The organism is Mycobacterium saskatchewanense (assembly GCF_010729105.1).
Lineage (GTDB): Bacteria > Actinomycetota > Actinomycetes > Mycobacteriales > Mycobacteriaceae > Mycobacterium > Mycobacterium saskatchewanense.
In genome coordinates this window covers 3362648-3824020 of record NZ_AP022573.1, presented here as the reverse complement: position 1 = coordinate 3824020, position 461373 = coordinate 3362648, and the positions used below count along the sequence as shown (strand labels likewise).

At 68.1% G+C, this 461373-nt stretch carries 417 protein-coding genes, 6 tRNA genes, 10 pseudogenes and 1 riboswitch (1 of these 434 running past the window's edge); of the genes and pseudogenes, 199 read left to right on the top strand and 234 right to left on the bottom strand.

Annotated features, from left to right (window positions below):
- The first annotated feature begins 94 nt into the window (after nucleotides 1-94).
- Nucleotides 95-3664 carry a carboxylic acid reductase gene (gene car / locus G6N56_RS18005; protein WP_085254314.1) on the top strand — a complete coding sequence of 1190 codons (3570 nt, stop codon included), beginning with the start codon at nucleotides 95-97 and terminating at the stop codon, nucleotides 3662-3664.
- Nucleotides 3665-3675: 11 nt separating this feature from the next.
- Here the strand turns inward: car and G6N56_RS18000 are convergent, their stop codons facing one another.
- Nucleotides 3676-4275, bottom strand: a complete 600-nt coding sequence (locus G6N56_RS18000; protein ID WP_085254313.1) for a hypothetical protein — start codon at nucleotides 4273-4275, stop codon at nucleotides 3676-3678.
- A gap of 118 nt (nucleotides 4276-4393) precedes the next feature.
- Between G6N56_RS18000 and G6N56_RS17995 the strand changes: the two genes are divergently transcribed.
- Nucleotides 4394-5338 (top strand): NADP-dependent oxidoreductase, encoded by a 945-nt coding sequence (locus G6N56_RS17995; protein WP_085254312.1) that lies wholly within the window; start codon nucleotides 4394-4396, stop codon nucleotides 5336-5338.
- On the opposite strand, the gene G6N56_RS17990 is transcribed toward G6N56_RS17995, so the two are convergent.
- Nucleotides 5330-7051, bottom strand: coding sequence for an NRAMP family divalent metal transporter (locus G6N56_RS17990; RefSeq protein ID WP_085254311.1), 1722 nt, complete (start codon nucleotides 7049-7051; stop codon nucleotides 5330-5332). The two genes, G6N56_RS17995 and G6N56_RS17990, sit on opposite strands and share 9 nt — an antisense overlap.
- 43 nt (nucleotides 7052-7094) lie before the next feature.
- Nucleotides 7095-7283 (bottom strand): hypothetical protein, encoded by a 189-nt coding sequence (locus G6N56_RS17985; RefSeq protein WP_142280456.1) that lies wholly within the window; start codon nucleotides 7281-7283, stop codon nucleotides 7095-7097.
- 225 nt (nucleotides 7284-7508) lie between these two features.
- A riboswitch (M-box (ykoK) riboswitch) is annotated at nucleotides 7509-7681 on the bottom strand.
- Nucleotides 7682-7753: 72 nt separating this feature from the next.
- Between G6N56_RS17985 and G6N56_RS17980 the strand changes: the two genes are divergently transcribed.
- On the top strand, nucleotides 7754-8413 hold the full coding sequence (locus G6N56_RS17980) for an O-methyltransferase (RefSeq protein WP_085254309.1): 660 nt from the start codon (nucleotides 7754-7756) through the stop codon (nucleotides 8411-8413).
- Here the strand turns inward: G6N56_RS17980 and G6N56_RS17975 are convergent.
- From G6N56_RS17975 to G6N56_RS17945, 7 genes are all read right to left on the bottom strand, one after another.
- Nucleotides 8410-10413 (bottom strand): acyltransferase family protein, encoded by a 2004-nt coding sequence (locus G6N56_RS17975; RefSeq protein ID WP_085254308.1) that lies wholly within the window; start codon nucleotides 10411-10413, stop codon nucleotides 8410-8412. The genes G6N56_RS17980 and G6N56_RS17975 overlap by 4 nt on opposite strands.
- Nucleotides 10414-10639: 226 nt before the next feature.
- Nucleotides 10640-11842: a CaiB/BaiF CoA transferase family protein gene (locus G6N56_RS17970; protein WP_085254307.1), complete on the bottom strand. Its 1203-nt coding sequence runs from the start codon at nucleotides 11840-11842 to the stop codon at nucleotides 10640-10642.
- Nucleotides 11779-12738 (bottom strand): SDR family NAD(P)-dependent oxidoreductase, encoded by a 960-nt coding sequence (locus G6N56_RS17965; protein ID WP_085254428.1) that lies wholly within the window; start codon nucleotides 12736-12738, stop codon nucleotides 11779-11781. The genes G6N56_RS17970 and G6N56_RS17965 overlap by 64 nt, the downstream gene beginning before the upstream one ends.
- A 26-nt stretch (nucleotides 12739-12764) precedes the next feature.
- Nucleotides 12765-14618: a flavin-containing monooxygenase gene (locus G6N56_RS17960; protein WP_085254306.1), complete on the bottom strand. Its 1854-nt coding sequence runs from the start codon at nucleotides 14616-14618 to the stop codon at nucleotides 12765-12767.
- Nucleotides 14615-15787, bottom strand: coding sequence for an LLM class flavin-dependent oxidoreductase (locus G6N56_RS17955; RefSeq protein ID WP_085254305.1), 1173 nt, complete (start codon nucleotides 15785-15787; stop codon nucleotides 14615-14617). The genes G6N56_RS17960 and G6N56_RS17955 overlap by 4 nt, the downstream gene beginning before the upstream one ends.
- Entirely contained in the window at nucleotides 15784-17157 is a 1374-nt protein-coding gene (locus G6N56_RS17950; RefSeq protein ID WP_085254304.1) for an aromatic ring-hydroxylating oxygenase subunit alpha, read from the bottom strand. The genes G6N56_RS17955 and G6N56_RS17950 overlap by 4 nt, the downstream gene beginning before the upstream one ends.
- Complete coding sequence (locus G6N56_RS17945) at nucleotides 17144-18070, bottom strand: SDR family NAD(P)-dependent oxidoreductase (protein ID WP_408632627.1); 927 nt, start codon at nucleotides 18068-18070, stop codon at nucleotides 17144-17146. Before G6N56_RS17945 ends, G6N56_RS17950 begins: the two co-directional genes overlap by 14 nt.
- Before the next feature lie 143 nt (nucleotides 18071-18213).
- Between G6N56_RS17945 and G6N56_RS17940 the strand changes: the two genes are divergently transcribed.
- The 4 genes from G6N56_RS17940 to G6N56_RS17925 are packed head-to-tail and all read left to right on the top strand — an operon-like array spanning nucleotide 18214 to nucleotide 22917.
- Nucleotides 18214-19776 carry an SMP-30/gluconolactonase/LRE family protein gene (locus tag G6N56_RS17940; protein ID WP_085254426.1) on the top strand — a complete coding sequence of 521 codons (1563 nt, stop codon included), beginning with the start codon at nucleotides 18214-18216 and terminating at the stop codon, nucleotides 19774-19776.
- A 5-nt stretch (nucleotides 19777-19781) separates the two neighbouring features.
- Entirely contained in the window at nucleotides 19782-20543 is a 762-nt protein-coding gene (locus G6N56_RS17935) for a GntR family transcriptional regulator (RefSeq protein ID WP_085254425.1), read from the top strand.
- Nucleotides 20544-20552: 9 nt separating this feature from the next.
- The gene (locus G6N56_RS17930; RefSeq protein WP_085254303.1) at nucleotides 20553-22142 is read left to right on the top strand and encodes an AMP-binding protein; all 1590 of its coding nucleotides are present in this window, start codon (nucleotides 20553-20555) and stop codon (nucleotides 22140-22142) included.
- A 1-nt stretch (nucleotide 22143) separates the two neighbouring features.
- Nucleotides 22144-22917 (top strand): SDR family NAD(P)-dependent oxidoreductase, encoded by a 774-nt coding sequence (locus tag G6N56_RS17925; protein WP_085254302.1) that lies wholly within the window; start codon nucleotides 22144-22146, stop codon nucleotides 22915-22917.
- Between the two features lie 10 nt (nucleotides 22918-22927).
- Here the strand turns inward: G6N56_RS17925 and G6N56_RS17920 are convergent, their stop codons facing one another.
- Both G6N56_RS17920 and G6N56_RS17915 read right to left on the bottom strand, forming a co-directional pair.
- A complete protein-coding gene (locus G6N56_RS17920) occupies nucleotides 22928-23389 on the bottom strand; it encodes an SRPBCC family protein (RefSeq protein WP_085254301.1) in 462 nt (153 codons plus the stop codon).
- A complete protein-coding gene (locus G6N56_RS17915; protein WP_085254300.1) occupies nucleotides 23386-24252 on the bottom strand; it encodes a rhomboid family intramembrane serine protease in 867 nt (288 codons plus the stop codon). Before G6N56_RS17915 ends, G6N56_RS17920 begins: the two co-directional genes overlap by 4 nt.
- 53 nt (nucleotides 24253-24305) lie before the next feature.
- Here G6N56_RS17915 and G6N56_RS17910 point away from each other — a divergent pair, with 53 nt between their 5' ends.
- Nucleotides 24306-24683, top strand: a complete 378-nt coding sequence (locus G6N56_RS17910; RefSeq protein ID WP_408632626.1) for a nuclear transport factor 2 family protein — start codon at nucleotides 24306-24308, stop codon at nucleotides 24681-24683.
- A 20-nt stretch (nucleotides 24684-24703) separates the two neighbouring features.
- A complete protein-coding gene (locus G6N56_RS17905; protein WP_085254298.1) occupies nucleotides 24704-24937 on the top strand; it encodes a hypothetical protein in 234 nt (77 codons plus the stop codon).
- 94 nt (nucleotides 24938-25031) lie between these two features.
- Here the strand turns inward: G6N56_RS17905 and G6N56_RS17900 are convergent, their stop codons facing one another.
- Together G6N56_RS17900 and G6N56_RS17895 are read right to left on the bottom strand one after the other, a co-directional pair.
- Nucleotides 25032-25769, bottom strand: a complete 738-nt coding sequence (locus tag G6N56_RS17900) for a DUF899 domain-containing protein (RefSeq protein ID WP_085254424.1) — start codon at nucleotides 25767-25769, stop codon at nucleotides 25032-25034.
- A gap of 32 nt (nucleotides 25770-25801) precedes the next feature.
- Entirely contained in the window at nucleotides 25802-26572 is a 771-nt protein-coding gene (locus tag G6N56_RS17895; protein WP_085254297.1) for an SDR family oxidoreductase, read from the bottom strand.
- 156 nt (nucleotides 26573-26728) lie between these two features.
- Between G6N56_RS17895 and G6N56_RS17890 the strand changes: the two genes are divergently transcribed.
- Nucleotides 26729-27676, top strand: coding sequence for a sigma-70 family RNA polymerase sigma factor (locus tag G6N56_RS17890; protein WP_085254296.1), 948 nt, complete (start codon nucleotides 26729-26731; stop codon nucleotides 27674-27676).
- A 156-nt stretch (nucleotides 27677-27832) separates the two neighbouring features.
- The gene (locus G6N56_RS17885) at nucleotides 27833-32659 is read left to right on the top strand and encodes a cation-translocating P-type ATPase (protein ID WP_085254295.1); all 4827 of its coding nucleotides are present in this window, start codon (nucleotides 27833-27835) and stop codon (nucleotides 32657-32659) included.
- 31 nt (nucleotides 32660-32690) lie between these two features.
- Here G6N56_RS17885 and G6N56_RS17880 read toward each other — a convergent pair whose 3' ends face one another.
- The 3 genes from G6N56_RS17880 to G6N56_RS17870 all read right to left on the bottom strand — a co-directional run bounded on the left by G6N56_RS17880 (nucleotide 32691) and on the right by G6N56_RS17870 (nucleotide 36248).
- Nucleotides 32691-33662, bottom strand: a complete 972-nt coding sequence (locus G6N56_RS17880) for an IS481 family transposase (RefSeq protein WP_085255190.1) — start codon at nucleotides 33660-33662, stop codon at nucleotides 32691-32693.
- Nucleotides 33663-33762: 100 nt separating this feature from the next.
- A complete protein-coding gene (locus G6N56_RS17875; protein ID WP_085257794.1) occupies nucleotides 33763-35361 on the bottom strand; it encodes an AMP-binding protein in 1599 nt (532 codons plus the stop codon).
- The gene (locus G6N56_RS17870) at nucleotides 35358-36248 is read right to left on the bottom strand and encodes an SDR family NAD(P)-dependent oxidoreductase (RefSeq protein ID WP_085257793.1); all 891 of its coding nucleotides are present in this window, start codon (nucleotides 36246-36248) and stop codon (nucleotides 35358-35360) included. Before G6N56_RS17870 ends, G6N56_RS17875 begins: the two co-directional genes overlap by 4 nt.
- Nucleotides 36249-36443: 195 nt before the next feature.
- On the opposite strand from G6N56_RS17870, the gene G6N56_RS17865 reads away from it, so the two are divergent.
- Nucleotides 36444-37178: a cutinase family protein gene (locus tag G6N56_RS17865; RefSeq protein WP_085257792.1), complete on the top strand. Its 735-nt coding sequence runs from the start codon at nucleotides 36444-36446 to the stop codon at nucleotides 37176-37178.
- Here G6N56_RS17865 and G6N56_RS17860 read toward each other — a convergent pair.
- Nucleotides 37175-37873 (bottom strand): helix-turn-helix domain-containing protein, encoded by a 699-nt coding sequence (locus G6N56_RS17860; protein WP_232069091.1) that lies wholly within the window; start codon nucleotides 37871-37873, stop codon nucleotides 37175-37177. The genes G6N56_RS17865 and G6N56_RS17860 overlap by 4 nt on opposite strands.
- Nucleotides 37874-37986: 113 nt before the next feature.
- On the opposite strand from G6N56_RS17860, the gene G6N56_RS17855 reads away from it, so the two are divergent.
- Together G6N56_RS17855 and G6N56_RS17850 are read left to right on the top strand one after the other, a co-directional pair.
- Nucleotides 37987-38415 (top strand): cupin domain-containing protein, encoded by a 429-nt coding sequence (locus G6N56_RS17855; protein WP_158090762.1) that lies wholly within the window; start codon nucleotides 37987-37989, stop codon nucleotides 38413-38415.
- A complete protein-coding gene (locus tag G6N56_RS17850; protein ID WP_085257789.1) occupies nucleotides 38415-38966 on the top strand; it encodes a VOC family protein in 552 nt (183 codons plus the stop codon). Before G6N56_RS17855 ends, G6N56_RS17850 begins: the two co-directional genes overlap by 1 nt.
- Here the strand turns inward: G6N56_RS17850 and G6N56_RS17845 are convergent.
- From G6N56_RS17845 to G6N56_RS17835, 3 genes are all read right to left on the bottom strand, one after another.
- Complete coding sequence (locus tag G6N56_RS17845; RefSeq protein WP_085257799.1) at nucleotides 38956-40320, bottom strand: aldehyde dehydrogenase family protein; 1365 nt, start codon at nucleotides 40318-40320, stop codon at nucleotides 38956-38958. The two genes, G6N56_RS17850 and G6N56_RS17845, sit on opposite strands and share 11 nt — an antisense overlap.
- 35 nt (nucleotides 40321-40355) lie before the next feature.
- Nucleotides 40356-41450, bottom strand: a complete 1095-nt coding sequence (locus tag G6N56_RS17840; protein ID WP_085257788.1) for a phenylacetate--CoA ligase family protein — start codon at nucleotides 41448-41450, stop codon at nucleotides 40356-40358.
- Nucleotides 41451-41707: 257 nt separating this feature from the next.
- Entirely contained in the window at nucleotides 41708-42646 is a 939-nt protein-coding gene (locus G6N56_RS17835) for an oxygenase MpaB family protein (protein ID WP_085257787.1), read from the bottom strand.
- Nucleotides 42647-42745: 99 nt separating this feature from the next.
- On the opposite strand from G6N56_RS17835, the gene G6N56_RS17830 reads away from it, so the two are divergent.
- The 3 genes from G6N56_RS17830 (at nucleotide 42746) to G6N56_RS17820 (ending at nucleotide 45615) form a co-directional block, all read left to right on the top strand.
- Nucleotides 42746-43321, top strand: a complete 576-nt coding sequence (locus G6N56_RS17830) for a TetR/AcrR family transcriptional regulator (protein ID WP_085257786.1) — start codon at nucleotides 42746-42748, stop codon at nucleotides 43319-43321.
- A 60-nt stretch (nucleotides 43322-43381) separates the two neighbouring features.
- On the top strand, nucleotides 43382-44758 hold the full coding sequence (locus G6N56_RS17825) for a bifunctional lipase/adenylate cyclase LipJ (RefSeq protein ID WP_085257785.1): 1377 nt from the start codon (nucleotides 43382-43384) through the stop codon (nucleotides 44756-44758).
- Between the two features lie 119 nt (nucleotides 44759-44877).
- Entirely contained in the window at nucleotides 44878-45615 is a 738-nt protein-coding gene (locus G6N56_RS17820; RefSeq protein ID WP_085257798.1) for a class I SAM-dependent methyltransferase, read from the top strand.
- A gap of 56 nt (nucleotides 45616-45671) precedes the next feature.
- On the opposite strand, the gene G6N56_RS17815 is transcribed toward G6N56_RS17820, so the two are convergent.
- Entirely contained in the window at nucleotides 45672-46127 is a 456-nt protein-coding gene (locus tag G6N56_RS17815) for an SRPBCC family protein (RefSeq protein ID WP_085257784.1), read from the bottom strand.
- A 55-nt stretch (nucleotides 46128-46182) separates the two neighbouring features.
- Nucleotides 46183-46875 carry an SDR family oxidoreductase gene (locus G6N56_RS17810; protein WP_085257797.1) on the bottom strand — a complete coding sequence of 231 codons (693 nt, stop codon included), beginning with the start codon at nucleotides 46873-46875 and terminating at the stop codon, nucleotides 46183-46185.
- A gap of 85 nt (nucleotides 46876-46960) precedes the next feature.
- Between G6N56_RS17810 and G6N56_RS17805 the strand changes: the two genes are divergently transcribed.
- Nucleotides 46961-47563, top strand: coding sequence for a CGNR zinc finger domain-containing protein (locus G6N56_RS17805; RefSeq protein WP_169717546.1), 603 nt, complete (start codon nucleotides 46961-46963; stop codon nucleotides 47561-47563).
- Nucleotides 47564-47573: 10 nt separating this feature from the next.
- Here G6N56_RS17805 and G6N56_RS17800 read toward each other — a convergent pair whose 3' ends face one another.
- The 6 genes from G6N56_RS17800 to G6N56_RS29505 all read right to left on the bottom strand — a co-directional run bounded on the left by G6N56_RS17800 (nucleotide 47574) and on the right by G6N56_RS29505 (nucleotide 52643).
- Entirely contained in the window at nucleotides 47574-48185 is a 612-nt protein-coding gene (locus tag G6N56_RS17800) for a class I SAM-dependent methyltransferase (protein WP_085257783.1), read from the bottom strand.
- Between the two features lie 12 nt (nucleotides 48186-48197).
- Nucleotides 48198-48362 (bottom strand): hypothetical protein, encoded by a 165-nt coding sequence (locus G6N56_RS17795; protein WP_232069090.1) that lies wholly within the window; start codon nucleotides 48360-48362, stop codon nucleotides 48198-48200.
- 142 nt (nucleotides 48363-48504) lie between these two features.
- Nucleotides 48505-49347 (bottom strand): SDR family oxidoreductase, encoded by an 843-nt coding sequence (locus tag G6N56_RS17790; protein ID WP_085257781.1) that lies wholly within the window; start codon nucleotides 49345-49347, stop codon nucleotides 48505-48507.
- Nucleotides 49348-49374: 27 nt separating this feature from the next.
- Nucleotides 49375-50139 carry a DUF2127 domain-containing protein gene (locus G6N56_RS17785; RefSeq protein WP_085257780.1) on the bottom strand — a complete coding sequence of 255 codons (765 nt, stop codon included), beginning with the start codon at nucleotides 50137-50139 and terminating at the stop codon, nucleotides 49375-49377.
- A gap of 55 nt (nucleotides 50140-50194) precedes the next feature.
- Nucleotides 50195-51604, bottom strand: a complete 1410-nt coding sequence (locus G6N56_RS17780) for an MmgE/PrpD family protein (RefSeq protein ID WP_085257779.1) — start codon at nucleotides 51602-51604, stop codon at nucleotides 50195-50197.
- Between the two features lie 91 nt (nucleotides 51605-51695).
- Nucleotides 51696-52643, bottom strand: coding sequence for a LysR family transcriptional regulator (locus G6N56_RS29505; protein ID WP_085257778.1), 948 nt, complete (start codon nucleotides 52641-52643; stop codon nucleotides 51696-51698).
- A 549-nt stretch (nucleotides 52644-53192) separates the two neighbouring features.
- On the opposite strand from G6N56_RS29505, the gene G6N56_RS17770 reads away from it, so the two are divergent.
- Together G6N56_RS17770 and G6N56_RS17765 are read left to right on the top strand one after the other, a co-directional pair.
- Entirely contained in the window at nucleotides 53193-54488 is a 1296-nt protein-coding gene (locus G6N56_RS17770) for a calcium:cation antiporter family protein (RefSeq protein ID WP_085257777.1), read from the top strand.
- A 59-nt stretch (nucleotides 54489-54547) separates the two neighbouring features.
- Nucleotides 54548-55375 (top strand): SDR family oxidoreductase, encoded by an 828-nt coding sequence (locus G6N56_RS17765; protein ID WP_085257776.1) that lies wholly within the window; start codon nucleotides 54548-54550, stop codon nucleotides 55373-55375.
- Nucleotides 55376-55383: 8 nt separating this feature from the next.
- Here the strand turns inward: G6N56_RS17765 and G6N56_RS17760 are convergent, their stop codons facing one another.
- A complete protein-coding gene (locus G6N56_RS17760; protein WP_085257775.1) occupies nucleotides 55384-57159 on the bottom strand; it encodes a SulP family inorganic anion transporter in 1776 nt (591 codons plus the stop codon).
- Nucleotides 57160-57177: 18 nt separating this feature from the next.
- Nucleotides 57178-58245: a sulfate ABC transporter substrate-binding protein gene (locus tag G6N56_RS17755; protein WP_232069089.1), complete on the bottom strand. Its 1068-nt coding sequence runs from the start codon at nucleotides 58243-58245 to the stop codon at nucleotides 57178-57180.
- 166 nt (nucleotides 58246-58411) lie between these two features.
- Here G6N56_RS17755 and G6N56_RS17750 point away from each other — a divergent pair, with 166 nt between their 5' ends.
- Nucleotides 58412-59809 (top strand): DUF2252 domain-containing protein, encoded by a 1398-nt coding sequence (locus G6N56_RS17750; RefSeq protein ID WP_085257773.1) that lies wholly within the window; start codon nucleotides 58412-58414, stop codon nucleotides 59807-59809.
- 133 nt (nucleotides 59810-59942) lie between these two features.
- Here the strand turns inward: G6N56_RS17750 and G6N56_RS17745 are convergent, their stop codons facing one another.
- The 4 genes from G6N56_RS17745 to G6N56_RS17730 all read right to left on the bottom strand — a co-directional run bounded on the left by G6N56_RS17745 (nucleotide 59943) and on the right by G6N56_RS17730 (nucleotide 64181).
- The gene (locus G6N56_RS17745; protein WP_085257772.1) at nucleotides 59943-61607 is read right to left on the bottom strand and encodes a flavin-containing monooxygenase; all 1665 of its coding nucleotides are present in this window, start codon (nucleotides 61605-61607) and stop codon (nucleotides 59943-59945) included.
- Nucleotides 61604-63412, bottom strand: coding sequence for a flavin-containing monooxygenase (locus G6N56_RS17740; RefSeq protein ID WP_085257771.1), 1809 nt, complete (start codon nucleotides 63410-63412; stop codon nucleotides 61604-61606). The genes G6N56_RS17745 and G6N56_RS17740 overlap by 4 nt, the downstream gene beginning before the upstream one ends.
- Nucleotides 63413-63483: 71 nt before the next feature.
- Nucleotides 63484-63630, bottom strand: a complete 147-nt coding sequence (locus tag G6N56_RS17735; protein ID WP_142280792.1) for a hypothetical protein — start codon at nucleotides 63628-63630, stop codon at nucleotides 63484-63486.
- A 77-nt stretch (nucleotides 63631-63707) separates the two neighbouring features.
- The gene (locus G6N56_RS17730) at nucleotides 63708-64181 is read right to left on the bottom strand and encodes an SRPBCC family protein (RefSeq protein ID WP_085257770.1); all 474 of its coding nucleotides are present in this window, start codon (nucleotides 64179-64181) and stop codon (nucleotides 63708-63710) included.
- Nucleotides 64182-64274: 93 nt separating this feature from the next.
- Between G6N56_RS17730 and G6N56_RS17725 the strand changes: the two genes are divergently transcribed.
- From G6N56_RS17725 to G6N56_RS17705, 5 genes are all read left to right on the top strand, one after another.
- A complete protein-coding gene (locus G6N56_RS17725) occupies nucleotides 64275-65096 on the top strand; it encodes a mycofactocin-coupled SDR family oxidoreductase (RefSeq protein WP_085257769.1) in 822 nt (273 codons plus the stop codon).
- 83 nt (nucleotides 65097-65179) lie between these two features.
- Nucleotides 65180-65392, top strand: coding sequence for a heavy-metal-associated domain-containing protein (locus G6N56_RS17720; protein ID WP_085257768.1), 213 nt, complete (start codon nucleotides 65180-65182; stop codon nucleotides 65390-65392).
- Nucleotides 65389-67620, top strand: coding sequence for a heavy metal translocating P-type ATPase (locus G6N56_RS17715; RefSeq protein WP_085257767.1), 2232 nt, complete (start codon nucleotides 65389-65391; stop codon nucleotides 67618-67620). Before G6N56_RS17720 ends, G6N56_RS17715 begins: the two co-directional genes overlap by 4 nt.
- Nucleotides 67621-67732: 112 nt before the next feature.
- Nucleotides 67733-69124 carry an alpha/beta hydrolase-fold protein gene (locus G6N56_RS17710; RefSeq protein WP_085257766.1) on the top strand — a complete coding sequence of 464 codons (1392 nt, stop codon included), beginning with the start codon at nucleotides 67733-67735 and terminating at the stop codon, nucleotides 69122-69124.
- Between the two features lie 139 nt (nucleotides 69125-69263).
- Nucleotides 69264-70220 carry a polysaccharide deacetylase family protein gene (locus tag G6N56_RS17705; RefSeq protein ID WP_085257765.1) on the top strand — a complete coding sequence of 319 codons (957 nt, stop codon included), beginning with the start codon at nucleotides 69264-69266 and terminating at the stop codon, nucleotides 70218-70220.
- 178 nt (nucleotides 70221-70398) lie between these two features.
- Here the strand turns inward: G6N56_RS17705 and G6N56_RS17700 are convergent, their stop codons facing one another.
- Together G6N56_RS17700 and G6N56_RS17695 are read right to left on the bottom strand one after the other, a co-directional pair.
- Nucleotides 70399-70995 (bottom strand): hypothetical protein, encoded by a 597-nt coding sequence (locus tag G6N56_RS17700; protein ID WP_085257764.1) that lies wholly within the window; start codon nucleotides 70993-70995, stop codon nucleotides 70399-70401.
- A gap of 33 nt (nucleotides 70996-71028) precedes the next feature.
- Complete coding sequence (locus tag G6N56_RS17695) at nucleotides 71029-71727, bottom strand: TetR/AcrR family transcriptional regulator (RefSeq protein WP_085257763.1); 699 nt, start codon at nucleotides 71725-71727, stop codon at nucleotides 71029-71031.
- Between the two features lie 96 nt (nucleotides 71728-71823).
- Between G6N56_RS17695 and G6N56_RS17690 the strand changes: the two genes are divergently transcribed.
- Nucleotides 71824-74883, top strand: coding sequence for an MMPL/RND family transporter (locus tag G6N56_RS17690; protein WP_085257762.1), 3060 nt, complete (start codon nucleotides 71824-71826; stop codon nucleotides 74881-74883).
- Here the strand turns inward: G6N56_RS17690 and G6N56_RS17685 are convergent.
- The gene (locus tag G6N56_RS17685; protein WP_085257761.1) at nucleotides 74809-75474 is read right to left on the bottom strand and encodes a hypothetical protein; all 666 of its coding nucleotides are present in this window, start codon (nucleotides 75472-75474) and stop codon (nucleotides 74809-74811) included. The genes G6N56_RS17690 and G6N56_RS17685 overlap by 75 nt on opposite strands.
- A 106-nt stretch (nucleotides 75475-75580) precedes the next feature.
- On the opposite strand from G6N56_RS17685, the gene G6N56_RS29175 reads away from it, so the two are divergent.
- Complete coding sequence (locus G6N56_RS29175) at nucleotides 75581-75820, top strand: hypothetical protein (RefSeq protein WP_232069429.1); 240 nt, start codon at nucleotides 75581-75583, stop codon at nucleotides 75818-75820.
- Entirely contained in the window at nucleotides 75727-76062 is a 336-nt protein-coding gene (locus G6N56_RS17680; protein ID WP_232069355.1) for a nitroreductase family deazaflavin-dependent oxidoreductase, read from the top strand. The genes G6N56_RS29175 and G6N56_RS17680 overlap by 94 nt, the downstream gene beginning before the upstream one ends.
- Before the next feature lie 8 nt (nucleotides 76063-76070).
- On the opposite strand, the gene G6N56_RS17675 is transcribed toward G6N56_RS17680, so the two are convergent.
- From G6N56_RS17675 to G6N56_RS17655, 5 genes are all read right to left on the bottom strand, one after another.
- Complete coding sequence (locus G6N56_RS17675; RefSeq protein WP_085257759.1) at nucleotides 76071-77564, bottom strand: CoA-acylating methylmalonate-semialdehyde dehydrogenase; 1494 nt, start codon at nucleotides 77562-77564, stop codon at nucleotides 76071-76073.
- Between the two features lie 126 nt (nucleotides 77565-77690).
- Nucleotides 77691-79439 carry a sigma-54-dependent Fis family transcriptional regulator gene (locus G6N56_RS17670; protein ID WP_085257758.1) on the bottom strand — a complete coding sequence of 583 codons (1749 nt, stop codon included), beginning with the start codon at nucleotides 79437-79439 and terminating at the stop codon, nucleotides 77691-77693.
- Nucleotides 79440-79516: 77 nt separating this feature from the next.
- Nucleotides 79517-79786, bottom strand: a complete 270-nt coding sequence (locus G6N56_RS17665; RefSeq protein WP_085257757.1) for a hypothetical protein — start codon at nucleotides 79784-79786, stop codon at nucleotides 79517-79519.
- A 99-nt stretch (nucleotides 79787-79885) separates the two neighbouring features.
- Nucleotides 79886-81418: a carboxyl transferase domain-containing protein gene (locus G6N56_RS17660; protein ID WP_085257756.1), complete on the bottom strand. Its 1533-nt coding sequence runs from the start codon at nucleotides 81416-81418 to the stop codon at nucleotides 79886-79888.
- Nucleotides 81415-82614 (bottom strand): CaiB/BaiF CoA transferase family protein, encoded by a 1200-nt coding sequence (locus G6N56_RS17655; RefSeq protein ID WP_085257755.1) that lies wholly within the window; start codon nucleotides 82612-82614, stop codon nucleotides 81415-81417. Before G6N56_RS17655 ends, G6N56_RS17660 begins: the two co-directional genes overlap by 4 nt.
- 183 nt (nucleotides 82615-82797) lie before the next feature.
- Between G6N56_RS17655 and G6N56_RS17650 the strand changes: the two genes are divergently transcribed.
- Nucleotides 82798-83508, top strand: a complete 711-nt coding sequence (locus G6N56_RS17650) for a FadR/GntR family transcriptional regulator (RefSeq protein WP_085257754.1) — start codon at nucleotides 82798-82800, stop codon at nucleotides 83506-83508.
- Here the strand turns inward: G6N56_RS17650 and G6N56_RS17645 are convergent.
- Nucleotides 83505-84608 (bottom strand): carbon-nitrogen hydrolase family protein, encoded by a 1104-nt coding sequence (locus tag G6N56_RS17645; RefSeq protein ID WP_232069088.1) that lies wholly within the window; start codon nucleotides 84606-84608, stop codon nucleotides 83505-83507. The genes G6N56_RS17650 and G6N56_RS17645 overlap by 4 nt on opposite strands.
- Before the next feature lie 362 nt (nucleotides 84609-84970).
- Here G6N56_RS17645 and G6N56_RS17640 point away from each other — a divergent pair, with 362 nt between their 5' ends.
- The 6 genes and pseudogenes from G6N56_RS17640 (at nucleotide 84971) to fadD1 (ending at nucleotide 91726) form a co-directional block, all read left to right on the top strand.
- Complete coding sequence (locus tag G6N56_RS17640; protein ID WP_142280791.1) at nucleotides 84971-85318, top strand: DUF485 domain-containing protein; 348 nt, start codon at nucleotides 84971-84973, stop codon at nucleotides 85316-85318.
- A complete protein-coding gene (locus G6N56_RS17635; protein WP_085257752.1) occupies nucleotides 85318-86952 on the top strand; it encodes a monocarboxylic acid transporter in 1635 nt (544 codons plus the stop codon). Before G6N56_RS17640 ends, G6N56_RS17635 begins: the two co-directional genes overlap by 1 nt.
- A gap of 93 nt (nucleotides 86953-87045) precedes the next feature.
- Nucleotides 87046-87831 (top strand): TrmB family transcriptional regulator, encoded by a 786-nt coding sequence (locus G6N56_RS17630; RefSeq protein ID WP_232069087.1) that lies wholly within the window; start codon nucleotides 87046-87048, stop codon nucleotides 87829-87831.
- Nucleotides 87832-88177: 346 nt separating this feature from the next.
- A pseudogene (locus G6N56_RS17625) lies at nucleotides 88178-89244 on the top strand (IS110 family RNA-guided transposase).
- 14 nt (nucleotides 89245-89258) lie between these two features.
- Nucleotides 89259-90020: an SDR family NAD(P)-dependent oxidoreductase gene (locus G6N56_RS17620; protein ID WP_085256475.1), complete on the top strand. Its 762-nt coding sequence runs from the start codon at nucleotides 89259-89261 to the stop codon at nucleotides 90018-90020.
- A 68-nt stretch (nucleotides 90021-90088) separates the two neighbouring features.
- The gene (gene fadD1, locus G6N56_RS17615; RefSeq protein WP_085256476.1) at nucleotides 90089-91726 is read left to right on the top strand and encodes a fatty-acid--CoA ligase FadD1; all 1638 of its coding nucleotides are present in this window, start codon (nucleotides 90089-90091) and stop codon (nucleotides 91724-91726) included.
- On the opposite strand, the gene G6N56_RS17610 is transcribed toward fadD1, so the two are convergent.
- Genes G6N56_RS17610 through G6N56_RS17585 form a run of 6 tightly spaced genes read right to left on the bottom strand, consistent with a single transcriptional unit; the run spans nucleotide 91671 to nucleotide 97880 of the window.
- On the bottom strand, nucleotides 91671-92318 hold the full coding sequence (locus tag G6N56_RS17610; protein WP_085256477.1) for a PadR family transcriptional regulator: 648 nt from the start codon (nucleotides 92316-92318) through the stop codon (nucleotides 91671-91673). The two genes, fadD1 and G6N56_RS17610, sit on opposite strands and share 56 nt — an antisense overlap.
- Nucleotides 92315-92731, bottom strand: coding sequence for a Zn-ribbon domain-containing OB-fold protein (locus G6N56_RS17605; protein ID WP_085256478.1), 417 nt, complete (start codon nucleotides 92729-92731; stop codon nucleotides 92315-92317). The genes G6N56_RS17610 and G6N56_RS17605 overlap by 4 nt, the downstream gene beginning before the upstream one ends.
- The gene (locus G6N56_RS17600) at nucleotides 92728-93894 is read right to left on the bottom strand and encodes a thiolase family protein (protein ID WP_085256479.1); all 1167 of its coding nucleotides are present in this window, start codon (nucleotides 93892-93894) and stop codon (nucleotides 92728-92730) included. Before G6N56_RS17600 ends, G6N56_RS17605 begins: the two co-directional genes overlap by 4 nt.
- Nucleotides 93884-94213: a hypothetical protein gene (locus G6N56_RS17595; protein ID WP_085256480.1), complete on the bottom strand. Its 330-nt coding sequence runs from the start codon at nucleotides 94211-94213 to the stop codon at nucleotides 93884-93886. The genes G6N56_RS17600 and G6N56_RS17595 overlap by 11 nt, the downstream gene beginning before the upstream one ends.
- A gap of 1 nt (nucleotide 94214) precedes the next feature.
- Nucleotides 94215-96539, bottom strand: a complete 2325-nt coding sequence (locus G6N56_RS17590) for a CaiB/BaiF CoA-transferase family protein (RefSeq protein WP_085256481.1) — start codon at nucleotides 96537-96539, stop codon at nucleotides 94215-94217.
- A 3-nt stretch (nucleotides 96540-96542) separates the two neighbouring features.
- Complete coding sequence (locus tag G6N56_RS17585) at nucleotides 96543-97880, bottom strand: amidohydrolase family protein (protein ID WP_085256482.1); 1338 nt, start codon at nucleotides 97878-97880, stop codon at nucleotides 96543-96545.
- Nucleotides 97881-98213: 333 nt separating this feature from the next.
- On the opposite strand from G6N56_RS17585, the pseudogene G6N56_RS17580 reads away from it, so the two are divergent.
- Together G6N56_RS17580 and G6N56_RS17575 are read left to right on the top strand one after the other, a co-directional pair.
- Nucleotides 98214-99174 (top strand): annotated as a pseudogene (locus tag G6N56_RS17580) (LacI family DNA-binding transcriptional regulator).
- 133 nt (nucleotides 99175-99307) lie between these two features.
- A complete protein-coding gene (locus tag G6N56_RS17575) occupies nucleotides 99308-100762 on the top strand; it encodes an aldehyde dehydrogenase family protein (RefSeq protein ID WP_085256484.1) in 1455 nt (484 codons plus the stop codon).
- 21 nt (nucleotides 100763-100783) lie between these two features.
- Here the strand turns inward: G6N56_RS17575 and G6N56_RS17570 are convergent, their stop codons facing one another.
- The gene (locus G6N56_RS17570; protein ID WP_232069086.1) at nucleotides 100784-101401 is read right to left on the bottom strand and encodes a TetR family transcriptional regulator; all 618 of its coding nucleotides are present in this window, start codon (nucleotides 101399-101401) and stop codon (nucleotides 100784-100786) included.
- 17 nt (nucleotides 101402-101418) lie between these two features.
- Here G6N56_RS17570 and G6N56_RS17565 point away from each other — a divergent pair, with 17 nt between their 5' ends.
- Both G6N56_RS17565 and G6N56_RS17560 read left to right on the top strand, forming a co-directional pair.
- Nucleotides 101419-102522, top strand: a complete 1104-nt coding sequence (locus G6N56_RS17565; protein WP_085256486.1) for a DUF1214 domain-containing protein — start codon at nucleotides 101419-101421, stop codon at nucleotides 102520-102522.
- The gene (locus G6N56_RS17560) at nucleotides 102519-103691 is read left to right on the top strand and encodes a sulfotransferase family protein (RefSeq protein WP_085256487.1); all 1173 of its coding nucleotides are present in this window, start codon (nucleotides 102519-102521) and stop codon (nucleotides 103689-103691) included. The genes G6N56_RS17565 and G6N56_RS17560 overlap by 4 nt, the downstream gene beginning before the upstream one ends.
- A 15-nt stretch (nucleotides 103692-103706) precedes the next feature.
- Here G6N56_RS17560 and G6N56_RS17555 read toward each other — a convergent pair whose 3' ends face one another.
- A complete protein-coding gene (locus G6N56_RS17555; RefSeq protein ID WP_085256488.1) occupies nucleotides 103707-105932 on the bottom strand; it encodes an acyl-CoA dehydrogenase family protein in 2226 nt (741 codons plus the stop codon).
- 178 nt (nucleotides 105933-106110) lie between these two features.
- Here G6N56_RS17555 and G6N56_RS17550 point away from each other — a divergent pair, with 178 nt between their 5' ends.
- Nucleotides 106111-106710, top strand: coding sequence for a TetR/AcrR family transcriptional regulator (locus G6N56_RS17550; protein ID WP_085256489.1), 600 nt, complete (start codon nucleotides 106111-106113; stop codon nucleotides 106708-106710).
- Between the two features lie 57 nt (nucleotides 106711-106767).
- Nucleotides 106768-107847 (top strand): DUF190 domain-containing protein, encoded by a 1080-nt coding sequence (locus G6N56_RS17545; protein WP_085256490.1) that lies wholly within the window; start codon nucleotides 106768-106770, stop codon nucleotides 107845-107847.
- Nucleotides 107848-107862: 15 nt separating this feature from the next.
- Here the strand turns inward: G6N56_RS17545 and G6N56_RS17540 are convergent, their stop codons facing one another.
- Genes G6N56_RS17540 through G6N56_RS17530 form a run of 3 tightly spaced genes read right to left on the bottom strand, consistent with a single transcriptional unit; the run spans nucleotide 107863 to nucleotide 110504 of the window.
- On the bottom strand, nucleotides 107863-108756 hold the full coding sequence (locus tag G6N56_RS17540) for a fructose bisphosphate aldolase (RefSeq protein ID WP_085256491.1): 894 nt from the start codon (nucleotides 108754-108756) through the stop codon (nucleotides 107863-107865).
- Nucleotides 108757-108801: 45 nt separating this feature from the next.
- Nucleotides 108802-109377 (bottom strand): cytochrome b, encoded by a 576-nt coding sequence (locus G6N56_RS17535; protein ID WP_085256492.1) that lies wholly within the window; start codon nucleotides 109375-109377, stop codon nucleotides 108802-108804.
- Nucleotides 109374-110504: a catalase family peroxidase gene (locus tag G6N56_RS17530; protein ID WP_324616575.1), complete on the bottom strand. Its 1131-nt coding sequence runs from the start codon at nucleotides 110502-110504 to the stop codon at nucleotides 109374-109376. The genes G6N56_RS17535 and G6N56_RS17530 overlap by 4 nt, the downstream gene beginning before the upstream one ends.
- A 420-nt stretch (nucleotides 110505-110924) precedes the next feature.
- Here G6N56_RS17530 and G6N56_RS17525 point away from each other — a divergent pair, with 420 nt between their 5' ends.
- The 5 genes from G6N56_RS17525 (at nucleotide 110925) to G6N56_RS17505 (ending at nucleotide 115552) form a co-directional block, all read left to right on the top strand.
- The gene (locus G6N56_RS17525; protein WP_085256493.1) at nucleotides 110925-111302 is read left to right on the top strand and encodes an STAS domain-containing protein; all 378 of its coding nucleotides are present in this window, start codon (nucleotides 110925-110927) and stop codon (nucleotides 111300-111302) included.
- 33 nt (nucleotides 111303-111335) lie between these two features.
- Nucleotides 111336-111815, top strand: a complete 480-nt coding sequence (locus tag G6N56_RS17520; protein ID WP_142280662.1) for an ATP-binding protein — start codon at nucleotides 111336-111338, stop codon at nucleotides 111813-111815.
- 202 nt (nucleotides 111816-112017) lie between these two features.
- On the top strand, nucleotides 112018-113778 hold the full coding sequence (locus G6N56_RS17515) for an N-acyl-D-amino-acid deacylase family protein (protein ID WP_085256495.1): 1761 nt from the start codon (nucleotides 112018-112020) through the stop codon (nucleotides 113776-113778).
- Nucleotides 113779-113793: 15 nt separating this feature from the next.
- Nucleotides 113794-115161, top strand: a complete 1368-nt coding sequence (locus tag G6N56_RS17510; protein WP_085256496.1) for an aromatic ring-hydroxylating oxygenase subunit alpha — start codon at nucleotides 113794-113796, stop codon at nucleotides 115159-115161.
- A gap of 10 nt (nucleotides 115162-115171) precedes the next feature.
- Nucleotides 115172-115552, top strand: a complete 381-nt coding sequence (locus G6N56_RS17505) for a hypothetical protein (protein WP_232069085.1) — start codon at nucleotides 115172-115174, stop codon at nucleotides 115550-115552.
- Between the two features lie 6 nt (nucleotides 115553-115558).
- Here the strand turns inward: G6N56_RS17505 and G6N56_RS17500 are convergent, their stop codons facing one another.
- On the bottom strand, nucleotides 115559-117118 hold the full coding sequence (locus G6N56_RS17500; RefSeq protein WP_085256497.1) for a SulP family inorganic anion transporter: 1560 nt from the start codon (nucleotides 117116-117118) through the stop codon (nucleotides 115559-115561).
- A 246-nt stretch (nucleotides 117119-117364) separates the two neighbouring features.
- Nucleotides 117365-118693: a sensor histidine kinase gene (locus G6N56_RS17495; RefSeq protein WP_085256567.1), complete on the bottom strand. Its 1329-nt coding sequence runs from the start codon at nucleotides 118691-118693 to the stop codon at nucleotides 117365-117367.
- Nucleotides 118694-118970: 277 nt separating this feature from the next.
- Here G6N56_RS17495 and G6N56_RS17490 point away from each other — a divergent pair, with 277 nt between their 5' ends.
- Genes G6N56_RS17490 through G6N56_RS17475 form a run of 4 tightly spaced genes read left to right on the top strand, consistent with a single transcriptional unit; the run spans nucleotide 118971 to nucleotide 123049 of the window.
- Nucleotides 118971-119582 carry a TetR/AcrR family transcriptional regulator gene (locus G6N56_RS17490; protein WP_085256498.1) on the top strand — a complete coding sequence of 204 codons (612 nt, stop codon included), beginning with the start codon at nucleotides 118971-118973 and terminating at the stop codon, nucleotides 119580-119582.
- 13 nt (nucleotides 119583-119595) lie between these two features.
- The gene (locus G6N56_RS17485) at nucleotides 119596-120807 is read left to right on the top strand and encodes an acyl-CoA dehydrogenase family protein (RefSeq protein WP_085256499.1); all 1212 of its coding nucleotides are present in this window, start codon (nucleotides 119596-119598) and stop codon (nucleotides 120805-120807) included.
- Nucleotides 120808-120853: 46 nt separating this feature from the next.
- A complete protein-coding gene (locus G6N56_RS17480) occupies nucleotides 120854-122071 on the top strand; it encodes a GNAT family N-acetyltransferase (protein ID WP_085256500.1) in 1218 nt (405 codons plus the stop codon).
- Nucleotides 122072-122092: 21 nt separating this feature from the next.
- Entirely contained in the window at nucleotides 122093-123049 is a 957-nt protein-coding gene (locus G6N56_RS17475; protein ID WP_085256501.1) for an NAD(P)/FAD-dependent oxidoreductase, read from the top strand.
- 43 nt (nucleotides 123050-123092) lie between these two features.
- On the opposite strand, the pseudogene G6N56_RS17470 reads toward G6N56_RS17475, so the two are convergent.
- Together G6N56_RS17470 and G6N56_RS17465 are read right to left on the bottom strand one after the other, a co-directional pair.
- Nucleotides 123093-123343: pseudogene (locus G6N56_RS17470) on the bottom strand (cytochrome P450); the annotation flags it as partial.
- Between the two features lie 200 nt (nucleotides 123344-123543).
- Nucleotides 123544-124767 carry a DUF5005 domain-containing protein gene (locus G6N56_RS17465; RefSeq protein WP_163645138.1) on the bottom strand — a complete coding sequence of 408 codons (1224 nt, stop codon included), beginning with the start codon at nucleotides 124765-124767 and terminating at the stop codon, nucleotides 123544-123546.
- A gap of 176 nt (nucleotides 124768-124943) precedes the next feature.
- Between G6N56_RS17465 and ctaD the strand changes: the two genes are divergently transcribed.
- Nucleotides 124944-126671 (top strand): aa3-type cytochrome oxidase subunit I, encoded by a 1728-nt coding sequence (gene ctaD / locus G6N56_RS17460; protein ID WP_085256503.1) that lies wholly within the window; start codon nucleotides 124944-124946, stop codon nucleotides 126669-126671.
- A gap of 11 nt (nucleotides 126672-126682) precedes the next feature.
- Here ctaD and G6N56_RS17455 read toward each other — a convergent pair whose 3' ends face one another.
- From G6N56_RS17455 to G6N56_RS17440, 4 genes are all read right to left on the bottom strand, one after another.
- Complete coding sequence (locus G6N56_RS17455) at nucleotides 126683-127351, bottom strand: ABC transporter permease (protein ID WP_085256504.1); 669 nt, start codon at nucleotides 127349-127351, stop codon at nucleotides 126683-126685.
- A 101-nt stretch (nucleotides 127352-127452) separates the two neighbouring features.
- Nucleotides 127453-128424 carry an aliphatic sulfonate ABC transporter substrate-binding protein gene (locus tag G6N56_RS17450; protein ID WP_085256568.1) on the bottom strand — a complete coding sequence of 324 codons (972 nt, stop codon included), beginning with the start codon at nucleotides 128422-128424 and terminating at the stop codon, nucleotides 127453-127455.
- A complete protein-coding gene (locus G6N56_RS17445; RefSeq protein ID WP_142280667.1) occupies nucleotides 128421-129206 on the bottom strand; it encodes an ABC transporter ATP-binding protein in 786 nt (261 codons plus the stop codon). Before G6N56_RS17445 ends, G6N56_RS17450 begins: the two co-directional genes overlap by 4 nt.
- 104 nt (nucleotides 129207-129310) lie before the next feature.
- Entirely contained in the window at nucleotides 129311-129586 is a 276-nt protein-coding gene (locus tag G6N56_RS17440; protein ID WP_085256569.1) for a hypothetical protein, read from the bottom strand.
- Between the two features lie 244 nt (nucleotides 129587-129830).
- On the opposite strand from G6N56_RS17440, the gene G6N56_RS17435 reads away from it, so the two are divergent.
- Both G6N56_RS17435 and G6N56_RS17430 read left to right on the top strand, forming a co-directional pair.
- A complete protein-coding gene (locus G6N56_RS17435; RefSeq protein WP_408632710.1) occupies nucleotides 129831-131138 on the top strand; it encodes an MFS transporter in 1308 nt (435 codons plus the stop codon).
- 236 nt (nucleotides 131139-131374) lie between these two features.
- Nucleotides 131375-132298, top strand: coding sequence for an SNG1 family protein (locus G6N56_RS17430; protein WP_232069083.1), 924 nt, complete (start codon nucleotides 131375-131377; stop codon nucleotides 132296-132298).
- Here G6N56_RS17430 and G6N56_RS17425 read toward each other — a convergent pair.
- The gene (locus tag G6N56_RS17425) at nucleotides 132295-135222 is read right to left on the bottom strand and encodes an aminotransferase class I/II-fold pyridoxal phosphate-dependent enzyme (protein ID WP_085256506.1); all 2928 of its coding nucleotides are present in this window, start codon (nucleotides 135220-135222) and stop codon (nucleotides 132295-132297) included. The genes G6N56_RS17430 and G6N56_RS17425 overlap by 4 nt on opposite strands.
- A 174-nt stretch (nucleotides 135223-135396) precedes the next feature.
- A complete protein-coding gene (locus tag G6N56_RS17420; RefSeq protein ID WP_085256507.1) occupies nucleotides 135397-136287 on the bottom strand; it encodes an SAM-dependent methyltransferase in 891 nt (296 codons plus the stop codon).
- Nucleotides 136288-136407: 120 nt separating this feature from the next.
- On the opposite strand from G6N56_RS17420, the gene G6N56_RS17415 reads away from it, so the two are divergent.
- A complete protein-coding gene (locus G6N56_RS17415) occupies nucleotides 136408-137130 on the top strand; it encodes a CPBP family intramembrane glutamic endopeptidase (RefSeq protein WP_232069082.1) in 723 nt (240 codons plus the stop codon).
- Between the two features lie 14 nt (nucleotides 137131-137144).
- Here G6N56_RS17415 and G6N56_RS17410 read toward each other — a convergent pair whose 3' ends face one another.
- On the bottom strand, nucleotides 137145-138194 hold the full coding sequence (locus G6N56_RS17410; protein WP_232069081.1) for a ketopantoate reductase family protein: 1050 nt from the start codon (nucleotides 138192-138194) through the stop codon (nucleotides 137145-137147).
- 234 nt (nucleotides 138195-138428) lie between these two features.
- Between G6N56_RS17410 and G6N56_RS17405 the strand changes: the two genes are divergently transcribed.
- From G6N56_RS17405 to G6N56_RS17390, 4 genes are all read left to right on the top strand, one after another.
- Complete coding sequence (locus G6N56_RS17405) at nucleotides 138429-139370, top strand: catalase family peroxidase (protein ID WP_085256510.1); 942 nt, start codon at nucleotides 138429-138431, stop codon at nucleotides 139368-139370.
- Nucleotides 139371-139598: 228 nt separating this feature from the next.
- Complete coding sequence (locus G6N56_RS17400) at nucleotides 139599-140669, top strand: LLM class flavin-dependent oxidoreductase (protein ID WP_085256511.1); 1071 nt, start codon at nucleotides 139599-139601, stop codon at nucleotides 140667-140669.
- Nucleotides 140670-140800: 131 nt separating this feature from the next.
- A complete protein-coding gene (locus tag G6N56_RS17395; protein WP_085256512.1) occupies nucleotides 140801-141376 on the top strand; it encodes a hemerythrin domain-containing protein in 576 nt (191 codons plus the stop codon).
- Between the two features lie 61 nt (nucleotides 141377-141437).
- Nucleotides 141438-142325, top strand: coding sequence for an SCO6745 family protein (locus G6N56_RS17390; RefSeq protein ID WP_085256513.1), 888 nt, complete (start codon nucleotides 141438-141440; stop codon nucleotides 142323-142325).
- Between the two features lie 11 nt (nucleotides 142326-142336).
- On the opposite strand, the gene G6N56_RS17385 is transcribed toward G6N56_RS17390, so the two are convergent.
- Complete coding sequence (locus tag G6N56_RS17385; RefSeq protein WP_085256572.1) at nucleotides 142337-143164, bottom strand: alpha/beta hydrolase; 828 nt, start codon at nucleotides 143162-143164, stop codon at nucleotides 142337-142339.
- A gap of 339 nt (nucleotides 143165-143503) precedes the next feature.
- Here G6N56_RS17385 and G6N56_RS17380 point away from each other — a divergent pair, with 339 nt between their 5' ends.
- A complete protein-coding gene (locus G6N56_RS17380; protein WP_085256514.1) occupies nucleotides 143504-144379 on the top strand; it encodes a DMT family transporter in 876 nt (291 codons plus the stop codon).
- 153 nt (nucleotides 144380-144532) lie between these two features.
- Nucleotides 144533-144799, top strand: coding sequence for a YdeI/OmpD-associated family protein (locus tag G6N56_RS17375; RefSeq protein WP_085256515.1), 267 nt, complete (start codon nucleotides 144533-144535; stop codon nucleotides 144797-144799).
- A gap of 172 nt (nucleotides 144800-144971) precedes the next feature.
- Here G6N56_RS17375 and G6N56_RS17370 read toward each other — a convergent pair whose 3' ends face one another.
- From G6N56_RS17370 to G6N56_RS17360, 3 genes are all read right to left on the bottom strand, one after another.
- The gene (locus G6N56_RS17370) at nucleotides 144972-145325 is read right to left on the bottom strand and encodes a VOC family protein (protein WP_085256516.1); all 354 of its coding nucleotides are present in this window, start codon (nucleotides 145323-145325) and stop codon (nucleotides 144972-144974) included.
- 154 nt (nucleotides 145326-145479) lie between these two features.
- The gene (locus tag G6N56_RS17365) at nucleotides 145480-145983 is read right to left on the bottom strand and encodes a hypothetical protein (protein ID WP_180150357.1); all 504 of its coding nucleotides are present in this window, start codon (nucleotides 145981-145983) and stop codon (nucleotides 145480-145482) included.
- 140 nt (nucleotides 145984-146123) lie between these two features.
- The gene (locus G6N56_RS17360; RefSeq protein WP_085256518.1) at nucleotides 146124-147008 is read right to left on the bottom strand and encodes a cyclopropane mycolic acid synthase family methyltransferase; all 885 of its coding nucleotides are present in this window, start codon (nucleotides 147006-147008) and stop codon (nucleotides 146124-146126) included.
- A 256-nt stretch (nucleotides 147009-147264) separates the two neighbouring features.
- Here G6N56_RS17360 and malQ point away from each other — a divergent pair, with 256 nt between their 5' ends.
- From malQ to G6N56_RS17345, 3 genes are all read left to right on the top strand, one after another.
- A complete protein-coding gene (gene malQ / locus G6N56_RS17355) occupies nucleotides 147265-149265 on the top strand; it encodes a 4-alpha-glucanotransferase (protein ID WP_085256519.1) in 2001 nt (666 codons plus the stop codon).
- Between the two features lie 114 nt (nucleotides 149266-149379).
- Nucleotides 149380-150735: a WS/DGAT/MGAT family O-acyltransferase gene (locus G6N56_RS17350; RefSeq protein ID WP_085256520.1), complete on the top strand. Its 1356-nt coding sequence runs from the start codon at nucleotides 149380-149382 to the stop codon at nucleotides 150733-150735.
- A 53-nt stretch (nucleotides 150736-150788) separates the two neighbouring features.
- Nucleotides 150789-151823 carry an epoxyqueuosine reductase gene (locus G6N56_RS17345; protein ID WP_085256521.1) on the top strand — a complete coding sequence of 345 codons (1035 nt, stop codon included), beginning with the start codon at nucleotides 150789-150791 and terminating at the stop codon, nucleotides 151821-151823.
- A gap of 15 nt (nucleotides 151824-151838) precedes the next feature.
- On the opposite strand, the gene G6N56_RS17340 is transcribed toward G6N56_RS17345, so the two are convergent.
- Together G6N56_RS17340 and G6N56_RS17335 are read right to left on the bottom strand one after the other, a co-directional pair.
- Entirely contained in the window at nucleotides 151839-152291 is a 453-nt protein-coding gene (locus G6N56_RS17340) for an ATP-binding protein (RefSeq protein ID WP_085256522.1), read from the bottom strand.
- Nucleotides 152292-152401: 110 nt separating this feature from the next.
- Nucleotides 152402-153220, bottom strand: a complete 819-nt coding sequence (locus G6N56_RS17335) for a formate/nitrite transporter family protein (RefSeq protein WP_085256573.1) — start codon at nucleotides 153218-153220, stop codon at nucleotides 152402-152404.
- A 193-nt stretch (nucleotides 153221-153413) separates the two neighbouring features.
- Here G6N56_RS17335 and G6N56_RS17330 point away from each other — a divergent pair, with 193 nt between their 5' ends.
- Nucleotides 153414-154271 (top strand): LLM class F420-dependent oxidoreductase, encoded by an 858-nt coding sequence (locus G6N56_RS17330; RefSeq protein ID WP_085256523.1) that lies wholly within the window; start codon nucleotides 153414-153416, stop codon nucleotides 154269-154271.
- Between the two features lie 137 nt (nucleotides 154272-154408).
- On the opposite strand, the gene G6N56_RS17325 is transcribed toward G6N56_RS17330, so the two are convergent.
- Both G6N56_RS17325 and G6N56_RS17320 read right to left on the bottom strand, forming a co-directional pair.
- Nucleotides 154409-155266 carry an LLM class flavin-dependent oxidoreductase gene (locus G6N56_RS17325; protein ID WP_085256524.1) on the bottom strand — a complete coding sequence of 286 codons (858 nt, stop codon included), beginning with the start codon at nucleotides 155264-155266 and terminating at the stop codon, nucleotides 154409-154411.
- A gap of 22 nt (nucleotides 155267-155288) precedes the next feature.
- Nucleotides 155289-156032, bottom strand: a complete 744-nt coding sequence (locus G6N56_RS17320) for an SDR family oxidoreductase (protein WP_085256525.1) — start codon at nucleotides 156030-156032, stop codon at nucleotides 155289-155291.
- A gap of 120 nt (nucleotides 156033-156152) precedes the next feature.
- Between G6N56_RS17320 and G6N56_RS17315 the strand changes: the two genes are divergently transcribed.
- A complete protein-coding gene (locus G6N56_RS17315) occupies nucleotides 156153-157145 on the top strand; it encodes an Lrp/AsnC family transcriptional regulator (protein ID WP_232069080.1) in 993 nt (330 codons plus the stop codon).
- A gap of 19 nt (nucleotides 157146-157164) precedes the next feature.
- Here G6N56_RS17315 and G6N56_RS17310 read toward each other — a convergent pair whose 3' ends face one another.
- The gene (locus G6N56_RS17310) at nucleotides 157165-158106 is read right to left on the bottom strand and encodes a 2-hydroxyacid dehydrogenase (protein ID WP_085256526.1); all 942 of its coding nucleotides are present in this window, start codon (nucleotides 158104-158106) and stop codon (nucleotides 157165-157167) included.
- A gap of 100 nt (nucleotides 158107-158206) precedes the next feature.
- Here G6N56_RS17310 and G6N56_RS29170 point away from each other — a divergent pair.
- Nucleotides 158207-158344: pseudogene (locus G6N56_RS29170) on the top strand (YiaA/YiaB family inner membrane protein); the annotation flags it as partial.
- A 148-nt stretch (nucleotides 158345-158492) separates the two neighbouring features.
- Here the strand turns inward: G6N56_RS29170 and G6N56_RS17300 are convergent.
- Complete coding sequence (locus tag G6N56_RS17300; protein WP_085256527.1) at nucleotides 158493-158915, bottom strand: nitroreductase family deazaflavin-dependent oxidoreductase; 423 nt, start codon at nucleotides 158913-158915, stop codon at nucleotides 158493-158495.
- A gap of 84 nt (nucleotides 158916-158999) precedes the next feature.
- Here G6N56_RS17300 and G6N56_RS17295 point away from each other — a divergent pair, with 84 nt between their 5' ends.
- The 3 genes from G6N56_RS17295 to G6N56_RS17285 are packed head-to-tail and all read left to right on the top strand — an operon-like array spanning nucleotide 159000 to nucleotide 161158.
- The gene (locus tag G6N56_RS17295) at nucleotides 159000-159434 is read left to right on the top strand and encodes a MarR family winged helix-turn-helix transcriptional regulator (protein WP_085256528.1); all 435 of its coding nucleotides are present in this window, start codon (nucleotides 159000-159002) and stop codon (nucleotides 159432-159434) included.
- A gap of 19 nt (nucleotides 159435-159453) precedes the next feature.
- Nucleotides 159454-160314, top strand: a complete 861-nt coding sequence (locus tag G6N56_RS17290) for an LLM class F420-dependent oxidoreductase (protein ID WP_085256529.1) — start codon at nucleotides 159454-159456, stop codon at nucleotides 160312-160314.
- A 16-nt stretch (nucleotides 160315-160330) separates the two neighbouring features.
- Nucleotides 160331-161158 (top strand): SDR family NAD(P)-dependent oxidoreductase, encoded by an 828-nt coding sequence (locus G6N56_RS17285; protein WP_085256530.1) that lies wholly within the window; start codon nucleotides 160331-160333, stop codon nucleotides 161156-161158.
- Between the two features lie 22 nt (nucleotides 161159-161180).
- On the opposite strand, the gene G6N56_RS17280 is transcribed toward G6N56_RS17285, so the two are convergent.
- Nucleotides 161181-161519, bottom strand: a complete 339-nt coding sequence (locus G6N56_RS17280; RefSeq protein WP_085256531.1) for a DUF732 domain-containing protein — start codon at nucleotides 161517-161519, stop codon at nucleotides 161181-161183.
- Nucleotides 161520-161638: 119 nt separating this feature from the next.
- Nucleotides 161639-162487, bottom strand: a complete 849-nt coding sequence (locus G6N56_RS17275) for a class I SAM-dependent methyltransferase (RefSeq protein ID WP_232069354.1) — start codon at nucleotides 162485-162487, stop codon at nucleotides 161639-161641.
- A gap of 476 nt (nucleotides 162488-162963) precedes the next feature.
- On the opposite strand from G6N56_RS17275, the gene G6N56_RS28455 reads away from it, so the two are divergent.
- From G6N56_RS28455 to G6N56_RS29500, 3 genes are all read left to right on the top strand, one after another.
- Nucleotides 162964-163131, top strand: a complete 168-nt coding sequence (locus G6N56_RS28455) for a hypothetical protein (RefSeq protein WP_169717530.1) — start codon at nucleotides 162964-162966, stop codon at nucleotides 163129-163131.
- A gap of 358 nt (nucleotides 163132-163489) precedes the next feature.
- On the top strand, nucleotides 163490-163918 hold the full coding sequence (locus tag G6N56_RS17270) for an NHL repeat-containing protein (RefSeq protein ID WP_085256533.1): 429 nt from the start codon (nucleotides 163490-163492) through the stop codon (nucleotides 163916-163918).
- A 236-nt stretch (nucleotides 163919-164154) separates the two neighbouring features.
- A complete protein-coding gene (locus G6N56_RS29500) occupies nucleotides 164155-164286 on the top strand; it encodes a hypothetical protein (RefSeq protein WP_264020402.1) in 132 nt (43 codons plus the stop codon).
- Nucleotides 164287-164293: 7 nt separating this feature from the next.
- Here the strand turns inward: G6N56_RS29500 and G6N56_RS17265 are convergent, their stop codons facing one another.
- Nucleotides 164294-165013, bottom strand: a complete 720-nt coding sequence (locus G6N56_RS17265; RefSeq protein WP_085256534.1) for an NUDIX hydrolase — start codon at nucleotides 165011-165013, stop codon at nucleotides 164294-164296.
- A 161-nt stretch (nucleotides 165014-165174) separates the two neighbouring features.
- On the opposite strand from G6N56_RS17265, the gene G6N56_RS17260 reads away from it, so the two are divergent.
- Nucleotides 165175-165477: a hypothetical protein gene (locus G6N56_RS17260; RefSeq protein WP_408632625.1), complete on the top strand. Its 303-nt coding sequence runs from the start codon at nucleotides 165175-165177 to the stop codon at nucleotides 165475-165477.
- A gap of 2 nt (nucleotides 165478-165479) precedes the next feature.
- On the opposite strand, the gene G6N56_RS17255 is transcribed toward G6N56_RS17260, so the two are convergent.
- On the bottom strand, nucleotides 165480-166331 hold the full coding sequence (locus tag G6N56_RS17255) for a LysR family transcriptional regulator (RefSeq protein ID WP_085256535.1): 852 nt from the start codon (nucleotides 166329-166331) through the stop codon (nucleotides 165480-165482).
- Between the two features lie 155 nt (nucleotides 166332-166486).
- On the opposite strand from G6N56_RS17255, the gene G6N56_RS17250 reads away from it, so the two are divergent.
- The 3 genes from G6N56_RS17250 to G6N56_RS17240 all read left to right on the top strand — a co-directional run bounded on the left by G6N56_RS17250 (nucleotide 166487) and on the right by G6N56_RS17240 (nucleotide 169174).
- A complete protein-coding gene (locus G6N56_RS17250) occupies nucleotides 166487-167485 on the top strand; it encodes a DMT family transporter (RefSeq protein ID WP_180150355.1) in 999 nt (332 codons plus the stop codon).
- 19 nt (nucleotides 167486-167504) lie between these two features.
- The gene (locus G6N56_RS17245) at nucleotides 167505-168194 is read left to right on the top strand and encodes a class I SAM-dependent methyltransferase (RefSeq protein ID WP_085256537.1); all 690 of its coding nucleotides are present in this window, start codon (nucleotides 167505-167507) and stop codon (nucleotides 168192-168194) included.
- 404 nt (nucleotides 168195-168598) lie between these two features.
- Nucleotides 168599-169174 (top strand): hypothetical protein, encoded by a 576-nt coding sequence (locus tag G6N56_RS17240; protein ID WP_142280664.1) that lies wholly within the window; start codon nucleotides 168599-168601, stop codon nucleotides 169172-169174.
- On the opposite strand, the gene G6N56_RS17235 is transcribed toward G6N56_RS17240, so the two are convergent.
- The 5 genes from G6N56_RS17235 to G6N56_RS17215 form a co-directional block, all read right to left on the bottom strand.
- On the bottom strand, nucleotides 169144-170460 hold the full coding sequence (locus G6N56_RS17235) for a bifunctional 3,4-dihydroxy-2-butanone-4-phosphate synthase/GTP cyclohydrolase II (RefSeq protein WP_085256539.1): 1317 nt from the start codon (nucleotides 170458-170460) through the stop codon (nucleotides 169144-169146). The two genes, G6N56_RS17240 and G6N56_RS17235, sit on opposite strands and share 31 nt — an antisense overlap.
- A gap of 51 nt (nucleotides 170461-170511) precedes the next feature.
- Nucleotides 170512-171273 (bottom strand): SDR family NAD(P)-dependent oxidoreductase, encoded by a 762-nt coding sequence (locus tag G6N56_RS17230; RefSeq protein WP_085256540.1) that lies wholly within the window; start codon nucleotides 171271-171273, stop codon nucleotides 170512-170514.
- A 17-nt stretch (nucleotides 171274-171290) separates the two neighbouring features.
- Nucleotides 171291-172424 (bottom strand): LLM class flavin-dependent oxidoreductase, encoded by a 1134-nt coding sequence (locus tag G6N56_RS17225; RefSeq protein WP_085256541.1) that lies wholly within the window; start codon nucleotides 172422-172424, stop codon nucleotides 171291-171293.
- Between the two features lie 54 nt (nucleotides 172425-172478).
- On the bottom strand, nucleotides 172479-173297 hold the full coding sequence (locus G6N56_RS17220) for an IclR family transcriptional regulator (protein ID WP_085256542.1): 819 nt from the start codon (nucleotides 173295-173297) through the stop codon (nucleotides 172479-172481).
- Nucleotides 173298-173429: 132 nt separating this feature from the next.
- Nucleotides 173430-174071: a TetR/AcrR family transcriptional regulator gene (locus G6N56_RS17215; protein ID WP_085256543.1), complete on the bottom strand. Its 642-nt coding sequence runs from the start codon at nucleotides 174069-174071 to the stop codon at nucleotides 173430-173432.
- Between the two features lie 93 nt (nucleotides 174072-174164).
- Here G6N56_RS17215 and G6N56_RS17210 point away from each other — a divergent pair, with 93 nt between their 5' ends.
- Complete coding sequence (locus G6N56_RS17210; RefSeq protein ID WP_085256544.1) at nucleotides 174165-175100, top strand: NAD-dependent epimerase/dehydratase family protein; 936 nt, start codon at nucleotides 174165-174167, stop codon at nucleotides 175098-175100.
- A 113-nt stretch (nucleotides 175101-175213) separates the two neighbouring features.
- On the opposite strand, the gene G6N56_RS17205 is transcribed toward G6N56_RS17210, so the two are convergent.
- The 3 genes from G6N56_RS17205 to G6N56_RS17195 form a co-directional block, all read right to left on the bottom strand.
- Nucleotides 175214-175732, bottom strand: a complete 519-nt coding sequence (locus G6N56_RS17205; RefSeq protein WP_085256545.1) for a GvpU-like protein — start codon at nucleotides 175730-175732, stop codon at nucleotides 175214-175216.
- Between the two features lie 558 nt (nucleotides 175733-176290).
- Nucleotides 176291-176902: a carboxymuconolactone decarboxylase family protein gene (locus tag G6N56_RS17200; protein WP_085256546.1), complete on the bottom strand. Its 612-nt coding sequence runs from the start codon at nucleotides 176900-176902 to the stop codon at nucleotides 176291-176293.
- A gap of 108 nt (nucleotides 176903-177010) precedes the next feature.
- Entirely contained in the window at nucleotides 177011-177523 is a 513-nt protein-coding gene (locus G6N56_RS17195) for a hypothetical protein (protein WP_085256547.1), read from the bottom strand.
- 92 nt (nucleotides 177524-177615) lie between these two features.
- Between G6N56_RS17195 and G6N56_RS17190 the strand changes: the two genes are divergently transcribed.
- Nucleotides 177616-178233 (top strand): TetR/AcrR family transcriptional regulator, encoded by a 618-nt coding sequence (locus G6N56_RS17190; protein WP_085256548.1) that lies wholly within the window; start codon nucleotides 177616-177618, stop codon nucleotides 178231-178233.
- A 290-nt stretch (nucleotides 178234-178523) separates the two neighbouring features.
- On the opposite strand, the gene G6N56_RS17185 is transcribed toward G6N56_RS17190, so the two are convergent.
- Entirely contained in the window at nucleotides 178524-179126 is a 603-nt protein-coding gene (locus G6N56_RS17185) for a TetR/AcrR family transcriptional regulator (RefSeq protein WP_085256549.1), read from the bottom strand.
- 112 nt (nucleotides 179127-179238) lie between these two features.
- Here G6N56_RS17185 and G6N56_RS17180 point away from each other — a divergent pair, with 112 nt between their 5' ends.
- A complete protein-coding gene (locus tag G6N56_RS17180; protein WP_085256550.1) occupies nucleotides 179239-179991 on the top strand; it encodes an SDR family NAD(P)-dependent oxidoreductase in 753 nt (250 codons plus the stop codon).
- A gap of 132 nt (nucleotides 179992-180123) precedes the next feature.
- Here G6N56_RS17180 and G6N56_RS17175 read toward each other — a convergent pair whose 3' ends face one another.
- Together G6N56_RS17175 and msrA are read right to left on the bottom strand one after the other, a co-directional pair.
- Nucleotides 180124-181872, bottom strand: a complete 1749-nt coding sequence (locus tag G6N56_RS17175; protein ID WP_085256551.1) for a cytochrome c biogenesis protein CcdA — start codon at nucleotides 181870-181872, stop codon at nucleotides 180124-180126.
- A gap of 135 nt (nucleotides 181873-182007) precedes the next feature.
- Entirely contained in the window at nucleotides 182008-182559 is a 552-nt protein-coding gene (gene msrA, locus G6N56_RS17170) for a peptide-methionine (S)-S-oxide reductase MsrA (RefSeq protein WP_264020405.1), read from the bottom strand.
- A gap of 484 nt (nucleotides 182560-183043) precedes the next feature.
- On the opposite strand from msrA, the gene msrB reads away from it, so the two are divergent.
- From msrB to G6N56_RS17145, 5 genes are all read left to right on the top strand, one after another.
- Nucleotides 183044-183454 carry a peptide-methionine (R)-S-oxide reductase MsrB gene (gene msrB / locus G6N56_RS17165; protein ID WP_408632709.1) on the top strand — a complete coding sequence of 137 codons (411 nt, stop codon included), beginning with the start codon at nucleotides 183044-183046 and terminating at the stop codon, nucleotides 183452-183454.
- A 396-nt stretch (nucleotides 183455-183850) separates the two neighbouring features.
- On the top strand, nucleotides 183851-184306 hold the full coding sequence (locus G6N56_RS17160; protein ID WP_085256553.1) for a DM13 domain-containing protein: 456 nt from the start codon (nucleotides 183851-183853) through the stop codon (nucleotides 184304-184306).
- Nucleotides 184303-184812: a DoxX family membrane protein gene (locus tag G6N56_RS17155; RefSeq protein ID WP_085256554.1), complete on the top strand. Its 510-nt coding sequence runs from the start codon at nucleotides 184303-184305 to the stop codon at nucleotides 184810-184812. The genes G6N56_RS17160 and G6N56_RS17155 overlap by 4 nt, the downstream gene beginning before the upstream one ends.
- Before the next feature lie 303 nt (nucleotides 184813-185115).
- Nucleotides 185116-185811, top strand: a complete 696-nt coding sequence (locus tag G6N56_RS17150) for a response regulator transcription factor (protein WP_085256555.1) — start codon at nucleotides 185116-185118, stop codon at nucleotides 185809-185811.
- Nucleotides 185798-186826 carry a sensor histidine kinase gene (locus G6N56_RS17145; RefSeq protein WP_085256556.1) on the top strand — a complete coding sequence of 343 codons (1029 nt, stop codon included), beginning with the start codon at nucleotides 185798-185800 and terminating at the stop codon, nucleotides 186824-186826. The genes G6N56_RS17150 and G6N56_RS17145 overlap by 14 nt, the downstream gene beginning before the upstream one ends.
- Nucleotides 186827-187073: 247 nt before the next feature.
- Here G6N56_RS17145 and G6N56_RS29825 read toward each other — a convergent pair.
- The 3 genes and pseudogenes from G6N56_RS29825 to G6N56_RS17135 form a co-directional block, all read right to left on the bottom strand.
- Nucleotides 187074-187255 (bottom strand): annotated as a pseudogene (locus tag G6N56_RS29825) (site-specific integrase); the annotation flags it as partial.
- Between the two features lie 130 nt (nucleotides 187256-187385).
- Complete coding sequence (locus G6N56_RS29820; protein WP_408632708.1) at nucleotides 187386-187535, bottom strand: FAD-binding protein; 150 nt, start codon at nucleotides 187533-187535, stop codon at nucleotides 187386-187388.
- Between the two features lie 326 nt (nucleotides 187536-187861).
- Nucleotides 187862-188335, bottom strand: coding sequence for a DoxX family protein (locus G6N56_RS17135; protein WP_085256558.1), 474 nt, complete (start codon nucleotides 188333-188335; stop codon nucleotides 187862-187864).
- A 288-nt stretch (nucleotides 188336-188623) separates the two neighbouring features.
- Here G6N56_RS17135 and G6N56_RS17130 point away from each other — a divergent pair, with 288 nt between their 5' ends.
- The 3 genes from G6N56_RS17130 to G6N56_RS17120 all read left to right on the top strand — a co-directional run bounded on the left by G6N56_RS17130 (nucleotide 188624) and on the right by G6N56_RS17120 (nucleotide 192751).
- A complete protein-coding gene (locus tag G6N56_RS17130) occupies nucleotides 188624-189073 on the top strand; it encodes a winged helix-turn-helix transcriptional regulator (RefSeq protein ID WP_085256559.1) in 450 nt (149 codons plus the stop codon).
- 580 nt (nucleotides 189074-189653) lie between these two features.
- Nucleotides 189654-190916: a condensation domain-containing protein gene (locus G6N56_RS17125; protein WP_163645137.1), complete on the top strand. Its 1263-nt coding sequence runs from the start codon at nucleotides 189654-189656 to the stop codon at nucleotides 190914-190916.
- 1133 nt (nucleotides 190917-192049) lie between these two features.
- Complete coding sequence (locus G6N56_RS17120) at nucleotides 192050-192751, top strand: alpha/beta fold hydrolase (RefSeq protein WP_158090729.1); 702 nt, start codon at nucleotides 192050-192052, stop codon at nucleotides 192749-192751.
- 87 nt (nucleotides 192752-192838) lie between these two features.
- Here G6N56_RS17120 and dnaB read toward each other — a convergent pair whose 3' ends face one another.
- From dnaB to G6N56_RS17015, 21 genes are all read right to left on the bottom strand, one after another.
- On the bottom strand, nucleotides 192839-194215 hold the full coding sequence (dnaB, locus tag G6N56_RS17115; protein ID WP_085256562.1) for a replicative DNA helicase: 1377 nt from the start codon (nucleotides 194213-194215) through the stop codon (nucleotides 192839-192841).
- A 533-nt stretch (nucleotides 194216-194748) separates the two neighbouring features.
- Nucleotides 194749-195207: a 50S ribosomal protein L9 gene (rplI, locus tag G6N56_RS17110; protein WP_085256563.1), complete on the bottom strand. Its 459-nt coding sequence runs from the start codon at nucleotides 195205-195207 to the stop codon at nucleotides 194749-194751.
- Between the two features lie 24 nt (nucleotides 195208-195231).
- The gene (rpsR, locus tag G6N56_RS17105; RefSeq protein ID WP_085256564.1) at nucleotides 195232-195489 is read right to left on the bottom strand and encodes a 30S ribosomal protein S18; all 258 of its coding nucleotides are present in this window, start codon (nucleotides 195487-195489) and stop codon (nucleotides 195232-195234) included.
- Nucleotides 195490-195533: 44 nt separating this feature from the next.
- Nucleotides 195534-196058 (bottom strand): single-stranded DNA-binding protein, encoded by a 525-nt coding sequence (locus G6N56_RS17100; protein WP_163645136.1) that lies wholly within the window; start codon nucleotides 196056-196058, stop codon nucleotides 195534-195536.
- A gap of 71 nt (nucleotides 196059-196129) precedes the next feature.
- Entirely contained in the window at nucleotides 196130-196420 is a 291-nt protein-coding gene (gene rpsF, locus G6N56_RS17095) for a 30S ribosomal protein S6 (protein ID WP_068070741.1), read from the bottom strand.
- 112 nt (nucleotides 196421-196532) lie between these two features.
- Nucleotides 196533-197171, bottom strand: coding sequence for a DJ-1/PfpI family protein (locus G6N56_RS17090; protein ID WP_085257473.1), 639 nt, complete (start codon nucleotides 197169-197171; stop codon nucleotides 196533-196535).
- Between the two features lie 41 nt (nucleotides 197172-197212).
- Nucleotides 197213-197743 carry an HD domain-containing protein gene (locus G6N56_RS17085; RefSeq protein ID WP_085257472.1) on the bottom strand — a complete coding sequence of 177 codons (531 nt, stop codon included), beginning with the start codon at nucleotides 197741-197743 and terminating at the stop codon, nucleotides 197213-197215.
- 36 nt (nucleotides 197744-197779) lie between these two features.
- On the bottom strand, nucleotides 197780-198601 hold the full coding sequence (locus G6N56_RS17080; protein WP_085257471.1) for an inositol monophosphatase family protein: 822 nt from the start codon (nucleotides 198599-198601) through the stop codon (nucleotides 197780-197782).
- Entirely contained in the window at nucleotides 198598-199791 is a 1194-nt protein-coding gene (locus G6N56_RS17075) for an alpha-D-ribose 1-methylphosphonate 5-triphosphate diphosphatase (protein ID WP_142280759.1), read from the bottom strand. The genes G6N56_RS17080 and G6N56_RS17075 overlap by 4 nt, the downstream gene beginning before the upstream one ends.
- A 2-nt stretch (nucleotides 199792-199793) precedes the next feature.
- The gene (locus G6N56_RS17070; RefSeq protein WP_085257485.1) at nucleotides 199794-200528 is read right to left on the bottom strand and encodes an ATP-binding cassette domain-containing protein; all 735 of its coding nucleotides are present in this window, start codon (nucleotides 200526-200528) and stop codon (nucleotides 199794-199796) included.
- A gap of 5 nt (nucleotides 200529-200533) precedes the next feature.
- The gene (locus tag G6N56_RS17065; RefSeq protein WP_142280758.1) at nucleotides 200534-202363 is read right to left on the bottom strand and encodes an alpha-D-ribose 1-methylphosphonate 5-phosphate C-P-lyase PhnJ; all 1830 of its coding nucleotides are present in this window, start codon (nucleotides 202361-202363) and stop codon (nucleotides 200534-200536) included.
- Nucleotides 202360-203469: a carbon-phosphorus lyase complex subunit PhnI gene (locus G6N56_RS17060; protein ID WP_085257469.1), complete on the bottom strand. Its 1110-nt coding sequence runs from the start codon at nucleotides 203467-203469 to the stop codon at nucleotides 202360-202362. The genes G6N56_RS17065 and G6N56_RS17060 overlap by 4 nt, the downstream gene beginning before the upstream one ends.
- On the bottom strand, nucleotides 203469-204050 hold the full coding sequence (phnH, locus tag G6N56_RS17055) for a phosphonate C-P lyase system protein PhnH (RefSeq protein ID WP_085257468.1): 582 nt from the start codon (nucleotides 204048-204050) through the stop codon (nucleotides 203469-203471). The genes G6N56_RS17060 and phnH overlap by 1 nt, the downstream gene beginning before the upstream one ends.
- Nucleotides 204047-204478: a phosphonate C-P lyase system protein PhnG gene (locus tag G6N56_RS17050; protein WP_085257467.1), complete on the bottom strand. Its 432-nt coding sequence runs from the start codon at nucleotides 204476-204478 to the stop codon at nucleotides 204047-204049. The genes phnH and G6N56_RS17050 overlap by 4 nt, the downstream gene beginning before the upstream one ends.
- The gene (locus tag G6N56_RS17045; protein WP_085257483.1) at nucleotides 204471-205238 is read right to left on the bottom strand and encodes a GntR family transcriptional regulator; all 768 of its coding nucleotides are present in this window, start codon (nucleotides 205236-205238) and stop codon (nucleotides 204471-204473) included. The genes G6N56_RS17050 and G6N56_RS17045 overlap by 8 nt, the downstream gene beginning before the upstream one ends.
- Before the next feature lie 99 nt (nucleotides 205239-205337).
- Nucleotides 205338-206969 (bottom strand): phosphonate ABC transporter, permease protein PhnE, encoded by a 1632-nt coding sequence (gene phnE, locus G6N56_RS17040; protein WP_085257466.1) that lies wholly within the window; start codon nucleotides 206967-206969, stop codon nucleotides 205338-205340.
- The gene (gene phnC, locus G6N56_RS17035; protein WP_085257482.1) at nucleotides 206966-207754 is read right to left on the bottom strand and encodes a phosphonate ABC transporter ATP-binding protein; all 789 of its coding nucleotides are present in this window, start codon (nucleotides 207752-207754) and stop codon (nucleotides 206966-206968) included. Before phnC ends, phnE begins: the two co-directional genes overlap by 4 nt.
- A complete protein-coding gene (locus tag G6N56_RS17030; protein ID WP_142280757.1) occupies nucleotides 207751-208713 on the bottom strand; it encodes a phosphate/phosphite/phosphonate ABC transporter substrate-binding protein in 963 nt (320 codons plus the stop codon). The genes phnC and G6N56_RS17030 overlap by 4 nt, the downstream gene beginning before the upstream one ends.
- 203 nt (nucleotides 208714-208916) lie before the next feature.
- The gene (locus tag G6N56_RS17025; RefSeq protein WP_085257479.1) at nucleotides 208917-210584 is read right to left on the bottom strand and encodes a glycosyltransferase family 87 protein; all 1668 of its coding nucleotides are present in this window, start codon (nucleotides 210582-210584) and stop codon (nucleotides 208917-208919) included.
- A 23-nt stretch (nucleotides 210585-210607) separates the two neighbouring features.
- Nucleotides 210608-213055, bottom strand: coding sequence for a transglycosylase domain-containing protein (locus G6N56_RS17020; protein WP_232069078.1), 2448 nt, complete (start codon nucleotides 213053-213055; stop codon nucleotides 210608-210610).
- Nucleotides 213056-213152: 97 nt separating this feature from the next.
- A complete protein-coding gene (locus G6N56_RS17015; RefSeq protein ID WP_085257480.1) occupies nucleotides 213153-213575 on the bottom strand; it encodes a DUF5318 domain-containing protein in 423 nt (140 codons plus the stop codon).
- A gap of 108 nt (nucleotides 213576-213683) precedes the next feature.
- Here G6N56_RS17015 and G6N56_RS17010 point away from each other — a divergent pair, with 108 nt between their 5' ends.
- The 10 genes from G6N56_RS17010 to G6N56_RS16965 all read left to right on the top strand — a co-directional run bounded on the left by G6N56_RS17010 (nucleotide 213684) and on the right by G6N56_RS16965 (nucleotide 222996).
- Nucleotides 213684-214562, top strand: coding sequence for a DUF1707 SHOCT-like domain-containing protein (locus tag G6N56_RS17010; protein WP_085257464.1), 879 nt, complete (start codon nucleotides 213684-213686; stop codon nucleotides 214560-214562).
- A 135-nt stretch (nucleotides 214563-214697) separates the two neighbouring features.
- A complete protein-coding gene (locus G6N56_RS17005) occupies nucleotides 214698-215234 on the top strand; it encodes a PadR family transcriptional regulator (RefSeq protein ID WP_085257463.1) in 537 nt (178 codons plus the stop codon).
- 75 nt (nucleotides 215235-215309) lie between these two features.
- Nucleotides 215310-216416 carry an inositol-3-phosphate synthase gene (locus tag G6N56_RS17000; RefSeq protein ID WP_085257462.1) on the top strand — a complete coding sequence of 369 codons (1107 nt, stop codon included), beginning with the start codon at nucleotides 215310-215312 and terminating at the stop codon, nucleotides 216414-216416.
- A gap of 125 nt (nucleotides 216417-216541) precedes the next feature.
- On the top strand, nucleotides 216542-217456 hold the full coding sequence (locus tag G6N56_RS16995) for an alpha/beta fold hydrolase (RefSeq protein ID WP_085257461.1): 915 nt from the start codon (nucleotides 216542-216544) through the stop codon (nucleotides 217454-217456).
- Nucleotides 217457-217471: 15 nt separating this feature from the next.
- Entirely contained in the window at nucleotides 217472-218266 is a 795-nt protein-coding gene (locus G6N56_RS16990; protein ID WP_085257460.1) for an LLM class F420-dependent oxidoreductase, read from the top strand.
- A 120-nt stretch (nucleotides 218267-218386) separates the two neighbouring features.
- Nucleotides 218387-219127, top strand: coding sequence for a GntR family transcriptional regulator (locus G6N56_RS16985; RefSeq protein WP_085257459.1), 741 nt, complete (start codon nucleotides 218387-218389; stop codon nucleotides 219125-219127).
- Between the two features lie 48 nt (nucleotides 219128-219175).
- Nucleotides 219176-220972: an ABC transporter substrate-binding protein/permease gene (locus tag G6N56_RS16980; protein ID WP_085257458.1), complete on the top strand. Its 1797-nt coding sequence runs from the start codon at nucleotides 219176-219178 to the stop codon at nucleotides 220970-220972.
- On the top strand, nucleotides 220969-221718 hold the full coding sequence (locus G6N56_RS16975) for an amino acid ABC transporter ATP-binding protein (protein ID WP_085257457.1): 750 nt from the start codon (nucleotides 220969-220971) through the stop codon (nucleotides 221716-221718). The genes G6N56_RS16980 and G6N56_RS16975 overlap by 4 nt, the downstream gene beginning before the upstream one ends.
- Nucleotides 221719-221780: 62 nt before the next feature.
- Nucleotides 221781-222287, top strand: a complete 507-nt coding sequence (locus G6N56_RS16970) for a MarR family winged helix-turn-helix transcriptional regulator (protein WP_085257456.1) — start codon at nucleotides 221781-221783, stop codon at nucleotides 222285-222287.
- A 37-nt stretch (nucleotides 222288-222324) separates the two neighbouring features.
- Complete coding sequence (locus G6N56_RS16965; protein ID WP_085257455.1) at nucleotides 222325-222996, top strand: SDR family oxidoreductase; 672 nt, start codon at nucleotides 222325-222327, stop codon at nucleotides 222994-222996.
- A gap of 21 nt (nucleotides 222997-223017) precedes the next feature.
- Here the strand turns inward: G6N56_RS16965 and leuS are convergent, their stop codons facing one another.
- A complete protein-coding gene (gene leuS, locus G6N56_RS16960; protein WP_085257454.1) occupies nucleotides 223018-225915 on the bottom strand; it encodes a leucine--tRNA ligase in 2898 nt (965 codons plus the stop codon).
- Nucleotides 225916-226101: 186 nt separating this feature from the next.
- Between leuS and G6N56_RS16955 the strand changes: the two genes are divergently transcribed.
- Both G6N56_RS16955 and G6N56_RS16950 read left to right on the top strand, forming a co-directional pair.
- On the top strand, nucleotides 226102-227190 hold the full coding sequence (locus G6N56_RS16955; RefSeq protein ID WP_085257453.1) for an LpqN/LpqT family lipoprotein: 1089 nt from the start codon (nucleotides 226102-226104) through the stop codon (nucleotides 227188-227190).
- A 68-nt stretch (nucleotides 227191-227258) separates the two neighbouring features.
- On the top strand, nucleotides 227259-227591 hold the full coding sequence (locus G6N56_RS16950) for a hypothetical protein (RefSeq protein ID WP_085257452.1): 333 nt from the start codon (nucleotides 227259-227261) through the stop codon (nucleotides 227589-227591).
- A 3-nt stretch (nucleotides 227592-227594) separates the two neighbouring features.
- On the opposite strand, the gene G6N56_RS16945 is transcribed toward G6N56_RS16950, so the two are convergent.
- The gene (locus G6N56_RS16945; protein ID WP_142280756.1) at nucleotides 227595-228248 is read right to left on the bottom strand and encodes a YqgE/AlgH family protein; all 654 of its coding nucleotides are present in this window, start codon (nucleotides 228246-228248) and stop codon (nucleotides 227595-227597) included.
- A gap of 103 nt (nucleotides 228249-228351) precedes the next feature.
- On the opposite strand from G6N56_RS16945, the gene G6N56_RS16940 reads away from it, so the two are divergent.
- Together G6N56_RS16940 and G6N56_RS16935 are read left to right on the top strand one after the other, a co-directional pair.
- Entirely contained in the window at nucleotides 228352-229635 is a 1284-nt protein-coding gene (locus G6N56_RS16940) for an MFS transporter (RefSeq protein ID WP_085257451.1), read from the top strand.
- Between the two features lie 36 nt (nucleotides 229636-229671).
- Nucleotides 229672-230445, top strand: a complete 774-nt coding sequence (locus G6N56_RS16935; protein WP_085257450.1) for a TIGR03084 family metal-binding protein — start codon at nucleotides 229672-229674, stop codon at nucleotides 230443-230445.
- Between the two features lie 192 nt (nucleotides 230446-230637).
- Here G6N56_RS16935 and G6N56_RS16930 read toward each other — a convergent pair whose 3' ends face one another.
- Together G6N56_RS16930 and G6N56_RS16925 are read right to left on the bottom strand one after the other, a co-directional pair.
- On the bottom strand, nucleotides 230638-230967 hold the full coding sequence (locus G6N56_RS16930; RefSeq protein ID WP_408632707.1) for a DUF2710 family protein: 330 nt from the start codon (nucleotides 230965-230967) through the stop codon (nucleotides 230638-230640).
- A 53-nt stretch (nucleotides 230968-231020) separates the two neighbouring features.
- On the bottom strand, nucleotides 231021-232256 hold the full coding sequence (locus G6N56_RS16925) for a DUF5631 domain-containing protein (RefSeq protein ID WP_408632624.1): 1236 nt from the start codon (nucleotides 232254-232256) through the stop codon (nucleotides 231021-231023).
- Nucleotides 232257-232478: 222 nt separating this feature from the next.
- On the opposite strand from G6N56_RS16925, the gene G6N56_RS28450 reads away from it, so the two are divergent.
- Entirely contained in the window at nucleotides 232479-232622 is a 144-nt protein-coding gene (locus G6N56_RS28450) for a hypothetical protein (RefSeq protein ID WP_169717544.1), read from the top strand.
- 110 nt (nucleotides 232623-232732) lie between these two features.
- Here the strand turns inward: G6N56_RS28450 and G6N56_RS16920 are convergent, their stop codons facing one another.
- The 6 genes from G6N56_RS16920 to G6N56_RS16895 form a co-directional block, all read right to left on the bottom strand.
- Nucleotides 232733-233038, bottom strand: a complete 306-nt coding sequence (locus tag G6N56_RS16920; RefSeq protein WP_085257447.1) for a DUF2694 family protein — start codon at nucleotides 233036-233038, stop codon at nucleotides 232733-232735.
- Nucleotides 233035-233352 carry an ESX-1 secretion-associated protein gene (locus G6N56_RS16915; protein WP_085257446.1) on the bottom strand — a complete coding sequence of 106 codons (318 nt, stop codon included), beginning with the start codon at nucleotides 233350-233352 and terminating at the stop codon, nucleotides 233035-233037. The genes G6N56_RS16920 and G6N56_RS16915 overlap by 4 nt, the downstream gene beginning before the upstream one ends.
- A gap of 43 nt (nucleotides 233353-233395) precedes the next feature.
- The gene (locus tag G6N56_RS16910) at nucleotides 233396-234772 is read right to left on the bottom strand and encodes a DUF4226 domain-containing protein (RefSeq protein ID WP_085257445.1); all 1377 of its coding nucleotides are present in this window, start codon (nucleotides 234770-234772) and stop codon (nucleotides 233396-233398) included.
- 116 nt (nucleotides 234773-234888) lie between these two features.
- A complete protein-coding gene (locus G6N56_RS16905) occupies nucleotides 234889-235251 on the bottom strand; it encodes a DUF4226 domain-containing protein (protein WP_085257444.1) in 363 nt (120 codons plus the stop codon).
- Nucleotides 235248-235997, bottom strand: coding sequence for a C40 family peptidase (locus G6N56_RS16900; protein WP_085257477.1), 750 nt, complete (start codon nucleotides 235995-235997; stop codon nucleotides 235248-235250). Before G6N56_RS16900 ends, G6N56_RS16905 begins: the two co-directional genes overlap by 4 nt.
- Before the next feature lie 56 nt (nucleotides 235998-236053).
- Nucleotides 236054-236842 (bottom strand): helix-turn-helix domain-containing protein, encoded by a 789-nt coding sequence (locus tag G6N56_RS16895; RefSeq protein ID WP_085257443.1) that lies wholly within the window; start codon nucleotides 236840-236842, stop codon nucleotides 236054-236056.
- A 143-nt stretch (nucleotides 236843-236985) separates the two neighbouring features.
- Between G6N56_RS16895 and G6N56_RS16890 the strand changes: the two genes are divergently transcribed.
- The 5 genes from G6N56_RS16890 (at nucleotide 236986) to glnT (ending at nucleotide 241878) form a co-directional block, all read left to right on the top strand.
- Nucleotides 236986-237402, top strand: coding sequence for a WhiB family transcriptional regulator (locus tag G6N56_RS16890; protein WP_085257442.1), 417 nt, complete (start codon nucleotides 236986-236988; stop codon nucleotides 237400-237402).
- 65 nt (nucleotides 237403-237467) lie between these two features.
- The gene (locus G6N56_RS16885; RefSeq protein ID WP_085257441.1) at nucleotides 237468-238850 is read left to right on the top strand and encodes an acyl-CoA dehydrogenase family protein; all 1383 of its coding nucleotides are present in this window, start codon (nucleotides 237468-237470) and stop codon (nucleotides 238848-238850) included.
- Nucleotides 238851-238901: 51 nt separating this feature from the next.
- A complete protein-coding gene (locus G6N56_RS16880) occupies nucleotides 238902-239885 on the top strand; it encodes a pirin family protein (protein WP_085257440.1) in 984 nt (327 codons plus the stop codon).
- Nucleotides 239872-240201 (top strand): GNAT family N-acetyltransferase, encoded by a 330-nt coding sequence (locus tag G6N56_RS16875; protein WP_085257439.1) that lies wholly within the window; start codon nucleotides 239872-239874, stop codon nucleotides 240199-240201. The genes G6N56_RS16880 and G6N56_RS16875 overlap by 14 nt, the downstream gene beginning before the upstream one ends.
- Before the next feature lie 285 nt (nucleotides 240202-240486).
- Complete coding sequence (gene glnT, locus G6N56_RS16870) at nucleotides 240487-241878, top strand: type III glutamate--ammonia ligase (protein WP_324616586.1); 1392 nt, start codon at nucleotides 240487-240489, stop codon at nucleotides 241876-241878.
- A 28-nt stretch (nucleotides 241879-241906) separates the two neighbouring features.
- Here the strand turns inward: glnT and G6N56_RS16865 are convergent, their stop codons facing one another.
- Complete coding sequence (locus tag G6N56_RS16865) at nucleotides 241907-242641, bottom strand: TetR/AcrR family transcriptional regulator (RefSeq protein WP_158090753.1); 735 nt, start codon at nucleotides 242639-242641, stop codon at nucleotides 241907-241909.
- A 92-nt stretch (nucleotides 242642-242733) separates the two neighbouring features.
- Between G6N56_RS16865 and G6N56_RS16860 the strand changes: the two genes are divergently transcribed.
- Nucleotides 242734-243711, top strand: a complete 978-nt coding sequence (locus tag G6N56_RS16860; protein WP_158090752.1) for an alpha/beta fold hydrolase — start codon at nucleotides 242734-242736, stop codon at nucleotides 243709-243711.
- Nucleotides 243712-243772: 61 nt separating this feature from the next.
- Here G6N56_RS16860 and G6N56_RS16855 read toward each other — a convergent pair whose 3' ends face one another.
- The 3 genes from G6N56_RS16855 to G6N56_RS16845 all read right to left on the bottom strand — a co-directional run bounded on the left by G6N56_RS16855 (nucleotide 243773) and on the right by G6N56_RS16845 (nucleotide 247118).
- On the bottom strand, nucleotides 243773-245377 hold the full coding sequence (locus tag G6N56_RS16855) for an amino acid permease (protein ID WP_197746631.1): 1605 nt from the start codon (nucleotides 245375-245377) through the stop codon (nucleotides 243773-243775).
- Nucleotides 245378-245848: 471 nt separating this feature from the next.
- Nucleotides 245849-246703, bottom strand: a complete 855-nt coding sequence (locus G6N56_RS16850) for a hypothetical protein (protein WP_142280755.1) — start codon at nucleotides 246701-246703, stop codon at nucleotides 245849-245851.
- Between the two features lie 332 nt (nucleotides 246704-247035).
- Nucleotides 247036-247118: transfer RNA gene (locus tag G6N56_RS16845), tRNA-Leu, on the bottom strand.
- A 240-nt stretch (nucleotides 247119-247358) separates the two neighbouring features.
- Between G6N56_RS16845 and G6N56_RS16840 the strand changes: the two genes are divergently transcribed.
- The 7 genes from G6N56_RS16840 (at nucleotide 247359) to pknB (ending at nucleotide 257214) form a co-directional block, all read left to right on the top strand.
- Nucleotides 247359-248993, top strand: a complete 1635-nt coding sequence (locus G6N56_RS16840; RefSeq protein WP_163645134.1) for an FHA domain-containing protein — start codon at nucleotides 247359-247361, stop codon at nucleotides 248991-248993.
- Between the two features lie 123 nt (nucleotides 248994-249116).
- Nucleotides 249117-249584: an FHA domain-containing protein FhaB/FipA gene (locus G6N56_RS16835; protein WP_085257434.1), complete on the top strand. Its 468-nt coding sequence runs from the start codon at nucleotides 249117-249119 to the stop codon at nucleotides 249582-249584.
- Nucleotides 249581-251107, top strand: a complete 1527-nt coding sequence (locus G6N56_RS16830; protein ID WP_163645133.1) for a PP2C family protein-serine/threonine phosphatase — start codon at nucleotides 249581-249583, stop codon at nucleotides 251105-251107. Before G6N56_RS16835 ends, G6N56_RS16830 begins: the two co-directional genes overlap by 4 nt.
- On the top strand, nucleotides 251104-252513 hold the full coding sequence (locus G6N56_RS16825; protein ID WP_085254183.1) for an FtsW/RodA/SpoVE family cell cycle protein: 1410 nt from the start codon (nucleotides 251104-251106) through the stop codon (nucleotides 252511-252513). Before G6N56_RS16830 ends, G6N56_RS16825 begins: the two co-directional genes overlap by 4 nt.
- Nucleotides 252510-253988, top strand: coding sequence for a D,D-transpeptidase PbpA (gene pbpA / locus G6N56_RS16820; RefSeq protein ID WP_085254182.1), 1479 nt, complete (start codon nucleotides 252510-252512; stop codon nucleotides 253986-253988). The genes G6N56_RS16825 and pbpA overlap by 4 nt, the downstream gene beginning before the upstream one ends.
- Nucleotides 253985-255340, top strand: a complete 1356-nt coding sequence (locus G6N56_RS16815; RefSeq protein WP_232069077.1) for a serine/threonine-protein kinase — start codon at nucleotides 253985-253987, stop codon at nucleotides 255338-255340. Before pbpA ends, G6N56_RS16815 begins: the two co-directional genes overlap by 4 nt.
- On the top strand, nucleotides 255337-257214 hold the full coding sequence (pknB, locus tag G6N56_RS16810) for a Stk1 family PASTA domain-containing Ser/Thr kinase (protein WP_085254190.1): 1878 nt from the start codon (nucleotides 255337-255339) through the stop codon (nucleotides 257212-257214). The genes G6N56_RS16815 and pknB overlap by 4 nt, the downstream gene beginning before the upstream one ends.
- Here the strand turns inward: pknB and G6N56_RS16805 are convergent.
- Both G6N56_RS16805 and G6N56_RS16800 read right to left on the bottom strand, forming a co-directional pair.
- Nucleotides 257192-257878: an aminodeoxychorismate/anthranilate synthase component II gene (locus tag G6N56_RS16805; RefSeq protein ID WP_085254181.1), complete on the bottom strand. Its 687-nt coding sequence runs from the start codon at nucleotides 257876-257878 to the stop codon at nucleotides 257192-257194. The genes pknB and G6N56_RS16805 overlap by 23 nt on opposite strands.
- Nucleotides 257879-257917: 39 nt before the next feature.
- Nucleotides 257918-258670: a DUF881 domain-containing protein gene (locus G6N56_RS16800; RefSeq protein WP_085254180.1), complete on the bottom strand. Its 753-nt coding sequence runs from the start codon at nucleotides 258668-258670 to the stop codon at nucleotides 257918-257920.
- 140 nt (nucleotides 258671-258810) lie between these two features.
- Here G6N56_RS16800 and crgA point away from each other — a divergent pair, with 140 nt between their 5' ends.
- Both crgA and G6N56_RS16790 read left to right on the top strand, forming a co-directional pair.
- Nucleotides 258811-259092, top strand: a complete 282-nt coding sequence (crgA, locus tag G6N56_RS16795) for a cell division protein CrgA (RefSeq protein ID WP_085254179.1) — start codon at nucleotides 258811-258813, stop codon at nucleotides 259090-259092.
- A 155-nt stretch (nucleotides 259093-259247) separates the two neighbouring features.
- Nucleotides 259248-259673, top strand: a complete 426-nt coding sequence (locus G6N56_RS16790) for a PH domain-containing protein (protein WP_085254178.1) — start codon at nucleotides 259248-259250, stop codon at nucleotides 259671-259673.
- A 7-nt stretch (nucleotides 259674-259680) separates the two neighbouring features.
- Here the strand turns inward: G6N56_RS16790 and G6N56_RS16785 are convergent, their stop codons facing one another.
- Entirely contained in the window at nucleotides 259681-260229 is a 549-nt protein-coding gene (locus tag G6N56_RS16785; protein ID WP_085254177.1) for a peptidylprolyl isomerase, read from the bottom strand.
- Nucleotides 260230-260365: 136 nt separating this feature from the next.
- Between G6N56_RS16785 and cwsA the strand changes: the two genes are divergently transcribed.
- Nucleotides 260366-260800, top strand: coding sequence for a cell wall synthesis protein CwsA (gene cwsA / locus G6N56_RS16780; protein ID WP_085254176.1), 435 nt, complete (start codon nucleotides 260366-260368; stop codon nucleotides 260798-260800).
- A 331-nt stretch (nucleotides 260801-261131) separates the two neighbouring features.
- Here cwsA and G6N56_RS16765 read toward each other — a convergent pair.
- The 9 genes from G6N56_RS16765 to dnaA all read right to left on the bottom strand — a co-directional run bounded on the left by G6N56_RS16765 (nucleotide 261132) and on the right by dnaA (nucleotide 272265).
- Nucleotides 261132-261204, bottom strand: a tRNA-Ala gene (locus tag G6N56_RS16765).
- Nucleotides 261205-261352: 148 nt separating this feature from the next.
- A tRNA-Ile gene (locus G6N56_RS16760) sits at nucleotides 261353-261426 on the bottom strand.
- A 76-nt stretch (nucleotides 261427-261502) separates the two neighbouring features.
- Nucleotides 261503-262402: a DUF3566 domain-containing protein gene (locus G6N56_RS16755; protein WP_085254175.1), complete on the bottom strand. Its 900-nt coding sequence runs from the start codon at nucleotides 262400-262402 to the stop codon at nucleotides 261503-261505.
- Nucleotides 262403-262532: 130 nt separating this feature from the next.
- On the bottom strand, nucleotides 262533-265052 hold the full coding sequence (gene gyrA / locus G6N56_RS16750) for a DNA gyrase subunit A (protein WP_085254174.1): 2520 nt from the start codon (nucleotides 265050-265052) through the stop codon (nucleotides 262533-262535).
- Between the two features lie 39 nt (nucleotides 265053-265091).
- Nucleotides 265092-267104 (bottom strand): DNA topoisomerase (ATP-hydrolyzing) subunit B, encoded by a 2013-nt coding sequence (gene gyrB / locus G6N56_RS16745; protein WP_085254189.1) that lies wholly within the window; start codon nucleotides 267102-267104, stop codon nucleotides 265092-265094.
- Between the two features lie 247 nt (nucleotides 267105-267351).
- A complete protein-coding gene (locus G6N56_RS16740) occupies nucleotides 267352-267879 on the bottom strand; it encodes a DUF721 family protein (RefSeq protein WP_085254188.1) in 528 nt (175 codons plus the stop codon).
- 14 nt (nucleotides 267880-267893) lie between these two features.
- Nucleotides 267894-269051: a DNA replication/repair protein RecF gene (gene recF / locus G6N56_RS16735; RefSeq protein WP_085254173.1), complete on the bottom strand. Its 1158-nt coding sequence runs from the start codon at nucleotides 269049-269051 to the stop codon at nucleotides 267894-267896.
- Between the two features lies 1 nt (nucleotide 269052).
- Entirely contained in the window at nucleotides 269053-270252 is a 1200-nt protein-coding gene (gene dnaN, locus G6N56_RS16730; protein ID WP_085254172.1) for a DNA polymerase III subunit beta, read from the bottom strand.
- A gap of 486 nt (nucleotides 270253-270738) precedes the next feature.
- Nucleotides 270739-272265 (bottom strand): chromosomal replication initiator protein DnaA, encoded by a 1527-nt coding sequence (gene dnaA, locus G6N56_RS16725; RefSeq protein ID WP_085254187.1) that lies wholly within the window; start codon nucleotides 272263-272265, stop codon nucleotides 270739-270741.
- A gap of 620 nt (nucleotides 272266-272885) precedes the next feature.
- Here dnaA and rpmH point away from each other — a divergent pair.
- From rpmH to G6N56_RS16680, 9 genes and pseudogenes are all read left to right on the top strand, one after another.
- Nucleotides 272886-273029, top strand: a complete 144-nt coding sequence (rpmH, locus tag G6N56_RS16720) for a 50S ribosomal protein L34 (RefSeq protein ID WP_085254171.1) — start codon at nucleotides 272886-272888, stop codon at nucleotides 273027-273029.
- 20 nt (nucleotides 273030-273049) lie between these two features.
- The gene (rnpA, locus tag G6N56_RS16715; protein WP_085254170.1) at nucleotides 273050-273418 is read left to right on the top strand and encodes a ribonuclease P protein component; all 369 of its coding nucleotides are present in this window, start codon (nucleotides 273050-273052) and stop codon (nucleotides 273416-273418) included.
- A 14-nt stretch (nucleotides 273419-273432) separates the two neighbouring features.
- Nucleotides 273433-273750, top strand: coding sequence for a membrane protein insertion efficiency factor YidD (gene yidD / locus G6N56_RS16710; protein ID WP_142280446.1), 318 nt, complete (start codon nucleotides 273433-273435; stop codon nucleotides 273748-273750).
- A complete protein-coding gene (gene yidC / locus G6N56_RS16705; RefSeq protein WP_085254168.1) occupies nucleotides 273734-274843 on the top strand; it encodes a membrane protein insertase YidC in 1110 nt (369 codons plus the stop codon). Before yidD ends, yidC begins: the two co-directional genes overlap by 17 nt.
- 74 nt (nucleotides 274844-274917) lie before the next feature.
- Complete coding sequence (locus G6N56_RS16700; RefSeq protein WP_085254167.1) at nucleotides 274918-275496, top strand: Jag family protein; 579 nt, start codon at nucleotides 274918-274920, stop codon at nucleotides 275494-275496.
- Between the two features lie 50 nt (nucleotides 275497-275546).
- Entirely contained in the window at nucleotides 275547-276269 is a 723-nt protein-coding gene (gene rsmG / locus G6N56_RS16695; RefSeq protein WP_085254166.1) for a 16S rRNA (guanine(527)-N(7))-methyltransferase RsmG, read from the top strand.
- A pseudogene (locus G6N56_RS16690) lies at nucleotides 276266-277254 on the top strand (ParA family protein). The gene rsmG and the pseudogene G6N56_RS16690 overlap by 4 nt, the downstream one beginning before the upstream one ends.
- The gene (locus G6N56_RS16685) at nucleotides 277251-278234 is read left to right on the top strand and encodes a ParB/RepB/Spo0J family partition protein (RefSeq protein ID WP_085254164.1); all 984 of its coding nucleotides are present in this window, start codon (nucleotides 277251-277253) and stop codon (nucleotides 278232-278234) included. The pseudogene G6N56_RS16690 and the gene G6N56_RS16685 overlap by 4 nt, the downstream one beginning before the upstream one ends.
- A 267-nt stretch (nucleotides 278235-278501) precedes the next feature.
- The gene (locus G6N56_RS16680; RefSeq protein WP_232069076.1) at nucleotides 278502-279302 is read left to right on the top strand and encodes an acetyltransferase; all 801 of its coding nucleotides are present in this window, start codon (nucleotides 278502-278504) and stop codon (nucleotides 279300-279302) included.
- Here G6N56_RS16680 and G6N56_RS16675 read toward each other — a convergent pair.
- The 8 genes from G6N56_RS16675 to G6N56_RS16640 form a co-directional block, all read right to left on the bottom strand.
- Complete coding sequence (locus G6N56_RS16675) at nucleotides 279249-280469, bottom strand: N-acetylmuramoyl-L-alanine amidase (protein ID WP_085254162.1); 1221 nt, start codon at nucleotides 280467-280469, stop codon at nucleotides 279249-279251. The two genes, G6N56_RS16680 and G6N56_RS16675, sit on opposite strands and share 54 nt — an antisense overlap.
- 133 nt (nucleotides 280470-280602) lie before the next feature.
- Nucleotides 280603-280956: a thioredoxin gene (gene trxA / locus G6N56_RS16670; protein WP_085254161.1), complete on the bottom strand. Its 354-nt coding sequence runs from the start codon at nucleotides 280954-280956 to the stop codon at nucleotides 280603-280605.
- Nucleotides 280953-281963: a thioredoxin-disulfide reductase gene (gene trxB / locus G6N56_RS16665; RefSeq protein ID WP_085254160.1), complete on the bottom strand. Its 1011-nt coding sequence runs from the start codon at nucleotides 281961-281963 to the stop codon at nucleotides 280953-280955. Before trxB ends, trxA begins: the two co-directional genes overlap by 4 nt.
- Nucleotides 281964-282044: 81 nt before the next feature.
- A complete protein-coding gene (locus tag G6N56_RS16660; RefSeq protein WP_085254159.1) occupies nucleotides 282045-282809 on the bottom strand; it encodes an RsmA family anti-sigma factor in 765 nt (254 codons plus the stop codon).
- Between the two features lie 45 nt (nucleotides 282810-282854).
- On the bottom strand, nucleotides 282855-283427 hold the full coding sequence (sigM, locus tag G6N56_RS16655; protein ID WP_085254158.1) for an RNA polymerase sigma factor SigM: 573 nt from the start codon (nucleotides 283425-283427) through the stop codon (nucleotides 282855-282857).
- Between the two features lie 64 nt (nucleotides 283428-283491).
- Nucleotides 283492-287166, bottom strand: coding sequence for a murein biosynthesis integral membrane protein MurJ (murJ, locus tag G6N56_RS16650; RefSeq protein WP_085254157.1), 3675 nt, complete (start codon nucleotides 287164-287166; stop codon nucleotides 283492-283494).
- Entirely contained in the window at nucleotides 287163-289577 is a 2415-nt protein-coding gene (locus tag G6N56_RS16645) for a hypothetical protein (protein WP_085254156.1), read from the bottom strand. The genes murJ and G6N56_RS16645 overlap by 4 nt, the downstream gene beginning before the upstream one ends.
- The gene (locus G6N56_RS16640) at nucleotides 289574-290305 is read right to left on the bottom strand and encodes an NUDIX hydrolase (protein WP_085254155.1); all 732 of its coding nucleotides are present in this window, start codon (nucleotides 290303-290305) and stop codon (nucleotides 289574-289576) included. The genes G6N56_RS16645 and G6N56_RS16640 overlap by 4 nt, the downstream gene beginning before the upstream one ends.
- A 140-nt stretch (nucleotides 290306-290445) precedes the next feature.
- On the opposite strand from G6N56_RS16640, the gene G6N56_RS16635 reads away from it, so the two are divergent.
- The gene (locus G6N56_RS16635) at nucleotides 290446-291897 is read left to right on the top strand and encodes a CCA tRNA nucleotidyltransferase (protein WP_085254154.1); all 1452 of its coding nucleotides are present in this window, start codon (nucleotides 290446-290448) and stop codon (nucleotides 291895-291897) included.
- 19 nt (nucleotides 291898-291916) lie between these two features.
- Nucleotides 291917-292423: a pullulanase gene (locus G6N56_RS16630; RefSeq protein ID WP_085254153.1), complete on the top strand. Its 507-nt coding sequence runs from the start codon at nucleotides 291917-291919 to the stop codon at nucleotides 292421-292423.
- Between the two features lie 8 nt (nucleotides 292424-292431).
- Here the strand turns inward: G6N56_RS16630 and G6N56_RS16625 are convergent, their stop codons facing one another.
- Nucleotides 292432-294294, bottom strand: coding sequence for a putative alpha/beta hydrolase (locus G6N56_RS16625; RefSeq protein WP_163645132.1), 1863 nt, complete (start codon nucleotides 294292-294294; stop codon nucleotides 292432-292434).
- A gap of 3 nt (nucleotides 294295-294297) precedes the next feature.
- Between G6N56_RS16625 and eccA (G6N56_RS16620) the strand changes: the two are divergent.
- The 8 genes and pseudogenes from eccA (G6N56_RS16620) to G6N56_RS16585 all read left to right on the top strand — a co-directional run.
- Nucleotides 294298-295596 (top strand): annotated as a pseudogene (eccA, locus tag G6N56_RS16620) (type VII secretion AAA-ATPase EccA); the annotation flags it as partial.
- A 148-nt stretch (nucleotides 295597-295744) separates the two neighbouring features.
- On the top strand, nucleotides 295745-297091 hold the full coding sequence (gene mycP / locus G6N56_RS16615; protein WP_085254185.1) for a type VII secretion-associated serine protease mycosin: 1347 nt from the start codon (nucleotides 295745-295747) through the stop codon (nucleotides 297089-297091).
- Between the two features lie 8 nt (nucleotides 297092-297099).
- Nucleotides 297100-298482, top strand: a pseudogene (eccE, locus tag G6N56_RS16610) (type VII secretion protein EccE); the annotation flags it as partial.
- A gap of 136 nt (nucleotides 298483-298618) precedes the next feature.
- A complete protein-coding gene (locus G6N56_RS16605) occupies nucleotides 298619-298969 on the top strand; it encodes a YbaB/EbfC family nucleoid-associated protein (protein WP_085254151.1) in 351 nt (116 codons plus the stop codon).
- Nucleotides 298970-299022: 53 nt separating this feature from the next.
- Entirely contained in the window at nucleotides 299023-299820 is a 798-nt protein-coding gene (locus G6N56_RS16600) for a sulfotransferase family protein (RefSeq protein ID WP_211287375.1), read from the top strand.
- Entirely contained in the window at nucleotides 299814-300809 is a 996-nt protein-coding gene (locus G6N56_RS16595; RefSeq protein WP_085254149.1) for a glycosyltransferase family 9 protein, read from the top strand. Before G6N56_RS16600 ends, G6N56_RS16595 begins: the two co-directional genes overlap by 7 nt.
- On the top strand, nucleotides 300802-301863 hold the full coding sequence (locus G6N56_RS16590; protein ID WP_085254148.1) for a glycosyltransferase family 9 protein: 1062 nt from the start codon (nucleotides 300802-300804) through the stop codon (nucleotides 301861-301863). The genes G6N56_RS16595 and G6N56_RS16590 overlap by 8 nt, the downstream gene beginning before the upstream one ends.
- Nucleotides 301860-302900, top strand: a complete 1041-nt coding sequence (locus G6N56_RS16585; protein ID WP_158090675.1) for a DUF4254 domain-containing protein — start codon at nucleotides 301860-301862, stop codon at nucleotides 302898-302900. The genes G6N56_RS16590 and G6N56_RS16585 overlap by 4 nt, the downstream gene beginning before the upstream one ends.
- Before the next feature lie 9 nt (nucleotides 302901-302909).
- On the opposite strand, the gene G6N56_RS16580 is transcribed toward G6N56_RS16585, so the two are convergent.
- Nucleotides 302910-303686 carry a glycosyltransferase gene (locus tag G6N56_RS16580; RefSeq protein WP_085254146.1) on the bottom strand — a complete coding sequence of 259 codons (777 nt, stop codon included), beginning with the start codon at nucleotides 303684-303686 and terminating at the stop codon, nucleotides 302910-302912.
- 66 nt (nucleotides 303687-303752) lie between these two features.
- Between G6N56_RS16580 and G6N56_RS16575 the strand changes: the two genes are divergently transcribed.
- From G6N56_RS16575 to G6N56_RS29495, 3 genes are all read left to right on the top strand, one after another.
- Complete coding sequence (locus tag G6N56_RS16575; protein ID WP_085254145.1) at nucleotides 303753-304463, top strand: FkbM family methyltransferase; 711 nt, start codon at nucleotides 303753-303755, stop codon at nucleotides 304461-304463.
- Between the two features lie 294 nt (nucleotides 304464-304757).
- Complete coding sequence (espB, locus tag G6N56_RS16570) at nucleotides 304758-306281, top strand: EspB family ESX-1 secretion system-associated protein (protein WP_085254144.1); 1524 nt, start codon at nucleotides 304758-304760, stop codon at nucleotides 306279-306281.
- Nucleotides 306282-306418: 137 nt separating this feature from the next.
- The gene (locus G6N56_RS29495; RefSeq protein ID WP_085254143.1) at nucleotides 306419-308656 is read left to right on the top strand and encodes an EspK C-terminal domain-containing protein; all 2238 of its coding nucleotides are present in this window, start codon (nucleotides 306419-306421) and stop codon (nucleotides 308654-308656) included.
- Nucleotides 308657-308697: 41 nt separating this feature from the next.
- Here the strand turns inward: G6N56_RS29495 and G6N56_RS16560 are convergent, their stop codons facing one another.
- From G6N56_RS16560 to G6N56_RS16490, 15 genes are all read right to left on the bottom strand, one after another.
- Nucleotides 308698-309423, bottom strand: coding sequence for a hypothetical protein (locus tag G6N56_RS16560; protein WP_085254142.1), 726 nt, complete (start codon nucleotides 309421-309423; stop codon nucleotides 308698-308700).
- Nucleotides 309424-309511: 88 nt separating this feature from the next.
- Nucleotides 309512-311059, bottom strand: coding sequence for a type VII secretion integral membrane protein EccD (gene eccD / locus G6N56_RS16555; RefSeq protein ID WP_085254141.1), 1548 nt, complete (start codon nucleotides 311057-311059; stop codon nucleotides 309512-309514).
- Nucleotides 311056-312573: a MinD/ParA family ATP-binding protein gene (locus tag G6N56_RS16550; protein ID WP_085254140.1), complete on the bottom strand. Its 1518-nt coding sequence runs from the start codon at nucleotides 312571-312573 to the stop codon at nucleotides 311056-311058. Before G6N56_RS16550 ends, eccD begins: the two co-directional genes overlap by 4 nt.
- Nucleotides 312574-312673: 100 nt before the next feature.
- The gene (locus tag G6N56_RS16545; protein ID WP_085254139.1) at nucleotides 312674-312961 is read right to left on the bottom strand and encodes a WXG100 family type VII secretion target; all 288 of its coding nucleotides are present in this window, start codon (nucleotides 312959-312961) and stop codon (nucleotides 312674-312676) included.
- A gap of 40 nt (nucleotides 312962-313001) precedes the next feature.
- Nucleotides 313002-313304, bottom strand: coding sequence for a WXG100 family type VII secretion target (locus G6N56_RS16540; RefSeq protein WP_085254138.1), 303 nt, complete (start codon nucleotides 313302-313304; stop codon nucleotides 313002-313004).
- A gap of 88 nt (nucleotides 313305-313392) precedes the next feature.
- Nucleotides 313393-314616: a PPE family protein gene (locus G6N56_RS16535; RefSeq protein WP_085254137.1), complete on the bottom strand. Its 1224-nt coding sequence runs from the start codon at nucleotides 314614-314616 to the stop codon at nucleotides 313393-313395.
- A gap of 269 nt (nucleotides 314617-314885) precedes the next feature.
- Complete coding sequence (eccCb, locus tag G6N56_RS16530) at nucleotides 314886-316640, bottom strand: type VII secretion protein EccCb (RefSeq protein ID WP_085254136.1); 1755 nt, start codon at nucleotides 316638-316640, stop codon at nucleotides 314886-314888.
- Nucleotides 316637-318883 carry a type VII secretion protein EccCa gene (gene eccCa, locus G6N56_RS16525; protein WP_085254135.1) on the bottom strand — a complete coding sequence of 749 codons (2247 nt, stop codon included), beginning with the start codon at nucleotides 318881-318883 and terminating at the stop codon, nucleotides 316637-316639. Before eccCa ends, eccCb begins: the two co-directional genes overlap by 4 nt.
- Nucleotides 318883-320331 carry a type VII secretion protein EccB gene (gene eccB, locus G6N56_RS16520; protein WP_085254134.1) on the bottom strand — a complete coding sequence of 483 codons (1449 nt, stop codon included), beginning with the start codon at nucleotides 320329-320331 and terminating at the stop codon, nucleotides 318883-318885. The genes eccCa and eccB overlap by 1 nt, the downstream gene beginning before the upstream one ends.
- Nucleotides 320332-320334: 3 nt before the next feature.
- On the bottom strand, nucleotides 320335-322056 hold the full coding sequence (eccA, locus tag G6N56_RS16515; RefSeq protein ID WP_085254133.1) for a type VII secretion AAA-ATPase EccA: 1722 nt from the start codon (nucleotides 322054-322056) through the stop codon (nucleotides 320335-320337).
- 51 nt (nucleotides 322057-322107) lie between these two features.
- On the bottom strand, nucleotides 322108-322722 hold the full coding sequence (locus G6N56_RS16510) for a hypothetical protein (protein ID WP_085254184.1): 615 nt from the start codon (nucleotides 322720-322722) through the stop codon (nucleotides 322108-322110).
- A gap of 34 nt (nucleotides 322723-322756) precedes the next feature.
- Entirely contained in the window at nucleotides 322757-323608 is an 852-nt protein-coding gene (locus G6N56_RS16505) for an ESX secretion-associated protein EspG (protein ID WP_085254132.1), read from the bottom strand.
- Nucleotides 323609-323610: 2 nt separating this feature from the next.
- Nucleotides 323611-323928 (bottom strand): ESX-1 secretion-associated protein, encoded by a 318-nt coding sequence (locus tag G6N56_RS16500; protein WP_085254131.1) that lies wholly within the window; start codon nucleotides 323926-323928, stop codon nucleotides 323611-323613.
- 74 nt (nucleotides 323929-324002) lie between these two features.
- Nucleotides 324003-325370, bottom strand: coding sequence for an EspA/EspE family type VII secretion system effector (locus G6N56_RS16495; protein ID WP_085254130.1), 1368 nt, complete (start codon nucleotides 325368-325370; stop codon nucleotides 324003-324005).
- A 354-nt stretch (nucleotides 325371-325724) separates the two neighbouring features.
- On the bottom strand, nucleotides 325725-326459 hold the full coding sequence (locus G6N56_RS16490; protein ID WP_085254129.1) for a transcriptional regulator: 735 nt from the start codon (nucleotides 326457-326459) through the stop codon (nucleotides 325725-325727).
- 500 nt (nucleotides 326460-326959) lie between these two features.
- On the opposite strand from G6N56_RS16490, the gene G6N56_RS16485 reads away from it, so the two are divergent.
- The 3 genes and pseudogenes from G6N56_RS16485 to G6N56_RS28445 all read left to right on the top strand — a co-directional run.
- Nucleotides 326960-327250 carry a WhiB family transcriptional regulator gene (locus G6N56_RS16485; RefSeq protein ID WP_085254128.1) on the top strand — a complete coding sequence of 97 codons (291 nt, stop codon included), beginning with the start codon at nucleotides 326960-326962 and terminating at the stop codon, nucleotides 327248-327250.
- A gap of 147 nt (nucleotides 327251-327397) precedes the next feature.
- Nucleotides 327398-327679 carry a WhiB family transcriptional regulator gene (locus G6N56_RS16480; protein ID WP_085254127.1) on the top strand — a complete coding sequence of 94 codons (282 nt, stop codon included), beginning with the start codon at nucleotides 327398-327400 and terminating at the stop codon, nucleotides 327677-327679.
- A gap of 26 nt (nucleotides 327680-327705) precedes the next feature.
- Nucleotides 327706-327855, top strand: a pseudogene (locus tag G6N56_RS28445) (RNA polymerase sigma factor SigI); the annotation flags it as partial.
- Here G6N56_RS28445 and G6N56_RS16475 read toward each other — a convergent pair.
- Nucleotides 327838-329058, bottom strand: a complete 1221-nt coding sequence (locus G6N56_RS16475) for a MinD/ParA family ATP-binding protein (RefSeq protein ID WP_180150353.1) — start codon at nucleotides 329056-329058, stop codon at nucleotides 327838-327840. The pseudogene G6N56_RS28445 and the gene G6N56_RS16475 overlap by 18 nt on opposite strands.
- Nucleotides 329059-329698: 640 nt before the next feature.
- Here G6N56_RS16475 and gltB point away from each other — a divergent pair.
- Nucleotides 329699-334276, top strand: coding sequence for a glutamate synthase large subunit (gene gltB / locus G6N56_RS16465; RefSeq protein ID WP_085257433.1), 4578 nt, complete (start codon nucleotides 329699-329701; stop codon nucleotides 334274-334276).
- The gene (locus tag G6N56_RS16460; RefSeq protein ID WP_085257432.1) at nucleotides 334269-335735 is read left to right on the top strand and encodes a glutamate synthase subunit beta; all 1467 of its coding nucleotides are present in this window, start codon (nucleotides 334269-334271) and stop codon (nucleotides 335733-335735) included. Before gltB ends, G6N56_RS16460 begins: the two co-directional genes overlap by 8 nt.
- A 416-nt stretch (nucleotides 335736-336151) precedes the next feature.
- On the opposite strand, the gene G6N56_RS16455 is transcribed toward G6N56_RS16460, so the two are convergent.
- Entirely contained in the window at nucleotides 336152-338002 is a 1851-nt protein-coding gene (locus G6N56_RS16455; protein WP_085257431.1) for a sigma-54-dependent Fis family transcriptional regulator, read from the bottom strand.
- A 205-nt stretch (nucleotides 338003-338207) separates the two neighbouring features.
- Here G6N56_RS16455 and G6N56_RS16450 point away from each other — a divergent pair, with 205 nt between their 5' ends.
- The 8 genes from G6N56_RS16450 to G6N56_RS16415 all read left to right on the top strand — a co-directional run bounded on the left by G6N56_RS16450 (nucleotide 338208) and on the right by G6N56_RS16415 (nucleotide 348527).
- The gene (locus G6N56_RS16450; protein WP_085257430.1) at nucleotides 338208-340121 is read left to right on the top strand and encodes a hydantoinase/oxoprolinase family protein; all 1914 of its coding nucleotides are present in this window, start codon (nucleotides 338208-338210) and stop codon (nucleotides 340119-340121) included.
- A gap of 40 nt (nucleotides 340122-340161) precedes the next feature.
- Complete coding sequence (locus tag G6N56_RS16445; RefSeq protein WP_085257429.1) at nucleotides 340162-340590, top strand: acetone carboxylase subunit gamma; 429 nt, start codon at nucleotides 340162-340164, stop codon at nucleotides 340588-340590.
- A gap of 27 nt (nucleotides 340591-340617) precedes the next feature.
- Nucleotides 340618-342747 carry a hydantoinase/oxoprolinase family protein gene (locus G6N56_RS16440; RefSeq protein WP_085257428.1) on the top strand — a complete coding sequence of 710 codons (2130 nt, stop codon included), beginning with the start codon at nucleotides 340618-340620 and terminating at the stop codon, nucleotides 342745-342747.
- Nucleotides 342748-342785: 38 nt separating this feature from the next.
- Nucleotides 342786-345098, top strand: a complete 2313-nt coding sequence (locus G6N56_RS16435) for a hydantoinase B/oxoprolinase family protein (RefSeq protein ID WP_085257427.1) — start codon at nucleotides 342786-342788, stop codon at nucleotides 345096-345098.
- Nucleotides 345099-345191: 93 nt separating this feature from the next.
- Nucleotides 345192-345926: a hypothetical protein gene (locus G6N56_RS16430; protein ID WP_232069075.1), complete on the top strand. Its 735-nt coding sequence runs from the start codon at nucleotides 345192-345194 to the stop codon at nucleotides 345924-345926.
- Between the two features lie 8 nt (nucleotides 345927-345934).
- A complete protein-coding gene (locus G6N56_RS16425; protein ID WP_085257425.1) occupies nucleotides 345935-346594 on the top strand; it encodes a CoA-transferase in 660 nt (219 codons plus the stop codon).
- A 3-nt stretch (nucleotides 346595-346597) separates the two neighbouring features.
- Nucleotides 346598-346894, top strand: coding sequence for a PE family protein (locus G6N56_RS16420; protein ID WP_085257424.1), 297 nt, complete (start codon nucleotides 346598-346600; stop codon nucleotides 346892-346894).
- 241 nt (nucleotides 346895-347135) lie between these two features.
- Entirely contained in the window at nucleotides 347136-348527 is a 1392-nt protein-coding gene (locus G6N56_RS16415) for a PPE family protein (RefSeq protein WP_232069074.1), read from the top strand.
- Nucleotides 348528-348593: 66 nt separating this feature from the next.
- Here the strand turns inward: G6N56_RS16415 and G6N56_RS16410 are convergent, their stop codons facing one another.
- Complete coding sequence (locus G6N56_RS16410) at nucleotides 348594-349451, bottom strand: LLM class F420-dependent oxidoreductase (protein WP_085258450.1); 858 nt, start codon at nucleotides 349449-349451, stop codon at nucleotides 348594-348596.
- Between the two features lie 52 nt (nucleotides 349452-349503).
- Between G6N56_RS16410 and G6N56_RS16405 the strand changes: the two genes are divergently transcribed.
- A complete protein-coding gene (locus tag G6N56_RS16405; protein ID WP_085258455.1) occupies nucleotides 349504-349740 on the top strand; it encodes a hypothetical protein in 237 nt (78 codons plus the stop codon).
- A gap of 23 nt (nucleotides 349741-349763) precedes the next feature.
- A complete protein-coding gene (locus tag G6N56_RS16400; RefSeq protein ID WP_085258449.1) occupies nucleotides 349764-350771 on the top strand; it encodes a PHP domain-containing protein in 1008 nt (335 codons plus the stop codon).
- Nucleotides 350772-351341: 570 nt separating this feature from the next.
- Here G6N56_RS16400 and dinB read toward each other — a convergent pair.
- Together dinB and G6N56_RS16385 are read right to left on the bottom strand one after the other, a co-directional pair.
- Entirely contained in the window at nucleotides 351342-352541 is a 1200-nt protein-coding gene (gene dinB / locus G6N56_RS16390; RefSeq protein WP_085258448.1) for a DNA polymerase IV, read from the bottom strand.
- A gap of 24 nt (nucleotides 352542-352565) precedes the next feature.
- Nucleotides 352566-353207, bottom strand: coding sequence for a TetR/AcrR family transcriptional regulator (locus G6N56_RS16385; protein WP_085258447.1), 642 nt, complete (start codon nucleotides 353205-353207; stop codon nucleotides 352566-352568).
- A gap of 76 nt (nucleotides 353208-353283) precedes the next feature.
- Between G6N56_RS16385 and G6N56_RS16380 the strand changes: the two genes are divergently transcribed.
- A complete protein-coding gene (locus tag G6N56_RS16380) occupies nucleotides 353284-354753 on the top strand; it encodes a flavin-containing monooxygenase (RefSeq protein ID WP_085258446.1) in 1470 nt (489 codons plus the stop codon).
- Here G6N56_RS16380 and rraA read toward each other — a convergent pair.
- The 11 genes from rraA to G6N56_RS28440 form a co-directional block, all read right to left on the bottom strand.
- On the bottom strand, nucleotides 354750-355229 hold the full coding sequence (gene rraA, locus G6N56_RS16375) for a ribonuclease E activity regulator RraA (RefSeq protein ID WP_085258445.1): 480 nt from the start codon (nucleotides 355227-355229) through the stop codon (nucleotides 354750-354752). The two genes, G6N56_RS16380 and rraA, sit on opposite strands and share 4 nt — an antisense overlap.
- Before the next feature lies 1 nt (nucleotide 355230).
- Nucleotides 355231-355692, bottom strand: a complete 462-nt coding sequence (locus tag G6N56_RS29490) for an Rv3852 family protein (RefSeq protein WP_085258444.1) — start codon at nucleotides 355690-355692, stop codon at nucleotides 355231-355233.
- 90 nt (nucleotides 355693-355782) lie between these two features.
- Entirely contained in the window at nucleotides 355783-356283 is a 501-nt protein-coding gene (locus tag G6N56_RS16365; protein WP_085258443.1) for a copper resistance CopC family protein, read from the bottom strand.
- On the bottom strand, nucleotides 356280-356894 hold the full coding sequence (locus G6N56_RS16360; RefSeq protein ID WP_085258454.1) for a YcnI family copper-binding membrane protein: 615 nt from the start codon (nucleotides 356892-356894) through the stop codon (nucleotides 356280-356282). Before G6N56_RS16360 ends, G6N56_RS16365 begins: the two co-directional genes overlap by 4 nt.
- A 47-nt stretch (nucleotides 356895-356941) precedes the next feature.
- A complete protein-coding gene (locus G6N56_RS16355; RefSeq protein WP_085258442.1) occupies nucleotides 356942-357598 on the bottom strand; it encodes a DUF6474 family protein in 657 nt (218 codons plus the stop codon).
- Between the two features lie 134 nt (nucleotides 357599-357732).
- Nucleotides 357733-358131: a transcriptional regulator gene (locus G6N56_RS16350; protein ID WP_085258453.1), complete on the bottom strand. Its 399-nt coding sequence runs from the start codon at nucleotides 358129-358131 to the stop codon at nucleotides 357733-357735.
- A gap of 464 nt (nucleotides 358132-358595) precedes the next feature.
- The gene (locus tag G6N56_RS29815) at nucleotides 358596-359045 is read right to left on the bottom strand and encodes a TMEM165/GDT1 family protein (RefSeq protein WP_408632623.1); all 450 of its coding nucleotides are present in this window, start codon (nucleotides 359043-359045) and stop codon (nucleotides 358596-358598) included.
- Complete coding sequence (locus tag G6N56_RS29810; RefSeq protein WP_408632622.1) at nucleotides 359015-359245, bottom strand: TMEM165/GDT1 family protein; 231 nt, start codon at nucleotides 359243-359245, stop codon at nucleotides 359015-359017. The genes G6N56_RS29815 and G6N56_RS29810 overlap by 31 nt, the downstream gene beginning before the upstream one ends.
- A 178-nt stretch (nucleotides 359246-359423) precedes the next feature.
- Nucleotides 359424-359957: a peptidase gene (locus G6N56_RS16340; RefSeq protein WP_085258441.1), complete on the bottom strand. Its 534-nt coding sequence runs from the start codon at nucleotides 359955-359957 to the stop codon at nucleotides 359424-359426.
- 163 nt (nucleotides 359958-360120) lie between these two features.
- Entirely contained in the window at nucleotides 360121-360744 is a 624-nt protein-coding gene (locus tag G6N56_RS16335) for a superoxide dismutase (protein WP_085258440.1), read from the bottom strand.
- Nucleotides 360745-360921: 177 nt separating this feature from the next.
- Nucleotides 360922-361077 (bottom strand): hypothetical protein, encoded by a 156-nt coding sequence (locus tag G6N56_RS28440; protein WP_169717559.1) that lies wholly within the window; start codon nucleotides 361075-361077, stop codon nucleotides 360922-360924.
- 499 nt (nucleotides 361078-361576) lie between these two features.
- Between G6N56_RS28440 and G6N56_RS16330 the strand changes: the two genes are divergently transcribed.
- Complete coding sequence (locus G6N56_RS16330; RefSeq protein WP_085258439.1) at nucleotides 361577-362653, top strand: DUF4328 domain-containing protein; 1077 nt, start codon at nucleotides 361577-361579, stop codon at nucleotides 362651-362653.
- A 5-nt stretch (nucleotides 362654-362658) separates the two neighbouring features.
- Nucleotides 362659-363483, top strand: a complete 825-nt coding sequence (locus tag G6N56_RS16325) for a glycerophosphodiester phosphodiesterase (RefSeq protein ID WP_085258438.1) — start codon at nucleotides 362659-362661, stop codon at nucleotides 363481-363483.
- A 6-nt stretch (nucleotides 363484-363489) separates the two neighbouring features.
- Here G6N56_RS16325 and G6N56_RS16320 read toward each other — a convergent pair whose 3' ends face one another.
- Nucleotides 363490-364692, bottom strand: coding sequence for an LCP family protein (locus G6N56_RS16320; RefSeq protein WP_163645129.1), 1203 nt, complete (start codon nucleotides 364690-364692; stop codon nucleotides 363490-363492).
- A 21-nt stretch (nucleotides 364693-364713) separates the two neighbouring features.
- On the bottom strand, nucleotides 364714-365490 hold the full coding sequence (locus tag G6N56_RS16315; RefSeq protein WP_085258400.1) for a DUF2470 domain-containing protein: 777 nt from the start codon (nucleotides 365488-365490) through the stop codon (nucleotides 364714-364716).
- A gap of 91 nt (nucleotides 365491-365581) precedes the next feature.
- Between G6N56_RS16315 and pheA the strand changes: the two genes are divergently transcribed.
- Together pheA and G6N56_RS16305 are read left to right on the top strand one after the other, a co-directional pair.
- Entirely contained in the window at nucleotides 365582-366526 is a 945-nt protein-coding gene (pheA, locus tag G6N56_RS16310; protein ID WP_085258399.1) for a prephenate dehydratase, read from the top strand.
- Entirely contained in the window at nucleotides 366523-367218 is a 696-nt protein-coding gene (locus tag G6N56_RS16305) for a histidine phosphatase family protein (protein WP_085258398.1), read from the top strand. Before pheA ends, G6N56_RS16305 begins: the two co-directional genes overlap by 4 nt.
- Before the next feature lie 7 nt (nucleotides 367219-367225).
- On the opposite strand, the gene G6N56_RS16300 is transcribed toward G6N56_RS16305, so the two are convergent.
- From G6N56_RS16300 to G6N56_RS16290, 3 genes are read right to left on the bottom strand one after another with little or no spacing between them, the layout of a single operon-like run.
- Entirely contained in the window at nucleotides 367226-367420 is a 195-nt protein-coding gene (locus tag G6N56_RS16300; RefSeq protein ID WP_085258397.1) for a hypothetical protein, read from the bottom strand.
- Between the two features lie 47 nt (nucleotides 367421-367467).
- A complete protein-coding gene (locus G6N56_RS16295) occupies nucleotides 367468-367818 on the bottom strand; it encodes a metallopeptidase family protein (protein WP_085258396.1) in 351 nt (116 codons plus the stop codon).
- A gap of 3 nt (nucleotides 367819-367821) precedes the next feature.
- The gene (locus G6N56_RS16290; protein ID WP_085258395.1) at nucleotides 367822-369180 is read right to left on the bottom strand and encodes a septum formation family protein; all 1359 of its coding nucleotides are present in this window, start codon (nucleotides 369178-369180) and stop codon (nucleotides 367822-367824) included.
- Between the two features lie 112 nt (nucleotides 369181-369292).
- Between G6N56_RS16290 and serS the strand changes: the two genes are divergently transcribed.
- A complete protein-coding gene (serS, locus tag G6N56_RS16285) occupies nucleotides 369293-370552 on the top strand; it encodes a serine--tRNA ligase (protein WP_085258394.1) in 1260 nt (419 codons plus the stop codon).
- 50 nt (nucleotides 370553-370602) lie between these two features.
- Here the strand turns inward: serS and G6N56_RS16280 are convergent, their stop codons facing one another.
- The gene (locus G6N56_RS16280; RefSeq protein ID WP_085258393.1) at nucleotides 370603-371349 is read right to left on the bottom strand and encodes an AraC family transcriptional regulator; all 747 of its coding nucleotides are present in this window, start codon (nucleotides 371347-371349) and stop codon (nucleotides 370603-370605) included.
- Nucleotides 371350-371404: 55 nt separating this feature from the next.
- Between G6N56_RS16280 and G6N56_RS16275 the strand changes: the two genes are divergently transcribed.
- On the top strand, nucleotides 371405-371992 hold the full coding sequence (locus G6N56_RS16275; RefSeq protein ID WP_085258422.1) for a class I SAM-dependent methyltransferase: 588 nt from the start codon (nucleotides 371405-371407) through the stop codon (nucleotides 371990-371992).
- Here the strand turns inward: G6N56_RS16275 and G6N56_RS16270 are convergent.
- Nucleotides 371989-372474, bottom strand: a complete 486-nt coding sequence (locus G6N56_RS16270; RefSeq protein ID WP_085258392.1) for a DUF2834 domain-containing protein — start codon at nucleotides 372472-372474, stop codon at nucleotides 371989-371991. The genes G6N56_RS16275 and G6N56_RS16270 overlap by 4 nt on opposite strands.
- Before the next feature lie 71 nt (nucleotides 372475-372545).
- Here G6N56_RS16270 and G6N56_RS16265 point away from each other — a divergent pair, with 71 nt between their 5' ends.
- Entirely contained in the window at nucleotides 372546-373160 is a 615-nt protein-coding gene (locus tag G6N56_RS16265) for a TetR/AcrR family transcriptional regulator (protein ID WP_085258391.1), read from the top strand.
- A gap of 61 nt (nucleotides 373161-373221) precedes the next feature.
- Entirely contained in the window at nucleotides 373222-374778 is a 1557-nt protein-coding gene (locus G6N56_RS16260) for a phytoene desaturase family protein (RefSeq protein ID WP_085258390.1), read from the top strand.
- Nucleotides 374779-374802: 24 nt separating this feature from the next.
- Here the strand turns inward: G6N56_RS16260 and G6N56_RS16255 are convergent, their stop codons facing one another.
- Nucleotides 374803-375147 carry a hypothetical protein gene (locus G6N56_RS16255; RefSeq protein ID WP_085258389.1) on the bottom strand — a complete coding sequence of 115 codons (345 nt, stop codon included), beginning with the start codon at nucleotides 375145-375147 and terminating at the stop codon, nucleotides 374803-374805.
- Nucleotides 375144-376694 (bottom strand): MBL fold metallo-hydrolase, encoded by a 1551-nt coding sequence (locus tag G6N56_RS16250; protein WP_085258388.1) that lies wholly within the window; start codon nucleotides 376692-376694, stop codon nucleotides 375144-375146. Before G6N56_RS16250 ends, G6N56_RS16255 begins: the two co-directional genes overlap by 4 nt.
- A gap of 139 nt (nucleotides 376695-376833) precedes the next feature.
- Here G6N56_RS16250 and G6N56_RS16245 point away from each other — a divergent pair, with 139 nt between their 5' ends.
- The 7 genes from G6N56_RS16245 to G6N56_RS16215 all read left to right on the top strand — a co-directional run bounded on the left by G6N56_RS16245 (nucleotide 376834) and on the right by G6N56_RS16215 (nucleotide 382470).
- A complete protein-coding gene (locus G6N56_RS16245) occupies nucleotides 376834-377592 on the top strand; it encodes a lysophospholipid acyltransferase family protein (protein ID WP_085258387.1) in 759 nt (252 codons plus the stop codon).
- Between the two features lie 6 nt (nucleotides 377593-377598).
- Nucleotides 377599-378354 (top strand): lysophospholipid acyltransferase family protein, encoded by a 756-nt coding sequence (locus G6N56_RS16240; protein ID WP_085258386.1) that lies wholly within the window; start codon nucleotides 377599-377601, stop codon nucleotides 378352-378354.
- Nucleotides 378355-378371: 17 nt separating this feature from the next.
- Nucleotides 378372-379157, top strand: a complete 786-nt coding sequence (locus G6N56_RS16235; RefSeq protein ID WP_085258385.1) for a lysophospholipid acyltransferase family protein — start codon at nucleotides 378372-378374, stop codon at nucleotides 379155-379157.
- 31 nt (nucleotides 379158-379188) lie between these two features.
- On the top strand, nucleotides 379189-380004 hold the full coding sequence (locus tag G6N56_RS16230; protein WP_085258384.1) for a Cof-type HAD-IIB family hydrolase: 816 nt from the start codon (nucleotides 379189-379191) through the stop codon (nucleotides 380002-380004).
- 111 nt (nucleotides 380005-380115) lie between these two features.
- The gene (locus G6N56_RS16225) at nucleotides 380116-380790 is read left to right on the top strand and encodes a hypothetical protein (RefSeq protein WP_232069073.1); all 675 of its coding nucleotides are present in this window, start codon (nucleotides 380116-380118) and stop codon (nucleotides 380788-380790) included.
- The gene (locus G6N56_RS16220; RefSeq protein ID WP_085258383.1) at nucleotides 380787-381953 is read left to right on the top strand and encodes a glutathionylspermidine synthase family protein; all 1167 of its coding nucleotides are present in this window, start codon (nucleotides 380787-380789) and stop codon (nucleotides 381951-381953) included. The genes G6N56_RS16225 and G6N56_RS16220 overlap by 4 nt, the downstream gene beginning before the upstream one ends.
- 46 nt (nucleotides 381954-381999) lie before the next feature.
- Nucleotides 382000-382470 (top strand): DUF350 domain-containing protein, encoded by a 471-nt coding sequence (locus G6N56_RS16215; protein ID WP_085258382.1) that lies wholly within the window; start codon nucleotides 382000-382002, stop codon nucleotides 382468-382470.
- A gap of 105 nt (nucleotides 382471-382575) precedes the next feature.
- Here G6N56_RS16215 and G6N56_RS16210 read toward each other — a convergent pair whose 3' ends face one another.
- From G6N56_RS16210 to G6N56_RS16190, 4 genes are all read right to left on the bottom strand, one after another.
- Nucleotides 382576-384123: a PE family protein gene (locus G6N56_RS16210; RefSeq protein WP_085258420.1), complete on the bottom strand. Its 1548-nt coding sequence runs from the start codon at nucleotides 384121-384123 to the stop codon at nucleotides 382576-382578.
- Between the two features lie 93 nt (nucleotides 384124-384216).
- Nucleotides 384217-386142 carry a spermine/spermidine synthase domain-containing protein gene (locus G6N56_RS29140; protein ID WP_085258381.1) on the bottom strand — a complete coding sequence of 642 codons (1926 nt, stop codon included), beginning with the start codon at nucleotides 386140-386142 and terminating at the stop codon, nucleotides 384217-384219.
- 45 nt (nucleotides 386143-386187) lie between these two features.
- Complete coding sequence (locus tag G6N56_RS16195; protein WP_180150569.1) at nucleotides 386188-387834, bottom strand: LGFP repeat-containing protein; 1647 nt, start codon at nucleotides 387832-387834, stop codon at nucleotides 386188-386190.
- A gap of 161 nt (nucleotides 387835-387995) precedes the next feature.
- On the bottom strand, nucleotides 387996-389090 hold the full coding sequence (locus tag G6N56_RS16190; RefSeq protein ID WP_180150348.1) for a PirG: 1095 nt from the start codon (nucleotides 389088-389090) through the stop codon (nucleotides 387996-387998).
- A 267-nt stretch (nucleotides 389091-389357) separates the two neighbouring features.
- Between G6N56_RS16190 and glf the strand changes: the two genes are divergently transcribed.
- From glf to G6N56_RS16135, 11 genes and pseudogenes are all read left to right on the top strand, one after another.
- Nucleotides 389358-390554 (top strand): UDP-galactopyranose mutase, encoded by a 1197-nt coding sequence (gene glf, locus G6N56_RS16185; RefSeq protein ID WP_085258378.1) that lies wholly within the window; start codon nucleotides 389358-389360, stop codon nucleotides 390552-390554.
- The gene (locus G6N56_RS16180) at nucleotides 390551-392446 is read left to right on the top strand and encodes a glycosyltransferase (protein WP_085258377.1); all 1896 of its coding nucleotides are present in this window, start codon (nucleotides 390551-390553) and stop codon (nucleotides 392444-392446) included. The genes glf and G6N56_RS16180 overlap by 4 nt, the downstream gene beginning before the upstream one ends.
- Nucleotides 392439-392972 carry a phosphatase PAP2 family protein gene (locus tag G6N56_RS16175; protein WP_085258376.1) on the top strand — a complete coding sequence of 178 codons (534 nt, stop codon included), beginning with the start codon at nucleotides 392439-392441 and terminating at the stop codon, nucleotides 392970-392972. The genes G6N56_RS16180 and G6N56_RS16175 overlap by 8 nt, the downstream gene beginning before the upstream one ends.
- A 15-nt stretch (nucleotides 392973-392987) precedes the next feature.
- Nucleotides 392988-393896, top strand: a complete 909-nt coding sequence (locus G6N56_RS16170) for a decaprenyl-phosphate phosphoribosyltransferase (RefSeq protein WP_085258419.1) — start codon at nucleotides 392988-392990, stop codon at nucleotides 393894-393896.
- On the top strand, nucleotides 393883-395853 hold the full coding sequence (gene aftB / locus G6N56_RS16165; RefSeq protein ID WP_085258375.1) for a terminal beta-(1->2)-arabinofuranosyltransferase: 1971 nt from the start codon (nucleotides 393883-393885) through the stop codon (nucleotides 395851-395853). The genes G6N56_RS16170 and aftB overlap by 14 nt, the downstream gene beginning before the upstream one ends.
- Nucleotides 395854-396235: 382 nt before the next feature.
- Nucleotides 396236-397273 carry a diacylglycerol acyltransferase/mycolyltransferase Ag85A gene (gene ag85A, locus G6N56_RS16160; protein WP_085258374.1) on the top strand — a complete coding sequence of 346 codons (1038 nt, stop codon included), beginning with the start codon at nucleotides 396236-396238 and terminating at the stop codon, nucleotides 397271-397273.
- A 156-nt stretch (nucleotides 397274-397429) separates the two neighbouring features.
- Nucleotides 397430-398338 (top strand): esterase family protein, encoded by a 909-nt coding sequence (locus tag G6N56_RS16155; protein WP_085258373.1) that lies wholly within the window; start codon nucleotides 397430-397432, stop codon nucleotides 398336-398338.
- Between the two features lie 255 nt (nucleotides 398339-398593).
- Nucleotides 398594-399604, top strand: a complete 1011-nt coding sequence (culp6, locus tag G6N56_RS16150; RefSeq protein ID WP_085258372.1) for a carboxylesterase Culp6 — start codon at nucleotides 398594-398596, stop codon at nucleotides 399602-399604.
- Nucleotides 399605-399872: 268 nt separating this feature from the next.
- Nucleotides 399873-401768 (top strand): long-chain-fatty-acid--AMP ligase FadD32, encoded by a 1896-nt coding sequence (gene fadD32 / locus G6N56_RS16145; protein WP_085258371.1) that lies wholly within the window; start codon nucleotides 399873-399875, stop codon nucleotides 401766-401768.
- A 94-nt stretch (nucleotides 401769-401862) separates the two neighbouring features.
- Nucleotides 401863-407183 (top strand): annotated as a pseudogene (gene pks13 / locus G6N56_RS16140) (polyketide synthase Pks13).
- Nucleotides 407184-407194: 11 nt separating this feature from the next.
- On the top strand, nucleotides 407195-408769 hold the full coding sequence (locus tag G6N56_RS16135; RefSeq protein WP_142280850.1) for an acyl-CoA carboxylase subunit beta: 1575 nt from the start codon (nucleotides 407195-407197) through the stop codon (nucleotides 408767-408769).
- A 53-nt stretch (nucleotides 408770-408822) separates the two neighbouring features.
- Here the strand turns inward: G6N56_RS16135 and G6N56_RS16130 are convergent, their stop codons facing one another.
- Nucleotides 408823-409692, bottom strand: a complete 870-nt coding sequence (locus G6N56_RS16130; RefSeq protein WP_085258368.1) for a helix-turn-helix transcriptional regulator — start codon at nucleotides 409690-409692, stop codon at nucleotides 408823-408825.
- Nucleotides 409693-409805: 113 nt separating this feature from the next.
- Here G6N56_RS16130 and G6N56_RS16125 point away from each other — a divergent pair, with 113 nt between their 5' ends.
- On the top strand, nucleotides 409806-410753 hold the full coding sequence (locus tag G6N56_RS16125; RefSeq protein WP_085258367.1) for an SDR family NAD(P)-dependent oxidoreductase: 948 nt from the start codon (nucleotides 409806-409808) through the stop codon (nucleotides 410751-410753).
- Between the two features lie 8 nt (nucleotides 410754-410761).
- On the opposite strand, the gene G6N56_RS16120 is transcribed toward G6N56_RS16125, so the two are convergent.
- From G6N56_RS16120 to G6N56_RS16040, 17 genes are all read right to left on the bottom strand, one after another.
- Nucleotides 410762-411628, bottom strand: coding sequence for a cyclopropane mycolic acid synthase family methyltransferase (locus G6N56_RS16120; RefSeq protein WP_085258366.1), 867 nt, complete (start codon nucleotides 411626-411628; stop codon nucleotides 410762-410764).
- A gap of 118 nt (nucleotides 411629-411746) precedes the next feature.
- Entirely contained in the window at nucleotides 411747-413519 is a 1773-nt protein-coding gene (locus G6N56_RS16115; RefSeq protein WP_085258365.1) for an acyl-CoA dehydrogenase family protein, read from the bottom strand.
- 26 nt (nucleotides 413520-413545) lie between these two features.
- Nucleotides 413546-414313 (bottom strand): Crp/Fnr family transcriptional regulator, encoded by a 768-nt coding sequence (locus G6N56_RS16110; protein ID WP_085258364.1) that lies wholly within the window; start codon nucleotides 414311-414313, stop codon nucleotides 413546-413548.
- Nucleotides 414314-414332: 19 nt separating this feature from the next.
- On the bottom strand, nucleotides 414333-414812 hold the full coding sequence (locus tag G6N56_RS29485; protein WP_085258363.1) for an FHA domain-containing protein: 480 nt from the start codon (nucleotides 414810-414812) through the stop codon (nucleotides 414333-414335).
- A 10-nt stretch (nucleotides 414813-414822) separates the two neighbouring features.
- A complete protein-coding gene (locus tag G6N56_RS16100) occupies nucleotides 414823-415290 on the bottom strand; it encodes a hypothetical protein (RefSeq protein WP_085258362.1) in 468 nt (155 codons plus the stop codon).
- Nucleotides 415291-415478: 188 nt separating this feature from the next.
- Nucleotides 415479-415997: a hypothetical protein gene (locus G6N56_RS16095; protein ID WP_085258361.1), complete on the bottom strand. Its 519-nt coding sequence runs from the start codon at nucleotides 415995-415997 to the stop codon at nucleotides 415479-415481.
- A gap of 172 nt (nucleotides 415998-416169) precedes the next feature.
- The gene (locus G6N56_RS16090; RefSeq protein WP_085258360.1) at nucleotides 416170-419430 is read right to left on the bottom strand and encodes an arabinosyltransferase domain-containing protein; all 3261 of its coding nucleotides are present in this window, start codon (nucleotides 419428-419430) and stop codon (nucleotides 416170-416172) included.
- The gene (locus G6N56_RS16085) at nucleotides 419427-422750 is read right to left on the bottom strand and encodes an arabinosyltransferase domain-containing protein (protein WP_085258359.1); all 3324 of its coding nucleotides are present in this window, start codon (nucleotides 422748-422750) and stop codon (nucleotides 419427-419429) included. Before G6N56_RS16085 ends, G6N56_RS16090 begins: the two co-directional genes overlap by 4 nt.
- A 92-nt stretch (nucleotides 422751-422842) precedes the next feature.
- Nucleotides 422843-426121 carry an arabinosyltransferase domain-containing protein gene (locus G6N56_RS16080; protein ID WP_085258358.1) on the bottom strand — a complete coding sequence of 1093 codons (3279 nt, stop codon included), beginning with the start codon at nucleotides 426119-426121 and terminating at the stop codon, nucleotides 422843-422845.
- A 6-nt stretch (nucleotides 426122-426127) separates the two neighbouring features.
- Nucleotides 426128-428002 (bottom strand): galactan 5-O-arabinofuranosyltransferase, encoded by a 1875-nt coding sequence (locus tag G6N56_RS16075; protein ID WP_085258357.1) that lies wholly within the window; start codon nucleotides 428000-428002, stop codon nucleotides 426128-426130.
- Nucleotides 428003-428004: 2 nt separating this feature from the next.
- On the bottom strand, nucleotides 428005-428769 hold the full coding sequence (locus tag G6N56_RS16070; RefSeq protein ID WP_085258356.1) for a decaprenylphospho-beta-D-erythro-pentofuranosid-2-ulose 2-reductase: 765 nt from the start codon (nucleotides 428767-428769) through the stop codon (nucleotides 428005-428007).
- A gap of 11 nt (nucleotides 428770-428780) precedes the next feature.
- A complete protein-coding gene (locus G6N56_RS16065; RefSeq protein WP_085258355.1) occupies nucleotides 428781-430163 on the bottom strand; it encodes a decaprenylphosphoryl-beta-D-ribose oxidase in 1383 nt (460 codons plus the stop codon).
- Between the two features lie 32 nt (nucleotides 430164-430195).
- Nucleotides 430196-430636: a GtrA family protein gene (locus G6N56_RS16060; protein WP_085258354.1), complete on the bottom strand. Its 441-nt coding sequence runs from the start codon at nucleotides 430634-430636 to the stop codon at nucleotides 430196-430198.
- A 41-nt stretch (nucleotides 430637-430677) separates the two neighbouring features.
- On the bottom strand, nucleotides 430678-431154 hold the full coding sequence (locus tag G6N56_RS16055) for a GreA/GreB family elongation factor (protein ID WP_085258353.1): 477 nt from the start codon (nucleotides 431152-431154) through the stop codon (nucleotides 430678-430680).
- A 72-nt stretch (nucleotides 431155-431226) separates the two neighbouring features.
- Nucleotides 431227-432147: a ribonuclease Z gene (locus G6N56_RS16050; RefSeq protein ID WP_085258352.1), complete on the bottom strand. Its 921-nt coding sequence runs from the start codon at nucleotides 432145-432147 to the stop codon at nucleotides 431227-431229.
- Between the two features lie 2 nt (nucleotides 432148-432149).
- Nucleotides 432150-433289 (bottom strand): SPFH domain-containing protein, encoded by a 1140-nt coding sequence (locus G6N56_RS16045; protein WP_085258351.1) that lies wholly within the window; start codon nucleotides 433287-433289, stop codon nucleotides 432150-432152.
- A gap of 55 nt (nucleotides 433290-433344) precedes the next feature.
- Nucleotides 433345-433569 (bottom strand): NfeD C-terminal domain-containing protein, encoded by a 225-nt coding sequence (locus tag G6N56_RS16040; protein WP_085258350.1) that lies wholly within the window; start codon nucleotides 433567-433569, stop codon nucleotides 433345-433347.
- Nucleotides 433570-433679: 110 nt separating this feature from the next.
- Here G6N56_RS16040 and G6N56_RS16035 point away from each other — a divergent pair, with 110 nt between their 5' ends.
- Complete coding sequence (locus tag G6N56_RS16035; RefSeq protein WP_142280843.1) at nucleotides 433680-434051, top strand: hypothetical protein; 372 nt, start codon at nucleotides 433680-433682, stop codon at nucleotides 434049-434051.
- A gap of 43 nt (nucleotides 434052-434094) precedes the next feature.
- Here the strand turns inward: G6N56_RS16035 and wzm are convergent, their stop codons facing one another.
- The 5 genes from wzm to G6N56_RS16010 all read right to left on the bottom strand — a co-directional run bounded on the left by wzm (nucleotide 434095) and on the right by G6N56_RS16010 (nucleotide 439216).
- Nucleotides 434095-434925 carry a galactan export ABC transporter permease subunit Wzm/RfbD gene (gene wzm / locus G6N56_RS16030; RefSeq protein WP_085258348.1) on the bottom strand — a complete coding sequence of 277 codons (831 nt, stop codon included), beginning with the start codon at nucleotides 434923-434925 and terminating at the stop codon, nucleotides 434095-434097.
- Complete coding sequence (glfT1, locus tag G6N56_RS16025; protein WP_085258347.1) at nucleotides 434922-435848, bottom strand: galactofuranosyltransferase GlfT1; 927 nt, start codon at nucleotides 435846-435848, stop codon at nucleotides 434922-434924. Before glfT1 ends, wzm begins: the two co-directional genes overlap by 4 nt.
- Nucleotides 435841-436680, bottom strand: a complete 840-nt coding sequence (gene wzt, locus G6N56_RS16020) for a galactan export ABC transporter ATP-binding subunit Wzt/RfbE (RefSeq protein WP_085258346.1) — start codon at nucleotides 436678-436680, stop codon at nucleotides 435841-435843. The genes glfT1 and wzt overlap by 8 nt, the downstream gene beginning before the upstream one ends.
- 20 nt (nucleotides 436681-436700) lie before the next feature.
- The gene (locus G6N56_RS16015; protein ID WP_408632706.1) at nucleotides 436701-437153 is read right to left on the bottom strand and encodes a bacterial proteasome activator family protein; all 453 of its coding nucleotides are present in this window, start codon (nucleotides 437151-437153) and stop codon (nucleotides 436701-436703) included.
- Nucleotides 437154-437245: 92 nt separating this feature from the next.
- Nucleotides 437246-439216 (bottom strand): DUF6541 family protein, encoded by a 1971-nt coding sequence (locus tag G6N56_RS16010; protein WP_085258345.1) that lies wholly within the window; start codon nucleotides 439214-439216, stop codon nucleotides 437246-437248.
- Between the two features lie 119 nt (nucleotides 439217-439335).
- Here G6N56_RS16010 and G6N56_RS16005 point away from each other — a divergent pair, with 119 nt between their 5' ends.
- Complete coding sequence (locus G6N56_RS16005) at nucleotides 439336-440532, top strand: cysteine desulfurase-like protein (RefSeq protein WP_085258344.1); 1197 nt, start codon at nucleotides 439336-439338, stop codon at nucleotides 440530-440532.
- A gap of 104 nt (nucleotides 440533-440636) precedes the next feature.
- Here G6N56_RS16005 and G6N56_RS16000 read toward each other — a convergent pair whose 3' ends face one another.
- Nucleotides 440637-441605 carry an NAD(P)H-quinone oxidoreductase gene (locus G6N56_RS16000; protein ID WP_085258343.1) on the bottom strand — a complete coding sequence of 323 codons (969 nt, stop codon included), beginning with the start codon at nucleotides 441603-441605 and terminating at the stop codon, nucleotides 440637-440639.
- 35 nt (nucleotides 441606-441640) lie between these two features.
- Between G6N56_RS16000 and G6N56_RS15995 the strand changes: the two genes are divergently transcribed.
- Nucleotides 441641-441727, top strand: a tRNA-Ser gene (locus G6N56_RS15995).
- A gap of 5 nt (nucleotides 441728-441732) precedes the next feature.
- Here the strand turns inward: G6N56_RS15995 and G6N56_RS15990 are convergent.
- From G6N56_RS15990 to G6N56_RS15975, 4 genes are all read right to left on the bottom strand, one after another.
- Entirely contained in the window at nucleotides 441733-442851 is a 1119-nt protein-coding gene (locus tag G6N56_RS15990; protein ID WP_085258342.1) for an Rv2629 family ribosome hibernation factor, read from the bottom strand.
- Between the two features lie 90 nt (nucleotides 442852-442941).
- Nucleotides 442942-443133 (bottom strand): hypothetical protein, encoded by a 192-nt coding sequence (locus G6N56_RS15985; protein ID WP_085258341.1) that lies wholly within the window; start codon nucleotides 443131-443133, stop codon nucleotides 442942-442944.
- A gap of 28 nt (nucleotides 443134-443161) precedes the next feature.
- Nucleotides 443162-444397 (bottom strand): lipase LipE, encoded by a 1236-nt coding sequence (lipE, locus tag G6N56_RS15980; protein ID WP_085258340.1) that lies wholly within the window; start codon nucleotides 444395-444397, stop codon nucleotides 443162-443164.
- A gap of 29 nt (nucleotides 444398-444426) precedes the next feature.
- Nucleotides 444427-445251 (bottom strand): crotonase/enoyl-CoA hydratase family protein, encoded by an 825-nt coding sequence (locus G6N56_RS15975; RefSeq protein ID WP_085258339.1) that lies wholly within the window; start codon nucleotides 445249-445251, stop codon nucleotides 444427-444429.
- Between the two features lie 23 nt (nucleotides 445252-445274).
- On the opposite strand from G6N56_RS15975, the gene G6N56_RS15970 reads away from it, so the two are divergent.
- The gene (locus tag G6N56_RS15970) at nucleotides 445275-445859 is read left to right on the top strand and encodes a TIGR03086 family metal-binding protein (protein ID WP_180150344.1); all 585 of its coding nucleotides are present in this window, start codon (nucleotides 445275-445277) and stop codon (nucleotides 445857-445859) included.
- An 86-nt stretch (nucleotides 445860-445945) separates the two neighbouring features.
- Here G6N56_RS15970 and G6N56_RS15965 read toward each other — a convergent pair whose 3' ends face one another.
- Complete coding sequence (locus tag G6N56_RS15965) at nucleotides 445946-446407, bottom strand: DUF4334 domain-containing protein (RefSeq protein ID WP_085258337.1); 462 nt, start codon at nucleotides 446405-446407, stop codon at nucleotides 445946-445948.
- Nucleotides 446404-447474: an aromatic amino acid aminotransferase gene (locus G6N56_RS15960; protein WP_085258336.1), complete on the bottom strand. Its 1071-nt coding sequence runs from the start codon at nucleotides 447472-447474 to the stop codon at nucleotides 446404-446406. Before G6N56_RS15960 ends, G6N56_RS15965 begins: the two co-directional genes overlap by 4 nt.
- Nucleotides 447475-447561: 87 nt before the next feature.
- On the opposite strand from G6N56_RS15960, the gene G6N56_RS15955 reads away from it, so the two are divergent.
- The 3 genes from G6N56_RS15955 (at nucleotide 447562) to G6N56_RS15945 (ending at nucleotide 448713) form a co-directional block, all read left to right on the top strand.
- Nucleotides 447562-447650, top strand: a tRNA-Ser gene (locus G6N56_RS15955).
- A 34-nt stretch (nucleotides 447651-447684) separates the two neighbouring features.
- Nucleotides 447685-447757 (top strand) — tRNA-Arg (locus G6N56_RS15950).
- Between the two features lie 494 nt (nucleotides 447758-448251).
- Entirely contained in the window at nucleotides 448252-448713 is a 462-nt protein-coding gene (locus G6N56_RS15945) for a nitroreductase family deazaflavin-dependent oxidoreductase (RefSeq protein WP_085258335.1), read from the top strand.
- 159 nt (nucleotides 448714-448872) lie between these two features.
- On the opposite strand, the gene G6N56_RS28435 is transcribed toward G6N56_RS15945, so the two are convergent.
- The gene (locus G6N56_RS28435; protein WP_169717557.1) at nucleotides 448873-449034 is read right to left on the bottom strand and encodes a hypothetical protein; all 162 of its coding nucleotides are present in this window, start codon (nucleotides 449032-449034) and stop codon (nucleotides 448873-448875) included.
- Between the two features lie 74 nt (nucleotides 449035-449108).
- The gene (locus G6N56_RS15940) at nucleotides 449109-449447 is read right to left on the bottom strand and encodes a DUF732 domain-containing protein (protein WP_085258334.1); all 339 of its coding nucleotides are present in this window, start codon (nucleotides 449445-449447) and stop codon (nucleotides 449109-449111) included.
- A gap of 148 nt (nucleotides 449448-449595) precedes the next feature.
- Here G6N56_RS15940 and G6N56_RS28430 point away from each other — a divergent pair, with 148 nt between their 5' ends.
- Entirely contained in the window at nucleotides 449596-449739 is a 144-nt protein-coding gene (locus G6N56_RS28430) for a hypothetical protein (protein WP_169717556.1), read from the top strand.
- A gap of 41 nt (nucleotides 449740-449780) precedes the next feature.
- On the opposite strand, the gene G6N56_RS15935 is transcribed toward G6N56_RS28430, so the two are convergent.
- The 4 genes from G6N56_RS15935 to G6N56_RS15920 are packed head-to-tail and all read right to left on the bottom strand — an operon-like array spanning nucleotide 449781 to nucleotide 452507.
- Entirely contained in the window at nucleotides 449781-450323 is a 543-nt protein-coding gene (locus tag G6N56_RS15935) for a GNAT family N-acetyltransferase (protein WP_180150342.1), read from the bottom strand.
- Nucleotides 450308-450928: an Rv1289 family protein gene (locus G6N56_RS15930; RefSeq protein WP_085258333.1), complete on the bottom strand. Its 621-nt coding sequence runs from the start codon at nucleotides 450926-450928 to the stop codon at nucleotides 450308-450310. The genes G6N56_RS15935 and G6N56_RS15930 overlap by 16 nt, the downstream gene beginning before the upstream one ends.
- Nucleotides 450929-450957: 29 nt before the next feature.
- Nucleotides 450958-451455 (bottom strand): hypothetical protein, encoded by a 498-nt coding sequence (locus G6N56_RS15925; RefSeq protein WP_085258332.1) that lies wholly within the window; start codon nucleotides 451453-451455, stop codon nucleotides 450958-450960.
- A gap of 53 nt (nucleotides 451456-451508) precedes the next feature.
- Nucleotides 451509-452507 (bottom strand): phosphotransferase family protein, encoded by a 999-nt coding sequence (locus G6N56_RS15920; protein ID WP_085258416.1) that lies wholly within the window; start codon nucleotides 452505-452507, stop codon nucleotides 451509-451511.
- A gap of 268 nt (nucleotides 452508-452775) precedes the next feature.
- Here G6N56_RS15920 and G6N56_RS15915 point away from each other — a divergent pair, with 268 nt between their 5' ends.
- Nucleotides 452776-453720, top strand: coding sequence for a class I SAM-dependent methyltransferase (locus G6N56_RS15915; RefSeq protein WP_085258331.1), 945 nt, complete (start codon nucleotides 452776-452778; stop codon nucleotides 453718-453720).
- On the opposite strand, the gene G6N56_RS15910 is transcribed toward G6N56_RS15915, so the two are convergent.
- Nucleotides 453717-454664, bottom strand: a complete 948-nt coding sequence (locus G6N56_RS15910) for a zinc-binding dehydrogenase (RefSeq protein ID WP_085258330.1) — start codon at nucleotides 454662-454664, stop codon at nucleotides 453717-453719. The two genes, G6N56_RS15915 and G6N56_RS15910, sit on opposite strands and share 4 nt — an antisense overlap.
- Before the next feature lie 76 nt (nucleotides 454665-454740).
- Between G6N56_RS15910 and G6N56_RS15905 the strand changes: the two genes are divergently transcribed.
- The 5 genes from G6N56_RS15905 to G6N56_RS15890 all read left to right on the top strand — a co-directional run bounded on the left by G6N56_RS15905 (nucleotide 454741) and on the right by G6N56_RS15890 (nucleotide 458482).
- Entirely contained in the window at nucleotides 454741-455151 is a 411-nt protein-coding gene (locus G6N56_RS15905) for a MarR family winged helix-turn-helix transcriptional regulator (protein ID WP_142280840.1), read from the top strand.
- A 547-nt stretch (nucleotides 455152-455698) separates the two neighbouring features.
- Nucleotides 455699-455941, top strand: coding sequence for a hypothetical protein (locus G6N56_RS15900; protein ID WP_085258328.1), 243 nt, complete (start codon nucleotides 455699-455701; stop codon nucleotides 455939-455941).
- A 25-nt stretch (nucleotides 455942-455966) separates the two neighbouring features.
- Nucleotides 455967-456122, top strand: coding sequence for a hypothetical protein (locus G6N56_RS28425; RefSeq protein WP_169717555.1), 156 nt, complete (start codon nucleotides 455967-455969; stop codon nucleotides 456120-456122).
- A 151-nt stretch (nucleotides 456123-456273) separates the two neighbouring features.
- The gene (locus G6N56_RS15895; RefSeq protein WP_085258327.1) at nucleotides 456274-456978 is read left to right on the top strand and encodes a response regulator transcription factor; all 705 of its coding nucleotides are present in this window, start codon (nucleotides 456274-456276) and stop codon (nucleotides 456976-456978) included.
- Entirely contained in the window at nucleotides 456956-458482 is a 1527-nt protein-coding gene (locus tag G6N56_RS15890; RefSeq protein ID WP_085258326.1) for a sensor histidine kinase, read from the top strand. Before G6N56_RS15895 ends, G6N56_RS15890 begins: the two co-directional genes overlap by 23 nt.
- Here G6N56_RS15890 and G6N56_RS15885 read toward each other — a convergent pair.
- The gene (locus G6N56_RS15885; RefSeq protein WP_085258325.1) at nucleotides 458479-458964 is read right to left on the bottom strand and encodes a lipoprotein LpqH; all 486 of its coding nucleotides are present in this window, start codon (nucleotides 458962-458964) and stop codon (nucleotides 458479-458481) included. The two genes, G6N56_RS15890 and G6N56_RS15885, sit on opposite strands and share 4 nt — an antisense overlap.
- A 167-nt stretch (nucleotides 458965-459131) precedes the next feature.
- Between G6N56_RS15885 and G6N56_RS15880 the strand changes: the two genes are divergently transcribed.
- Complete coding sequence (locus G6N56_RS15880; RefSeq protein ID WP_085258324.1) at nucleotides 459132-461006, top strand: alkyl/aryl-sulfatase; 1875 nt, start codon at nucleotides 459132-459134, stop codon at nucleotides 461004-461006.
- 86 nt (nucleotides 461007-461092) lie between these two features.
- On the opposite strand, the gene G6N56_RS15875 is transcribed toward G6N56_RS15880, so the two are convergent.
- Nucleotides 461093-461373, bottom strand: partial view of an NADPH:quinone oxidoreductase family protein gene (locus G6N56_RS15875; protein ID WP_085258323.1) — the final stretch only. It continues 691 nt past the right edge of the window; 281 of the gene's 972 nt are visible here — the last part of the coding sequence; its start codon lies off the right edge, out of view — the gene reads right to left on this strand; its stop codon occupies nucleotides 461093-461095.

Genomic DNA, 461373 nt, shown 5'->3' with positions numbered 1-461373 from the left:
CCGCTGCTGTGACGGCACTCACAGGGGTTGAACGGAAGATGCCCCAGAGGCAGTGAGTTCTCGGTATACGAGCAATCGGAACGAGAGGCTGCCCATGATCGATGATGCGAAGCTCCAGGACGGCGCCCCGTCAGGTCTCGGCGGCAGGCAGCGCGAACGGTTGACCCGGTTGTATGCCGACGACCCGCAATTCCGGGGCGCCAGGCCCGACACCACCCTGCAGGCCGCGGCGCGCCGCCCGGGGCTCCGGCTGCCGCAGATCCTGGAGACGCTCGTCCGGGGCTACGCGGACCGCCCGGCCGTCGGCTGGCGGGCGCGCTCGGTGACCACCGATCCCGAGACCGGCCGCACCACGACGCGACTGCTGCCGCGTTTCGACACGCTCACCTACCGCGAGCTCTGGGACAACGTGCGCGCGATCGCGACCGCGTGGCGCCGGGACGCCCCGAACCCGGTGGCGCCCGGAGACTTCGTCGCCACCTTGGGCTTCGCCAGCCCCGAGTACCTGACCGTCGACCTGGTGTGCGCGTACCTCGGCCTGGTGGCGGTGCCACTGCAGCACAACGCTTCGGCCTCGCGGCTGCGGCCGATCGTCGAGGAGGCCGAGCCGCGCGTTCTCGCCACGGGCGCCGGATATCTGGACCTCGCCGTCGAGGCGGCGCTGGCCAGCACCTCGCTGCGTCGACTCGTCGTATTCGACTACCAGCCCGAGGTGGACGAGCAGCGCGAGAACCTCGATCGCGCACGGGCGAAGCTGGCCGCCGCGAAAGTGACGCTGACGATCGAGACGTTCGACGAGCTCGTCGAACGTGGGCGCGGGTTGCCGCCGGAGCCGGTCTACCTCGGCGGCACCGATGAGCGGTTGGCGATGATCATGTACACCTCGGGGAGCACCGGATTGCCCAAGGGCGCCATGTACACCGAGCGCATGGTCGGCAAGGTCTGGACAAACCAGTTGATGCCGGATCTCGCCGAAACGCCGGTGTTCAACGTCAACTTCATGCCGCTGAACCACCTCGGCGGCCGGATTCCGCTGTCGACGGCGTTCCAGGCCGGCGGCACCAGCTATTTCGTGCCGGAGAGCGACCTGTCCACCTTGTTCGAGGACTGGACGCTGGTGCGGCCCACGGAGATGGGCCTGGTTCCGCGGGTGGCCGAGATGTTGTATCAGCGCTACCAGAGCGGGATGGACCGGCGGGTCGGCGACGGCGCCGATAGCGCTTCCGCGGAGGCCGAGGCCATGGCCGAGCTGCGCGAAGACGTGCTGGGGGGACGCATCATCACCGCCTTCTGCGGCACCGCGCCGCTCGCCGCGGAGATGAAGGGCTTCGTCGAGGCGTGCCTGGACGTGCACGTGCTCGACGGGTACGGGCTGACCGAGGTCGGCATGGTGTCCAAGGACGGCCGCATCGTCAGTCCGCCGGTGCTCGACTACAAGCTCGTCGACGTCCCCGAGCTGGGCTACTTCCACACCGACAAGCCGCATCCCCGCGGTGAGCTACTGATCAAGTCGCTCACCGCCACGCCCGGCTACTTCAAGCGGCCCGACGTGACCGCCAACGCGTTCGACGAGGACGGTTACTACCGGACCGGTGACGTGATGGCGGAGCTCGAGCCCGGCCGGCTCGCGTATGTCGACCGGCGCAACAACGTGCTGAAGCTGTCCCAGGGCGAGTTCGTCGCCGTGGCCCGGCTGGAGGCCATCTTCGCCAGCGCCGGGCTCGTCCGGCAGATCTTCGTGTACGGCAACAGCGAACGCCCCTACCTGCTGGCGGTCGTCGTCCCCACCACCGACGCGCTCGAGAAATTTGCTGACGACGAAGACGGGTTACGAGCGGCCCTGAGCGAATCGCTGCGCCAGGCAGCCAGACTCGCCGAACTGCAGTCCTATGAGGTGCCCGTCGACTTCCTGATCGAGTACCAGCCGTTCAGCGAGGACAGCGGGCTGCTGTCCGGGGTGGGCAAGCTGCTGCGGCCAAAGCTCAAGGAGCACTACGGGGAACGGCTCGAGCAGTTGTACGCGGAGCTGGCCGCCACTCGAGCGACGGAGTTGCGCGCGTTGCGCGAAGGGGCCGCGGACCGGCCCGTCGTCGACACGCTGGCCCGCGCGGCCGAGGCGCTGCTCGGGCTGGCCGGCGGCCCTCCGGAACCCGACGCGCGGTTCATCGAGCTGGGCGGTGACTCGCTGTCGGCGCTGACCTTCTCCAACCTGCTGCGCGACGTCTTCGACGTCGACGTACCGGTGGGGCAGATCATCGGCCCGGCGACCGACCTCCGTCAACTCGCGAATTTCATTGCATCCGAACGCGAAACGGGATCGCAGCGCCCCACATTCGCGACGGTGCACGGGCGCGAGGCGACCGAGGTCCGCGCGGCGGACCTGAAGCTGGCGGCGTTCATCGACGCCAAGACGCTCGCCGAGGCCCCGACGCTACCCAGCGCCGCCGGCACGCCGCACACCGTGCTGCTGACCGGGGCCAACGGTTACCTCGGGCGCTTCCTCTGCCTGGAGTGGCTGGAGCGACTGTCCGAAACCGGGGGACGGCTCATCTGCATCGTGCGGGGCGTGGACGACGAGGCGGCCGCCAGGCGCCTGGGCGACGTCTTCGACAGCGGTGACCCGGAACTGGTCAGGCGTTTCCGCGACCTGGCGGCCAACCACCTCGAGGTCATCGCCGGCGACATCGGCGAACCGCAAATGGGTGTGAGTCAAGAGGTTTGGGACCGGCTGGTCCGGGACGTCGACCACATCGTGCACCCGGCGGCGCTCGTCAACCACGTTTTGCCCTACGACCAGTTGTTCGGGCCCAACGTCGTGGGCACCGCCGAGGTGATCCGCCTGGCGATCACCGGCCGGATCAAGCCGGTCACGTATTTGTCGACGGTGGCCGTGGCCATGTCGGTCGATCCGGGCCGGTTCACCGAGGACGGCGACATCCGCACCATCAGTCCGGCGCGGCCCCTCGACGCGAGCTACGCCAACGGATACGCGAACAGCAAATGGGCCGGCGAGGTGCTGCTCCGCGAGGCGCACCACCTGTGCGGTCTGCCGGTGGCCGTTTTTCGGTCGGACATGATCCTGGCCCACAGCCGCTACGCCGGGCAGTTGAACGTGCCGGATGCGTTCACACGCTTGATCATCAGCCTCCTGGCGACCGGCATCGCCCCGTCGTCGTTCTATCGGGCCGGCGACGACGGCACCCGGGCGATCGCCCACTACGACGGGCTGCCCGCAGACTTCGTAGCCGAGGCGGTCACCACGCTCGGCGAGCAAATGGCAAATGCCACCGAGGATTCCGGAGGCTTCCGGTCGTTCGACGTGATGAACCCGCACGACGACGGCGTCTCCCTTGACGTGTTCGTGGATTGGTTGATCGGCGCCGGCCACGACATCCGGCGCATCGACGACTACGACGAGTGGCTCAGCCGGTTCGAGACGGCGCTTCGGGCGCTGCCGGACAGGCAGCGTCAGCACTCGGCGCTGCCGTTGCTGGACGCCTACCGGGAGCCGGAGCGGCCGCTGCGGGGGGCGCCGGCGCCGACCGACGTGTTCCGCAGAGCCGTGCAGACGGCGAAAATCGGTGCGGACGAAGACATTCCACATCTGTCGGCGGCCTTGCTCGACAAGTACGTCGCGGATTTACGGGTGCTGGGCCTCGTCTGAGCCCGCCGGGCCTAGCCGGGGAGGTTGCTCTTGATCGCGGCGTCCTGCTTGCGCCCGATGTCCGTGGCGACGGCGGGATCGATCGGGTCGTTGGGCGTGCTGTCGAATTCCAGGTTCACGAGCGCCTTGCCCTCGGTGAACAACAGCACGGCGATCGCCTGCGAATTGTCCGGCGAGGTACCGGAGATCATGGTGCCGTTGGACCCGACGTCGACCGGCTGCCAGGTTCCGCCGACCTTGCTCCCGTAGTTGGTCTTGGTGTTGTCGACCCCGGCCGCCGCCGCCGCGGGGTCGGCGACGATCAGTATCGTGTCGCCGATCCGGCGGCTGTTATCGGCACTCGCGAACAACTGCGCGACCCCGGCGGCGTTGTTCGGATTCAGCACAGGCGGTTGCGGCGCGGTGAAGTCCCCGCCGACGTCGCTCGCCTTGATCAGCAGGGAGCTGTAGTCCATCGGCTGACCGGGCGAGGGGCTGGTGATACTTCCGGACGCGGCCGAGGTGGTGGAGGGGGACGACGACGGCGCAGACGCCTTGTTGCCCCCGCAACCGGCGACCGTGGCGCCGGCCACGAGCGCGGCGACGGCCGCGACAGAGATCCGAGCAACCATGGGAATTCCTTCCGGTCCGTGCCTCTAGAACATACGCGCACACGCCGACCTTGGGGTATGGGCGGGCGGCCTATGCTGGCGTGGGGCAGGGAAGTCATGCGGGGCGAGGAGATTCCAGATGGCGGCTGGGGAGGCACGCGCCGTGCGGTTCGACCGCTACGGTGGGCCCGAGGTCTTGTATGTGACGAGCATCGACATGCCCGTCCCGGACCCCGGCGAGGTGGTGGTCGAGGTCCGCGCCGCCGGGATCAACCCGGGCGAGGCGGGCATCCGCTCCGGAGCGATGCACGAGATGTTTCCCGCCACTTTCCCGTCGGGCGAGGGCAGCGATCTCGCCGGTGTCGTGACCGCGGTCGGGCCCGGAGTCACCGAGTTCGACGTCGGCGACGAAGTGCTGGGTTTCAGCCTGCGCCGGTCGAGTCACGCCACCCACACCGCCGTGCCCGTGGGCCAGCTGATCCGCAAACCGCCCGGATTGAGCTGGGAAAAAGCGGGATCGCTCTACGTAGCGGGTGTGACGGCCTACGCGGCCGTACGTGCGGTGGCACCCCGGCCGGGTGAGACGGTCGCCGTGTCGGCGGCGGCCGGCGGGGTGGGCAGCCTCGTCGTCCAGCTCCTGGTTCTGAAGGAGGTCGTGGTGCTCGGCATCGCCGGGGAGGGCAACGCCCAGTGGCTGCGCGACCATGGCGTCATCCCGGTCTCCTATGGCGACGGGCTGGCCGACCGGCTGCGTGAGGCGGCACCAGACGGTGTCGACGCCTTCATCGACCTGTTCGGCCCGGACTACCTCGACCTGGCGGTGGACCTCGGTGTGCCGCCGGAGCGGATCGAGACCATCATCTCGTTCGAGAAGGCCGCGGAGGTCGGCGCCAAGACCGAGGGCAGCATGGACGCATCGACGCCCGAGGTGCTCAGCGAGATCGCCGGCCTTGTCGCAAGCGGCGCGGTCGATCTCGACATCGCCGACACCTTCCCGCTCGAGCGGGTGGCCGACGCCTTCGAGGTGCTCGAGCGACGCCACACCCACGGCAAGATCGTTCTGCTGCCTACGAATTCACAGTGAACTGGCGGGCCCCACGACGGCCGCCTGCACGATCTTGACGACGACCAGCGCCACGGCCACCACCAGGTAGCCGCGCAGGGTGAACAGGCCCGCCCGGCGGATCGGCGACATGGCCGGACGCGCCAACCCGGCCAGGTCGGGGGTCTGCCACGACATGCGGTCCTGCCGACGCACGGCTCGGCGCTCGGCCCGCGTGAGCGACGGGGTGTCGTCCAGCTCGTCGACATCGTGCGGGTCCAGCCCACCCCCGAGGGACCCGACGGTGAGCTCCGCGGCGCGCCTTGCCTTCTGGCGATTGCCGGTGATGATTGCGGCGGCCCCACCGGCGATGCCGGTCGCCGCGCCGGCAGCGAGGCCGGCCTCGATCGTGCCGGTGGACAGGGTCGGGAAGAAGGTGGTCGCCGTCAACGCCAGCGACAGCAGCACGAGCGACCACAAGATCGCCCAGGCGACGATGTTCTGCCGCACCGTGTTCGACCACGGCCCCAGCACCGCCCGGTCGTTACAGAGCAGCACCAAGAACACGGTGGCCGACGGCAGCAGGACTCCGGCGAGCGCCTGCACGCCCTGGGTCACCAGCCCGAGGATGTGGTCGGGGCTGAAGGCCACCGCTGCCGACACCGCAAGCAGCGCCGCGTAACCGCCGTAGAACAGCGGTGCCTCGCTGATCTTCCAATGCAGAGAGTGTCGCCTGCCCATCGCGTCGCCGATGGCGTAGGTGGTGGCCAGGCCGATGGCGTTGGCGCCGATCAGCGATGCGTCCAGCAGGATGACGGCGAACAGCATGCCGACCGTGCTGCCGAGGTGTTTGGTCAGCGCGGACGCGACCGCACCGGCGTCGGTGAAGTGCCCGACGTCGGCGGTGCCGGCCAACCCGAAGGCCGTCACCGCCATCAGGGCCGTCGCCCCGACCACCACCACCACGATGCCGATGATCAAATCCGCACGGGCGTAGGGGATCCAGCGGGCCGTGATGCGCTTGTCGACCACGTTGGACTGCTGGAAGAACAGCTGCCAGGGCGCGACGGTGGTGCCGACGATCGCCACGACCAATAGCAGCACCGTGGAGTCGAGGCCTCCCGAGAAATGCGGGAGCAGCCCGGCGGCGGTGCGGTTGAGGGTGGGATGGACCAGCAGCACCATCGGGATGATCAACACGTTCACCGCGATCAGCAGGAACATGAGCGCCTCCCAGCGCCGGAACGACCCCCCGGCCACCACAGCGAACAGCAGCACGGCGGCGGCCGGTATCGCGATGACCTTCGGACATCCGAGGAAATCCAACGCCATTGAGACGCCGATGAATTCGGTGACGATGGTCAGGGCGTTGAGGATCAGTAGATCGCCGACGCTGAACGCACCCCAGAATCTCCCGAAGCGGGCGAAGATCAACCGCGCGTGCCCGACGCGGGCGACCGCGCCGAGCCTGAGCACCATCTCCTGGTTCACGTACAGCACCGGGATGAGCATCGTCAGCGTCCACAGCAGGCTCATCCCGTAGTTCTGCCCGGCCTGTGCGTAGGTTGCGACGCCGCCGGCGTCGTTGTCGCCCACCATCACGATCAATCCCGGCCCGGAGATGACCATCAGGGTCCGCAGGCGCCGCCACCGGCCCGTGTACGCGCCGGCGCCGTCGCGCTGGATTCGACCGAACGCGCCGACGATGTCGGCATCCGCGCTGCGGAGGTCGCCGCCGGTGGACAGGGAGGTCATCGGATGTTTCGCTCTCGCAGGCCAGTTCGAGGGATGAGACCGATCAGCGGTGGTCGCCCGGGCCGGCCGACGGATGGCCGCCCAGCGAGGCCGTCACCACCGCGATGGGCATCCGCGAGACATACAGGTTGGCACGCTCCTCGGGGGTCAGCCGGCAGCGCGCGCTGAACGCGCCGGCGATTCCACGCCACAGCGATGCGCCAGAAAAGCGGTGTGCAGTAGTGAAAGCCATGATCTTCTCCTGTCGTGCAGGGCCGATCGGCTCGCGTGCTCGAATCGTCAAGCCACGGAGGGCATGCCGGAACCGGATCGGGTCGAAATGGAATTGGGATACGGACTATCGCTCGGACTGGTCTCGCTCATCTCGCCCTCACCTCCTCACGGCCGGGACACACGCGGGTGTCGTCACATTTCACCTGAACGGAAGAGGCACGAATGGACGGTGGCGAACCGACCGACCGCACCCCTCTCGTCGGAGCTTCGGCACTGCACGGCGTATCTGGATTACTCCGGAAGCCACTTGGGCTCAACCCTTGGGTCCGGGAAGAGCTGTCCTGACCCGGGGCGTCTCTCGACGTTCGGGGTCAGTGGCCTGTGTCCATGCAGACGCCTCACCTACCGAGGTGCTTGCCCCACCATCTTGCACCGCGGATCCGAACCGGTCAAACGAGCGTGTCGCCGGGAGCGCCTACCCTCGGAAGCATGGCGAACACTCTGCAGGATCCCAAGGTTGCGACGGTACTCGACCGGATGTACGGCGAAGCGAAGAGCCAGATGTCATTATTGCGCGAGCGGCGCGGCGATTTCGATCGCCCGATGAACGCGCAGGAGCGCGCCGAGGCGATGAGTGAGTTCTACATCCCGGTGACCCCCGATGCGGGCCGGCTGCTGTATTCGTTGGTGCGGGCGACCCGTCCGGCGACCGTCGTCGAATTCGGGATGTCCTTCGGCATTTCCGCGATCCATCTGGCGGCGGGTGTCCGCGACAACGGCGCCGGGCGGGTGGTAACCACCGAACTCAGCGCCACCAAGATCGCCGCCGCGAAGCAAACGTTCGCCGAGACCGGACTGGACGACGCGATCACCATCTTGGAGGGGGACGCTCTTTCCACGCTGGCCGACCTGGACGGTTCCGTCGACTTCGTGCTGCTCGACGGTTGGAAAGACCTGTACCTGCCGGTGATCGAGTTGCTCGAACCGCGGTTCTCCGCGGGGGTACTGATCGTCGCGGACAACACCAGTGCGGCCGACACCCAGCCGTACCTGGACCGGGTGCGCAACCCAGCGAACGGCTACGTCAGTTTCAACTTCCTCGTCCGCGACAGCGACAGCATGGAAATCAGCTGCCGCACGGGCGATTAACGCAGGGACTCCTCGAGCCACGGCGTCAGCCACTTCACGCCTTCGGGGGTGAGGTGGACGCCGTCGCTGCGCACCTTGATGCCGTCCACCTTCGGGGTGTAAACCCCGTCGGGGCAGAGCTTTTTGTTCAGATCCAGGATCTGCACGCCCGGGTGATGGCTGATGGTCTTGCGCAGCATGGTGTTCCACAGATTGACCCGGTCGGGCTGGTCCTCCGGATAGAGGCGGCCGTCCGGCTTCTCTCCGCCCCGGCTGTACGGCACGGTGGCGACCACCACGCGGACTCCCGGGGAACTGACGATGTTCAGGGCCCGCTCGAGTTCCCCGTTGAGGTACGCGTCGAAGGTCGGGTCGCCGATGTGGGTCCATTGCCCCTCGTTGACGCGATCGACGGTTTCCCAGCGGCCGATGATCAGCAGCGCCACGTCCGGCTGGTCCCGGCTGACCTGGGTCGACCACCTGATGGGCCAGCCGTCGCATTCGGGTCGCTGTTCCAGCGTCTGGCCGATGTACCGATACGGCGTGCCCCGCACCAGGCTGCAGCCGATCACGGTGTGGTCGAGGAACGCGAACCCGGGCGTGGGAGGCAGGTAGTGCATCCAGGTCCACCCGATCGAATCACCGAACACCGACACGGTGAACGGGCGGTTGGGGTCTCGGGGACCCACGGGCTGGCTCCCGCCCGGCGGGGCCGGCGAGACCGCCGCGACGGCCGAGACGCCCGGCGGCAAACCCGCCTCGCTCAGACCGGGCCCCGTGCCGACCGGGACGACCAGCAAGGTGATCGCGGCGGCGCTGCCCACCGTGGCCGCCGCCAGCGGCAGCAGCGGCACCCGCGCCGGCCGCCAGCGGCGGACGGGCTGTTCGATGAGCCACCACGATGCCGCGGCCACCGCCACGGTGGCCCCACACCGGGCCGCGAACAGCGGGAGACCGGCCCAACCTGTGCGTTCGCCGTTGAGCGCGAGAAAGATTGGCCAGTGCCACAGGTACACGCCGTAGGAGATGGTTCCCAGCCAGACCAGGGGCGGTGAGGCCAGCATGCGGGCGACGGCCCCACGCTGCTCCAGTGCCACGGGCGCCACCACCAGGACGGCCGCGACGGCAACACCCAACAGCAGCCCGTGGCGGAACTCTGCCGCGCCGCCCGTCGCGAAGTGCGTCGCCGCCGCCAGGCCGGCCACACCGAGCGCCGGCAGCGCGCGGGCGACCCGCCGTCCCCACCTGGTGCCGATCAGGCACCATCCGCGGTTCAGCGAAGGCCAATCCCTGACCAGCAACGCCGCCGCGGCGGCCCCGATGAGCAGCGCCTGCGCTCGGGTGTCGGTGCCGAAGTAGACGCGATCGCGGGTCGCGTCCGACGTGAGCAGGACCGCCACCGCCGCGGAGGCCAGCGCCCCTGCCGTGGCGATGAGGAAGGTGGCAAACCGCACCGCGCCCACGGTCGCGCGGGTGCGGCGGCGCCTCGCGCGGAAGGCCAGGAGGAGGGTGACCGCGACCAGCAGGACCGGCCAGACGATGTAGTACTGCTCCTCAACCCCGAGCGACCAGGTGTGTTGCAGGGGTGACGGCGGGGCGCCCTGGGTGAAGTAATCGGTCTTCTGGGCGACGAAGCGCCAGTTGGCCACCCAGAGGAACGCCGCGATCGCGTCGTCGCGCAGACCGGTGAGCGCCCGGTCCGGAAGGAGCTGGCGGGTCGCGGCGACGGTGAGCACCATGAGCACCAGGGCCGGCAGCAGGCGGCGCGCCCGCCGAACCCAGAAGCCCTTCAGGTCGATACGGCCGGTGCGGCCCAGTTCGTCCAGCAGCAGCGACGTGATCAGGAACCCGCTGAGGACGAAGAAGACGTCCACACCGATGAACCCGCCGGTGACGCCGGCGATGCCGCCGTGCCCCACCAGCACCAGCGCCACCGCGATCGCGCGCAACCCGTCCAACGCGGGGATGCCGCTGCGCCGTTCGGGCTGGTCCCAGATCGCCAGCCGGCCGATCCGGCGCACCGGGGCGACCCACCGGGACCGCCCAGCAGAAAGCGCCGGTGCGGGATGTGTCCCGCCCGGCTCAGCGCTTGTGGCTAATGCGCCCTGACCAACCTGTCGCCCGGCGCCAAAGTCGATGCCGATACGTCGCTGCCCCTCCTCGTGATCGTCGCAAGCCTAATTGCGGCGCAGCGGGATTCGGAGCAGACACGCGCGGGGCCGCGCGGGCTTTGCGGTCGACGGGGCGTTACGCCGAGCCGGCCGGTTTGGCGTCGGCCTCCACGCGTACGGGAGCCAGCCCGAGCTCTTCCAGGACCGCCGCGGTGTCGGCGCCCAGTTCCGGGGCGGGGCCGGCCACCCGCCCCGGCGTCCGGGAGAACCAGGTGGGCACGCCGGGGAAACGCACGGGGCCGTGCGGGGTGTCGACGGTCTCGAAGAAGCCGACCGCGTTGAGGTGGTCGTCATCGAACAGTGTTGCCGGACTCGACAGCGGCGATGCCGGAATCTGGAGGTCACGGAACAGTTCGAGCCATTCGCCGGTCGTTCGCTGCGCCAGCGTGTCGGCCAGCAACGCGTACACGGTGTCGATCTGCCGCGCGCGACGCTCGAGCGTCGCGTACAGCTCGCTGGCCCAGGGCGGCCGCACGGCGTCGACGAAGGCGTTCCAGTGCTTGTCGTTGTAGATGAGCGCGGCGATGTAGCCGTCGCTGGTGCGGTACGGCCGCCGGTTAGGGGCGACCGTGCGCGGGTACACCGCGGGGCCCAGCGGGGGATCGAACATGGCGCCGTTGGCGTGTTCGACCAGCATGAACGACGCCATGGTTTCGAACATGCCGACCTCCACCTCCTGGCCCTCGCCGGTGCGTTCCCGATGGAACAGCGCCATCATCGTGGCGTACAGCGCGGTGAGGCCCGTGACCTTGTCGGCCAGGATGGTGCCCACGTAATTGGGCTCCCCGGTCAATTGCTGCTGAACGAAGGGCAATCCACACGCCGCCTGGATCGTGTCGTCGTACGCGGGCAGGTCGCCGTTGGGCCCGCGCCGGCTGTACCCGTAGCAGTTCGTGTACACGATGCCGGGGTTGATCGCGGCCACCTCGTCATAGCCGAACCCGAGCCGGGCGACCGCCTTGGAGCGCATCGAGTGGATGAACACGTCGGCCTGCTCGATCAGCGCCCGCAGGACGGATTTGCCCGAGTCGGAGCGCAAGTCGAGGGTGATGGCGCGCTTGCCGCGGTTGACGTTGACGAAGACGCCGCCCATGCCGCGGACGGGCCCCACCGAGATGTAGCGGGTGTCGTCGCCCCGGGGCGGTTCGACCTTGACCACATCGGCGCCCATGTCCGCCATGATCTGCGTGCAGTAGGGCCCCATCACCATCGCGGTCAGGTCGACGACGCGCACCCCCGCCAACGGCCCCGGGGGCGCGGAGTCGGAGCGGTCAGCCATGGCGCGCGCCCTTCCATCCGTGCGGCCGTTTCGAAGCTGTAGCGTACGTGGTCGCCGTGGCCGTCGGGGACGACGGGAAACACCAACGGGGCGGCGAGATACCGGATCGCGTCGATCTGCTCGGCCACGTCCTCCATCGACCACGATGGGCGATGCACGCCCGGGGTCTCGGCGATCAGGGCCCTGGCCACCCGACCGGCGATGGCGATCAGCATCTCGCCGTTGACCGGGCAGCTCTCATGCGCGAGCAGACCGACCACGGGCGCCACCAGCTCGGGGCCCATCGGGGGATAAGCCGAAATATCCAGCCCGTCGGCCATTCTCGTCACGGCGGCCGGGACGATCACGTTGGATTTGACGCCCTCGGCGGCGCCCTCGAGAGCGACGGCGTTGGACAGGCCGACCAGCCCGGCCTTGGCGGCGGCGTAGCCGGCGACGCCGTGATTGCCGTAGAGGCCGCCGATCGAGGAGGTCAGCACGATGCGGCCGTAGCCCGCGGCGCACATCACCGGGAACGCCGGCCGCACGACGTGAAAGGCGCCGCGCAGGTGGACGTCGAGGACGGCGTCGAAGTCGGCGTAGCTCATCTCCTTCAGGGAGGCCCTCCGGACGATGCCCGCGTTGTGGATCAGGGTGTCGACCCTGCCGTAGTTGTCCAGCGCGGCTTGGATGATCGCCCGGCCGCCCTCCGGGGTGGTGACCGACTCGACGGACGCCACCGCGTCGCCGCCGGCCGCCCGGATCTCGCTCACCACCTGGTGCGCCGGGCCGGCATCCGTGCCGGCGCCGGTCAACGCGCCGCCGGTGTCGTTGATCACGACCTTGGCGCCGCGGGAGGCCAGCAGCAGTGCGTAGGCGCGGCCCAGTCCCCGGCCGGCGCCGGTGACCACGGCCACCCGGTCGTCGAACCTCAGTTCGGCGGTCACGTGCCCAGCACCAGGCCGTCCAGGTCACCCTTGGCGCGCCACCCGGCCAGGAGATCGGCGAAGGCGTAGAAGCCCGGTCCGTACGGCTCGCCCAGGTGGGAGCGGATCCCCTCTCCCTCCGCGGCGCCGGCACCGCCGCCCTCGTTGTTGTAATAGCCTGGCGTGCACTCGGAGTCGAACGCGCTGGAGTCGATCGCGGCTTCCCGGATCGTCGCGCACCACTGGTCCTGCGCCTCCTGTGACGGCTCGACGGTCGCCGCGCCGCGGGCCAGCGCCTCGGCGATGATGTAGGCGATGTGTTCGCCCTGCAGCTCGTAGTTCGCGGCAATGTTGGCCGAGATGCCGACCTGGGTGAAGCCGGTGAAGAACTGGTTCGGGAACCCGCGGCTGGTCATCCCGTGCAGCGTCTTGTACCCGTCGTGCCAGTGGTCGAACAGGGACAGGCCGCCTCGTCCCTCGATCGCCTCGATGGAGTAGCGGCGGCTGATCTGGGTGGTGATCTCGAACCCGCTGGCATAGATGATGCAGTCGACCTCGTACTCGATGCCGTTGGCGACCAGCCCCTTCGAGGTCGCCCGCTCGACGCCCTTCGTGGACGACACGTCGACCAACGTCACGTTGGGGCGGTTGAAGGTCTGCAGGTAGTCGTCGTTGCTGCATGGTCTCTTGCACAGGAACCGGTAGTAGGGCTTGAGGGATTCGGCGGTGTCCCGGTCCGTCACGATGCTTGCGACCCGGCGCCGCAGGCGCTCCATGACCTTGTAGTCCTCCTCCTCCCGGATGGCCAGGAACTGCTCCGGTGTCAGGGACGCCGGATCGTCCAGGGCCATGACGCGGGCCGCGGTGTTGCGGCCCAGCTCGGTCCAGAAGTCGCAGACGTAGTCGGGCTGGCCGGGCGCCATCCCCTCGAAGGTCCAGGCGTGGAAGTTGCGCTGCCGCTCTTTCTGCCAGCCGGGCCGCAGCGATTTCACCCAGTCGGGGTCGGTGGGCACGTTGTTGCGCGCGTCCACCGACGACGGTGTCCGCTGAAAGACGTAGAGGTGCTTGGCGTGTTGCCCGAGGAACGGGACGATCTGAATGGCGGTGGCCCCCGTGCCCACGACCGCGACGCGCTTGTCGGCGAGCTTGTCGAGCCCGCCCGCGCTGTCGCCGCCGGTGTAGCCGTAGTCCCATCGCGACGAATGAAAGCTGTGCCCGGTGAACTCTTTTATGCCCGGGATCCCCGGCAGCTTCGGCCGGTGAAAGGGCCCCGACGCCAACACCACGAATCGGGCGCGGATGTCGTCGCCGCGATCGGTGCCGACCCGCCAGCGCTTGATCTCCTCGTCCCAGCGCAGCTCGCGCACCTGGGTGGAGAAGATGGCGGAATCGTAGAGCCCGTAGTGCTTTCCGATGCGCCGGCAATGCTCGTAGATTTCGGCGCCGTCGGCGAACTTCTTCGACGGCATGAAGTTCAGCTCCTCGAGCAACGGTATGTAGCAATAGGATTCGTTGTCGCACTGGATGCCCGGGTAGCGGTTCCAGTACCACACGCCGCCGAAGTCCCCACCCAGTTCGATGACCCGGACGTCGTCGACCCCGGCCTTCTTCAGGTGCGCGCCGCACAGGAGGCCACCGAATCCGCCGCCGAGCACGGCGACGTCGATGTCCTCCGAGATCGGGTCGCGCACCAGCGGCGGCGAATACGGGTCGGTCTCGTAGTATCCGGCGAAGTCGTCGACCAGTTCGACGTACTGCTTGGAACCCTCCGGGCGCAGCCGCTTCTCGCGTTCGTGGCGGTACTTCTCGCGGAGCGCCTCCAGATCGATCTCGACCGGCGTCTGCGACGGGGGGCAATCCGGGTTCGTCATGCCAAGGCGTTCTCCGGGAGCGCCGCCGGGTGCAGGGGCGCGTCCATCTTCTGCACGGCCGGCAGCACCTCCTTGGCGAACAGCTCGGTGCTGGCCATGGCCCTGGCGTAGGGCATGGTGCCGAACTGCGGGACAATCGTCAGCTCGCAGAACGAGCACGCCTCCTGGGCCGCCTTGATCCGGGTGAAAATCTCCTCCGGCGTGCCGATCAGCAGGTTCGACGCGTGGTAGCCCGGCGTCTTCGACGGGCCTTTGGCGTCACCCGTGACCGACGACGCGAGAACGGCCGTGGCCGTCGCCTCCCGGGCGGCGTAGGCCTCGTAGCCCTTGACGCCCTTGAAGTTCGAGGCGTCGGCGAACCCGTAGTGCACGGTGACATCCCGGTTGGCCGTCCAGATCCACTCCTCGGACTCGGCGGGATCGTCCGGCGTGCAATACATGAACATGACGTTCTTCGGTTGGCAGGGGGCCAGCCCCTCCTCCTTGCGGAAGGTGTTGACCTTCTGCACCTCTCGCCCCGCATCCTCGATGGGCTTGTTGCCGACGAACAATGGCACCATGCCGCGCCGTGCGAGGATCTCCAGCGACTCGGCGGTCGACGACGAGCTGTAGATACGGGAGAAGAGGTCGGGGCTGAGCGGTTCGGGGCGCAGCGACATCTCGGGGACGGTGAAGATCTCCCCCTGGTAGGAGAACCGCTCGCCGGAGAAGGCGAGCTGCAGGATGTCGAGGGTTTCGTTGAACCGCTGCCGGCTTTCCTCGCGGGGCACGCCGACGGCATCGAACTCACCCTTCGACACCCCGCGCCCGATGCCGATGGTCGTATACCGGCCGTTGGAGATGATGTCCAAGTACGCGATCTGGTGTGCCAGCCGGACCGGATGCCACCACGGCGCGACCACGACGAATGTGCCGAGACCGACCCGTTCGGTGCGCCCGGCGAAATAGCTGAGCGCCTGAATGGGATTGGGGGTCATGCCATACGGTGTCCCGCAGTGCTCGGGCATCCAGATGCCGTCGAAGCCGAGCGGTTCGGCCAGGTCGGCGATCGCAAGGGTGGCCTGCACGCACTCCCAGTCTGGGGTCGCGGGCGGGTGGCCGAAGTCGCCCGCCAGCACGCGCTCCCAGTCGTGCGAATTGTGTGCTCCGAAACCGAGATTGACTTTCATCGTTCGAACACTCTTTCCTGTCGTGAGCTGATCTCGCGCGGCGCACCGGTGCCCATGTATTCGGCGAGGCTTCGGTGCAGGTTGGCGGTGCTGCGTTCCATGTAGGGGTTGGGCCGCGGACCCGGGAATCCGAGCGATTTCATGCCTTGCTGAACGGCGGCCATGTTGGAGAAGTCCTGCGGCAGGACGCTTTTCCAGCTCGGGTCGTCGGGGGGCGCGTAAACCCATTCCGTCTGCGGCTCCGCACCCTGGGGATACAGCTCGTAGCAGGAGGCTTCGAAGATGCACCTGTTCGGGTCGTAGCCGTACGGCCGCGCGCTGTAGCACAGCGCGGTGGTCAGGCCCTGCCCGATCTGGAAGTTCGGGAAGATCTGCCACGCGGTGCCGCTTTTGGCCAGGTGGTCGGGGTCGATCGTCGGCCAGACCACTCCCCGCGCGGCGTCGTCCCGTCGCGCCGACGTCAACCAGTGCTCGAGCACCTGGCTGGCCGGCGCGTCATCGGGCAGCTCGTCGACCAGGCGGCGCGCGGCTTCCACCAGTGTCTTGGTGGTGGTGGCGTTGGTCTCCTCCAGCGTGTAGGCCTGCATCTCGGCCGTCGAGACCCTTGGGTCCGCGCCGGTGCCCAGGCGGATCTTCGACTTGGTCTCCGCCAGGTCTTTGGGTGCGTCGTAACCGATGTTGCTGTGCTTGCCGTGCGCCATGGCCCAGCCGCGGAAGTTGCCGAACTTGTTGAACTGCGGGTGCGTGGTCGCGACGTGATAGGTCTCGTTGAAGGCCTCCATGGCGACCTTCCAGTTGCATTCGAAGTGCAGCCATTTCCGCCATTTGCAGCGCATGTCCTGCAGGCGGAAGGGATCGAGCATGGTGGCGGCGGGTTCGAGGTAGGCACGCAGGGGTTCGCAGGCGGGATCCATGTTGACCCAGACCCAGCCGCCCCAGGTGTCGACGTTGACCGCCGCCAGGTGGGTGTTCTCCGGCGTCAGGGCACCCTGCCAGTCGGCGCGTTCCGGGATGTGGACGCAGGCGCCGTCCTGGTCGTAGGTCCAGCCGTGATATCCGCACACGAACGATTTCCGGTGTCCGCAAGCCAGTTTCGCGCCCTCGGGGGCGTCCACCAGCCGGCGCCCGCGGTGCATGCACACGTTGTGGTGCGCCGCGAGGGCGTCCGGGCCGGTTCGCACGACCAGGACGGAATCGTCGAGGATGTCGTAGGTGAGGTAGCTGCCCACCTTGGGCAGGTCCTCGACGCGACCCACCTGCTGCCACACCCTTCGCCACAGCTTGTCGCGCTCGGCGCGGGCGTACGCCTCGGAGACGTAGGCGTCGACGTCGATGGTTACCGGCGCCGCCAGTTCGTCAGCCATGTCCATGCGGGTCCTCGCTTTCCCAGCGCGTGATGGCCGCGCGGAACGTGTCGTCCTTGAGGAACAGGGAGGTGTTGTCGGCGCCCAGGTGGCCCCATCTGAGGTCCAGGCCGCCGTCCACCAGCAACGTCTGGCCCGTGATGTAGCTCGACAGGTCGGACAGCAGGAACAGGATGGCCCCGGCCACCTCCTCGGGGCGTCCCCGCCGTCCCATCGCGATGGCGCGGCGGTCCCGTTCGGGATCCTCGTCGACGTAGGTGCCCGACGCCGGCGTCGCGGTCACACCGGGCGCGACCGCGTTGACCCGGATGGCGGACCCGCCGACGCCATCGGCGAGTTCGAGCGCCATGGTCCGCGTCGCCGCCACGATGGCGGCCTTGGCCGTGCCGTACGCGATGTGGTACGGAGCGGTGTTCATCCCGCTGATCGACGAGATCGACACGATGGAGCCGGGGCGGCCATGCCGTTTCAGTTCCGCGGCCACCGCCTGGCTCATGAAGAACATCGTCTCGAGGTTGCGCGTGAACAGTTCCCGCCAGTCGCGGCGCGTGACCCGGGTCGACGGCATCCACGTCGCCGGGTCCGCTCCCCCGGCGACGTTGACCAACCCGTGCAGTGCGCCGTCGGTGCGGCGCACCGCGTCGAGCGTGGCGCGCACGCCCTCGTCGGTGGACGCGTCGGCGGACACGGGCACCACCGACAGGCCCTCGGCCAGCAGGGGGCCGGTGTGCCGGTCGAGGTTGTCCCGGCCCCGGCTCACCGCCACCACCGTGGCGCCGGCCCGGGCGACCGCGCGCGTGACGGCCGTACCGATTCCGCCGCCCCCGGCCCCGGACACCACCACGACGCGCCCGTCGAGGGACAGGTCCGTGGCGATCCGCTGACTAGACAATTGTCCGGACAAGATAATGGCGTGCACTCATCAGAGAACATGATTCTCTCGCGTGGCGGCGGCCGTCAAGGGCCGCGCCGCGTGCTTTCTGTCTATTGTCTGGACTATTGGCGGTTGCTATCGTGCGAGCGGTGACGGCCCCCTCGTTGCATTCCAGCCGCTACCCGGCCATGCAGCCGCCCGCGGCCGCTGAGGGTTGGAGCCTGACGCGGCTCACCGCACCGAGCCGGCTGTTCGGGGCGAACGGTCTGCGCACCGGCCCGGACGGCCGCGTCTATATCGCCCAGGTGACGGGCAGCCAGATCAGCGCGCTGGATGTCGCGACCGGCCGGCTCGACACGATCTGCGGCAAGGGCGGCGACATCGTCGCACCCGACGACGTGGCGTTCGACCCGGACGGCAATCTCTACGCCACCGAGGTCATGGACGGCCGCGTGAGCGTGCGCGACGTCACCGGCCGCACCCGGGTGCTGCGCGACGACGTCCCGTCGGCCAACGGCATCACCTTTCACCGGGGCCGGCTGTTCATCGGGGAGTGCCGCGACGGCGGGCGGCTGCTCGAACTCGACCCGGGCGGCGGCGAGCCGCGGGTGCTGCTGGAACACGCGCCGTCACCGAACGCCATGGAGGTGGGCCCCGACGGACTGCTGTACTTCCCGTTGATGGGCGCCAACGAGATCTGGCGCGTCGATCTCGATGGCGGCGAGCCCGAGCGGGTCGCGGGGGACCTCGGCGTCCCCGACGCGGTGAAGTTCGATTCGGCCGGTTGCATCGTGTCGACCCAGGTGCACAGCGGGCAGGTGCTGCGCATCGACCCGCGCAGCGGCGAGCGCACCGTGTTGGCCACCCTGAGCCCCGGGCTGGACAACCTGACCTTCGTGGGCGACCGGCTGTTCGTCTCCAATTTCACCGGCGAGATCACCGAAGTGCTGTGCGGGGGCGAGGTGCGGACCGCCCTGCCGGGGGGCTTGAACTGGCCGCTGGACCTCGCGGTGGGGGCGGACGGCCGGCTGTACGTCGCGGACGGGACCTACTTCTACGTCATGGAACCCGGTCGCGAACTGCGCACGGCCGGCATGCTGTTCAGTCCGGGATATCCCGGCTTCCTGCGCGGGGTGGCGAGCCTGGGTCCCGGCGAGTTCGTGGTCACCACCTCCAACGGCCAGGTCGCCCGGTACCGGCCCGGAACCGGCGAAAGCGAGGTCCTGGCAGACGGTTTCGACCAGCTCTATGGGGTGGCGGTCACACCGGGCGGCGGGGTCGTGGCCACCGAACTGGGTGCGGGACGGGTGTTGTCCATCCGGTCGGGCCATACCGCGGTCCTCGCGTCCGGACTGCACGATCCCGTCGGCGTGGCGATCGCCCCCGACGGGGCATGCCTGGTCGTCGAGGCCGGCGGTGGCCGAGTGGTCAAGTTGGACGGCACCGGCACCGTTCTGGACGGCTTGCACCGGCCGCAGGGTATCGCCACACTCGGCGGGGAGTTGTACGTCGTCGACGCCGGCGCCCGGGAAGTCATCGCCCTCGATCTGAGCACCGGGTGCCGGCGCACCATCGCCTCGGACCTCCCCGTGGGCGCGCCGCCCGGCGTGACCCCCAAGCCCCTGCTCGGCATGGCGCCGTTCTCCGGCCCGCAGGGACCGTTCGCCGGCATCGCCGCCGGGCCCGATGGCACGCTCTACGTCTCGGCCGACGCCGACGGCAGCGTGCTGGCACTGCGCCGGGAAACGTGACGACCATGTCCGAACCCAGGGTCACCCACCCGCCGGCAGACCACCGCTACCTTCAGGTCGCGCGCGCCCTGCGCAAGGAAATCGTGGACGGCGTGTATCCGGTGGGGTCGCAGTTGCCGACCGAGCACGAGCTGTGCGAGCGGTTCGCGGTGAGCCGCTACACGATCCGGGAGGCGCTGCGGCGGCTGCGCGAGGACAACCTGGTGTCGTCGCGGCCACGCACCGGAACACTCGTCGTGCCCCGGCCCGCCGCGGATTCCTATGTCCAGCACGTCATGTCGATCAACGACCTGCTGGAGTTCGCCACCGATACCCGGCTGGCGATCGAATCCGTCACCATGGTCTCGATCGACGAGGAGCTGGCCGGCCGCACGGGACTGACGCCCCGCGAGCAGTGGCTGACCGTCCGCGGTTCCCGGCGCGCACCGGGCAGCCAGCCCCCCGAGGCCGCCCTGTGCCGGACCGAGTACTTCATCAACCGCGCGTTCGCCGGGGTCGGCAGGCTGTTGCAGCGCCACGAGGGACCCATCTTCCCGTTGATCGAGGACCTCTTCGGCGTGAGCATCGTTGAAGTCCGTCAGCAGATCGCCGCGGTGCCGATCCCCCTGCCGCTGGCGGACGGCCTGGGCGTCTTGCCCGAGTCCCCGGGATTGGAAGTGCAACGCACCTACACGACGTCGGACGGGCAGGTCGCCCAGGTCACCATCAACACCCACCCCGCGTCCCGCTTCCGTCACTCGATGACGATGCGGCGGGTTCGTGGCTAAGCTGCCGCAATGCGCAGGCTGATCGGCGGGCGGGAGGTTCGCTGGGACGACCGACGGGCCGCCGAGGCCTACGCGCGCGGATGGTGGGTGCGCGGCACGCTGGCCGACTCGCTGCGCGAGGCCGCACAGTCCACCCCCGACCGCGTGGCCCTGGTGGACGGCGACCGGCGGGTGGACTGCCGAGCCCTGTGGCAGCAGGCGACGACGCTGGCCCACGCGCTGCAGGCCCGGTTTCCGCCCGGCGGCGTGGTGTCGTTCATGCTGCCCAACTGGCACGAGGCCGCGGTGATCTACCTGGGCGCGACGCTGGCCGGAATGGTCGCCAACCCAATCCTCCCGTCGATGCGCGACCGCGAGCTCCGCTTCATTCTCGCCGACGCCGACGCCCGCATCGTCTTCGTGCCAGCGCATTTCGGCAACCACGACTACGGCGCGATGCTGCAACGGGTCACCGCGCAACTGGATTCCCCGCCCGAGGTCGTGGTGGTGCGCGGCGACGCCGCCGAAGGCCACACCGCGTTGGCGTCTCTGCTCTCGGAACGGGCGACTCCCGCGCCGCTGCCCGCCCTCGATCCTGACGCCGTGCGCATGGTCCTCTACACCTCGGGAACGACGGGACGCCCGAAAGGCGTTCTGCACAGCCATAATTCGATTCACGCGTTGATCCGTCAGATCCGGGACCACTGGCTCGTCGAGCCGGGCGACGCGTTCCTGGTCGCGTCGCCGATCGCGCACATCGGCGGCTCCATCTACGCGTTCGAGTGCCCGCTGCTGCTGGGCACCACCGCCGTGCTGATGGACCGGTGGAACGGCGACGAGGCGGTACAACTCATGCGGGCGCAGCGGTGCACGCACATGGCCGGCGCGACCCCCTTCCTCGAACAGCTGCTGGCCGCCGCCCAACGCGCCGGGACGCGGCTGCCCGACCTGAAGTTCTTCGTCTGCGGCGGTGCGTCGGTGGCCCCGTCGCTGATCCGCAGGGCCGCAGCCTATTTCGAGTCGGCGGTCGTCACCCGCGTGTACGGCTCCACCGAAGTCCCCGTCACCACGGTCGGGTCGCCGGGGCGCCCCGACCACGCCGCCGACACCGACGGGCGTGTCGGGCTGGCCGACGTCAAGCTCGTGGCCGGCGAGGTCCGCGCCCGGGGGCCGCAGATGCTCGTCGGCTACCAGCGCACAGCCGACGAGAGCGAATCTTTCGACGCGCAAGGCTACTTCCGCACCGGGGACTTGGCGCGCTGGGTCGACGACGACTACCTCGTGGTCACCGGCCGCGCCAAGGACATCATCATCCGCAACGGTGAGAACATCTCCCCCAAGGAGGTCGAGGACGTGCTCGGCAGTCACCCGGACATCGCCGAGGTCGCGGTCGTCGGGGTGCCCGACGACCGCACGGGCGAGCGCGCCTGCGCCGTGGTGGTGCCGAGGGCGCTGCCCGGACCGGACGTCGCGAGCCTGCGCAGCTTCCTGGCCGATTCCGGCGTTGCCCGGTTCAAAGCGCCGGAGCAGGTGGTCATTTGGGACGTGCTGCCCAAGAATGACGCGGGGAAGATCTTGAAGCACCAGATCAAGGCGGCGCTGATGGAGGCGGACCGGTGAGATGCAGGTAGCGATCGTAACCGGGGCAAGCGGCGGGATCGGTTCCGGCTGCGTGGCGAAGCTCGCCGGGATGGGGATGGCGGTGCTGGCGACGGGACGCGACGAGGCAAAGCTCGCCGAATTGGCCCGCCGCATCGGGGATTCCGACCGGGCGGCCACGCTCGCGGTCGACCTCACCGACGACGACGCGCCCCGGCGCATCGTGGACCTCGCGGTCACCCGCTGGGACCACGTCGACTTCCTGGTCAACATCGCCGGGGTCGGCAGCCCCAAGCCGGTCCACGAGACCGACGACGAATCCCTGGACCATTTCCTGGGCCTGATGCTGCGGGCGCCGTTCCGACTGATCCGCGAGACGCTGCCGCACCTGCGGCCGGGTTCGGCGATCATCAACGTCACCTCCACATTCGCTGTCGTCGGCGGCATGCGCGGTGGCGCGTATTCGGCGGCCAAGGGCGGCCTCACGGCGCTCACGACCCACATCGCCTGCCAGTACGGGTCGCAGGGGATTCGCTGCAATGCGGTGGCCCCCGGGGTGATTCAGACGCCGATGACCGCACACCGACTGGAGGACGAGCGGTTCCGCAGGACCAACACCGAGATGACCCCGCACCAGCGGCTGGGCACGGTCGAGGACGTCGCGAGCACCGTCGCGTTCCTGTGCTCGCCGGGCGGGGCGTTCATCAACGGCCAGACGATCGTCGTCGACGGGGGCTGGAGCGCGACCAAGTACCTCTCGGAGCGGGCCCTTTCGTCGGAGTGGAAGCCCGGCTGACCGAATCGGCTCAGCCGTCCTCGAAGTGGCGCCGGATGCCCGCCAGCATCGCGGCGTGTGCCTTGACCGCTTCGCGTGCCGTCACCGCGAGCAGGGGCCGCGGCGCCGAGATCCGGATGCGCTCGGTGACGCGGGTCCCGCCGGCGACCGGATCGAAACTGACCGTTCCGCGCAGGCGCACGCCCGGGGACTGGTCGGCCTCGGTGCGCACGTCACCGCGATCGGGCACGTGCAACCGGGCGTGGTAGGTCATCCGCATGGTCAACGGCCCCAATGGAATCCGGTCCGTCACTCGGTAGCTCTGGGAGTAGCCGTCCGCGGTGTCGTCGCGGGACAGCGCCTCGACGGAGACGATCAGCGGGTGGACCAACCCGAGGTTGTCCAGGTCCACATAGAATTCGCGCACCCGGTCGGGCGGGGCGGGCACCTCCTCACTCACCACGAGCTCGGCCCGGGCGACCCACCAGCTCACAGGGAGAACTCCGCGGCCAGCTGGGCCGTGCGCCACCAGATCAGCACGGCGAACAGCGCCAGGGCGGCGATCGTCGCCACCGCCTGCACCGCGCTCCGGCGCTCCCTCGGCGGGTAGACGTAGGCCGCGCCGACCAGGCTGCCCGTCACCAGGCCGCCCACGTGCCCCTGCCAGCTGATCTGCTGAGAGCTGATCGCCGGGGCGACGAACGTGAAGACCAGGTTGATCACGATGACCGCCACCACCCAGCGGACGTCGAGGGTGAGCCGCTTCCCCACCACGAAGGTGGCACCGAAGAGGCCGAAGATCGCGCCCGAGGCGCCCGCCGTCGCCGTGTCGAGCGGCGACAGCAGGTAGACCAGCACCGAACCGCCCAGCCCGCTCAACGCGTAGAGCGCGCCGAATCGCAGCCGCCCGAGCCACATCTCGAGCGGCGGCCCCACCACGTACAGCGCCCACATGTTGAACAGCAGATGCGTCGCCCCGTAATGCAGGAACGCGGAGGTCACCAGCCGGTAGTACTGGCCGTCGGCGACGCCGGGCGGCCACAAGGTGAGGTCTCTTTCCAGGTTGCCCGAGGCCATCTGGACGACGAACGCCAGCACGTTGATCGCGATCAGCGCGTAGGTGAGCACCGGCGCGGCCGACCACTGCCGCCCGCCGAAATGCGTCCGCGGCTGGCGGACGGTCCGGCCCCCGGCCGCGACGCACTCCACACACTGGTAGCCCACGGCGGCGTCGCGCATGCAATCCGCGCAGATGTACCGTCCGCACCGGTTACAGCGGACGTAGGTCTGGCGCCCCGGATGCCGGTAGCAGGTCGGCGCCTCGGCCGGCGACTGCGGTGCGCTGGCTTGGCTCATCGGCTCATTCTTGCGTGTTCCCCCGTCCACGGCGTTGCCTTAGCGTGTTTGTGGTGACCGGCGTGGTCGAGCGCTACCTCGAATGCCTGGCCGCCCACGACTGGGACGGCCTGGCGGCGACGATCGCCGACGACGGCCTGACGCGGGAGGGGCCCTTCTGTGACGTCGTCGAGGGCAAGGCGCATTACGTCGCTTATCTGCGCAAGGTGCTGACCAACCTCGACGGCCACCGGCTGCGGCTGCAGCGCGTCTCGCACGTGAACGACCGCCTGTCGTTCGTCGAGCTGACCGAGGCTTTCGAGATCGACGGCGCGCCCGCCCAGTGGCCGGAATGCATCCTGTTCGAGCGGAACGACGCCGGGTTGATCTGTCGAATCAGCGTGTTTTTCAAGCAGGCCGCTACGCCCGGAACGTATTCCGCGCCCCGGTGAATTGACCTACTGTGGCTCGGGTGGAGTCACACGGAAGCTCAGAATTGGTGCCCGTCGAAAACCTGCATTCGGGTGATCCGATCACCGATGTGAACGGCGGCGGCCAGCGCTACATCGTTCTCGAGACGAAGACCGTCGGCGACGGTTGCGTGGTCCTAGAACTCGAGACCCGGGTGGACCATCAGTTGCAGGTCATCGAGAAATCGTTCCCGGTCGGCTACCAGGTCGGCAGGGCGGATCACCACGTCCTCTAAACGAGCGCGTCCTCTAAACGAGCGCGTCCTCTAGGCGAGCGCGTCCTCTAAACGAGCGCGTCCTGTAAACAAGCCGAACTCGGTACGGCCCGCCTCACTTCGCGCGCGGCGGACGTGGATCGTTGGGGTTGCCGGGGAGGGGATCACCGAACCACCGGGAGGGGGAGCGCTCGCCGTAGGTGTCGTGCCATTCCCACCATTCATACGGCGCCGTTTGCGGGTAACCCTCGGGTGAGTCCTCCCAATTCTCCTGCCGCCCAAGGGCGGTGATGTCCAGGAAGCTCCAGGTGGTGCCCAGCGCCTCGTCCCCGCGGTTGTTGACGAAATAGGTGCGGAACACCCGGTCACCGTCGCGGATGAACGCGTTTGTGCCGTGCCATTCGTCGACGCCGAAGTCGGAATCGAAGCCGTCGGTGATGGTGTACCAGGGCATCCGCCAACCCATCCGCGCCTTGAGGCGCCGAACGTCCCGCTGCGGGGCCCGCGAGGCGAACACCAGCGTGGTGTCGCGCGCGTTCAGGTGGGCCAGGTGGCCGACGTGGTCGGCCATCATCGAACAGCCGCGGCAGCCGTGCTCGGGCCACCCGTGCACGCCCGGCTCGAAGAAGGCCCGGTAGACGATCAGTTGCCGTCGTCCCTGGAACAAGTCCAGCAGACCGGCCCGGCCCTCCGGACCGTCGAACTCGTAGCTCCCGGCCACCTCGAGCCACGGCATCCGGCGGCGCTCGGCCGCCAGCGCGTCGCGGGCCCGGGTCAGCTCCTTCTCCTTGGCGAGCAGTCGTTCGCGCGCGGCGTCCCAGTCGCGGGCCGAGACGATCGGGGGTGTCTTCATCATCATGTTGCGCACCTCTGCACTCGGGGCACTCAGGCGAGCGGGGACAGGCCCGCGGCGGTCAGGAGATAGGCGTCGGAGTCGCCGGCGTCGCCCCCGGCGATCTCGAGCACCGACCGGGCGGCCTGCTCGGCGCTGAGCGTGGGGCCGGAAGACCGCACGAACGTGCCGACGTCGACGCCCTGGCGTTCGGCGTAGGCGGCGACGGCCTTCGCGCCGAGGTCGGTGGCCGGCGTCAGCCGCGGCAGGACGGACACGAACCGAATGCCGAGTCCGGCCCGCTGCGATTCGATGGCGGCATAGCCGGTGATGAACCGGACCGCCGCCTTGGCGCCGGCGTAGCCGCCGCTGAGCGGCGAACCGTTGAGCGCGGCGCCGCTGGACAGCACGATCACCGTGCTTCCCGGGGACAGCGGGCGTCGCAGCGCGGCCCGGATCCAGTGGAACGCCTGCGCGACGTCCACGTTCCAGTTCTCGCTGAAGCTCTCCCACGTCTGATCCTGCAGCGGGCTCATCCGGGGCGCGGCCCCGGCGCACAGCACCAGCGTGCGTGGCCGGTGTTCGGCGATGAGCCGGTCGGCGGCCGCGGGGTCGGCGGCGTCGGCGACGACCGCGGTGAAGCCCGCGCCGATCTCGTCGTGCACGGCCTCCAGGCCCGATCGGGTGCGGGCGACCCCGACCACCCGGGAGCCGGCCGCCGACAAGGCGGTGGCGACGGCGCGGCCGAATCCGCGGCTCGCCCCCGTCACGATCGCGGTGGTGCCGACGAGCCCGTCGGCGCGGGTGTGCACTGCCTGGTTCATGGTCGTTCTCGCTTCCTGCCGTTTGCGCGCCGGCAGTGGCCGGCCTTCGGTTATTGAGATTCGGCGCGGCGGCCGAATTCATCGCTCGCCGACCGATGAATTCGAGCGGCCGGTTGTCTCTGTATTCGAGTAGCGTCCGAGCGATAGGAGAGGACCGTGCCGGCTCAAGAGGACTTCACCGGGCAGGCGGCGCCGTTTCGTGCCGAGCTGATCGCGCACTGCTACCGCATGCTCGGCTCCGTGCACGACGCCGAGGATCTGGTCCAGGAGACCTACCTGCGCGGGTGGCGCGCTTACCCGGCGTTCGAGGAGAGAGCGGCGCTGCGCACCTGGCTGTACCGGATCGCGACCACCGCCTGCCTGCGGGCGCTGGAGAGCCGCGCCCGCCGCGTGCTGCCGGCCGGGCTGGGTGAGGGCTCGGTCGACCCGAACGCGAGCCTCGACGGGCACCCCGGAAGCTTCGAGTGGCTGGAGCCGATCCCCGACACCCTGACGCCGGAGCACGCGGTCACCGCGAGGCAGAGCGTGCGCCTGGCGGTGATGACCGCCCTGCAGGAACTGCCGGCGCGTCAGCGGGCGGTGCTGATCCTGCGCGATGTGGTGCAGTTCAGCGCGGCCGAGGTCGCCGAGCTCCTGGAAACCACACCGGCCGCGGTCAACAGCTCCCTGCAGCGGGCGCGGGCCCGCCTCGCCGAGGTGTCACCCAGCGAGGACGGCCTCGCCGAGCCCGACGACGCCGCACAGCGCGAGCTGCTCGACCGGTATTGCGCGGCATTCGAGAACGCGGACGTGGCGGCGCTGACCGAGCTGCTGCAGTCCGACGTCAAACTCGAAATGCCGCCCGTGCCCGTGTGGTTCGCCGGACGCGACGCGGTGCTGCGATTCCTTGCCGCGCGGGCTCTGACGAATGCGGGCGATCTCGCCATGCTGCCGACCGCGGCCAACGGGCAACCCGCCGCCGCCGAATACCGGCGCGCCGCCGACGGTGTGCTGCGCGCGCATTCCATCCACGTGCTGACCAGGGGCGCGACCGGGATCGCGACGCTCACCGTGTTCCTGGACGCCGGCCTGTTCAGCGCGTTTAGCCTGCCGCCCACCCGGTAAACTCTCCGGCAGGCAGCGACGACGCCTTGCCGCCGGGAATTGCAGGCCCGCCACGGTCATCGGGGTCGTCACACGGCCCGTCTGCTTGTTCATGTGGACAGTTCTCCAGCGCGCCAGGATTATTGGCCGCGGTAGGCGTATTCGAAGGGTGACCGAGTGAGAATTCCGGGCGTGACCGGCGTCGTTGCGGGCGTGACCGGCGGGGCCGCGCTGCTGGTGCGGGCCGGGCTGTCGACCGCTGCCGGGGCCGCGGGCGCGCTGCAGGAGTTGGCCAGCCCGGTGGTGGAACTCGCCGGCCCGGTGGTGCAGTCGGTGGCTCAGACGACCGGCCGGGCGATCGGCGCGGGCGACGCCGCCGGCGGCGTGCCCGGTGGCGTCACCCCACCCGTGCGGTGGCAGAGCGGACGCCGGGTACACCTCGACCTCGATCCCCTGCTGCCGTTCCCCGGTTGGCACGAGCATGCACCCGCGGTGGAGGAACCGGTCCGCCGCATCCCGGGAGTCGCCGCAGCCCACGTCGAGGGCGCGCTCGGCCGCCTCGTCATCGAACTCGAAAGCGACACCGGCAACGCCGCCGTCCTCGACGAGGTGCGGGAGACCGTGTGCCAGGTCGCCGCGGACCTCACCCTGGTGGCCCCGAGGTCGGCCACCCGGACCGCACCGTTCGCCGACCCGGGCAACCCGCTGGCGATCCTGGTGCCGGCCACGGCGGCGGCCATGGACGTCATGGCCCTCGGGGCGTCGGTGACCGGTTGGGTGGGCCGGCTGCCGGTCGCGCCGCGCAGCGCCCGCGCCGCCGCGGCGCTGCTCAACCACCAACCGCGGATCGTCGCGGTACTGGAATCCCGGCTGGGCCGCGTCGGCACCGACATCGCGCTGAGCGCTTCGGCGGCGGTGGCCAACGGGCTCACGCAGGCGATCGGAACGCCCCTCATCGACCTGGCGCAACGCAGCCTGCAGGTCTCCGAGGCGGCGGCTCACCGGCAACGATGGCGCGCGCGGGAGCCGGAACTGGCCTCGCCGCAGCGGCCGCAGGCTCCGGTGGTGCCGGTGATCTCCTTCGCGGGCCCCAAATCGCAAGCACCGCGCCACAACTCGGCGGCCGCGTCCGCGGGCGAGGCGTCGCATGTGGTGGTCGGCGGCGCCATCGACGCCGCCATCGACACGGCGAAGGGCTCGATGGCGGGCCCCATCGAGGAGTACGCCGACCAGGCCGCCAACGCGTCGCTGGTTGCCGCGGCGGGCGCGCTACTGGCCGGCGGCGGCACCGAGGACGCGGCCGGGGCGCTGTTGGCCGGTGTGCCGCGCGCGGCGCACGTGGGCCGGCAGACCTTCGCCGCCGTGCTGGGCCGTGGCCTCGCCAACTCCGGGCAACTGATCCTCGACCCGGGTGCCCTGCGCCGACTGGACCGGGTGAAGGTGATCGTCATCGACGGGGCGGCGCTGCGCGGCGACAACCGGGCCGTCCTGCAGGCGCGGGGCGACGTTCCCGGCTGGGACGAGGACCGGGTCTACGAGGTCGCCGACGCCCTCCTGCACGGCGAGGAGGCCCCGGAGCCCGACCCCGACGAGCTACCGGCCACCGGCGCGCGACTGCGCTGGATACGCGCCCAGGGCCCGTCGGCGGCGCCCGCCCAGGGGCTCGAACACGCCGATCTCGTCGTCGACGGCGAACGCGTCGGCAGCGTCGACGTGGGCTGGGAGGTCGACCCGTTCGCGATCCCGCTGCTGCAGACCGCGCACCGCACCGGGGCCAGGGTGGTGCTGCGCCACGTCGCCGGCACAGAGGACCTGACTGCCAGCGTCGGCGTGAGCCACCCGGCGGGCACGCCGTTGTTGACGTTGGTGCGCGACCTGAGGACCGACCGCGGGCCCGTGCTGCTGATCACCGCGGTGCACCGGGACTTCGCGTCGACCGACACGCTGGCGGCCCTGGCGATCGCCGACGTCGGCGTCGCCCTGGACGACCCGCAGGCCGCGACGCCGTGGGCCGCGGACATCATCACCGGCACCGACCTGGCCGCCGCGGTGCGGATCATCTCGGCGCTTCCGGTGGCCCGCGAGGCCACGGAATCGGCGGTGCGCCTCGCCAAGGGCGGCAGCACCCTGGCCGGGCTGCTGCTGGTCACCGGCGATCCGCGCACCGCCAACCCGTTCGCCGTGCAGCGCTGGCTCAACCCCGTCAATGCGGCCGCCGCCGCGGCGTTGCTGCAGGGCAGTTTCGCGGCCACCCGTGTGCTGCGGCTGCCGGACCCTACGCCGCAGCCGCTGACCGCGTGGCACGCCCTGGACCCCGAGATCGTCTACTCGCGGCTGGCCAGCCGCACCCGGCCCCTGGCCGTGGAACCCGGCACCGCGCCGTGGCGCCAGCTTCTCGACGACGTGTCGTACAGCCCGCTCGTCGCGCCGCTGCGCGGGCCGGCGAGCCGCGTGGTGCGGCTGCTGGCCGCGACGCGGGCCGAGCTCGCCGACCCGCTCACGCCCATCCTGGCGGTGGGAGCGGCGGCGTCGGCGATCACCGGGAGCACGGTGGACGCGCTGCTGGTCGGGGGCGTCATGACCGCGAACGCGCTGGCGGGCGGGGCGCAACGGTTGCGGGCCGAGGCGGCCATCGCCGAGCTGTTCGCCGAGCAGGACCAGCACGCCCGCCGGGTCGTCCTCCCCACGGTCGCGACGGCGCGCCGCCGGCTCGAAGCCGCGCGCACCACCGAACGCACGGTCACGGTGAACGCGAAATCGCTGCGCCCCGGCGACATCATCGACCTGGCCGCGCCCGAGGTGGTGCCGGCCGACGCCCGCCTGCTGGTGGCCGAGGACCTCGAGGTGGACGAATCCCTGCTGACCGGCGAGTCCTTGCCGGTGGACAAGCAGGTGGATCCCGTGGCCGTCGGGGATTCCGACCGCGCCAGCATGCTGTTCGAGGGCAGCACGATCATCGCCGGCCACGCCCGCGCGATCGTGGTGGCCACGGGCGCCGGGACGGCCGCCCGCCGGGCGATGTCGGCGATCGCCGACGTGGAGTCGGCGGCGGGCGTCCAGGGCCGGCTGCGGGAGCTGACCGGCAAGGTGCTGCCCCTGACGCTCGCCGGCGGCGCAACGGTGACGGGCCTGGCCCTGGCGCACCGGGCGTCACTGCGGCAAGCGGTCTCCGACGGCGTCGCCATCGCGGTGGCCGCCGTCCCCGAGGGCCTGCCGCTGGTGGCCACCCTCGCCCAGCTCGCCGCGGCCCAGCGCCTGTCGCGGCGGGGCGCGCTCGTCCGCACGCCGCGCGCCGTCGAGGCCCTCGGCCGAGTCGAGACCGTGTGCTTCGACAAGACGGGCACCCTCACCGAGAACCGGTTGCGCGTGGTGTCCAGCGTGCCGCACGGGACCGGCCCCGAGGAACCGTTCCCGGACTTGAACGACCCGCGCGCTGCCGCCGTACTGATCGCCGCCGCCCGCAGCAGCACCCAGCCGCACAACGGCGGAGGACACGCGCACGCGACCGACGAGGCGATCCTCACCGGAGCCAATTCCCTTGACGGGCACGGTCTTTCGGACTGGACGGTGCTCGCCGAGGTGCCGTTCGAGTCCAGCCGGGGCTACTCCGCCGCGGTCGGCGCCGTCACCGGTGACGGCGGCCCGCTGCTGGTGCTCAAAGGCGCCCCGGAGGAGATCCTGCCGCGCTGCCGGTTCGCCGACGACGACGTCGACCCCCACGGCGCGGGGGAGTCGCTGGTGCTGCGCCTCGCCGAGCGCGGCCTGCGCGTACTGGCGGTGGCGCAACGCCACTGGGACGGCCCGACCGGCGAAGACGACACCGACGCCGACGCCGTCGACGCCGCCGCGCACGACCTCGAGCTGATCGGCTACGTCGGCCTGGCGGACACCGCGCGCGCTTCGGCGCGGCCGCTGATCGAGACGCTGGTGGAGGCCGATCGCCGGGTGGTGCTGATCACCGGCGATCACCCGGTCACCGCGCGCGCCATCGCGAGCCAGCTCGGCCTGCCGTCGAACGCGCGGGAGATCAGCGGCGCCGAGCTCTCCGCCCTCGGCGAGGAAGACCGCGCCAGGGTCGCCGCCGAGGTCCAGGTGTTCGCCCGCGTCAGCCCGGAGCAGAAGGTCCAGATCGTCGCGGCGCTGCAGGCCAGTGGGCAGGCGGTCGCGATGGTCGGTGACGGCGCGAACGACGCCGCCGCGATCCGGATGGCCGACGTCGGCATCGGGGTGAGCGGCCGCGGCTCGTCGGCCGCGCGGGGCGCCGCCGACATCGTCCTGACCGACAACGATCTGGGCGTGCTGCTCGACGCGCTGGTCGAAGGCCGCGGGATGTGGGGCGGCGTCCGGGACGCGGTGAGCATCCTGGTCGGCGGCAACGTCGGCGAGGTGCTCTTCACGATCATCGGCACGGCCCTGGGCACCGGGCGGGCCCCGGTGGGAACCCGTCAGCTGCTGCTGGTGAACCTGCTCACCGACATGTTCCCCGCCCTCGCGGTCGCCGTCACGCCGCAATACGCGCGGCCGGAGGAATCCGAGGACGGGGTCGACCGCGACGCCGAGGAGCTCCAGCGCGCCTTCCAGCTGGCGACGCTGTCCGGGCCGTCGCCCTCGCTCGACGCGCCGCTGATGCGCCAGATCGTCACCCGGGGCGCCGTCACGGCCGCCGGGGCGACGGCGGCCTGGGCCATCGGCCGCTGGACGCCGGGCACCGAACGCCGCACCTCCACCATGGGTTTGACAGCGCTGGTGACGACGCAGCTCGCGCAGACCCTGCTCACCCGCCGGCACAGCCCGCTGGTCCTCGGCACCGCGCTGGGCAGCGCCGGCGTCCTGGTAGCCATCGTCCAGACTCCCGGCGTCAGCCACTTCTTCGGCTGCACTCCGCTGGGGCCGGTCGCCTGGAGCGGGGTCATCGGCGCGACCGCCGGCGCCACCGCGATCTCGGTGCTCGCCCCCAACTGGCTGAACAAGCGGGTGGCCGCCCTGGAACCCAAACAGGACTGACGGTTAGCTGTCGTGACCTGACACGTTGTTGTCAGGCAGCGAGTCGGCTGATCGGTGGTTGTCCGCCGAGGGCGGAGTGGCCTCGTCGAGTGTTGTAGTGGCGAAGGAATTGGTCAAGGCCGCGTCTGCGCAGGGTGTTGTTGGTCCAGGGGCGGGCGTAGGCCCATTCGTTGAGCAGGGTGCGGTTGAAACGTTCTGCTTTGCCGTTGGTCCAGGGACAGCCGGGTTGGGTGAATCGGCGTTTGAGTTGCCAGGCCGAACAAACCCAGCCCCAGTCGGTGCCGCGTCGGTAGACCAATGCGTTGTCGGTCAGTAGCCGACGCACGCGCACGCCGTGGGCGGTGAACCAGGCCAGTGCCCGGTGGAGAAACCCAGCGCACGTCGGGTCCTTCTCATCGGGGAGCACTTCGCTGTAGGCCAGCCGGGTGTAGTCATCGATGGCAGTGTGGACGTAGTCGTAGCCGATCTTGGTCTTCTTGTGCCGGTGGGCTACTGAGACCGCGGCGTGGCGGCCGTGCAGCCGCCACCCACCACCGGGGGGGATGCGGCCGAGCTTTTTGACGTCGACATGAACCATGGCCCCCGGCGTGGGGTGTTCGTAGCGGTTGGGGCTGCGTCGAGAGCAGCGCACCGCCTCGCCGGTGATCGGGTCGATCGCACTCAGATGCGGCATCTGGTGGCGCGCCAGGATCCGCCCAACCGTCGAAGGAGTCAGACCGAGTTCGGCGGCCAGCACCACAGCGCCGCGCTTACGGCGTCGGCGGGCGGCGAGCACCTTCTGCTCGACCTGATAGCTCGTGCGGTTGGGCATCCGGATCGGCCGTGACGAACGGTCGGCCAACGCAGGATTGCCGCCCTGGGCATATCGGCGCAGCCACTTGTACACCGTTGCCCGCGAAATCCCCAGTTGCTCAGCCACACGCGCGGCCGGCCACCCAGCGGCGACACGCTCAACGATCAACCGACGAGCGAACACATTGGTACGGGCGTTAGCGTGAGACACAAGGACCTCCTACGGGTGAATGCCAGACACATCCACTCCGTCAGGAGGTCCTCCCACTTTCAAGCAGGCACGCCGTTAACAACCTCCCGGGTCACGACAGTTAGCCCGACAGCTCCCGGCGCAGCACCTTGCCCGCGGGATTGCGCGGAATGCTGCCGACGATGTTGACGTCTCGCGGCTGCTCGAAGCGAGACACTCTGTCCTTCAGGTACTCGCGCAGCGCCTGCGCGTCGACGCGGCTGCCGCGCCGTGGCACCACGAACGCCGCCAGGCGGTGACCGAACCGCTCGTCGGGGACGCCGATGACGGCGCTGTCGGCGACGTCGGGGTGTTCGGCGAGGGCATTCTCCACCGCGCGGGGGTAGACGTTCTCCCCGCCGGAGATGATCATGTCGTCCTCCCGGCCGACGATGAACAACCGGCCCGCGTTGTCGAGGTAGCCCATGTCGCCGGTGCTGGTCATTCCGTCGATCACGGCCTTGGGCTTTTCAGTGCCCTTTTCCGCGCCCGGGCCGCCCGTGTAACCCTCGCTCGCCAGGTCGCCGCCGACGAAGATGCGCCCGGTGACGCGGGGGCCGACGCGACGGCCGTTCTTGTCGTAGATGCGCACCGGGCAGCCGGCGACGGGCTTGCCGACGGTTTCCGGGGCGTCCCGCAGGTCGGCGGGAGTCGCCAGCGCCCCGATGCCGACCTCTGTGGAGCCGTAGCCGTTGTAGAGCACGTCGCCGTAGGCGTCCATGAATCGCTGCCCGAGGGTCGGGTCGAGGCGGTCCCCGCTGGACAGCACCACCCTCAGGTAGGGCACCGGGTTGCGCGCCCGCACCCGCTCCGGCAGGTCAAGGATCCGCGCGAGCACGATCGGCACCGCGGTGAACGCATCGGCGCGGTGCAGCGACGCCTGGGCGAGCGCCGTCTCGGCGTCGAAATGGGCCTGGGTGAGCACGGTGCCGCCCAGCGCCACCGTCAGCATCAGCATGCCCAGCCCGAGCCCGTGGAACATCGGCATCGCCACCGAGACCCGCGGGCCGGTTCGCAACCGGGTTCGGTCCAGGATGGTCACCCAGACGCCCACCGCCGACCGTAGCCGGGGCGTGCGGGGGACCCCCTTGGGCCGTCCGGTGGTGCCCGAGGTGAGCAGGATGATCCGGCCCGGCGCCGCGACCCGTGGTCGGGGCTGGCCCCCGCGCACGGTCACCGCCTCCGGGTCGATCAGCGTGACCGGACCGACGGTTGTCCCGGCGGCCGCCACCCGCTCGGCGAACTCGTGGTCGGCGACCATCGCGGCGATCCCGTGCGCGTCCAGCGCGGCGGCGAGCGCGTCGCTGCGGAAGTCGGTGTTGATCAGGACGACGTCGGCGCCGACCAGCGCCACGGCGAAGACGGCCGCGAGGAAGCCGCGGCCGTTGCGGCACATGACGCCGACCGCCCGGCCCGGTCCGACGCCCTCCCTGGACAGCTCGCACGCCAGGGCTTCGGTCTCTCGCTGCAGCTCGCGGTAGGTGAGGACGCCGTCGTCGTCGGCGATGGCGGCCCGGTTCGGCCACCGCGCCGCCGTGATTGCCAGCAGCGTGTAGGGGTTCGTGCCGCCGCGGCGCGCCTCACGCAGGAGCCTGAGTCCCGCCAACGGTGACGGCGGGCTCGCCAGGCCGGAACGCAGCAGCGCCCGGGCCGCGGTACCGATCACGCCGTCGGACGTCATCGGACGCCCCCTCGGTCAACGGATTCGGCGAAGAACCGCCGGTACCACAGCCGTGCCGCCCGATCGGCGGGTCCCGCGAGCAGCGCCGAAGCCAACTCGGCCGGCCACACCCACGGCGGTTCGTTGGTGCGGGGCCGCTCGATGACGGCCTTCGCGATCGCGTCGGCGGCCCCGTCGGGCGACAGGCACGGAAGGCGGGTCAGGACGGGCGTGGGTTCGATCATCCGGGTCCGGACCAGCGCGAAGTACACCGTGGTGACGTCCACGCCGTCGGCGTGCAGCTCCGGCGCCACGCTGCGCAGCCAGCGGTCGAAAGCCCCCTTGGACGCCTGGTAGGCGCCCCATTGCGGGCCCGGCACGACGCGCACGCCGACGCTCGACACGTTGACGATGTGCCCGCTGCCCCTCTCCCGCATCGCCGGCAGCAGCCCGAGCAGCAGCCAGATCGGCCCCAGGTAGTTGATGTCGATGGTCCGCCGGAAGTCGTGCGGCCGGTCGTACTGCCGGTGCAGCGAGCGGCGCAACGACTTCCCGGCGTTGCTCACGACGACGTCGACCGCCCCGTGGGCGTCGGCGATCCGCCGGGTCAGTGTCCCAATTGCGGCCTCGTCGGCGAGGTCGGTCGGGTAGGCGAGGGCGTGGCCCCCGCCCGCGTTGATCGACGCGGCAAGGTCCTCGAGCCGTTCGGCCGACCGGGCGACGGCGAGCACCGTGGCACCGCAACCGGCCATGCGGCGCGCGGTCGCCTCGCCGATTCCGTAGGAAGCCCCGGTGACCAGCACGGTCTTGCCCGAGACGGCGGCTCGCAAGCGGTCCGAGTCTGACACCCGCCCCGGGTTGGCCACCAGGTCGGCCACCTGGTCGAGCAACTGTGCCACTGCGTTCACGTGTTCGCCACATTCACTCCTGTCGGGGTGCGGCCGTGGCTTGACCGCTTAGCCCGAATCCCAATTCACTTAGCAGACCACACTCGACCCGCTGCCCGCGCTCCGGCCCCGCCGGCTCCGACCGGCCCGCGAACCCTTAGCAAAGTGCCAGAGATTCCGTGTTTAGGCCCCAGGACGGCTGGGCACCAATGCGGCATGATCGCACGTCACCCTCTCCGTTCACTGTTCCCCGCCGCGGTCGCGGCGGCGAGCCTCGCCGGCTCCGTCGTCGCGTTCACCGTCCCCGCCGCCGCCCAGCCCTGCCCCGACGTACAGGTGGTGTTCGCGCGCGGCACCGGTGAGCCCCCCGGCGTAGGCCCGACGGGACAGGCCTTCGTTGACGGGCTGCGCTCGCAATTGGGAGCCAAGTCGTTCGACGTCTACCCGGTCAACTACCCCGCCAGCAACGAATGGGCCACCGGCCTCGACGGCATCCGCGACGCGGGCGCCCACGTCGTCAATATGGCCCACGACTGCCCCAACACCAAGATGGTGCTCGGCGGCTACTCGCAGGGCGCCGCGGTGATGGGCTTCGTCACCTCCGCCGCCGTGCCCGACGGCGTCGACCCCGCGACCGTGCCCAAGCCGCTGGACCCCGATACCGCCAGCCACGTCTCCTCGGTCGTGCTCTTCGGGACGCCCAATGTCCGGGCGATGAACTTCCTCGGCGAGCCGCCCGTCGTCATCGGCCCGATGTTCCAGCCCAAGACCATCAAGGTCTGCGCCACCGAGGACCCGGTCTGCTCCGACGGCCTCAACTTCGCCGCCCACGACACCTACGTCACCGACACCCAGTTCATCGACAAGGGCGTGCAGTTCGCGGCCAGCCACCTCGGCGCGGGCGGTGCCAGGACGGTGGGCGCGCCCACCGGCGGCGGCTTCGGCGGCTAGATCGCCGAGTGCTGTCCGTCGTGCACCACGACGGACAGCACTCGCACGGTCCCGGTGGTGCTGTTGCGGTAGTGGTGCGGCGCCGCGGGGTCGAAGGCCAGCGAATCGCCCTCCTTCAGCCGCAGGGTGTCGAAGCCGATCACTGCCTCGAGCTCGCCCTGCAGCACGTAGAGGTATTCGCGGCCGTCGTGGCGGACGGCCCGCCCCGTTTCCGAGGATTGGCCGCCGGGCGCGTAGACGACCTCCATGAAGTCGACCCGGCCGTCGTGGGCCGGCGTGAGGCGCTCCCATCGCACGCCCGTCGAGAGCTCGATGACGCTGCGCTCGGCGGCCCGCTGGACGATCCCGGCGCCGTCGCTCCCGCTGGCGCGGCCCCACGGACGCGCGGCGGCGGACGGCCGCGGCCGGTCCGCCCGTTTGACGTCCTCGGTCCCGAACAAGAAGTCCAGCGACACCCCGAGCTCGTTGGCGAGCGCGTACACGACACGGGCCGACGGGGCGGTCACTCCGCGCTCCACCTGGGACACCAGACTCGCCGAGCATCCCGCTCGGCGTCCCAGCTCTCGCACCGACAAGCCTCGTTCCGTGCGGATCTGGCGGAGCCGCTCGCCCAGACCGTCGGACGCTCTCCCGCCGGCTCGGCCCGCCGAATCGTCCACCGTCCACCTGCCGTGTAGTAACGCGTACGTCTGCATCCGGCATTGTACCGCCGCAGCTCGTCGAGCTGCGACGACTCGAGCCTTGCTCATCCGTTATGCTGCACGTAGCGTGCAGTATTATGCACACTACGTATTTAGGAGGGGTGACGATGGCGGACACGCAGTTGCTCACGTTCGATAACGTTCCCCGGGAGGTCTTCACCCGGTGGGACATCACCGACCATCAGGTCAACCAACACCTGCTCAGCGGCGCGCTCACCGGGACCCCGGCGATCGTCGGCGATCTACTGACCTTCCCGCCCGGGTTCATCCATCACATGCACCGTCACCCGCACGCCGACATGATCGTCGTTCCGCTCGCGGGCAGCGTCCAGTTCACCGGCGACTTCACCCACACACTGGACATGGAACCCGGCCAGCTCCTGGTCGTCCCGCGCGGCAACTGGCACGAGTTCCGCAACGTCGGCGACAAGCCCAGCCGGGTGCTGCACTTCTTCAGCGGGGTCGGCGCCATAGCGGACATCGGCTACGAGCCGCACCCCGAGCAGTTTTCGGCCACCCGCTCGGAGGACCTCTGATGCCGATCGGTTCGCCCGCCCTTGCCATCAACCACGTCGGCGTGACCGTGCCCGACATCCACGCCGCGATCGACTGGTACGGCGAGGTTTTCGGCTTCCGCTGCATCATGGGTCCGCGCGTGCTGGAAGCCGCCGGCCACGGCGAGACGGCGTCGCTCTTCGGCGCCCGGTTCCGCCGCGCGTGGCAGGCGCATCTGCTCAGCGGGAACTCGGTGGGCATCGAGCTGTTCCAGTTCGTCGACCCCCCGACCGGCGGGCCGCGGCCGGCCGCGGAGCGGGAGCCGTGGTTCGAACGCGGCCTGTGGCATCTGTGCATCACCCATCCCGACGTCGCGGCGATGGTGGACCGCGTCGTCGAGCACGGCGGCTCGGTGCTGGCTCCCACCTACGAGTTCGTGCCGGGCCGTCCGTGGACGCTGGCCTACACCACCGACCCGTGGGGCACCGTGCTCGAGTTGATGAGCCACAGCTACGCGGAAGCTTTCGCCAACTGGCCACAGCCGGGGCAGGTGACACCGCCCGACCTGGTGCCCCGGCCCCTCAGTCCCTGATGCAGCCCTTGCTGCGCATCAGGACGTCGGCAAGGAATCCGTCGTGCGGGATCTGGGGCGCCGCGTGGAAGGTCGGATGCCGGCCGGCGTACACATTGCCGACCGTGGGCTCGGCGAGCAGGTCGTCGATCAGCGACTCGTCACCGGTGATCGCGGTGACGACCAGCGAATGCCGCAGCGGCCCCACGCCGGCGTCGCGCGACCACGGCGCTACCCACACGCAGGGGAACGGCAGCTCGACGTCGAGCTTTCCGGGGTCGGGCTCGCTCATCAGGTGCACGGCGGGGCGCAACGCGGCGCTGCCGTCTCCGAGGTCGGCGACCACCTGATCGGCGCCGAGCAGCGGGGTGGTGCCGGCGGCCTTGGCCTCCAGGTGGCGCGCCAGGGCCCGCGCCCTGTCGACGGGCTGGGTGGGCAGCGTCGCCGCCTCGTCCTCGATCGGAAGCGGTTCGATCTTCGCCAGTCGCTCGGCGATGGCCCGAGCCAACGGCGCGGGATCGCCCTCGCAAAGCACGGCGGTGGCGTTCACGCACGCCACCCCGCCGAGGTTGGCGACGGAGTCGACGATGAGGTCGAGGAAGTCGCGCCAATCCCGGTCGGCGGTGATGCAGATCTTGCTGCGTCCCGGCCCGTTGACGACCACGGCCGGATCGCCGGAGTACTTGTCCGCCACGTCCTGGCCGCCGTACACCACGGCGACATCGGCCGACCGAATGAGCTCGCCGGCGGCGGCGTGCATGGTGGGCAGGTACGTCGCGTCCTCGGCGCGAAACCCCGCCTGCCGCAACGCGTTCACCAGCCGGTGGGCGGTCAGGGGCTCGCGCCGCGACGGCCGCACCGCGGCGCGGTAGCCCAGCGCGAGCGCCTGCGGCCACAGGCCGTGCACGCCGGGCCCGTTGCCGGCCGCGTGCACCGCGAACACCTCGCCGCGCCGGACCCACACCGCACCGCCACCGCGGGTCCGCTCCTCGCGCCAGTCGAAAGCCGCGCCCACCGGCCTCGCCGCGCGCACGGCGGGGAAGGCGGCGCCGACGGCGTCAGCGACGCCGCGCGCCCCCGCGCGGGTCACCCCGACGGGCAGTCCCGAGATCCGGCTGGCCAGAACGACATACGTCTCGAAGTCCAGTCCGGCGACGACCCCGGTGGCGAAGATGTGGGCCGCGGCGGACAGCCCCGCCTCCCGCCGCTCGGCCGACAGCGGCGTCACCTTGCGTTGCGCGGCCAGGGTGCGCGAAACAAACAGGGGAGGAACCAGACTGAGCTCGGCAACCGGGTCCCCGGAGGTGCTCAGGACCACCTCGCGGTTGCGGGTCCGGTACTCGCCCGACGGGCCGAGGGCGTCGACCTGCAGCAGATCGGCCGTGGCGCCGGCCGGCCCCTGCGCCACGCTCAGTACACCCCTTCGATGACGGCCTCGCCCTCGAAGGTGTCCACCGGCCCCACCTCGCTGACCGAATCGCTGAGATCGCCGGCGGGACCGGGCATCCGGATCGCCAGATCGCGCTCCAGGTTGTTGGGGATGAACATGCCCTTGCTGATGTGGTTCATCACCAGCTGGCCCCGCCGCCCGTAGGGCACCCGTTCGCCCGTGTCGGGATCGACCACCCAGAACAGCACGTACGGCGCCCGCGGGTGGAAGACGAACGACCCGCCGTCGGCGACTTCGGTCACCGCCTGCGAGAGCACCATCGTGCTGCCGAAGGCCATGGTGATCGTGGTCGCCGGGAAGATGTCGCGGAGCAGGTCCAGGGTGTCCGGATCGACATGCGCGCCGCTGAGCAACATGTAGCGGACCTTCTCGTTCACCAGGTCCACCACGTCGTCGTTGCGGGCGATGGCCTCCAGCAGCGGAGGGGTGGTGTGCAGGTTCGCCACGTGCTGCGTCCGCAGGACGAACACCGCTTGTTCGACGACGTGGTCGACATAGGCGGCCGCCTCGGCCGACGCGTTGCGGGCGACCAGCTTTTTCACCCAGCGCGGGTCCAGGTCGATCGCGTGGAACGTCGCGCCCAGTCGCTCGGCGACCCGGCGCGAGAAGTAGCCGACTCCGTGCGGGCCGCTCGGCATCAGGCACAGGAAGGCCCGGCCCGGAACGAAGCCGCCGGCGGCGAAGTCCTCGGTCTGCCACTCGATCACCTGCGCGATCCAGTCGGGCATCTGGACGGTCCGCTTGGGAGCGCCGGTCGTGCCGCCGGATTCGAAGATCTGCGGCACCGGCGGCGGTGTCCCGTAGCCCCGCGGGATGAGCTGTTCGGTCGGCACGCTGCGCAGTTCGTTGACAAGGTTGGGGAACAAGCGCAGGTCGGCGAAGGTGTTCACATCGGCCAGCGGATCGAAGTCGAGAGTCCGTGCCGCCCGCAGCCAGAACGGCGAGCCGGTGTCCGCGCCGAAGTGCCAGGCGATCGCCGCACGCAGAAACGCCTCGGGGTCGTCGACGGGCACCGACCTCGGGACATCCAGCAACGAAAAGTCGGCATCGGCCACGCCGTCGATCCTGTCCCATCTTCGACCGGACCGCCACGTCCCCGCCCGTCGCCGGCGCGCCGTGCCGCCTTACTTCACAACGTGTTTCGACGCCGTCCACGCGCCGTTCAACGCGCCGCCAGCTCGTGGCGCGCCTAGGCGCCCGTCGAGTGTGCGCCCAAGGAGTCGAGTGTGATCTGGGGGTAGAGATTTCGCAGATCGGGAGCCCACGACGCGCACAGGACGCCCCGGATGCACACCCGAGGCCCGAGGGCGCCTCAGGCGGCCGGGCGGTTGTGCAGCCGTCGCGGGTCGACGCCCGTCCGGTCCCACGCCGCGGCCGCCCAGGGCAGGTAGATCGCCCGCACGGGCAGCCGGTTGATGAGCGGGTTCAGCGCCCGCACGGCGGCGGCAAAGCGCTGGAAGCGCCTCTCCTTCTTGGCGTCCCACTCCAGTCGGCAGACTTCGCGCATCTGCGGCGGCAGGGTCCCCACCAGGACGAGCCGGGTGTAGGCGTTCAGCGGCGCGGACAACACCTTCCACAGGGGCCTGGGAATCCAGCGCGGGCCGGGAATTCCCTTGCGGATGTAGCCGGTGCCGTAGAGGACGGTCTGGTGCGGGACGAATCGGTCGAGCATCTGGTCCCAGTACGCGACGAATTCGTCGTAGGTCTGCGGCTGGGCCCGGTCGCTGACGCCGTAGAGGCCGTACCAGACCTTGCCCTCGTCGAAGATCTGCTCTTTCTCCGCGCGGGACAACCTGCGGATGAACGTGTCGGTGTTGTAGATGACCTGGTCGACGAACGTCGCGTGCGCCCAGTAGAACAGCTCGGGATTGAGGGCGTGGTACCTGGAGCCGTCGCTGATGGTGCCCTTGATGGGCTTGTGGAAGTCGCGCACCCGGCGGCCCCACCCGTGCGGGTCTTCGGAGTAGACCGTCTTCATCAGGGGCGGGGCGGTGCGCTTGGCGCGACCCAGCGTGTCGCTGAAGATCACCGAGTGGTCGAGCACCCCCTGGGCGAGCTGCTCGATGCAGTTTTCCACGCCGGCGGTGCGCTGGAACCCGAAGAACTGGGTGCGGTTGTCCCCGTAGAACTTCCAGATCAGCGACTCCGGCCCGAGCCGGGGGCCGGTCGCATCGGCCGGTCCCTCCACGGGCATCGGCACCGCTTCCCGAACGCCGGTGTCGAAATCGTGGCGCGCCGATCGCGCTGTCATAGGTGGCCCCCATACCCGCCGGTGGTGCAGAGAAACGAAAACGTATCTTTGTGTCACCATAACAGCGGTGCGCCGAGCTTGCCGAGGGGGTCGCTATTCATGCAGGACCACAGCCCTGAGGGTGGTCTCGACGAAAAGATCCTTGACACGGCGCGGTCCGTGTTCGAGACCTATGGCGTGCGCCGCGCGAACATCGAGGACGTCGCCGCGCGGGCCGGGGTGAGCCGCAGCACCGTCTACCGGCGCTTCCCGACCAAGGACGACCTGTTCGAAAAGGTGGTGCGCCGGGAGGCCGAGCTGTTCTTCACCGCGCTCGACCAGGCGACGACCGGCTGCACCCCCCAACAAGCGGTGGTCGAGGCGTTCACCCTCGGGGTGCGCCTGGTGCAGGATTCCCCGCTGTACTCGCGAATCGTCGAGAGCGAACCCGAACTGTTCGGCCTCTTCTCTAGATCGCACGTCTTCCCGATCCGCCAGTTCGCGGACGGCATCGCCCACACCCTGCGGCGCTGCGGTGCCGGCAACCCCGAGGCCGAGCTGGCCGACATCGCCGACATCCTGCTGCGGGTTGCCTTGGGCATCATCGTGTTTCCCACCGACCGTCTGGACACGTCGGATCCGGCGGCCGTCCGCGCGTACGCCGACCGTTATCTGGTGCCGATCATCGGCCGCTAGCACACGGCCGTCGCAATCGGGACTGTCCCAAATGTCAGGGCCCTGCACTAGCCTGAAGTCATGGCTGGGCCTCCTGGGGTTCCGCGGACCCGGTACGCCAGCTGCAGCGAGGTCGACATCGCCTACCAGGTGTTCGGCGACGGTCCGACCGACCTGCTGGTGCTGCCGGGGCCCCTGATTCCCATCGACTGCGTCGATTCCGAGCCGTCGATGTACCGCTTCCACCGGCGCCTGGCGTCCTTCAGCCGGGTGATCCGGTTCGACCAGCGCGGCATCGGCCTGTCGTCGCGGGTGGGCTCCGTCGACGCGATGGGGCCGAAGTCGTGGGCGCAGGACGCGATCGCGGTCATGGACGCCGTCGGGACGGAGCGGGCGACGATCTTCGCCCCCGGTTTCACGTCGCTGGCCGGCATCGTCTTGGCCGCCGACTTCCCCGACCGCGTCTGCAACCTGGTGGTCTTCAACGGCGCGGCGCGGACCCTGCGCGGCCCCGACTACCCGATCGGCGCCGAGATCGCGCCGAGCGATCCCTACACGACGATCGCGATCGAGCCCGACGCCGTCGAGCAGGGCTTCGACATCCTCGGCATCATCGCTCCCTCCGTGGCCACCGACATGGCCTTCCGCGCGTGGTGGGACCACGCCGGAAACCGCGCGGCGTCGCCGAGCATGGCTCGCGCCTTCATCAGGAAGATCCGGGAGGGCGACGTCCGCGAGGCCCTCGGCCGGATCGGCCAGCCGACGCTGATCCTGCACCGCGACAATCCCGCGTTCAGCCCGGTCGCGCACGCTCGCTACATGGCCGATCGCATCGCCGGAGCGCGCCTCGTCGAGTTGCCGGGCGAGGACTCGTTGTACTGGGTCGGCGATACCGGTCCCATGCTCGACGAGATCGAGGAGCTGGTCACCGGCGTGCGGGGCGGCTCGGATTCCGAGCGGCTGCTGACCACCATCGTGTTCACCGACATCGTCGGCTCGACGGAGCGCGCCGCCCGGCTCGGGGACCACCGGTGGCGCGACCTGCTCGACAACCACGACACGATCGTGCGCCACGAGTTGCAGCGATTCTCCGGGCGCGAGGTCAACACGGCCGGGGACGGATTCGTCGCGACCTTCAGGAGCCCCAGCGCGGCCATCGCCTGCGCCGATGCCCTCGTCGACGCGGTGCGTGTGCTGGGCATCGAGGTGCGGGTCGGCATCCACGCGGGCGAGGTCGAGGTGCGGGGCTCGGACGTGGCCGGCATGGCGGTGCACATCGGTGCCCGGGTGGCGGCGCTCGCCGGTCCCAGCGAGGTCCTCGTCTCCTCGACGGTGCGCGAGATCGTCACCGGGTCGCGGCACCGCTTCGCGGACTGCGGCGAGAGCGTGCTCAAGGGCGTGCCGGGCCATTGGCGCCTGTGCGCCCTGGTGCGGGAGAACGCCGCCGTCAGGCGGTAACCAAACCCACATTGCCGAGGCCTCCACGTCGCCGGCGGCCCGGCGTAGGCTCCCATCCGGGGAAATCCCCCCCATCGACTTCTGGCTCATGGCTTGGTCTTTGACCTCAAGGAGTGCGCATGACCGACGTGCACGTCTCGCTGCCCCCCGCGCTGCGGCGAGCGCTGGACCTGCTGGCCGACCCGCCGGCGGACCCCGACGTCAGCAAGGGATATCTCGATCTGCTCGGCTCCGGCGACGATGCCGTGCCGAAGAACACCGGACCGATCCAGGCGGCGTGGGCGTCGCCCGTCGGCTCGATGCTCTACGACAACGCCCAGGCCCTGTCGCGCCGGTTGATCAGCGCGTGGCGGCTGCCGATCGACTGGTTGCGCATCCCGCCCGGCGGCGTCGCCCTCGACGTGGGCTCCGGGCCGGGCAACATCACCGCGTCGCTGGCGCGCGCCGCGGGCCCGGACGGGCTGGCGCTGGGTATCGACATCTCCGAGCCGATGCTCGAGCGTGCGGTCCGTAACGAGGCCGGCCCTCAGGTCGGGTTCATCCGGGCCGACGCACAGCGGCTCCCCCTGCGCGACGACACCGTCGACGCGGTGGCCTCCACCGCGGTGCTGCAACTGATCCCGCACCCGGCCGCGGCCCTGGCCGAGATGGCGCGCGTGCTGCGCCCCGGGGGCAGGCTGGCCATCATGGTCCCGACGGCGGGAAGCCTGGCCCGGTTCTGGCAGAAGCTGCCCAACGCCGGGGCGCACGTGTTCGGCGACGACGAGATCGGCGACATCCTGGAGGACAACGGATTCACCAGCGTGCGGGTCAAGAACTTCGGCACGTTCCAGTGGGTGCGCGGCACCAAAGCCTGAGCCTCAGGCGCCGTGCCGGCCGCCGGCCGGTGGCGGCAGGCCCACCCGGGTTCGTCTCATTGATCGGTCGTCTGCGCGAGCGTGGCGAGCCGATCCATCGACTCGCGCAGCATCTCCGGCGTCATCGAGCGCGCCGTCTCCAGCCGGGCGGGGTCGGTCAGCGCCGTCCAGTCGTAGGTGTGGGTGACGCTCGTGAGACCGCTGTTGATCGGGTTCAGTTCCCAGCGCCACAGGTGACCGGGCGGCAGCCTCTTGGGTTCGGCTGGGCGCCAGGCGATCACGCTGCCCTCGATGAACTCCACGACGTGGTTCTCGCGGACGGCGCCGTTGGTCAGCTTCGTCTTGAAGACGTCGCCGACCCGGCGCACCCGCTGCCCCGGCTCGGCCGAGGCGAGGTTGTTGTTACCGTCCCAGCTCGGCTGGCGCGAAGGGTCGGCGATCAATTCGAAGATCCGCTCCGCGCCCGCCGAGATGACCCGGGTCGCGCTTACGATGCGGTCTGGTTCAGCCATACTGCTATCCAAACACGCCCCGGGTCAACGCGTTGACGGCGTCCGCCCGTCGGGCTCACCCGGCCCGCAGCGCCTCGATCGGTCCAGACAGCGCCGACTTCACGTAGCGGGTGTCGTCATCGGCAAGCACCTCGGCGTCTCCGCGCTCGATGCCGTCGACGATCGCCAGAGCGACGTCGCGCGGCTGGTTCTTGGGCACGTCGAAGCCGTCGGTCATATCGGTTTCGGTGTAGCTCAGGTGCACCCCGGTGACCAGCGTGCCCTGTTTTTCCAGCTCGAGGCGCAGGGAATTCGTCGCCGACCACAGGGCCGCCTTCGAGTCGCCGTAGCCGCCGGAGCCGGGCAGCCAGGACAGGATGGACAGGATGTCAACCAGCGCCCCGCCGCCGTTCTCGGCCAGGATCGGCGCGAACGCCTTGGCGACCCGGAGCGCCCCGAAGTAATTCGTCTCGAAGACCGCCCGGGCCTCCTCGATGTCACTGCTCAACAGCTGCCGGGCGGCGAGAACGCCGGCGTTGTTGACGACGATCTCCGCATCACCGGCCGTAGCCGCCAGCGCCGCAACGGAATCGGGCTTGGTGACGTCCAGTTCGACGCTCACCACGCGCGGGTCCTCGCTCGGCTTCGGCGCCCGGGCGGTGGCGTACACCTTGGCCGCACCGCGATCCAGGAACTCCTGCACGACGGCCTTGCCCAGACCGCGCTGTCCCCCGGTGACCACCACCGTCGCCCCTTTGACATTAACCATGATCCACACTCCTTGACGTAGGTAAACTGTGTTTGGATCTGTCACGCTAATTGTCTGCGGTGACATAGTCAAGTAGCATTTGCATATGTCATATGCATGGTCTGCATCACACCGGTACGGGATCGCTCCGGCGCCCGGCGGCCTGGGACTGGTTCAGGATTTCCTGAACACCGCGGGCGCGGAGGGCTACGGACCGGACCTGCTGGGGGACACCGGGCTCGCCGGGGACTGGGCTGCCGGCGCGGTAGCGGCCTGGTCGCAATCGCGCGGTGTCGAGGCGCGGCCCCCGACGCTCGACGAAGCGGACCTGGCCCGGCTGCGCTCGCTGCGGACGACGATCGGCGCGATCATCGCCGGGCGGCCGCCGTCGGACGCCGAAACGCGTGGGGTCGCCGCGTCGTTCGTGCTGGCCGGCACCGAAGTGCGCCTGCAACCCGGCGGCCGCGACTGGCGGTGGCTGGCCTCCGCGCTCTGGGGCGAGATCCTGCTGAGCCAGCAGGCGGGAACCTGGCGCCGGCTCAAACAATGCCGCAACCACCGCTGCGGGGTGACGTTCTACGACCGCTCGAAGAACAACAGCGGGGTCTGGCACGACGTCAAGACCTGCGGCAACGTCGCGAATCTGCGCGCCTCGCGCGCCCGCCGGCGCGGGCGCGGGCGCGGCGCCGAGTCCAGCGGAACAGAATGAGCCTGTCGGATCAGGCCTTTCGCCAATGCAGGCGGTATCGGTAGTAGAGGCCTCGCCGGATCCGAGCCCCGGGCAAGACATCGGCCGCCACCCGCCGAATCTCGGCGAGGCTTTCCGGCGGCTCGGCGACGGCCACGCCGATGTCGCGGGTCTCGCCATGCAACCACGAACCCGCGCGCGCGGCCGGCGTGCAAAGGACCGCCCACGTCCAGTCGGTGACGCTCTTGTTGGCCGACAGGCCGACGACCGCCAGCTCACCTCCCGGCGCGAGCAGGCGGCGTGCCTTGAGCAGCGTTTCGCGCAGCGGTAAGTGGTGCAAGCTGGCCACGAAGGCGATCAGGTCGTAGGACCGCTGGTCGGCGGCGAAACTTTCGAAGCCCGTCAGCTCCACCGTGGCGTTGCCTACGGCCCTCAACCGCGCCCGCGCGCGGCCGACGGCGCTCGCGTCGGCATCCACGCCGACCACGCCGCGCGACACCGCGGCCACCCGCTGGACCAGCAGCCCTTCTCCGCATCCCACGTCGAGGACCCAGCCGCGCCGGCGCGCCGCGATGCCGACCAGCCAAGGGTGGTAGGCGGCGTTGTGATTCCAGTAGTCGGCGCGATTCAGGTGGTCACGCACGGGCGAAACGCGTCAGCAGCGCTCGGCACCCCGGGGCATGAGGCGGATGCGCGGTCCGGCGTGGTGCTGCCTATTCTTGAGCACGGCGTTGAGCGCGTCGCGGCCGCGCGCCTTGATCGGGGAGACGACATCGAGGTGGCTGGCGCTTCGGCCGATCAGGGCCTGCAGTGTTGGCACTATCGATCCTTCGTCCGTTCGGCGGGTGTGCCGACTCATTGCATTGCACGGTAGTCCCTTTACAGGATCTCCGCGCCCGGGTGAATGGCGCGGAAAGCCGGGTTGTGGTGTCACCCACAAGAGCGGCGATACGCGGCCGCCGTCACACACCGCGGAACCTACGCAGGTAACCGGGCAGCCGGCGCGCCGGGACCGGTTTCGGCCAGTCGTCGGCCCGGAAATAGGCGTCGGTACCACCGTCGACGAACACGACGCTCCCGCACAGGAAATCGGCGGCCTCCGACAGCATGAAGCACATCCATGAGGCCAGCTGCCCCGCCTCACCGAAGCCGCCGACCGGCACCGGAAACGATCGAACCGCCTTGGCCTGCCGGGGATTCGACAACTGCTCTTGCAGGAGCGGCGTCATGACGGCGCCGGGCGCTAGGGCGTTCAGCCGCACCCCCGCCCCGGCCCATTCGGACAGCACCGCATGCCGGCGGACCCATCGGCTGACCGCGATCTTCGATGCGGCATACATCATCGTCGGTGCGGCCGGACCGAGCAGCCGTACCGATCGCACCGCCTTGTCGGCGTCGTCCGCCAGCAATGCCCGCACGGTTCGCCGCGGCACCGCCGGCACAGTCGTCGCCGAATTGCTCGCAATGACGACGACCTTCGCCTTGTCGGCCGCCGCCAGCGCCGGCCGCCAGGCCACCAGCGGTTCGACCACCCCGAGGTAGTTGACCTGGGCGATCATGCGCGGACGGTCCCGGCCCGGGCTCGGGCCCAGGCCGGCGGCCAGCACGGCACCGTCGAGCTTGCCTCCGCAGGCCGCCAAGACGCCCTCGGCGGCACGCCGACGCCCGTCGGGGGTCGACAGGTCGGCGCTGACGTCGGCGCCTTCGATGTCGACGCCGATCACGGTGTGCCCACCGTCCCGGAGCCGCAGCGCGGTCTCCCGGCCCATCCCCGAGCCCGATCCGGTGATCGCGTAGATGCCCATTGGAATCTCCGTTCGAGCCGAGCGAGATCACGCCCGGGCGGCGGCCCGTTCCACGTCGAGCAACTGTTCGCCGCGCCGCTCCGCGTCGTAGGCCTTGCGCCCACCGCGCAGGCCGAACAGGCGCTTCGACACCAACAGGTAGACCACGGCGGCGACGTTGATGGTGAAGGTCACCAATCGGGTCATCGTGATGCCCTTGGCCAGGTCGTGCAGCTCCAGCGGCAGGAAAACCGACGTGGCCACCACGGCGAAATACTCGCCCCACCGCTTCAGCAGCCACAGCCCGACGGCCTCCACCACCTCGATGAGCGCGTAGGCGGCCAGCATCGCGGTCAGCAACGCCAAGGTGGAGGGGCGTGCGGCGAGCGCCTTCTCCAGCTCGTGCACGATCGTCATCTGATCGACCCTGAATCCGGCCGCGCGGAACACCGGCAGGTCACGGTCGAGGGTGGCCTGGATGGCCCCGCGGGCGCCCCGGAACTTCCACACCGCGTACGCCGCCAAGGCGATCGCCACCGCCCGGAAGAGGCGCTCCACCGCGAGGGCGCGAAGGATGATGGCCTGCCGTAAAGCCTTGCCGCGCAAGATCATCGGCGCGTCGTCGGCCTGGCCGCGCCCCTCGGGTTCCCCGAGGGTGAACTCTCCGCAGCGCAGGCAGCGCCACACCTCACCCAGTCCGGTGTTGCCGCTCAGCCTGTCGGCGAGGGCCGTGTCGTCGGGCGCATAGGTGACGTGTCCCTGTATCCCGCAGGTGACCAGCTCCCACCGGTTGATGCCGCGATCGTTGCGCATGGCCACCGATCATCCAGCGCGGGCGGCGAGCCACGCAAGGGGGCGCGCGCGACGGTCAGAACCGCGGCCTACTGCGCCGAACACGCGGAGTGGGGCTCACCGCCCCCAGCAGGCCGGCCAGGTCCGCAACGGTGATGTCCTCCAGCCGATCGACCGCGGCGACGATGTCGGCCCGCAACGCCTCGCCACAGAAGGGCTCGGCGAGCCAGGCGAACTTGTCGACGACCCGCTCCCAGGACAGGGGCCGCGTCGGGGATCCCTCGTAATCGGCTTGCTCCCTGCTGAATTCGCGCCCGTCGCGGGTCACCACGCGTACGCGCGCGGCGGTGCGCCGGGGATAGTCGGAGGTCAGGTCGGCGCCCGGCTTCACGTCCACCCGGGCCAGCAGGTCCTGCACGTCGTCGCGCCGAACCCGTTCGTTTTCCAGCTGTTCGGGCCCGACTCCCCCATCCAGAAGCGCCACGGCGCTCAGATACTTGAGGTTGTAGTCGGCCTGCTCCTTGGTCAGCGGCCGGCTCTTGTCCCCGTAGGCGCCGCCGCCGGCGAAGTCATACGCGCCCTGGAACACCTCGAGGTCGACCCGCGCGACGTCGTGGCCGCGCAGAGCGTGGTCGCCGCGAATTGCGAGCACGGCGTCGATGACGACCTGGCCGTGGATGAGCGCGCAGTACTTCTTCAGGTACGTTTCCTCGACGCAGGCGAGCGCGCGGTCGTCGGTGCGCAGATCGATCGGCTGCTCGAACAGCTGCGTCAGGCCGTGCGGTCCTTCGAACAGCGCCTTGGGCCCGGTGACGCCGCGGCGGGCCAGCATCGTGGTGTACACCGCGCGCATGCCCGTGATGGCCGGCGAGATGCCCTTCCAGTGCGCGACGGGCTCGGCGTGCACCGCCGCCAGCGACACGTTGTCGGCGGCGGCCGCCGCAATGGCGTTGGCCGTCTGTTCGGCGTCCAACCCGAGCAGCTTCGCCGCGCCCGCGGCGACCGACATCGACAGCTGCAGAGCATGATTGAGGCCACGCGCCATGACGGGAACCTGAGCGCTGAACCGACACTGAACCTCGTAGGCGATCGCGAGCGCGAGGAGGAAGTCGCCCCCGCCGGCGCCGGTGTGCTCGGCCACGGCCAGCACCGGCCCGAAGTTGTCGGCGGGGTGGCACAGCCCTCCGGAAGTCAGGTAGGTGTCGAGCAGGTCGGGGTAGCGCACCAGCACCGCATTGAAGAAAGCGGCCTGGTCCACCGACGCCCGGCCGCCGCCGACCAGCGTCGCCGTGGGAACGCCGCTGAACTCGTCGGTCTGTTGCCGGATGGTCGGAATCAGTTCGCCGTCCAGCGAGCCGGCGGCGCACGCGATGCTGTCGAGCACGTTGCGTTTGAGCAGCGCCCTGGCCCGGCCGGCCAGGTCCGCGGGCTCCGCGCCGACGACGAAGTCGGCCAGCTCCTCTACAAGGTACTTGTGTGCCACCATTTTTCGCCTCCCACGCCGTGCTACATCCACCGAAGCGCACCTACGGGCCGCCGTCCAGGACCAATCCCTTACGTGTGCTTCGGCGGGATTCCTACCGCAGGTCGCTGAGGGCGCGCAGGTGTGGGTCGTCGGGCGGGACCCACCACCGCTCGGCCGGCGCTGTCAGCCAATCGCGGCCACGTGCGGCCGCCAGCAGGGACTCCACCACACCGCGAACACCGGGCCGGTCGTCGTCCTTGCGGTGCAGCAGCGACCACGTCCACAGGGGTACCGGCGCGGCGACGGGTCGCCGGCCCAGACTCGGGGGAAGTGCCGCGGTGTGCCGCTTGGGTGACGCCAGCACCGGGGCGCCGATCCTGCGGACATGAGCGTAGAACGCGACCCCGGTGACGCCACCGTCGTCGATCCTCACGATGCGGGCGCCGGTGTGCGCGGCGAAGTCCCCGGCGAATCGATTCCACGACGACCATGCCGACTCGTCGGCGTCGACGAGCACCTTGATACCTTGGGCGGCAACGGGTTCCGAGGAACTCTGCCCGGGTAGGACGGCGTGCAACGGCTCGAGACGGAGCGGATGCGCGGTCAGCTCCCGCGCGCCGATATGTTCGGCGGTGACCCACGCCAGCGCGACGTCGAGCGTGCCTTCCGCGACGCGGTCGGCCTGCGTGTGCGACGGCAACACCCATTCGTCGAGGCGCAACGCCACGGACGGGCCGACGATGCCGGTGATGTCTTCGGGTAACCAGCTGACGTAGCCCAGGCGCACCGGCGAGCTCGACGCGGCGGCCCGTTGTAGTCGGCGCTTGGCATCGTCGGCCATCGACAAGATCCGGCGGGCGTCGGCGAGCAGGGAGCGTCCCGCTTCGTTGAGGCGGACGCTGCGCCGGTCGCGCACGAACAGGTCGGTGCCCAGTTCGCGCTCCAGCGCGAGGATCTGCTGCGACAGCGCCGGCCCCGAGATATGCACCCGCTGGGCGGCGCGGCCGAAGTGCAGTTCCTCGGCGACGGCCACGAAATAGCGCAGCTGCCGCAGTTCCATACCGCGAGCGTAAGCGCCTCTCACCAGCGGTCGGAAGCGCGACTTACCGCCCACGATACGGCTTCGGCCTCGCCGGGAGCTCGAGCACGGCGAGCACCCGGGCCGGCGGCGCTGACGTCGATCCGCGGGCGCTTGGCTCCTCCGCGGCGACACTTCTCGACCTGAAGCGAACATTCGAGGATTCATATCGACAACTCGAGAAAATGAACGTCGACAACTCGAGAAAATGAACGGTGCGGGTCCCGGCGACCGCCGCCCGGCGTGGACCGGGGTCGCGTGCGGCCAGACGGCGCCGCAGGGTTTGCGATCGCGCCGACGTCGCGACCAATGCCGGAATCCGGGGGCCCGGACCGTCGACGGCGGAAGGTTTGCCCAACTTTAGAATCAGGGCAGCCTAACTTCGGCATTAGCAGCGCCCTGGCCAGCAAAGAAAGGACTCCGACACGCCGGTGCGGCGCCAGCGGCGTGCGTTGCTGGGATGGGCGGTCGCGGGGTAGCTTGGGTAGGCAGATCGATCCGGCGAGCGGCACCTCTCCCCCAAACCGAAGGATGACGATGATCACCGACAGGCCCGCTGCCGCCGCCTCGACCAAGACACACGCCGGCACGCGCACCCTGACCCGGTCGGCGCTGATCACGGCGGTCTTCATCGTGCCGGCCGTCGTGGTCCGGCTCCTCGGGTTGCGTCCGGACCCGGTCGCCGCCCTGCTGGTGTTCGGTGCCGCCGTCGTCGCGGCCAGCTTCCTGCTGGCGTGGGCCGCAGAGGCCGCGCAAATCGATGTCTCCGGCGGGGTCGCCATTGCGGTCCTTGCGCTGGTCGCCGTCCTCCCGGAGTACGCGGTCGACCTCTACTACGCGTACGTGTCCGGCCACAACGCCGACTACACGCAATACGCCGCGGCCAACATGACCGGATCCAACCGGTTGCTGATGGGCCTGGGCTGGCCGGTGGTCGTGCTGGTCGGTGTGGTGGCGGCGCGCAGGTCCGGGGCGGGCAAGGCCGCCGGGTTGGCGCTGCAGCCAGCCAATCGCGTCGAACTGGGGTTTCTGCTCATCGCTGGCCTGGTCGCGTTCATCATCCCGGCAAGCGGGCAGATCCACCTGGGGCTGGGGCTCGCGCTGCTGGCCTGGTTCGGGTTCTACCTCTACAAGGTCAGCCACGGCGATGTCGAAGAGCCCGACCTCATCGGTACCGCCGCCGCGCTGGGCGAACTCCCCGACGTGGGGCGGCGCGTCGCGGTCGTCGGCCTGTTCCTCACGTCCGGCGCGGTGATCCTGCTGTGCGCCAAGCCGTTCGCCGACAACCTGGTCGCGGCGGGCACCGAACTGGGCATCGATCGGTTCCTGCTGGTCCAGTGGCTCGCCCCGCTGGCCTCCGAGGCCCCGGAATTCATCATCGCGATCATCTTCGCCGCGCGGGGCAAGGGCACCGCGGCCATCGCCACGCTGATCTCCTCGAAGGTCAACCAGTGGACGCTGTTGGTCGGATCGCTGCCGGTGGCCCACCTGCTCGGCGGTGGCGGCCCCACCCTGGCACTCGACTCCCGCCAGGTCGAGGAGGTGCTGCTCACGGCCACCCAAACCCTGATGGGGGTGGCGCTGATCCTGGCGCTGCGTTTTCCCCGAAGCGCGGCGTGGGCACTGCTGGTGCTGTTCGTCGTCCAATTCCCGATCGTCTCGACGAACGGGCGGCTCCTGCTCTGCGGTGTCTACACGGCGGTGGCGCTCGCCGGGTTGATTGTCAACCACCGGCACCTGGCCGCGACCCTCCGCGCGCCGTTCCAGGGTAGGGCCGTCCGGCACAGCGGTCATCCGCACCACGAGGAATCCGTTCTGCCGACTTAGGCGCCGGCGACCGGCTAACATCCCGAGTCGACCCAGACCGAAACGGATGTGGAGCGCCAGTGGCTCGAGAGGTGTTGACCGTTCTCGGCGTGGGCGGCATGGGTCAGGCGATCGCCCACCGCCTCGGTCCCGGCAAAACGGTGCTATTGGCCGATAAGGACGAGGCGGCGCTGACCGCGGTCGCCGGGGCGCTGACAAGCGCCGGTTACCACGTCGAAAGCCGCGCCGTCGACGTCTCGTCGCCGGATTCCGTCCGCGCGCTCGCCCACCATGCCGCCTCGCTCGGCGCCGTCACCCAGGTGGTGCACACGGCGGGGCTGTCCCCGGCGCAGGCCTCCGCCGCCGCGATCCTGGCCGTCGACCTCCTGGGTACCGCCCTCGTGCTGGAAGAATTCGGCCAGGTCGTCGCTCCGGGCGGCGCGGGTGTCGTCGTCGCCAGCATGGCGGGTCACATGTTCCCGGCGCTCTCCGCCGAACAGGAACGCGTCTTGGCCCACACCCCCGGCCGCGACCTCCTCGGGCTCGATTTCGTCAGCCCCCACAAGATCACCGAACCCGGCATCGCCTACGGCATCGCGAAGCAGGCCAACCACGTTCGAGTGCGCGCCGCGAGCGCGCAGTGGGGAGCCCGCGGCGCGCGGGTCAACTCGATCAGCCCGGGCGTCATCTCCACACCGATGGGTCAGCAGGAGCTCGCCTCCCCGGTCGGCGACGGCATGCGGGCGATGATCGCGGCCTCCGCGACCGGCCGCCTGGGGACCCCCGGCGACATCGCGGCGGCGACCGCGTTCCTGCTCGGACCGGAGGCCTCCTTCATCACGGGCACCGACCTGCTCGTCGACGGCGGTGTCATCGCGGCGATCAAGGCGGGCAGCCCCGCAGTCTGACCGCGGCGTCAGACGAGGTAATAGAGGTCCGGGTGCGGGGCCAATTCCGGCGCGGACGTGAACGGCTCCTTCAGCCGCAGCTGGGCCAGCGCATTGTGGGCGTGGCGGACCGCTTTGAGGGTCGCGGAGAACTCCTCGTCTTCCTCGGGGAAGACATGCCCCTCGGGAAACCACTTGCCGAAGCCAACGTTCGTCAAGACGCCGAGCGTGTCGGGTCGCACTCCGGCGAGCAGCACCGTCACCCCGCGGGCCGTCTCGTCCCGGAGGAAGTGCTCTATGCGTTCGATGCACACCACGTCGGGGTGGCGTACCCGCTTCAGCCGCAACACCACATACTTGATCTGATCCGCCTGGATCCGCTTCCTGATCTCCAGCAGGTAGCGATCCAATTCCGGTGCGGCCCCGAAGAACAGCTCGCCCTCCAGGTCGTAGATGACGATCGACGCGTCGGCGGGGTCGCCGGCGATGCGTTCGCGCACAACGCGTTCGGGTGTGACGATGAGCTCCCTGGCCTTCAGCTTCGCCGCTCGCGGCACGAACAGCAGGATCGACAGGATCACGCCGAGCAGGACTGATTTGTCGAGATCGACCGCGACGCCGGTGAAGGCGGTGACGACCACCAGGCCGGCGTCATAGCGGGATGCCTTGACCGTGTAGATCAGGCGCTTGACATCGACCAGCCGCGCAGCCGTTACAAGCAGCAGCCCGGCCAGCGCCGCCTGCGGAACGTAACGCAGCAACGGTGCGAACAACAGCAACGCCGCGGCCACCGTGGCGGCCGAAACGATCCCGGAGAAGCGTGTGCGCGCGCCGGACTGGAAGTTGATCGCCGACCGCGACAACGAACCCGAGCCCGGCAGGCTTTGGAAGAAGCCCCCGGCGAGGTTGGCCAGGCCCTCGGCCATGATCTGCCGGTTGTAGTCGATCTTCTGTTGGGTCTGGTACGCAATCGCTTTGGCGATCGACAGGGCCTCGATGATGCCGACGAAGGCGATGGCCAGCGCACCGGTGGACAGGTGCGGCAACCAGCTGGTGTGAACGTCGGGCACGTGTGGGGTCGGCAGGCTCCGCGGGATCTTGGCGGCCACCGACACCGCGGTACGGCCGTTCGCGCCGGCCACCGACCACCCCGCGAGATAGGCGATGAGCCCGGTGATGATGAGGACGGCGAGCATGTCGACCTGCGGCCAGCCGAAGCGTTGCACCAGCCTCCGCAGGACCACGGCCAGTGCCACCGCCGCGACGCTGAGTATCAGCGCCCGGTAGTTGATGTGGTCGCCGCGGGTCAGGGTCAGCCACACGCGGTGGAGCACCTGCATGTGGCCGTTGCCCTTGTCGCGCACACCGAGCGCGTTGCCCAGTTGACCCACGGCCAGCAGGAAAGCGGCCGCGGCCATGAAGCCGATGATGACGGACTCGGAGATGTAGCGGGTGAGGTTGCCGAGCCTGAAGAGGCTGATCACGATCTGGAGGCCGCCGACCAGAACAGCCAGCAGGAACAGCCCCTCGAACAGTTCGGTGGTGTTCTCCGAATCGATGAAGGCCAGCGCCGTGAAGACCAGTAGCGATATCGCGCTCGTCGGGCCGTTGATCAGATGCGAGGAGGACCCGAAGATCGAGGCGACGATCGTCACGACGATCGCGGAGTACACGCCGAACCTGGGATCCACCCCGGCGATCAGCGCATAAGCCATCGCCTGAGGAAACGAGATGGCGGCGACGGTCAGACCGGCAACGAGGTCGTGCCGGCCTTTCACCAAGTCGTAGTTCACACCAAAGCTCAACGTGTACGGCTCTTTCCGTTATGTTCCTGCCGGCGCTGACAACGATTCGAGGATTCCGTTGGTACCGAAGAACTGCTCGCGCGCATCGCTCCAGTCCTTGGCGATCGCGCCGATCGGGAAGAGCGTGAGCGGAGGCAGCCGGTCGGCGTGGGCGGCGAGGATCTGCGGTTTGACTGGGCGGTAGCCGTATCGCGCCACCTGCTCCTGCGCCGCGTCACTGAACAAGAAGTCGAGATATGCCTTGGCGCACGCCGCCTTCTTGGCGTCGGTCACGTTCGCGTCGACCCAGGCGACCGCGGGCTCGGCGAGGATGCTCACCGGCGGGTAGATCAGCTCCAACTCGTCCTTGTTCGCTGCTACCTCGCGTAGCGCTTCGTTCTCCCAAGTCAGCTGCACGTCACCGAGCCTGGCCAGCGCGAAGCTGTCTGCCGCACCGCGCGCACCGGCGGCGGACACCGTCACATGCTGCAGAAGCGCCTTGAGGTAACTGGTCGCCTGGGCCCGGCTGCCGCCGCGCGTGGTCACGCTGCCCCAGGCGGCCAGGACGCTCAACTGGCCGTTGCCCGAGCTGCGGGGATCGGGGGTCACTACGGACACGTCGGCCTTGACCAGGTCGGGCCAGTCATGGATGCCCTTGGGGTTGCCCCGACGGACGACGAAGGCGATGGTCGACGTGTAGGGCACGGAATTGTTCGGCAGCCGGTGCTGCCAGTCGGCGGCGACCAGCCCTCGCCGGCTCAACGCCTGGACGTCGCCGATCGTCGCCAGAGAGACGACGCCGGCTTTCTGGCTGCCGTCCAGGACGCTACGCAACTGCCGGCCGGAACCACCGTGAGATTCCTTGATGTCCAACGTGATCCCGGTGCGGTCGCGATACTGCGGGATGAAAGCTTTGTCGATCGCGGCGTATAACTCACGGGTCGGGTCGTAAGAGACGTTGAGGAGTTGGCTGGTCTCCGCCGATGGCAGGTTCTTGATCACGACCGCTGTCGCGGCGACGACGATGGCGATGATGCCGAGGATGTCGAGCCAGGGCAGGCGGCGTGACAGCAGCCTCACCACGCGAACCCCATCTCCGGCCGTCACTCACCGATCCGCCGGACCGTCGTCCGGCATTCGAACATTTTTAAGAATGTTAACGACCCGGTCACCTGCCGACAGCCGTGAGAATCAGCCTGAAGATAAGTGCGGACCGCGCCCGGCCCCAGCGGAATGGACCCGCGGCGGCGTCTCGACTGCGTATGCTGATCGGATGCCGCAACGGGTGTTGCGTGAGCGCCTCATCGATCTCGAGGAGCCCGATGAGGATGTGGCGCGCGGTCGGGCGCTGCGAAAAGCCGTGCCCCGGCGCGCACTCGCCCAACTCACTTCCGCCGGGCGAACGGCCACCGACATCCTCACCGCCCAGAACCAGGGCAGGTTGCGTGAACTCGTCCCGCTGCGTTTCGCCCGGATGCTCGCCGACCCGTTCTCGTTCTACCGCGGGTCGGCCGCGGTCATGGCCGCCGACCTGGCCGCGAGCCCGTCGAGCGGGATCGAAGTCATGTGCTGCGGGGACGCCCACATCTCGAATTTCGGCATGTACGCCGCGCCCCATCGCTCAATCGTCTTCGACCTCAACGACTTCGACGAGGCCGCCGTTGCGCCCGCGGAATGGGACGTCAAGCGCCTGATCACCAGCGCCATCGTCGGTGGCCGCCACGCCGGATATCCGGCCGGCGCTATCCGACGCACCGTTGAACACGCGTTGGTCGGCTACCAGACCGGTCTTCAGGCCATGCTCGAGTCGGACGTTCTGGACCGGTACTACTTACGCGTGGAGCCGGAGCGCTACACGGGCAAGGTATCCAAAGGCATGCTCGGAGTGATCCAGCGAACGACATCCCGGGCCCGCACCCGGACGTCGGCGCGGGTCTTCAAACAGATCACCGACGCCGGCCCGCAGGGGACGCCGCGCCTGCGGGAAGCGCCCCCGCTTCTGCAGCACGTCGACGAGGACGTGGAAGGGCCGCTGCTGGAGTCGATCGAGGAGTACCTGGCCGCGGTACCCGCCGATGTCGCCCTGCTGTTGTCGCATTTCCGCGTCACCGATGTCGCGCTTCGGGTGGTCGGCGTGGGCAGCGTCGGCACCCGCTGTTACCTCGTCATCCTGGTGGGTCCCCACGGCACACCGCTGATCCTGCAGATCAAAGAGGCGACCGGGTCGGTGCTCGTCGAATACGGGGGCTGGCGCCAACCGGACTCGTTGAACGCCGCCGTCGAGGCGAAGGGCCAAGGCGTACGCGTCGTCGACGGTCAGCGGATCCTGCAGGCGGTGTCGGATGTGTTCCTCGGCACGACGCGCAAGGACGGTCGCGACTACTACGTCCGTCAGTTCCACGACATGAAGGGCACCGTGGACACCGAGGGCATGTCGCCCAAGACGTTTCGCGAATACGTCGCGGCGTGTGCCGTGCTGCTGGCGAGGGCGCACTCCCAGAGTGCGAATGCGTCGATCCTGCGGGGATACGTCGGCACCAACGACACCGTGCACGCCGCGGTCGCCGAGTGGTCGTATGCCTACGCCGACAAGTCGCTCGACGATTTCCACCAACTGCGCGCGGCGGCCGCGGCCGGTGAGATCGAGGTGGCCGGTGACCCGGGCCGGTAGGGACACCGAGTCGATGAGCAGCCGCGCGGCGATCCACTACCAATGCGGCGCCCTTGCGCATAGTGCCGATGGACACACCCGGCAGGGAAAGCTGGCCCCGCCGCGACTGGCCACGCGCTGCGCGGCCGGCCGACTACTCCTCGACGAAATGGTCACCGAACGCGACGGGCTCGACGACATCAACGGCGCCTAAGCCGATCTGGCCGGCGGCCAATTGATTCGCGGCGTCACCGATTTCGGCATCGGCCAGTGGCGGCCCGCACTCCGACGACGAACCCGTGCGGTGCAGCCAGTCCCGCGGCCGCAACCGCCAGGTTTGGCGGGCGTACTCCAGCTCGGTGTAAGGCCACTGGGTGACGATGCGCCCGCTCGGCGATCGGAAGTAGCTGTCGCACTTGGTCCATATGGTGCGTTCCAGGTCCGCGGAAAGCCGTTCGTTGAACCGCTTTTCGGCCGCGGGGCGCACCTCGACGTAGCCCCCTCGACGCGCCACCCGGCTCACCGCACTGGCCACCAGGCGCGCGCCCGCCTCGAGGATGTAGACGATCGAGTTGCCACCCTGGTTGGTGTTGGGGCCGTAGAGCATGAAAAAGTTCGGGAAGCCGCTGACGGCGACGCCCAGATACGCGCTCGGGTCGTCGCCCCAGCGCTCGTGCAGGCTTTCGCCCCGTCGTCCGATCATCTCGATGCCCGCGAGATAGCGGTTGGTCTGGAATCCGGTGGCGCACACGATGACATCGGCGTCCACCAATTCGCCGCTGGCAGTGGCGATCGACGTCTCGGTCACCCGTGCGATCGGGTCGGTTACCAGATTGACGTGGTCCTTCTGAAGCGCCAGGTAGTAGTTGTCGCCGAGTAGCACCCGCTTGCAACGGAATGGATAGTCGGGAGTCAGGGCGGCGCGAAGCCGATCGTCGGCGACGACGCGCTCGAGAAACGAGGTGGCGACCTGCGCGCGATTTGCCACCTGTGGGTCTTCGACGGCATTCCCGGCGAAGTCGTGGAACTGCTTCCAGATTCGCCACCGTTCTTTACGAGCCGCCCAGGGATTGCGGCGAAACCTCGACAGCTCCTGCGGAGTGAACGGACGATCGTCCTTGGGCACCATCCACGGCGGCGTTCGCTGGAATACTGTTAGGCCCGAGGCGATTCGGGCGAGTTCCGGCACCACCTGCACCGCGCTGGCGCCGGTACCGATCACCGCGACGTTCCTGCCGGCCAAGTCCACGCCCGGATCCCACGCCGACGTGTGCATCAGGTGGCCGCGGTAACCGGACAAGCCCTCGATGTCAGGCAGCTTGGGGGCGCCGAACAGCCCGACGGCGCTGACCACGACATCGGCGCGCACCGTGGTGACGGTGTCGCTGTTCGCCTGCTGCAGCTGCAGTTCCCACTGCCGGCCGCGCTCGTCCCATTGCGCGCGCCGCACGTAGGTCTGCAAGGTCAGGTGGCGGCCCAGGTCGAAGTCGTCGACCACCGATTCCAGATAGGCCAGGATCTCGGGCTGCCGAGCGTAGGTGCGGCTCCAGCCCCGGTTCAGCGCGAACGAGAACGAGTACAAGTGGCTCTGCACGTCGCACGCGGCGCCGGGGTAGGTGTTGCGCCGCCAGGTTCCGCCCACGCCGTCGGCGCTCTCGATGATCACCAGGTCGTTGATTCCTCTGCGGCGCAGCGCCACTGCCGCGGCGATACCGCCGAAGCCCGCCCCGATGATCGCCACTTTGGGGGATTGCCGGCGCCGCGTCGCTGCCCGCACCCGGCCGACGCCGTAGAGCCGGCGGGCTTGCCGACTGGTCACGACCCGGCCTCGCCGCCGCGGATCAGGTAGCCATCCAGGCTTCCGTCGGCCCGCCACGCCCGCAACAGGTCGGCGTACTCGGTGGGCGCACCGAAGAAGAAGCTGCCCTGCCGGGTTTTGGCGTCGGCCTTACCTTCGCGGTTGTAGTAGCCCGGCGTACAGGTCTTGGCGCGCTCGGCGGTCGCGGCCGACCGGGCGACAACCGTGTCGACCCAGGCGGCCTCGGCGCCGGCGGACGCCTCGACCTCGGCGACGCCGTGCTCGAGGGCCCACGCGATGATCCACGCCGCGTGGGTCGCCTGCACGTCGAGCAGGTAAGGGAAATTCACCGTGAGCCCGGCCTGGGCGATGCTTTCGATGAAGCAGTTGGGGAAGCCCGTCGCGCACAAGCCCTGGAAGGTGCGGACCCCGTGGCGCCACCGCTCGGTCAGGGTGATCCCGTCGCGGCCGACGAGCTCGAACCCGGTACGCCGGCAGTAGTCGGTGCCCACCTCGAAACCCGTTGCGAAGATGAGGCAGTCGAGGTCGTAGGCGACTCCGTCGACCACGACGCCGGACCCGGTGACGCGTTCGACGCCGAGCCCGCGCGTATCGACCAGCGTGACGTTGTCGCGGTTGAACGCCTGCAGGTATTCGTCGTGGAAGCAGGGCCGCTTGCAGAAGTAGCCGTACCAGGGTTTGAGCGCCTCCGCGGTGGCGGGATCGGCGACGACCTCCTCGACCCGCGCACGGATCTCCTCCATCTTGGCGAAGTCCGCGATCTCGATGTCGCGGCCCCGTTGCTCGGGACCGGCGCCGTCGGCGACGCCCTGGCCGCCGTGCCGCATGACCGGAAGCTTGCGGGTGATGCTGGTCCAAGCGTCCGCGACGAGGTCCTCCTCGGCGTGGCCGCCCGCGGTCAGGATCTGGAAGTTCTCGATCCGCCGGCGCTGCCAGCCCGGCTGCAGGGTGTCGACCCACCGCGGGTCGGTGGGTCGGTTGGCGCGGACGTCCACCGACGACGGCGTGCGTTGGAAGACGTAGAGCTGCCGTGCGGCGGCCGCGAGGTGCGGCACGCACTGGATCGCCGTGGCCCCGGTGCCGATGATCCCGACGCGCTTGCCGGCCAGCTTCTCCAGCTGCTCGCCGGTGTAGGCGTAGTCCCACCGGCTGGTGTGGAACGCGTGGCCGCGGAACGAGCCGAGGCCGTCGATGCCGGGCAGCTTGGGCTTGGCCTGATACCCGTTGGCCATCGACACGAACCTGGCCCGCATCTCGTCACCCCGGTTGGTGCGGATCACCCAGCGGTAACTGCCTGGTTCCCAACGGATCTCGCGCACGTCGGTCTGCAGGCAGGCGTCGCGGTACAGGTCGTAGTGCCGCGCGATGCGGCGGCAGTGTTCGAAGATCTCCGCGCCCTTGGCGTATTTCTCGGACGGCATGTAGCCGAGTTCCTCGAGCAGCGGGAAGTACACGTAGGATTCGACGTCGCAGGCGATGCCCGGATACCTGTTCCAATACCAGGTCCCGCCCACGTCGGCCGCCCGGTCGATCAACCGCACGCTCTCCACGCCGAGCTGGCGAAGCCGCGCTCCGGTCAACAGGCCGCCGAAGCCCGCGCCGACGATCGCCACGTCGACCTCGCCATGAAGGGGCGCACGGGTGAACATGCCGTCGGCCCAGGGGTCCTCGGCGAACCGGGCGAACGGGCCCGCCGTTTCGACGTACTGCGCGATGCCGTCGGGACGCAACCGGCGCGCCCGTTCGACGGCGTACTTTCGGCGCAGCGCGTCGACGTCGAACGTCACGCCAACGGTTTCCGTCAAGGTCTCGACTCCGCTCTGGTGACCCCGACTCTATAGCCTGCAGCACTCCCTTCCGAAAAAGTCCGCTTTGCTCAACCCCCGGTCCGCGAAGCCAGGCCGGCCGCGAGCGACTCGCCCAGACTCCACAAGGCGACCCCGATCAGGACAAGATCCTTGAGCAGGAACTGGCCGGGCAGCGCCGACAGCGCCGGCAGGCCGGCGGCGTGAGTTTTTATCACCCCCGGTGTGGTGAAATCGAGCCACGGCTTCCGCCGCGCTCACGTTCAATGTGCCGGTGTCACTGCTCCACAACGACTTATCGCGCGGTGTAGCGACCGCGCAGCCGGGCCAGCGTGGCCTCGATGCCGGCCGCGTTCGCACGCTTGGCACCGATCCGCTCGTAGTACCTCAGCGTGTTCTTGATCGCCCCGGCGTCGCGGTAGTCGAAGGTCTCGGTCACCCGCGTCAGCGCCGGAGAGAGCGGCTCGAACTCCCACCGCCAGCGGTGACCCACCGGATGGCGCCACTCGACCACGCGGTCGGGTTCCAGAGCGGTCACGGTGCTGGTGATGCGGTAGGGCAGCCCGAACATCTTCATCTTCGTCGAGAACTTCGATCCCACAACAAGTTTGGCGGGGGCCTTGATGTTGCCGCGCACGGTTCCAGAACCGTCGAGCTCGGGATGGCGCCGGGGGTCGGCGACCAACGCGTACAACTCGGCCGCCGGCGCGGCGACTTCCACCGACCGGCTCACCCGTCGGGGTCCGGCGTCGACGACGGTCACGGTCATGGAGCCTCCTGCGGTTGCCCGGCGCTGCCAGGGCGACGCTACGCTTCGCCCTGTCCTCGCACCGCAGGACGTCCAGGAAGGACCCACGAAACGATGAGCCAGTTGATTCCGGGACGGGTGGCTTTGATCACCGGTGCCGCGCGCGGACAGGGCCGCGCGCACGCGGTACGCCTCAGCAGCGAAGGCGCCGACATCATCGCGCTCGACATCGCCGGCCCCCTGCCTGCAACGGTCCCCTACGAGTCGGCGACGCCCGACGACCTCGCCGAGACGGCGCGGCTGGTGAGCGGCAACGGCGGCCGGATCGTCACCGCGGCAGTCGACATCCGCGACCTCGATGCGCTTCGCGCCGCGGTCGACGACGCGGTGGCCGAGCTCGGTCGACTCGACGTGGTGGTCGCCAACGCCGGGATCTGCAGCCCCGCCGCGTGGGACCGGATCACCCCGGAGGCCTTCCGCGACACCATCGACACCAACGTGACCGGGACCTGGAACACCGTGATGGCCTGCGCGCCGCACGTGATCGAGGCCGGCCGGGGCGGCTCGATCATCCTCATCGGCTCGGCCGCCGGCGTCAGGATGGAGCCGTTCATGGTCCACTACACCGCGAGCAAGCACGCCATCACCGGAATGGCGCGCGCCTTCGCCGCCGAGCTCGGGCGCCACAAAATCCGTGTGAACAGCCTGCACCCGGGGGCGGTCGCCACCCCGATGGGCGGCGGGCAGATGCGCGAGGCGATCCGGTCGGCCGGCGACACCTACCCCGAACTCCGTGGCCGCAACAAGCCGCTGCTGCCCGAGGGCATCGCCCAGCCCGAGGACATCGCCGACGCCGTCGCCTGGCTGGCGAGCGACCAGTCCAGGTTCGTGACGGGAACCCAGGTGTCGGTCGACATGGGCATCTCGTACTGCTGACCACGCGGGGGGCGGGAATACGGCCGGAGGAGCTACAGTTGAGTCTGCAGATACCCCCGCCGGGTATGCACGAAGGGAGTGGCATGGTGACGACCGAGTACCGGGTCAGCGGCATGAGCTGCGGGCACTGCGAAGCCGCCGTGCGCAGCGAAGTGACCCGGATCCCCGGGGTGGACGGCGTCGACGTCGACGCGCAAACGGGCCGGCTGGTGGTCACCGGTTCGGCCGCGATCGACGACGCGGCGGTGCTGAGCGCCGTCGACGAAGCCGGCTACGAGGCGGTCCGGGTCGCATGACGACGGCCGCGGTGGCCCGCATCGAGCTGACGATCTCGGGCATGACCTGCGCCTCCTGCGCGGCCAGGATCGAGAAGAAGCTGAACGGGCTGGACAGCGTCGCCGCGACCGTCAATTACGCCACCGAGAAAGCCACCGCGACCGCGCCGTCCGATTACGACCCACAAACGCTGATCGCCGAGGTCGAGAAGGCGGGTTACACCGCGACCCTGGTCCCGAGCCGCGCGCCGGGTGGCGAGGACCCCGGGCTGGGGGCGCTGCGCGCCCGCCTGACCGTCGCCGCGGTCCTGGCCGTCCCGGTCATCGCCCTGGCGATGATCCCCGCGTGGCAGTTCCGCTACTGGCAGTGGGTCTCGCTGGCCCTGGCCACCCCGGTCGTCCTGTGGGCCGGGCGCGCCTTCCACGCCGCCGCCTGGACCAACCTCACCCACCGCACCGCCACCATGGACACTCTGGTCTCGATCGGGACGTTGTCGGCCTTCCTCTGGTCGCTGTACGCCCTGTTCTGGGGGCCGGCCGGCGAGCCGGGCATGCGCCACGGTTTCGAGCTGACCGTCCGGCGCGGGGACGGCGCCGGCGACATCTACTTCGAGGTGGCCGCCGGTGTCACGTTGTTCCTCCTGGCCGGCCGGTACTTCGAGAAGCGCTCCAAGCGCCGGGCGGGTGCCGCCCTGCGCGCGCTGCTCGAACTCGGCGCCAAGGACGTCGCCGTGCTGCGCGGCGGCACCGAGACCCGCATCCCGGTGGAGCGGCTGGCGGTGGGCGACGAGTTCGTGGTGCGCCCCGGCGAGAAGATCGCCACCGACGGGATCGTCGCGTCAGGCTCGTCAGCCGTGGACGCCTGCATGCTCACCGGCGAATCTGTCCCCGTCGAGGTCGGCGCCGGCGACGGCGTGGCCGGCGGCACGGTCAACGTCGGCGGGCACCTGATCGTGCGGGCCACCCGGGTCGGCGACGACACCCAGCTGGCGCAGATGGCCGCGCTCATCGAGGCCGCCCAGTCGGGCAAGGCCGAGGTGCAGCGGCTGGCGGACCGCGTAGCCGGGGTCTTCGTTCCCGTCGTTCTGGCGGTCGCGCTGGCCACGCTCGCCGGCTGGCTGCTGGCGGGATTCCCGATCACCGCGGCCCTCGCCGCGGCCGTCGCGGTCGTCATTATCGCTTGCCCGTGCGCGCTGGGACTGGCGACGCCGACCGCTCTGCTGGTCGGCACCGGCCGCGCGGCGCAGCTGGGCGTTTTACTCAAAGGTCCCGAAGTCCTCGAGTCGACCCGGGAGGTCGACACGATCGTGCTCGACAAGACCGGCACCGTGACCACCGGCCGGATGTCGCTCGTAGGCGTCGTCCCCGGGCCCGAGACGGATGCCGAGACGCTGCTGCGGTATGCCGGCTCTTTGGAAGACGCCTCCGAACATCCCCTCGCCCGGGCGATCGCCGCGGCCGCTGAGGCGCGCCTCGGCGCCCTACCGGCGCCCACGGCCTTCGCCAACCTGGCGGGCAGCGGCGTTCGGGGTGTCGTGGACGGTCACGACGTGGTGGTCGGACGCCCGGCCCTGGTCGCCGACCGCACCCGGCCGCTCGACACATCGTTGGCAGCCGCCGCCACGGCCGAGGAGCGCGAGGGCAGAACCGTCGTGGCCGTGGGCTGGGATGGCCACCCGCACGGGCTGCTGGTGCTCGCGGACACCGTCAAGCACACCAGCGCCGAGGCCGTCCGGCAGTTCAAGCTCCTGGGGCTGACGCCGGTGCTGCTCACCGGCGACAACCGGGTAGTCGCCCGCCGGATCGCGGCCGAGGTCGGGATCGCGCACGTCATCGCTGACACCCTGCCGGCGGGGAAGGTCGCCGCCGTCGAGCGTCTGCAGGCCGAGGGCAAGGTCGTCGCCATGGTCGGCGACGGCGTCAACGACGCCGCCGCCCTGGCCACCGCCGACCTCGGGTTGGCCATGGGCACCGGGACGGACGTGGCGATCGAGGCGGCCGACCTCATCGTCATGGGCGGGGACCTGCGCGCCGCGGCCGACGCGATTCGGCTGGCCCGGCGGACGCTGCGGACCATCAAGGCGAATCTCTTCTGGGCGTTCGGCTACAACGTGGCCGCCATCCCGTTGGCCGCACTCGGCCTGCTCAACCCGATGCTGGCCGGCGCCGCGATGGCTCTGTCGAGCGTTTTCGTCGTCGCCAACAGCCTGCGCCTGCGCTCTTTCGCGAGCGTCATCCGCGATTCCTGACCGGCCGGCCGGATCGCGCTACACGCCCGAATGGCGGGCCTGATGGTGGGGGCCGGTATGGGATAGTGGGTCCGTTCTCACCGTCCCCGGGGCCGATCGAAGGTCATGACCGTTGCAACAGTTCTTCGGACAGTTGTCCTTGCTGCACGGCTGGTTGCCGCCGACGATGCAGGCGGTGGCGCTGCTGGTCGTGATTGCGGCGGTTGAGTGGCGCAAGCGCCGCTGGCACCGGTGGGTATTGCCGGGGGCGCTGGTGACCGCCGCGGCGCTGACCGGCCTCTCCTACTGGTACCTCGGGTCGCTCGGCGTGGCCGGGGACCCGGCGCCGACGGGGTTGTGGCTCTGGATCGCCATGACCGGCCTCGCCGCCGCCGTACTGCTGCTGGGTTGGCCCGGCACGCGATGGTGGCGACGCGGGTTCGCGGCCGTCGCCGTACCGCTGTGTGCGCTGTGCGCTGGCCTGGCGCTGAACGCCTGGGTCGGCTATTTCCCCACCGCCCTCGCCGCGTGGAATCAGCTGACGTCGGTGCCCCTGCCCGACCAGATCGACCGGCTGCGGGTGACGGAGATGCAGCTGGCCGGCACTCGGCCGGCCAAGGGCGTGGTGGTCCCGGTGGACGTCGACTCCACCGCGTCCCACTTCCCGCACCGCCAGGAACTGGTCTATCTGCCGCCGGCATGGTTCAACAGCAATCCGCCGCCGCGGCTGCCGACGGTCATGATGATCAGCTCCGCCTTCAACACCCCGGCCGACTGGCTGGGCCCGGGGGGCGCCTTCACCGCAATCGACGGCTTCGCCGCCGCCCACCACGGCTTCTCGCCGGTGCTGGTGTTCGTCGACCCGACCGGGTCGTTCGACAACGACACGGAATGCGTCAACGGCAGCCGCGGTAACGCCGCCGACCACCTGGCCAAAGACGTGGTGCCGTTCATGGTCTCGAACTTCGGCGTGAGCGCCAACCGCGAGAACTGGGGCGTCGCCGGATGGTCGATGGGCGGCACCTGCGCCGTCGACCTGGCGGTCATGCACCCCGAGTTGTTCCGGGCATTCGTGGACATTGCCGGTGATCGCAGCCCCAACGTCGGCCCCAAGGATCAGTCCATCGCCCGACTGTTCGGCGGCAACGCCGCCGCATGGTCGGATTTCGACCCCATCACCGTGATGAACCGGCATGGGCGCTACACGGGGCTGTCGGGGTGGTTCGACGTCCCGGGGTCGGCCGGGCCCCGCAACGTCGCCGAGGAGGCCAACCCGAGCGCCGGGCCTCCGAACACCGATCCGGGCGCCAACCCCGAGGGTCAGGACGCTGCAGCAAACGCGCTGTGCGCGACCGCAACGGCGAACGGAATCGATTGCGCGGTGGTCTCCCAGCCGGGCAGGCACGACTGGCCGTTCGCCGCGCAGGCCTTCGCCTCGTCACTGCCGTGGCTGGCCTCGACGCTGGGCACGCCCAGTACAGAGCCGGTGCCGTTGCCGCAGCGCAGCGACGGGCAACCGCACTGACCGCGATTCGCCCCCCAGGGACCCCGAGCGGCCCTGGAAAAAGAAGTGGAAAATGAAGCCATTTCGATGCCGAATTCACAGCTGACCCTCCCGTAACGTAGCCGACATATTGTCGGCGGCGGTGGTACGGTTCGCTGCTGTGGCAAATGACTTCGGCTACCCGCTTCCCCCCGGCTCGGGGTCGCGCACGCCGACGTCGCATCGCAAAAGCGCCGCGCGCAACCGCACCCGCGCCTCCAGAGCTTCCGCTGCGGGGGCGTCCGATCGGGGCCGCGCCGCGACGGAGCTCAACCGGCGTCGTTTCCTCGGGGGCCTGGCGGCGGCCACCGTCGCCGCGGTGGGCGCCGCCCGGCTGGTGGTCGACCCGCAACCCCGGACGTTCGCCCAGACGCCGCCGCCGGACGTGGTGACCTCTGGACCGACCGCCCCGGCGGCCCTCCTGCAGCCCCCGCCCCCCAGCGCGCGCATCCCGCTGCCCGGCGGCGGCGCGCTGACGAAGATTCCCGGTGACGGCGACCTGCTGGCACTGACCGTCGACGACGGCGTCAACAGCGAGGTCGTGCGCGCCTACACGCAGTTCGCCAAGGACACCGGGATCCGGCTGACGTTCTTCGTCAACGGCGTCTACGACTCCTGGACCGAGAACCTCGAGACGCTGCGCCCGCTCGTCGACAGCGGGCAGATCCAACTGGGGAACCACACCTGGTCGCACCCGGACCTGACAACGCTGCCGAAGGGGCAGATCGCCGAACAGCTCAAGCGCAACGACGACTTCCTCAAGAAGACCTACGGCATCGGCGCGAAGCCCTACTGGCGGCCGCCCTACGCCAAGCGCAACGCCAGCGTCGACGCCGTCGCTGCCGACTTCGGCTACACCGTCCCGGTCCTGTGGTCTGGCTCGCTCTCGGATTCCACGCTGATCACCGAGGACTACATCCTCCAGATGGCCGACCAGTACTTCACCCCACAATCGATCGTCATCGGCCACCTCAACCACTTGCCCGTCACTCACGTTTATCCCCAGCTGGTCGACATCATCCGCTCGCGCAACCTGCGCAGCGTCACGCTCAACGACGTCTTCCTCAAGACGCCGTAGGCGAGGGCGAATCACGAAGCGCGGCATCGAGGTTCGGTGACCGGAAGGGGGACCGGCCCTCTCCCGCATCGACGGCCGGGGCCACCGCCGGCCGGGGCGCCGGCGCTCGAGCGTCGACTTGTTGACGCGATTTTGCGGATTTTCCGAACACAACTCGACGTTCGGCGGTGACGCTTGGTCAGCGACTCGCCGCGGCACCCTCTGCCGCGGCCTTGATGGAGTTGAGCGTCGCGCGCATGATGTGCGCGACGAATGGCCGGACCAGCCACCAGTAGCGCATGAAACGCCGACGTGCGGCGGGATCGGTTGTGGTGGTCCGGCATTGGTAGCTCAGCAACGTGTGGCCCGCCCCGTACGGCGCGACCGAGAAGTTGGCGGCGAGCTTGCCCCACCCCGGATCGGCGAACCCGCCGAAGTCGGCCGGCGCCACGTCGCGCCATTCGATCACCGGCCGCCAGAACTTACCCACCGCGCCGAAGGCGATCTCGCGGTCGGGTCGCTCCCCCAACCCCAGCCAACCGGGCAGCGCGATCTCCCCCGACACCACAAGCTTCGGCGGCGGCGGGCCGGCCTTGCCCGAGAGCCGCTCGGGTAATCCCCGAATCCACATCGACGCCGTGAGCAGCGGTGTGCGGACCGTCAGCAGGTCCAACGCCTTGGCCGCCCGGAAGGTGGCCGGCGGGTCGGCGGCGACCACGACGTGCTCGGCGATCATCGCGTCGAACCGCGGAATCGCCGACTCGATCAACATGTGTTCTGCACGGACGTCCGCCATGAGTCGATCGTCGCCGCCGGCCCCGGGGCAGGCCTAGGGCCGCTCGTCCTCCGGCCGATGGACCATCGGCACCGCACGCCCAGCGCCCTCGTCGACACTCGGTGACGCGAGCTCGCGCTCGAGCGCGCCGGTGATCTCGGTGGTGGTCACGACGAGGGCGGTCATGAACTCGACGATGCGGGATCGGCTGACGTCGATGTCGTGCCGGTACCACTGGGTGGTCAGTTCGAGCAGACCGCCGACGACCGTCAGCGCCGTCAGCATCACGTTGTCGTCGGTCCCCGCGGCGTCGCCCACCAGTGCGCGAACCTGCCCGATCGTGACCTGGGTGAGGACGTCGACCACCTCGCGCCGACGGTCGGCCAGCGCCTCGGCCGTTTGCAGCTCGATCAGGAGGCGCGATCGCCGCGGGTCCTCGTCGATGAAGGCGAATACGAATTCGATGACGGCGCGGATGCGGGGCTGCAGGGCGGGTGGCGACTCTGCGACGGTCGTCATGATCCCTGTCAGGGCCCGGTTGAACTGGTCTTCGAATACCGCGACCAGCAGCTCTTGACAGTCGCGGAAGCTTTCGTAGAAGTAGCGATCGTTGAGTTGTGCCCTCGCGCTGACGGCCCGCACGCGCAGACCGCCGACGCCTTGCTCGGCGATGGCGTCGAGGGCCGCCCGCATCAGCTGTCGGCGGCGCTGCTCACGCCGTTGATCAGCGGTGAGACCGCGATGCACCGCCATACGAATGTGGACTCCTGCCGTTCGGCAGCCGGGCTTGCGCCGCCGGCTCACTTTGGTGAAGTATTTCACCAATCATTTTGGTGAAGCTTTTCACCAATGATCGTAGGGGGACGATTGCTCAATCGCACCGGGGAATACAGCGCGCGTCTTGCCGCCTTGGGCGCGTTCACCACCCGACACAAAACGCTGCTGATCGGCGCGTGGATCGGCATGGCCGCGGTCTTCATAGTCGCCGTCCCGCCGCTCGAGACCGTCGTGCGTCAGCAGTCGGTACAGCTGCTACCGAACGACGCGCCGTCGTTTCAAGCGCTCGACCGCATGACGACGGCATTCGGCGAGCGGGGCGCGAAGACCTCGATCGTGGTGGCGATGGAGGACCCCGCGGGTCTGACCCCCTCGGTGCTACAACGCTACGACCGGCTCGTGGCGGCACTGCGCTCCGACAAATCACACGTTCTGCTGGTGCAGGACCTGCTCGGCGACCCGACCACCAGAACCCGCGCGGTCAGCAAAGACGGGAAAGCGTGGTTCCTGCCGGTCGGTATCGCCGGCACGCTCGGCGACCCCAGGTCGGCCGACTCGGTCGACGCCGTGCGCGCGAGCGCAGCCTCTGCGTTCGCTGGATCGCGGACGGTCTCGCACGTCACCGGTCCGGCCGCGACCTTCCGCGATCAATGGGCTTCCGGAGAGGGCGAGCTGCTTGTCATCTCGGTGGCCACCGCCGCCCTGATCGCGCTCATCCTGTTGCTCGTCTACCGCTCCGTGGCCACCGCCCTGCTGCCGCTGGTGGTGATCGGCGCGAGTGTGGCCGTCGGCCGGGGCGTGCTGTCGGCGTTGGGTGAAATCGGGTTGCCGGTTTCGCAATTCACCATCGCGTTCATGACGGCCGTCCTCCTGGGCGCCGGTACCGACTACAGCGTCTTCCTGATCAGCCGCTACCACGAGCATCGACGAAGCGGCACCGCCCCGGAACCGGCCATCGTCCAAGCCTGCGGCAGCGTCGGTCGCGTCATCTTGGCCTCGGCGGCCACCGTCGCATTAGCGTTGGCCTCCATGGTGTTTGCGCGCCTGAGCGCCTTTCAGGGCGTTGGTCCCGCCTGCGCCGTCGCGGTGCTGATCGGATTCCTGGCCACCGTCACGCTGCTCCCGCCCCTGCTGGCATTGGCGGCCAAACGCGGCATCGGAGATCCCCGCCCAGACCTGTCCCGCGGCTACTGGAATCGGATTGCCGTGTTGGTCGTGCGACGGCCGGTGCCGTTGCTGGTGGCAAGCCTGGTGATCTTGCTCGCGCTGGGCGGCGTCGTGGCCACCATGACGATCAGCTACGACGACCGCACCGGGCAACCGGCCGGCACCGGAAGCAACCAGGGATATCGGCTGCTGGATCGCCATTTCCCCAAAGACACCGTCATCAACGAGTTCCTCTTGATTCAATCCGACACCGACATGCGCACGGCGAAAGGCCTCGCCGACCTCGATGCCCTGGCCGCGCGGGTCGCGCAGCTCCCCGGGGTCACCCGGGTCTCCGGGGTGACCCGCCCCACCGGGGAGCGGCTGGATGAGGCTCGATTGTCCTGGCAGAACGGGCAACTGGGCGACAAGATGGGCAAGGCCGTCGCCGACGGGCAAGCCCACCGGGACGATCTCACGAAACTCACGAACGGGGCCGACCAGCTCGCCGACGGCCTGGGCCGGCTCGACACCACCCTGCGTCGCGCGCTCACCCCACTGACCGAACTCCTGAGCCGAGCCGAAAGAGGAGGCCCCAAGCTCCAGACCGCCCGTCCCCTGCTGCAACAGCTCACCGCCACCGCACCCGCCGTGGATCAAGCCGCACGCACCGGTTCGGGTCTACGGCCCCTTGCCCAACAGGCCGCCACCGCCATCGCGGCCATCGATCCCCTCGCAGAGGGTCTCAACACTTCACCGTGGTGCGCCACCACACCGCAGTGCGCCCAACTCCGCGACGAGACGCAGGTGCTGGTCACCCTGCGCAACGGCGGATTCTTCGACCGGGTCGCGGAGCTCAGCGATCAGTTCGGCGACAACACCACCCTGGCCGGCACGCTGGCCGACATCCAAGGCGCCGCCGCCGCCATGCAGCAGTCCCTCGGCGTGGCCGGCGACCCCGCTGACATCGTCGGCAACGTCCGCCGACTGCAAGACGGCGTGAGCCGACTCGCCTCGGGCGCCCAGGCGTTGGCCACCGGCGTGCACACCCTTGCCGACAACAACATCCAGCTGCTCGGCGGCATGAGCCAGATAGCCGCCCAGCTGCAGAGCTCCGCCCGCGCGGGATCGGACACCGCCTCGGGTTTCTACCTGCCGCCGGACGCCTTTGAGAATCACCAATTCAGTGAGATGGCAAGCCAATTCATGTCACGGGACGGTCGCACCGCGCGGTTCGCCGTCGCGTCCTCGTACGATCCCTACTCCGCCGACGCGATGGCGCTGGACCAAACCATCATCGACACCGCCGACGCCGCCCGGCCCAACACCTCGTTGGCCGGGGCCACCGTCTCTATCGCCGGGTTCACCGCACTCAACTCCGACCTCCAACGCCTGCTGGCGGCGGACTTCGGTCGCCTGGCCACCACCACCCTGCTCATCGTGGGCGTCGTCCTGATCCTGTTGCTGCGGGCCGTGGTTGCCCCGCTCTACCTACTGGGCACCGTCGCGCTGAATTATTTCGCCGCCCTGGGCCTCGGAGTGCTGGTATTCCAGCACATGTTCGGTCACGCGATCGCGTGGCCCGTCCCCCTGTTGGCGTTCATCCTCCTGATCGCGGTGGGTGCCGACTACAACATGCTGGTCATCTCCCGCCTACGCGAGGAGTCCGCGCAGAGCGCGCGCGTCGGCGTCCTGCGCACGGTGGCCAAAACCGGCTCCGTGATCACCTCGGCGGGCTTGATCTTCGCCGCGAGCATGTTCGGCCTGATGTTCGGTTCCCTCGACATGATGGTCCAGGCCGGGTTCGTGATCGGCTGCGGGCTGCTGCTCGACACCTTCGTCGTCCGGACGTTGACCGTCCCCGCGATCGCCACGCTGATAGGCGAAAACAGTTGGTGGCCACACCGGAAACTAGAGTTCCGGCGACGTGGCTTCGGCGCGCTCCTTGATGCCCAGCATCATCCGGCGAACCATGGCAGCGTGTAGCGGCTCACCCACCGCATAGTCGATGACCGCGCCGAGCGCCCGAAGCAGTCCGGAGCGTCGTGGTGCCAGCGGCCGCAACCATCCGGAGTCCCGGCCACGCACCAACAGGCGAGTGCTGTTGTCGCCCAACGGCACCAACACGAACGCCCAGGTCCCGATGACGAGCGCGCGGTTGGGCCGCAGCACCGTCACCGGGCTTCCGATCCTGACCGAGCCGAACGATGCGGTGTCGATCTGGTCGCCGACGTCGATCGCCTGCAGCTCGGGATGGATGCGGCTCGCGGAGTGGCGACCCTCGGCGTAGTGCACCGTGCCGGGGAACACGTAGCGCTCGACCCAGTCGTAGCTGTAGAACCCCGCCCGGCGATCGCCGATCTGCACCAGCCACGGCCAAACCACGGCGGGCAGGGCCCCGATGGTCACCGCCCTCGTGTGGTGGCTCATGACCTCCTGAACGATCTCGTCGCCCGGCAGCGCCATCCGCCGTTCCGCATCGGTGGCGCCCCAGTCCAACAGGGCTGGGCGGATCAGCGTGTCGTAGCCGATCAGGGCGAGGAGTGCACCAGCCCGCAGCCGGCACAGCCATCTCATCGTTTCATTGTGCCGGGCGAACGGTGGGATCGGCGCGGGCCTTGGTCCCCGACGTAGGGGTCCTTCGGCCGCCGCGGCCGGCGTCGATGGGCGATACGCTCCGCAGATGTACGCACCCCGCACTTTGTTTCACGCGGCCCGCGGGCTCGTCCTGATGGTGGGATCCGTGGCGTTGACTTGGTTGCTGGCCAGTTATGCGGTTGCAAAGATCGTGCAGCACAACAAGAAGCTGCGCCCCACCCTACTCAAGCCATACAACAAGATCATTCGGCCGATCGCGGGAGGCGCCACTCGCCGTATGCGCTTCTCGAACACGTCGGCCGCCATTCCGGCCGGACCTATGTGACCCCGGTCGGGGCCTTTCCGTTCGAGGACGGGTTCGTGATCGGGCTGTCGTACGGCGCCGACGTCGACTGGTGCCGAAACATCATGGCATCCGGTCGGGCGGCGGTGACCTGGCGCGGACAAACGTTCCGCCTCGAGCGGCCCGAGATCATTCCCATGAGCCCGACCGTGTTGCGAGCGATCCCACCATATTTCCGGCTGCCGGCACGAGAGCTGAAGCAGGTGGTCTGGCTGCACCGGTGACGCGAAGTTCAGGCGTTCTGCGGGAATCCGAGGTTGATCCCGCCATGACTAGGGTCCAGCCAGCGGGTGGTGACCGCCTTGGTGCGGGTGAAGAAGTGCACTCCCTCGACGCCGTGGGCGTGGGTGTCGCCGAACAGGGACGCCTTCCAACCGCCGAAGCTGTAGTAGGCCATCGGGACCGGAATGGCGACATTGATGCCCACCATGCCCACCTCGACCTCTTTCTGGAATCGGCGGGCGGCGCCACCGTCATTGGTGAAGAGAGCGGTGCCGTTGCCGTAGGGGTTGGCGTTTACGAGCCGCAGCGCGTCGTCGTAGGACTCCACGCGCACCACCGCCAGCACGGGACCGAAAATCTCGTCGGTGTAGACGCTCATGTCGGTGGTGACGTGGTCGATCAGCGTCGGCCCCAACCAGAATCCGCCGTCTGCGCCGTCGACACTGACGTTGCGGCCGTCCACGACGATCTTGGCCCCGTCGGTCTCGCCGTCATCGATGTAGGAGATCACCTTGTCGCGATGTTCCCGGGTGACGAGTGGCCCCATGTCCGAATCCCGGGTTCCGTCACCCGTTCTGATCGTGGCGGCCCGCTCGGCGATCTTGGCGACGAACTCGTCGGCGATCGGGCCGACCGCCACTGCGACGCTGATGGCCATGCAGCGCTCACCAGCCGAGCCGAACCCGGCGTTGATCATGGCGTCCGCGGCGACGTCGAGGTCGGCGTCGGGCAGGACCACGGCATGGTTCTTGGCGCCGCCGAGGGCCTGCACGCGTTTGCCGGCCGCGCATCCGGTTGCGTAGACGTGCCGCGCGATCGGGGTGGACCCGACGAACGACACCGCTTTGATACCCGGGTTGACCAGCAGCTCGTCGACGGCCGTCTTGTCACCCTGGAGCACGTTGAAAACCCCTGGGGGCAGACCCGCTTCGGCCCAGAGGCGGGCCAGCCACAGCGACGCGGAGGGGTCCTTCTCGCTGGGTTTGAGCACCACCGTGTTGCCCGTTGCGATCGCGATCGGAAAGAACCACATCGGGACCATCGCGGGAAAGTTGAACGGGCTGATGACGGCGACTGGGCCGAGCGGTTGCAGCGACGAGTGCGCGTCGACGTTGGTCGAGGCGTTCTCGGTGAATCCGCCCTTGAGAAGATGCGGTACGCCGCAGGCGAATTCGACGACCTCCTGCCCTCGACCGATCTCGCCCAGCGCATCGGAGAGCACCTTGCCGTGCTCGCCGGTGATGATCGCCGCCAGCTCATCTTTCCGCGCATTGAGCAGTTCACGGAAGTTGAACAGGATCGCGGTGCGCTTGGCCAGCGACGTGTCACGCCATCCGGGATAGGCAGCGGCGGCGGCATCGATCACCGCCCGGGCGTCGTCGATGCCGGCCAGGGCGACCCGGCCGGTCGTTTCGCCGGTGGCCGGGTTGGTGACCGGCGCGGTTGCGGTACTGCTGCCGGCGAATTCCGCATTGTTGACCCAATGGGGAATGGTGGTGCTCATCGGCGTCCTTCCGGTTTGCCTGGGCGACATGGCGACTAACCATCACGCTAGGAGCGGAAGGACCCGTTGGGAAATGCCTGGCGTGCACCGTCTATGCGTTTGCGGCATGGGTGAAGGCCGCCGGCGTCAGATGATGCCGTACTCGTTGATTTTGCGGTAGATCGTCGCACGGGACATGCCGAGGGCCTCGGCGGCGCCCGCCTTGTTGCCGCCGTTTTCGAGCAGGCCGCGCACGATCGCGTCGCGTTCCAGGGCCTCGATCCGGGAGAGCGTGTGCTTGGACACCGACCAGCATTCGGGCGGGAGTTGACGCGCCACGATCACGCCCGAGCGCTGTGTGGCGACCGTGCGGGCCAACACCTCCCGCAGTTGCCCGACGTTGCCGGGCCACGGCAACTTCCGCAATTGGGACATCGCCTCGGGATGCAGCCGCACGGGCGCGCCGCGCGTCAGCTCGTGCAGTAGGAAGGGCACCAACTCGTCGAGGTCCTCGATCCGGTGCCGCAACGCCGGCACGGCGACGGTGCGCGGGAAGACCGCCAACAGCGCCTCGAGGGCCGGTGAGGGGGACCCGGGTCCGATCGTCGCCGCCAGCCAGCCCCGCCCGGTGCGGGAGCGCAGCAGGTCGGCGATCGGCTCGAGCGCCGTACCGTCGGTGCGGTCCAGATCGGCGATCACCGTGGCGAAGTCCGGACCCACGGTTGCCGCTTCGAGTTCGGTGAGCACTTGCGCGGCATCCATGGTGCGGCAGGAAAGCACACGAACGGTGCGTTCAGGTCGCAGGTGCTGGGCGACCGCACGGGCCAGCGCGGACCGGCCCGATCCCGGTTCTCCGTTGAGCACCAGCCATTCCCGCTCGCGGCAGCTTCGGTCGACCTGCTGCGCGGCGTGACGCCAGGAGCTGCTGGTCCCGGCGAGGTGCGGGATGTGCACGGGCGGAGGCGAATCGGCCTCGGCGACGTCGATGTGCACCTGATAGACGAAGTTGGCGCGGCCGCCCCGCCCCGGTGACCGATGCACCGCCCGCACGCGCGCGGCGGCACCACTGGGCAGCTCCACGGTCAGCACGGCGCCGACGACCGCCGAGCCGCGGAACTCCGACGCCCGTTCCGACAACGCCGTTCGATCGTTGACTTCCAGGGTTCGACGCAGCTGGCGGTTCATCAGGACGACGTCCCCACCGACGGCCAGCACACCATGGGGATACCGCCGACAGTGCTGCAGGTACGCCTCGAGCAAAGCCGTTTCGCTCTCGCGCGCCAACAGCCTCATCCGGTCCTCGATCTGCTTGGCGGCGCTCTTGGCGAGCGCGTACAACAGCGGGGCGGATTGGTCGGTGAAGCCGGTGAGGTCGACGACACCGGCGATCCGGCGCGTCGAAGGGTCACGGATGGGGGCGGCGGCACAGGTCAACCGCCCGAGGGGCGCCATGTAGTGCTCGCCGCCCTCGATGTAGGTGGGCTGCGCGAGTTCCAGGGTGGTCCCGATCCCGTTGGTGCCGGCGAACTTCTCGGCGAAGCTGTATCCGGGCACCAAACGCACCGCGTCCAGCGCCTCGACGAGCGCCGAGTCACCACCCAGCCGCTCCAAGACGACGCCCTCCGCCGTCGTCAAGATGACGCAAACCGGCTGTCCGCTGACATCGTCGGCGATGCGGCGCAGGATCGGGGCCGCCGCCGTCATCAGCTCGGAGTCGGTCCTGGATTGCCGGACGAACGGCAGCTCCACGCGGTCCGGGTGCACCCGCAACGACCTGGATCGGCGCCATGAATGCAGGACGTCTTCCCGAACGCCCCACTCCTGCAGCGACCCGGTGCGCAGGAATTGTCTGCGCGCGCGCAGCACCTGCGCGACCGGGTCTGGCTCTGGCTCCACCCTGGTGGCAACGGGCTTGCGGTCCCCTGAGATTCCCGATCGCTCCTGGATGTGACGGAGCTAATGGTGTGCCGGGCTTACGCCGCGGGCAGACCGGCGGGTGCCGGCAGTCCCGGCACCGCGGCCACGTGCCCCTGGCGGATTCCCGCGGCGATCTGCTGCTGCAGCGTCGGGCCGTCGGCGGGAGCCGCCCGCTGGCAGGTGCAGCTGAAACCGCCGAACGGGTTGGGTCCGTTGTCAACCGAATTCGGCTGCGCCGCGGCCGGTGCCGCCGCCGCCAGACCGAGACCGACCGCCGCCGCGGCGCCGGCCAGAACTTTCGCGATACGGTGGTGTTGGGTTGTCATTTCCCGCTCATCTCCTGGGGTTGTTGGTTACCCCTCCATGAGACCGCCGGCGGCGCCGGGTGAGCGTCTCAATCTGAGATTCGCGGCGCGGGCCTCGGGTCAGCTCGCGAATTGCGGCTGCGCGGGGCCACGTCCGACCGCCGACTGGGTGCGCCCGATGCGGTCGAACCGCTCGACACGCGCCGAAATCCCGCTTTTGCCATCGGCTTCCAGCATGAGACGCGCCAACTCCTCACGCACGGCCGCGCCGATCCGCTTGCTGAACTGGATGGGCTCGTCGGCGGCGTCGTTGCACTCGGGGACGATGCGGTCGACGATGCCGTGCGCCAGCAGATCGGCGGAACGCACCCCCTGCATCTCGGCCATCTCGGCCGCGTGGCAGGTGTCGTGGTAGACGATGGCGCTGGCGCCCTCCGGGGGGAGCGGCGACAACCAACTATGCTGCGCGGCCAGCATCCGGTCCGCGGGCAGGAGCGCGAGCGCCCCGCCGCCGCTGCCCTCGCCCAGCAGCACGGAAACCGTGGGCACGTCCAGCGATATCATGTCGGCGATGCACCGCGCGATTTCGCCGGACAGACCACCCTCTTCGGCCTCGCGGGACAGCGCCGCGCCGGCCGTGTCGATCACCGCGACCAGAGGCAGCCCGAGGTCGGCGGCCAGCCGCATCCCGCGACGGGCCTCCCGCAGCGCCCCCGGGCCCAGGGGATCCTGCCGCGTCTGGCTGCTGCGGTCATGGGCCACCAGCACGCACGCCGTGTCCGCCAGCTGCGTGAGCGCCAAGAGCAGGCCCGGGTAGGTCTCGCCCTGGCCGGTGCCGTTGAGCGGCAGCAACTCGGTTGCGTTGTGGCGCAGCAGTTCCCGAACACCCGGCCGGTCGGCCCGGCGCGATGCCGTGATGGACCGCCAGGCCGGCACATCGATGGCGGGGGCCTGTCGGGGTGCCGCGGGGATCCGGTCTGGCGGCGGAGTGCCGATGATGCGCAGCGCGCGGTCGACCACCCCGGGGAGTTCGTCCAGCGGGGTGACCGCATCGATGAGCCCGCAGCCGTACAGGTTCTCGGCGGTCTGCACTCCCGCGGGAAAAGGCTTGCCGAACAGCGCTTCGTAGACCCGGGGCCCCAGGAAGCCGATGCGGGCGCCCGGCTCGGCGATCGTCACATGCCCCAGTGAGCCCCACGAGGCGAAGACGCCGCCCATCGTGGGGTTGCGCAAGTACACCAGGTAGGGCAGCCGAGCGGCCTTGTGCTCGACCACGGCGGCGGTGATCTTCACCATCTGGACGAACGCCGTGGTGCCCTCCTGCATGCGAGTGCCCCCGGAGGCGGGCAACGCGATGAGGGGCAGCCGCTCCGACGTAGCGCGGCGGATCGCGATGGCCAGCCGGTCGCCGGCCGCCACGCCGATCGAACCGCCGAGAAACCCGAAGTCACCCACCAGGATTGCCACTCGCCGGCCGCGCACGGTGGCGGCGCCCGTGAGCACCGCTTCGTCCAGGCCGGTGCGTTCTTGCGCCCGGCGCAATTCCGCACCGTAGGCGGAGTCGCCGGTGACGTCCGCCGGGGTGTCCCAGGACCGCCACGAGCCGGCATCGACCAGCCTCGCGACGGCCTCGCGGGCGCCGGTTCGCGTCATTTGGATTCCCCGTCGTTGAGCCAGGAGACGACGGCTTCGGTGTCTGCGCCCAGCAGTGGCGGCGACTGATGCTGGACGGGGGCCGCCTCGCGACCGTCGAAGTCGAAGAAGCGCAGCGGGGGCCCGGGCAGCGTGATGCTGCCCAGGGTGGGGTGCTCGACGTCGACGAGCAGGCCCTGCGAGCGCGTCTGTTCCCACTCGTAGACCTGGTCGATGCTGCGGATCCGACCGGCCGGGATCCCGATGCGTTTCAGCTCGTCCAGCAGTCTCTCGGTGTCCCAGCCGGCGAACGCGGCCTCCACGGCCTGGTTGACGGCCTTGTGGTTCTCGACGCGTTCGGGGTTGCTGGCCATCCCCGGAGCCTCGGGATCGAGGTGGAAACCGGCGCAGAACTTCCGCCACAGGCCTTCGCTGCCCACCGCAATCTGCACCGCGCCGTCCGCGGTGGGAAACAGCCCATAGGGGCAGACCGAGGGGTGGTGGTTGCCCTGCGCACGACCCACCTGTTTCGCGACGGTCCATTTCGTTCCCTGGAACCCGTGGACGCCCACGACAGCGGCCAGCAGCGACGTCCGCACCACCCGGCCCCTGCCGGTCGCCGCGCGGTTGAGCAGGGCCGACACCACGCCGAAGGCGCCGTACATGCCGGCCAGCAGGTCGGCGATCGGCACGCCGACCTTTTGGATGTCGTCGGGGCCGGACCCGGTCAGCGACATCAAACCCGCCTCGCCCTGGGCAATTTGGTCATACCCCGCGCGGCCCCCATCAGGGCCGTCATGACCAAATCCCGTGATCGACAGCATGACCAGTCCCGGGTTGAGCTCGGCGAGCCGTTCGGTGGAAAACCCCAACCGGTCGAGCACGCCGGTGCGGAAGTTCTCGATCAGGACGTCGGCGCGGCGCACCAGCGCCTCGAGCACGCGCACGCCCTCGTCGGATTTGAGGTCCAGCGCGACCGACCTCTTGTTGCGGTTGGCCGAGAGGAAGTAGGTCGACTCCAGTTGACCGCCGTCGGTCTCGATGAACGGCGGCCCCCAGCCACGGGTGTCGTCCCCCGCCCCGGGTGCTTCGACCTTGATCACGTCGGCACCCAGGTCCGCGAGCATCATGGCGGCGTGCGGCCCCGCCAGCGCGCGGCTCAGGTCGACCACGAGGACCCCCGCGAGGGCCCGGTCCGATTCGGTTACGCGGGTCATGTCCCACCACTTCCGTCGTTGGCGTGTCGTCGAGGCTGGCGTCCGCTGGCCTAGTGGATCAGTGGACTAGCCACTCTACCCACGGCGCGACGGCCGGCGTCAAGTCCGCGCCGGTCTCACCCGCGTCGCGCTCGATGATTGCGGAGTGGGGTACCGTTTGCTGCGAGGAGAGTGAGTGACCCAGTGGCCCAGCAACTTCGTCCGGTAAGCCGTCCCCGCCTCTATGAGGTGATCGTCGAACAGATCTGCGCGTACATCGACGACGCTGGACTGGCTCCGGGGGACCGCCTCCCCGCCGAACGGGAACTCGCCGCGAAACTCGGCGTCAGCCGCGCCTCGGTGAGCCAGGCCTTGGTGGCCCTCGAGGTGCAGGGCGTGCTGGCGGTTCGCCACGGCGACGGGGCCGTCCTGGTCGGGCGGCCGAGCGAGGAACGGGCCGTCGCGGCCCTGCGGGAGCACGCGGATCGCTTGCCCGACATCATCGAGGCCCGGCAGGCGCTCGAGGTGAAGATCGCCGCGCTGGCCGCGGCGCGACGCACCGACGACGAGCTGGCGGCGATCGAATCGGCCTTGGCGACAATGGAATCCGAAATCGCCGACGGTGACCGCGGCGTCGCGGGCGACGAGCAATTCCACGAGGCCCTGACCGTGGCGGCGCACTCGGCGCTGCTCGCGAAGTTGATGCGCGAGATGGCGGGGCTCATCCGGGAGAGCCGCATCGAGTCGCTGTCGCAGCGCGGACGTCCACGGGCATCGCTTGAGGGTCACCGACGTATCGCCGAGGCCGTCCGACGGCAGGACCCCGACGCTGCCGCGGCCGCGATGGACGACCACCTCAAGCTGGTCTCCGATGTCGACCTGCTCCGGGTCGACGAGAATTCGTCGGATCGCTAAGACGATCCGACGGACGCGTCGTCCGAGCGCAGTTCTACCATGGTACTCGCGCGCTCGTCGGTCAGCGGCCGAGCGCCGGTGTGGGCGGCGGCGCCGTTGACCGCAGAGTGTTCGGCCGACTCGTGGGGCGCGCGAAGTATCGCGGGTCGGCGCGTGTCGACCGACAGCTGGAAGATGTCCGCGCGGTTGTACGTGCCGACGATGTCATGGGCCTGCTTGGCCACGACCTCACGCTGCAGGTCGATTTCCGCGTGCAGGATCCCCTCGGGGGCGGTCAGCGGGCCGGCGACGAGCCGGCCATCGGGACCGACCACCATCGACGCCGGCGGTGCCGCGGTCAGTGCCCGCTCGATTCGGTTGTCGCCCTGGGCAATCTCGCGCATGGCCACCTCGTCCAGGGTGGTGGCCGCGACGACGACGAACACCTTGCCCTCGAATGCGTGTGCCGCACTGCGGAGTCGGATGCTCTCGGCCAGGTCGTATTCGAAGTTCTCCGTGCGCCCGTCGAACGGCCACGCGGGCGGGTAGGTCGCGAGGTGCATGCGCTCGCCCTGCGCGAGCAGGGTGAATCTCGCGAGCGTGTTGGTGTTTTCGCCACAGATGAGGGCACCGAGCTGCCACCCGTCGAGTTCCGCCGGCCGCAGATCGTAGGCGTCGCCGTGGGACCATGTCAGGCGCTCGTACCAGGTGGCCACCAGCTTGCGGCGGTGGTTCACCAAGCGGCCGTTCCGGTCGAACACCAGGTTCGAATTCCACAGCTGCCCAAGGCTGTTCGGGTTGCGCTCGTTGATCCCCACGGAAAGCACCACGCCGTTCTGCCGGGCGATGCGGCTGAGCCGGTCGGTGTGCGGTCCGGGCACCACGATCGACGCGGCGACCAAGCGTTCGTGCAGCGGATGCTGGTCGATCGGAGGCAGCACGGCGTTCCAGGCGGGGAACCCGGCGAGGAAGGCCTCCCCGAAAACCACCAGCTGGGCGCCGTCGCGAGCGGCGGTACGAACCAGCTCCTCGACCTTGTCGAGGGAGGCCTGCAGGTCGAGGAAGACCGGCGCCGCCTGAACTGCGGCAACGGACACCCTGGGCAGCGGGGCGAGGGACACGTGAGACTCCTTGGATACGGGGCGGCGCTCAGAATGTCTGAATCTGTCGACATTCATTTCGGGGTATGACTGAACTCAGATCCCACCATAGACCCAGTTGAAGAGCTGTCAACTCCCGACGAGGCCCCGCTTCATTGTCGCGATTGTCTAATTTTCTCGACAATTTACAGACCGCTTGCGCTTCGCACCGCAGGTCGCGGGCTAATTGTCGAGGCTGCTCGACACCACGCGGCCTCCTCGACCCAGTTGCATGGCTGGCGGTATGTCCTGGAGGACTTTATAGTGGTCCGCATCACTGGATAGGCCACTCATCCACACGGTCGAGAATCTTCGACACCGGCCGCTGCACCCGGAGGTAGGACGTGCCACAACCCCTGATCGACGCCCGCACCGGGACGTCAGACCTCCAGACCTTCCAGGAGGTGCAGGACAGCCCGGAGTTCCGGGATCTGCGCCGGCGGTTACGCCGGTTCACGTTCCCGATGACGGCCTTCTTCCTCGCCTGGTACCTGGCCTTCATGCTGCTTGCCATGTACGCGCGCGGCTTCATGGCGATCAAGGTCTGCGGCAACATCAACCTCGGTGTGGTACTCGGGTTCGGCCAGTTCGCCACCACCTTCGCGATTACCGCGCTCTACGTCAGATTCGCCAACCGCTCGCTCGATCCGCGTGCCGCGGCCATTCGGGCAAAGCTCGAAGGGGCGCTCTGATGACCGTCAACCTCGCGGCGGCCTCCCATGTCGGCGATCCGGTGGTCAACATCGCGGTGTTCGCGTTCTTCGTCATCGTCACCTTGGCTTTGGTGATCCGCGCGGGCCGGAGCACCACGAACGCTGCCGACTTCTACACCGGCGGGGGTGAGTTCTCCGGTGCGCAAAACGGTTTCGCGATCGCCGGCGACTACCTGTCGGCGGCGTCGTTCCTCGGCGTGTCAGGTGCCATCACCGTGTACGGCTACGACGGCTTCCTCTACTCGATCGGCTTTTTCGTCTCGTGGTTGCTGGCGCTGTTGCTCGTCGCCGAACTCTTGCGCAACACGGGGCGCTTCACCATGGCAGATGTCCTCAGTTATCGGCTGCGGCAGCGGCCCGTCCGCACGGCGGCCGCGTTGTCCACGCTCACCGTCTCGCTGTTCTATCTGCTCGCCCAGATGGCAGGCGCCGGCGGGCTTGTCGCCCTGCTGCTCAACATCAACAGCCGTGTCGGCCAGTCCGCCGTGGTGGCCGTGGTGGGCGCATTGATGATCGCTTACGTGCTCATCGGGGGCATGAAGGGCACGACCTACGTTCAGATGGTCAAGGCGGCGCTCCTGGTGTCGGGGGCCGCCATCATGTTCTTCCTCGTGGTGCTCGCGGTGCGGGGTAACTTCTCCCAACTGCTCGCCCACGCGCAGGCGAAGGCGGACGCGTCCATTACCAAGGGAATCGCCGGACGTAACCTGTTGGAACCCGGCGCCAAATACGGCGTCACACCGACCACCAAACGCGATTTCATCTCGCTGGGCGTCGCGCTGGTGCTGGGCACCGCCGGCCTGCCGCACGTGCTGATGCGCTTCTACACGGTTCCGACGGCACGAGAGGCGCGTCGCTCGGTCACCTGGGCGATCGGCTTGGTCGGCGTCTTCTATCTGTTCTCGTTGGCCATCGGTTACGGTGCGGCGTGGCTGGTCGGCCCGGACACCGTGCTGTCGACCGCCGGCAAGGAGAACTCCGCTGCACCGCTGCTCGCATACCGGTTGGGCGGCAGCATTTTCCTCGGCGTGATCGCCGCCGTCGCATTCGCAACCATCCTGGCCGTGGTCTCTGGCCTGGTGATCACGGCCGCGACCTCGCTCGCCCACGACGTCTACGCCGGTGTGATCAAGCGCGGCAATGCCACGGAAGAACAGCAGGTCCGCGTCTCACGGGCGCTCGTTGCCGTGATTGGCGTCATGGCCATCGTTTTGGGGATCCTCGCCATGGGACAGAACGTGGCGTTTCTGGTGGCGCTGGCATTCGCGATCGCCGGCTCGGCCAACCTGCCGACCTTGCTGTACTCGTTGTTCTGGAAGCGATTCAACACCGTCGGCGCCCTGTTCAGCATCTACGGCGGCTTGGCGTCTTGCCTTGTGCTCATCGTCTTTTCGCCCGCCGTCTCCGGGAACCCGGCGGCGATGTTTCCCCATGCCGACTTCGCCTGGTTCCCGTTGGCCAATCCGGGCATCGTCTCGATCCCCCTTGGGTTCGCCCTCGGGGTCGTCGGAACGCAGCTGGGCCGCCGCCGGCGGGAGGACCCCGCCAAGCAGGCCGAGATGGAAGTCCGGTCCCTCACCGGCGTCGGTGTGCAGAAGCCGGTCAGCCACTGAGACAGGCGCACCGGATATGCTCCACAGATCTTGACTTTCCATGGGGCCCGCGGCCGGTCAGACGCGGTAACGTCGCGGCCGCGACGGAGGTGAGTGGGACGCGCGATGTGGGCTGAGCTCGTCGAAGCCGGTCTCGAACCCAAGGAGGCTCGGTTCTATCTCGCGGCACTCAGTATGGATTCGGCCACCGTCGCCCAGGTCGCCGAGGCGTCGCAGATCAGCCGGACAAACGCGTACGACATCGCCAAGCGGCTGGCTCAGCGGGGCCTCCTCTCGCTGATCGAGGGGGGTAGCCACCGGGGAGGGCGGGCCGGTGGTCGCCCCACGACAATCGTGCGAGCGGCGGATCCGCAACACCTGCTGGACGAGTGGAGTCAGCGGCGGCGGATGCTCGAATCGCTGATCCCTCAGCTGCGGGCTATGTACGCCAAGGGCGGCACGGCTCCGCGTGTGCGGTACCTGGAGGGGGTCAGCGGGATCAGGACGGCGTTGTTCGAGACGCTGGATTGGCCGTCGCCCCTTCGGGGCGTCCTGTCGATGCGCGACCTGCTGACCGTGCCGGGCGTCGAGGCGATGGACGAGTACGTCGCCGGACGGCGGGAACGCAAACTCTGGCTACACGTCCTGCGGTCGCCGGAGAAGGACTTGCCGGGCGGTTGGCCATCGAGTGATGAGGACTACCGGCGCACCCGCTACGTGCCCGCCGAATATGTCTTCACGATGACGATGATCATCGGCGACGCGGCAGTCGCGATGATCTCGTCGAAGCGGGAGAGTTTTGCGCTCGTGGTGGAAAGCGTCGAGTTCGTCGAGATGCAGCGAAACCTGTTCGAGGTCCTGTGGGGGGTGGCCGCAAAAGAGCCCCGCGGGGGCGGCTGAGTCGATCGCGCTCCGAAGAGGGACTTAGCCAGTGGTCACGAAATCGTCGGCGGGCTGCCCGCGCCGAACGTCGAGTTGTTGGGCCAATTTCGGCCATCTTCGCGCAACAACTCGACGTTCGGCGGCTAGCGTTGCGTCAGTGTCAGGGTGAGGTGCCGCTGATCGCGGTGGTGGGATCCTGATCATCTGGTGCTTGGCTCGTAGCGTCGGTGCCGCCTTCGGGTTGGCGTGCATGCGTTTTGTCGGCACCAGGTGTGAAGGACCGGCCGGCGTGACTTGATAGGAGCGTGGCACCGCCCCCACTGAGGTTTGTCCGCCGACCGGCCCAACCGTCACCTCTCAGTGAATGGAGGCAACCACCATGGTTGTTGTTGGAGCCGATGTACACAAGCGCACGCATACCTTTGTCGCCGTCGACGAGGTGGGCCGCAAGGTTGGTGAGAAGACCGTTACGGCGGTCACCGCTGGGCATGCCGAGGCGGTGATGTGGGCCCGCGAACATTTCGGCGACGACGTCGTCTGGGCCATCGAGGACTGCCGGCACTTGTCGGCGCGTCTGGAACGCGACCTGTTCGGATTTGGTCAGAACGTGGTGCGGGTTCCCCCGAAGATGATGGCTCAGGTGCGGGCTTCGGCGCGCACGCGCGGCAAGTCCGATCCCATCGATGCGTTGGCGGTCGCGCGGGCATTTCTGCGCGAGCCAGATCTGCCGTCGCCTCTCACGACGAGGTGTCACGTGAGTTGAAGTTGTTGGTCGATCGCCGCGAAGTCCTTGTCGCACAACGGACTGCGATGATCAACCGGCTGCGCTGGCGTATTCACGAGCTCGATCCCGAGCGCGCCCCGGTGGCTCGGTCATTGGACCTGGCCAAACACCGGGTCATCCTCGGTGACTGGCTGAACACCCTCGACGGTCTGCTCGCCGAGTTGGCCAGCGACGAGTTGGCCGACATCACTCGACTCACCGAACAGATCAACGCCTTGGCTAAACGCATCGGTGAGCATGTGCGTGCCGTCGCCCCGGTGCTGCTGGCGATGCCCGGATGCGGGGAGCTGACCGCGGCCAAGCTTGTCGGCGAGACCGCTGGCGTCACCCGATTCAAGAGTGAGGCAGCTTTCGCCCGCCATAGCGGTGTGGCGCCGGTGCCGGTGTGGTCGGGCAACACCCACGGCCGGGTCCGGATGACGCGTTCGGGCAACCGCCAGCTCAACGCTGCGCTGCACCGCATCGCCGTCACCCAGATTCGCCTCGACGGCCTAGGCCAGACCTACTACCGGCACCGCCTCGCTCAAGGCGACTCCGCCCCCGAAGCTCTTCGTTGCCTCAAGCGCCGCCTCGCCCGCGTCGTCTTTCGCCACCTTCACACCGACCACAACAACCGCCAAAAGCCTTGCCAACTGGCAGCGGCTTGACATAGGAGAAACTCATGGACAAGGCGCTGCACGGCCGACGCATCCTGGTCACCGGCGGGGCGACCGGGATCGGCGCCGCCGCCGTCGAAGCCCTCGCCTCGGCGGGGGCCGAGGTCGCCGCGACGTATCACCAGACTCCGCCGCCGGACGACCTTGCCGCCGCGTGGCTGCGGTGCGACGTGCGCGACGCCGACGCAGTCGCCGCGATGGTGCGACGGGCCGCCGACCAGCTCGGCGGCCTCGACGTGCTGGTGAACGCCGCCGGGCTGTGGCAGGCGGGGATACCCGGCTACATCGGCGTCGACGAGATCTCCTTCCTGTTGGACACCAACGTCAAGGCGACGATCCTCACCAATCAGGCCGCGTATGCCGTGATGAAGGAGCAGGACCCCAAGGGGGGCCGCATCATCAACTTCGGCTCGTCGGAAGCCGTTATGGGCAGCCCGGTCTCGGCTGTGTACGCGGCGACGAAGGGTGCCGTGCAGGCGTGGACGCGATCGGCCGCGAAGGCTTGGGCGGCCGACAAGGTCACCGTCAACGCCCTGGCGCCGGCGGTGCAGACCCCCGGGGCCGACCGCCTGCGGGACTTCCTCGGGCCCGAGGCGAGCGGGCTCATCGACCAGCAGATGAAAATGATGATCCCGCTGGGCGGCGCGCTGGGCGACCCAGCGCGCGATCTCGGCCCGGTGCTGGTGTTCCTCGCCGGTCCCGGCTCGGGCTTCATCACCGGCCAACTGCTGGCGGTCGACGGCGGCCTGATCATGGTCGGTGGATAGGGACTGGCTACCATGAGACGCACCGTCTCGTCTCGCCGGTGCGACGGGCGCTGTGAAGGTGGATCGGAATGACTGACGACACGATTCAGGCGCTGCTGCGCAAGCGTCTGCACGACCCCGCGATCGCCGTGAGACACCTTGACCTGCAATGGTCTTGGCAGCACTATCTGGCGCACGCGGCGGCCCGGGCCGCGGCCCTGATCGACGCCGCGGATCCGCACGGACCACTGCACATCGGCACCCTGCTGGGCAACACGCCCGAGATGCTGGCACAGATGGCGGCCGCCGGCCTGGGTGGCTACGTGCTGTGCGGGCTCAACACCACCCGGCGAGGCGAGGCGCTGGCCGCCGACGTCCGGCGGGCCGACTGCCAGTTCGTGGTGACCGACGCCGAACACCGGCCCCTGCTGGACGGCCTGGACCTCGGTGACACGCGGATCCTGGACGTCTCGGCGCCGGACTGGGACGAGTTCCTGCGCGGCGCCGGGGAACTCGTGCCCCACCGCGAGGTCTCCGCGATGGACGCGTTCATGATGATCTTCACCTCGGGGACGAGCGGAAACCCCAAGGCGGTCCAGGTCTCGCACCTGATGGCCACGTTCGCCGGCCTCAACCTGGTCGAGCGGTTCGCGCTCACCCCGCAGGACACCTGCTACGTGTCGATGCCCCTGTTCCACTCCAATGCCGTCGTCGCGGGATGGGCGCCCGCGGTCTGCTCGGGGGCCGCGATCGTGCCGGCGAGGTTTTCGGCGACGCAGTTCCTCGACGAGGTGCGCCGCTACGGCGCGACGTACATGAACTATGTCGGCAAGCCGCTCGCCTACATACTGGCCACGGCCGAGCGCGACGACGACGCCGACAATCCGCTGCGGGTGGCCTTCGGAAACGAGGCCAACGACAAGGACATCGAGGAATTCGGGCGCCGCTTCGGCGTCCAGGTGGAAGACGGCTTCGGATCGACGGAGAACGCCGTCATCGTGATACGCGAGCCGGGAACCCCCAGGGGCTCCATCGGCAGGGGCATCGACGGGGTGGCGGTGTACAACAGCGACACCGTCACCGAGTGCGCGGTCGCCCAATTCGACGCCGACGGGGCACTGGTCAACGCCGACGACGCCGTGGGCGAGCTGGTCAACACGGCAGGCTCGGGCTTCTTCACCGGTTATTACAACGATCCGGAGGCCAACGCCGAACGCATGCGCCACGGCATGTACTGGTCCGGGGACCTCGCCTATAAAGACGCCGACGGCTGGATCTACCTGGCCGGCCGCACCGCCGACTGGATGCGGGTGGACGGCGAGAACCTCGCCGCCGCCCCGATCGAACGAATCCTGCTGCGCCACAGCGCGATAAACCGCGTCGCGGTGTACGCCGTGCCGGACGAACGTGTCGGTGACCAGGTGATGGCGGCGATCGTGCTCAACGAGGGCCGGGCGCTGGACCCGGATGGATTCGAGGCGTTCCTCGCAGCGCAGCCCGACCTGTCCCCCAAGGCGCGCCCACGCTACGTCCGCGTCGCCGCCGATCTGCCCAGCACGGCCACCCACAAGGTCCTCAAGCGCCAGCTGATCGCCGAGGCGACCGCGGTGCGAGAGGGGGAGACGCTCTGGGAGCGCGAGCCTCGCGGCACCGCGTACCACGAGCGTGGGACTAGTCCCGGGGTGCCCGACGGCGAATCTGCCCCTTCGACCGTCGCACCCGTTTGACGGGATCCCGCGTTGTGCCCGCGGCGATCTCGTCGCGCAACTGGGTGATGTTGGAGATCTCGGCATACAGACCGCGGATGGCGTAGTCGAGGACGGCGAAGGAGAATCGCTGCTTCGGGTCACCGGTGATGCCGAGTTCGCGGGAGCGCTGCCGCGACCACAGCGCCTCGTCCAGCCGGACCCGGGTCGCCTCGAGATGACGATCCAGCGTCTCGATCACGCGGTCGGGGTCCTCTCCCCGGGCCAGCCAGGTCTTGAGAATCACGGGGTGCTTGATGACGACCTGGTCCTCGCCCGGGAAGTGCTGCACCCACCGGCGCAGGGCGTCGAGCCCGGCATCGGTGGTCTCGTACAGCGTGATGGCGCGCCTGCCGGATGAAGCGCCCATCTCGTTGACCATCCCGCGCGCCAACAACCGGTTCAATTCTCTGCGAACGTGACTCACCGACGGTGACCAATAAAAATGCCCCACCGACAACTCGGCGCGCGTCTTGATCTCCCCGGCGGTGAGCCGCTCGTCGTTGGCCGCCAGCACCCCCAGGACGAGATAGGCGGTTGCCGGCAGACCATCGGCGCTGGCCCGCGGGCTCACGACGACGGCGTGAAGTACGGCAGCGTCATCCCGGGAGCCACGGGATGGAACTGCACCCTGACGCGCATGCCGATCTTCAAGCCGGCGGGTTCCACGCCGACGATGTTGGTCAGCATCTGGTAGCCCTCGTCGAGCGTGACGATCGCCGGCGCGTAGGGAGGTTCGAACTCCACGGTCACCGGCCGACGCACCACCGTCCAGCTGTACACCGTCCCCCGCCCGTCGCTTCGTGCCCAGCGCAGCTGTGCCGAAAGGCATTGGCGGCAATGCTCACTCGGTGGAAAGCTCGCCACACCGCAGACCTCGCAGCGTTGGTAGCGCAACTCTTCCGAACGGCATCCCTCCCAAAAGGGCGAGCTGAGCGCGCTGCCGGTGTGCGGGACGGGCCCACGCTGCGGCCGCAGGACGCTCACCGCGGCTCGTCTCCCAAGATGAGCACGGTGGTGAACAAAGCTCCCGCTCCCCCGTTGCTGCACAGCGCGATATGCGCGTTGGCCACCTGCAGGTCACCGGCCTGACCCCGCAGCTGCTGAACGGCTCGGATGGCCCGCTGCATCATCTGCGGGTTGGAGCCCGCATGGCTGAACGACATGGTTCCTCCATCGGTGGTGATCGGATGGCTGCCGTCGACGGCAATGCGGCCGTCGGCGACGAAGGGTCCCCCCTCACCCTCGCCGCAGAAGCCGAATGCCTCGAGCTGACGAATGATTTCGAACGAGAACGGGTCGTAGAGCTCGAGCACGTCGACCTCGTCACGGCGCAGCCCCGCGTGGGCGAAGGCACGCTCGGCGGCCCGCCTGCCCACGACGCCGTTGCTGTACCCGTCGCGCCTCCCGGCGAGGTCCCACGCTGGCGGGTGCTGATAGGAGGGGCCGTGAAAGTCCGCGCCGCTACCCAGCACATAGATCGGCCGGCTCGCGACGTCCATCTTGTGGATGTTGGCCACGACCAACGCGCACCCTCCTTCCGAGGTCGTGGCACAGTCCAGCAGATGAAACGGGTCGGCGATGGGCCGCGACGCGGTGATGTCGGCCGTGGTGAACGGCCCGCGCTGGTAATACACGGCTTCGGGATTCCGCGACCCGTTGTTGCGGATCGTCGTCGCCACCATCGAAAGTTGTTCCCGCGTGGTGCCGTAGACGTGCATGTGGCGGCGGGCGATCAGGGCGAACTCGGCGGCCGTGAACATTCCCCACGGCGCGACGAATTCGTTCTCGGGCCGGGTCCACGGCGCGGTCGCCTCGTGGTCACGGTATTCGCCGGCCTGCGCGGCGACCAGCACCACCACGTCGGCCATGCCGTGCTCGATGGCGGTGGCCGCCTCGGTGACCATGCCCACCCCGAACCCCAGCCCCTGCCAGGCGGGGCCAAGGCGCAGATCGTAGATCAGTGCGGTGGACAGGGCGCCGGCGCTGATTCCGTCGACGTCGTCGAGGCTCAGGCCGGCGTCGGCCAGCGCGCCACGAATCGCTTCGAGCGCCAGGCTTCGCGACGTTTCGCCATCCAGGCGGCGACCCTGCCGGGTGTTGTGCACCCCCACGATCGCGGCCGTCGGCTTTTTCGACTCAGTTCTCATCCGCGACAACTCCCAGGTAGGTGCCCACGACCTCGTAGTCTTGCCCGCCACGCCTGATGCGCCCGATACTCTTGGATCGACCCTCGGCACGGGAGGTTCCGGCCGGTACCACGTCGATCCGTACGTCGACGGGGCGTGCGGTCTGCGGGTCGGTGATCTCGACGACCATCGCCACCGCGCGTTCGGTCTCGTCCCACTCGACGCCGGTGATGAGGTGCCGGGCGGTCAGCTCCATCACCACGGAGTCCCGCCGCACCAAAAAACGTACCGGTGTGCACAATTCGCCCGTCCGCGGTGGTACGCACAGGGTGACGGCCATGTCACAATCCCGCCGGCCGCGAGCCGATGATCCCCCGCTCGCGCAACACCTCGAGGTCCCGCTCGTCGCGCTCCAGGAGACCGGTCAGCACCTCGGCGGTGTGCTGCCCGTAGAGCGGCGATACCCGGCGAATCCAGCGACGCGGCCGGCCCGCGAACGCGAACGGCATGCCGGTGCACAAGAACGATCCGGCGGCGGGATGATCGACCCTCTCCCAGAAGCCCCGGGCGAGCAGTTGCGGGTCGCTCAACAGGGCCGAGGCCGGTGAAACCCGTGCCGCCGCCACCCCGGCGGCGCGCAACGCCGCGACCGCTTCGGCCGGCGGGCGCCCCGTGGTCCAATGCGAGATCAGTTTGTCGAGTTCGTCGGCGCGATCACGCCATTCGTCCGCCCGGAGCGGGGGTTGACCGATCAAGCCCGCCAACGACGTTCGGGCGGGGTCGTCCAGCGCGGCCAGGGCGACCCACTCGTCGTCGCCGCGGCAGGGGTAAATGCCCTGCGGAATTGCGCCCGGACCCCGGTTCCCGGCCCGGCACAACTCGATTCCGTTGCCGGAGTACTCGAGCACCATCTCGGCGGCCACATTGAGGGCCGACTCCACCATGGTCGACTCGACGTGCAACCCCGAGCCGTCCCGGTCGCGGACCACCAGCGCGGCGATCGCGGCGAAGGCGGCGTGCAACCCGGCGATCGGGTCGCACACGCCGCGCGGGATCACCGGCGGCCCGTCCGCGTGACCCGTCATCCACGCCATCCCCGTCGCCTGTTCCATCGTCTGCGCGAAGCCGACGCGGTCGCGCCACGGCCCGTCCAGACCGAAGGCCGGCATGCGAACCATGACGGCGCGGGGGTTGACGGCGTGCACGGTCTCCCACTCCAAGCCGAAGTTCTCCATCACCCGCGGCGAGAAATTCTCGATCACGAGATCGCTTGCGGCGATGAGGTCCAGGGCGATCGACCGTCCGGCGTCGGTGCCCAGTTCCGTGCTGATGCCGCGCTTGTTGTTGTTGCTGCACAGGAACACCGGGCCCCATTCCCACCAGTGGTCCCAGGTAGGCGGGCGGCCGCCCGCAAACCGCAACCCGTCCGGCCGGCGGACGCCCTCGATCTTGATCACGTCGGCGCCCAGCGCGCCGAGCAGCTGGGTGGCGACGGGCCCGGCCCAGAAGGCGGTGAAGTCGGTTATCCGGATGTCCGCCAAGGGAAGCTCGTCCGCATCCCCACCGACTCGCACCGGGCGGGCCGCCCAGTGCACGCGCCCATTGTCGGCGCCGAGGCGCGGGGCCGCCCCCGGCGGCCGCGTCAGCATCGCGTCGCCGCGATACGGCACCCGCGGGTGGAGCGACCCACAGGCGGACTCGACGAAGACACCCCGCCGCACGAAATGATCGACCTCGGGCAGGGTCGCGGGTGAACCGATGGGAGCCACCGGGATTCGGAACGCCACCGCGAGGTCGACGATCTCCCGGGTGGTCCGGGTCCGGGTCCATGCGGTGACCATGGCGAGGAACTCGTCGCGCCGGGAGACGCGCCCGTCGAACGAGGCCAGCTCGGCGTCGTCGACCAGATCGGCACGGTCGATCATCACCAGGAAGTCCTGGAATTGTTGCGCCGTGATGGTGCAGAAGCCGACCAGGCCGTCAGCGGTGGGAACGATCGACGGCAGTTCGAGGCTCCGCTGCTGCAGGCGGGAATCCGCGCCGAGCACGCTGGCCGACATGGCCGACAGCCCACCCATCGCGATCGCCATCGCCTCGTAGGTGGAGACGTCGATGATCTCGCCGCGCCCGCTCCGGATGGCGTGCCGGGCGGCGGCGGCCGCGACCGCGGCCGCGAACACGCCCGCCAGCCACTCGCCGAGGCGGCCGCCGGCCTGCACGGGCTCATCCCCCGGCCAACCGCGGCCGGCGATCGATCCGCACAGGGCCTGCAGAATAAACTCGTTGGCGACCACCCCCTCGTCCACGTAGGGGCCCGTTGTCCCGAACGGTGTCACCGCCACCACCACCGCCGAAGGGCCGGTGCGCGCCCTCAGGCCGTCGAGCGTCCAACCGTCGGTCAGGTCGGTCAGCACGATGTCGGCGCCGGCCAGCAGCACCGCGGCCTGCGCCCCGCCGGCGACCGACCTCTTGCCCGCGGCCAGGTAGCCGAACAGGGTCCCCGGCGGGCCGCCCGCCGACCACGAGCGCATCGAATCCCCTTGCAAGGATTCGATTTTCACGACGTCCGCGCCCGCGTCGGCGAACATCTTGCCGCAGTAGGACACCGCGATACCGTTGGACAGCTCCAGCACGCGCCAACCCTCGAAGGGGGCTCGGGCCGGCACCGGTCAGTTGCCCAGCGTCGTTGCGCGTCCCGCAACACCGCCGGCCTCGGCCGTTGCCTGGGCCTGAAGCGCGAATTGCGTCATCCGGGCCCACGCGTCGCGGTCGCGCTGGCTGGCACGGTGGCCCACATGCGTGACGACGTCGACGTCGGTGGCCCGGCCGCGCAGGTAGCCCGCCCGGGCCTGGTCCTTCGGGACGTGGCGGAACGGGTCGAAAGAGTAGGCGGTGATGGCGTTTTCGTGGGTGATTTTGTTGATGACCGAGTCGTCCAGGTGGCCCATGGTCTCCATGACGTCCTCGGGGGCGAACGGCCAACTGCTGTCCGAATGCGGGAAGTCGGATTCCCAGCACAACATGTCCTCGTCGAACCAATCCATGTTCTGAACGCCGACCTTGTCACTGATGAAGCACGTGTAGAAGTGGCGCCGGAACACGTCGGTGGGCCCGCTGTAGCCCGGCGGGAAACGCGCCAGCGTCCACCCCGAGTGCCGGTTATAGACGTGCTCGGCCCGCCAGAGGAAGTAGGGTATCCACCCGACGTCGCCCTCGGTAAGCGAAAACTTGATGTCGGGGAAGTCCGCGTAGAACTGTGCCCAGATCAGCTCGGTGAAGGTGAACATGCTCATCATCGACGACGCCGTCATCATGACGCTGGGGGGAGCGTCCGTCGACACCATCGGGGAGCGCGACGCCGAGCCGACATGGGTACACAGCACGGTGTTGCTCTCGCAGACGGCCTCGAAAAGCGGATACCAGTACTCGGTGTGGATGCTCGGCATCTGTAGCGCCTCGGGGTTCTCCGAGAACGTCACGGCGTGGCACCCCTTTCCGGCGAGCCGCTTGACCTCCTTGGCGGCCTCTTCGACGTCGAACAACGGCAGGATGCCGCACGGGATGAACCGGCCCGGATAGGCCGCGCACCACTCGTCGACGTGCCAGTCGTTGTAGGCCTTGATCATCACCAGGTTGATGTCGCGATCCGGGCCCTGGTTGAGGACCTGGCCGGAAAAGCCCGTGAAGTTCGGGAAGTTCAGGCCAGCCAGCTGGCCGCCGGCGTCCATGTCGCGGATCCGCTCGTCGACGTTGAAGCAGCCCGGCCGCATCTCGTCGTACCGTGACGCATCGACGTTGTACATCTCGCGGGGCTTGCCGGCGACGGCGTTGAGTCCCATGTTGCGGCCGCGGATCTCGCCGTAATACCACTGCTGGATGCCGTCGGGCTCGATGACGACCCTCGGGGCCAGGTGCTTGTACCTGGCGGGCACGTGCGCGTCGAACATGTCGGCAGGCTCGGCGATGTGGTCGTCCACGCTGATCAGGATCAGATCGTCTCTGTGCACCCGCCGGCCTTCCCACGTTGACGACTAGTAGACAATGGCGTGCGTCACAGTGTCAATGGGCGGCGCCGGCGCAATGCGGAACGCCCGATTCCTCGGAATCGCTGTCTTCCAACGCCGGAAGGCCCTAGCTGCGCCCGACGGACCGTCTGCGCCCAGCCGGCGACCACTCGGATTGCCGTCAAAGCGGCGCGGCAGTCAATTACTATTAGTCCGAAGTCGCCGCCGCTCATGCTTCGCGCAAGGTGCCGGGATGGCGCGTTGCCGACGTTCGGGGCATGCCACCATGAACCATGGCCAGGCTGGAAGGCGACGCGGGTGAGCTCGAGTAAGGCAATGCGGCCGACGACCGCCGATGTGGCCCGCCTCGCCGGCGTGTCGACCGCGACGGTCAGCTACGTACTGAATGACGTCCAGGGGCGCAGGATTTCCGCGGAAACCCGTGAGGCGGTGTACCGGGCCGCGAAGCTCACCGGTTATCGGCCGAACCTTGCCGCCCGAAATCTGGCGCGGGGCACGGGCGGTGTGGTTCTTTACGTCATCCCACGGGTGGCGGTGGGGGAAATGCCGATGCTGGCCGGGAGTCGGATGACGACGGAGCTGGCGCGCCAAGGCCTGCTCGCGGTGCAGCTCTTCGAGACCGAGGAAGACCAGCATGTCATCGACGCGGTCGAGGGTCTGGACCCGGTGGCGGTCACGAGCCTATTCCCGTTGAGCAAGACGGTGCTGGACGCGATAGAGGCCGCCGCCATTCCGCATATCGACATCGGGGCGCTTTCCTCGCTCGGTGACCCGCACCTATCGGTCGGCGAGCTCCGAGTCCAGCACCTGGTCGCGCGGGGGCATCGGCGAATCGCGTTCGCCTACACCGGGATTCCCCGGTGGCGACCGCTCGGCGACTATTGGCTCGAAGGCGTAGCCGGTGCGGCGCGGGCCCGTGGTCTGTCGCCCGTTCGCGTCGCCGACCTCACCCAGGCCAACGCGGCGGCGGTGGTGACCGAGTGGGTGCACGACGGTGTCACCGCGGTGTGCGCCCAGAGCGACGAGATTGCTTGTGTGGTCCTCTACGGCATCCGCGAGGCGGGATTGCAATGCCCGGGCGACCTCGCCGTGATCGGGGTCGACGCCACCCCGATGGGGGTGCTGAGCTCTCCCCCGCTGACCACGGTGGAGTTCAATCCGGCCGCGGTCGCCGACGCGGCCATCAGCGCCGTCCTCACAGAATTGGGTTATCCCGCCCCACCCCCCGCCCGAACCAACGGACATCGCCCGCCTCGTCGTGCGCGCGTCGACGTAGGCGAACCGGTCGGCCGCAGCGGCCCGCGCCGACGCTGGACATCCCTTGGTTAAGCGCGTAACTTCCCGCTGGTGCGGCTTTGCTCACGCATCGAAGCCGCGTTCAAGTCGCAAAGACGCGCGAAGGGGAAGCCATGACGGTGCAGGCTGTGCTCGACGAGATCCGCGACCGACCCGGCACAGGAGAGACGATCGCGGTCGTCGATCCCGCCACCGAAGAACAGGTCACCGAGTTCAGGGACTGCGGCCCCGAGGCCGTCGACGAGGCCGTCGCGCGGGCCAGGGCGTCCTTCGAGTCGGGCATCTGGCGCGACCAGCCCCCCAGCGAGCGGGCCAAGATCCTGTGGCGCGTGGGCGAGCTGATCGACCAGAACGCCGAGCTGCTCGCCGAGCTGGAATCACTCAACGCCGGCATGACCCCGCTGCAGGCCCAGGGCACCGTGACCGTCGGCTCGGAGTTCTTTCGTTACTACGCGGGCTGGTGCACGAAGATCGAGGGCATCGCGGCCGACATCCACACCGGGGGACTCACCGGCATCGACTCGCACCAGCACGCGTACACGCTCAAGGAGCCCTATGGCGTGGTCGGGCTGATCTTCCCTTGGAACGGGCCGGTTTTCAATTTCTGCTGCAAGCTCGCCCCGGCGCTCGCCGCGGGATGCAGCAGCGTCGTCAAACCCGCCGAGGAGACTCCGCTGTCGGCATTGGTGCTCGACAACATCCTGCACGAGGCGGGCGTGCCCGAAGGGGTGGCCAACCTCCTGCTGGGCTACGGGCACACTGCGGGGGCGGCGATCACCGCGCACCCCGACGTCGAAAAGGTCGCCTTCACGGGATCGACCGAAGTCGGCCGGGCCATCGTGCACGCGGCGGGCGAGAGCAACCTGAAGAAGGTCACGCTGGAACTCGGCGGAAAGTCGCCGGTGGTCGTCTTCGACGACGCCGACCTGTCGAAGGCCGTCCCGATGGCGGCGTTCGGTACGTTCATCCACTCTGGTCAGGCATGCGTCTGCGGATCCCGGATCTTCGTCCAGCGCGGCGTCTACGAACAGTTCGTAGAGCAACTGGCGAACGTCGCGAACGGGCTGCCGCAGGGCGGACCCAAGGACGAGGGCAGCCTGATCGGCCCGCTGATCAGCCGAAAACAGCTGCATCGGGTGCTGGGCTACCTGGACCAGGGCAGGGCCGACGGTGTCGAGGTGGTCACCGGTGGGCACCGGCTCGACCGCAAGGGTTACTTCGTGCACCCGACCGTGCTCACCAACGTCGCCCCGACGAGCCGGCTGTTCCAGGAGGAGATCTTCGGACCGGTGGTCGCGGTCGTACCGTTCGACGACGAGGACGAGGCGGTTGCGCTGGCCAATGACAGCACCTACGGGCTGGCCGCCACCGCCTGGACCTCGGACCTCGGCCGCGCACACCGGATCGCCAAGCGGCTCAAGGCCGGAACCGTGGGACTGAACTGTCAGATGCAGTTTGACCACTCCATGCCCTTCGGCGGCTACAAGCAGTCCGGCTGGGGTTATGAGTCCGGCAGGGCGGGCCTGGAGACCTACCTGCAGACGAAGATCGTCTGGGCGCAGATGTAACCCGCCCCCGCGAGAATGCGCCTACGCGATCGCGATCGCGGCCAGACCCTGATGCACCCGGTCGGATAGCGATCCCCCATGGCTCAGCCAGTCGTCGAGGGCGATGCGCACCGCGGCCATCGCCAACGCACCGATCAACCGCGGCCTGGGATCCTGGGGGGCCAACATGGGTATCCGCGGCGCGATGAGCTCCGCGATCGCCGACTCGTACCGGACATACATGCGCAACGTCCACGCATCCAGCGTCTCGGATGACCGGGTAAGCGTGGCTAATTCACGCACCTGGTCCTCGATTTCGGTGAATCCGACAGCGAGCTCGCTGAAGGCCCCGACCACGGCCTCGGTGGCGGTCAGGGCCGCCGGCTGCGCGGCCAGCGCGTTGGTGATGCGATTCAGCCAATGGGCGTTCATGCCCTCGGCCACCGCATCTTCCTTTGAGTTGAAGTAACGGAAGAAAGTCGCCCGCCCGATGGCCGCCGAGTCCGCGATCCGGTCCACCGTCGCACCCGCCAGACCGACGGTGCCGACCAGCTGCGCTGCCGCCCGCGCGATGCGCTGACGCGTCGCCGTGCGCCTCCGTTCGACGAGCGGCATTCGTTCACGACTTCCCGGGAGGTCGGTTGCCAATCGGTGAGACATAGTCTAATTATAAGACTATGTCTCACATCGTGGTGCCGGCGGCGTCTCACCAGGTCGCCCCGCTGTCTCGTGCCGCGTGGCAGTTCTTCCAGCAGATGCTCGCCGACGTCACCGCGATTGTGCTCGAGGACGCCGAATCCGAGCGCGAACTCGTCGAGGGCCTGCGGGTCATCGCGCGGGTCTCCTCGCTCTGCTCGCAGCTGTCGGTGGAGGCCGACCCGGACCGGCCGTCGTTCTTCGACATGTGTTCGGACACAAGGATGATCGGCGGGCCGAACCCCGACGGCAATTACTACCTGGCGATGATCCGCGGCGACCGGCGCTACCGGATCACCGGTGTCCTCGGTACCACCGCGTACCTCGGATTCCAGGTGCTCGCCGGCACGGGCCTGACCCCGCGGCGGATGGCCAACTACGTCAGCGACACGGACCTCACACCGACCGACGGCCGGTTCGCGTTGGTGCTCTCGGCCGACGAGCCCGCGAATCTCGCCGGTGCGCAGTGGGTCAAGATCCCCGAAGACGCATCGTCGGTCGTCGTCCGGGAATACATCGGCGACCCGGCAACCGAGGAATTGGCCACACTGCGCATCGAAGCCCTGGACCCCCGGCCACCGTCGGCGCTGTCCGACGACGAACTCGCCGAACAGTTCACCGCCATGGCGTGGACCCTGATGAAACTCGTTACGCTGCACCGCACGATCAAGCCGGAGCTGCTCGACCGCCCCAACACCCTGATGACGGCGGCGGCCGCCGACCTGGGTGCCGCCGACACCACCCCCGACAACCTCTACATGATGGGGACGTTCCGGCTCGATCCCGGTGAAGCGCTCGTGCTCGACATCGAGCCGCCCGACACCCGCTACTGGAACGTCACGCTGGAGAGCATCTGGCACGAGTGCCTCGAGCCGCGCCGCCGGAACAGCTCGGTGACCAACCGTGCGCTACGCCCCGAAGGTGACGGCCGGGTCCGCATCGCAATCTCCGAGCGGGACTACGGGTTTGGCCACTGGCTCGATACCGGCGGCCGCCGGCGTGGCTTCGTGGTGGTGCGCTGGCTGGACAACCCGGCGGCGCCCGCCGTCGCGGTTGCGGTCCGCCGACGCGAGGAGCGCGCGTGACGCTGCGGGAGCGATTCGACCCGGACCGGCTCGTCGCCGCCGCCTGCACCGAGGCGGGCAGCGACGACTTCGGCGAGGACGGCTGGCAGGCCGGGCTGCGCCGCCTCACCGACGGACTCGTCAGTGAGGCCCGCCTGTCGGACATCGGCGTGGAGATCGCCTGCCTCGACATCATGCGCGCGCTGAAGAACCGCCTCGACGTGATCGCCTGGCGCACAGCTCATCCTGAGATCGCGCAGCGACCCATCGAGGCGCCGATCGTGATCGTGGGCCAGCCGCGCACCGGGACCACGATCCTCTACGACCTGCTCGCGCAGGATCCCGACCTGCGGGCCCCGCTGACGTGGGAGGTGGACGCGCCGTGCCCGGCCCCGCAGCCCGAGACCTACCGGACCGATCCGCGGATTGCGCAAACGCAGGCCAGCATCGAGATGTCCGAGCAGATCATTCCGGGCTTCTTGGCCTTTCACCCGATGGGCGCTCTGGTCGGACAGGAGTGCGTCCGCATCACCGCCAGCGAGTTCACCAGCATGATCTTCTCCGTGCAGTATCGCCTGCCCGGCTACTACCGCTGGCTGCTCTATGAAGCCGACCATGCCGGGGCCTACCGCTTCCACCGAATCTTCCTGCAACACCTGCAATCCGGTGTGCCCGGCCAGTGGTTGCTGAAATCACCGGCACACCTGTGGCGCCTCGACGACCTCCTGGCGGCGTACCCCGACGCACTGATCGTGCAGACGCACCGCGATCCGCTCAATGTCATCTCGTCGATCGCCGCGCTGACCCACCATCTGCGGCGCATGGGCAGCGACGTATCCACCATCGCCGAGTGCGCCGCCCAGAACTACGAGGAGATCGTCGTCGGCCTCGACCGCGAGATGGCGCTGCGTGACAGCGGTGCCGTCCCGGACGGACGGATCATCGACGTGCTGTACCGCGATTTCGCCAACGATCCGTGGACGACGATCGGGGACGTCTATCGGAAGCTCGGTCGCGAGCTGCGACCCGAGACGGCGCGGAAGATGCGGGATTTCCTGGCCGCCCACCCCGGCGACGGTGGGCGCGGGCGCTACACATGGTCGGACACCGGGCTGGACGCCGGCGAAGTGCGAGAGCGGGTGAGCGCCTACCAGGACCGCTACGGGGTGCCGACCGAGCAGTTGCGGTAGCCCGACTGCCCCGACCTACTTCCGGGGCAGGCCCAGGATCAGCTGCGCGATGATGTTCAGCTGGATTTCCCTGGTGCCGCCGCCGATCAGCTCGGCGGGCAGATGCAGGTACGGCCGCACGACCGCGGGGTCGGAGTCGGCAACCATCGCCAGCCTCCCGGTCAACTGGAGTGTGGCCTGAAACGTGCGTCGCAACAGCACATTCATCGCGACCTTGGCGATGCTCGACGCGGGCCCGGAGGCCTGCCCATCGAGCAGCCGGATGGTTTCTCGCACGCCGAGCGCCTTAATCGCGTTGGTGTAGGCGTCGAGCTCGCCGAGCGCGCGCTGCGCGTCGTCGCGGTCGGGTCCCGGCTCTGCCGCGAGCCGGCGGAGGGCGGCGGCCCGGTCGAACTTGACGTAACCGCTGATCGCCGAACGCTCCTCGGCCATGGTGGCGATCGCGAGGTCCCAGCCGCCGGTCGGGTCACCGAGCAGCATCTCGTCCGCAACGAAGACGTCGTCGAGGAAGACTTCGTTGAAGTGGGCCTCGCCGGTCGCCATCCTGATCGGCTGGACCTCTATCCCGGGAGCGCGCATGTCGACGACAAAGTAGCCGATGCCTCGGTGCTTCGGGGCTTCCGGGTCGGTGCGGGCCAGCAGCGCCCCGTAATCCGCCCGGTGCGCCGCCGACGTCCAGATCTTGTGGCCGTTGATCTGCCAGCCGCCCTCGACCTTGATGGCCCGGGTCGCCAGGGCGGCCAGATCCGAACCCGCGCCCGGTTCGCTGAACAGCTGGCACCACGCGATCTCGCCGCGCTGTGTGGGCGGAATCAATCTCTCCTGCAGCTCTTTTGGCGCGGCGCGCAGCACCGAGGGCAGGATCCACTCGGCGATGCCGAGCGAGGGCCGGACGAGTGTGGGTCGCTTGGCGAACTCCTCGTCGATGATGAGCTGCCGCAGCGGGCCCGCCCCGACTCCCCACGGCGGCGACCAGTGCGGGGCGATGAGACCCGCCTCGGCGATGGCCGTCCGCTGGGGTCCCGTGGCGAATTCTTCGTAGTCGCCCTGCTTCCCGGGCCCGTCATTGCGAAGCGCCAGAGCCGAATCCAACGTCTCGGCGACCGTCGACCTGAATTCCGATTCGGCGTCGCCCAGGTTGACCGCCATGTCGCGCTGCCGGGTGCAGGTCAGCCGGCCCAGGCGCCTGGCCCAGCGACTGGCCGGCCCGATCGAGGCCGCCAGACTGATCGCCCGCCGCCAGTACAGGTGCAGGTCGTGCTCCCAGGTGAAGCCGATCGCGCCGAACATCGTCAGGGCGTCCAGCACGAGATCGGGTATGGGCGCGATCGCCATCAGCGCCGCCCCTGCCGCGGCGATCTGATGCTGGTCGATAGGCTCGTCGACGGCGCGGATCGCGTCCCAGGCCGCGGCGGTCGCCAACTCGCTGCTCACCAACAACATCGCGGCGTTGTGCTGCAGCGCCTGGAAGGTGCCGATCGCCTTGCCGAACTGCTCGCGGATGCGTAGGTGTGCTGTGACCGCTTCGACACACCACTGCGCGATGCCGGCCATCGTGCCGGCGATGAGCGCCACCCCGACGCACTGCGCGCGGTCCGGGTCGATGCCCGTGAGCACGTCGCTGTCGGGCGCGCGGTAGTGGGTCAGCCGGAGGATGCCCACGTCGGTGACCAGATCGGTACCGTCGACGGATTCCACTGTGGCAGCGGGGTTTCCGGTGTCGATGAGCACCCACGCGACCTCGTTGTCCTCGGTCCGCGCGCCGAGCAGGATCGTGCGCGCCGAGAAGACGCCGGCGGTGACGTCGGAGACGCCGGTGAGCAGCCGGCGACCGCCCTCGGCGCGCACCCGGAAGTCACCACCGTCGGGGAGGACGAGGGCCGCCGGTGCGCCGGAGGCGAGGTCGCGCATCAGCGATTCGACGGCCGGGCTCGCCTCGGCCAGCAGCGCGACCCCTCCGGTGGCGACCGTCGGCAGCAACGGGCCGGGTAGCAGTGCCTTGCCCGCCGCCTCCAGCACGCACGCGGCGTCGCTCAGCCGACCACCCTGCCCGCCGACGCCCCCCGGCAGGTGGACGGCGTGAAACCCGTTGGCAGTGAACGCTTCCCACCAGTCGGGCAACTTTCCGGCCGCCAACGCGTCGAACGTCTCGCGCGTCGCGGCGATCGGGGCGTGCCGGCCGGCGAACTGCCCAACGGCGGCGGCGAGCTCCTGCTGTTCGGGGGTCAGGCCGAGCGTCATGACGTGATCTTCGAGCCGGGCCGCGAGGGAGCTAGCTTTGGCCGCACGGACTGATACCCTCCCTTTACAAGACGGACCGTCTCGTCTTGTCGGAGATTACGGCGCTGACCGGGAGAAGTAAAGCGCGCCGGCACACCTGGTGGGTGGGCAAGAACCTGAGGGGAACGAGGATCACCGAATGCCGACCGATCTCTCTCAGGCGGGTCTGCAGACCGGCGCCCCGAGGCGCCGCAGCGAGAAGTCGCGCACGGCGATCGTCACCGCCACCCGCGAATTGCTGCTGGAGCGCGGCTTCGACGGCCTGACCATCGAGGCCGTCGCGGCGCGGGCCGGAGTCGGCAAGCAAACCATCTATCGCTGGTGGCCCAGCCGCCCCGCGCTCGTCGCAGACGTCATGCTCGAGGACGCCGACAAGATCCTCGGGTCGGTCAACCATTCCGACGACCTGGCCGCGGACCTGGTGCGGTGGGTGGGCAAGCTGGTCGTCCGCCTCACCACCGCACGCGGCTCGGCCATGCTGCGGATCCTGACCGTCGCCTGCATGGAGCACGCGGACACGGCGGTCAAACTGCGCGCCGGCTTCAGCGCGCCGCTGCACGACTGCGTGCGGGCCCGTCTGCTGGCGGAGGGAATCGATGACACGGCCGCGGACTCGGCGGCGGATGCCATCGTCGGCGGCGCGGTGTATCCCATTCTTTCTGGCGCGCAAGGCTATTCGCGGCGCCGAGCCGAACTCACGACGCGCATGATCGTCGACGCGCTCGGTAGCTGGCGGTGACGGCCGGCGCGGCCCGGCAAGTAGGATCTCAGCGGCACTGCACTGTGAGGAGCGGCCGTGGACGACGACTGTCTGAAGCTGACCACCTACCTGGCCGAGCGGCGGCGCACCGGCGACGGCTTCGTCTCCGACGTGCTGCTCGGCCTCTACAGCGAACACCAGCTGGCCACCAGCGTGGTACTCCGCGGCATCGGCGGTTTCGGGACGGGACGGCACTTCAGAACCGATCAATCCCTGAGCCTGTCCGAAGACCCTCCGGTGGCGATCGTCGCGGTGGACACCCGACCGAAGATCGAGGCGCTGCTCGACCCGGTACTCGCGATCAAGCAACGAGGGCTGCTCACCCTGGAACGCGCCCGGCTGCTGCGCGACGGCATCGGGCCGCTGGAGCTTGCCGAAGAACTGCACGAAGCCGTCAAGCTGACGATCTATGTGGGGCGCCGGGAACGCGTTTACGGTGTTCCCGCCCACGTCGCGATCTGCGACCTGATGTACCGGCGCCAACTCGCCGGCGCATCGGTCTTCCTGGGCGTCGACGGCACCCTGCACGGACGGCGTGAACGCGCCCACTTCTTCGGGCGCAACGGCGACGTGCCGGTGATGATCATCGCCGTCGGATCCGGTGAGCGGATCGGGCGCGTCCTGCCCGAACTCGGCGGGCTGCTCAGGCGGCCGATGATCACCCTGGAACGGGTCCGGGTTTGCAAGCGCGACGGCGAACTGCTGGAGCGCCCGCACGCTCTACCCGGGGTCGACGAGCGTGGCTTGCCGCTGTGGCAGAAGTTGATGATCTACACCTCGGAATCCGCCCGGCACGGCGGTGTTCCCATCCACCGGGCGCTGGTCGAGCGCCTCTGGCGGCGCGACGCGATCGACGGCGCGACGGTGCTGCGCGGCATCTGGGGCTTCCACGGCGACCGCCAACCGCACGGTGACAAGCTGCTGTCGCTGGGCCGGCGCGTGCCCGTGGTGACGATCGTCATCGACACCCCGGCGAACATCGCCGAATCCTTCGACATAGTCGACGAAGTCACGAGCGGCGAGGGGTTGGTGACCAGCGAGATGGTCCCGGCGCTGGTGTCCGACGAGGGCGAAGCCGGGCATGGGCGCCCGCGCATCGCGCGGCACCGCTACTAGGCGACCCCGCCGGCCTCAGCCGGCGACGGAGGCGTCGTAGATGGACTGGATCGCCTTGTCGAGCGTGGCGTTGAACTCCTCGTCGGACTGGTCGACCGACAGGCCCTCGGTCAGCGCGCGGCTGAAGCTCGCGATCACCCCGGTGTTCTTGGCCAGCAGTGCGTTGGCCTCGTCCCTCGAGTAACCGCCGGACAGCGCGAGCACCCGCATCACCTTCGGGTGGTCGACCAGGGCGCGGTAGTGGTTGGCCTCGGTGGGCAGCGTCAGCTTGAGCATCACGCGCTGCCCGTCGGGCACGTTTTCGAGATGCTTGGTGATCTCGTCGCGCAACATGTCCTCGGCCCGCGCCTTGTCCGGGATCGAGATGGTCACCTCGGGCTCGATGATGGGCACCAGCCCGTGCGACAGCACCTGGGCCGCCACCTCGAACTGCTGCGCGACCACCGCGGCGATCCCGTCGGCGTTCGCGCCGCCGATCACCGAGCGCTCCTTGGTGCCGAACACGCCCTTGCCCACGGCGCGGTCCAGCAGGTCGTCGAGTCCCGGCATCGGCTTCATCAGCTGCACGTCGTCGGACACCTCGGCCAGGCCCTTGTCGATCTTGAGGATCGGCACCACGCCCTTGGTCTCCCACAGGTAGGTGGTCGACGGCCGGCCCTCGATCTCACGGTCCATGGTTTGCTCGAACAGGATCGCCGCCAGGACCCGGTCACCGGTGAACGCGGGCGAGGTGATGATCCTCGAACGCATCTGGTGGATGAGGTCGAACATCTCCTTTTCGCCCGAGTACGCGTCGTCCTGGATGCCGTACAAGCGCAGCGCCTTGGGCGTCGAGCCGCCGCTTTGGTCCAGCGCGGCGACGAACCCCTTGCCGGACGTCATCCGGTCGGCTTGCTTCTCGTTCGGCATGGCTCTCCACTCCCTCGTGGTCCCCTCGAGCTTGAATCGTGCCGATCATATTCCGTCTGTCGGCGCCTCCGATTTGGTGGGCCAGAGCGCCATACGATCGAGCAGTCGGTCGCGAAGCCCCACCGTATGGAAGACCACCGCGCAGACGTGGGCGGTGAATGCCAGGAACAGAAGGAGAGCGAGCACGCCGTGCACCTCCCGGAGCACGGCGTACACGTCGAGATTGTGGGGCGTGATGCCCGGTAGCCGGAGTGTGCCGACCATCGTGATCGGGAACCGCGCCGCCGAGAGCATCGCCCACCCGACGAGGGGCTGGGCGAGCAGCAAGGCGTAGAGCAGGTACTCCGACCAGGTGGCAATGCGGCGTTCTGCCGTGCTCATCGTGGCCAGGAACGGGGGGAGGCGGTGGGTCAGCCGGTTGGCCAGGCGCACCACAGCGAAGACGAGGATGAGGATCCCCAGCGGCCGGTGGACAGCCAGTAGCAGCGGATATAAGGCCAGCGAGGCGATCATGGCCAGGCCGATGAGGAGCTGTCCGATCACCATCGGCGCCATCAGCCAGTGCAATATCCGGGACGGAAGGGCGAACCGGGTCGGCGCCGTCGCGGGTTTCGCGGTCACTTGAGCACCTCGCTGACCTGAACCTCGCTGGGCGACTTGGGCTCCTCGGCGCGACGGGTGAACGAGCGGGCGTACACGGCCGACCTGGCCGTCAGCAGCGGATCGTCGGAGGCGGCGATGCCGTCGGGCAGCACCAGCGGGTCGAAGTTGATGTCGCGCGCGTTGCCGCCCTGCTCGGTCTGCACCGCGCTGATCGTGATGGCGCCCGCGTCGACGGACCGGCGCGACGGCGGCCAGGGCTTGGTGGCGTCGTCGGTCGGGTCGCCCGGCTCACCGACGGTCAGCAGGAGCCGCCATGTCAACGGACCCTGCGCAACCGCGCGGATGAGGTCGTCGAACAGGTAGTCCTTGCCGGACGGTGGCGCCTCGGGGTGAGGGGTGCCCTGGGGCCGTTGCTGTGGGACGACCGACCACCGCACGGGAACTCGGGCACCGGCGCTGTTGGTGAACCAGAAGGCGTTCAGCCCATGGAACGCGCTGTCGGCGAACCCTGCGGCGGGCGGCGCCTGCTTGATGAGCTTCATCGCCGCGACGGTCTCGGGATGGCGGTCGAGGAATGCCGCCATCCGCTGCGGGTCCGGCTTGCCCGTGGAGGGCACCGGCTTGGATGCGAGCAACCTGTCGTAGAACCCCTGGGGGGTGCTGTCGGTGAAGACCGGGAGATTGATCATCGCCGTCCGCCATTGCTGCCCCTTCGCCTGGAACAACAGCCCCAGGCCGCGGACGGTGTCCGGCTTGTCCGGCTGGTCGGGCAGGCCGCCGCCCAGCGAGAACCGACCCACCAGCGGGATGGTGCCCGGCTGGAAGACGGCGGCGCGGCAGAGGGCGGCGCCCGCCCCCGTGCTGGCGAAGGTTCCGGTGGCGCTCAATCCCTTGGCGTGATTGCGCCGGAAGCCGTCGTGGCGCCCATAGACCTTCTCGAAGCGGTCGGCGAAGTGCGCCGGCGTCAGCGTGTCGGGCCGCAGCCAGCCGCCGGCGTAGGCGAAGGCACCCACATCGACCGCGGCGAAACCGGCCACCGCGGTCATTCCCAGCAGGGCGCGCCGCCGGGTGAGCGCGGCGAAAAGCGGCTGCCGGGGCTTACTCGGTTCGGCTTCGTGCTCGTCGGGCTGATCACTCGGCTCCATGCCGGCCGTCCTCTCCGCGGTCCTGCGGGCACCTTCCCGCTGGGATCAATGACTCATAGGCTGACGCGATGCGCAACTCTGCGGTCACACCGCACACGCTCCGATCACGTCGCGAAGCGCCATTTCGTTCGACGACACATACCGAGTGTGAAATCCGCGACCCGAGACGCGGACCCGGAGCGGCTTTGCCCCGACGGTTCCGAATGCGTCGTCAGGCGCACCAGCGCAGCGTCGCCAGCGTGTCGACCCACGTGCCCTACAATCGGTTGCACGCGTGCGGCTGCGCAGCACTGAGCGGAATCAGGGGCGTTTCGTTCCACAGGAAAGTGGATTCCGCGGGGGTTGAATCAACAGCCCCTGATCAGCGGGGTAGCTTCTGATAGCGAGCGGTGTCCCACGGGGGACGAATGTGAGAACAGCATGGTCGAGCAATTCGGGGATTCGGTTGGCCCGACGCCTTTCCAGGTGGGGAAACAACAAATAGACGAAGCGGTGGTGCTCACCGTTTCGGGTGAAGTGGACATGCTCAGCGCGCCGCAGCTGTCCGAGGCGATCCAGACCGCGCTGGCGGCCCGCCCGGCGGCATTGATCGTCGACCTGTCGAAGGTCGACTTCCTCGCCTCGGCCGGGATGACGGTGCTGGTCACCGCGCAGGCCGAGGTCGTGCCGCCCACCCGGTTCGCGGTGGTGGCGCACGGGGCCGCCACCAGCAGACCCATCAAACTCATGGGTATCGACAGCGTGCTCGCCCTCTACAGCACGCTCGACGAAGCGATGGGCGATCTCGCCGATCGGTGAGCGTCGAGAGTGGTGGGTACGCAGCTGGGTCCGATGGGACGTTCCGATAGTCAGCCGCACAATGTGCCTGACGCCGACGACCGATCACGCTTCGTGCGAACGCGCATTTCCGCCGATGCGCAGAGCGCCGCTCAGGCCCGAGCCGGGTTCGCCAACTGGCTCGCCAGCCGTTTCTCACTCGGTCCCGAACGGTTCAACGACGTACTGCTGGCGGTGAACGAAGCCATCGCCAATGCCGCGGAGTTCGCCTACGTCGACGCCGTCCAGCGCGGGACGCTGGACGTCAAGGCGGCCTACGACGCCAGTTCCGACACGCTCGCCGTGGCCGTCGACGATCACGGCCGCTGGCGTACCAAGGTTCCGCAACCGGCGGGCAGCCAGCAAGAGTTCCGGGGCCGGGGCATTCCGTTGATGGAGGCGCTGGCCGACGAACTGACCATCGACCGCACCCCGCACGGAACCCACGTCACCCTCATCTGGACAGGCCTGGTCCGCCGAGGCCGGGACGCCTGACGGGCGGAACGTCGCGCCGGCGTTGCCGATTGGGCCGAGTCACTGAAGCCATTGACTCGGCCAAGCGCCGGGAATATCGTCTGCAGTTACGCTACTTTGCGTAGCGTAATAGTCGTCCGGCACCGATTCGCCGTCCTTCTCGTGTCGGCAAGCGCCCGGTGGACCTGGTCAACGAGGAACTGGTCAACGAGGAAGAGGTCCCATGTACGACCTGAAGATCACCGGTGGCACCGTCGTCGACGGCACGGGCGCCGAGCGCTATCTCGCCGACGTCGGCATCAAGGACGGCAAGATCGTCGACGTCGTCCGCCGCGGGGCCGGTGACCCCGCGATGGCCGGGGAGGCCGCCGAGTCCATCGATGCCACCGGCCGCGTCGTAGCCCCCGGCTTCGTCGACATCCACACCCACTACGACGGCCAGGTGAGCTGGGACAGTCTGCTCGAACCGTCGAGTGGTCATGGCGTCACGACGATCGTGACCGGCAACTGTGGCGTCGGCTTTGCCCCGGTTCGACCCGGCACCGAGCAGTGGCTGATCGAGCTGATGGAGGGCGTCGAGGACATCCCCGGCACGGCGCTCACCGAGGGCATCACGTGGGGCTGGGAGACCTACCCCGAGTACCTCGACGCGATCGGCAAGCACAAGTTCGCGGTGGATGTCGGCAGCCAGGTCGCCCACGGCGCCATCCGCGCCTACGCGATGGGTGAGCGCGGGGCCCGCAACGAGCCGGCCACCCCCGACGACATCGAGGCGATGGGCCGGCTGGTCCGGGAGGCGATCGAGGCCGGGGCGCTCGGGTTTTCGACGTCACGGACCATGGGCCACCGCGCCATGGACGGCGAGCCCGTGCCCGGCACGTTCGCGGCCGAGGACGAGCTGTTCGGCCTCGGCCGGGCGATGGCCGCCGGCGGTCAGGCGGTCTTCGAGCTGGCCCCGCAGGGATCCGCGGGCGAGGACATCGTCGCCCCCAAGAAGGAACTGGACTGGATGCGGCGGCTGAGCGCCGAGATCGACCGGCCGGTGTCCTTCGCCCTGATCCAGGTCGACGCGGACCCGAAGTTGTGGCGCGAGATGCTGGACCTGTCCGCGGACGCGCACGCGGCGGGGGCGCGACTGTACCCACAGGTCGCGGCGCGCCCGTTCGGCATGATGATCGGATTCCAGGGCCACCACGGCTTCAGCCACCGGCCCACCTACCGCCGGCTGAAGGCGGAATGCGGCCGAGAGGAGCTCGCGCAACGCCTGGCCGACCCCGCGGTCAAGGCGGCGATCCTGTCCGAGGACGACCTGCCCGCGGACCCAACCCTGTTGTTCGACGGCATGTTCGCCCTGGTGCAGCACTCCCTGCACCGGCTCTACGCCCTCGGCGATCCGCCCGATTACGAGCCCAGCCCCGACCGCACGGTCGCGGCCATCGCCAAGGCCCGCGGCGAGAACCCGCTGTCGACCCTCTACGACCTGATGCTCGAGTCGAACGCGACCTCGATGCTGATGCTGCCGCTGTTCAACTACGCGGACGGCAACTGCGACGCGATCCGGGAGATGCTGCTGCACCCCGCCGGCGTGCTCGGGCTTTCCGACGGCGGCGCCCACTGCGGGATGATTTGCGACGCTTCGTATCCCACGTTCCTGCTGACGCACTGGGCGCGGGACCGGCGCCGGGGCGAGAAGCTGTCGCTGGAGTACGTCATCCGCAAGCAGTCCCGCGACACGGCGCACCTGTTCGGCCTCACCGACCGCGGCACGATCGAGCCGGGCAAGAAGGCCGACCTCAACGTCATCGACGTGGACGCCCTGACGTTGCATCCCGCGGCGATGGCCTTCGACCTGCCGGCCGGTGGCAACCGCATCCTGCAGGGGGCAAGCGGTTACAAGGCGACGGTCGTCAGCGGGACCGTCACCCGGCGCGACGACGTCGACACCGGGGCGCGCCCGGGCCGGCTGGTGCGCGGGGCGCGTTAAGGTTCGGGCCGCACCGTGGCCGCCGGCAACCCGGCCCGCATCCGCGACGAGGATGCGATCGGCACCCCGCCGGAGAGCCCGGCCCTGGTGCCGGCCGAACGCTACTACTCCCCGGCGTTTGCCGCGCTCGAGATCGAACGGATGTGGCCGCGGGTGTGGCAACTCGCGTGCATGGTGGACCACGTCGCCGAACCGGGGGACTACTTCGAATACCGTTGCGGCCCTTACGGTGTTCTGATCGTCCACGGTGACGACGGCGTGTTGCGCGCCTTTCAGAACGCCTGCCGCCATCGGGGCAACTCGCTGTGTGTGGGTTCGGGCACGGGGTTGCGCGAGATCAAATGCGGCTATCACGGGTGGACCTGGGACCTGGCCGGCACGCTGGTCCGGGTGCCTGGCCGGAAGGGGTTCGGCGCGTTGCGGCTGGCCGACTTCCCGCTGGTGCCCGCCCGGGTGGACACCTGGGAGGGGCTCGTCTTCGTCAATCTGGACATCGCGGCGATGCCGCTGGCCGAATACCTGGAGGCGGTGCCGGACGACATCGCCTGGTGCAACCTGGCAGACTTCCGCTGCTGCGCGACGCTGACCGTCGAGGTCGACGCCAACTGGAAGACGATCGCCGACGGCTTCAGCGAGACCTACCACATCCAGACGCTGCATCCCGAGTTGCTGCGCTGCGTCGACGACGTGCACGCGCCGCAGCGGATCTGGGGTCACACCGGCAAGTCGGACCAGCCCTACGGGGTGCCGAGCCCGCGCTTCGCCGGCGCGCTCACCGACGAGGAGGTCTGGGACGCCTACGTCGAGACCCAGGGTGCGCTGATGGGGGCGGCCGAGGGCACGCCGTTCCCCGCCGACGAGCGCCGCCCGGGCCAGACGGTCGCCGACCTGATCGCCGCGCGCACGCGGGCATTCGCGGCGGCGCGCGGCGTGAGCCTCGACTGGGCAGACACCGACCGGATGACCCGGCTGCACCAGTACAACGTGTTCCCAAACATGACGTTGCTGACCAATGCCGACCACTTGACGATCATGTGCTCGCGGCCGGGTCCGGACCCGGACCATGGTGAGCTGGTCATGTTCGTGATGACGCGGATGCCCCCGGGGGCGCCCCGAAATGATCTTGACAAGCCGACCGACGTCCGCACCACCGCCGGCGAAGCCGAACCGGGCCTGGTGCTGACCCAGGACATCCGCATCCTCGCGGGCCTGCAACGCGGCATGCACCAGCCCGGCTTCACGCACCTGGTGCTCTCCGGCGAGGAGCGGCGCGTGATCAACACGCACCGCAACCTCGAGCGCTACCTGGACCTGCCCGAATCCCAGCGGATGACCGGAGATAATCTCGCCGGGGACTCCCGAAATCAGGTTGAAGCGAATTAGAATCCCGATTGTGACGACCCCGTCAAACCCCTGGGGCGACCAACGATGGCAGCTCTCGCATCAACTTCGGATGCGATATCCGGCCCTGGGCCCGCGCCGCGCGCGGCGGCTGTGCCACTGCTTCGAGCGGGTGGGCGTGCGGACCGCGCCCGAGCGGCTGCGGGCGATGCTGGCGGGGGCACCGGTCGCCGACACCGAACTGACGGACGTCAATTTCGCGCTGATCGCGATGCAGCTGAATCGCGACGCCCGGCGCGCGCGGTACAAGCGCCTCAAGCGGCGCGGCACCCGCTCGTTGATGTTCGCCGGCCTCGTCCTGGTGGTGCTGAACTTCCTGTTCTGCATCGCCTACGTCCTGCTGAACCTTGCCCAGCAGGCCACCCCCATGTGACGGGACTCAGCGCCGCTTCGTAGCCGGTACCGCCTCCACCAACGACAGCGGGGGCCGATCGGCCCCGGATCCGGCCTCGTCGCCGAAGGACTCCGGCACGATGCGCACCGTCCCGCCGGTGGCCAGGTACTGGCGCTGCCAATCGCCGATGGCCTGACGGGCCGCGTGGTCGAGATAGGTGACCAGCAACTCGACGGTGACGTTGCAACGCTCCGGGACGGACGCGAGGACACGGGTCAGGCGCGGCAGGGCGAGGAACGTGCACGCACCCTCGACGGTGACGCGCCATTGGTCCCCAATCGGTTTCGCCTCCACCTTGGCCCGGACCACCCGCCACCCCGTCAGGGCGATCGCGAGCGCGAGCCCGATCATCACGCCGTGCAACAAATTGAGGAAGACGACGCCGACAGCGGTCACGACATAGACCGCGATGTCGCCGTTGCGCAATGCCGTCTCGATATGGGCGGGCTTCAACAACTGCATCCCGACCACGATCAGCAATCCCGCCAGGGCGGCGGTGGGAATCTGCTCGACAAGTCCCACGAACGGAATGGTGAAGAGCAGTATCCACACCCCGTGCATGATCGTCGAGGCGCGGGTCCTGGCGCCCGCGTTGACGTTCGCCGCGCTGCGCACGATGACGCCGCTGATCGGGAGACCACCCAACGCGCCCGACGCCATGTTCGCCACGCCCTGCCCGACCAGCTCGCGATCGAAGTCGGTGCGCGCCCCGCTGTGCATCCGGTCGATCGACACCGCGGTCAGCAGACTCTGCACGCTGGTGATCAGCGCCACCGTGAGGACTCCCATCGCTGCGGCGCCCCAGCCGCCCCTGGGCAGCGTCGGCAGCTGGAGGGCGTCGATCACCGATCCCTCGAGTTCGATCCGCGACACGTCGAACCGGAACATCACCGACGCCACCGTCACGGCCACGATCGCCACGAGCGGACCCGGAACGCGGGCGACGGGGGCGGGAACCCAACGCCAGGCGATCAGGATCGCGATCACGGCCACACCCAGCACGACCCCGTGGCGGTGTGCGCCGATGATCTGGCCCGGCAACCCGATGACGTTGTCCCACGCCGAGCTTTTCGACTTCCCGCCCAACACCACGTGCGTCTGCTGCAGCGCAATGGTGAGGCCGATGCCGGCCAGCATGGCATGTACCACGACAGGCGAGATCGCAAGCGCAGCGCGGGCAACGCGGCTGAGCCCCAACAGAACTTGCACCGCGCCCGCGATCGTGGTGATCAAACAGGTGATGCCCCAACCGAACTTGGTCACCAGATCGGCGACCACGACGGTCAGACCGGCCGCGGGTCCGCTGACCTGAAGCGGTGACCCCCCGATGCAGCCCGCCACGATGCCGCCGACGATCGCGGCGATCAGGCCGGCCAGCACGGGCGCGTCCGAGGCGATCGCGATCCCCAGCGACAGCGGCAGCGCGACGAGAAACACCACCAATGACGGGGGCAGGTCGTGCCGAATGATGGCGCGCACGTTGTCGATTCGGTACTTCGGCGCGCCTGCCGCGGTCCGACCAACCGATTCGCCGATGCGCCGCATCGCCCCTCCCTCGTGTTTGACGGGGGACGTCGCAAGGTCACGCCCCGTGGTGCGCCCGTGCCCCACAGCCCGTTGACGAAGTTCGTGGCGGGCAGCACCTGGCTCCTGCGCTCGAAGGTAGGCGGGCCGTCGATCGCGGGTCAACTCGTGGAGCCGACACCATATCGAATCCAAATGTTTCCATTGAGTTGCGATTCGCGCGGAGTTTCGGGTGACAGTTAGTTGCCCGCGACACAGGTCATTTCGCTAGGCCGGGCCGCGCCCGTCGCCGGCCAGGCGCAGCAGAAGTCGGGTACCGCCCAGTGGGCTGGTATGCAAAGACGCTGTGCCCCCGTGTAATTCGGCTTGCTGAGCCACCAGCGCAAGGCCCAACCCGGAGCCCGAACGCGAAGCGGTGGACCCGCGGGAGAACCTCGCGAACACAGCGGCGCGTTCCGCTTCCGGCACCCCGGAGCCGTCGTCGTCGATCGCGATTTCCACACCCTCGCTGGAACTGGCTACGCAAAGCCGGATTTCGGTGGCGCTGCCATGCTTGACGGCGTTGGCGATCGCGTTGTCGATGACCAGCCGCAGGCCCGTGGGCAGGCCCACCATCAGCACCGTCGGCGAGGGCACCAGCGACACCCGCACCCCCGGATAGATGCGCAGCGCGTCATGCGCGGCGCGGTCCAATAATTCGGTGATGTCGAACGGGACGAAGTCATCGACCGTCGTCAGCTCGCCCTGCGCCAGCCGCTCGAGCGCCGTCAGCGTCGCCTCGATGCGGCTCTGGGTGCGGATCACGTCGCCGATGACCTCGTGGCGCTGCTCGGGCGCCAACTCCAGGGTGGAAAGCACCTCGAGGTTGGTCCGCATCGCGGTCAGCGGGGTGCGCAGCTCGTGAGATGCGACGGCGGCGAAGTCGCGCGCCGATTCGAGCGCCGCCCGGGTGCGCTGCTGCTCATTGCCGATGCGCGCCAGCATCCCCTCCACGGCCTCGGCGATCTCGACGGCCTCCCGCACCCCGCGGACCTGAACCTCGTCAGGACTGGACTGGGCATTGATGGCGCGAGCCTGCTGCGCCAGCAGCAGGAACGGGTTCACCATGATCAGCGAGATCACCCAGCCGACGATGACCGTGCCGCCGATGACGCTGCCGCAGATCAACAACACCCGCAGGTGTAACTCGTTGATCCGGTGCTGGGCCTCGGCCAGGGGCGCGGCCAGCGCGATCGACGCGGCGCCCGCGGTGAAGGTACGGACGCGGTATTGCACCCCGTTGATCGTGGTGTTCGCGTAGCCGTTGGGGAGCTTCGGCAGGACGATGTTGCCGGGCACCGACACCGTCACGTCCCCGATGCGGGCGGTGCGGACCAGATTCCCGTCGGGCATCGGCCGGTCGGCGTTGGTGCGCTGCGGGTTGTTGATCAGCGTGTTGATATCGCCGAGGCTGGTGACCGAGTCGAGACGGCGGTCGAGCTGGCTGTATTGGTCGTTCGTCACGCCGACCCACACCCAGGTGCCCAGCAGGACCACGAGCGTCATCACCGAGAGCGCGCCGACGATGACGATGGTGCGCAGTGACAGCACCCGCATCGGCAGCTGCACATGCCGGAAGGGGCGAATGTTGGACTCCATTTACCGCACTCGAATGTCGGACCGACGAACAAGATCATAGCTGGTGGCACGGTATGCCCTGGTTATCCGCGATCCAGGGGATTTGGCGCGGTGGGACGGATCGGGTCTGCGACCGGGCGGCAACGTTGGCTCGGGCTGAGTACGCAGGCAGAAATCCCGCCAAGCAAGGGCGCCAGTGCCCCGGCGCGCGCGCCACAATTTGCCGTCCGAGCCGGTGAGTGAGTACTCTCTCACCGTGCTCACCTCGGGGCGAGATCGGCTGCTCGCCGAAGCGCTGAAGCTCTTCGCCGACAAGGGCTACGCGGCGACGTCAGTCGCGGACATCCAGCGGGCGTCCGGCCTGGCCCCCGGATCGGGGGCGCTCTACAAGCACTTCGGCTCCAAGCGGGAACTGCTGGAGGCCGCGGTCGCGCACCGGATCGACAGCATCGTGGCGGCCCGGGAGGAGTACGACGCCGGCGCGCCGGGCAGCGTGGAGCAAGCGGTGCGCACCGCGGGCCGGCTGATCTGGAGCAACTTCAAGCAGAGCGAGGATCTGCTCAGGGTCATGCTGCGTGAGCCGGACGAGCTGGGCGATCTCGACGAGAAGACGTGGCAGGTCATCACCGACAACGCCTATCAACGGTTCGCCGACGAACTGGCCGCGTCCAATCGTTCGGGCCGCACGCAGATCCCCGACCCGGCGGCCGCCGCGGCCGTCGCGATCGGCTCGCTGTCGTACGCGGCGACGCTCCAGGCACTTACCGGCCGCCTGCCCGGCAACATCGGCGAAGACCGCTACTTCGAGGCATGGGTCAGCCAGACGGTCAGCGTCCTCATGCAACACCAGACTTCAAACGCCAAGTGATTCAGGAGAAAACGTGACTTTCTCAATGCAACTCAGCGACGACGTGGTCGAGGTGCGCGACTGGGTGCACCAGTTCGCGGCCGAGGTCATCCGTCCCGCCGCGGCCGAATGGGACGAACGAGAAGAGACCCCGTGGCCGGTGATCCAGGAGGCCGCGAAAGTGGGGCTCTACTCGCCCGACTTCTTCGCGCAGCAAGCGGCCGAGCCGACGGGGCTGGGCATGTTGACCGCGTTCGAGGAGATGTTCTGGGGGGACGCCGGCATCGCGCTGTCGATCATGGGCACCGGGTTGGCAGCGGCGGCCCTGGCCGGCAACGGAACCCCCGAGCAGCTGGGCCGCTGGCTGCCCGAGATGTTCGGCACGCCGGGCGATCCCAAGCTTGGCGCGTTTTGTTCGTCGGAGCCCGACGCGGGTTCTGACGTCGGCGGCATCCGCACCCGCGCCCGTTACGACGAGGCGTCGAAGGAATGGGCGATCGACGGCACGAAGACCTGGGCGACCAACGGCGGCATCGCCAACGTACACATCGTCGTGGCATCCGTGTATCCCGAACTCGGCACGCGTGGCCAGGCGAGCTTCGTCATCCCTCCGGAGACACCGGGATTCAGCCAGGGGCAGAAGTTCAAGAAGCACGGCATCCGGGCCTCCCACACCGCGGAAGTGGTGCTCGACAACGTCCGCCTCCCCGAGGACGCGATCCTCGGCGGGCGGGAGAAATTCGAGGCGCGGATCGCCCGGGTCAAGTCCGGCGCCTCCGCGGGCGGACAGGCCGCGATGAAGACGTTCGAACGCACCCGGCCCACCGTCGGCGCGATGGCCGTCGGCGTGGCCCGGGCCGCCTACGAGTACGCCCTCGAATACGCCTGCCAGCGCGAGCAATTCGGCCGCAAGATCGGCGAGTTCCAGGCCGTCGCGTTCAAGCTGGCGGACATGAAGAGCCGCATCGACGCTGCCCGGCTGCTGGTCTGGCGGGCCGGCTGGATGGCGCGCAACAACGTGAACTTCGAGGCGGCGGAGGGCTCGATGGCCAAGCTCGTGGCGAGCGAGACCGCTGTCTACGTCACGGACGAGGCCATCCAGATCCTGGGCGGCAACGGCTACACCCGGGACTACCCCGTGGAGCGGATGCACCGCGACGCGAAGATCTTCACGATCTTCGAGGGAACCAGCGAAATCCAGCGGCTGGTGATCTCCCGGGCGCTGACGGGGCTGCCCATCCGCTGAGGGTGGCGCACGCGAGCCCGACGACCGCACCGGACATGATGGGGGCATGACCTCCGAGATCCGGGTGCTGGGCGGCGACGACGAATTGCTCGCCGCGGCTAACGTGTTTCGCGCCGCCATGATCGGTTTCCCGCCGTTGTCGAACCTGCCGCCCGGCGGGATCACCGCGCTGTTCGAAACCGGCCGGACCGTCGGGGCGTTCGAGGGCGAACGGCTCGTCGGCACCGCGGATGCCGTGACGAGCGGGTTGACGCTGCCCGGCGGGGCGATCGTGGGCCACGCGGCGGTCACGCGCATCGGAGTGTTGCCGACGTTCGCCCGCAGGGGGATCGCCACCCAGCTGATCTGTCACCAGTTGCGCGACATCGCGGCGCGCGGTGAGGCGGTGGCGACGCTGCGGGCATCGGAGGCGACGATCTACGGCCGCTTCGGTTACGGCGTGGCGAGCTCGACGCAAACGGTGGAGGTCCAGACGGCGCGTGCAGCGCTTCGGCCCGGTGTCGGCGAGGGCGGTCCGGTGCGCCTGCTCGACCCGGCGCAAGCGTGGGATGTGCTGCCGCGCATCTACGCCGACAACCGTCCGTCGCGCCCAGCAACGATCGACCGCCCGCCGGCCTGGTGGAATGGCTCCCGCATGCGCGCGGAATCCTCCTCCGGCCCAGCGTATGTCGTGGTGCACGGCGATGCCGGTTCCGAGTCGGGATTTGCCCGCTATCGGCCGGTCGACACCGACGCTTGGTTTGTCAGCGAGCAGCGCGCCATCGTGGTCGAGGACTTCTTCGCCCCGACCACGGCGGCGTACCTGGGCCTGCTGCGCTTCCTGCTCGGGCTGGACCTCGTTGACCGCGTGACCTTTTGGATGCTGCCGCTCGATGACCCCCTGCCGTGGTTGCTCGCCGACCGGCGGGCGGTGCGGGTGACGGCGGTCCATGACGAGACGTGGCTTCGCGTCATCGACGCACAGCAGGCCCTGGCCGCGCGCCAGTACACCGGTGACGGCGAAGTCACCGTCGCGGTGAACGATCCGCTCCTCCCGGCGAATTCGGCAACCTTCGCCATCACGCCGGACGGTGCCCGAATTACCGACCGGCGCCCGCAAATCGCGGTCGGCCCAGAAGGTCTGGCCGCCGTGCTGCTGGGCGGGACGACGTGGCGCGGCCTCCACCTCGCCGGGCTGACCCAGACAGAGGATCCCTCGGCGCTTGTCGCGGCCGATCGCCTGTTCTCGGTCCCCGACGCGCCGTACGCCGGGTTCTACTTCTAGCCCACCGGGTATGAGCACTCCGTGATTGTGGTGATCGGGGCCGGGGTCTGTGGGCTCGCGGCGGCCTATGAGTTGTCGCGGCGCGGCGAGCGCGTCGTCGTGCTCGAGCGCGGCGAGCCGTTTTCCGAGCAGTCCGTTGGCCTGGCGCGCATCTTCCGCGTCGCCCACCGGCGGCCGGCGTTGTGTCGGCTCGCGCTACGCGCACGGGCCGGCTGGCGGCGCTGGGAGGCCGAGCTCGGCGTGGGCCGGTTGCTGGGTCCGGAGGGGTTCGTCAGCGTCACCGCCCCCGCCGACATGGAGGACATCGCGACCGCAATGCGTGACGCCGGCGCGGCCTTCACCTGGCTGGACCGCGCCGGGATCGCGGCGCACATCCCGTTCGTCGCCGCCCCCTGGGAGGCCGGCATCTTCGATCCGCTCGGCGGCAGCTTGCGGATCCGCCGCGCGCTGAGCGCCCTGGCCCGGCGGGCGGTCATCGAGCGGGGCGAGGCCGTGTCGGTCGCCGACGACGGGTCGACGTTGCTGGCCGACGGCACGGTCCTGGCCGCCGACCGCGTGCTGATCTGCGCAGGTGTCCGGACGCCGGCGCTGTTCGGCCCGCTAGACATCGAGTTCGGCCCGCACACCCGCTTCACCTACGAGGGCGCCGATGCGGTCGGCGCCGCGTGCCTGTCGGCGCCCGAGGGCTACGGGTTGCCCCTCGGCGGCACCGGGCGCTGGGCCTTCGGACAGGACGTGCCGGACGCCGAGACGGTGCGCGCGCTGTTTCCGTCCCTGTTCCCGGTGGATCGGGTGGACTGCGTCACCGTCCGTGCCCCGTGGCTCGATTCCGGAGGCGACGGCTGGACGGTCGCGCGTCGGGGACGCGTCGTCGCGTTCGTCGGCAGCAACCTGATGAAATTCGGGCCGCTGCTCGGCGAGTTGCTCGCTCGCGCAGTCGTCAGCGAAGAGCTGCCGGGCGAGCTGATCCTGGCCTGAGGCCGCCCTACCTCAGCGTGTAACGAATCGGCAGGTGCTTGACTCCGCCGACGAACGTCGTGGCGATCGCCGAGGCCAGGTCGTCGGTCGGCCGCCCCCGGCGCGACGCGGTGAGCGCGGCGAAATGACTGAGGAAATCCAGCAGCACCGCGAGCATGTCCTCGGCCGAGCCGCCGCCGCTGGACTTCCGTGTCGTCGCCACCGAGCATCCTGGGTGCGCTTGAGCATCCGCGGAAAATTCGGCTCAGGCAGTCCCAGCAGCAACAGGATCACGTACAGCGGATAGTCGACCGACGACACCGGGGCGTGGGCCCGCAGGTGAGTGAGCGCTTGATGCCGCCCCTTCTCATCGGTGTAGGCCACCGGGCCGGCCACAACCTTGCGGCCTCGTCGATGATCCTGGTGCCCATCCGGTCTCCTGCGGCTCGATCGGCGACTTCCGCTCGACGTTCCATTCCGGGGATTCGCCGATGAAGGGGCCGAAAGTCACCGATTCACCTCGGACTGGGAGCGGGCGGCGACGCGCAGGCGCGCCTCGCCGCGCCTGCGTCGCGTTCGGCGGAAGCCCCGTCGTCGCGATTCCACCGCAAAGTCACCACGACGAACCGGGGCCGATAGATGCTCACCCGGCGGTAGACGTCACCGCCCGGAGAGGTGTCGAGGCTGTTGACGTCGTAGGAGATCACCAGGTCGGTGGACGTCGAGTATTCGGGGTGGACGTGGGCGTTGTAGGTGTAGACATCCGCGTCGCGATACAGTCCAGCACTACCGCTCTCGGGCGTCCGATACAGCGCGATCGCCGGCCCGAACGGCCCGGCAGGCGACGGGCCGAAACGGCCGACCAGCCGATCGCTGAACAACTCGCCGCCCAGCATCGTCGTGAGCAGGTACACGCCGTCGCGCAGCCGGTGGACCGACAGCTCGGCCGAGACGTGGTCGGCGACCCGCACCGAGTCGGATTCCGCCGCCGACCACGCCTGGCCGGTCCAGTACGAAAATGGCCGGCGCAGATCGCCTCCCGCCACGCGTGCCACGTGCAGGTACTTGTGGGTCGCGGCGGACTCGACGCCGTAGACATAAGTCCAGCCGCCGTCGGGTTGCACCCACTGGCCCCACTGGATTCCGCGTGACCGCGGAAGTTCGGAGACGGCCGGCGGCGCCCGCAGTTCGTGGTTGTCGAATCGAGCCAGCGACGAGCCCACGAAGGCGAAGTCCAGTGGCCCCGGCCCCGTGCTCCTCCATTCGGTGAGCGGAACCTGCAGCGCGTCACCGGAAAACGTCGCCGCGCCCAGCCAGAACCAGTGCGCGGGATCGGCAGGTGCGATCAGTGCCGCCGGCCGCTCGGGCGTCCCGCCGGTCACGGTGGACCAGCGCCCCGTCGCATCGCGGACGACGAACGAGTTATGGACGAATGCCGCGTCGGCCGGGCGGCTGGGCGGCGTGATGGGGCCGAGGAAGGTGTCCGAGAAGGCGAACAACTCCCGGTCGTCGGGCAGGGGCGCCGACCAGGTGGAATCCCCGCCCGTCCACCCGGTCCCGCCATTCGCGTAGTCGGTGAGTGCGGTTTCCAGGCAACCAAGCGGCGCGGCTCCGACCACCACCGGTGCAGCCGGCCACGCGGCATGAGGCGACGGCATCACCAAGCCGAGCGCGGCCGACGTCACCACCAGGGCGACGAGGAGCCTGCTGACCCGCCACACCACCACACGATAAGCCACGCCGGTCGGCATGCGGGTGCATCGATAGGTAAGGCTTTGCTGTCCCAGTGCCGCGCGGCGGCCCGGATCAACGGTTATTAGGGACGTTTGGCCCTAGGTCGGGGCGGTGCGGGCTCGGAATACTTGGGCCGCTTGGCCGTTGCCGACCCGGTAGCCGGGTCCTTGGGAGGTAGTTCATGACCGCGGAAGCCCCGCCAGCCGTTGCTCTACAGGCCCGCCGGCCGTTCCCGGCCCGACTGGGCCCCAAGGGCAGCCTCATCTATAAGGTCATCACCACCACCGACCACAAGATGATCGGCATCATGTACATGGTCGCGTGCTTCACGTTCTTCTTCATCGGCGGCCTGATGGCGCTGCTGCTGCGCCTCGAGCTGGCGGCACCCGGACTGCAGTTCCTGTCCAACGAGCAGTACAACCAACTGTTCACCATGCACGGCACGGCCATGCTGCTGTTCTATGCCACCCCGATCGTGTTCGGGTTCGCCAACCTGGTGCTGCCCCTGCAGATCGGCGCGCCGGACGTGGCGTTCCCGCGGCTGAACGCGTTGTCGTTCTGGCTGTTCGTCTTCGGCGCGCTGATCGCGCTGGGCGGCTTCATCGTTCCCGGCGGCGCGGCCGATTTCGGGTGGACGGCCTACACGCCGCTGTCGGACGCGGCCCACAGCCCCGGCGCCGGGGGCGACTTGTGGATCCTCGGCGTGGGCGTCGGTGGCCTGGGCACCATCCTGGGCGCGGTCAACATGATCACCACCGTGGTGTGCCTGCGCGCGCCCGGCATGACGATGTTCCGGATGCCCATCTTCACTTGGAACATCCTGGTCACCAGCGTCCTTGTGCTGATTGTCTTTCCGCTGCTCACCGCCGCCCTGTTCGGGCTGGCGGCCGACCGCCGCCTCGGCGCGCACATCTACGACCCCGCCAACGGCGGGGTGATCCTGTTCCAGCATTTGTTCTGGTTCTTCGGTCACCCCGAGGTGTACGTCATCGCGTTGCCCTTCTTCGGCATCGTGTCCGAGATCATCCCGGTGTTCTCCCGCAAGCCGATCTTCGGCTACTCCACCCTGGTGTACGCGACGCTGTCCATCGCCGCTCTCTCGGTGGCGGTATGGGCCCACCACATGTACGCGACCGGCGCCGTGCTGCTGCCGTTCTTCTCGTTCATGACGTTCCTCATCGCCGTCCCGACCGGCATCAAGTTCTTCAACTGGATCGGCACGATGTGGAAGGGGCAGTTGACCTTTCAGGCGCCGATGCTGTTTTCGCTCGGGTTCATGATCACCTTCGTGCTCGGCGGCCTGACGGGCGTGCTGCTGGCCAGCCCGCCGCTCGACTTCCACATCACCGACACCTATTTCGTGGTGGCGCACTTCCACTACACGCTGTTCGGCACCATCGTGTTCGCCACCTACGCGGGCATTTACTTCTGGTTCCCGAAGATGACGGGACGCCTGCTCGACGAACGACTGGGCAAGCTGCACTTCTGGCTGACCTTCATCGGCTTCCACACCACGTTCCTCGTGCAGCACTGGCTGGGCAATTCGGGGATGCCGCGCCGCTACGCCGACTACCTGCCCACCGACGGCTTCCAGACCCTGAACTTCGTGTCCACGGTCGGGGCATTCATCCTGGGTGCCTCGGTACTGCCGTTCGTCTGGAACGTGTTCAAGAGCTGGCGCTACGGCGAACCGGTGTTGGTGGACGACCCATGGGGCCACGGCAACTCGCTGGAGTGGGCGACCAGCTGCCCGCCGCCGCGGCACAACTTCACCGAGCTGCCCCGGATCCGTTCGGAGCGGCCGGCTTTCGAGCTGCACTATCCGCACATGGTGGAAAGGATGCGTTCGGAAGCTCACGTGGGCCGGCGCCACAGCACGACGGACGATGCGGTCCCGATCTCACAATAGCGGGGCGACCGCTAGAGCCGTCGCCGCATCATCCGCCGCTCGACGACACCCAGGGCGGCATCGCTGAGCTTCCCCAACGCGGCGAGCAGCACGATCGCCAGTAGCATCACATCGGTGCGGCCGGTGTTCTGGCTGTCGATCAGCAGAAATCCCAACCCTTTTGACGATGCGATCAACTCGGCCGCGACGAGGAAAAGCCACGCGTTCGCCAGGCCCAACCTGAGCCCGTTCACCAGCTGCGGAGCGGCGGCGGGCAGCATCACCGTCGCCAACAACGAGGTGCCGTGCCGGCCGTAGGCCCGGCCAACCTCCAGCAGCTGGGTGTCGACGTGCGCCAGCGCCGACGCCGTCGTCGTGTAGATCGGAAAGAACGCGCCGATCGCCACCAGCACCACTTTCGGTGTCTCGTCGATGCCGAACCACAACAGCAACAACGGAACCCACGCCAGTGAGGGCACGGTGCGGATGGCCGCCACGGTCGGTGCCAGCAGCCTGCGCGCGACGATCGACAGCCCGACCAGCGAACCGAGGGCGAGCGCCGCGAGCGCGCCTACCAGGTAGCCGGCCAACACCCGGGACAGGCTCGCCTCGAGGTGTGTCCACAGCTGTCCGTGCCGGAGCAGCTCGACCAGGGCGGAGACCACGTCTCGCGGGGGCGGCAACTGGCTGGCGGAGAACATCCCCCTCGCGGTGACGAACTGCCAGATCGCCAGCAGCAGTAGTGGTATGGCCAGCGCCGCGAGCGCGCGCCGCGCCCCTGCCAGCGGCGCGCCCAGAGCCGTCAGTGAGCCTGCTGGGCGTACTTCGGTTCGATGATGGTCCCAAGCGCCCCGCGACCGGCGTCGTCGGATTTGATGTCGGCGTCCGACACGGCGATCGGCAGGATGTTGGTCAGGACCGCGCGTTGCGGATCGCCCGGTGCCGGGTCGATGTCCAGCGCGGTTCGCCGCAACTCCTCCTGGGCCACGCTCGGTGTCACCTTCGCCTGCGAGGCCAGCAATGCCGCCAGCTCGTCCGGGTGCGCCTTCGCCCACTTCCGGGCCTCCTCATAGCTATTGACCACCGTCTGAACGGCGTCCGGATGGGCGGTGCTGAAGTCCTCGCGGACGTTGAGCACGCCGTAGGAATTGAAATCCGGGTTGCGGTACAGCAACCGGGAGCCCGCTTGCTGGACGGTCTGGGCCATGAACGGGTCGAGCCCCGACCACGCATCGACGTCGCCGCGCTCCAGGGCAGTTTTCCCGTCGGCGTGCTGCAGGTTGACGATCTCGACGTCCGCGGTCGAAAGTCCCGCCGTGGCAAGCGATTGGAGGAGGAAGAAGTACGGGTCGGTGCCTTTGGTGACCGCGATCTTCTTGCCCCGCAAGTCGGCCACCGAGTTGACGGTCGAATTCTTGCCGACAACGAGGGCGGTCCATTCCGGCTTGCTGTACACGTCGACGATCTTGATCGGTGTGCCGTTGGCCCGCGCGACCAAAGCCGCAGAGCCGGCGGTGGATCCGAAGTCCAGCCCGTTGGAGCGCAGGCCCTCGTTGGCCTTGTTGCTGCCCGCAGACAGGACCCAGGTGACGTTGTATCCGCGAGTCTCCAGCAGGTGCTGGTCGCGCACCACCAGGCTCAGCGGGTTGTAGTAGGCGTAGTCCACCCGTAGGTCCTTGGCCGCGGTGTTTCCGGGGCCCGAACCGCAGCCGGCGACGGCAGCTACAGCAACCGTGGCAGCGCCTAAAAAAGCCGCGATCTTAGGGGATTTCAGCACGTTCTCGACTCCTCTTCGAGGGTGGCCCGCGGGTCGGCGCCACCGCGCTGTGGCACACCGAGTTCGCCCAACAGTCGCGCGCGCAGGGCGCCGACGCGCGGATCGCCGCGGTCGCGGGGTTTGGGGATCTCGACGTCGAACGTCGCGGCGATGCCGGCGGCGCCCGAGGCTTCGGCGCGCAATACCAGCACGCGGTCCGCGAGGACGATCGCCTCGTCCACGTCGTGGGTCACCAGGACCGTCGTCGTACCGGCTTCCTCCTGCACGGCGCGGAGCAGATCCTGCATTTTGAGCCGCGTCAACGCGTCGAGGGCCGCGAGCGGTTCGTCGAGCAGCAGGACGCGGGGCCGCCGGGCGAGCGCGCGGGCAAGGCCCGCTCGCTGCGCCATGCCGCCGGACACGTGTCGTGGATAGTGCTCACCGAAATCTCGCAGCCCGACGACGTCGAGCCAATGCCGCACGGCCGCAGCGCCCGCCGCCCGGTCCGTCCCCCGTGGCAGCCCGAACGCGACGTTGGCCGCCAGAGATCGCCACGGGAGCAGGCGGGGCTCCTGGAAGACCATGGCACAGCGCGCGTCGACCCCGCGGACGGGCCGGCCGTCGATGTCGACGCGCCCGTTGGAAGGGTGGTCAAGGCCGGCGAGCAGCCGCAGGAGCGTTGATTTTCCGCTGCCCGAGGGACCGAGGAGCGCGACCACCTCGCCCGGCTCGATTTCCAAGTCGACCTTGCGGAGCACGGCATGGCTCCCGAACGAGCGGTCGATCCCGGAAAGGGACACGCGTGCCGGTGCCGGGTCGGTCGACATCACCCGGGAAGATTAGGTATGGGTGGGCGGCGCCACCAGGTTTGAAGTGGCGGTGATTCAAACCCTCGCGGGGGCCGTCAGCCGTGCGGGGCCTCGGAAATCTTGCTGTCCGGTTTGCCGACCGTCTGGCAATAGGTGGTCGCGGACAATCGGGTCGCCGAGATCTCGATGTTGGTCGGGTCGGTGCCGCTCTTGTCCTTGAGCATCTTGCTCACTTCGTCGTTCTGCTTCTTCTCGTCCTGCGTGGTGAAGTCTTTGCACTTTGTGTCGCCGCCGGTGTTGATGACCTGCGAGGGCGAGCACGCGCTCAACGCAATGGCGGCGAACGCAGCGGCCAGTGAAGTCTTCTTCATCGTTTGCCTTTCCTGCAGCGGGTCGTGGCTACGAAGTACACAAAATCACGGGCTCGCCAAACGCCGAGCCGGGACCCACCGGTGCGGCGTGTGTTTGCGGCCCACCGACGGCACCTTTGCTGGGCCCCGGCGCGGGTGTGATCCGCGACATTCGGCCGCACAAAACCGCTGCCAGGGGGAATACCTCGCTGGGCGTCCCGGTGTTCTATGGGTCGGCCGCGACAAACGAAGGGGGACGCCGGTGGTGAGGTCGGACGAGGCGACCGGCCAGGGGCGTCGATCGCCGTCATCGCCGGACGGGGAGGACCGGGCGGGCCGGCGGCGGGCAACGGGCGCGACGAACAGCCTCTTCGTCAGTGTGCTCGTCCTCCTGTTCGCGATGGGCTGGGCGGCCAACCACTTCGTGGCGCTGATGCCGTTGATCAGCGATCGCGAACACCTGAGCACCGCCGCGCTCGATGTCACCTTCGGCGTATACGCGCTGGGCTTGCTTCCCGGGTTGCTCATCGGCGGCCGGGCGTCGGACGCGCTCGGGCGCCGGTCCGTCGCGCTGGCGGGTTCGACGAGCGCGCTCATCGGGACGACGGCGATGCTGTTCTCCCAGCAGCCCGAGGTTCTGCTGGCGGGACGCCTGATCGTCGGGTTCGGCGTCGGCTTGGCGATGAGCTCCGGCACGGCGTGGGCCTCCGACCTGAAGGGGCCGCCCGGTGCGGCCACCGCGGGCGCAGTGCTGATTGCCGGCTTCGCCGTCGGTCCGTTCGCGGGCGGGGTAGTCGGCGGCGCGGGACAGCCGGGTGTCCGCGTGTCATTCGCGATCGCCGCCGGCATTCTCGTCGTCGCCATGACGGTCATGGTGGTGGCGGTGCGGCGCGGGGGAGGGTCCGTCGCGAGGTCCACGAGATCCGCGGGCTCAATCTCCGCGCGGCAGGGGACGGCGTGGGCGCTGGGTTGGGCGATGCCGCTGGCACCGTGGGTGTTCGCCTCGGCGACACTTGGTTTCGTCACGATCCCCACCCGGATACACACGGCGCTGGCCGCCCCGATGGCCGCGGGCGTCGCGACGTTCGTCGTCAATGGCGTCAGCGGGGTCATACAGGTCGTTGCCCGGATAAGCGGCTGGGGCCCCCAGGCCGGCACCGCCGGTGCGGTGCTGGCCGCAATCGGCTACGTGGGGGCGGTGGTGGCCCCGCCGACCATGTCGCCGGCCGTCGGGCTGCCGCTGCTGCTGATCTTGGGTTGTGCCTCCGGCCTGTGTCTGCGGGAGGGCCTGATCGACTTGCAGATCGCGGCCCCGCAACGGCTGCGCGGTGCCCTGGTCGGACTGTTCTACGTGGTCACCTATGTCGGCTTCGGTCTGCCGCTACTCCTGACGCTGTTGGGGTCGAGGACGGTGTCGGCGGCGATCCTGCTGACGATGGCGGCGCTCGCGTTGGCGGCGGCGGCCAGTCGGGCCATGCGGCTCAGGCGAGACAGCCACCGCCCGGCGGCGGCGCCCCCCGGTGGCGCGGATGTTGCCGATGTTTCGGGGGCGGGCGCCCGGGTACCCAAGTAATCCGTCGGCGGCCGTTGAGGCGGACCGCCCTCGCCCAAAGCCCCCGAACCAACCCGGAACACCCAAAACGCCTGAGCGCCATGACCAGACCCGCTTCTGTCGACGCCCCGGCGCCGGACGTCCGAGACGACGGCGACCCCGAGGCTCCCTCCTGTACCGGGTCCCCCACCGGGTGCCCGCCGCGTCGGTGGTCGATCCGACGAATTCCACTCGAGATTCGCAAAGCCGCCGCGGTCATGGGCATTGCACTCGTCATGACATCGACGTTTGTCGCCGCGTACACGGTAGCGTTGGGCAGGCCCGCCCCACGCGAACTGCCCATCGGCGTCGTCGGGCCCGCCTCCGTCACCGCCCCGATCATCGCCGGGATGCAACAGGGCCGGCACGAATTCGATGTGCGCACTTACCCGTCGAGGCGATCGGCTATCGCGGCCGTCGACCACCAGACGATCACGGCGATCATCGACGGCACAACCGCACCGCCACAGCTGTTGTTGTCGAGCGCGAGCGGCTCGTCGGCCGCGCGCGTCCTCACGCAGCTGGACGAGCCGGCGCCCGGGCGGTACCTGCTCCCCATCACCGACCTTCATCCGCTGCCCCCCTCAGACCCGGCCGGCCTGGCCACGTTCTACGTGATCATCGCCGCCACGATTCTGGGATTCGTGACGATGTTCCAGTTGCGGGCCAACGTCAAGACGCTGACCCTGCGCCGCTGGCTGGCCTGCATCGCTGCCCTGGCCGTCGTCGGCGGAGCTTCGCTGGCCTTCGTGTCGGGACCTCTTCTGGGAGCGCTACATGCGCCGTTCCTCGAACTGTGGCTGCTGGTCTCGCTGCAGATTGCGGTTGCGGCGCTGTTCAACTCGACGATGCTGGTCTTGATCCACCGATGGGCGATCATCCCGACCTGGGGCGTATTCATTCTGCTCGGGAACACCTCGTCCGGAGGAGCCGTCTCCGTCTCGCTTCTCCCCCAACCGTTTGCGCTCCTCAACCACGCGCTACCGAGCGGTGCCAGCGTCTCGGCCGTCCACGCGGCGGCCTACTTTCCCCACGAGCAACGGTTGTTGCCCTTCGGCATTCTGCTCGCCTGGTTTGTGGTCACGCTGACCGCGTTGGTGGCGTGCTCGCACGCTCTGCATCGCTCGCCGGCGGACGGCTAGGGGCGTTGCGTCGACGCGGGATCGACCGCGTCGCCAGGGAACTGCTGGCCGAGCAGCTCATCCTGACCGACCTCGGGTACGTTCCCGTCGCCGTTGGACCCGTCGCGCCTGACGGGCTTCTTCCTCGGCGTTTTCGGAGGAGTGGGCGCCCCCGCCGGTTCCGCGGAACGATGTCCATTGCGGGCCGATCCGACCGACTCGCTCACCATCTCGATGGCCTTTTCGGTGTAGACCCGGTAGCCGAATTCCGGTAGATAGCCGTGTATTTCGGGGGTGTCGAGATCACGCATGAACTGCAATATCTCGCGACTGAACACCTGGCCGGGCACCAGCACCGGGAATCCCGGGGGATAGGGCGTCACATACGTCGCAGACACGACGTCGACCCCGGCGTCCAGCCGCTGCTCGATCAGCTCACCGCTGAGATATTCGCAATTGGTGTCGTCGTAGGACAGGTAGAACCCTCGGCGGACGTCGCCTTCCGGTGTGGGCTCGCTTCCGCTGTGATCCAGGAAGGCGGGGTGGAAGCCGCTGAAATCCGGCAGCGGCAGCGACATTTCGGTGAGCCGGTACACCGCCCTCTCGAAGTGCTCGCGTTCGCCGAGGCTCATCTCGGAGATGTTCTGGTCGAGCTCGCGCGCGATGTTGACGAGCACCTCCACCAGGAAGGCGACCGAGCTGCGGGTGGTGCCGATGTTGGTCATGAACAGCACGCTGTTGCGCGACGTCTTGTTGATCTGGATCCCGTAGCGGTCCATCAGCTGCGTGCGCTTGAACGTGTCCCCGTCGTAGCCGGTGGGGCCGATGTACAGCGTGATCCGCGACGGGTCGAGCACGAATTCGTCCTGGTCCCAGGCCGCCATCATGTTGCGCAACCCGGAACGCAGCGGCTGCTCGATGGCCGAGGGCCGGAATCCCTCCGGGATCAGGTCCGACGTGCGAAGGCAGCGCATGTACCTGCTGAGCAACGGGTGATTGTCGATCGCGTCGCGCAGCTGCATCGCGTTCTCGATCTGCCGCTGCACCAGTTCGACGCCCTCCAGCGCCACCTGCCTGCGGCCCAGGTCCAGGGAGGCGAGGATCTGGTAGTTGGGCGACGTCGAGGTGTGCGCCATGTAGGCCTCGTGGAACGGCTCGGCCACCTTCTGGTCGAAGTCCTGGTCGAAGACGTGGATCATCGAACCCTGCCGCAGCGCCGTCAACGTTTTGTGCGTCGACTGAGTGGCATATACCCGTACCCGGGCCCGCGCCGGGTCCGGAATCAGACGGCGCTCCAAAAGTGCTTCTTCACTGGGTGTCTCGGGGGCGGTTGCCAGGAACTCCTCGTAGCGAGCCCTGTAGCCGGGATCCTGCAGTCGCTCGCGCAACGCCCGCGCCGACGCCATCGCCGTGCGCGTGCGATACACCGGGTGGAACCGGGCAAAGGCGAACCACGCCTCGTCCCAGAGGAACACCAGGTCGGGCTTGATGGCGAGGCATTCCTCCATAACGCGCTCGACGTCGTAGACGATGCCGTCGAAGGTGCAGTTCGTGAGCGACATCATCTTGACCCGGTCGAGCTTGCCGGCGCGCTTGAGCGCCAACAACTTCGACTTGATCTCCCGAAGCGGGACCGCCCCGTACATCGAGTACTCGTTGAGCGGATACGCCTCCAGGTACACGACGTTCGCGCCGGCGAGCATCATCCCGTAGTGATGCGATTGGTGGCAGTTGCGGTCGAGCAACACGATGTCACCCGGCGCCACCAACGCCTGGGTGACGATCTTGTTGGCGGTCGACGTCCCGTTGGTGACGAAGTAGGTGTGCCGCGAGCCGTACGCCTGCGCCGCGAGCTGTTGCGATTCGCGCAGGGGCCCGGTCGGCTCGAGCAGCGAGTCGAGGCCGCCGCACGTCGCCGACGTCTCGGCCATGAACACGTCCAGGCCGTAGAAGCCCACCATGTCCTTGATCCAGTGTGAGTTGACGATCGACTTGCCCTGCGAAATCGGCAGGGCGTGGAAGACGCCCGTGGGTCGGTGGCTGTATTGCTTGAGCGCGCTGAAGAACGGGGTACGGTAGCGCGCCGCCACCCCCTGCAGGATCGACAGGTGCAGCTCGAGCATTCCTTCCCGGGCGTGGAACACCCTGCGGAAGTACTGGCCCAGGCGTCCGGCGATGTCCTCGACATCGATCTCCGTCATGAGGTACAGGTCCAGTTCGGGGCGCAGCTCCCCCAGCGAGACGGCGAGAATCTGCGCCCGCTCTTCCGGCGATTGGTGATCGGCCAGTTCGGTTGTCACCGCGGTGTCGATGAACTCCGAAAGGGTGGACAGGTCCCGGGTCGATTGATGGGAAAAGCGCCGCCGAATCACCACGGCCTGCAAGTTGACGTTCAGCCGCGCCGCGATCAGGGCCTCGTCCCCGCTGGACACCACCACCAGCTCGTAGACGAATTCGTCGTCGGGGCGCCGCCATTTCCGGACCTCGTTGCGCAGCGCTCGTTCCTGGGCCTCGGTCATCTTCTCGACGACGAGCACTTCGAAGTAGGGGCGGTCGGCCGACGTCGCCACTTGATGTTCGAGCTGGCGCGGATCGGCCGGGAACATGTCCAGTTCGTCGGCACCGGCGTTGTCGACGTCCCCCGATCGATACGACTCCGTCGTGAGCGCGCGGTTGATCCGGCCGACCGCCTGCGAGAACTTCTCGTAGCTACCGGCCGTGAAAAGCCGTTGCACGAGCCCAAATTGGGGAGAGCCGGGGTACGCCCAGTAGGGCTCGACCGTGCCCAGACGATCCAGCAACTCGCGGCAGACGGCCAGGTAGCGCTCTTTGAGCGCTCCGGCGGTGGTGGGGCGCGTCAGCCGATCGGCGGCTTCCTCCAACCTGCACCACGAGTCATTGCGGACCTGCCAGAGACTGTTGTAGGCGCGCAGATGTTCTGTCATGGCCAGACCCCTTCCGGGTCGCGCGACTCCGTGTGCCGCAGCGTCGGTGCTCAAGGCTTGCAGACCCAGCCCGCCCACCGGTTACCAAACGTCAAACACTGCGCGTCCTTCGAGTGACACCCCGGACAGACGACGGTGACGGAACTCGACTGCAGGCGACTCGGCTGCCGTGACTCAGCCGGTGCGGGTGGCGCTGAAGAACTTGGTACTCATCAGCCGCTCGAAGACGGCCGGCAGCGCCTGGAATGGCCGGCCGTACTCATTGGCGGCCTTGGCGACCAGGTCGACACCCGTCACTTCCCAGCCACGTTGGGCCAGCCATGCTTTCGTGTCCGCGCGCGGATCGTCGTACCACAGATCGGCGACCGCGGGCTGCGTCGCGAGCTCGGAGATCGCCGACGTGCTGTCGGCAAACTCGCGGATCTCCCCGGTGTCCGGGCCCAGCTCCGCGACACACCGGCTGCCAGCGGCTGACAACTGGTGGAGCCTCTCGAACAGCGCGTCCTGGGCCGCGCCGGGCAGGTACGGCAGCAGGCCCTCGAGCGCCCATGCCGTCGATCGATCGGGCCGGAAGCCGGCCTCGATCAGTGCGCCTGCCCAGTCCCCCCGCAGGTCGATCGCGACGGTGACGCGCCGGGCCGACGGGACCGCGTCCTGCCGGTCAAGAACCCGCTGCTTGAACTCCAGCACTCGCGGCTGATCGACCTCGAAGACAGTCAAGTCCTCCGGCCAAGCCAATCGGTAAGCGCGGCAGTCCAACCCGGCCGCCAGAATGACGGCCTGCCGAACACCGGCCTCGGTGGCGCGGGCGAAGAAATCGTCGAAGAACCGCGTTCGCACCCCGACCCACCGTGCGTTGAAGCCCGCCGCGCTGCTCGTGTCCAAGTTCGCCACCGCGGCCGACAGATTCGGCTCACCGGCGGCGGCGACGAAGCTCGCAGCGTAGTCATCGTTCGCCAAGGGCGGTTCGAGCGCGGCATCGAGCGCCCGCGCCGCGCAGACAGCGAGCGCCGTGAAGCCGACACTTGTCACAATGTCCCAGCTGTCGCCGGCGGTCCTTGGCATTACGGCCTCCGATCTTCAGGCGACGATATATTCGTTCGCACAACTAACGAGATGGTACGCCGTTCACCCGGCATTCTCGCGGACAATGCCACCCGGCCGGGCTGCGGTAGCGTCGACGCCGTGGAAGGGGAGCCGTCCCAGCAGGCCGTCGCGCCCCCGCCGCGTTGGGGCCTGGGCGCCTTCGTTCTGGTCGCGCTGACTTACCTCGCCGTGTCGGCCGTGCTGGCCGGAGGTTTGGCCAGCGGCGTCGGTCCCGTGTCCGCCGGCAGCCTCGCGGTCGCAGTGGTGGTCCCCACTGCCGCCGCCGCCGGACTTGCCGTGCTCGTCACGATCCTGCGGGGCAACGGCCCGCGGGCGGACCTGCGACTGCACTGGTCGTGGCGCGAGATCCGGATGGGCTTGATGTTCGGTTTCGGCGGGATGTTGGTCACCATTCCCGCATCAATGGTGTACCGGGCGGTGGTCGGGCCTGGCGCGAACTCGACGGTGGGCAGAATCTTCGGGGGCCTGCGGGCCGGGTGGCCCTGGGCCGTGGCCGTGTTGCTGATCGTGGTGATCATCGGGCCGCTCTGCGAAGAGATCGTCTTCCGCGGCCTGCTCTGGGGAGCGGTGGAGCGGCGCTGGGGGCGTTGGGCCGCCCTGGTGGTCAGCACCCTGGTATTCGCGCTCGCCCACCTCGAGTTCACTCGAGCGCCACTGCTGGTGGTGGTGGCCATTCCGATCGCGCTGGCGCGGTGGTACTCCGGCGGACTGCTGGCCAGCATCGTCGCGCACCAGGTGACCAATCTCCTACCGGGCATCGTGTTGATGCTGGGCCTGCTAGGCGCCGTCCCCACCTCCTGAGCTGCGCCGAACGATCAGTCCGCTCGACCGACGCCGACAAGTTGCTCCAGTCCGGACGCCGAATAGCCGCCCGGGCCAACGCCGTTGCGAGCCGCTTCCCGCGCCGCTTGGGCTATGGCCGCGTTGAGCGGCGCGCCGACGCCGTGCCGGTGGGCAAGCCGCACGATCTCCCCGTTGAGGAAATCTGTCTCCACGTTGCCGGTGCCGCGGCTCAAGGATTGCCAGGTCGAGTTGCTCTGTCCCGCATCCCAGCCCGGCACCGGGCGGATGGTCGGGCCGTCGGCGCGCGCCGCCGTGGACGTGTCGAAGGAAACGAATTCGATTCCGGCATGGCGCAACACGGATTCGCCCTCCCGGCGCAGCGCGGCCACCACCTCGTGGGAGTCAGCCGGGTCGGCGGACAACGCTCCCACCGCGTTCCCCAGGTTGCTGAGCAGCTTGTTGTACTTCCACGGGGCGACGTCGGCGGGGAGGCGGACCACGAGGCCCGCCGCGCCCCAGGTCTCGGCGAGCCCGGCCAGCAGGTGAGCGTCGGCCTCGGTGGCCAGCGACGCCGGCCAGCGCGCGATGTGGAGCTGGCCGGCCACCGGCCACGACCGCACGATCACCTCACCGGGCTCGAGGTGCACGGCCGGCAGCCAGACGCAAACGCCGAAGACCCGGCGAAAATAGCGCAGCGCCTTCTCTTCGGCGGCAACGCCATTGAGGGCGGTCAATGCCGGCAACACCGCGCCCGCGGTCCCGACCGCGCCATCCCGCCCATGAACCGGCTGATCCACCCATTCCTGCAGGGCGGCGTCGAGTTGCTGGGTCTTGGTGGCGAAGACCAACACGTCGCGTTCCGTCAACCGCACCTCCCCGGGACCGGACGCCGCGGTGACCGCCGTCTGGAAGGTGCCGTCGGGTGTCCTCAGCTTCATGCCCGCGGAGGCCAGCACCTCGGCGTGCCGACCGCGCGCCACCAGCACCACCGGCGCACCCGCCCGGGCCAGCACCGCACCGACCGTGCCCCCGATGGCACCGGCTCCGATGATCACGTACCGGTGATCGTCTCGTGGGGCCACTTCCCACCCGCTTCCCAATGCTGTGTGCCCGAACGCTATGCGCGAGGATACGTCTTCGGATCGGAATGCGCAGATGCAGCCGTGACTGCCTCGTCCCAGCAAACCCGCACTGCCGCTTCTGGATTCGAGATCAGAGCCTCCGGCTGGGCTGCGGCGCCGTGGCGCACCGCTCGCGCCCCTCTGGTCGCAGAATTAGAGTAACTACGAAGTCGCCGCGTCGGATAGGAGAACACCATGCCACTGCCGACGGATGAGAAGCTGATCGAGCTGAGCGAAAACATCCTGTCAACGTTCTCCAAGATCTTCGGCGAGCATCCCGGCATCCGGCCGGCCCACGGCAAGGGCATCCTGCTGAACGGCACCTTCACCCCGTCCGCGGCCGCGGCTGACCTGTCGCAGGCTCCACATCTCCAGCAAGACCCCACGCCCGTCGTCGTGCGTTTCTCGGATTCGACCGGGCTGCCGAACATTCCGGACACCGATCCGAACGCACTTCCCAAGGGCCTCGCCGTCCGATTCATACTGGGCGACCGGGTGCACACCGACATCATCGGCCATTCCACCGACGGCTTCCCGACGCGCACCGGCGAGGAATTCCTCGAGCTGCTGGAAGCGCAGGCCACCAGTGACCCGGCCAACCTTGCGGGCTCACCGCTGGAGGCCTTCCTCGGTTCGCACCCGGCGGCGCTGCGGTTCGTGCAGCAGGCCAAGCCCTTTCCGGCCAGCTTCGCACGGGAATCCTTCTTCGGCGTCTCCGCGCTGAAGTTCACCAATGCGGCCGGCCAGAGCAGGTTTGGGCGGTATCGCATCAGCCCCGAGGCGGGGAACGAGTATATCGACGAGTCCCAGGTGCAATCGAAGGACGACGACTATCTGTTCACCGAGCTCGCCGAACGTCTCGCGGCCGGACCGATCCGCTTCACGCTGGCCGTGCAGCTCGCCCAGGGTTCGGATGTGGTCGATGACGCCACCGTCCATTGGCCGCCGGATCGCGAGGTCCGCGAGTTGGGCACGCTGGAGCTGACCGGCCCGGTCGCCGACGACGCCGCCCAGCAGAAACACATCATCTTCGACCCGATCCCGCGGGTGGCGGGAATCGAGCCCTCCGACGATCCGCTGCTGGAGTTGCGTGCCGCCGTTTACCTGATCAGCGGCCGAAGGCGCCGAGCGGCGTAGCGGGAGGAATGTAGTCGTCGTTGCATGCGCGGTACCAGGGAATGAATTTGGCGCCAGCCGGTTCCGCTGAGTCAGGACAGCCGATTCCAGGAGGCCCGGCTTGACGACCACCGACGCGCCTGTTGTTGCGCGCCATTTCGCCGCCGTACGGCGCGGCGACACGTTCGCGGCAGCACCCGAAGGGCCCCCGGTCGGGCATCGGTCGCGTTACCCCGGCGGGGGCACCGGATGAAGTTCCTGCTGATCACGCTGATCACCCATAATCCGGATCCCGTCTCGGGCGAGCGGAAGAGCCCCGCCGCCCGGCTGCGCGAGGTACTCGACAAGGCGATCCTCGCAGAGGAATTGGGCTTCGACGGCTTTGCGGTCGGCGAGCGGCACGAGGATCCCTTCATCTCGTCCTCCCCGCCGGTGGTCTTGAGCAACATCGCGGCCCGCACGTCGAAAATCGGGCTGTTCACCGGGGTGACGACGTTGAGCCTGCTCGATCCCGTCCGCGCATTCGAGGACTATTCGACGCTGGACAACCTGTCCGGCGGGCGGCTCGAGCTGATCATCGGCAAGGGCAACGGCGCGGCGCAGGCCGAGTTGTTCCACGTGACCACCGCGGATCAATGGGACCGCAATCGTGAAGGCTACGAACTGTTCCGGCTACTTTGGGAGAACGACAGCGTGACATGGTCGGGGCGGTTCCGCCCGCCGCTCGCGAACGCCAAGGCCCTTCCCCGTCCGTTGCAGAGCCGGATTCGAATCTGGCACGGCAGCGCGACGAGTACCGACTCGGTGGACCTCGCCGCTCGCCATGGCGACCCCATCTTCTCCGCCAATGTCAGCAATCCCATCGAGCCCTACGCCGAGCTGGTTCGCCACTACCGGCAACGGTGGGAGTTCTACGGCCACCGGCCGCAGGACGCGCTGGTCGGCGCCGGGACCGCCGGGTTCTACGTCGCTCCGACCTCACAGGAAGCGGTGGCCACCTACCGGCCGATGTTCGAGGCGCGGGTGGCGGCACAGCGTCGCGCCGGCATTCCCACGGCGTTCGAGTCGATAGAAGATTTCGTCGAGCGAAGCTCGGCGCTCGTGGGCAGTCCCGCCCAGGTCATCGACAAGGTGGGTCGCTATCACGAGCAGCTCGGCCACGAGGTGATCCACCTCAGTGCGGACGCCGACGGTCTGACCGCCGAGCAGCAGCGTGCCTGCCTCGAACGGTTTCAGTCCCTCGTCGCGCCCGTTCTTCGTGAGCTCATCCCCAGTCGACCGCTGAGGTCGCAATCGGCAGCCCAAGAGTCCGCCCGATAGCCGGTGCGTCGGTCGGACACATGGACCGGTGGCGCCGGTTTGCACGTTGCCCCCCGGCGCATTTGATCTATTACTCGGCATAGCACACGATGGCCGTAGCGCGTCGCGATCGAAGCAGGGGTAGGAGTCGTATGGCTGATATCACCGACTTGATCGTCGCCGACCATAACTGGTTCCGCGAGCAGTTCGCCAAGCTGGACCACCTCCAAGCGCAGACACCGGTCAGCCGCTCCGCGCTCGAGCGGGTGTGGCGTCCCCTCGCCGACAAGCTCGACGTGCACGCCTACATCGAAGAGAAGATCTTCTACCCGCAGCTGCTGACGCGCGGCACCGACGACCCCGAGGGCGAGACGCTCGACGCCATCGGCGACCACAACGACATCCGTGACGGGGTCCGTGACGCCAACGCGGCCGTGGCCGGCACCGACGACTGGTGGGCGGCGGTCGGCCGCACCCGGGTGGCCAACGACGACCACATGAGCGAGGAGGAGCGCGAAGGGCTGTCGGACTTTCGACGCCACGCCCCCATCGGCCTTCGCGAAGCGCTCGGCCGGCAATACGACGAATTCATGACGCGACATCCCACCACCGAGGGCCTGCCGATCGTCGACCGGGACCCCAAGCGCTACGTCGAAGAGGTGGAGAACCCTCCGCGACCCGAACGCACCGATTTCTCGCTCGGCATCGGCAGCCTCAAAGGGCAGTGAGCAGCGCCCGCATCGGAACCTTCGCATGGCATCTACAACGCGGGGTGGTTAACTGCGATTCGTGCAGAGAGAACCCGAGTTGGCGCGGCGCTTCTACGACCGATTCGAGCCCGTACACGGTGTGACGTACTTCGCCCCAGAGGCGCGGGCGGCGTTGGACGCCCTGGGCTACCGGGGCTTTTGGATGGGGTACTTCGCGGCACGGTCGGCGCCTTTGGGCGTGGTCCCGACCCAGGTCGTCACCGCAATCTTCTACAACTTCGCCCCCGAACGCGTCGCCAAGGCGCTGCCGACGGCCTGGGAGATCGCCGGTCCCGACGCCGCCCTGCGCGCACGGCGGGAATCCGCGGTTGCGGCGTTACGCCGCTACGGGCTCGATGCGGACGAAAACATCCGTGTGGCAGCGGAATTGGCGGGCAAGGCGGTGCGGCAGGCTCCGTTGGGCGGCCGGCCGTTGTTCGCCGCAAACACGGCGCTGCCATGGCCCGACGATCCCCTGGCCGCGCTCTGGCACGCCGCGACGCTGTTGCGCGAGCACCGCGGCGACGGGCACGTGGCGGTGTTGACGGCGGCGGGCATCACGGGCCGCGAATCCAACGTCTTACACGCCGCCGCCGGCGGGGTGCCGCGCGACTACATCGCCCGCACCCGTGACTACGACGACGCGACATGGGGGCATCAAGAGCAAAGGCTGGCCGACCGGGGGTTACTCGAGGCCGACGGGTCGTTGACCGGTGCCGGCCGGGAACTCAAGGCCCGGATCGAATCGAGCACCGACGCGCTGGGCCTGTCGGCGCTCGAGGCGCTCAGCGACGACGAGGTGGAAACGTTATTCCGCGCCCTAACCCCGATCGCGCGCGCCGTCGTTGCGGGCGGCGACATTCCCGCGCTGACCCCGATGGCGTTGCGTCGTGACGACCTGGACGACGACAGCGCGCACTTGAAGTAACGCAGGCCCACTCAGCGTGGTCGCGCGGTGGCCCGCACGACGTGCTGTGCGATGTGAGCGTACGTTTGGCGCGTCACCTCGACGGCGTCGCTCATGATGTTGTAGCCGTGGTCGACGCCGCGCACCTCGTGGTACTCGGCCAGCGCGCCTACGGCGTCGAGTTTCTCGGCGTATCTGCGGGCTTCGTCGCGTAGCCGGTCCTTCTCGGCGGTCACCACGAGGGCCGGGGCGATGCCGGCGATGTTGTCCGCATTGGGACCCCATGCCGGCGAGGCCAGCCGGTCACGCCGTTGCACCGGGTCGGGAATGTAGGCGGTGTCGAACACCTCCCCCATCCATGGCTTCATCACCGCGTGGGCGCCCGCCGTCGACGGTTTGTCGCGGGTGGGAGTCACCAAGTCGAGCGGTGCGTAGTGCAGTACTTGCAGCGCGATGGCCGGACCGTCGTTCTCCAGAGCCAGCCGGGCGGCGGCCGCGCTGAGGTTGCCACCGGCGCTCTGACCGCCGACGCACAGTCGGGTGCCATCCCACTCCCGGTCGCGCGAGGCGGCCCAGCGCACGACGTCGTATATCTGCTGCACCGCGGTCGGGAAGCGGCGGCCGGGCGCCAGCGCGTAGTCCGGGTTCACCACCGCAACGCCGGCATTCGCGGCGAGGTAACGGCACCATGGGTCATCCTGCTCGGGATGCCCGATGACGAACCCGCCGCCGTGCACGTTGACGTAGACGGGTGGGGACGGGGCGGAACCCGTGGGGTGGTAGATGGTCGCGGTCACGGCGCCGTGCCGCGTGGGAACAGTGGTCGTCGATGTGCGGCCACCGATGGCGGGGAAGCGCACGGCAGGCTTGGCGGTCGGTCTGACCGTCGCCGCGAACACCCGGGCCAGGGTGTCGGCGACGAGGGTCGTCGAAAGCAGTGACATCAGCGCCTCAGGTTGCGGGAGTTGTCTAGGGGTTGCCGTGCTGCGGACGGTTGACACGGACAGGCGGGTTCATCCATCCTCCGTGATGCCGAACTCAGGCTATCCCGGCAAGGCCGGCCGCATACATGTCGCTTTCCCGGACGAGACCCACCGCGGCGATCCGAGCCGCGCCGCCCGCGTCCCGGCTAGAACAGCAGGGCGGACCGCATACCGGAATTGATGCGTTACCCGTCCCGACGGCAGGAGAACGCACCGATGACGAAAGTGGATATCGCCGCGCTGCTCGCGTTGGGATCTGCGCTGTGCGTGGCGGCCGGCGATGTGCTCCAGCAGCGAGCAACCCACCGCATCACGGACAAGTCGGTGGGAAACCTGCAGCTGTTCGTGACGCTGTTGCGGAACCGACGATGGCGGTGGGGCGCCCTACTGCTCGTCGTCAGCATCGGATTGCAGGCGGCCGCACTGGAGCAGGGCTCGGTGCTGCTGGTACAGGCCCTGCTGGTCCTTTCGCTGCTGTTCGCCCTGCCGATCAGCGCGAAGCTGTCTCACCGCAGCGTGACTGGGCGGGAATGGGTTTGGGCCGTCTTGTTGACCGCCGCGGTGACCGTGATCGTTACCGTCGGCAACCCGCAGGCGGGTCGTTCGCGGGCCTCGCTGCACACCTGGGGCGCTGTGGCCATGGTGCTCGGGCCGCTGTTGCTGGGATGTCTGGTGTGTGCCCGGGTCTGGGGTGGTGCCCTGGCCGCGGCATTGCTGGCCTTCGTATCCGGTTCGCTTTGGGGGGTGTTCGCGGTCCTCACCAAGGGGGTGGTTCATGTGCTGGTTGATGGTGACTGGGTGGTCCTCCGGTCCCCCGAGTTGTACGCCTGGCTGCTGACCGCGCTGGCGGGATTCGCCTGGGAGCAGTCAGCCTTCCGGGCCGGCTCCCTGACCGCATCGATGCCCACGTTGGAGGTTTCCCAACCCGTCGTCGCGGCCGTGCTGGGTGTCGTCGTCCTCGGTGAGACGCTGAACACCGGTCGCGCCGGGATGGTGGTGCTGGTGGCGGCGGCGCTGGTGATGACGGCCGCCACCATCGAACTCGCGCGCGGTGATGCCGTGGCGACCAGCAGCAGGGTCGAGGGGGCTTGAGGGCGTCGTGAGCAAACGCGCGTGGTGCGTCCGCTACCCGCTCCGCGGAGACGGTGCGGTCACCGACATCCAGGCGTCACCCTTCTGGCCTCCGGAGCCACTCTGGTTAGCCGCGTCGAGCCGGCGGCTGCAAACGGCGGCTAGCCTGGGCCCATGAACGGCCAGCGGGTACCTGGTGGTGTGGTGCACGAACTCCCGGCGGATCTGCGCAGATCGCTGATCGCCAACGCAACGGCACTCGCCGCCTGGAAGGACATCACCCCCCTCGCGCGCAACGAATTCATCTGCTGGGTCGAGGACGCCAAGCAGGAGACGACCCGTCAGCGCCGCATTCGCCGGACCCAGGAAGAGCTGGAAGACGGCAAACGCCGGCCGTGCTGCTGGCCGGGTTGTAAGCACCGCGAGCGCACGGGCAGGTGACAACCACCCCGCCAACTGCGTCGCTGCGGTGACCGACTGCTGTGTGGCGCAGGGCAACTCACGCGATGCAAGCTCGATTGCCGAGCATCGGACGACCGAAGTCACGCCAAGTGGGGGAGTTCCTGCGGGTTGGGGTATCGCGCGGATTCGCCGACGCTACCTCACCGGGATGTCACCTCGACAACGGCTGATAGAAGACCAAGCCGTTGCCTTTGTTGTCGTAGACGACGGCGCGGCGTTCGTGTGCGTCGTCGTACGGGCCCTTTACGATTCCGCCGCCGCTGGCCTCAACCGCCTTGGCCGCGGCGTCGACGTCCGCGGTCTTGATGCCGACCACGACCTGCCCGGGTATGGGATGGTCGACCGCGGTCGCCAGGGCGAGGGTGACGGGACCGCCGTCGAGCGCTGCGAAGTGGGTCCCGTCGCGGAATTTCACCGGCATTCCGAGGGTTTCGCCATAGAACCGGATCGACTCGTCCAGGTCGTCGGTCGACAGAATGATCATCTTCACTTCGTGCCCGCTCATCGGTGCCTCCTGCGGCTAGACGGCTTCCTGCCTAAGCCGGGACTGTACTTTGTCCGCAAGGCGAAGAAGTCCCTGGCTCAGGAAACCGCCGGCACCGACCGCGACCTGGGCCGGCTGCTCGAGCGGAAGCTGTTGTCGGACAGCCTGATCGACTCTATGTACTGCCTTGCCGGTTACTCGCCGGTTGGGTGGTCACGAAGTCCATCGGGGGGCCGTCCCCGTGCCACGCGTCGCGGTCGGCAACCGCCGTCGCCAGCGCCGTGCCGCCCTGGATCGTCCCGACGATGTCGACCTGGTCGTTGATCGCGAAACGCGACGCGGCGGTGGCCGGCAGACTCCCGCCCTTGATGACCACCGTGGTGTTCGGGGTGACGACGTAGGTCTGGGTGTAGCCGTTCGAGCTGCGTGCGGTCACCGAATTCGCCGACACGGCAACGACGGTCCCCTCCTGATGCACCGGTTGGGAAGTGGCCGGCGTCCCCTGCTCGGCGACGACCACCGGCTTTTCCGGCTCGACGCCGACCAGCACAGCCACCACGGCCGCCCCACACACCACGGCGGCGGAGGCGAGTTCGCAGATGCTTGCGATACCAGACATCGTGCGCCGCGACGGTCGACTTTGCTCCGGCGGTGCGGTCATGCGGTGCTTGGCGCCCACGGTCAATCCCTCCTGCGGTTTCGCGCCGACAGGCGTCGGCGCCTCCCGAATCAGGTCGTTGCTCGTGGGTTACCCGAGGCGCTGCGGCGGTAAACCGCGCCGGGGCGCGGTTCGCACAGTGACCGGTCGCCGTGTCGGCGTCAGGCCTTGGTGAGGGTGAACTGCGCGACGTCGGTGTAGCCCTCGCGGAACAGGTCGGCGCACCCGGTCAGGTACTTCATGTACCGGTCGTAGACCTCCTGGGACTGGATGGCGATGGCCTCGTCGCGGCGCGACTCGAGCGCCGCCGCCCAGGTGTCGAGGGTGCGCGCGTAGTGCAACCGCAGCGGCTGAACCAGCTTGACCGCGAAGCCGGCGCGCTGCGCGTGTTCCTCGACGACCTTGGCCGCCGGAAGGTCTCCCCCCGGGAAGATCTCGTCCATGATGAACTTCATGAACCGGATCTTGGTCATGGTGATGGGCAACCCCCGCGCGGCGAACTCCTCGTCGCTGGGCTTGATGATGCTGTGCAGCAACATCGTCCCGTCGCCGGGGAGCGCCTCGTGGGCCATCTTGAAGAAGTCGGCGTAACGATCGCGCCCGAAGTGCTCGAAGGCGCCGATCGACACGATGCGATCCACCTTCTCGTCGAACTGCTCCCAGCCCTGCAGCAGTACGCGTTTGCTCCGCGACGACGGATGCTGGTCGAGCCGGTGCTGCACGTGCGCCTGCTGATTACGACTGAGGGTCAGGCCGACGACGTTGACGTCGTAGCGCTCCAGCGCACGAACGATCGTGGTGCCCCACCCGCAGCCGATGTCGAGCAGCGTCATGCCCGGCTGCAGCCCGAGCTTGCCCAGCGACAGGTCGACTTTGGCGAGTTGTGCCTCCTCGAGCGTCATGTCCTCGCGCTCGAAGTAGGCGCAGCTGTACGTGCGCGTCGGGTCCAGGAAAAGGGCGAAGAACTCGTCGGACAGGTCGTAGTGCGCTTGCACGTCCTCGAAATGCGGCTCCAGGCTGACGGCATCGCTGGGTTTTTCGGGCAAGGCACAACCTTCGACGTAGATTTCTTTTCGGGTTTGACGGCGTGCGATCGATGATCGGGTTGCCGGGGCCCCAGTGTATCGGGCGCGTTAACGGTGGCGCCGTCTGCAGTGACTCCCCCAGCCGTTCGGCGCACCGGCGGGTCGCAGGCCGGTGTGGGAAGACACCGGTCGGGTATACCAGCGGGGTGTCCCCGCATCGGCGTCGCGTCTACGCATCCCTCCTCCCCTCCAGAGTCGTCCGACCGCGGGCGCGGTGATGGCAGACCCGAAACCGATACCGGACGACCTGCGCCGGCTGGCGTCCGCGCATGGGGTGGCGACCTCCTACCGAAACGAGCGACGAGAGCCGGTCCAGGTCGACGCCGACGTGGTCGTCCGCGTGCTCGCGATGCTCGACGTCGATGCCCGCACCGAAGCCGACCGGCGCCGCGAGTTGGCCAAGGTGGACGAGCGGGACCACGCTGGCGTCCTGCCGTCCACTGTCGCCGTCCGCGTCGACGGACGCCGCCACCCAATGCCCGGGGCCTCATATTTGGTGGCCGAGGACGGCACCCGGATCGAGGCGCGCGACGAGCTGCCCGCCGACCTGCAGCCCGGCTGGTATCGCTTGCACACGGCCGACGGCCAGGAGGCCACCCTGGTCGCGGCGCCCCCGCGGGTGCCGGCCGCGCCGGCTACCTGGGGCTGGATGTTGCAGTTGTACGCGCTGCGCTCGGCGCGCTCGTGGGGCATCGGCGACTTAGGCGACCTGCGCGAGTTCATGGAGTGGACCGCGGCCGAGCACGGGGCCGGCGCGGTGCTGCTCAACCCCCTCAGCGCCCCCGGGCCGACGCACCCCGTGCAGCCGTCGCCGTACACACCGTCCAGCCGGCGCTTCGCCAATCCGCTGGCGCTGCGCATCGAGGACCTGGACAGCTATCTTCGGGCCGACCCCGAAACCCGCGCGGAGGTGAACGCGCTGCGAGTCTCGGCGAGCACCGAGCGGATCGACCACGACCTCGTGTGGGCGGCCAAGCGATCGGCGCTGGAGTTGCTGTGGCGCGCCGAGGGGAGGCCTTCCCCGCTGGCCGGGCAACCGACCGGTTCGGCCGGATTGCGCGACTGGGCCACGTACTGCGCGCTGGCCGAGCGGCACGGCGGCCGGTGGAGCCGGTGGCCCGAGGACTTGCGGGATGTCGCCGGACCGGCCGTGGCGGCCGCACGCCGGGAGCTGGAGCCCCGGGTGGCGTTCCACGCCTGGGTGCAGCAACGGTGCGCCGAGCAGTTGATCGCGGTGCGGGGCGCCGCCCAGAGCGCCGGAATGGCCCTGGGCGTACTGCATGACCTGCCGGTCGGGGTCGATGCCGAAGGCGCCGACGCATGGGCGCTGGCCGACGTGCTTGCCACCGGCGTCAGCGTCGGGGCACCCCCCGACAACTTCACGCCCCGGGGCCAGGATTGGGGGCTGCCGCCCTGGCGGCCGGACCGTCTCGCCGCCACCGGGTACGCCGCCCTGCGTGACACGCTGCGCGCCGTCGTGACTTTTGCCGACGGTCTGCGGATCGACCATGTCGCCGGCCTGTGGCGGCTGTGGTGGATACCTCCAGGCGACGGCCCGGACCGCGGCACCTATGTGCACTACGACGCCGACGCCATGCTGGCCGTCCTCGCCCTCGAGGCGCACCGGGCGGGCGCCACCGTCATCGGCGAGGACCTCGGCACCGTCGAGCCGGAGGTCACCGAGGCGCTGGCCGACAACGGGATGCTGGGGTGCGCGGTGTCGTGGTTCACCCGCGACGAGTCCGCGCCCGGCGAGCCCTTGCTGGAGCCGGCCGAGTGGCCGTCGCGGGCGGCGGCCAGCCTGTCCACCCACGACCTGCCGACCGCCGCAGGTTTCCTGCGCGGTGAGCACGTGCGGGTGCGGGCGGACCTCGGACTGCTCAACGACGTGGCCGCCGAGGAGGCCGGCGCCGCGAAGGAGCGGGCCGAGTGGCTGGCGTTGCTGCGTTCCCAAGGACTGCTCCCCGAGGATCCGGCCGAGCCCGAGGAGTCGGACATCATCGCCGCCATGCACCGGCTGCTGGCCGCGACACCGAGCCGCCTGAAACTGATCTCGCCCTACGACGTGATCGCCGAGCCGCGACAGCCGAACCTGCCGGGAACGATCGACGAATACCCCAACTGGCGGATCCCGCTGCCGGAGACCCTGGAGGAACTGCGCGCCGACCCCCGCGTCGCCGAGATCACCGCCGCTTTCCGGGCGGTCGCCCCGCGCTAGGCGCCGGTTCGCCGATTCCGCCCGTTCTGGTGTGGTGGACGCCTCGTTTGGTTACAGGGAGAGAGAGCCTCGTGCCAGCTGGATGGCACGGCCGACGGGATAGGGGCGACAACCATGGAACCGATATCGCCGACCGACGCGCTGTTCCTCATGGGCGAGTCCCGCGAACACCCCATGCATGTGGGGTCGCTGCAGCTGTTCCAGCCGCCCGAGGACGCCGGACCACATTTCGTCCGCGAGTCCTACCAGGCCATGCTCGAGTGCACCGACGTGCAACCGACCTTCCGCAAACACCCCGCCTTCTTCGGCGGCCTCACCAACGTCGCGTGGTCCTTCGACAGTGATGTAGAACTCGACTACCACCTCCGCCGGTCCGCGCTGCCCGAGCCCGGACGGGTCCGCGACCTGCTGGAGCTGGCGTCCAGGCTGCACGGCAGCCTTCTCGACCGGCACCGTCCGTTGTGGGAGGCGCACCTCGTCGAGGGCCTGCAGGACGGCCGGTACGCGGTCTACACCAAGTTCCATCACTCCCTCATGGACGGCGTGTCGGCGCTGCGGCTGATGCAGCGGGCGTTCACCTCCGATCCCACCGACGACGAGGTCCGGGTCCCGTGGAGCCTAGGCCCGCGTCAGCGCAGGCAGCGGAAGTCGCCGTCGCTGCTCGGGCGGGCGGCCCGCGCCGCCGAGTCGGCCTTCGCGTTGGCCCCGTCCACGCTGAAGCTGGCGCGAGCGGCGCTGCTCGAACAGCAACTCACCCTGCCGTTCCAGGCGCCGCGCAGCATGTTCAACGTCAGGATCGGAGGGGCTCGCCGCGTGGCGGCGCAATCGTGGTCGCTGGAACGCATCCAGGCGGTGAAGTCGGCCGCAGGTGTCACCGTCAACGACGTCGTCCTCGCCATGTCCGCGGGTGCACTGCGCGCCTACCTGCAGGAACAGGGTGCGCTGCCGGCGGCCCCGCTGACGGCGATGGTGCCGGTCAATCTGCGCAAGGACGACGACGACAGCGGCGGCAACATGGTCGGGACGTTTCTGTGCAACCTGGCGACCGACCTCGACGACCCGGCCGAGCGGCTCGAAGTCATCAACACGTCGATCCGCAATACCAAAGAGGTGTTCTGGCAATTGCCGCCGGTGCAGCAGCTGGCCTTGTCCGCCCTCAACATCGGCGGGCTGTTCTTCGGGCTCATTCCCGGGTACTTGTCCGCGGCCTCGCCGCCGTTCAACGTCGTCATCTCGAACGTCTCGGCGGGCCGTTCCGAGCCGCTGTACTGGCGCGGCGCACGGCTCGACGGCAATTACCCGCTGTCGATTCCGCTCGACGGGCAGGCAATGAACATCACCGTCACGAACAACGATCGGCACCTGGACTTCGGTCTCGTCGGCTGTCGCCGCAGCGTGCCGCACCTGCAACGGCTGCTGGGCCACCTAGAGACGTCGCTCAAAGAGCTGGAGCGCGCGGTCGGCGTGTGAGACCGGGGGTGGTCGGCCGTCCGCCATACTGAGTATTGTGTACTATACCCAGCATGGCGGACAGACTTCCAGGCCGATTGGCGGAGCACCCCACCGTGCGACGGGTGCGGTCGCACCCGAAACAGCGGCCGCCCAGCACGATCGACGCCGACTGGCTGCGCGAAGTGTGCCTCGCGGCCGGCGCCGACGACGTCGCGTTCGCCGCCGTTGACAATCCGGACCTGGCCTCCGAAGCAGAGCACGTCGAGGCTGCGTTACCCGGGACGAAGAGCTACATCTCCCTGGTGGTTCGGATGAACCGCGACAACGTGCGCTCGACGGCGCGCAGCGTCGCAAACCAGGAATTCCACCGCAGCGGGGAGGTGCTCAACGAGGCGGCCCATCGCATCGTGCGCGGGCTGCAGGACGCGGGTTACCGGGCGCTGAACCCGTCGGCGACATTTCCGATGGAGATGGACCGATTTCCCGGGCGGATCTGGGTGGTGGCGCACAAACCGGTCGCCGTCGCCGCGGGCCTCGGCGTAATGGGCATCCACCGCAACGTGATCCACCCGAAATTCGGCAATTTCATCTTGCTCGGCACCATCCTGGTCGACGCGCCGGTAAGCGGGTACGGGAAGCCCCTGGATTACAGCCCGTGCCTGGAGTGCAAGCTGTGCGTCGCGGCGTGTCCGGTCGGGGCGATCGGCAAGGACGGCGAATTCGACTTCGTCGCCTGCTCGGTGCACAACTACCGGGAGTTCATGGGCGGGTTCACCGACTGGGTGCAGACCATCGCCGACAGCACCGACGCCGCCGACTTCCGGTCGCGCGTCAGCGATGCGGAGAACGCGTCGATGTGGCAGAGCCTGTCGTTCAAGCCGAATTACAAGGCGGCATATTGCCTGGCGGTCTGCCCGGCCGGCGAGGAGGTCATCGAGCCTTACCTCGATGACCGCAAGAGCTTCATGGACATGGTGCTGAGACCTCTGCAGCAGAAGCGCGAAACGCTCTACGTATTACCGAATTCGGCAGCAGAGGAGCACGCCCGGCGGCGGTATCCGCACAAACAGGTCAAGGTTGTCGACAGCGGAATCCGCGGTCGGTGAGAGCGTGCGTCTGAGTTATCGACTGTCGACCAGATCGGCGTCGGTCGCGTAATCGAGGCACACGATGGTCCCGTCGGGCCCGGCGTCGATCGTGCAGTGGTCGGCCAGCGCGTGCATCAGAAGGATGCCGCGTGAGGCGTGGGGGTCGTTCGGCTTGCGCGGCGGGCGGCGATACCAGGTTCCGCAGTCGCTGACGCACACGCGAATCGACTGGGCCGCCGGGTCGTAGCGGGCGTCGAGTTTCATGGTGCCGACGCCGGACTGGGCGCGGTAGGCGTGCTCGACGCAGTTGGCCAACGCTTCGCCGACACCCAGCACGATGTCGCTATGGACGGCGTCGGGCATCCGCGCCACCTGCTCCAGCCATCGCTGCAGCGCTCGCCGCAACTTCGCCGCGGTAACGGCGTCGGCGGCGCCGGCGAGCATCAACCGCGCGGGGGTGGCGTCCGCTGGCGGTAGTGAACTCATAGAAGCGGCATACCCAGTCCTGCTCGGGAAGATAACGTCATCCTCGTCTCGCTTCGGACACAGACCGATCGACGGCCCGAAAGTCCCTGATTTTGTGTGGGATTGGGTTCTCACGAGGACTCGGCGTCGGCACGTTCTTCTTGCAACCGGTCCTTGCTGCGCAGGAGCCGCAGCAGGGTGACGAAGCCGAGACCGCCCACCACGTTGCCTAGGACCGTGTAGCCGAACCAGCCCAACCAGTCGAGGTAGCCGAACGGCGCCCTGCCCCCGACCAGCGCGCCGAAAATCAGCAGCGAATCCAGGATCGAGTGGAACAGCCGCAGCCCCGCCAGCAGGAAGGCTCCGGCGACGGCCGCGGCCATCTTCGCGGGCACGGAATCTGTGCCGTGTTGCATCCGGGTCATCAGCGTGATCACCATGCCGCCCAGCACGGCGAGTGCCAGCGTCCGCGCCGAGAACGGCGCGGTGGCGAAGTGGGCCGCCGACTGCACGGTCTCCGCATGCAACTCGGGAAATCCCGTCATGATCAGCCACATGATGACCCAACCGCCGACGAGGTTGGCGAACATCGTGCCGCCCCACAGCTTGATCAACTGCATCAGGCTGGCCCGCTTGGCGGCTACGGTGACGACGGGAATCAGGAACCCCTCGGTGAACAACTCGCTGCGGCCGAGCAGCAGGGCCAGGAAGCCTATCGAGAACGCCAATCCGGCCAGCAGGGGCTGATGGGAGGCGCTGAGCACCGACAGGTAAGCGAGAACCCCCAGCGCGACTTCCGTGCCACCGAAGAAGCCGGTGACCAGCACCCCACGCCAGGTGCGGTGCATGCGCTGGGTGCCCTCACTCAACATCCTGGTGAAGGCGTCCTCCAACTCGTCCTCGATCGGGCTGTCGTACTGCCCGAGCTGGCGTTGGATCAGTTCGCTCATGGTGGGTTCCTCACGCGGCATTGATACCCGTTAAGCGGCTGGCCACGCTGCCGATGTGCGCCGGCCCACCTGGGCGTAGCCGGTTGAATACCCAGCGTGGCCGATAGGATTCCCGCGTTTGTGGTCGATCCCACATCAACAGGAGCATTCGCGACGGTGGAAGCATTCGCGACGGCACGCGGTTGCACCGGCTATGCGCATCGGCGTCGTCTTCCCGCAGACCGAACTCGGCGGAGACCCGGCCGTCCTCCGCGCCTACGGACAGCGGGTCGAGGAACTGGGCTTCACCCACATCCTCGCCTATGACCACGTCGTGGGCGCAGACCCCCGCGTGCACCAGGGGTGGCACGGTCCCTACGACATCGACTCGACGTTTCACGAGCCGTTCGTCATGTTCGGCTACCTGGCCGCCGCCACCACCGTGGAACTGGTCACCGGCGTCATCATCCTGCCGCAGCGCCAGTCCGTCCTGGTGGCCAAGCAGGCCGCCGAGGTCGATCTGCTCACCGGTGGCCGGTTCCGGCTTGGAATCGGCCTGGGCTGGAATGCCGTCGAGTACGAGGCGCTCGGCGAGGACTTCTCCAACCGCGGCAGGCGATCCGAGGAGCAGGTCGAACTCATGCGCAGGCTGTGGACGGAGCGGTCGGTCACCTTCGACGGGCGCTACCACACGGTGACCGGTGCGGGACTCGCGCCGCCGCCCACCCAGCGGCCGATCCCGGTGTGGTTCGGTGCGGCGTCCGACCGCGCCCTCGAACGCGCGGGCCGGCTCGGTGACGGCTGGTTTCCGATGATGGGCCCCGGGCCGGGGCTCGACCACGCGCGCGAGCGGGTGCGCTCGGCGGCCGTTGCCGCGGGCCGGGACGCCGACGCGCTCGGGATGGAGGGTCGCGTCAACTGGACCGGCGACTTCGAGAAGGCCGGCGCCGACGTCGCGGCGTGGGACGCTGCCGGGGCCACCCACCTGTCGGTGAACACCATGAACGCCGGGCTGACGACCGTCGATGACCACCTCGCCGCATTGGAGCGCTTCACCGGCGTCGTCGACTAGGCCGCGCCTGCTCAGTTGCCCCCGAGACCGCCGAGGTGGTCGCGATCAGCGGCAACAACACGACCCCCACCGCGATATCGCAGGACCCAAGCGACCAGCCCCGAGAGACGCCGGACACCCTGAGGACCCGGGCACCCCTAGAGCACGGCGTCGGCCAACCGGTCGATCTGATCGATCCCCGCGACCGCGGGGTGAAACAGGAGGCGGTCGAACCCGAGATCACGGTAGGCGCGGACCGTGCCCCGGGCATCGCCGGCAGAGCTGATCATGTCCTCGACGTTCAGCGCGGCGTAGTCGGGTTTGAATCCGTAATAACGGGCCAGGTGATCGCGGCCGGACTGCACGACTCCGTCGTCGCCCAGCGCGAAGTTGACCGAGGCGTGAATCCACGGGTCCCCTCCGCGACCGGCGGCCCGCCAGCCCGCGCGGACGCGATCGGCGAACTCGGACTGACCGGCGTAGTCGCGCAGCGCGCCGGCCGACCACCCGTCGCCGACCGTCGTCGCACGGCGAACGCTGGCCCGCGACCTGCCACCGAAAAGCAGCGGCACGCGCACCGGTGCGGGGCACAGCGCGGTGCCGCTCGCGATTGCGACGCCGTTCCACGCGCGGCGCAGGAGCGCGACCTGCTCGTCCAGGACCGCGCCTCGCTTGCCGAAATCGACGCCGGCGGCCGAGTAATCGTCTTGCCGCGACCCGACGCCGATGCCGACGATCAGCCTGTCGCCCCCGGCATCGGCCAGACTCGCCAGCTGCTTAGCCAGGACGACGGCCGGATATAGCGGCGCCAGAAGAACATTCGTGACAAGCGTAAGCGCACTGGTCGCCCCAGCGGCCAGCGCCAGCGCCACGAGGGCGTCGATGCTCGGATAGATCAGGCGGTCGATGACGGTCACCGATTCGAAGCCGCGTTCTTCGGCGCGGCGCGCCCATTGCGTGATCAGGGGCCCGGGCACACCCGCGACATGGTTGGGCAGGCCGATTCCGATTCTCATGAGAGCTCCTTGGGTTGCCTGCTCATCGTGCTCGATTGACCGCCGCGAACAGTTCGGCGTAGGCGCCGTCGCGCTCCGCATAACGCACAGCGCGGGCGGCGCCGACGACGACCTGCCCGGCGTCGGGCCCCGCCGTCAGTTGCGCCATCGTCTCCGCGACGAAGTCGTCGAGGTCCATCGCGTAACCGTCGTCCGCCGGCCCGGTCATGTCGGTCTCCACTCGGGGCGGTGCCATTTCGATCACCTGAACAGGGCTGTCGCGCAACAGGAATCGCAACGATTCGGTGTAGGAATGCAAGCCCGCTTTGCTGGCACAGTAGCTCGGTGCCTGCGCCAGCGGGACGAACGCGAGCGCCGACGTGACATTGATGACCGCCCCGCGCGATTGGCGCACCAGCGCCGGCAACAGCAGTGACGTCAGCGTCATGGGCCCGACCAGATTGGTCGCGACGATCGAGGCGATCAGCGCGGGCTCCGGGACCGCCGGGTCCTCGAGGGCCATGGTCCCGGCGTTGTTGACGACGACGTTGAGGTCGGGTAGTTCGCGCGTCACGCGGGCTGCGAGCTGGTGGACCGAGGCGCCGTCGGCAAGGTCCAGGCGCAGGGACCGCATGCCGGGATGGGCGTCGGTGACGGCGCGCAGGGCGGAGACGCGACGGCCCGCGATGACGACGCGGTTGCCGGCGCGGTGCAGTGCGGCGGCCAGGCCGCGGCCAATGCCGCTGCCGCCTCCCGTGATCAGGATGGTGTTTCCGTGCATCTGCATGAGTGGCTCCCTCGGACGCTCGTCGGATCCAGGGTCAACCGCGTGAGCGGTTTTCACCACTCCCTGCAGGAATATCGGCGATAATCAACATGTAGTCGCTCAACGCCGTAGCTTTTATTGGTGATTGAGCCGCTGGACGGTCAGATTCTGCACGCGCTGCAGCTTTCCCCTCGCGCATCGTTTCGGCGGATCGCCGATGTGCTCGGCGTGCCCGAGCAGTCCGTCGCGCGCCGCTACCGCAAGCTGCACCGCGACGGAGTGGTGCGGGCCGTCGGCGTGACCGACCCGCGGTTACCGGGCGACGCCCAGTGGATCGTCCGGGTGCACGCCAAGTCCGACGACTTGCCGCGCCTCGCCGAGGCATTGGTGCGACGCCCAGAGGTCACCCACGCGAACGTGTTGTCGGGGTGGACCGAGCTGGTGTGCGTCGTGCGCGCACCACTGGAGGAGAGCAGCGGCGGACTGCTGCAGCGCCTGCCCCGCACCTCCTCGGTGTTGGCGATGGACGTCGACCTGATCCTGCACGTGTACGGCGGACCGACGGGCACGTCGTGGACCGGCCACGGTCATACCCTCGATAAGGATCAGGCGGCGCAGTTGCAAGACGACTGGGCCGATGCACCGGCGGTGCGACCCGCACTGCCGACGGAAGCCGATCGGCAGCTGCTCGACGCGCTCACCGAGGACGGCCGGATGCCGCACGCGCGCCTCGCCGACCGGACCGGATGGTCACCAGCCCGCGTGACGCGGCGCATCTCCGCGCTGGAAGCCTCCGCGACGTTGACCTACGACCTCGAAGTGCTCCCGGAGCGCCTCGGTTTCCACGTCACCGCGATGGTGTGGATGCGGACTGCGCCGCGCCATCTGGCGCAGGTCGCCGAACGGATCGCCGGGCACGATGAGGTGGCGTCGGTCATTGCTGTGAGCGGACCCAACAACCTGGTAGCCGTCGTCATCTGCCGCGACGTCGAACACCTCTACCGTTATGTCGCCGACCGGCTGGCCACCATCGCCGCCATCTCCAGCTACGACATCCGCGTCCGCACCAAGCGGCTCAAGCAGGCCGCATCGGTGATCGCGCATGGACGACTGATGGGCGCTCGACTTACTTGAATCAGTGGGCCTTTCGGCGTCAACGACGCCGTTCCGCGGGCTGCAGCACGGGTGTTACCAGTTCACCTGTCGCGAGGTAACTGTCGAGGTTGCGAATCGCCAGCAGCGCCATCGCCCGCCTGGTCCGCGCGGTCGCGCTGCCGATGTGCGGGAACAGCACCACGTTATCCAAGCTGAGCAGCTCAGCAGGCACACGTGGCTCGTCGACGAACACGTCCAGCCCCGCCCCGGCAAGTCCCCCACCCGCAACCAGCTCCACCAGCGCGTCCTGGTCGACCACACTCCCGCGGGCAATGTTGATCAGGTAACCGTCGGGGCCCAGCGCCTCAAGAACGGGACGGTCGACGAGATTGCGGGTGGTGCCGTCGCCCGTTGTGGCAACAACCAGGACGTCGACCGACTCGGCCAATTCGATCACCGACTCGGCGTAGCGATACGGCGACCCGTCAACCCGGTGGCGGTTGTGATACGCGATGGCGCAGTCGAATCCAAGCAGTCGGGTCGCGATGGCCGAACCGATCCGGCCCAGGCCCAAGATGCCCACCTGCAGGCCGCTGACGTCCCGGCCGTAGGGAAAGCGCCCGTCGCGCGCCCACCGGCCCTCCCGCACGTACCGGTCGGCGGCACCGAAGCGGCGGAGTGTCATCAGGATCAATCCCAGCGCCGTGTCGGCCACGGTGTCCGACAGCACGTCCGGGGTGTTGCTCACGCCGACACCGCGGCGCTTCGCCTCCGCCAGGTCGATAGCGTCCACCCCCGCGCCGTAGTTGACGATCGCCTCCAGATTCGGCATTTCCGCCATGGCGGCGGCATCGATGCCGGGGTGGCCCGACGTCACCACGACACGGACGTCGGCCCCCTCCCGAATCTTCGGGATGTCGTAGCGGTCGGCGAGTTCGGCTTCGAACGTGGGCTCGAAGTCGCCGACCCGGAACACACCGCTGGGCTGCGTCACCGTCATTCGAAGCTCATCTCCCCCGTCGACAGCGGAACGGCAGCTCTTCGAATTTGAGTAGTCCTACCCCGATGGACACGAGGCGCGGAGCCGCATGCCGGTTCGCATGACAGTTCCGGACAACACGTCGAAGAACACCACCGCCTTCTTCATACAGGCCGCCGCCGCGTTCGGCATCAGCCTGGTCACCGCGCTCGGCGGCATCATCTGTTTACCGCTCGACGCCTGGCAGCGAATGTTCCTGGCATCACGGTGATATTCCTGGGGGCCGGGTTTGCCTTCCCGTGCAATCGAGTGGTTGCAGTCGAAGGCATCGGCGAAGGCATCGTGGCCACACGCGAGCGTTTCTACCCGTTACCGCTAGGTAGCACTACTCAATTCGCGGCGAGGCATCACTCCAGGAGGAAAACCGGAATCTGCCGGCCGGCCTTCGCCTCATACTCCGCGTAGGGCGGGAAGGCCTCGACGGCCAGCCGCCACCACTGCTCGCGCTCGGCGCCCTCCAGCTCCCGCGCAGTGCGGTCGAACACCTTGTCCCCGTCTTGCACCGTCACCGTCGGATTGGCTTTGACATTGAAGTACCAGGCGGGGTGCTCGGGGGCACCGCCCTTCGAGCCGACCATGACGTAACGCCCGTCCTTCTCGACGCGCATCAACGGCACGTACCGCTGTTTGCCGGTCTTCGCCCCGGTGACGGTGAACAGCACGACGGGTCGATCCATGATCTCGACTCCGTCAGTGGTGCCTTGCTCGAGGATCCGCTGGGTCTGCTCGCGCACCCACTCCGTGGGGCTCAGCTCGGTCTGATTAGCCATACCGGAAATGAACGCCGGAGCCGGCCCGAACCATTCCCGAGACGTCAAATAGACAGTTTAACCTGTACAGTCTAGACTGTTTATATGGCCGAGGTCAGTGGCTCGTCGCTCCAGGCGGCGCGCGACTTGCGCGTGGTTTTCAGCAGGCTGCGTCGCCGCCTGCGGGCGGTCGCCACGGCCGACGATCTGACGCCCCCGCAGACGGCGGTGCTGATGCGACTGGCCAAGGACGGGCCGGCCTCCACCAGCGAGCTGGCCGGGGCCGAGCGCGTCCGCCCGCAATCCATGGCCGCCACGGTGGCCGGGCTCGACCGGCACGGCCTGATTGAACGCACGCCCGATCCCCATGACGGCCGCCGCCAACTCATCACGCTGACCGCCCAGGGCCGGCGCCGCGCCGAGAGCGACCGCAGGGTCCGTGAGGAGTGGCTGGTGCGGGCGATGCAGGACCGCTACACCGAGCGTGAACGTCAAGTGATCAACGAGGCCCTGGCACTACTCGGCCGACTCGACGAGTGACGAAAGGTGACGATTGCAAATGAAATTCGGAGTTCATTACATCGACTTCCTGCCTGGCGCGCCGGAGCGGCTGGCCCCGACGCTGGCCGCCACCGCGAAGGCGGCCGAGGACGCGGGCGTGGAGATGTTCACGTTGGCGGACCACTTCTTCCAGATGGAGGGCATCGGCCGGGCCGAAGACCCCTTCCTGGAGGGCTACACCTCGCTGGGATATCTGGCCGGGCTGACGGAACGCATCACGCTCACAATGCTGGTCACCGGCGTCACCTACCGGCATCCCGGCGTACTGGCCAAGACGATGACCACCCTGGACGTGCTGGCCGGGGGGCGGACGATGCTCGGCCTGGGCGCCGCCTGGTACGACCGTGAACACCACGCCCTGGGCATCCCCTACCCACCGCTGCGTGAGCGCTTCGAGATGCTCGAGGAGACCCTGCAGATCTGCCTGCAGATGTGGAGCCCGGACGACGGTCCTTACGAGGGCAAGCACTACCGCCTCGCCGAGACCATCTGCCAGCCGCAGCCGTTGCGCCGGCCGCCGATCCTCCTCGGGGGCGCCGGTGAGAAGAAGACCCTCCGCATGGTGGCCCGGTACGCCGACGTCTGGAACAGCACGACGCCGATCGAGGAACTACCCCACAAGCTCGATGTCCTGCGGCGCCACTGCGACGAGGCCGGCCGCGACTTCGACGAGATCATGCTGACGGCCGGTCATTTCGCCGACCCCTTTGACAACGTCGACGACTACCGGCGTCAGGTGGATCGCTACGCCGGACTCGGCATCGACCTGCTCAACGTGGGGCCGTTTCCCGGCACACCCGACCCCGAGGGATGGGTCAGGCGCTTCGGCGACGAAGTGCTTCCGCGCGTGACGGCGTAGCGGCGAGAGGGCTACCGTGACCGGACTGATCGGGGATCTGCGCGGCCGGACCGCTTTGATCACCGGCTCCACCAAGGGCGTCGGCGCCGCAATCGCGCGCCGGTTCGCCTGCGCCGGCGCCCGCGTGGTCATCAGCGGGCGCAATAGCGACCGCGGTGTCGGCGTGGAACACGTCATCCGCGCGAGCGGTGGCGAAGCCCTCTTCGTGGCAATCGATTTGAACGACGAGCGGCAAGTTGCCGAGGGTGTCCAGACGGCCGTCGAACACTACGGCGGTCTCGACATCCTGGTGAACAACGCCGCTCCCACCGATATGGTGCTGGGCGGGGACGACTCCGTCGGGGAGCTGGGTACCGAGCAGCTGATGGCCATTCTCACGCCGGGTCTGCTCGGTCAATTCTGGTCCTGCGCTTACGCTTTGCCGCATCTCGTCGCCAACCGATCGAGTGCCATCGTGAACATCTCCGCGGCGGCTTCGAAGATCGGTGTCCCGAAGGCCACCGGCTACAGCCTGAGCAAGGGGGCGATCAACGCCCTGAGCCGACAGATCGCCGTCGACTACGGCGACCGGGGCCTGCGGTCCAACACCATCATCATCGGACACGTGCTCACCGACGACGCCGCGGCGCTGCTGAAGGCACACCCCGACATGTCGGCCGCCTTCGACGCCATGACCGTCACCCGGCCCGGCTACCCCGATGACGTCGCCGCGGCGGCGCAATTCCTGGCCTCCGACGACGCCGGATACATCACGGGGGTGGAACTGCCGGTCGACGGCGGGATGCTGATCGTCCACAACGTTCCCGCCGTCAGTCAGGCGACGAAGCCCGGCGGCCCACGCTAAGCGGGCCCCACGCGGGACGCGGTCACTTCTTCGGCGGCGGGCTGGCGCTGTGGTGGGTCGGGCAGTACTCGGCGGTGGCAGCGCCCACGAACAACTGCGCCTGTGACTGGTTCAGCCGGTGTGCCCCCGTCAGCTGATCGACCTCGTCGCGCTGGCTGTAGCCCGCATCGAGATCCTGGCACATGACCCGCGCCATCTTGACGGCCTGGGAATCGTTGCCCACGTGGACGCCATGCGAGTCCAGGTAATTGTTGAAATCCGCGTCGGTGGTGTCGGCGCTCGCGACGGCCACGGGCACCAAGACGGCCGCCAGTAGCGCGCCGATGCCGCATGCACACATCCTCTTGATCATTTCGCCCATCACTTTCGTAGGATAACACTGCGTATATGCAACTGTTTCCACATGTAATGGATTGCTAATCTTGCTGTCCGTTGAACTTCCCGCTAACTTCCGTCAGCGCTCCGGCGCCACGAGGACGCTCAGCCGAGTTCGGCGCTCAGGTAGCTGATGGCCCCGCGAAACGCGGCGAGGACTTCGTTGTCCGGCAGCGTGAACCCATACTGGGCGTAGAGGTCTTCGGTGGCATGAACGTTGACTTGCCAGCCTGCGGAACGCAGGTGGTCTCCGGCCTGGCGGCGGGGACCGGTCCACACCAGGTCGGCGACGTCGAAATCGAGTCCGTGTTTGCGCCAGGCACTGCGGAAGGCCCGCGCCCGGTCGTCGGTGAAGACGTCCATGCTCGTGATGTTTTCGGTGGCCAGCCGGCTGCCGGCCGCGCTGAGCGAAGTGATGTTGTCCAGCAACCGGTCCTGGGCTTCCGGCGGCAGGTAGGGCAGCAAGCCTTCGGCGATCCACGCCGTCGGTGTGGAGGCGTCAAAGAAGTTGTCATGCAAGGCACTAGGCCAGTCATCCCGCAGGTCGACGGCGACGGCACGGCGCTCCGCGGTGGGCTCGGCACCGAGTTGGGCCAGGGTCGCGGTCTTGAACGCGATCACCTCGGGTTGGTCCACCTCGAACACCACAGTCCCTGCCGGCCAAGGCAAGCGGTACGCCCGCGCGTCCAGCCCGGCGGCCAAAATGACCGCCTGACGAATCCCGCCAGCGGTCGCGGCGATCAGGAAGTCGTCGAAGAACCTTGTGCGCACCGTCATCTGCTCGCACCGCTGCTGCAATGTCAGCGGCGTGTCGTCGTCATCGACCGGGATCTCCCCGTCCAGCATCCGGATGAAGAAGGGGTGCCCAACCGCTCGGACCAACGGCTCCGCGAACCGGTCATTGAGCAGTGCATCAGGGCCACGGGACGCCAGCGCCCGCGCCGACGCGACCATCGTCGCGGTCGCTCCCACGCTGGAGGCCAAGTCCCAACTGTCGCCGTCGGACCGCGCCGAACCGCCCCCCGAAACACCCTCAGTCACCGGGCCTCCCATCTGAAAACGGCCCCGCGCAGCGCCAGATCGGCTCGCCGGCCCCGGGGCGGTTTGAAACGCGTGTGATTTGGAGATCCTATCGACCCCCCACATCCCGGCGCGCGGCGCGGCGATCCCGCGCCATGAGCACTCGGCGGCAGCGGGCGGAACAACCCGCCACGGCCGGTCGTTGGGTGGGTGGACGGTGCCGTGCATTCCCCCGGGTACCACACCAGAACAGTCGCTGCGAGCGACGACTTGCCGAGAGGCGCGAAACGCGGCACCGTCCCCCATCGTCTAATTGCCGGCTTCCACTTGCCGGCGCGGCCCTCGCTGGTTTCGACGGAGCCGAATCGGGTGATCCTCCCAGTTGAGGACTTACCGAGGGGAGCTCACTGGTGGACCAGCAGAACAACATCGACCCGGCGCCCACGCCCGAGGACGCGAGCAAGGCGACCGACGAGCAGCGGCAGCTGCAGGAGCAGCTGGAGCACCAGGACGAAGATCCGGACGGCCCGGGCCTGCACCAGTCCCGGCGCGACGTCGCCGACGAGAGCCGCCGCTGAATTCGTCACCCGGCGGCGCTCAGCCGGCCCGCCGGCCGCCGCAACGTCGCCCTGAAATCGTGCTTTCCGGGCAGGTCGATGATCGCGCAGGCAAGGCCGCCCATACCCCGCGTAGCGACTCCGCGGCCGATTGAACGACGGCGGAACCGTGGGCCGTCCCGCGACAGTCCGCCACGTGCCACCAGCGGGTCGCACGATCGACGCGCGCGTACCGGGCTGATTTGCGGTCCCCATGGTGACTGCTCGACCATCGTCGATGCAGCTAAGTACCGCTTCGGGGGCCAGGGCCAAACCAGGCATGTTGACTTGGGCGGGGCGACCAAGGCGTCGTGGCAGGATGTTCCAATGGTGTCGTTGTGTGGCGCGCGCCGCGGGTTTCATGACCGGCACCAGCCTGAAAGTGAAATACGGGGTGCGGAAACTCGCCCGGGACGAGACACGGCCGACCGACCTGCCGTTCACCGACCGCTATCTGCCCCCCGCCGTGGCGGTCGACAAAGCCGGCAACCTGTATGTCGGTGATGCCCTCAGGGCCAGCGGCAAAGAGCGGGTACGCAAGCTGGCGTCCGACGCCGACGCACCGACCCAGCCGTCGTTTCCCGGCCTGCTGGAGGCCAGCCGCTTCGCGGTCGACTCGAACGGAGATCTGCTCGTCGCCGACTCCTGGCAGAAGACCGCCGGATCTTCAAACTGCCGGCGGGCTCCACCCAGGGGACGAAACTACCTGTGCCGCAGCGTGCGTCCGCCCTGGCGATCGACTCCGCCGACAATCTTTACGTCGCGGTGAGCGCCGCAACGGACAACAGCGACCGCGTGGTCAAGCCGGGCCAGGTGCTGAAGCTCACCCCGGACGGTTAGCGGTCGCGGCGGCGCACGCAAGGCGTGACCTCACCGACTTCCCGGAGGGATTCGACTCGTCACGAAACGGGTACATCGCCGTCAATGGGTACATCGGCGTCACAGTCGAGCGAGGGGACGCGAAGCATGGCAGTGGAGCGGGGGCGTACACGGTGCCCGCGGTGCATGGCATGGGCCGACTACCGGTTCCTGGACCGCGGCGACAACACGCTCGAGTACGAGGTGCGGTGCGGGGCCTGTGGCCACGTGCATTCCGAGGTGAACGTCCTGTCACCGGCCACCAGCGCTGCCGCCTAGCGTTCCGCTACTTCCAGGCGAACACAGGCTGTTCGAGCTCGTTGACGGGATCGTGGCGGCCCTCCAGCCCCAACCACCTCAACTGCAGCAACACCGCGCCAGTGGGGGCGTGAATCAGATCGTTTCCCAACGGAATCTGCACCACCGGCCGCGGGCTTTCCGGGATGGCGATGAAGCGCGGCGAGTCGTCGCGCTGCAGTTGGTGCAGCCCCACGCGGTAGACCGCCACCACCTCGTCGGGCGCGGGACGGGGCTCGAGCCGACCGCCGCCCCAGATCACCACCGGGGTGATGACGTATCCGGAGCGCGTCGCGTAGTCATCGAGCAATCCGAGCACGGCCGATTCGGCGAGTCTGATGCCGACCTCTTCGTCCAATTCCCGCAGCGCGGCGTCGACGGCGTCCTCGCCGGGATCGAGACGCCCCCCGGGCAGCGCCCACTGCGCCGAGTGTGAACTGAGGCGAGACGCCCTGCGGCACAACAGGAACGCGGCACCGCCCGACACGTCGACCATGCGGCCGTCGAGGCCCGCGGCCGGCCTCGGCCGCCCCGCGTTCCACTCGTCCACCGGCGCGGGATCCACCCGATCCTCGCCGACCTCGGAGTCCACCAGCACCACCGCGACGGCCGCGTGCCGCCTGCTCGGGTCGGTCACAGCGCGGCGGCCGTGTCCCGCCAGATGACCACGGATCCGCGCGCGCAAGCCGTCGTCGTACGGGATCGTCACCGCTCGACTATATGCACGCGGCCGGCGACGGCGGTTCGGTGCGCTTCCGGCGGGTAGCCGACTTAGGGGTGCCCGGCAGCGGGATGATGGGAAGGCATCCGCCCAGAAAGGAGGTGCGGACGGTGGGCGCAGACGGCCGGGCGGCGGCTCGATTCGCACTCATGACGGCCATGCTCGGCCTGGCATTTCTGATCGTCGCTGCGCTCTCGGTCAAGGCCTGTGACGGCCCGGCACCAACCGACTCGGCCGCATGCGGTGCGCCGGTGCGCATAGCTCTTGGCCTCGGCGCGCCGGTGATCCTGTTCATGTCAGGCGTGTGGGCGTTCGTGCGGACCTACCGGCTCTGGCGCGACCGAGAACCATGGTGGGCCTGGCAGGGAGCGGGTTGGTTCCTGCTTCTGCTCATGGTGCTGACACTGACCACGGGCCTTCCGCCGATTGCCGGACCCGCCCTCGGCGGCTGAGGTCAGTTCTCGGCGGCCAGCACGTCGCGCACCGCCGCGTCGAAGGTGCTCAATACGTCCGCGTCGATGCCGGCACGGCCACGCACCAGGATCGACGCGCAGTTCGCTGCCGGCAGTCCCTCGGCCACGCACAGGCCGTCGGGAAGCCTCCCGATCATCGGCAGCAGCGCGACCCCGAGCCCCGACCGCACCGCGGCGTAAAGGCCCGACAGATCGCCACATTCGACGGCGACCTCGTAGGGGACGCCCTGCTTCTCGAGGATGGAGAAGGCCGGCTCGCGCAGGGTGCACGGCTCGGAGAAGGTCACCAACGGCAGCGGGTCGCCGATCCGGCGGGTGAGGGTGCGCGCCGCAACCCATTTCAGCTGCACGACCCCCGACGCGTTGGCCCGGTCCAGGCCGGACCCGTCGACCATGATCGCCAAATCCACCAGACCCCGGTCGATCGAGTCCGCCAGTGACACGTTGCGGTCAAGCCGGAAGCGCACCCGCCGGTCCGGCAGCCGGTCGCGCAGCACGCCCGTCAGGCCCGCCAGCATTACGTCCGCACCGTGCTCGGTGGCGCCGATCGTCAGCAGCCTGTGCTCCGTCGCACCCAAATCCTCGAGGGCCGTGTCGTGCGCGGCCAAGATCGTGCGGGCGTGCCGGAGGACCCGATGGCCGACTTCGGTGAACACGACCCCGCGACCCGAACGCTCGACCACCGGCTGACCGACCACCGCTTCGACCCGGCGCAGGTGTTGACTGACCGCCGACTGTGTCAGGTGCAGCGCGGCGGCCGCCCGGTGAAATCCACCACAGTCGGCCACGGCGACGAGGCTGCGCAGCGGCGCGATGTCAAGAACCTGACCCATCCCGCTACCATAATCCGATCAGCTGCTGCGATCAATCACCTGCGGATAGCCGCCGCTAAACGCTTGTTCCCGGCATTATCGATTAGGATCTGCGATCGGTGTCGATCGCCAATAATCGTTGGACAGCATCGGTGGCCGGCCGCCAACATGGGGACATGAGCCTCCGTCCTATGCCGTTGAGCACCGCCTCGGCGGTGACGCTCTTGTATGGGGTCGGCTATCCCATCGGGGCGCTCGCCGTGGCCGCGATGACACCGATGGCCGCCCTGGTGCTGCGGTTCGGTCTGGCCGGGACGATCTTGATCGCGTGGACCATCGCCGCCAAAGCGCCGTGGCCGCGCGGCGGGCAGTTCGGTCACGTCATCGTCGCCGGCCTGCTGATCCAGGCCGTGCAATTCTGCGCCCTCTACGAGGCGATCCGGCTGGGCGCGCCCGCCGTGCTCTGCGCGGTCGTCGTCGCGATGAACCCGGTGGCCACGGCGATCCTCGCGGCGGTGTTCCTTCGCGAACCCCTCGGCCCCCTCAGGGTGGCCGCGCTGATCCTGGGCGTCATCGCGGTGCTCGCCGCGTGCGCCCGGCGGCTCATGAGCACTCACGGCTTCGATCCGGTGATCGCGTTGCTTGTCGTTGGGCTGCTGGGCCTTTCGCTTGGCGGCGTCTATCAGCAGCGGTACTGCGCGGGTGTCGACTTCCGCGCGATGAGCGCGCTGCAGAACGCGGTCGCACTGATCCCGGCGGCTGCACTTGCCGCCCTGACACCCTTTGCGGTGCACGATCGCGCCAAGGCCGTGATCGCGATCAGTGCCATGGTGCTGTTCAACGCCACGCTGGCGGTCAGCCTCTATGTTCGGGCCATCAACCACCACGGGGCGGCGGCGGTCGCCATGCTGTTCGCGGTGATCCCGGCGGCCGCCGCCCTGCTGTCGTGGCTGATGCTCGGCCAGCGTCCCGACGTGGGTATCGCCGTCGGTCTGGTTGCCGGCGGGCTGGCCTGCTGGTTGAACAGCAGGGCGTCGAGCGGTGGGTCCCCGAGGAATCGCACGCCAACCTCGGCCTCCGCTGTGGACTCGCCGGGCATGGCGACGTGTTCGGTTCGAATGGCTGAGCGCGGCCGCCCCGCGACCGATATCAACACGGTTGACCTATATCAGTGAAGTTGATATACCGGATGGTATGACTCAGCCGACCCAAGAAATGTTCGAATCCGCCTACCGGGGTGAGGCCCCCGAGTTGGGCCAGGGCCACCGGCCGCCGTGGAGCATCGGCGAACCGCAGCCCGAGATCGCCGCCCTGATCGACGCGGGCAAGTTCCACGGGGACGTCCTCGACGCCGGTTGCGGCGAGGCAGCAGTATCGCTGTACCTGGCCGAACGCGGCTTCACCACGGTGGGCCTCGACCAGTCGCCCACCGCCATCGCGATGGCGCGTGCGGAAGCCGCCAAGCGCGGGTTGACCAACGCGACCTTCGACGTCGCCGATATCAGCGCCTTCACGGGTTACGACGGCCGCTTCGGGACCATCGTCGACAGCACGTTGTTCCACTCCATGCCGGTCGAGCTACGCGACGGCTACCAGCGGTCGATCGTTCGCGCCGCGGCGCCGGGGGCGTCGTACTTCGTGCTGGTCTTCGACCGCGCCAGCCTGCCTGCCGACGGCCCGGTCAACGCGGTCACCGCGGACGAGTTGCGCGACGTTGTTTCCAAGTATTGGGTGATCGACGAGATCCGCCCGGCGCGTATCCACGGCAATTTGCCGCAGCACCTTCTGGGCGGCTTCGAGGCCTTCGCCGGCGCCGACATTCGCGACGAGTCCAACGGCTGCAAGTCGGTGGGGGCGTGGTTGCTGTCCGCGCATCTCGGCTGAGGGCCGCACAGACAAGTCCCGGGCGTTGGGCCAGGACGGTTTCGATTCGCGCGGACGAACCTCGCTCGCCGTGATCTCGGCGACTGGTGCCCGAACGATCAGCTGAGGCCGTGCGGCGGCAGTGCACGCTCGGCGCTCAGCGGGTGCCGAGGTCGTTGACTGTGCGTTCCGGGCGTCGATCGTGCAACGCGGGCGGGGATTCCGACCGGATACCGTCCCCGGCGCACAGACGACGCCCCTGTTACACACCGTGGGCGTTCGGGCTTTTTCGTCGCCTACAGAGATGCACAGATCACTTCTCGAGGACCAAGCGAGCTTGCTCACAACGGAGCGGCAAGGGTGGTTTGCGGGACCCGAAATGTGGAATTGTCACAAAGGAAAATTAAGGCACGCCAGCGGCCCGGGTGGCCGCGAACGCCGCCTGTTTGCATCCGCGGAACGCACTGAGCGATAACCCGCGCAGCGACTATACGATTGGCTCCCCGATGCGACGAACCGCCGCGCTGCTTATTGCCAGCGCCGAGATCATAGGTACTGCAACCATTTTGGCTACAGCAGGCATGACAGCGGCAACTCCCGCCGATGCCGGCACCGCGGTACCGCTGAAGCGACTGCTTCGGGCGTGCGACTTCACCCCATTCATCAATATGCAGTCGAAGGGACAGGGCACCGCCCGAACCGACATCTCCGCCGCGTCGTACACGGTCACGGCCCAAGTGCAATTGGTCGCGGCCGAGCCCGGCACTCATTACAACGTGAGGCTGATCGAGGCACCCCGGCCTTCGGCGTCGTGCGCAGCCGGCGACGCCGGCGTTGCCGCAGGCGGGATGGACACGGATGCCAGCGGTTCGGCCACGGTCACGCTTCAGGAGGGGATCTCCCCGAACGCCACGGGCGCCTGGGTGTTCATCGATCGCCCGGCCGATCACTCGCAGACACCGGCGGAGTACTACACCTCGGAGATCATCGCCCCGATCTGACCCTGTTGACCCGCGGCTGAGCCGGGCCCGGCAATCGTTGGTACACCCCTGCCTGGCGCGCAGGAGACGGTGATGTCGTGTTGCATGCGTTCCCTTTTCGTGCGCAGGTATCGCACGTTATGTGGGGTCTCGGCCACGGGCAGAGCCACTCGGGCCGTGATGTGCAGCCCATAGCCGTCGATGCCACCGTACTTGGCCGGATTGTTGGTGATGAGGCGCAGGCGCGAGATGCCGAGGTCGGTGAGTATCTGGGCCCCGACGCCATAGCTGCGGGAGTCGACCGGAAGCCCCTGGGCGAGATTGGCGTCCACGGTGTCGAGGCCCTCCTCTTGCAGCGCGTACGCGCGCATTTTGTGCCCCAGCCCGATGCCTCGGCCTTCGTGTCCGCGTAAGTAGATGAGCGCTCCGACGCCTTCGGCGGCGATCGCTTGGAGGGCGTGTTCGAGTTGTGCGCCGCAATCGCAGCGCAGCGAGCCGACGATGTCACCGGTCAGGCATTCCGAGTGGACCCGCACCAGGGCCCCTTCCGCTGACCGCCCGGCCTCGACGACGTCGCCCATCACCAGGGCGAGATGCTCCGTGCCGTCGAGAACGTTCCGATAGGCCATCGCACGAAAATCGCCGAACTCCGTCGGCATCCGCGAGCCGCCGACCAACTCGACGAGTCGTTCGGTTCCCCGACGGTGGCGAATCAGATCGGCGATCGCCACGACCGGGAGGCAATGTGCGGCAGCGAAATCGCGGAGCGAGTCGCCCCGACGCATCGACCCGTCGTCGTCGACCAGTTCGCCGATCACCCCCACGCCGGACAGCCCGGCCATCCTCGTCAGGTCGACCGCGGCCTCGGTATGACCCGCACGGACGAGGACACCGCCGGTTCGCGCACGCAACGGGAAGATGTGGCCGGGCCGCCTCAGGTCGGTGGCCGAGGTCGACGGGTCGGCCAGAGCACGAACCGTCCGGGCGCGATCCTCGGCTGAGACCCCGGTTCCGGTCGACTTGTGATCCACAGTGACGGTGAATGCGGTGCCATGCGGGTCGCGGTTGTCCTCGACCATCGGGGGCAGTCGCAACGCATCGGCGCGCTCGCCGGTCATCGGTGCGCAGACGATGCCGGTGGTGTGCCGAACAAAAAAGGCCATCTGCCGGGCGCGGAGCATCTCCGCGCCGCAGACGAGGTCACCCTCGTTTTCGCGATCGACGTCATCGACCACCACGACCATCCGCCCCAGCGCGAGGGCAGCCACAGCCTCCTGTACCGACTGCGGGGCGGTTTGCCAGCTCATGGGCTTCCTTCCCTGACTGCCAAGAGTATTTGTTCTCGCCGTCGGTTCCTGTCACATCACGGTCGCCCCGCCGTCGACGAACATCGCGCTCCCCGTGACGAAGGAGGCTTCATCGCTGGCGAGGAACAGCGCGGCCGCCGCAACTTCCTCTGGACGGCCCAGGCGCCCTACCAGGTGCTGAGCCTTCATCCCTTCGAGGACGGCGTCCTGCTGCTCGTCGGGTAGCGAAGCGACGAAGCTTCGCGGCATCGCCGTATCGATCAGGCCGGGAACGAGGGCGTTGACTCGAATGCCGGGAGCGAGATCGACGGCCGCGACTCGCGACAACATGACCACCCCCGCTTTGGCGGCCCCATAGATCGACATGTTCGGTATCGCAACGGCTCCCCCGGCGGACGACGTGTTCACGATCGCGCCGCCCGGATTGGTCATTCTGGGAGCGAACGCCCGGATCATGAGGAACACGGACTTGGAGTTGATGTTGTGGATTCGATCCCAGTCCTCGACCGACGACTGCAGGATGCCTCTTCCGAGGATGGCGCCCGCGTTGTTGTACACGATGTCGACACTGCGACGGCCCGCGACAGTCGCCGCAAGGTCGTTGACCTGGTCCTCCGACGAGACGTCCACGGTACGGAATTCGAAATCGTGACCTTCACCGGTTAATTCGCTCTCGAGTTGTGCACCGGCGTCACCGCGGATGTCGACCCCGACGACCGATGCCCCCTCGGCACAGAACAGCCGGCAGGCCGCGCGGCCCACCCCGCCGGTGGCGCCGGTGATCACCGCGTATTTGTTGGCGAGCCGTCCCATGGCGTTACTCGTGTCTCTCAGGCGCGCAGGCCGGCTTGGCGAAGCAGCGGCATGACGGTGTCATCGAAGTGCCTGAGTTCCTCCGCATAATCGAGGAATCCCAGTGTCATTCCGGAGATTCCCGCCCTTTCGATCTCGATGAAGCGCTCCGCGACTTGTTCCGGCGTGCCCACGAACGGCGCGCCGCCGTACCCGGTGATGAAGCGATCCACCGCCGCCTTGGCGATCAGGTGGTCGAAGGAGCCACTCTGCAAGCCCAGGGTCTGCATCAAGTTCTGCGCGGCCTCCCTGTCGCCGCTGTCGAGAATGGACTGCAGCGCCTGCTTGGCCTCTCTTTCGGAGTCGCGGCATATGACGTAGGCGCCGGAGAAGACCAACGGTTCCCGGCCGTACTTCTGGTACGCGTTGTTCTTGAAGCCGCTGATCGTGGCCGCCGCGCTCTCCGGGTCATCGACGGCGATGAAGCTGACATCGGCGTTGCGCGCGGCGAAGTCGCTGCCGGCCGGCGACGCACCGGCGTTCATGATCACCGGGTGCGGCTTCTGCACGGGTTTGGGCCAGGATTGCGCCTCGTTGACGGTGTAGAACTCGCCCGCATAGGAGAACGGCTCGTCCTCGGCCCAAAGCCTTTTCACGACCTGGAGCCACTCGTCCCCGACTTTGTACCGCTGGTCGTGCTCACGCAGCGTGGAGCCGAACATCTCCATTTCCGGTTTGAACCAGCCCATGACGAGGTTCAGGCCGAAGCGTCCGTTGGAGATGTGATCGATGGTCGCCGCTTGTTTGGCGGCAACGATCGGATGGATGACGGGCACGTGCGAGGTGGCGAAGACCACGATCCGTTCGGTGGCCTGCGCGAGACCGGCCGCCCAGGTGTAGGTCTCGAAGCTCGCCCCATTGAAGTTGGTCTTCCCGCCGAAACCACGCCAGCGGCCCAACGGAATTAGCATGTCGAAGCCCATGGCGTCGCACTGCTGCGCGAGCCCAACGGTGTGCTGCCAACTCAACTCGAAGGACGTTGGCGCCGCACTGAGGCTCACGCCCGAGCTGACGTTGGTGGCGAACGTGCCCAGTTTGAGTTTGTGCCTTCCGTCGTAGAGGGCAAGGTGTGATCTCGCTTCGGCGACTTCGGCGACGAGCGTTTCAGGCATGGCAAATCTCCCTCGTTTCTTGGGTGGAAAGCATTCTGCGGCTTGGCGCTTCGCCTACTCGAGGTTGCTGCCGGATCGTTCATGGCGGCTGTCGAGGTGACCGACGTACCCGAGCCGCTGAGATATGGAGATTCCGGCGGTCGCGATCACCGGGCCGAACTCGGCGGCGGCCGCCGCCGTGAGCCGGAAGGAAGGGCCCCCGGCCGCGATCGTCGCGGTGATGTCACCGGCGGAATCGAAAATCGGTGCCGCGATGGAACTCAGCCCCGGCTCACGTTCTTCAGCGGTGTACGAAAAGCCCGCTCGGCGAACGACTTCCAGGTCACGTAGCAGAGCGTCGGCATCTGTGGTGGTCGCGTCGGTGTACCGTGTCAGCCCAGCGCTCAGGGCTGCGTCCAGGGCCTCCTGCTCGAATGCCATGAACGTCTTTCCGGCTGCCCCGGCGTGCAGCGGCATGACCTGTCCGACGTAGCCGTTGTAAATGATCGACCGTTCCGATAGCGCTACCGCGACACCGACGCGGACGGACCCTTGCCGCACATAGATCCCGGTGGTCTCCCCGGTCAGATCGCGGATGTGCCCGATGACGGGACCGGCGGCGACAATCAACTCTGACGCGGCTTCGGCGGGTGCGGCCCACACCAGCACCCGCAGCCCTAGGCGGTACTCGTTCCCGTCGCGGTCAAGCAAGCGCTGCGCCACAAGGTTTTTGACGATACGAGCGACCGTCGTGGTCGGTAGACCGGTCAGGTCTCGAATGTCGCCCACCTGTAGTCGTGGCCGCTGCCTGGTGAAACAGTCGAGGACTAGGCAGACCCGTTCGATCACCCGCACAGAGCCTTCGTCCGGCACCGGTACCTCCACTGGAACCATCTAGTGGTTATTAGACCCCATCTGGTGGTTTGTGACGGTAGTCACCGCTATGGCCGCGTGTCAAGGGTCGGAGTTGGCGACCGGTGCTCCCGCGACGCGACTCGGTCCTGCCGACCGCGGGGGCTCCAGCTCCTATCGCCAGTCCGTCGACTCCGAATGAATCTGTGCGACAAGATGATTCATCTCTCCGGCGATCAACAGTGCCGGATCGATGTCGAGGTGGGTGAACTGGCCGACCAATTCAAGGCTGACGACCCCGTGGATGCGGGTCCACGCGACGGTCGCGAGCAGCAGAGCTCGGGCGGGGAGTTCTGGGGCTTGAGCCGCGCGAAGCAGGTCGGCGGAAATGGTGGCGAGGACATTGAGCGTGCGGGTAGCCGCGGCGAGCGTGTCCATTGGTGCCTCATAGCCGGGTACCGGCGTACCGAACAGCAGCAGGTAGCGCTGCGGCGCGTCTCTGGCCCAGGCGCGTACGGCGGCAGCCACCGCCTGCAGTCGCTCGGCGGGCGGGCGTGCCGCCATGCGCGCCGCCGTTCGTTCGGCGGTTTGGGCGAGATCGGCATATCCATCGCGAATCAGCGCGGTCAGCAGGGCGTCGCGGTTGGCGAAATACCGGTAGAGCGCCGGCCCGGTCAGTCCCATCTGTTTGGCGATCCCGCTCATCGAGATCCCCGCGGTTCCGGCCTCGGCAAGCTGGCGCATCGCGAGCTGTTTGATCTCGTCGATCGCCTCACGGCGGTAACGCTCTCGTCGGCTGCCCGGCGGCTGTGGCATCGGCCTCTCTTCACGCGGTGTGACAACACTGTAGTGGTGTAATGGTCTATAGCTATAGTTACGGGTATTAACTTATCAAGGGAGTGGGGCGTGATGGGCGGTACAGCAGTGGTGTTTGGTGCGGGCAGCGGTCTCGGCGCGGAGATCGCCCGCCAGTACGCAGCACAGGGCCGCCCGGTACGGGGCGTGACCCGCACCGGGACGGGCATCCCCGAAGGGGTGGACGATCACCGCGCGGACCTGCTGGACCGTTCCGAGGCGATCGCCTCCTGCCGGGACGCTGCCGTTATTCAGCTGGCCGCCAACGTGCCTTACCCCGACTGGATCGAGGCATTCCCCACCATGGTCGACAACGCCATCGCCGCCGCCGAACACGCTGGCGCCAAGCTGGTGTTCACCGACAACCTCTACGCCTACGGGCCCGTCAACGGTCTTATCGACGAGGAGACACCGGAACGCCCCGTCGGCCCGAAGGAAAAACTGCGTGCCCGCTTGGGGCGCACCTTGCTCGACGCCCACTCCAGCGGGCGGGTCCGGGTGACGATCGGCCGGGTCAGTGACTACTACGGCCCCGACGCGCGAATGTCTTTGCCCGACGAACTCATCATCGGACCGCTCTCGCGAGGCAGGAATCCGATCTGGTTTGCGCCGCTGGACCTTCCGCACACGTTCGCCTACTCCGTCGACACCGCCAGAGCCTTGGTCTTGCTTGGCGACGACGACCGCGCCGACGGCCGGGTCTGGCACACGCCGGCCGATGTGACCTTGCCGGTATCTCAGTTCATGACGCTCGCCGGTCAGGTCGCGGGCCGGGTCCGCCGCCCCATCCGACTGCCTGCCGCGACGACCCGCCTCATGGCGCTCTTCGATCGACGACTGCGCGGCTATGGCGAACTAGACCATCAGCGGACAAGACCGTGGATCGTTGACCACTCCGCCTTCGACCGCACCTTCGGGCCGTTGCCGGTGACCGAGCACGGCGAGGCCATCGGCCGAACCATCCAGTGGTTTCGCGGGCACTCACACTGAGGGCTGAATGAAGCCAGCGCGGTCCGCCGCCGGTGTGTTCCGATGGCAACCATTGCGGGCAGCGAGCCAGCGGAGCTGCGTCGAACACCAGGAGGCACGTGTCGGCGCAAGTCCTACAGGTCTATCTGGTGGTCCAACCGAGGTATCGGACCGAAATTGCCGAACGACCACCCATCGACCTCGGTCAGGCGGCCGCGCCACAGTGACCGGATAAAAGAGCCCTGGCCGTTCACGACGGTCTGTGCGTGGCGAAAGTGTATGTGCCGAGGCGGGTCTGGCAGCTCTTCGTCTGGCTGAGTCGCGATGGCCTTCTCCACCTTCTGCAGAGCCGGGCGATAGAAATCCGCAAGGGTCGTGGCACCCTCCCCGTTCGACCGATTCGGATCGCTGAACTCACTCACGAGCAGCCGGTAAAACTGGGCCGCAGAGATGAGCATCCCCGACACGATGCAACCCTTGACGTGCAGCGTCAAGCCGACCTCCGCGGTGTCCACGGCGTTGATGAACTGCACTAAGCGCACCAGCTCAGGATCGAACGGCAATGTGGCTTCACGCCCCGCGGTTTCCGCCTGCGCTGCTGACGGGTCTTCGTCGATGCGGGTGGTGCGGGCGTGGCGGCCGCGTTCGGTCATATGTTGATTTAAGCGTGAACTCCCGCCGCTCGGCCGCTATTGGACGGCAGCAAAGTTCCATGTCGGCCTGTGCCCCAGCCAACCGAAGGCGCGAGCGCGTTCAGAGACCGCTCAGAAATGGTGCTACGGCGACGGCGGTCCAGCCGATTCCGTCCCGCTCGGCCGACGCGGGGCGCATGGTGCTGCCGCTGACGCGAACCGACCGGCAGTTCGTGAAGCACAGCCTCGTGCCGGGCCCGCCGTTTCGCCAAGGGCCTCGCCCAGCAGCTGCCCGCCGCGGAACTGCTCTGGCCGGGCTGACCGACTTGTGGCCTCACCACGTGAGTGTGACGCCCGCGTGATGCACACGCTGCACGACCCCGGCAGGGTCACGCTGCGTTCAGCTGCGCATCCGAGCACAGCCAGCACATTCTTCCGGGGGAAGGGAATTACGACGAACACGGCTGAGCAACTGAATGGCCCGACGGAGACGCGGACGCCCTCCGAAGACATCCCGGCGCACCACCGGATTCCGCCCCGTGCTGTACCGTGCGCCGAGTTCGATGCCGTGTGTCCTGCTTAGCTATTCGGTTCTCCGTTGCGGGCTGCGCGGGAAACCCACGGGGTCGGTTCGCCCGCCGCGACGTCGTAGGCATTGAGCATGCAGGCGATCGCCAGGTAAACGATCGTGACGAACACCATTGTGTCGAGGGCATCTTGACCGAGGGCGGTGACCACCGCCTCGTAGATCGGGCCGGGCAGCACGCCGCCACGGAGCAGCGCGGAGGCTACCTCGGCGGCCAACGACTCCTCGACGCTGAGGCCGGCCGGGCGACCACCGGCGCTGAGGATCGCGACCTGGCCGGCGGTAAGCCCGGCCTCGGCACCAACTGCCGAGTGGGCGTACAACTCGTAGGCCGCATTGAGGCGCCCGCCGACCGTTAGGATGACCACCTGTCGGGCGCGATGTGACAGCCCGCGCATTTCCCCCACCTCTGAGGTGAACTGGCCGAAGCCGAACGCGATCGCGGGGAAGTTCATCAGCACCGACCAAGGACCCATAAACGCCCCGTCGACGGTTTTGACCTGAAACCCCGCCAGCGCGGCTGATTTGACGATCTTCTCTGATGTCTCGTAGACGCGGCGCTGCTCGGCGGTGAGCTCGTCGGGCCGATAGACTGGCAAACGCATGTTTCTCCTGAGGGTGTCCGGCCCGTTATCGTGCTAAGGGACAACGTATTTGGGTGGTTGGGTTCGATCTTCGCCAGACCTGTACCCCTTCAAACAGGGGATGGTCTGCTAGCCGACTTGGCGGTTCACCGTTGGGGCGTTGTGCGCGGCTAGCTTGCGGTCTATGTCGGCGGCGAACAGCAGCGTCTCTTCCTGCACATGCCTGCGCAGAAGGTACGGGATGAATATCGAGGCGGCTAGAACGCGAAGCGCCGCAGGCATGTTCGCCTCGACGGTGCAGCTGAATGTGGTGGTATCAGCGGTCTTACGTGTAGCTGTCATGGTCCAGCGCACCATGATGGGCACGGGGACAAGGCGAAAGACGTAGGCGCGGCTGCGCGGAGAGAACATCTCCATCCGTGTCGGCCCCGCGCTGGCTTCGTGGTAGTGCTGGAGCATCAGTGTGCCGCCGACGCTTTCGACGTTGATCATGCCGCGTACGCCGTTCTCGACGAAGGTTCCCGCGCCTTTGTGTCCCCGAGAGCACGCCTGGTACTCCTCGTCGGACAACGAGTACAGCCAAGTTGCGAGGTCGACGTTCTCGATGGGTGCATTGATGGTGGCTTCTGCGGTGTATTTCATGGTGGCCTCTCGTCATGCCGGTCTTAACTTTACGTGCGTTTACTTACTGCGTTAGTTCTACTCCGTAAGTAAACGGTTGTAAAGTGTGGTCTATGGCACCATCGCAGCGCCGTAGCCGCAATCCACGAGGCGAAGGCGAGCGCCTGCGTCGGGAGATCATCGACGCGGCTGCCGCTGTGATCGGGGAGCAGGGACCCGGGGGGCTGAGTTTGCGGGGAATCGCGCGCAAAGCTGGCGTGACCGCTCCGGCGATCTACGCCCATTTCGAGGACCTCGACAGCGTGCGGCGCGCACTGATCGACAGCACCTTCGCCGACTTCACCGAGTACCTGCGCAGCAAGGGGGATGGACAGCGCAATCCCGTCGATCGACTTCGGGCATTGTGCCGCGCCTACGCCGATTACGGGGTGGCGCACCCTCAGCAGTACGCGGTAATGTTCGGCCCCCTGGTCAAGCCGGCCACCGACGAGGTTGCCGAGTCGATCATCGAGATGCCCGGTGGTGAGGCGTTCGCCCTCCTGCTCAACGCAATTCGTGCCTGCATCGATGCTGGGGCCTCGCGCTCGAGGCACCCCTACGACGACGCGATTGCAGTGTGGGTCGCACTTCATGGCTACGTCGGCCTACATACCGGCATTCCGGATATCCCCTGGCCGCCCGCCGACGCGCTCCTCGACACACTTGTCGAACGCCTCGCTCAGCTGAGTTAATCGGCTCGGGAACAAGAGTATTCGCCAAACCGGCTGAGCCAGAGCATCCTCGCCGCACCGAGAAGCCGAGCTCGCCGGGGACACCGCTCAAAGGTCACTCCCGCCTGCCGTCGGGGACGAGGTCGGTGGGCCACCGCCGCAGCCGCTATTCCCGCTGCTGCGGCCACGGTGAGTCCCCGTACTAGGGCCAGCCCGACGACCGTGCGGTACTGCGCCCGACGACTGCAGGGCAACCGTTTCTCCGGCGCCCCGACGCCCGACCGACCCAATGCCCCGGGGGGCAATCCAGGTCAGCAAGCCAACCCGGTGAAGACGGCGTCAAGTAGCTCGTCAATGTAGGCGTCGGAAAGGTCGACGTTCTCGTACGGAACGAGCATGCGATGGTAGATAGGACCGTACAGCAGATCCAGGACAAGATCGGGATCGAGCCCTGCCCTCAGTTCTTTGGTTTCAATCCCCCGGCGCACGATCGATCGGGCCATCTTCCGCCTCGGCTCCACCCAGCGCGTCGTCACGGCGTTGCGCAACTCGCTGTCGACCTGCGCCCGCCCTATCAAGATCCGCAGGGTATGGCCGTGCGGGCTGCGATAAAGGCCGGCCAGGAATTTCATTGATACAGCGAAGCTTTCACGGGCGGTAGCGCATTCGACAATCGGCGCGGCCTGGTCGACTTTGGCGAGAAAGGCATCCATCACGACCGTGGAGATGTTGGTCCAGCGCCGGTAGATAGTCGTCTTGGCGACACCGGTGCGCTCGGCAAGGCGTTCCACAGTCAGCGCGTCGAATCCGATCTCGTTGCCGAGCTCGAGGGCGGCGCGCAGAATCTTGGCTGTCGTTTCCTGACCCCGCTTGGGCGCGCCGGCGTCGGCGCCGTTGGAATCTGCCGGGTTCACCAGGCGCTCCGTTCTGCCAATTCATCCAGCCGGTACGTTGTTGATTCGCTACGCTACGCTACGTAGCGTCTTTCCCGATCGCGCCACACCACGATGGAACGGAGAAGCACTCATGAGCATCGACCGTCTCAACGAAAACCTGCGCGGCAAGGTCGCGATCGTGACCGGAGCGGCCAGCGGTATCGGTCTGGCGATCACCCAACTGTTGGTCGAGTACGGCGTATCTGTGATCGCCGAGGACATCAACCCCGAGATTGAAGGCCAGTTCGCGAACATCGACACGCTAGCGCCTCTCGTCGGCGATGTCGGCCGCGAGGAAACGGCGAAAGAAGCGGTCGAGTTGGCGGGCAGGCGATTCGGAAAGCTCGACATTCTGATCAACAATGCCGGCACCATCATCAACAAGCCGGTCGTCGAAACCACCCTCGACGATTGGAACCGTATCCTCACAACCAATGTCACCGGCGCTTTTCTTCACACCCGTGAAGCGTTGCGAGTGATGATTCCTCAAAAGAGCGGCGCCGTGGTCAATATCGGTTCCTACGCCTGTTTCCAAACATTCAAGACGATCTCTGCCTACGCCGCATCCAAAGGCGCACTCGCACAGCTGACCCGTACCGCCGCCCTGGAGGCTATCGATCACGGCGTCCGGGTCAACGCACTCGGCGTCGGCGACGTGATCACTAACATCCTAGGCGACCCGGACAATTTAATTGAACACGGCAAGGGCGCACCCATTCAACGCGCCGCGGACCCCACCGAAATCGCGCACATCGCGGCTTTCCTCGCATCTGATCTCGCGAGTTACGCCGTAGGCGCCGTCTGGATGGCCGACGGAGGAATGAGTGTTGCCGTACCAAATTAAGTCGTCACCCGGGTCACTGAGTGGTGTGACAAAACTGGTCGAAGACATAAATACGCATCCGAAGTCAGAGCGTCTCTAAAATGTGAGTGACTGACCTCGATCCCTCGCCGGGAGTGGCGGCCCGTCTGGTCGTCAGCCGTAGGTGAAGGAGTAGGCCTGCAATCCCTTGGACAGCCCTACCTCAAGACGCCCGTTCCCCACGGCGTCGTCGGCAACGATTTGGTGCATGTTGGCGGGTTCAGTGACGGAGATTCGTTTAACCTCACCATCTTTGGTCACAGTGATCGTGCCGATGCCGCCGACGACCAGGTAGACGTTGCGGGCGTGGTAGTTCAGCGCGATCGTATCGTCATCGTCTTCAGCGGTCGCGGCCTGAGGGTCCAGAGTCCACCGGCCGCGAAGGGCGAACGCATCGGCCGGGAGTTGGGCAGGATAATCGAACGTGGCGGTGCCCTCCTTGTAGGCTCCCCGCCCGGCGTAGTTGACCCCGGTTCGGGTGCCAAGGTAGGTCTCCGGGGTCAGGCTTGACGTCGGTGTTGTGTCAGGCGCATCGACAGCTGGCGGCAGGCCGACATTCTCGTCCGTCTGCGAAAGCAGCTGCCGGATCAGGTGTTCGGTGACGTCGTAGTCGCCTTCCCCAAACTTGATATGACGGACTGTGCCGTTGGCATCGATGAGGTAGTGGGCCGGCCAATACTGGTTGCGGTAGTTGGTCCAAGTCGCATAGTCATTGTCCAACGCGACGGGATAAGTGATCCCGAGCGCGGCGGCGGCAGTCGCAACGTTGCCTTTGTCGTGCTCGAAGGCGTACTCCGGCGTGTGGACGGCGATGACGTCGAATCCCTTGCCGTGGTAGGCGTTGTACCAACCGACGACGTGGGGGATGCTGCGCTGGCAGTTGATACACGAGTAGGCCCAGAAGTCGATCAGGACCACTTTCCCGTGCAGCGACTTCAAGTCGACCGGCGCTTCGCCCGGCGTGTTGAGCCAGTGGGCGATCCCTTTGATGTCCGGTGCGGTGCCGCAGCTTTCGAGTTTGATCGCGCCATCCGTACAGTTAAGCAACGCGGCGTTCTGGCCATTGACCACGCCGCCCAGGTTGAGCTGGCGACGGACCTCCTCCCCGCCGCCCAGTTTCTGCTGAAAGGACGTGGTGTAGTCGGGAATTGCCCGTTGCACAGCCGCGGGTAGATTGAACACCAGCGTCACGGCTAACAGGATGGTGACGATTCCCGCGGCGATTCGGATCTCGCGTTGACGGCGCCGGAACGCGCGCACTCGCTCGGCCACTCGCCGTCCGGCGAGTGCGAAGATCAGCAGCGGCACCACCGCACCCACGGCGAAAGATGCTGTCAACGCGATGGTGGGCAAACCGACTGAGCCGGTTGCGCCTGCTAGGACGATGGCGGCCAGCACTGGCCCCGCGCACGGCACATACAGCACGCCGAGCGCGAGCCCCAACCCGAAACCGCTGCTGCCCCAGCCGAACTGCTTCTGCGGTAGCCAGGAGAACGGCTTCTCCAGCAGCGCCTCAACAGATGGGAAGATCAATCCCGACCCAATCGCGGCGAGGGCGACTAATCCCAACCACCGGATAGCGTCCGGTGGCAGGTGCAGCAGTGACAGCAACGCCGAGCCAGCCAAGGTGACTGCGCTGAAACTGACCACCAGACCCACGATCACGAGATATGGCCGTAACGACTCGGCGCTTGAGAGTTTGGCCGGCGCCGACCCGCCTGTCCTCGCGGCGGCGGGTATTGTCGCTGCGGCCCGGGCGCTCTGCGCGCCCGACATGAGGATCACCGGCAGCACCGGCAAGATGCACGGCGAGACGCCCGTGATTAGCCCGCCGACAAGGCCGATAGCGATAAGTGTCAACATCTCGGTCGGTGAAGCCCTCTCCGGCTAAGTCGATCCGAACAACGTCGACTGACTGCGTCGCTGACTTGTTGCCGATCGGATATCACTGTGCCTCCGGGTGCTGCCGTCGCGGCGTTGCGGTGACCGGTGCCCACCTCAGCTGCTACCCGCGCCGACGAGGACCGGTTGTTCGCGATACAGATCGGGGTATTGACGCATGAGGTTGTCGAGCTTGGGCATGTCGTTGATGGCGATGTAGCTGTTGGTCGGATTGGAGTTCAAAAAGTCCTGATGATGCGCCTCGGCGGGAACGAAAGCGGTGGCGTTCTCGACACGGGTGACGATCGGTGCACCGAAGACGCTGGCTCGGTTGAGCTGAGCGATGTAGGACTGGGCGACCCTTTGCTGCGTGTCATTCTGCGGGAAGACGGCCGACCGGTATTGGGTCCCGACGTCGGGACCCTGCCTGTCGAGTTGGGTCGGGTCGTGCACGACGGAGAAGTAGATCCGCAGCAGTTGCCCGTAAGTGATTTGAGTGGGGTCGTAGGTGATCTCGACCGACTCCGCATGCCCGGTCGTGCCGGTACTCACTAGGTCGTAGTGTGCGGTCTGTTCGGTGCCACCCGCGTACCCCGACACCGCCCGTCGGACTCCTTTGACGTGTTCAAAGACCCCCTGCACACCCCAAAAGCACCCAGCTGCCAGCACCGCAGTCTCGGGGGCGCTCGAAGTCGCCAAGGGCTCATCCACCGCGGGCCCGGGAATGTTCACCGCGGGCGCCGCGCTGCCCAGACCTGAGAAGCGGCCCGTGCAGGCAATGATTTCGAGGCTAACCGCGCACAGGACCGCGGCCAGCCAAATCGGGCTAATCCTTAGCGATCTGCGCACGATGCTCCCCGCTCAGTCTCGATGCCAGCTCTATCGCCTTCAGGTTAACCGCGAACGGCGGTGCCAATTCTTACGAAACAATGGCGCCGAATCCCACCTCCACATCTGGAGCTTCTTACGGAACCATGACGAAGTGGCGGTTGACGATGACCCCGCCGCGCGCGCTGCGTTACGGTGATTGGACTGGATCTCCCTGTCAGTCAAAGGTGTTGGTGAGATGGATGCGACGAGACGGCGGTTTCTCACCGCCGCCAGTGTGGCGGTACTGTCGATGGTCACGGCCGGTGCCTGCGCCACACACGCGATGTCCTCGCCGCCCGACACGAGGTTTGCTGTCACCCACACCGACGCCGAGTGGCGAAAGCTTCTGCCCGCGGCCCAATACAGCGTGCTACGCGAGGCAGGCACCGAAGCTCCGTACAGTAGTCCACTCAACGACGAACACCGTCATGGCGTGTTCAGTTGTGCTGGCTGCGCGCTGGATCTCTACTCGTCGGATACCAAGTTCGACAGCGGCACCGGCTGGCCGAGCTTCTGGAAGGCCCTGGACAACGCCGTGTTAGAGCGTCCCGACAACAGCCTGGTCATGACACGTACCGAAGTTCTCTGCAGCCGGTGTGGAAGCCATCTCGGTCACGTGTTCGACGATGGTCCGCAGCCGACCGGCCTGCGGTACTGCATGAACGGCGTCGCCATGACCTTCGCCTTGCTGTGATCGCACACGCATGATCGTCGACAACTGAGTGGCAGCGCCGGATAGCTAACAGCACTTCTAGCGAGCGCGTCTCGTCAGATGCCACACGCGGAGGTGCTCGACCAAGACGTTCTGCGCAGCTGTGCTGCAGAACGCACACAGGACCTTCGCAAAGTGCCCCAACGCATCCCATGCGGCCCGATCGGCTGGAGCCGCTGGCTCTGATGGATCAGCGGGAAGCAGCTTGCGGAAATTGCCGAGCGCCGAATTTGAAGGATCCGCCGGGAATCACCCGGCGAAATTATGACGTAGTAGTGACGAAGCCGTCGAGCGTCGCCAATTTCGCCAATTGCTTTGTAGCGTATGCACTGTCAACCACAGAACGCGCGATCCGGCGCGATGCGAAAGGTAAGCCATATGCGATCCACGACGCTAAAGGGCGCAACCCTGCTCACGATTTCCTTGGCCCTCGCGGCCTGCGGCGCTTCGAACGAGGCACATCCCGGGCCCGCAATGTCGCAGTCAACGACGGCCCCGGCGATGTCACAATTGGCGACTTCAGGTGCCGCGAGTGCGCGAACGGGGACCTTCGGGGGTCTCAATGACAAGCACGTCGCGGGAACCGCAAGTGTCACACCTACCCAAATCGTCCTGTCGGGCTTCTCTTCCGACGCAGGGCCGGACCTGCACATCTACCTCACCAACGGCACAGACGAGAACGCCGTGGCTGCGGGCAAGTCGCTTGGCGGTGTCGCGTTTGACAAAGCGTCTCAGACGTTTTCGACCGACGGGGTAGATCCGTCAAAGTACACCACCGTCGTGATCCACTGCGACAAGGCAAAGGCCGTCTTCGGCGCCGCCACCCTGACATGAAACCTCACGTCAAGCCCACCGCCCTCGCCGCGTCGATCACTTTCGGCGCAGCGAGGATGGCTCTGGGCATCCTGTGGCTGCATGAAGGCATTTTCAAGTACACCGCACATTTCGGGCGCGCGGACATTTTACTAGTCGCGGACAGCGCGAAGTCCAACAGCCGGGTACCCGAGTACTTCGGCGCGTTCGCCAAACACCTACTCGGCAGCTGGCCCGGCCTGTTCGGAATCCTGATTCCGCTACTGGAAACTGCACTGGGCGTCGCACTGCTCATCGGGGCACTCACCCTCCCTGCGGCCCTGGCATCGCTACTGACGCTCATGACCTACTGGAGCTCTGACCAGCTCATCGCCCAATATCCCATCATGGGTATTCTGTCGGCGGTCGTGATCACTTGGTCGGGCTGGGCCGCGCGTCTCTCGGCGACATCGCTCGTTGTGTCACCTCTGAACCGAAAACAGATTGCTGCACAACTGATCTCGGGACCACTTCGACGCTGGCTATAGCGAGCCGGCCCCTAGCATCGCGCCACGCGCTCCCCACAGGGGCGAACCCGGAAAGTGCGCTGCGGTCGGGCGCTACCAAGTCAGGCAGGGCCGGTACCTCACACCTGATGCAGGCAACCGCGTGGACGCCATCCTGACGGCGGCACCGACGGCACGACCCGAGCACCAGGTGATCAAAATCCAACCACCGCAACAGGGGGGGACACCTCACCCTGACACCGAGCCGGGCGACCACCAGGTCAATCGTGACAAGTTCATGCCATCGCAGCTGGTAATCGCGCCTCGGGTCTAGTGTCAGGTGGTGTGAGCCGGATCTTGATTGCCGACGACGACCCCATCGTCCGGGATGTGCTGCGAAGGTACCTGGAACGCGACGGGCACGACGTGTCGATCGCGCACGACGGCAACGAGGCACTTCAGCTGCTGGGAACCGAACACCTCGACCTCGCCGTCCTCGACGTGATGATGCCGGGCCCGGATGGAATGACGTTGTGCCGCAGTATGCGTCGCGGGAACAGCTACGCGGTGCCGGTGATCCTGCTGACAGCGCTGGGCGAAGAGGACGACCGCATCGCCGGATTGGAGGCCGGAGCCGACGACTATGTGACGAAGCCGTTCAGTCCGCGGGAACTGGTACTTCGGGTCCGATCGGTATTGCGCCGCGCCCCGTCGACGGCCGATGAGCTGCCGCCGGAACTGAGCGCCGGATCGCTGCGCGTCTTGACGGCGGCCCGCGCGGTGACCGTCGATGAGCGACCCGTCAGCCTGACCAGCCGGGAGTTCGACCTGCTGACCTTCCTGCTGACCCACACCGACACCGTGTACTCCCGCCAAGAACTGTTGAAACTGGTGTGGAGGTGGGATTTCGGTGATCTGTCGACCGTCACCGTGCACATCAAACGGCTGCGCTCCAAACTGGGCGACGCCCACCGGGTGCAGACCGTCTGGGGCCGGGGCTACCTCTGGCAGGAAGGGCAGACGTCACATGCCGACGACTGACCTGTGGGAGATCGCCGGTTGGGCGCTGGCCTGCTCAATCCCTGTGGTGTTGTTTGGCGCGCTGACTATCCGCCTCGCTCGGTCGTGGTCGCTAGCAGTGAGCATGGTGGCACTGGTGTTGATTCCTACCCTGGCCACGTTCACCGGGGTTCTCGGCGCCAGCGGCTTCATGATCACCGAAACGTTCGAGCGCACCGCGGTGGTGCTGGTCGTCGTGTCGGTCGTGACCATACCCGCCGCGGTGCTGCTGGCGCGTTACCAAGCCCGTAGAACGGTGTGGGAACGGGAGATCCGGGACTCCGAACGGACAGCCGAGCAGTCCCGGCGTCGTCTGGTGGCGTTCGTCAGCCACGATCTGCGCACCCCGCTGGCCGGCATCCGCGCGGGGGCCGAGGCGATCGCCGACGGCGTGGTGAACGACGACGAAGCCCTCGAACAGGCCAAACATATTGAACAGGAGTCAATCCGGCTAGCGGAGATGGTGGACGACCTGTTCGAGATGTCGAAGATCAACGCCGGCGCGGTGCAACCAGCACACGACACCGTGGCGCTGGACGAAGTGGTCGACGATGTGGTGGCCGCTCATCGGATCGTCGCCGAACGAGCCGGGGTAGCACTGCACGTCAAACTGCCCGATGAACCCGTGCAAGTGATCGGCAGCCACCGAGCCCTCGTGCGGGTGTTGTCGAATCTGGTGGCCAACGCGATCGCCCACACCCCGCACGGCGGACGAGTCCAGCTGGCACTCGGCCACGACGAGCAGGGGGCGTGGGCGCGAGTCGATGATACCGGCGTCGGCATCACCGAAGCCGATCTGCCCAGGGTGTTCGACGTCGCCTACCGCGGCTCCAACGGCCGTGTCCCGCGGGCTGATTCATCTCTGCCCAGTGGGTCCGGCTTGGGGCTCGCTATCGCGGCGGGACTAGTGCAGGCATACCGCGGCACGCTGTCGGCATCCAACCTGGACACCGGTGCGCGCTTTGAAGTCCGTTTGCCACTAGCCGACGACTCCTGAAGGCGGCTCCTGAAGATTACTCTGCTCCGGACTTCACAACGACGGATCCACAACACGAGTGCTGGTTACGTCGTGGCACCACGAGATGCCCGCTGCCGACGAGCGGTTGACACCCGAACCCCGTCCTTGACGGCGGTGTCCAACACCCGGCGTAACGTGCTGACCCGGTAGTCGCTGGACACACAGGTATACAGCGACGTCCTGCTGGCATGGTCGTCACCCATCCAATCCCGAACGAACTTGGCACCCGCAGATGGCGCAGCTCGTTGAACCGCAGCCCGTAGGAGCGGGCGAGCTTAAACATCGCCGCGTCCCCGTGGTCGGCAGCCAGCCCTTCCGCGCCGACGCCGCGATCAGCGACACCTGGTCGTCATCAGCACGGTCGAAGAAATCCTGCAGCTCTCGTTTGGTGAATGCCCGCTTGGTCGGGGACTACTCGGTGTCTGCACGTCAATTCCAGCTGTGTGGTGAGAGCAGCCATGTAGCCGGACACGACGAATGGTTCATGGAATGTGTCGTCAACGTCGTACACGCCGTCCCAGCCAATGCGACTGCTGGATCAGCACCTAACATGGACCGTGAAACTGTCGCGGTGCACGTCCAGCTGCTTCAGATCGCTCAAGTCGACGACTACCCCCTCATCGCGTACGGACCGTCCTGCCGCATCGTGTCCGTCACCGAGGATTGAAAGTTCTACGCCGTGCTCCACTGCGGCGCATACGGTTAACGAGACCTCGTATGGGGAGGCAGGGCGAACAAGTATTGTCGGTTCGGCGGTCACAGCGCCGTTCGAAACTCGTCGACGCGCTGCCGCAGCCGCCAGCGCGACCACCCGTTCCTCGGATAGCCAATGGCGCAACTCCGCGGCCAACGCCACGATCGGCGATGCGCCAGTCACAAAACACCTCTTCTGTCCCGCCGTATGTGCCCTCGCGCACTCGGCCCAATTTGCATCCTCGATGGCGCATTCCACCGTCGAGTGCGTTCGGATCGATAGTCCCCGCCAAATCAGGCGTTGCCGGCCCGCCCTGTCAGTCACGGATTCTGTGTACGGTCGTCCCCGCTTGGATAAGTGCTACGTCGCAGCGAGCGGCGCTTAGCGTCGAGGCCATACGCGCCACCGCCGGTGAACACCATGAGAAAGAAAGCAAAGCAGTACAGCACCGCCCGTTCGCCGTTGTTGCCTTGTGGCCACAAACCGTGAGGTTGGTGTTGCCAGAAGTATGCGACAGCCATCGTGCCGGAGGCAATGAAAGCGGCTGCGCGAGTGAACAACCCGATCATAACGAGGAAGCCAGTGATGATCTCGATCACTCCGGACCACCAGTCAGGCCACATCCCGACCGCTGCGGCCGGGCCCCTTCCAGTCATTCCAGTGCCGATCGGCCAAGCGAAGAGAGTAACTGTGCCGTGGATGGAGAACAAGAAGCCGATCACGCCGCGATAAAGGCTGAGGATCTTTGGCGTGTACGAATCGTGAAGGAGCATTGCGACGGTGCGCGACGTCATGAGCTGTCTCCTGGTTGAGTGGGGGCGATGCATCGTACTTGCATGGGGCGACCGGTCCAACGCCAATTCCGCGGTCCGCTAAGTCCTGTCAGAGAAGCTCTGTGCCGATCCGTTGCAGATCGCGCGACGTTCACGGGGTCGCGTGACTCGCCAGTACCCCGGCGAGACAGGGTCGATGGAGAACTGGTTAGTGGTCGCAACCAAGACTCTAGACCTCTGACTTTAACGTTGCAATCCAGTTGGTTATGATTAGCGCGGTAAGAGCGGCAATCGAGAGTGGGTGGAGTCATGGCGGCAGCCGTCCTCGGTGACGAGGTGGTCTGTTCAGTTGAGCGAGCAGTTCACGTGCTCGGTGCACGGTGGACGCCGCTGATTCTGCGTGAGCTCTACTACGGATGCACACGGTTTGACGAGATACGGCAGCGCTTGGGTATTGCCACCAACCTCCTAACGACTCGTCTTGGCGACCTCGTCGAAAGTGGAGTGATTGAACGGCTGCCGTATAAGGATGGGCACGCGCGAACGCGACACGAATATCACTTAACCGCCGCGGGCCGAGAGACGCTCCTTATCCTTGGCGCCTTGCAACAGTGGGGCGATCGGCACCAGCCTCGCACCAAGGGACCGTCGGTGCTGCGGCGACATCGCGACGGAGGCGGTCAGCTGCACGTGGCGTTTGTCGATGACGACGGTCGCGAAGTCGCGCTGCAAGATGTTGAGATGGTCCCGGCGACGTGACTGTCGGAACTCCCGGCATTGGCGTCTATCGTGAAAGGTGTTGCCCTCGTCATAGATTGAACGTCTTAGAACCAAACGCGGAATCGGTGTCAATTTGGACGTAGGCTACGCATTGCCGACCACGCATAACGGGTCTCGGGTGGGAGAGCTCTTATTGACGACTTTTGAGCGATCGTTAGCTGCATCTGTACTTTGCCCCAGTATTACTCGAAACGTGCTGAAGGACAGATCTATCGCGGTTTTTGACCATGCCCAATGATGGTCGTCGAGGGTTGTGCGTACACGGAAACCGCCTTGAACGTGTGACACGCCTGCTGGCGTATGGCGATTCATTGGGGTGCACGAGATTCGGTGCCTCAAGGACGAGCGGCATTCATGGGCTCGGCAACGGAGCCGAACTGCCTTTGAGGCTTGGCAAGCGTTTTTATGGCCACAGGGCGATGATTCGCGGGCGGACTAGGATAGGGACAACTTTCGCGGTGTACAAGTACTACTGCACGGATCATTTAGGGTCACCATCCACGGTTAGCCTCGAGAATTCGGAATGAATTTCGGTGCCCAACAAAGAGTTTGGAGACTGGTGACGAAAGGCAACCAAATGCACGAACAGGCAGCGACTTTGGTACGGCCCCTCGGCGCGACAGAACGACTCTTCTATCGCTACAGCCAGCGCAATCGATCGCATCACCTGATCATTGCTGAGTTCAATGAGGTTCTCACCGCAAACCGGTTGGAGCCGGCACTGCACGCCGTTCAACGACGTCACCCGTTGCTGTCAGCCCACGTCGAGGATCGGCCGAACACGCGTCTGACTTTTTGTCGCGCGGCGACTATTTCCCCCATTGACCTGACCATCCGCCGCAATTCAAATGCCCCTTGGCAGGCGTCCGCGGCAAAGGAACTCAACCAGCTGTTCGACCGCTCACGCGCTCCGTTGATGCGTGCGTCGTTGTTGCAGGGGCTGGCGGGCTGTGCGCTGCTCCTGGTCTTCGACCATACGATTGCCGACGGAATCTCGTCAGTGATGGTCCTCCGTGACTTGGTCGCCGCGCTCAACGGCGAAACCCTGTCACAGTTGCCTACGCCGCACCCCCAGGAGCTCCAGATCGCTAAGGCTCTGAGAGAGATCGCCCCCTTTGAGCCCTCCGAGCTGCCAGACGACCCCAGGATGGGGGCGCCTGTTTCGATCCGCCCCTTCGACGGCCGGCTCCGAAATCTGCACGCCCTGGCATTGTCGGACGGCGATACCGCGAAGTTGGTTGAGCGGTGCCGGGCTGAACGCACCACGGTACATGCAGCGATCGTGACCGCGACGAGCCGTATCCGGGCTGCCAAACGCGGGGAAGACTTTGTCCGGGTACAGACTCCAATCAGTCTGCGACCCGCGATTGGAATAGGCGGCGACTGCGCGGTCTGCTTGCAGTTTGCCTGTACGGGTTCGACTCCCCTGGGGGGAGAACCATTCTGGGACCAGGCACGCGCGACGGCGGCCCACCTTGCCACTGCCAGGTCAGCGCGCGGAATCCTGACAACATCTCTTGCTACCCAACAAGCACTTACCGTCGACGCCGAGGTTGTCGATGCTGAACAGATTGTGCGCCACGCAGGCCCGTCCGAAATGACAGTTACCAACCTGGGCGTGCAGAACCTCGAGAGCGTCGGCCCTCTGCGGCCCACGGCTGTGTGGGGCCCGGTGGCCCAAAGCCAAGTGGATGACGAGTATGTCACCGGGGTGATCACCTATGCGGGCAGGCTGAGGATGGTGGTCAGTGGACACAACGTGCCGGACACGTTCCTGCCGGATGTTTGCGGCGATCTGGTGTCTGCCGTCGAGGACGCCTAGTACCTGGGCGCAGTTTGATCAGTTTCAGACCAGTTAGGTAAGTGCCATAGCGTGTGAGCACTTGCTCTCGACGGAGTCGACTTCTCTGCGGTCCAGGCACTGAACTCGGTCTGCGCCTTGAAAACTCGCTGTCGCCGCATGTCGGGAGTTATGTCCGTGCTGCGATTCACTTGCCCTGGCAGCTGATAGGAGATCTTGGAACACCATGCTGGATGGGGCAGGCACTGCGCCACCCCGGCCTCGAAATGCCCGAGAATAGCCTTCTCCGAAGCGAATCGGATATCGGTTGCCAAGGCGAACTCGCCACCAGCGCCACGAGCACGACCCCGCAGGACGCAGATCGTCGCGACGGGAAGCTTGCTCAACCGCACCAGATTGTCGAGACAGGGATGCAGCCCGGTCGGGCCCGGCTGCGTCGCGCCACGCGCATCTTGTCTGCCGGCAGATCCCAATGGGCCATAAAGAATCCCGGGTTGTCGCTGCGGAAGGCGATGACTCGCAGCCGAACGTCATCGCTAGCGCGATCGAGGAGCTCGCCGAGCTGGCGAATCGTATCAACATCCATGAGGTTGACAGGCCCGTTACTGAACGTAACTCGCCAGTACGCCGGCGAGACAGTGTCGATGGAGAACTAGTTAGTAGTCACGCCTCAGACTGCAAGTCGCTGGCTTTAATTATGCAATCCAGCATGCTAGAGTGGGAGTTGTGGTACCGCCGCAGAGCGAGAGTGGGTGGAACACGGCGCCTGTCGTCCTTGGCGACGAGGTGGTCTGTTCGGTAGAGCGAGCAATCCATGTGCTCAGTGCACGGTGGACGCCGCTGATCCTGCGCGAGCTGTACTACCGCCGCACACGTTTCGAGGACGTGCGGCAACATCTAGGTCTGCGCTCCCTGAGCTCCTTCGGGAGAGAGGTTCGGCGCAGAAGGGCCTTGGAGGATTTGCCCCGTCAACATCCCAGCAACCATGACCGCCCCGTCACGTCGCCTAACCGAACTGTCAGCCGGTTCGTACAGCAGACTCCAAGTTGTCGTGACGGCAACATATTTCGGCCACAGAAGCCGACCGGCACAACTTCGTCGCGGTTGCCGAGTCCCACAGAGTAGGCATTAGCGAGAACAAGGAGACCACTGGCTTGGCTAGTTTCGTGCTCGTACACGGCGCCTGGCACGGTGCTTGGTGTTGGGAAAAGGTAATGCCTCACCTGCACCGTCGCGGCCATCAAGCTGTCGCAGTAGATCTGCCGGGCTCCGATCCAACGGCCAGCTTTGATGATTACGCCAATGCGGTACTTGCGGCTGCAGAAGGTTTCGATGATCCTATCCTGGTTGGCCACTCCATGGGAGGACAGACAATCCCTCTGGTGGCTGCTCACCGTCGGGTTAGCAGACTGGTCTATCTTTGCGCGACGTTGCCAGACGTCGGCAGGAGCCTTTTCGACCAAATGGAATCTGAACCCGGCATGATTAACCCCGAATATCTCAAGGGTGTAGGTGAACCCGACACTCAGAATTGCATCTCGTGGATCGATGAGAAGATCGCCCTCAAAGTGTTGTTCAGCGATTGCGAAGGGACTACCGCGGTCGAAGCGTTCCAGCAACTAAGTCCCGGAGCCCTCTTTCCCGCAACTCAGCCATTTTCGCTACCCGCACTTCCGAGTGTGCCCTCGACGTATGTGATGTGCGTCGATGACAACATGGTCAGCCCCGCCTGGTCACGACGAGTCGTAGGGACGCGGCTCCATGCCGATCTCATCGAAATGCCCGGAGGGCACGAACCTTTTCTATCCAGACCGGCCCATCTCGCCGAGGTCCTGCACGGCCTAGCCGTGGGCTAGCGAAAAGCCCGCCGATTGCCGCGATCGAGATACCAGCGCGCCGGTCCTCGCTGTGAGCCGACGGGATGAACCTACAGGAACACAAGCTCACCGCGCCATGTTGGTGAACCGCGACAGGTGCAGCTGGTGTGCGACGGTGACCGTCTTGGTCGGGCCGTTACGGTGTTTAGCGAGAATGAAATCCGCCTCTCCCCCGCGGGGATCGTCCCGCTCGAAGGCATCCGGCCGGTTCAGCAGGATGACCATATCGGCGTCCTGCTCCAGCGATCCCGACTCACGCAGATCCGACAGCATCGGCTTCTTGTCGGTGCGCTGCTCCGGACCGCGGTTCAGCTGGCTGATCGCGACCACCGGCACCTCGAGTTCCTTCGCCAGAAGCTTGAGATGCCTGGAGAATTCGGACACCTCCACCTGGCGCGACTCGTGCTTCTTGCCCGAGGTCATCAGCTGCAGGTAGTCGACCACGACGAGCTTGAGGTTGGCCTTCTGCCGCAGCCTGCGCGCCTTGGCGCGGATCTCCATCATGGTCAGGTTCGGCGAGTCATCGATATACAGAGGCGCCTCGCTGATTTCGCTCATTCGCCGCGCCAGTCGCGTCCAGTCGTCGTCGGTCATCCGGCCCGATCGCATGTCGGCGAGCTTGATCTTCGCCTCCGCCGACAGCAGCCGCATCACGATCTCGGACTTGCTCATCTCCAGCGAGAAGATGACGCTGGCCATTCGGTGCTTGATCGAGCACGACCGCATGAAATCCAGGCCAAGGGTCGATTTGCCCACACCCGGCCGCGCCGCCACGATGATCATCTGCCCGGGGTGCAGGCCGTTGGTCACCTCGTCGAGTTCGGTGAATCCCGTTGGCACGCCGCGTGAAATACCTCCATTGGAGGCGATGGCATCGATTTCGTCCATCGTCGGCTGCAGCAGGTCCTCGAGCGGGACGAAGTCCTCGGACGTCCTGCGGTCGGCGACGTCGTAGATCTCGGCCTGCGCGCGGTCGACGATCTCGGCCACGTCGGCGCCCTCGGCGCCCGCGTAGCCGTACTGCACCACGCGCGTCCCGGCCTCCACCAGCCGGCGCAAAAGCGCCTTCTCCGCGACGATGCCCGCGTAGTAGCCCGCGTTAGCAGCGGTCGGCACCGTCGATATCAGCGTGTGCAAATACGGGGCGCCGCCGATCCGGCGCAGCATCCCACGGCGGTCCAGTTCGGCGGCCACCGTCACCGCGTCAGCGGGTTCACCGCGCCCGTAGAGGTCGAGGATCGCGTCGTAGATGTTCTGGTGCGCAGGACGATAGAAGTCGCCGGGCCGCAGCCGTTCCAGAACATCGGCGATGGCGTCCTTGCTCAGCAGCATCCCGCCAAGCACCGACTGCTCCGCCGCAAGGTCTTGCGGTGGCTGCCGGCCGTAGTCCTCACTCGGCGACGACGACTCCATGCCCGGCGCCAGGTCATCGACGACCGCCACGGACCTCCTCCTCCCCTGACATACGCACCCGAACGTACATTCGATAACCGCAATCCAGAGCGTAGGTCAAGGCGCCGACACGTCCGCCCGATAGCACCCGCGCGCCTCGCGCCGGGACGACGTTAAACGTTGCTGGCACATCGCCGAAAGGGGCATTGTTCATGAAGCTGTGCATGGTGTGTGCATATCCGTCGGCACCTGTGTTGAGCGGGGTGTGGAGAACCTGTGGATCAAATCGGGGCGGTTGGATATCCCTGCAGATTAGCGCCATACAGCGCGGCCCTTTTGGTGTGGACAAGAATCTCTACGGCGTGTCGCCGCAGGTTACTGCGTCGGGCGTGTTGGCTTTCGGCTACGTTTTCCCAGCGTTACGTCAGGGTAAAGGGGCTGGCCGGGAACCCGACCGGAAAGTGTTCGCTAGCGCAGCCGTTCGCGACCGCCTGCCGACCGGTCGCTGGGAGCGCGCACTGCGCAAACGAGATCCGGCGGCGGCCAACCAAGGCCACCGCCGGATTCAAGCTAACGCGCGCGGATTAGCTGGCCGCGACGACGTCCAGAGCCACCTCGAGATTGACCTCGGGATGCAGCCGCACCGACACCTGGTGGGTGCCGACGGACTTGATGTGCGCCTTGGGCAGGCGGACGATCCGCCGGTCGAGGTTCGGGCCGCCGGCCTTCTTGATGGCCGCGACGACGTCACCGGCGGTCACCGAACCGAACAGCTTGCCCGAGTCGGCCGCGGTCTTCACGGGCAGCGACACCGGGCCGAGCGCCTCGATCTGCGCCTTGATCTCGTTGGCGTGCTCGAGGTCGCGGACCGTCTTCGTTTCCCGCGCCCGGCGAATGTCCTCGGCCTGCTTCTGCGCCCCACGTGAGGCGACGATCGCCAGGCCCCGCGGGAGCAGGAAGTTGCGGCCGTAACCGTCCTTGACCTCTACCGCGTCCCCGACGGTGCCGAGGTGGTCGACGTCAGCCGTCAATATGAGCTTCATGATTGCGTACTTTCGGTTGGGCGGTTATCGCGCCGAGGACGTGAACGGCAGCAGTGCGACCTCGCGGGCGTTCTTCACCGCGGTCGCGATGTCACGTTGGTGCTGAACACAATTCCCGGTCACACGACGCGCCCGGATCTTGCCGCGCTCGCTGATGTAGGTGCGCAGGAGCGTGGTGTCCTTGTAGTCGATCGACTGTCCCTTTTTTGCGCAGAACACACACTTGCGCGCCTTGACCGGCTTCTCCGGCGCTGGACGCCGCTTGCCTGATGACTTGGCCATTTCTGTCTTTCTTTCGTTTTCCTACTGGTCGTTAAGTTCGTGGGTCAGAACGGTGGTTCGTCGTCGCCGCCGCCGAACGAGCCCGATGCGGGAGCGCTGCCCCATGGATCGTCGCCCGAGCCGCCGCTAGCCTGCGGTGCCGCCTGGCGCGATCCCCCGCCGCCTCCGCCGCCAAAGCCGCCGCCGCCCCCGCCCCCGCCGCTGCGGCTGGCCTTGTTGACCTTGGCGGTCGCGTATCGAAGCGACGGGCCGATCTCATCCACCTCGACCTCGACGACGGTGCGCTTCTCGCCTTCGCGGGTCTCGAAGGACCGCTGCTTGAGGCGCCCGGTGACGATCACCCGCGAGCCGCGGGTGAGGCTCTCGGCGACGTTCTCCGCCGCCTCGCGCCAGATGTTGCACCGCAGGAACAGCGCCTCGCCGTCCTTCCACTCCCCGCTCTGGCGGTCGTAGATACGCGGCGTCGACGCCACCGTGAAGTTGGCGACGGCAGCACCCGACGGAGTGAACCGCAGCTCGGGGTCCGCGGTCAGATTTCCGACAACGGTGATCGTGGTGTCACCAGCCACAGTTTCCTCCTCGTTCCGCCCTGGTCATGAGTGTCTCGCTGAGCGTACGCAGCGGCGCCGACGGCGGACAGTCAGTGCTTGTCGGTGCGCATCACCTTGGTGCGCAGGACCGATTCGTTGAGGCTGAGCTGGCGGTCGAGCTCGGACACCGTCGCGGGCTCGGCCTTCAGGTCGATGACGACGTAGATGCCCTCGGCGTGCTTGGCGATCTCGTAGGCCAATCGGCGCCGGCCCCAGATGTCGACCTTGTCGACGCTTCCGCCGTCTTTGCGGACGACGTTGAGGAACGTCTCCAAGGACGGGGCAACGGTGCGTTCGTCGAGCGTGGGGTCAAGAATGACCATGATTTCGTATGGACGCATGGAAACCTCACCACCTCCTCTGGTCTCAAGCGGCCACGGACTGTCCGCGGCAGGAGGGTCGCCTGCGTCGGCAACCGCCCCAGGGTACCGGATGTTCAGCCCGGCCAAGAAATCACTGCCGCGCGCGCAGATACTCTTCGGCCCGGGCCACCGTCTCCGGACCGGCCTTGTCCAGGGCGCCCGAGTCGAAGGGCGGTTGAGGGTCGTATTCGATGATCAATTGCGCGGCCTCGGCGGCCTGCCGGTCGACCAGCAGCTCCACCAGCCGCAGGGCCATGTCGATGCCACTGGACACGCCCGCGGCGGTGAGAATGCGCTGCGGCAGGTGCTCGACGACCCGGTCGGGCACATAGCGGGCGCCCAACCGGTTGAGCAGGTCACCGGCCCGCCAGTGCGTCGTCGCCGTCAGGCCGTCCAGCACACCCGCGGCGGCGAGCAGCAGCGAGCCGGTGCACACGGATGTGGTCAACGTCGTGCTCGCATGTACCGATCGCAGCCAGTCCACGATCGTCTCGTCGCGGATCAGTTGGCGGGTCCCGATGCCGCCGGGACAGACCACCACATCGGGGGTGCGAACCTCGTCGAACCGCGCGTCACACGCCAGGCCAAGCATCCCGTTCTCGGTGCGCACCTCGCCCCGTCGGTGCCCGACGAACACCACGTCGATCGACGGAATGCGTTGCAGCACCTCGTAGGGACCCACCGCGTCGAGCGCGGTGCACCTCGGGAACAACGGGATCGCGACCTGCATCGTGCAATCATGCCCGGTCAGGCGGTCAGGCGGTCAGGCGGTCAGGCGGTCAGGCGGTCGTAGGCGTCGAGCACCTCGGCAACGCTGAGCACCGGTCCGTACGGATCCTTGGCGTCATCGTCCCAACGCCGCACCATGACAGCGTCATCGGCGCCGGGGTAGGCGCGAAAATCGGCGACCTCCGCCGCGCTCATTGAACCGCCCTGGCGTTTGAGTGAAGCGACGGAGGCCGGGCTGAGGTGGGCGCGGTAGCCGGGGTCCGTGGCCACCAGGTACCTCTTGGCGGGCACGTGCTGGGCGATGATCCAGGCGGCCCGCTCCCCGAGGTGTGCGCGCGCGAACTCCGCACCGGACAACTCGTGCGGCAACTCCGGCCATCGGGTGTGCACGGGTTCGGCCCGCCCGATGTCGTGCAAGGTGGCAGCCAGCAACAGCTCGTCATCGGCGCCGCCTTGCTTGGCGTACCAACCGGTCTGCAGGGCGTGGATGCGCTGGTCCACGGCTTCCCCGCCGTAGGGCAGACCGGCCAGCCCGTCGATGAGCGCGGCCAACGCTTCCCGGGTCAACGTCACGACGCCGCCCCTCCCGTCCTTATGCCCTGAGTGGCTTTATTGGTTGCCGCGCACGGTGGCGGCGAGTTCTTCGGCGAGCTCGGGTGTCGCGGCCACCACACCCGACCAGCGACGGCTCAGGTCGGGGTCGATTTCCAGCGGTCTGCCCCAGACATCCAACACCGCGCCTCCCGCCGCGGGCACCATCACCATCGCGGCGGCGAGGTCCATGATGCGATGGGTGTCCGAACCGGCGTCGGCGAAGGCGTCGGTGGATCCTTCGGCCACCAGCGCCGCCTCCAGGCAGCTGGTCGACAAGATTCGTACCCGGGCAGCCCGTTTGGTGACGCGCCACCAGGCGGCGTCATCCCCGCCGTGAGGGCGGAGCAGGCTTACCGCCGCACCGTCGAGGTCGGTGCGGCCGCTGCTGCGGTAGAGGGCCGGACGCCCCGCCACGGCGTGCCAGCACCGTCCGGTATCGAACCAGCAGGTCAACGCCTCGGTGGCGGTGCCATCGACCGCGATGACCCCGGCGAACGCCGAAAGCGGCACCCCGGCCGCGGCGTTGGCGGTGCCGTCGACGGGGTCGACCACCAAAGTCACCGACGAACCGTTGTCGACGGCCCCGATCTCCTCGCTGAGAAGATTGATGCGGTGGCGATTCGCCACGTCGGCCACCGCCATGTCGACCAGGATGTCCAGCCGCATCGTGGGGGTCCCGTCGGCGCCGATCTGCACCTTCTCGGCCAACGCCGCGCGGTCATGGCGAGCGCGGGCGGACCGGAACGCATCGGCCGCGGCGCGGGCCGCGTCGGCCAGCACGGGATTGACTCCGTCCGGCAACTGCGGTTCCGGTACCGGCCACCGGATGTGGCTCATCGGCCGCTGACCAGAACCGTACGGACCACCGGCCAGCGGCCGCTCGCGTCGATCAGCGCCAGGTCGGCGCGCAGGCCGGGCTGCAGCCGGCCGCGATCGGGCAGCCCCGCGACGGCCGCGGGACCCGAGGTCACCAACGCCACAGCGGCGTCCAGCCCGACCCGGCTGTCCTCGACGAGCCGGAACACCGCGGCCAGCAGGCTCGACGGCAGGTAGTCGGAGGCGATCGAGGTCACCAGTCCCCGCTCGATCAACTCCCGGCCGGACGCGTTGCCGTTGTGCGAGCCGCCGCGCAGCACGTTCGGCGCACCCATCACGACCGGCAGACCCCGGTCGCGTGCGGCCTCCGCGGCCGCGGCGGTGGTCGGGAATTCGGCGACGGCGCCCCCGCGCGCCACCAACTCATCGATCTCGGCCGCGGAGGTCGGGTCGTGGCCGAGCAGCCGGATCCGCGCGGCGTGCGCCTCCCTGGCGAGCCAACCCATCGCCTCGTCGCGGACGGCCAGCTTCCGGCCGCGTTCGATGATGAGGTTGTCGACCTGCAGGGTTGCCTCGTCGGCGGTCAAGCCGCGCGCGCCTCTGATGTATCGCTCGTAATAGGCGCGTTCGGTGTATTGCCCCTGCCCCGGGGTGTGGTCCTCGTGGGAGACGAGCGGCACCCCCGATTTGTCGGCGAGCCGTTCTTTAAGCGCCGCAAGGCCTTCCGCGCTGCGGACGTCGAGCCGGTACAGGATGCGGTGATCCAGCAGCCCGTCCCCGCGCCCTTCGATGGTGTCGCAGAACAGCACCGCGTCTTCGACCGTGCGCGGCACGCCACGGCCCATACCCTGCTCGAAACCGGCGCCGTGGAAGACCGTCGTCACACCGGCCGCGCGAAGCTTGCCCTCGAACGACAGCATCGCGAATTCCATGGGCAACTCCGCGCCGGGACGCGGCAGCCGCTCCTTTTCCAGCCCGTCGCTGTGCGTGTCCACCAGACCCGGAATGCACAGCAGGCCTTCTCCGTCCACGTCCGCCGACAGCGCGGGGCGGTGCGGTTCGACCGCCGCGATGATGCCGCCGCGCACCGCCACCATCGCGTCGTCGATCACGCGGTCCGGCAGCACGGCGCGGACATGCCCCAGCACGTAGTCCGCCGGCGGCGCCGCCAGGGGCCAGTGCTGCACTGTCCGTTCGAATACTTCGGTCATCGTCATGCCACTCCTGCGGTTTCGGCCGGCGGGCCGTCGTGAACGATGTGGCCGTCCCGCATGAGCACCACCCGGGAGGCCAGTCGCCGCATCGCATCCTGATCGTGGAAGACCGCGAGGACGGCGACCCCCTGAGCGGTCAGGGTCGCGATAAGTTCCAGAGCCGCTTCGCGGTTGGCCGGGTCGAGCGCTGACACCGGTTCGTCGAGCAGCAGTAGCCGCGGCGGACGCACCGTCCCCGCCGCCAGGTTCACCCGCTGCCGCTCGCCGCCGGAGAGCACCGAGCAGTCCACATCCCACAGCACCTCGTCAAGGTTCAGCCGTTGCAGGGCGACCGCGGCCGCGTCCCGGGCGTCGGCGCGCTCGACACCGCGCCGCCGAGCGGTGGCCGAAACGAACTCGAGCGGACTGGTGCGCGGCGGCGCGGTCAGAAACTGTGCGACATAGCCGAATTCGCGGCCCCGGACTCTGGCCATCGCCCGATCGGACAGCGCGGTCAGCTCGATCTGTTCGTCCGCCGCGGTGCGCAGCTCCACCGAGCCCGAATCCGGCAGGTAGTTGCGATTGATGCAGCGCAGCAACGACGACTTACCGGCTCCGCTCGGCCCGGCGAGCGCAACATGCTCGCCGGCCCGCACGTCGATGTCGACGTCACGCAGCGACTGTACGACGCGACCGTCGATGGTGTGCAGCGTGAACGACTTGCGCAGCGCGCGCACGGACAGTACCGGTGGCACAGCGATCACCTCCTGGCCGCGGCGACTAGCCGCTGGGTGTAGGGCTGGTGTGGATCACAGAACAGCTGGTCGGTCAGGCCTCGTTCGATCACCCGGCCCAGGTGCATGACCAGGGTGCGGTCGGTCAGCGCCTCGATTACCGAGAAATCGTGGCTGACCACAACGGCGGCGATGTCGCTCTCGGACAGCAACCCTCGCATCAGATCGAGCACGCCGGCTGCCACCGACGCGTCCAGACCGGTGGTCGGCTCGTCTAACAACAACACGGGCGGCTCGGTCGCCAGCGCTTTGGCGATCTGCACGCGCTGGCGCATCCCGCCGGAGAAAGTGCCCACCGGGTCGTCCATCCGGGACAACGGAACCTCAACGCGTTCAAGCAGTTCGGCGGCGCGATTGCGGATGTCGTGGTATCCGCGCCAACCCGCCGCGGTGAGCCGCTCGGCGATGTTGCCGCCGGCGCTGATCCGCAGGTCGAGACCGTCCGCGGGATTCTGGTGCACCACGGCCATTCCGTCCACCCTCAGCCGGCGACGCTCGGCGTCGGGCATCGTCAGCAGATCGGTCGCCCCGTCGTCCACGGTCGCCAGGTACACAGCACCCGCGGTCGCGCGTTCGTCGCCGATGACGCACGACAGCACGGTCGACTTGCCGGAGCCCGATTCCCCGATCACCCCCAGGGCCTCACCGGGCGCGACGTCAAAGGACACGTCCCAGGCCGCGACCACGGCGCCCGTGTTCGGGCTGATCGCCGTTCCGAATTCGGGACCGGTGCCCTCGGCCGCGTACACCCCGCCCGGTCCGTGCACCTTGCCGATCGAGTCCACCCGCAGCATCCACTCGGGACTGTCGACGGGGTTCTCACGCCGTCGGGTCGAGCCGAACGGCTGACCCTTCCGCGCGGTGGCACCGGCGCCGGCGCGGCGCCGGGGGTCGGGTAGCAGGTGCAGCGGCGCTCGACGTCGATGGGCCACACGGTCGGCGTCCCCGGCGCGAACGCGGGCGCACCACTCGGTGTCACTGCACACGAAACCGCCTGTGGGACCTGCCTCGACGAGGAAGGCGTCGTCGCTGCCGCACAGTCGGCAGACCGCGCCGTCGGCGTACTCCACCTCGAACGGCACATCGTCGAAGGTCAGCGGGACGACGTCGGTGTGGGGTGGCACCGCGAAGATGCGTTTTTCGCGGCCGGCCCCGAACAGGTTGATGTGCTCGCAGTGATGCAGCCGCGGGACGTCCCAGCGAGGAATCGGTGTCGTCGCCATGACGTAGCGCCCGGCAACCAGCACCGGGTAACCCGTGGTGCGGGTGATCATGCCGTTGCGGACGATGTCCTCGTACAGGCCCACCCACATTGCCGCGTAATCGTTTTCGGCATGCATGCGGGCGCACTCGGCCACCGACTTCTGCACCTTGCGCAGTGGCTCGGGCACCGGCACCTGATATACCAGGAGGTCACCGGCGGACAGAGCCTCCTCCGGGATGCGGTGGCGCGTCTGCACCACGCTCGCTTGCCGGGTGTCCGCCGACTGCGAACAACCGGTGGCGGCCGCGATCATCCGCCGCAGGTTGGTGGCGTTGACGCCGCCGTCGTCGCCCTGGTCGATGACTTTGACGGTGTCGTTCGCGCTGATGACCGCTAAGGTCACCTGCAAACCGCCCGAACCCCACCCGCGCGCCACGGGCATCTCCCGTGACCCGAATGGCACCTGGTAACCCGGCACACAGATGGCTGTCAATGCGGCACGGCGGATTTCGCGCTTGCCGCTTTCGTCGAGAATTGCCGACGGTGTCTCGTCTGCGGTGAGCTCGGCGAGCAGTTCGGCCGTGGTGGTCATTCGCAGTCCCTTCCGGCCGGTTCGGAAACTCGCACGGCGCGGGCCGCCCCGGCGGCCTGCAACGCCTGCTTACGCTCCACCATGGAACGGAATGTCACGTAGTGCGGGAGCTTGAGGTGCTCCAAGAAACCACCCGAGTCGAGCCCGTCGGTAGTGAGCAGCAGCAGCTGCTCCAGCGGGCCGGATCGGCCGAACCGGCGGTTGGCGATGTCGAGGTTCGCCATCGCGATTGCCTTGCGTTCGTTGTGGCCGAAGCACATTCCGTACCCGACGTCGAACCGGCTACGGTCTTCGTCGGCGCCGTCGAGATCCTCGATGGCTTCGGCCTCGGTGACCCGGAACTCGCCGATCGTGACCGGTTCGCCGCTGTGCGGGTGCCTGACCTGCAGCGGCAACCGACCGTGGCGCACCTCACCGAGGGTGACCTCGTGGATGTCACCGTCGGGTCCGAGGATCGAGCGGTACCACAACCCGACCAGCGCGCCGGTCTCCGCGCGCGCCATCGCCGCAAGCGTCGCCGAGCGAGGCGCCGGCGGCTGCGGTGGAGTTCTGGTGATATCAAACGGTTCCGGGTCGTCGCCGGTGCGATGATCGAGAACCAGGCCGGCCTCGCGCAGCAGGTCGAGGAATCGGCGCGGGGCGCGCTGTTCGGCGGTGCGCGGCCCCACCGGTCCGTCGCCTGGGTCGGCCGGCGGCGGCGGCGGGCCCGCTGGCCTGTCCAACAGCCGCCTGGTGTAGTCGGTGGTACGGCCCAGGAGCTGCGGGCCGTCCGGCGCCCGGAAGGCCGGCACGATCCGGCGCATGATCGTGATGCGGTCCGGATCGATCGGCTCGCTGACGGCCAGTCGCGGCAACGTGGAACGATGCGCGCGCAACAAGTGCGCGGCCTCCAACGGGTCACCTTCGGACTGACGCAGCGCGGCCGCCGCGGCGGACTCGTCGAACAAACCCGCCTCTCCCATCACCCGGTCGACGGCCAGCCGGAACCGCGCGACGATCTGCTCGGTGCTCGCCCACGGCACCGGGGCGAAATCGCGCGCTCGGCATACCAATTCCTCCGCGGCAAGGATGGCCTCCAGCCCGCCCCGGGCTCCGGAATAGCCCATCAGTGCTCCTCGGTGATCGTGGTGGTTCGCGGCAGCCCGACGACGCGACCGTCGTCGGTGACCAGCAGGATGTCGATGCCGGCCGGGTAGGCGCCGACGACCTCGGCGCGCGCGGCGACGAAGCCGGCCGCCGCGCCCCGCGGCGTGACGGTGGCCGTGCCACGGACGCCCGGTCCCGATACCGTCCACCGGCGGGGCCCACCGTGCACGTCGGCAACACCCAGCACCACCAAGGCAGCATCCTCGGGCGCCTCGGCCGAACCGCGGCTGAAGCCGCGCAACTCGTCGGCGGTGACCGGCCTCACCGCAGCCACCAAGCGTGCCATCTCAGCCGGCCAGATCGGCGCCGACGTGGCCGTGGCGACGGTGTCCGCCCACCGGCCCCCCGGGTTCTCCAGCACGCAGACCCCGATTGTCGGGTCGGCGAGCGCGACGACCGGAACGACGGCGGGCGCCAAGCTCTCCATCGTTTGCCGGGGCAGCGCCATCGGTGTGCCGGGCCGGGCCAGCGCTTCGAGCACCACGCGAAAGGCTTGCTGCGCTGCCACGGAGTCCAGCGCGGTCACGCCGGGCGCCGTCATGTCAGCTCCTCGAAAGTGACGATGGTAGGGGCGAGTTCGGCCCACTCGCGGTCCTCCCGCTCGGTGCGCCGGGCCACAACCGAGCGGCACAGCGCGTCGACGTCCGCGGCGTGGGGCCTGCCCGCCTCCGCCTCTGCGTCCAGCACCGCGGCGGCCAGCACTGCTGCCCGGTCGTCACCGAGGCGCATCGCCCAGCCCCGCTGGCCGGCCAGCTGCACCTCCGCGCGGCAGGCCAGCACGTCTCCGAGCAGGAATCGCTCGGCGGCCACCGGCTCGCGTACCTGGGCCGAGACGAACCCGACCTCAGGCTTCACCAGCACCCGCACGTCGGTACCGTCGGCCAGGCAGGCGTCGGCCAGTGCCCGTAATTCATCGGCCTCGGCCAGGGCGAGGAGGCCGCAGCGCTCAGCGCGGCCGAATTCATTCACCGCGTCGTCCTTCCCCTGAAGTCCCTATGACCGTCAGGTCCTCGAGTTCGACGACGACCCGGACGGCGTCCGCTCGTGTCCAGGCGCTGCTGCTCAGCAGGACCCGACCGCTCCGCGCATCGCGGCTGACGCTGTCGATGCGCCACACCGGCACGCTGGCCTCGATGCCCAAGTCCCGCAGGACTTCTGGCGGCGGAATGTCCACACAGGCGCGACACCACGCCCGGACCGGGCGCACCCCGCCCAGCTCGCGCAACGCCACGTCCACCGACTCGACGCTGCGCAGCGCGACGTCGAGGTCCGGCGCGGCGGCGACGGGGATCAGTTCCTGGGTCAACGAGGCGAGCAGGTCGTTGATGAAGAAGTGCCGCAGGATCCGATACACGGGCGTGCCCACCGGCCAGCCAAGCTGTTCGGCCTCCTCGGCGCCCAGCGCCACCCGTTGCACGCCCTTGGTCTGCGCCCGCGGCGTGGCACCGCTGGCGACCACCGTGGCGTGCCACGAAGGCGGCCGGGACCGCGAGATCACGTAGTCGATGCGCCGATTGACGAATGTGCCGGCGCCCTGGATCCGGCGGACCAGCATCCGCCGCTCCAGCTCCTGCAAGGCCGAGCGAGCGGCGGCCCGCCCGACCCCGAAGCGGCTGGCGAGCTCCGGCTCGCTGGCCACGCGGGTGCCGGGTTCACAGCCCACCAGCTCGCCGGCGAGCTGGTCGGCGATCTCGAGATATCTCGGGGGCGAAGCAGCGGTCGATCTCACCCCACCACGATTCGTCGCCGGGTTGTCCACACAAGTTCGCCGCGGCCAATACGGGCGTCCACGAAGGTGAACATCTGGAACAGTTGTCGCGAACCTGGCTCAGCTCAGCTGGTGACGCAGCCACAACGCCAGCGCTTCCACGACCAGAACGGTCGCAAACACCATGATCAATATCGTTGTGACCAAGCCGAATTCGAGGATCTGTGCGCCACTGAGCAGGTCGAAACCGATACCGCCGGCGCCCACAACGCCCAGCAGGGTGGCCGATCGAATGTTCACGTCCAGCTGGTAGAGCAGGTGCCCGACGAAGCTCGGCGCGGCTTGCGGCAGCGTGCCGGTGAAGAACACCTGCCAGCGGCCGGCGCCGGTCGCCCGGATGGCCTGCTCGGGGCCCGGGTCGATCTCCTCGAGCGAATCCGCGATCAGTTTGCCGAGCAACCCGATCGCGCCCACGCTGAGCGCCAACGTGCCCGCTACCGCACCCAGGCCCGTGATCACCACGAAGACCACCGCCAACACCAGCTCCGGGATCCCCCGGATCAGCACGACGAACATTCGGAATGCTTTGCCGACAAGGGGATTGGGCGCCACATTATGCGCCGCCAGGCACCCGACGGGCAGTGCCAGCACGGCGCCGATCACGGTGGCACCCAGCGCGATCTTCACCGTCAGCCACAAATCACCCAGCAGCTGTCCGAACATGCCCGCGGTGTCGGGCGGCCAGAACAGGCCGGCGTTGCGGCCGACGCCCCGCAGCGAACTCACAAAGTGGACCGGGTCGAGATCTGCCCCCCACGCCGACATCAGCACGACAAGCGCGGTCAGTGCGGCGTACCCGGTACGGCACAACCGTCGACGCGTCCATGGCGGGCTGATCCGGTCGCCGGTCCGCAGCGGCGCGCCGGCCTTCTCGCCGGTGTCGCGCAGCAACGCCCGCCGGATTGTCCCGGACAGCAGCTCCACCAGGATGCACAACACGAGAACGACTGCAGCCAACGCCATTCCGCGCCGGTAGTCCAGCTGCTTGAATGCGGTGGCGATCGCAAATCCCAGGCCGTTGACTCCGACGAAACCCAGCAGTACCGAGATCCGCAGATTGATGTCCAGGCGGTGCAATGCGGTCGCCACGAAGGCCGGCAGCACCTGGGGCAGAACACCGGAGATTAATTGCTGGCCCCAGCCCGCGCCGGTGGCGCGAATCGCCGAACGGGGCCCCTCGTCGATCTGTTCGATCGCGTCCGCGTAGAGCTTGCCGACCATACCCACCGAGTGCAGGCCCATCGCCAGCACGCCGGTCATCGCGCCGAGCCCGAAGATGCGCATGAAGACAATGGCCATCACCACGTCGGGGATGGCGCGGACCACGACGATCACCGTGCGGGCACCGTATCGGGCGCCGGGTGCGGGGGCGGTGTTGGCGGCGGCGAGGATTGCCAGAGGCGCACTGATGACCACCGACAGCACCGTTGCCGACACGACGATGGCCAGTGTCTGTGCGGCGAGTTCCAGCAGTTCGGCGGCGGGCGGAAAGTCCAGCGGCAGCATGCGCCCGGCGAAGTCCACCGCGTTGCGGCCACTGTCGACGAAGGTCGCGATGTTGATTCGCAGGTCGACGATCGCCCGGCAGCCCAGCGCGGTCAGGGCTGCGACAACCAGCCAGGCGGCCGTGTTGCCGATCCGCGGAGCGGCCAGCGTGCCGGCCGTGTCTGCAGTCGCGATGGAGGCGCTCACGCAGAAATGCCCGCGGCCAGCACCGGCCCGGCATCCACCTTCGTGTACAGCGACATCACGTCGTCGTGGTCGAGGCCCGCCACCGCGACGTCGAGCACCAGCCGGCCGGCGCGCAGCCCGACCACCCGGTCACCCCAATCCAGTGCCAGCCCAACCTGATGCAGGCTGCACAGGACGGTGAGGCGCTGCTCGGAGCTGATGTCGCGGATCAGCTGCATCACCTGCGCCGCCGATTCGGGGTCCAGCGAAGCCACCGGCTCGTCGGCGAGGAGGATATGCGGGTGCTGCATCAACGCCCTTGCCACGGCGACACGCTGCTGCTGGCCGCCCGACAAGGTGTCGGCGCGCTGAAAGGCGCATTCCGCCAGGCCAACCCGGTCCAGCTGGGTCAGGGCCTCACGCCGAACGTCCCTGGGATAGCTGGGCAATCCGAGCCGGGGCCAGCGCAGTCGGCCGAGGGCGCCGGTGCAGACGTTCTCCAGCACAGTGAGCCGGCCGACCAGATGAAACTGCTGGAAGACGAATCCGACCCGGCGCCGCAGGCGGCGCATTTCGGCACCGCCCGCCCGCCCCACATCCGTCCCCAACACCGTGACCGTGCCGGACGTGGGCCGCTGCAGGCCGTCGACATGGCGCAGCAGGGTGGACTTGCCTGAGCCGGACGGACCCAGTAGCACCGTGATCTCGCCGGTCGCGACAGTCAACGAGACGCCGTCAAGCGCCCGCAGCCCGGAACCGAATTGCTTGGTGACTTCGTGGAAGCGAACCGCCACGTCCGTCTTCACGGCTGCCCCGCACACTGCTTGGCGCGGGTGGTGCGGCACACGGTGCGAACACTGTCGTAGAACGAGTTGTCCACCTTCGCATAACCCCAACCGTTGACCTCTCCGACGTGTGTACACGCCGGCGTGCAGATGCCGCTCAAGTTCAGGTAGTCGAGGTTGGCCATCGCGAACGCGTTGGCGAGCTTGGTCTTGAGGTCGGGGGCGAGGTCGTCGCTGACCCCGATCGGCGACCCGGGGATCAGATCCGACTTCCACACCACGTTCAGCTGACCCGGCTTGAGCTGGCCCTTCCCGGGCAGCGTCGTATCGATCATGCTCTCCTGAGCGAAGCCGGCGTCGCACTGACCGTTGAGAACGGACAGCGCCGACGCGTCGTGGCCACCGGCGATCACCTGCGTGACGTCTCTGTTCGGATCGATACCCGCATTGATCAACGCTGCCGATGGGTACAAGAAGCCGGACGTCGAGTCCGGATCGACGAAACAGACCTTCTTCCCCCTGAAGTCGGCGATGCTGTTGATCCCAGATCCCGGGCGGGTGATGCCATAGGAGTGATAGCCGGGTGGGGCGCCCTTCACCGTGGTTTCGGCGGCGACCGGGGTGACTTTGACTCCGCTGTTCTGCGCGGTGACAAGCGAGAACGGGCCGTATTGCGCGATGTCCACCTTGTCGGTGCGCTCCGCCTCGATGACCGACGAGTAGCTGGTGGCGCTCTGGAACCGAACCTTCTTACCGGTTTGCCGCTGCAGCAACGTGACGAGCGGCTGGTAGGCCTGCTGCAAGCTCTGCGCGTTTTCCGACGGGACCGCGGCGAACACCAGCTCGTCCGGGTTGCGGCCGCCGAAGCCGCCGCCGTTCGAGCGGCTGGCATCCGCACTTTGTCCACACGCGGCCAGGGCCACCGCGGCCAGCACCGCGACCCCGGCGAAGCCGGACGAACATCGGGGGGCACGGATCATTGAGACGCTCCTTCTGGCCCGGGTCGGATACGCCGGACGTCCCGATGGTTCTGTCCTCCGGTGCAGCACAAGGGAAGGGCCGGTTACCGAACGACGAATTTCGGTTGTGAATCGCCGCCACACGATCGCATGAGCGTCAGCCCGTGACGGCGGTCTCACAGCCGCGGCGAAGCGTTCCGCGGTCCCCGATTCGGAAAGCCGCGTTATGCCGAGCCGACGTGCTGAGTGGCCCGCCTGGAGTCGGACCGCGGTTGCTGCTCGCCCGCAGCGTCGACCTCCGGCGCACGGGCAGTGGCCGGGCGCAGCCAGCCCGGCAGCCAGTTCAGGGGGGCGTCGGGCGCCCGATCGAACGGGCCGCCGGTCGGATCGTCCACCCGGCCGGCCCAGCGCACCAGGTCCTCCTCGGGGCGATAGATCTGCCGTACCACCAGCGCGCACAGCGCGACCACCGCGATGTCACGCAGCAACACGGTCGTGGTGAAGAATTGGTCGGGCAGGGAGCGGTTCGGATTCCCGTAGAGGTAATACATCCGCGGCACCCACACCAGGGCGTCAATGGTCATCCACGCCAAGAGCACTCGGCGATGCGGCAGGGCCAGCACCGCCAGCGGCACCAGCCACAACGAGAACTGCGGGCTCCACACCTTGTTGGTCAGCAGGAAGGCCGCCACCACGAGGAACAACAGCTGCGCCACCCGCGGCCGTTGCGGAGCAGTGAGCGCGACGTAGGTGATTGCCGCGCAACACACCAGGAACAACACGGCCACCACCGCGTTCAGCACCACGGGCGGCTGCCAGAAACCCAGCTTCGGGTCGAAGCCGCGCCAGCCCGTGAACGACTTCACGACGTTGTACACCGAATCCATGTCATCGCCGCGTCGCGTGTTGAGCCGGAAGAACTCGGACCACCCCCGCGGAAAGAGCAGCAGCACCGGCAGATTCACCGCCAACCAGGTCACCGCGGCCGCCCCGGCGGTGCGGGCAAGCGCGCCGAGGCGGCGGGTGCGAATGCCGAGCACCAACATCGGACCCAAGAACAGCAAGGGATACAGCTTGGCGGCGGCGCCCAGCCCGATCAGGACACCGGCCAACACCGGCCTACGCCGCGCCCACGCCAGCAGGCCGGCCATCGCGAAACCCGTTGCCAGCGCGTCGAAGTTGGTGAAGATCTGAAAAATCACCAGCGGCGACGCGGCCACCAACGCCGCATCCCATACCCGGCGCCCCGCCAGCCCCGCCGTGGCCCAGACGGTGGCCAGCCAGGCCAGCGCCAGCCCGAACGCCGCGACATCGAAGAACATCACGACCTCGGCGACCACCGGCACCGGAGCCAGCTTGCTCAGCGCGGTGTAGCTCTTGGCCACCGCCATCGATACGTACTGATAGACGCCCGTGAGCACCGGATACTCCATATAGCGCACCGCAGGCTTGCCGTTGTATTGCGTCTGCGGGGCACCGCTTCCGTCGGTCTCTATCCAGCTGGATTTGTACGGAAACTTGCCCTGGCTCAACAGCTCCGCGCCGTAGAGCGGCACCGTGTCCGAATAGCACAGCTCGTAATAGGCGCGCTGGTTGTCCCAATTAGCGACCCGCTGATCACCGGTCCCGGTGCCGGTGCTCTGCAGGCATGCGGCCTTGGTCGACCAGCCCAGAGCCAAGAACACCAGCGCCATCACGAACATCGCACGCACCGGCGTCATGAGCCGGCCACGCCCGATCAGCGCGTGCCGGCCCACCGGTCCGCCGATGACCTCCGCGAGCGCGGACCCCAGAACGTCGGTGCGGCTGGGACAATCGCGATTGCCGACGCTGCGCAGGTCCGCGGCCAGCGGCTGCGGCGAAATGGTGGCGCTGCGGGGTTCGGTGCCTATGGCGCTTTGCGGTTGGGCGCCCGTCACGGCGGCGGCTGGCCCGGCGGCGGGGCTTGCGGACCGCCCGGCGGGACGCCGCCACCAGGCGGACCGCCCGGCCCACCGGGTGGCGGCGGCCCGGCGGGAATCGTCGTGGGGGGACCCACCGGAATCGTGATGCCGGGGGCGATCTCGACCGTTGGCTGAATGACCGTCTCCGATGGCGGCGGAGGCGGCGGCGCCGCCGGCACGCCCGCGTAGCCACCGATCTCGGTCGGCTTGGGGAAAGACTCGTTGGAGGTGCCCTTCAGCGCGCCGTCCATCGTCGCCTTCCAGATGTCCGACGGCAGCCCGGAACCGTAAACCGGCGCGCCCGAGGCGGTTACCAGCGGCTTGTCGCCCTTGACCGTGCCGACCCACACCGCCGTCGACAACGACGGCGTGTAGCCCACCATCCAGGCGTCCTTGTCGGAGGTGGTGTCCCCAAACTGCGTGATGCCCGTCTTGGCCGCCGACGGCCGGCCGCCGGCCAGGCTGTGTCCGCGCGAATAGCTCGCGATGGGCTCCATGGCCGCGGTGACGTTGTCGGCGACGGCCTTGTCGATGCGCTGCTCGCCCGCGTTGTCCCTACTGCCGGCGTCGAACAGGACCTGTCCCTCGGAGTTGACCACCTTCTGCACGAAATGCGGCCGGTGATAGACCCCGGAGTCCGCCAGCGTGGCGTAGGCCGACGCCATGTCGATCGGCCGGGTCTCGTACTGACCCAGCACCACACCGTTGTTGGGTGGGCCGCCCTTGCCGTCCTCGGACAGCGTGTGCTCGACGCCGGGGAAGCTGGTGGCGATGCCGGCCTGGTGCGCCGCGTCCGCGACCGCCTGCGCGCCGCCCTTGAGCTTGAGCATCAGCCGGTAGTACGAGGTGTTCAACGATTGCTTGAGCGCCTGGGCGATGTTGCACGTCCCGCAACTCTCACCGTCGACGTTGGTGATCTTGATGCCGTCGACCGTCAGCGGCGAGCTGTCGACCTGATACCCCAGGCCGATCCCTTGCTCGAGGGCGGCCACCAGCGCGAACACCTTGAACGACGAGCCCGTCTGCAGCCCGGCCTGCGCGAAGTCGAAACCGTTGGCGTCCGAGCCGCCGTAGTAGGCGCGAATGTCACCGTTGTGCGGGTCGATCGAGACCACGGCGGCGCGCATGTCCGGGTCCTGCCCGTCGAGGTACTTCGACACCGCCTTCTCCGCGGCCTGCTGCGCTTTCGGGTCGATCGTCGTGGTGACCTGCAGGCCTTGGGTGTTCAACGTCTGCTCATCGATGTTGAACAGCTCCATGAGTTCTTTGGTCACCTGGCGTTCAATCAGCCCGTTGGGACCGCTGGTCTGGTTCTGCTCGCGTGCCACGTCGGGCGGCACCGTCGCCGGAAACACCTGGGCGGCGCGATCACTCGGTGACAACGCTTTGGTTTCCACCATGCCGTCGAGGACCCAGTTCCAGCGGGCCGCGGCGCCCTTGGGATCAACCGCGGGGTCCAGCGAGGACGGCCGACGGATCAGGGCCGCCAGCAGCGCTCCCTCGGACACGGTGAGCTGGTCGACCGGTTTGTCGAAATAGGCCTTGGCGGCGGCGGAGATCCCGTAGGCGCCCCGACCGAAATAGATGATGTTCAGGTAGGCCTGCAGCACATCGTCTTTCGACCACTCCCCCGACATCTTGGTGGCGATCACGAGTTCCTTGGCCTTGCGCACGAGGCCGCTTACCCCGTGCTGCGCGGAACCGACGAGCGCGTTCTTCACGTACTGCTGGGTGATCGTCGAACCGCCCTGCAGGTCTCCGCCGCCGAAGAGGTCGTTGTTCACCGCGCGGGCAAAGCCGGTGAACGAGAAGCCCGGGTTGGTGTAGAAGTTACGGTCCTCGGCGGCGATCACCGCCTGGCGGACGTGCACCGGCACCTGGCTGAGATTTACGTCGACCCGATTGCCCTCGGGAGGGATGATTTTGGCGATCTCGGAGCCGTCACTGGCCAGGATCGTGGACACCTGGTTGGTCCGGATGTTGCCCGGCTTGGGCACGTCGACGATGAAGTACGCCATCCCGAAGGTGACGAGTGGGAGCAGCACCAGCATCGCGGCGGTCAGGTAGGCCGCTCGGCGCACCCACAGCCAGTTGATCTGCTGCGTCCAATTCCAGTCGGGGCCGCGGCCGGCAACTCGGTGTCCCGGCTGGGCCGGCCGCCGGGGCCCCGGTGGCGGTTGGTCACCGGAGAACAGGTGGTCGCGCCGTGGCGAGGTCGTCGCCCGCCCGTCCAGCGCGGCCTTGACCTCCTCGATCGCGTCCCGTTGCACCGGGCCCGTCGAAGTTCCCCCCAGCGCGGCTCGGACGTCGTCGATGGGGTCGGACCGCCGCGGCGACCGATCGTCGACGACGGGCGGCAGGACCGTGGTCAACCGGTCGTCCGGGGGTACCCCACGCCGATGGCCGCGTACCGGCGGCACGCTCCGACCGGCTGTGCCCTCAAAAGCCTCGTGCTTGCCCACCCGCTCAGTCGCTGACGTATGCGGGTCACCCGGCGACTGGTCGTGGCGCCCTTCGCTACTCAATGGCCGTGCGGGCGCCGTTGCGCGCCGTTCGCCGTCGCGTGCCCTTCGGGGGACGCACCGCGCCGAGGACATACGACTTGACCAAGTGGTTCCAGCTGCAGGTCCGGCAAACCTCCACGACGTGGACGGCAAACTCATCGAAACGGGTGGCCAGTAAAACCAACTCTTCTGCGGTCCGCGCCGAGCCCGAAACCGGGCCCAGGTGCTCGCCGAAGACCCACGAAACCAGCGTGAGTTGTTCCTTGCGGCAGATCGGGCACATCACCTTGCTCGTCTTGCCGTGGAACTTCGCCGCGCGCAGCAGGTACGGGTTCGCGTCACACACCTCGGACACACCGGTGCGGCCCGAATAAACCTCGGCCAGCAGGGAACGGCGCCGAAGCGCGTAGTCCACCACCTGTCGCTGCAGTCGCACGATGACCAGAGTACGTCGCCATCCGCGGCGCTGATACGCAACCAAGGCTGTCACCGGCCGCGCCGCCAGCGACTGTGCTGAACGCCGGCTGACTTCTACGATCATCGCGTGGCGAAAGTGCTCGGGACACCGCTCACCGGTGAGGCGACATCGTCGACCCGCGCCAAAGACAGCGACCGGCAAGAGACCTGCAAGGTCCTCGACGACGCCCTCAACGACGGCGAGCTGTCGATGGCAGAGCATCAACAGCGTGTCAGCACGGCCACCAGCGCCGTCACCCTCGGCGACCTGCGGGCCTTGGTGTCGGACCTGCAATCCGGGAGTGCCGTGCTGCAGCCGCCACCCGTCACGCGGGCGCGGCGGCTCGCCACCCCCAACGGTTGGGCGCTCCTGGCGATCGCCTTCGTGGCGTCCGTGCTGCTGGGCATGGGGATCGGCTGGGGGCTGTACGGCAACACCAAGTCGCCGCTGGACTTCACGACCGATCCCGGCGCCAAACCCGACGGGGTGGGACCGGTGGTGCTGACCCCGCCCACGGAGTTGCACTCGGTGGGCGGGCTCACTGGCCTGATGGAGCAAACACGCAAGAGATTCGGCGACACCGTCGGTTACCGGCTGGTGGTCTATCCGACGTACGCCGTGCTCGACCGCCCCGACCCCTCCGACGACCGGCGCGTGCTGGCCTACGACTACCGGGGCGGGTGGGGCGACCCCACCAGCTCCGCGAAGAGCTCCGCGGACGGGCCGGTGCCCGTCGACCTGAGCAAGTTCGACATCACCGCGACGGTCGGGATCATGCGCGGCTCCCCCGAGACGCTGCACATGAAGCCGTCCGACGTGAAGACCACCTACCTCGTCATCGAACCGGCGACGGACCCGACCGCACCGGGCTCGCTGTCTCTGTCGGTGTACGTCTCCAGCGACTACGGCGGTGGATTCATCGTCTTCGCAGGTGACGGCACGATCAAGCGCGTCAACCTGCCCTGATCTCGGGTTGAATCGCAGGCAAAGCGGTGACTAATGTCGCACCAACGCGCGGTAGTGTTGTGGCGAATATATCGAAACGATACGATTGCGCGAGGCGTCGGACCGTCGTAACAGCCATGAAGAGGAGGTGAGTCGATGCTCGAGCTCGCCATCCTGGGACTCCTCATCGAGTCGCCGATGCATGGCTACGAGCTGCGTAAGCGGCTGACCGGCCTGCTGGGGGCGTTCCGGGCGTTCTCGTACGGTTCGCTGTACCCGGCCCTGCGCCGGATGCAGGCGGACGGTCTGATCGCCGAGAACGCGGCCCCCGCCGGCACGCCGGTCCGTCGGGCACGTCGGGTCTACCAGCTCACCGACGAGGGTCGGAGACGCTTCACCGAGTTGGTGGCCGACACCGGTCCGCACAACTACACCGACGACGGCTTCGGGGTGCACCTCGCGTTCTTCAACCGGACTCCGGCGGAGGCGCGGATGCGGATCCTGGAAGGTCGCCGCCGTCAGGTCGAGGAGCGCCGTGAGGGCCTGCGCGAGGCGGTGGCGCGGGCCAGCAGTTCTTTCGACCGCTACACCCGACAGCTGCATCAGCTCGGGCTCGAGTCCAGTGAGCGTGAAGTCAAGTGGCTCAACGAACTCATCGCCGCGGAGCGGGCCATGCCCGGCCTCTCCGAATAGGCACCAAACACCAGCACAGAACGATCGACAGCCCGAAACCGGGGACCAGAGGTTATGGAGTTAGGAGAACGCCCTATGAGTGAGCAGCAGCCGCCGAAGGCGGAAGAGGCGCAGACGGAGGTTCGAGTCGCCATCGTCGGCGTCGGGAACTGCGCGTCATCGCTGGTTCAGGGCGTGCAGTATTACCAGGACGCGGACCCGAACAGCACCGTGCCCGGGCTGATGCACGTGAAGTTCGGCCAGTACCACGTGCGCGACGTGAAGTTCGTGGCCGCCTTCGACGTGGACGCCAAGAAGGTCGGCTTCGACCTTTCGGAGGCGATCTTTGCGTCGGAGAACAACACCATCAAGATCGCCGACGTGCCGCCGACCGACGTGGTGGTGCAGCGCGGCCCGACCCTCGATGGCATCGGCAAGTACTACGCCGACACGATCGAGGTGTCCGACGCCGAGGCCGTCGACGTGGTCAAGGTGCTCAAGGATGCCAAGGTCGACGTGTTGGTGTCCTATCTTCCTGTCGGTTCAGAAGAGGCCGACAAGTTCTACGCCCAGTGCGCCATCGACGCCGGCGTCGCGTTCGTCAACGCGCTGCCCGTGTTCATCGCGTCGGACCCGGTGTGGGCCAAGAAGTTCGCCGACGCGGGCGTGCCGATCGTCGGTGACGACATCAAGAGCCAGGTCGGCGCGACGATCACCCACCGGGTGATGGCCAAGCTGTTCGAGGACCGCGGCGTGCAGCTCGACCGCACCATGCAGCTCAACGTGGGTGGCAACATGGACTTCCTCAACATGCTCGAGCGCGAGCGGCTGGAGTCCAAGAAGATCTCCAAGACCCAAGCCGTCACGAGCAACTTGCAGCGTGAGTTCAAAACCAAGGACGTCCACATCGGTCCGTCCGATCACGTGGGCTGGCTCGATGACCGCAAGTGGGCGTACGTGCGCCTGGAGGGCCGCGCCTTCGGCGACGTGCCGCTCAACCTGGAATACAAGCTCGAGGTGTGGGACTCGCCGAACTCGGCGGGCGTCATCATCGACGCGGTCCGCGCGGCCAAGATCGCCAAGGACCGCGGCATCGGCGGCCCGGTGATCCCGGCGTCGGCCTACCTGATGAAGAGCCCGCCGCAGCAGCTGCCCGACGACGTCGCGCGCGCTCAGCTGGAAGAGTTCATCATCGAGGGGTAGTTCCGCCTTCACCGAATGTGCGGTGGGGTCGCCGGGTGCGATCTCACCGCACATTTGTGTCTGCGCGTCTCGAAACCGGACGGGCCTCTTCCCCGGGCCGGGACCAGTTCGTAGGGTCAGAGCTCGTGACCGAGATATCCGAAGACGAACTGACCGGATTATCCGAGTTCTCGCTGCTGGCCGAGAACGCCGAACAGGCCGGGTTTACGGGGCCGCTGCCGAACGTGGAGCGGGTCGAGGCCGGCGCGGGCGAGGGCCGCATCAGCGCGCTGCGCTGGGGCGTCACTCCCCCGCGGATCGTCTTCCTGCACGGCGGCGGCCAGAACGCCCACACCTGGGACACCGTGATCGTCGGCCTCGGCGAGCCCGCCCTGGCCATCGACCTGCCCGGGCATGGCCATTCGGCGTGGCGCGAGGACGGCGACTATTCGCCCAGGCTCAACGCCGAGGCGGTGTTGCCCGCGCTGCGCGAACACGCGCCCGGCGCCGAGCTCGTGGTCGGCATGTCGCTGGGCGGGCTGACCGCCATCAGCCTGGGAGCGGCGGCGCCCGAACTGGTGAACGAACTCGTCCTCATCGACGTCACGCCTTCGGCACTGCAACGGCACTCGGAGATGACCAAGGAACAGCAGGGCACCGTCGCGTTGATGCACGGCGAGCGTGAATTCGAAAGCTTCCAGGCGATGCTGGACCTGACCGTCGCCGCAGCGCCCCACCGCGAGGTCAAGGCGCTGCGTCGCGGGGTGTTTCACAACTCGCGCCGGCTGGACAACGGCAGCTGGACCTGGCGCTACGACGCCATCCGCACCTTCCCCGACTTCACCGGCCTCTGGGCCGACGTCGACGCGCTGTCGGCACCCGTCACCCTGGTGCGCGGTGGCAAGTCCGGGTTCGTCACCGACGAGGATGCTGCCGAACTCAGCAGGCGCGCAAGGCATTTCCGGCGAGCCCAAATTGTCGATGGCGCGGGGCACTCCGTGCAGAGCGACCAGCCGAGGGCGCTGATCGGCCTGCTGCGCGAGGTGCTTGACGCGCGCTGAGCTTACGGTGGTCGTATGAACTCAGACCTTCCCGCCCGGCCCGTCCGCATCGGAGTGCAGCTGCAGCCCCAGCACGCACCCGAGTACCGGCAGATCCGAGATGCTGTCCGCCGCTGCGAGGACATCGGCGTGGACATCGCCTTCAACTGGGACCACTTCTTCCCGCTCTACGGCGATCCCGACGGGGCCCACTTCGAGTGCTGGACGTTGCTCGCGGCCTGGGCCGAACAGACGTCGCGCATCGAGATCGGCGCCCTGGTGACCTGCAACTCCTATCGCAACCCCGAACTGCTCGCCGACATGGCCCGCACCGTCGACCACATCTCGGGCGGCCGGCTCGTGCTGGGCATCGGGTCGGGCTGGAAGCAGAAGGACTACGACGAGTACGGCTACGACTTCGGGACCGCCGGTAGCCGCCTCGATGACCTCGCGGCCGCGCTGCCCCGGATCGAGTCTCGACTGGCCAAGCTCAATCCCCCGCCGACCCGCGACATCCCGGTACTGATCGGTGGCGGCGGGGAACGCAAGACGCTGCGGCTGGTCGCCGAGCACGCCGACATCTGGCACAGCTTCGCGTCAGCCGACGAGTACCCGGCCAAGGCGGAGGTCCTGCAACGGCACTGCTCCGACGTCGGCCGCGACCCGGCCGCCATCGAACACTCTGCCGCGGTACAGGACGGCGGCGGGCTGGTCCCCAACGCTCAGGCCCTCGTCGACGTCGGCGTCACCCTGCTGACCGTCGCGTGCGACGGCCCCGGCTACGACCTGACCGCCGCGGAAACGCTGTGCAAGTGGCGCGATAGCCGGTAGGCCGGCGGGCCGCGTTCACCGCGGCTTCATCGGCCAAACACCTTTAAGCGCGCGCCAAGTCATGATTAACTTCTCAGCGCCAGCTGGCCCAAGCTGGTGGGAAGAGACTTGAGAACACAGATGCCGAAGAAATACGGGGTCAAAGAGAAGGACCTGGTAGTTTCGCACATCCTCAATCTGGTGCTGACCGGGAAGCTGCGGAGCGGCGACCGCGTCGACCGCAACGAGATCGCGGTTGGTCTGGGAGTCAGCCGCGTCCCGATCCAGGAGGCACTGGTCCAGCTCGAGCACGACGGCATCGTGTCCACGCGCTACCACCGTGGCGCGTTCGTCGAGCGCTTCGACGAGGCCACCGTCCTCGAGCATCACGAGCTGGACGGCATGCTCAACGGCATCGCGTCGGCGCGCGCCGCGACCGGCCCGACCCCTCGGATCCTGGGCCAGCTCGATGCGCTCATGCGGACGCTGCGAGGCGCGAAGGATGCCCGGACCTTCTCCGAGGCCGCCGCTGAATACCGGCGCACACTCAACGAGGAGTATGCGGGACCGCGGCTGCACGCCTTGATCCGCGCCTCGCAGAACCTGATCCCCCGGGTGTTCTGGATGACCTATCAGGGCAGCCGCCACGACATACTGCCGTTCTACGAGGACGAGACGGCCGCGATCCACCGGCATGATCCGGATGCCGCGCGGAGCGCATGCGTCGGACGCTCCTACTTGATGGCCCAGACCATGCTCGCCGAGCTGTTTCGGCGCCGGGTGTTCACCGCGCCCGACGACGTGAGCCGCGTCGCTGCCGACCCGCTGGAGGCGCTCACCGAGGCCGAGGTGGTGCGCGCCGAGCCGTCACTGGCGCTGTAGCAGGCTCTCGCCGGGCCAAGCCGCCGGTCGGTCGATACGGTGGCACCAATGGACTTTCGCGCGGGCCGGCGCCCCGAGCGCCGCGGCAGACTACTGGGACTGGTCGCGACCATCCTCATGGTGGGCGGCATGTTGGCCGCACCGGTGGCCGCCGACATGAACCAGTGCGCGCCGGGCGGGTTGGACAGCGCGGTTGTCCTGCCCAAGGATCTGACCGAAGGTGGTGCGGCGGGCGGCGAGGACGAGCACACCACCGCGACCGTCGAGCCACTCAGTGCGGTCAACGTCGACACGCTCGGCCTCGGCACACGCGGTGTCTTGACCGTTGGGACGCTGTCGGATGCCCCGCCCGACATCTGCATCAATCCCACCGGCGAATTCAGCGGCTTCGACAACCAGCTGCTGCGGGCCATCGCCAGCAAGCTTGGCCTCCAAGTCCGCTTCGTGAGCACGGACTTCTCCGCGTTGCTCGCCCAGGTGGCGTCCCGGCGCTTCGACGTGGGCTCGGCGTCGGTGAAGGCGACCGACAAGCGCCGCCGCACCGTCGCGTTCACCAACGGCTACGACTTCGGCTTCTACTCGCTCGTGGTGCCGCCCGGCTCAGCGATCCACAAGTTCAGCGACCTGGCCGCCGGCCAGCGGATCGGCGTGGTGCAGGGAACCGTCGAGGAGTCCTACGTCGTCGATACCCTGCACCTGCAGCCCGTGAAGTACCCGGGCTTCGCGACCTTGTACGCCAACCTCAAGACCCGCCAGATCGATGCCTGGGTGGCGCCCGGAACCCTCGCCTCCACCGTGATCCGCCCGGGCGACCCCGCGACGGTCGTCGCCAATACCTTCAGCAAGGGCACTTTCGTTGCCTACGCGGTCGCTCCCGACAACCAACCCCTGGTCGATGCGCTGAACTCGGGGCTCGACGCCGTCATCGCCGACGGAACATGGGCCAACTTGTATTCGGAATGGGTGCCACGGACACTGCCGCCCGGATGGAAACCCGGCTCCAAGGCCGTCCCGGCGCCGAACCTGCCGGACTTCGCCGCGATCGTCGCGAGCCAGCACCGAAAGCCGGCCGGCCCGCCGGCGCCGAAGTCCACGCTGGCGCAGTTGCGGGACTCCTTCTTCGACTGGAACATGTATCGACAGGCGATCCCCATCCTGTTGACCACCGGGCTGCCCAACACGTTGATCTTGACGAACTGCGCCATCGTCATCGGCTTGGTGCTGGGGATGATCCTTGCCATCGCCGGGATTTCGCACTCGCGGTGGGTGCGCTGGCCGGCGCGGATCTACACCGACATCTTCCGCGGTCTGCCCGAGGTGGTGATCATCTTGATCATCGGGATGGGCGTGGGGCCGCTGGTGGGTGGGCTGACCAACAAGAACCCCTACCCGCTCGGGATAGCCGCCCTCGGATTGATGGCGGCGGCCTACATCGGTGAGATCCTGCGTGCCGGGATACAAAGCGTGGACCCCGGGCAGCTGGAAGCCGCTCGCGCGCTCGGCTTCAGTTATCCTGCCGCGATGCGGCTCGTCGTGGTGCCGCAGGGAATTCGGCGGGTCCTTCCGGCACTGGTCAACCAGTTCATCGGGCTGTTGAAGGCGTCCGCGTTGGTCTACTTCCTCGGATTGATCGCCGACCAGCGGGAGCTGTTTCAGGTGGGCCGCGACCTCAACGCGCAGACCGGCAGCCTGTCGCCGTTGGTCGCCGCCGGCCTGTTCTATCTGATATTGACTATCCCGTTAACGCATTTCGTGAACTACATCGACGCCCGACTTCGCCGCGGCCCCGGCACCACTGAGCCCACCGACATGCTGGCCCACACCTTCGGTCAGGAGATCACGTGACGGCTGGCCCCGCCGGGCGCGCTCCAGTTTCGCTGGCTGCCACCGACATTCACCAAACTCTGGGCGGTAACAAGGTCCTGCGCGGGGTCGACCTCGAGGTGCCTGCGGGCACCACCGTCGCAATCATCGGGCCGTCGGGTTCCGGTAAGTCGACGCTCCTGCGCACCCTGAATCGACTCAATGAGCCGGACAGCGGCGACATCCTGCTGGACGGCCGATCGGTGTTGCGTGACAATCCCGCCGAGCTTCGCCAGCGCATCGGCATGGTCTTCCAGAATTTCAACCTCTTTCCGCACCTCAGCGTGCTCAAGAACGTGGCCATGGCGCCGCGGAAGCTGCGGCGGCTGCCAGCTGACGAAGCGCGCGAGCTCGCGCTCGCTCAACTGGACCGAGTTGGCCTGAAACACAAGGCCGGTGCCCGACCCGGCACGCTGTCCGGCGGCCAACAGCAACGGGTCGCGATCGCGCGCGCGCTCGCAATGTCGCCGCAGGTGATGTTCTTCGACGAGGCGACCTCGGCGCTAGATCCGGAGATGGTCAAGGGAGTTCTGCAACTGATCGCAGACCTCGGCGGCGGCGGTATGACAATGCTCGTCGTCACGCACGAAATGGGTTTCGCCCGGTCGGCGTCGGACACAGTCGTCTTCATGGACCACGGCAAGGTCGTGGAATCCGGGCCCCCGGAGCAGATATTCGACAGTCCGCAGACCGAACGCCTGCAGCGGTTTCTGTCGCGGGTGCTTTGACCGCAGCGAGTCTCCCGATAGCCGTCTTGTCCGCGGTACATATCCGGTTAGACTGCCCGGTTATGGCGGACAGCGAATCGGCCTCGGGCGACGTCACCGAGCTTGCGGAAGGCTTGCACCGCGCGCTGTCCAAGTTGGCTTCGATTCTGCGTCGGGGGGATCCCACCGGGGCCGCGGCCGGAGATCTGACCCTGGCTCAGCTGTCGATTCTGGTCACCCTGCTCGATCAAGGCCCCATCCGGATGACGGACCTCGCGGCGCACGAACGGGTGCGCACACCCACCACCACCGTGGCCATTCGCCGGCTGGAGAAGATCGGCCTCGTGAAGCGATCGCGGGACCCGTCCGACCTGCGCGCGGTGCTGGTCGACATCACGCAGCGGGGCCGTGCCGTACACGGCGAATCACTGGCGAGCCGCCGCGCCGCCTTGGCGGCCATGCTCAGTCAACTCCCCGTATCCGACGTGGAGACCCTGAAAGAAGCGCTGGCGCCGCTGGAGCGGCTCGCCTCGCGTGAGCCGACGCCCGGGCCCGCGGGCGATCCGCCGGTCTGTGACGAAAGCGCCTAGTACGCAATTGGATTCGCATCACACGTAGACTTCGAGCATGCCCACTGCACTCATCACTGGCGCTGGCGGCGGCATCGGTTCGGCTATCGCCACTGCGCTCGCCACTACACACACCCTGCTGCTGGCCGGTCGGCCCTCGGAGCGGCTAGACGCCGTCGCCGCGGGGCTTGGCGCCACCACCTTCCCCCTGGACTTGACCGACAGCGACGACATCGAGGCGGCCTGCGAGATCGTCGACGAGCTCGACGTGTTGGTCCACAACGCGGGCGTATCCATCCCAGGCCATGTCGCCGAATCGAGCGTGGAAGAGTGGCGCGCCACGTTCGCCGTCAATGTTTTTGGCGCCGTTGAACTTACGCTGACACTGTTGCCGGCGTTACGCCGGGCTCGCGGCCACGTCGTGTTCATCAACTCGGGTGCGGGCCGAAAGGTTTCGCCCGGCATGGCCTCGTATGCCGCCAGTAAGTTCGCGCTGCGCGCCTTCGCCGATTCCCTGCGCGAAGACGAACCAGCCCTGCGGGTGACCACGGTCTATCCGGGCCGCACCGACAGCGCCATGCAACGTGAACTGGTCGCGTTCGAAGGCGGCCAGTACGACCCCACCAAAATCCTGCGGCCGGAGACCGTGGCCGGCGCCGTCGCCTACGCGGTGAGCATGCCGCGCGACGGGCATGTCCACGAGGTGGTGTTGCGGCCCGGCCAGCGCTAGTGGCGATCGCAAGCGCGGCTCTCAGACCACGAGGTTGACCAGCCGACCGGGAACCACGATCACCTTGCGCGGCGTCGCTCCGGCCAGGAATCCCTGGACCTTCTCGTCGGCGAGCGCCGTGGCCTTCAGCGTCTCCTGGTCGGCGTCGGCGGCGACCACCACGCGGCTGCGCACCTTGCCGTTGACCTGCACCGGATACTCGACGGTGTCGTCGACAAGGTATGCGGGATCGGCGACCGGGAACGGGCCGTGCGCCAATGACCTGGCGTGGCCCAGCCGCAACCACAGTTCTTCCGCCAGATGCGGGGCCAGCGGCGCCAGCATCAACACCAACGGCTCGACCGCCGCGCGCGGCACCGACTCGCGGTGCTCCTTGGTGAGGAAGTTGGTGTACTCGATCAGCTTGGCGGTCGCGGTGTTGTTCCGCAGCGCCACATAGTCTTCGGTGACGCCCGCGATGGTGCGGTGCAGCACCCGCAGGGTGGCCGCGCCCAGCTCGTGCCCGTCGACCACCCTGATGTCGCCGGTCTGCTCATCGACGACCAGTCGCCACACCCGCTGCAGGAAGCGATGCGCGCCCACGACGTCCTTGGTGGCCCACGGCCGGGACGCTTCGAGCGGGCCCATCGACATCTCGTACACGCGCAGCGTGTCCGCGCCGTATTCGTCGCAGATCTCGTCCGGTGATATCGAATTCTTCAGGCTCTTACCGATTTTCCCGAACTCCTGAAACACCTCGATCTCGCCGTCGGCCGCAGGATAGAAGAATCGATCGCCGCGTTCGACAACTTGGTTGGCGGGCACGTAGGAGCCTCGGGCGTCGGTGTAGGCGAAGGCCTGTATGTAACCCTGGTTGATCAGCCTGCGGTAAGGCTCGCGAGAACTGACGTGGCCGAGGTCGTAGAGGACCTTGTGCCAGAACCGCGCATACAGCAGATGCAGAACGGCGTGCTCGGCCCCACCGACATACAGGTCGACTCCACCGGGATCGCGGGGCCCGTGCTCGGCCGGCCGCGGACCCATCCAGTACTCTTCGTTTTCCTTGGCGCAGAACCGTTCCGAGTTGTGCGGATCGGTATACCGCAGCTCGTACCAGGAGCTGCCCGCCCATTGCGGCATCACGTTCGTGTCGCGGGCGTAGGGCTTCAACCCGTCGCCCAGATCCAGCTCCACGTGCACCCAGTCGGTGGCCTTGGCCAGCGGTGGCGACGGCTCGCTGTCGGCGTCGTCGGGATCGAACAGAACCGGCGAGTAGTCCGGCACGTCGGGCAGTTCGACGGGCAGGGCGGTCTCATCGAGCGCGTGCGCGCGCCCGTCTTCTCCGTAAACGACTGGAAACGGCTCGCCCCAGTATCGCTGGCGGGCGAAAAGCCAGTCGCGCAGCTTGAACTCGATGCGCGCCCGGCCGCGGCCCTCGGCCTCCAGGCGCTTGGTGATGGCGTCTTTGGCCGAAGCCACGTCCATTCCGTCGAGATACCCGGAGTTGACAAGCACACCGTCGCCGGTGTGTGCCGATTCCGAAACATCGCCACCCGCAATCACTTCCACGATCGGCAGGCCGAACTCGCGGGCGAAGTCCCAGTCGCGCTGGTCATGGCCGGGAACCGCCATGATCGCCCCGGTGCCATAGCCGGCCAACACGTAATCCGCGATGAAGATCGGCACCCGTTCGCCGTTGGCCGGATTGATCGCGTAGCTGCCCAAGAAGACGCCCGTCTTGTCCTTGCTCTCCTGTCGTTCCAGGTCCGACTTCGCGGCGATCGCACGGCGGTAGGCCGCGACCGCCTCCGCCGGCGTGGCCCCGCCGTACGTCCAGCGCGGGTCGGTGCCATCCGGCCACGCCTCGGCCACCAAGCCGTCGACCAGCTCATGCTCGGGCGCCAGCACCAGGTACGTCGCGCCGAACAGCGTGTCGGGCCGCGTGGTGAACACCTCGATGTCCACGTCGGAGCCGTTCCCGGTCGCCACGAACAGCGCCTGCACGCCCGTGGAACGGCCGATCCAGTTGCGCTGCATGGTTTTCACCTGGTCGGGCCAGTCCAGCACGTCCAAGTCGTCGAGCAGGCGGTCCGCGTATGCCGTTATCCGCATCATCCACTGCCGCAGACGTTTCCGGAACACCGGGAAGTTGCCGCGGTCGCTGCGCCCATCGGAGGTGACCTCTTCGTTGGCCAGCACCGTTCCCAGTCCGGGGCACCAGTTGACCATCGAGTCCGCCCGGTAGACCAGGCGGAAGCTGTCGACCACGTCGGCCCGCTCCCCCGCCGACAGCGCGGCCCAGTCGCGGCCGTCATCGAGGCGGCGTGCGCCCGAATCGAATTCGACCACCAGGTCGGCGATCGGACGCGCCTTCTTGGCGGCGGTGTCGAACCAGGCGTTGTAGATCTGCAGGAAAATCCACTGCGTCCACTTGTAGAAGTCGACGTCGGTGGTGGAGAAGCTGCGCCTGCTGTCGTGCCCAAGGCCCAGGCGTCCCAGCTGCCGCCGGAAATTGACCACGTTGGCCTCGGTCCTGGTGCGCGGGTGCGTGCCGGTCTGGACCGCGTATTGCTCGGCGGGCAGCCCGAAGGCGTCGAACCCCAACGCGTGCAGCACGTTGTGACCCGTCATGCGGAAATAGCGGGCGTAGACGTCGGTGGCGATGTAGCCCAGCGGGTGGCCGACATGCAATCCGTCGCCCGACGGGTAGGGGAACATGTCCTGCACGAACAGCTTGTCCGCCGGCACCGGGGTCCCGTCGCTCGGTGCCAGGTCGCCGACCGGGTTCGGCACGTTGAACGTCCCGAGTTTCGCCCAGTTCTCCTGCCAGGCGCTTTCGATACGGCCAGCCAGGGACGCCGTGTAGCGATACCTCGGCGCGTCGGCATCCGTCGGGGCACCGGAGTCGCTCGCGGGCACGGTGGTCGGGGAGTCGGTCACCCGAACAGGGTATAAGGGCCGACACGACGGGGCCGCCGGCCACAGGTTGATATCGGTTCCGTCGCGCACGGATCAGAGGTTCATCCCAGCTCGATTTCGAGCCTGTTCACCGCCTCTGACCACTGGTTACAGTCGGCGTCTAACCATGGGTGCTGGTACCCCCGGCCACTGGAAGGACCGACGCAGATGATTCAGACGACCCGTGCTTTACGGGTATTCGCAGGAGGTCTCGCCGCCGGTGCAATCGGTGTCACGGTCTTCGCCGGCGCGACCGCATCGGCTGACCCCGTGTTCCCGGCACCCCCGGTGCCCGGAGTCCCCGCCCCGATGCCGGCCCCGCAGAACATCGCCGCCGCACCCGGGCAAGGGCCCAACAGGTTCCTCGCCGCCCCCCCGGCGGCCAACCCGTTCGCCCCGCCGGTTCTCGCGACGGCCCCCGGCGCGACCGGAACCACCGCGGCGCCGCCCGCAGCTCCCCCGGCGCCACCGGCCGTCACCCCGGCGGTCTCCGGCACGCTCCGTGAATACCTGCAGTCGAAGGGAGTCAAGCTCGAGCCGCAGAAACCCCAGGGATTCAACGCGCTCGACATCACGTTGCCGGTGCCGCCCCGCTGGACGCAGGTGCCCGATCCCAACGTCCCGGACGCGTTCGCGGTGATTGCCGACCGGCAGGGCAGCAGCATCTACAGCTCGAACGCCCAGGTCGTCGTGTACAAGCTGGTGGGCAACTTCGATCCCAAAGAAGCCATCGCCCACGGCTTCGTCGACAGCCAGAAGCTGCCGGCGTGGCAGACCACCAACGCGTCGATGGCCGATTTCGGTGGCTTCCCGTCGTCGGTGATCGAAGGCACGTACCGCGACGGTGACATGACGCTCAACACCTCGCGCCGCCACGTCATCGCTTCGTCCGGGCGCGACAAGTACCTGGTGTCGATGTCGGTGACGACCGACCGTGCGGTGGCCGTCGCGGACGCACCGGCCACGGACGCGATCGTCAACGGCTTCCGGGTCACCGCGCCCGGTGCTGGCTCTCCCGCGCCCCTTGTCACCGCTCCGGCGCCCGCCCGGACTCCCGCGGCGACCGCGGCCGGGCTCCCCGCGCAGGCGCCGGCCACGACGCCGACGGCGCCGTTGCCTGCGGCGAGCCCCGCGGGGCTGCCCGCGGCGGCCGCACCGGTGCCCGTTCAGCCGGCGGCACCGCAGCCTGCGCCCAGCCTCTTGGCGATGGTGCCCGGGCTGCCGCCGCTGCCGAACTTTTCGTTTCTCCAGCACTGAGCCGGCGCCGCGCGAAACCGCCCGGAGCCAGCCGAGCGGAGCGAAGAGCGGGCTCGTATTGTGGGCGCATGCTGATTGCGGGCGTGCTGTGCGTGTTTGCGGCGGTGGCCTCCGCCGGGTTCGGGACTTGGTCGCTCTCACATAACCGGACGCAGCTGGCGCTGCGCGCGATGGCGCCTGCGCAATTCGCCGCCGCGGTGATGTTGGCCGCCGGCGGGGTGGTGGCGCTGGCGGCATCGCCGAAGACCGCTCTGGTGGTGCTGATCGTCTGTGTCGCCGGCTCGTTGGGCACCTTGGCCGCCGGTTCGTATCAGACTGCGCGCTTCGCGGTTCGCGGGGAGGCGGCGGCGCCACCCAGTTGTGGTGGCCGATGCGCCGCCTGCACTCAGGCCTGCAGCTGATAGCTAGTTTCGGCTGACGTCGATCGGATGGGTCGCCAGCATCGAAAGCGGCAACGGCTGGCGGCGCAGCACCTGGCTCCATAGGTCGGACCGTGGGCCGACCAGCACATCAGAAGGCAACGCGGACAAGACAATCCAGTCATCGCGTTCAATCTCGCCCTCCAACTGGCCGATGGTCCAGCCGGAGTATCCCGCGAAGATCCGCACCCCCTCGACCAGCGGCGCGACGGCATCGGGGTCGGCGTCCAGATCGACCATGACCACCCGCCCGGCCACATGCCGCAGCCCCGGTGCGTCCTGGGGATCTGCGCCGACGCGCAACGTCGCCAGACACAGGGCCGCGTCGCGCTTCACCGGCCCCCCGATGAACATCGTCTTCGGCTTGGCCGTCAACTTGGCCCACTGCGGCAGCACGTTGTACACGGCGGTCTCGCTGGATCGGTTCAGCACGACGCCCAGCGTGCCGCCGTCGTTGTGCTCGACGATGTAGATGACGCTGCGCCGGAACGTCGGCTCGAGCAAGTCGGTATTGGCAAGCAGCAGCGTTCCCGCACGCACCCGTTGCGCGGCGGGTGCGACATAGTCCTCTGGATCCTCCGGCGGCGGCACCTCACCATCATCGCACCTCCACGGCGTCGCCCCGGGGCAATCGAGCATGGCCCGCCAATATTTGTACTGTGGATGGGCGGCGTCGACCTCGGCCGCGGGCCCAGCGCGCCTACCCCCAATCCTGGAAGTCGGTTCTGTGATTCAACCCCGGATGAACTCGGGCGCACCCGTTGACCTTTGGCGGTCCGTGCGCGGTTTGCCGGATTTGTGGCGACTGCTTCAGGTGCGCATGGCGAGTCAGTTCGGCGACGGCCTATTCCAGGCGGGGCTGGCCGGCGCGCTGCTCTTCAACCCCGACCGCGCCGCGGACGCCATGTCCATCGCGCGGGCGTTCACGGTGCTGTTCCTGCCGTACTCGCTTCTGGGGCCGTTCGCCGGTGCGCTCATGGACCGCTGGGACCGTCGACTGGTGCTCGTGGGGGCCAACGTGGGTCGGCTCGTCCTCATCGCCGTCATCGGCACCATCCTGGCGCTGCGCGCCGGCGACATGCCCCTGCTGTTTGCGGCCCTGATCGCCAACGGCTTGGCTCGATTCGTCGCGTCGGGGCTGTCGGCGTCACTGCCGCACGTGGTGCCCCGCGAACAGGTGGTGACGATGAACTCGGTCGCCACGGCGTCGGGCGCAGTCGGTGCCTTCTTGGGGGCCAATTTCATGCTCGTGCCTCGCTTCATCGTCGGCGCCGGCGACGGGGGAGCCTCGGTGGTCATCTTCATCACCGCGCTTCCGGTGTCGATCGCATTGCTCCTGTCGTGGCGGTTCCGCCCTCGCGCGCTGGGACCCGACGACACCAAGCGCGCCATCCATGGACCGGTCATCTACGCGGTGATCACCGGCTGGCTGCACGGCGCAAGGACGGTGGCGCAACGACCGACGGTCGCGGCCACCCTATCCGGCCTGGCCGCGCACCGGATGGTGGTCGGCATCAACTCGCTGCTGATGCTACTGCTGGTGCACCACATGGCGGCCGCCGCGACGGGGGGTTTCGGTATCGCACTGTTGTTCTTCGCAGTCTCGGGGCTGGGGGCGTTCCTGGCCAACGTGCTGACGCCATTGGCGGTGCGCCGATGGGGGCGCTACGCGGCGGCCAACGGCGCGTTGGCCGCATCCGCGGTCATCCAGCTTCCCGCCGCCACGTTGCTCATTCCGATCATGGTGGTATCCAGCTTCCTGCTGGGCGTCTCCGGTCAAATGATCAAGCTGTGCGCCGACTCGGCGATGCAGATGGACGTCGACGACGCCCTGCGCGGGCACGTGTTCGCGGTCCAGGATGCGCTGTTCTGGGTTGCCTTCATCGTCGCGATCACGGTCGCCGCGACCTTGATTCCCGAGGACGGGCGCGCGCCCGTCTTCGTCCTCTTCGGTTCGGTGCTTTACCTCGTCGGGCTCGCCATGCACAGCGTCATCAGCCGTCGCCAGCCGGCAGACACTGGCTAAGGTACGTTCCGTGGCTCTCGATCATTGGAGGCAGTGATGGCCGGTCCCGGGTCCATCGTGGCCGATTTACATGCCGAAGGCGACGAACTCGACGCGCTCGTCGCGCCGCTTCCTGTGCACCGATGGGCCGATCCGACGCCCGCCCCCGGCTGGACCATCGCCCACCAGATCGGCCACCTGTTGTGGACCGACCGGCTCGCCTTGACCGCGGTCACAGACGAGGCGGGGTTCGGTGAAGCGCTAAAGGCCGCCGCCGCCGATCCGGCTGGGTTCGTCGACGCGGGAGCGGAGGACTTGGCGGCGCTGCCGCCGGCCGAATTGCTCGCCGAGTGGAGGGTCGCCCGCGGCCGGCTGCACGAGGCGTTGCTGACGGTTCCGGACGGTCGCAAACTGCCGTGGTTCGGGCCGCCGATGAGCGCAGCGTCGATGGCGACCGCGCGTTTGATGGAGACCTGGGCGCATGGGCTCGACGTCGCCGACGCGTTGGGGGTCAAACGACCCGCCACCCAGCGCCTGCGTTCGATCGCGCATCTAGGGGTGCGGACCCGCGATTACGCCTTCTTCGTCAACGATCTGACGCCGCCGGCCGAGGCGTTTCGGATTGAACTGCGCGGCCCCGGCGGCGATGTGTGGACCTGGGGCCCGCCGGACGCCGCCCAGCGGGTCACCGGGCCTGCCGAAGATTTCTGCTACCTGGTCACGCAGCGGCGACCGTTGAGTGCGCTCGACCTCGCGGCGGACGGTCCCGACGCTCAGCGTTGGCTGGAGGTCGCGCAGGCCTTCGCGGGGCCTCCCGGCGCCGGTCGATGAGCGCGCACACGCGCGAAGAGAGCCGGCGCCCATCCAACCCGGCGCCGGTCGATGAGCGCGCACACGCGCGAAGAGAGCCGGCGCCCATCCAACCCGGCGCCGGTCGATGAGCGCGCACACGCGCGAAGAGAGCCGGCGCCCATCCAACCCGGCGCCGGTCGATGAGCGCGCACACGCGCGAAGAGAGCGAGCTCAGCGCAGGGGACCGCCGTACATCGCCTTGTGCTCGGCCTCAGCTTCCTCACGCAGAGCGGTGATCGCGAGGTTCAACCGATCCGCCAACTCCCCGTGGGCGTATGCGGTCATCACGCCGGGGTGCAGGACCAGCTCCAGCAGTCGACCGTCGGCGTTCGCAACGGCATACACGTCGCCGAGGTCGACGCTGTAGGTCACGGCTTCGGCCTGCGCGACGAGGGCCTCCCACCTGTCGGCGGCGTCGCTCAATTCCCGCAGGACAGATTCGACGAGATCTTTGTCGCTGAGATGCTCGCGACCGCCGGACCCCGACACGACGACAAGTATCGTCGGCCCGTTCGACCAGCGTCAATTCATGGTTCGGCGTGCCGTTTCGGCGCTCAGGGCGACGGGGACGCCTCGAGAGTCTGAAACCACCGGAGGTGATAGTTCGCCGACGTGATGTCTCCTACCACGAAGGCTTCGGTGGCCGCCAACAGCAGACAGTCGAGCAACAGCGCGGGATCAACGTCGGGAAACTGGACCAGCAACTGGTAGCGGGCGGTGTCAAGATGCACCCGCAAGACGTCCACTTCTTGGTCGGCGATCCGGGTGCCCGCAGCGGCGGTGCTCGCCATCGCGTGCACGATGCGCGGCAACCCCTCGCGCCGACGGGTGGCCGTGTTGAGGGCGCCGCCGAGGTCGTCGATTTCGGGCAACTCCCGCGGCTCAAGCGACGCCTTCAAGGCCGCCAGACCCGCCGAGCGGCGTAGCGAATCGCCGGGGGCATACCTGACGACTCGTGTGGTGTCACCGATCATCTCGGTCGCCTTCCCGCTGCGTCTGCCGGGTTCCAACAGACCCACACCCGCCGGAAGCGAGATCCCTGGCGGTACCCACCCGTGCGCGAGATCGGTGACCACCACGGTCGTACCGTCGGCGCGCTCACCCGCGGCCCAGTTCAGCCGTGGCTCCTGTCGCACCACGAATTCGAGGAGCAGGTTGAGCCGGTCGATGTCGAATTCCCGGCCGCGTCCGGGTTCCGGCATCGGGGGGATCGCGGTGGCCCTCTCACCCGTGTCCGCGCGCTCTTCCTCCGCTGCCGCCGGCTCGACGGCACGGTGGCGACCGCTATCCGTGACGTCGCGACGCGGTTCGGCCGCAGCGGCCGCCGGCGGTAAATCGGTCACGGCGGGTATCCCCTGGGTGTCGTCGATCGGCGCGTCGGTCATGGCGGCGACGTGGTCGTCGGTGACCGGGGCGGGCTCGGTCCTGCGGCGTCCGGGTTCCGCGGCGCGCCAACGCCGCTCGGGTGCGGCCTCGGCAGGCGCGGTGGCGGCGGATTCCGCGGCGCTGGTGGCGGGTATGACTTGCGTCGCTTCGGGATCGCGCTCGGCATGCTCGGGCTCCACGGGGCCGGGCTGGGCCCTGATGGCTTCGAGCTGGCGAATCGTGGACTCGACTCGCCGCACCGCTCGCGCGCGGCCCTCCTCGATGACCCGCGCCTCTTCCGCCTTCCTCGCCGGATCCGCCAGTCCCGACCGCTTGATGACTTTCAGCTCGTCGTTGGCGCTTCTGGCGATCCGCTCCAGGTCATCCTTCAAATAAGCTGCGATGGAGGCGGTTTCGGGATCCACCGTCGACAATCCGGCGGGCCAGAGGCCGCCCGTCACCCACGGGGTGCAATCGATCGGAGAGCTGAAGGCCGGAATCGACAATGATTCGCGGGTAGCTCTCCGGAGGCGCTGGCGCGCCGTTATCCGACCGAAGATCGCCACCGGCTAAGCCTACCGGCACTACCGGGGGGTCTTTCCAGTCAGTGAATTGTGCAGCTGCGACACCATGGGTAGGTTATGGCCATGGCTGATTCTGCGCTGCAGCAGCAACTCGATGAAGTGCGTGCGTTATTGGCCCGCGCGCGAGAGTTGTTCGGGCCCAACCCCATAGCGCCGCCCACCGACATCGTCCCCGATCCCGGTGCGGCCAAGATTTGGCTCCATTGATGCGGCACTATCGATAGCTCCAACCACCGAAATTGCCGGGCGGGTCGCGCTTTGCCGCCGCCGATCACGACCACCCACGCAATTTCGGCGGCAAATCAGCAAACACGCCGCTAGTCGGGCCGGCGGCGCAATTTGTGGGCCAGCAACTTCTCGATCGCCGCATCGAGGTCCCCGGGAGTCGGAACCGCCGCGGACGGGGTATGCCCGGCGGCGACGATTTCGTCGCGCACCTCCAGCAAAGCTTTGAGGCAGGACACGTCGGCGGTCAACACGATGCCTCGCGCCAACGTCTCGGCGTCGGTTTCCATCGCCTCTTCGGTCAGCGCGATGCTGTGCATGTACCCGCCGCGGCAGGAGCGGACAAGGATGTGCCCACTCGGGTGGACCGTGTCGAAAGCGGGATTGGCGTCGGTCATCGACCGCCGTCGACGATGCCCCGAAAGTGACGTGCGGCGTCCTGCTCGTGCTGCTCCCAGATGGCCGCCGAGGTGACGAGTTTGTCGGCCATGTCCGCGTGGTCGTCGGCCTGCTGCTCGTAGCACTCCCGCCGGAGCTCCAGCAGTTCACGCCCTGCGTCGCGCAGCTCGCCGAAGATCGGCCCGAGCGAATCCAGGCTCTCCTGGATTGCGGCGTGCGAGGACGGGACGGTGCGCAGGTAATCCGAGGTCTCTCGGTGATGCGCAGCGGCGTCACGCAGTTGCGCGGGCACCACGCGAATCGAGTCTGCCATCTGCTGTCTCCTGTCATGTGCCGCCGGATGGACCGGGGATTTCCTATTGTGCGGTGGTCGGCGCGGACGCCGGCCGGGTGGGTGCCGGTGTGTCGGGGTTGGCCGGCGCGGCCCCGGTTGCGGTCACCACCGGCGGATGCTCCCAGCCTAGGAAGCTCGGCCCGTTCACGGTGGCGATGTGCTGAATTTGGCCGTCCAAGAGCGCTTTACCCGGGCTGAGAGCGAGCGCGTGCCGGTCGGTGAAGATCCCGATGTCTCCCGGCGCCAGCCGCTGCGGATCGATCGGGTCGGTAACGGTCGTGCCGGGCGGTGGAATGGTTATTCCCTGCTGGCGGAACGCATCTGCTATCGGTACGCCGCCAACGGCTGCCTTGATCGCCGCGGCCAGCTGCGGGTTGGCCACCGTCACGGTCTCCCCGTCGGGGAGGCTAATCGCGGTGGGGGCCGCTGGAGGGTCCCCGGCTTGCTTATCCATCGCCTCGGGGTCGTCGGACTCGTCACTCGGATCCCGATCGCCGGGCTCCGGCACGGCGTCGTCGTCCGACTTCCGCCGGATCGGATCGGTTCTGGTGCCGTCCGGCAGGGCGGGAAGCGGCAATCCCAAACCGGGGCCGCCGGCCGTGCCCAGTCCCGGCAGCGGTCCGGCACCGAAACCCGCCGGCATTGTGGGGGTGGGCGCGGGCGCGCCCGGGGCCGGTGCGTCCCGAGTCCCCGGATCGGGATCGCCGGACACCAACGGGTCGAGCAATGGATCCCCTCCGGGGTCGAGGTCGTCCGGCGCCGACGGTTCGGCGGGGGCGGACGAAGCCCGCTGCTCCCCGGCTTCGGGCTTGTCTCGCGACGCGTCGTAGAGCGACGTCCAGGCGGCCATCAGCGCTGACTTCGACGTATCGTCAAGGCTCGCGTTGAGGACGACGGCGCGAATGTCTCTGAGCTTGCCTATGAGAAAGCGTTGGAAGTCGCGCGCTCCGGCGGGTGTGTCCAGGTCGGATCGCGTCTGTACCGCGTCCTCCGTTTCCCGCTGCAGCTTGGTGAGCTCCTCTCGCCCTTCCACGCTTTTGAGGTGGGCGTTGAGAATTGCCGTGATCACCTGCATGTCGAGCTGAGATGTCACCGAATTCTGTTGTGCCAGAGCCGCTTCAGCGCGCCAAATCGCTTCCGCCGCATCGCCCCGAGCGCCATCCGGGACAGGTTGAGGGGGAAGCCCGCCAGGTGGGCCACCCGTCGCCGGCGCGCCGAACAGCTCCGGATGTTGAGCGCGGATCTTGCTTAAAATCGCCGCGAGTCGCTCGGAGCCCGTGGCAGGGTTGACGACAGCCGTCACCTCATCTGGCGTGAGACCCGCCTGCCACGCATTCGCATCACCGGTGCGGTCGCGGATGGACGCGACCGCGGCGAGTAGCTCGTCGTGCACCGACATCGGCTAGGCAGAACGCGCTGCAACCGGCTGTGGGACGGATGGCGAACCCTCCATGTCGGGCGACAGTACCCAGCCCGGTTCGGGCCGACAATTCACCGCGGACGCCCTGTGGACGGCTAACCTCCGTACTGGGCCCGGAGGCTTTCCAACGCAGCCTTTTTCGCCCGACCCAAGTCGCGGGCGTCGGTCACGACCGCCGCAATCTCGTGCTGCTTGGCGAGTAAGAACCGCTGAAACTCCCTCGCACCCAACGGCGTATCGATGGATAGGTCCGCCTGGTGCAGAACTGCGCGGTCGATGTCCTCGGCAATCGCGTCGAGCCGCCGCAGGGCATCGCGCGTCGCGGCGTGGGCGCTGGCCAATACCTCGACCAGCGCGCGATCTGCGTCGCCGGCCGTCCCGTGTTGCTCGGCGAGCTGAGCCTGCCGCTCCTGGAGGGCCTGCATCGAGGGCCCCGCCTGCCCCGCGTCGCCCGTCATATCGGACGCCGAATCGCAACCGCGGCGCCCATCCGGCTGACTCGCACGGTGGCGCCCGGGTAAGGCGCTTCCACCACCAGATTGTTTCCTATCGCCAGCTGGACGTGCCCGGAGTGGGGGAAAATGAGGTCACCGGGCCGCACCTGTGAACGAGGAATCGGGACTCCGTCGTTCAGCTGTTGGTATGTGGTGCGATCCAAGTGCACACCGGCCTGCGCGTAGGACCACTGCACCAACCCCGAGCAGTCGAACCGGTCGGGCCCCGTCGCACCCCAGACGTAGGGGCGGCCCAACCGCGACAACGCGGCGCGCACGGCGATCGCCGCGCGCCCGCTCAACACGGGCAGCCCGCGGCGGTGTAGTCGGTAACGCAGCGCCCGCAGCGCCGCTGCGCGCCGACGGGCCTGCGACCGCGCCGCAAGTACGTGCGCGCGTTGGGTGTGCAGCCGGGCCGCGCGGCGGCGCATCGCTTCTCGCCCTGCGAGCGGCGACAACGGGGGAGTGTTGGCATCCGCGCGGGCCTCGTCGAGCACCGTCTTGGTGAGCGCGGCGGCTCGCGTGCGGTCCCGGTGGGCACCGGCGATGACGTCGGCGGCCGCATCGTCCGTCTGCGCCGCCGACAGGAGGCGTTGCCGGCCGACTTCGACGCGGGTCCGATAGGCCGGTGGCGCGTCGGGATTGAGGTCGGTGACCCGGCCCAACAGACTCCCGTAGTGTTCGGTCCCCGCGACCAGCGCGGGCGGCATGGCCGTGCCGGCGAAAAGCTGATGAGCCCGGGTCAATGCCTCGATCTCGGTCGCCACTACCGCGCCCCCTCGTCGTCGGTCTCGTCCGCGGAGGCTGCACCCGCCGACCCGACCGCCTCGGCGAATGCGCGCACGCGGAGGAGTGCGCCCGGAGGGATGACCCCGGTGTTGCGGATCTCCCAAACCTCGTCGACGCTGACGCCGACGAGGGCCGCGATGATCGTCTCGGGAAGAGACGACTCCGCGCAGGCCCGGTCGAAACGCGCACTCAAGCTGGCGGGCATCCTCTTGAGCAGGGTCTGGCGCGTCGCCTCGAGCTCCCGCAAGTGCTCCATCAACCGCCCCGCGGCCTCGCCGCCCGCACCGACGGCCACCCGCCATGAGCTGGCCGCGAGCATCTCCGCCTTCACGCACTGCGTGATCACAGACAGAATATACGTCTCATATTCGTTTGATGTTGTCGCGGGTAACCGATCGATGACGGATTTGAGGGCATCGAGCTGCGCTTCGGCGTAGCCCTCCAATACTTCGGTGTCACTGTGACGATCGACGACGACGGGTCCGGCGCGCCTTTCCGGCAGGGCGGCGGGCGACTGCGCGGCGAGCAACCGCGCCAACTCAGCCTCCGGATCGGCGGCGACGAGCAGGCGTGAATAGGTGCCCGGGGGGAGTCCCAGGCCATTCTCGACCTTTTGAACTGTGCTTTTGTGGGGCTTCCGGGCGCCCCGCTCCAGAAAGCTCAGTCCCATGATGCTGACCCCGGTCGCGGCGGCGAGTTCCGCCAGCGACCAGTCACGTGACTCGCGGAGGGCGCGGATGGCCGCGCCGGCGGATTCACGGCTCACCGCACGCTCCGGCCATAGGCCGGATATTACACAGCTCGACAAGCCATTAGTTGTTTATACGTTTTCGTCTCGTTTCTCTTGCGATCGCTACTCGTATCTGTATACGCTTTTGCCTACGTTCTACGCCTGACGAGGAGACCGACATGGGACATCCCTGCGCGACCAACCCGGAACTTTGGTTCGGCTACCCCGACGATGACGACGCCGACGGTGCGGCCAAGGCCCGCGCTTACGAGCGTTCGGCCACCGAGGCTCGCATCCAGTGCCTGCGCCGCTGCCCGCTGGCCCAACAGCGTCGCTGCGCCGAGCACGCCATCGCCCACCGCGAGGAGTACGGCGTCTGGGCAGGCGTCAAGCTGCCCGGCGGGCAGTACCGCAAGCGGGAGCAGCTCGCTCAAGCCCACGAAATCCTGCGACGGATCGCAACCGGCGAGATCAACTCCCGGCAGCTGCCCGAGAACGCGGCCCTGCTGGCGCGGCACGAACACGACGCCCTGCCCGCGCCCGCCGTGGTGTTGCACCTTCCGGCCGCGCAGGTCGGGCCCCGCTCCGCGGCCTAGTTTGCTGGCTACGCCGACGGGGTAGTCGGGCTCGGCAAGCACTGTGTCGACCCGAAGGCGCGCCGATGACGTTCGACCTGACCCCGACGGTGGCGCAACACGACCTGGCCCGCCGCACGCACGAGTTCGCCGAATCCGTGATACGCCCCGTCGCCCTCGAGTACGACCAGCGACAGGAATTCCCCTGGCCCGTACTCGAGGAGGCGGCGCAGCGCGGCTTCTACAGCCCGCTCTTCTACCGGGACTTGATCGGTGACCCGACCGGGGTCTCGCTGCCGATGTTCATGGAGGAACTGTTCTGGGGTTGCGCCGGGATCGGGCTGGCCATCGTCATGCCGGCGCTGGCCCTGTCCGCCATCGGTCAGGCGGCGTCGCCCGAGCAGATGCTGCAGTGGGCGCCCGAATGTTTCGGCACTCCGGGGAATCTCAAGCTCGCGGCGCTGGCGATCTCGGAACCCGAGGGCGGCAGCGACGTGCGCAATTTGCACACGCACGCCCGTCGCGACGGTGACGACTGGATCATCGACGGTCACAAGATGTGGATCGGCAATGGCGGGATCGCCAACGTGCACGTCGTCAACGCGGTGGTCGATGAGGAACTCGGGCATCGCGGTCAGGCGCTATTCGTCGTCCCGGGCGGGACGCCCGGGCTGAAGCTCGTGCGAAAACTCGACAAGCTTGGTTGCCGGGCGTCACATACCGCCGAGCTGCTGTTCGAGGGCGTGCGGGTTCCGGGGGCGAATCTTCTTGGCGGACAGGAGAAGCTCGAACACAAGCTCGCTAAGGCGCGTGAAGTGGTCGCGGGCGGGAAGCGTTCCGGCTCCGCGACACTGGGCACCTTCGAGCAGACCCGCCCGATGGTGGCCGCGCAGGCGATCGGCATCGCCCGCGCCGCGCTCGAGTACGCGACGGCGTATGCGACCGAGCGGGAGGCGTTCGGCGGGCCGATCATCAACAACCAGGGCATCGCCTTCCCGTTGGCGGAGCTGGCCACGCAGATCGATGCGGCGCGGCTGCTCACCTGGCGTGCCTCGTGGATGGCGGCCAATAATGTGCCCTTCGAGCGTGGCGAAGGCTCGATGTCGAAGATGGCCGCGAGCGAAGTGGCCGTCAGGGCGACCGAGCGGGCCATCCAGACGATGGGCGGCTGGGGTTACATCACCGATCACCCGGTCGAGAAGTGGTACCGAGACGCCAAGTTGTACACGATCTTCGAGGGCACCAGCGAGATTCAGCGGATGGTCATCGCCAACGCGCTCGGGGCCGCCGTGGACACCCCACCGTTGCACGTGGTGCTCGAGCCGTCCGGGGGACCCTTCAACAGGATGTTCGGTCGAGGAACGCCGCTGCGGTCCCGCGCCGCCGACGCCGCGCTGTCGGCCAAGGACCGAGTTCCCGAACCGGTCATGCGGCTCGCGATGAAGGTGCTGCAGCCCCCGCGCAAGTAACGAGCCCGGGTACGGTCAAGGAACCGGCACGCCCCTGACGAAGGGTGGACGATGAGCAACCTGGACGCCGCGCCGGTCGAAATCGCCTGCCATCGATCTCCGATGGTGGCCACCGAGGTGCTGCATCCGCGCGAGGTGCCGTTGGGTGGGCCCCGAGCCATGCGGGTGCGGCGGACGCTTCCGCAGCGGCAGCGTTCGTTGATCGGCGCGTGGTGTTTCATCGACCACTATGGGCCGGCGACGTCGCGCATGGACGTCCCGCCCCATCCCCATACCGGATTACAAACGGCGAGTTGGTTGTTTGGTGGGGAGGTGGAGCACAACGACAGCGCCGGCGTGCGGGCCGCGATACGCCCCGGCGAGCTGAACCTCATGACCGCGGGTGCCGGAATCTCCCACTCCGAGGTGTCCTCCGCATCGCCAGCGATGTTGCACGGCGTGCAGTTATGGATCGCGTTGCCCGATTCCGACCGCGATACAGGCCGCGCCTTCGCGCACTATGCGCCCCCGACGACGCCGCTTCCGGACGCAACGGCGCGTGTCTTTCTCGGCGAGCTCGCCGGCAGCCGTTCGCCCGTCGCCACGTTCACGCCATTGATGGGCGCGCAGCTCGACCTCGGCCCCGGGGCGGAGCTGGACATCGAAGTCGACCCGGCGTTCGAACACGGCGTGCTGTGCGACTCCGGCCCTGTCCACGTCGGCGAGTCCGCTCTGGCGGTCGCCGACCTGGCCTACCAAAGACCCGGGCGTTCCTCGCTGCATCTACGCAACGCGGGGGATGCGCCCGGGCGGGTGCTGCTGCTCGGCGGCGCGCCTTTCACCGAAGAGCTGGTGATGTGGTGGAACTTCGTGGGACGAAGCCACGACGACATCGTCGGCTACCGCCAATCGTGGGAGGACGGCGATGACCGCTTCGGCACCGTCCACGGCTACGGGGGTTCGCTCACCCGGCTGCCCGCCCCGCCGCTGCCGACCACTCGGCTGCGGCCCCGACCGACATCACAAAGAGAGGAAGCCGCAGATGGCCACCGATAAAACCGGCGCAGAGACGACCGTCACCCTCGAGGAGGGCCGGTACACCATTGCCGTGGAAGGCAAGCAGGTGGGACTCGCCGAGTTCGCCGACCGCGACAACCAGCGCGTCTTCTTCCACACCGAAATCGATCCGGCGTACGGCGGACGCGGCCTGGCGACCATCCTGGTCGAGGAGGCGCTCAACGAGGCGCGCGACGAGGGTAAGCGCATCGTTCCTGTGTGCTCGATGATCGGCACGGTGCTCAAGAAGCACCCCGAATTCGACGACATCACCGACTCGGTCACGCCGGATGTTCTGCAATGGGTGCGGTCCTAGCCCGTCAATGCGGCCGCCGGGGCCTAACTGCCGCTCTCGCGGATCGGGTTCAGGAGCGCATCTAACCGCCGCTTCGTTGTTTGGCTGCGGGATTTCAACGCGGGCGCCAGCGATACCAGATGGTGTCTTCTCCAGCCCGAGCTCCTCGGGTGAGGAGCCATCCCCATTTGCCGTCCGTGCCGCGTTACGCGGCGTTAACCCGCTCTAACCCACCCCGAAACAGGTCTACGGCAGAGTTTCTATGTCGTATTGAAATACGCCAGCCCCCGCCGCCCAAGGAGCATCGTGACCGCCATAGATCTCGTCGCCGAAAACGCCGACAGAGCCCATCGGGAAGTTGATGCCGCCGTGCTGATTCCGGAGCTACACAGCCGGGGGGTGCGATACGCGGTCATCAGCTATGTCGACGTACACGGCAAATCGAAGTCGAAGGTGGTGCCGGTGCACCACCTTCACGACGCGGCCGACGGCAGCGAGCTGTTCACCGGGGCCGCGCTCGACGGTGTCCCGCAGGCGGTCGACGACGAGGAGGTCGCCGCTATCCCGGACCTGACGCGCTACTTCATCCTGCCGACCCGTCCCGAGCTGGCATGGTTCCCCAGCACCCTGCACTACAAGGGCGATGTGTTCGAGGCGTGCAGCCGCGGGATCCTTCAGCGCATGACCGCGAGGGGCGCGGAGCTCGGTTACACCTTCAACCTGGGTGTCGAGACCGAGTTCTTCTTGTTGCGCCGCGGCGAGCGCGGTGAACTGCTGCCCTTGTCGATCGCCGACAACCTCGACAAGCCCTGCTACGACACCCGTTCGCTGTTAAGGAATTTCGGGATCATCGATGAGATCGTCCGGGCGATGGATGAGGCAGGATTCGGCGTCTACTCCTTCGATCACGAGGACGGCAACGGCCAGTTCGAGACCGACTTCGGTTATGCCGATGCGGTCACCACCGCCGACCGCATCACCTATTTCCGGCTCATGGTGACCGAACTCGCGCACAAGTACGACGTGATCGCCACCTTCATGCCCAAGCCGATCCCCTCGCAGACCGGCAGCGCCGGGCACATGAACATGTCGCTCGCGGACGCCGGCGGCCGAAATCTCTTCGCCAGCGATGACGACCCCAAGGGCCTCGGCCTCAGTGAGCTCGGCTACCGGTTCATCGCCGGTGTTCTCAAGCACGCCCCGGCGATTTGCGCCGTCGTCGCGCCCACGGTCAACAGCTACAAACGCCTGCAGCGACGCTCGTCGAACTCCGGCTTCACCTGGGCGCCGATCCTGGCCTGTTACGGCGGGAACAACCGCACCAACATGCTGAGGATCCCGCTCGCCGGCGGACGCGTGGAATGCCGTGCCGCGGACTCGTCGAACAACACTTACCTGGCGGCGGCGCTGATGCTCGCCGCGGGCCTGGAGGGCATTCAGGGGGCAGCCGACCCGGGCGCACCGAACCTCGACAACGCGTATCTCCTCGGTGACGAGGTACTCGCTGCACGCGGCATCTCGCCGCTGCCCGACAGCCTCGGCTCGGCCCTGGACGGATTCGAGGCCGACCCCTTGGCACTGGACGTCTTCGGGCCCGCGATGCACAAGGCGTTCCTCGAGGTGAAGCGTGCCGAGTGGGATGCTTACAACGCCCATGTGAGCGATTGGGAACTTGAGCGCTACCTCGAGTTCTTCTGACCGCGACCGTCCTTCAGTCGAGCCGGGGTTACCCTTCGGGCGCCACATCCAGGGCGATGGCCGAGGCGGCCGCTCGCACCTGCGCCAGCGCGCCGCGGTCCACCAAAAGCGATGCGAGCGTCGTCGTCGCGCTCTGGTGCGCCACCTTCTCGTCGTCGAGGTCAGCAATGGGCAGCGGAAGCCCGCGGTCGGCGGCCGAGCCTTGGCGATAGCGGTGCAGCTTCTGCAGACCCTCGTTGAGGCTCAGCGCCGCCGCGCCGGCGATCCTGGGGTCCTCGACGCTGAACTGCCCCGACTCCACGCCCTGCTCGATGAACTCCACGATGCCGTCGAACAGCGCGTGGTAGTCCGTCCAGAATTCGCTGAACTCCTCCGGCCGCTGATACGCCACGTTCTCGACTTGGTGGTAGTCCAGCGGGGCGAGGTTACAGATGTGCTTGGTGTCCTCGTACAACAGCCGATACAGCTTCTCCGCCGGCGTCGCGTCGCAGTCGCGAAGAAGCGTCACCACCGTGGCGGAGAACCGATTGATCGAGGCAGTTGCATAGAGCAACTCTTCTTTGTTCCGGAAGTAGTAGTAAACCGACGGCTGACGCAACCCAGCGGCTTCGGCCACGCTCGTCATCGTGGTGTTGACGAAACCCTTCTCGGCAAAGAGGCGGGTCGCCGCCCTGATGATCTCCTCGCGAGGACTCGCCGGCCGGCTGCCATCGGCGCGAGGTCGTCCGATGGCTGCATCGGCAGCGTGGCCGCGCTGTCGCACGTGGTACTCCTCAGGGGCACGGGGGTTGCCGGAACGCCTCCAATCTATCGGTCAGCGAAACGCGGCGGACCGGAGAATCCGAAGGCCGCGCCGTGCCCACTCTGAACATTCCCCGGGTTCCGGTCGGCCTCGGCGGCCGGTCGGCCGACGTCGAGCTCGTCTACGAGACGCATGGCAGCCTGCACGACGACGGCGCCAACTGCATCCTGCTTCCGACGTACTACACCGGGACGCACGACAGCTACCGCCCGTGGATCGGCCCTGGCCTGCCGTTCGACCCGGACCGCTGGTTCGTCGTCGTCCCGAACCTGATCGGCAATGGGCTGTCCCGCATCCGCGACAGCGAGACCGGTCGGGCCTGGGACCCCGTCGCGGATCCGCCGGTGCGCGTGGTCGACAACGTCGCAGTCCAACGAATCCTGCTCGGGCACCTAGGCATACGGAAGCTCGCGTTGGTCGCCGGGTGGTCGATGGGTGGTCTGCAGGCCTATCAGTGGGCGGTCTCCTACCCGGACCTCGTCGAGGCATTCCTGCCCATCTGCGCGAGCGCGCAATGCTGGCCACTCAATTTCGTCTTCTTGGAGGGGCTTGTTCCCCATCTCATCCGGGCGCTGCGGCGGCCGGCGGACGCGTCGTCTGCCCTGGCCGACTTCGGCCGCGCCTATGCCGCGTGGGCCTTCTCGGCGGCCTACTACGGCGACGAACTGTGGCGCGCGGACTCGTTCCACGGGCTCGATGACATATTGGACCGATGGGCCGAAGACCACATCGCCTGGAACCCCGCTGACCTGCTGACAATGCTGCGTACCTGGCAGTCCGCCAACCCAAGGCAGCCCGGCCTGACCATTCAGGACAGCCTGGCCGCCATCACAGCGCGCGCCGTGGTGATGCCCTGCACCACCGACATGTACTTCACCCTCGCCGAGAACGAGAAAGAGGTCTCCTGGATGCCCCGGGCGGAACTACGACCGATTTCCTCGGCCTACGGTCACATCGCCGGGCGGCCAGGGCATTTGCCCAAGGTCACCGTGCACATCCGGCAGGCGGCGCACGACCTGCTCACCCCCTGACACGCCCGCGGGAGCGCCAAGGGGGAGCAGGCCGCTTCCGGCGGGACCGCGCCCGGCCGGATCAGGCGGTCGCCGCCTCCATGCCCGCGGTCTCTGGTAGATAAGGCATGGCCTGCTTCGCCCCCTCACGCTGCTCGTTGCGCCTATGGATGAGAAAGCCCGCCACCAGCGTGAGTCCGATGAACAGAACGGCGCTCCACTTCAGCCACCATGTGTGGCCCGTCGTGTCATACACGGCCGAGCGCGGCCAGAGCAGGTTGACGGCCATGACGACCTGATAGACCACCGCGAGGCCATTGACGACGATGCCCCACCGGCCGAGGGCGAACAGCGGATTGCCGTGCTCGTCCACCCCATCCAGGACCAGGTCGTCGCGGCGGTGGCGGATCCGTTCGATCAGCAGCGGCACCGTAACGCCAAGGTAGGCCAGGTACAGCATGCCGATACACAGGCTCGCCAGCGCCGTGAAGATTGCGCTCTGCTTGATATTTATCAGCAGCACGATCGCCGCGCCGATGCCGACCACGAACGTCGAAACGAACGGAGCCCCATTGGTTTTCGACACCTTGGACAAGAATCCCGGGAAAGGGAGGGATCGTTCGCGGGCCATCGAATAGATCATGCGGCTACCCGCCGTCTGAATCGCCAATGTGCAGGCGAAGACCGCGATGGCCACGTCAGCCAAGACGATCCTGCCCGCGGTCGGGCCGAAGACGTCACTCAGCACGGCCGGCAGGCCGATGCTGGACAGGGTGCCGTCAGTCAGGCTCGGCGCGGCCAGGATCCCGCCGAGCAGCAACAGCATGCCGAGCACTCCCGAGACGATCAGCGAGCGGGTGATCGTGCGCGGCGTCGTTCGCCGAGGCGCGTGCGTCTCCTCGGAAAGCTCTCCCGCGGAATCGAATCCGACCATGACGTAGGCCGCCATCAGCGCCGAGGCCGCCCACGCAAACACCTGGTTGGAGTGCGCCGGCGTGGTCGCGCCCGTGGCGTGCATGACAGTTCCCAGTCCCCGCTTGACGTGGGTGAACAGCATGACCAGCACGACCGCCACGCCGATCAACTCCAGCACGACGCCGGCGGTGTTGATGGCCGACATCAGACGCACGCTGAGGGCGTTGATCACGGTGGTGATTCCCAGCAGGATGATGCCCAGGACGACGGCGTTGGCGGCTCCCGTCGGGGAGGTCGGGGAGCTGTCCGCATCCGGGCCGCCCATGAACTGGAAGCCGGTCCAGATCTGGGGAAGGATCGCCTGCAAGGCGATGGCGGCCGCCGCGGTGGTCAGGATCTCGGCCACGACCATGACCCAGCCGGTGAACCATCCGAACGTCGGGCCGGCCAGCCGACTCGACCACTGATAAATCGCCCCGGAGATCGGGAAGCGGGCGGCCAGGGTGGCGAAGTTATACGCGACCAGCAGTTGGCCTATGAACACCACCGGCCAGGTCCAGAAGAACGCCGCCCCGCCGAAGCCAAAGCCGATGAAGAAGAACTGGTCGACCGTGGTCAGGATGGACACGAACGAGAAACCGGCCGCGAAGGACGCGAAAGTCCCCACGCCACGGTGCAATTCCAGGCGGTAATGCCCGAGATGCATCCCGTGTGACGCCGGTGAATCGCGGCGCGCGTCCGGCGCGATGGAAGGTCCCGCATCGGCAGACATCTTCAATGCTCCTTTGACTCACACGGCACCATCGGTGCATCGAAGCGCCGCATATCAATAGATCATCGAAAGTCTCGACTGAAGGAATTTCTATAGGGTATTGACGGCGTTACGCCGGCGTAACGGCCTACGCGCGACGTCCTGACCGTCGCGGAGGCTTCCGACAAGGGTCGCGCTGCAGGTCGGCCACGACGGTCGGGCTGGCCCGAGGCGAACAGGTCGACGATGGCGGCATGATCGCGGTCGAGTACAACAAGGGCTCGTATTTCGATAGGGCGATCCGACGGCTTCCGAAGACGACGACGCCCGGATGGGCAATACGTAGCCGAGGTCGCCGCTGCACACCAACGCACCAAACTTGCTGTGACGACATCACCGATTCGGTCACGTCTGACATCGTCCGGTGGGTGCAGTCCTAACTCGCCGATGCCGCCGCGAAATGCGTTCGATGAGTTGTTAGTTGGACAGCGCTCACCGCACGAGGAACACAACAAGCAGCAGGCTGATCAACAGCCAATTATTCACCGCGTGCGCAGCGGCGGACGTTGCCACCGCGCGGCACATCACCTCGTCGACGCGGTCGCGACTAGCTGATATGTGGCCCTGCAGATTGTCGGACCATTCGTTGCGCCGTCTCTCGTTCTCCGCTCGCACGCGTCCTCGTTCTGTGCGGTGGGCTGCCCAGGCATCGGGGTCGTCCCCCACGTTGGCGGGAAGCGCAGGGTAGGGCAGGCGCTCGTAGCGCGGGATCTCTTCCGCTGCTTGCAGTTCGGGGCCCAGGCGACGAATGGCGCGCAAGTAGACCGTCAGGAAGTACAGCCCGCTGACTGTCAGCGCCAAGCAAGCCGCGATCGGAATACCTGACCAAAAGTGAACCAGCCCGAAAGCCACTTGTCTCCGCAATCTCCGGCGGACGCCTTGCCGCTCAGCTCTGGCGCGGAACATCACCTCTTCGGCATGCGCCAACCACGGAACTATTACGGCCACCAGGATGGGCAGGGCAATCGCGACCAGTCTCCATATCAAGCCGGTCTGGCCAGTCTGCCCGAGATTGACATTGCCGCCGTTCCCGAGCAGATGCCACCAGCCCCACCGAAGCCACGGAAATGCGTTGAGTAGCGAGAAATAAACAGCGACCACAACCGAAAGCTGACCTATTGCCGCGGGGATCATCCACCAGCGCATCGCCATGACTGTTCGTCGATATTCTTCGCGCAGGCGACCATGACGGATGACACCCGTCAGCGTCCATACCAGACTGGCTGCAACCACCCCCAAAACGACGGCCGTCAGGATGGTCGCCAACTTTCCGTGGAGCGTCGTCACACTCACATCGTGGCAATTTTGGCCGGCCTCGCCCAGTCAGTCCGCTGATGCACCATGCCGTACATAAGGGGCGGGATTCAGTCCTGCACCAGATCGATCTGCGGCACGTCACCTGAGTGATGAGCTTCGCGACACGCCCCTGCAACTCCTTTGCGATCCGGGCCCGACCCCGGTGGATCAGATGCGCTTCAACGATCATGGGGATCTGCGCGACAAAGTCCCCGATTCCGTAAAAGTCTCACCCGGCGCCGGGTGTCCCCGCCAAACACAAAGGTCACGATCCATTTCTGGCTCGTGACCTTTGCGCCTGGAGTTCGTAGAACTCCTCAAAGTGGGCGAAGGGGGACTTGAACCCCCACGTCCCGAAGGACACTGGCACCTGAAGCCAGCGCGTCTGCCATTCCGCCACTCGCCCGGGGAAACGACCGAAGGACCATATCACTGTAATGGTTCCGCGCCCCAATCGCTCCAAGGGGGCCAGGGCCGGCCGGACGAGGCCCCGCAACCGTGTGAGCTGGGCAGATTCGATTCTCAGAATTCCCGAGGTGCCGCTGGCTCGCGGTGTCCCGATACCATACTCAGGTGATACGACACGCCGTCCACCGTTTGCCTTACGCGGGCGAGACGGCGCGTACGTGCGGGCGAGCACGCACAGATGAGTAGCCAGCGGGGGATCGCCGCGCGTATCGAGCGCAGGCTCGAGGCGACCGTCGACAACGCGTTTGCCCGAGTGTTCGGCGGCTCGGTCGTCCCGCAAGAGATCGAAGCCCTGTTGCGCCGGGAAGCCGAGACGGGCGTCCGCTCCCTGGGGAATCGCCTTTTGGCCCCCAACGAATACATCATTACCCTCGGTATGCACGACTTCGAGAAGGTGGGCGCCGACCCGGATCTCACGTCGGGCACTTTCGCTAGGTACTTGGTTCACTACATCCGGGAACAGGGGTGGCAAACGTATGGTGAGGTGGTTGTCCGGTTCGAGCAGTCGTCGAACCTGCATACCGGCCAGTACCGCGCGCGTGGTGCTGTCAACCCCGATGTCCAGCCCCGCCCGTCGGCTGACGATTCCGTCCGGCCACAATCAATTCATGCGTTCGGCGCAGAACGAGGAGTAGCAATGACCGATAATCCGAGCTACCGCGGGGGCCCGGGGGCGGGACGGCCCGGCGACGAGTACTACGACGACCGCTACGGGCGCCCCCAGGACGACGCGCGCGGCGGCCAGGAGGCACCTGGCGGACCCGACCCGCGGGGTGGATATCCGCCCGAGCAGGGCGGCTACCCGCCGCAGCAGGGCTACCCGCCGCCTCGCCACCCCGAGCAGGGTGGTTACCCGGCCCCGGGCGGCGGCTACCCCGAAGGTGGTTACGCGGAGCACCAGGGCGGCTACCCGGGCCAGGGCGGCTACCAGGATCAGCGCGGCTACCAGGAGCCGGGCGCCTATCCCGAGCAGCGCGGCTACCAAGAGGAGCCCGGCGGCTACCCGGGTCAGGGCGGCGGTTACCAAGAGCAGCGCGGCTACCAGGAGCAGCAGGCCCCCGGCGGCTACCCGCCGCCGTCGTACGAGCAGCGTCCGCCGGGGCCGGCCGGCTACGGCGGTCAAGGCGGGCAGGGCTATGACCAGGGCTACCGCCCGGGCGGCGGCTACGGCCCGCCCGCGGCCGCTCAGCCCGCCCCGCAGGGCTACGGCGGATACGGCGACTACGGCCGCGGTCCCGCCCGCCCGGACGAGGCCGGCTACGCACCGCCGGAACAGCGCCCGGCGTACCCCGAGCAAGGCGGCGCGTACGAGCAGGGCTACCAGCAGGGCGGCGAATACGGCCGTCAGGAGTACGGCCAGGGCGACTACACCCAGTACGCCGAACCTGTCCCGGGCGGCTACGGCGCCCCGGGCGGCGGGTACCCCGAGCCGCCCAACCGCGACTACGAATACGGCCAGCCCGCGGATTACGGCCAGCCGGCGGGTGGTTACGGCGGTTACGGCCAGGGCGGGTACGGGTCCGCCGGAACGACCGTCACCCTGCAGCTCGACGACGGTAGCGGCCGCACATACCAGCTGCGCGAAGGCTCCAATATCGTCGGCCGCGGGCAGGACGCCCAGTTCCGGTTGCCCGACACCGGGGTGTCACGGCGTCACCTGGAGATCCGCTGGGACGGGCAGGTCGCGTTGCTCACCGACCTGAACTCGACGAACGGCACCACCGTCAACAACGCTCCGATCCAGGAGTGGCAGCTGGCCGACGGCGACGTGATCCGCTTGGGCCATTCGGAGATCATCGTCCGCATTCACTAAACCCACGGGCTCTTCGCTGCCGTGCTTCGCCCCGTGTCCACCGGCGTCAAAGTATCGTGACGTTGCTGATGTGCTCGGTGTCACGGGCGCCAGAGTGCAATGCCAGGACGGAAAGGACGCCGGATGCAGGGACTAGTGCTGCAGCTGACGCGTGCCGGATTTTTAATGTTGCTATGGGTTTTCATCTGGTCGGTGCTGCGGATCTTGCGGACGGACATCTATGCGCCCACCGGGGCAGTCATGGTGCGCCGCGGCCTGACATTGCGCAGCACGCTGCTGCCCTCGCGCCAACGCCGGCACGCGGCCCGCTATCTCGTGGTGACCGAGGGATCGTTGGCCGGCGCGCGCATCACGCTGAGCGGGCAGCCGGTGCTGATCGGGCGGGCTGACGACTCGACCCTGGTGCTGACCGACGACTACGCCTCGACGCGCCACGCCCGACTGTCTCAGCGCGGGTTGGAATGGTACGTCGAGGATCTAGGATCGACCAACGGCACTTACCTCGACAGGGCGAAGGTGACCACGGCGGTACGGGTTCCGATAGGCACGCCGATTCGGATCGGCAAAACGGCGATCGAGCTGCGCCCGTGACCCTGGTCTTGCGATATGCCGCTCGCAGCGACCGCGGGCTGGTGCGCTCCAACAACGAAGACTCTGTGTATGCCGGCGCCCGCCTCCTCGCACTGGCCGACGGCATGGGCGGCCACGCCGCCGGCGAGGTGGCCTCCCAATTGGTGATCGCCGCGCTGGCGCACCTCGACGACGACGAGCCCGGTGGCGACCTGCTCGCGAAGCTCGACTCCGCGGTGCGGTCCGGCAACGCAGCCATCGCCGCGCAGGTGGAGGCGGAGCCCGAACTCGAGGGCATGGGCACCACGCTGACGGCGATCCTGTTTGCGGGGGACCGGATTGGGTTGGTGCACATCGGCGACTCCCGCGGCTATCTGCTGCGCGACGGCGAGCTGACCCAGATCACCAAGGACGACACCTTCGTCCAAACACTGGTCGACGAAGGACGGATCACCCGGGAAGAGGCACACAGCCACCCCCAGCGGTCGCTGATCATGCGCGCGCTGACCGGTCACGAGGTCGAGCCGACCCTGACCATGCGGGAGGCCCGAGCGGGTGACCGCTACCTGCTCTGCTCGGACGGCCTGTCCGACCCGGTGAGCGACGAGACCATCCTCGAGGCCCTCCAGATCCCGGACGTCGCGGAGGCGGCCTACCGCCTCATCGAATTGGCGCTGCGCGGGGGCGGACCGGACAACGTGACCGTCGTGGTCGCCGACGTCGTCGACTACGACTACGGCCAGACCCAACCGATCCTGGCCGGAGCCGTGTCGGGCGAGGACGATCAGCTGACGCTGCCCAACACGTCGGCCGGGCGCGCGTCGGCGATCCGGCCCCGCGAAGAGGTCGCCAAACGCGTTCCGCCACAAGCCGAAACGCCGAGTCACCCGCGGTGGTCGCGGCGGCAGATGGCGATCGTGGTCACGCTCGTGGTCCTGCTGGTGCTGGCGGGAGTGGCCATTGGCCGGGCGATCGTGCGCAGCAACTATTACGTCGCCGAATACAACGGCATGGTCTCGATCCTGCGCGGCATCCAGGGCTCGCTGCTCGGGATGTCCTTGCACGATCCTTATCTGGTGGGCTGCCTCAACCCCGGCAACCAGCTGTCGACCATCAGCTACAAGGACACCGGGGCGCCCCTCAATTGCCGTCTGATGCGACTGGAGGACCTCCGACCCGCGGCGCGGGCCCAGGTACAGGCCGGGCTGCCCACCGGAAGCCTCGAGGACGCGATCAGGCAGCTGCATGAGCTCGCGGGCAGCAGCCTGCTGCCGCCCTGCCCGCCGCCTCGCGCGACATCGCCGCCCAGCCCGCCCACCCCGGTCACCACCGGCGAGAAACCCGAGCCGAGCGTCACCACACCATCGTCCTCCGCAAATCCTCCTGCAGGCCCTCCCACCGCTCCCTCTCCCAGCGGAACCCCCTCCACCGCCAATGTGCCTGGCGCCCCGGGATCCCCCACCTCGACGACGACCTCCCCCTCGGTGCCCGGGCTGGCGCCCGCTGTGCCCCAGCCGGGCGTCGACTGCCGAGCGGTGGCATGACCACGCAGGTTCAGCCGCCGGTAGCGGTCACGCCACCCCTGCCGACTCGGCGCAATGCCGAACTGCTATTGCTGTGCTTCGCCGCTCTGATCACCGTCGCAGCGCTGCTGATCGTGGAGGCCAACCAGGAACGTGACCTGCGCTGGAATCTGCCCAGCTACGGCCTGCTCTTCCTGGCCGCGTTCGCGGGCGCGCACCTGGTCATCCGGCGCTTCGCCCCTTACACCGACCCGCTGCTGCTGCCAATTGTGGCTCTGCTCAACGGACTTGGGTTGGTGATGATCCACCGGCTCGACCTCGTCACGAACCGCCTGAGCGGCCACCATCACCCCAGTGCGACGCAGCAGATGCTGTGGACCCTGGTCGGGGTCGCGGCATTCGCGCTCGTGGTCACGCTTCTCAAAGACCACCGACAACTGGCGCGCTACGGCTACATCTGCGGCGTCACCGGGCTGGTGCTACTGGCGATTCCCGCCCTGCTGCCGGCCTCGATCTCCGAGCAGAACGGCGCCAAAATCTGGATCCGGTTGCCGGGCTTCTCAATTCAGCCGGCGGAATTCTCGAAGATCCTGCTCCTGATCTTCTTCTCGGCGGTTCTGATCGCCAAGCGCCGGCTGTTTACCAGCGCCGGCAAACACGTGATGGGCATGACGCTGCCGCGCCCGCGAGACCTCGCGCCCCTGCTGGCGGCGTGGGCGATTTCGGTGGGCGTCATGGCTTTTGAGAAGGACCTCGGGACCTCGCTGCTCCTGTACGCGTCGTTCCTGGTCGTGGTCTACCTCGCCACACAGCGTTTCAGCTGGGTTGTCCTCGGTTTGGTGTTGTTCGCCGCGGGAAGCGTTGTCGCCTACTTCATTTTCGAGCACGTCCGGATCCGCGTGCAGACGTGGTGGGACCCGTTCGCGGATCCCGACGGCACCGGCTACCAGATGGTGCAGTCGCTGTTCAGCTTCGCCACGGGCGGCATCTTCGGGACCGGGCTCGGCAACGGCCAACCGGACACTGTGCCGGCCGCGTCGACCGACTTCATCATCGCCGCGTTCGGTGAGGAGCTCGGACTGGTTGGGCTGGCCAGCATCCTGATGCTCTACACGATCGTCATCGTGCGCGGCATGCGCACGGCGATCGCGACGCGCGACAGCTTCGGCAAGCTGCTGGCCGCGGGGTTGGCTTCGACGCTGGCCATCCAGCTCTTCATCGTGGTCGGCGGGGTGACGCAGCTGATCCCGCTGACCGGCTTGACCACGCCGTGGATGTCCTATGGCGGATCGTCTTTGTTGGCCAACTACGTGCTGCTGGCCATCCTGGTGCGCATCTCGCACAGCGCCCGACGACCGTTACGCACCCGGGCGCGCGAAACGTCGCCGATCGCGGCAGCCAAGACCGAGGTGATCGAGCGGGTATGAACGCCTCCCTCCGCCGAATCTCGGTGACCGTGATGGCGTTGATCGTGCTGCTACTGCTAAACGCCACGATGACGCAGGTGTTCGCAGCCGACGGGCTGCGCGCCGACCCGCGCAACCAACGGGTGCTGCTCGACGAGTATTCGCGTCAGCGCGGCCAGATCATCGCGGGCGGTCAGCTGCTGGCCTACTCGGTCGCGACCGACAACCGCTTCCGGTTCCTGCGGGTCTATCCCAACCCCGCCGTGTACGCCCCTGTCACCGGCTTCTATTCCCTGCGCTACTCCAGTTCCGGTCTCGAGCGGGCCGAGGACCCACTGCTGAACGGCTCCGACGAGCGGCTGTTCGGGCGCAGATTGGCCGACTTCTTCACCGGCCGCGACCCGCGTGGCGGCAATGTCGACACCACAATCAAGCCGCGTGTGCAGCAGGCCGCCTGGGACGCCATGCAGCAGGGTTGCGGCGGACCGCCCTGCAAGGGCGCCGTCGTCGCCCTCGAGCCGTCCACCGGCAAGATCCTCGCGATGATCTCCTCGCCGTCCTATGACCCCAACCTGCTCTCCTCACACGACCCCGAGGTGCAGGCGCAGGCGTGGCAGCGGCTTCGCGACGACCCGGACAATCCGATGACCAACCGCGCCATCTCGGAGACCTATCCGCCGGGGTCGACGTTCAAGGTGATCACCACCGCGGCGGCCCTGCAGGCCGGCGCCACCGACACCGAGCAGCTGACCGCCGCCGCGTCGATCCCGCTGCCCAACAGCACCGCCACGCTCGAGAACTACGGCGGCACGACATGCGGCAACGACCTGACCGTGTCGCTCAAGCAAGCGTTCGCCCTGTCGTGCAACACCGCCTTCGTCCAGCTCGGACTGCTCACCGGGTCCGACGCGTTGCGCAACATGGCGCACTCGTTCGGCCTCGACAGCACGCCCAGCGTGATTCCGCTCCAGGTCGCCGAATCGACCGTCGGCATCATCCCCGACGCCGCCGCCCTCGGGATGTCGAGCATCGGCCAGAAGGACGTCGCCCTCACCCCGCTGCAGAACGCCCAGATCGCCGCGACTATCGCCAACGGCGGGGTGATGATGCAGCCCTACCTCGTGGACAGCCTCAAGGGCCCAGACCTGGCAAATATCAGCACGACCGCCCCGTATCAGCAGCGCCGCGCGGTGTCGCCGCAGGTCGCCGCTAAGCTAACAGAGCTGATGGTCGGCGCCGAGAAGGTCGCGCAGCAGAAAGGGGCCATTCCCGGCGTGCAGATCGCATCCAAGACCGGTACCGCAGAGCATGGCACCGATCCGCGTAACACTCCGCCGCACGCGTGGTACATCGCGTTCGCGCCCGCCAGCGCGCCGAAGGTTGCGGTGGCCGTGCTGGTGGAAAACGGGGGAGACCGCCTGTCCGCGACGGGCGGGGCGCTCGCCGCGCCGATCGGACGGGCCGTGATCGAGGCCGCGCTACAGGGAGGACCATGAGCCCGCGAGTTGGTGTGACGCTGTCTGGCAGGTATCGCCTGCAGCGCCTGATCGCCACCGGTGGCATGGGTCAAGTGTGGGAGGCCGTGGACAGCCGGCTGGGCCGGCGCGTCGCGGTCAAGGTGCTCAAGCAAGAGTTCTCGCAGGACCCCGAATTCATCGAGCGGTTCCGCGCCGAGGCGCGCACGACCGCGATGCTCAACCACCCGGGGATCGCCCAAGTCCACGACTACGGCGAGAGTCAGCTGGACGGCGAGGGACGCACCGCCTACCTCGTGATGGAGCTGGTCAACGGCGAGCCGCTGAACTCGGTGCTCAAGCGCACCGGGCGGTTGTCCCTGCGGCACGCCCTGGACATGCTCGAGCAGACCGGACGCGCGCTGCAGATCGCGCACACCGCCGGCCTCGTGCACCGCGACGTCAAGCCGGGCAACATCTTGATCACCCCCACCGGCCAGGTCAAGATCACTGACTTCGGCATCGCCAAGGCCGTCGACGCCGCCCCGGTGACCCAGACGGGCATGGTGATGGGCACCGCACAATACATCGCGCCCGAACAGGCGCTGGGTCACGAGGCCACCCCGGCCAGCGATGTCTATTCGCTGGGAGTCGTTGGGTACGAAGTGGTTTCGGGCCGGCGGCCGTTCACCGGCGACGGCGCCCTGACGGTGGCGATGAAGCACATCAAGGAGCCGCCCCCGCCGTTGCCGGCGGAGCTGCCGCCGAACGTGCGCGAACTCATCGAGATCACGCTGGTGAAGAACCCCGCCATGCGGTACCGCAGCGGCGGCCCCTTCGCCGACGCGGTGGCCGCCGTGCGCGCCGGCCGCCGCCCGCCGCGGCCCAGCCAGTCACCGCCCCCGGGCCGGGCGTCGCCCGCGGCCATCCCGTCCAGCCCGACGACCAGGGCGGCCGCCGTCCCCGGCACGCGTAGCGCGGCGCCGCGCCGGTCTCGGCCATCCACCGGGGGGCACCGCCCACCCCCCGCCCGACGCACCTTCTCGTCGGGCCAGCGGGCGCTGCTGTGGGCCGCCGGGGTGCTGGGAGCGCTGGCGATCATCATCGCCGTCCTCATCGTCATCAACTCGCGTGCCGACCAGCAACCGCAGCCCCCGACGGTCACCGACACGGGCGGCCCGCCGGCCTCGGCGCCACCCCCGACGAGCCGGACGCCAGCCGGTTCGGCGCCCGGCCTGCGGCTGAATTGGACGGATCGACCGGCGATAAGGAATTCTGGAATCCCACGCGGGCCTTCCCAACTCGGCCCGAAAAACAGCTGGACCGTCGATCCGGTATGGGCCGTCCACGGGACGACCCGCACGTCGCCGGCCCGACACGAGACACCGCGATGACCACCCCTCAGCACCTGTCCGACCGTTACGAACTGGGCGAAATCCTCGGCTTCGGGGGTATGTCCGAGGTTCATCTGGCCCGCGACGTCCGCTTGCACCGGGACGTCGCGGTCAAGGTGCTGCGCGCGGACCTGGCCCGCGACCCGAGCTTCTACCTGCGCTTCCGGCGCGAGGCGCAAAACGCCGCCGCGCTGAATCACCCGTCCATCGTGGCGGTATACGACACCGGCGAGGCGGAAACCCCCGCCGGGCCGCTGCCCTACATCGTGATGGAGTACGTCGACGGCGTCACCCTGCGCGACATCGTGCACACCGAGGGCCCGATGCCGCCCCGGCGGGCCATCGAGATCATCGCCGACGCTTGCCAGGCATTGAACTTCAGCCACCAGAACGGCATCATCCACCGCGACGTCAAGCCGGCCAACATCATGATCAGCAGCACCAATGCGGTCAAGGTGATGGACTTCGGCATCGCTCGGGCGATCGCCGACAGTGGGAACAGCGTCACCCAGACCGCGGCCGTGATCGGCACCGCCCAGTACCTGTCGCCCGAGCAGGCCCGCGGTGATTCCGTCGACGCCCGCTCCGACGTCTACTCGCTGGGCTGCGTGCTCTACGAAATCCTCACGGGCGAACCGCCCTTCACCGGGGATTCGCCGGTGGCCGTCGCCTATCAGCATGTCCGCGAAGACCCGGTGCCACCGTCCAAGCGGCATCCCGGCATTTCCGCGGACCTCGATGCCGTCGTCCTCAAGGCGCTGGCCAAGAATCCGGACAACCGCTACCAAACGGCGGCGGAGATGCGTGCCGACCTCGTGCGGGTGCACAACGGCGAGGCGCCCGAGGCACCGAAGGTGCTGACCGACGCCGAGCGGACCTCGCTGCTTGCCTCCGGGCCGGGGCATGTCGGCCCGCGCACCGACCCGTTGCCCCGCCAGGTCCTGAGCAGCACCGACCAGGATCGGGCCGGGGGTTCGGTCGGACGCTGGGTCGGTGTTGTCGCCGTGCTGGCGGTGCTGACGATCGTGGTCGTCATCGGGTTCAACACGTTCGGCGGCAGCACCCGGGACCTTCAGGTGCCAGACATGCGGGGTCAGGTCTCCGCCGACGCAATCGCCGCCCTGCAGAACCGGGGCTTCAAGACCCGCACGCTGCAGAAGCCCGACTCCACGATCCCTCCGGACCACGTCATCAGCACCGACCCCGCCGCCAATTCGTCGGTGAGCGCGGGCGACGAGATCACCATCAACGTCTCTACCGGACCCGAGCAGCGCGAGGTGCCCGACGTGTCGTCACTGAGTTACAGCGACGCGGTCAACAAGCTCAAGGCGGCCGGATTCAGCAAGTTCAAACAGGCGACCTCGCCGTCAACCCCGGAGTCGCTGGGCAAGGTGATCGGCACCAACCCGCCCGCCAACCAGACCTCGGCGATCACCAACGTGATCACCGTGATCGTCGGCTCCGGGCCGGAGACCAAGCAGGTCCCGGATGTGGCGGGGCAGACCGTCGACGTCGCGCAGAAGAACCTTGGCGTCTACGGCTTCAGCAAGTTCAGTCAGACGTCGGTGGACAGCACCCGGCCCGCCGGCGAGGTGATCGGCACCAACCCGCCCAAGGGGCAGACGGTTCCGGTGGACTCCGTCATCGAGATCCAGGTTTCCAAGGGCAACCAGTTCGTCATGCCCGACCTGACCGGTTCGTTCTGGACCGACGCCGAGCCGCGGTTGCGGGCGCTGGGCTGGACGGGCGTGCTGGACAAGGGCCCCGACGTCGACGCCGGCGGCTCCCAGTCCCACCGCGTGGTGTATCAGAACCCGCCGGCCGGGACCGGATGTAACCGGGACGGCATCATCACGCTGAAGTTCGGTCAGTAGCCGCGGGGTCGGCGGGGTAGTACGGCCGCACCGCGGCGCGGACCTCGTTCTCGAGGCGGCGGATCAGCGTGTCGTCGCGGGCCCACCCGCAGTACGTGAGCCAGTTGGCCAGCATCCGGTGTCCGCCCTCGGTCAGGATCGACTCGGGATGGAACTGGACGCCGTGGATCGGCAGCTCGCAATGGCGCACGCCCATGATGACGCCGCTTCGGGTCCGGGCGGTGACCTCCAGCGCCGGCGGCAGCGACTCCGGGAGGATCGTCAGGGAGTGGTAGCGGGTCGCCGTGAACGGATCCGAAAGCCCTTGCAGCACACCACTATTGGTGTGGAATACGCTGCTGGTCTTGCCGTGTAAGAGCTCGGGCGCGCGGTCGACGGTGGCGCCGAATGCGACGCCGATCGCCTGGTGTCCCAGACACACCCCGAGCAGCGGGGTGCGCTCCGCCGCGCACGCCCGGACCAGGCCGATCGAGGCGCCCGCGCGTTCGGGGGTGCCCGGGCCCGGGCTCAACAGGACGCCGTCGGCTTCCGCGGCCACGGCGCGCTCATCGGCGAGTCGGGGGTCGTCGTTGCGCCAGACGTCGGCCTCGACGCCAAGCTGGCCGAGGTATTGCACCAGGTTGAAGACGAAGCTGTCGTAGTTGTCGACGACCAGAATCCGCATCGTGCCAGGGTACCGCCCGAGCGGGTCGGGTGATCGCGGTCAGTACCCGACCGGCCCCGACGGCTCCGCGTAGTGCGTCCGGACGGGTTCGGTGTGACCGGCGATCTGCAGGTCGGGCTTGACCTCTTCGCGGTAGCCGAGCCCGAACCGGACGACATACTGCTTGTAGAGGACCACCAGGGGGGCGGCGGCCAGGGCGGCCTGCATGGCCGCGGCGTTGCCGATGGCGGTGATCGTGTACGGCGGGCTGTAGGTACGGCCGTTCAGCAGCAGCGTGTTGCCGACGCAGCGAGGTACCGAAGTGGCGATGATCCGCTGGTCCTGCATCTGGATCGCCTCGGCCCCAGCGCTCCACAGCGCGTTCAGGACGGCCTGGATATCTTGCTGATGCACTACCAGGTCGTCGGGAGATGCGTCGCGCGGGAAACGCCCGTTGGCGTCGCGCTGGGCGTCCTCGAGGGTGACCGCGAGACCCGGCCCGTGTACCGGGTCCATACCCGCCTCGCCGGCGAGTTCGGCGGACCGCCGCAGCATCGCCGCCAGTGCGGTGTCCGTCGAGCGGCCGTGCATGGAGTCGATCTTGTTGGCCAGCTCGTTGCGCTGGGCATTGAGCCGGTTCACCGACGACTGCGCCTCACGAACCAGGTCGACGAGCCGGGGGGCGTCGCTGCGGCGGATCTCCGCCCCGCCGGACACGCCGTGCGTGGCGGCGAGCAGCAACCCCGCGAGAACGCAGACCAAGGGGACACCGAAGCGCCATGGTGAGCGGCGGGTGCGGGCCGTATCACTCATCGGCTCTCCATTTCCTGGTCAGGGCGCCAGGTGGGTTAGTCTCGTAGCCAGGTTATTGCGTGCAGCTGTAGTCGTAATCGTTGCACCCCGTCCCGCTGAGCGTGTTGTCGAGGCTTTTCCGAGATATCTCCGAGGTAATCATGCCCAAGTCCAAGGTCCGTAAGAAGAACGATTTCACCGCCGCCACCGTCAGCCGGACGCCGGTGAAAGTGAAGGTCGGGCCGTCGAGCGTGTGGTTCGTCGCGCTGTTCGTCGGCCTGATGTTGATCGGCCTGGTCTGGCTGATGGTCTTTCAATTGGCAGCCGTCGGCACTCAGGCCCCAACGGCCCTGAATTGGATGGCTCAACTCGGACCATGGAACTACGCCATCGCGTTCGCTTTCATGATCACGGGTCTGTTGCTCACGATGCGCTGGCACTGACCGCGGCGCGCGGGGTGATGAATACATTTCGGCGCCGAGCTGTCATTGGCCCAGCAACGTCCCGAGACCGCAATCACACGCGTGTTATTTATCCCCACTGTTGATAGCGCTTGTGGATAACCGCATCGGCAGTGGTGGGAAGGGGTAGGCGGCCCGTGCAGCAAACACAGTGGCAGCCGCGAGCCACGGGAATCGCTGGTTGTGGGGTTGCAGGCCTGGCGATGGCTATCGCCTCTGTGACCGTGGTCACAGACCCCCCGGGGCGCATCCTGGCTGGGATTGCCGCGGTGGGTCTGCTCCTGTTTGCGGGCGGAACGTGGCGCGCGCGCCCGAAGCTGGCAATTACCCCGGATGGCCTCGCGCTGCGCGGGTGGTTCCGGACGCAGGTATTGCGGCGCTCCGACATCAAGATCATCCGCATCACCGAGTTCCGCCGATACGCGCGCAAAGTCCGCCTCCTCGAGTTGGAGACGGTCGGCGGGGGACTGGTGCTGTTCTCCCGCTGGGACCTCGGGACGGACCCGTTGGAGGTGCTCGACGCGCTGACGGCCGCCGGCTACGCGGGACGCAAACGCGCCTGAAGGACGCTCAGGAGATCGTGATCGACTCGATGACGACGGGTTCGGTGGGACGGTCGTTACCGTCGGTCGCCGTCGTCGAAATCGCGTCGACCACCTTCTGCGACTCGGGGTCGGTGACTTCACCGAAGATCGTGTGGCGCCGGTTCAGGTGCGGCGTCTTGCCGACCGTGATGAAGAACTGCGAGCCGTTGGTGCCCGGGCCCGCGTTCGCCATCGCCAGCAGGTACGGCTTGTCGAACTGCAACTCGGGGTGGAATTCGTCGGCGAACTTGTAGCCCGGGCCGCCCCGGCCGGTGCCGGTGGGGTCGCCGCCCTGGATCATGAAGCCCTCGATCACCCGGTGGAAGACCGCCCCGTCGTAGAACGGCCCCGAGGAGCCGCCCGACGCGTTCTGGGTCGAGTACTCCTTCGTGCCCTGAGCCAGGCCAACGAAGTTGGCGACGGTCTTGGGCGCGTGGTTTCCGAACAGGGCGACTTTGATGTCGCCGCGGTTGGTGTGCAGTGTGGCGGTGGCGGTCTGGTTCGGGCTGTTGGTCACGACACGCAAGTCTGCCATCACTCGCGGAGGCCCCCGCATCGGGTGTCGGGCCGGCCGCCTCAGCTACCAAACGCGGTGGGCGCACAAGGGACCTCTACGCTTCCCATGCATGGCATTCTGATCGGCACCTGACGCGGGCACAGAAAGGCGGCGCATGAGCGCGAAGACCGAATCCCGGTTGACCCCCCGACAGCGATTGGTCCGGGGCCTGGCCTACTCGGCGGTGGGACCCGTGGACGTCACTCGGGGGATGGTGGGCCTGGGCGTCCAATCCGCGCAGTCGACCGCGTCGGAACTTCGCCGTCGCTACCAGGAGGGGCGCCTGGCGCGGGAGATCGCCGCCGCACAAGAAGCGCTCGCGCAAGAACTTTCCGCCGCACAAGAGGTCGTCGCCGGCCTGCCCCAGGCGTTGCAGGACGCCCGCCGCTCGCGGCGCCGCAGCAAGCGGCCGTGGATGATCGCAGGGGCCGCCGTGGTCGTGCTGGGTGGCGGTGCGGTTGCCTTCAGCATCGTCCGGCGTTCGATGCGGCCGGAGCGCGAGGAGCAGTCCCCGCGGCCGCCCAGCGTCGAGGTGCAGCCGCGGCCGTGAGGGCGGCTCACTCCGCGTGGCTGACGATGTTGAGGACATTGCCGTCTGGTGCCCGCACGAAGAAGCGGCGCACGCCCCATTGCGCCTCTGCATAGGGGGGTGGGGGCGGCCCGCAGCCCGTCGTCGAGGCTCACGATGAATGTGAGCTTGGCCGAAGGCATGCCGCGGTGCACGCCGCCGGGATCCGCCAGCGCGCGGTATCCGACCATCGACGCCACGCCCAGCCCGCCCCGTCGGGCGCGTCGACGAATTCCCAGACGCGTGTCGGCTCAGCGTCGACCACCATTTCACGCTAGCCGCGCGGTGTAGGGATACGGAGAATTCTGACGTGTGGAGCCTAGGGGAATCGAACCCCTGACACCCGCCTTGCAAAGGCGGTGCTCTACCAACTGAGCTAAGGCCCCTCATCCTGAGCAGGCGGTTGACCGGGAGGGTCGTCCACCGCCACATGCCACACCTCGACCCCGCGTCGCGACAGCACCACCACCGCCATCCCGACCACGGCCAGTGGCACTGCAAGCCTCACGCAACGTCTTGACGGGCACATGGTTGTGGGCCTAGGAGGACTCGAACCTCCGACCTCTTCGTTATCAGCGAAGCGCTCTAACCGCCTGAGCTATAGGCCCGTACGCGCATACGGCCGAGCGACGAGATTACCGCAACCGGCGCCCCATCCCCAAAACCGCTGTAGATCAACCCAGCCTAATCCCGGTCCGCCAGCGTCACCTCGATGCCGCCGATGAGGTCGGTGGTCAGGTTGTAGACGAACGCGGCGATCGTCGCCATGGCGGTCAGCAGCACGATGTTGACCAAACCGATCAGGACCGCGCCACCGAAGATGGTCCCACTGGAAACCAGTTCGCCGCTGCTGCCGCTCGTGTTGTTCAAGAGGTCACCGACGTTGCTGTTCAACTTCGCCCACACCCCCATGCCGCCGAGCACCAGGTAGAGGAACGCCACCGCGATCATCCAGACGAAGAACAGCGCCACGGACAGCAGGAGCGACACCTTCAGGGTGCTCCACGGGTCTATCCGGCGGATCTGCATGCTCGCCCGCACCGGCCCGCGGCCCCGCCGTGCCACGTTGACGCGGCTTTCCCGGGGTTCGCGTGCCTCGGATGCCGCCGAGCGGGCCGATCCCGACGTGGCCGATGCTTCCTGGCTGCGATCTGGAGCGGTCTTGCGCTGCGGCGAACGCGGGATGGGCCCGGACAAGTCCGGCAACTCGCTGGCGTAGGCCTCGGCCGGCGGGCCGTCGCCCCGCGCCGGCGGCGCGTTGAAGTCAGGCTGCGGACCCTTGCCGGGCGCCGGGGCGCCCGACCCCGATGCCGAGCCCCCAGAGATGAAGCGGTTCAGCCGGGCATCGGCGCCCGCGGGCGGGCCCGGGGGCCGCACATCGGACTGCGGGTCACCCGGGCGATGCGGGGGGTGGGAGCCCCGCCCGGCACCACGCTGCCACTGGGGCGGGTCGCCGGCGTCCTGCGTCCGGCCCGCCTGGGCGGGCGTCGCCCGGTGCGCACCCGCGCGATCGACCGGACCGTCGCCGTTCCCATGCAGGCTGTCGCCCGTCTTGGGGGCGGCCGGCTCGTTCGGTGAGGTCACCCCGACTCCTTACATCTCCTGCACAGGCCTGCCGAAAGCCACCCGGCCACGGCGGTCGCACGTCTGATCCGGCTGAGTCTAGTTGCACAGCCTCTCGGGCGGCCCACCGCTTGCCCGCATCGTTACCGGGCTAGGTGGTCGAATCCCCGGCCTGGTCGGTTTCGCCGACGACCTCTTCCGCGTTCTCCTCGGCGTTGCGAGCGATGGCCAGCAGTGTGGCGCCCTCACCCAGGTTCATCAACCGAACGCCCTTGGTCTGCCTGCCCGCCTTGCGCACCTGGCGCGCCGCCGTGCGGATGACGCCGCCGCCGGAAGTGATGGCGTACAGCTCGCTGTCGTCGTCGACGATCAACGCTCCGACCAGCCTGCCGCGCCGACGGTCATACATGACCGTCAGTACGCCCTTGCCGCCGCGGCCCTGCACCGGATACTCCTCGATAGCGGTCCGCTTGGCGTACCCGCCGGACGTCGCGACCAGCAGGTAGGTGCCTTCGCGGACGACGTTCAGGGACAGGAGCTGATCGTCGGCGTTGAAGCGCATACCCTGCACGCCCGAGGTGGCGCGGCCCATCGGCCGCAGCGCCTCGTCGGTCGCCGAGAACCGGATGGACTGTCCGTTGGCCGAAACCAGCAGCAGGTCGTCCTCGGCCGAGCACAGCACCGCGCCGACGAGCTCGTCGTTGTCGCGCAGGTTGATCGCGACGATCCCCCCGGAGCGGTTGGAGTCGAAGTCGGTCAGCCGCGACTTTTTGACCAGCCCGTTCTTTGTGGCCAGCACCAGATACGGCGCGTCTTCGTACCCGCGGATCTGGATGACCTGGGCGATGCGCTCCTCGGGCTGGAAGGCGAGCAGGTTGGCGACGTGCTGGCCGCGCGCCGTCCGCGAGGCCTCGGGCAGCTCGTATGCCTTGGCCCGGTAGACCCGCCCCTGCGTGGTGAAGAACAGGATCCAGTCGTGGGTCGAGGACACGAAGAAGTGCGCGACGATGTCGTCCTGCTTGAGTCCGGCGCCCTGCACGCCCTTGCCGCCGCGCTTTTGGCTGCGATAGAGGTCGGTCTTGGTGCGCTTGGCGTATCCGGTCTCGGTGATGGTGACGACGACGTCCTCGCGGGCGATCAGGTCCTCGTCGTTGACCTCGCCATCGGCCGCGATGATCCGGGTACGACGGTCGTCGCCGTGCTTGTCGACGATCTCGCGGAGCTCGTCGCGCACGATGGCGCGCTGCCGCTCCGGCTTGGCGAGGATGTCTTCGAGGTCGGCGATCTCGGCCTCGATCTTGGCCAGGTCGTCGATGATGCGCTGTCGTTCCAGGGCCGCCAGGCGGCGCAGCTGCATGTCGAGGATGGCCTGCGCCTGGATCTCGTCGATGTCGAGCAACTCGATCAGGCCCGCGCGGGCGATGTCGACGGTCTCCGAGGCGCGAATGAGCGCGATGACCTCGTCCAGCGCGTCGAGCGCTTTGACCAGACCGCGCAAGATGTGTGCTCGTTCGTTCGCCTTGCGCAGCCGATAGGTGGTGCGGCGAACGATCACGTCGAGTTGATGTTCGACGTAGTACCGGATCATCTGGTCTAGCCGAAGCGTGCGCGGCACCCCGTCGACGATCGACAGCATGTTCGCGCCGAAGCTGGTCTGCAGCTGAGTGTGCTTGTAGAGGTTGTTCAACACCACCTTGGCCACCGCGTCGCGCTTGATCTCCACGACGATCCGCAGGCCCACCCGGTCGCTGCTCTGGTCCTCGATGTTGGAGATCCCGGCCAGCCGGCCGTCGCGGACCTGTTCGGCGATCGAGGTGATGAAGTTGTCGTGGTTGACCTGATACGGCAGCTCCGTGATCACCAGTGAGGTGCGGCCGCGCGAATCTTCTTCCACCTCAACGACTCCGCGCATCCGGATCGAGCCACGTCCCGTGGTGTACGCGTCGTGGATGCCCTGCGACCCGACGATCAGGCCGTGGGTCGGGAAGTCGGGGCCCTTGACCCGCTCGCAGACCGCAGTGAGGGTGGCCTCCTCGTCGGCCTCGTGATTGTCCAGGCACCAGTACACCGCCTCGGCCAACTCACGCAGATTATGTGGCGGGATGTTGGTGGCCATCCCCACCGCGATGCCGCCGGAGCCGTTGGCCAGCAGGTTGGGAAACCGGCTGGGCAGCACTGTCGGCTCTTGCACCCGGCCGTCGTAGTTGGGAATGAAATCGACTGTCTCTTCGTCGATTTCACGCAGCATCTCCATGGCGAGCGGGGTGAGCCGCGCCTCGGTGTACCGCATCGCGGCCGGCGGGTCGTTACCCGGCGACCCGAAGTTCCCCTGGCCGTCGACCAGCGGGTAGCGCAGCGACCAAGGCTGGGCCATGCGCACCAAGGTGTCGTAGATCGAGGCGTCACCGTGCGGGTGGTAGTTACCCATCGTCTCCGCGACCGACCGTGCCGACTTGGCGTGGCTGCGGTCCGGGCGGAAACCCGAGTCGTACATGGCATACAGCACACGGCGGTGCACCGGCTTGAGGCCGTCGCGCACCTCCGGCAGCGCGCGGCCCACAATGACGCTCATCGCGTAATCGATGTAGCTGCGCTGCATCTCCTGCTGGATGTCGACCGGTTCGATACGGTCGCCGGCTTCGTCGCCCGGGGGCAGCGTGGTGTCAGTCATGTATTCCTCGTTTGCGTCGAGCTACGCGTGTCTGATTGATCAGACGTCCAGGAAGCGAACGTCCTTGGCGTTGCGGGTGATGAAGCTGCGCCGCGCGTCGACATCTTCACCCATCAGAATGGAGAACAGTTCGTCGGCGGCCGCCGCGTCGTCCAGCGTGACCTGGCGCAGCACCCGCACCGACGGGTCCATCGTGGTCTCCCACAATTCTTTTGCGTCCATCTCACCCAGACCTTTGTAGCGCTGGATGCCGTCTTCCTTGTTGATCTTCTTGCCGGCCTTGAGCCCGGCCTCCAGGAGGCCGTCGCGCTCGCGGTCGGAATAGGCGAATTCCGGGTCGGTGCGCTGCCACTTGAGCTTGTACAGTGGCGGCTGCGCGAGGAAGACGTGCCCGTTCTCGATCAGCGGCCGCATGAACCGGAACAACAGCGTCAGCAGCAGGGTCGAGATGTGCTGGCCGTCGACGTCCGCGTCGGCCATCAACACGATCTTGTGGTAGCGCAGCTTGGTGAGGTCGAACTCGTCGTGAATCCCCGTGCCCAGCGCGGTGATGATCGCCTGGACTTCGGTGTTCTTCAGCACCCGGTCGATGCGGGCCTTCTCCACGTTGATGATCTTGCCGCGCAACGGGAGGATGGCCTGGAACATCGAGTCGCGGCCACTCTTCGCCGAGCCGCCGGCCGAATCTCCTTCCACCACATAGAGTTCCGACTTACGAGGGTCGGTCGAACGGCAATCGGCAAGCTTGCCGGGCAGCCCGCCGAGGTCGGTTGCGCTCTTGCGCCGCACCAACTCACGCGCCTTGCGCGCCGCGATCCGCGCCTGCGCCGACGAAACCGCTTTGTTGACAACGACCTTCGCATCCGCGGGGTTGGCTTCGAACCAGTGCGTCAGCTGTTCGTTGCAGACCTTCTGGACGAATGACTTGACCTCGGTGTTTCCGAGCTTGGTCTTGGTTTGGCCCTCGAACTGGGGTTGCGAAACCTTGACGGAGATGACCGCGGCCAGGCCCTCCCGGATGTCGTCGCCGGTGAGGTTGGGATCTTTGTCCTTCAACAACTTCTTGTCTTTGGCGTACTTGTTCACCACGGTCGTCAGGGCGCTACGGAAGCCCTCCTCGTGGGTGCCGCCCTCGTGGGTGTTGATGGTGTTGGCGAAGGTATGGACCGACTCGGAATATCCACCGTTCCACTGCATCGCAACCTCGACCTCATGGCCGTCGCCCTTACCCTCGAAGCCGATGATGCTCTGCTGAATCGGGCTCTTGGTGCGGTTGATGTGCTTGACAAAGTCGACCAGGCCACCGGGGTAGTGGAACGTGCGGTGCTTTACCTTGTGCGCCCCAACCGTTTCCGCAGCCTTCTCCTCTGCGGACTTCGGAGCTTCCGCGGTGTCGCTGACCACCTCGTCGACGACTTCCTCTTTGGTGACGCGCTCGTCGGTCAGCTCGATGGTCAACCCCTTATTGAGGAATGCCATTTCCTGCAGCCGGCGGGCCACCGTCTCGAAGTCGTAGTCGGTGGTCTCGAAGATCTCCGGATCGGCCCAGAAGCGGATGGTGGTGCCCGTCTTCCTCGTCTTCTCGCCCTGTTTGAGGACGCCGGGCACCGAGTTGGTGTACACCTGCGACCACTCGTACCCGTCTCGTCTGATGTCGGCTTCGAGACGCGAGGACAGGGCATTGACGACGGAGACACCCACACCGTGCAGCCCGCCGGACACCTGATAGGCGCCCTGTTCGAACTTGCCGCCCGCGTGCAGCACGGTCATCACGACATCGACGGTCGGCACACCGGTGGAGTGCATCTCGACCGGAATGCCGCGGCCATCGTCGGCGACCTCGACGCCGCCGTCATCGAGCAGCCGGACCGTCACTTTGGTGGCGAACCCGGCCATCGCCTCGTCGACGGCGTTATCGACCACCTCCCAGACCAAATGGTGCAAACCTCGCTCGCCGGTAGAGCCGATGTACATACCGGGGCGTTTGCGGACCGCTTCCAGCCCTTCGAGGACCTTGATTGAATCAGCACCGTACTGGTTTTTGGCAGCCACGTTCGGAAAGCTCTCCTCGGGGTTACGTGCAAGCGGTTCGGTCACCGCATCGATCGCACCTCACCACTCTACCGTGATCGAGGCTTGGCACCGATTTTCTGGGCGTGTTTCTGCCTGGCTAACCGCGCCGTGCGCACGATTTCTTCATTTAGGCCGTGTCCTGACGCTAGTCGGACCCGTCTGTCACCTTCTAGCGGCTCTGAGCGGCCTGTTGATGAACGCCGCCCCGGGGATGGCCGACGTGCGATCAGCCGTAGGTGTCGCGCGGGCCGCGCCCGGCGATGTGGCGTGGACCTTTCCGCCACGAGGGCGCCGTCGGCCCGGTTATTTTCAGCGAGGTCACCACGCCGTTGCCCACCGCCGCGGCGATCTTGGCCAAGAGTTGCGCCTGGATCATCCGCAGCTGCGTTGCCCAGGCCGTCGACTCCGCCGTCACACTGAGCACGCCCTCGCTGAGTCCGGTCGGCGTGGCATGGTCGGCGATTTGATGGCCCACGACCGTGGCCCACTGTCCGAGCACCGTCCCCTCCGCGACGCGGGCCGACCAGCCGCGCTTCTTGGCCATATCCCGCGTCAATCGGCCCAGAGGTTGGGGGTCGCGGACGTCGGGCCCGGGACCGGACCAGGTCCTCCGCCGCCCCGCGACCCGGCGCGGGACCGGTGCCGCCGTCCGGCCGCGCCCGGCATCCTTACCTTGCGCGCGGGCGGCCGCGCGTGCCTCCTCGAGCGTGCGCCGCACCAAGTCGATGCCCTTCAGATCGCTCGGCAGGGCCATTTCTTCGCCGTCGGTCACGAGCGCACCACCGAAAGCCTGCCCGACTCGTCGTCGCTCAGGTCGATGTGCACCCGCCGCGCCGACCAGCCCTCGGGAATGTCTTCTTCGACCGCCGCGGTCACCAGCACCTGCTCCGCCGATTCCGCCACGGCGGCCAGCGCCCGCCGCCGCGCGGCGTCGAGCTCGGCGAACACGTCGTCGAGTAACAACACCGGTTCGCTCCCTTCCTCGCGCAACAACTCGTACGCCGCCAGGCGCAGCGCCACCGCGAACGACCACGATTCGCCATGGCTGGCAAACCCTTTCGCGGGCTGGTCGCCGAGGCGCAGTTCCAGGTCGTCACGATGCGGACCCACCAGACACATGCCGCGCTCCAATTCCGCGGCGCGACGCGCGGCCAGCGCCGCCAATAGAGAGGCCTCCAGAAGTTCCCGATCCGGACCTTGCGGATCTTCAGGCCCACCCGCGCCGAGGCTGGTCCGGTAGGCGATGGATGCCGGGCGGGATCCGGGAGCCAGCAATTGGTAAGCCTTTTCGACCTCGGGCCCGAGTAGATTCACCAGATCCATGCGCGCAGCCATCAGCTCGGCGCCATGCTCGGCCAGCCGGCTGTCCCACACGTCCAACGTGTCGAGGGCGCCGGGATCCGCTCGGTGTCGCACCCCCGAGATCGATTTCAACAGCGCGGTGCGCTGGCGCAGCACCTTGTCGTAATCGGCCCGCACCCCGGCGACCGACGGCCGGCGCACCGTCGCCAAGTCGTCAAGGTACCGCCGGCGATCGGCCGGGTCCCCTCGCACCAGTGCCAAATCCTCCGGAGCGAACAACACGGCGCGCAGCACCCCGACCACCTCGCGCGTACTGCGCACCGGTGATCGGTTCAACCTCGCCTTGTTAGCTCGGCCCGCCGCGATCTCCAGATCGACCGCACATTCACGGCCCTCGTTGACCACGATCGTCGAAATGATTGCCCTGTCGGCACCGGCCCGGATGAGTGGCGCGTCGGTTCCCACTCGGTGGGAAGACAGCGTCGTCGAATACCACAGCGCCTCAATGAGATTCGTCTTACCAAAGCCGTTCGGACCAACGAACACCGTCCGGCCCGGCTCCAATTCGAGGTCGGCGTGCGCCCAGGACCGAAAATCGCGCAGTCCCAAATGCCGGAGGTACACCCTAGCCAGGCAACCGGACGGGCATGAGCAGGTAGACATAGTCCGTCGGCGACGCCATGAACGGACCGCTGCCAGCGGGCTGCGCGTCACCGTCGGACGCCGGGCGCAGCAACGCCGGCTTGCCGGGTGTGGTGAAACCGAACGACACCCTCTCGGAGTGCACCGAGGCGAGGCCGTCGGTCAGATATGTCGGGTTGAACGCGATCGTCAACGGCTCACCCACGAAATCGACGGGAAGGTCTTCCTCTGCCCGACCCACATCGTCGGCACCGGCGGCCAGCCTCAACGTGCCGTCGGCGAATTCCATCCGAACCTGGGCACCGCGGTCGGCCACCAGCGCCACCAGCTTGATCGCCTCGGTCAGTTCCGCGACGTTAATCGTGGCGACGGCGGTGTGCTCGGCGGGCAGCAACTGCCGAAACTTCGGAAACTCCGCATCCAACAACCGGGTGGTACTGCGCTTGCCATTGCCGCTGATGCCCAGCAGGCCCTCCTTGCCCACGCCGCCACCGGCGCCCAACGACAGCCTGACTTCCGATCCGTCCGTACCGGCCCGCGCGGCCTCGGCCAGCGTCTTGGCCGGTACCAACACCGCGGCCTCGATGTCCGGCGACGACGCCGACCAGGTCAGTTCGCGAACCGCGAGGCGGAACCGGTCGGTCGCCGCCAAAACAACGGTGTCGCCAGAAATCTCGACCCGGATGCCCGTCAGCATGGGCAGCGTGTCGTCCCGGCCGGCCGCGACAGCGACCTGACTGATCGCCTCGGCGAACAGGTCCGCCGGCAGGGTGCCGGTCTCTTCCGGCAGGGAAGGCAGCGTCGGGTAATCCTCAACCGCCATCGTCGGCAGCGAAAATCGGGCATTCCCACAGGTCAGGGCGACCCGGTTGCCGTCGACGTAAAAGTCGACGGGCTTGTTCGGCAGCGCCCGGGTGATATCGGACAGCAGCCGACCGGAAACCAAAACGCTTCCCGGAGAAGCTATTTCGGCCGCGACCTGTGCCTCGGCGGAAACCTCGTAGTCGAACCCGGAGATCGTCAGGCCCGCATCCGAGCCGGACAGCAAGACTCCGGAGAGCACGGGAACCGCCGGCCTTGTCGGCAGGTTTCGCGCCACCCACGACACCGCGTCGGCGAAGGACTCCCGCACCAACCGAAACTTCAAGTCGGTGAGGCCAGCTGTTGTCGTCGCCGCGTTCATAGCGTCCCTTCACCTACCCAAAGCGTTCACCGATTCGGTGACCAGTCCCCCGCACCGATACGGGGAGTCGAAGAACAACCGTAGAGCTTCTGAGCTCATCTTGAAAGCTAATCGAGAAGGCCGACAAGCCGGGCCGGCGAAGGCTCGATGGGGTGGTGTGCACGAAGGTTCCCGAGTGGTTCCCCAGGACCGTTCTTCGAAGAGAAACCCATGGAGATATCTCAGTAACAGTAATAAGGACTGTGCATGCTGGGGACAGCACGGCCCCGGCGCAGCTAGGGGCGTCGGTGCGCTGTGGATGACAACGTGGACAAGTGTGTGTCGCGCGGTCGGCGGCTGGGGATGTGCGGGGGCGGTGTGCGCAGCGGGAGTTTGTTGCACTGTTGTTTGTTTGCGTTGTGCACAGCGCTGCGCACAGCGTCCGGCTGTGACTGGTGTGACAGAGGTGCGGGAAGTTTTTCGAAAGAAGTTGGCAGCAGCCGAGAATCAGCGCTTGGAACGCTGACGAATGCGAGTGGTGAGTTCTTTGACGTGGTCGAACACCTCGCGCCGTTCGGCCATCTCGGAGAGGATCTTGCGCTGCGCGTACATCACCGTGGTGTGGTCGCGACCGAATGCCTGGCCGATCTTGGGCAGCGACAGATCGGTGAGCTCGCGACACAGATACATCGCGATCTGGCGCGACTGAGCCAGTGCCCGGGTCTTGCCGGGGCCGCGTAATTCCTCCACCGTGGTGTCGAAGTACTCGGCGGTCGCGGCCATGATGGTCGCCGAACTGATCTGCATCGTGCTGGCGTCGGCGATGAGGTCGCGCAGCACGATCTCGGCGAGTGCCTTGTCGATCGGCGTCTTGTTGAGCGAGGCGAACGCGGTGACCCGGATGAGGGCACCCTCGAGTTCACGGATGTTGCGTTCGATGCTGCTGGCGATCAGCTCGAGCACGTCGTCGGGCACCGCAAGGCGCTCCATTTGTGCCTTCTTGCGCAGGATGGCGATGCGGGTTTCGAGCTCCGGTGGCTGTACGTCGGTGATCAGGCCCCACTCGAACCGCGTTCTGAGCCGGTCTTCGAGGGTGGCGAGCTGTTTGGGCGGCCGGTCGGAGGAGATGACGATCTGCTTGTTGGCGTTGTGCAGGGTGTTGAAGGTATGGAAGAACTCCTCCTGGATACCTTCCTTGCCCTCGATGAACTGGATGTCATCGACCAGCAGTACGTCGACGTCGCGGTAGCTGCGCTTGAATGCGACCTTCCGGTCGTCGCGAAGCGAGTTGATGAAGTCGTTGGTGAATTCCTCGGTCGACACGTACTTGACTCGCATGCCGGGAAACAGTCGTTGTGCGTAGTTGCCGGCGGCGTGCAGCAGGTGGGTTTTGCCCAGTCCGGACTCACCCCAGATGAACAGGGGATTGTAGGCGCGGGCGGGGGCTTCGGCAATCGCCAGGGCCGCGGCGTGTGCGAATCGGTTGGAGGCGCCGATCACGAACGTGTCGAAGGTGTATCGGCGGTTGAGGCTGGCCTCGCTGGTGACGACGGGATCGGAATTTCGCGCGCGTTCGCTGAAGTAGTGGGGCCAACGGTGTTCGGACCCAGGCGCTTCTCCGTTGTCCTCAACGTCGTCGTGTTCGATCGCAAGCTCGTCGGGCGAGGCTTCCGGTTGGGTGAAAGCCTCCGCGGGCGGGAAGGACCCGTCGTCGGCGTCCTCGGTCGGTGGCGCGATTCGGACGCCGAGCTGGATCTGCTGGCCGAGCCGGCGACTCAGGGCGTCCGTGATGGGTGCGCGCAGATGGCGTTCGATCTCGTTCTGCACGAAGCTGCTCGGCACCGACAGCAATGCGAATCCCTCAACGATGGTCAGCGGCTGAACAAGATTCAGCCAGGCGCGCTGCTGTGGTGTGAGCGGGGTGATGAGGGTGGTGCGGTTTGGCGAGGCACCGTCCGCGGTGGCGTCGCCGTTGAGTTCTGATACGACGGCGTTCCACACAGTCGTGAAACTTGAACCGGGGTCATCGGTCAACGACGCATCTCCCTGGTTCTCGCACATCCCGGGTCGTTATACGAACAAGTATCAGACGACGCTAGGCCGACGAAGCAACTGTCCACATAGTTATGCACAGGTGTGGACAAGATGATCGTAAGCGAGCCGCAACCTATCGGCGACGGCACGCGATCTCCGTGCTGAAGAAAACCCGTAGAGGTCGTCTACGCAGCTAGTTGACCCGCCATCCTTGCTTCGTTGTCGAGCGCCGTTCCAGTCTAAAACGACCTTGGCAGAAGCTAACAGTTTTCCGTGCGGCTGCCAACCGTTCCGTTGCATTCCAATCGAGTTGTTTAAGGTGACTTGGGCCCGGTGCGGCTCGTGGGGAAGCGGGGCGCCCGGACGCCGACGTTACCTCCGGATGCGGCGAGGGCATCGAGCGGGTTCGTTGGCGCAGGCCAGGTTTGACCCAGCCAACGCACGTCAGTACCCTCAAATAGTCGCCCGAACGTCGGCGATACGGCAGCGACCCGGGGTGACGTGCCCGGGGACCGCGCCGGCCAGCGAGCGGGAACCACCCCCGACCGACCTGCAGAGTACATGTCTGAGCGGCCGGGTGGCTGGGACTACTTGAAGCGAGACAGAACGAGGAGAACGTCGTGGCCAAGGGCAAGCGGACCTTCCAGCCGAACAACCGGCGCCGAGCCCGCGTGCACGGTTTCCGCCTGCGGATGCGCACCCGCGCCGGGCGTGCAATCGTGTCGACGCGGCGCCGCAAGGGCCGCCGTTCTCTGACTGCCTGATCGCACTACCGGGTTCTGCCGTGCTTCGCGCACGCAACCGCATGAGGCGGTCAACCGAGTTTGACGCGACGGTGAGGCACGGGTTGCGCGCGGCGCAGCCCGATCTGATCGTCCATTTCCGGCGAGGGGACGGCGACGAGATCGTTGATACCGGCGCGCCCCACGTCGGCCTGATCATTGCCAAGCCGGTGGGGACCGCGGTGGAACGCCATCGGGTCGCCCGTCGCTTGCGGCATGTCGCCCGTCCGATGCTGGACGAACTCCAGGAATCCGATCGGGTGGTAATCCGGGCTCTGCCCAGCAGCCGCAATGTGTCGTCGGCACGGTTGGAGCAACAGCTGCGCCGGGCGTTGCGCCGCGCTCTCCGGTCGGCGGGAACGGATCTGTGACCGCACTGGTGCGGGTGCGCGCGGCAGGCCGTACGGCGGGCACGGCGACGGTTCGGGTCGTGGTCTATCTCATCCAGCTGTACCGCCACATGGTGTCGCCGTTGCGTCCGGCGACATGCCGCTTCATTCCGACGTGCAGTCAGTACGCCGTCGATGCGTTGACCGAATACGGCCTGTTCCGAGGATGCCGCCTGGCCGCGGTGCGCCTCGCGAAGTGCGGACCATGGCACCGGGGAGGGTGGGACCCGATACCGGAGCGCCACAACTGTGATCACGCGAGCGGAGCCCGGGCCTTGCCGGGGGTCCGAGGGGAGAGTGGGTCTTTTGTTTGATTTCTTCAGCCTTGACTTCGTCTACTACCCGGTGTCATGGATCATGTGGGCTTGGTACAAGCTCTTCGCGGCCGTGCTGGGACCGTCGAACTTCTTCGCGTGGGCGCTCGCGGTGATGTTCCTTGTGTTCACCTTGCGCGCGCTGCTGTACAAGCCGTTCGTCCGCCAAATCCGGACCACGCGCCAGATGCAGGAGCTGCAACCGCAAATCAAGGCGCTGCAGAAGAAGTACGGCAAGGACCGCCAGCGGATGGCACTCGAGATGCAGAAGCTCCAGCGCGAACACGGGTTCAATCCGATCCTGGGCTGTCTGCCGATGCTCGCGCAGATCCCGGTATTCCTCGGCCTCTATCACGTGTTGCGTTCGTTCAACCGCACGACGGGGGGCTTCGGTCAGCCACATCTGTCCGTGGCCCAGAACCGGGCCACCGGCAACTACGTCTTCACGCCGGCCGATGTGGGGCACTTCCTGGACGCCAACTTGTTCGGCGCCCCGATCGGTGCGTCGATGACGCAACACTCCGGACTGGACGCATTCACTGTTTACAGTCTCCCGGCGGTGATCGCGGTCGGAGCGCCCGTGATGATCCTGGCCGGTATCGCAACGTACTTCAACAGCCGCGCTTCGGTGGCTCGGCAGAGTCCGGAGGCGGCGGCCAACCCGCAGACGGCGATGATGAACAAGCTGGCGCTGTATGTCTTCCCGCTCGGTGTCGTCGTCGGCGGCCCGTTCCTGCCGCTCGCGATCATCTTGTATTGGTTCTCGAACAACATCTGGACGTTTGGGCAACAGCACTACGTGTTCGGGATGATCGAGAAAGAGGAAGAAGCGAAGAAGCAAGAGGTGATCGCGCGCCGCGCGGCCAACGCGCCGGCGCCGGGCGCCAAGCCGAAGCGCGCGCCGAAGACCGCGGCGGCGAGCGGCAACGGAGCGTCGGCCGACGATGGTGATGAGGATGCGGCGGGTGCGGGGGAAGCGTCCGACGGCGAAACCGTCGAGACGGAGAAGACCGCCGGACCCGAGAGCCCGAGCGGTACTGCGGCCAACCGGACGCCGCGGCCGGGGGCGCGACCAAAACGGCGTAAACGCTGACGACGCCGAAATTCTTTGGGCCGCCGGCAAAGGCGACCCCCGTTGGGCAAAGACCCGTGGAGGGAGAAAAAGACATGACAGACGCTGATACCACCGAACGCGACTACGACGCGGACCTCGACTCCCGAGAGTCGGCCGAGCAGGGCGGGGTTGAGAACGGCGAGAGGGACACCGAAGGGTTCGAGGACGCGGAAGAGCGCTTGGTCGCCGAGGGGGAGATCGCCGGCGACTACCTCGAAGAGTTGTTGGACCTGTTGGATTTCGACGGCGACATCGACCTGGACGTTGAGGGTAACCGGGCGGTCGTGAGCATCGACGGCAGCGACGACTTGAACAAGTTGGTGGGTCGGGGCGGCGAGGTGCTGGACGCCCTGCAAGAACTGACCCGGTTGGCCGTGCACCAGAAGACCGGTGTGCGCAGCCGGTTGATGCTAGACATTGCGAGCTGGCGTCGTCGTCGCCGGGAGGAGTTGGCGGCGCTGGGCGACAAGGTGGCGCGCCGCGTGCTGCAGACGGGCGAGCGGGAAGAGCTTAGGCCGATGACGCCGTTCGAGCGAAAGATCGTTCACGACGCGGTGGCCGCGGTGCCGGGGGTGCATAGCGAAAGCGAGGGCGTCGAACCGTCGCGTCGAGTCGTTGTGCTGCACGACTAGCGGGCCCGAGTTACAGGCGTGTAGTTCACGCTTGATGCGGGCGGGCGAGGATGTTTCACGTGAAACATGGTGAGTCGGATGGGCGGGCGGAGCCAAACGTCGTCGGGCCCGCCCCTGCCGCCGCCGCCGTGTTCGGTCCGCGCCTGGCCATCGCCGAACGCTACGCGGCGGTGCTCGCGGGCCCGGGTGTCGAGTGGGGGTTACTGGGACCGCGCGAGGTTCCGCGGCTTTGGGAGCGCCATTTACTGAACTGCGCTGCGATCGGACTGCTCCTCGAGCCGGGGGAGCGGATCGTCGACATCGGCAGCGGGGCCGGGTTGCCCGGGATCCCGCTGGCGATAGCGCGCCCCGATCTGGACGTTGCGCTCCTCGAACCACTGCTGCGGCGAAGCGAATTTCTCAAGCAGGTCGTCGCGGAACTAGGGTTAGCCGTCGAGGTGGTGCGCGGGCGGGCCGAGGAGCCGTGGGTCCGCGAGCGGCTGGGCGAGAGGGATGCGGCGGTGTCGCGAGCGGTGGCCGCGTTGGACAAGCTGACGAGGTGGAGCATGCCGTTGGTACGGCCGGGCGGACGGATGATCGCGCTCAAGGGTGAGCGCGCCACGGAGGAACTGGAACAGCATCGGCGTGTGATGGCGGCGGCGGGCGCCGTCGATGCCAGGGTGGTCACATGTGGCGCGGAATATTTGCAGGCCCCCGCAACCGTAGTTATGGCCCGGCGCGGGCAACCGGCACGCAGGGTAACCGGACGGACAGCAGAGGGCAGGAAGCGATGAGCGCGCCAGAAGATCGATCGGCGGGGCCAGCCCCGGCAGCAACCGTCGCGCCCGACGAGGCGGCGGGGCCGACGGCGAACGACGTTTCACGTGAAACATCGCCGGAGTTCGACACCCCGATCGGGGCCGCAGCCGAACGGGCGATGCGCGTCCTGCACACGACCTACGAACCGCTCCGTCGGCCGGGGCGCCGCCGGGTCTTCACGATCGCGAACCAGAAGGGCGGCGTCGGCAAGACCACCACCGCGGTGAACCTCGCCGCGGCGCTCGCTGTGCAGGGACTCAAGACCCTCGTCATCGACCTCGACCCGCAGGGCAACGCAAGTACCGCGCTCGGCATCGCCGACCGGCAGTCGGGCACCCCATCGTCGTACGAAGTGCTCCTCGGCGAGGTATCCCTGAAAGATGCGATCAGGCCCAGCCCGCACAGTCCGCGACTGTTCTGTGTCCCGGCAACCATCGACCTCGCCGGCGCAGAGATCGAACTGGTCAGCATGGTGGCTCGGGAGAACCGGTTACGCACCGCCCTCACCGAACTCGATGACCTCGACTTCGATTACGTCTTCATCGACTGCCCGCCGTCACTTGGGTTGCTGACGATCAACGCCCTCGTTGCCGCCCCCGAGGTGCTGATCCCGATTCAGTGCGAGTACTACGCCCTCGAGGGTGTCTCGCAGCTGATGCGCAATATCGAAATGGTCAAGGCACACCTCAATCCTCAACTGGAAGTGAGTACCGTCGTCCTCACCATGTACGACGGGCGGACTAAGCTCGCCGACCAGGTGGCCGAGGAAGTGCGTCGTTACTTCGGGACCAAGGTGCTGCGAACGGTGATCCCGCGCAGCGTCAAGGTGTCGGAGGCGCCGGGCTACAGCATGACCATCATCGACTACGACCCCGGCTCCCGTGGGGCGATGAGCTACCTGGATGCGAGCCGCGAACTTGCCGAGCGCGATCACCACCATTCCTGAAGGGACGACCATGACGCAGCCGTTACGCAAGAAGGGCGGCCTCGGCCGGGGCCTCGCTTCGCTCATCCCGACGGGCCCGGCGGAGAGCGACTCCGGTCCGGCGACGCTGGGTCCGCGGATGGGGGATGCCGCAGCCGACGTGCTGATCGGGGGACCGGCGCCACAGGCGGCGGACGTCGGGGCGGTATACCGGGAGATCGCGCCGTCCGACATCGAACGCAACCCGCGCCAGCCCAGGCAGGTGTTCGACGAGGAGGCGCTGTCGGAGCTGGTCCACTCCATTCGCGAGTTCGGCCTGTTGCAGCCGATCGTGGTGCGGGCGGTGCCAGCTCGGCCGGGCGGGGCGCGCTATCAAATCGTGATGGGGGAGCGGCGTTGGCGGGCGGCCCAGAAGGCCGGCCTGACCACCATTCCCGCGATCGTCCGCGAAACGGGTGACGACAACCTGTTGCGCGACGCCTTGCTGGAGAACATTCACCGGGTGCAACTGAACCCCTTGGAAGAGGCGGCGGCATACCAGCAACTGCTGGACGAATTCGACGTCACCCATGACGAACTAGCTTCGCGCATCGGCCGGTCCAGGCCGCTGATCACTAACATGATCCGCTTGCTCAAGCTCCCAATCCCTGTGCAGCGGCGGGTGGCCGCTGGCGTGTTGTCCGCCGGTCACGCACGAGCGCTGTTGTCGCTGGACGCGGGTCCGGAAGCGCAGGAGGAACTGGCGAGCCGGATCGTGGCGGAGGGCCTGTCGGTGCGGGCCACGGAGGAGGCCGTCACCTTAGCCAACCGCGGTGGCTCGGCGAGCCCGGCGCCGCAGCGGCGCAAGCCGATTCAGATGCCGGGCCTGCAGGACGTCGCCGAGCGGCTGTCCAACGCCTACGACACGCGGGTTACCGTCAGCCTCGGCAAGCGCAAGGGCAGGATCGTGGTCGAGTTCGGTTCCGTCGACGATCTCCAGCGGATCGTCGAGATGATGACCGCGTCCGGCGCGTGAACCACCACTCGATGTAATTACGTCACTGTGACACCCGCCGCGTTCCGGGGTGCCGGCAATTGAGCAATGACAGCCGCCCGCCCGTGGAAATGCATGCGGGGCAACCGGTTTCAGAGAATCGGCCGATTGCGGGCCCGACGGGCACCGGCTGCGATGGGTTGGCCCAAGTCACCCCGCCAAAGCTGGCCCCATTCGGATCAACTCTCCTATCCTAGAGGGGTTGCTGGTTGCAATCGGCTGCAGTACCGCACGGAGGCCAGGAGGCTAGTGTCCGCTCGAATCATGCCGCTGCGGCTCGAGGATTTCGAGCAGCTTCCCAAGCACGCCCGCCGGTGCGTCTTCTGGGAGGTTGATCCGGCGACGCTCGGAAACCAGGACCACCTTGCCGACCCGGAATTCGAAAAGGAAGCCTGGTTGTCGATGGTGATGCTGGAGTGGGGTTCGTGCGGGCAGATCGCAACCGCGCTTCCCGACGAGCGCACCCAGGCCGAACCGCCCTGCCTCGGGTACGTCCTGTACGCGCCGCCGCGGGCGGTGCCGCGCGCGCAACGGTTTCCCACCGCGCCGGTTTCGGCGGATGCGGTTCTGCTGACGTCGATGGGCATCGAGCCCGGGCAAGCCGCCGATGATCTGCCGCACGGTCTTATCGCCCGGGTGATCGATGAATTGGTCCGCCGAGGTGTGCGAGCGCTCGAGGCCTTCGGCCGTACTCCGGCGGCATCGGAACTACTCGACCCCCGCGCGGCCGATCCCGACGTGCGGCCCGTGTTGGAAGCGCTCAACGACTGCTCGGTGGACCACTGCGTGATCGACGCGGAGTTCCTGAAGGACGCGGGCTTCGTCGTGGTGGCGCCGCACGCGTATTTCCCGCGGCTGCGGCTGGAGCTGGACAAGGGCCTCGGCTGGAAGGCGGAGGTCGAGGCCGCCCTGGAGCGGTTGTTGGAAAATGCTCAGCTGCAGCAGCCGGTGGGCGCGGGGTCCACGACCGCCACGGTGAAGACCACGCGGAACGGTCTAGGAACCGCCGAGCCGGCCGGACCGCTCCACGGACAGTTCGTGGGCCAGTAGCTCTGCGAAGGTGAAAGTCCCTGTGGGCCGGTCGTTTTTGCCCAACAGGTACAGGCGCTTGACCGCGGCCAGGATGCCTTCGGCGATCGCGTCACGGGTCTGCGTCGAGAGCAGCATGGCTCGATCGCGCGGATTGGTGATGTAGCCGACATCCACCTGAACCGTTGGCATTCGGGTCAGCCGCAGCAGGTCCCACGTGCGGCCATGGGTCCGGCAGTCACTCAATCCGGTGCGGGCCACCACTTCTCGCTGGATGAAGTCGGCCAGGTTGCGTCCGATGGTGGACACCGACCCATGGGAGTTGCCGAAGTGAAACGACGCAACGCCGTTCGCCGCTGGGCTCGTTTGGCTTTCGCAGCGGAGGCTGATCATGAGGTCGGCGCCGACGTTGTTCGCGGTCGCGGCGCGTTCGGCGTCCGAGGGGCTCCAGTTGGCCGGCCGGGACAGGAACGTCTCCATGCCGATGGCGGTCATCCGGCCCTCGAGGCGGCTTGCCAAGTCCCACAACACATCCGCTTCACTGATGGGGCCGTTCGGGCCCTGCGAGATCAGACCGTGGTCGGTGCCGCCGCGACCCGGATCGATGATGATGCGCTTACCCGACAGCTTGGGGCCAGAACGGCGGACCAGCTCCTCCTCGCGGATCGCGTGGGGAGAGCCGCCGGTGACCCGCGAACTCAGAAAATACAAGGAGCGCAACGTTTCCGGACCGCAGATGCCGTCGGCGGCAAGCCCATACTCCCGCTGGTAAGACATCAGGGCGTTGTGGGTCTGCAAACCGAAGTAGCCGTCGACCAAACCGGTATAGAAACCGAGATCCTGCAGCCGCGCCTGCAGGGTGGCGACGTCGTCACCGTAGAGCGGGGCTCCGAATTGGTGATACAGCGTGCGCGCGCCGAGCCGATAGGAGGCCTCCTTGAGGGCGCGGTAGGTTGCTTCGCCGACGATGCCGTCGACCAGCAGCCCCCGATGCTGTTGGAAGGCCCGCACCGCCTGGTCGAGATCGGCGTCGAACAGTTCGGCGGCTACGTGCTGCCCGGTCGCCAGGTCCTGGTCGGGGCCTTCCAGCATTCCCAGCGTGGCGAGCGTTGCCCGGATTTCGGTCACAGCAGCGCCGCGGTCACCACAGCGCAGCGCGTCGCCGTGTTCACGGCGCGGACTCGACATACCAAGGGCCTCCGAGACAAACTGACCAACCGGCATTCTGGCGCCAGCTAATCGTCATTGTCGCAGACGCTTCTCAATTTCGGGAAAACCCCAGGCCAACCGCGGGGCGTGGTGCGTCGACGCGAAGGGGGTTTCAGGTGAGGTTCGGAACCGCGTCGGAAAGCTCGCGCAGCAGCGCCGCCTTGCCCTTCGCGCCGACGATTCGCTTCACGGGCTGGCCGTCTTTGAAGAGGATCATCGTGGGGATCGACACCACCTGAAAGTCGCGCGCCGTCTCGGGGTTTGCGTCGACGTCGAGCTTGGCGACCGTAAGCTGCCCCGCTCGCTCGCTGGCAATCTCCTCCAGCACGGGCGCGACCATTTTGCACGGGCCACACCACGTAGCCCAAAAGTCAACCAGCACAGGCGTGTTGCTCGACAGCACCTCGGTAGAGAATGATGCGTCGGAGACTTCTATTGTCGCGCCGGACTTTTCGCCGTCCGTCATTGTGGTGCTCCAATCAATGTGTCGGTACTGCCGGGAAATTCGGTTGCATCACCCTGCGCGGCCGCGCTGGACGCCGCGTGTTCAGCCAGCCAGCGCTCCGCATCGATGGCCGCGGCACAGCCGCTGCCCGCGGCAGTGATGGCCTGCCGATAGGTGCGGTCGACCAGATCGCCGGCGGCGAAAACACCGTCCAGCGAAGTGCTGGTGGTGCGGCCCCGCACCAGGACATAGCCCTCCGGGTCGACGTCGAGGACGTCACGCACCAGCGCCGAACGGGGCTCGTGACCGATGGCGACGAACACACCGGTCACGGCGATGGTGGTCTCCTCACCAGTGGCGGTGTGGCGCAACCGCAATCCGGTCACGGTCTCCTGCCCCTCGACAGACATGACGGCCTGGTTGGTGAGGAACGTGATCTTGTCGTTGGCGCGGGCACGGTCGAGCATGATCTTCGACGCCCGGAATTCGTCGCGGCGGTGCACCAGCGTCACGCTGCGGGCAAACCGCGTCAGGAACAGCGCTTCCTCCATTGCCGAGTCGCCGCCACCCACCACGGCGATGTCCTGGTCGCGGAAGAAGAACCCGTCGCAGGTGGCACAAGAACTCACACCTCGTCCCAGCAACTCCTGCTCACCCGGGACCCCGAGGTAGCGGGCCGCGGCACCCATCGCCAGGATGATCGCCCGGGCGCGGTGGATTTCCCCGTCGGCGGTCACCACGGACTTGACCGCGCCGTCGAGCGAAACGGACTCGATGTCCTCCATGCGCAGATCGGCGCCGAAGCGCAGCGCCTGCTCGCGCATCTGATCCATCAGCTCCGGACCGGTGATGCCGTCGCGGAAGCCGGGGAAGTTCTCCACCTCGGTGGTGGTCATCAGCGCGCCGCCGAACGCCGTGCCCTCGAAGACGAGCGGCGCCAGCTGGGCGCGGGCGGTGTACAGGGCCGCGGTGTATCCGGCGGGACCCGAACCGATGATGATCACGTCGTGGACAGTGTCGCCAGTCATACGAGCCTTTCAGAAGAATGATCTTCGGATTCCTGTAAACGCCAGCGTAGGCCCGGGTGTTCCCACGCGCGTCGCACCACCCTAGGACCGCGGCACCTGGGTGTTGGCCAGCAGCCCGGTATCGGCCGCGCTGCAGTTCGACGCCACCGCGAAGACCGACAGGCTGTCGGGCGTGTCGCCCGGCAGGACGAGCAGCTCACCGGGACGGGCGTTGATCTCGATCGGCCGGGCGCCCAGGACCTGGGTCGACGCCGGATAGCCCAGGCCGCTGAGGCAGGACGCGCGGTGGGCCGCGTCGGTGAGCGGGCCGTACTCCGGGGTGCGGCCGAGCAGGGCCAGGATCTCGCTTTGCGAGAGCGGAATCACCATCGGCGGCGAAACGGTGATGTGCTCGGCCGTCGTGGGGGTGCTCGGCGCGGACGCCGGCTCGTCGAGCAGCGCCGCGGTCCCGAACCCGACCGCGGCCAGCACTGCGCACAGACCGGCTGCTGCCGCGGCGACTCGGGCGGGTCGGATGCGCGGGCGGACGGAATGGGTGGCGGTTGCGCGCCCGGTCCCTGGGTTAGCCGCCACGGCGGCCGCGAGTTTGTCGGCGACCGCCTGTGGAAAGTCTGGCCCCGCCGCTGGATCCCTGCCGGCATCGGCGACATCGCGGCGCACCTGGTCCAGGGCCCGCAGCACGGTCTTGGCGTGCGGGTCGGCGCGTACCCGTCGGCGGACCCGGGCGGCGGACTCGTCGTCGAGCAGTCCGGCCTGCAGGTCGGCGAGCAGTTCGACCGTCAGCGGCGGCTCTGCCCCGGCGTCGCCGGGGTCCGGGTCGTCATCGCCAGCGTCGTTTGCACCCATCCGCCCCAGTGTCCGATATGCGCCGGTGGGTTGGCGAGGGCGGTGTCAGGTCAGGTCGGCGGGATCGCCGGCATCGAGATAGCCGAGGAGTTCGGCGAGCCGGACCCGGGCGCGGGCGCAGCGGCTCTTCACGGTGCCCTCAGCGACGCCCAACAGCGCGGCGGTGTCGGCGACCGAGTAGCCCTGCATGTCGACGGCGACCACCGCGGCGCGTTGCTCGACGGGCAGGCGCATCAGCGCGCGGTGCACGAGGATCGCGGTGTCCACTTGGGCCGTCCGGTCGGCGACCGGGTGGACGTCTTCGAGCGGTGCCGTCGGGTGGGTTCGCGCGCGCCGGAGCCGGTCGAGGCAGGCGTTGACCACGATGCGGTGCAGCCAGCTGGCGACGGCGGCGTCGTGCCGGAAGGAGCCGGCGCCGCGGTGCGCCGACAGCATCGCATCCTGCAGGGCGTCTTCGGCGTCCTCGGGGGAGCGGGTGGTCAGCCTGGCCAGCCGGTGCAGCTGCCGTTGGTGGCGGTTGAACAACTCGCCGAAGGCGTAGCGATCGCCCGCGACATGCGCTGCCAGCAGCTCGGCGTCGCTGCGTTCGCGCTGAAAGACGTGTCGCCCGAGACCCACGGCCGGACAGTAACCAATGGGGTGTTGCGCGGCACTTCACCGCCGTACACACCTGTGAGCTTTGTCAGGATGCGGCCTGGACCGTGATTTCCGAGATTGCGGCCTTGCTCTTGCCGTCGGTGGTGCCCAGCGTGGCGATCCACACCAGCAGGTTGGAGGTGGGGGCCGCGGACTTGACCGCAATGGTGTTGTGGCCCGGTTTGAGCGTCGTTGCCGGCGCCAGGACGGTGGTGTCCTCCAGTCGCGACGGCGTCGGGCTGGAGGACGAGCGGATCTCGACTTTGGTGCCGGTGCTCGAGATGTCGATGTTGACCGCCCCGACCACGGTGGGGCTGGGCAGTTGCAGCATCAGGCCCTCGCCGGTCTTGAAGCTGGGGAACGGGACCGGGTCGGTGTAGGTGTCGCTTTCCCAGGAAGTGGTCGGATTGCCGTCGATCGCCTGGCCCGCCTGGCCCGGGTTGTCGGCCTCGCCGTCGGGCGAGAAGACCGTCGCCTTCGTCGGCTTGACAGTGCTGCCCGCGGGGGCCGAACTGACGGCCGACGACGCCGTTGAGGAAGAGGGGCCGTTGAGCCCGAGCTCGTCCTTGTTGAGGCCGCCGCCGAGGTTGCCGAAGATCTTGCTCACCACCGACGCGAGCACCACCAGGGCCACCACGATCACCACCAAACCGGCGCCCAGGCCGATCAGCAGGTTGCGGCGGCGCCGCGCGTAGGCCGCACTGTCGCGGGCGGTCGTTGTCCGCGGCGACGGCGGCGGCGCCGAATCGTCGATCGGGCCGAGCACCTCGGTGCGGTCGGCCACCGCGGTCGCCTGCTGCAGCAGGTTCAAAAGCGTTGACGCACTGCGTATTCCGCCGTCTTCCTGGACCGCGCGGACGGCGACGGCGGAAATCTGGAACGGGATGTCGCGGTCGACGGCCATGGGTTCGACAGGGTTGCCGGTGGCATCCCGCTCGGCCGGCGCCAGCCCGCTACGCACCCCGGACTCGGGCAGCGGCCACCGGTTGACCAGCAGGGCATAGAGGGCGGCGCCGATCCCGCGGATGTCGTCCTGCGGGTTGGCGTCGGGCATGGTAGCCGGGTAGGCGAGGACCACGTCGCCTTCGATGCTGACGCGGACGCGGTTGGGGTGGTCGATGGACAGGGCCACTCCCGCGCGGTGGGCCGCTTCGGCGGCGGCGGCCAGCGACTGCATCGCACGGACGGCGCCCACGGGCGACGGGGACGTATCGGCCACCTCCTGCAGCGATCCGCCCCGGATCCACTCGGACACCACCAGGCCGCCGTGCGCGGTGTGGACGACGTCGAGCACGCGCGCGATGCCGGGCTTGTCGATCCGGCTCAGCCGCAGAGTGCGGGCGAGGATGTCTTGGAGCACCTCCTTGGGCAGCGCGCCGTCGGGGTCGACAAAGGTCAGCGCCACCTGTCGGTCCAGTGCGGTATCCAGCGCCTGCCAGAACTGCAGGGGAGGAGCGCCGCCGTGGAAGACCAGGAGGCGGTACCGGCCGCCGGCGATCCGGGCGCCGGGTACCAGGTGCATGTCGTCCGCGGGGGCCGCCGGTTCGGGGCCGCGCTCACGGGGCGCGTCGAACGCGATGGGGCCGCGGGCCGCATCGGCCGAAAGGCGGCCGTTCAGCGGGTCGGACGGGCGGGATGCGGGCTGCTCGGTCTCGCGTTCGGCCGGGATGTCGGGCTGGAAATCGTCGGCAACCGGTCGCCGCCGTTGGGGGCCGGACACCGAGCCGGATCCGACGCCGGATCCAGCGCCGGACGCGGCGCTTTCCACTGGGTGGTCGGTCACCTCCGGTCCTTTCGTTATTGGGGCGCTGGCTGCCCGCTCCGGAGGCCCGCCCGGAGATCCATGCCGGATCGGCTGCTGGACCGCATTGACCCCCGGCGGGGACGAATTCCTCTGCTCAGGGTACGTGACCGGGCGGGGGGCGGACGATCGATCCGGCACAGCGCCCGCTTGGCCGTGCGTGGGCGTTGCGGCGGGCCCGCGGATGCGGCGCCTGGCGGCGTCCAAAGCTGCCTGTGCCTCGGGGACCCGCGCGCGCAACATCACCGCGGCCGTGATCGGCAACATGATCGCGGCCAGGATGATGAGCCGTAGCAAAGAGCCGGCGCCGCCCCCGTGCGCGGTGAGCTGGCCCAACCGCAGCAGGTGGTCGGCGACGTGGGCGACCAGGCCGGCGGCCATGGAGGCGGCGATCGTCACCAGGATCGTGCGCACCTCGCCGAGGGCGAGCAGGTGGCCGCCGGCGGGCAGCAGGGTACGGCGCAGCAGGTGATAGCCGACGACCGCGCCGGCCAGGAAGCCGACCCCGTTGGCCGAGCCGAGGAGTCCGGCCACCAGCTTGTGGTCACCGGTCAGGTGTGGCGAAAGCACCGAGCCGGCGATCTTGACCGCGGTGATGACCAGGATGATGACAATCGGAGTCCAGGGCTGCTCGCGCGCGTAGAACACCCGCAGCTGCAGCAGCACCAGCCCGTACGGGATCAACGTGAACGCCGACAGCGCGATCGCGGCGCCCAGGTAGCCGGCGTCGACGTCGCCGAAGTGACCGTAGGCGAACAGCGCGCTGCCGATCGCCGGCCCGCCGACCGTCATAAAAGCCACGATCGGGATGAGCGTGATCAGGGTCAGGCGGGTCGCGAGCGACAGGTCGGCCAGCACCGCCTTGGTGTCGTCGGCGGCGGCGTTGCGGCTCAGCCGCGGCATGACGACCGTGAGCACGGTGACCCCGATGATGCCGAACGGCAGCATGAGGACCAGCCAGGTGTAGTTGTAGATGGCGGGCCCGGAAGCCGCCGCCGTGCTGGCGATCTGGTTTCCGATCACCAGACCGAGTTGGCTGATCAGCACGTAGAGCACCATGGCGGCGGCCATCGCACCGAAGCGCTTGAGGCGGTCGTCGATCCCCCACAAGGGGCGCAGGCTGACGTGCTGACGCTGCAGGGCCGCCAGCAGCAGCGCGGTCTGCGCGAACACCCCCAACGTGGTGCCGATCCCGAGGACCAGCAGCTTGGTGTTGCCCATCCGGACGGGATCGACCGACAGCTCGCCGGGCACGGCGAGGTAGACGCCCAGGGTGATCAGCGCGACGACGTTGTTGACCACGGGCGCCCACGCCGTCGGCCCGAACACGTTGCGGGTGTTGAGGATCGCCATGAACACCGACGTCAGGCCGTAGGCCAGCACCTGCGGCAGCAGCAGGTAGGCGAAGGCGGTGGTCAGCGCCTCGTTGACCTGGGGATGGCGGCCCAGCATCAGCCGTACCAGCAGCGGCGCGGCCAGCACCGAGAGCGCCGTCGCGAGCAGCAGCAGCGTCGTCGTCAAAGTGACCAGGCGCCGCACGAATGCCGCGCCCCCGTCGGGGTCGCTCTGCTCGGCGCGGGCCAGCACCGGCACGAAGATCGCGGTGAACGTCGCCTCCAGCACGAGCGCCGCGACCAGGTTCGGCAGCTGGTTGGCTACCGAGAAGGCGCTGGATAGCGCCGCGCCCAGGATCGCGGCGAGCACCACGATCCGCGCGAAGCCGGTGAGCCGGCTGACCAGCGTCGCGAACGCCATCGCCCATGACCGCGAGACCAGGGCCGCGTCGGACAGCTCGGGCCGCCGGCGGTCGATCCCGGCCGGGACGGGAGGCAGCGGACCGGTCGGGGGTGATTTCGGATCACGCCGTGGCTGCGGCAGGCGCCGTTGCGGCGGGTGCGCCTGCGGGTACGCGGGGTTCATACTCGATGCTCGTGATCGACCCGGTGGTCGAGCGCGTCGTGCGCCTCACCGTGTCTCCGGACGGGCCGGGCATCATGCGGGTCCGGGCGGTCGAGGTCGGCGCGATCGGGCTGGCCGCGGAAACGGTGCCACAGTCGCCGCCCGGCCAGTAGCACCAGCACCGCCGCGGCCGACAGCGTGATGGCGAACAGCACCTTGCCGTAGGCGTTCGAGTGCACCGACAGGCGCACAGGGTCACCCAGCCGCATGCCGTCCGGGGTCCGCAGCGTCACGTCGATCGCGACGCGCTGGGTGAAATTCACCTCGATCGGCACCCGCAGCGGAAGGTAGCCCGGTGGCAGCTCGATGACGCCGAGGTCGGTGACGGTCATGCCCGGCGGGGCGTCGACTTGTAGGCGCACGCGGATCGGGACGGCGAGCCCGTTGTGCAGCGCCAGCGGCAGGGGGCTGTGCTCGGTGGCCAGGGTGTAGGAGCCGCCCGGGTTGACGATCGTGACCGCCCCGAACAGGTCGTTGATCGTGGCGCCGACCACCGCCAGCCGTTGCTGCGCCAGCCCGTTGCGGGTGTCGGGGGGTTCCGACTGGCTCAGCGCGCGCAGCATGTCCTCGCGCAGCGGGGCGGTGTACTGGGCCCCGGTCAAGCCGGTGCGTTCGTCGGTGTTGAGCGCCGAGGTCAGGCCCCACAGGCGGCCGACCTGTCCGGCGACGGCTGCGGTGACCTCGTCGCTGAAGCTGCCGCGCGACGACGGGGAGGCCCCGGCGGGTTCCTGAGGCTCGGTGCGGGAGGCGGCCTCGGCGATCACGGCGGGCAGCGGGCGGGGCACCGCCAGCCCCGAGTGGATGGTGGTGGCCAGCGCGGTCAGGATGACCTGCGCGTCCTCGACCCGCAGCGTCCAGGTCGCGGGCGGGACCAGCAGTTGGGTGCGGGGCGCGTCGTCGCGCTGCAGCGGATGCCAGAACATGGAGCCGAGCGCGTCCTGGCGCCGCGCGGTCGCCGAATCGTGGGTGAGCCGGACGGTCAGCGACGAGTCCAGGTAGGTGGGGACGACCGGATTGGTTCCGACGCCGGCGAGCGCGGCACCGACGGCCGGATCGAACGGCGCGACCACCACCTGCGGGGACAGCCGCCGGGGCGCGGTGTCGACGCTCTCGGAGGCGTCGCTGTTGAAGTCCTGGGCGGCGGACAGTTCGGCCGCGGCGACAGCGACGGTGCTGTCGTCGGCGCTGAGCAGGTTGATCGCGCGGTTGGTCAACGGCCCGTCGGGCAGCAGCGTGGCGCCGCGAGTGGAAGTGATCCCGAGGATGCGGTCGACGATGGTGCCGACGTTGCTGGTGGCGGTCGCGCTGAGCCCTGGGTCGTTGACCCGCTGCAGAGCGTCCAGGTCCGCCTGCGCGTAGGGCAGGGGCGCGACGCACGTCCGGTGGGCGAGCGCCCGGAGCCGGTTCAACCATTCGGTCGCCGCGGCCTGGCCCGTCCCCGGGTGTGTCGGGGTCCCCGGTTGCTGGGCGGGCCCCTCGGGCGAGTTCGACACCACGTACCCGGCGGTCATGGCGTTCACCGTCACCAGCAGGTCGGGGTCGACGGCGAGGCACAGCGCGCGGCCGACGGCGCCGTCGGGGTCCGCGTCGTGCCCGGTGGCAACCTCGGCCGCGGACAGCAGGGTGTCCAGTCGGCCGCCGGTGGCCAGCGAGGTGGCAAGGTCGTCGTCGACGAGCCGGACCGGGATCGCGCCGCCGGGCACCCCGGGGGCCAGCCGGGGGCGGTCGGCGAGCGGCCACAGCATGGTGATCCACACGGGTTTCGAGGTGTCGGGGGCGACGGCGGAATCCAACTCGTCGGCCTTGTCGGGCGGGACACCGACCACCGGCAGCAGGAACCGCGCGTTGTCGAGCCGGGCGGGGGCCCCGTAATCCGGAGTGCCGTTCACGTTGACCAGCACCGGATAGATTGCGGGCTTGTCGACGTCCAGCGACGGCTTGGCCAGCGAGCGCAGCGGCGCGGTCAGGGTGAAGCCCGCTTCCTGGCCGCGCTGGAGCTCGGGGGACACGGTCAGGAAGTCGGCGGCGGCCTGGTACTGGTCGGTGCTGCCGTCCAGGGAGGTGCGCAAGCCGGCTGAGCCGGTGACGGCGCCGGCGTGCTCGAGGCGCACCATCACGTCGCGAACGGGCCGGTCGCCGACGTTGGTCACCATGCCGCTGACGGTGACCAGGGGCGGGCTCGTGGTAGTCACGACGTCAGGGGTGACCTGGTCGATGCGGACACGGACGAACGGGGTCGCGCCGGGCTCGCCCGCGGTCGCGCGCGGGACGACGGCGCCGAAGGGTGCCGTGAGCATCACAAGAACGGCGACGATGCAGACCACTGCGGCGAGGCGCGCGAAGCCGGCCCAGCAGAGTTGCGGCGCGGTCACGACCCGGGCCCGTGACCGTTCTTCCGGCCCGCGGGCCAGCCGGAACGGCGGGTCCGCGAGTGCGTTTGCGGGCGCCGCCGCGGCGTGGAAGCGGGCAGCGGCGGGAGCGCGGCGGGGCCATCGTTCTGCAGCTTGTCGATGAGCTCGTCGGCCACCTGGGCCAGGCGGCGTTCGTCGGCGTACGCCAGCCGCGACGGTAACTCGGTCATCGGGACCCACGCCACCTCGGCGACCTCGAGGTCTTCGTCGCACAGCTCTCCACCGGAGAAGCGCATCAGGTAGTGGTGCACCGTCTTGTGCACCCGCCGCCCGTCGGTGACGAACCAGTAGTCGATACGGCCCAGCGCGGCGAGCACGCTGCCGCGGATCCCGGTTTCCTCGGCGACCTCTCTGATGGCGGTCTGTTCGGCGGTCTCGCCCATTTCGATGTGGCCCTTGGGCAGCGACCACAGCATCCGCCCGCGGCGATCGATGCGCCCGATCAGGGCGGCCACCTGCTCGTGGCGTGGCCTGTCGAGGCCGTCAATGACCAGCCCGCCGGCGGAGGTCTCGTGCACGGTGCGCAGACGCTCGGGCTCGCGCCGCGACGACCGCGGTCGATCGGGTTTGGCGGCGGGGGATTCGGCACTCGGCTGGCCGTTTACGTGATTGTCGGACGCACCCGCCGCGCCCCGCCCCCGGCGCCGACCCCGGCGCCGGCGCGGTTTAGCTTGTTCGCCGTCCGACACCCAAGCGATAGTAGCTGGCACGGGCCCGTCTTCAGGAGACGCACGCCGCTCGCCGGTGTCGCTGCCATATAGAGGTATACCGCCGGCCGTACTTCCCGCCCGCCGTCGTCCGCGAACCCCACCCACTAGGCTGATCGAACGTGCCCGACGCCCCTGAAGCCGAAGTAGAGCTGCTGGCCGCCGCCGCGGTCGCCCTGAACCAGCGCGCCCCCATGCTGCGCGAGCTCGGATCGGCTTTCGGCGCCGCGGGGCACCAGTTGTATCTCGTCGGCGGCTCGGTGCGTGACGCCCTGCTGGGCAGGCTGAGTCCCGACCTCGACTTCACCACCGACGCCCGCCCCGAGCAGGTCCAAGACCTGGTCCGGCAATGGGCGGATGCCGTGTGGGACACCGGAATCGAATTCGGCACGGTCGGCGTCGGCAAGGATGGGCACCGCCTCGAGATCACGACGTTCCGCGCGGACGCCTACGACCAGGTGTCGCGCCACCCCGAGGTGAGGTTCGGTGAGCGTCTCGAGGACGACCTGGTGCGGCGCGACTTCACGGCAAACGCGATGGCCGTGCGCATCACACCGGACGGGCCCGGTGATTTCCTGGACCCGCTGGGCGGTTTGGCGGCGCTGCGCGAGGGTGTGCTGGACACCCCGGCGGCCCCGGGGGTGTCCTTCGGGGATGACCCATTGCGGATGCTGCGGGCCGCGCGGTTCGTGTCGCAGCTGGGCTTCGCCGTCGCGCCGCGGGTGCTCGAGGCCATTGAAGAGATGGCCCCGCAGCTGGCGCGGATCAGCGCCGAGCGGGTGGCTGCGGAGCTGGACAAGTTGCTGTTGGGCGGAGATCCGGTGGCCGGCATCGACCTGATGGTGCAGACCGGGATGGGCGAGGTGGTGCTGCCGGAGGTCGGCGGCATGCAGATGGCGATCGACGAACACCACCAGCACAAGGACGTCTACCAGCACTCGCTGACCGTGCTGCGCCAGGCGATCGCGCTGGAAGACGAGGGGCCCGATCTGGTGCTGCGGTGGGCCGCATTGCTGCACGACATCGGTAAGCCGGCCACCAGACGGCACGAACCCAACGGCGGGGTGAGCTTCCACCACCACGAGGTGGTCGGGGCCAAGATGGTGCGAAAACGGATGCGCGCGCTGAAATATTCGAAGCAGATGGTCGACGACGTGTCGCAGCTGGTGTATCTGCATCTGCGGTTTCACGGCTACGGCGACGGCAAATGGACCGACTCGGCGGTTCGCCGCTACGTCGCCGATGCCGGGCCGCTGCTGCCCAAGCTGCACAAGCTGGTCCGCGCGGACTGCACCACCCGCAACAAGCGCCGGGCCGCGCGGCTGCAGGCCAGCTACGACCGGCTGGAGGCGCGGATCGCCGAGCTGGCCGCCCAGGAGGACCTGGCGCGGGTGCGTCCCGATCTGGACGGCAACCAGATCATGGAACTGCTCGGCATCCCGGCCGGGCCGCAGGTCGGTGAAGCCTGGCGGTTTCTGAAAGAGCTGCGGCTGGACCGCGGGCCGTTGACCAACGAAGAGGCGACGGAGGAGCTGCTGGCCTGGTGGCGGTCGCGGGGGAACCCGGGGGAGTAGTCGGCGCGTCTGATGGGTCGTGGATTACTGCATGGCGGGTGACGACGGGGCGGCAATCTGGCACGGCCAACCGGATCTCGACCTGGACGGGGACGGGCGCTTCGACGCGGTCGCGCTGGATTTCGACGGGGACGGCCTGCGCGACGACGCGATGGCCGATCTCGACGGCGATGGGGTGGTCGATCACGCCTTGCTGGACCTCGACAACGACGGCACGCCCGAGGCGTCCTTTCTCGACGACGGAACGGGAACCTGGGCGGTGGCCGTCGATCGGAGCGGGCAGGTGCGGTGGGTCGGGCTCGACGGCGTCGAGCACACCGGCGGTCCGCTGGTGGACTTCGACGGGCAGGGCCATGCCGATGACCGGCTTGTGGACAGCGACGCCGACGGGGTGGCCGACCGGGTGCTGTGCGCCGGTGCGGACGGCGTGACCGGGTACGTCGACACCGACGGGGATGGGCACTGGAATGTGAAGTTGACCGACGCTGACGGTGACGGGCTGGCCGACGGGGCGAGCGCGCTGTAGCCGATTCATTAGTCCTGCGGGCCACGGTGGCGGTGCCCGGTGGTGGCGGGTCGGAACGCTTCCGGGTCCACCCAGTCGCCCATGCCGTACTCACCGCGGTGGTGCGCGGTCATCCCGTCGTGCCGAAGGCCATCGCCGTGGCCGGACACGACGTCGGCGATGCTGAACAAGGCCTCCGACCCGTCGTCGAAGTAGTGCAGATGGTCATCGATGGGATTGATTGAGCCGACGGGGATTTCGGCCTTGAAGCGGGTGGAACCGTAGCCGTCGGCGGCGGGGTCGCTTCCCAGCCCGCCGAGGAACGGGCCGAGGAGACCGGGACCGGTCACGCGGGCGGGGGACCAGGTGACCGGATCCGCCGAGGCGGTGCCGACATAGACGTGCCCACCGGTGGGCAGGTGGAAGTCGGCCGCCGAATGTGCAAGGTCGGTGCCGGGGGAGCCGGCGAGGACCACGTCGTCGGCCCGCATCCCGTATGCCGCCGCGGCGTCGGCGACAGTGGTAGAGCCGTAGGAGTGGCCGATGACGGTCATGTGCGTGGGCGCGCCGACGTGCGTGGTCCTGAGACCGTTGACGTCGGCGGCCAACGCCTGTCCGCCGGCGCGCGCCATGTTCGGGTGCCAGAGGCCCGGGTCGTACCAGACGTCGGGGGCGTCGTAGCCGACCCACACGACGACCGCGGTCTTCTTATTCCATTCGGCCCGTTCGGATTCGGCGTAGAGGCGCCGGCCGTCCGGCTCGCTCAGCGTTCCATCGCGCACGTTGGATCCCAGGCCCGGCACCAGGAAGGCGGTGTTGGCCGCGGTATCGGGGTTTCCCAGGGCGATGGCCGCGCCGCCCTCCCCGCCGAACGCGTCGGGTTGATACTTCAACAGGAAGACGTCCGGATGATTGCCCGGCTCGTCGGCGGCTGCTGTCAATCCTTGTCGCGTACGCCAGGCGTTCGTGTAACGGGTGAGTTCCGTTGGTGTGATGCCGTAGTCGGTCGGATTCGTCGCGACTGCGTTGACGGTGACGCCCTGTTTGGTGGCGGTGTCCTCGACGCGGTGAAGGTCGGCGTTCATAGCGGCGGTGTTGGCCCGGCCGCGGATGCCGACTGGAATGCCGTTGAGGTTGCCGAGCTCTCGTGGGTGGTCGGCGATCGCCCGGTCTTGTTGTTCTTGGTTGAGGGATTTCCACCACCGGTTGACACCCTCAGGGCCGGTGTCGGGTGATGGGATGCCGAGTGTGTCTCCTCTGACCGCCCCTTCGGCATCTTGAATGGCTGTCGGGTTGTAGCCCTCAGTACGGAGGGTGGTCAGTGAATGGTCCAGGGACCGTTCGTATTCAGCTCGAATCTTGTGCAGCACATGCAGTGCGGATTGTGTGTTTTCTATGGCACCGCCTTCAAGTGCGGAGATGAGGGCGTCGAGCGCCGAGTGGTCAGCGTCGGTGAGGGTGCGGTCGTCCTCCATGCTGAGCGCCCGTCCCAGTTGCTGGTCGATGCTCTCCAGCTGGCCTTCCAACGTGTTGATCGATGTCGTGCTGTCGCGTTGAGCGATAGCGAGGGCTGCAGCGACGTTCTCCAGGTCGACGCCGATCTTCGGTATCTGATCGGATTGCCTACCGAGATCCATTGCCACTCGGTGTACTTCGGCCGAGGCATTGATCGGGTGATCACCCGGCGCGCCGTTCCACGCCGCTTCGAATCGCCGCCGTGCTTGGTCGAAGGCGGCGCTGGCGTCTTGGGTGCAACGGCCGCCGGCGTAGAAAGCCTGGGCGAGGTCGGCGATCACGCCGGGCCGCCCCGTCTGCAGGCTGGCATCGATGGACCACGGGTCACCGCCCGCCTCCGCGATCAGCAGCTCGACGCTTATGTGGTGGAGTTCCATTGCGCCGCTGCCCATCTCGGGCAGGACCGGGTGGCGCTGGACTGGCTGGACCGCGTCGACGTGATCGGGCAGAACCCGTCGTCGGGCCGGTTCGACGCGCGTGTGCTGACCGCCGCGATCGGCCCGGCCGACATTCCGCTGCTCGTCGCCGACCTCGCCTACGTGCGCGGAATGGTCCACCGCCAGCTGCGCGAGGAGGAGAAGGCTCAGGTCTGGCTGTCGAAGGCGACCATCAACGGGGTGCTGACCGAGGCGGCCAAGGAGGCACTGGCCGATCCGAACCTGCAGCTGGTCGTGACCGATGAGCAGACGATCTCGAGCCGCACCGACCGGTGGGATGCCTCGACGGCGAAGAGTCGCGAGCAACTCGAGGACGACGACGCGACGGAACGGCGCGCGGAGCTGCTGGCCGAGGGACGTGCGCTGCTGGCCAGGCAGGTCGGCCTGGCGGCGGTCAAGCAGGCGGTGTCCGCGCTCGAGGACCAGCTCGAAGTGCGGATGATGCGGCTCGAGCACGGTCTGCCGGTGGAGGGGCAGACGAACCACATGCTGTTGGTGGGTCCCCCCGGCACGGGCAAGACCACCACCGCGGAGGCGCTCGGCAAGATCTACGCCGGCATGGGAATCGTGCGGCACTCGGAGATCCGGGAGGTCCGCCGGTCGGACTTCTGTGGGCACTACATCGGCGAATCCGGCCCCAAGACGAACAAGCTCATCGAAAGCTCGCTCGGCCGAATCATTTTCATGGACGAGTTGTATTCGCTGATCGAACGTCACCAGGACGGCACGCCGGACATGATCGGCATGGAGGCCGTCAACCAGCTCCTGGTGGCGCTGGAGGCGCACCGGTTCGACTTCTGCTTCATCGGGGCCGGCTATGAGGATCAAGTGGACCAATTCCTCACCGTAAACCCGGGTTTGGCCGGCCGGTTCAACCGCAAGCTGCGGTTCGAGTCGTACTCGCCGGCCGAGATCGTCGAGATCGGGCAGCGCTACGCGACACCGCGCGCCAGCATGCTCGACGGCGCGGCGCGCGAGGCGTTCCTCGATGCGGCGACCACCATCCGTAACTACACCACTCCCGGAGGGTGGCACGGCATCGACGCCGTGCAGAACGGCCGGTTCGCCCGCAACGTGATCGAGCGGGCCGAAGGGCTCCGCGACACCCGGGTGGTCGCCAAGAAACGCGGGGGCCAGCCGGTCACCATCGAGGACTTGCAGATCATCACGGCGGCCGACATCCAGACCGCGGTCCGCAGTGTCTGCTCGGACAACCGCGACATGGCCGCCATCGTCTGGTAGCAAGGGTCGAGGGTTACGCGCGGTTGTCTGCTTCGTGAATAGACGAAGTCGTAAGCCTTGCACCAGGAATCGCGGCATCGGCCAAGCCTGCAAAAGCTTAAGATGCCCCCGGGCCTGGAATGCGGCTAGATGAATGGAGTGTCCGGCGGTGCACCGAATCTTCGCGATTGCGGTGACGCTCACGTTGGCATTGCTGGCCGCACCACCCGCTTCGGCGATCGCCCCGCCCACGATCGACCCGGCCGCGGTGCCTCCCGATGTGACTGGGCCCGACCAGCCCCTTGAACAGCGCCGCGTCTGCAAAGCGCCGTTGGCTCTGCCGGGGAACAACTTCCGCGATCCGCCCTGGGCCAACGTCTACCTGGGCGTCGGCGAGGCGCACAGATTCGCCACCGGTCTCGGTATCACGGTGGCCGTCATCGACACGGGTGTGGATCCCTCACCACGGGTCCCGGCCGAGCCGGGCGGCGACTTCGTCGTGAAGGACGGTGACGGGCTGTCCGACTGCGACGCCCACGGCACCCTCACCGCCTCCATCATCGCCGGCCGGCCCGCGCTCACGGACGGATTCGTCGGCGTCGCTCCGGACGCACGTCTGATCTCGGTGCGTCAGACGTCGGAAGCGTTCGAGCCCAAGGACAATCAGGCCAATCCGAACGACCCCAACGCCACCCCGGCGGCAGGGTCGGTACGCAGCCTGGCCCGCGCCGTGGTGCACGCCGCCAACTTGGGCGCCGGTGTCATCAACATCAGCGAGGCGGCTTGCTTCAAGGTCAGGAAGCAGGTCGACGAGTCCGCCCTGGGTGCCGCGCTCGACTACGCGGTCAACGTCAAGGGCGCGGTGGTCATCGCCGCCGCGGGCAACACCGGCGGCGACTGCACGCAAAACCCACCACCCGACCCCGCGATGCCCGCCGACCCGCGCGGTTGGCTGCAGGTGCAAACCGTCGTCACACCGGCGTGGTACGCGCCGCTGGTCCTCGCCGTCGGGGGCGTCGGACAGAACGGGGCGCCGAGCCAGTTCTCGATGCACGGACCGTGGGTGGGCGTTGCCGCGCCGGGCGAAGACATCGTCGCGCTCGGCCCCGAGGGCGAGCCGGTCGACGCGCTGGTCGGCAAGGAGGGCCCGGTCCCGATCGCCGGAACCTCCTTCGCCGCGGCGTACGTCTCAGGTCTGGCGGCGCTGCTGCGGCAGCGATTCCCCGCTCTCGCGCCGGCCCAGATCGTCAATAGGATCACCGCCACCGCGCGCCACCCCGGCGCTGGCGTCGACGACGCAGTAGGGGCGGGGATCGTCAACGCGGTGGCGGCGCTCACCTGGGACGTTCCGGCCGGCCCGGCGACCAGCCCCTTGAATGTGAACCGGATTCAACCACCCCTGCCGGCACCGCGCCCCGATCACGGGCCCATCAAGGCCGTGGCCGTGGGGATCGCGGGCTTCTCGGTGGCACTGGCACTGGCCGCCTTGACCGGCCAGGCATTGCGACGGCGCTGAAGGAATCGATGAGATCAATACGGCTGCGGTTTTCCAGCGGGCACGCCTTGGTGCTCGGGGCGCTCGCGCCGCTCTGCATGCTGCTTTTCTGGCGCACCCGTTACGAGTGGGCGGGGCCCGTCCTGGTGGCGCTGGGTGTGATCGTCGCACTGGTCACCTTTCGCGGTCGCCGGGTGACCGGGTGGATGGCGGCCGCAGGCGCGTGGCTCGTGCGGCGCCGACGGCCTCTGGATGCCCCGTCCGAGCCCGTGATCGGCGCCACCGTGCAGCCGGGCGATCACGTCGCGGTGCGCTGGCAAGGCAAGTCTCTGGTCGCGGTCATCGAACTCATTCCTCGGCCGTTCACGCCGACGGTCATCGTGGACGGGAAGGCGAATACCGATGACGTGGTGGACACTCGGCTGCTGGAGCGGCTGTTGTCGGTGAACTGCCCGGACCTCGAGGCCGACATCGTCTCGGCCGGCTATCGCGTGGGCAGCGTCGCCGCGCCGGCGGTGACGGGCCTGTACGAGCAGGTGATCGAGCGCGACCCGGCTCCGTCGCACCGCCGGACCTGGATCGTGGTGCGCGCGGACCCCCGGCGCGCCGCGAGGTCCGCTCAGCGGCGCGATGCCGGGGTGCCCGGCCTGGCCCGCTATGTGGTCGCATCGACGACGCGTATCGCCGACCAGCTGGCCGGCCATGGCGTCGACGCGGTGTGCGCGCGCAGTTTCGACGACTTCGACCAGGCCACCGAAATCGGCTTCGAACGCGAAAAGTGGTCAACGATCAAGGGGCCGAGGGGCTTCACCACCGCATACACCGCGCCCGGTGGGCCGGACGTGTGGTGGTCGGCGCCCGCGGACCACACCATCACCAGGGTCCGGGTCGCGGCGGGGATGGCGCCGCGGTCCACCGTGTTGCTGACCACGCAGGACAAGCCGCGCAAACGACGAGGGTTCACCCGAGTGTCGGGCGGCCAGCGCGCCGCGTTGCACGGCGAGAATGTGGTCCCCGACCGCCACTGGCAGCTGCCGGTCGGATCGGCGGGTGTACTGGTGGGCGAGACGGCGAGCCACTACCCGGTCTACCTGCCTTTCGATGACGTCGACGCGAGCATCACGCTGGGTGGCGCGCGAACGTTCGTGCAATTCGCGGTGCGGGCGGCGGCCGCGGGCGGCAGGGTCACCCTGGGGCCGCAGTTCCTGGAATTCGCCGAGCTGATCGGCGCACAGACCGGGCCGAAGGCCAAGGTTGCCTGGCCGGGCTCGACGACCTATCTCGGGGACCATCCCGGCGTCGACCGGGTGACGCTGCGGCACAACATGATCAGCACACCGCGGCATGCCAGGCTGCCGATCCGGCCGATCACGCCGCCGGAGGAGAGCCGCTACGAGCAGGCGCTGCCCAAGGCCGGCGCACCGCGTCCCGAGGCCCGGGGACCCGCACCGGCCGCCGTGGCGGGGAATCTCGTGCGCGCGCACCCCGCCGAGTCCCCTTAGACTCGAGACAGCCCGGCGCTTATTTCCCGCGACCTGAAGGATCTTGATGAGCAGCAAGGAAACGCACCCGGAAGCGGCTGCGACGTTGGCGGAGTTCGAGCGGTTCACCAAGGCCCTCGAGGACCAGATAAACCGAACCAACAGCGAATCCTTCACGGCGACAGACGAAACCGAGACCGTCGAAGTGACCATCAACGGGCACCGGTGCCTCAGCGACCTGCAGATCGAAGACGGCCTGCTGCGCCTCGGCGCCGCGACCGTGGAAGAGCGGATCAACGAGGCGTTGCTCAGGGCGCAGGCCGACGCCACGGAAGCCATCCAGGCCCAGCAGGCGCAGCTCCTCGCGTCGCTGACCGAAATCACCGGATCGCTCCAGCGATCGGTTGGTCTGGCCTGAGCGAGGCCGTCGGCGCGCGGCGCTGCCGGCAGCAGGGCGGATACGGTCGGGCCGTGCAGCTTTTCGTCACAGGATCGCCGAGATCGGGGATGACGATCGTCACCCAATATCTCAATCGCCACCACGACATCGAGGTGTTCGACGAGATCGATCTGATCCAGGTGGTCCGTTCCGGCGGGCGGGTGATGAGCACGTTGCAGCCCTTCCTCATCGAGCGCGGGGTCTACGAGTCCTACCATCGCCGTGCTGTGGAAACGGCCGACCCGGCCCTCGCCCTGCGGGCGACGATGAGCGAGCTCGCCCGTCCCTGCACCGTCTGGGGCGAGAAGAACCCGAGGTACGCGACTCAGCTGGGCGCACTGCGGCACAGCTTTCCCGGCGCCGCGGTGCTGTTCGTCCTGCGCGATCCGCGCGAGGTCGTGAACTCCTGTCTGGCACACCGGGGCTCGCTCGCGCGCACCCCGCTGGACTTCTGGATCAAGGACACTGTGGCCGAAGCGCTGGCGCTGGTGGAGCGGCACCTGGAGCCGCTCGAGGCCGTGGTGCCCGACGTCGCCGTCCTGCGCTACGAGGCGTTCGTGGCCCGGCCGGAGGCGACGCTCGACGCCGCCCTGGGCCGCTGGGGCCTGAGCTTTTCAGCCGGCCCCGGCCCGGTCGACCCGGTGGTGCCGGAGACGGCCGCCGACCACCAGTTCTTCCGGGACGGTGCGCCCCTGCCGTGGAAACTCGGCAATCTTTCGCCCCTGTGCCTGGCACCGCGCGTCCGGGACCGGATCGACGCCGACGATCCGGTGTGGGCCCGGGTGGATGCTCTCGCCCGGCGCTTCGGCTACGGCAGCGCATCGTGCTGAGCGATCGGCTGCGGGCCCAGCACCCCGCGGTATGTTTCGTGTCCAACATCGGGGACGCCGTGCTGACGTTGCCCGCGGTGCGGGCACTGGGCGAAATGTTCACCGCCCCAATCACGCTGATCTGCTCGAAGGTCGCCTTCGACCTCTGTTTCCGCGAGGTGAGCGGTCGCTTCGTCGATACCACGGGATTGCCGTTGACGGGACCGCACCCGCGGCCCGGCTCGGGGCCACATCGGCCCGCCGATTACGACACCCTGGCGACGGAAATCGGCGCCGTCGATGTGTTCATCGATACCCTGCCGTGGAGCGCATTGTCGAGCACGGTGGTCCGCCCCCTCGTGCACCGCCTCGCACCGACGACGAGTATCGGCTTCCCGACCGACTACCGCTACGACGTCGTGGTCGCCCAGATGGACTGCCACTGGGCCGACTTGATGTTCAAGCTGCCGCTGGCATTCGATCCGTCGGTCCGGATCGAAGACTATGCCCAGCCGGTGCCCATCCCGGCCCTCGTGCGGGAGCAGGCGCGGGCGATCCGCGCGGCCGTCACCCCCGGGTCCAAGGTGCTCGTAGTGCACGCCGACACCGACTGGACCGAGAAACGTTGGCCGGCAACCCGGTTCATCGCCTTGCTGGACAGGTTCCTGGCGAGCCATCCCGACTATGTGGTGTGGGTCGTCGGGATGGGACACGAGGAGCTCAACGCCGGCCGCGAGGGTGACCGCGTATTCCCCTACCTGGGGCTACCGCTCGACCTCGCCATGAGCCTCGTCGCCCACGCTGACCTCTTCGTGGGGATCGACTCCTGCATGCTCCATGCCGCCGACCTGGCGCGGGTTCCCGGCGTCGGGCTGTTCGGGCCGACGCGCGCTGCGACGTGGGGTTTCAGGTTCGCGCCGCACCGGCACGTCGACATGAGCACCATGGCCGACATCAGCGTGGAACAGGTGCTCAGCGCAATGGAGGAGCTCGTCGAACTGCATGCCTAGTCACGCGGGTCTGAGCGGGATCACGGTGCTGCGGCACGGGCATTCGGAATGCGTTGAGTCCGGCGCGTTGCACAGTCTGCTGCAGGCCGACAGGCCGGCGGTGTATTTCTCCACGCTGATCGGGGATTCGGTCCTGGCGCTGCCGACCCTGCGAGCGCTCGCCGAGCTGTTCACCGCCCCGCTCACGCTGATCTGCCCCAGGGTGGCCTTCGACCTATGCTTCCGCGAGGTGAGTTCGCGCCTCATCGACGTCACGGGAGCGCCTCCGGGGGGCGCGGCACTGGGACCACCCTCGAACCGGCGGCTCGATTACGACACGTTGGCGGCGGAGATCGGCCCCATCGACGTGTTCATCAACGTCGTGCCGTGGGAGGTGCCGTCGAACGTGTTCGGCGGCGGTCTACGGCAGCGCCTGGCGCCCGCGACGAGCATCGGCTTCCCAACCGGTGACGCCTACGACATCGTCGTCCCGAGGGATCTGCCCCATGCGGCCGACCTGACCTTCAAGCTGGCGCGACTGTTCGAGCCGTCGGCACGGATCGAGACCTACGCCCAGCCCGTGCCCGTCCCGGCGGCTGCGGAGGGAGAGGCCCGCGCGGTCCGCGCCGCCGTGCCCGCGGGGACCAAGGTTCTCGTCGTGCACGCCGATACGAATTGGATCAAGAAGCGGTGGCCGGTCACCAGGTTCATCGACCTGTTGGACAGGTTTCTGGCCCGGCATCACGACTACGTGGCCTGGGTCGTCGGAATGGGACAGGAGGAGCTGAACGTGGGGCGGGAGCGCGATCGGGTGTTCCCGTACCTGGGCGTGCCGCTCGACCTCGCGATGGGAATGGTCGCCCGCGCAGACCTTTTCGTGGGGATCGACTCCTGCATGCTCCACGCCGCCGACCTGGCGCGAGTGCCCGGCGTCGGATTGTTCGGTCCGACGGCGCCGGCGACGTGGGGTTTCAGATTCGCGCCGCACCAGCATGTCGCCAGGAGCGCCATGGCCGATATCACGGTGGACGAGGTGTTGAGTGCCGTGGAATGTCTCGCCGAATCGACCATATGAACAACGACTCCCACCGGCGCAACCTCGGCAGCCACTCGCATCTCGAGCCAGGCGTGCGACTGGTTGCACGGCGCTTCGAAATGCTCGGGTTCCGCACGTACCGCGGCTGCGAGGGGCATCCGGCCGCCGGCGCTTCGGGGCTAGAGCTGCGGCACGTCGGCATCGTGCCCAGCGACGACAGCGAACGCGTGATGCCTGCTGCCTCGCTGCAACGCCTTGCGGCCGCCGCGAATTCGGCCGCGGTCGGGCGTTCGCGCGTGCAGGTCGAGGTTCGCGAGGGTGACCGGTGCTTCGATTCTTCCTCGCCGCGGGCCATCGATATCGTCTTCGCTCCGCGATCCGACCTGGCCCCGCGCGATTACTTCGAGCATTTGGCCAGCACGTATGCCGAGTTTTGTGACCGGTTGGAGCCAGACTGCGGGCGGCGACCCGCGAGGCGACCGCTCCGGAACGGCGTGGCGGCCGACGTATCTGGAGAATCGGCAGGCGGTGAGCTGTTGTGGGCTATCCGCCACTTCTACGACACCGCACTGTCATGGCACTGTAAGGAACCCGTCACCTCCCCGGCGAGCGACGGCATCGCGGCGAAGGCTCTGGACCTGCACGCGCTGAACTTCGGGCTGTGGCATCACGAGGACGCCGTTCGCCGCCCCGGCGTCGCCGACGGCGAGGTGGCTCGTAGAAAACGTCGCATCGACCACCTCAACGCCGAACGCAATGCGGCCGTCGAGGACATCGACAGCACGGTGCTCGAACGCGTGACCTCAAACGCCGGTGCGCCGCTGCATACCGAGACACCCGGCACCATCGTCGATCGGCTCTCGATACTCACCCTTCGGCTCCTGCACACGAACCGCGCGCAGGATCCCGGCGCACACCTCGCGGTGCTGGGGGAGCAGTACGACGACCTCTACCGGGGACTCCAGCGCATGCTCACCGACCTGGAGGCCGGTGGTGTCCGGATCAAGGTGTATCGGCAATTCAAGGCCGTCGGGCAGCGCGGTCACTGTGCGCTGTTCGAGACCCGCGACACCTGACCCCCGCCATCAATACGCCGCTGACTCCCACCATTGCCCCCAGTCGAGGTAAGGGTCGCGGTGCTCTTCGTACTGGAGATGCAGCGCCAGCGACGGAATCGGTGTGAACAGCGAAATCTGCTCCCGCCAAATCCTGTTGATGGTCGTCGCCTCGAAAATGTGGTGCTCTACGCCGTAGGGCGTGCTCGAGTAACGCGCGAGGCGCTCGAAAAGCTCCCAGTTCCGACGCAGGGTTGCCAGCTCTACCCAGCACGTGTTGGTGGTGTGCGTATTCGTCCGCCAATGCCTTCCGGCGCCGCAGAGCACGCGGCACGGTTCTCGGCTGAAAATTGGGCTCCAATAATTCTTCGGATCATCGTACGGATGGAGGGCCACTTCCCGGCCGCCGAGCCTCGCCTTGAACAAGGCGTGCGTCGCGAGCATTTCCGGTATCGCCGCCGGGGCGTGCAGGTAGTCGTCCTCGACGAAATAAATCAGGTCGCGAGCGTCGTCGCACGCCCTGGAAAACGAGGCCAGGCAGGACGCGTTGTAGCCGCGGTCGCGGAGGGCGGCGAATTCGACCGGGTGCCTGCACCCCGCGAGGATCTCGCCGAGCATCGCAACGACTTCGGGCGACGAGTGATCGTCGAAGACTCGCAAGATGACGTCGCCATCCGCCTGGTTGATCGACGTGACGAGTGACTGCGCACAACGCAGCGTGATCTCGCTTTTGGGCGCGCCGACGTATCGATGCGCGCCGTGCACGCTGATGTCGGAATGGGTCTGAAGATGAATGGCGAGCCGCATGGTCCTGGCCAGCTTAACGACCTTCCGGCGGCCCGCACACGCACCGCCACGTGTTAGCGTTCTGCGGTGTATTGGATCGCGAATGGTCCGAACATCGAAGTGCGGCGCTACTTTACGGAATCGGACTGGAAGCGTCGCCTTGCCAACGAATTGAAATCCCGTCGGGTGGATGTCGTGTTGGATGTCGGTGCCAACTCGGGTCAATACGCCGCGAGCCTCCGTGAGGCCGGCTTCCACGGCCGTATCGTCTCTTTCGAACCGGTGTCGGCGCCATTTGCCCTCTTGGAGCGCTCGGTGGTCGAAGACGCGCTCTGGGAATGCCGGCGGTGTGCCGTGGGCGAACATGACGGAACAATCGCGATGAACGTCGCAGGCAACGCCGGCATAAGCAGTTCGGCATTGCCGATGCTGAGGACCCACCAGGACGCCTACCCACAGGGCAACTACGTCGGAACCGAAGACGTGCCGATCCGTCAACTCGATTCGGTGACTCCGGAGATCCTCCGGCCCGGCGACGTGGCTTTCCTCAAGGTCGACGTGCAGGGATTTGAAAAGCAGGTGATCGCCGGCGGGGGAGCCACGCTGAGACGGTGCGTGGGGATGCAACTCGAGCTGTCCCTTGTCCCGCTGTACGACGGCGGCATGCTCATCCAAGAGGCGCTCGACCTCGCGTACTCCCTCGGCTTCGCCTTGAGCGCGTACGCGCCGTTCTTCCTCGACATCCGCGACGGCCGGGTGTTGCAGGCCGACGGCGTCTTCTTTCGCTCCGACGATTGACCACCTGGTGTTTGCAAACCGTTCGCCCCGCGGACTCCCGCCCGGGGCGGGGAAAGGCAGCCGAAAACTGCTGCGCGTCGGTGCCGTTCGGGGGATTAGGATGGCATTTGGTAGTGGCTGCGGCGCCACGGCACCGCCCGGATGACCGGCAAGACGAGAGGGGTGGTCGGTGGCCTGCGTCGTTCTTGCTGCTCCCGGGCAACCTCCCCGTCGCCAATCGCCCACTCCGAGACTCTTTCGCACAGAGCACGACTGACTGACGCTGATGGTCTCAGCACAAGGAGATCGGCCGATATGACGCAGACACTGAACGTCGAGTACCAGGAACTTATGGCGCGCGCCGACGAAATAGAGCAACCGCTTCCGGTCATCCCACCGATCAACCCGCCGGCGCCATGCCTCCTGTCGTTCGTCAAAGATGCCGCCACCCAGCTCGCGCTCAATGCGGACTCCCTGCGGCTCTATCTCAAAGCCTGCGAACGCGAATGGAAGACGTTGGCGCAGTCCCTGCGGAATGCGGCGAAGGCCTATGAGGAGGTCGACGAGGGTTCCGCGGGGGCCATCAACAGCGAAATGTCCGGATCGGGCGGGGCGCCGTCGTCGGTGGGCAATGACGAGATGTCGGCCCTATGCGACCCGGACGAAGACTTCGGTGGTTACCTTCCGCCGCCACCCCCTCCGCCGCCGCCGTTCCAATACCCCTACTACGAGGTCAGGCAGGCGGCGAAGGACATCGAAGCCGGTGACCACGGCACAGCGTTTCGCGCATTCGCAAGGGACTGGGACGCTTTCCAGCGGACGTTTCAGCGCGAGACCTACCGGTTCCGCCCTTTCACCAGCTGGGAGGGGGAGGCGAGAACCGCCGTTGAGACCAACTTCGACCAGCAGCGGACGTGGATATATGCGATGGCCGCACTGTGCAGCCAGGTTGCCAGCCAGGCCAACACGGTCGTGGACGCACACAAGAAGGCCACCGGAACGACCGGATACCAGGAGCAGCACGCGGTGGAGGGTGCGCATCCCACGACCTACGAAGTGTCGCAATGCGATTACTGGTACAAGTGGTATTCGACGAATAGCCAGTATCAGTGGTACGTCCAGCAGGCCATCGAATGGTACGAACGACTGCAGGCCCAGTCGGAGGAAGTGCTGGCCCGTTACGTCTCCAACGCCCAGTTGCCGCTGAGACCGGTCACCCCGCAGCGGGTTCCACCGGCCACGCGGATCGACGCCCCCAAGCCCATCGAGCCGAACGACCCCTCGAATCCCGACAATCCGTACGACCCCGACAACCCGTACGACCCCGACAACCCGTTCGACCCGAACAACCCCTTCCCCGGCGGGGACACTCCCTCGGCCACTACACCGACCGTCCCGACCGTCCCTAACGCTGGCGTGCCGCCGACTCCGCCGGCGCCGGACAGCGCGAAGCTGGACCAGGCGCTGAAGGACTTGAAGCGGTCCGGCGCGCTGCCGACGGGGGCGGGGGTCAAGCCAGCGTCGGTCGGGGGTGGCGGCGGGGTGCCGTCGATGCCGCTACAGCCGTCGGCAGACACGGAAGCGGCCTCGCGACCCGCCGGAGCCGGGCCAGGTGCCGCGGCGGCGGGCGCCGGCCGCGGGCTCCCGGGGGCGGGCGGCGCGATGGGTGGTGGCATGGGGGGCATGGCGCCGATGGCCCCCGGCGGCAAGGGCCAAGAGGGTGCCGGCAAGGGCAAGCGGGTGCAGTCGGAGGACGAGGCGCTCTACACCGAGGAGCGGGAGTGGACCGAAGGCGTGATCGGCAATCGTCCGCGCAAGACCGCCGGTCCCGACAAGTAGCGGTGTGCGAAAAGTTCGCGCCCGCTGACCCTTTCGGCACCGAGATGCGTCGTGACCGCTGATTTTGCCGCGATTGGGCCGCCTCAGGGTCGATTATCCTTATCAACCATGACGTCCGACCGGGAGCTGGCGTAGCGATGGGCATGGTCAGGCCGACGGGTGGATACACCGAGCAGATGCTCGAGCCGGGCGGGTGGCCGGAGATCGACGAAGACGCCTTCTACGATCGGGCCCAGGAATACCTCCAGGTTCTGCGCCAGGTCACCGAGGTGTTGGAGACATGCAAGCACGAGCGTGCCGAGTTGTTCGACGGCGGTGCGTGGTCGGGCAGTGCTGCCGGGGCTGCCAACGGCGAACTCGAAACCAACATCGGCGAATTGGTGACGCTGCAAAACGGCCTGGCCACCGTGATCACCTGGCAGAGGCATATCGCCATGTCGATCGTTCAGGCCAAGTCGGACATCACCGACAATGTGGAGGCCGCGCAGCGGCGGATCGACGTTCTGGAGAACGATGCCGACCTCGAACCCGCCCAGCGGACGACAGCGATCAACACAGTTGTCCTTGCGGCGCACGGCGCCAATGTGGGCGTGATCGACGTTGCGGCCGAACGGATCTTGGCGAGCAAGACCTGGCGACCGCCGGGTAATGCCGTAGAGGACCTGCTCGACCAGAAGACACCTCCTCCCGTCGCGATTCCGGACACGAAGTCTCCGGCCGCACCGCCCCCGGCGAACGGGGAACGCCCGGGGCACGGCACCACCGAACCAGCGCCGGCGACACCAACACCACCACCGCCCGTTCGTCCCGGCGCGCCCCCGCTGTCACCCCCCGGCAGCCCGACGCCCGGTGTCGCCCCGCCGCCGCCCTCTCCCGCAATGCCTCTCCCGCCGGGTCAGGCGCCGGGATCACCCTCGCCCGCGCCGATTCCCGGCGGGCCGGGTGGGGCCGGCCCCGGGACGCCGAGCGCCCCCGGGGAGCCGCCCAGCGGACCCGCGGTTCCCGCGGCTCCCCCGGCCACCCCGGCCCCGCTCGGTCCGGCTGTTCCGGCGGCCCCGTTGAGTCCCGCGGCGTCGGGAGTTCCGGCCGGTGCGGGTGGGGTCGGCAAGGGTATGGCTCCGGCGTCGGTGGCGGCACCGTCGCCCAGTTCGCATTCGGACGACACGTCGTCGCCCGGCGCTCCCGGCGGAGCCCCGGGCATGCCGGCCGCGCCGATGGCAGCGGGTGCATCGGGCGGTGCTTCCGGTGGTTCCGCCGCGGGAGCACGCGCCTTGGCCGGCGAGAAGCCTGCGAGCGCACAGCCATCCACCCGGCCCGCGGCGGCCAACCGGGCGGCGGGAAAGGCCGCGCCCGCCGCCCGGCGGAAGGCGGCCGACCAGACCGAACCGCCAGCGGATGTCGTTGCCGCGGCACCGATTCCCGTTTCAGCGGCGCGCGCCGAGCGTGACGCCATCGCAGAGGCCGCCACCGCTGACGCGGCGCGCCGGCAGGGGGATGACCCACTCCGGCTGGCGCGGCGCGTCGCGGCCGCGCTCAACGCGCCCGGTGGCGGAGGCGGTGGAGATCTGGGGTTCTTCTGGGTGACCGCGGTGACCGCAGACGGCGCGATCGTGGTGGCCAACAGCTACGGGCTGGCCTACATACCGGCCGGCGTGCAATTGCCGGAGCAGGTCCACATGGCCAGCGCCGACGAGACGATCCCGGCGACCGAACGCGCGCGCTGGGCCACCTACCCCGTGATGGCCGTGCAGGGCTGGGCGACCCATCACGACACCACGCTCAGGGCGGTGATCGGCACCGAACACCAGCTGGCCAACTCCGATCCGGGCGCGCCCAAAGTTCTGCTGAAGCCCGACGACATCCCGGCCAACGGCGACATGGCGGGTCGGCCGCGGCTGCAGGTGGTGGACCCGGACGCGGCGGAACGGCTGGCAGCAACCACCGACTTGCGGCTGATCGACTTGCTCCCGCCGGCAGCTGCCGATCCGCGTGCGGCGGCCGGCCCCCGGCCCACGTCCGAGGTGACCGATTCGGAGGCGGTGGCCGATCTGGCCGACTCCCTGGCCAGGGGAACCGTCGACGCGCAGCAACTTCTCGCCGCGATGCCGGCGACTCCGGTTGAGGCCGGTCCGCCGGCCGATGAGCGCCCGATGTTGTGGTTCGACGTGATGAAGCCCCTGGCGAGCAAATCCACCGGCCGCCAGGCCGCGCATCTGCGGGCATTCCTTGCGTATGCCACGCATGTCCAAGAGGTCGTCCTCAAAGAGGCGCACGGCGCGGTCGACCTGGCGGAGCAGCGCTCCGCGGTGGCCGACTGGTTGTACTGGAAGCACGTCGGCGCGCTGCTGCAAGCCGGCCTGGCCGACGGCCCGTGAACAGCGCCACCTTCGAGGTGCGGCCGAAAACCGGTTGGGCGTCAGAGATTGAGCTGTGTGGACGCCGGGGTCGGCCGCTCCGCGAGCGGTGCCGGGGGAACATTGCCCGATGCCTGATAACCCGGTGCGGCGCCTTCGGGCACCGCGTCCTGGGGCTGTTCGTCGTCGCCGTCGGCCTTCTCGTTCTCGTCGACCAATTGCCCGGGCGTGCCCTGCGACGCGAGCCCGGCGGGCGAGCCACCACCCGGCATGCTTCCCATCGGGCCCTGCACGCTTTGCATGACGCTCTGCGCAAAGGTCCCTAGCGTGCCCATCGTCTGACCGTATTGAGCGGCCGACGGATTGACTTGCGGCGCAGTCGGTCCGGGCGTCTGACCGTCTGCCGGCCGATCCGGCGTTGTCTCGTCGGCCGGCTGCTCGGCCGCAGCACCCGACATCCGGGCCGCTCCGCGACCATCGGCGGCCTTCCGCGGGGCGGCGAAAAACTGCACCCGGTCCAGTTGCTCGCCCAGCCTCTGATCGGTGGCCGCGTACATGCCGGCCGCCGCGGTGATGCTCGATCCCGTCCGCGTCAGCGCGCCCCGGACGGCGGGCAACCCCTCGATCACCGGCCCCTCGATCACCGGCAGCGTGTCTTTGATCGCGCCTGACACGGCGTCGGTTCCGGTGATAGCAAACTGCGCCGGCAGGGCCGGAAAAACCAGGCCCCGCAACGTCGCCCCGGCGATTTCCAGGCGCGAAGGGTCGACGACCAATGGTTCAGTCATCGCGGGAACCTCGAAACACGTTGTGCACCAGTTAAACGTAACCCACTCCATGAGGTGCCGGACGCGGCAGTTTCCCGGACACCTGGGCTCAGAATTGGATGTTGCGGACGGTGTCGTAGACGCCGGTGATCCACAACAGCATGGGAAGGATTGCGGCGACCAGGGTGCCGTCCAGCAATTCCAGCATTCGCTTCGCCACCGGCGAGACGCGACGAAGCCCGACCGTCGCACCCACCACCGCCAGCGCCACAAGAAGCGCCGCCACGAGGACGGCCAGGAACAGCCAGGCGCTGCGCGGATACCACAGGCACAACCTGACGGTCACGCCGATCGGAATCGCGAGTGCCGCCGCCAGCAGCGCCCATGCGCACCAACGCTCCGCGTAGAGGCGTGACCTGAATCCGCACGCGGCCGTGACCAGACCGGCCACCACCAGGCTGTGCACGAAGAAATGGCCGCGCGTCACCACCGCAATGACACCGGACGCAAGTATCAGCGCGCCCGACATCACGAAGCCGATGAGCAACTGCTTGGCAAGCTCGCTGCGTTCGGTGAGCCGCACCGCGGACTCGGGTACTGAAGCGATGATGGCCTGCCAGGTCCGCGTCTTAATGCCCTCGTCGGCGACCTCTTGGCCCGCAACGGCATCCAGCAGCTCCTCGTGCTCCACGGTTTCGCCGGGGGCGGGGATCGGGGGCAGGGCGATCCGCGCCACGGCGACCGTCAGCTTGGCGGCGCTGGTCACGGTCACCAGGCCGAAGACGATCGCGCCCCCCGGCACCCAGTGTTGCCAGCCGAAGCCGTAGCCGAGGGCACCCGCTGTCACCGCGATCGCCGTGACCGCGGTGAACGAGGCGGGTTCGGCGCGACGACGCGGGCCGCCCCGCGTCAGCAGCATCAGGAACAGGACGGCCGCGCCGCCGGCGGCAAGCTGGGGCGCCCCCAACGGCGCCGCCCCGCGCGGCGGCGGAACCGCCAACGCGGCGGCGGCGGCAACCAGGGGGAACGCCGCTACCCACAGACTCTCGGCGAAGTCCGCCCGGCGGTAGAACCTCTTGGCGGCCCAACTGCCCACCACCATGACAAGACCGCTGACGCCCAGGGCCGATGGCCACCACGGCTGTCGTCCCGTGTTCCACCACGTGAACACCGAGAGAGCGGTCACCACGGCGGCGACGAAAGGAAGCGCCACGGCGATGAAACGATTGAGCGCCGACCGGTCGAACTCGGGCGATTCGTCCAGCACCGCAATCGCATCGATGACGTCCTCGACGAGCGGCCGGTAACGCTCCGTGCGACTCACCGGTACCAGTGTCAGCAGGGAACCGTCGACGACGACCGCATCATCGAGCGATTGATCGGGATGCAGCGGCGGGGCGCCCGGGCGCGCGAACGTCCAGGCCCCCTGGGCGGCAAAGTCGAAGCCCGCCAAGACGTCGGCAGGTGTGCCTTCGAGAACCTCGGCCAGCACCGCGACTGCATCGTCGACGTAGCTTTCTATTGGAGCGGCCGACGGCAGCACCACATCGGTCAGCCGTCGACCGGTCAGGATCGTCACCCGGGTGGTCGCGGGCTTGGCGGGCGTTGTCGCCGCGGCGGCCGGGGCGGCCGCCGCGCTGGCGGTGGGTGCGCTCAACGACCTTCACCCCTGTCGAAGTCGTCGGAAAGTGCTGCGGCAAGCTCGGTAATCCTACGTCGGTAGACAGGGCTGAGCCGGTCGAGCTCGATTTGAGTTCCGGTGGCGATGTGCTTATCCCAGGGCAATACGACAACGCGACCGGGCGGCACATACCGTCCGAAGTGGCGCAGCACGTCGGCGATGGCGACATTGGGTTCACCCGGAACGACATGGTTGATCACCACGCACCCGCGGCGCGCCAGATCCTGAAACCCGTTGTTGCGCAACCAATCGATCGCGACCTCTGCCTGGTGGACGGCGTCGATCGACGCGCTGGCCACGACCACGAGGCCCGAGAGCGTCGACAGCACGCCGCGGGTCGCCGGATCGAAGAAGCCGGCCCCGCAGTCGGCCAGCACGATGTTGTAGAACCGCGCCACGGCGTCGGCCGCCGACTGCCAGTCGGCCTCGCTCAGGCCGCGCCGCGCGGTTCTGTAGTCCTCGGTGGCGAGCACTTCGAGGTTGACCGCATTGGCGCTGGTGTACGTGCGGATGTCGTTGCAGTGCGTCAGCTCGTCGTCCGCCAGCAGGTGCGCGATGGTTGCGGGGGTCTGACGGCCCACCCGATCGGCTAGGTTCCCCGAGCCCGCGTCGGCATCAAGCGCCAGGATTCGGTCGCGCCGTATCTGTGCCAGCACCGACCCCAGCGCAACGGTCATGGTGGTCTTGCCGACGCCCCCTTTGAGCCCCAGCACCCCGATCGCATGCGAGCCCCGCGGATTGCGGCGAATCCGGTCGGTCAGGCCCAACTCGTATTTCTCGTCGCGGGACAACCCCGGGTTGAGGCCCGTGAGCCTGTGCGCCCAGCGTCGCCAGCCGCGCCGCGAAAGCGCTGTGGCGGCGGTCTTCTGGACTGGCCTGGTGCCCGTGACGCGGACGAGGGTAGCGGCGGCGGTCGCGCCCGGGTGGGTGGGCGCGGCTGCGGGGATGGCGACACGCCGCGCTGCGCCATTGCCGGCCGCCGCTGGCGCGGGCGCGCGCACCGGCCGGCCATTCCGTTGGGGGAGCGGCGGTTTGGGCGGGCCGGTTTTCGCGGTTTCGCGGCCGTTTTGGCTACCGGCCCGCTGGCCGTGTTTCGAACCCGTGCCGCGGCCCGGTTGGTCGCGGTCCGCGGGGGGCTGGTCCTCGCGGCGTGCGTGACGCGCGTGCTGTGTGGGCGCCGGTTCCGGTGGCCGAGGCTGGGTTTGGTCAGCGGGCATCGGGGGACGGGCCGTCGGCTGTTCGGTCGGGGCCGGGCGCGACTGCGCGGGCAAGTCGATCGGGGCCGGGGGTCGCGGCGGCGAGGGTGTGGGTGGCTGGTGCCAGTCGACCGGCATCGGCGGCGGGACATGGCCGTTGGCTCGGGGTGGGCCGGTCGGCACGGGCGGCATTTCGGCCGGCGCATCGATGTCGAAATCCGCTTGCGCCGTTGCCTCGTCGGCAAGACTTATCCCTTCGGGGACCTCGAATAGCCGGTCATAATCGGCCGCCATGGAAACCTTTCACAAGCTCGCGCGAAGAAGCACGAGAAGAACCGAATTCTTCCGCGAGGTCGAAGAGGCCCGTTCTCGTGCTTCGCCGCTCTGCATCGTCTTACGTGAACATGCCGGTGACGCCGGATTCGGTTTGGGCCATGGCCTGGCTGGCCTCGGTGATCCGCTGCGAAAGCGACTGCAGTGCGGCATTCAGTTCAGCGGAGGTGTCGTCCCAGTTCCGCTGGACCTGCTGGTAGGCCTCCGAGCCGCTACCGCCCCACGCCTCCGCGAGCTTGGCAAGTGAACTCTTGCCCTCGTCGAGAAGGCCGTGGGTGGTCTGCACGGCGCCCTGAATCGCGCTCGCGCCGCCCTCGATGCCGGCGAAATTCCATGACTGTTCTGACATGTCGGTAGTCCGTTCGTTGGTAGGAGTGAGGTCGGTCGGGTCAGAAGTTCATCTGCGAGGACAGCGAACTGGCCTGTTCGTCGTCGGCCGAGGAGTACTGGATGCCGGCGCCGTGGATGTTCTGCGAGATCTCGCTGAGCGCTTTGATTTGGGCCTGGCCCGCCTCGTGGAAGCGCGTCAGCGCCTGCTGTGCCGCCGTGCCGGCCTGGCCGCGCCAGTGGCCGGCGAGCTCGCCGCCGGTCGACTCAACGCCCGCGATGACCCGCTGGAGCTCGCCGGAGATCCGGTCGAAGTTGGCGGCCTCCGCGCTGAGAGTTGCGGCATCGGTTTTCATCTCTGCCATGCTGGACCACTTTCTGTGTGTCTCGTCCTCGCCAAGTAATGGCAAGTCTTCCGGCCCAGGCGGCCGGGAAGTCGGTTGTCGCGGGTGCTCACCAGTCGTCCTGGTCGTCCAGCTCGTCGTGATCGCCGTCGTCGGGGTGCGGGGCGAGCAACGCGGGCGCGGCCAGGCCGTGCCTGGAGACCGCGGCGGACTGTGCGCCGGCGCCCATCAGTCCCATCGGGGCGGAGCCGCCGACCGCCGACGAGCCGGCACCGGAGCCCGAGGACGCCGCCGCCGCAACGGGTTTGTCGATCAACTGGCTCATCATCGGCGTGCGGGCCGACGATCCGCCCGCCCCGGGCAGCGCTTCCGAGTGCATGAGCCCCATGCCCACGCTGGGTCCCGATCCCCCCGCCAACGGGTGGGTCGACAGCGGGCTGGCGCCGAGCAGGCCCAGCTGCGGGCCGTCTTTGTCGGCAGCGGCCCCCAGGCCGTCACCCGGTAGGCCGTTGCCCGGTCCGCCCATGCCGCCGGTCTGACTGGCCAGGGACGTTATCTGCTGCAACGGTTGCATCAACTGCTGCATGGGCGCGCCGAACTGCCCCATCTGCGCCACCAATTGCGAGATCTCCTGTCCGGACAGCGCCGGTGTGAGCGGCACCGCGGCCGCGGGGTCGGCGACGGGGAGGTCCCCGAGACCTTCTGCGGCATCCGAAAGCGCTCGCAACGCAGCGGGGGCGGCGTCGGACACCAGGCTGGAGAACGAGCCCAGCGCCTCGGTCGCGACGGCTTGGCCCCCCATGCCCGGCTGCACGATCGGCTTCATCGGCTCGACGGGCTCAAAAACCGTGTTGGTCATGGTTTCCGCCGCGTAGACGTCCATCACCGTCGCGGCCTGCGTCCACATGCGGACGAAGTAGTCCATTTCGTTGAAACCGATTGGGACCAGATTGATACCGAGAAAATTGGTGGCCGTCAACACCGCGTGGGTGATGTGGTTCGTCGCGATCTCCGGCAGAGAAGGCGTCATTGCCAGCGCCTTGGTGTACGCCGCGGCCTGCGCCGAGGCCTTCAGCCCGCGCTGTCGCGCCTGCTGCGCAGCGCTTTGCAGCCAGGCCACCATCGGAGTGGCGGCGGCGATCGCGCGCTCGCTGCCCATCCCGGACCACGAGGCTTTCAGTGCGACCAGGGCCGCGGACAATTCGATGGCCTGGGCCTCCAGGGCCGCCCCCAGGGCTTCCCATCCCGCAGCCGCCTGCAGCATCGGCCCCGGACCCGCTCCGGCCATCAGGCGTGCGGTGTTGAGTTCCGGTGGCATCGCGTGCCACAACATGATTGCCAGTCCCCTTGGGTCCGAGTGCGTTTGGCTAGCGTTTGGCGGCGGGAGTCATGCCCAAGTCTCCGGCGGTAGACCGGCGATCATAGGAGCAAGTGCCGTTTGTTGCATTTGCGTTCCTCTTCTGTACATGCGCGCGCAACAAAGATTCCATTGGCCCAAAACACCTTTACTACCAACGCAGTTCATGACTCGGTAACGCAGGCGATTTGAGGTCCAGCCGCTTTGCTGACGCTGAAATAATCCTAATCGCCGCCGCGTGGTGGTCAGTGCACTTCTTCTGGCGGATCGATGTAGGCCGCCTGGATGACTTCTTTGCCCTCCGGCGACACGAGAAATGCCTGCCCGGGGGGGCGCGGCTTCACCTGGATATCCCGCGACGGGAAATCCTGCTTGTCGCCGGAAAGGAACAGGGTGGGGGAGCCCGCGCCGTATGCCGCGCCCACGAATTTGTCCATGGTCGCCTTGTATGCCGAGCTCATCTGGCAGGTCACGATGATGTGCAACCCGATGTCAGAGGCGGCCGGCAACAAGGGCGCCAGCGGCGCCATCGGAGGGATGCCTCCGGCGGCCGCCACGATCATGTGCCAATCGTCGACCAGAAGTACGACATCGAATCCGCTCCACCACGATCGGGACCGAAGCTGCGCGGTCGTCAGGTCCGCGGGCGGGAGCCGCTTCTTCAGGTTGGTAGCAAGTGCTTTGATGGCCTCGTCGAGCGTCGTGCTGTTGCGGTTGATCGCCCCCGCGTCGAGCAGATGACTGTCGGGCACCGCGTCGAGCAGACCCGAGCGGTAATCGGCGAGCATGAAACGCACTTGCCGAGGACTGTTGCGGGCGCAGATCGCTCGCGCGATCGCATGGGCGGTGCGCGTCTTGCCCGACTTGGCCGCACCGAAGATCAACAGGTGCGGCGTCGTGAACATCTGCGTGTACGCCACCGACAGGTCTGTTTCCCGCACGCCGATCGGAATGGTCCAGCGAGCGCGGTAGTCGGCGTCGGGGCCCGGCGGGTGCGGGTCGAGTTCGTGTAAGTAGATGCGTTCCGGCAGGACGCGGACCCGCGGCGCCTGATCGGTGTGCCGGGCCGCGACGTCGTTCGTCGCGGCGGTGATCGCCTCGACGAGGTTGTCCGCACTGTGCACGCCGTCGAATCGCGGCACGCCGATCATCAGGTGGTGCCTCTCGAACGACATCGCCCGCCCGGGCCGGTTCGCCGGTATCTCCCTTGTGGCGCGGTCGATCTGGGTGTCGTTGACGTCGCCGAGCCGGAACTCGATCTTGGTCCCGAGATAGTCGCGGACGCGCGACTTCAGTTCCGTCCAGCGCGGCGTGGTGATGACGGTATGGATACCAAACGAGAGGCCCTGAGCGGCCAGGTCCTGGACCTTCGATTCGAGGTCGGGGAACTCGCTGACGAACGCCGGCCACCCGTCGATGATCAGGAAGACGTCCCCGAACGGATCGGCCGCGACGGGTTGGGCCGGGTCTTCGCGCAGCTGGCGATACATCGCGATCGACCCGACCCGGTGCTCCTTGAAGGTGACTTCCCGTTGACGCAGAACGGCTTGCACTTCGGCGACCACCCGCATGACACGGTCCGGCTCCGATCGGGTGGCCACCCCGCCGACGTGAGGCAGGTTTTCGAGATACATCAGGCCGCCGCCGCCGAGATCGATGCAGTAGAACTGGACTTGCCTCGGGGAGTGGGTGGCCGCCGCCGAGAGCACCATGGTTTGCAGCAGGGTGGACTTGCCCGTCTGCGGCGCGCCGCCGATGCCGATGTTCCCGCCGGCACCCGACACGTCGACCCCCCAGACCCCTTGGAGATGCCGACGCGGCTCGTCCATGATGCCGAGCGCAAATCGCAGCGGTTGCCGCTCGTCGCGGGCGACGAGTTCGTTGACCGGAGTCGGGTCTTTCAGTGGGGGCAACCACATCTTGTAGGCCCGCGACTCAGGGGTGCTGAGCTGGTCCAGCACCACCTCGCTCAGCGCTCGCACTTTAGGTTCGACTGTCATGGCACCATCACCTCGTCCACGATCGGAGCCGCCGTGAATTGGTGGATGCGCATCCGCTTCGGGCCGCCGCTGTGCGGGCCGGCCCCGTTACCGTCGCCATTGGTTTCGGTCCGCGCCGGCGGAATGTAGGGAGCACCGGTGTACAGGGTGCTGAACTTGACCGGGTCTTCCATGCCGACCCGAAGGAACCCGACACCGCTTTCCTTGTTGGTGATGTATTGCGCCTCCGGCGTTCCGATCACCGACTTGGACTCGTGCGAGCTGGTGGTGCGCAGAGCGATGCGGTAGGTAAGGTTGGGCTCGAGCTTGTCGATGCGGGCCCCGCCCGTTTGCAGCGACTGGGTGGCCAGCAGCAGATGCACGCGCAGTGACCGGCCAACACGGCAGATCCGGTCGAAAAGCGCGATGAAATCCGGGTGACTCTGCAGCAGCTCCGCGAACTCGTCAACGACAACGAAAAGCGTTGGTAACGGGGCTAGATCGGCGCCGCGTTCGCGGTACTTCTCGTATTCGGCGACGCCGGAAAGCGCTCCGGTGGCGCCGACCGTGACGCCGGCCTGCCGCAGCAGCGTCTGCCGTCGGTCGAGTTCACCGGTCAACACCTCGCCCATCCTGCTGACCAGTTCGGCCTCCTCCGCCATGTTGGTGATCACGGCGGCGGTGTGCGGAAGCTTCTCCATCCCGAGGAACGTCGACCCACCCTTGAAGTCGGTCAGCAGCAGGTTCACCTGGTCCGGGTGGTGCATCGCGACCAGCGAGAGGATAAGGGTGCGAAGGAATTCGGACTTACCGGATCCGGTGGTTCCGATCAGCATGCCGTGTGGCCCGCCGCCGAATTCGGCGCCTTCCTTGATGTCGAGGTACATGATGTTGCCAGTCTTCAGTTCATGGCCGAACGGGATTCTCAGGCGATCACGGTCTTTGTCGGCGTACATCCGCCAGCGCGCCGGCGTCACCTCCTCCACGCTCTGGGCACCGACCAACTGGTGCCATTCGGTCGCCACCTTCTTCTGAGTCCCGGCGCCCTTCTTGTCGATCACGGTCCCGGTGATGGACCACCCTGCCAATTTTCGGGCGATGCGGTGGGCCTGCTGGGCGGACACCCGGTCGGTGGTTGCCGTGACCTGACGGAACGATTGCCCGGGCAGGCGGTCATCGGCGGTCCCGTCGTCGGCGACCCTGATGCGATAGTTCGAGCCGCGATGGTTGCCCAGCGTCAACACCGTGACGCCGGCCCTGCCGTCGCGGGGGAATCCCGCCTTGCCGCCGGTGAGGTCGACGACCACCACGTAGGGGCCGCCCGGAAGCGAATCGGGTGTGTGCGGACCGCGGGCGGCCAGATCCGACAGCTGGTCTGGACGGGAGTAGATCATGCGGGCCGGCCCGGCGCCGTCGGTTTCGGTCGGATGCGCCACGTGTGGCAGCCACTTCAGCCAGGACCACTCCGGGTCGTCAGGGTCCTCGGTGAGCACTCGGATCTGCAGCAGGTCGGGCGGGTGGAAAACCGCCAAGTGGCAGATCATCGCGGCCAGCAGCCCGGCCGATCCGACCGGGTCGCCGCCCACGGCGATCGTCGGAAAGGTACGCAGCTGCAGCAGTTTCGGGCAATCGTGGATGAGCCCGTGAGTGCGCAGGAACTTGACGACCCACATGTTGGCCACGGGCTCGAGGTAGGGCTGGGGCGCCGCACCGGGACCCGCCAGCTCACCGCCGGCGGACGGCTTCATGAGCCGATCCACGGCCGGCTGGTCACCGATTCCGATGCGGGTGGCTGCGTAGAAGTCGGCGCTGGCCGGACGCGACCACTGCCGGGGCGTGCCGATCAGCGACAGCAGGTCGTCGGGGTGGGGGGCGTGGTATCCGAAGAAGGCGACCTGCGCGGTGGCCGAAGACGTCACCCGGGGACGAAGTCCGGCCAGATACCGCAGGTATTCCTTACGGTCGGCGTTGATCTCAGGGACCTTCTTGCCGCCGCCCCCTCCGCCGCCCGCCATCATGCCCATCGACATCATGATCATCATCAGCGGCATCATCAGCATGTACGGCGAGAGCTGCCTGGTCCCGCTGACCACCATGATCGCGATCATGCCGAGCATGCAGGCACCCATCACGTACGGCAGGGCCTTCTGCACGCCGGACGGGGGGATGTCCACGCCAAGGTCCTCGGGCGGGGTGACCGCGATTTCGCCCGGAGTCAGGCGGGGGCCGCGTGTGACGCTCGGGGTGAACTTCTTCGTCGCCATCAGGGCGCTCCGGGGGCGGCGGCGGGTACTTTGCGGGGGCTCGGGTCGGCGGGCAGCGTGTCGTGCTCCAGCAGGGCCGCATCTTTGGACAGCACCGGGCCGTCGACCAGGAGGCGAACGATCTCCCACGGCGCGGGCTTCGGTGAGCTCAGGCCCAGGGAGGTGGCCGTCTGCTGGTCGGGCAGGCCGTAGCGCACCCCCTGCGGATCGACGTAATACAGCGATTCCCCATACCGAGGATCCGGGGATTGCAGCTGCACGTACTTTCCGCCATCGACGTAAACCGTTGCGGCTCCCTGGATCTGCTTGATGCCTTGACTCATCGCTGACGGCGGCAGTGGGAGGTGCCGACCGGTCAGCACCGTTGTCTTCGGACTTTGTTCGCCGGTCTTGCGTTCCCACGTCCAGCACAGCGCGGGATCCTGCGGCCGAGACACGATCTTGACGGGCTGGTCGGGCAACGGCGAGTTGTACACCACTTCAGGAATCCTGACGACCTCGCTGGACACCAGCGCTGGGGGCGCGACGAGGCCGTAGGACTGGATCGCGCGCAGCGCCGCGGCGGTGTTGGCATTGACGGGCGCGACGCCGTCGGGCAGGACCACGAAGTAGCGCGGACCCGAGTCCCCGTGGATCTGCAGTATCGACCCGATCACCAACTGTTCGGGAAGCCCGAGCGTGTTGGGTGACCCCGCGCTGGGGATCGGAGGCAGCTGCCAGGACCCGGCGTCGGGTAGTGCATTGAACATCGCCGTGGAAAGCGGACTCGGCTTGGCGGTTCCGCGTATTCCGACGGCGAAGGTCATGGGCCGGTCGCTGAGATCCGTCGCGTGGCGCCCGTGGGCGTCGACGATCCAATCCTTGCCCTGGAAGGACGCCAGCAGCGCTTCGTTGGGGAGGATCGGGTCTATGGCGGGGGTCTCGATCTGCAGCGGCCTCGCCAAAATCGCCGTCTGCACGGTGGGATTGACGCTGTCGGCGTTGCTGACGGTGTCGCAGAGCGTCCAGACCGACGAGGAGTCCGCCGACACGGGCGTGGCGTACGGGGCGCCGGGAATGCCGATCGACTGGCCTCTGGGCAACCGGTTCAGCTCCGCGGGTTTCACACCCGTCGGATCGGCCGGGTTGCCCAGCACTAGGCGTGCCGAGGTCAGGTTGTAGACGGGATGCAATTGACCCGACACCATCAGATAGAGCTGGTCGGTCGAGCGGTCGACGAACAAGTTGCCGCTGCCGAGCTTGCCCTGCGGTTTGAAGTAGGCCATTGCCACGGCGCCCACCGAGATCAGTACCGAGACGACGATGCCGAGCGCGACCGAGCGGCTGTAGAACTGCATCGGGTCGTCGAACATGCGGGTGTCGCGGCGCACGATGGCGTGCTCCAGGCGCCGCAGCAGGAAACGCCAGCCGCTGACCTGAACCTTCGTGGTAAGCCGGAAACTTGCCATGGCTCACTCGGTGATGTCGAGGCGGCCGTGGACCGCGGCGATCGCGTCGGCCATGTCGCCGCCGTTGATCTCGCTCAGGCGGTCGGCATCAAGTTCCTCGAAGTCGGGTGCTCGCGTCAGCCGGATGTCGCGGTATTGTTCCCCGGCTTCCACCAGCTGGCGGGCGTAGCGACCGTTGCCGGCGATGTCCAGCGCGGGTTTGCCGCGCACATTCCGCTGGCTCAGCAGCTTCGCCGCCTCCAGCAGGATATCGGCCGCCTCCGTGCTCAGCGACGAATCATTGGACTTGGCAATCACTTTCGCGATCTCGAGAATTTCCTCAGGCGAGTATGACTCGAACTCGATGCGGGTGGCGAACCGGGACCTCAGGCCTTCGTTGGTTTCCAGCAGCCGATCGATGTCCGCACTGTAGCCGGCGATGATCACCACCAGCCGGTCGCGGTCGTTCTCCATTCGCGCCAGCAGGGTGTCGAGCGCCTCTTGCCCGAAGGGGTCGGTTCGCCCGTCGCGTTCCTGCACGAGCGCGTACGCCTCGTCGATGAACAGGACCCCGCCGAGGGCGCGATCGATGGTCTTGGTGGTCTTGACCGCCGATTGCCCCTCGTATTCGGCGACGAAGTCCTTGCGCGACGTCTCGATGAGCTTCGGCTCGCTGATAACGCCCAGTCCGGCAAGGATGTTGGCAACCACCCTGGCTATCGTCGTCTTGCCGGTCCCGGGCGGCCCGGTGAAAATCATGTGCTTGCTCGGTTGGGCGACTTTCATGCCGCGGGCGGCGCGCACCCGTGCCATCTGCGTCGCGGCGCGGTATCGCTCCACTTGGTCCTTGACCCGGGTGAGCCCGATCTGCCGCTCCAGCTCGGCTTCCGCCTCGGCGAGCAGCTTCTCCCGCCCGGAGGTGTCGGCGACGACGGTGGACGCATCCCAGGGATCGGTGCGGGCGGCGATCTGCTCCGCGCTGGTCGTCTGCAGCCGATAAGACGAGTCCTTCAGGGCGGCGGCTACTTTGGGCTCCGGGTGGGTGGTCTGCAGCCATTCCAGCAGCGCCACCGCCGCCTCTTCGTTCCCCTGGCCGCGACGCGTCATCGCCAGATACCAGGCGATGGCCCGAGCGCACGCTTCGCCCGCCGGCGAGGCGTTGGCCTCGGTGAGTCGGCGTTCGGCTTCGGTGAACAGCCCCAGGTTGGCCGCCGCCACGCCGTGGGCGACGCCAGCCGCGGCGGCCAGGAACGCGTCGGGCCACCGCGCGGCGCCCCTGATCTCGTCGATCACTTCGGTCCACCGCTGGGACTCGCCGTAGATCACCGCCTTGACCCAGGACACCAGGTGCTCGGCTCCGGTGGTCGGACAGTCCTCCAGCGCCTCCATGGCGTCCGCGTAATTGCCGTACGCGGCTTCGTTCACGGCGAATCCCATGGTGATCGCCAGCGGTGAGTTGACCGGATACGTGATGTCGCCATACATCCCGCCGATGGACACCCGGGCGCCGACGGCGTTCATCGAGACTTGCGCGGACCCCGCCAGCCGGCCGAAGTGCGTGCGCGAGTACCAGGCGCGAAACTGTGTCACCCGATCGGTGTCACCACAGCGGATGCGTCCGATCCATGCGTCGCAGGCCGATTCGTCGTAGTCCGTGATCTCGGTGAAGATGTCCAGGGCGCGCGGCTGCGAGATGGGCAGCATGCCGACCGCGCTTTCGAACAGGGCGGCAAGGTGATCAGTCACGTCGGTATTTCCAGGCTCGAAGCAAAGCGCGAGATCGCGCCGGGGACGGCGTCATTCATTGTCGGCCGCGTATCGGGCGGCGAACACCTCTGCCTGAGCCGCGTCGGCCTGTTCTGGGGTCGGCATGTGCATGTCGTGCTCCATGAAGCTACGGAGGAAGTCGCCGGCGTCCAACCCACTCTCGCTCAGTTCTGCAACGCCTTCCACCTGTGACGCGCTCTCCAACACGAACTTGTGCTGGCCGGCCAGTCCTTGCTGCCGAGCCAGGTCCGCAAGGACGAGTATCTCGTCGGCAAGCTCGGACTCGGTCATGCTGGTTGCCTTCGCAGACAGGTCCACCCTCTGGGTCCTACCGTCCATGAGAGCCGAAACCGACACCGTATCCAGGGGATTGGTCACCGTGAACAGCTGAAGCCCATCTTCTTCGCTCTCGTCCTCCTCGCTCACCTCGGCGACCGAGGCGATGGCGTCCAGCTCGCTGTCGGTGCTTCCGGCGTCGGAGGGCGCGAAGTCGTCGAACGCGTCGGCGGCTGACGCCTCGTCGTCGCCTTCGGCCACGGAGAAATCCAGGGCTTGCGAATCGGCGATGGCGTCATCGTCGGGGGACGACTCGTGGGAAGAGAAATCGAGGGCAGCGAGATCGTCGTGGTCGTCGTACTGCGGCATGAGTCCTTCTTTCTGAATTGTGTAGCGGCAGAGGTCAGCCCGTATGGTGTGAGGCGCCGGCGGCATCGGCGTGGTCGAACCAGGTGCCCGCTGGGAGAAACTCCAGCAGGCCGTCCAGCGCGCGCTGCAGGTTTTCCGGGGTGCCGGACAGGAAGCTCCCGTAGAGTTCGCCGCCGACGCGCCGGGGCAGCGACACCAGCCTGCCTCGCGCGGACTCGAGGACGCCCGCGGCCACGTCGGTGTGCGTGGACGTGCCGCCGGGGTGGCGCTGACCGGCAGTGATCTCCACCCAGCCGCTGGGGTTACCGATGATCTCGGCGTAGGCGCGGGCCGAGGCCGGAGCGAGGCCGTAGCCGGCCAACTGTGCAGCGGTGGTGCACCCGGCCAGCTCGGCCGCGATACCTGTCAGCGGTTCGACGCAGGCCGGCTCGGCGGTGCCCAGAACGGTGGTCACCATGCCCGCGAGGCCGACCTGCGGGGCCACCAGCTGCAGCACCAGCAGGTCGCCGTCTCGGGCCGCGACGACGTGCCGTTCTTCCTTGCGGCACACTGCAAATCGCACCATCGTGCCGCCGAGATCGCGCCGCCACCACCTGCCCTCCAGGCACCGATCGGGTCTGCTGAGGATGTCGGCCATCGCCGCCACCGTGGGGTGGGGCTCGCCGTGACTGCTCAGTACCCCTTGCGCGGTCAGATCACGCCGGACCTGCTCCCACACGAGGTTGCGCAGGTCCTCTTGCGGGATGTTCGGCCGGATCCCGAGCACCGTCGGGAATTCGGCCAGGTGCAGGGAATCGGCGATCGCCAGCATGCCGTCGATGGTCACCTCCACACCGACAACGTCGTCGACAAGGCCGGTGTGACCGGCGGCGAGGGGACCGGACATGATTATTTGTCAAGTACTTGCTTATTGATGTTCACGCCCAAGTCGACGTCAACGCCCTCATACGCCAGCTTGGCGGCGCGCAGTTTTTCGGCGAGTGAGTGAGCGGCCGCCGAAATCTTTCCGCACGCGGCGCTGCGTACGACCTCGGCGTCTGAAACCGCTCCATTGGAAACGCCACTGATAACGCCCTGATATAGCCATACATTGGTGCCCAGACCGGAGGTTGCACCGGCCGCTTCGCTGGCCTTACTTGATGCCGCGTCCTGCTTCTTTGCGTATTTTTCCAAATTCTCCGGTACGACCACGAGATTTTTAGGCATTGGTCAGTCTCCTTGGCGGGGAATTTCGCTTGTCGCGGGGCACGGGACTCTCGGATTTCGATGAGCGAGTGGCATCAGAGAACACGCTCGGTCCTGTCGTGCTCCTGTTCGTCGCCGGCGTGAACATCGGCAACTGTGATGGGTGCACGCTCGCCGTGCGCCGTGCCCGCGGCCGCTCCGCCTTCGTCGGCGGCCGCGTCTTCTTCCTTGGCGTCGGCCTCCTCGACGGGCGCCGCCGGCGGCTGGCCCGCCCCCTGTCCCATCTGGGCGAACTGCTGCACCGATTGCATCGTCTGACTGACCGACTGGTTGACCTGGTTCATGGGCTGCGAGAGGCCCTGGGCCCAGGCGGCCGACGTCTGTGCCATGCGGGCCATCTGGGCGGCGCTGGGCACCGTGATCGACGCGGCCGGTGCCGCCGGTGCCGCCGGTGCTTCCGGGGTCTGCGGCGCCTCCGGGGTCTGCGGCGGCGCCGCCGCCACCGCGGCGGGGGTTCCGGACTCGCTGAGCACGTTCACGAGTTCGCGCTGCGTCCGGGGAACGCCGGCGCCGGCGGCGTTGGCCAGCGAGCTGATGGTCGGCGTCGCGGTGAACTCCGACAGGCCATCGGAGATGGCCGTGAAGCTGCCGACGGTGGTCGTCTCGGCCGTCTTGCCCTGCATCGCCTTCAGTGTTCCTTCGATGCTGCCGAAGTCCCCGGACATGTCATTGACGATGCTCGTGCCCAGCGTGTCGTATTTGGTGATCGTTACTTGCAGCTGGTTGGAAACGCTCATCGAATTGGAAAGCGTCAGCATTTCCATGGCGAAGACCGCCGCTCCCACCGCGAACGCTGCAACGATCTGAAAGGCCAGCGAGAGTTCGGCGCCGATGATCGGGACCGCGTACAGCGCCAAGGCCGGAATGTAGGCAGCGATCAGCGCCAGCGTCGAATATGAAATGCACATATTCGCCTTTTTCACGGAGTCGGCCTGGTTTATCACGTAGCCTTGCAATTCTTTGTCCAGGGCTTCCATGGACTGCACGAAATTCTGCAACTTGGTGACCATATTGACGTAGGCGTCCGCTGAGTCACCGCTCCAGTCTCGACTGTCCGGAAGCGCTGCCTCCAAGGACTGCTGGACATTTTCCAGTTGTTCTTTGGCCACATTGATGCAGCTCGCTCGCTCGTCCCCGAATCCATTGAGTAATGCCACCAGGTTGATAGCGAGCATCATCGCGTCGATAATGTAGGTCGGGGTCGGCAGGCCCGCTTTTTTAGCGGCGGCCTCTGTCGCCTTCTTGAAAGCCTCGCTTGCCTGCCTCTTGAATAAGGCTTCCGCAACTTTTCCGCCGAGCGCGAGTCCGTTCACCAATGAACCGGCCCAGTCGCCCTTGAGGCCATAGGTCACCGAGTCTTTGCCTCGCTGAACTCCGGTTACGGCGGCGGTGATCCAAGCCATGCCCGTGCTTCCCTTCGCAGTCGCGGGTCCGTGCACCGATCCTGGGTACGGTAGGTCGAGCGTAACAGCGCGCCGATGCCCGCGATGCACGAATTTTCGCGCATGCCAGGGGTTTCGGGAGGCGCGACGCATGAACGCGGCCGTGAAGATGGCCGTGCGATTGCTGTTCGGTGAACGATTCGGGTCGGCCGGCCCGGGGACTCGATCGATGCGGCCGAGCGGTGCGTCGCGCGCAACGGCGGTGCCCGCGGTTCGGAGTCAGCTCGCGCGCCGGAAAGCGCGCCGGAATGACGGGGGAGCGCGCATCACTAATGGGGGACCCGCGAATTTGGACCAAAAAAGCGTTGAAATCTTTTAGCCGATATGGCTGATCAATTTCTCGATCGCGTCCGCCGCATCGGCAGGCAACGGTTCCTCGGATTCCGCGCGCAGGATCACTTCCTCGGGCAGTCCGGCCGCCTGCGCCGTCTCCGAAGTGGAGAGGTTCGCGCGCCGCCGCGTCGCGTACAGCCGCTGCGCGAGGGTGGCGCCCGCGGCGTTCGCGCTGAAAGTCATCAATTCGTCGTACTGACGGCGCACCGTGCTCAGCGCCCGGATGAGGTCGGGCGTCATCCCACTGATGCGGGTCGCTCGGACCGCAATCGCCTCCAGCTGGCGTAGGTCGATGAGGATGGGCGTTGCCCTGGCGGTGAACTCGGGATCGTCGACCGGTGGCAACGCCGCGATGGCCAGGCTGCAGCCGTCCACGGCCGCCACGACCGCCTGGGCGATCAACGATCCCGGCGCCTCGGCGTCCGGGCCGGTCTCGGGAACGTCATCGGGGGGCGGGACCGGCGCGGTCGCGCCGGGCGGAATCGGGTCGCCGCGACGGACCCGCTCGATGGTCCCGGCCGGCCACCGCAGGACCTCCTCGAGTTTGGCCCGGGTCCGCTTGCGAGGCCAGCTGCGGCCTTTTTCGAACGCGATCAGCGCCCCGGCGTTGATGATCCCGTCGGACGCGAGACTGCGCTGACTGATGTCGAGTTCGCGGCGGCGGGCGGCCGCGGCGGCTCCCGCGCGAACCAGCCCCGGATCGGAGTCGCTTGGCATCCTCGATGAGTTCCTCGGTCGACGGCAGCGGGGCGGGCCTTCCGCCGCGACGATTCTAACCGTCGCATCCACCGAGCCATAGCGGTTATCGCTACGTTTGGTGAGTCGCACGGCGAATCCGGTCACCCCCAACCGCCAGATCGCTACGGATGTAGCCGGAAGGCGACGCTCGGCGGACGAACGGCCACGAGCCGCCTTTGAATTTGCTGTCGACACACCCGGGCGTGCCCGCGGAGCGGGGTGGCGCCGTGGGCGGGCGATCGCATGGCCTGCTGCCCCCAAGAACGACGCCCGTTTGCGAACGCGGCACCGCACGGCCAGCTCCCGTTCATCTGGGCGATAAGCAGGGAAGATTCTGCGGCGCCCCGCGGCCGGGGAGCGCCCGGATAGGACGCGGCCGCGCATCGGGTGTGCCATCCTTGGCTATGGCGCCGCAGCGCTCTGCGGCGCCTCGGGGGGCATCCATCGGAAGAGCGATGCTTGCTGGAGGAACGTGGGCAATGACAGCCACGGTTGAGTACTGGTTTTCGCAAGGTGCCTGCACCCGAGACCCCGATCGCTGGACCACTGATCCCGATGACGCCGCAAAGGCGCTATGCCGGGCATGCCCGCGCCGGTGGCCGTGCGCCCGGGATGCGTGCGAGCTGCCGGGCGCGGAAGGCTTGTGGGCGGGCGTGTTGATTCCGGAAGGCGGACGAGCCCGGGCCTTCGCATTACGACAGCTGAAGTCGCTGGCCGAACGCAACGGGTACCCGGTGCGCTACCAGAATGTGCCACCCCGATCGGCGTGATTCTGCCTGCCGTCGGCGAGCGACCGAGGCGTCGCATCGCCATTCCGTTGCAGACAACCAATAAACCGTTGCAATGCGACAGTTACTCCTCTACGCTTCGGGATGAGTGGACCGCGCAAATGCAACGCTTCCGGAGGAGTGAGATTCATGACGGCACCTGCCCTGCACAACATCCCGCTCGGCGTGTGCACGCGGGACCCCGACCGGTGGACGACCACCCCTGACGCCGAGTCGAAGGCGCTGTGCCGGGCGTGCCCGAGGCGCTGGCAGTGCGCCCGCGATGCGGTCGAGTCGCCGGGTGCCGAGGGACTGTGGGCGGGCGTCGTGATCCCGGAGGGCGGCCGACCGCGGACCTTCGCCCTGCGCCAGCTGCGGTCCCTCGCCGAGCGCAACGGATATCCGGTGCGCCAGTCCGCGAAGTCGGCTTAAGTCACAAGTACTCGCGTCCCAAGTGGGTGGCGTTCGTATTGCACGACGTGTTCGCCGTCCTGTTTGACGCCACTGCCGAGACCGTGGGGCGCCCTAGCGACACCTGCCGCCAGCTGGTGCGGCGCGCGCGGGAATTCCGTGGCCGTGAATCCGCCGGATCAGTCCGAGTTGTCGGGGGTGGGCCGGTCGCGGGTGCGCTCCGGTCGCGCCGCGAAATATCCCGCGACGGTGGCCGTCACCTGGAGAAACCGGTGTCGCGTGGCCCGGGCCATCTCCTGCTTCACGTCGATCACGCCGCCGGGCCGCAGATGCGGATCGAACGGCACTTCGACCACCGGCTGGCCATGGTCGACGAATTCGCGGGCCAGCAACGCCCGGGTGCGCTTGTCGGCGTGCCCATCGGAGTCGTTGAGGACGACGATGGTGTTCTGCAGCAGCGTGGACAGCGCCTGATCGGCTAGCCACTCCATCGTCCTCGCTGCGGCCGACGCACCGTCGGCCCAGGGCGAGGACACCACGATCAGCGCGTCCAGGTCGCGCAGGGCCTCCTGGGTGACCGGCGCGTCCATCGTCGAGCCGCAGTCGATGACCGAGATCGTGAAATGGCGGTCCAGCCGTAGCGCGGCCTCGCGGTAGATCGCGGAATCGAGCACCCGGCGTGGTCCCGACGGCGGTTCACCGCCGAGCACGTAGAGACCGGCGGAATTGCGGCCCAGGCGCCCGACCACGTCACCGAACGACCTCAAGTTCTTGTCCGCGGTCAGCTCGAAGAACGAGGCGGTGGACGCGGGATCGATTCTGCTGCTCAACCGGCCGAAGGCGGTGTCGGCATCGATGGCCACCACGTGGTCTTGCCTGCGCAGCTCCGCGAACAGCGAGCCGACGCTGGCGGCCACCGACGTCTTGCCCACGCCGCCCTTGCCCAGCACGCCGACTTTGTAGTTGCCGCGCAGGGGCGTGCGGATGGCCGCCTCGTACTGGGCTTCTTGCCGTTGTGCCGGCGAGGGGCCCAGCTTGACGAGCCCAAAGGTGAGGACCCGCACTAGGCGGCGCCAACCGCGGTCCGCCGGTTCCGCGGCGGACGCGGGGACCGGCGCGACCGGGCCGTCTGCGGGCGGGGGCGGAGGTGCTGCGGCCCGCGGCGGAGGGGCGTGCGGTGCAGGGGGCCCCGGAGGCGGCGCCGCGGGGTGGCGGGCCTGGGCGGGCGGTGCCGCGGGTCGGGGCGGCGGCAGGGGCCGCGGTGGGGCGGCCGCAGGTGGGGCGGCCGCGGACGGGGGAGGCCCGTAAGCACCCCGGGGCGGGGCGGTGGGGCGCGGCGCTGGCGGTGCCGGTGGGGCGGGCTGTACGCGGTTCCGCAGGAAGTCGTCGCGCTCGTTCATGGGCTCCTCGGCTGCCGGGCGATTGGTCGTCGCGTGCGGTGGCCCGACCGCAAAGACCCGCCACGTGACGAGCCCCACGGTCCAACCGCCGACGCCTGATGCGGACCAGTATCGGTCCAGTATCGAGTACACGCCGCCGCAGGGCCTCCGCCGCCGCCGCGCAAACTTCTGGCTGCCAAAAGCGCCGCCGGCGCGACACCCGCTGAGCACGTGATGGGGCGGCCCGGAAACGTGAGTGTCACCTCCCGCCGCAGCTGCAGCAAACTCGCGTGGGCGGCGGCGGGGCGTCCGGGCCGGGGGTGCTGCACCGTTGGCGAACAGGTTATCAGCGGCTGAACAGCAGGTCGACGGCGTTGCGGCGGCCGGGGCGCCACGAATTTACGGCGGTGCCAACTGGCAGCTAGACTTGAGGAAGTTGGCATGTCAGGCGGGTAGTGTCATATCGTTTTACGACTTGTCGAGACAGATTCCAGGCCACCGTTCAGCGCTGCACGGACCAAGCTCGAACCGGATCTTCTCCGCCTGGGGGACAGCCTACAGACAAGACCGAAGGGGCCTTAGCCCGCAACCTCAGGGTGCGGCCCCGCCGGAGCCGCTCATAACGGCAGCCGAGAACTTCTGGTGAAGGGTCAGGTGGCAAATGACGCCCAAGCGCGCCGGGTTGTACAACCCCGCGTTCGAGCACGACGCGTGTGGTGTGGCCATGGTCGTCGACATGCACGGCCGCCGCAGCCGCGACATCGTCGACAAGGCGATCACCGCGCTGCTCAACCTGGAACACCGGGGCGCCCAGGGCGCCGAGCCGCGCAGCGGTGACGGCGCCGGCATCCTGATCCAGGTCCCGGACGCGTTCCTTCGCGAGGTCGTGGATTTCGAGCTGCCCGCCCCGGGTGACTACGCCACCGGGATCGCGTTCCTGCCGCAGTCGGCCAAGGATGCCGCGGCCGCCTGCGCGTCGGTCGAGAAGATCGTCGAATCCGAGGGCCTGCAGGTGCTCGGCTGGCGCAACGTGCCCATCGATGACTCGTCGCTGGGCGCGCTGTCCCGGGATGTGATGCCAACGTTCCGGCAGGTCTTCCTGGCGGGTGCTTCCGGCATGACGCTGGAGCGCCGCTGCTATGTGATCCGCAAGCGTGCCGAGCATGAACTCGGGACCAAGGGCCCGGGCCAGGACGGCCCGGGCCGCGAAACCGTCTATTTCCCAAGCCTTTCCGGGCGGACGCTGGTCTACAAGGGCATGCTGACGACCCCGCAGCTCAAGGCGTTCTACCTTGACCTGCAAGACGATCGGATGACGAGCGCACTGGGTATCGTGCATTCGCGGTTCTCCACCAACACCTTTCCTTCCTGGCCGCTGGCCCACCCCTTCCGCAGGGTGGCCCACAACGGGGAGATCAACACCGTCACCGGCAACGAGAACTGGATGCGGGCCCGCGAGGCGTTGATCAAGACCGACGTCTTCGGTGCCGACGTGGAGAAGTTGTTCCCGATCTGTACGCCTGGAGCCTCGGACACCGCGCGCTTCGACGAGGCTCTCGAACTGCTGCACCTGGGTGGGCGCAGCCTGGCGCACGCGGTGCTCATGATGATCCCCGAGGCGTGGGAGCGCAACGAGGCGATGGACCCGGCTCGACGGGCGTTCTACGAATACCACGCTTCGTTGATGGAGCCCTGGGACGGACCGGCGTCGATCACGTTCACCGACGGCACCATCGTCGGCGCCGTGCTCGACCGGAATGGCCTGCGGCCCTCACGGATCTGGGTCACCGAGGATGGCCTGGTGGTGATGGCCTCCGAGGCCGGTGTGCTCGACCTCGACCCGACCAAGGTGGTCCGCCGGATGCGGCTGCAGCCGGGCCGGATGTTCCTGGTGGACACCGAGCAGGGCCGCATCGTCGCCGACGAGGAGATCAAAGCCGAGCTGGCCGCCGAGCATCCCTACCAGGAGTGGCTCGACAAGGGCCTTGTCCCGCTGGACAAGTTGCCCCAGGGCGACTACGTGCGGATGCCGCACGAGCGAGTCGTCAAGCGGCAGTTGGCATTCGGCTACACCTATGAGGAACTCAACCTGTTGGTGGCGCCGATGGTGCGCACCGGCGCCGAACCGATCGGCTCGATGGGCACCGACACCCCGGTCGCGGTGCTCTCGCAGCGCCCGCGGATGCTCTACGACTACTTCCAGCAGCTGTTCGCCCAGGTGACCAACCCGCCCCTGGACGCCATCCGGGAGGAGGTGGTGACCAGCCTGCAGGGCACCACCGGCGGGGAATGCGACCTGCTCAACCCGAACGAGGCTTCCTGCCGTCAGATCCTTCTGCAGCAGCCGATCCTGCGTAACCACGAGCTCGCGAAGCTGGTCAACCTGAATCCGGACGACAAGGTCAATGGGCGCGCACATGGCATGCGCTCCAAGGTGATTCGCTGCCTGTATCCGGTCGCCGAGGGCGGTGCCGGATTGGCCGCCGCGCTGGAGGACGTGCGCGCGCAGGCGTCGGCCGCGATCGCCGAGGGTGCGCGGGTCATCATCCTGTCCGACCGCGAGTCCAACGAACAGATGGCTCCCATCCCGTCGTTGCTCGCCGTGGCCGGAGTGCACCACCACCTGGTGCGTGACCGCACGCGCACCCAGGTGGGCCTGGTCGTCGAGACCGGCGATGCCCGCGAGGTGCACCACATGGCGGCGCTGGTCGGCTTCGGAGCCGCAGCGATCAACCCCTACCTCGTGTTCGAGTCGATCGAGGACATGCTGGACCGCGGCTTCTTCGACGGCCTGGACCGCAACACGGCCCTGAACAACTACGTCAAGGCCGCGGGCAAGGGCGTGTTGAAGGTGATGTCGAAGATGGGCATCTCTACGCTGGCCTCCTACACCGGCGCCCAGCTGTTCCAGGCGGTCGGCATCTCAGACGACGTGCTCGACGAGTACTTCACAGGGCTGAGCTGCCCGATCGGCGGCATCACGCTCGAGGACATCGCCACCGACGTCGCCGCCCGCCATCGGCTGGCCTACCTGGATCGCCGCGACGAGCGCGCGCACCGCGAGCTTGAGGTGGGCGGGGATTACCAGTGGCGCCGCGAGGGCGAGTACCACCTGTTCAACCCCGAGACGGTGTTCAAGCTTCAGCACGCCACGCGCACCGGTCAGTACAAGATCTTCAAGGACTACACCCGCATGGTCGACGACCAGAGCGAGCAAATGGCTTCGCTGCGCGGCCTGCTCAAGTTCCGTGGCGGTGTGCGCCCGCCCGTCCCGATCGAGGAGGTCGAGCCCGCGAGCGAGATCGTCAAACGCTTCTCCACCGGGGCGATGAGCTACGGCTCGATCTCCGCCGAGGCGCACGAGACGCTCGCGATCGCGATGAACCGGTTGGGCGCCCGATCCAATAGCGGTGAGGGCGGCGAGGACGTCAAGCGTTTCGAGCGCGATCCCAACGGGGACTGGCGCCGCAGCGCGATCAAGCAGGTGGCCTCGGCCCGGTTCGGAGTGACCTCGCACTACCTCACGAACTGCACCGACATCCAGATCAAGATGGCGCAGGGCGCCAAGCCCGGTGAGGGTGGCCAACTTCCGGGCCACAAGGTGTACCCGTGGGTCGCCACTGTGCGGCACTCGACGCCGGGTGTCGGTCTCATCTCGCCGCCGCCGCACCACGACATCTACTCGATCGAGGACCTGGCGCAGCTGATCCATGACCTGAAGAATGCCAACCCGGCCGCGCGGGTGCACGTGAAGCTGGTCTCGGAGAACGGAGTCGGCACGGTCGCGGCGGGGGTCTCCAAGGCGCACGCCGACGTGGTGTTGATCTCGGGCCACGACGGCGGCACCGGCGCCACCCCGCTGACCTCCCAGAAGCATGCCGGGGCTCCGTGGGAGCTGGGTCTGGCCGAGACGCAGCAGACGTTGCTGCTCAACGGGTTACGCGATCGGATCGTGGTCCAGGTGGATGGCCAGCTCAAGACGGGCCGCGACGTGATGATCGCCGCGCTGCTGGGCGCCGAGGAGTTCGGCTTCGCCACCGCACCGCTGGTGGTGGCCGGCTGCATCATGATGCGGGTGTGCCACCTGGACACCTGCCCCGTCGGGGTGGCCACGCAGAACCCGCTGCTGCGGGAGCGGTTCACCGGCAAGCCGGAATTCATCGAGAACTTCTTCATGTTCATCGCCGAAGAGGTTCGAGAATACATGGCGCAGTTGGGCTTCCGCACCCTCAACGAGGCCGTCGGCCAGGTCCGGGCGCTCGACACCACGCTGGCGCGGGCGCATTGGAAGGCGCACAAGCTGGACCTGACCCCGGTGCTGCACGAGCCCGAGTCGGCGTTCATGAACCAGGATCTGTACTGCAGTTCGCGCCAGGACCACGGCCTGGACAAGGCTCTCGATCAGCAGCTGATCGTGATGAGTCGCGAGGCGCTGGATTCCGGTAAGCCGGTGCGGTTCTCGACCACGATCAGCAACGTCAACCGCACGGTGGGCACCATGCTGGGGCACGAGCTGACGAAAGCGTACGGCGGCCAAGGCCTCCCGGACGGAACCATCGACATCACGTTCGAGGGGTCGGCCGGTAACAGCTTCGGCGCCTTCGTACCGAAGGGCATCACCCTGCGGGTCTACGGCGACGCCAACGACTACGTCGGCAAGGGCCTGTCCGGTGGCCGGATCGTGGTGCGGCCCTCGGACAACGCCCCGGACGGCTATGTCGCCGAGGACAACATCATCGGCGGCAACGTGATCCTGTTCGGTGCCACCAGCGGTGAGCTTTACCTGCGCGGCGTGGTCGGCGAGCGGTTCGCGGTGCGCAACTCGGGCGCCCACGCGGTGGTCGAGGGCGTGGGTGACCACGGCTGTGAATACATGACCGGCGGCAAGGTCGTCATCCTCGGACATACCGGCCGCAACTTCGCGGCGGGCATGTCGGGCGGGGTCGCCTACGTGTACGACCCCGACGGCGAATTTCCGAAGAACCTCAACACCGAAATGGTAGAACTCGAGACCCTCGATGAAGACGACGCAGAATCGCTGTGCGGCATGATCCAGGCGCACGTCGACGCCACCGATTCCGCGGTGGGACAGCGGATCCTGGCCGACTGGCACGGGCAGCGGCGGCACTTCGCCAAGGTCATGCCACGTGACTACAAGCGGGTGCTCCAGGCGATCGCCGAGGCGGAGCGCGACGGCGTGGACGTCGACAAGGCCATCATGGCGGCCGCGCATGGCTGACCCGACCGGCTTCCTGAAGTACACGCACCGGGAACTGCCCAAGCGCCGACCCGTCCCGCTGCGCCTGCGCGACTGGCACGAGGTCTACGAGGAGTTCGACGACGAGACCTTGCGCGAGCAGGCGACCCGCTGCATGGACTGTGGTATTCCCTTCTGCCACAACGGGTGCCCGTTAGGCAACCTGATCCCGGAGTGGAACGACCTGGTGCGCAGGGGCCGGTGGAACGACGCGATCGAGCGACTGCACGCCACCAACAACTTCCCGGACTTCACCGGGCGGCTGTGTCCCGCGCCGTGCGAGCCGGCGTGCGTGCTGGGCATCAACCAGGATCCGGTGACGATCAAGCAGATCGAGCTGGAGATCATCGACCACGCCTTCGACGAAGGCTTCGTGGTGCCACTACCCCCGGACGTGCTGACCGGGAAGAAGGTCGCCGTGGTGGGCTCGGGCCCGGCCGGTCTGGCCGCCGCACAGCAGCTGACCCGTGCCGGCCACGCCGTCACCGTCTTCGAGCGGGCGGATCGCATCGGTGGGCTGCTGCGCTACGGCATCCCGGAATTCAAGATGGAAAAGCGGGTCCTCGACCGGCGTCTGGAGCAGATGCGTGCCGAGGGCACCGAGTTCCGCGTGAACGTCAACGTCGGCGTCGACATCACCGCCGAGCAGCTGCGCGCCGACTTCGACGCGGTGGTGCTGGCGGGCGGTGCGACCGCATGGCGGGACCTGCCCGTTCCCGGCCGGGAGCTGGACGGCATCCATCAGGCGATGGAATACCTGCCCTGGGGTAACCGGGTGCAGGAGGGTGATGACGTGCTCGGGGAGGACGGCGAGCCGCCGATTACCGCCAAGGGTAAGAAGGTCGTCATCATCGGCGGTGGCGACACCGGGGCGGACTGCCTGGGTACCGCGCACCGGCAGGGCGCGATCGCCGTGCATCAGTTCGAGATCATGCCGCGGCCACCGGAATCCCGCGCGCCGTCCACGCCGTGGCCGACCTATCCACTGATGTACCGCGTGTCCTCCGCGCATGAAGAGGGCGGCGAGCGGATCTTCTCGGTGAACACCGAGGAGTTTGTCGGCAAGGATGGGCACGTCACCGCGCTGAAGGCGCACGAGGTGACGATGGAGGACGGCAAGTTCGTCAAGGTCGAGGGTTCCGACTTCGAGATCGAGGCCGACCTGGTGCTGCTGGCCATGGGATTCGTGGGCCCCGAGAAGGAAGGCCTGCTGACCGAACTCGACGTCAAGTTGACCGAGCGCGGAAACGTGTCCCGCGGCAGCGATTTCGACACGTCCGTGCCGGGCGTCTTCGTTGCCGGGGACATGGGCCGGGGCCAGTCCCTGATCGTCTGGGCGATAGCTGAGGGTCGCGCCGCGGCCGCCGCGGTGGACCGCTACCTGATGGGCGCCACCGCACTGCCCGCGCCGGTCAAGCCGACCGCGGTGCCGCTTCAGTAGTCACATCAGTCACACCAGAAACACGGCGCGATTCCTTCGGCGCGTCTGCCATAGTTTGCCAGGGGGCGGGTGTCTAATTGACCGCTGTGGGCTTCACGCCACAGAGGCCCCGGCCGAACGGACCGTCGCAGGAGTGGTCACCGTGCATATGAATCCATTACATCGATCGCGGGTGGGGCGAATGGCCTGGTCGTGGCTCCGTCATCCGGTGAAGAGTCGCGAGTTTCCCGCCAAGCACGAACGCTTGGTAACCGCCGAAGAGCTCTTGCTCTTCGGGGTGTAGTCACCGGCGCCCGCGTCGACGCCTGGACGGTGCATTTTGCTCGGTGTGGAAAACAGCGTTGTCCGCATGTCAGGTGCCTCAGTGTTGGGGCGGCCGGACGACCATCGCGCTCTGCCCCTTGAGAGCCCCCGGATCAGACGGTGATGCCATAGGTCTTGAGCTTGCGGTAAAGGCTCGAGCGCGACATCCCCAGGTGCGTGGCGGCGGCCATCCTGTTGCCGTTGGCTTCCTGTAAGGCGGCCACGATCGCGTCACGTTCGGCCGTCTCCAACGGGGTCAACGTATGCCGGGGTGCGGTCTGACAGTGCCCGGGCAGATCGGAAGCCTGGATCTCGCCGACCGGGCGGCGATGCAACGCATGCACCAGTGCTTCGCGCAATTGCGTGATGTTGCGCGGCCACGAATATCGCGAAATGAGACGTTGGGCGTCGGGGCTCATGCGCACCTTGCGGTCAGGGGCGATGCCACGCAGTAACGCCGTGGTGATGGCGGGCAAATCGTCAGTGCGGCAACGCAGTGGCGGCACCGTGATCGCGATCTCGAAGTGGTGCAGCAGTTCTCGCACCGGCAGCTCGGCCGCCGCCGACGAATCCGAACCCGTTGCCACGATCCACACGGGCCCGTCCAGCGATTCCACCGCCGAGAAGTAAGCCTCCAGGCACCGCACACTGTCGGCACCTGCCTGGTCGATGTGTCGAATGATGTGCAGCGTGGGTTCCCGCGGGCACCCCGCCAGCGACGTGATGCCCGACGGCGGCCCCCCGCCATTGAGTTGCACCGCATCGAGCGAGATGCTGCGCGCCTCCGGGTAGACGGCGTGGAACAGCTCGGCCACCAGCGTGAACTTGCCGACGCCCGGCTCGCCGAGCACCAGGGCCGGCTTGGCTTGACCGAGCGCATCGCGCAGCTCGCCGACCGCTCGCATCCAGGCCGGCGCGGTGCCCCCCGCGAGGGAGTCGCGCGACCGAGACAGCTGGTCGACGATCTGCGAGGTCTGCGGTGCCGCCATCGCAATAGGTGGCAGTTGCTGCTCGCTGAAATCACGCGGCGAGCTGGGTTGGTGCGCGGTGACCAGCTCCGCGACCACCACCATGCCCGCCACCTCAGAGCCGGCGATGATACGGATTCCGCGGATGTGGACCAGCCGCTGCCCTCCTGGCAAAGCCAAGGTGTCGCTGGCCCGGTCGTTGCGGGCCATCAGGAATGTTGCGTGCTCGCGCAGTGTGCGTTGTTCGTTGGGGTCGAACAGCTGCTGGGCAGCGGGATTTGCCACGAACACGGAGTCTCCGAATGCAAAGACGGCTTCGCGGGGCGAGCGCGCGGTGACCCTCAGGTAGGTCTCGAAGATGGCACGTTGCGACTGGCCCCGGTCGAGCAGGAGATTGCGCCCGATGTCTTTCGCCGCGCTATTGGCCAGGGTGTGCATCAGGGGACTCCACGCGTCCGACAGCGTCGAAATGTCGAGTACACCCTCGACGCGCCCGGTAATCGGGTCGATCACCGGGGCTCCGGTACAGGCGAACAGGTGCAGGTTCTCGCTGAAGTGTTCGGGACCCACCACACTGATCGGTTGGCCCGCCTCGAACACCGTGCCGATACCGTTGGTGCCCATCGTCGACTCGGAGTAGTCGAAGCCGGGTGCCAGGTCAACCCGGTCGAGCAGACGTGCCACCGCGGCGGAGCTGTCGATCCGTCGCACGACCCGCGCCTTGCGGTCGGTCAAGGCGATGACCAGCGGCATGTCGGCGGTATCGGTCTCGAGCTGCTCCAGCACTGGACGTGCGCAACGCACCAGGAGCGATCCGGTATCGAGGTCGTCGGTGAACACACTGTTGGGGCTGGACACGTCCACGCCGGCGGCCTGACTGCGTTCCCACGAGGCCACTACCATGTCTGACACGCCCGCGGCCCCCGCACTGCCGTATTCAAGAAAGTCCGCACGGGCAGCAGCGACCCGCAGCATCCGGCCGGGGTTATCGGGCATCGCGGACTCCTGGTGCTGGATGACGTGTCGTCATCACTACGTCACGCCCAGTTTAAGGAGAGCGGGGTCACATCCAGGGTATCGGCCAGTGTCCCATTTTGGGACAGCCCTCAGGCGTGAGACCGCGGCAATGTTCTTGCCCAGCGATGTGGTGCACAACACAGGCGCTAACGAATCTGAAACGTGAAACGCGAAACGGAGCGGCATGGGAACCCTCATCAACATCGACAATGGCGGCACCCTGACCGATATCTGCGTGTGGGATGGCAACGGCTTCAGCTTCACCAAGACGCTGACAACCCCCCATGACCTGTCGGAATGCCTGTTCACCGGAATCGAGAAGGCATCTGAAGCCCTCTACGGCGACGCCGACATCACCCGGCTGCTGCACGAGACCGAGCACGTCCGTTACTCCACCACCCAGGGCACCAACGCGTTGGTAGAACGGCGCGGTCCGATGATCGGCATCCTGACGTCGATGACGGGCCTGGCCACTGCCATGCAACAGACACCAGCCGGGGGAAAGCTGTTCGCCGACCTGATCGCCGACCGTCACCTGACCTTCGACCCGGATGCCGAGCTCGAGGCTTTCGAGTTCGACGCCGTGCAGAAGGTCAACCGGCTCACCACGCTGGGAGCCGCCCGGGTTGTCGTCGCCGGCGCGAGCCCGCAAGAGGAGCAGCGGCTCCGGCACGTGTTGTTGCGCAAATTTCCCCGCCATCTGCTGGGCTCGGTTCCGCTGATCTACAGCTGGGAACTGGCCGGAGACCGCGACCACGCACGGCGTGCGTGGTCGTGCGTGGTCAATTCATTCCTGCACCCGACGATGGAGCGGTTTTTGTACAGTGCCGAGCGCCGGCTGCAGGGCTACCGGGTGGTCAACCCGTTGCTCGTCTACCGCAACGACGGCGCGTCCTCGCGGGTAGCGAAATCTGTTGCGCTCAAGACGTATTCGTCGGGGCCGCGCGGAGGCTTGGAGGGCACGGCGGCGCTCGCCAGAGTCTATGGGTTGCAGCACGCCCTGATGATGGACGTGGGAGGAACCACCACCGACGTCGGTGTCGTCGAAAACGACACCGTCGCGGTGGCTGACCGCGGCCGCATCGAAGGGGTACGCATCTCGTATCCGATGAGCGACGTCACCTCGGCAGGGGTGGGTGGTTCATCGGTGATCCGGCTTGTCGACGGGGAGATCACGGTGGGGCCGCAGTCGGTCGGTGCCGCACCGGGTCCGGCATGCTTCGGGTTCGGCGGGAAGCAGGCCACGATCACGGATGTCAACCTGTTGCTGGGCGTGCTTGACGCCGACACCTACCTGGACGGCACCTTCACCCTCGACGCAAGCCGGTCCAGGTCGGTGATCGGCGAAACGATCGCAGATCCCCTCGGGATCTCGCTCGAAGAGGCGCTGATCCGCATGGAACACGCCTACTTTGACGCCCTTTCGGTCGCGCTGGCGGGCTCCGCCAAAGAGGGGACAACGTTGCTGGCGTTCGGCGGGGCCGGGCCGATGAGTGCCACCGGCGCGGCAAGGCTGGCCGGCATCAAGCAGGTGCTGATCCCGCGCACCGCGGCCGTCTTCTCGGCGTTTGGGATCTCGTTCTCTGACATCGGCAAGACCTACGAAGTGATCGTCCCCGAGCCGAATGCCGACTCGGCCAGCGCCGTGCACGACGCTCTACTGGTGCGTGCCGACCGTGACATGTTCCAGGAAGGCTATCTGTTGGCCGACTGCGAAATTACCTGGCGGCTGCTGCTGGAAGGCGTCGAGGACGCAATGGTGTCGCACCTGTCGTACCAGCGCGGCGACGAGATCGACTACCCGGGCTGTGTCGTATCTCTCCAGTTGAATGTGTCTGCGGCGCTCCCACATCCAGAGCTGCCGGAGAGCACGAAGGCTGACCCGCGCAGCGCGCCGGCTATCGGCCGGCGCCAGATCCGCGCCACCGCGGATCGCATCGACGACGTTCCGGTGCATGTGCTTGACGAGCTCACCCCCGGCCACGCAGGTACGGGACCCGCGATCATCGAGGGGCCCTTCTTCACCGCTCGGGTACTGCCGGGTTGGGGATTCCTGGTCACCCGCTCCGGTGACCTGATGCTGACCGACGACCTGTGACTCGAATTGCCCAACCCTCTTCTGCGGAAGGAGGACTCCGATGCGAGTCCCTATGACCGAATACCTCGTCATCGATCTCGACACCGAACGGTGGGTGTGTCGAGTGTGCGCCCAAGACATGGGCTCGGCGCATGAGAACTACAAGTCAGGAACCCTGGTCTACGATCGCGATCCACGCGAAATTCACCAGCCGATCCTCGATCCTGAGCGGTACGAGTACACGTTCAGTCCCGATCCGACCTACTGCCGGATCCTCGAGTACTACTGCCCCGGCTGCGGCACTCAGATCGAGTGCGAGTACCTGCCGCCAGGACACCCGCCCGCCATTGACATGGTCATCGACGTCGCCGCGCTGCGCAAGCAATGGGAGGAGCGTGGCCTGGACGCCGAAGCCGTCCACAACTACGGGCCCGGTGAAGACGCGCAGAAGTATACCGCTGCGCTCAGAGCCACCGGCCACATTCGCTGACCCCAACTCACCCGGAGAACTCAAAGCATGAAACGAATTTCGGTTGACATCGGCGGCACATTCACCGACTGCTTCTTTGTCTGGGACGACGTCTACGTAGACGCCAAAGCGCTCACAACTCACCACAATCTGGCGATCGGATTCAACGATGCGCTCGACCTGGCCTGCAAGCGCGCCGGATTGGACCGATCCACGGTGCTGTCCGAGGTGGATTCGGTGCGCTATGCGACCACCCTGGGCACCAACGCACTCATCGAACGCAATGGGCCAAAAGTGGCCGCCATTGTCACCCACGGTTTCGAGGACACCATCCCGTTGTCCCGCGGCCGCGGCTACGGCGAGGGCCTGGACTACGCGATGCAGCAGAACCTGCCCGCCGCCGAGCGTCCCGAACCTTTGGTATCTCGGGCGATGATCCGTTCGGTCAAGGAACGCGTCAACTCGGCGGGAAAGGTCGTGGCGCAGCTGGATCCCGATGACGTGCGCGCGGTGGTGCGCGAACTCGTCGATGCGGGCGCCGAGGCGATCGTGGTATCGCTGGTGAACTCCACCGAGAACCCCGAGCATGAGCTCGCGATTCAAGAGATCATTCTCGACGAGTTCCCCCCGCACGAACTTGGTGCCATCCCGGTGCTGCTGGGCCACCAGGTCTCCGGCCGGAAGGGGGAGTATGTCCGCGCCACCTCGACAATCATCGACGCCTACCTGCACGAGATCATGTTTCACGCCCTGGCGCAGCTGTCGAGTAATCTGCGCGACTTCGGCTACGACAGGCCGATGTTGGTGATCCACAACTCCGGCGGCATGGCGCAGATGAATTCCACCGACGCGCTGCAGACGATCCACTCGGGCCCGATCGCCGGTGTCGGTGCGGCTGAGCATCTTTCGAACGAGACCGGGATCGGTCATGTTATCGCAACCGATATGGGCGGGACCTCGTTCGACATCGGCCTGGTGCCCGAGGGCGGCGTGAAGCACTACGACTTCCTGCCCACCATCGATCGGTGGCTGGTGTCGGTGCCGATGGTGCACCTCGACACGCTGGGCGCCGGCGGCGGCTCGATCGCCAGCTACGACCGCATCCACAACTCGATCAAGATCGGGCCGAAGTCGGCGGGCTCGAACCCGGGACCGGCCTGCTATGACCGCGGCGGGCTGCACCCCACTGTCACCGACGCCGACCTGCTTCTGGGTTACCTGGATCCGGACAACTACGCCAACGGGTACATCAAGCTGAACGTTAAGCGGTCACTGTTCGCTATCGAGGAAAATCTGTGTGACTACCTCGATATGGATCCGATCGAGGTCGCGCGGGTCATCAAGGACGGCGTCGATGAGCAGATGGCGATCGGCATCGGCAAGGAGCTGCGGGTCCGCGGATACCTGCCCGAAGACTTCACGATGCTTGCCTACGGCGGGAATGGGCCGCTGCACGCTTGCGGCATCGCACGCCATGCCGGCATCAAACGTGTTTTGGCGCCGCCTTTCTCGTCCGTTTTCGCGGCATGTGGCGCCGGCAACATGAAGCAGTTGCACTTCCACGAGCGTGGTGTGCACGTGACGATGTACAACGCGACAACGCGAAAGCTGTACGACGGCTACGACGAATTCAACGGCGTTGTCGCGGAATTGGAGGCGCGTGGCCGTGAAGATCTAATCCGACAGGGGTTCTCCGGTGAGGTGGTCAAGTATCGTCTCGAACTGGACATGCGCTACGGAAATCAGCTGCTGACCCAGGCCGTGGCGCTGCAGGACATTCATCGCATCAACAACGTCGGCGACGTGCTGCAGATCATCAGGACCTTCGGTGACGTATATAGCCATCGGTTCGGAGCGTCCTCCGCCGCCCCGGAGGCCGGGATCCGGTGCAATACCGTACGGGTCGCGTCATTTGTGGATGGTGATGTGGTGAACTTCGAGGCGTTGGAATATGGGGGAGCACGGTCCGCGCCAACACCGGCCGGGACCCGGCAGGCGCACTTCATCGGACACGCCGACCCGATCGATACCGCGGTCTACGACCAAGATGCGCTCGGTGCCGACCGCGTCATCGCCGGACCGGCCATCGTCACCACCGAGAACACCACCTTCCTCGTCGAACCCGGCTGGCGGCTGGAGCCGACGGTGCAGGGCGCCGTCTGGTTCCTGCAGGACTGACACCACCAAACGTTTCGCCAAGATCAAGGACGGACCACATGACCACAGTTAACGATCGTCCAGCCGGCCACCTGACTGCCGAAGAGCAGCAGTGGGTGGACCAGTTCATGGACGAAACCACACTTTTCCTCGGGCCCGACCGAGAGATCATGCGCAGCCACAGCATCTCCGCACGATCTCTGCACGAAGACCTGGCGATCGCCGCCGGTGTGGACCGACTGCAGGTGGAGCGCATCCGCAAACGCATCGCCGGCGCGCTGGACGAGGGCTACGAGATGTGCGAGGCCCAGGGCGCTGCTCCCGGCGCGAAGTGGGGCGACCTCACGACGGCGATCTACACCGGTGCCGGCGATGTCTCGTATCTGTCGTGCCACGGGGTCATCGCCTTCAGTGCGATCCTGCACCACCCGATTCGCTACATCATGAAGTACTGGAAGGACGAGCCGACGGTCGGCATTCATGAAGGCGACGGTTTCATCCACAACGACGCCCGATTCGGCAACGTGCACAACACCGATCAGTCGATGATCATGCCGATCATCCGTGACGGCGAAATCATCGCCTGGGTGGCTGCCACCATTCACGAAGGCGAAAACGGCGCCTGCGAACCGGGCGGCATGCCTTCGGGCTCGGAAACGGCTTTCGACGACGGGCTGCGGATGAGCCCGTTCAAGATCGTCGAGCGTGGTGAGCTGCGCCGCGATTTGCTGACCTTCCTGCAGCACTCGGTGCGCGATCCGAAGCTGCAGCTGGCCGATCTGAAGGTGAAGATCACCGCGGTACGCAAGATCATGGAGCGTATCGACAAGGTCATCGACGAGGTCGGCACCGACACGTTCGTGGCCGCGCTACGTATCACGGTGGAGGACGTCGATGCTGAGGTGCGGCGACGGATCAGCGAATTGCCGGATGGCACCTATCGGTTCGACCAATTCATGGATAGCACTCTCAAAGAGAACATCCTGATCAAGTTCGCGTGCAAGGTCACCGTCAAGGGCAACACGATGACCGTCGATCTGCGCGGGACCGGGCCGGAGATCCTCAATCGCGCGATCAACTCCCCCCTCTGCTCGGTGAAATCGATGATGATGCAAGCAATTCTGGCATTCTGGTGGCCGGACCTGCCGCGCTGCACCGCCGCGATGAGCTGTATCGAGATCATCTCCGATGAGGGCACCTGGGCCGATGCTTCCTACGACGCACCGATGGGCCAGTCGCTGCAAGCCTCCTTCCGCGGATTCTCGGCCATGCAGGCCCTCTACAGCAGGATGTCGTTCTCCTGTCCGCACAAGTACAGCAATGTGGTCGCAAACTGGTTCAACCAGATCAACACGTTCCTGTGGGGCGGTATCACTCAGCACGGCGACATGGTCGGGAACCTGTGCGCGGATCTCAACGGGATGCCCGGTGGCGCAAAGCCATTCCGCGATGGTGAGGACGCCGTGTCGCCGCTGTTCTGTGCCATGGCGGACACCGCCGAGCAGGAGGTGATGGAAGAGGAGGTGCCCTTCATGCAGCTCGTCGCAAAGCGCCTGGTTCGCGACAACATGGGTTTCGGAAAGTTCAACGGCGGGATGGGATACGAGATGATCGTGGCCGCCGAGGGCACTCCGCAGTGGGGGTTCATGACGGTGACCTCGGGCGCGAAGTTCTCGTCGATCTACGGGATGTACGGCGGCTACGGCTGCGGTACCTACCCACTGGCCATGGTCAAAGGCACCAACGTGTATGAGCATTTCCGGCAGGACAATAAGAAATTCGACCTGTCGATGGAGAAGGTGATGAACGAGCGGCCGTTCCCGGATGGTCGTTACTCCACCTATCACATGGGTCTGCAGTTCGACCTCGCCAAAGACGGTGAGCTGTACATGATCAGCCAGGGTGCCGGCGGCGGCTACGGAGATCCGCTGGAGCGCCTGCCCGAGTCCGTGATCCGCGACGTCGAACTCGGTCGGATCAGTCAGCGGGTCGCCGAGGATGTGTTCGGGGTCCGCTATGACCCGGCAACGTTCCGGCTGGACGCCTCGGGCACCGAAAAGGCGAGGGCACAGGTGCGCAAGACACGCCTGCAGCGCGGCAAGCCGTTCGCTGAATTCTGCGCCGACTTCGTCAAGCCGGAGCCACCAAAGGATCTCGCCTACTACGGGTCATGGGGCGCGTGGACCCCGGAAACCCCGGACGTCGTCGCCACCGTCTACACGATCGACGGTCCCGAACGTGTCACCGCACCGCTGCAGGAACTGCCGATCGTGATGGTGCCCGACCGTCGGGAGGTCAAGATTGCCAAACTCGAGGCCCGCATCGCCGAATTCGAGGAGCGGTGCGGCGTAAACGTCAGGCGCCTGACGTAATCGCTCCCCGTTGGCGCCGACTGCTGGAGAGGTAGACCGTTGAGTGCAAAATCGTTGGTAGCTCTGCCCCCGAGTGGGCGGACCCGGCCCCTGTTGATCAACGACGTCGACTACTCGACCGCGGTGATCCGACAAGGCGCACCGATTCCGTGGACCGATACCACCCTGGCGGCAGGTCACTTCGCGCAGGTTCGCGGGCTGCTTGACCCGGACGCGGTCTGGGTCGACATGCGTCGGTTCCAGAGTGCACACATCGACGCGCGCCCGGGGCTGGTGGAAGCCATGCGAAGCCATGCTCGCACGGGCTACCCGTTGCGCACCCTGCTGGCCGATGATGCACTGCTGGCGGCCAGCCGCGAGGTTCTCGGAACGCTGGCGAACACATCGCGGCGCCAACTGGTGCTGCATGTGCCCTCCCCGGCGGCTTGGCTGTCATGGGCTCATCACGTCGCCGGCAACCCACTCGATGGCGTGGATGCCGACGGCGCCGACCGGGCTGCGATGTATATCGCGGAGTGGCTCGGCCAGCTGGGTGCCCTGCCTGTGGCCCTGGCTCTGCTCGACAGTCGTGACGGGGCGTCGGGAATGTCAGAGAATCTGCAGTCCTATACCTCGATCATGAACGTTGCCAGGCACTTCGACTGGTCGTTGGCGCTGTGGACGGATACCGAACTCGAGGGTGCGCCGGGCGACCCACCCATCGGGCTTGTCTCCGATGAGTTTTGGACCGGGGGCGCCGAGATACCGGAGGGGGAGATCCTGCTCACCACCATTTCCGCCGCGGCATCGCCCGAACAGGTACTCGAACAGCTCGAAAAACTGCGCTAGCGGTTCGCATGGACGACACACCTGGCGCATGCGCCACAACCAAACTGCAGGACGTTGACCGTCTCAACGCCGGCATCGGGTTGCCGATGCTAGTGCCCGACGACGCACACATCGTCCTTCAACCGGACAATAGACCCCTTGACCATGGAGCTTATTCCCCTGAGGGAGAAGAGGGTTTGCGCTTGATCAATGCTTGCAAGGAGGCCGTCATCGTTGTGCCGGGCGCCAACTTCTTCGACTCGACGGCCAGCATCGCGATGATTCGCTCGGGTAAGTTGGACGTCGGGGTTCTCGACGGCATACAGGTCAATGCATGCCGAGATTCGAGCAACCCGGTGGTTCGGGGAGCGCTGGTGAAGGGCATGGGCGGCGCGATGGACTCGGTACCGGGCGCTCGCAAAATCATTGTGTTGATGGAGCATTGCGCATGCGACGGCGGCCTGAAAATTCGTGCGGAGAACACCTTGCCGCTCACCGGCGCGGCTGTTGTGAACCGAATCATCGCCGGGAACGGCGTGCGTCCGGCCGAATTGGCGCCGGGGGTCGACGCACCCGAGGGCCGGCGGTGTACAGAGGCTCTGCTCTTGGTTGATCAATTGGCGACGTCGCCGGTGATTCGCGGTGCGCCGCCGCAGTCAGGACCAGTCCACCTCACAGAATGGAGTTGAAAAGTGTTTGTGACGACCCAACCCGAGGCCCTATCGATTGCCGCCGCCAATCTGGGCACCATCGGCTCGGCGATCAGTTCCCAAAACGCGGCTGCCTCAGCCCCTACAACCGGGATCCTGCCTGCCGCGGGCGACGAGGTGTCCGCCCTGGTCGCTGCACAATTCGTCGCGCATGCGCACCTGTATCAGGCTGTCAGCAGCCAGGCCGCGGCGATGCACGATCTGGTCGTCAACGCACTGCGGACAAGCGCGGATGCTTATGCGGCGACGGAAGCGGCCAACGCATTCGCGACCGGCTAGCGGGAAAGGAGTACCGCCGAATGTGTTTCGATCGGCGGTACCGCCGGCGCGCCGGCCGCATTCCAGCTCAGTCCGTAAACATGTTGTAGCGGTTCGGTCCCCGACTGCCGGCGGCACGAATGGAGTCATGCGACCGCCATCGAAAAGGTTTGCCAGTTCGGCCCACAGCTTCTTGACACTGCCTGCACGGCTGAGGATTTCAGACGTAGTTGAAAATACGGTTTATGAGGAGGCGTTGACCGTGGATTTTGCGGTGTTGCCGCCGGAGGTCAATTCCGGGCGGATGTATGTGGGTGCGGGGGCCGGGCCGTTGGTGACGGCGGCGGCGGCGTGGGATGCGGTGGCGGCTGAGTTGAATTCGGCGGCTACGTGGTCTCGGTCGGTGGTGTCTGAGTTGTCGGGTGGGCCGTGGGTGGGGCGGTCGTCGAGTTTGATGGTCGCCTCGGTGTCTCCGTATGTGTCGTGGATGAGTGTGACCGCGGCGCAGGCTGAGCAGGCCGCCGGGCAGTTGGGGTCGGTGGTGGCGGCCTATGAGGCGGCGTTTGCCGCGACGGTGCCGCCGGTGCAGGTGGAGGTGAACCGGGCGTTGTTGGCGTCGTTGGTGGCGACCAATATTTTGGGGCAGAACACTGCGGCGATCGCGTCGACCGAGGCGCAGTATGCCGAGATGTGGGCCCAGGACGCGGCGGCGATGTATGGGTATGCGGGGGCCTGTGCGGTGGCGGCGAGGTTGACGCCGTTCGACTCGCCGCCGGCGGCGACCAATGTGGCCGCGACGGGCGGGCCATCGGCGGTGGCCTCTCGGGCAGCTGCCTCGGTGGCCGGTGCCGGCGGCGCGCAATCGGTTCTGTCCCAACTCATCTCAACCCTGCCCAGCACACTGCAAACACTCGCCGCCGGATTCGGCACACCGTCTCTCAACCCGATCACATGGCTGGAGGACGCTTTGACCAGCCCTACGGGCACTGCCCTCAACAACTTTCTGGCGACCATCGGGGGCAACGGACTCGACCTGGGCAGCGGTGGTTTCTTGGGCGGCAGTTTGACGTTCCTCACGAGCCCGTTCTTCCCGTTGGCTTTGCATCCGCCGGTGGCTGGATTGGCCGGGTCATCCACGGCGCTCGACGGTGGCCTCGGGTCGACGTTGGTGGGTGCGGGGGCCCCGGTGGGCTCGGGCGGCGGGGTGGCCGCCGGCTTGGGCGGTGCGTCGGCGGTCGGCAAGTTATCGGTCCCCTCGTCGTGGGTGACGGCGCCGGGCGTCCGGCTTGTCGCCGCGGCATCGCCAAGCGCCGACGGTTTACCGTCGGCGGCGACAGCCGGACCGGCAGGCCCTTACGGAGGCATGCCCCCGGTGGGCCCGGTGGGAGGGCTGATCAACGCGCCGTCCTCGGGGCAGGCCCGCGCCCAGACGAATTCACGCACCAAGGCACTACCACCGTGGGCACTAGAGCCCGCCACCCGCGAGCACACCCCGGGCGGGGGGGAAACACCGAGCGCCCCGGGCGGCGACCAGGCGATCAGCACGCGGGAACAGCTCGCTGAGCTACGCAACGCAATCGCCGACGTGGCCAGGCAGCGAGATGTGCTGAAACGCACCGCCGTCGTCCTGATGGAGGAAGCGGCACAGAAATAGCGATTCGGTACCGATCCCGCCTGGAGCGCGGAGGCGGCGCGGTTCAGTTCGGCGGCGCGCCCCGCCTCAGTTGCCGCCCGTCCACAGCCCGGAGTCCCGGATCGCTTGTGCCAGCGGTTCCAGCACGGCCGGGTCGTGCGGCGGGTTGATGTACACGATCCCCAGGTCCAGGCCTTCGGCAGACAGGGCCGCCGCTTCCTCGAGGATCTGCCCGTAGTTGCGCTCGGCGTCCAGGCGCAGGTGCGCGGAGAGGGTGATCTCCTTCGGGTCGCGCCCGATATTCGCGCACTCCGCGGCCAGCACGTCGCGCTTGCGGGCGAACACGTCCGGCGTTCCTCCGGCGAAATTCCAGTGCTGGGCGTAGCGCGCCGTGATCGGCAGCGTGCGCTTCTCCCCGCTGCCGCCGATGCAGATCGGAGGATGCGGCCGCTGCACGCCCTTCGGCTCGTTGCGGGCACCCTTGAGCTGGTAGTACTTGCCGTCGAAGTCGGTGGTGTCCTGGCTCAGCAGGCTGGTGAGCACCTCGCAGGCCTCCTCGAACCGGTCGAACCGTTCTCTGATGCTGCCCAGCTCGATGCCGTACGCGCCCGATTCCTCCTCGTTCCAACCGGCGCCGATCCCCAGTTCGAGCCGTCCGTTGGAGATGATGTCGAGCGCGGCCGCCATGTTGGCGAGCACCGCCGGGTGGCGGTAGTGGATCCCGGTGACCAGCGTGCCGAGCCGCAGCCGCTTGGTGGCCTGCGCCAGCGCGGTCAGCGTCGTCCAGCCCTCGAGGCAGGGCCCGCTGCTGTCGGAAAAGATCGGGTAGAAGTGGTCGAAGGTCCAGCCGGACTCGTAGACCTCGATGTCGTCGGCGGCCTGCCAGACGGACAGCATCTGGACCCATGTGGTGTTCTGAGGTGATGTCTTGAACGCGAATCGCATGAATTCGACCGTAGCCGATCTTTATGAAGCGCAACTAAACGACGAAGGGCCGATGACTCCCGCGCGACAAGCGCTCGGGCTCGACACCAGGATCATCCTGCTGGCGGCCGGGCTGATCTTCCTCCTCGCGCTCGTTCTCGGCGTGTGGAAGTACCGGCAGATCATGGCCTCCGTCAACCATCGTGCGCATCCGTACGTCGACATCGCGCATCGGGCGGCGCTCATCACCGGCGAGCTCGGCGGCTTCGGGGTGCTGCTCGCCGGCTTCGTCGCCGGCCAGCTGGTGTGAGCCATGGCGGGCAGACTGGAGCCATGGACCCGGTAGCAGCGCTTCGGCAGATCGCCTACTACAAGGACCGCAGCCGGCACGACCCGCGACGCGTGATGGCCTACCGCAATGCCGCCGACATCATCGAGGGCCTGGACGACGCCGAGCGCGAGCGGCACGGGCAGGCCAACAGCTGGCAGTCGCTGCCCGGCATCGGGCCGAAAACCGCGAAGGTCATCGACCAGGCGTGGTCCGGTCGCGAGCCCGACCTGCTGGTCGAGCTGAGATCCTCGGCCGAGGATCTGGGCGGCGGGGAGATCCGCGCCGCGCTGCGGGGTGACCTGCACCTGCACTCGAACTGGTCGGACGGATCGGCGCCCATCGACGAGATGATGGCCACCGCGGCCGCGCTGGGCCACGAGTACTGCGCGCTCACCGACCACTCACCACGGCTGACGATCGCCAACGGCCTGTCGCCGGAGCGGTTGCGCGCGCAACTCGACGTGATCGACCGGCTGCGCGACCGGTTCGCGCCGATGCGGATCCTCACCGGGATCGAGGTCGACATCCTCGAAGACGGTGGTCTGGACCAGGAGCCCGAACTGCTGGAGCGCCTCGACGTGGTCGTGGCGAGCGTGCATTCGAAGCTGTCGATGGATGCCGCGGCGATGACCCGGCGCATGGTGCGCGCCGTGTCCAATCCGCACGCCGACGTGCTCGGCCATTGCACCGGCCGGCTGGTCTCGGGAAACCGCGGCATCCGGCCCGAGTCCCAGTTCGACGCCGAGGCGGTGTTCACCGCCTGCCGCGACCACGGCACTGCGGTGGAGATCAACTCCCGTCCCGAGCGGCGCGACCCGCCGTCGCGGCTGCTGAACGTGGCGCTGGAGATCGGCTGCTTGTTCAGCATCGACACCGACGCCCACGCGCCCGGCCAACTCGACTTCCTCGGCTACGGCGCCCAACGCGCGGTCGACGCCGGCGTCCCCGTCGACCGCGTCGTCAACACGTGGCCGGCCGACAAGCTGCTGGAGTGGACCAGGCGCAACTGAGGTCTCAGACGCGCACCGTCTCCGCCGTTTCCGACGCCTGCCCATCGCTGCGTACGCGGCCGTGTGCCACGTTGGCGCCGGCGGCGGCGAGGACGAGGAGCGCCGCCTCGGTGAACAGCACGACCGCCTGCCGGGGCACCGCGAGGGTATCGGTCGGTGCCAGACCGCCCCTGCCATCGTCGCTCCCGCCAGGAAGCCCAACAGGATTGCGGCCAGCACGTGCCCCTCGTAGCGCCAGGGGTTGGCCGTGTTCATGTCCAGCTGGGTGGTGATCGCCGTCAGGTCGCCGACGGCAACGCCAGAATCAGGAGAGCCACCGCGTTGACGAGGCCCGCGGAAACGCGAGCACGGCACCGTAACCGAGGAGAAGGCCTTCGCGGGGCGGGCCGCTGTTCCGGGCTTTGTCCGGCGGCGCCAACGTGTTCAATTACTCCCTTTCCGGGCCGGGCGTTCGTGTCAGCTTATGAGCGGGCCGGCCCGCTCGCCCGGGTCGCGGACCATCTCAAATGAAGCTCATAACCTCGAAAAGGTATGAACGGCAATGGATTTGATTTGACGACGAGAGGCCCCTCAGTCGGGCAGTGTCGGCATCTCTATACCCAAATCGCGGCCCACCAACACTCCGCGCGTGAGCGCGGATTTACCGAAGCGTTGACGGACGCGGTCGACCGCGGCGTCTACCTCTTGAGATTCGCCGTGCAATGGCAGCATCAGCTGCTGCGCGCCGGTGCGGTCGATCCCCGATACCGAAAACCCGACCAGGGTCAACCCGCGCTCGGCGATCAGCGGCGCGGACGAGGCGACGAGCCGGCGGGCGACGGCCAGGATGGGCCCGGTCGACGAGGTCGCCCACGGCAGGGTGTGCGACCGGGTCGCCCGGCTGAAGTCGTCGAAGCGCAGGCGTAGCACCACCGTGCGCCCCGTGCGGCCGGCGGCGCGCATTCGTCCGGCGATCCGATCGACCAGGTTGATCACAACTGTGTCGATCTCGGTCGCCGACATGGTATTGCCGGTGCGCCCCAGCGCCCGCTGAGCGCCGATCGACCGCCGGCGCACACCGGTGGTCACGCGCCGGCGGTCGATGTTGCGCGACAACGCGAACAGCTGGCGGCCCATCGCCGCGCCCACGAGCGATGCCAGGGTCGCCTCGCCCAGCTCCGCGACCGCGGCCACCGTCTCGATCCCATGGGCGTGCAACTTGTCCGCGGTCACCGCGCCCACGCCCCAGAGGCGACGCACCGGCAGCGGGTGGAGGAAGGCCAGTTCCCCGTCGGGCGGCACCAGCAGTAAGCCGTCGGGCTTCGCCTCCTGGCTGGCCACCTTGGCGAGGAACTTCGTCCGGGCTACCCCGACCGTGATCGGCAGCCCGGCGCGTTCGCGCACGTCGGCACGCAACTTCTCGGCGATCTGGACCGGGGTGCCCGACACTCGTGCCAGGCCACCGACGTCGAGGAACGCCTCGTCCACCGACAGCGGCTCGACGAGTGGTGTGCAGTCGCGGAACACCTCGAACACGGCGTCGCTGGCGCGCGTGTAGGCGGCCATCCGAGGCGGCACCACAACGGCCTGCGGGCACAGCCTCCGCGCTTGCGCCCCGCCCATGGCCGTGCGCACGCCGAAGGCCTTGGCCTCATAGCTGGCCGCCAGCACGACGCCGCCGCCGACGATCACGGGGCGACCCCGCAGCGTCGGGTCATCGCGCTGTTCGACGGAAGCGTAGAAGGAGTCCAGGTCCGCATGCAGGATGGATGCGTCACTCCGCACGAACATATGTTCGCACGGCGCCGTGACAAGTTACGGGGCTTCGCCGTAGATGCTGCTGACCCAGATGTGGGTAAGGGTGTCGACGACCCGTTCGGGGTCGACCGCCGGGGTCTCGGCGGACAGGGCGGCCATCATCGTGCGCTCGTTCATCTGGTTCAGTGACGTGGCCAGGTCCGCGGCCGGAATGGTTTCCGGCGCGGCGCCGCGGGACCGTTCGGCGGTGATCATGGCCGCGGTCTGGTCGATCCATTTCTGCATGAAGCCCGACCAGACCGTCCGCAGCTCCGAGCTGGTGGCCAGCGCCTCGGTCGCGGCGCGGGCGAGCTTGCGGTGCGTGCTGAACGCCGTGAAAAACGCCTTGATGCCGTTGCGCCATACCCGGCGTGGGTCGGCGGGCAACCGCTGGATCGCACCGTCGAACTCCGCGTCGGCTTGCGCGATCACCGGCTCGAGTAGCGACAGCAGTACCGCTTCCTTCGACTTGAAGTAGAAGTAGAACGTGGGTCGCGACAGGCCGGCGCCCTTGGCCAGGTCGTCGACGGAGATCTCGGCGAAAGCGCGTTCGTGCAGTAACCGTTCGGCGGTCGCGATGATGGCCTGCTCCCGGTCGTCCCCGGAGGGGCGCAGGGAGCGGCGGCCGCGCAGTGCGCGGGCTTGGCCGGCGGAGGTCACCCGTGCGACTTTACAGGGTGTCGAAACTCTCAACACCCTGTTGACCGACTCGACACCGCGTTGATAGCGTGACCGCATGACTGAGCACCTCGACGTAGTCATCGTCGGCGCTGGTATTTCGGGCGTCAGCGCCGCCTGGCACCTCCAGGACCGTTGCCCGTCCAAGAGCTACGCAATCCTCGAGCGCCGCGACGATCTCGGCGGCACCTGGGACCTGTTCAAATACCCGGGCATCAGGTCGGACTCGGACATGTTCACCCTCGGATTCCGGTTCAAGCCGTGGCGTTCGGCGAAGTCGATCGCCGACGGCCCGTCGATCAAGGCCTATATCAGGGACGCCGCCGTCGAGAACGGGATCGACCGGCGCATCCGCTACCGCCACCGCGTGCTGGCCGCTGACTGGTCCGACGCCGACAACCGCTGGACCCTGACGGTGGAACACGACGGCCAGCGCAGCGACATCACCTGCTCCTTCCTGTTCGCGTGCACCGGCTATTACAACTACGACGAGGGCTATTCGCCCACGTTCGCCGGCGCGGACGACTTCGAGGGCACGATCGTGCACCCGCAACACTGGCCGGAGGACCTCGACTACGCGGGGAAGAAGATCGTCGTTATCGGATCCGGCGCGACTTCCATCACGCTGATCCCGGCGCTGGTGAACTCGGGCTCCGGTCATGTCACGATGCTGCAGCGCTCGCCGACCTACATCGGTTCGCTGCCGGGTGTCGACCCCTTCGCCGTGCGGGCCAACCGGCTCCTGCCCGACCGCCTGGCGCACTTCGCGAACCGGTGGAAGGCGATCGCCTTCAGCACCTTCCAATACCAGCTCGCGCGGAAACGCCCCGCCTACATGCGCAAGACGCTGATGACGATGGCCCAGCGCCGCCTGCCGAAAGGCTACGACGTCGAGAAGCACTTCGGACCGCGGTACAACGTGTGGGACCAGCGGTTGTGCCTGGCGCCAGACGGCGACTTCTTCCGGACCATCCGGCACGGCAAGGCCGATGTCGTCACCGACACCATCGACCGGTTCACCAAGACCGGGATCAGACTCACCTCGGGGGAGGAGCTGCAGGCCGACATCATCGTCACGGCAACCGGTTTGAACATGCAGTTGCTCGGCGGGGTGACACCGTCGCGCAACGGTCAGCCCTTCGACCTGCCGTCCCTGATGACGTACAAGGGCCTGATGTTCTCCGGCGTCCCGAATTTCGCCATCACCTTCGGGTACACGAATGCCTCCTGGACGCTGAAGGCCGACTTGGTCTCCGAATTCGTCTGCCGATTGCTGAACTACATGGACGCCAAGGGCTTCGACACCGTGGAGCCGCTACACCCGGGCGCCGACGTCGACGAACTGCCGTTCATGGACTTCAATCCCGGCTACTTCCAGCGGTCCCAGGACATCCTGCCCAAGTCCGGGTCGCGCGCGCCGTGGCGCCTCAAGCAGAACTACCTGTTCGACATGCGGACCATTCGGCGCGGGAAGGTCGACGACGAGGGGCTCAAGTTTTCTAGGAAGCGCGCGCCGGTACCCGCTTAGGGGGCGACGACGACGATCCCGTCGTCGTCGCTGTAGGCGGTCTCGCCAGGCACGAATGTCACCCCGCCCAGGCTGATTTCGACCCCGCGTTCCCCGGCGCCGGTCTTGGTGCTCTTGCGGGGATTGGTGCCCAGCGCCTTGACGCCGATGTCGATGCCGCGCAGCGCCGCGGCGTCACGCACCGCCCCGTTGACGATCAGTCCGGCCCAACCGTTGGCGCGGGCCAATTCGGCGATGACGTCGCCGACCAGGGCGGTGTGCAAAGAGCCCGCTCCGTCGATGACGAGAACCCCGCCCGCGCCGGGCTCGGAGAGCACCGATTTGAGCAGGGCGTTGTCTTGGAAGCAGCGCACGGTGGTGATCGATCCGGCGAACTCGGGGCGGCCGCCGAACTGGCGGAACTGCACGTCACAGCTGCGTACGTCGGGCCCGATTTCGTCGACGAGGTCGGCGGTGGGCCGGAAGGACACGCCCACGTCAGCGGCGCCGCAACTGCCGGATCAGCAGGATGGCCAGCAGGCTGACGCTCAAGGCGACGATCAGCGGCAGCGGGGACTGGCCCAGCGCCGAGGGCGAGACGTCAGGCGAAACTGGGTTCTTGGCGGCTTCGACGGTCGATTTGGCTTGTGCCGCGGCGTCCTTGGCGGCCGCGGCAAGGTCACCGTTGGTCTCGATCCGCTGCTGAGCGCTGAGCACCGGCTCGCCGGGCGGCGCCGGCTCCGGCGGTGGCGGCGCGGCCTTCTTTGCCGGCACCTTTTTGGCGACCGCCTTCTTGGCGGGGGCCTTCTTCGCAGGTGCCTTCTTAGCGGGCGCCTTGGCGGGGGCTTTCTTCGCCGCCTTGGCGGGTGGCTTCTTCTCCGGCGGCGCCTCCGGGGGGAGGGCCGGTGGGGTGGAAGCGCCGTCGGGTTCGCTGTTGGGTTGGTCCTGCGGGTCTGCCATGCGGCCGCTCCTTTGCGCCTTCCTGGTCGCGCACCGAAAAGTAACTCGCTCCCATCATGCCAGGAGGCACCCGGGCGCCTCGGCCACCGGTCAGGGTCTGCGGCGCGCCGCCCAGAAGGCACCGGCGGCGACGAGCGTTACCGCTACCACCACAAATGGCCAGACCGGGAGCGCGCCACCCGTGTCGGTCCCGACGGCGGCGGGTCCGGGCGCGCCGGTGCCGGGCACGGTCAGGCGAAACGACCAGGAACCGGACACCACGTGGCCGTCCGCGGATGTCACCCGGTAGTTGACCGTGTATGTGCCGGCCGGCCCAAGTGGCCGGAGGCCGACACTCACGATCGCCCCTTGCACTGCCGGCTCGCCGGTGGACCACACGTTGCCGTCCGGGCCGACCACCGTCATGGCCGCGAAGGTGGTTTGCAGCCCCTCGTTGAAGGTTGCGCTCACCCGGGACGGGCCGGAGGCGAGCTCCGCGTTGTCCGCCGGGTCAGCGGCGACGCGGACGGCGTGCGCCGATGCGAGCGGGGCGCACAGCGTGGCGATTGCCAGCAGGGCGCCGACCCACGCCGCCACCGCCAGGCGTTTCACGAGCGCCGGCGGATCAGCACCAGGAAGACGGCGGCGGCCGCCACGACCAGGGCCGCACCGCCCAGGAGGCGGGCGGTGTTGTCCGCAGGCTTCGACGCGTCGGGCGCGGAAACGGTGCCTGCCGGCGGCTGGTGTTGGTGCGGCGCCGGCGGGCCCCCCGCGAGCGTCAGCACGGGCGCGGGGTGCTCCGGCTCCGCGCCGCCCGACAAGGGCGGTTGATCCCATTTCACGACGGTCCCGTCGGAGTAGCTCTGCGTGGCGGGAAAGCTGACCGTGTCGGCGTCAGGTAGCTGCACCGAGATCCGGAACAGGCCGAACTGGTCGGTACCGATGCCGCCGTCGGGCACGGCCGTCCAGGTCACCGACCGCACGATGCCCGCAGCCGCGTCCCGGTCCAGCGTGACCGCCCAGCCGGGCAGGTACTCGGCGCTCGCCGACGTCAGGCTGGGAAGGGCGACGGTCAGCGCGGTGGTCCTGGCGCCGGTGTTCGACTCGTTGGGCACCTGGAAGGTGACGAGGGCCCGGGCGCCGCGCGCGGCGACGTCGCTGCTGACGTGCACATGCGCCCAGGCCGCCGGTGTTCCCACGGCCAAGCCGACCCCGAGCACCATGGCCGCGGCGGTCAGCGCGCGCCTGATTCGTCCCACGGGCGCCGCGGTCAGCTCAGGCCGAGCCGGGCCATCAGGTCCGCCTCGATGCCGTCGAGTTGCGATGAGATGGCGGCGTGGGCCGCCCGCCGGCGCGCGGCGGGCATGTTCTCCGCGGCGGTGACGGCAGCCGAGAGATCGGCGAGCCGCTCGGTGATCGCGGTCACGAACTGCCGGGTCTCGGCGTCCTTGGGCTTCTTGTCCTGCACCATCTGCAGCGACTTCTCGGCGCCGGCGATCCGGGCCGACAACTGGGCCCCATGCCCGGAGAACTGGCCGATCTGCGCCAGCGGGACGCCGAGCTGGTCCGCGCGCCGCTGGTCGGCCATCGCGCGGGCGGCGATGGCCGCCCGGTAGATCACCGGAGTCAGGATCGGCGCGAGCAGCCGGGACACCGTCAGCAGCCGGCGGATGCGGGTGGGCGACAAAATCTTGCCCTCGCGCGCGGTCTTGAGCTCGGTCTCGGCCACTTTCAGCGCCGTGCGATCGCTTTCGCGCTGGGCCTTGATCTGCGCTCGGAGCGCCTTCTCCGCCGACCGCACCTCGCTCTTGATGCGCCGGGCCTCATTCTTGGCCGACAGCCTGGCTTCCAGCTTGGCGCGGGCCTTGATCGCGCGGGCTTCGGCGCGCAGCGTCGCGCGACTCTTTCGCTTGCGGAACAGGCCCATTCCCGGCCGCCTCCCGGTGATATCGCTGGCTCAATGTGGGTCGAACTCGCGTGTGCGCTCGATTCAAGCAACCCTAATCGGGAGGGGCGGAGGGCAGCCCGCCAGGGCGGGCTGCCCAACCGGTCGCGGTCGCGCTAGACGCCCGCGTGTTCCGCGCGGCGAAGCTCGTCCACGCGTTCCGCGAGCTCCTCCCGGGCCTCGGGAGACAACTCGGCGGCGGCCAGCGCGATGCGGCGCACCCCGTCGTTGCGCATGGTGGCCCACCACGACAGTTCTTTGTCGAGCTTCTCGTAGTACTCGTCGTCGGTGAAGTAAGCCGGCTTGATCCGGAAGAAGTTGGCCAAGGCGGACATGGTGGCCGCCGACGGATTAGTGCGGTTGCCGGAACGTAGCTGGGACAGGTAAGGAGCCGACATCGTAACGCCCTCCGCCTTGAGAGCCGCGATTACCTCCGCGGAGGTGTGCGGTCCGCGCCCCGGCGGATACACGGTGTCGAAGAGGCGGTTCAGGCGGGCAGAAAACGTCGTGCTCATCGATATGACCTCCACTGGGCTATAGAAGTGAACTATTACCTAGGTGTATTAGCTGATCATGGTAGCGACGGTTTGTCGTTGCTACCAGGTGCAAACGCGATCGGCTCCGGTACGGACGTAGCTGGCGCCGACCTATTTCGCACGTGACGAGCGTCCATCCGATTCGCTGAAGTGTCCACCGAATGGGCGAAACTCACAGGTTATCCGCAGAATTAACGTACCTGCCGGATGTGGCGGGCCACCCTCGCCGGAGCCGCCGGAAAGGCCCGACGGAGGGTGCTGGGCAGTCGCTCCGCAACCGGCGAGCAAGTCGGAGTTTTCCGCACGTTTTGACGGCGTCCTTTGCTGCAAGGTCTGCAACACGCGCCCAAAACGGGGTTGAGGTTCAGTGAATCACTCACAGGGATACCTCTGGGGCCGGCTCGTCGGCGAAGCGCGGGAGGCGGACTGTTGTCGTCGGCTCCTCAGGTGGAGCCCGGAGGTATGGTCGGCGATGGCGTGTCCGCCCTGCGCCGCCGGCGAGTTTGCGCTGTGGCGGTCGTCGCGATGGTCGCGGCCCCAACTGCGACCACGGCGGTCACGGCGATCGCCACCGAGCGCCGGCCCAACGCGTTGTCCAACGGGTTGGCCAGGGCGTGTAGCAGGCGTTCCGGAAGGCGTCGGTGCAGAAGCGTCCCCACGCCGATGGCCGGGGCATCGGCAACCACCATGCCCACCGCGGTGCCGATCCACACGCCGGCCCAGTCGTGGTCGCTGCCAACCTCACCGTCGCGAGCGTCGTCTTGTCGCTCATTTCGGCGAGCACGTGCGAAACGGGGTTCGCCATCTGCCGAGACGGCTTCGGCCGCCGTCGCACCCCCGCGCCAGGCCCATCCCGCGAAGATCAGGAACGCGACGGCGGACGCGAATGCCATTGGCCGCGCGGCCAGCGTGGCGCCCAGGAAGTGTCCCGATCGTCAGATACCCCGTGCACTCCGAACGCGGCCACCGCCACTCCGAGGAGCATGACGCACCACCGGTACCGCAGCGCGTACGCCATGGTGATGAGCTGCGACCGGTTGCCGAGTTCGGCGAGGAACACCACGCCGAGGCTGAGGAGTGTGGGTGCGAGCATCGCGGGTCTCGCCCGCCCGGGGTCCGGTTCGCCGGCCGCGTCGCGCGCCAGTATGTCGGCCCGACGGTTGGGGGCTACTCCCCTTCGCTGATGGTGTCAGGCTATCGGGCCGGTGCGGCGGGCACCGGGACGGTGGTCAAGTTCGGGTGCCCGCATTCGCGGATTCGCTCGCGGTGATTCAAGCCGCTAGCAGCATCGCCAGAATCGCCGTGTCGGGATGGCTGATGGGGTCGACGCCAACGCGACTCACCATGGAGGTGATGGTGCCGTCGGCCTCCGCCTCCACCCAGGCGGCCCGGTGCTCGAGACCCAGGTAGGGCAGTCCGGGCAGCAGCACGCAGCCCGACGCCGCGCCGCTGCATTCCGGCAACGACGGCGTGGTCTCCGATGGTGGGTGCAACATGAGCAGGGCCGGAGGCTGGTGATCGGCGAAATAGCCTGGCTGGATGGCGGATTCGCCGAACACCGTACCTTCTGCCAGCACCAGGCCGACGGTGCCCGGCTCGGGTTCGTCGGGCAGCTCCTCGCGGGCCCCGAACACCGTTGTGGTGGAAAGCAATCCGGGCAGGGACGCGACCCGCACCGCGACCATCAACAGCTGGGCCCATTCCTTGGTCGAATCCGGCCAGCGGCCGGAGATCACAAACCCTTTCAGGGCACCACGAGAATGGAAGGGGGATACCCCTATTGGCCGTTCTGAGCCAGTCTCCATCTAGACCTCCGCGCGACGCCTCAACCGAATAGCCACACGCTCGAATAGTTAAGGATGCCTGCGGTTTATGCGCCGTGCAACCCGACACGGCCGTCGGAGGTTGGCCGAACGGTCAAAGGGCGCCACGCGCAGCGCGTGACGCCCTTTGCCTTGTCCGGGATGCTCAGGTCGAGATCAGGCCCGAGGCCTTCGACGTCGCGGCGGCGTATCGCGCCTGCACGTCCTCCCAATTCACGACGTTCCAGAAGGCCTTGGTGTAGTCGGCCTTGACGTTCTTGTACTGCAAGTAGAAGGCGTGCTCCCACATGTCGATCAGCAGCAGCGGAACGGCCCCCAGCGGGAAGTTGGCCTGGTGGTCGTACACCTGGAAGGTCAGCAACCTGTCGCCGAGGCTGTCGTAGGCGAGCACAGCCCAGCCGGAGCCCTGAATCCCGTTGGCAACCGCGGTGAACTGCGCACGGAACTTGTCGAACGAGCCGAACGCGTCGTCGATGGCGGCGGCCAGATCGCCGGTCGGCTTGTCACCACCGTTGGGGGACAAGATCTTCCACCAGACGGTGTGGTTGACGTGACCGCCCAGGTTGAAGGCGAGGTTCTTCTCGTTCAGCAGGATGGCGCTGTGATCGTCCTTGCTGCGCGCCTCTTCAAGCGCAGCGACGGCGGAGTTGGCGCCCTTGACGTAGGTTGCGTGGTGTTTGCTGTGGTGCAGCTCGTTGATCTGGCCGGAGATGTACGGTTCCAGCGCTCCGTAGTCCCAGTCCAAGTCGGGCAGGGTGTATTCAGCCACGGCATTCCTTTCTTCGGTTATCGGTCTAAAACGCTCATCGGCCCAAGCCTGCCACGCGGAGGCCAGCCACAATCAACCCTGCTCCATGACTGCGCGCTCCGCAAGAACGTCCGCCGTCCTCCGAATACCCGTTCGGCCGGGTTTCAAGACAAGACGGGTTTCAAGACAAGACGGGTTTCAAGACAAGACGATGATGGCCAACACCGCGAGCAGGGCCAGCGCGATCAGACCGGCGCGCACGGCGGCGATGCTGTAACTGTGATTCCACGCAGGCGAGCCGGAATACGACTTCGACTGGGCCGGCGAACCGGGACCGAACGAATGCGTGGCCATCAAGCGCCTTTCACCTGCTCGTTCACCTCGGCTTAGTGAGGTGAGTCACAACAACGGGTCGGATCGCGATCATAACGCGTTGTGGTCGGCTTGAAAAATGTGGCGCGCAATAGGGCCGCGAACTGCGGTTTCGCGGCGGTGCCTGGGGCGGCCGGCGGCCGGGGGCGGGGCCGGCCTTGCCCATGGGCGTCCATATCCACGGATGGTTAGACAGGCAATCCATTTCGCTCGCGCATCGATATCGCTTGTTTATGGCACGCCGGTACCAAGGGGCGTGTTATCCACAACGGTGGCCCCTGTTGGCCGGTAGAGGCTGTATTGAGGGCCCGCATACCCCGCCGCGTGTTGTGGATAAACCTGTGGAAACTGTGGATAGTCGTCGGTGTTCGGGTGATTGCCGACGCATCGCCGAGCCGCCCCGGCCGCCCCGGGTTCGGAGCGAGTCGAGTGACCGCCGCGTTGCCGGGGAGTGCATTTGCCGCCGGGCTAGTCTGGTCCGGTGATCCAGGTGTGCTCCCAGTGCGGCACTCGGTGGAACGTGCGCGAGCGGCGCCGCGAGTGGTGTCCGCGCTGCCGGGGCGCGCTCATGGCGCCCCTCGCGGACACTCCGCCCGCCGATCCTCGATGGAGCACGTACGGGGGGCCGCCGCCCGCGGCACCTCCCCGGCCTCCCGGCCCGTCCGCCTGGCAGCGCACAACGCCGCGGCTGCCGGCGGGCTATCGCTGGATAGCGGTGCGTCCGGGCGCCGCGCCGCGCACCCGCCGGGGACAGCGGGCCCGGGGGCCCACGCCACGGTATGCGGTGATGCCGCGTTGGGGGCTTTCCGACCGTACCGAGCCGGCACCCACGACGGCCGGGAAACCCACCCGCCGGGGCCCGTCGGCGGCCGGCGTGCGCGCCGGCTTGTTCGCGGGGGTGCTGGTGCTCGGCCTCACCGCCCTGGTCTACGTGGTGCGTTACGTGCTGCTGGTGATCAACCGGACCATCCTGCTCAACTCGCTGCTGGCCATCGCCGCCGACTGGCTCGGGGTGGTGGCCAGCCTGGCCTCGATCGCCGCGGTGGCCACGTCCTGGGTGCTGCTGGTGCGGTGGTTGATCGCGCGGCGGGCCGCGGCCTTCTCGCACTACGGCATCCCGGAACCGCGGTCCGCGCGGGCTCTGTGGGCGGGCTGCCTGGTGCCGCTGGCCAATCTGTTGTGGGCCCCCGTCTACGTCATCGAGTTGGCTGCGCTCGAGGAGCATTACGCCCGGCTGCGCAGGCCGATCCTGCAGTGGTGGATCGCCTGGATCCTCAGCTACGTCGTGTCGATCTTCGCGATCGTCACCAGCTTCGCCACGGATGCGCAGGGGATCGCGAACAACACCGTGCTGATGGTGCTCGCTTACCTGCTCGCGGCGACCACGGTGGCCGCCGCGGCCCGCGTCTTCGAGGGATTCGAGCGCAAACCGGTCGAACGGCCGGCTCACCGGTGGGTCATGGTGGGCTCCGACGGTCCCGCTCGGCCCGACGGGGAGTCGACGCGCCGAGACGCCGCCCGTCCGGTTGAGTTGAAGGGGCAGGAACCGGCAGCATAGGGATTATGACGTGGGCCGACGAGGTGCTCGCCGGGCATCCGTTCGTCGTTGCCCATCGAGGCGCGTCGGCGGCTCTGCCCGAACACACGCTCGCCGCCTACGATCTCGCGCTCAAAGAGGGCGCGGACGGGGTGGAATGCGACGTCCGGCTGACCCGCGACGGTCACCTGGTGTGCGTGCACGACCGCCGGCTGGACCGCACGTCGACCGGCGCCGGTTTGGTCAGCACGTCGACCCTCGAGGAGCTGCGGGAGCTGGAGTACGGCGCCTGGCACGACAGCTGGCGCCCGGACGGCACCCACGGCGATACCAGCTTGCTGACGCTCGATGCTCTGGTCTCGCTCGTGCTCGACTGGCACCGGCCGGTCAAGCTGTTCATCGAGACCAAGCACCCGGTCCGGTATGGCTCCCTGGTGGAGAGCAAGCTGCTGGCGCTCCTGCACCGCTACGGCATCGCCGCGCCGGCCTCGGCTGACCGGTCCCGGGCGGTGGTGATGTCGTTTTCAGCCGCCGCGATGTGGCGGATCCGGCGCGCCGCACCGATGCTGCCGACCGTGCTGCTCGGCAAGACGGCCCGCTACCTGATCAGCGGCGCCGCAACCGCCGTCGGCGCCACTGCCATCGGGCCGTCGCTGGCGGCGCTGAAGGAGTATCCGCAACTCGCCGACCGTGCGATCGCCCAGGGCAGGGCGGTGTATTGCTGGAACGTCGACGAATACGAGGACCTCGCATTTTGCCGGGACGTCGGGGTCGCGTGGCTGGCCACCCACCACCCCGGTCGCACCAAGGCGTGGTTGCAGAAGCACCCCGCCGGCGAGAGCAGCGGTTAGCGGTCGCTATTGCGCCTCGTCCGGGGCGGGCACGGGGCCGTCGGAGGATAGCGCTTCGAACAACTTGGCGGCTTCGTCGTGGTTCCACACCACCACCGACCCGGCGTCGCTGCTGGTGAATTCGCCGATCGGGACCGTCATCGCCTTCTTCGACCCGCGCAGCGCCCACCCCAGGCGGGCCAGATCCCAGACGTGGTCGCCGCGGTCGACGGTCAGGGCGCCGGCGGCGGCCCGCGGCGCCGTGTACCAGCGCCACGGGTTGAGGTACACCGCGGGGCTGGTGGCCCGGTGCAACAGCGCCGACATGAACTCCCGCTGGTGCACCATCCGGTCGAGGTCGGCCCGCGGGGTGTCGCGTGTCCGGACGAAGCCGAGCGCGTCGCGGCCGTTTACTTGCTGGCAACCGGCCGGCAGGGCGATGCCGGCCAACGGGTCGTGCAGCGCCTGCGTCGGGCACACCGTCACCCCGCCGAGCGCATCCACCAGGCCGGCGAAGCCGCCGAACCCGATTTCGGCGTAGTGGTCGAGGCGCAATCCGGTGGCCTGCTCCACCGTCTGGGTGAGCAGGGCGCCCCCGCCCGCCGAGAACGCGGAGTTGATCTTGTCCTTGCCATACCCCGGGATCGGTACGTAGGAGTCGCGCGGGATCGACACCATCGTCGGCGGCGTGCCGGACCAGAATTCCGGGACGTGCACCAGCAGGATCGAGTCGGTGCGACCGTTCCCGATGTCACCGCCGGTGGCCAGGTCGCGCTGCTGCTCGGCGGTCAGGCCCTGGCGACTGTCGGAGCCGACGAGCAGCCAGTTGGTCCCACGTCCGGGCCCCGGCCGGTCCGGGTAGTCGGTCAGCACCGCTTCGCGGTGCAATGCCGTGTCGAACCACAAACCGCCGCCGACGAGGCCCGCCGCGGCGAGCAGCGCTCCGATCAGCACCACGGCCGCCGCCGCACGCAACCAGCGTCGGATGCCGCGGGTCCGGCGCGCCATCGGCGCCACGGGCGGGGGTGGGGGAGCCGGCCGCGTCGACGGGCGGGCCTGCCGAGGGGGTGCCGGCGGCCGGGGGGCAGCAGGTCGGCGCAGCGGCATCGTGCGGGCGTCGGGAGGAGGGGCGGCCTCGCGGCGGATCACCTGCGAGGGTTCCCGGCGGGCGACGGGCGGCCCGACCGGTCTCCGAGGCTGTCGGCGTTCCGGAGTTCGGTCGCCGTTCACCCGCTCAACTTAGGGTATCGGCTAGCGGCGGGCCCGCAACCCGTTGATGAAGGGGCAGCCCATCAGCACGCGGATGGCTTGCCTCAGCCCGGCCATGTCCGACACCGGTTTGTGGAACGGCAACCGCACGTCGTGGTCGCCGTCGTGGCGCTCCACGCGGAAGCGCATGCCGTAGCGGTCGATCCCGAGCGGGCGGACCTGCCCGCGCCGCAGCTGCGGGGGCAGCCGGGACACCAACCGCGTCACGATGTCGTTGTGGGCAGTGTCGAGGTGCCACAGCAGCGTCGACTCGATCTCACAGAACGGGTCGGGCCGCGCCGCCAGCAGGTCGGCGACGTCAACGGGCTCGGCGCCGGTGGCGTCGGTGACGACGACCGACGCGATGTCCATCCGCAGCAGCGCATAGCGCGGCTCTCCCCCGGACCCGACCGACTGTGGCGTCTGGACCTGAAGCAACGCGGGGTTCGGGCACCGGCTGGCGATGTGGTCCAGCAGCGGTGGCACCGCACCGGCCGGGACCTCGTGCACTCTGCCGCGCACCCACACCAATGAGCGGACCGGCTCGCGCAGCGGGAGCGGCGCGTAATCGGTGAGCTCGAGCAGTGCCTGGGAGCCGGAGGTCCCGGGCGAGTGCTGCACCGGCAACGCGAGGGCGAACGATCCGTCGTCCAGGAGGTGATGCAGGGGCAGGGCGACGGGGTCCTCCCGCTCGATGGCAAGGAGCGCTCCACCGGCCCGGGCGCAGGCGCTGCGGATGCGTTCGGCCGTCGTCGGCGCGGAGTGGGGCAGCGGGGGCAACGATCCTCCTCTAGTTAGGCAAGCCTAAGTTAACTCAGGTCTGGGGATGGCGCAAGGAGTGTTCCGCGCGACGCGCCATTAGGGTTGGGGCGTGATCCGCATCGCTTATCTCGGTCCGGAGGGGACCTTCACCGAGGCGGCGCTGATGCATATCGCGGCCGCCGGCCTGGTCCCCGAACAGGGTCGCGACGCGGAGGTTCGGAAGTTGCCGATCGACAGCACGCCGGCGGCGCTGGACGCCGTGCGTGACGGTGGCGCCGACTACGCGTGCGTCCCGATCGAAAACTCCATCGACGGATCCGTGACGCCGACGCTGGACAGCCTGGCGATCGGCTCGTCGCTGCAGGTGTTCGCCGAGACGACGCTCGATGTGGCGTTCAGCATCGTGATCAGACCCGGCTGCGACGCGCGGGACGTGCGCACGTTGGCCGCCTTCCCGGTGGCGGTGGCCCAGGTGCGGCAGTGGCTCGCCGCCGAGCTGCCCGGCGCCGAGCTGCGGCCGGCGTACTCGAATGCCGACGCCGCGCGGCAGGTGGCCGACGGGCACGCCGACGCCGCGGTGACCTCGCCGCTGGCCGCGACCCGGTGGGGCCTGCCCGTCCTGGCCGACGGCGTCGTCGACGAGCCGAATGCGCGCACCCGCTTCGTCTTGATCGGGCCGCCGGGGCCGCCGCCGCCGCGCACCGGCACCGATCGGACGTCGGTGGTGCTGCGGATCGACAACAGCCCGGGCGCGCTGGTGGCCGCCCTTGCCGAGTTTGGCATCCGCGGCATCGATCTGACCCGGATCGAGTCACGACCGACCAGAACGGGGCTCGGCACCTACGTGTTCTTCGCCGACTGCGTCGGCCACCTCGATGACGGCGCCGTCGCCGAGGCACTCAAGGCGCTCCACCGTCGTTGTGCCGACGTGCGATACCTGGGTTCCTGGCCAACGGGCTCGGCCGCCGGAGTGCTGCCGCCGCCGTCCGACGAGGCGTCCCGGTGGTTGACGCAGCTGCGGGAGGGCAAGCCCGAGCAGAGGTTCGAGCCGTGAGCGGGCGGCTGGTGCTGTTGCGCCACGGCCAGTCCTACGGCAACGTCGAGCGCCGGCTGGACACCCGGCCGCCCGGCGCGGAACTCACGCCGCTGGGCCGTGACCAGGCCAGGGCGTTCGCGCGCGGTTCGGGGCGGCCCGCGTTGCTGGCCCATTCGATCGCCACCCGCGCCTCGCAGACGGCCGCGGTGATCGGCGCCGAGCTCGCGGTTACCGCCGTCGAGGTGGCTGGCATTCACGAGGTGCAGGTCGGTGAGCTGGAGAACCGCAACGACGACGATGCCGTGGCCGAGTTCAACGCGACCTACGAGCGCTGGCACCGCGGCGAACTCGACATCCCGCTGCCCGGCGGAGAGACTGCCAACGATCTGTTGGATCGCTACGTGCCGGTGCTGACCGACCTGCGCATGCGCTACCTCGACAACGACGACTGGGATGGAGACATCGTCGTGGTCAGCCATGGCGCGGCGATCCGGCTGGCGGCCGCGGTGCTCGCCGGGGTCGACGCCGACTTCGCGCTGGACAACCATCTCGACAACGCCCAATCTGTGGCGCTCGCTCCGATCACCGACGGGCGGTGGAGTTGCGTGCGCTGGGGGTCGTTGACGCCGCCGTTCTACCCCGAGGCCCCGGGGGTAACCGCCTCCCCGGTCGCGGACGCGGTGCGCTCCGGCACCGATCCGATGGGGTGACGTCCGGTCAGACGGCCAGGCGGATCGACTCCACACAGTGACCGCAGCCCACGGCGTCGCAGTCGATGACGAAGGTGTGCGCGACCAGTTCGGGGCTGGCGCAGTCGGGTTCGGTGCACTCCCAGCGGCGCAGTGAATGGCGAATGATGGTGCCGTGACAGTGGTCTAGGCCCGCCTGGCAGTCGCGGCAGTCAGCGCTCATAAGCCGTTCATAGCACCGGGCGCCGACAATTCGCAGCTGCCGCGCCGTCAGGCCCAGCCCAGCTCCGCCAGCCGGTCGTCATCGATGCCGAAATGGTGGGCGATCTCGTGGATCACCGTTATCGCGACCTCCTCGACGACGTCGTCGTCGGAGCCGCAGACGTCCAGCAGTGCCTCGCGGTAGATCGTGATGGCGTCCGGCAGGTATCCGGAGTATTCGGAGTCGCGTTCGGTCAGCGCCACGCCCTCGTAGAGCCCTAGCAGTTCGGGGTCCTCCGGGTGGCGGTCCTCGACCAGGATGACAACGTTGTCCATCGCCGCCGCCAGCTCGCGTGGGATCAGGTCGAGGGCGTCGGAGACCAACTCGTCGAACCGCTGCGGGTCCATCCGCACGGACACCGGCTAGCCACCCGGGGCGGGCTGCGGTGCCTCGGGCGCAGGATTGGCCGGCGGCGCTCCTCCGTCCGGGGGCGGGGCGGCGCCGTCCCCCGGGGGCGGCGCCTCCTGAGGCGGCGCCTGCGAAGCCGGGAGCGGCGAGGCGGGCTGCTGCGGGACTTGCGGGGCCGGCTGCTGTCCCGGGAGGTGCTGGTTGTTCGGCGGGATAGGCGGCGGGGCGCTGGGCTGACTGGCCGGCGGCTGAGCGGGAATCTGCAGGGGGACGGGCGGCAGAGTGAGCCGCTCCTCGGGGATGTCCGGCGGCGGTACCGGCGGCTGACCGTTGATCAGCAGCTGGCCCCTGGCGCTGTTGACCAGGGTCGCCCAGCCGCCGTTGCCCAGGGTCGCGCCGATGCTGCACGCGACCTCCCGGCTACCCGCGGTCCAGCTGGCCAGCGAGACGGTCGGGTAGATCAGCGTCAGGGTCGTGGTGCGCAACTTGACGGGCGCGAGGTAGGCGTCCGTCATCTTCGTGCACGCATCCTTGATGAACCCGTCCTGCTCGGGCTCGGCCGGCAGGGCCCCGGGAAACCGCTCCGCCAGGTTGACCGTGCCGGTCACCTCCATGGCGTGCGGGGCCGCACAGTCGACCGGCACGTCGACCGGCTGATTGGTAGTCGGATCGATGCCCAGGCAGGTGCCCGACGGCCAGATTTTGGACTGGTCGACGTCGGCGACCTTGCCCTTGAACGCCTGCTGCTGGTTGTTGGTGCCGGGCATCTGCAGCCCGCACAGCATGCGACGGTCGCCCGACTGGCGCCACGCCCGGTCGCCGGGCCACAACAGGCTGACGGTGAACTTGCTGTTGGGATCGAACTTGGGGCCGAGGTAGCTGCGGACGGCGGTCTCGCACTGCTCCTGGGTGATCTGTTGAATGCGGGCGGGCGAGGGGGGAGCGGCGTTGGGCCCGTACTCCGAGCCCGGGAACGTTCGCATGTCGATCGACTCGGCCACCTCGAACTTGTGGTCGTCCGCGCAGTTGACGATGCGGGCCGACTCGGGGGTCGCGTCCGGCCACATCAGGCATTCGCCGCTGGTGGCCCGGTTCAGGGCGGCGTCGCTCTTGGTGCCGGTGGTGGGCACGGGGTTGCTGTCGAGGTAGCCGGCCAGCCGCCCCGGGCCGGTGCCACCGACCGGGATCGCGGTGACCAGCCCGGCGATCAGCAGTCCCCCGAGCGCGGTCAGCAGCAGCGCCCGCCGCGTCGCCCTCGCCTGCAAACTGTGCGACCACTGGAAGCCGGCCGGCTGCTCCGCTCGCTCTCCGGAAAAGGCGGGCGCGCTGGCTTCGGAAACTTCCGTCTCGGGCGCTTGGGTCATCGGCTCCATTCTGACAGGGCCAGCTAAGAGCTGTGACAAATGTTGCAGATGTGTGTCCTGGGATCATGGACGGGGGAAGCTGCCGACGCCGCGCCGCAGCGCCGAAAGTAGTCTCAGGGCCGTGATCGACCTGAAGCTGCTCCGGGAAGACCCCGATGCCGTCCGCCGTTCCCAGCTCAGCCGCGGAGAGGACCCGGCGCTGGTCGACGCCCTGCTGGAGGCCGACGCCGCCCGCCGCGCCGCGATCTCGTCCGCCGACACGTTGCGCGCCGAGCAGAAAGCCGCCAGCAAGGCCGTCGGGGCCGCTGCGCCCGAGGAGCGCCCCGCCAGGCTGGCGCGGGCCAAGGAGCTCGCCGAGCAGGTGAAGGCCGCCGAGAGCGCCCAGAGCGACGCCGAGGCGGCGTTCACGGCGGCGCACATGGCGATATCCAACGTCGTCATCGACGGCGTGCCGGCCGGCGGGGAGGACGACTACCGCGTCCTCGACACGGTCGGCGAGCCCCCGCGGCTCGACGAGCCGAAAGACCACCTCGAACTCGGGGAGGCGCTGGGGCTCATCGACATGCAGCGCGGCGCAAAGGTCTCCGGCTCGCGCTTCTACTTCCTCACCGGACGGGGCGCGCTGCTGCAGCTCGGCCTGCTGCAGCTGGCCCTGCGGCTGGCCGTCGAGAACGGCTTCATCCCGATGATCCCGCCGGTGCTGGTGCGCCCCGAGGTGATGGCCGGCACGGGATTCCTGGGCGCTCACGCGGACGAGATCTACCGGGTGGAGGCCGACGACCTGTACCTGGTCGGCACTTCCGAGGTGCCGCTCGCCGGCTACCACTCCGACGAGATCCTCGACCTGTCGGCCGGTCCATTGCGCTACGCGGGCTGGTCGTCGTGCTTCCGCCGCGAGGCGGGTAGCTACGGCAAGGACACCCGAGGCATCATCCGGGTGCACCAGTTCGACAAGGTGGAGGGGTTCGTCTACTGCACGCCCGCCGACGCCGAAGCCGAACACGGCCGGCTGCTGGGCTGGCAGCGCGACATGCTGGCCCGCATCGAGGTGCCGTATCGCGTCATCGACGTGGCCGCGGGCGACCTGGGCTCCTCGGCCGCCCGCAAATTCGACTGCGAGGCATGGGTTCCCACGCAGGGCACCTACCGCGAGCTGACGTCGACGTCGAATTGCACGACGTTCCAGGCGCGCCGGCTCTCGACGCGCTATCGCGACGACAATGGCAAGCCTCAGACGGCGGCCACGCTCAACGGGACGCTGGGCACCACCCGGTGGCTGGTGGCCATCCTGGAGAACCACCAGCAGCCCGACGGCAGCGTGCGGGTGCCCGCGGCGCTGGTCCCCTTCGTGGGCACCGAGCTCCTCGAGCCCGTCAGCTAGTGGCGATCGCGAGCGCCGTGTAGCCGGGCGCGGCGGATCGCCACCACTGTTTAGAGCACCTTCGTCAGCCGGCCGGGGGTGTGGCCGAAGGCCCGCCGATAGGTGTCGATGAAGGCGCTCGGTGTGGCCCAACCGCATTCGGACGCCACTGAGGTGACGTCGCGGCGCTCCGCCAGCAGGACGAGGGCGCGCTGGAGGCGGAGTTGGGTGCGCCATTGGGGGAACGTCATTCCCAGCTGGTCGCGAAACAGGCGGCTCAGGGTGCGCTGGCCGACGCCGATCCGGAGGCCGATCTGCTGCACCGTCAACGGCTCGGCCAGGGTGTCGGCGATCAGTGCGCAGGCCTGCCGCAGCCGGCGGTCGACGGGGGTGGGAACCCACAGCGGCTCCCCGTCGCCTGCCATCTGCACCTGGTCGTGCAGCACGGCCAGCATGCGGTGGTGCTCGGCGGTGTCGGTTGCGCCGGTCTGCGAGCACGCGATGATGAGTTCGCGCAGCAAAGGGCTGACCGCCAGCACCGCCGGCACTGCCGGGCCGCGCCGGTAACGGCCGGGATTGAGTGCCACGCCGTGAAACTGCGTGCGGCCGTGGAACTCATGTTCGTGCCAGCAGCCCGCCGGTATCCAGATCGCCCGATTCGCCGGCGTGATCCAGGTTCCCGCCGGGGTGGTTACCGAGACCGCACCCGAGGACGGGTAGACGATCTGGTGCATCGGATGCCGGTGCCGCTCGATCCGCGCGCCAGGCGCCAGCGCGAGCGACGAGGTCGCCGGCCCGTGGTGGCGGAATCCCGACATAACTCGGCAGAATATCGAAAGCCGACCCATGCCGTGGCCGCCTAACGTGACCGCTATGGCAATGAACCTTGTGCACCGGCTCCGCTGCAGCTCGACGGGATGGGCGGAAACGGTGGCCGGTCAGCTGCTGCCGTGGGCGTTGGACGAGGTCCAATTAGGCGCCCGCACACTGGAACTCGGGCCGGGCTATGGTGCGACACTGCGGGCCCTGATCGACCGGGCCGGCTCGCTGACCGCTGTGGAGGTCGACGCGGCGATGGCCGATCGCCTGGAGCGCCGCTACGGCGAACGGGCGCGCATCGTCCACGGCGACGGCAGCGCGACCGGCCTACCCGGCGACCACTTCTCGTCGGTGGTTTGTTTCACGATGCTGCACCACGTCCCGAGCGCACAGCTGCAGGACCGGCTGTTCGCCGAGGCGTTCAGGGTGCTGGAGCCGGGGGGCGCGTTCGCCGGCAGCGACGGCGTGCCGTCGTGGGCGTTTCGGCTGTTGCACGTCGCGGACACCTACAACCCCGTTGCCCCGAAAGACCTTCCCGCCCGCCTACAGGCCGCAGGGTTCGCCGACATCCGGGTTGAGGTGCGCGGTGGCCAGCAGAAGTGGCGGGCCGTCAAACCGGGGCGTGACGGGATGATCGGCTAGGCGTCCACCGTCTCGCGGGCCTGCTGGTGCCGGCGCTGCCGCTCGATGGTCGCGAAGTAGAAGGCGAAGGCGAACGCGAAGCTGGTGAACAGGCTGGACACGAAGTACAGCCACGGGTGCTTCAGCCCGCGGCGATAGCCGTCCACGATCGTAAACAGCGGCAGCAGAATCACATTCGCGATCGTGTAGTCCTGACTGGCGGAGTCCGCGGCCGGGTTGGTGAACATCAGCCGGATGTACTCGGCCCAGCTGCCGTGTTCGCCCCACAGCGGATTGGTAGATCCGTGCGAGTACTCGTGTACATAGGTGACGTTGAAGTACCAGCCCAGCACCACCGACGCGATACCGACCACGTAATACACGCCCTCCAGGGGCGAGAACAGCGGTCCGCCGGCCGGACGGGCGAACACCTTCTGATTCGACGCGACGATCCATCCGATGACGGAAAGGCCGAGAACTGCGTGGATGAGGAGCGACACCATGGCCGCAGTCTGGCCTGCTGCGCCAAGTTTTGTCAATATTGACATAACTGGCGGTGCGGTACCTTATCGCCATGGTCAGGCCCGCGCAGACGGCGCGCAGCGAACGCACCCGGGAGGCGCTGATTCAGGCCGCGACGGTGCGGTTTCTGGCCCAGGGCGTGGAGGACACGTCGGCCGAGCAGATCGCCGCCGACGCCGGGGTTTCGCTGCGGACCTTCTACCGCCACTTCAAGTCCAAGCACGACCTGTTGTTTGCCGACTACACCGGGCTGAACTGGTTCCGCGCGGCGCTCGACGCCAGGCCCGCCGAGGAGCCGATCATCGATTCCGTTCAGGCGGCCATCTTCTCATTCCCGTATGACGTTGAGGCCGTGACGAAAATCGCCGCGTTGCGAGGCGGCGAGCTCGATCCCGGGCGCATCGTCCGCCATATGCAGGAAGTGGAGGCCGACTTCGCCGACGCCATTGAGGCCCAGCTGCGACGGCGTAGCTGCGCCGCGGAAAAAACACCGGATGCCCGGCTGCGCGCCGTGGTCACCGCCCGCTGCATCGCGGCCGGCGTGTTCGGCGCGATGGAGTTCTGGATGCTTGGCGACGACCGCTCTCTCGGGGAGCTGGCGCGCATGAGTCACGCGGCGCTGGAGACGCTGCGGGGCGGGATCGGCGGTCCCTGGGCCGCCCCTTAGTTTCGTCATAATTGACAAAACTTCGCGTCCGTGCCAGCCTCCCTTCTCGGAGGGCAGGGACATGGATGACTTTGATGCGATCGTCGTCGGTGCCGGGCACAACGGCTTGGCCGCGGCGGTGTTGCTGCAGAAGGCCGGGCTGCGGACCGTGTGCCTGGACGCCAAGCTGTATGCGGGCGGGATGGCTTCCACGGTCGAGCTGTTCGACGGCTACCACTTCGAGATCGCGGGCTCGGTGCAGTTCCCGACCGCCGCGGTGGTGGTCAGCGAATTGGGGCTGGACACCCTGCCGACGATCGACCTCGACGTGATGTCCGTGGCGCTGCGCGGCGTGGGCGACGACCCGATGATCCAGTACAGCGACCCGATCAAGTTGTTCACCCACCTCAACGAGGTGCACGGGGCGGACGCCGTCAACGGGATGGCGGGGCTGATGGGGTGGAGCCAAGCGCCGACGCGGGCACTGGGCCGGTTTGAGGCGGGTGCGCCGCCCAAGACGTACGACGAGATGTACGCCTGCGCGACAAACGAATTCGAGCGTTCGGCGATCGATGACATGTTGTTCGGATCGGTCACCGACGTGTTGGACCGCTACCTGCCGGACCGCGAGAAGCACGCCGCGCTGCGTGGCTCGATGACCGTGCTGGCCGTCAACACCCTCTACCGCGGGCCGTCGACCCCGGGCAGCGCGGCGGCGCTGGCCTTCGGGCTCGGGGTGCCCGACGGGGACACCATGCAGATGAAGAAGCTGCGCGGCGGCATCGGCGCGCTCACGTCGCATCTGTGCGAGTTGTTGGAGAGTCGCGGCGGCGAAGTCCGCCTGCGCACCAAGGTGACCGGGATTCTGGTCGAAGCCGGCCGGGTGACCGGGGTGCGCACGGAGGCGGGGGAGACCATCACCGCCCCGATCGTGATCTCCGGGCTCGCGCCCGACGTCACGCTCAACGAGCTGGTCGACCCCGGGGCCCTCCCGGCCGACATCCGGCAGCGCTACGCGGGCACCGACCACCGCGGCAGCTACCTGCAGATGCATTTCGCGCTGGACGAGGCGCCCGGTTTCGCCGCGCCCTACGAGTCGCTCAACGACCCGGCGATGCAGGCGTCGATCGGCCTGTTCTGCACGCCGGAAGAGGTCCAGCAGCAGTGGGAGGACTGCCGCCGCGGGATCGTTCCGGCCGACCCGACCGTGGTGTTGCAGATCCCGTCGCAGAACGACCCGGGGTTGGCTCCCGAGGGCAAGCACGCCGCATCGGCGTTCGCGCTGTGGTTCCCCATCGAGGGTGGTGCGGACTACGGCCGGGCGAAGGTCGAGATGGGGCAACGCGTCATCGACAAGATCACCCGGTTGGCCCCGAACTTCGAACGCAGCATCACCCGGCACACCACGTTCACGCCCAAGCACATGGGCGTGATGTTCGGGGCGCCGGGCGGCGACTACTGCCACGGGCTGCTGAACCCCGACCAGATCGGTCCCAACCGGCCCGGCCCGAAAGGATTTGTGGGACAGCCGATCCCCATCGAGGGCCTGTACCTCGGCAGTGCGGGCTGTCACGGCGGACCGGGGATCACGTTCATCCCCGGCTACAACGCCGCGCGCGCGGCGCTCGACGCGCTCTGATTGCTCTGTGGTCTCGGCGGGCGGCTAACCGCGCCCGGCCAGCAGCTCGTCGAGCAGTGCGGTGAGCTCGTCCGGGCGTTCCGGGGTGAACGCGGGACTAGGCCGGGTCCCCGGTACGTCCAGCGTGATCAACGTTGACTTCAACGGCCGCCGCACATCCAGTGGAAGCCACCGGCGCAGGTCCGAGCTGCCCCAGATGCGGAACCGCTGCGTGAGCAGGCCGAGGCCCTCCGCCTTGTATCCTCGGATCGTGCCCAGCGGGATGACCTTCGACGTGCCCGACGGAAAGTGGTAGCGGCGCAGCGTGATCGCCGCACGGTCCAGCTGGATCAGGCCATCGTCGTAAGAATGGCCCGACGCCCCGCTCATGCCCGCGAACTCCGTAGCTGATGGCCCCGCGCGGTCAGGCAGTGGCCGTCGGCCAGGCGCCACTGCCACCCGTGCAAGTTGCAGGTCAACGTGTCGCCCTCGATCACACCGAATTTCGACAGGTCGGCCTTGAGGTGGGGGCAACGGCGCTGAATCTCCCAGCCGTCCAATGTGATCGAGGCCGAATCGTCATGGGACTCGGCGAACCAGCCGTCGGCGTATGCGATGCGCTCGTCGGTAAGGCACTTGAAGAAGGTGTACAGGTATTCGTTGTAGCCGCCGACCCGCCATGCGGTGAAGCGGGTGGACAGGAAGATCGTGTTGACCCAGTCCGGTTCGTGGTCGCGCAGCACGGTGCGCACCAGCTCGGGCGCGATGGCGAAGCCGTAGCGGACCTTCTCGTGGGGAACCCGTTCGCGCACCGCACGTTTCGGGAAATCCAGGACCACCGATTCGGCGCCGAGGACGAGTTCGACGGGGTAGCCGATGCCGTCGCAGATCTCGTCACTTTGCAGCATGATCGGTTCGAACAGGGCGCGCAGCGGCTCCAGCAGCGGCTCCCCGGCCGCGGGGGCCCAGCCGGCGCGTTCCGCGGCGATGACGGGCGCCATCCGCTCGGCGTAGTCGGCGATGTAGGCCGACTTGCCGGTGGTGAAGATCGCCTCGACCTCATCGTCCGGTAACGGGTGGCTGAGCGAGTCCAGTGTCGCGCCGGTGAATGCCGCGGTCGAGCCGGGCACCATCAGCAGTCCGCGGTCGTGGCCGTGGGCGCGCATCTGGTCGAGGAAGACCACCTGGTCGGGAAAGATGTTGGCCGGATCGCCATGGTCGTCGTTGAGCTGACGTAGCTCGGGGTCCAGGAAGCACGGCGGGCCCGCCGACGGGATCACCCAGCTCGCCCCAACCTGGGCGATGTACTGGCGGGCACGGTCCATCTGCCGCTGCCGCTTCTGGGTGCCGAACGATTCCTTGGCGCGGGCCGGCATGTCGTAGACCATCGGATACCAGATCGCCCCGGAGTACTGCAGCATGTGCACGTCCACGTGGCCGAACTCGGTGGCCAACACGTCCAGGTCGACCGGCCGCGCGTCGTTCATGTTGAAAACCGTTGTTTCGCCGTCGGACAGCACCAGCGCCGAGTCACCGATCGGGCCGTCGGCGGGCGCGCGCAACGCGATGACCATGACGTCGAGGTCGCCCTTCGGGCCGCTGACCCGATGCTTGACCGAGTTGCCGGTCTCGAAGAACCGGTGGAACCCCAGCAGCTGCAGCTCGTTCCGCAGGTCGGGCACGGGGAACTCCGGCAGCAGCACCACCGCGTCCTTGTTGACGTGCTCGGCCAGGTTCTTCGCGTCGAAGTGGTCCTTGTGCAGGTGCGAGACGTACAGGTAATCGCAGGCGCCCAGGCGGTCCCAGTCCAGCGCGCTGTTGTCCGGGAACGGGAACCAGGACGCGAAGTACGCGGGGTTGACCCACGGGTCGCACAGAATGCTGCCCGCTCGGGTCTCGAGGAGAAAGCCGGCGTGACCGACGCTGGTGACCTGCACAAATACCTTTCGAAATGACCGTCAGAAGGGCTTTCAGGCCCCGAGCTTAGCGCGCGGCAGCGGCGTCGGCGTGCCTCGTCCGCAGTCCATTCGCGGCACTGGGGCCCGCACACAGCCTGGAGCACTAGGCTGGACCCCTGTGGAACCGGTATACGGGACTGTCATCCAGCTCGCCCGCCTGATCTGGCGCATTCAGGGCCTGAAGATCACCGTCGTGGGTGCCGAGCACCTGCCGCAGAGCGGCGGCGCGGTGATCGCGATCAACCACACCGGCTACCTCGACTTCACCTTCGCGGGTTTGCCCGCCTACAAACAGGGCCTGGGCCGCAAGGTGCGGTTCATGGCCAAGCAAGAGGTGTTCGACAGCAAGATCACCGGGCCGATCATGCGCAGCCTGCGACACATCTCGGTGAACCGGCAGGACGGCGCCGCCTCGTACGAGGAGGCGGTCCGGAATCTCAAGGACGGCGAGCTCGTCGGCGTCTACCCCGAGGCCACCATCAGCCGCAGCTTTGAGATCAAGGAGTTCAAGTCCGGCGCCGCCCGCATGGCGGTCGAGGCCGGCGTGCCGATCGTTCCGGTCATCGTGTGGGGTGCGCAGCGCATCTGGACCAAGGGCCACCCGAAGCACCTGTTCCGCCCCAAGGTGCCGGTCATCGTGCTCGTTGGCGAGCCCATCCCGCCGACGCTGGGCACGGCGGAGCTGAGCACCCTGCTGCACTCACGGATGCAGCACCTGCTGGAACGGGCGCAAGAGATGTACGGCCCCCATCCGGCCGGTGAGTACTGGGTGCCGCGCCGGTTGGGCGGCGCGGCCCCGTCGTTGGCCGAGGCCGCCCGCATGGACGCCGAGGACGCCGCCGCGCGCCGCGCCCAATCCGCGAGGCCGCCGGAGTAGTGGCTGATGGTGGAGCCGACTTTCCGCGCGCTGGAGGTGCTGGCCCGGCTCCTCGTTTCGGCCTCAGGCACGCGGATCACCTACGACGGTGAAGAGAACATCCCGGACACCGGTGGCGCCGTGGTCGCCGTCAATCACACCAGCTACGTGGACTTCCTGCCCGCCGCGCTGGCGGTGCATCGCCGTCGCCGCCGGCTCAGGTTCATGATCAAAGCCGAGATGCAGGAGGTGAGGGTGGTCAATTTTCTGATCAAGCACACCCGCGCCATCCCAGTGGATCGCGGCGCCGGGGCCGGCGCCTACTGCGTGGCCGTCCAGCGGTTGCGCGAGGGAGAGCTAGTCGCCGTCTACCCGGAGGCCACCATCAGCCGCAGCTTCGAACTCAAGGAGTTCAAGTCGGGCGCGGCCCGGATGTCGATCGAGGCGGGTGTGCCCATCGTTCCGCTGATCGTCTGGGGCGCGCAACGGATCTGGACCAAGGACCACCCACGCCGCCTGGGCCGTCATAGGCTGCCGGTCATGGTGCAGGTGGGAACGCCCGTGCAGCCCGCCCAGAGCGTCGCGACCACAGACGCGGCGCTGCGCGAGGCGATGAGCACATTGTTGGATCAAGTACAGCGGCGGTATCCGCACGAGCCGGGGGCGCATTGGGTGCCGCGCCGCCTGGGTGGCGGGGCGCCGTCGCCGGTCGAGGCTGCCAAAATCGAGGCCGACGAGGCGGCGCGGAGGTCCGCGGCCCGTACCCCGCATCACTCGCGGTAGGGGTGGAAGGAGAAGGCATGGCAGAACCGTTCTTCCGGTTCGCGGAGATGGTGGTTCCCCCGGTTGTCGCATTGCAGGGAACCAAGTTGAAATTCGAAGGGCTCGAACACATTCCAGCGCGGGGCGGCGCGCTGGTCGCGCTCAACCACACGAGCTACCTGGACTGGCTGCCGGCATCGATCGCCGCCAAGGAGCGCGGCCGGCGGCTGCGCTTCATGATCAAAGCCGAGATGGCCGACGTGAAGGCGGTCAACTATGTGATCAAGCACGCCCGCCTCATCCCGGTGGACCGCCGCAACGGGCAGGACGCCTACGCGGCGGCCATCGGGCTGCTGCGGGAGGGGGAACTGGTCGGGCTGCATCCCGAGGCGACCATCAGCCGCAGCTACGAACTGAGAGAGTTCAAGAGCGGGACGGCCCGGATGGCGCTGGAGGCGCAGGTGCCGATCGTTCCGCTGATCGTCTGGGGCGCGCACCGGATCTGGCCCAAGGATCACCCAAAGAAGTTGTTCCGCAACAAGGTTCCGATCACCGTGGCGGCGGGCCGGCCGATTCCCGCACTGGGCACCGCCGAGCAGCTGATCGGCACGCTGCGGCAGGCGATGAATGCGCTGCTCTACCGCGTACAGGAGGAGTATCCGCATCCGGAGGGGGCGTACTGGGTGCCGCGGCGGCTGGGCGGCGACGCGCCGAGCCAGGATGATTCCCGGGCCATCCGGTTGGCCGAGCTGCAGGAGCGGATGCAAAGGTACGGCACCGACGGCGTGACGCGACCCGGGCAGAGCCAAAGCGGATTGCATTGACGACACCGCTCGGCCGCCGAGGCGGTTCTTCATGACGTTGCCGGCACTGATCGCCTGCGACGTGGACGGCACGTTGTTCGACGACGACGAAACCATTCGCCCGCGGACCCGTGACGCGGTGCGGGCCGCCGTCGCCGGCGGCGCGCAGTTCATCCTGGCGACCGGCCGCCCGCCGCGGTGGATACGTCCGGTGGTCGACGAGCTCGGTTTCGCGCCGATGGCGGTGTGCGCCAACGGCGCCGTCGTCTACGACTCGTCGACCGACCGGGTGATCTCCGTGCGCACGCTGCCCGTGGACACGCTGGCCGAGCTGGCCGAGCTGGCGGCCCGCGTCATCCCGGGGGCGGGCCTGGCCGTCGAGCGGATCGGTGAACGCGCCCACGACACGGCGACTCCCCAGTTCGTCAGTTCGCCGGGGTATGAGCACGCGTGGCTGAACCCGGACAACACGGAGGTGTCGATCGAGGACCTGCTCAGCGCGCCGGCGATCAAGTTGTTGATCCGCAAGACCGGTGCCCGCAGCGCGGACATGGCCGCGGCCCTGGCCAAGCATGTCGGCATCGAGGGCGACATCACCTATTCCACCGACAACGGGCTCATCGAGATCGTGCCGCTGGGCACGAGCAAGGCGACCGGCGTCGAGGAGGTCGCCCGGCCGCTGGAAATACTGAGCGACGAGGTGGTCGCGTTCGGCGACATGCCCAACGACATACCGCTGTTGCGGTGGGCGGGTCACGGCGTGGCGATGGGCAACGCGCATCCCGAGGTGATCGACGCCGCCGACGAGATCACCGCGCCCAACAGTGACGACGGCGTCGGGCGGGTGCTGGAACGCTGGTGGCTCTGACGCATGCCGGTTATGGCTAACGTCGCCGGGTCCGATGTGACAGACTGCCCGCGTGCGTGCGTTTGCTCCTGATTGCCGTCGCGCCACCGGGCGTGGACCGGGGGACCGCTAGTGGGATCGGAAGAAGGCTCGCCGCCGGAGCGCGGCGAGCCGAACGACGAGAAGCCCAGGCACGCAGCAGCCGACGACGGCGAGGCGGCCACCGAGCCGTCGGGCACCGAGCCGTCCCCCGACTCCGGCGAGGAGGAGTCCGCCGAGTATCCATCCGGCGGGAGCATTCGTTATCAGGATGCGGAGACTTCACGGCCGCGCCCGCCCAAACCCGCGGAGCTGCGGGCCCGGAAGAAATACGAGGACAAGCAGCGCGAGATCGAGGAGGCTCGCCTCGAGGCGGAAGCCAAGCGGCAGAAGCGGAACCGCCGGCTGATCGGCGGGGCGGCCGCGATCGGGGTGGTGGGCGTCGTGGCAGGCCTGGGATATTGGGCGCTGTCACCGAGCACCGTCACCGCGCAGTGCGTCCAGGACGACCCGACCGGGCAGCCGGTGATCGTGCCGGACAGCTACTGCACCGGACACACCGCGGGCCTCAACGGGTTTTTCTTCTTCGGCGGGCATCAGTACCGCTATTACTACGGCAGCTCGGGGCCCGTCGGTTCGCGGCCACTCGGGGGAACCACGGTCGCCCCCAAGGGGGCGACGATCACCACGAAATCCGGCAGCACCATTCAGCGCGGTGGCTTCGGCAGCAAGCTCGGCGGCGGCAGCGGCAAAGGCGGCGGGTCGTGAGGCGGGCCAGGAGGAGGCCGCGGCCGCAGTGGAGGTCGATCGTCGAGTCGCAGGGCCTGGTCTACGGGACTCCCGCGCGCGACGCGACCGGCGCGGACCGGCCGTACTGGGACGAGTCGGTGTACTACGAGTTCGCGATGGACGAGATCCTGGCCCTGGAGGCCGACGTCGAGCTGCTGCACTCGATGTGCCTGAATGCCGTCGAGCAGGTCGTGCTGATGGAGCGGTACGCGGATTTCGGTCTGCCGGAATGGAGTTGGCCGGCGATCGCCGAATCGTGGCGGCGGTCCGATCCCCACGTGTACGGGCGCTTCGACCTGCGCTACGACGGACGCCGGCCCGCGGTGCTGCTCGAGTACAACGCCGACACCCCCACCACGCTGCTGGAGGCGGCGATCCTGCAGTGGTACTGGCTGAAGGACACCTTCCCCGGCGACGACCAGTGGAACTCGTTGCACGAGCAGCTGGTCGACCGCTGGAAGGTCGTCCGTGACCTGTTGCCCAGCAACGAGTTGCACTTCACCTGGTCGGGTGCCGAGGCGACCGGCGAGGACCAGATCACGACCACGTACATGCAGGAGACGGCGGCCGAGGCGGGCTTCAACACCGTCGGGTTGACGATCGAGGACATCGGTTGGGACGCCGCGCTGCAGCGATTCGTCGACCTCGAAGAGTCGGAGATCCACGCGATCTTCAAGCTGCACCCGTGGGAGTGGGTACTCGACGACGAGTTCGGCCGGTACGCGGTGTCGACCCTGCCGGGGACGACGTGGATCGAGCCGTTGTGGAAGACGCTGCTGTCGAACAAGGCGATCCTCGCGGTGCTATGGGAGATGTATCCCGGCCACCCGAATCTCCTGCCCGCGTACCTGGACGACCCGCACGAATTGACCGAGTACGTCCGCAAACCCAAGCTCGGCCGGGAGGGCGCGAACATCACCGTGGTGGGCGCCGGGATGGAGACCGCCACGGGCGGGGTCTACGGCGAAGAGGGGTTCGTCTACCAGCTGCTGGATCCGCTACCCGAATTCGACGATATGCGACCCGCGCTGGGTGCGTGGATCGTCGGGGACTCGTCGGCGGGCCTGGGCATCCGTGAAACCGCGGGACTGATCACCGACGACGGCGCGGCCTTTGTGCCCCACCGGATTCCGCAGTCATGACGCTCGAGTCCAATCGAAATCCCGCCCGAATGAACGGAGTTGACCGATGACCGTAAGGACCGTGGCGCTGAGTTCCGGCTACTGGGATGCGGGATACCTCAACGCGCTCGGCCGCGGGGCCGGGGCGATCGTGCTGTATTCCATTGTCGGCCTGGTGCTCATGCTGATCGGGTTCTATGCCATCGACCTGACCACGCCCGGGCCGCTGCGCAAGATGGTCGACGCGGGCAAGCCGAACGCGATCATCGTGTCCGCGGCCGGCATGGTGAGCATGGCGCTCATCGTGGTGCTGGCGATCTATGCGTCGTCGGGAAAGCTGTTGGAGGGCCTGGTCGGTTCGGCGGTCTTCGGCCTGGTGGGCATCGCCGCGCAGGTCGTGATGATGCGCATCGCGACGCTGGTGGTCGGCATCGACATGGAGGGGCTGTTCCAGTCCGACGAATACCGCTACGAGTCGCTGATGGTCGCCGCGTCGCAGTTCGCCCTGGGCATCGTGGTCGCCGTCGCCATCCTCTAGGCGCTAATCCGTCAGGCGCCAACCGCCGAGATTGCGGTGTGGGCCGTGCTTTGCCGCGGACGGTGACCACCGCGGCGATCTCGGCGCTGAACAGGCAGGCGCGTGCTATCCGGGCGTGATCGCGTCGGCGAGTTGCTGCGGCAGGTAGTTGACCAGCAGCGGCACGATCCCCATGAACGGCGTGCCGCCGACGCTGACGGTCGTTGGGAAGCCGAGTTGGATCGGGAGGCCCGTGACGTCGACTGTCGCCGTAATAGGATGCGGCGCAACAAGGATCCCGTCAAAAGGCAGGTGGAGATCGACAGATACGACGGGGGACGGCAGGGGCAGCGGCGCCAGACTCACCGGCACAGCGAATGTCATGTCGACCAGCGTGTCGCTGTTGAGGAACCCGTTCGCCACGATGGCGGGCGCGTCGAAGAGCGTGCCGATCGCCCCCACCCCGTCGCCCGCCAACAGGGCTTGCTGCACCGCCGTCGCGGTGGACGCAATGCCGTTCAGGGTGGCGATCGGTGCCCCCGCCATCGCATAGGTGAGCACCAGCGGCAGTCCGAAGAACGCGCTGTACTGGACCGCCGGGGGGTTGAATACCGGCACTGCGACGTCGAAACCGATGCTGGGGATAGTCAGCGCGTTGAGCACGTTGGTCATGTTCTGGGCGATCTGTTGGGGAATCGACCCGGTGGGCAGCAGATTGGTGAAGTACTGCGCCTCCTGCCCGGGGATGTTCGTGATGGTGAACAGATCGCCGAGCGGGCCGAGCAGGGTTGGGTTGCCTGCGATGTTCAGTGCGAGGTTGTCAACGGGGAAGATGTTGCCCGTGAACGAACCCACCAGAGTGCCCGGGTTGATCCCCGTGACAAGCAGGTTCGCGTAGGCCTGCGCGACGTCGATGACCGCGCCGTTGAAGTTCCCGGCCAGGACCGCCTGGAAGGCCACCTGCAGCTCCGCCGCAAACGCGGGCAGCCCGTCGACGATTCCGGTGACCATGTTGGCCGCGGACGTGACGAACGTCTGGGCGAAGCCGACCTGCGTGGCGATGAACTGCTGGATGAACTGCGCGGGGCTCAGCGACAGCAGACCCTGGATGGTCGCCGGCAGATTCGCCAGCACGGCGGGGAAGTTTTGGATGGTGCCGTTGACCGCGAGGACGGCCTGCTGCAGGTAGCCCAGCTGATTGGCGAGGACCTGGCGCAGGAACGGGAACGGGTCGGCCGCCCACGTCCCGAACAGGGATTGCAGGTTGGCGGTCGTGTTGGCGACGAGCTGCGCGTAGGCACCACCGGGGAGGGTGGCGGCCGCCCCGGTCGCCATCGCGCCGAAGGAACCGGCCCCGTCGAGTCCCGCCTGGTTCAGCACGGTCTGCTCGGCGTTGGCGATCTCTGCGCTCGCATACGCCGCGGCGCCCCCGTTCAACAGCCGCACGAACTCGTCGTGGAACGCGGTGGCCTGGGCGGTGAGCGCCTGAAATTGCTGACCGTACGTCCCGAACAGCTGCGAAATCGCCAGCGATATCTCGTCGGCGGCCGCCGACGCCACCCCGGTGGTGCGAGCGGCAGCGGCCGCGGTCGCCTCCTGCAGGTTCGCGCCGACTTGCGTCAGCTCGCCCGCCGCGGACGTCACTTGCTCAGGTGCTGTGACCACGAATGACACGGCCATCTCCTGTCGATTCGGCCCCCACGACCCCGACTGCAGCACAGCCGAGCCTACTGTGACGCAGTGCACAGCGGGCCGAATCCGGCGTTCTCAGCTAGACCGCAGGCCCTTCGGGGGCACGGTCGACGCCACGAGCGACTCGGCGTCGATCGTGCTCGGGCGATAGGGGAGCGTTCGCAGTCGCGCCGACATCGCCGCGAGCGGGTCGTCGGCCTGCCCCGACAGACCCGAGAGGAACGCCCACTCGTGCTCGTCGCTGCCGAAGTAGACGACGCGGTCGAAGACGTCGTGGAACCGTCGCCACGCCCAGTGCAGCGACTCGTGGCGCCACAGTGTCGGGCAGCCGGCCTGGGCGGTGACGACCCTCCCGATGGTGCGGCACCGCTCGAGGAAGTCGGCGTCGTAGAGCCGGTTGTGCTGGGCGGCGCAGGGCCGCTCGTCGGGAAGATCGATTACCACGATGTCGTATGCCGCGGCGGAGTTCTCGACGAAGCTCCATCCGTCGCTGTAGTGCACGGTGACGGGCCCGAGTCCCCGCTCGGCCGCGGCCAATTCCTCGGGCGTGTAGCCGTACGGGAGGTGGCGTGCGCACAGCCGGACCGCCTCGCGGTCGATGTCGACGTGGTCGACGTGCGTCGCCCCGGCCGCCACGGCCAGCTGGCTCACCACCCCTTCTCCCGAGCCGATCACGAGGACGCGCTCGATCCGCGCCGCCAGCAGGAGAGCCGGCACCAGCAGCGCCTCGTGATAGACGAGCTGGCTGAGCTCGGTGCTCTGCCGCTCGCCGTCGGCGAACAACGCCATCCCCTGACGGGTCCGCCCGATGACCAGGTGCTGGTATTCGGTGTGGGCCTCGCAGACGACCTCGGTCAGCTCCCACGTCCGGGTCAGACCCGGCGCCAGCGGCTCGGTGATTGACCGGGTCGGCGCTGCGATGGTGGCCGAAACCGCGAAAAGTGTTGCAAGCGGCGGGAACCCGTTGAAGGAGGTGGCGGCGTAGCTCGCGGTGTACGCGCCGGAGTCGTCGATCTCGACCCGATCGCCGGGCCGCAGCGTCACCGGCAAGGGATAGTTCCGGTAGAGCACGTCGTCGCCGTCACAGGTGGGTCCCGCGACGACGGCATCGTCCCGTGCGTCGTCGTCACGGCGGGTGCGCAGCCGGTACCGGATGTATTCGTTCTCCGTCTCGGCCAAGCCGCCGTAGCGGCCGATGTCGAGGTACACCCAGCGCCGGCCGTCGGTGCCGGCCCGCACCGAGATCACCTCGCAATGGATCGTGCCCGCCGATCCCACCAGCACGCGACCCGGTTCGAGCACCAGCCGCGGCGCACCCGCGGGAAAATGGCGCGCGAGCGCGGAGGTGATCGAGTCGGCGATCGCCGCGAGCGCCGGTGCGCCGGAGGTGTAGGCGATCGGAAACCCGCCTCCCACGTTGATCGTGGTGAGCTCGCCGACTGCGTCGAAAACTTTTGCCGCCGAGCGGATTCCGAGCTCCCACGCCGACGGGTCGAGCTGCTGAGAACCCACATGGAAGCACACGCCGTCCGGCCGCAGCCCGTGCCGGCGGGCGCCGTTCAACAGTCCGGCCGCCGCCTCGGGGGCGCAGCCGAATTTGTCCCCGAACGGCGTCACCGACGGCGGGAAGGCGGGCGCGATGCGGCATTCCACCCCTGAACCGGGGGCGTGTTCGGCGATCGTCACCGCGGTGTGTTCGGTGTCGAACGCGAACCGCCGCACGCCGAGTGAGTGCGCCCGGGCCGCCGCCGAGGCCTTCTGAACGGGGTTGCCGAAGGTGAGCAGCCGGGCCTCGACGCCGGCGGCGGCGCACGCGTCGATCTCGCCGACCGATGCGACATCGAACGCGGCGCCTTCCGCCGCGAGCAGGCGCAAGACGGGTTCAGCTGGATTCGCCTTGACCGCATAGCGGATTTCGGCGTCGGGAAACAAATCCCGCAGCGCCCCGAAGTTCTCGCGGACCCGATCGAGATCGATGGTCAGGTAGGGCGTCTCGGGCACAGCAGGCAGAGTAGTGGCCGACCGATTTCGGTGTCGAACCCGCGCCTAGGCACCGGGGTGGGCCGGCAGCGAGAAGTGCTCGGGCTCTACGGTCGGGCCGCTCGGCGGTTGCGTCGACAGCGGCGTGGTGATGCCGTCGACCACCTCCGTGACGTTGCCGGTCAGCCGTTCGTAGTTCAGGGTGCCGTGCTGAAAGTTCTGTGTGATCTGAAGTGGCTCTTGTATTTCCGCGCTGGTCGGCAGCCCCAGGGGCCCGCGTTCGTAACTCAGCGAGGCCCAGGCGTCGTAGATCGCGCCGGTGACGGGCTGCGGTCCGGTGACCGGCGACCAGTACATCGCCCCCTTGGCGAACGTGACGTAGCGCGCGTCGCCTTCCGCACCGGCCTCGGGCGAGGTCGGCGCGCCGAGAACGCTGTTCATGCCGCCGATCTCCTGCCAGTGATCGTAAATCGCGCCGCCCTGCAACGCCTTGATCAATTCCTCTGGGGGATCGTTGAAATGCGACGCGATGTCACGTATCTCGTCCATCAGCGCGTAGGCGGCGTTGCCCGGGCAGTCGGTATTGCCGACGTCTCGGTGGGTGAAGATGGTCGGCAGCGTCGCGACCGTGCCGGCCGCGAAGGTGGTGTAGTGACTACCCGCCGACTCCAGCTGGACGGTGCCCTTCGGGTCGACGTTGTCCAGGCCCAGCCGCCAGCCGAGCAGCCGGCCCACGGCCCTCAGCTGCAGCGGGGTGGGCGGTACATCGTCGAAGTTGCCGATCATCGCCACACCCCAGGTGTTGCGGTTGAAGCCGCCGGTGTGGAAACCCTCCACCGCCTTGGTGAGGCCGCCGGCGCTGCCCTCGAACACCTGGCCGTACTTGTCGACCAGCGCGTTGTAGGCGATGTCGCACCAGCCCAAGGTCTTGCTGTGGTAGGTGTAAATGGCCTTGACGATGCCGGCCGATTCGAGCGGTGAGTAGTCGTTGCTGCCGGCGGTGTGGTGAATGACCGCGGCCCGAATCCCATTGTCGTACTGGGGTGATCCGCAACGCAGCGACTCGTCGGCGCCCCACTCCGCCCGGCTGATGATGCTGGGCGCCTGCCCGGGCATCACGACGCCCGCGGGGGGCGTCCACTGCGTTTCGGTCGGCGCCTGCGGCGGGGAGATGAGGATGGCGGAGATGTTCTGCCCGAACGGCTGCTCCCTGGACGCCGGTCGGTAGCCGAGGTCGTCGGGGTGGGCACTCGGCGGCGCCGGCGGCCTGGTTACGGGGGCATCGAGTGGGCGGGTGACCGCGACCTGCACGGTCGTGGTGGTGCCGACGAACACCGGGTCGGTGCTGCGCGGCCCCTCGGTGGGTCCCGCGCCGTCGCCGGTGGCAGCCGGGTCGGGGGCGGCGGTTTCGTATTCGGTCTGGTACCAGGGCCCCCACGAGGAGTCGGGGCGCTTGGCGCGCACCCGCGTGGAGGTGCCGGCCAGGTCGCCGGTGAGCGCGACCAGGGAGAAGGGCTCGTTCTGGGTGAGCTCGCGAATTGTGACGCCGGGGCCGAGGCCGATCAGCGGCTGTTCGGCGAGCTGGGTGTCGCGTGCGCGCGGCGGGGCGGCGGCGTGCCTGTCGTGGGTCGCTTCGCCGATCCACGACACGATTACGACGGTGGCCGCGATGGCGGTGAGCAACATCGTCGGCGCGCGACTGCGGGACACCAGCTGATGTTACTTATGTTTCTAGTGTTATTCGTGGGACGACACGGTGTGTGGATGACGAGAAAAGTCCCCGGACATGATTTGACGGCACCGCAGAGGATTGTGGCGAGGTCCCGAGGTCCTCGCGCGACTCTGCGGTGCCGTCAGGTGACAGGCTCTTCGAGCTAGACGGGGGGCAGCACGGGCGCCGCCGCCCCCGCTGCGGCCGGCAGCGCACCGGCCGCACCCGGGAGCGCACCCGCGGCGCCCGCCGCGGCCGGCAGGGCACCGGCTGCGGCGCCCGGGAGGGCACCGGCGGCACCCGGGAGGGCACCCGCGGCGCCCGGGAGGGCACCCGCGACGCCGGGCAGGGCACCGGCGGCACCCGGGAGGGCACCCGCGGCGCCCGGCAGGGCACCCGCGACGCCCGGCAGGGCACCGGCGGCGCCCGGCGCACCGGCCGCGCCGTGCTGGACGCCCTGCATGATCGCCGGCATCACCAGGCCCTTGAGCAGGTCGATCGCCTGGCCCGCGCCCAGCTGGTTGGCGGCCTGCATCACGTCGTTGATGAGCCCGCCGCCGCCGCCGTTTCCGCCCCCGCCGCCGCTACCGATCGGCGAACCGCCACCCAGGGTCGAGGGGTCCCCGATGATCGGGTACGTCCCCCCGGCGCCCGGGTCCAGGCCGGTCTGCGAGTCGATCGGCACCTCGCTCGGCGCCAGGGTCGCGGCGCCCGCGCTCGGCGTAAGCCCCGTGGGGCTGGTCAGTCCGGGGTTGGCCAGCGCCGGGTTGAGCCCGGCGGCCGGCGTGGTCACCCCAGCGCCCGGCGTGGTCACCCCCCCACCGGGAGTGGTCGGGGGCAGGGCGCTCGGTGAGGTGAGACCCGGGCTCGTCAAACCGGGGCTCGTCAAGCCGGGGCTCGTCAGGCCGGGGCTGGTGAGGCCCGGCGTGCCCAGGCCCGGGGTCCCCAGGCCCGGCGTGCCCAGGCCCGGGGTGCCCAGGCCGGGGCTGGTCAGACCCGGTGACGTGGCGCCGGCCCCACCCAGGGCGGGCACCGGCGGCAGGTTGATCCCGAACTGGGAGAGTCCCTGCGACAGTGCGCCCATCAACTCACCGGGCAGGTCGGACATGACGGCCGCCTGCTTGAACTCGTGGTGCTCGGGCGGCTTGGGGCCCGCGGTCGACTCGTAGACAAGGAAGTATGCGCACGGACTAGCCACTGCCAGGGCGGCGACCGCGCTCATGGCTGTCGAAAGCTTGCGTCGGCGTCGGTTCGGCACGGAAGTCTCCTCAAATCTGGACAACTATTTCGGACTCGTGTTGTGTCGGCGTGTCCCTGCCTGTCCTGCCCGGCATGAACCACACAGAGTCGATGGTACGAGTGAGAATGTTGTGACTAGAGTGACGAGATCGAATCGTGAGGCATTTGCGACTCTGCTTGTGACCGCAGGTCCTTGAGGCCGGCGGTGACGCCGCGTTACCCGAAGCCGACTCCCCAGCGTCGCCAAATGGGTTAGGCCCGCGCGGTCGGATACCCTAAGCAACCGATGACCGCTCGTTTCGACCTCCTCGTCGTCGGCTCCGGATTCTTCGGCCTGACCATCGCCGAGCGTGTGGCTACCCAGCTGGGCAAGCGCGTGCTCGTCGTCGAACGGCGCCCGCACATCGGCGGGAACGCCTATTCCGAGGCCGAGCCGCAAACCGGGATTGAGGTCCACAAGTACGGCGCCCACCTGTTCCATACCTCCAACAAGCGGGTCTGGGACTACGTGCGCCAGTTCACCGAATTCACCAACTACCAGCACCGCGTGTTCGCGATGCACAACGGGCAGGCCTACCAGTTCCCGATGGGGCTGGGCCTGGTGTCGCAGTTCTTCGGCAAGTACTTCAGCCCGCAAGAGGCCCGGCAGCTGATCGCGGAGCAGGCCGCCGAGATCGACACCGCGAACGCGCAGAACCTGGAGGAAAAGGCGATCTCGCTGATCGGCCGGCCGCTCTACGAGGCGTTCGTCAAGGGGTACACCGCCAAGCAATGGCAGACCGACCCAACCGAACTGCCCGCGGCCAACATCACTCGCCTCCCGGTCCGCTACACGTTCGACAACCGGTACTTCAGCGACACCTACGAGGGCCTGCCGCTGCACGGTTACACCGCGTGGCTGCAGAACATGGCCGACGACGACCGCATCGAGGTGCGGCTGGACACCGACTGGTTCGACGTGCGCGACCAGTTGCGCGCCGACAACCCCGACGCCCCGGTCGTCTACACCGGTCCGCTGGACCGCTACTTCGACTACGCCGAAGGCCACCTTGGCTGGCGAACCCTGGATTTCGAGGTGGAGGTGCTGCCCATCGGCGACTTCCAGGGGACGCCGGTGATGAACTACAACGACCTCGACGTGCCCTACACCCGCATCCACGAGTTCCGCCACTTCCACCCCGAGCGGGAATACCCGACCGACAAGACGGTCATCATGCGGGAGTTCTCCCGGTTCGCCGGCGACGACGACGAGCCCTACTATCCGATCAACACAGAGTCCGACCGTGCCCTGCTGGCCGCGTACCGGGCGCGGGCGAAGTCCGAAACCGCGTCGTCGAAGGTGCTGTTCGGCGGCCGGCTGGGCACCTACCAGTATCTGGACATGCACATGGCGATTGCCAGCGCGCTCAACATGTACGACAACGTCCTCGTGCCGCACCTGCGCGACGGCAATTCTTTAGTGGAGGAAGGTGCGGGGGGATGACCGCAGTGAGCCTGCTTTCCAGAATCATCCTGCCGCGTCCGGGGGAACCCCTGGACGTCCGCAAGCTGTACCTGGAGGAATCGACCACCAACGCCCGGCGGGCGCACGCGACGAGCCGCACATCGCTGGAGATCGGCAAAGAGTCCGAGGTGTCGTTCGCGACGTACTTCAACGCGTTCCCGGCCAGCTACTGGCGCCGCTGGTCGATCTGCGAGTCGGTGGTGCTGCGGGTCGAGGTGACGGGCTCCGGGCGCATCGACCTCTACCGGACCAAGGCCACCGGGGCGCGGATTTCCATCGAGGGCCGCCAGTTCGCGGCCACCGATGATCAGCCGGAGGTGCTCGAGATCGAGGTCGCGCTAAAGCCTTTCGAGGACGGCGGCTGGATCTGGTTCGACATCACCACCGACACCGCGGTCACGCTGCGCAGCGGGGGGTGGTACGCGACCGAACCCGCTCCGGTGCCCGCGAACATCGCCGTCGGCATCCCGACGTTCAACCGGCCCGGCGACTGCGCCAACGCGCTGGCCGCGCTCACCGCGGACCCGTTGGTCGACGCGGTGGTCGGCGCCGTGATCGTGCCCGACCAGGGCGTGCGCAAGGTACGCGACCATCCCGACTTCCCGGAGGCGGCCGCCCGCCTGGGCAACCGGCTGTCGATTCACGACCAACCCAACCTCGGCGGCTCCGGCGGCTACAGCAGGGTGATGTACGAGGCGCTGAAAAACACCGACTGCCAACAGATCCTGTTCATGGACGACGACATCCGCATCGAGCCCGACTCGATCTTGCGGGTGCTGGCGATGCACCGCTTCGCCAAGACCCCGATGCTGGTGGGCGGTCAGATGCTCAACCTGCAGGAGCCGTCGCACCTGCACATCATGGGCGAGGTCGTCAACCAGTCGAACTTCATGTGGACCGCCGCGCCGCACGCCGAGTACGACCACGACTTCGCCGAATACCCGTTGAACGACAAGAACCCTCGGAGCAAGCTGCTGCACCGGCGCATCGACGTCGACTTCAACGGGTGGTGGACGTGCATGATCCCGCGGCAGGTTGCCGAGGAGCTGGGCCAGCCGCTGCCGTTGTTCATCAAGTGGGACGACGCGGAATACGGCCTGCGCGCCGGCGAGCGGGGCTACCCGACCGTCACGCTGCCCGGCGCCGCGATCTGGCACATGGCCTGGAGCGACAAGGACGACGCGATCGACTGGCAGGCCTACTTCCACCTGCGCAACCGGCTGGTGGTGGCGGCGCTGCACTGGGACGGCGACATCACCGGACTGGTCCGCAGCCACCTCAAGGCGACACTGAAACACCTTGCCTGCCTTGAGTATTCGACAGTGGCGATCCAGAACAAGGCCATCGATGACTTCCTTGCCGGGCCCGAGCACATCTTCTCGATCCTCGAATCGGCGTTGCCGGAAGTGCACCGCATCCGCAAGGAGTACCCCGACGCGGTCGTCCTGCCGGCGGCCAGCGAGCTGCCGCCGCCGCCGAACAAGACCAAGGCGATGAAGCCGCCGGTGAATCCGGTGTCCATCGGCTACCGGCTCGTCCGCGGCATCCTGCACAACGCGACGAAGGCCGACCCGAAGGCGCACCAACGCCCGGAGTACAACGTCGCGACTCAGGACGCGCGCTGGTTCCGGCTCTGCACGGTGGACGGGGTGACCGTCACGACGGCCGACGGGTGCGGCGTGGTCTACCGCCAGCGCGACCGGCGCAAGATGTTTTCGCTGCTGACCAAGTCGCTGCGCCGGCAGCGTCAGCTGGCGAGCCGGTTCGACGAGATGCGCAGGGTATACCGCGACGCGCTGCCCGTGCTGTCCAGCAAGCAGAAGTGGGAAACCGCGCTGCTTCCGGCGCATGCCGAGCCGAGACATGCCTGAATCGGCGCCTCCCAGCGGCGAAGTCGCCGCGTTGGTGGCCGTCCAGTCGGCGCTCGCCGACCGCCCCGGTGTGCTGGCCGCGGCCCGCGGCCTCTCCTACTTCGGGGAGCACAGCATCGGCTGGGTGGTGGTGTCGTTCCTGGGTGCGCTGCTGACGCCGACGCGTCGCCGCGAGTGGCTGCTGGCCGGGGCCGGCGCGTTCGCCGCGCACGCCGCCGCCGTACTGGTCAAGCGGGTGGTACGCCGGCAACGTCCGCACCACCCGGCCGTCGCCGTGAACGTCGGCACCCCGAGCCGGCTGAGCTTCCCGTCGGCGCACGCCACGTCGACCACGGCCGCGGCCATCCTGCTGGGCCGGGCCACCGGGCTGCCCCTGGCCGCGGTCCTGGTTCCGCCGATGGCGCTGTCGCGGATCGTGCTGGGGGTGCACTACCCCAGTGACGTGGCCTTCGGCATCGGGCTCGGTGCCGTCGTGGCGGGGGTCGCCGTCCGGCTCGACGACCGGATCGAAGGTGGTACTCGATGAGTAAAGACATTGATGATGAGTGAAGATGTGGTGACCCGATCCCCGGGAAACCTGGTCACCGGGGTGATCAAGGCGATTCGCCCGCGGCAGTGGGTCAAGAACGTGATCGTGCTGGCCGCGCCACTGGCCGCGCTGGGCGGGGCCGTCAGGTACGACTACGCCGACGTGCTCACCAAGGTGTCGGTGGCGTTCGTCGTGTTCTGCCTGGCGGCCTCGTCGATCTACCTGGTCAACGATGTCCGCGACGTGGAGGCCGACCGCGAGCACCCCACCAAGCGGTTCCGCCCGATTGCGGCGGGTGTGGTGCCGGAGTGGCTCGCCTACACCCTGGCGGTGGTGTTGGGAGCGGCATCGCTCGCCATTGCCTGGTGGCTGACCCCGAATCTGGCGCTGGTGATGGCCGTCTACATCGGCATGCAGCTGGGCTACTGCTTCGGCCTCAAGCACCAGGCGGTGATGGACATCTGCATCGTCTCGTCGGCCTATCTGATCCGGGCCATCGCCGGGGGCGCGGCCACGAACATCCCGCTGTCGCAATGGTTCCTGCTGTTCGTGGCCTTCGGGTCGCTGTTCATGGTGGCCGGCAAACGCTACGCCGAGCTGCAGGTCGCCGAGCGCACCGGCGCGGCCATCCGCAAGGCGCTGGAGAGCTACACCAGCACCTACCTGCGCTTCGTCTGGACGATGTCGGCCACCGCGGTGGTCCTGTGCTACGGACTGTGGGCCTTCGAGCGCGACCGCCATTCCGGCTCCTGGTACGCGGTGTCGATGATCCCTTTCACTATCGCGATCCTGCGCTACGCGGTCGACGTCGACGGCGGGCTGGCCGGGGAGCCCGAGGACATCGCGTTGCGGGACCGGGTCCTGCAGCTGCTTGCGCTGGCGTGGATCGCAACCGTGGGAGCCGCCGTTGCCTTCGGCTAGCCCCGAACTGAAAGCCCTCCGCGTGGGTGGGCTGCGGCGGCGTCCGGTGGTGAGGCGGGTCGGTCGGCCCCTCTTCCCGTACGCCACCCCGGTCCGGGTCAGCCTGTCGATCAGCGTGGCGGCGGTCGCCTCGCTGTTCGCCTGGGGCGCCTGGCAGCGCCGCTGGATCGCCGACGACGGCCTGATCGTGTTGCGCACCGTTCGCAACTTGCTGGCCGGCAACGGCCCGGTGTTCAACCAGGGCGAGCGGGTCGAGGCCAATACCTCCACCGCGTGGACCTACCTGATGTACGTGGGCAGCTGGATCAGCGAACCGATGCGCATGGAATACGTGGCGCTGGCACTCGCCCTCGGGCTGTCGGTGCTGGGCGTGGCGCTGCTGATGTTCGGTACCGGCCGGCTGTTCGCGCCGAGCCTGCGCGGCCGGCGCGCCATCATGTTGCCCGCCGGGGCGCTGGTGTACATCGCGCTGCCCCCGGCGCGTGACTTCGCCACGTCCGGGCTGGAAAGCGGTCTGACGCTGGCGTACCTGGGCCTGCTGTGGTGGATGATGGTGTGCTGGTCGCAGCCGGTACGGAACCGCCCGGAGAGCCGGACGTTCACCGGTGCGCTCGCCTTCGTCGCTGGTTTCAGCGTCCTGGTGCGGCCGGAGTTGGCGCTGATGGGTGGGCTGGCGCTGATCATGATGCTGATCGCGGGGCGCACCTGGCGCCGCCGCGCGCTGATCGTGCTGGCCGGCGGGTTCCTGCCCGTCGCCTACCAGCTGTTCCGGATGGGCTACTACGGACTGCTGGTGCCCGGCACCGCGCTGGCCAAGGACGCGGCCGGCGACAAGTGGTCGCAGGGCATGACCTACCTCGCGAATTTCGACGCGCCGTATGCGGTGTGGGTGCCGCTCGTGCTGCTGGCCCCGCTCGGTGTGCTGGCGGCGGCGGCGCGGCGCCGGCCGTCGTTCCTGCGGCCGCTGCTGACCCCCGACTACGGCCGGGCGGCCCGGGCGGTGCAAAGCCCGCCGGCGGTGGTGGCCTTCATGCTCGTCAGCGGGTTATTGCAGGCGCTCTACTGGATTCGCCAAGGCGGCGACTTCATGCACGGACGGGTGTTGCTGGCGCCGCTTTTCTGCCTGCTGGCCCCGGTGGCCGTCATCCCGGTGCAGATGCCCGACGGCAAGGACTATTCGCGCGAGACGGGTTACTGGGTCGCCGGTGCGGTCGGCCTGCTGTGGGTCGGCATCGCCGGCTGGTCGCTGTGGGCGGCGAACTCGCCGGGAATGGGCGACGACGCCACCCACGTCAGCTACTCCGGCATCGTCGACGAGCGCCGCTTCTACGCACAGGCGACCGGCCACGCGCACCCGCTGACCGCGGCCGACTACCTGGATTACCCGCGAATGGCCGCCATTCTGACCGCGCTGGACAACACGCCGGACGGGGCCCTGCTTCTGCCGTCGGGCAATTACACCCAGTGGGACCTGGTGCCGATGTTGCCGCCGGCGCCGGGCGCGGCGCCCCAAAAGCCGCAGCACACGGTGTTCTTCACGAACCTCGGCATGGTCGGCATGAACGTCGGGCTCGACGTGCGGGTGATCGACCAGATCGGCCTGGCGAATCCGCTTGCCCAGCACACGGAGCGGTTGAAGCACGGCCGGATCGGGCACGACAAGAACCTTTTTCCGGATTGGGTGATCGCCGACGGCCCTTGGGTGAAGGTGTATCCGGGCATTCCCGGCTATCTGGATGTGAACTGGGTCGCACAGGCGGTCGAGGCGCTCAAATGCCCGGAGACACAGGCCGTTCTGGCGTCCGTGCGCGCCCCGATGACACCGCATCGGTTCGTCTCGAACCTGCTGCACGCCTTCGAGTTCACCGGATACCGGATCGACCGGGTCCCGCTGTACGAGCTGGCCCGGTGCGGGCTGCCGGTCCCGGCCGCCATCCCGCCGCCCCCGCACGAGTGAACGCTGAGCAGAAGATTTTTCGACAGATCTCGAAACAATCACGGCTCGCTGTGCCCCAAACTTTCACAGCAACATCACAATTGGGCGCTCACCAGCGGCCATTAACGCCTCAGTACATGCAGAAACGCCTTTTCTTCGACCTGTGATTGATCACGAAATCGCTGGGTAACGCGGGCCGAACGGCCCGTGCGGGGGCGGGCTCGATGAGAGCGAAGGGCGCATGGTGTGGTTGACTACACGAGCACTGCTGCGTTCAGCGCGGCGACGATCCGGACATTGCAGGTCCGAGGAGGAGCCGGGCAATGGGAAAGCGTATGCAGTACGACCAATTTCGACATGCACCTTCGAATGAAGGATGCGCCGAAAGGATGAGGAAGCAAGGATGACGCTTGTTGACAGGTTGCGCGGCGCCGTGGCACGTATGCCACGACGGCTCGTGGTGGGCGCCGCCGGCGCGGCCCTGCTGTCGGGTCTGATCGGCGTCGTGGGGGGCTCCGCGACGGCTGGGGCGTTCTCGCGCCCGGGTCTGCCGGTGGAGTACCTGCAGGTTCCGTCCGCGGGCATGGGCCGCGACATCAAGGTCCAGTTCCAAAGCGGTGGCGCCAACGCACCCGCGCTGTACCTGCTCGACGGCATGCGCGCGCAGGACGACTACAACGGCTGGGACATCAACACCCCGGCGTTCGAGTGGTACAACCAGTCGGGCATCGCCGTGGTCATGCCGGTCGGCGGCCAGTCCAGCTTCTACTCCGACTGGTACAAGCCCGCCTGCGGTAAGGCCGGTTGCACCACCTACAAGTGGGAGACGTTCCTGACCAGCGAGCTGCCGCAGTACCTGTCTTCGCAGAAGCAGGTCAAGCCGACCGGCAGCGCCGCCGTCGGCCTGTCGATGGCCGGCTCGTCCGCCCTGATCCTGGCGGCCTACCACCCGGACCAGTTCATCTACTCGGGCTCGCTGTCCGCGCTGCTGGACCCCTCGCAGGGCATGGGTCCGTCGCTGATCGGCCTCGCCATGGGTGACGCCGGTGGCTACAAGAAGGACGACATGTGGGGACCGTCGAGCGACCCGGCCTGGCAGCGCAACGACCCTTCGCTTCAGGTCGGCAAGCTGGTCGCCAACAACACCCGCATCTGGGTGTACTGCGGTAACGGCAAGCCGTCGGACCTCGGTGGCGACAACCTGCCCGCGAAGTTCCTCGAGGGCTTCGTGCGGACCAGCAACCTGAAGTTCCAGGACGCCTACAACGCGGCCGGTGGACACAACGCGGTGTTCAACTTTGACGCCAACGGCACGCACGACTGGCCCTACTGGGGCGCGCAGCTCAACGCGATGAAGCCCGACCTCCAGCGGACCCTGGGTGCGACCCCGGGCGCCGGTCCGGCAACCGCGGCGGCTGCCGGCAACGGCCAGGGCACCTAACCCGCACCAACGCGACCGACGGCGGCGACCCCCTGGGGCGCCGCCGTCGGTCTGTTTAGGGGGCCCCGCGGTGTGGTCTATTTCACTACCCTGCGGGCCGGGGCCTATCCGGCGCTGGCTAATGTGCTCACAGCGGCTAGACGATGGAGGGTGGACATGAGGGTCGTACGGGGTGTCTCGGCGCTGGTGCGGATGTGGGGTGTAGTGGCGCTGGCGATCGGCTTGGGCGGTGTCGTGGTGCTGGCGGGAGCCCCCGGAAAGGCCCGTGCCGCCGGATACGAAAGCCTCATGGTCCCGTCGGCCGCGATGGGCCGCGACATCCCGGTGGCGTTCCTGGCCGGCGGTCCCCACGCCGTCTATCTGCTCGATCCCTTCGACGCGGCCCCGGACGTCAGCAACTGGGTGACCGCCGGCAACGCGATGAACACACTGGGTGGCAAGGGCATCTCCGTGGTGGCCCCGGCCGGCGGCGCCTACAGCATGTACACGAACTGGGAGCAGGACGGCAGCAAGCAGTGGGACACCTTCCTGTCCAGCGAGCTGCCCAACTGGCTGGCCGCCAACAAGGGCCTGGCGCCCGGCGGGCACGCCGCGGTCGGCGCCGGGCAGGGCGGCTACGGCGCCCTGGCCCTCGCCACGTTCCACCCCGATCGCTTCGGGTTCGCGGGTTCCCTGTCGGGCTTCCTCTATCCGTCCGAGACCACGGTGAACGGCGCCATCCTCGCGGGCCTGCAGCAGTTCGGCGGGGTCGACGGCAACGGCATGTGGGGCGCCCCGCAGCTGGGCCGGTGGAAGTGGCACGACCCGTGGGTGCACGCGTCGCTGCTGGCGCAGAACAACACCCGCGTCTGGATCTGGTCGGCGAAGGGCGGCGCCAGCGACCCAGCGGCCGTGCTGGGTGTTCCGGACCAGGCCACCGGGACGGCCCTGGAGTTCTACCAGCAGTACCGCAGCGTCGGCGGCCACAACGGCCACTTCGACTTCCCCGGCGGCGACAACGGCTGGGGCCCGTGGTCGGGCCAGCTGGGCGCCATGTCGGGCGACATCGTCGGAGCCATCCGCTAGTTCCCGTCTTCTGATTCGGCACCGAGATTGCCGCGGCGGTCGCGGTCCGCGACAAAGCGCGACCTTCGCCGCCATCTCGGCGATGGGTGCCCGACGAACAGTTCGGCACCCAAGCGGGCGGCATTCGGGCCGGATGGCCCCGCCCGAAATGCCGGTACCGTGTAGGGGTGCAGCGCAGGCGGGGAGGGCCGCGCCGCCCCGCCGTGGACCCGCACCCAACACCGACGAACCGACCGAATCTGCTGGCAGGAGAAGATGGCCACCAACGCCCGGCGTAAGCGCCACCGGATTCTCGCGTGGGTGGCCGCCCTGACGGTGGCCGTCGTGGTGCTGCTTGTCATTGCCGCTGCGGTGCTACTGCTGCGCAGTCGCGAAGCGCCGCCCAGCGCGGTGCCGCCGGGCGTGCTTCCGCCGGCCTCGACGACGATCCACCCGCACAAGCCCAGGCCCTCGTCGCAGGACGCGTCCTGCCCGGATGTCCAGGTTGTCGTCGTTCCCGGCACTTGGGAGTCCTCGCCGCAGGACGATCCGGTCAACCCCACGCTATTCCCCAATGCGTTGCTGCACCGGGTCACCGTAGCGATCGCCCAGCAATTCCCGTCGTCGCGGGCACAGACGTACACCACCCCGTACACGGCTCAGTTCCACAATCCGCTGGCCGGCGATCCGCAGATGTCCTACAACGAAAGCCGCGCCGAGGGCACCCGCGCGACGGTCCAGGCGATGACCGACATGAACACCAAATGCCCGCTGACCAGCTACGTGCTGATGGGCTTCTCCCAGGGCGCGGTGATCGCCGGTGACATCGCCAGCGACATCGGCAACGGCCGCGGCCCCGTGGACGACGACCTTGTGCTCGGCGTGACGTTGATCGCCGACGGCCGCCGGCAGCAGGGCGTTGGCAACGACATCGGACCCAACCCGCCCGGCGAGGGTGCCGAAGTGACCCTGCACGAGATCCCGATGCTCTCCGGGCTGGGACTGACCATGACCGGCGCCCGGCCGGGTGGTTTCGGGGCGCTCAACGGCAAGACGAATGAGATCTGCGCGCCGGGCGACCTCATCTGCGCCGCGCCCCAGGAGGCGTTCAGCGTCGCCAGCCTGCCGAATACGTTGAACACGCTGGCCGGCGGCGCCGGGCAGCCGGTGCACGCGCTGTACGCGACCACGCAGTGCTGGAGCCTCGACGGCGCGCCGGCGACGGACTGGACGCTGAATTGGGCCGAGGGCCTCATCGCGAACGCGCCGCACCCCAAACATGGTTAACCGACACTGGACACAGGCGTTAGCTAGCGGCTTCCCAACAGAAATCAGCGGTACCTTGTGATTTGGTGTGCCGCGGGCCGCCCCGTAACATTAAGAAGAATTTAAGAGCATCTAGACGTTTGTTGCGACCCGGCCCGGGTAGCGACCACCGCTCGCGACTCGGTGACGTGCGTAGGCTGACCCGGGCACAGGATCAATGTCGGCACCGCTGGCACCAGAGGCAACCGTCGGCCTGGCCGACCGAACACTGTTGTGACAGGAGAGCGTAATGGCGTACCACAACCCGTTCATCGTGAACGGGAAGATCCGGTTCCCCGACAATCTCAACCTGGCTCGCCACATCGAGCGGTGGGCATCGGTGCGCGGCGACAAGCTGATCTACCGCTTCCTGGACTTCTCCACCGAACGCGACGGCATCGCCCGCGATATCTCCTGGCGTGACTTCAGCAAGCGCAACCGGGCGATCGCCGCCCGCCTGCAACAGGTCACCGAGCCGGGCGACCGCGTCGCCCTGCTGTGCCCGCAGAACCTGGACTACCTCACCGCTTTCTTCGGGACCATCTACGCCGGCCGGATCGCGGTGCCGCTGTTCGACCCCGCCGAGCCGGGCCACGTCGGGCGGCTGCACGCCGTCCTGGACGACTGCACCCCGTCGACGATCCTCACCACCAGCGACTCCGCCGAGGGCGTGCGCAAGTTTTTCCGCGGCCGCCCGGCCAAGGAACGTCCCCGCGTCGTCGCCGTCGACGCCGTGCCCGACGAGGTCGCCTCGACGTGGCAGGAGCCGACATCCCACAAGGAGACCATCGCCTACCTGCAGTACACGTCCGGGTCCACCCGCACGCCCACCGGCGTCAAGATCAGCCACCTCAACCTGCCCACCAACGTCGTGCAGGTGCTGGACGCGCTGGCCATGAAGGGACGTGAGAACGACCGCGGCGTCAGCTGGTTGCCGTTCTTCCATGACATGGGCCTGATCACCGTCATGCTGTCGCCGGTGTTCGGCCACCACATGACCTTCATGACCCCGGCCGCGTTCGTGCGCCGGCCCAGCCGCTGGATCCGCGCCATGGCGCGCACCGACGACGAGGACGGCGAAGTCTACTCGGTGGCGCCCAACTTCGCGTTCGAGCACGCCGCGCTCCGCGGGGCGCCCCGGGACGGCGAACCGCCGCTGGACCTGAGCAACGTCAGCGGCATCCTCAATGGCAGCGAGCCCGTATCCCCGGCGTCGATGCGCAAGTTCTACGAGGCGTTCAAGCCGTACGGCCTGCGCGAGGCCGCCATCAAGCCGTCCTACGGGCTGGCGGAAGCGACGCTGTTCGTTTCCACCACGCCGATGGACGAGGCGCCGCTGGTCCTCCACGTCGACCGCGATGCGCTCAACGACCATCGTTTCGTCGAGGTACCAGCAGACGACCCGAACGCCGTCGCCCAGGTCTCCGCCGGGGTGGTCGGCGTGGACGAATGGGCGGTGATCGTCGACACCGACACGGCCACGGAACTGCCGGACGGGCAGATCGGCGAGATCTGGCTGCACGGCAACAACATGGGCCTGGGCTACTGGAACAAGGAGCAGGAGACCCAGGAGACGTTCCGCAACATCCTCAAGTCGCGCGCCAACCCCTCGCACGCCGAGGGCGCGGCCGACGACGCGCTGTGGGTCCGCACCGGTGACTATGGCACCTTCTACAAGGGCAACCTGTACATCACCGGCCGGATCAAGGACCTGGTGATCATCGACGGCCGCAACCACTACCCGCAGGACCTCGAGTACTCCGCGCAGGAGGCCAACAAGGCGCTGCGGACCGGGTATGTCGCGGCCTTCTCGGTGCCGGCCAACCAGCTGCCCCAGGAGGTGTTCGACAACCCGCACGCCGGGGTGAAGTACGACCCCGAGGACACCTCCGAGCAGCTCGTCATCGTCGCCGAGCGCGCGGCCGGGGCGCACAAGCTCGACTACCAGCCGATCGCCGACGACATCCGCGCCGCGATCGCCGTGCGCCACGGCGTGACCGTCCGCGACCTGCTGCTGGTGCAGGCCGGATTGATCCCGCGCACCTCTAGCGGCAAGATCGGCCGCCGCGCCTGCCGCACCGCCTACCTCGACGGCAGTCTGCGCAGCGGCATCGGCTCCCCGACCGTTTTCGCCACCGGCAACTAATCGACTGTCTACGACCATGGCTGACACAGAATTCGACGTGAACTCACTCCCCGAAGGCTCCGCCGAGGTGACGCGTACCCCCGCGAAGACCGACATGACGATCCCCGAGATGCGGCAGTGGCTGCGCAACTACGTGGCGAAGTGCACCGGGCAGTCGCCCGACGCCATCGACGAGTCGGTGCCCATGGTGGAACTCGGGATGTCGTCCCGAGACGCGGTGGCGATGGCCGCCGACATCGAGGACATGACCGGCGTCACCCTGTCGGTCGCGGTCGCCTTCCAGCACCCGACCATCGAGTCGCTGGCGACCCGGATCATCGAGGGCGAGCCCGAGCCCGACACCACGGGCGACGACAACACGGACTGGACCCGCACCGGCCCCGCCGAGCGCGTCGACATCGCGATCGTCGGCCTGTCGACCCGGCTGCCCGGGGACATGAACACCCCGGACGAAACCTGGCAGGCGCTGATCGAGGGCCGCGACGCCATCACCGACCTGCCCGAGGGCCGTTGGTCGGAATTCCTCGAAGAGCCGCGGCTGGCCGAGCGAGTCGCGAAGGCCCGCACCCGCGGCGGCTATCTGAAGGACATCAAGGGCTTCGACTCCGAGTTCTTCGCCGTCGCGAAGACCGAGGCCGACAACATCGACCCGCAGCAGCGGATGGCGTTGGAGTTGACCTGGGAGGCGCTGGAGCACGCCCGCATCCCGGCGTCCAGCCTGCGCGGCAAACCCGTCGGCGTTTACGTCGGCGTCTCGAACCACGACTACGGATTCCTGGCGATCTCGGACCCCACCGTCGCGCACCCCTACGCGATCACCGGCAACGCGATGTCGGTCATCGCCAACCGGGTGTCGTACTTCTACGACTTTCGCGGACCCTCGGTCGCGGTCGACACCGCGTGCTCGAGTTCGCTGGTCGCGGTCCACCAGGCCGTGCAGGCGCTGCGCAACGGCGAAGCCGACGTGGCCGTCGCCGGCGGCGTCAACGCGCTGCTGACGCCCGCGGTGACGCTCGGCTTCGACGAGATCGGCGCGGTGCTGTCCCCCGACGGCCGGATCAAGTCGTTCTCCTCGGACGCCGACGGCTACACCCGCTCCGAGGGCGGCGGCATGCTGGTGCTCAAGCGGGTCGACGACGCCCGCCGCGACGGGGACCAGATCCTCGCCGTGATCGCCGGCAGCGCGGTCAACCACGACGGCCGGTCCAACGGCCTGATCGCGCCCAACCAGGACGCGCAGGCGGACGTGCTGCGCCGGGCCTACAAGGACGCCGGGATCGATCCGCGCACCGTCGACTACATCGAGGCGCACGGCACCGGGACCGTCCTGGGCGACCCGATCGAGGCCGAGGCGCTGGGCCGCGTGGTCGGCCGGGGCCGTCCCGCCGATCGGCCGGCGCTGCTGGGCGCGGTGAAAACCAATGTCGGCCACATGGAGTCGGCGGCCGGCGCGGCCAGCTTGGCCAAGGTGGTGCTGGCGCTGCAGCACGACAAGCTGCCGCCGTCGATCAACTTCGCCGGACCGAGCCCCTACATCGACTGGGACGCCACGCACCTGAAGGTGGTCGATCAGCCCACCGACTGGCCGCGCTACGGCGGCTACGCGCTGGCGGGCGTGTCCAGCTTCGGCTTCGGCGGGGCCAACGCGCACGTGGTGGTGCGTGAGGTGCTGCCGCGCGACGTCGTGGAGACGGCCGAGCCGGCAGCGGAACCCGAGGCGAAGGCGGCCCCGGCCGTCGAGGCGCCGAGCTTCGAGGGCCACTCCCTGCGGTTCGACGAATTCGGCGAGATCCTCACCGATGCGCCCTCCGCGGAGGAGGACGACTACGAGCTGCCGGGCGTCACCGAGGAGGCACTGCGCCTCAAGGAAGCGGCGCTGGAAGAACTTGCGGCGCAAGAGGAAGCTGAAGGTCCTGCCAAGCCACTTGTGCCCTTGGCGGTTTCGGCGTTCCTGACGTCGCGCAAGAAGGCGGCCGCCGCCGAGCTGGCGGACTGGCTGGAAAGCCCCGAGGGCCAGGCGTCGTCGCTGGAGTCGGTCGGGCGGTCGCTGTCCCGGCGCAACCACGGCCGGTCCCGCGCGGTGGTGCTCGCCCACGACCACGAGGAGGCCATCAAGGGCCTGCGGGCGGTCGCCGAGGGCAAGCAGCGCCCGGGCGTGTTCAGCGTCGACGGGCCGGTGAGCAACGGGCCGGTGTGGGTGCTGGCCGGATTCGGCGCCCAGCACCGCAAGATGGGCAAGAGCCTGTACCTGCGCAACCCGGTGTTCGCCCAGTGGATCGAGAAGGTCGACGCGCTGATCCAGGACGAGCTGGGCTACTCGGTCCTCGAACTGATCCTCGACGACTCGCAGGACTACGGCATCGAGACCACCCAGGTCACCATCTTCGCGATCCAGGTCGCGCTGGGTGAGCTGCTCAAGCACCACGGCGCCAAGCCGTCCGCGGTGGTCGGGCAGTCGCTGGGCGAGGCCGCGTGCGCCTACTTCGCGGGCGGCCTGTCGCTGCGCGACGCGACCCGGGCCATCTGCTCGCGCTCCCACCTGATGGGCGAGGGCGAGGCGATGCTGTTCGGGGAGTACATCCGGCTGATGGCGCTGGTGGAGTACTCGGCCGACGAGATCAAGACCGTGTTCTCGGACTTCCCCGACCTAGAGGTGTGCGTCTACGCCGCACCCACCCAGACCGTCATCGGCGGCCCGCCCGAACAGGTGGACGCGATCATCGCCCGCGCCGAATCGGAGGGCAAGTTCGCCCGCAAGTTCCAGACCAAGGGCGCCAGCCACACCTCGCAGATGGACCCCCTGCTGGGCGAGCTCGCAGCGGAGCTGCAGGGCATCAAGCCGCTGAGCCCGACCGTGGGCATCTACTCGACCGTGCACGAGGGCAGCTACATCAAGCCCGGCGGTGAGCCGTTCCACGACGTCGACTACTGGAAGAAGGGACTGCGTCACAGCGTCTACTTCACCCAGGGCATCCGCAACGCCGTCGACAGCGGGCACACCACCTTCCTGGAGCTGGCGCCCAACCCCGTGGCGCTGATGCAGGTGGGCCTGACGACGGCCAGCGCCGGTCTGCACGACGCGCAGCTGATCCCGACGCTGGCCCGCAAGCAGGACGAGGTCGAGTCGATGATCTCGACCATGGCGCAGCTCTACGTCTACGGGCACGACCTGGACATCTGGACGCTGTTCACCCGCCCCGACGGGCCGCCGCGACCCGAGGACTACGCAAACATCCCGCCGACCCGGTTCAAGCGCAAAGAGCACTGGCTGGACGTCCACTTCTCGCACGGCAGCAGCTCGGTGCTGATGCCGGGCAACCACGTCGCGCTGCCGGACGGCCGCCACGTGTGGGAGTACAACCCCCGCGGCCTGACGGACCTGCCCGCGCTGGTGAAAGCCGCTGCGGCCGAGGTGATCCCGGACGCGCAGCTGACCGCGTCCGAGCAGCGCGCGGCGCCCGGCCAGGGCGCGCGGCTGGTGACGACGCTGACCCGGCACCCGGGCGGCGCCTCGGTCCAGGTGCACGCGCGCATCGACGAGTCGTTCACCCTCGTGTACGACGCCCTGGTCACCCGCGGCGGGGCGCAGTCGGTGTTGCCGGCGGCGGTCGGCGCGGGCACGGCGATCGCCGCCCCGGCCGGTGTGGGTGCCGACGGCTCGGAGACCGCGCCGGTCGACGAGGCGGGATCCGAGACTCTCGAGGACAGCCTGACCAACCGCTACATGCCGGCCGGCTTCACCAAGTGGTCCCCGGATTCGGGCGAGAGCATCGCCGAGCGGCTCGGCGCGATCGTCGGGGCGGCCATGGGCTACGAGCCGGAGGACCTGCCCTGGGAGGTGCCACTGGTCGAGCTGGGCCTGGACTCGCTCATGGCCGTGCGGATCAAGAACCGCGTCGAATACGACTTCGACCTGCCGCCGATCCAGCTGACTGCGGTCCGCGACGCCAACCTCTACAACGTGGAAGAGCTGATCAAGTACGCGGTCGAGCACCGCGACGAGGTCTCGCAGCTGCACGAGTACCAGCGGACGCAGACGCCCGAGGAGATCGCCCGGGCGCAGGCGGCGCTGGTGAGCGGGGCGACGCTGGCCAACGTCACCGCGCCGGCGCCCGACCCGCAGGGGCCACCTCCCGCTCGCGGGGGAGCTGAGCCGGAAACACAGGCCGAGCCGGCGGCCCCTGCGCCAGCCTCCGAGGTGCCGATCCCGCCTCCGCCGACGAATCCGTCGGGCCCCCCAGCCAACGGCCAGTCCAATGGTCAGCCGAACCTGAAGGGCGCCGCCGAGGCGCTCAACCAGGAGGCGATCGCCAAGGCGCTCAGCTCGGACGTGCCGCCGCGCGACGCGGCCGAGCGCGTCACCTTCGCCACGTGGGCGATCGTCACGGGTAAGTCGCCGGGCGGCATCTTCAACCCGCTGCCCAAGTTGGACGAGGACACGGCCGCCAAGATGGCGCAGCGGCTCGCCGAGCGGGCCGAAGGCCCGATCACCGCCGAGGACGTGCTCACGTCGGAGAACATCGAGGCGCTCGCCGACAAGGTGCGTCAGTACCTCGAGGCCGGCGTGGTCGACGGGTTCGTCCGCACGCTGCGGGCGCGTCCGGAGGGCAGCTCGAAGGTGCCGGTGTTCGTGTTCCACCCGGCCGGCGGGTCGACCGTGGTGTACGAGCCGCTGCTCAACCGCCTGCCGGCCGACACCCCGATGTACGGGTTCGAGCGCGTCGAGGGCTCGATCGAGGAGCGTGCCGAGCAGTACGTGCCGAAGCTGATCGAGATGCAGGGCGACGGGCCCTACATCCTGGCCGGCTGGTCACTGGGCGGCGCGCTGGCCTACGCCTGCGCGATCGGTCTGAAGCGGCTCGGCAAGGACGTCCGGTTCGTCGGGCTGATCGACGCGGTGATGCCCGGAGAGCCGATCCTGAAGACCAAGGAGGAGACCCGCAAGCGCTGGGACCGCTACGCGCGGTTCGCCGAGCGGACCTTCAACGTCACGGTCCCGGAGATCCCCTACGAGCAGCTCGAGGAGCTCGACGACGAGGGGCAGGTCACGTTCGTCCTGGAGGCCATCAAGGCGAGCGGGGTGCAGATCCCGGGTGGGATCATCGAGCACCAGCGGACGTCGTATCTGGACCAGCGGGCGATCGACACCGCGGAGTACCAGTCCTACGACGGTCACGTCACCCTGTACATGGCCGATCGTTACCATGACGATGCGATCACGTTCGAGCCCGCCTACGCCACCCGTAAGCCGGACGGCGGCTGGGGTGAGTACGTGGCCGACCTTGAGGTGGTGCCGATCGGTGGCGAGCACATCCAGGCCATCGACGAGCCCTACATCGCCAAGGTGGGCGCCCACTTGACCGGGGCGCTGAACGAGATCGAGGCAACCGCCGGACGAGTGAGGTAGGCACGTAGTGACGGAAACTCTGCCAGCTTCGGGGGCCGCCCCCGTTCAGCACACCACCGCCGAGAAGCTGGCCGAGCTGCACGCTCGCCTGGAGTTGGCGAAGGAGCCAGGCGGCGAGAAGGCCGCCGCCAAGCGCGACAAGAAGGGCATCCCCAGCGCGCGCGCCCGCGTCCACGCGCTGGTCGACCCGGGCACCTTCCTCGAGATCGGGGCGCTGGCCAAGACTCCCAACGACCCGAACGCGCTCTACGGCGACGGGTGCGTCACCGGGCACGCCATGATCGACGGCCGGCCCGTCGGCGTGTTCTCCCATGACCAGACCGTGTTCCAGGGCACCGTCGGCGAAATGTTCGGCCGCAAGGTGGCCCGGCTAATGGAGTGGTGCGCGATGGTCGGCTGCCCGATCATCGGCATCCAGGACTCGGGCGGCGCCCGGATCCAGGACGCCGTCACCTCGCTGGCGTGGTACGCCGAGCTGGGTCGTCGCCACGAGGCGCTGTCCGGGCTGGTGCCGCAGATCTCCCTCATCTTCGGGAAATGCGCTGGGGGAGCGGTGTATTCGCCGATCCAGGACGACCTGCTCGTCTCGGTGCGCGACCAGGGCTACTTCTTCGTCACCGGGCCCGACGTGATCCGCGAGGTCACCGGCGAGGAGGTCACCCTCGACGAGCTCGGCGGCTCCGACGTGCAGGCTCGGTACGGCAACATCCACCAGGTGGTGGACTCCGAGGCCGAGGCGTTTCAGTACGTGCGGGAATTCCTGTCATTCCTGCCGTCCAACTGCTTCGACAAGGCGCCGATCGTCAACCCCGGGCTGGAACCGGAGATCACCCCGACCGATCTCGAACTCGACGCGATCGTGCCGGACTCCGACAATGCGGCCTACGACATGCACGAGATCCTGCTGCGCATCTTCGACGACGGTGACTTCCTGGACGTCGCCGCACAGCACGGGCCGGCCATCATCACCGGTTACGCCCGGGTCGACGGCCACCCGGTGGGCGTGATCGCCAACCAGCCCATGTACATGTCGGGGGCGATCGACAACGAGGCGTCCGACAAGGCGGCGCGGTTCATCCGGTTCTGCGACGCGTTCAACATTCCGCTGGTCTTCGTGGTGGACACGCCCGGGTTCCTGCCGGGGGCCGAAGAGGAGAAGAGGGGAATCATCAAGCGCGGCGGGCGTTTCCTGTACTCCGTCGTGGAGGCCGACGTGCCGAAGGTCACCATCACCGTGCGTAAGTCCTATGGCGGCGCCTACGCCGTGATGGGCTCCCGGCAGCTGACCGCCGACTTCAACTTCGCGTGGCCCACCGCGCGCATCGCGGTGATCGGCGCCGAAGGCGCCGCGCAGTTGCTGATGAAGCGCTTCCCCGACCCGACCACGCCCGAGGCGCAGAAGATCAAGAAGGACTTCATCGAGGGCTACAACCTCAACATGGCGATCCCGTGGACCGCCGCCGAGCGGGGGTTCATCGACGCGGTCATCGACCCGCACGAGACCCGGCTGCTGATCCGCAAGTCGATGCGCCTGTTGCGTGACAAGCAACTCTGGTGGCGCACGGCCCGCAAGCACGGGCTGATCCCGGTCTAGTTCCACCGCGAGCAGACGCACACTCGTCCAGTTCTTCGGCGTGTCGCGGGCTTTTATGTCTGCTCGCCGGCAAACGTGCCGTCGGCCAACGACTGTGTGCCGAGAACGGTTGCCAGCGCGAGGCGTTCGGCGTCCTCGCTGCCGGGTTCGGCGGTGTAGATCATGATGCGGATGTCGTCGGCGGCGACGATGAGCGTGTCGCAATCGAGGGCGATGCGCCCGACGGCGGGGTGGTCGATCACCTTGTGCCGGCCCGGATCTCCGTGCGGGAGCGGGGGCCCGGATTCCCACAGCTCGGCGAAGCGCGGGCTCCGCGCGGCGAGGTCGCGGGTCAGCTCCTTCAACCGCTGGTCGGCGGGATACCGGGCGGCCGTCAGGCGCAGGTCGGCGACCAATCCCGCCTCGAGTTCGGCCCGCTGTTCGGCGGTGTGAACGGTCCGGGTGCCGGGGCCGATCAGGTTGCGCCACAAACTGTTTCGCTCGTTCCCTCGCCAGGTGGTCGTCGGGCCCATCAGCGCGTCGTACGGCGCATTGGCGATCAGCAGGGTCCAGGTCGCGTCATAGACGGCGACCGGGGTGTGGGCGAGGCGGTCGAGGATGCGCTGCACGCTCGGCGTCACCCGCGAGGACACCACACCGGGTCCGGGGGCGGCACGCCCGGTGAGCCGGAAAAGGAGGTCACGCTCGGTGTCGGATACCCGCAATGCGCGCGCGAGCGCCTCGACGACCTGAATCGACGGCGACGTGGCTCGGCCCTGTTCGAGCCTCGTTAGGTAGTCCACCGAGATCCCGGCCAGGGCGGCAAGCTCTTCGCGGCGCAGGCCCGACGCCCGACGCCGCCCGCCGACCGGGACGCCGACGGCCGTGGGCGCGACGCGATCGCGCCAGCGGCGCACCGTCCGGCCGAACTCCCACGACGTCATCCCCTCACTGTGCGCGATACGCCAGCGGAGGGAAAGGGTTTGTCCTGGTACTGGCAGTCCTACGACAACCGGACGGCTCCCTGAGCCGAAGAAACCGGCCGAAACTGGCTGCCATGAATTCGATCGCATCCGGCACCGTCTTGCTCACCGGGCCGACAGGCGGGTTGGGACGGGCCGCGGCGCTCGCGATGGCCCGTCGCCCTGCGCCCCAACGGCCCGACCTGTTGCTCGTCGGCAGGCCCGGCGACGCGCTCACCGACGTCACCGAAGAGACCCGAGCGGCCGGTGCGACCGCACACGAGATCGGCTGCGACCTGGGCCGCCTGGCCGACGTGCGCAGCGCCGCGGAGGCCGCCAGGGGCCTGTTGACGGCGGGCTCGGTGCGCCCGCTGCGCGGCTTGGTGGCCAACGCAGGGCTCGGCGTCGGGGACGTCCACCAGGCGTCCGAGGACGGGTACGAGTTGACCTTCGCCGTGAATTACCTCGCGCACGCGCAGCTGATCGGCGACCTCCTCGACGCGTTCGACCCTCCCGCCCGCATCGTGCTGCTGGGCTCGAACACCTACCACCAGAACATCTTTCGCCGGATATTGCATGTGCCCCCGGCGCGCTGGACCGATCCGATCGAGCTGGCCCGACCCACAGCAAGCGACGTCCCATCGACGCTCGAACGGTGCGGGATCGCCTATTCCAACTCCAAACTCGCCCTGCTGTACTACGCGCACGAACTGCAGCGCCGCGTCGACGTCGACAATCCGGGCGTATCGGTCACGGTGTTCGAGCCGGGCTTCATGCCGGGCACCGGGCTCAGCAGGGCGCACGGGCCCGGCATGCAACGAGTGGGGCGCATCATCGAGCGAATCCCCGGCGTCTCGTCACCGGCCAGATCCGGTCCGGCGCTCGCTTCCGTCGTCCTCGACGACCGCTGGGCGCACTTGAGAGGCGGCGCCTTCGTCGTCAAAGACCAAGAGCGAGAGGTGAAGTCGTTCGCTCACGACCCGTCCCGCGAGGCTCGGCTGTGGCAGGCCACGGCCGAGTTGCTCGACTCGGCGCGGCGTTAGGCAGCTTGCTACTTGCGCAACGTGAACTGGTTGAGATCGATGTAGCCTTTGCGGAAGAGGTTCGCGCAGCCGGTGAGGTACTTCATGTACATCTCGTAGATCTCTTCGGACTGGATCTCGATCGCCTCGGCTTTGTGCGCCTCGAGACCCGCGGCCCACACGTCCAGGGTCTTGGCGTAATGCCGCTGCAGCGATTGGCGGCGCTTCAGCTTGAACCCGGCCTTCGCCGAGAACCCCTTGACCATGTCGATGGTCGGCAGGAACCCGCCGGGGAAGATCTCGGTTTTCATGAAGTCGCTGAATTCGACTATCGCCGGAGTGAGCGGCAAGCCGGACTGGATGATCTCCTTCTCCGACAGGACGGTGATCGTGTGCAGCAGCATCGTGCCGCCGCTCGGCAATAGCTCATAGGTTCTTTCGAAGAAGGCGTCGTAGCGGTCGTAGCCGACGTGTTCGAACGGGCCGATCGCCACGATCCGGTCCACCGGCTCGTGAAAGCGCTCCCAGCCCTCGAGCAACACCCGCTTGGAACGCGGGCTGTCGGATGCCGCGAACAGCTGCTCGACGTGGGCGACCTGGTTCTTGGACAGCGTGATGCCGACGACGTTGACGTCGTATTTCTCGATGGCTCGCATCATGGCCGCGCCCCAGCCGCAGCCCAGGTCCAGCAACGTCATGCCGGGTTGCAAGCCCAGCTTGCTCAGGGAGAGGTCGATCTTGGCGATCTGCGCCTGTTCCAGAGTCATGTCGTCGCCACCAAGCCAGTAGGCGCACGTGTACATCTGGGTGCGGTCGAGGAACAGCCGAAAGAAGTCGTCAGATAAGTCGTAGTGCGCCTGCACATCCTCGAAATGCGGCGTCAGCTCGTCAGCCATGTGGTGTCGCCTTTCCTCGACCCCGCCCGCGTGGTGTGCGAGGCAGGCCGTCGAGTCGCTCTGCGGCTCTGCGTTGTCGGACTCGCATCACTTTAAGGCGAGAGGACGCGGACCCGCTTCACGGCCTCAGCGACCCGTCGGCCAGCTCGTCGAACCGTTCCAGCGCCTCGTCGGGCTCCGCGTCGATGCCGCGCAGCGGGCCGCGATCGGCGAGGTAGCGGTGCGTGTAGAGCCGGGCGACGAGCGCCTTGCGTTCACCGCCGCCGGTGGCCCGCTCCCAGGCGGCCTGCTCGGTGAGCAGGGCCGCGGCGTAGACGTCGCCCATGAATTGCGCCAGCGGGAACAGCCGCGCCTCGGCCACCTCCCGGTCGAGCTTGCCCCAGGCCGTGATCGCGGCGTCCAGGTCCTCGATGCGGTCGGCCACCAGCCGGGTGGTGCTGTCGTCGTCGGAGACCGACACCGCGTCACGCAGCCGGGCCAGCAGCGTCTCGTGCGCACGCGTCTGCTCGATGCCGCGGCGCACGTCGAGGCACAGGATGTTGTCCGGGCCCTCCCAGATGGTGTTCACCTGAGCGTCTCGCAAAAGCCTTGCCACCGGCCATGTTTCGATGTAGCCGTTGCCGCCGTGGATTTCAATGGCGTCGGACGCCGCGGTGATTCCCAGCCGGCACACCTTGAGCTTGGTGACGGGCACGGCGATGCGCTGCCGCAAGGCGCGCGGTTGCCGATGGTTGGTGGCGCCGGTGCCGTCGAAGACGAGCGCCAGGGCCGCTTCGACGTCGACGATCATCTCGGCGAGCTTGCGCCGCATCAGCGGCTTGTCGATCAGCGCCCCGCCGAACGCCCGGCGCTGCCGCGCGTAGCAGAGCGACTCCACCAGGGCGCGGCGCGCGTTGCCCAGCGCGAAGAGTGCGATGCCCAGGCGCGCGGCGTTGGTCAGCTCCATCATCCGGCCCAGCCCCTTGCCGTCGGACGCGGCGCCCTCCGAGGTCGGCTCACCGGAGAGCAGGAACGCCTCGGCGTCGACGAACTCGACCTCGCCGGATGCCACCGACCGGGTGCCGAGCTTGTCCTTGAGCCGTCGCACCCGGACACCGTTGCGGGACCCGTCGCGCCGGGTGCGGAGCACGAGGAAATTGGCGACACCGCGGCTCGAGTCGGGGGCGCCCTCCGGTTTGGCCAGCACCACGAACGCCTCGCCGGCGCAGTTGGAGGCGAACCACTTGAACCCGTTGAGCAGCCACGCGTCTCCGTGCCGGGTCGCCGTGGTCTCGAGCGCGCCGAGGTCGGAGCCGCCGGTGCGTTCGGTCAGCAGTTGGGCGGTCTCACCCGCCCATTCGCCGGAGGCGAATTTCGCGAGCACATGGTCGCGCACGTCCGCGGGCGCGTACGCGGACACCAGCGACTGCACCATGCCACCGCCGGTGCCGAGCGCGCAGCCCATTCCGATGTCGGCCTGGTCGAGCAGATAGTTCGACGCAAACAAGGTGAGGCCGGAGCTCACCTTGGCGGCCTTGGCGTCGGCCCGCAGCGCGCGCTGGGCGTCCAGCACCGCGCGTTTGGATTGGGTGAACGACGCCGGCATGACGACTTGGCTGATGTCGTGACCCCACCGGTCGTAGCGCTCCAGCCGGGGTGGATTGCGGTCCGTTTCGTCGGCCCACCGCGCCACCGGCCCGCCCATCAGCTCGCCGATGCGAGTGAGATGCCGGTGGGCGAGATCCAGCTCGTCCGGCTCCAGGTAGTAGGCCATGGTGAACTGCAGGCTCGGGTCGGTCAGGTACCAATTGAGACCGGCGGCTCCGGAGTAGTTCTCGGTCTGGTAACGCTGCGACTTTTCCGGAGTGGAGAACGGCAGACGATCCACGGACTCGACGGCGTAGTCGCTCATGGATCGACGGTATACCGTCCCGGGCGTTACGCGGTGGCGCGCAACGGGCGCCTGCGCCGACTCGACGGGGCGCCCGCGCGGCCCCGGACGGCGGCCCGGCGGGCCAGTGCCCGGGGGTCGACGATCAGGACTGCCTTGCCTTCCAGGACGATCCAGCCGCGGCTCGCGAAGTTGCGCAGCGCCCGATTGACGGACGTGCGGTCCGCCCCGACGAGCTGCGCCATCTCGTCCTGGCTGAGCTCGTGAGCGACCCGCAGCGCGTCGCCGTCTGGGACGCCGAACCGCCCGCCCAACAGCAGCAGTTGACGGGCGACCCGGGCGGCCACGTCGCTGGATACCAGCTCGACCAGTTCGTCGTCGGTGTTCCGGAGCCGCCGGGACAACACCTGCAGCAGCTGCTCGGCGATCGTCGGCCGCTCGGTCATCCAGGCCCGCAGCGTGGCCCGGTCCAACCACATCGTGCGCACGTCGGTGATCGCCGTGGCCGTGCAGGTTCGGGGGCCCGCGTCGAAGACCGCCAGTTCGCCGAAGACGTCCGTGGGGCCCATGATCGCCCGCAGGTTGGTGCGGCCGCTGGGGCCGCGCAGGCTGATCTTGACCTTGCCCGCGACGATGATGAACACCCGGTCACCGGGGTCGCCTTCGGCGAAAATCATTTCGCCGGCAGCGAATTCCGCCGGATGAAGCTGTTCGATCAAGGCGGCGGCGGCGGCCGGCTCGACGTGCCGCAAGATCCCCGCCCGGGTCAGGATGTGATCGACGCCGCGACGCTCGGCGTTGGCTGCTGCGCTCAAGGAATCCTCCCGGTCGGTCTCAACGCGCTATGGGCCCGGTGAGGAACACCAGGCGGAAATTGCCGATCTGGACGTCGTCACCGTTGCCCAGCACCGCCGAGTCGACGGGTTCACGGTTGACGTAGGTGCTGTTCAGGCTGCCGAGGTCGACCACGCGGAATTCGCCATTGTCCCTGCGGAATTCGGCATGCCGACGGCTCACGGTGATGTCGTCGAGGAAGATGTCACTCGCGGGATGCCGGCCCGCTGACATGACGGGTCGATCCAACTGGAACTGCGCTCCGGCGTTGGGCCCGCGCTTGACGACCAGAACGCCCAGGCCGCGCGACATCGTCGCCATGTCCTCCACGGCGTCCTCCGCGATCGCCGCCGACAAGTCGAAATCCTCGGCGAACCCGGTGCGCAACGCTGCGCCGAGGTTCGCGGTGCTGTCGTCGCACGGGGGCGTGGGAGCGGGCCTGGGGGCGGGACTCGGAGCAGGAGGTTGTGAGGTCGACATGGATGCCCGATCACGCGGCCCGGGGCAGGTCCGGCGACGCGGTCGCCGCCGTCGTGATTGGCCGGTCGGGCGCGGGGGCCCAACCCACGTAGCTGAGGTAGAGCCCCACGAGCGCGAACAGAGCGCACAGGGACACCCACCAGCCCTTGGGGCCGATCATGCTGGCGGCCACCGAAACGAAGATCTGGGGAAAGGACACGAGCAGTAGGCCGCGCAGCACGATGAGCCAGCCCAGCAGGGACACGATGATCGCGGCCGCACCCCGCCAGTACTGGTGACCGGCGACGATTACAAGTCCGAACAGCAGGATGAACGCACCGGCGACGAACGTCCACATCGAGTTCGCCTCGAACTGCGAGAGGAGTCCCTGCATCTCCGACGCGCGGGCGATGGCGGTGACGTCGACGACCACAAGGAAGGGGCCGAGCACGCGGGAGAACATACGTGTCGCGTGCCGGGTGAGGGGTGAAGCGTCCATTGTCGTGCCTCCGTCTGACACCGGTCGTCATCGACCCCTCTTATCGGACCATTGCGCCGGTCCACCGAGATAGGGACGGAAGTCCCGTCCCGGCTGGGGCGTTTGGCCCCGGGCGGATCGGGGGGCGGGTCGACGAACGGGCAGGCCGAACCGAGGTACGGCGGTGGCAAACGGTCAGCGAATGGCGGTCATACCGGCGCAAGAAACTCCGATGTGTAGTATTCGCCTGGATTTTGGGAATGCGCGTTCGGTCGCTCGATAATCACCCAGACGCCCGTCGTGCCCGGCCGAATCGTGTCCTGAACGGTCGTCGTCCCGCTGCCCGCGCCGTCAGTGTCCAGGCCACCGAAAGCCGTGCCCGGGTCACCGGGGCCGCACGTGGCCGACGCCGGTCGGGGCTCCTGGATGAGGCCGACGTCGAAGTGTGTGCCGGGCTCCGGGGCATCCACCAGGTGAACTTCCGCGGTTGCGGTGGACCCGTTGCGACGGATGATCGCCGAACCCGTGGCGAGCGCCGTACGGGGCACCATTGCCGCCTCGGTGATCAGACTGAAGTCGCATCGATGCAGCTTGTTGTCCAGGACGACCCGGGTGCCGCCCTCGGCGGCCGCGCCGGCGACGCCCCAGGTCGCGGTTGGGATCACCGTCACCGCGAGGACCGCCGAACAGGTTGCTACGCGTGCCGTGAGGGCCGGGTCTGTGCGCATGGGCCACCCCTTGCCTTGACTGTTAACTAGATCACAGTGGCACAGAGATTGACCCGAGCGCGGCGGAAATAAACTTTTTCTGCGGAATTACTCAACTGTCAATAAATAGCCATTTATTAGACTAATGACAAATTACCGGGTCACATCAGTGACAAACGTCGTAATTCGCCTCTCACGGCTTGATCCTCATTTCGCCCGGCGACCACAAGCCGCTGCGCGTCGCCGTGCTCAATTCGAGTTGGGCTGGTTGCGCGTCGGCAATCGTGTCGAACTTGCGCAGCGAACCCCAGTCGCGACCCCAGTCGCGAGACAGGTAGGTCGACATCACGTGCGCGCGTAGCAGCAGGTCGGTGATCCCCAGCAGGCCGCCGTTGACGCCGTCCTCCCAGGTATCGGTGTCCTGCTTCTTCGCGTTGTAGTCGGGCGTGATGCGGAACTTGGGGATCTCGGTGACGCCGTTGGCGTGCAGCATGGGGTGCTGGCATGGGAAGGCCAGGCCGACCGCCCAGTCCATCAGCACCGGAGAAGTGGAGCCGACGTATTCCTGCAGTGAGCGCAGCTCGGGTACCCGGGGCGGGGTCACGGCGATCCAGTCGTCCGGGGTCAGGGACAGATCCTCGGCCACCACCCGAACGGCGGTCGCGTCGGCGGGTATCTGCGAGCGGGCGAAGCGCAGGTTGCGCCACGCCTTCGGCTGCTCGCCGTTGAGGTCATAGGGAACCAGCCGCCCGCCCGGGGCGACGCTTCCGCCCGGGCCGGGCCGGCCGAATTCGAGCACGACGGTCTGTCCGTTGGTGTGCCCGTGCAGCACGCTGTTGCCGGCGATGGTGCCCGCGGCGGTCACCACCAGCAGCGGGTGCCCGTCGTCGGCCTTGGGCAGCTGATACCACGCCGACGTGAGCCTGCTCTGCTGTTGCGCGCCGGTGGTGTAGCTGCCGGCCAGCGGGACCCGGTCGGGGTCGAGGCCGTAGGGCAGCGGCACCAGCGACCCGTTGACGCCGGGCGCCTTCAGCTTGGTCGGCGCGCGCCAGTCGTATGCGTACCAGTCGTAGTCGGTTCCGGGCTGCGGCACCGCCGTCTCCTGCACCGCCTCGGCGACGGTGTGGTCCGGCACGCCGTTGGGCGTGAACCCGACGGGATTGACGCCGCCCAGCGGGCCCAGCGGGCCGTAGCCGCCGGACTCGGGCGGCAGCGGCGTCATGAAGCCGGCGTTGCTGTCGGGTTCGACGAGCACGTCGTCGGCGAGCGCGCAGCCGCCGGAGAATTCCCGCAGGTTGTCCCAGCCGTTGGAGTAGGTGGGGTACTGGCGCACGATTCCGGCGACCATCGACGCGATGAACACCAGCGCCATGAAGCCGGCCGCGAGCGGCACCGGGGCGGCCGTCACCGCCCGCGCCAGCCGGCCCTCGCCGTGGTCGCGGGACACGAAGTGCAGCCAGATCGCCCAGAGCGCGGCGATCGCGAACAGCACGAAGAAGACCGTGCTGACGCTGATGCCGGCGAACCGCGGCATGACGTTGTTGAACGGCACGCCGTAGCTCGACACGTACCACCAGCCGTTGGTGGTGGCGAAGCACAGCGACATCACGAACAGCACCGCCGCCAGGAACGCCATCCGGTTGCGCGACCAGCGCAGCACCTCGTGCGACACCAGCACCGTGGTCAGCGCGGCCATCGCCGCGCCCACCGCCGCGAACAGGCCGAAGTGGTGCACCCATTTGGTCGGGGTGAACATGAGAAAGAACATCGTCGCGAAGATGACGCCCATCAACCGCCACGCCGGCCCGCGCGCCACGCCGGGAACCCGCTTGCGGCGCAACATGATGAACAGCGCCGTGAACAGGCAGAGGGCGGTGATCAGGAAGCCGAACCGGCGCGACAGCGAGCCGTCGACGGTCGGCAGGATCAGGTAGTAGTAGCGCAGGTTCTCGGTGTACCAGGCCTGGCTGGGGCCGATGTCGGTCCGAATCCTGGTGGCTTCCATCACCGTTGACAGCGTCTGGTCGGCGAAGACCACGGTGAGGATGACGGTTCCCGCGGCGAGCAGCGGCGCCACCAGCGGCCAGGTGCCGACCAGGCGGTGGCGGCGGACCAAGATCCGCAGGATCGGTCGGCCGCCGGCGACCAGCGCGGCCACGGCGATCAGGCCGGTCGGCTGCACTCCCAGGGTGAAGGCGGCGGTGATCACGGCCAGCGCGGCCGGCGTCAGCCGCGAGGCGCACATGGAACGCTCGATTAGCACGTAGGTGATCAGCGAACCCAGCGCGATGATCGGCTCGGGGCGCAGGCCGTTGTTGAACGGCATCCACGCGGTGAGCAGGACCATGCCGGCCGCCCAGTTGGCGGCCGTGCTGCCGGTCACCGCCGGCCCGAGCCGCGGCAGCACCTCACGGGAGAGCAGCAGCCAGCACACCAGCCCGGCGACCAGGTCCGGCAGGCGCATCCACAGGCTGCCGTCGCTGACGTGGGTCATCAGGGCCAGCAGGTTGTAGTACCAGCCGAACGGGTCCTCCGGGCTGCCGAACCAGCGGAAGTAGTTGGACATGTAACCGGCGTGGTCGGCGACCCGGGCCATGCCGAGGATGTAGCCGTCGTCGGAGGAGTTGGCGCCGATGAGGTGCCAGAGCAGGAAGCCGAAGATGACCGCTGCGTCGACCAGGGTGAATTTCTTCCAGCGGGTCGGGATCAGCCGGTGCATGCGGCGGCCGTCCAGCTGGTCCAGCCGCCACAGTGCGACCAGCGCGACGATCGTCGACAGGACCGCGCCCACCATCGCGAGCAGCTTCAGCGTCGTCGGGGTGGTGGAGAACCGCGTGTCGATGGTCGCCGAGAACCGCAGCCCGGCCGGTGCCGGGCCGGTCAGGTCGGTGAACACCCCGACGATCTGCGGGCGCAGGTTGGGGTCGGGGAAGCCGCCGCGCACCGGCCTGCCCGCCGGGTCGTTGAGCCCGACGAAGGTGGCGAAGGTTCCGGCGTGGGTGGAGGTGATCTCGATGCGCTGGCATTCGGGAGATGCGGCCTGCTCCCGGGGGACGCTGGCGATCACCACGTTGCGGTCCGTGACGTCGACACGCTGGCCGTTGACCACGACGAACAGCGCGTTGAGCGCGGCGTCCTTGCCCTTCTTGGGCGCAGTGCTCAGCACGACCCCGCCGTCGGGCGGCAGGCCGCGCACCACCGAGCAGGGCACGGTCGCCGTCACGTCGACCGGCGTCAGCGAGATCAGCGGTGCCGTGACGCTGTTCAGTTGCCCGTTCTGGGGCCAGTTCAGCGACGCGGTGGTCTGCACGACGGGCAGCAGCGGCGTCGCGATCGACAAAACGAAGCCGATCAACCCGGCGATCGTCGCGATCCATCCGGTCAGCCGCACGTCCTGGCGGGGCCCGGAAGGCCGGGCCTTGTCCTCGCGGTCCAGCACGGTCGTGACGCTCATGGGAGGGCCCGAATCGGTCCCTGCCGGCTCCAGCCGGGCACTGTGATCACACCCTGTTCGATAGCGGCCTCCGGCGCCTGGTCGGCCGGCACCAGTCGGTAGTACTGCTCGATCGATCCCCAGTCGCGATACCAGTCGCCCCGAAGGTACGTGGCGATCGTCGACGTGCGCAGCAGCGCCTGGGTAATCAGGAACGGGCCGCCCGTCTCGCTGGCCTGCCACCCGTTCGACGACGCCGCCGTCTGCTTGTGATCGGGCAGGATGCGGTATTGCGGAAGCTCGGCGACACCGAGGTGTTCGGTGTACGGGCGCTGGCACGGGAAGTCCGCGGCCGTCGCGATGTCCATCAGCACCGGGGTCTGCGATCCGATCAGCCGCTGCAGCGTCTGCAGTATCGGCACGCGCGGCGGAGTGAACGCGAACCACTGCTCGGAGCTGAGGTTCGGGTCATAGGCGACGATGCGCGCCACATTGGCCTCCGGCGGCGCCCAGGCCAGCGGGAACCGCAGATTGCGCCACGCCGGCTGCGGCCCGATGTCGATCGGCTGCACCTCCCCCAACGGTTGGGTGGTGCCGTCGGGTCGGGCCAAGTCGCGGTGGCCCCACTGCAGTTTCAGCGACTGCCCGTAGGTGAAGGTGCCGTCCTCCTTGTACGACCAGATCGCGCCCGCCGCGGAGACCACGACCAGCGGCCGGTCGCCGGTGCGGGGTGGCAGCTGGTACCACGCCGAGGTCGCGGTGGCGGCCAGGGAGTTCTCGCCGTAGCTGCCCATCACCGGGGTGCGGGCCGGGTCGAGCCCGAAGGGCAGCGCCGCGCGCGACCCGTTCACCCCGGCCGGTCCCCTTCCGCCGGCCGTGCCCGCGGAGTCGCTCATGGCCGCGTTCGGCTTGTTGGGCGACGCGTCGGAGTTCACCACGCCCGGTTTGGTCACCACCGGGTCGGACCTCAGGTCGGCGCCGACCCCGTCGGGCTTGAAGCCCACGGGGTTGATCCCCCCGAGCGGGCCCGCGGGCCCGAACTGCTGCCCGGGGACAGGCTCCAGCAGTCCGGCGTTGGGATCGGGTTCGGTGAGCACGTCATCGGCCATGGCGCAGCTGGTGTTCGAGAGGCCGGACGCGATCGCGGCCAGGTTGGCCTTGCCGGTGGTGTAGAGCGGGTAGCGGAAGACGACGCCCTTGGCCAGCGAGCCCACCTCGCCCAGGACCATGATCGTCGCGACGACGAGCAGCGGGGTGGACGCCAGCACGCGGTTGCGTCGGTTGTCCTTGACCTCGGTGTGGCCGGCGTAGTCCATCCGGAAGTGGTACCAGGCGGCCAGCAGCCCGGTGAGGATCGACAGGGCGAGGAACATCGTCGTCACCGGGTGGCTGGCGATGACGGGCTGGATGTCGTACCACGGCACCCCGTAGTTGTTCACCCCGAACCAGCCGTTGATCCCCGACGTCGCCCACGCCAGCACGAACAGCAGCGCCGTGACGTACAACGTGAGGTTGCGGCGGCTGTGCAGGCCGATGCGAGCGAAGGCGAATGCCATGACCGCGCCGAGGGCGCCCGCGACGCCGGCGAACGCGCCGAATTGCACGGCCCACTTTGTCGGGGTGAAGTTCAGCAGCAGCAGCCCGACGGCGGTGGTGCCGATCAGCCGCCACGTCGGGCCGCTCGCCAGGCCGGGGACCCGGCCGCGGCGCAGCAGGACCACGAGCGCCCCGAACAGGCACAGCAGCATGATCAGCACCGCGAATCGCCGCGCCATCGATCCCTCGGCGTTGCTCTCCACGGTCAGGAAGTAGTAGCGCAGGAAGTCCTGGTACCAGGCGATCGTCGGGCCGACCTTGTACTTGATGCGTGCCGACTCGGCGACTGTTGCCAGCGTCTGGCTCCGGAACACGACCACGGTGATCAGGGACAGCGCGGCGGCGAGCACCGCCAGCGGTGCCAGCAGGCCATCGGTGTCCTCGCGCCGGCGGATGGTGCGCGCGATGGCGCGGGCCCCGGTCAACAGCGCCGCCACCGCGATCAGTCCCTGGGGTGCGAGCGTCGCGGTGAGCGTCGCGACCACGATCGCGACCGCGGCGGACGCCAGCCGGCCCAGCGCGATCGCACGTTCCACCAGCGCCCAGGTCGCCAGCACGCCGAGCGCGATCAGCGGCTCGGGCCGCAGGCCGTTGTTGAACGGCAGCCAGGCCGCCACGAACACCGCGCCCGCCGTCAGGATGGCCATCCGGTTGGCACCGAGGCCGCCGCGGCCGGGGCCCAACCGGCGCAGCGCCCAGTGGCTGAGGATCAGCCAGCAGCCGATGCCGGCCAGGGTGGCGGGCAGCCGCATCCACACGCCGGCGGTGCTCACTGTCGCCAGCTTGGAGAGCGCGCCGAGGTACCAGTCGAACGGCGCGTCTGTCGTCCCGAAGTACCGGTAGGCGTCGACGATGTAGCCGGCCTTGGGCGCGATTCGCGCGATGGTCAGGTTGTATCCGTCGTCCGACGAGGTGGCGCCGATGACGTGCCAGACCAGCAGCGTCGCGATCACGGCGGCGTCGGCCAGCCAGGTCGCGATCCCGACGCGCCGGTGTCCACCGGTGCGATAGCGGGAGAGCCAGGCGATGGGGGACCGCCAGTTGATCAGCGTGTCGATGCCGCGGCTGCGCCGGTCCAGGGTGGCCAGCGCGATGATCGCCGTGAGGACCGACAGCGCGCCCGCGACCATCACCAGCTTTTTGAGCGTTGTCGGCGCCGTGATGAATCGGGTGTCGATGTCCACGCGGGCCGAGAGCCCGGGCTGAGCCGGCACCTTCAGGTCGGTGAAGATGCCCCCCACCTGTGGTTTCTTCTCCGGCGAGAGCCGCCCGGAGGCCCCCGGCATGCCCACGAAGTCGGCGCCTGCCCCACCGGCGTCGGCCCAGGCGTGCAGCACGCTGCAGGCCCCCGCCGCGACCGCCGGGCGCTGGGCCACGGCGGCGACGGAATCCCGGAACGCGACGACGATCACGTCCTTATCGGCCCGCACGAAGAGCCCGTTCTTGCCGGTGTCCACCCCGCCGGCCGGCAGGGTCGAGACCACCAGGCCGCCGTCCGGCGGCAGCGTGGCCATGGCCGAGCACGGGATGGAGACGTCGAGCGCGCGCGGCGCACCGGACACCAGCGGCGCGGTGACCTCGGTGACGTTGCCGTCGGCCGTGCCCTGCGGCCACAGCACGATGGCCGTCGTCTGCCGGACCGGAAGCAACGGGACGATCACGCACAGCGCCAGGCCCACCAGGCCCGCGACGACGGCGATCAACCGGGGAATCCGCTGCGATCGCTCTTTACCGTCGTGGGGCACGAGGCTCGATGGTAAGGGAAGGGGCTTAGCGCGGTGAGGACGCAGGGCCGCGAAGCGGCCTGCGGACGAGCGGCCACCTGCTCACTCGATCCCTAGGTCTTGCGCAGCGGCGCCGGATTCCACAGCCCGCTGCGCGTCGTCGTCCCGAGCTGAAGCTGGGCGGGCTGGGCGCTCGGGTAATAGGGTGTCAGCCGCTGCAGGCCGCCCCAGTCCCGCGACCAGTCGTCCTTGAGATAGGTCGCCACCGTCGTCGCCTTCACCAGCAGTTCGGTGACGCCTAGCGGGCCGCCGCCATTGTTGTCCATCACCGGGGAGTTCGCCTCGGCGCCAAACCGGTCGGGCAGGATGCGCCATTTCGGGGTCTCGTCGACGCCGTTCTGATGGCCGAACGGCCGCTGGCAGGGGAACGCCAGCCCGACCAGCCAGTCCAGGAATACCGGATCGGCCGAACCCACCACATCCTGCAGGGTCCGCAACTGGGGTATCCGGGGCGGCGTCAGCGCGATCCAGTGCTGCGGCGCCAGATCCTCGTCGTCAGCGACCAGTCGGACCTGCGTGGCGTCGGCGGGAATCGCCGACAGCGGCAACCGCAGGTTGCGCCAGGCGGGGGATGCCCCAACATCGAAGAACTGGAACGACCCGCCGGGGTGTCCGGCGGCCGCTTCGTCGTCGGTGGCCCACTGCAACTGGACTTCCCGGGGGTCGAAGCGACCCGCGGCGCTCACCACCAGCAGGGGGCCCGCCGTGTCCCGCGGCGGGAGCCGGTACCAGCCGGACCGCAGCCGCGCGGGCAGCTGGATGCCGGCCTGCCAGCTGCCCAGCACCGGCGTGCGGGCCGGGTCCAGGTAGTAGGGCAGCTGGGCGCGGGAGCCGTTGAGGCCCGGCGCGGGGTTGGTGCCGCCCTCGGTGCCCGCCTCGCTGTTGGTGATCAGGCCGTCGTCGCTGACGAAGCTGCGGTCACCCGGGCGCTCCATCACCGGGTCGGCGCGGACGTCCGCCGGAATCCCGTTGGGCGTGAACGCTTCCGACAACCCGGCGCCCAGCGCCTCGGCCGGCGGACCGGTCACCGGCGCGAGCATGCCGGCGTTGGGATCCTGCTCGACCATGACGTCCTCGGCCAGCCCGCACGTCCTGCCGGTGAGCGCCTCCAGGTTCGACCGGCCCACCGACCACGCCGGATACTGTTCGGTCATCGCCAGGGTCAGCGACAGCACCTCGAAGATCACCAGCACCCACGCGGCAATCGCCAAGGGAGACTGGACGATTCGCGCCAATTGCGCTCCGCGCGGGGTGTGTGGTGGATGGTTGTCGGTGGCGACGAAGTGGAACCAGGCGGCCAGCAGCAGCACCAACAGCGTCAGGCCGAGCAGCATGGTGGCGAAGCCGTAGTGCCACTGCGGGAACGCATTCGACCACGGCACACCGAAATTGGAGACGTACCACCAGCCGTTGACGCTGGCGAACGACAACGCCATGAGGAAGAGCACCGCGGCGGCGAAGACGGTGCGGTTGCGGCGCGAGCGCATGGCCCCGGCGGTCACCGCGACCGCGGCCAGCGCGCCCAGCGACCCGGCCAGGCCCGCGAACACGCCGAAATGGTGTGTCCACTTGGTGGGGGTGAACATCATCGCCAGGAACGAGATGATCGTGATGCCGACGATGCGGCGGCTCGGCCCGGTCGCCGTGCCCGGAATCCGGCCCTTGCGCAGCGACATCGCTACCGTGATTCCCAGCGCGAGCAGCAGCGCCAGCACGGCGAAGCGGCGCGCGACCGACCCGTCGGGGCTGGCCATGAACAGCCGCTCGTAGCGGATGTGCTCGTCGAACCAGCTCAGGCTCGGGCCGACGGCCCGCTTGAGGGCGGTGGCCTGCAGTTCCCCGGCCAGGGTCTGGTCGCGGAAGATGAGGATGACGGTGACGGTGGCCGCGGCGAGCAGCGGCGCCAGCAGCGGAAGCGCACCGAATTGTCTGATCCTGCGGTGCAGGATGGTGCGCAACGGACCGATCGCCACCAGCAGCGCCCCGATCGAGGCGATGCCCGTCGGGCCGGAGAACAGGGTCAGCGCGCCGATGATGCAGGCGCTCGCCACCGGCAGCAGCCTGCTGGTGGCCACCGCTCGCTCCACCGAGCACCAGGTCAGCAGGATGCCGAGCGCGATGATCGGCTCGGGCCGCAGCCCGTTGTCCAGCGGCAGCCAGACGGCCAGGAACATGCCCGCGGCGGTCCACGCGGCGGCCCGGTTCGTCTTGACGGCGTGGCCGAGTCGGGGGATCACCTCGCGGCTGATCACCCACCAGCACGTCAGCGCCATGACCAGGGTGGGCAACCGCATCCAGATGCTGGTGGTGGTGACGTGCGCCCACAGCGCCAGCAGGTCGTAGTACCAGCCGAACGGCGCCTCGGGGGTGCCGAACCAGCGGTAGTAGTTGGCCATGTAGCCGGCGTGCTCGGACACCCGGGCCATGGTCAGGATGTAGCCGTCGTCGGAGGTGTTGGCGCCGACGAAATGCCACCACCCGAGCACGGCGATTACCAGGGCGTCCAGCGCGCCGACCGACCACCAGCGCGGCGGCAGGAAGCGCCGGTGCCGGATGCCGTCGGCGCGGTCCAGGACGTGCAGCGCGACCAGCGCGGTGGCGGTCAGCACCACCCCGAGGATCATCGCCGCCATCTTCAGCGTGGTGGGGCTGCTGCTGTAGCGGGTGTCGACGGTCGCCGAGAAGCTCAGGCCCGGCGGCGCGGGTCCGCTCAGGTCGGTGAACACGCCGACGATCTGCGGGCGGAAGTCGTAGCCGCTCTTCTCGCCGCGCAGCGGCGAGCCCGGGTGCTCGGCGTTGGGCCCCTGGGTTAGGCCGACGAATTCGGCGGTGACGCGGTCGGCGTGCGCGGTGAACGTCAGCCGCTGGCAGGCCGGGCTGAGGACCTGGCTGATCGGGGCGGTCACCACCGGCACGTTGCGCACCACCAGCACCAGGTCGTCGTTGGCGCGCAGGATCAGCAGGCCACGGTCGACGGCCTTGGGGGCCTGCTTGGGGACCGTCGAGAGCAGGACCGTCCTGCCGCCGTTCTGCGGCCCGGACAGCCCGGCGGCGGCCTGGCACGGCACGGTGATGTTCAAATCGGTTGCCACGTAGCCGATCAGCGGGGCATCGACGCTTCCGAAAACGCCGTTCTGCGGCCAGTTGAGCTTGGCCGTGGTCTGGTTGACCGGCAGCAGCGGGGTGGCGATCGCCAGCAGTGCCCCCAGCAGACCGGCAACGGTGGCGACCAGCCGGGCGATCCGGTAATTGCCTCCCGTGCCGTTCACGGAGGTAGATGGTAGTTCTTCGGCCGTCTTCGGCCCCGTTTCAGGCGACGTCTCGGTACTCATCAGCTGTCACGTCCCAGGCTTACGAATGGCCAGCATAAACGGGCCGATGCTCTGCACGACGAAGCGTGGGTCGGCGAACAGCGCGGCCCGCAGGTCGACCGTGTAGCGGCGCACGTTCGGCTGGTTGGGATAGACGTCCTGAGCCAGCCGCAGCGTGTAGTTGTTGTTCGCCCCCTGACGCATGAGGAACACCGTCGGCGGCGGCCACGGGCAGGCGTCGAGCGCGTGGATGAGTTGGTCGGCCGTCTTGAGCGTCGACCACTTCTCGATCTGCGCGGCCCGCAGGTCGAACTGGGCCAGCGGGTTGGCGTAATGCGAGGTCAGCCCCTGGAACCCCCAGTACGGGTAGTACGACAGGAAGCTGTAGTCGGCCGTCATCACCACCGTCTTGTCGCGGGGCCTGTCCGTCACGCGCACGATCGCCGAGTCGATGTCGGCGTAGAACTTCTCCGAACTCGGCGGCCGGCGGTCACCGCGCTGGCCGTGGCCGTCGGTGTCGGTATAGGCGATGGTGAGGTCCGGCCGCAGCACGTCGGGGATGTCTTGGCTGAATGCGATGGCGGCGGCCAGGCCGGTCGCGCCGGCCACCGGGACGACCGCCCGGCCGCGCGCGGCCAGCGCCCGGGTGGCCTCCACGAACCCGAACGCCCCGGCGGCGACGAGCAGCACGGTCAGCGTCGGCTGCAGCCGGAACGACAACAGGGTGGTCCGCGCCAGCGTGGTCAGCATCGACAGCAGTGACCACAGATAGACGGCCAGCACGCCGACGGCCAGGGCGCCCGCCCGCACCGACGATCCGGCGCGGATGACCAGCCACAGGGCACCGATCAGGCAGATCGCGCCGAGCAGCGAGAACTGCAGCATAGGGAACGTCAGCTCGGCGCCGTCGGCGGGCAGGTAGTGAAAGGCGCTGCCGCTGTTGCTGACCGGGTTGCGCGCCGCCCGCAGGAGGAACGGCAGCCAGGTGGTGCTCGCGATCGCCGCCGCGATGACGGCGATGACTCCCAACCGGCGCAGGGGATCGAGCGCGCTCCGGAAGCCGCTTCGCCGCCACCGCGTCCCGGCCAGCAGGAGCGTCATCAGCGTCATCGTGAACCCGCTGAAGGCGACCAGCAGCGAGTACCAGGTGGCGGCCCAGCCCAGGAAGAGACCGGCGGCCACGACCGCCGCCCACCCGCCCCTGCGCTCGGGCCCCCCGGCCCGCAGGCCCGACCACGTCAGCACCAGCACCGGCGGCAACAGCACCGTGATCATCGCCGCGTACGGCTCGGGCGAGCCGTAGGCCAGCGTCGCCGCCGCGGTCGCGGTCGTGACGATCAGCGCGTACTCGAAGCGGATCATCCGCCACCACAGCACCAGCGCGACCGCCGCGCCGATGGCGATCGACGTGATGGCCCACGGCTTGTAGACCTCCCAGGCCGGCGTTCCGGTCAGCGCGGCGACCCGGCCACCGATCCAGAACCAGCCCGGCGGGTAGAACGGCGGCAGCCCGAGATAGGTCATGTCGCGCAGCTGGGGGCTGTCGGCCAGCCGCGTGAGGTATTCCGTGCGGAACTGCTGGTCGACGGAGATACCGAACAGGTACAGCTTGGTGGCCCCCAGCGGCATGCCCAGGGTCACGACGGTGAATGCCGACACGAACACCAGCCCGGCCAGCCGGGCCGGCCAGCGGAGCCGGCCCGAGCGCCACGCCCACCCCGCGGCGACCAGCCCGGCCAGGCAGGCCACCTGGCCGACGGTCGTCAGCGCGTGCAGTTGGTTCGACGACGGGTACGCCGGCCACTGCACGCGAGAGATGGCGATCAGCGACACCACCGCGACGACGACGGACACCGCGACCGCAAGCAGCACCTGGCCGAGGGTGGCCAGCGCGTTCCGCATGCTCAGATTGGCAGCCGACGGAAGATGCTCCGCGGGACGTGCCGCAACACCATCATCACGTAGCGGAATGCTGCTGGTGCCCAAACCAATTCCTTACCCTTGGCCGCCGCGGTCACCGCGAGGTTGGCGACGTACTCCTTGTCGACGGTCAGCGGGGCTTCTTTCACGTGGGCGCTCATCCGGGTGCGCACCTGGCCGGGTCGGATCACCAGCACGCGAACCCCGTACTCACGCAACGCCTCTCCCAACCCGAGGTAGAAGCCGTCCAGGCCGGCTTTGGTGGAGCCGTAGACGAAGTTGGACCGCCGCACCCGCTCACCGGCCACCGTGCTCATCGCGATGATCTGCCCGAACCCCTGGGCGCGCATTTTCTCGCCCAGCAGTACGCCCACCGAAACCGCCGCGGTGTAATTGATTTCGGCGGCCAGCACGGCCTTGCGTTGGTTCTGCCAGAGTTCTTCGGCGTCACCGAGGATGCCGAACGCGACGATGGCGACGTCGACATCGCCGCCCTCAAAGGCCTCCTCGATCATCTTCGGATGGCTGTCGGGATCGGTGGCTTCGAAGTCGATCAGCTGCACCGACCGCGCGCCCGCCGCCTTCATTTGGGCTACGGCGGCGTCGCGGCCCGGGTCGCCGGGCATGGCGGCCAGCACGATCCGTGCGTGCGCGTTCTGCAGATACCGCTCGCAGATGGCGAGCCCGATCTCCGAGGTGCCGCCGAGCAGCAGGATGGTTTGCGGGTTTCCCACGGCGTCTAGAACCATTGGCGCACCATTTAGAGCAACTCCAAGCGTCGGGCCATGTCGGAGGCGAACACCCGCATCGGATCTACCTTGCGGCGCAGGGCGATCCATTCGTCGATGCGCGGGTACATGGCGTGGAAGGTGTCGGCGCTCACCCGGGAATCCTTGGCGGTGTAGACCCGCCCGCCGAACTCGAGCACCCGGCGGTCGAGCTCGTTGAGGAACTCGTTGAGCCGCGCCTTGATCGGGAAGTCGACACACACGTTCCAACCCGGGATCGGAAAGCTGAGCGGCGCCTGGTTCCCCGGGCCGAACAGCTTGAACACGTTGAGAAACGAGTAGTGCCCTGACTTCTGGATATCGCGGATGATGCCCTTGAATTCCTCGACGGCGGTGGTCGGCACCACGAACTGGTACTGGCCGAAGCCCGACTGACCGTAGGCGCGGTTCCACTCGCCGAACATGTCCAGCGGGTGATAGAACTGCGTCAGGTTCTGCACCTTGCCGCGGTAGGTGCCGGACTTGCGGTACCACAGCTCGCCGATCGGCACGAAGGTGTACTTGTTGGCCAGGCCGTTCGGAATGATGTCGGGGATCGTAAGTAGTTGCGGCGCATCGAATTTCAACGGATTGCGCTGAAGCTTCTTGGGCAGCTGGTCGAGCCGGGCCAGCGAGCCGCGCGATATCGCCGCGCGGCCCAGCTTCGGGGGCGCGCTGATGGCGTCGAACCAGGCCGAGGAATACGTGTAGTTGGCCTCGCTGCCGTCGCTGTGGAAGGCGATGGTTTCGTCGAGGCTCGCCGTAACGTCGCCGTCGGCGATAAAATACGCCGTCTCCGTGGGCGTCATCTCGATGGTCGCCCGCAGGATGATGCCGGTGAGTCCGTTGCCGCCGACCGTGGCCCAGAAGAGCTCGGACTCGTCGCCGGTGGGGGTCAGGTGGTGCACCTGCCCGTCCGCGGTGAGCAGGTCCATGCTGCGCACATGGTTGCCGAAGCTGCCGGCGCTGTGGTGGTTCTTGCCGTGGATGTCGCACGCGATGGCTCCGCCGATGGTGACCTGGCGGGTGCCCGGCAACACCGGGACCCACAAGCCGAACGGTAGGGCGGCCTTCATCAACTGGTCGAGGTTCACGCCCGCGTCCAGATCGGCGAGCCTGGTGTCGGCGTTGATCGAGTGGATGGTGTCCAGCGCGTTCATGTCGATGACCAGGCCGCCGCCGTTCTGCGCGTTGTCGCCGTAGGACCGGCCCAGCCCGCGCGCGATCACACCCCGGCCGCCCGAGTCGGCGGCTTTGGCCACCGCCTTGGCGATGACCTCGGGATCGGGGGTGCGCAGCACGTCGGCCACCGACGGGGCGGTGCGGCCCCACCCGGTCAGCCGGGTGGCGGTGGTGTGCTCGGGGGTGCTCGACATCGTCAAAGAGGGTACCGCCTGCGGACGGCGGGTCAGCGCATGCGGAAGATGACGGCTCGCTGCACGATGAAGTTGATGACCGTGGCGGTGCCCTGGGCGATCACGAACGCGACCGGGATGGCCCACGTCCGGTAGTGCAAAAGCGCAAGGCAGAGGTGGTTGAGGCCGACCTGCACGGCGAAGGTGACGGCGTAGAGGCCCATCACCGCGGCGAACCGGGCGGTGCTCGGCGGCGCCTGGAACGTCCACCGGCGGTTGATCAGGTAGGCGGTGATGGTCCCGACGACGACGCTGATGAATTTGGACAGGTCGACCTGCAGGCCCACCGCCTTATAGAGGGTGACGTAGACGCTGAAGTCGACGATCGCGGCCAGGCCGCCGGTGACCACGAAGCGCCACACCTGCGTCGTCAGGCTCAGCGGTGCGCCCAGTGGTGGGTTGTGCGGCGCGGGGTCGGGCGGCGAGGCAACCATTGCGGGGAGTCTATCGGGGGCGCGGGGCGCCCCACGGGGCGCTAGCCGGGCAGTTTGATCGCGATCAACTCGACCCGGTTCTCGCCCTGTGGCGTCGAGTAGGTGACGGTGTCGCCCGGCTGATGCCCGGCGAGCGCCTGTCCCAGGGGGCTGCGGGCGGTGAGCGTCTCGCCCTCCCGGCCGGCGGCGGTCTCTTCGACGATCGAGATCACCTGCATCGTCACGACCTCGCCGTCGGAGAACCGCAGCGTCACCTCGGTGCCGCCGGGCAGCGACGTCGATTCCTCGGGCGACGGGCCCTCCCGCAGCCGATGGTCGAGTTCGTTGATCCGGTCGGCGAGGACGACCAGTTCGTCGGCGCGCTGGATGGCCTCCGCCGCGTCGCCGTGGTCACCGATCATGCCGCGGTCGTTCTTGACCTCGAGTTCCAGGCGAGCGCGCCGCTGCCTCAGCCGCTCCAGCTCCGCGGCGAGGTTGGCGCGCGCCGCGTCCGCCGCTGATCCGACTTCGTCGCTCACGTCGCTCGACCTTTCGCCCGGTTTTGCCCGAATGGCGTATCAGTGTGACACCGCCACGAGGTGCCCGCCATCCTATTCGTCGAGCCGGGTGGGCACCGGAATGCGCGCCAGGTCCTCGGCGACGACGATGTCTCCGCCGAACGCCTCGGCGGCCTCGTCGTGGAAACGGCGGCTGTCGGTGTAGCGCTGGGAGAAATGGGTCAGTACCAGCCGGCGCACCCCGCACTCGGCGGCCACCCCCGCCGCCTGGCGGGCGGTCAGGTGCCCGTACCGCGCCGCCAGGTCGGCGTCCTCGTCGAGGAAAGTCGCCTCGATCGCCAACAGATCCGCGCCGTCGGCCAGGGCGTAGACGGCGTCGCACAGACGCGTGTCCATGACGAAGGCGAAGCGCTGCCCGCGGCGCGGCGCGGTCACCTCGGACAGGGCGACGGTCCGCCCGCCGGCCTCGACCACGCCGGCGCGCTGCAGTTCGCCGACGGCGGGTCCGGCGATGCCGTGCCGGGCCAGCAACGCGGGCACGAAGCGGCGACCCTCGGGCTCGATCAGGCGATAGCCGAAGGCGTCGACGGAATGGTCGAGCGCCCGGGCCTCCAGCACCCCGAACGCGCCCGACGCGACCGATCCGTCCGCGGCGACGGGGTGCTCCGGGATGTCGGCCAGGTCGTAGAAGATGCTGGCATGGCGCAACCGCGCGAAGAACTCCCGGCCCGACGCCGGAAAGTAGGCGGGTACCGGGCGCGGCATCCCGTCGAGCGACAAGCGCTGCACGATGCCGGGCACGCCAAGGCAGTGGTCGCCGTGGAAATGGGTGAGGCAGAGCCGGGTCACTGCGCTCACCGACACCCCGGCCAACAGCAGCTGTCGCTGCGTGCCCTCGCCCGGATCGAACAGCAGCCCCTCGTCGTCCCAGCGCAGCAGGTAGCCGTTGTGGTTGCGGTGCCGCGTGGGCACCTGGCTGGCGGTGCCGAGCACGATCAGCTCGCGAGGCGACACCCTCAGCGGGTCGGGTGGCCGGAGTCAGAATTCGTGTGGACCGGCGCCGCGTCCTCGTCGTCGTAGTAGTCGAAGCCGCTGCCCCGTAATGCGTCGAAGATGGCCTTGCCCTGAGACACCAGCCCGGTGGCCACCTCGCTGAGCCCCTGGGCGCCGTTGAGCACGGTGAGGTTGGCGTTCGACAGGCCGAGCGCGGCCTTCTCGACGATCTGGGGGAGCTGGTCGATGAGCATCTTGTCCAGGGCGACCCGGTTGTGCGAGGCGGCGGCCTCGGCCTGGATCTTCATCTTCTCCGCGTCGGCGACGGCCATGATGCGGACGCGTTCGGCCTCCGCCTCGGCGGGTTTGATCACCTCGGCGACCAGCTCCTGCTGGCGCAGCTCGGCGGCGCGCTCGGCCAGCTCGGTCTTCATCTCGAGCACCTCGCGCTGGGACTGGGCCTCGGCCAGCGGGCCGGACTGGGCTGCCAGCGCCTGGGCCTTGTCCACCTCGGCCTTGTACTGCGCCTTGACGATCGCGGTCTGACGCGCGAATTCGGCCTGCTTGCGCTGCGACTCCTGTTCGGCTTCCGCCGCGGCCTGGTTCGCCTGGGCCTGGGCGATCTGCGCCATCTGCTGGATGGCCGCGTTGTGGGGAGCCGACATCGCGTCGATGTAGCCGAGCCCGCCGTCGTCGATGGACTGGATCTGCAGGGCGTCGACGGTGAGGCCGATCCGGGCCATCTCCTCCTTGGAGCCGTCGAGCACCTCGGTCGCCAGCTTCTGCCGTTCCCGGATGATCTCCTCCACGGTCATCGAGCCGATGATCGAGCGCAGGTGACCGGCGAAGATCCGCCCGGTCAGCACCGACATCTGGTCCTGCTCGGACAGAAACCGTTGTGCCGCACTGATAATGCTCTCGGTGTCGTTGCCGACCTTGAAGGCGATCACCGCGCGCACGTTGAGGGTGATGCCCTGCTGGGTCACGCACTTCTCGGCGACCTCGGCCTCGCACATGGAGAGCGTGAGGAACCGAACCTTGCGGAAGAACGGCATGATGAAGGCGCCGTGGCCGGTCACGACGCGGAACGGGGCGCTGCCCTTGGCGCGGCCGCCGGCGATGAGCATCGCCTCGTCGGGGGCGGGAACCTTGTAACCGAGCATTTTCGACTCCTTAATGGGTTTCGCTGTTGTATCCCAAGCCTTTTCGGTCGTCAATTCACCGCGGGGCGAGGTGGTCCTGCCATGGCTCGACGACCACGGCGCGGGCGCTCCGGACGTCGACCACGAGCACGGAAGAGCCCCTGGGCAACGGCTCTTCGGACCAGGCCAGGAAGGTCTCCTTGGATCCGCGCACGGTCACCAGCACTTCGCCCGCGCCGCGGTCACCGCGGGTCGCCACGGTCAGCGTCCCGACGCAGCCGATTGCCGAGACATCGCTCACGCTCGCATACTCCTCCTTCGAAGGGCCATGCGCACGTCCCGGCGAGGCGACATATGGGAGCAGTTGGCAGGGGATAGGGTGCTACGGCCGCCGCCACTACACACACCGCGTTGAACGTTCACCACGAAGTCCTGATCGCGGCGGTGTTGGAAAAGGTGCCACATGTGGCGGCGGCGGTTGCCCACCAGACGGCGCTGGCGCCGATGGTCACTGCCGAGCAGGCGGTGAACCGGGTCGAGGAGCACACCGCTGCGCAGATCAACCCGGTGCTGTTGGGGGCGTTCACCCCGCGATCACTGCGCTCGACATGCAGTATCACGGCCACATGCGGCCGTGCAATGCCGCCGCCGGAACGGCCTACGGGGCGGCGTTACGCGCCAGTGCGGCGGCGATCATGGTTCCGTTCCCGCCGGCGGTTGCGGGGGCATCCGCTGCTGCGCCGGCTGTCGCTGCAGTCGGCTGACCGTCGAGTTGTTGCGTGAAATCGCGCCGTTGCGCCGCAACAACTCGACGGTCGGCGGGGACCTATACCCAGTACGCGACCCGGGCGCGGTACTGCCGCATCGCGAAGGCCGCCAGCAGCCACCCGACGACGGTCAGCGCGACGACCACCACCCAGTGCCGCATTTCCTGGTGCGCGCCCAGCAACGGGGCGCGGACGATGTCGAGGTAGTGCAGCAGGGGATTGAGCTCGACGATGCTCGACCAGCGCCCGGCGCCCTGCTGCCGCAGCGTGTCGTCGTTCCAGATGATCGGGGTCATGAAGAACAGCAGCTGCACCACCGAGAACAGCAGCGGGCCGATGTCGCGGTAGCGCGTCGCCAGGATGCCGAAACACAGCGACACCCATATGCAATTGAGCACGATCAGTCCCAGCGCCGGGAGCACCGACAGGTCGGCCCACGACCACGGCTTGGGGAAGATGAACGCGATCACCACGTAGATGACGATGTTGTGCGCGAACAGGATGATCTGCCGCCACACCAACCGGTAGACGTGCACGGAGAGCGGGGTCGGCAGCTGCTTGATCAGGCCCTCGTTGGCGACGAACACGTCGGCGCCCTCGAGGATGGCGGCGTTGATCAGGTTCCAGATGATCAGGCCGAGCGTGACGTAGGGCAGGTGCACGGACAGCTCGAGGTGAAACAGCTTGGAATACAAGCCCCCCATCGCGACGGCCGTGGTGCCCGTCGCGATGGTGATCCAGAACGGGCCCAGCACCGAGCGGCGGTAGCGCTGCTTGATGTCCTGCCAGCCCAGGTGCAGCCACAGCTCGTGCCGGCGAAAGCCGTCGACCAGGTCGGCGCGCGCGCGGGCCAGCGTCTTGGACTGCGCCGCGGCGTCAATGAAGGTCATGGTGCTCCTCCCGCCCCGGGCCTGTCGAAGTGCTCGCGACGCCCCAAGCGCCGCAACCGGATCCACTCCCGCAGGCCCTTGGGGTCGCGCCGGGTCACCAGGAAGAACCAGCCGAACCGCAGCCATTCCTGGGCCACCAGCTTGCGCAGCCCGGGTTGCGCCAGCAGGTAGCCGCGGTTGCGGTAGGTGAAGAACCGCTTGAACGCGTCGTCGGGATACTGCGTGTGCATCCGGCCGCCCAGGATGGGCCGGAACTCGTCGGATCCGCATGGGTGCAGGTAGGCGGTGTCCAGGCAGGTGCCGAACGGCAGGCCGGAGCGCACCAGCCGGCGGTGCATCTCGACCTCGTCGCCGCGAATGAACAGCCGCAGGTCCGGGACGCCGATCGCTTCCAGCGTCGATGCCCGGAACAGCGCGCCGTTGAACAGCGACGCGATACCGCGCAGCAGTTCCTGCCCCTCCTCGGTGCGCAATTCGCTTGCGCGCCTGCGCCATACCAGGCCGCGGCGCAACGGGAATGCCAGCCGCTCGGGGTCGTCCATGTTGCATACCATCGGTGACACCTCGGCCAGGCCGTACTTCTCGGCGCAGGCCAGCAACGTCGCCAGCACATTGGAATCCTGGGGGCGCCCGTCGTCGTCGGCCAGCCACACCCAGTCGGCGCCCAGCGCCAGGGCGTGCAGCATGCCGAGCGCGAAACCGCCTGCGCCGCCGAGATTTCGCCGCGAGGCCAGGTAGGTCGTCGGAATCGGTTGGCCGGCAACGAGGTCCCGGACTCGGTCGTCACCCGACGCCGAGCCATCGTTATCCACGACGATCAGGTGATCGGGCAGGCGGGTCTGCGTGCTCAGCACATCCAGGGACTTGGCCAGCTCGTCGGGGCGTCGATGGGTGACGACGACGGCGCAGACGGTGTCACTCATCCCCGGATGCGCTCTGCGCCATGGGCCGTTCGGCGTCCACCGAGGAGCGGGTCTCGGCCAGCACCTCGTGCACGTGGCGGGCCGCGTCGTCACCCTCGTACGCGCGCACGACCTCTTCGATGCCGCCGGACATGCGGATGACCCCGTGATCGATCCACATCGCGGTGCGGCACAGGCGGGCCAGGAATTCGTTGGAGTGGCTGGCGAAGACAAGGATCCCGGATCGCTCCACCAGGCCCTGCAGCCGGGACTGCGCCTTCTTCAGGAAGTCGGCGTCCACCGCGCCGATGCCCTCGTCGAGCAGCAGGATCTCGGGATCGATGCTGGTGACCACGCCCATCGCCAGCCGCACCCGCATGCCCGTGCTGTAGGTGCGCAGCGGCATCGAGAGGTAGTCACCCAGTTCGGTGAACTCGGCGATCTCGTCGACCTTGGCGAGCATCTGCTTGCGGGTCTGCCCCAGGAACAGGCCGCGGATGATGATGTTCTCGTAGCCGGAGATCTCGGGGTCCATGCCGACTCCAAGGTCGAAGACGGGCGCGACCCGGCCGGTCACCTTCGCCCAACCCCGGGTGGGCTCGTAGATGCCCGAAAGTAGGCGCAGCAGAGTGGATTTACCGGCGCCGTTATGACCGACGAGGCCAACCCGGTCGCCGAGCTCCAGCTTCATGGTGATGTCACGCAACGCCTCGACGACGACCACGTTGGAGCTGTTGCGACCGATCGTGCCGCCCGCCTTGCCCAAAAACGCCTTCTTCAGCGAGCGGGACTTGGCGTCGAAGATGGGAAATTCGACCCAAGCGTCGCGCGTCTCGATATGGGGACCCGACACCGTCAACTACTCACGTCTGCTTACAGGTACTGCCCGTGACCGTGGGCGCCCTGGCCCGGCTTGCCGATTCCGGGCGGGAGCGCGCCCTGGCGCATCTGCTCCAGCTGGGCGCGCGCGGCCATCTGCTGCGCGAACAGCGCGGTTTGGATGCCGTGGAACAGGCCTTCCAACCACCCGACCAGCTGGGCCTGGGCGATGCGCAGCTCGGCGTCCGACGGCGCGGAGCCCTCGTCGAACGGCAGGGTCAGCCGTTCGAGTTCCTCACGCAGTTCCGGCGCCAGGCCTTCCTCCAGCTCACGGATGCTGGTCGCGTGGATCTCGCGCAGCCGGTTGCGGCTGGCCTCGTCGAGCGGTGCGGCGCGCACCTCCTCGAGCAGTTGCTTGATCATGGTGCCGATCCGCATGACCTTCGCCGGCTGTTCCACCAGATCGGTCAGCGAGCGTTCGTCGGAGTCGTCGTCGGCCGCCGTCATGACCCGTGGATCGATGCCACCGATGATCTCGACGCCATCGTCGCCGTCAGCTTGATCGCTGATGCTCACTTCATCACCATCCTGTTGCGGTCCTAGGGGTGGGTCGCCGGCACGTCCGAGTGCCATTCGTAGATCCGGGCCCCACCGTTGTCGTAGATCAGTGCCCACGACTTCGATTTATCCAGTGACATTAGTCCGTCGGGTGTGGCGAACCCTCGGACGTTCGGCGAGCTGGTGAGGATGTACCGGATATTGAGGGCTTTGATCGCCTCCACGACTTTAGGGTCCGAATCGCCCTTGCGCGCCGATGTCCAGAAGATATAGCGGTAGTAGCCCGGCCCGGTCTGCTGCGGGAAGTCGTAATGGGTCCACAGCGGATGCAGGTCGGCCACCGCGTACATCCAGGCGGTGCCGTCGACATTGGAGTCGCCGATCACCGTGTCGCGCGCACCCGGCAGTTTGGCCAGGTAGGCCATGGCCATGAGGTCGCGCTGGTCGATCATGACCTGGTCGTACTTGTCGCCGAACAGCACGATGTGCCGGTAGAGGTAGTGCCGCGCGGTGAGCACGGTGGTCACCACCAGCGCGACGGCCGTGGCCGCGGTCCACACCGGCGCCGGCAACGGCTTGCGCCGGTCGCTGAACCGGCGCGCCGCGGCCACCAGCAGCACAGTCGCGGTGAACAACGCGATCGCCGCCATCGGCGTCAGCAACATCGTCACCACCGCCGTCAGCCGCCGCGGGTCGTTGTAGAAGAACTGGCTGAACTTCTCGATCGCGCGGCCGGCCGGGTTGCGGAACGGCGCCGCGGAGTAAATGGTGGCCACGGTCAGCAGCAGCCAGACCGCCACCGGCCACCAGATCCTCTTGTACAGCAGCAGCGCCATGCCGGCGTAGGACAACACCACCAGGCCGTACTGGATGGGGAAGTCGTTGAGGTGGCGGGTGTGCAGCAGCAGTGTGTCGATCACCCCCTGCTTCGCGCTCTTGAAGCTGGGGAACGCGTGCCCGGCGATGATGTCGGCCTGCCGCAGCACGCCCAGGAACTGCGGCGCCAGGATCAGACCCGTCGGGACCGCGACGGCCGCCAGGGTCAGCGCGTCGGGGACGCGGCCCCGTACCGGATGCAGGAGCGCGTCGAGCAGCCACCATGCCAGCAGGAACAGGATGACGATGAACCCGCCGGTCAGGTGCACCGACAGGACGCCGACCAGCGCCAGCACGGCCGCCGGGATGCGGTCGCGGTGGCGCAGCGTCGACGCGATCAGGACGAACGTGGGGATCGCGACGCCGTACGCGGCCAGGTTGGGCATCGCCGCGACGCCGAACTCCACGTAGGGCACCGAGGTGAACGACGCCGACAGGGCCGCGGCGGTGGCCGACACGCCCGCCGTACGCCACTGGGTGCTGGTCTGCCGCACCAGAAACCAGGTGAGCGCGGCCGCGCTGGAGGGGAACAGCCAGACCGATGCGGCCAGCGAAGTGAGGGTGTAGCCGGTGGTGGGCGCCGCCCCGGTGAGCTGGCAGTAGACCGCGGTGACGGCGTGGAACACCGAGGGGTAGTACAGCGGTTGGTGGGTCTCGACGTTGCGCAGCTCGCCCATGTGGGTGGACGACGCCTGGCCGGTGTCGAGGATGTAGCGGACCTCGTTGGCGTGCCACACGGCGTCCCAGGTGCTGGGCACGGTCTGCCAGTGGGTGAGTCCGCGGTAGCCGGCCCACATGATGAGTGCGGCGCCCAGCAGCACGCCGGTGGCCACCGCGATCGCCGGCCAGCGGCCGACCCCGCGGGCTTCCGCCTCGGTGTCGCGGTAGCGCGCCAACACCAGCTGCAAACCCGTCATCGCGACGCCCACGACGGCGAGCGCGGCGAGCGCGGTCCAACCGTTCCAGGGAATTCCCAGCGCACCGTAGGGAATGATCGCCAGCGCCACCACGCCGTAGGTCAGCGCGGGGCCCACGGCAACGGCGACGGGCCAGGTCAGCTGACTGATTCGCGCGACGATCGTCCCCGGAGCGATGAGCAGAAACAATGCGATCAGCGTTCCGAACCAGAGGCCCACTCGACTAGTATGGCTGGCCGGGTGTCCTGGCTCGGGAGGCCGCGTCTGGCCGGAACGTCGGTGGCACCCGCTACCCGTCGCAATTTCGCGCAAAATGCGGAAGCTCTAAGGTGGCTGGCATGGCTTACGACGTCGCCCGGGTGCGTGGACTGCATCCGTCGCTGGGTGACGGGTGGGTCCACTTCGATGCGCCGGCGGGGATGCTCATCCCCGATTCGGTCGCGACCACCGTGTCGACGGCCTTCCGCCGGTCCGGCCCCAGCACCGTGGGCGCGCACCCGTCGGCGCAGCGCAGCGCCGCCGTCCTGGATGCGGCGCGTGCCGCGGTGGCCGACCTTTTCAACGCCGAACCGGCGGGTGTGGTGCTGGGGGCCGATCGGTCGATCCTGTTGGCGTCGCTGGCCGAGGCGTCGTCCTCGCGGGCGGGGCTGGGCTACGAGGTGGTGGTCAGCCGGCTGGACGACGAGGCGAACATCGCCCCATGGCTGCGGGCCGCGCACCGCTACGGCGCCAAGGTGAAGTGGGCCGAGATCGACATCGAGACGGGCGAGCTGCCGACGTGGCAGTGGGAGGGCCTGATCGGCAAGTCGACCAGGTTGGTCGCCGTGGGTTCTGCCTCCGCGACGCTGGGTACAGTCACCGATCTGCGCGCGATGACCAAGCTCGTGCACGACGTCGGGGGTCTCGTGGTGGTGGACCATTCCGCCGCCGCGCCGTACCGCCTGCTCGACGTCAAGGAGACCGACGCCGACGTGGTGGCGGTGAACGCCCAGGCCTGGGGTGGCCCGCCCATCGGCGCGATCGTGTTCCGCGATCCGGGCCTGCTCAACTCGTTCAGCTCGATCTCGACCGATCCCCACGCCACCGGTCCGGCGCGGCTCGAGCTCGGCGCTCACCAGTACGGTCTGCTCGGGGGCGTGGTCGCCAGCATCGAGTACCTTGCCGCGCTCGACGAGTCCGCCCGCGGCAGCCGGCGCGAACGCCTGTCGGTGTCGATGCAGTCCGCTTCCGTCTACCTGAACCGGATCTTCGACTACCTGATGGCGTCGCTGCGGTCCCTGCCGCTGGTGATGGTGATCGGCCGCCCGGAGGTGCGGATACCGGTGGTCAGCTTTGCCCTGCACGAGGTGCCCGCCGAGCGGGTGGTGCAGCGCCTGGCGGACAACGGGATCCTGGCCGTCTCCAATAAGGGGTCGCGGGCGCTCGAGGTGCTGGGCGTCAACGACATCGGCGGCGCGGTCACCGTCGGACTGGCGCACTACTCGACGATGGCCGAGGTCGACCAGTTGGTCCGCGCGCTCGCCTCGCTGGGCTGAGCGCCGATCCGCCGGCTCGGGATCCGCTCTCGGATCCGCGAGCGTAACCCCACGGCGAAAATCGGGGCCGGAAATCGCAACCTCGTTACGGTCGCGAGCGAAAGCTAGACCGTGAGCACGATCTTTCCGGTCACCTTGCTCGACGTGAGCCGCTCGTGCGCTTCTCCCGCCTGTTGGATCGGCAGGCGCGCGCCGATGATCGGGCGCACCCGCCCCTCGGCGATCATCGGCCACACCGACGCAACGACCGCCTGCACGATCTCGGTCTTGCTGTTCGGCCCGGTCATCGGCCGGGCGCGCAGCGTGGTGCCGATGATGTGGGCCCGCTTGCCGAGAAGCTTGCCGATGTTGAGCTCGCCCTTGATGCCGCCCTGCATGCCGATGATCACGAGCTGCCCGTCGGCGGCCAGGGCGTCGATATTGCGGTCCAGGTAGGCCGCGCCCATGATGTCGAGGATCACGTCGGCGCCGCCCTCCGCGCGCAGCCGCTCGACGAAGTCTTCCTCGCGATAGTTGATGGTGATCTCCGCACCGAGCTCCCGGCAGAACTCGAGCTTCTCCGCCGATCCCGCGGTGACGGCCACGCGGGCGCCCAGCGCGCGCGCCACCTGGATCGCGTGACTCCCGATTCCGCTCGCCCCGCCGTGCAGTAAGAGCAGTTGACCCTTGTCGAGATGGGCGGTCAGCACCAGGTTCGACCAGACCGTGCACGCCACCTCGGGCAGGCCGGCGGCGTCGACGAGGTCGACCCCGTCGGGGACCGGCATCACCTGACCCGCGGGAACGGCGACGTACTCGGCGTATCCACCGCCGGCGAGCAGCGCGCAAACCTCTTGTCCGGCAGACCAATCGTCGACACCCGGTCCGATGTCGGCGACGACACCGGACACCTCCATTCCGATGATGTCGCTGGCGCCCGGCGGCGGCGGATACTTGCCCGCGGCCTGCAGCAGGTCGGCGCGGTTCACCCCGGCGGCGGTGACTTTGATCAGTACCTCACCGGCTCCGGCGGTCGCGTCGGGCACTTCCTGCCAGAGAAGTCGGTCGGAGGATTCGGCGACGATGGCACGCATGCTCGCCACGCTACTAGCCCGTTACCCTTGCAAGCGGTGGCGTGGCAGAGCGGCCTAATGCACTCGCCTTGAAAGCGAGAGACGGCTAACACCGTCCGGGGGTTCAAATCCCTCCGCCACCGCGGAATCAGCCCACCGGCGCGTGCAGCGTCGGCGCGTACCGCAGCACCGCGCCAACTCCGTCGGCCGGGGCGACCCGTTCGTCGGTGCGCACCAGCGCCGCCCCGATGGCCACGGCGAACATCGGCAGCGCCTCGTCGGCCCTCAGCGTCTTGGCGGGCGCGGCGCCCTGCTCGGAGAGCACGTTCTCGTTGGGGGCCACCGTCGTCATGCCCTCGTCGGCGACGACGGTCGCGTCGCCGAGCTCGCCGATGATCAGCGTCTCCACCGCTCCCTGACGCAGTGCGGAGCAGACCGCGTCGAGCCCCTCGGCGGCCAAACCGGATTCCCGTCCGATCTCGGCCGTGAACTTCTGCGCGGCGTCGTCGATGGCCCGCAGCTGGCGTTTGAGGAACTCTGCCTCGATGGCCTGCTCGATCTCGCCAAAATCGTGACCGCTGTGTCGCGCACCGACTTCCAGTGCCACCGCGCGGTCGTGCAACCGTTCGGGCAACGTCGACAGGAAATCGGAGCGCGACCGCACCTCGCCTACCACGAAGATCAACTCGATGCCTTTGTCATCGACCAGCTCGCCGACCCGGTCGGCGACCGCGCGGAGGTTCTTGCGGGCCGCCTCGTCGGTGCGCAGCTGCGGGTCGCCGTACCCGGCGGTCTCGGCCCCCGCCGCGTGGTGCACGGGGAAGCCGCCGCCGTCGACGGTTTCCGAGTACAGCCTGCCGTTGATGTGGGTGGTGAGGTCGGCGCCGCTGTGGTCGACGACCACCAGCACGTAGTCCGGGTGATCGAAGCTCTGCTCGAGAATCGGCACCAGATAAGGCAGTTCGGACACGCGGACTATTCCGGTGGCCGCGGCCCGGGCCAGGTGCTCGTTGATCAGCACGCCGTCGGCGCCCGCGATCACCGCGCGGCCGCTGCGGCCGACCGGCGGCCGCAGGTTCATGATCGCGTCGCCGATGTCCTCGATCACCGCCTGGTCGGCGCCCAGCTTTTCCAGTTCGTTCTCCGCGGCCCGCCACTTGAGCTCGAGTTGCGCCTCGGCGTCGTGGGTGTCGTGCGAGTCGTCGAAGTAGACCGACGCGAAAGGCCCGCGGGCGTCCAACAGCTTGCGAAAGCGTTCAGAATCCATGCCTAACTGGTTGCCCGGGCCGCCGGGGCACAAACCTTGTCCGGATGTGGCGACCCGCTTCGCCCGGCTTCACAGCGCCTGCGATCGCCACTAGTAGCTGCGATCGCCTTCGCTGTTGTCGAAGTAGCGCCATTCGCCGTTCTCCTCGACCTCCATGCGCCAACCGAGTTCGGTGCCCGGCACCGCGCTGTCGGCGAAGTAGGCGTGCGCCTTGTCGGCGCTTTCGATGTCTTTCGTCTCGACGACGTCACCGTTGGGGTTGAGCACTCGGTAGGTAGCCATGACCGCAGTGTTCCCCGCGTGGCGACCGTTAACCGGTCGGAATTTGCGCGGCGATCGTGTCCATCAGTGCGGTGTAGCGCTTGACCTCGGGATCGCGGCCCGGCTTGCCGCTGCTGATCACCCCGGCGGCCAGGCGGCGCTCCGGGTCGGCCCAGATCGCGATGTTGGCCAGTCCGAGGTTGCCGAACGCCTCGGCCGCGTTTCGTCCGAACGGTCCCCAGCGTTTGGTGCCCAGCATGTATCCGGTGCCCCAGCGGGCCGGCTGCAGCCCCACGGCGAAATCGGGCCGCAGCCGCCGGGATTCGGCCACCGCGCCGCGCATCGTCTCGGGCCGCAGCACCTGCACACCGTCGAGTTCGCCACCGCGGCGCCATATTTCGGCGAACCGCGACAGCTCGTTCGCCGTCGAGATGGTGTTCGAGGACGGGACGATGGTGGTGAGGAACATCGGGGTGTTGGTATACGGGATGATCTCGTGCACGGTGCCGCCGATGGCCTTGCGGAAGATTTGGGCGATGGGGGTCGGCAACGGACGGCCGGTGGCGTGACTGGGTGCGACCAACGCGACGTCCTTCTTGTCGACGCCGAAGTTCGTCCATCGGAAACCCAGCGGGTCGAGAACCTCGGTGGCGAGGATCTCGCGGATCTCCTTGCCGGTGGCCGCATAGACGATTTCGCGCATCAGCGGTCCCCAGGTCAGCGCGTGGTAGATGTGCACCAGGCCGGGGCGGTACAGGGGTCGCAGCTCCCCGAGCTTCTGCTGCGCGTAGTCGTGGTCGTCGGCGCGCGCGACGTCCGGCCGGGGCCCGGTGGGGAAGGGCACCCCCGCGCTGTGGGTCAGCACGTGCCGGATCGTGGTGCGGTGCTTGCCGTGGCTGGTGTAGCTGGGGATGTACTCGCAGACGCGGTCGTCCAGGGAGAAGACCCCGCGGTCGACCAGCATGTGTACGACGGTCGCCGTGATGCCCTTGGCCGCCGAGTACACGCAGAAGGGCGTGTCGGTGGTGGCGAGGGTCTTGTCGGCGTCCGGGGGGTCGGTGGGGGCGTTACCCCAGCCGTGGCCGATGGCGCGGTTGAGCACGACGCGTCCGTGCTGCCGGATGCACAGCTGGATGGCGGGATGGAACCCGGCCTGATACCAGTGGCGGGCGGCCTGCCAGATGCGCTCGACCGCAGCGCTGCCGACGCCGGAGTGGTCCTCGTCGCCGATGGTCGTCACGGCGTCCAGGTCGGACGGGACGCGGATTCTGCCGTCGGGGGTCATGTCAGCCACCCCAGCGAGGGTACGTGCCCCTAGTCGCCGGTGAACTGCGGCGGGCGCTTGGCGAACGCCGCCGAAATCCCCTCGGTCAGGTCCTTCGACGGCAGAAACGCCGCGTTCCAGGCGGCGACGTAGCGCAGGCTCTCCGACACCGCCGAGATGCGTTGCTGGTCGAGAACATCCTTGATGCCGTGCACGGTCAGGGGCGGGTTGGCGGCGATCTCGGCGGCGGTGGCGTGGGCCGCGGCCAGGGTGGCCTCGGCGTCGTCGTACACGTCGTTGACCAGGCCGATCTTCTCGGCCCGGCGCGCGTCGATGTCCTTACCGGTCAGGGCGAGCTCCCGCAGGTGGCCGTCGCCCAGGATCAGCGGCAGGCGGGCGAGGCTGCCGACGTCGGCGACGATCGCGAGCTTGACCTCACGTACGGAGAACTTCGCGTCGGCGCTGGCGTAGCGGATGTCGACCGCGGAGATCAGGTCGACGCCGCCGCCGATGCACCAGCCGTGCACCGACGCGATGGTCGGCGTGCGGCAGTCGGCGATGGCGGTGATCGCGTTCTGCATGCGCTTGATCTCGGCGTGGAACTCCGCGCGCGGGCGGGCCAGCGCGTCGCCACCCAGCAGTGGCGCGAAGGCGCCACCCATGGCGGGCACGTCGAGGCCGTAGCTGAAGTTCTTGCCCGAACCCGTGATCACGATCGCCCGCACATCGCGGTCGGCGTCCAGCGCCGCGAACACCTCCGGCATCTCGGACCAGAACGCGGGCCCCATCGCGTTGCCCTTGCCCGGCCCGACCAGCGTCACCTGGGCGACCTGGTCTTTGGTCTCCACTGTGACGGATTCGTATGTATCGCCCATATCGAGACCGTAGCGTGGCGAATATGGCTCCCGATCTGCGACCCGGCCCTCATTCCCCACCGACCGACGAGCTACACGCCGCCGAGGACACGTTGGGGATCCTGCAGCGCGTGCTGCACCCCGTCGCCGCCGACGACTTGTCCAAGCAGACCCCGTGCACCGAGTTCGACGTGGAGCAGCTCACCGCGCACCTATTGAAGTCTATTTCCGGGCTGGGTGGCATGGTTGGCGCGGAGATCCCCGAGCGGGACGAGAACGAATCGGTGGAACGGCAGGTCGTCGCCGCGGCCCGGCCGGTGTTGGACGCGTGGCACCGCCGCGGCCTGGATGGCTCGGTGCCGTTCGGCAAGGGCGAGATGCCCGCCAAGAATGCGTGCGCCATCCTGTCGGTCGAATTCCTGGTGCACGCCTGGGATTACGCGGCGGCCGTGGGCCACGAGCTCGAGGCCCCCGAACCGCTGTCGGAATACGTGCTAGGCCTCGCCCGCCAGGTGATCAGGCCGGAAATCCGCGCCGGCGCCGGTTTCGACGACCCGGTCGACGTGTCCGAGGACGCCGGCGCCCTGGAGCAGCTGGTCGCCTTCACGGGCCGCAACCCGGCCCGGTAGCTGCGCCACCGTGGGTCGCCGCTCGAGTGTGCCGCTGCCGTCACGCTCGGCCGCGAACGCGACCGTGGCGTCACGTTCGGGCGAGTTCAGACCCGCTCGAGGTAGAAGTAGTAGTACCGGCCGTTATCCCGCACGCCCTTGCCGTTCATGATGCCCATGACGGCGTCGTCGTCGACCTTCTTGAAGTGGTCGTGCACGGGCTGGCCGTCGTAGACCATCGTGGCGGTGACTTCGCCGCGGAAGTCCTCCAGCCACAGACTGGCCTCACCCTTGCCCATCTCCACGTTCGAGAACTTGTTGCCCTCGGCGTCCAGGCAGACCAGCGGCTGCGCATCGCGGGCGGACTTGAAGGTCTTGCCGAACCAGCCGACCTTCTCCAGCTGTCCGTTCATCCGGTGGCCGGTGCGGAACTCGCCACCCTTCCACTCGCCGATCATCTCGTCGATGGTCGCCGGTTCCAGCGAGGACCAGAAGTCGTCGAGCTCGCCATCCGCGATCTCGCCGTCGCGCTCCTTGAATTCCGTGAACTTCTTGCGGGCCAGGGTCACGGGTTGCTCCTTCGGGAGATCCAGTCGCAGGCGAATTGCAGCAGGGCGTCGTTCTCGTGCGGCGCGCCGACGGTGACCCGCACCCCGTCGGGGGCGAACGGCCGCACCACGACGCGCGCCTCCGCGGCCCGCTGCACGAAATCCATCGTGCGAGCCCCCAGCGGCAACCACACGAAGTTCGCCTGGGTTGGCGGCAGCGCGTAGCCGGCGTCGCTTAGGGCCGCGACGACGCGGGCGCGCTCGGCGACCAGGGCGTCCGTGCGCGCCAGGAGTTCGTCGGCGGCGTCCAGCGACGCGATGGCCGCCGCCTGGGAGACGCTCGTCACCGAGAACGGCACGTAGACCTTGTCGAGCGCGGTGACGAGGTCGGCGTGCCCGACCGCATAGCCGACCCGCAGTCCCGCCAGCCCGTAGGCCTTCGAAAAGGTGCGCAGCACCACGACATTGCTGTGGGTGCGGGCCAGCCCCAAACTGTCGGGCCGCATGCCGTCGCGGATGTACTCGACGTAGGCCTCGTCGATCGCGACCAGGATGTGCGACGGCACGGCCTCGACGAAGCGGGCCAGCGCCCCGGGATCGACGACGGTGGAGGTCGGATTGTTGGGGTTGCACACGAAGATCAGCCGGGTGCGGTCGGTGATCGCGGCGAACATCGCGTCGAGGTCGTAGGTGTGATCGGTGAGCGGAACCTTGACGGGAGTCGCGCCGGCGGTCTGGACCTGCGGCGGGTACAGCTCGAAGCTGTGCCAACCCATGATCACCTCGTCACCGACTGAGGCGGTGATCTGGACGAGCTGCTGGCACAGGCTGACCGAGCCGCAGCCCACGGCGACATGTTCGGGCCCGAAATCGTGGCCCAGGTGGCCCGCCAGCGCCGCTTTGACCTGGACGCAGCCGTTGTCGGGGTAGCGGTTGATCTCGTCGGTGGCCTTTTCGATGGCGGCGCGGACACTGGGCAACGGCCCGAACACCGTCTCGTTGCTGGCCAGTTTGATCGAGCCCGGCACCGTCTTGCCGGGGACATAGACCGGCAGCCCCTGCAGTTCGGGGCGTAGGCGGGCGGTCACTTCGACAGCATATGTCGGCGCTGTGTACGCTGACCCTCCGGCGGTTTCGGGAGACCGGGAAGGGGTCGGGTACCCTCAAAGGCCGATGGAGGCGTGCCAGAGCGGCCGAATGGGGCTCACTGCTAATGAGTTGTCCCCCTCAAAGGGGACCGGAGGTTCAAATCCTCTCGCCTCCGCTGGGTTCCTTTCGGGGAACACAATTGAACACAGGCGCCCGTAGCTCAACGGATAGAGCATCTGACTACGGATCAGAAGGTTAGGGGTTCGAATCCCTTCGGGCGCGCTTCCGTTTTCTGTGGTCAGCCGTCCGCCGGACGGCGTGTGGTGACTCGAGGGTGACCCGGTTTTTGGTGAGGCCGCAGCGGGTCAACGGCGAACTCGGCGCCCCAGTCGCTTCAATGGTCGGCTGGATGAACGTCCCCCGTTCGACCCCCGCATTGGAATCGGGGCCGCACCGTACCTGCCGGCGGCGCGCAGATGGCCAGCGTACGAGGCCAGGGTGGTTCCTTCGAGGGCAGTCGGCCCCAGCCGGATGATGCTCCTGGGCGCGCCGAGGCAAGCGCTGTACGCCAGCGCGCAAGCAATCGCACGAGGCCCCGCCCATAGTGGTTCTAAGCCACGAGCGCCGTCGGCGCCAGGTGCCCGTGACAAATGGTGTCGAAGGCTGGTGACTTGTGGCCGCTCACACGGCCGATGGCGGATTCGCCTCGAATTGTTGGGCCGCTCAGCGAGTTGCAACGATCAATGCCGCGTTCCCGACGTGAAAGGGGTTGTCTTATGCAGGAGTTTGATGAGGAGTTATTCCGCACCGATACGGCCGCTCTGAAGGTATTCAACGACCAGATCATCGAAGAATTTCGTGCCAGCGACGGAAAAGTCGGGGGTGTCTTCGAGAATCATGGAATATTGTTACTGACGTCTACCGGGGCGAAGTCAGGGAAACCGAGGCTGACCCCTCTCGCATACTTCACGATTGACGGCTCAATGGTCGTGGTGGGTTCGCGCGGCGGAGCGCCGAACCATCCTGACTGGGTGCACAACTTGCGTGCGCATCCCGTTGCGCAAGTCGAAGTGGGTGCCGAGTCGTTCGAGGTGACAGTCCGCGAGTTGCGCGGTGATCGACGTGCAGGGGTTTTCGGCGAGATCAACGCAATAGTACCGAATTTCGACGCGTATCAGGGAAAGACCACCCGGGTGATTCCCCTGTTCGAGTTGCGCCGACGAACCGCTAGCGAATAGGCGATTAGCGCGGTGCGACGGACGGAAGTCCTTCACACGCCGGCATTCACACGCCGGCAAGCGAATCAACTGCGATCGACCATAGCAGGCCTCCGCCGCGCCCTAAAAAGCCCGAGACACTCGTTCGGAACGCGCACACCACGAGATGCCGCGGCGCGGCTATTGATGATGCGGGGGCGCCTCATCGAGCAGCCGGGCTTCGTCCTGCATTTCGCGCACCAAATCTTCATCGGCGAACCGTTCCAGCTCCGCTCGCGTGACTCGGCTGCTCGGGCGGGGATTCGGCGCGGCGGGCGGTCGGGACGAGTGTTCGGTGCTCATGATGCGATTGTCTCAGCTTTTTCAAAACCGTCATGGTGGGCCGGATGCGCACTGGGGCGCAGCGTTCGCCCACCTCAGCTGTTGCTCCAGCGGCCCATCGACGGCTGCATGTCGGGGCAGAAGGTCGCGACGGCGGCGCCCATGATCAGGCCCGCCTGCGTGGGCGTGAATCCCCTGCCGATCACGGATTCGCCGACGTCGTCGAAGGCCGCGCCGCCGCGGGACTGCTGGCAGACCGAATTTCCAAGTTCGACCATCTTCCCGGGGTCGTCGTAGGGGACGTGCGCCTGATTCAACGTCTGGAGGTACGCGGCGACGGAGATGGGGTCGGGATCGGCGCGCGCGGCCGGAGTCAGCCACGCGATCGCGAAAAGTGGGGCCAGGACGGGCGCACACAGGGCCGCGCGAGTCATGTGCACTCCCGTCGAAAGGTCGACAATCCGGCAAGGGCAGCCTAACGGGGAGCCTCACTCCGGGAAGCGGTTTCGGCGGTCCACATCGTCGCCGATCATTCAGACTTCATTGGTTGTGGCCGGCCGTCGGCAGCGATAACCTGCGCCCATGACGATCACACTCAGCACGGCGGGAACATTCGGCGGTGGCGGCGCGGGCGGCGGCCGTCTCGGTGGCGGCGCGGGCGGCGGCCGTCTCGGTGGCGGTGGCGCCGGGGGGCGGTTTGGCGGCGGCGCGGGCGGCGGCCGCTAAGACATCCTCAGCTCGACCGCTGCGGCGGCACGCGCCCTGCCTCAGGTGATGGGACGCGGCGGTTCTTGCTTGGCGGCGCCGACCAGGTCGAGCTGCATCCACGCGACGTCGTGCCAGCGGTCGAGCTTCCATTCGACCCGCCGGTAGAGACCGGCATCGCGGAATCCGAACGACCGGTGGAACCCGTTGCTGGCCTCGTTCGGTTGCGTAATGCCGGCCATCGCCTGTCGATACCCTCGTTCGGCCAGACGGGGGAGCAGCCGTTCGTAGAGGTCGCGGCCCCCGCCGGTGCGGTGCCGGTCGGCCCGGACATACAGCCCGGTCTGGGCCGTCCACCTGAAGGTGGGCAGACGATTGAAAGTCTGCCCGTAGGCGAAGCCGATGACCTCATCGTCGCGTTCGAGCGCGAGCCATTCATGGGTGTCGCGGGCCGCGGCGATGCGTGCGGCCATCTCGGTGACCGTCGGGACTTCCAGTTCCCAGCTGATCGCGGTGTCCAGCACGTAGGGCCGATAGATCGCGAGGCAGGCGGCCGCGTCCTGAGGGGCAGCCGGCCGCACGCGGCTGCTCAGGCCGGCGTCCACTCGTCCCAGAATCCCGAGAAGTCAAGAGCGGCATGCGGAATGTGTGCGGTGCCGATGATCTCGCGGAAATGGTCCTGCCATCCCCACCACAGGCAGATGGGGAAGGGGTACTGGTACCAGCTGAGCTGGTATCCGTCGGGGATGGTCTCGCCCTTGTTCTCGGGTGCGAACACCGCAATCGCCAGCAGGCCGATCACCACCGACGCGGGAAGCTGGATCTTGCCGCTTCGCCACAGGTGCGCGCTTTGCGGCCGGGGACCGTGGGGGGTGAGTTCGAATCCGTTCGGCAGGTCGTCGTCGTGGCCGTGACCGCGCCGGTGGACGCCGAACAGGACGTCGGCGACGTCGGGGCGCCCGTCGGGCAGATCGGACTTGACCGCGACGGGGAAGCGGCTCTGCTCGAAGTCGATGCCGGGCGCCGCCATCATGCGAAAGATGTCCATTGCCTCACGGATCGTGAGCTTGAACCGGCTCGCTACCCCCGACTGGGGGTAGCGCTTCTTGGCGGTGGCGTCGACGGCGTTGCAGGCGTGCGCCAGCGCCGCATCCCACTGCCGCCGTTCCCAGTGATCGAGCGAGCGCCTGACGGAGTCACCGACTTCCACGGAATGGAAGGTTATCCGCCCCGGCGCCGCTACGGGCGTTGTTGGAAAGGCCGGCGCGGCGGCACGGTCACGGTCTGGGTGACCGTGCTGGTCTCGGTGCTCGGCGACACGGTCACCGTGCTCGGCTCGACCGTCGTCGCCGGGGTGTCCGTGCTCGGCGGCGGTACCGTCTCGGTGACGGTCTGAGTCGGCGCTCCGCCGCCCCCGCCACCGCCGCCGTGGTGGCGCGGCGCCTCCGTGGTGGTGGTCGTGGTGGTCACCGGTGCGGTCGTGGTGGGGGCGGTGGTCGTCGTCGCCGCGGGGCTGTGCGACGACCCGGTCGCGAGCTTGACCGCCGCGAACACCACCGCGGCGAGCACTATCGCGCCGATCGCGCCGGCCGCGACGAGCGCCGCGGGACGGCGGTACCACGGCGCAGGTCCCTGTGGCGGTCCCGGCGGCTCGGGCGCGGGGTCGTGATAACCGCCGTAGCGCGCGGCCTGGGTGGGCTCGGAGTAGTAGTCGGGTTCCTCGGGGTAGGGCGGCACGTCAGCAGATCGTAGTGGGTGGTTGCTGGCAACCCGCTGGGCGGCGCCGCCCGTCAGCTCCGTGTCTCGATGAGACCCAGCGCCCGCTCGAAGAGGTGCACCGTTGCCGCGTGAAGTTGGTCCCCGACGGCCTTTTCGGCCTTGCCCGCGCAGGCGCGGGCGAGCGTTCCCTCGATCACGATGCCGAGCTTGAAGCACGCCAGCACCGTGTACCAGGTGATGCTCGACAGGTCTCGGGTGGTGTTGGCGGCGTACCGCTGGAGCAGGTCTTCGGTGCTGGCCAACCCGTCCTGGCCGCCCAGTGCGTGGCTGAAGACGCTGGAGCCGTCGGGTTGTTTCCAGGTGGCCAGCAGCCACCCCAGATCCAGCAGCGGGTCGCCGATCGTGCACATCTCCCAGTCGACGATGGCGACCACTTCGGGCCCGGTGCGGGAGAACATCACGTTGGCGGCGTGGTAGTCACCGTGCATGATGCCGGGCTTCCACGTGGCCGGACGTCGCTCCTCGAGCCAGGTCGCCACCTGCTCGACCCCCGGGATCTGCGGACCCGGGTAGTTCTCGTACTCGCGGTAGGAGTCCAGCTCCGAAAGCCACCGTGGCACTTGGCGTTCCAGGAAACCGTCGGGCTTCCCGAAGTCGGCGAGGCCGACCGCGAGGTGATCGACGGCGCCCAGCCTCGCCAACGCGTCGGCCATCGACAGGCCCATTTGGTATTGGATCTCCGCATCGCCCGCATGCAGCGGCGGCAACCCCTCGCCCGCGTTGAATCCGTCGACCGGTTCCATCAGATAGAACACCGCGTCGCCCAGCACGGTCGGATCCGCGCACGCCGCGATCAGGTGGGGGTGTGGCACGTCCGAATCGGCAAGCGCGGCGAGAACTTTGGTTTCCCTCAGGATGACGCTGTTGGTGCGCGGCCGCAGGTGGCGGGGTCCGCGCCGCAACACGTACGGCCGGCCGGCCCTGGTGAAGCGCAGCATGACGTTCTGGGTTCCACCGGTGACGGTGACGACGTCCTCGAGGGGCCCGTCGCCCAGGCCGTGCTCCGACATCCAACGGGCCACGGCCTCCAGGTCGACGGCGTCCACGTTCAGCTCCCGCTCTGCGACGTGTTCCGGGCCGCGAGGTCATCGAGGTCGCCCGCGACCACCGCGTCGACGTGGTCGAATGCTTCCCGAGGGCCTAACGTCATCGTCGCTCCTTTGCAACCTGTGGACCGTCTGGGAAAAAGCCTAGGCCACGGGCCCGAGGCGCCCCAGACGGTCCGCGGCTGGAAGAATAGTGTGCATAACTTACTTTCTGTCGGGAAGGAACACGGCGATGCCGCGCACGGACAACGATTCCTGGGACATCACTCAAAGCGTCGGGGCCACCGCACTGGGCGTGGCCGCGGCACGCGCTGCGGAGACCGAGAGCGACAACCCGCTGATCAACGACCCGTTCGCGCGCGTCTTCGTCGACGCCGCGGGTGAGGGGATGTGGAGTATTTACGCCGATCCCGCGCTACTGGCCAAGGCGATCGAGCTCGAACCGGAGGTGCAGTCGCGGATCCAACTGATGATCGACTTCATGGCGACCCGGACGGCCTTCTTCGACGAGTTCTTCCTGGGCGCGGCCGAGGCCGGGGTGCGGCAGGTGGTCATCCTGGCGTCGGGGCTGGACGCGCGGACCTGGCGGCTGCCCTGGCCGGACGGCACGGTCGTGTACGAGCTCGACCAGCCCAAGGTGCTGGACTTCAAGGCGCAGACGCTGCGCGACCACGGCGCGCAGCCGGCCGCGCGGCTGGTGAACGTGCCGATCGACCTGCGGCAGGATTGGCCGAAGGCGTTGCAGGAGGCGGGGTTCGACCCGTCCCGGCCGGCGGCCTGGTCGGCGGAAGGGCTGGTGCGCTACCTGCCGGCGCAGGCCCAGGACCTGTTGTTCGAGCGGATCGATTCGCTCAGCGCGGAGGGCAGCTGGCTGGCGTCCAACGTGCCCGGCGCGGGCTTCACCGACCCGGACCTGGTCCGGCGCCAGCGCGAAGACATGCAGCGGATGCGGGCTGCGGCGGCCAAGCTGGTCAACGCCGAGATCACGGACTTCGATGACCTGTGGTATGCCGAGGAGCGCACGCCCGTCGACGTCTGGCTGCGTCAGCACGGTTGGGAGGTGTCCGCGCAGACGTTCCCCGAGCTGATGACGCGTTACTCCCGCGAGATTCCAGCCGGTTCCGAGGATGCCATGCCCCCTACGCTTTTCGTGTCCGCGCAACGACGCGCGGTTTAGGCGGGGATGAAGACGATCCGCTGCTCGGTGGCGGCGTCGCTCCAGGCCGCTTCGACGTCGGACAGCGGCACGGCGCGGACGTCGAGTTCGTAGCCTACGCGGGTGATCTCGTCGACGATGGCGGGTAGTTCGGCCAGGAGATCGCGGGCTGGGACCGACCCCTGTCCGCTTCCGACGATCTGCAGGCGGATGGCGCGCAACGCGGCGGAGGGGATGTCCGCGGAAGCGCCGGCCACCGAGCCGATCTGGATCCAGCTGAGCGGTTTGCCGGGCTCCGAGCGGCGGGCCGCGATGCCGGCCATCGCCTCGGCCGCGGTCGCGCCCCAGAGGTAGTCGATCACGACGTCCACGTCGGCCGCGGCCCGCGCGAGATCGCTTACACCGGTGTCGAGTTGGATCGTCTGGTCCGCGCCGCGCTCGGTGAGGGCGGCGAGCCGCCCGGGATTGCGCCCGGCGCCGATGACGCGGCCCGCGCCGAGCCGCTTGGCGACCTGCACGGCCATGCGCCCCGCACTGCCGGTGGCGCCGAGTACGAGAACCGTGGACCCGGGCTCGAAGTCGATGCGGCGCCGCAGGGCCACCCAGGAGGACATGACGGGGTTCATCGCCGCGGCCACCAGGACTGGGTCGGCGCCATCGGGAAGCACGAAGCTGCGGCGCCGATCGATGACGGTCTGCTCGGCGATGGCGCCCACGGCCGTGTCCGGCAGGACGAAGTAACGCAGGCTCCCGTCGGGAGCGCGACCCACCCCGTCGATGCCCGGGACGAGGGGCAGCTCACCGGTGGAGGTGTAGTGCGAGCCGTCGGCCTGCGAGCGCACCCGCCGATGCAGGCCGGCGGCAACGACGTCGACCAGCATCTCGTCCGGCGATTGTGGTGTGGGGCGAGGAAACTCCCGGTAGGCGGGTGGTTTGTCGAAAGTGGACACGACGGCGGCGTGCATGGCGGCCTCCCAGTTAGGTGGTAATACGAACTAAATTAGATGGGATCACAAACTAATGCAAGGTATGGTCAGTTGCATGAGCGCGGCAGAGAACTTCACCGACAACCTCGTACAGACGTCGTTCGCGGTGACCGCAATCCTGAATCGGGTTGCCTCCGAACACGATCTGTCGTTGACCCAGCTGCGGGTGCTGGGAATACTCCGTGACCGCGAACCCACGATGGCCGAACTCGCTTCGTACCTGGGTTTGGAGCGTTCGACCGTCAGCGGTCTCATCGATCGCGCCGTTGGGCGAGGGCTGGTGCGAAAGACCACCGATGCCGCCGACGGGCGATCGGTGCGTGTCAGCCTTACCGCGGAGGCGCGACGACTCGCCCCCGCGATCATCGCCGAGATCGGTGAGCTCTTGTCACCCATGACCTCGCGGCTCAACCCGGGCGAACAGCAGCGGCTCACCGCGCTGCTGGGCAAGGTGCTGACCGTGTAGTGGGCGCACCGCCGGTGACTCAATTACTGGTCACCGCAACACCACTCGGTACGCATGCGGGCCCCGTCCGGCGTGCGCGACGTACACCGGATCGCCGCATCGATGCCGCACCTCCGGGGTCTGGAGGGCCCGTAGGTCGACTCGATCTACCGGGTGGGCGGAGAGTCGTTCGTGTTCTTGCCCGCAGCCGACGCCGGCGATCCTGGCACCGGCGAACGCTACGCCGACGTGTCATGTCCTGGGTGGAGTCCGAGGGTGGCAAGCCGGCACTCATCCAAGACTCGCAACGCCGTTTTTCACCACCCACCGGTTCGACGGCCACCCATCGGTGCGAGCGAGCCGGCCGGCGGAGGGGCACGACGACGGAATCAGCCGAACTCATCCTCCGGCGCGTGGCTGTCCCGGGCATCGAGGAAGCGGGCCGCGGCGTGGCTCGAGGCGCATCGCTGACCTCGCGAGCGGTGCCGCGCGGTCGGCGTCAACCATGTTTAGACGTGCGTGCAATGGGTAACGCTAGACGCACGAGAAAGAAGTTTCTCGAACACAAATGGAGGTCACCATGCGTGGTCGCGGAGTAATCGGTGCGATTGTCCTGGTGTGGCTGCTCATCGGAGTGTTCGCGGCTTACCAGCGCGATTACTTCAAAGGTGGGTCGACAAGTTGTGTCACAGCGGGAAACATCGCCCTGACCGTGGTCGCCGGCCCCTTGAACTATGCGGGTGTCAATCCAAAAGTCAAGGATTGCCATGTACCACAACCGAGTTCAATGCCCAGTGGCCTAGTCGCCTAAAACCCCTCACCCGAAGGAAGTTCAGATGATTATCTTGGGCGCAGTCCTGCTCATTCTCGGATTCGTGTTTGGAATCCCATTGTTATGGGAGATCGGCGTCGTCGTTCTCGTCATCGGCGCGGTGCTCTGGATCATGGGATCCGTCGGTCGCCCGGTCGCCGGCCGGCGGTACTGGTATTAGGCGCCCGCCAGAGGCATGGAGGATCGCGTGGCTGTCCGGCGGCCACGCGATCTTTCACAGCCGACACATAGCAATGCCATAGCGGCGGCCCAGTCGGCCGCGGATACTGAATAGTGTGACGCAATCCCGGGCCTCGGTAGAGCGCGTTGTCATGTGCCGCGCGGACGGCAACCCGATCAACGTGCTCGTGGTCGACGACGAAGCCGTGCTCGCCGAGATGGTGTCAATGGCGTTGCGATACGAGGGCTGGAACATCGCGACCGCCGGAGACGGATCCTCGGCGATAGCGTCGGCGCGGGCCCAGCGGCCCGACGTCGTGGTCCTGGACGTCATGCTGCCCGACATGAGCGGGCTCGACGTCCTGCACAAGCTTCGGGAGGAAAACCCGCAGCTGCCGGTGCTGTTGCTGACGGCCAAGGATTCGGTGGAGGACCGCATCGCCGGGCTGACCGCCGGCGGCGACGACTACGTCACCAAACCGTTCAGCATCGAAGAAGTAGTCCTGCGGCTGCGCGCCCTTTTGCGGCGCACCGGGGTGACGACCGTGGACAGCGGCGCCCAGCTGGTCGTCGGCGACCTGGTGCTCGACGAGGACAGTCACGAAGTGACTCGCGGCGGCGAACCGATCGCCCTGACCTCCACCGAGTTCGAGCTGCTGCGCTTCATGATGCGCAACTCCAAGCGTGTGCTCAGCAAGGCGCAGATCCTGGATCGAGTGTGGAGTTACGACTTCGGCGGCCGGTCCAACATCGTCGAGCTGTACATCTCCTACCTGCGCAAGAAGATCGACAACGGTCGCGAGCCCATGATCCACACACTGCGCGGCGCGGGTTATGTCCTCAAGCCGGCCCGCTAACACCCGGCGGGTCTGGTCGCTCCGCATACGGTTGCTGGTCGGGCAGGTCGTCGTCCTGGCCGTCGTGTGCATCGGCATCACCGCCGCGACCGAACTGGCGCTGTTGCACCACCTGGTGGCGCAGCTCGACGGGCAGCTCGGCGGCACCTCCTACCGCTCGGCGCTGATGTACCCCGAACCCAAACACCCGGGCTGGCGTCACGAATCACGCTTTTCACCCCGGCCGGGCCCCGGTCCGCGGTTCCTCGACGCGCCGGGCCAGCCCGCAGGCATGGTGGCCGCGGTGGTCAACCACGGCAACACCGTAGATGCCGGCTATTTGACCAGCAGCGGCACCCGGGCCGCGCTGACTCCCGCCGCGCAGACCCAACTCGAACGGATCGCAGGAAGCCGCCGCCCGGTGACGCTGAACCTCGACGGTCTGGGTCGCTACCGCGTCATCGCCGCCCCGAGCCGGAACGGGGACGACGTCATCGTCACCGGCCTGTCGATGTCGAACGTCGACGCCACGATGATGCGGATGCTCATCATCTTCGGGATCGTGACCGTCATCGCGCTCGCCGCCGCCACCACCGCCGGCGTCGTGATCATCAGGTCCGCGTTGGCGCCGCTGCGCCGTGTCGCGCAAACGGCGAGCAAGGTCGCCGACCTGCCGTTGGACCGCGGAGAGGTCGAGCTGCCCGTGCGGGTGGCCGAGTCCGATGCCAACCCGGCCACCGAGGTGGGCCAGCTGGGGTCGGCGCTGAACCGGATGCTCGACCACATCTCGGCCGCGCTGTCGGCGCGGCAGGCCAGTGAGACCCGGGTGCGGCAATTCGTCGCCGACGCCAGCCACGAACTGCGCACACCACTCGCCGCCATCCGCGGCTACACAGAACTCACGCAGCGCATGGGTGACGACCGCGAGGCGGTCGCGCACGCGATGAGCCGGGTGGCGTCCGAGACCGAGCGCATGACGCGGTTGGTGGAAGACCTGCTGCTGCTGGCGCGCCTCGACTCCGGTCGGCCGCTGGAGCGTGAGCCGGTGGATCTGTCGCGCCTGGCGGTCGACGCGGTCAACGACGCGCACGTCGCCGGCCCGGACCATCAGTGGGAGCTGGACCTGCCGGAAGAGCCGGTGATCGTTCCGGGAGATTCGGCGCGGCTACACCAGGTCCTGACGAATCTGCTCGCCAATGCCCGCGTCCACACCGGCGCCGGCACCGTCGTCACCACCCGACTGAGCACCGAGCCGACGCACAGCGTGCTGCAGGTGATCGACAACGGGCCCGGCATCCCGGCGGCGCTGCAGTCCGAGGTGTTCGAGCGGTTCGCCCGCGGGGACTCCTCCCGCTCCAGGAAGGGCGGCAGCACCGGGCTGGGGCTCGCGATCGTCTCGGCGGTGGTCAAGGCGCACCACGGCTCCATCGCGGTGGACAGCTCGCCGGGCCACACCGAATTCACGGTGCGGTTGCCGCTCAATGGGTGGCAACCGCCCGCGTCATCTCCCAAAGCTCCCGGTTAGGAGCAGGTCACGTCGATTTCGAAAGGCTTGTTGACCGGCTGCATCGGGTTGGCCATGTCGATGCCCGTCGCGGTGCCGGTGATCTTGTAGGTGTTGCCGTCCTGGGTCGCCGCGGCGTTGCCCTGACCGCCCTGCGCGTACTGCAGGGTCACGCCGTTGACGTTGCCGAGCTGGACCGCCTTAACCTGCGGAGGATTGGCGTCGGTCAGCACAACGCTGATCCCGGTGGTGTTCCCGCCGACCGCCATGGTGACGTTGCCGGCGGCCTTGGCGCAGACGGTGGTGCCCTGGACGTTCTGGTCCTTGCCGTCGATGATGACCTTCGCCGCGTTGGAGCCGGGTGCGCCGACCGACACGGAGGCTCCCGGCACGGAAGTCGCGGTGCCGCCGCCGCCCGTGTTGGACTTATTGCTCGAACAGCCAGAAATGCCCGCGGTCAGAATTGCCGCTCCGGCAGCCGCGACCGTCAGTCCACGCTTCACCTGTTCTCCTTTGCCCGAATTTGCTGTCCGTCGGCTTTGACGGATCGATGGGCAGTATGCGGGTTAACTGAAGGGAGAATCTAGAGTCCGGAGCAATTAATTTTGCATTCATCGGCCACTCGACAACCGCACTTCACAGGCGCGCTATTAATGGCAATGTATTGGCGGTGGATCACAAAACCCCAGCCCCCGTCATCGAGTCGGCGCATCGCGACCATCCCCTGCCATTCGACGACGTCACCGATTTTCACAATGCCGATCGTGGATTCATCGCCGCGTTGTCCCCGTGCGTCATCAAGGCGGCCGACGGCCGTGTCGTGTGGGACAACGACGCCTACGCGTTCCTCGGCGGCCCGGCGCCGACGTCGGTGCATCCCAGCCTGTGGCGGCAGTCGACGCTGGCCGCCAAGCAAGGCCTCTACGAGGTGGTGCCCGGCATCTATCAGGTCCGGGGCTTCGACCTCTCGAACGTGACGTTCGTCGAAGGTGACACCGGGATCATCGTCATCGATCCGCTGGTGTGCACAGAGACGGCCGCCGCGGCGCTGGCGCTGTATCGCGCGCACCGGGGCGGTGAGCGTCGCGTCGTCGCCGTGATCTACACCCACAGCCACGTCGACCACTTCGGCGGCGTCCTGGGTGTCACCTCGCAGCAAGACGTGGACTCCGGTGCGGTGGCCGTGCTGGCGCCCGAGGGTTTCATCGAGCACGCCGTGCAGGAGAACGTCTATGCCGGGCCGGCCATGACGCGCCGGGCCACGTACATGTACGGCACCCTGCTGCCGCGCGGGCCGCTGGGGCAGGTGGGCTGCGGCCTGGGCCAGGCGCCGTCGACCGGCGAGGTGGCCATCATCGTCCCCACCATCAACATCCGGCGGACCGGTGAGAAGCACACGGTCGACGGCGTGGAGATCGAGTTCCAGATGGCGCCGGGCACCGAGGCGCCGGCCGAAATGCATTTCTATTTCCCGCAATTCCGGGCGCTGTGCATGGCCGAGAACGCCACCCACAACCTGCACAACCTACTGACGCTGCGCGGGGCGCTGGTGCGCGATCCGCACGCTTGGGCCGGTTACCTCACCGAGGCGATCGACACCTTCGCCGACCGCACCGACGTGGTGTTCGCGTCGCACCACTGGCCGACCTGGGGGCGCGAGAGCATCGTCGAATTCCTGTCCCTGCAACGCGACCTGTACGCGTACCTGCACGACCAGACGCTGCGACTGCTGAACCAGGGTCACACCGGTGTGGAGATCGCCGAGATGTTCCGGATGCCGCCGGCGCTGGAGCGCGCGTGGCATGCTCGCGGGTACTACGGCTCGGTCAGCCACAACGTCAAGGCCGTCTACCAGCGCTACATGGGCTGGTTCGACGGCAACCCCGGCCGGCTCTGGCCGCATCCCCCGGAGGCGCTCGCGCCCCGCTACGTCGACGCGATGGGCGGGATCGACCGGGTCGTCGAGCTGGCCCGGGCCGCGTTCGACGCCGGCGACTTCCGTTGGGCGGCGACACTGTTGGACCACGCCGTGTTCACCGACGAGCGGCACGACGGGGCCCGCGCACTGTACGCCGACACGCTCGAGCAGCTGGCCTACGGCGCCGAGAACGCCACCTGGCGCAACTTCTTCATGAGCGGCGCGACCGAACTGCGGGACGGCAACTTCGGCACCGCCACCACGGCCACCTCGTTGTCCATGGTGAACCAGCTGACCCCCGAGCAGATCTTCGACAGCCTCGCCATCCGCGTGAACGGCCCGCGGGGCTGGGACCTCGACGTCACCCTCGACGTCTCGTTCGCCGACCTCGCCACCAACTACCGGCTGGCCCTGCGCAACGGAGTGCTCGTCTACCTCAAGGCGCCGGCCGCCCCGGCTACGGCGACCGTCACGGTCAAGTTGGACAGCAAGTTTCGCCTGATCACCGTCGCCATGGGCGACTTCGCTTCACCCGGGCTGGAGATCGCGGGCGACCAGCGGGCCCTGCAGGCCTTCCTGGGCGTCCTCGACCAACCCGACCCGAGCTTCAGCATCGTCACGCCGTAGGCGCACACCGTGGTCACCCGGCCGAGCAGACACAAAAGTCCGCATTTCCCCGGCGTGTCGTACGCCTTTGCGTCTGCTCGCGCGGATCACGCGACCTCGATGACCACCTTGCCCAGCGCCATGCGCTCCGCCACGTGCCGCAACGCCGCCGCCGTTTCCCCCAGAGGGAATCGCGCGCCGATGTAGGGGCGGATCGTGCCGGCGGCAAACATCCCCGCAAGCTCCCGCATGTCGCGGGCGGCGTCGTCGGGGCGGTCAGCCGTGAAAGTACGAATCTCCATGCCGCGGACTGTGATTCCCTTGAGCAGTACGAGGTTGAGCGGGATGGCCGGAATGCCGCCCGCGGCGTAGCCGAGGGTGACGAAGG

Excerpts from the sequence above, each read along its gene's own strand:
- fadD1 (WP_085256476.1), top strand. The coding sequence starts at position 90,089 with ATGACTGACGACACGATTCAGGCGCTGCTGCGCAAGCGTCTGCACGAC.
- glfT1 (WP_085258347.1), bottom strand. The coding sequence starts at position 435,848 with ATGAGTGACACCGTCTGCGCCGTCGTCGTCACCCATCGACGCCCCGAC.
- G6N56_RS17815 (WP_085257784.1), bottom strand. The coding sequence starts at position 46,127 with ATGGCTGAACCAGACCGCATCGTAAGCGCGACCCGGGTCATCTCGGCG.
- G6N56_RS17665 (WP_085257757.1), bottom strand. The coding sequence starts at position 79,786 with ATGACAACCCAACACCACCGTATCGCGAAAGTTCTGGCCGGCGCCGCG.
- G6N56_RS17850 (WP_085257789.1), top strand. The coding sequence starts at position 38,415 with ATGCCGATCGGTTCGCCCGCCCTTGCCATCAACCACGTCGGCGTGACC.
- G6N56_RS16915 (WP_085257446.1), bottom strand. The coding sequence starts at position 233,352 with ATGGCAGACTCGATTCGCGTGGTGCCCGCGCAACTGCGTGACGCCGCT.
- G6N56_RS17235 (WP_085256539.1), bottom strand. The coding sequence starts at position 170,460 with ATGAGCTGGCAAACCGCCCCGCAGTCGGTACAGGAGGCTGTGGCTGCC.
- G6N56_RS16445 (WP_085257429.1), top strand. The coding sequence starts at position 340,162 with ATGCGAGTCCCTATGACCGAATACCTCGTCATCGATCTCGACACCGAA.
- G6N56_RS16965 (WP_085257455.1), top strand. The coding sequence starts at position 222,325 with ATGCCCACTGCACTCATCACTGGCGCTGGCGGCGGCATCGGTTCGGCT.
- G6N56_RS17000 (WP_085257462.1), top strand. The coding sequence starts at position 215,310 with ATGAGTGAGCAGCAGCCGCCGAAGGCGGAAGAGGCGCAGACGGAGGTT.
- G6N56_RS17480 (WP_085256500.1), top strand. The coding sequence starts at position 120,854 with ATGACCTCCGAGATCCGGGTGCTGGGCGGCGACGACGAATTGCTCGCC.
- G6N56_RS16840 (WP_163645134.1), top strand. The coding sequence starts at position 247,359 with ATGAGTAGCCAGCGGGGGATCGCCGCGCGTATCGAGCGCAGGCTCGAG.
- G6N56_RS16505 (WP_085254132.1), bottom strand. The coding sequence starts at position 323,608 with ATGTCCGGTCCCCTCGCCGCCGGTCACACCGGCCTTGTCGACGACGTT.
- G6N56_RS17290 (WP_085256529.1), top strand. The coding sequence starts at position 159,454 with ATGAAATTCGGAGTTCATTACATCGACTTCCTGCCTGGCGCGCCGGAG.
- G6N56_RS29495 (WP_085254143.1), top strand. The coding sequence starts at position 306,419 with ATGGGCATGGTCAGGCCGACGGGTGGATACACCGAGCAGATGCTCGAG.
- G6N56_RS29500 (WP_264020402.1), top strand. The coding sequence starts at position 164,155 with ATGGCATGGGCCGACTACCGGTTCCTGGACCGCGGCGACAACACGCTC.
- G6N56_RS16355 (WP_085258442.1), bottom strand. The coding sequence starts at position 357,598 with ATGGGCCTGTTCCGCAAGCGAAAGAGTCGCGCGACGCTGCGCGCCGAA.
- G6N56_RS17770 (WP_085257777.1), top strand. The coding sequence starts at position 53,193 with ATGACGATGATCACCGACAGGCCCGCTGCCGCCGCCTCGACCAAGACA.
- G6N56_RS17145 (WP_085256556.1), top strand. The coding sequence starts at position 185,798 with ATGCCGACGACTGACCTGTGGGAGATCGCCGGTTGGGCGCTGGCCTGC.
- G6N56_RS15920 (WP_085258416.1), bottom strand. The coding sequence starts at position 452,507 with ATGTCGGAGCACGGCCTGGGCGACGGGCCCCTCGAGGACGTCGTCACC.
- G6N56_RS17530 (WP_324616575.1), bottom strand. The coding sequence starts at position 110,504 with ATGGAGCCGAGTGATCAGCCCGACGAGCACGAAGCCGAACCGAGTAAG.
- G6N56_RS17810 (WP_085257797.1), bottom strand. The coding sequence starts at position 46,875 with ATGGTTAATGTCAAAGGGGCGACGGTGGTGGTCACCGGGGGACAGCGC.
- G6N56_RS17175 (WP_085256551.1), bottom strand. The coding sequence starts at position 181,872 with ATGTTGACACTTATCGCTATCGGCCTTGTCGGCGGGCTAATCACGGGC.
- dnaN (WP_085254172.1), bottom strand. The coding sequence starts at position 270,252 with ATGAACGCGGCGACGACAACAGCTGGCCTCACCGACTTGAAGTTTCGG.
- culp6 (WP_085258372.1), top strand. The coding sequence starts at position 398,594 with ATGGCCACCAACGCCCGGCGTAAGCGCCACCGGATTCTCGCGTGGGTG.
- G6N56_RS15905 (WP_142280840.1), top strand. The coding sequence starts at position 454,741 with ATGAGCGCGGCAGAGAACTTCACCGACAACCTCGTACAGACGTCGTTC.
- G6N56_RS17205 (WP_085256545.1), bottom strand. The coding sequence starts at position 175,732 with ATGACCGAACGCGGCCGCCACGCCCGCACCACCCGCATCGACGAAGAC.
- G6N56_RS17400 (WP_085256511.1), top strand. The coding sequence starts at position 139,599 with ATGAAGTTCCTGCTGATCACGCTGATCACCCATAATCCGGATCCCGTC.
- G6N56_RS15970 (WP_180150344.1), top strand. The coding sequence starts at position 445,275 with ATGGCTCCCGATCTGCGACCCGGCCCTCATTCCCCACCGACCGACGAG.
- G6N56_RS16800 (WP_085254180.1), bottom strand. The coding sequence starts at position 258,670 with ATGAGTGATACGGCCCGCACCCGCCGCTCACCATGGCGCTTCGGTGTC.
- G6N56_RS16585 (WP_158090675.1), top strand. The coding sequence starts at position 301,860 with ATGAACAACGACTCCCACCGGCGCAACCTCGGCAGCCACTCGCATCTC.
- G6N56_RS16170 (WP_085258419.1), top strand. The coding sequence starts at position 392,988 with ATGAGTGAAGATGTGGTGACCCGATCCCCGGGAAACCTGGTCACCGGG.
- G6N56_RS17060 (WP_085257469.1), bottom strand. The coding sequence starts at position 203,469 with ATGGGCTATTCCGGAGCCCGGGGCGGGCTGGAGGCCATCCTTGCCGCG.
- G6N56_RS16455 (WP_085257431.1), bottom strand. The coding sequence starts at position 338,002 with ATGCCCGATAACCCCGGCCGGATGCTGCGGGTCGCTGCTGCCCGTGCG.
- G6N56_RS16090 (WP_085258360.1), bottom strand. The coding sequence starts at position 419,430 with ATGAGCGTCACGACCGTGCTGGACCGCGAGGACAAGGCCCGGCCTTCC.
- pbpA (WP_085254182.1), top strand. The coding sequence starts at position 252,510 with ATGAACGCCTCCCTCCGCCGAATCTCGGTGACCGTGATGGCGTTGATC.
- G6N56_RS16405 (WP_085258455.1), top strand. The coding sequence starts at position 349,504 with ATGACTCCCGCGCGACAAGCGCTCGGGCTCGACACCAGGATCATCCTG.
- G6N56_RS16940 (WP_085257451.1), top strand. The coding sequence starts at position 228,352 with ATGAACTCGGGCGCACCCGTTGACCTTTGGCGGTCCGTGCGCGGTTTG.
- G6N56_RS17300 (WP_085256527.1), bottom strand. The coding sequence starts at position 158,915 with ATGGCTAATCAGACCGAGCTGAGCCCCACGGAGTGGGTGCGCGAGCAG.
- G6N56_RS29175 (WP_232069429.1), top strand. The coding sequence starts at position 75,581 with ATGTACGCACCCCGCACTTTGTTTCACGCGGCCCGCGGGCTCGTCCTG.
- G6N56_RS16990 (WP_085257460.1), top strand. The coding sequence starts at position 217,472 with ATGAACTCAGACCTTCCCGCCCGGCCCGTCCGCATCGGAGTGCAGCTG.
- G6N56_RS15910 (WP_085258330.1), bottom strand. The coding sequence starts at position 454,664 with ATGCACGCCGCCGTCGTGTCCACTTTCGACAAACCACCCGCCTACCGG.
- G6N56_RS16980 (WP_085257458.1), top strand. The coding sequence starts at position 219,176 with ATGGACTTTCGCGCGGGCCGGCGCCCCGAGCGCCGCGGCAGACTACTG.
- G6N56_RS17790 (WP_085257781.1), bottom strand. The coding sequence starts at position 49,347 with ATGGGCATCTACGCGATCACCGGATCGGGCTCGGGGATGGGCCGGGAG.
- G6N56_RS17440 (WP_085256569.1), bottom strand. The coding sequence starts at position 129,586 with ATGAAGAAGACTTCACTGGCCGCTGCGTTCGCCGCCATTGCGTTGAGC.
- G6N56_RS17330 (WP_085256523.1), top strand. The coding sequence starts at position 153,414 with ATGCGCATCGGCGTCGTCTTCCCGCAGACCGAACTCGGCGGAGACCCG.
- G6N56_RS17825 (WP_085257785.1), top strand. The coding sequence starts at position 43,382 with ATGGCTGGGCCTCCTGGGGTTCCGCGGACCCGGTACGCCAGCTGCAGC.
- G6N56_RS17220 (WP_085256542.1), bottom strand. The coding sequence starts at position 173,297 with ATGGTTCCAGTGGAGGTACCGGTGCCGGACGAAGGCTCTGTGCGGGTG.
- G6N56_RS17080 (WP_085257471.1), bottom strand. The coding sequence starts at position 198,601 with ATGAGCCACATCCGGTGGCCGGTACCGGAACCGCAGTTGCCGGACGGA.
- eccCa (WP_085254135.1), bottom strand. The coding sequence starts at position 318,883 with ATGGCGACGAAGAAGTTCACCCCGAGCGTCACACGCGGCCCCCGCCTG.
- G6N56_RS15985 (WP_085258341.1), bottom strand. The coding sequence starts at position 443,133 with ATGGCTACCTACCGAGTGCTCAACCCCAACGGTGACGTCGTCGAGACG.
- G6N56_RS17550 (WP_085256489.1), top strand. The coding sequence starts at position 106,111 with ATGCCGACCGATCTCTCTCAGGCGGGTCTGCAGACCGGCGCCCCGAGG.
- eccB (WP_085254134.1), bottom strand. The coding sequence starts at position 320,331 with ATGGCAAGTTTCCGGCTTACCACGAAGGTTCAGGTCAGCGGCTGGCGT.
- G6N56_RS17980 (WP_085254309.1), top strand. The coding sequence starts at position 7,754 with ATGGCGAACACTCTGCAGGATCCCAAGGTTGCGACGGTACTCGACCGG.
- G6N56_RS16545 (WP_085254139.1), bottom strand. The coding sequence starts at position 312,961 with ATGTCAGAACAGTCATGGAATTTCGCCGGCATCGAGGGCGGCGCGAGC.
- G6N56_RS17255 (WP_085256535.1), bottom strand. The coding sequence starts at position 166,331 with ATGGGTCAGGTTCTTGACATCGCGCCGCTGCGCAGCCTCGTCGCCGTG.
- G6N56_RS16450 (WP_085257430.1), top strand. The coding sequence starts at position 338,208 with ATGGGAACCCTCATCAACATCGACAATGGCGGCACCCTGACCGATATC.
- G6N56_RS16560 (WP_085254142.1), bottom strand. The coding sequence starts at position 309,423 with ATGACTGAACCATTGGTCGTCGACCCTTCGCGCCTGGAAATCGCCGGG.
- malQ (WP_085256519.1), top strand. The coding sequence starts at position 147,265 with ATGGCAGACCCGAAACCGATACCGGACGACCTGCGCCGGCTGGCGTCC.
- G6N56_RS17155 (WP_085256554.1), top strand. The coding sequence starts at position 184,303 with ATGAAACCTCACGTCAAGCCCACCGCCCTCGCCGCGTCGATCACTTTC.
- G6N56_RS17210 (WP_085256544.1), top strand. The coding sequence starts at position 174,165 with ATGGGCGGTACAGCAGTGGTGTTTGGTGCGGGCAGCGGTCTCGGCGCG.
- G6N56_RS16475 (WP_180150353.1), bottom strand. The coding sequence starts at position 329,058 with ATGAACGAGCGCGACGACTTCCTGCGGAACCGCGTACAGCCCGCCCCA.
- eccCb (WP_085254136.1), bottom strand. The coding sequence starts at position 316,640 with ATGACAGTCGAACCTAAAGTGCGAGCGCTGAGCGAGGTGGTGCTGGAC.
- G6N56_RS29505 (WP_085257778.1), bottom strand. The coding sequence starts at position 52,643 with ATGGAACTGCGGCAGCTGCGCTATTTCGTGGCCGTCGCCGAGGAACTG.
- G6N56_RS17655 (WP_085257755.1), bottom strand. The coding sequence starts at position 82,614 with ATGACCCGCGTAACCGAATCGGACCGGGCCCTCGCGGGGGTCCTCGTG.
- G6N56_RS17635 (WP_085257752.1), top strand. The coding sequence starts at position 85,318 with ATGACCGTCAACCTCGCGGCGGCCTCCCATGTCGGCGATCCGGTGGTC.
- gltB (WP_085257433.1), top strand. The coding sequence starts at position 329,699 with ATGACGCCCAAGCGCGCCGGGTTGTACAACCCCGCGTTCGAGCACGAC.
- G6N56_RS16435 (WP_085257427.1), top strand. The coding sequence starts at position 342,786 with ATGACCACAGTTAACGATCGTCCAGCCGGCCACCTGACTGCCGAAGAG.
- G6N56_RS16905 (WP_085257444.1), bottom strand. The coding sequence starts at position 235,251 with ATGACGGGCGACGCGGGGCAGGCGGGGCCCTCGATGCAGGCCCTCCAG.
- cwsA (WP_085254176.1), top strand. The coding sequence starts at position 260,366 with ATGAGCGCGAAGACCGAATCCCGGTTGACCCCCCGACAGCGATTGGTC.
- G6N56_RS16835 (WP_085257434.1), top strand. The coding sequence starts at position 249,117 with ATGCAGGGACTAGTGCTGCAGCTGACGCGTGCCGGATTTTTAATGTTG.
- G6N56_RS17275 (WP_232069354.1), bottom strand. The coding sequence starts at position 162,487 with ATGGTCGCGTCGGCGCGGGCGCTGGCGTCCCGTGGCCCTGATGCACTG.
- ctaD (WP_085256503.1), top strand. The coding sequence starts at position 124,944 with ATGACCGCGGAAGCCCCGCCAGCCGTTGCTCTACAGGCCCGCCGGCCG.
- G6N56_RS17915 (WP_085254300.1), bottom strand. The coding sequence starts at position 24,252 with ATGAGCCAAGCCAGCGCACCGCAGTCGCCGGCCGAGGCGCCGACCTGC.
- G6N56_RS17730 (WP_085257770.1), bottom strand. The coding sequence starts at position 64,181 with ATGACCGTGACCGTCGTCGACGCCGGACCCCGACGGGTGAGCCGGTCG.
- G6N56_RS17325 (WP_085256524.1), bottom strand. The coding sequence starts at position 155,266 with ATGAGAATCGGAATCGGCCTGCCCAACCATGTCGCGGGTGTGCCCGGG.
- G6N56_RS17540 (WP_085256491.1), bottom strand. The coding sequence starts at position 108,756 with ATGCCGAACGAGAAGCAAGCCGACCGGATGACGTCCGGCAAGGGGTTC.
- G6N56_RS17005 (WP_085257463.1), top strand. The coding sequence starts at position 214,698 with ATGCTCGAGCTCGCCATCCTGGGACTCCTCATCGAGTCGCCGATGCAT.
- G6N56_RS17350 (WP_085256520.1), top strand. The coding sequence starts at position 149,380 with ATGGAACCGATATCGCCGACCGACGCGCTGTTCCTCATGGGCGAGTCC.
- G6N56_RS16380 (WP_085258446.1), top strand. The coding sequence starts at position 353,284 with ATGACTGAGCACCTCGACGTAGTCATCGTCGGCGCTGGTATTTCGGGC.
- G6N56_RS16270 (WP_085258392.1), bottom strand. The coding sequence starts at position 372,474 with ATGGTGTCGCTCCTCATCCACGCAGTTCTCGGCCTTTCCGTCATCGGA.
- G6N56_RS16700 (WP_085254167.1), top strand. The coding sequence starts at position 274,918 with ATGACAGACGCTGATACCACCGAACGCGACTACGACGCGGACCTCGAC.
- G6N56_RS16340 (WP_085258441.1), bottom strand. The coding sequence starts at position 359,957 with ATGGAGACTGGCTCAGAACGGCCAATAGGGGTATCCCCCTTCCATTCT.
- G6N56_RS16805 (WP_085254181.1), bottom strand. The coding sequence starts at position 257,878 with ATGCGGATTCTGGTCGTCGACAACTACGACAGCTTCGTCTTCAACCTG.
- G6N56_RS17230 (WP_085256540.1), bottom strand. The coding sequence starts at position 171,273 with ATGGGACGGCTCGCCAACAAATACGCGGTGATCACCGGCGCCACCGGC.
- G6N56_RS17430 (WP_232069083.1), top strand. The coding sequence starts at position 131,375 with ATGGGCATTGCACTCGTCATGACATCGACGTTTGTCGCCGCGTACACG.
- G6N56_RS28440 (WP_169717559.1), bottom strand. The coding sequence starts at position 361,077 with ATGGCCACGCATTCGTTCGGTCCCGGTTCGCCGGCCCAGTCGAAGTCG.
- G6N56_RS17495 (WP_085256567.1), bottom strand. The coding sequence starts at position 118,693 with ATGCGGGTGCTGTCACTGCGCACCATCGTCATCGTCGGCGCGCTCTCG.
- G6N56_RS15890 (WP_085258326.1), top strand. The coding sequence starts at position 456,956 with ATGTCCTCAAGCCGGCCCGCTAACACCCGGCGGGTCTGGTCGCTCCGC.
- G6N56_RS17660 (WP_085257756.1), bottom strand. The coding sequence starts at position 81,418 with ATGACGCGAACCGGCGCCCGCGAGGCCGTCGCGAGGCTGGTCGATGCC.
- G6N56_RS16945 (WP_142280756.1), bottom strand. The coding sequence starts at position 228,248 with ATGCTCGATTGCCCCGGGGCGACGCCGTGGAGGTGCGATGATGGTGAG.
- G6N56_RS16885 (WP_085257441.1), top strand. The coding sequence starts at position 237,468 with ATGACGTTCGACCTGACCCCGACGGTGGCGCAACACGACCTGGCCCGC.
- G6N56_RS17425 (WP_085256506.1), bottom strand. The coding sequence starts at position 135,222 with ATGACAGAACATCTGCGCGCCTACAACAGTCTCTGGCAGGTCCGCAAT.
- G6N56_RS16070 (WP_085258356.1), bottom strand. The coding sequence starts at position 428,769 with ATGGTTCTAGACGCCGTGGGAAACCCGCAAACCATCCTGCTGCTCGGC.
- G6N56_RS16155 (WP_085258373.1), top strand. The coding sequence starts at position 397,430 with ATGAGGGTCGTACGGGGTGTCTCGGCGCTGGTGCGGATGTGGGGTGTA.
- G6N56_RS16060 (WP_085258354.1), bottom strand. The coding sequence starts at position 430,636 with ATGGTTGCCTCGCCGCCCGACCCCGCGCCGCACAACCCACCACTGGGC.
- G6N56_RS29810 (WP_408632622.1), bottom strand. The coding sequence starts at position 359,245 with ATGCTCGCACCCACACTCCTCAGCCTCGGCGTGGTGTTCCTCGCCGAA.
- G6N56_RS17675 (WP_085257759.1), bottom strand. The coding sequence starts at position 77,564 with ATGAGCACCACCATTCCCCATTGGGTCAACAATGCGGAATTCGCCGGC.
- G6N56_RS16440 (WP_085257428.1), top strand. The coding sequence starts at position 340,618 with ATGAAACGAATTTCGGTTGACATCGGCGGCACATTCACCGACTGCTTC.
- G6N56_RS16080 (WP_085258358.1), bottom strand. The coding sequence starts at position 426,121 with ATGAGTACCGAGACGTCGCCTGAAACGGGGCCGAAGACGGCCGAAGAA.
- msrB (WP_408632709.1), top strand. The coding sequence starts at position 183,044 with ATGTCCTCGCCGCCCGACACGAGGTTTGCTGTCACCCACACCGACGCC.
- G6N56_RS17575 (WP_085256484.1), top strand. The coding sequence starts at position 99,308 with ATGACGGTGCAGGCTGTGCTCGACGAGATCCGCGACCGACCCGGCACA.
- G6N56_RS16130 (WP_085258368.1), bottom strand. The coding sequence starts at position 409,692 with ATGACGTCGTGGGAGTTCGGCCGGACGGTGCGCCGCTGGCGCGATCGC.
- G6N56_RS17860 (WP_232069091.1), bottom strand. The coding sequence starts at position 37,873 with ATGCAGACGTACGCGTTACTACACGGCAGGTGGACGGTGGACGATTCG.
- G6N56_RS17865 (WP_085257792.1), top strand. The coding sequence starts at position 36,444 with ATGATCGCACGTCACCCTCTCCGTTCACTGTTCCCCGCCGCGGTCGCG.
- G6N56_RS17695 (WP_085257763.1), bottom strand. The coding sequence starts at position 71,727 with ATGGCGGTGCATCGCGGTCTCACCGCTGATCAACGGCGTGAGCAGCGC.
- G6N56_RS17260 (WP_408632625.1), top strand. The coding sequence starts at position 165,175 with ATGACGGCCATGCTCGGCCTGGCATTTCTGATCGTCGCTGCGCTCTCG.
- G6N56_RS16125 (WP_085258367.1), top strand. The coding sequence starts at position 409,806 with ATGAATTCGATCGCATCCGGCACCGTCTTGCTCACCGGGCCGACAGGC.
- G6N56_RS16950 (WP_085257452.1), top strand. The coding sequence starts at position 227,259 with ATGCTGATTGCGGGCGTGCTGTGCGTGTTTGCGGCGGTGGCCTCCGCC.
- G6N56_RS16900 (WP_085257477.1), bottom strand. The coding sequence starts at position 235,997 with ATGCCGCCCGCGCTGGTCGCGGGGACCGAACACTACGGGAGTCTGTTG.
- G6N56_RS16970 (WP_085257456.1), top strand. The coding sequence starts at position 221,781 with ATGGCGGACAGCGAATCGGCCTCGGGCGACGTCACCGAGCTTGCGGAA.
- G6N56_RS17515 (WP_085256495.1), top strand. The coding sequence starts at position 112,018 with ATGTACGACCTGAAGATCACCGGTGGCACCGTCGTCGACGGCACGGGC.
- G6N56_RS17780 (WP_085257779.1), bottom strand. The coding sequence starts at position 51,604 with ATGGTGGCACACAAGTACCTTGTAGAGGAGCTGGCCGACTTCGTCGTC.
- G6N56_RS16230 (WP_085258384.1), top strand. The coding sequence starts at position 379,189 with ATGACGTTGCCGGCACTGATCGCCTGCGACGTGGACGGCACGTTGTTC.
- G6N56_RS17520 (WP_142280662.1), top strand. The coding sequence starts at position 111,336 with ATGGGACGTTCCGATAGTCAGCCGCACAATGTGCCTGACGCCGACGAC.
- G6N56_RS16260 (WP_085258390.1), top strand. The coding sequence starts at position 373,222 with ATGGATGACTTTGATGCGATCGTCGTCGGTGCCGGGCACAACGGCTTG.
- G6N56_RS16300 (WP_085258397.1), bottom strand. The coding sequence starts at position 367,420 with ATGAGCGCTGACTGCCGCGACTGCCAGGCGGGCCTAGACCACTGTCAC.
- rplI (WP_085256563.1), bottom strand. The coding sequence starts at position 195,207 with ATGAAGCTCATATTGACGGCTGACGTCGACCACCTCGGCACCGTCGGG.
- G6N56_RS16825 (WP_085254183.1), top strand. The coding sequence starts at position 251,104 with ATGACCACGCAGGTTCAGCCGCCGGTAGCGGTCACGCCACCCCTGCCG.
- G6N56_RS17225 (WP_085256541.1), bottom strand. The coding sequence starts at position 172,424 with ATGCCTGAAACGCTCGTCGCCGAAGTCGCCGAAGCGAGATCACACCTT.
- G6N56_RS17555 (WP_085256488.1), bottom strand. The coding sequence starts at position 105,932 with ATGACGCTCGGCCTGACCCCCGAACAGCAGGAGCTCGCCGCCGCCGTT.
- G6N56_RS17370 (WP_085256516.1), bottom strand. The coding sequence starts at position 145,325 with ATGAGCGGGCACGAAGTGAAGATGATCATTCTGTCGACCGACGACCTG.
- rsmG (WP_085254166.1), top strand. The coding sequence starts at position 275,547 with ATGTTTCACGTGAAACATGGTGAGTCGGATGGGCGGGCGGAGCCAAAC.
- G6N56_RS16325 (WP_085258438.1), top strand. The coding sequence starts at position 362,659 with ATGACGTGGGCCGACGAGGTGCTCGCCGGGCATCCGTTCGTCGTTGCC.
- G6N56_RS16890 (WP_085257442.1), top strand. The coding sequence starts at position 236,986 with ATGGGACATCCCTGCGCGACCAACCCGGAACTTTGGTTCGGCTACCCC.
- G6N56_RS16540 (WP_085254138.1), bottom strand. The coding sequence starts at position 313,304 with ATGGCAGAGATGAAAACCGATGCCGCAACTCTCAGCGCGGAGGCCGCC.
- G6N56_RS17190 (WP_085256548.1), top strand. The coding sequence starts at position 177,616 with ATGGCACCATCGCAGCGCCGTAGCCGCAATCCACGAGGCGAAGGCGAG.
- G6N56_RS17955 (WP_085254305.1), bottom strand. The coding sequence starts at position 15,787 with ATGAAAGTCAATCTCGGTTTCGGAGCACACAATTCGCACGACTGGGAG.
- G6N56_RS16065 (WP_085258355.1), bottom strand. The coding sequence starts at position 430,163 with ATGTCGAGCACCCCCGAGCACACCACCGCCACCCGGCTGACCGGGTGG.
- rpsF (WP_068070741.1), bottom strand. The coding sequence starts at position 196,420 with ATGCGTCCATACGAAATCATGGTCATTCTTGACCCCACGCTCGACGAA.
- G6N56_RS17525 (WP_085256493.1), top strand. The coding sequence starts at position 110,925 with ATGGTCGAGCAATTCGGGGATTCGGTTGGCCCGACGCCTTTCCAGGTG.
- G6N56_RS17940 (WP_085254426.1), top strand. The coding sequence starts at position 18,214 with ATGCAGCCGCCCGCGGCCGCTGAGGGTTGGAGCCTGACGCGGCTCACC.
- G6N56_RS15900 (WP_085258328.1), top strand. The coding sequence starts at position 455,699 with ATGGAGGTCACCATGCGTGGTCGCGGAGTAATCGGTGCGATTGTCCTG.
- G6N56_RS16015 (WP_408632706.1), bottom strand. The coding sequence starts at position 437,153 with ATGACGGCGGCCGACGACGACTCCGACGAACGCTCGCTGACCGATCTG.
- G6N56_RS17090 (WP_085257473.1), bottom strand. The coding sequence starts at position 197,171 with ATGCAGGTCGCGATCCCGTTGTTCCCGAGGTGCACCGCGCTCGACGCG.
- G6N56_RS17930 (WP_085254303.1), top strand. The coding sequence starts at position 20,553 with ATGCGCAGGCTGATCGGCGGGCGGGAGGTTCGCTGGGACGACCGACGG.
- G6N56_RS17160 (WP_085256553.1), top strand. The coding sequence starts at position 183,851 with ATGCGATCCACGACGCTAAAGGGCGCAACCCTGCTCACGATTTCCTTG.
- espB (WP_085254144.1), top strand. The coding sequence starts at position 304,758 with ATGACGCAGACACTGAACGTCGAGTACCAGGAACTTATGGCGCGCGCC.
- rpsR (WP_085256564.1), bottom strand. The coding sequence starts at position 195,489 with ATGGCCAAGTCATCAGGCAAGCGGCGTCCAGCGCCGGAGAAGCCGGTC.
- G6N56_RS17250 (WP_180150355.1), top strand. The coding sequence starts at position 166,487 with ATGAGCCTCCGTCCTATGCCGTTGAGCACCGCCTCGGCGGTGACGCTC.
- G6N56_RS16005 (WP_085258344.1), top strand. The coding sequence starts at position 439,336 with ATGGCTTACGACGTCGCCCGGGTGCGTGGACTGCATCCGTCGCTGGGT.
- G6N56_RS17750 (WP_085257773.1), top strand. The coding sequence starts at position 58,412 with ATGCCGCAACGGGTGTTGCGTGAGCGCCTCATCGATCTCGAGGAGCCC.
- G6N56_RS16785 (WP_085254177.1), bottom strand. The coding sequence starts at position 260,229 with ATGGCAGACTTGCGTGTCGTGACCAACAGCCCGAACCAGACCGCCACC.
- G6N56_RS17970 (WP_085254307.1), bottom strand. The coding sequence starts at position 11,842 with ATGGCTGACCGCTCCGACTCCGCGCCCCCGGGGCCGTTGGCGGGGGTG.
- G6N56_RS16175 (WP_085258376.1), top strand. The coding sequence starts at position 392,439 with ATGCCTGAATCGGCGCCTCCCAGCGGCGAAGTCGCCGCGTTGGTGGCC.
- trxA (WP_085254161.1), bottom strand. The coding sequence starts at position 280,956 with ATGACGGACGGCGAAAAGTCCGGCGCGACAATAGAAGTCTCCGACGCA.
- G6N56_RS17820 (WP_085257798.1), top strand. The coding sequence starts at position 44,878 with ATGACCGACGTGCACGTCTCGCTGCCCCCCGCGCTGCGGCGAGCGCTG.
- gyrA (WP_085254174.1), bottom strand. The coding sequence starts at position 265,052 with ATGACTGACACCACGCTGCCCCCGGGCGACGAAGCCGGCGACCGTATC.
- G6N56_RS16460 (WP_085257432.1), top strand. The coding sequence starts at position 334,269 with ATGGCTGACCCGACCGGCTTCCTGAAGTACACGCACCGGGAACTGCCC.
- G6N56_RS16490 (WP_085254129.1), bottom strand. The coding sequence starts at position 326,459 with ATGCCAAGCGACTCCGATCCGGGGCTGGTTCGCGCGGGAGCCGCCGCG.
- G6N56_RS17500 (WP_085256497.1), bottom strand. The coding sequence starts at position 117,118 with ATGCGGCGCATCGGCGAATCGGTTGGTCGGACCGCGGCAGGCGCGCCG.
- G6N56_RS16815 (WP_232069077.1), top strand. The coding sequence starts at position 253,985 with ATGAGCCCGCGAGTTGGTGTGACGCTGTCTGGCAGGTATCGCCTGCAG.
- fadD32 (WP_085258371.1), top strand. The coding sequence starts at position 399,873 with ATGGCGTACCACAACCCGTTCATCGTGAACGGGAAGATCCGGTTCCCC.
- G6N56_RS16100 (WP_085258362.1), bottom strand. The coding sequence starts at position 415,290 with ATGGACGCTTCACCCCTCACCCGGCACGCGACACGTATGTTCTCCCGC.
- G6N56_RS17420 (WP_085256507.1), bottom strand. The coding sequence starts at position 136,287 with ATGCCAAGGACCGCCGGCGACAGCTGGGACATTGTGACAAGTGTCGGC.
- G6N56_RS17295 (WP_085256528.1), top strand. The coding sequence starts at position 159,000 with ATGGCCGAGGTCAGTGGCTCGTCGCTCCAGGCGGCGCGCGACTTGCGC.
- G6N56_RS16625 (WP_163645132.1), bottom strand. The coding sequence starts at position 294,294 with ATGGAACTCCACCACATAAGCGTCGAGCTGCTGATCGCGGAGGCGGGC.
- G6N56_RS17715 (WP_085257767.1), top strand. The coding sequence starts at position 65,389 with ATGACGACGGCCGCGGTGGCCCGCATCGAGCTGACGATCTCGGGCATG.
- G6N56_RS17925 (WP_085254302.1), top strand. The coding sequence starts at position 22,144 with ATGCAGGTAGCGATCGTAACCGGGGCAAGCGGCGGGATCGGTTCCGGC.
- G6N56_RS16120 (WP_085258366.1), bottom strand. The coding sequence starts at position 411,628 with ATGGCTGACGAGCTGACGCCGCATTTCGAGGATGTGCAGGCGCACTAC.
- G6N56_RS17855 (WP_158090762.1), top strand. The coding sequence starts at position 37,987 with ATGGCGGACACGCAGTTGCTCACGTTCGATAACGTTCCCCGGGAGGTC.
- G6N56_RS17985 (WP_142280456.1), bottom strand. The coding sequence starts at position 7,283 with ATGGCTTTCACTACTGCACACCGCTTTTCTGGCGCATCGCTGTGGCGT.
- crgA (WP_085254179.1), top strand. The coding sequence starts at position 258,811 with ATGCCCAAGTCCAAGGTCCGTAAGAAGAACGATTTCACCGCCGCCACC.
- G6N56_RS16920 (WP_085257447.1), bottom strand. The coding sequence starts at position 233,038 with ATGACCGACGCCAATCCCGCTTTCGACACGGTCCACCCGAGTGGGCAC.
- G6N56_RS16660 (WP_085254159.1), bottom strand. The coding sequence starts at position 282,809 with ATGGGTGCAAACGACGCTGGCGATGACGACCCGGACCCCGGCGACGCC.
- G6N56_RS16855 (WP_197746631.1), bottom strand. The coding sequence starts at position 245,377 with ATGTCTGCCGATGCGGGACCTTCCATCGCGCCGGACGCGCGCCGCGAT.
- G6N56_RS17700 (WP_085257764.1), bottom strand. The coding sequence starts at position 70,995 with ATGGCGGACGTCCGTGCAGAACACATGTTGATCGAGTCGGCGATTCCG.
- G6N56_RS16235 (WP_085258385.1), top strand. The coding sequence starts at position 378,372 with ATGGCAGAACCGTTCTTCCGGTTCGCGGAGATGGTGGTTCCCCCGGTT.
- G6N56_RS28435 (WP_169717557.1), bottom strand. The coding sequence starts at position 449,034 with ATGAGCACCGAACACTCGTCCCGACCGCCCGCCGCGCCGAATCCCCGC.
- pknB (WP_085254190.1), top strand. The coding sequence starts at position 255,337 with ATGACCACCCCTCAGCACCTGTCCGACCGTTACGAACTGGGCGAAATC.
- G6N56_RS16605 (WP_085254151.1), top strand. The coding sequence starts at position 298,619 with ATGAGCAGCAAGGAAACGCACCCGGAAGCGGCTGCGACGTTGGCGGAG.
- G6N56_RS17805 (WP_169717546.1), top strand. The coding sequence starts at position 46,961 with ATGTCATATGCATGGTCTGCATCACACCGGTACGGGATCGCTCCGGCG.
- G6N56_RS17570 (WP_232069086.1), bottom strand. The coding sequence starts at position 101,401 with ATGTCTCACCGATTGGCAACCGACCTCCCGGGAAGTCGTGAACGAATG.
- G6N56_RS16350 (WP_085258453.1), bottom strand. The coding sequence starts at position 358,131 with ATGAGCACGACGTTTTCTGCCCGCCTGAACCGCCTCTTCGACACCGTG.
- G6N56_RS16955 (WP_085257453.1), top strand. The coding sequence starts at position 226,102 with ATGATTCAGACGACCCGTGCTTTACGGGTATTCGCAGGAGGTCTCGCC.
- G6N56_RS17345 (WP_085256521.1), top strand. The coding sequence starts at position 150,789 with ATGGCGGACAGACTTCCAGGCCGATTGGCGGAGCACCCCACCGTGCGA.
- G6N56_RS17600 (WP_085256479.1), bottom strand. The coding sequence starts at position 93,894 with ATGAGAACTGAGTCGAAAAAGCCGACGGCCGCGATCGTGGGGGTGCAC.
- G6N56_RS17995 (WP_085254312.1), top strand. The coding sequence starts at position 4,394 with ATGGCGGCTGGGGAGGCACGCGCCGTGCGGTTCGACCGCTACGGTGGG.
- G6N56_RS17830 (WP_085257786.1), top strand. The coding sequence starts at position 42,746 with ATGCAGGACCACAGCCCTGAGGGTGGTCTCGACGAAAAGATCCTTGAC.
- G6N56_RS17935 (WP_085254425.1), top strand. The coding sequence starts at position 19,782 with ATGTCCGAACCCAGGGTCACCCACCCGCCGGCAGACCACCGCTACCTT.
- G6N56_RS17180 (WP_085256550.1), top strand. The coding sequence starts at position 179,239 with ATGAGCATCGACCGTCTCAACGAAAACCTGCGCGGCAAGGTCGCGATC.
- G6N56_RS15945 (WP_085258335.1), top strand. The coding sequence starts at position 448,252 with ATGCAGGAGTTTGATGAGGAGTTATTCCGCACCGATACGGCCGCTCTG.
- G6N56_RS16265 (WP_085258391.1), top strand. The coding sequence starts at position 372,546 with ATGGTCAGGCCCGCGCAGACGGCGCGCAGCGAACGCACCCGGGAGGCG.
- G6N56_RS17200 (WP_085256546.1), bottom strand. The coding sequence starts at position 176,902 with ATGCGTTTGCCAGTCTATCGGCCCGACGAGCTCACCGCCGAGCAGCGC.
- G6N56_RS17835 (WP_085257787.1), bottom strand. The coding sequence starts at position 42,646 with ATGACAGCGCGATCGGCGCGCCACGATTTCGACACCGGCGTTCGGGAA.
- G6N56_RS16425 (WP_085257425.1), top strand. The coding sequence starts at position 345,935 with ATGGACGACACACCTGGCGCATGCGCCACAACCAAACTGCAGGACGTT.
- G6N56_RS16275 (WP_085258422.1), top strand. The coding sequence starts at position 371,405 with ATGGCAATGAACCTTGTGCACCGGCTCCGCTGCAGCTCGACGGGATGG.
- G6N56_RS29815 (WP_408632623.1), bottom strand. The coding sequence starts at position 359,045 with ATGGCATTCGCGTCCGCCGTCGCGTTCCTGATCTTCGCGGGATGGGCC.
- G6N56_RS17280 (WP_085256531.1), bottom strand. The coding sequence starts at position 161,519 with ATGGGCGAAATGATCAAGAGGATGTGTGCATGCGGCATCGGCGCGCTA.
- G6N56_RS17335 (WP_085256573.1), bottom strand. The coding sequence starts at position 153,220 with ATGAGCGAACTGATCCAACGCCAGCTCGGGCAGTACGACAGCCCGATC.
- G6N56_RS17245 (WP_085256537.1), top strand. The coding sequence starts at position 167,505 with ATGACTCAGCCGACCCAAGAAATGTTCGAATCCGCCTACCGGGGTGAG.
- G6N56_RS17595 (WP_085256480.1), bottom strand. The coding sequence starts at position 94,213 with ATGGCCGTCACCCTGTGCGTACCACCGCGGACGGGCGAATTGTGCACA.
- wzm (WP_085258348.1), bottom strand. The coding sequence starts at position 434,925 with ATGACCTTCATTGACGCCGCGGCGCAGTCCAAGACGCTGGCCCGCGCG.
- dinB (WP_085258448.1), bottom strand. The coding sequence starts at position 352,541 with ATGTTCGTGCGGAGTGACGCATCCATCCTGCATGCGGACCTGGACTCC.
- G6N56_RS17340 (WP_085256522.1), bottom strand. The coding sequence starts at position 152,291 with ATGAGTTCACTACCGCCAGCGGACGCCACCCCCGCGCGGTTGATGCTC.
- glf (WP_085258378.1), top strand. The coding sequence starts at position 389,358 with ATGACCGCTCGTTTCGACCTCCTCGTCGTCGGCTCCGGATTCTTCGGC.
- G6N56_RS16485 (WP_085254128.1), top strand. The coding sequence starts at position 326,960 with ATGACAGCCACGGTTGAGTACTGGTTTTCGCAAGGTGCCTGCACCCGA.
- G6N56_RS17135 (WP_085256558.1), bottom strand. The coding sequence starts at position 188,335 with ATGACGTCGCGCACCGTCGCAATGCTCCTTCACGATTCGTACACGCCA.
- G6N56_RS16685 (WP_085254164.1), top strand. The coding sequence starts at position 277,251 with ATGACGCAGCCGTTACGCAAGAAGGGCGGCCTCGGCCGGGGCCTCGCT.
- G6N56_RS16360 (WP_085258454.1), bottom strand. The coding sequence starts at position 356,894 with ATGGTGCTCGGGGTCGGCTTGGCCGTGGGAACACCGGCGGCCTGGGCG.
- G6N56_RS16910 (WP_085257445.1), bottom strand. The coding sequence starts at position 234,772 with ATGTCGGTGCACGACGAGCTACTCGCCGCGGTCGCGTCCATCCGCGAC.
- G6N56_RS16095 (WP_085258361.1), bottom strand. The coding sequence starts at position 415,997 with ATGCGCACAGACCCGGCCCTCACGGCACGCGTAGCAACCTGTTCGGCG.
- G6N56_RS16550 (WP_085254140.1), bottom strand. The coding sequence starts at position 312,573 with ATGGCGGCCGATTATGACCGGCTATTCGAGGTCCCCGAAGGGATAAGT.
- G6N56_RS15915 (WP_085258331.1), top strand. The coding sequence starts at position 452,776 with ATGCCGCGCACGGACAACGATTCCTGGGACATCACTCAAAGCGTCGGG.
- G6N56_RS17900 (WP_085254424.1), bottom strand. The coding sequence starts at position 25,769 with ATGAAGACACCCCCGATCGTCTCGGCCCGCGACTGGGACGCCGCGCGC.
- G6N56_RS29490 (WP_085258444.1), bottom strand. The coding sequence starts at position 355,692 with ATGGCAGACCCGCAGGACCAACCCAACAGCGAACCCGACGGCGCTTCC.
- ag85A (WP_085258374.1), top strand. The coding sequence starts at position 396,236 with ATGACGCTTGTTGACAGGTTGCGCGGCGCCGTGGCACGTATGCCACGA.
- G6N56_RS28430 (WP_169717556.1), top strand. The coding sequence starts at position 449,596 with ATGACGATCACACTCAGCACGGCGGGAACATTCGGCGGTGGCGGCGCG.
- G6N56_RS16290 (WP_085258395.1), bottom strand. The coding sequence starts at position 369,180 with ATGGAGCCGATGACCCAAGCGCCCGAGACGGAAGTTTCCGAAGCCAGC.
- trxB (WP_085254160.1), bottom strand. The coding sequence starts at position 281,963 with ATGACTGGCGACACTGTCCACGACGTGATCATCATCGGTTCGGGTCCC.
- G6N56_RS17895 (WP_085254297.1), bottom strand. The coding sequence starts at position 26,572 with ATGAACCAGGCAGTGCACACCCGCGCCGACGGGCTCGTCGGCACCACC.
- G6N56_RS15975 (WP_085258339.1), bottom strand. The coding sequence starts at position 445,251 with ATGGGCGATACATACGAATCCGTCACAGTGGAGACCAAAGACCAGGTC.
- G6N56_RS16875 (WP_085257439.1), top strand. The coding sequence starts at position 239,872 with ATGGCCACCGATAAAACCGGCGCAGAGACGACCGTCACCCTCGAGGAG.
- G6N56_RS16880 (WP_085257440.1), top strand. The coding sequence starts at position 238,902 with ATGAGCAACCTGGACGCCGCGCCGGTCGAAATCGCCTGCCATCGATCT.
- G6N56_RS16240 (WP_085258386.1), top strand. The coding sequence starts at position 377,599 with ATGGTGGAGCCGACTTTCCGCGCGCTGGAGGTGCTGGCCCGGCTCCTC.
- G6N56_RS17990 (WP_085254311.1), bottom strand. The coding sequence starts at position 7,051 with ATGACCTCCCTGTCCACCGGCGGCGACCTCCGCAGCGCGGATGCCGAC.
- G6N56_RS28425 (WP_169717555.1), top strand. The coding sequence starts at position 455,967 with ATGATTATCTTGGGCGCAGTCCTGCTCATTCTCGGATTCGTGTTTGGA.
- G6N56_RS15895 (WP_085258327.1), top strand. The coding sequence starts at position 456,274 with ATGTGCCGCGCGGACGGCAACCCGATCAACGTGCTCGTGGTCGACGAC.
- G6N56_RS16255 (WP_085258389.1), bottom strand. The coding sequence starts at position 375,147 with ATGAGCGGGGCGTCGGGCCATTCTTACGACGATGGCCTGATCCAGCTG.
- G6N56_RS17310 (WP_085256526.1), bottom strand. The coding sequence starts at position 158,106 with ATGACGGTGACGCAGCCCAGCGGTGTGTTCCGGGTCGGCGACTTCGAG.
- car (WP_085254314.1), top strand. The coding sequence starts at position 95 with ATGATCGATGATGCGAAGCTCCAGGACGGCGCCCCGTCAGGTCTCGGC.
- G6N56_RS17960 (WP_085254306.1), bottom strand. The coding sequence starts at position 14,618 with ATGACGAACCCGGATTGCCCCCCGTCGCAGACGCCGGTCGAGATCGAT.
- G6N56_RS17375 (WP_085256515.1), top strand. The coding sequence starts at position 144,533 with ATGAACGGCCAGCGGGTACCTGGTGGTGTGGTGCACGAACTCCCGGCG.
- G6N56_RS16045 (WP_085258351.1), bottom strand. The coding sequence starts at position 433,289 with ATGCTCGGTTACAAGGTTCCCGCCCCCGACGAGGCGATGCTCATCGCC.
- G6N56_RS16580 (WP_085254146.1), bottom strand. The coding sequence starts at position 303,686 with ATGCGGCTCGCCATTCATCTTCAGACCCATTCCGACATCAGCGTGCAC.
- G6N56_RS17075 (WP_142280759.1), bottom strand. The coding sequence starts at position 199,791 with ATGACCGAAGTATTCGAACGGACAGTGCAGCACTGGCCCCTGGCGGCG.
- G6N56_RS16935 (WP_085257450.1), top strand. The coding sequence starts at position 229,672 with ATGGCCGGTCCCGGGTCCATCGTGGCCGATTTACATGCCGAAGGCGAC.
- G6N56_RS17455 (WP_085256504.1), bottom strand. The coding sequence starts at position 127,351 with ATGTTCTCCGCCAGCCAGTTGCCGCCCCCGCGAGACGTGGTCTCCGCC.
- G6N56_RS16000 (WP_085258343.1), bottom strand. The coding sequence starts at position 441,605 with ATGCGTGCCATCGTCGCCGAATCCTCCGACCGACTTCTCTGGCAGGAA.
- G6N56_RS17195 (WP_085256547.1), bottom strand. The coding sequence starts at position 177,523 with ATGAAATACACCGCAGAAGCCACCATCAATGCACCCATCGAGAACGTC.
- G6N56_RS28450 (WP_169717544.1), top strand. The coding sequence starts at position 232,479 with ATGGCTGATTCTGCGCTGCAGCAGCAACTCGATGAAGTGCGTGCGTTA.
- G6N56_RS17405 (WP_085256510.1), top strand. The coding sequence starts at position 138,429 with ATGCCACTGCCGACGGATGAGAAGCTGATCGAGCTGAGCGAAAACATC.
- G6N56_RS17690 (WP_085257762.1), top strand. The coding sequence starts at position 71,824 with ATGATCGTAGGGGGACGATTGCTCAATCGCACCGGGGAATACAGCGCG.
- G6N56_RS16500 (WP_085254131.1), bottom strand. The coding sequence starts at position 323,928 with ATGCCTAAAAATCTCGTGGTCGTACCGGAGAATTTGGAAAAATACGCA.
- G6N56_RS16590 (WP_085254148.1), top strand. The coding sequence starts at position 300,802 with ATGCCTAGTCACGCGGGTCTGAGCGGGATCACGGTGCTGCGGCACGGG.
- G6N56_RS17875 (WP_085257794.1), bottom strand. The coding sequence starts at position 35,361 with ATGACGTCCGACGGCGTGATCGGTACCGCGGCCCGGGCGCTGCTGCGT.
- G6N56_RS17320 (WP_085256525.1), bottom strand. The coding sequence starts at position 156,032 with ATGCAGATGCACGGAAACACCATCCTGATCACGGGAGGCGGCAGCGGC.
- G6N56_RS15940 (WP_085258334.1), bottom strand. The coding sequence starts at position 449,447 with ATGACTCGCGCGGCCCTGTGTGCGCCCGTCCTGGCCCCACTTTTCGCG.
- G6N56_RS16115 (WP_085258365.1), bottom strand. The coding sequence starts at position 413,519 with ATGAGCGACTACGCCGTCGAGTCCGTGGATCGTCTGCCGTTCTCCACT.
- G6N56_RS17620 (WP_085256475.1), top strand. The coding sequence starts at position 89,259 with ATGGACAAGGCGCTGCACGGCCGACGCATCCTGGTCACCGGCGGGGCG.
- G6N56_RS17065 (WP_142280758.1), bottom strand. The coding sequence starts at position 202,363 with ATGACCACCACGGCCGAACTGCTCGCCGAGCTCACCGCAGACGAGACA.
- G6N56_RS17395 (WP_085256512.1), top strand. The coding sequence starts at position 140,801 with ATGGCTGATATCACCGACTTGATCGTCGCCGACCATAACTGGTTCCGC.
- G6N56_RS16675 (WP_085254162.1), bottom strand. The coding sequence starts at position 280,469 with ATGTCGAGTCCGCGCCGTGAACACGGCGACGCGCTGCGCTGTGGTGAC.
- G6N56_RS18000 (WP_085254313.1), bottom strand. The coding sequence starts at position 4,275 with ATGGTTGCTCGGATCTCTGTCGCGGCCGTCGCCGCGCTCGTGGCCGGC.
- G6N56_RS17380 (WP_085256514.1), top strand. The coding sequence starts at position 143,504 with ATGACGAAAGTGGATATCGCCGCGCTGCTCGCGTTGGGATCTGCGCTG.
- G6N56_RS16280 (WP_085258393.1), bottom strand. The coding sequence starts at position 371,349 with ATGTCGGGATTCCGCCACCACGGGCCGGCGACCTCGTCGCTCGCGCTG.
- phnH (WP_085257468.1), bottom strand. The coding sequence starts at position 204,050 with ATGACGGCGCCCGGCGTGACCGCGCTGGACTCCGTGGCAGCGCAGCAA.
- G6N56_RS17215 (WP_085256543.1), bottom strand. The coding sequence starts at position 174,071 with ATGCCACAGCCGCCGGGCAGCCGACGAGAGCGTTACCGCCGTGAGGCG.
- G6N56_RS16740 (WP_085254188.1), bottom strand. The coding sequence starts at position 267,879 with ATGGCCCTGCCGAGCGATCTGAAGGGCATCGACTTGGTGCGGCGCACG.
- G6N56_RS17130 (WP_085256559.1), top strand. The coding sequence starts at position 188,624 with ATGGCGGCAGCCGTCCTCGGTGACGAGGTGGTCTGTTCAGTTGAGCGA.
- G6N56_RS17685 (WP_085257761.1), bottom strand. The coding sequence starts at position 75,474 with ATGAGATGGCTGTGCCGGCTGCGGGCTGGTGCACTCCTCGCCCTGATC.
- G6N56_RS17720 (WP_085257768.1), top strand. The coding sequence starts at position 65,180 with ATGGTGACGACCGAGTACCGGGTCAGCGGCATGAGCTGCGGGCACTGC.
- G6N56_RS15990 (WP_085258342.1), bottom strand. The coding sequence starts at position 442,851 with ATGGATTCTGAACGCTTTCGCAAGCTGTTGGACGCCCGCGGGCCTTTC.
- G6N56_RS16495 (WP_085254130.1), bottom strand. The coding sequence starts at position 325,370 with ATGGCTTGGATCACCGCCGCCGTAACCGGAGTTCAGCGAGGCAAAGAC.
- murJ (WP_085254157.1), bottom strand. The coding sequence starts at position 287,166 with ATGAACCCCGCGTACCCGCAGGCGCACCCGCCGCAACGGCGCCTGCCG.
- G6N56_RS17565 (WP_085256486.1), top strand. The coding sequence starts at position 101,419 with ATGTCTCACATCGTGGTGCCGGCGGCGTCTCACCAGGTCGCCCCGCTG.
- G6N56_RS17725 (WP_085257769.1), top strand. The coding sequence starts at position 64,275 with ATGAGCCAGTTGATTCCGGGACGGGTGGCTTTGATCACCGGTGCCGCG.
- G6N56_RS17030 (WP_142280757.1), bottom strand. The coding sequence starts at position 208,713 with ATGATCCGTGCCCCCCGATGTTCGTCCGGCTTCGCCGGGGTCGCGGTG.
- G6N56_RS17950 (WP_085254304.1), bottom strand. The coding sequence starts at position 17,157 with ATGGACATGGCTGACGAACTGGCGGCGCCGGTAACCATCGACGTCGAC.
- G6N56_RS17785 (WP_085257780.1), bottom strand. The coding sequence starts at position 50,139 with ATGCGCAACGATCGCGGCATCAACCGGTGGGAGCTGGTCACCTGCGGG.
- lipE (WP_085258340.1), bottom strand. The coding sequence starts at position 444,397 with ATGACCCCCGACGGCAGAATCCGCGTCCCGTCCGACCTGGACGCCGTG.
- G6N56_RS16180 (WP_085258377.1), top strand. The coding sequence starts at position 390,551 with ATGACCGCAGTGAGCCTGCTTTCCAGAATCATCCTGCCGCGTCCGGGG.
- G6N56_RS16510 (WP_085254184.1), bottom strand. The coding sequence starts at position 322,722 with ATGCCGCAGTACGACGACCACGACGATCTCGCTGCCCTCGATTTCTCT.
- G6N56_RS29485 (WP_085258363.1), bottom strand. The coding sequence starts at position 414,812 with ATGTCGACCTCACAACCTCCTGCTCCGAGTCCCGCCCCCAGGCCCGCT.
- G6N56_RS16535 (WP_085254137.1), bottom strand. The coding sequence starts at position 314,616 with ATGTTGTGGCACGCGATGCCACCGGAACTCAACACCGCACGCCTGATG.
- G6N56_RS16480 (WP_085254127.1), top strand. The coding sequence starts at position 327,398 with ATGACGGCACCTGCCCTGCACAACATCCCGCTCGGCGTGTGCACGCGG.
- G6N56_RS16410 (WP_085258450.1), bottom strand. The coding sequence starts at position 349,451 with ATGCGATTCGCGTTCAAGACATCACCTCAGAACACCACATGGGTCCAG.
- G6N56_RS16075 (WP_085258357.1), bottom strand. The coding sequence starts at position 428,002 with ATGCGGAACGCGCTGGCCACCCTCGGCCAGGTGCTGCTTGCGGTCGCG.
- G6N56_RS16400 (WP_085258449.1), top strand. The coding sequence starts at position 349,764 with ATGGACCCGGTAGCAGCGCTTCGGCAGATCGCCTACTACAAGGACCGC.
- G6N56_RS16985 (WP_085257459.1), top strand. The coding sequence starts at position 218,387 with ATGCCGAAGAAATACGGGGTCAAAGAGAAGGACCTGGTAGTTTCGCAC.
- G6N56_RS16215 (WP_085258382.1), top strand. The coding sequence starts at position 382,000 with ATGACCGTAAGGACCGTGGCGCTGAGTTCCGGCTACTGGGATGCGGGA.